390 protein-coding genes, 6 tRNA genes, 3 rRNA genes, 2 pseudogenes and 2 riboswitches (2 of these 403 cut by a window edge) are annotated in these 461,373 nt (G+C 67.8%); of the genes and pseudogenes, 277 read left to right on the top strand and 124 right to left on the bottom strand.

Features of this window, described 5'->3' with window-relative positions:
• The 17 genes from ACVWZ7_RS05810 to ACVWZ7_RS05730 form a co-directional block, all read left to right on the top strand.
• Positions 1–1,165: the 3' portion of an ABC transporter permease gene (locus ACVWZ7_RS05810; RefSeq protein WP_456507252.1), read on the top strand. The gene continues 236 nt to the left of window position 1, outside the view; the window shows 1,165 of its 1,401 coding nt (coding positions 237–1,401); its start codon lies off the left edge, out of view; it ends in the stop codon at positions 1,163–1,165.
• Complete coding sequence (locus tag ACVWZ7_RS05805; RefSeq protein WP_456507251.1) at positions 1,162–2,472, top strand: ABC transporter permease; 1,311 nt, start codon at positions 1,162–1,164, stop codon at positions 2,470–2,472. Before ACVWZ7_RS05810 ends, ACVWZ7_RS05805 begins: the two co-directional genes overlap by 4 nt.
• Positions 2,473–2,474: 2 nt before the next feature.
• On the top strand, positions 2,475–2,879 hold the full coding sequence (locus tag ACVWZ7_RS05800) for a cytidine deaminase (RefSeq protein ID WP_091250852.1): 405 nt from the start codon (positions 2,475–2,477) through the stop codon (positions 2,877–2,879).
• Positions 2,876–4,207, top strand: coding sequence for a thymidine phosphorylase (locus ACVWZ7_RS05795; protein WP_456507250.1), 1,332 nt, complete (start codon positions 2,876–2,878; stop codon positions 4,205–4,207). Before ACVWZ7_RS05800 ends, ACVWZ7_RS05795 begins: the two co-directional genes overlap by 4 nt.
• A 154-nt stretch (positions 4,208–4,361) precedes the next feature.
• Positions 4,362–4,997: a DedA family protein gene (locus ACVWZ7_RS05790; RefSeq protein ID WP_344364246.1), complete on the top strand. Its 636-nt coding sequence runs from the start codon at positions 4,362–4,364 to the stop codon at positions 4,995–4,997.
• 283 nt (positions 4,998–5,280) lie between these two features.
• Positions 5,281–6,042, top strand: coding sequence for a DedA family protein (locus ACVWZ7_RS05785; RefSeq protein WP_456507249.1), 762 nt, complete (start codon positions 5,281–5,283; stop codon positions 6,040–6,042).
• Between the two features lie 32 nt (positions 6,043–6,074).
• Positions 6,075–7,244, top strand: coding sequence for an adenosine deaminase (locus ACVWZ7_RS05780; RefSeq protein ID WP_116765986.1), 1,170 nt, complete (start codon positions 6,075–6,077; stop codon positions 7,242–7,244).
• Between the two features lie 76 nt (positions 7,245–7,320).
• A complete protein-coding gene (locus tag ACVWZ7_RS05775) occupies positions 7,321–7,914 on the top strand; it encodes a MazG nucleotide pyrophosphohydrolase domain-containing protein (RefSeq protein WP_456509069.1) in 594 nt (197 codons plus the stop codon).
• Between the two features lie 203 nt (positions 7,915–8,117).
• The gene (gene eno / locus ACVWZ7_RS05770; protein ID WP_091250844.1) at positions 8,118–9,398 is read left to right on the top strand and encodes a phosphopyruvate hydratase; all 1,281 of its coding nucleotides are present in this window, start codon (positions 8,118–8,120) and stop codon (positions 9,396–9,398) included.
• 86 nt (positions 9,399–9,484) lie between these two features.
• Positions 9,485–10,306, top strand: coding sequence for an FtsB family cell division protein (locus tag ACVWZ7_RS05765; protein WP_456507248.1), 822 nt, complete (start codon positions 9,485–9,487; stop codon positions 10,304–10,306).
• 209 nt (positions 10,307–10,515) lie between these two features.
• Positions 10,516–11,184: a DUF501 domain-containing protein gene (locus ACVWZ7_RS05760; protein ID WP_456509068.1), complete on the top strand. Its 669-nt coding sequence runs from the start codon at positions 10,516–10,518 to the stop codon at positions 11,182–11,184.
• Positions 11,181–12,164 carry a Ppx/GppA phosphatase family protein gene (locus tag ACVWZ7_RS05755; RefSeq protein ID WP_456507247.1) on the top strand — a complete coding sequence of 328 codons (984 nt, stop codon included), beginning with the start codon at positions 11,181–11,183 and terminating at the stop codon, positions 12,162–12,164. Before ACVWZ7_RS05760 ends, ACVWZ7_RS05755 begins: the two co-directional genes overlap by 4 nt.
• Positions 12,165–12,245: 81 nt before the next feature.
• A complete protein-coding gene (locus ACVWZ7_RS05750) occupies positions 12,246–13,673 on the top strand; it encodes a S8 family serine peptidase (protein ID WP_456507246.1) in 1,428 nt (475 codons plus the stop codon).
• Between the two features lie 38 nt (positions 13,674–13,711).
• Positions 13,712–15,187, top strand: a complete 1,476-nt coding sequence (locus ACVWZ7_RS05745) for an NAD(P)/FAD-dependent oxidoreductase (protein ID WP_456507245.1) — start codon at positions 13,712–13,714, stop codon at positions 15,185–15,187.
• 141 nt (positions 15,188–15,328) lie between these two features.
• Positions 15,329–16,273: an N-acetyltransferase gene (locus ACVWZ7_RS05740; protein ID WP_456507244.1), complete on the top strand. Its 945-nt coding sequence runs from the start codon at positions 15,329–15,331 to the stop codon at positions 16,271–16,273.
• A gap of 32 nt (positions 16,274–16,305) precedes the next feature.
• Positions 16,306–16,379 (top strand) — tRNA-Leu (locus ACVWZ7_RS05735).
• A 290-nt stretch (positions 16,380–16,669) separates the two neighbouring features.
• Positions 16,670–18,019 (top strand): ABC transporter substrate-binding protein, encoded by a 1,350-nt coding sequence (locus ACVWZ7_RS05730; RefSeq protein ID WP_344364226.1) that lies wholly within the window; start codon positions 16,670–16,672, stop codon positions 18,017–18,019.
• A gap of 656 nt (positions 18,020–18,675) precedes the next feature.
• On the opposite strand, the gene ACVWZ7_RS05725 is transcribed toward ACVWZ7_RS05730, so the two are convergent.
• From ACVWZ7_RS05725 to ACVWZ7_RS05710, 4 genes are read right to left on the bottom strand one after another with little or no spacing between them, the layout of a single operon-like run.
• Positions 18,676–19,449: an ABC transporter ATP-binding protein gene (locus tag ACVWZ7_RS05725; protein WP_116765994.1), complete on the bottom strand. Its 774-nt coding sequence runs from the start codon at positions 19,447–19,449 to the stop codon at positions 18,676–18,678.
• Positions 19,446–20,555: an ABC transporter ATP-binding protein gene (locus tag ACVWZ7_RS05720; RefSeq protein ID WP_456507243.1), complete on the bottom strand. Its 1,110-nt coding sequence runs from the start codon at positions 20,553–20,555 to the stop codon at positions 19,446–19,448. Before ACVWZ7_RS05720 ends, ACVWZ7_RS05725 begins: the two co-directional genes overlap by 4 nt.
• A complete protein-coding gene (locus tag ACVWZ7_RS05715; RefSeq protein ID WP_116765995.1) occupies positions 20,552–21,520 on the bottom strand; it encodes a branched-chain amino acid ABC transporter permease in 969 nt (322 codons plus the stop codon). The genes ACVWZ7_RS05720 and ACVWZ7_RS05715 overlap by 4 nt, the downstream gene beginning before the upstream one ends.
• Positions 21,521–21,529: 9 nt before the next feature.
• Complete coding sequence (locus tag ACVWZ7_RS05710; protein WP_202615791.1) at positions 21,530–22,813, bottom strand: branched-chain amino acid ABC transporter permease; 1,284 nt, start codon at positions 22,811–22,813, stop codon at positions 21,530–21,532.
• A 562-nt stretch (positions 22,814–23,375) separates the two neighbouring features.
• Here ACVWZ7_RS05710 and ACVWZ7_RS05705 point away from each other — a divergent pair.
• Both ACVWZ7_RS05705 and ACVWZ7_RS05700 read left to right on the top strand, forming a co-directional pair.
• Positions 23,376–24,290, top strand: coding sequence for a hypothetical protein (locus ACVWZ7_RS05705; protein WP_456507242.1), 915 nt, complete (start codon positions 23,376–23,378; stop codon positions 24,288–24,290).
• Positions 24,291–24,509: 219 nt separating this feature from the next.
• Positions 24,510–25,415, top strand: a complete 906-nt coding sequence (locus ACVWZ7_RS05700; protein ID WP_456507241.1) for a Bax inhibitor-1/YccA family protein — start codon at positions 24,510–24,512, stop codon at positions 25,413–25,415.
• A gap of 138 nt (positions 25,416–25,553) precedes the next feature.
• Here ACVWZ7_RS05700 and ACVWZ7_RS05695 read toward each other — a convergent pair.
• Positions 25,554–26,734, bottom strand: a pseudogene (locus tag ACVWZ7_RS05695) (acetyl-CoA C-acetyltransferase).
• 20 nt (positions 26,735–26,754) lie between these two features.
• Entirely contained in the window at positions 26,755–27,915 is a 1,161-nt protein-coding gene (gene galK, locus ACVWZ7_RS05690; protein WP_456507240.1) for a galactokinase, read from the bottom strand.
• A gap of 75 nt (positions 27,916–27,990) precedes the next feature.
• Between galK and ACVWZ7_RS05685 the strand changes: the two genes are divergently transcribed.
• From ACVWZ7_RS05685 to ACVWZ7_RS05670, 4 genes are all read left to right on the top strand, one after another.
• On the top strand, positions 27,991–28,968 hold the full coding sequence (locus ACVWZ7_RS05685; protein ID WP_456507239.1) for an aldose 1-epimerase family protein: 978 nt from the start codon (positions 27,991–27,993) through the stop codon (positions 28,966–28,968).
• Positions 28,969–29,052: 84 nt separating this feature from the next.
• Entirely contained in the window at positions 29,053–30,366 is a 1,314-nt protein-coding gene (locus ACVWZ7_RS05680; RefSeq protein ID WP_456507238.1) for an AI-2E family transporter, read from the top strand.
• 21 nt (positions 30,367–30,387) lie between these two features.
• On the top strand, positions 30,388–31,626 hold the full coding sequence (gene ilvA / locus ACVWZ7_RS05675; RefSeq protein WP_091250807.1) for a threonine ammonia-lyase: 1,239 nt from the start codon (positions 30,388–30,390) through the stop codon (positions 31,624–31,626).
• An 8-nt stretch (positions 31,627–31,634) separates the two neighbouring features.
• Complete coding sequence (locus ACVWZ7_RS05670) at positions 31,635–32,258, top strand: rhomboid family intramembrane serine protease (protein WP_116766001.1); 624 nt, start codon at positions 31,635–31,637, stop codon at positions 32,256–32,258.
• Positions 32,259–32,429: 171 nt separating this feature from the next.
• Here ACVWZ7_RS05670 and greA read toward each other — a convergent pair whose 3' ends face one another.
• From greA to ACVWZ7_RS05655, 3 genes are all read right to left on the bottom strand, one after another.
• Positions 32,430–32,924 carry a transcription elongation factor GreA gene (gene greA / locus ACVWZ7_RS05665; RefSeq protein WP_091250802.1) on the bottom strand — a complete coding sequence of 165 codons (495 nt, stop codon included), beginning with the start codon at positions 32,922–32,924 and terminating at the stop codon, positions 32,430–32,432.
• A gap of 210 nt (positions 32,925–33,134) precedes the next feature.
• Positions 33,135–34,244 (bottom strand): alkaline phosphatase family protein, encoded by a 1,110-nt coding sequence (locus ACVWZ7_RS05660; RefSeq protein ID WP_456507237.1) that lies wholly within the window; start codon positions 34,242–34,244, stop codon positions 33,135–33,137.
• Positions 34,245–34,506: 262 nt separating this feature from the next.
• Positions 34,507–34,959 carry a DUF4307 domain-containing protein gene (locus tag ACVWZ7_RS05655; protein WP_116766002.1) on the bottom strand — a complete coding sequence of 151 codons (453 nt, stop codon included), beginning with the start codon at positions 34,957–34,959 and terminating at the stop codon, positions 34,507–34,509.
• A 194-nt stretch (positions 34,960–35,153) separates the two neighbouring features.
• Here ACVWZ7_RS05655 and mca point away from each other — a divergent pair, with 194 nt between their 5' ends.
• The 4 genes from mca (at position 35,154) to ACVWZ7_RS05635 (ending at position 39,411) form a co-directional block, all read left to right on the top strand.
• Positions 35,154–36,059, top strand: coding sequence for a mycothiol conjugate amidase Mca (gene mca, locus ACVWZ7_RS05650; RefSeq protein ID WP_344364195.1), 906 nt, complete (start codon positions 35,154–35,156; stop codon positions 36,057–36,059).
• Between the two features lie 136 nt (positions 36,060–36,195).
• Positions 36,196–36,525 carry a hypothetical protein gene (locus ACVWZ7_RS05645; RefSeq protein WP_344364192.1) on the top strand — a complete coding sequence of 110 codons (330 nt, stop codon included), beginning with the start codon at positions 36,196–36,198 and terminating at the stop codon, positions 36,523–36,525.
• Positions 36,503–38,749, top strand: a complete 2,247-nt coding sequence (locus ACVWZ7_RS05640) for a thioredoxin domain-containing protein (protein WP_456507236.1) — start codon at positions 36,503–36,505, stop codon at positions 38,747–38,749. Before ACVWZ7_RS05645 ends, ACVWZ7_RS05640 begins: the two co-directional genes overlap by 23 nt.
• Positions 38,746–39,411, top strand: a complete 666-nt coding sequence (locus tag ACVWZ7_RS05635; protein ID WP_456507235.1) for an HAD family hydrolase — start codon at positions 38,746–38,748, stop codon at positions 39,409–39,411. The genes ACVWZ7_RS05640 and ACVWZ7_RS05635 overlap by 4 nt, the downstream gene beginning before the upstream one ends.
• A 463-nt stretch (positions 39,412–39,874) precedes the next feature.
• Here the strand turns inward: ACVWZ7_RS05635 and trhA are convergent, their stop codons facing one another.
• Positions 39,875–40,591 carry a PAQR family membrane homeostasis protein TrhA gene (gene trhA, locus ACVWZ7_RS05630; protein ID WP_456507234.1) on the bottom strand — a complete coding sequence of 239 codons (717 nt, stop codon included), beginning with the start codon at positions 40,589–40,591 and terminating at the stop codon, positions 39,875–39,877.
• A gap of 155 nt (positions 40,592–40,746) precedes the next feature.
• On the opposite strand from trhA, the gene ACVWZ7_RS05625 reads away from it, so the two are divergent.
• A complete protein-coding gene (locus ACVWZ7_RS05625) occupies positions 40,747–41,508 on the top strand; it encodes an isoprenyl transferase (protein ID WP_456509067.1) in 762 nt (253 codons plus the stop codon).
• A 233-nt stretch (positions 41,509–41,741) separates the two neighbouring features.
• A complete protein-coding gene (locus tag ACVWZ7_RS05620) occupies positions 41,742–43,181 on the top strand; it encodes a PhoH family protein (RefSeq protein ID WP_456507233.1) in 1,440 nt (479 codons plus the stop codon).
• Positions 43,182–43,784: 603 nt separating this feature from the next.
• On the opposite strand, the gene ACVWZ7_RS05615 is transcribed toward ACVWZ7_RS05620, so the two are convergent.
• Positions 43,785–44,435 carry a GNAT family N-acetyltransferase gene (locus ACVWZ7_RS05615; protein WP_456507232.1) on the bottom strand — a complete coding sequence of 217 codons (651 nt, stop codon included), beginning with the start codon at positions 44,433–44,435 and terminating at the stop codon, positions 43,785–43,787.
• A gap of 59 nt (positions 44,436–44,494) precedes the next feature.
• Positions 44,495–45,319 (bottom strand): hypothetical protein, encoded by an 825-nt coding sequence (locus ACVWZ7_RS05610; RefSeq protein ID WP_344364177.1) that lies wholly within the window; start codon positions 45,317–45,319, stop codon positions 44,495–44,497.
• A gap of 58 nt (positions 45,320–45,377) precedes the next feature.
• Between ACVWZ7_RS05610 and ACVWZ7_RS05605 the strand changes: the two genes are divergently transcribed.
• Together ACVWZ7_RS05605 and ACVWZ7_RS05600 are read left to right on the top strand one after the other, a co-directional pair.
• Positions 45,378–45,935 carry a prepilin peptidase gene (locus ACVWZ7_RS05605; protein WP_456507231.1) on the top strand — a complete coding sequence of 186 codons (558 nt, stop codon included), beginning with the start codon at positions 45,378–45,380 and terminating at the stop codon, positions 45,933–45,935.
• 9 nt (positions 45,936–45,944) lie between these two features.
• The gene (locus ACVWZ7_RS05600; protein ID WP_344364171.1) at positions 45,945–46,415 is read left to right on the top strand and encodes an NUDIX hydrolase; all 471 of its coding nucleotides are present in this window, start codon (positions 45,945–45,947) and stop codon (positions 46,413–46,415) included.
• A 129-nt stretch (positions 46,416–46,544) separates the two neighbouring features.
• On the opposite strand, the gene ACVWZ7_RS05595 is transcribed toward ACVWZ7_RS05600, so the two are convergent.
• The 5 genes from ACVWZ7_RS05595 to ACVWZ7_RS05575 all read right to left on the bottom strand — a co-directional run bounded on the left by ACVWZ7_RS05595 (position 46,545) and on the right by ACVWZ7_RS05575 (position 51,999).
• Positions 46,545–48,188 (bottom strand): MDR family MFS transporter, encoded by a 1,644-nt coding sequence (locus ACVWZ7_RS05595; protein WP_456507230.1) that lies wholly within the window; start codon positions 48,186–48,188, stop codon positions 46,545–46,547.
• Complete coding sequence (locus ACVWZ7_RS05590) at positions 48,185–48,961, bottom strand: TetR/AcrR family transcriptional regulator (RefSeq protein ID WP_456507229.1); 777 nt, start codon at positions 48,959–48,961, stop codon at positions 48,185–48,187. The genes ACVWZ7_RS05595 and ACVWZ7_RS05590 overlap by 4 nt, the downstream gene beginning before the upstream one ends.
• A 144-nt stretch (positions 48,962–49,105) precedes the next feature.
• Complete coding sequence (locus tag ACVWZ7_RS05585) at positions 49,106–50,542, bottom strand: class II fumarate hydratase (protein ID WP_091250771.1); 1,437 nt, start codon at positions 50,540–50,542, stop codon at positions 49,106–49,108.
• A gap of 97 nt (positions 50,543–50,639) precedes the next feature.
• Positions 50,640–51,254 carry a carbonic anhydrase gene (locus tag ACVWZ7_RS05580; protein WP_091250769.1) on the bottom strand — a complete coding sequence of 205 codons (615 nt, stop codon included), beginning with the start codon at positions 51,252–51,254 and terminating at the stop codon, positions 50,640–50,642.
• Positions 51,255–51,264: 10 nt separating this feature from the next.
• Positions 51,265–51,999, bottom strand: a complete 735-nt coding sequence (locus ACVWZ7_RS05575; protein WP_456507228.1) for a DUF4245 domain-containing protein — start codon at positions 51,997–51,999, stop codon at positions 51,265–51,267.
• A gap of 194 nt (positions 52,000–52,193) precedes the next feature.
• Here ACVWZ7_RS05575 and glpX point away from each other — a divergent pair, with 194 nt between their 5' ends.
• Together glpX and galE are read left to right on the top strand one after the other, a co-directional pair.
• Positions 52,194–53,216 carry a class II fructose-bisphosphatase gene (gene glpX, locus ACVWZ7_RS05570; protein ID WP_175460428.1) on the top strand — a complete coding sequence of 341 codons (1,023 nt, stop codon included), beginning with the start codon at positions 52,194–52,196 and terminating at the stop codon, positions 53,214–53,216.
• A gap of 154 nt (positions 53,217–53,370) precedes the next feature.
• Positions 53,371–54,345, top strand: coding sequence for a UDP-glucose 4-epimerase GalE (gene galE / locus ACVWZ7_RS05565; protein ID WP_456507227.1), 975 nt, complete (start codon positions 53,371–53,373; stop codon positions 54,343–54,345).
• 61 nt (positions 54,346–54,406) lie between these two features.
• Here the strand turns inward: galE and ACVWZ7_RS05560 are convergent, their stop codons facing one another.
• From ACVWZ7_RS05560 to ACVWZ7_RS05540, 5 genes are all read right to left on the bottom strand, one after another.
• Positions 54,407–55,378 carry a lipid II:glycine glycyltransferase FemX gene (locus ACVWZ7_RS05560; protein ID WP_456507226.1) on the bottom strand — a complete coding sequence of 324 codons (972 nt, stop codon included), beginning with the start codon at positions 55,376–55,378 and terminating at the stop codon, positions 54,407–54,409.
• 4 nt (positions 55,379–55,382) lie between these two features.
• Positions 55,383–56,672, bottom strand: coding sequence for a mannose-6-phosphate isomerase, class I (manA, locus tag ACVWZ7_RS05555; RefSeq protein WP_456507225.1), 1,290 nt, complete (start codon positions 56,670–56,672; stop codon positions 55,383–55,385).
• 120 nt (positions 56,673–56,792) lie between these two features.
• Positions 56,793–58,475, bottom strand: a complete 1,683-nt coding sequence (locus ACVWZ7_RS05550; protein ID WP_456507224.1) for an LCP family protein — start codon at positions 58,473–58,475, stop codon at positions 56,793–56,795.
• A gap of 10 nt (positions 58,476–58,485) precedes the next feature.
• Positions 58,486–59,097 carry a 5-(carboxyamino)imidazole ribonucleotide mutase gene (gene purE, locus ACVWZ7_RS05545; protein WP_116766019.1) on the bottom strand — a complete coding sequence of 204 codons (612 nt, stop codon included), beginning with the start codon at positions 59,095–59,097 and terminating at the stop codon, positions 58,486–58,488.
• Entirely contained in the window at positions 59,094–60,242 is a 1,149-nt protein-coding gene (locus tag ACVWZ7_RS05540; RefSeq protein WP_237563329.1) for a 5-(carboxyamino)imidazole ribonucleotide synthase, read from the bottom strand. Before ACVWZ7_RS05540 ends, purE begins: the two co-directional genes overlap by 4 nt.
• Positions 60,243–60,531: 289 nt before the next feature.
• On the opposite strand from ACVWZ7_RS05540, the gene ACVWZ7_RS05535 reads away from it, so the two are divergent.
• A complete protein-coding gene (locus tag ACVWZ7_RS05535; RefSeq protein ID WP_344364148.1) occupies positions 60,532–61,119 on the top strand; it encodes a GtrA family protein in 588 nt (195 codons plus the stop codon).
• 63 nt (positions 61,120–61,182) lie between these two features.
• On the opposite strand, the gene ACVWZ7_RS05530 is transcribed toward ACVWZ7_RS05535, so the two are convergent.
• On the bottom strand, positions 61,183–61,887 hold the full coding sequence (locus ACVWZ7_RS05530) for a TIGR03089 family protein (RefSeq protein WP_344364145.1): 705 nt from the start codon (positions 61,885–61,887) through the stop codon (positions 61,183–61,185).
• 360 nt (positions 61,888–62,247) lie between these two features.
• On the opposite strand from ACVWZ7_RS05530, the gene ACVWZ7_RS05525 reads away from it, so the two are divergent.
• From ACVWZ7_RS05525 to ACVWZ7_RS05515, 3 genes are read left to right on the top strand one after another with little or no spacing between them, the layout of a single operon-like run.
• Entirely contained in the window at positions 62,248–62,790 is a 543-nt protein-coding gene (locus ACVWZ7_RS05525; RefSeq protein WP_091250744.1) for a WhiB family transcriptional regulator, read from the top strand.
• Between the two features lie 29 nt (positions 62,791–62,819).
• Positions 62,820–66,260: a glycosyltransferase gene (locus ACVWZ7_RS05520; protein WP_456507223.1), complete on the top strand. Its 3,441-nt coding sequence runs from the start codon at positions 62,820–62,822 to the stop codon at positions 66,258–66,260.
• On the top strand, positions 66,253–68,007 hold the full coding sequence (locus tag ACVWZ7_RS05515) for a DUF5719 family protein (RefSeq protein ID WP_456507222.1): 1,755 nt from the start codon (positions 66,253–66,255) through the stop codon (positions 68,005–68,007). Before ACVWZ7_RS05520 ends, ACVWZ7_RS05515 begins: the two co-directional genes overlap by 8 nt.
• 89 nt (positions 68,008–68,096) lie before the next feature.
• Here the strand turns inward: ACVWZ7_RS05515 and ACVWZ7_RS05510 are convergent, their stop codons facing one another.
• Positions 68,097–68,648, bottom strand: coding sequence for a metallopeptidase family protein (locus tag ACVWZ7_RS05510; RefSeq protein WP_116766024.1), 552 nt, complete (start codon positions 68,646–68,648; stop codon positions 68,097–68,099).
• A 187-nt stretch (positions 68,649–68,835) separates the two neighbouring features.
• On the opposite strand from ACVWZ7_RS05510, the gene ACVWZ7_RS05505 reads away from it, so the two are divergent.
• The 5 genes from ACVWZ7_RS05505 (at position 68,836) to ACVWZ7_RS05485 (ending at position 73,931) form a co-directional block, all read left to right on the top strand.
• Positions 68,836–69,225, top strand: a complete 390-nt coding sequence (locus ACVWZ7_RS05505) for a DUF3499 domain-containing protein (RefSeq protein ID WP_344364137.1) — start codon at positions 68,836–68,838, stop codon at positions 69,223–69,225.
• 84 nt (positions 69,226–69,309) lie between these two features.
• Positions 69,310–69,567, top strand: coding sequence for a Trm112 family protein (locus ACVWZ7_RS05500; protein ID WP_456507221.1), 258 nt, complete (start codon positions 69,310–69,312; stop codon positions 69,565–69,567).
• A gap of 158 nt (positions 69,568–69,725) precedes the next feature.
• Positions 69,726–71,213: an adenosylhomocysteinase gene (ahcY, locus tag ACVWZ7_RS05495; RefSeq protein ID WP_344364132.1), complete on the top strand. Its 1,488-nt coding sequence runs from the start codon at positions 69,726–69,728 to the stop codon at positions 71,211–71,213.
• A gap of 158 nt (positions 71,214–71,371) precedes the next feature.
• Positions 71,372–72,598 (top strand): L,D-transpeptidase, encoded by a 1,227-nt coding sequence (locus ACVWZ7_RS05490; RefSeq protein WP_456507220.1) that lies wholly within the window; start codon positions 71,372–71,374, stop codon positions 72,596–72,598.
• A 112-nt stretch (positions 72,599–72,710) separates the two neighbouring features.
• A complete protein-coding gene (locus ACVWZ7_RS05485) occupies positions 72,711–73,931 on the top strand; it encodes a TIGR01906 family membrane protein (protein WP_456507219.1) in 1,221 nt (406 codons plus the stop codon).
• A gap of 77 nt (positions 73,932–74,008) precedes the next feature.
• Here ACVWZ7_RS05485 and ACVWZ7_RS05480 read toward each other — a convergent pair whose 3' ends face one another.
• Positions 74,009–75,838, bottom strand: a complete 1,830-nt coding sequence (locus ACVWZ7_RS05480) for an AMP-dependent synthetase/ligase (RefSeq protein ID WP_456507218.1) — start codon at positions 75,836–75,838, stop codon at positions 74,009–74,011.
• A 60-nt stretch (positions 75,839–75,898) separates the two neighbouring features.
• Positions 75,899–77,650, bottom strand: a complete 1,752-nt coding sequence (locus ACVWZ7_RS05475) for a dolichyl-phosphate-mannose--protein mannosyltransferase (protein WP_456507217.1) — start codon at positions 77,648–77,650, stop codon at positions 75,899–75,901.
• Positions 77,651–77,830: 180 nt separating this feature from the next.
• On the opposite strand from ACVWZ7_RS05475, the gene rsmI reads away from it, so the two are divergent.
• Positions 77,831–78,652: a 16S rRNA (cytidine(1402)-2'-O)-methyltransferase gene (gene rsmI / locus ACVWZ7_RS05470; RefSeq protein WP_116766124.1), complete on the top strand. Its 822-nt coding sequence runs from the start codon at positions 77,831–77,833 to the stop codon at positions 78,650–78,652.
• A gap of 285 nt (positions 78,653–78,937) precedes the next feature.
• On the top strand, positions 78,938–80,437 hold the full coding sequence (locus ACVWZ7_RS05465; RefSeq protein WP_456507216.1) for an NAD-dependent succinate-semialdehyde dehydrogenase: 1,500 nt from the start codon (positions 78,938–78,940) through the stop codon (positions 80,435–80,437).
• A gap of 83 nt (positions 80,438–80,520) precedes the next feature.
• Here the strand turns inward: ACVWZ7_RS05465 and ACVWZ7_RS05460 are convergent, their stop codons facing one another.
• Genes ACVWZ7_RS05460 through ACVWZ7_RS05450 form a run of 3 tightly spaced genes read right to left on the bottom strand, consistent with a single transcriptional unit; the run spans position 80,521 to position 85,762 of the window.
• Positions 80,521–83,067: a DUF3488 and transglutaminase-like domain-containing protein gene (locus ACVWZ7_RS05460; RefSeq protein ID WP_456507215.1), complete on the bottom strand. Its 2,547-nt coding sequence runs from the start codon at positions 83,065–83,067 to the stop codon at positions 80,521–80,523.
• On the bottom strand, positions 83,064–84,575 hold the full coding sequence (locus ACVWZ7_RS05455) for a DUF58 domain-containing protein (protein WP_456507214.1): 1,512 nt from the start codon (positions 84,573–84,575) through the stop codon (positions 83,064–83,066). The genes ACVWZ7_RS05460 and ACVWZ7_RS05455 overlap by 4 nt, the downstream gene beginning before the upstream one ends.
• 14 nt (positions 84,576–84,589) lie before the next feature.
• Positions 84,590–85,762 carry an AAA family ATPase gene (locus ACVWZ7_RS05450; RefSeq protein WP_456507213.1) on the bottom strand — a complete coding sequence of 391 codons (1,173 nt, stop codon included), beginning with the start codon at positions 85,760–85,762 and terminating at the stop codon, positions 84,590–84,592.
• 177 nt (positions 85,763–85,939) lie between these two features.
• Here ACVWZ7_RS05450 and ACVWZ7_RS05445 point away from each other — a divergent pair, with 177 nt between their 5' ends.
• The 5 genes from ACVWZ7_RS05445 to ACVWZ7_RS05425 all read left to right on the top strand — a co-directional run bounded on the left by ACVWZ7_RS05445 (position 85,940) and on the right by ACVWZ7_RS05425 (position 92,336).
• The gene (locus ACVWZ7_RS05445) at positions 85,940–86,827 is read left to right on the top strand and encodes a TatD family hydrolase (RefSeq protein ID WP_456507212.1); all 888 of its coding nucleotides are present in this window, start codon (positions 85,940–85,942) and stop codon (positions 86,825–86,827) included.
• Positions 86,828–87,131: 304 nt separating this feature from the next.
• Positions 87,132–88,277 (top strand): transglycosylase family protein, encoded by a 1,146-nt coding sequence (locus ACVWZ7_RS05440; protein WP_116766036.1) that lies wholly within the window; start codon positions 87,132–87,134, stop codon positions 88,275–88,277.
• 169 nt (positions 88,278–88,446) lie between these two features.
• Complete coding sequence (gene rsmA, locus ACVWZ7_RS05435; protein WP_456507211.1) at positions 88,447–89,346, top strand: 16S rRNA (adenine(1518)-N(6)/adenine(1519)-N(6))-dimethyltransferase RsmA; 900 nt, start codon at positions 88,447–88,449, stop codon at positions 89,344–89,346.
• Between the two features lie 113 nt (positions 89,347–89,459).
• Positions 89,460–90,422, top strand: a complete 963-nt coding sequence (locus ACVWZ7_RS05430; protein ID WP_456507210.1) for a 4-(cytidine 5'-diphospho)-2-C-methyl-D-erythritol kinase — start codon at positions 89,460–89,462, stop codon at positions 90,420–90,422.
• Positions 90,423–90,494: 72 nt separating this feature from the next.
• Complete coding sequence (locus ACVWZ7_RS05425; RefSeq protein ID WP_344364105.1) at positions 90,495–92,336, top strand: ABC-F family ATP-binding cassette domain-containing protein; 1,842 nt, start codon at positions 90,495–90,497, stop codon at positions 92,334–92,336.
• A gap of 1,020 nt (positions 92,337–93,356) precedes the next feature.
• Here ACVWZ7_RS05425 and ACVWZ7_RS05420 read toward each other — a convergent pair.
• A complete protein-coding gene (locus ACVWZ7_RS05420; RefSeq protein WP_116766040.1) occupies positions 93,357–93,956 on the bottom strand; it encodes a TetR/AcrR family transcriptional regulator in 600 nt (199 codons plus the stop codon).
• Between the two features lie 217 nt (positions 93,957–94,173).
• Here ACVWZ7_RS05420 and ACVWZ7_RS05415 point away from each other — a divergent pair.
• The 19 genes from ACVWZ7_RS05415 to ACVWZ7_RS05325 all read left to right on the top strand — a co-directional run bounded on the left by ACVWZ7_RS05415 (position 94,174) and on the right by ACVWZ7_RS05325 (position 128,191).
• A tRNA-Gln gene (locus tag ACVWZ7_RS05415) sits at positions 94,174–94,245 on the top strand.
• A 42-nt stretch (positions 94,246–94,287) separates the two neighbouring features.
• Positions 94,288–95,802, top strand: a complete 1,515-nt coding sequence (gene glmU, locus ACVWZ7_RS05410) for a bifunctional UDP-N-acetylglucosamine diphosphorylase/glucosamine-1-phosphate N-acetyltransferase GlmU (RefSeq protein ID WP_456507209.1) — start codon at positions 94,288–94,290, stop codon at positions 95,800–95,802.
• A gap of 5 nt (positions 95,803–95,807) precedes the next feature.
• Positions 95,808–96,788 carry a ribose-phosphate diphosphokinase gene (locus ACVWZ7_RS05405; RefSeq protein WP_018774662.1) on the top strand — a complete coding sequence of 327 codons (981 nt, stop codon included), beginning with the start codon at positions 95,808–95,810 and terminating at the stop codon, positions 96,786–96,788.
• A 254-nt stretch (positions 96,789–97,042) separates the two neighbouring features.
• Positions 97,043–97,639, top strand: a complete 597-nt coding sequence (locus ACVWZ7_RS05400) for a 50S ribosomal protein L25/general stress protein Ctc (protein ID WP_091250696.1) — start codon at positions 97,043–97,045, stop codon at positions 97,637–97,639.
• Between the two features lie 122 nt (positions 97,640–97,761).
• On the top strand, positions 97,762–98,349 hold the full coding sequence (gene pth / locus ACVWZ7_RS05395) for an aminoacyl-tRNA hydrolase (RefSeq protein ID WP_116766042.1): 588 nt from the start codon (positions 97,762–97,764) through the stop codon (positions 98,347–98,349).
• Positions 98,350–98,546: 197 nt separating this feature from the next.
• Positions 98,547–101,291: a LuxR C-terminal-related transcriptional regulator gene (locus ACVWZ7_RS05390; RefSeq protein WP_456507208.1), complete on the top strand. Its 2,745-nt coding sequence runs from the start codon at positions 98,547–98,549 to the stop codon at positions 101,289–101,291.
• On the top strand, positions 101,269–103,980 hold the full coding sequence (locus ACVWZ7_RS05385; protein ID WP_456507207.1) for a LuxR C-terminal-related transcriptional regulator: 2,712 nt from the start codon (positions 101,269–101,271) through the stop codon (positions 103,978–103,980). Before ACVWZ7_RS05390 ends, ACVWZ7_RS05385 begins: the two co-directional genes overlap by 23 nt.
• A 236-nt stretch (positions 103,981–104,216) precedes the next feature.
• Positions 104,217–106,958, top strand: coding sequence for a LuxR C-terminal-related transcriptional regulator (locus tag ACVWZ7_RS05380; RefSeq protein ID WP_456507206.1), 2,742 nt, complete (start codon positions 104,217–104,219; stop codon positions 106,956–106,958).
• 95 nt (positions 106,959–107,053) lie between these two features.
• Positions 107,054–109,798 (top strand): LuxR C-terminal-related transcriptional regulator, encoded by a 2,745-nt coding sequence (locus tag ACVWZ7_RS05375; protein WP_456507205.1) that lies wholly within the window; start codon positions 107,054–107,056, stop codon positions 109,796–109,798.
• A 601-nt stretch (positions 109,799–110,399) separates the two neighbouring features.
• Entirely contained in the window at positions 110,400–112,004 is a 1,605-nt protein-coding gene (locus ACVWZ7_RS05370) for a sugar transferase (RefSeq protein WP_456507204.1), read from the top strand.
• Positions 112,005–112,058: 54 nt separating this feature from the next.
• Positions 112,059–112,520 (top strand): adenylyltransferase/cytidyltransferase family protein, encoded by a 462-nt coding sequence (locus tag ACVWZ7_RS05365; RefSeq protein ID WP_456507203.1) that lies wholly within the window; start codon positions 112,059–112,061, stop codon positions 112,518–112,520.
• A complete protein-coding gene (locus ACVWZ7_RS05360) occupies positions 112,517–113,689 on the top strand; it encodes a DUF1972 domain-containing protein (RefSeq protein WP_456507202.1) in 1,173 nt (390 codons plus the stop codon). Before ACVWZ7_RS05365 ends, ACVWZ7_RS05360 begins: the two co-directional genes overlap by 4 nt.
• Entirely contained in the window at positions 113,686–114,486 is an 801-nt protein-coding gene (locus tag ACVWZ7_RS05355) for a CDP-alcohol phosphatidyltransferase family protein (protein WP_116766050.1), read from the top strand. The genes ACVWZ7_RS05360 and ACVWZ7_RS05355 overlap by 4 nt, the downstream gene beginning before the upstream one ends.
• The gene (locus ACVWZ7_RS05350) at positions 114,483–115,259 is read left to right on the top strand and encodes a hypothetical protein (RefSeq protein ID WP_456507201.1); all 777 of its coding nucleotides are present in this window, start codon (positions 114,483–114,485) and stop codon (positions 115,257–115,259) included. The genes ACVWZ7_RS05355 and ACVWZ7_RS05350 overlap by 4 nt, the downstream gene beginning before the upstream one ends.
• Positions 115,256–116,182 carry a hypothetical protein gene (locus tag ACVWZ7_RS05345; RefSeq protein ID WP_456507200.1) on the top strand — a complete coding sequence of 309 codons (927 nt, stop codon included), beginning with the start codon at positions 115,256–115,258 and terminating at the stop codon, positions 116,180–116,182. The genes ACVWZ7_RS05350 and ACVWZ7_RS05345 overlap by 4 nt, the downstream gene beginning before the upstream one ends.
• Positions 116,183–116,263: 81 nt before the next feature.
• Entirely contained in the window at positions 116,264–119,851 is a 3,588-nt protein-coding gene (locus tag ACVWZ7_RS05340) for a PKD domain-containing protein (RefSeq protein ID WP_456507199.1), read from the top strand.
• 22 nt (positions 119,852–119,873) lie between these two features.
• Complete coding sequence (locus tag ACVWZ7_RS05335; protein ID WP_456507198.1) at positions 119,874–123,683, top strand: PKD domain-containing protein; 3,810 nt, start codon at positions 119,874–119,876, stop codon at positions 123,681–123,683.
• A gap of 55 nt (positions 123,684–123,738) precedes the next feature.
• The gene (locus ACVWZ7_RS05330) at positions 123,739–126,360 is read left to right on the top strand and encodes a PKD domain-containing protein (RefSeq protein WP_456507197.1); all 2,622 of its coding nucleotides are present in this window, start codon (positions 123,739–123,741) and stop codon (positions 126,358–126,360) included.
• 184 nt (positions 126,361–126,544) lie between these two features.
• On the top strand, positions 126,545–128,191 hold the full coding sequence (locus ACVWZ7_RS05325; RefSeq protein WP_456507196.1) for a hypothetical protein: 1,647 nt from the start codon (positions 126,545–126,547) through the stop codon (positions 128,189–128,191).
• 65 nt (positions 128,192–128,256) lie between these two features.
• Here ACVWZ7_RS05325 and ACVWZ7_RS05320 read toward each other — a convergent pair whose 3' ends face one another.
• The 4 genes from ACVWZ7_RS05320 to ACVWZ7_RS05305 all read right to left on the bottom strand — a co-directional run bounded on the left by ACVWZ7_RS05320 (position 128,257) and on the right by ACVWZ7_RS05305 (position 133,414).
• Positions 128,257–129,309 (bottom strand): right-handed parallel beta-helix repeat-containing protein, encoded by a 1,053-nt coding sequence (locus ACVWZ7_RS05320; RefSeq protein WP_456507195.1) that lies wholly within the window; start codon positions 129,307–129,309, stop codon positions 128,257–128,259.
• A gap of 412 nt (positions 129,310–129,721) precedes the next feature.
• Positions 129,722–130,744 carry a glycosyltransferase family 2 protein gene (locus ACVWZ7_RS05315; protein ID WP_456507194.1) on the bottom strand — a complete coding sequence of 341 codons (1,023 nt, stop codon included), beginning with the start codon at positions 130,742–130,744 and terminating at the stop codon, positions 129,722–129,724.
• Position 130,745: 1 nt separating this feature from the next.
• Positions 130,746–132,257 carry a lipopolysaccharide biosynthesis protein gene (locus ACVWZ7_RS05310; RefSeq protein WP_456507193.1) on the bottom strand — a complete coding sequence of 504 codons (1,512 nt, stop codon included), beginning with the start codon at positions 132,255–132,257 and terminating at the stop codon, positions 130,746–130,748.
• Positions 132,254–133,414 carry a glycosyltransferase gene (locus tag ACVWZ7_RS05305; protein ID WP_456507192.1) on the bottom strand — a complete coding sequence of 387 codons (1,161 nt, stop codon included), beginning with the start codon at positions 133,412–133,414 and terminating at the stop codon, positions 132,254–132,256. Before ACVWZ7_RS05305 ends, ACVWZ7_RS05310 begins: the two co-directional genes overlap by 4 nt.
• Positions 133,415–133,793: 379 nt before the next feature.
• On the opposite strand from ACVWZ7_RS05305, the gene ACVWZ7_RS05300 reads away from it, so the two are divergent.
• From ACVWZ7_RS05300 to sufU, 5 genes are all read left to right on the top strand, one after another.
• Positions 133,794–135,257, top strand: coding sequence for a polysaccharide biosynthesis tyrosine autokinase (locus ACVWZ7_RS05300; RefSeq protein WP_456507191.1), 1,464 nt, complete (start codon positions 133,794–133,796; stop codon positions 135,255–135,257).
• Between the two features lie 56 nt (positions 135,258–135,313).
• Positions 135,314–136,621 (top strand): hypothetical protein, encoded by a 1,308-nt coding sequence (locus ACVWZ7_RS05295; protein WP_456507190.1) that lies wholly within the window; start codon positions 135,314–135,316, stop codon positions 136,619–136,621.
• Entirely contained in the window at positions 136,618–138,171 is a 1,554-nt protein-coding gene (locus ACVWZ7_RS05290) for a glycerophosphodiester phosphodiesterase family protein (RefSeq protein ID WP_456507189.1), read from the top strand. The genes ACVWZ7_RS05295 and ACVWZ7_RS05290 overlap by 4 nt, the downstream gene beginning before the upstream one ends.
• Before the next feature lie 91 nt (positions 138,172–138,262).
• Entirely contained in the window at positions 138,263–139,570 is a 1,308-nt protein-coding gene (locus tag ACVWZ7_RS05285; RefSeq protein WP_456507188.1) for a cysteine desulfurase, read from the top strand.
• 11 nt (positions 139,571–139,581) lie between these two features.
• Positions 139,582–140,037 (top strand): Fe-S cluster assembly sulfur transfer protein SufU, encoded by a 456-nt coding sequence (gene sufU, locus ACVWZ7_RS05280; protein WP_344364083.1) that lies wholly within the window; start codon positions 139,582–139,584, stop codon positions 140,035–140,037.
• A 2-nt stretch (positions 140,038–140,039) separates the two neighbouring features.
• Here the strand turns inward: sufU and ACVWZ7_RS05275 are convergent, their stop codons facing one another.
• The 4 genes from ACVWZ7_RS05275 to ACVWZ7_RS05260 form a co-directional block, all read right to left on the bottom strand.
• The gene (locus tag ACVWZ7_RS05275) at positions 140,040–140,465 is read right to left on the bottom strand and encodes a VanZ family protein (RefSeq protein ID WP_456507187.1); all 426 of its coding nucleotides are present in this window, start codon (positions 140,463–140,465) and stop codon (positions 140,040–140,042) included.
• 108 nt (positions 140,466–140,573) lie between these two features.
• Positions 140,574–140,795, bottom strand: coding sequence for an SCO4848 family membrane protein (locus ACVWZ7_RS05270; RefSeq protein ID WP_344364080.1), 222 nt, complete (start codon positions 140,793–140,795; stop codon positions 140,574–140,576).
• 4 nt (positions 140,796–140,799) lie between these two features.
• Entirely contained in the window at positions 140,800–141,297 is a 498-nt protein-coding gene (locus ACVWZ7_RS05265; RefSeq protein ID WP_116766067.1) for a DUF2505 domain-containing protein, read from the bottom strand.
• 48 nt (positions 141,298–141,345) lie between these two features.
• A complete protein-coding gene (locus ACVWZ7_RS05260; RefSeq protein WP_456507186.1) occupies positions 141,346–142,833 on the bottom strand; it encodes an SDR family oxidoreductase in 1,488 nt (495 codons plus the stop codon).
• Positions 142,834–143,117: 284 nt separating this feature from the next.
• On the opposite strand from ACVWZ7_RS05260, the gene mfd reads away from it, so the two are divergent.
• Together mfd and ACVWZ7_RS05250 are read left to right on the top strand one after the other, a co-directional pair.
• Positions 143,118–146,759, top strand: coding sequence for a transcription-repair coupling factor (gene mfd, locus ACVWZ7_RS05255; protein WP_456507185.1), 3,642 nt, complete (start codon positions 143,118–143,120; stop codon positions 146,757–146,759).
• A 6-nt stretch (positions 146,760–146,765) separates the two neighbouring features.
• A complete protein-coding gene (locus tag ACVWZ7_RS05250) occupies positions 146,766–147,596 on the top strand; it encodes a metal-dependent hydrolase (RefSeq protein ID WP_456507184.1) in 831 nt (276 codons plus the stop codon).
• A gap of 53 nt (positions 147,597–147,649) precedes the next feature.
• On the opposite strand, the gene ACVWZ7_RS05245 is transcribed toward ACVWZ7_RS05250, so the two are convergent.
• From ACVWZ7_RS05245 to nirB, 6 genes are all read right to left on the bottom strand, one after another.
• On the bottom strand, positions 147,650–147,874 hold the full coding sequence (locus ACVWZ7_RS05245) for a hypothetical protein (protein WP_091250653.1): 225 nt from the start codon (positions 147,872–147,874) through the stop codon (positions 147,650–147,652).
• Positions 147,875–147,927: 53 nt separating this feature from the next.
• Positions 147,928–148,626 (bottom strand): deoxyribose-phosphate aldolase, encoded by a 699-nt coding sequence (gene deoC / locus ACVWZ7_RS05240; RefSeq protein WP_116766071.1) that lies wholly within the window; start codon positions 148,624–148,626, stop codon positions 147,928–147,930.
• Between the two features lie 160 nt (positions 148,627–148,786).
• Positions 148,787–149,707 (bottom strand): FAD-dependent oxidoreductase, encoded by a 921-nt coding sequence (locus ACVWZ7_RS05235; RefSeq protein ID WP_456507183.1) that lies wholly within the window; start codon positions 149,705–149,707, stop codon positions 148,787–148,789.
• A 198-nt stretch (positions 149,708–149,905) separates the two neighbouring features.
• The gene (locus ACVWZ7_RS05230; RefSeq protein ID WP_116766073.1) at positions 149,906–151,039 is read right to left on the bottom strand and encodes a uroporphyrinogen-III synthase; all 1,134 of its coding nucleotides are present in this window, start codon (positions 151,037–151,039) and stop codon (positions 149,906–149,908) included.
• An 8-nt stretch (positions 151,040–151,047) separates the two neighbouring features.
• A complete protein-coding gene (gene cobA / locus ACVWZ7_RS05225; RefSeq protein ID WP_456507182.1) occupies positions 151,048–152,082 on the bottom strand; it encodes a uroporphyrinogen-III C-methyltransferase in 1,035 nt (344 codons plus the stop codon).
• 2 nt (positions 152,083–152,084) lie between these two features.
• Positions 152,085–154,751 (bottom strand): nitrite reductase large subunit NirB, encoded by a 2,667-nt coding sequence (gene nirB, locus ACVWZ7_RS05220; RefSeq protein WP_456507181.1) that lies wholly within the window; start codon positions 154,749–154,751, stop codon positions 152,085–152,087.
• A 256-nt stretch (positions 154,752–155,007) separates the two neighbouring features.
• Here nirB and nirD point away from each other — a divergent pair, with 256 nt between their 5' ends.
• On the top strand, positions 155,008–155,400 hold the full coding sequence (nirD, locus tag ACVWZ7_RS05215; RefSeq protein ID WP_456507180.1) for a nitrite reductase small subunit NirD: 393 nt from the start codon (positions 155,008–155,010) through the stop codon (positions 155,398–155,400).
• Positions 155,401–155,412: 12 nt separating this feature from the next.
• On the opposite strand, the gene ACVWZ7_RS05210 is transcribed toward nirD, so the two are convergent.
• On the bottom strand, positions 155,413–157,152 hold the full coding sequence (locus tag ACVWZ7_RS05210) for a phospho-sugar mutase (RefSeq protein WP_456507179.1): 1,740 nt from the start codon (positions 157,150–157,152) through the stop codon (positions 155,413–155,415).
• A gap of 174 nt (positions 157,153–157,326) precedes the next feature.
• Between ACVWZ7_RS05210 and ACVWZ7_RS05205 the strand changes: the two genes are divergently transcribed.
• Complete coding sequence (locus ACVWZ7_RS05205; RefSeq protein WP_116766078.1) at positions 157,327–157,806, top strand: RrF2 family transcriptional regulator; 480 nt, start codon at positions 157,327–157,329, stop codon at positions 157,804–157,806.
• Between the two features lie 69 nt (positions 157,807–157,875).
• On the opposite strand, the gene ACVWZ7_RS05200 is transcribed toward ACVWZ7_RS05205, so the two are convergent.
• Positions 157,876–158,694, bottom strand: coding sequence for a purine-nucleoside phosphorylase (locus ACVWZ7_RS05200; protein ID WP_456507178.1), 819 nt, complete (start codon positions 158,692–158,694; stop codon positions 157,876–157,878).
• 130 nt (positions 158,695–158,824) lie between these two features.
• Here ACVWZ7_RS05200 and ACVWZ7_RS05195 point away from each other — a divergent pair, with 130 nt between their 5' ends.
• On the top strand, positions 158,825–160,240 hold the full coding sequence (locus ACVWZ7_RS05195; RefSeq protein ID WP_456507177.1) for an NAD(P)H-quinone dehydrogenase: 1,416 nt from the start codon (positions 158,825–158,827) through the stop codon (positions 160,238–160,240).
• A 19-nt stretch (positions 160,241–160,259) separates the two neighbouring features.
• On the top strand, positions 160,260–160,985 hold the full coding sequence (locus ACVWZ7_RS05190; RefSeq protein ID WP_456507176.1) for a hypothetical protein: 726 nt from the start codon (positions 160,260–160,262) through the stop codon (positions 160,983–160,985).
• A gap of 11 nt (positions 160,986–160,996) precedes the next feature.
• Here the strand turns inward: ACVWZ7_RS05190 and ACVWZ7_RS05185 are convergent, their stop codons facing one another.
• A complete protein-coding gene (locus ACVWZ7_RS05185) occupies positions 160,997–162,454 on the bottom strand; it encodes a benzaldehyde dehydrogenase (RefSeq protein ID WP_456507175.1) in 1,458 nt (485 codons plus the stop codon).
• Between the two features lie 220 nt (positions 162,455–162,674).
• Between ACVWZ7_RS05185 and ACVWZ7_RS05180 the strand changes: the two genes are divergently transcribed.
• Positions 162,675–163,220 carry a flavodoxin domain-containing protein gene (locus ACVWZ7_RS05180; protein WP_116766081.1) on the top strand — a complete coding sequence of 182 codons (546 nt, stop codon included), beginning with the start codon at positions 162,675–162,677 and terminating at the stop codon, positions 163,218–163,220.
• A 21-nt stretch (positions 163,221–163,241) separates the two neighbouring features.
• Here the strand turns inward: ACVWZ7_RS05180 and ACVWZ7_RS05175 are convergent, their stop codons facing one another.
• From ACVWZ7_RS05175 to ACVWZ7_RS05165, 3 genes are all read right to left on the bottom strand, one after another.
• Positions 163,242–163,946 carry a hypothetical protein gene (locus ACVWZ7_RS05175; protein WP_456507174.1) on the bottom strand — a complete coding sequence of 235 codons (705 nt, stop codon included), beginning with the start codon at positions 163,944–163,946 and terminating at the stop codon, positions 163,242–163,244.
• Between the two features lie 67 nt (positions 163,947–164,013).
• Positions 164,014–164,652 carry a hypothetical protein gene (locus ACVWZ7_RS05170; RefSeq protein WP_456507173.1) on the bottom strand — a complete coding sequence of 213 codons (639 nt, stop codon included), beginning with the start codon at positions 164,650–164,652 and terminating at the stop codon, positions 164,014–164,016.
• Positions 164,653–164,815: 163 nt separating this feature from the next.
• Entirely contained in the window at positions 164,816–165,037 is a 222-nt protein-coding gene (locus tag ACVWZ7_RS05165; RefSeq protein ID WP_116766085.1) for a hypothetical protein, read from the bottom strand.
• 352 nt (positions 165,038–165,389) lie between these two features.
• Here ACVWZ7_RS05165 and ACVWZ7_RS05160 point away from each other — a divergent pair, with 352 nt between their 5' ends.
• Complete coding sequence (locus tag ACVWZ7_RS05160; protein WP_344364040.1) at positions 165,390–165,716, top strand: hypothetical protein; 327 nt, start codon at positions 165,390–165,392, stop codon at positions 165,714–165,716.
• Between the two features lie 145 nt (positions 165,717–165,861).
• Here the strand turns inward: ACVWZ7_RS05160 and ACVWZ7_RS05155 are convergent, their stop codons facing one another.
• The 3 genes from ACVWZ7_RS05155 to ACVWZ7_RS05145 are packed head-to-tail and all read right to left on the bottom strand — an operon-like array spanning position 165,862 to position 171,096.
• The gene (locus ACVWZ7_RS05155; protein ID WP_456507172.1) at positions 165,862–167,421 is read right to left on the bottom strand and encodes an FAD-dependent oxidoreductase; all 1,560 of its coding nucleotides are present in this window, start codon (positions 167,419–167,421) and stop codon (positions 165,862–165,864) included.
• Positions 167,418–169,703, bottom strand: coding sequence for a molybdopterin oxidoreductase family protein (locus ACVWZ7_RS05150; protein ID WP_456507171.1), 2,286 nt, complete (start codon positions 169,701–169,703; stop codon positions 167,418–167,420). Before ACVWZ7_RS05150 ends, ACVWZ7_RS05155 begins: the two co-directional genes overlap by 4 nt.
• A 1-nt stretch (position 169,704) precedes the next feature.
• Positions 169,705–171,096 (bottom strand): MFS transporter, encoded by a 1,392-nt coding sequence (locus tag ACVWZ7_RS05145; protein WP_456509066.1) that lies wholly within the window; start codon positions 171,094–171,096, stop codon positions 169,705–169,707.
• Positions 171,097–171,412: 316 nt separating this feature from the next.
• Between ACVWZ7_RS05145 and ACVWZ7_RS05140 the strand changes: the two genes are divergently transcribed.
• Positions 171,413–172,825 carry an MFS transporter gene (locus ACVWZ7_RS05140; RefSeq protein WP_116766089.1) on the top strand — a complete coding sequence of 471 codons (1,413 nt, stop codon included), beginning with the start codon at positions 171,413–171,415 and terminating at the stop codon, positions 172,823–172,825.
• A 115-nt stretch (positions 172,826–172,940) separates the two neighbouring features.
• Here ACVWZ7_RS05140 and ACVWZ7_RS05135 read toward each other — a convergent pair whose 3' ends face one another.
• The 3 genes from ACVWZ7_RS05135 to ACVWZ7_RS05125 form a co-directional block, all read right to left on the bottom strand.
• On the bottom strand, positions 172,941–173,672 hold the full coding sequence (locus tag ACVWZ7_RS05135; RefSeq protein WP_456507170.1) for a glutamine amidotransferase: 732 nt from the start codon (positions 173,670–173,672) through the stop codon (positions 172,941–172,943).
• Between the two features lie 79 nt (positions 173,673–173,751).
• Positions 173,752–175,605: an acetyl/propionyl/methylcrotonyl-CoA carboxylase subunit alpha gene (locus ACVWZ7_RS05130; protein ID WP_425547156.1), complete on the bottom strand. Its 1,854-nt coding sequence runs from the start codon at positions 175,603–175,605 to the stop codon at positions 173,752–173,754.
• 156 nt (positions 175,606–175,761) lie between these two features.
• Positions 175,762–176,457, bottom strand: coding sequence for a Maf family protein (locus ACVWZ7_RS05125; RefSeq protein ID WP_456507169.1), 696 nt, complete (start codon positions 176,455–176,457; stop codon positions 175,762–175,764).
• A 178-nt stretch (positions 176,458–176,635) separates the two neighbouring features.
• On the opposite strand from ACVWZ7_RS05125, the gene ACVWZ7_RS05120 reads away from it, so the two are divergent.
• From ACVWZ7_RS05120 to ACVWZ7_RS05110, 3 genes are read left to right on the top strand one after another with little or no spacing between them, the layout of a single operon-like run.
• Positions 176,636–176,803 (top strand): hypothetical protein, encoded by a 168-nt coding sequence (locus ACVWZ7_RS05120; RefSeq protein WP_456507168.1) that lies wholly within the window; start codon positions 176,636–176,638, stop codon positions 176,801–176,803.
• On the top strand, positions 176,800–177,543 hold the full coding sequence (locus tag ACVWZ7_RS05115) for a cytochrome b N-terminal domain-containing protein (RefSeq protein WP_456507167.1): 744 nt from the start codon (positions 176,800–176,802) through the stop codon (positions 177,541–177,543). The genes ACVWZ7_RS05120 and ACVWZ7_RS05115 overlap by 4 nt, the downstream gene beginning before the upstream one ends.
• 17 nt (positions 177,544–177,560) lie before the next feature.
• A complete protein-coding gene (locus ACVWZ7_RS05110) occupies positions 177,561–178,493 on the top strand; it encodes a hypothetical protein (RefSeq protein ID WP_344364020.1) in 933 nt (310 codons plus the stop codon).
• 57 nt (positions 178,494–178,550) lie between these two features.
• On the opposite strand, the gene ACVWZ7_RS05105 is transcribed toward ACVWZ7_RS05110, so the two are convergent.
• From ACVWZ7_RS05105 to ACVWZ7_RS05095, 3 genes are read right to left on the bottom strand one after another with little or no spacing between them, the layout of a single operon-like run.
• The gene (locus ACVWZ7_RS05105) at positions 178,551–181,118 is read right to left on the bottom strand and encodes an MMPL family transporter (RefSeq protein WP_456507166.1); all 2,568 of its coding nucleotides are present in this window, start codon (positions 181,116–181,118) and stop codon (positions 178,551–178,553) included.
• A 1-nt stretch (position 181,119) separates the two neighbouring features.
• The gene (locus ACVWZ7_RS05100; protein ID WP_344364014.1) at positions 181,120–181,821 is read right to left on the bottom strand and encodes a TetR/AcrR family transcriptional regulator; all 702 of its coding nucleotides are present in this window, start codon (positions 181,819–181,821) and stop codon (positions 181,120–181,122) included.
• 56 nt (positions 181,822–181,877) lie between these two features.
• Positions 181,878–182,276: a YbjQ family protein gene (locus ACVWZ7_RS05095; RefSeq protein ID WP_116766095.1), complete on the bottom strand. Its 399-nt coding sequence runs from the start codon at positions 182,274–182,276 to the stop codon at positions 181,878–181,880.
• Between the two features lie 240 nt (positions 182,277–182,516).
• On the opposite strand from ACVWZ7_RS05095, the gene ACVWZ7_RS05090 reads away from it, so the two are divergent.
• Positions 182,517–183,077, top strand: coding sequence for a hypothetical protein (locus ACVWZ7_RS05090; RefSeq protein WP_456507165.1), 561 nt, complete (start codon positions 182,517–182,519; stop codon positions 183,075–183,077).
• 100 nt (positions 183,078–183,177) lie between these two features.
• On the opposite strand, the gene ACVWZ7_RS05085 is transcribed toward ACVWZ7_RS05090, so the two are convergent.
• The 4 genes from ACVWZ7_RS05085 to ACVWZ7_RS05070 form a co-directional block, all read right to left on the bottom strand.
• Complete coding sequence (locus ACVWZ7_RS05085; protein ID WP_456507164.1) at positions 183,178–184,632, bottom strand: dicarboxylate/amino acid:cation symporter; 1,455 nt, start codon at positions 184,630–184,632, stop codon at positions 183,178–183,180.
• 268 nt (positions 184,633–184,900) lie between these two features.
• Positions 184,901–186,601 (bottom strand): DUF885 domain-containing protein, encoded by a 1,701-nt coding sequence (locus ACVWZ7_RS05080; RefSeq protein ID WP_425547155.1) that lies wholly within the window; start codon positions 186,599–186,601, stop codon positions 184,901–184,903.
• 88 nt (positions 186,602–186,689) lie between these two features.
• Entirely contained in the window at positions 186,690–186,941 is a 252-nt protein-coding gene (locus tag ACVWZ7_RS05075) for an acyl-CoA carboxylase subunit epsilon (protein WP_175460409.1), read from the bottom strand.
• A gap of 5 nt (positions 186,942–186,946) precedes the next feature.
• Entirely contained in the window at positions 186,947–188,530 is a 1,584-nt protein-coding gene (locus ACVWZ7_RS05070) for an acyl-CoA carboxylase subunit beta (RefSeq protein WP_344364005.1), read from the bottom strand.
• A gap of 204 nt (positions 188,531–188,734) precedes the next feature.
• On the opposite strand from ACVWZ7_RS05070, the gene ACVWZ7_RS05065 reads away from it, so the two are divergent.
• The 10 genes from ACVWZ7_RS05065 (at position 188,735) to ACVWZ7_RS05020 (ending at position 199,697) form a co-directional block, all read left to right on the top strand.
• A complete protein-coding gene (locus ACVWZ7_RS05065) occupies positions 188,735–189,625 on the top strand; it encodes an SDR family oxidoreductase (protein WP_456507163.1) in 891 nt (296 codons plus the stop codon).
• A 186-nt stretch (positions 189,626–189,811) separates the two neighbouring features.
• A complete protein-coding gene (locus ACVWZ7_RS05060) occupies positions 189,812–190,753 on the top strand; it encodes a biotin--[acetyl-CoA-carboxylase] ligase (RefSeq protein WP_456507162.1) in 942 nt (313 codons plus the stop codon).
• Entirely contained in the window at positions 190,746–191,345 is a 600-nt protein-coding gene (locus tag ACVWZ7_RS05055; protein WP_116766133.1) for a PH domain-containing protein, read from the top strand. The genes ACVWZ7_RS05060 and ACVWZ7_RS05055 overlap by 8 nt, the downstream gene beginning before the upstream one ends.
• Positions 191,335–192,645, top strand: coding sequence for an adenylate/guanylate cyclase domain-containing protein (locus tag ACVWZ7_RS05050; RefSeq protein ID WP_456507161.1), 1,311 nt, complete (start codon positions 191,335–191,337; stop codon positions 192,643–192,645). The genes ACVWZ7_RS05055 and ACVWZ7_RS05050 overlap by 11 nt, the downstream gene beginning before the upstream one ends.
• 163 nt (positions 192,646–192,808) lie before the next feature.
• Positions 192,809–193,597 (top strand): PP2C family protein-serine/threonine phosphatase, encoded by a 789-nt coding sequence (locus ACVWZ7_RS05045; RefSeq protein ID WP_456507160.1) that lies wholly within the window; start codon positions 192,809–192,811, stop codon positions 193,595–193,597.
• Between the two features lie 67 nt (positions 193,598–193,664).
• Positions 193,665–196,004: an NAD-dependent DNA ligase LigA gene (ligA, locus tag ACVWZ7_RS05040; RefSeq protein WP_456507159.1), complete on the top strand. Its 2,340-nt coding sequence runs from the start codon at positions 193,665–193,667 to the stop codon at positions 196,002–196,004.
• Positions 196,001–196,843 (top strand): inositol monophosphatase family protein, encoded by an 843-nt coding sequence (locus ACVWZ7_RS05035; RefSeq protein ID WP_116766104.1) that lies wholly within the window; start codon positions 196,001–196,003, stop codon positions 196,841–196,843. The genes ligA and ACVWZ7_RS05035 overlap by 4 nt, the downstream gene beginning before the upstream one ends.
• A 99-nt stretch (positions 196,844–196,942) precedes the next feature.
• On the top strand, positions 196,943–197,446 hold the full coding sequence (locus ACVWZ7_RS05030; protein ID WP_344363988.1) for a GNAT family N-acetyltransferase: 504 nt from the start codon (positions 196,943–196,945) through the stop codon (positions 197,444–197,446).
• 83 nt (positions 197,447–197,529) lie between these two features.
• Entirely contained in the window at positions 197,530–197,913 is a 384-nt protein-coding gene (locus ACVWZ7_RS05025) for a RidA family protein (RefSeq protein ID WP_091249516.1), read from the top strand.
• A 65-nt stretch (positions 197,914–197,978) separates the two neighbouring features.
• Positions 197,979–199,697: a SulP family inorganic anion transporter gene (locus ACVWZ7_RS05020; RefSeq protein ID WP_456507158.1), complete on the top strand. Its 1,719-nt coding sequence runs from the start codon at positions 197,979–197,981 to the stop codon at positions 199,695–199,697.
• Positions 199,698–199,773: 76 nt separating this feature from the next.
• Here ACVWZ7_RS05020 and ACVWZ7_RS05015 read toward each other — a convergent pair whose 3' ends face one another.
• Both ACVWZ7_RS05015 and ACVWZ7_RS05010 read right to left on the bottom strand, forming a co-directional pair.
• Positions 199,774–200,445, bottom strand: coding sequence for a response regulator (locus ACVWZ7_RS05015; RefSeq protein WP_344363983.1), 672 nt, complete (start codon positions 200,443–200,445; stop codon positions 199,774–199,776).
• Positions 200,438–202,147, bottom strand: coding sequence for an ATP-binding protein (locus ACVWZ7_RS05010; RefSeq protein ID WP_456507157.1), 1,710 nt, complete (start codon positions 202,145–202,147; stop codon positions 200,438–200,440). The genes ACVWZ7_RS05015 and ACVWZ7_RS05010 overlap by 8 nt, the downstream gene beginning before the upstream one ends.
• A 180-nt stretch (positions 202,148–202,327) precedes the next feature.
• Between ACVWZ7_RS05010 and ACVWZ7_RS05005 the strand changes: the two genes are divergently transcribed.
• The 4 genes from ACVWZ7_RS05005 to gatB all read left to right on the top strand — a co-directional run bounded on the left by ACVWZ7_RS05005 (position 202,328) and on the right by gatB (position 207,576).
• The gene (locus tag ACVWZ7_RS05005; RefSeq protein ID WP_456507156.1) at positions 202,328–203,809 is read left to right on the top strand and encodes a CitMHS family transporter; all 1,482 of its coding nucleotides are present in this window, start codon (positions 202,328–202,330) and stop codon (positions 203,807–203,809) included.
• A gap of 371 nt (positions 203,810–204,180) precedes the next feature.
• Positions 204,181–204,477 (top strand): Asp-tRNA(Asn)/Glu-tRNA(Gln) amidotransferase subunit GatC, encoded by a 297-nt coding sequence (gene gatC, locus ACVWZ7_RS05000; protein ID WP_091249523.1) that lies wholly within the window; start codon positions 204,181–204,183, stop codon positions 204,475–204,477.
• A 4-nt stretch (positions 204,478–204,481) separates the two neighbouring features.
• Positions 204,482–206,071: an Asp-tRNA(Asn)/Glu-tRNA(Gln) amidotransferase subunit GatA gene (gene gatA, locus ACVWZ7_RS04995; protein WP_456507155.1), complete on the top strand. Its 1,590-nt coding sequence runs from the start codon at positions 204,482–204,484 to the stop codon at positions 206,069–206,071.
• Entirely contained in the window at positions 206,071–207,576 is a 1,506-nt protein-coding gene (gene gatB, locus ACVWZ7_RS04990) for an Asp-tRNA(Asn)/Glu-tRNA(Gln) amidotransferase subunit GatB (protein WP_456507154.1), read from the top strand. Before gatA ends, gatB begins: the two co-directional genes overlap by 1 nt.
• Positions 207,577–207,588: 12 nt before the next feature.
• On the opposite strand, the gene ACVWZ7_RS04985 is transcribed toward gatB, so the two are convergent.
• Positions 207,589–208,497 (bottom strand): LysR family transcriptional regulator, encoded by a 909-nt coding sequence (locus ACVWZ7_RS04985; RefSeq protein WP_116768273.1) that lies wholly within the window; start codon positions 208,495–208,497, stop codon positions 207,589–207,591.
• Between the two features lie 173 nt (positions 208,498–208,670).
• Here ACVWZ7_RS04985 and tdh point away from each other — a divergent pair, with 173 nt between their 5' ends.
• The 5 genes from tdh to ACVWZ7_RS04960 all read left to right on the top strand — a co-directional run bounded on the left by tdh (position 208,671) and on the right by ACVWZ7_RS04960 (position 215,333).
• On the top strand, positions 208,671–209,717 hold the full coding sequence (gene tdh / locus ACVWZ7_RS04980) for an L-threonine 3-dehydrogenase (RefSeq protein WP_116768272.1): 1,047 nt from the start codon (positions 208,671–208,673) through the stop codon (positions 209,715–209,717).
• Positions 209,718–209,802: 85 nt separating this feature from the next.
• Positions 209,803–211,011, top strand: coding sequence for a glycine C-acetyltransferase (locus ACVWZ7_RS04975; RefSeq protein ID WP_456507153.1), 1,209 nt, complete (start codon positions 209,803–209,805; stop codon positions 211,009–211,011).
• Positions 211,012–211,482: 471 nt separating this feature from the next.
• Complete coding sequence (locus ACVWZ7_RS04970) at positions 211,483–212,628, top strand: NAD(P)/FAD-dependent oxidoreductase (RefSeq protein WP_456507152.1); 1,146 nt, start codon at positions 211,483–211,485, stop codon at positions 212,626–212,628.
• Between the two features lie 11 nt (positions 212,629–212,639).
• Positions 212,640–213,881 carry an amidohydrolase family protein gene (locus ACVWZ7_RS04965; protein ID WP_456507151.1) on the top strand — a complete coding sequence of 414 codons (1,242 nt, stop codon included), beginning with the start codon at positions 212,640–212,642 and terminating at the stop codon, positions 213,879–213,881.
• A gap of 54 nt (positions 213,882–213,935) precedes the next feature.
• Positions 213,936–215,333: a phenylacetate--CoA ligase family protein gene (locus ACVWZ7_RS04960; protein ID WP_456507150.1), complete on the top strand. Its 1,398-nt coding sequence runs from the start codon at positions 213,936–213,938 to the stop codon at positions 215,331–215,333.
• Positions 215,334–215,343: 10 nt separating this feature from the next.
• Here ACVWZ7_RS04960 and ACVWZ7_RS04955 read toward each other — a convergent pair whose 3' ends face one another.
• Positions 215,344–216,024 (bottom strand): histidine phosphatase family protein, encoded by a 681-nt coding sequence (locus ACVWZ7_RS04955; RefSeq protein WP_116768268.1) that lies wholly within the window; start codon positions 216,022–216,024, stop codon positions 215,344–215,346.
• A 120-nt stretch (positions 216,025–216,144) separates the two neighbouring features.
• Between ACVWZ7_RS04955 and ACVWZ7_RS04950 the strand changes: the two genes are divergently transcribed.
• Entirely contained in the window at positions 216,145–216,912 is a 768-nt protein-coding gene (locus ACVWZ7_RS04950; protein WP_344363956.1) for a CPBP family intramembrane glutamic endopeptidase, read from the top strand.
• Between the two features lie 115 nt (positions 216,913–217,027).
• Here ACVWZ7_RS04950 and ACVWZ7_RS04945 read toward each other — a convergent pair whose 3' ends face one another.
• Complete coding sequence (locus ACVWZ7_RS04945; RefSeq protein WP_091249549.1) at positions 217,028–217,666, bottom strand: VOC family protein; 639 nt, start codon at positions 217,664–217,666, stop codon at positions 217,028–217,030.
• Positions 217,667–217,820: 154 nt separating this feature from the next.
• Positions 217,821–217,936: riboswitch (SAM riboswitch) on the top strand.
• A 61-nt stretch (positions 217,937–217,997) separates the two neighbouring features.
• On the opposite strand from ACVWZ7_RS04945, the gene ACVWZ7_RS04940 reads away from it, so the two are divergent.
• From ACVWZ7_RS04940 to ACVWZ7_RS04925, 4 genes are all read left to right on the top strand, one after another.
• The gene (locus ACVWZ7_RS04940) at positions 217,998–219,314 is read left to right on the top strand and encodes a bifunctional o-acetylhomoserine/o-acetylserine sulfhydrylase (protein ID WP_456507149.1); all 1,317 of its coding nucleotides are present in this window, start codon (positions 217,998–218,000) and stop codon (positions 219,312–219,314) included.
• 115 nt (positions 219,315–219,429) lie between these two features.
• A riboswitch (SAM riboswitch) is annotated at positions 219,430–219,545 on the top strand.
• A gap of 11 nt (positions 219,546–219,556) precedes the next feature.
• On the top strand, positions 219,557–220,732 hold the full coding sequence (gene metX / locus ACVWZ7_RS04935) for a homoserine O-acetyltransferase MetX (protein ID WP_456507148.1): 1,176 nt from the start codon (positions 219,557–219,559) through the stop codon (positions 220,730–220,732).
• A 169-nt stretch (positions 220,733–220,901) separates the two neighbouring features.
• Positions 220,902–222,284, top strand: a complete 1,383-nt coding sequence (locus tag ACVWZ7_RS04930) for an MFS transporter (protein WP_456507147.1) — start codon at positions 220,902–220,904, stop codon at positions 222,282–222,284.
• 174 nt (positions 222,285–222,458) lie between these two features.
• On the top strand, positions 222,459–223,019 hold the full coding sequence (locus ACVWZ7_RS04925; RefSeq protein WP_456507146.1) for an isochorismatase family protein: 561 nt from the start codon (positions 222,459–222,461) through the stop codon (positions 223,017–223,019).
• 2 nt (positions 223,020–223,021) lie between these two features.
• Here ACVWZ7_RS04925 and ACVWZ7_RS04920 read toward each other — a convergent pair whose 3' ends face one another.
• Both ACVWZ7_RS04920 and ACVWZ7_RS04915 read right to left on the bottom strand, forming a co-directional pair.
• Positions 223,022–223,660 carry a hypothetical protein gene (locus ACVWZ7_RS04920; protein WP_456509065.1) on the bottom strand — a complete coding sequence of 213 codons (639 nt, stop codon included), beginning with the start codon at positions 223,658–223,660 and terminating at the stop codon, positions 223,022–223,024.
• 87 nt (positions 223,661–223,747) lie between these two features.
• Positions 223,748–224,611, bottom strand: coding sequence for an SGNH/GDSL hydrolase family protein (locus tag ACVWZ7_RS04915; RefSeq protein WP_116768281.1), 864 nt, complete (start codon positions 224,609–224,611; stop codon positions 223,748–223,750).
• A 94-nt stretch (positions 224,612–224,705) separates the two neighbouring features.
• Between ACVWZ7_RS04915 and ACVWZ7_RS04910 the strand changes: the two genes are divergently transcribed.
• Positions 224,706–225,362, top strand: coding sequence for an alpha/beta hydrolase (locus ACVWZ7_RS04910; RefSeq protein ID WP_344363944.1), 657 nt, complete (start codon positions 224,706–224,708; stop codon positions 225,360–225,362).
• Between the two features lie 31 nt (positions 225,363–225,393).
• On the opposite strand, the gene ACVWZ7_RS04905 is transcribed toward ACVWZ7_RS04910, so the two are convergent.
• The gene (locus ACVWZ7_RS04905; protein WP_091249566.1) at positions 225,394–225,630 is read right to left on the bottom strand and encodes an RNA-binding S4 domain-containing protein; all 237 of its coding nucleotides are present in this window, start codon (positions 225,628–225,630) and stop codon (positions 225,394–225,396) included.
• Positions 225,631–225,663: 33 nt separating this feature from the next.
• On the opposite strand from ACVWZ7_RS04905, the gene ACVWZ7_RS04900 reads away from it, so the two are divergent.
• From ACVWZ7_RS04900 to ACVWZ7_RS04890, 3 genes are all read left to right on the top strand, one after another.
• Complete coding sequence (locus ACVWZ7_RS04900) at positions 225,664–226,629, top strand: DMT family transporter (protein WP_456507145.1); 966 nt, start codon at positions 225,664–225,666, stop codon at positions 226,627–226,629.
• Between the two features lie 149 nt (positions 226,630–226,778).
• On the top strand, positions 226,779–228,164 hold the full coding sequence (locus tag ACVWZ7_RS04895) for a glycine--tRNA ligase (RefSeq protein WP_116768259.1): 1,386 nt from the start codon (positions 226,779–226,781) through the stop codon (positions 228,162–228,164).
• Between the two features lie 2 nt (positions 228,165–228,166).
• On the top strand, positions 228,167–229,177 hold the full coding sequence (locus ACVWZ7_RS04890) for a GNAT family N-acetyltransferase (RefSeq protein ID WP_456507144.1): 1,011 nt from the start codon (positions 228,167–228,169) through the stop codon (positions 229,175–229,177).
• Positions 229,178–229,264: 87 nt separating this feature from the next.
• Here ACVWZ7_RS04890 and ACVWZ7_RS04885 read toward each other — a convergent pair whose 3' ends face one another.
• From ACVWZ7_RS04885 to ACVWZ7_RS04875, 3 genes are all read right to left on the bottom strand, one after another.
• Positions 229,265–230,119, bottom strand: a complete 855-nt coding sequence (locus ACVWZ7_RS04885; RefSeq protein ID WP_456507143.1) for a lysophospholipid acyltransferase family protein — start codon at positions 230,117–230,119, stop codon at positions 229,265–229,267.
• A 75-nt stretch (positions 230,120–230,194) separates the two neighbouring features.
• Positions 230,195–231,007 carry a DUF1295 domain-containing protein gene (locus tag ACVWZ7_RS04880; protein WP_456507142.1) on the bottom strand — a complete coding sequence of 271 codons (813 nt, stop codon included), beginning with the start codon at positions 231,005–231,007 and terminating at the stop codon, positions 230,195–230,197.
• Positions 231,007–231,765 (bottom strand): alpha/beta hydrolase, encoded by a 759-nt coding sequence (locus ACVWZ7_RS04875; RefSeq protein ID WP_344363933.1) that lies wholly within the window; start codon positions 231,763–231,765, stop codon positions 231,007–231,009. The genes ACVWZ7_RS04880 and ACVWZ7_RS04875 overlap by 1 nt, the downstream gene beginning before the upstream one ends.
• Positions 231,766–232,014: 249 nt before the next feature.
• Between ACVWZ7_RS04875 and ACVWZ7_RS04870 the strand changes: the two genes are divergently transcribed.
• The 12 genes from ACVWZ7_RS04870 to ACVWZ7_RS04815 all read left to right on the top strand — a co-directional run bounded on the left by ACVWZ7_RS04870 (position 232,015) and on the right by ACVWZ7_RS04815 (position 243,481).
• Complete coding sequence (locus ACVWZ7_RS04870; RefSeq protein WP_456507141.1) at positions 232,015–233,388, top strand: FAD-binding oxidoreductase; 1,374 nt, start codon at positions 232,015–232,017, stop codon at positions 233,386–233,388.
• A gap of 118 nt (positions 233,389–233,506) precedes the next feature.
• Entirely contained in the window at positions 233,507–235,045 is a 1,539-nt protein-coding gene (locus ACVWZ7_RS04865) for a YibE/F family protein (RefSeq protein WP_456507140.1), read from the top strand.
• Positions 235,046–235,145: 100 nt separating this feature from the next.
• Positions 235,146–236,324 (top strand): tRNA dihydrouridine synthase DusB, encoded by a 1,179-nt coding sequence (gene dusB, locus ACVWZ7_RS04860; RefSeq protein ID WP_091249593.1) that lies wholly within the window; start codon positions 235,146–235,148, stop codon positions 236,322–236,324.
• Complete coding sequence (locus tag ACVWZ7_RS04855; protein ID WP_175460403.1) at positions 236,308–237,606, top strand: deoxyguanosinetriphosphate triphosphohydrolase; 1,299 nt, start codon at positions 236,308–236,310, stop codon at positions 237,604–237,606. Before dusB ends, ACVWZ7_RS04855 begins: the two co-directional genes overlap by 17 nt.
• 118 nt (positions 237,607–237,724) lie before the next feature.
• A complete protein-coding gene (locus tag ACVWZ7_RS04850) occupies positions 237,725–238,027 on the top strand; it encodes a hypothetical protein (RefSeq protein WP_344363923.1) in 303 nt (100 codons plus the stop codon).
• A 1-nt stretch (position 238,028) separates the two neighbouring features.
• The gene (locus ACVWZ7_RS04845; RefSeq protein WP_456507139.1) at positions 238,029–239,048 is read left to right on the top strand and encodes an FAD:protein FMN transferase; all 1,020 of its coding nucleotides are present in this window, start codon (positions 238,029–238,031) and stop codon (positions 239,046–239,048) included.
• A complete protein-coding gene (locus ACVWZ7_RS04840; RefSeq protein WP_456507138.1) occupies positions 239,041–239,598 on the top strand; it encodes a ferric reductase-like transmembrane domain-containing protein in 558 nt (185 codons plus the stop codon). The genes ACVWZ7_RS04845 and ACVWZ7_RS04840 overlap by 8 nt, the downstream gene beginning before the upstream one ends.
• Positions 239,595–240,851, top strand: coding sequence for an NADH-ubiquinone oxidoreductase-F iron-sulfur binding region domain-containing protein (locus ACVWZ7_RS04835; protein ID WP_456507137.1), 1,257 nt, complete (start codon positions 239,595–239,597; stop codon positions 240,849–240,851). The genes ACVWZ7_RS04840 and ACVWZ7_RS04835 overlap by 4 nt, the downstream gene beginning before the upstream one ends.
• Positions 240,848–241,099, top strand: coding sequence for a ferredoxin (locus ACVWZ7_RS04830; protein WP_456507136.1), 252 nt, complete (start codon positions 240,848–240,850; stop codon positions 241,097–241,099). Before ACVWZ7_RS04835 ends, ACVWZ7_RS04830 begins: the two co-directional genes overlap by 4 nt.
• A gap of 48 nt (positions 241,100–241,147) precedes the next feature.
• The gene (gene dnaG / locus ACVWZ7_RS04825) at positions 241,148–243,145 is read left to right on the top strand and encodes a DNA primase (RefSeq protein WP_456507135.1); all 1,998 of its coding nucleotides are present in this window, start codon (positions 241,148–241,150) and stop codon (positions 243,143–243,145) included.
• Positions 243,146–243,198: 53 nt separating this feature from the next.
• Positions 243,199–243,271: transfer RNA gene (locus tag ACVWZ7_RS04820), tRNA-Asn, on the top strand.
• Between the two features lie 137 nt (positions 243,272–243,408).
• Positions 243,409–243,481: transfer RNA gene (locus ACVWZ7_RS04815), tRNA-Asn, on the top strand.
• A gap of 424 nt (positions 243,482–243,905) precedes the next feature.
• On the opposite strand, the gene ACVWZ7_RS04810 is transcribed toward ACVWZ7_RS04815, so the two are convergent.
• Together ACVWZ7_RS04810 and ACVWZ7_RS04805 are read right to left on the bottom strand one after the other, a co-directional pair.
• Entirely contained in the window at positions 243,906–244,313 is a 408-nt protein-coding gene (locus ACVWZ7_RS04810) for a hypothetical protein (RefSeq protein ID WP_116768248.1), read from the bottom strand.
• Between the two features lie 510 nt (positions 244,314–244,823).
• Positions 244,824–246,047, bottom strand: coding sequence for a multidrug effflux MFS transporter (locus ACVWZ7_RS04805; RefSeq protein ID WP_344363908.1), 1,224 nt, complete (start codon positions 246,045–246,047; stop codon positions 244,824–244,826).
• Positions 246,048–246,230: 183 nt separating this feature from the next.
• Between ACVWZ7_RS04805 and ACVWZ7_RS04800 the strand changes: the two genes are divergently transcribed.
• The 6 genes from ACVWZ7_RS04800 (at position 246,231) to ACVWZ7_RS04775 (ending at position 251,715) form a co-directional block, all read left to right on the top strand.
• On the top strand, positions 246,231–247,121 hold the full coding sequence (locus ACVWZ7_RS04800; protein ID WP_456507134.1) for a phage holin family protein: 891 nt from the start codon (positions 246,231–246,233) through the stop codon (positions 247,119–247,121).
• Between the two features lie 55 nt (positions 247,122–247,176).
• A complete protein-coding gene (locus tag ACVWZ7_RS04795) occupies positions 247,177–247,800 on the top strand; it encodes a CDP-alcohol phosphatidyltransferase family protein (RefSeq protein WP_116768245.1) in 624 nt (207 codons plus the stop codon).
• Entirely contained in the window at positions 247,800–248,702 is a 903-nt protein-coding gene (locus ACVWZ7_RS04790) for a DMT family transporter (protein WP_344363900.1), read from the top strand. The genes ACVWZ7_RS04795 and ACVWZ7_RS04790 overlap by 1 nt, the downstream gene beginning before the upstream one ends.
• Positions 248,703–248,812: 110 nt before the next feature.
• Entirely contained in the window at positions 248,813–250,003 is a 1,191-nt protein-coding gene (locus ACVWZ7_RS04785) for a glycosyltransferase (RefSeq protein WP_425547161.1), read from the top strand.
• Between the two features lie 249 nt (positions 250,004–250,252).
• Positions 250,253–250,326 (top strand) — tRNA-Ile (locus tag ACVWZ7_RS04780).
• A 198-nt stretch (positions 250,327–250,524) separates the two neighbouring features.
• Positions 250,525–251,715, top strand: coding sequence for an acyl-CoA dehydrogenase family protein (locus ACVWZ7_RS04775; RefSeq protein ID WP_456507133.1), 1,191 nt, complete (start codon positions 250,525–250,527; stop codon positions 251,713–251,715).
• 137 nt (positions 251,716–251,852) lie between these two features.
• Here the strand turns inward: ACVWZ7_RS04775 and ACVWZ7_RS04770 are convergent, their stop codons facing one another.
• Positions 251,853–252,458, bottom strand: a complete 606-nt coding sequence (locus ACVWZ7_RS04770) for a M23 family metallopeptidase (RefSeq protein WP_456507132.1) — start codon at positions 252,456–252,458, stop codon at positions 251,853–251,855.
• Between the two features lie 692 nt (positions 252,459–253,150).
• Here ACVWZ7_RS04770 and rpsB point away from each other — a divergent pair.
• The 6 genes from rpsB to ACVWZ7_RS04740 all read left to right on the top strand — a co-directional run bounded on the left by rpsB (position 253,151) and on the right by ACVWZ7_RS04740 (position 258,206).
• The gene (gene rpsB / locus ACVWZ7_RS04765; protein WP_456507131.1) at positions 253,151–254,032 is read left to right on the top strand and encodes a 30S ribosomal protein S2; all 882 of its coding nucleotides are present in this window, start codon (positions 253,151–253,153) and stop codon (positions 254,030–254,032) included.
• A gap of 142 nt (positions 254,033–254,174) precedes the next feature.
• Complete coding sequence (tsf, locus tag ACVWZ7_RS04760) at positions 254,175–255,011, top strand: translation elongation factor Ts (protein WP_116768240.1); 837 nt, start codon at positions 254,175–254,177, stop codon at positions 255,009–255,011.
• A 187-nt stretch (positions 255,012–255,198) separates the two neighbouring features.
• The gene (gene pyrH, locus ACVWZ7_RS04755) at positions 255,199–255,936 is read left to right on the top strand and encodes a UMP kinase (protein WP_116768239.1); all 738 of its coding nucleotides are present in this window, start codon (positions 255,199–255,201) and stop codon (positions 255,934–255,936) included.
• Positions 255,937–256,068: 132 nt separating this feature from the next.
• The gene (gene frr / locus ACVWZ7_RS04750; protein ID WP_091249643.1) at positions 256,069–256,626 is read left to right on the top strand and encodes a ribosome recycling factor; all 558 of its coding nucleotides are present in this window, start codon (positions 256,069–256,071) and stop codon (positions 256,624–256,626) included.
• Positions 256,626–257,546 carry a phosphatidate cytidylyltransferase gene (locus ACVWZ7_RS04745; RefSeq protein WP_456507130.1) on the top strand — a complete coding sequence of 307 codons (921 nt, stop codon included), beginning with the start codon at positions 256,626–256,628 and terminating at the stop codon, positions 257,544–257,546. The genes frr and ACVWZ7_RS04745 overlap by 1 nt, the downstream gene beginning before the upstream one ends.
• A gap of 33 nt (positions 257,547–257,579) precedes the next feature.
• Complete coding sequence (locus ACVWZ7_RS04740; protein ID WP_456507129.1) at positions 257,580–258,206, top strand: DivIVA domain-containing protein; 627 nt, start codon at positions 257,580–257,582, stop codon at positions 258,204–258,206.
• 25 nt (positions 258,207–258,231) lie between these two features.
• Here ACVWZ7_RS04740 and ACVWZ7_RS04735 read toward each other — a convergent pair whose 3' ends face one another.
• The 4 genes from ACVWZ7_RS04735 to ACVWZ7_RS04720 form a co-directional block, all read right to left on the bottom strand.
• Complete coding sequence (locus ACVWZ7_RS04735) at positions 258,232–259,704, bottom strand: sodium/solute symporter (RefSeq protein WP_116768236.1); 1,473 nt, start codon at positions 259,702–259,704, stop codon at positions 258,232–258,234.
• A gap of 91 nt (positions 259,705–259,795) precedes the next feature.
• Positions 259,796–260,170, bottom strand: coding sequence for a hypothetical protein (locus ACVWZ7_RS04730; RefSeq protein WP_456507128.1), 375 nt, complete (start codon positions 260,168–260,170; stop codon positions 259,796–259,798).
• Positions 260,167–260,886, bottom strand: coding sequence for a LytR/AlgR family response regulator transcription factor (locus tag ACVWZ7_RS04725; RefSeq protein WP_344363887.1), 720 nt, complete (start codon positions 260,884–260,886; stop codon positions 260,167–260,169). The genes ACVWZ7_RS04730 and ACVWZ7_RS04725 overlap by 4 nt, the downstream gene beginning before the upstream one ends.
• 47 nt (positions 260,887–260,933) lie before the next feature.
• The gene (locus tag ACVWZ7_RS04720; protein ID WP_091250010.1) at positions 260,934–262,145 is read right to left on the bottom strand and encodes a sensor histidine kinase; all 1,212 of its coding nucleotides are present in this window, start codon (positions 262,143–262,145) and stop codon (positions 260,934–260,936) included.
• A gap of 251 nt (positions 262,146–262,396) precedes the next feature.
• Here ACVWZ7_RS04720 and ACVWZ7_RS04715 point away from each other — a divergent pair, with 251 nt between their 5' ends.
• Both ACVWZ7_RS04715 and ACVWZ7_RS04710 read left to right on the top strand, forming a co-directional pair.
• Positions 262,397–262,777, top strand: coding sequence for a DUF485 domain-containing protein (locus ACVWZ7_RS04715; RefSeq protein WP_116768233.1), 381 nt, complete (start codon positions 262,397–262,399; stop codon positions 262,775–262,777).
• Positions 262,774–264,390 (top strand): solute symporter family protein, encoded by a 1,617-nt coding sequence (locus ACVWZ7_RS04710; RefSeq protein ID WP_116768232.1) that lies wholly within the window; start codon positions 262,774–262,776, stop codon positions 264,388–264,390. The genes ACVWZ7_RS04715 and ACVWZ7_RS04710 overlap by 4 nt, the downstream gene beginning before the upstream one ends.
• 126 nt (positions 264,391–264,516) lie before the next feature.
• Here ACVWZ7_RS04710 and ACVWZ7_RS04705 read toward each other — a convergent pair whose 3' ends face one another.
• Both ACVWZ7_RS04705 and ACVWZ7_RS04700 read right to left on the bottom strand, forming a co-directional pair.
• Positions 264,517–264,930, bottom strand: a complete 414-nt coding sequence (locus ACVWZ7_RS04705) for a hypothetical protein (RefSeq protein WP_344363883.1) — start codon at positions 264,928–264,930, stop codon at positions 264,517–264,519.
• Between the two features lie 601 nt (positions 264,931–265,531).
• Positions 265,532–266,005 carry an Lrp/AsnC family transcriptional regulator gene (locus ACVWZ7_RS04700; RefSeq protein WP_091249664.1) on the bottom strand — a complete coding sequence of 158 codons (474 nt, stop codon included), beginning with the start codon at positions 266,003–266,005 and terminating at the stop codon, positions 265,532–265,534.
• Positions 266,006–266,200: 195 nt separating this feature from the next.
• Here ACVWZ7_RS04700 and pdhA point away from each other — a divergent pair, with 195 nt between their 5' ends.
• Genes pdhA through ACVWZ7_RS04685 form a run of 3 tightly spaced genes read left to right on the top strand, consistent with a single transcriptional unit; the run spans position 266,201 to position 269,804 of the window.
• The gene (gene pdhA / locus ACVWZ7_RS04695) at positions 266,201–267,379 is read left to right on the top strand and encodes a pyruvate dehydrogenase (acetyl-transferring) E1 component subunit alpha (protein WP_116768231.1); all 1,179 of its coding nucleotides are present in this window, start codon (positions 266,201–266,203) and stop codon (positions 267,377–267,379) included.
• On the top strand, positions 267,379–268,389 hold the full coding sequence (locus ACVWZ7_RS04690; RefSeq protein WP_456507127.1) for an alpha-ketoacid dehydrogenase subunit beta: 1,011 nt from the start codon (positions 267,379–267,381) through the stop codon (positions 268,387–268,389). The genes pdhA and ACVWZ7_RS04690 overlap by 1 nt, the downstream gene beginning before the upstream one ends.
• Positions 268,386–269,804 carry a dihydrolipoamide acetyltransferase family protein gene (locus tag ACVWZ7_RS04685; RefSeq protein WP_456507126.1) on the top strand — a complete coding sequence of 473 codons (1,419 nt, stop codon included), beginning with the start codon at positions 268,386–268,388 and terminating at the stop codon, positions 269,802–269,804. The genes ACVWZ7_RS04690 and ACVWZ7_RS04685 overlap by 4 nt, the downstream gene beginning before the upstream one ends.
• 176 nt (positions 269,805–269,980) lie before the next feature.
• Here the strand turns inward: ACVWZ7_RS04685 and ACVWZ7_RS04680 are convergent, their stop codons facing one another.
• On the bottom strand, positions 269,981–270,670 hold the full coding sequence (locus tag ACVWZ7_RS04680; protein ID WP_344363874.1) for an SACE_7040 family transcriptional regulator: 690 nt from the start codon (positions 270,668–270,670) through the stop codon (positions 269,981–269,983).
• 149 nt (positions 270,671–270,819) lie between these two features.
• On the opposite strand from ACVWZ7_RS04680, the gene ACVWZ7_RS04675 reads away from it, so the two are divergent.
• The 7 genes from ACVWZ7_RS04675 (at position 270,820) to ACVWZ7_RS04645 (ending at position 278,848) form a co-directional block, all read left to right on the top strand.
• Positions 270,820–272,427: a carboxyl transferase domain-containing protein gene (locus ACVWZ7_RS04675; RefSeq protein WP_456507125.1), complete on the top strand. Its 1,608-nt coding sequence runs from the start codon at positions 270,820–270,822 to the stop codon at positions 272,425–272,427.
• Between the two features lie 7 nt (positions 272,428–272,434).
• A complete protein-coding gene (locus tag ACVWZ7_RS04670; RefSeq protein ID WP_456507124.1) occupies positions 272,435–274,612 on the top strand; it encodes an acetyl/propionyl/methylcrotonyl-CoA carboxylase subunit alpha in 2,178 nt (725 codons plus the stop codon).
• Positions 274,613–274,675: 63 nt separating this feature from the next.
• Entirely contained in the window at positions 274,676–275,839 is a 1,164-nt protein-coding gene (locus ACVWZ7_RS04665; RefSeq protein ID WP_456507123.1) for an acyl-CoA dehydrogenase family protein, read from the top strand.
• A gap of 39 nt (positions 275,840–275,878) precedes the next feature.
• Positions 275,879–276,679 carry a CoA transferase subunit A gene (locus ACVWZ7_RS04660; RefSeq protein ID WP_456507122.1) on the top strand — a complete coding sequence of 267 codons (801 nt, stop codon included), beginning with the start codon at positions 275,879–275,881 and terminating at the stop codon, positions 276,677–276,679.
• Positions 276,680–276,681: 2 nt separating this feature from the next.
• Complete coding sequence (locus ACVWZ7_RS04655; protein ID WP_116768223.1) at positions 276,682–277,443, top strand: CoA transferase subunit B; 762 nt, start codon at positions 276,682–276,684, stop codon at positions 277,441–277,443.
• Positions 277,440–278,012, top strand: a complete 573-nt coding sequence (locus ACVWZ7_RS04650) for a MaoC family dehydratase (protein WP_456507121.1) — start codon at positions 277,440–277,442, stop codon at positions 278,010–278,012. The genes ACVWZ7_RS04655 and ACVWZ7_RS04650 overlap by 4 nt, the downstream gene beginning before the upstream one ends.
• Positions 278,009–278,848 carry an HpcH/HpaI aldolase/citrate lyase family protein gene (locus ACVWZ7_RS04645; protein ID WP_456507120.1) on the top strand — a complete coding sequence of 280 codons (840 nt, stop codon included), beginning with the start codon at positions 278,009–278,011 and terminating at the stop codon, positions 278,846–278,848. Before ACVWZ7_RS04650 ends, ACVWZ7_RS04645 begins: the two co-directional genes overlap by 4 nt.
• Positions 278,849–278,999: 151 nt before the next feature.
• Here the strand turns inward: ACVWZ7_RS04645 and ACVWZ7_RS04640 are convergent, their stop codons facing one another.
• Genes ACVWZ7_RS04640 through ACVWZ7_RS04630 form a run of 3 tightly spaced genes read right to left on the bottom strand, consistent with a single transcriptional unit; the run spans position 279,000 to position 281,798 of the window.
• Positions 279,000–280,058 carry an ABC transporter substrate-binding protein gene (locus ACVWZ7_RS04640; RefSeq protein ID WP_456507119.1) on the bottom strand — a complete coding sequence of 353 codons (1,059 nt, stop codon included), beginning with the start codon at positions 280,056–280,058 and terminating at the stop codon, positions 279,000–279,002.
• 3 nt (positions 280,059–280,061) lie between these two features.
• Positions 280,062–280,955, bottom strand: a complete 894-nt coding sequence (locus ACVWZ7_RS04635; RefSeq protein ID WP_344363854.1) for an ABC transporter permease — start codon at positions 280,953–280,955, stop codon at positions 280,062–280,064.
• A 24-nt stretch (positions 280,956–280,979) separates the two neighbouring features.
• Positions 280,980–281,798: an ABC transporter ATP-binding protein gene (locus tag ACVWZ7_RS04630; RefSeq protein ID WP_456507118.1), complete on the bottom strand. Its 819-nt coding sequence runs from the start codon at positions 281,796–281,798 to the stop codon at positions 280,980–280,982.
• A 242-nt stretch (positions 281,799–282,040) separates the two neighbouring features.
• Between ACVWZ7_RS04630 and ACVWZ7_RS04625 the strand changes: the two genes are divergently transcribed.
• Positions 282,041–283,822, top strand: a complete 1,782-nt coding sequence (locus tag ACVWZ7_RS04625; protein ID WP_456507117.1) for a sensor histidine kinase — start codon at positions 282,041–282,043, stop codon at positions 283,820–283,822.
• Positions 283,812–284,474 (top strand): response regulator, encoded by a 663-nt coding sequence (locus ACVWZ7_RS04620; protein WP_344363846.1) that lies wholly within the window; start codon positions 283,812–283,814, stop codon positions 284,472–284,474. Before ACVWZ7_RS04625 ends, ACVWZ7_RS04620 begins: the two co-directional genes overlap by 11 nt.
• An 81-nt stretch (positions 284,475–284,555) precedes the next feature.
• Here ACVWZ7_RS04620 and ACVWZ7_RS04615 read toward each other — a convergent pair whose 3' ends face one another.
• On the bottom strand, positions 284,556–286,034 hold the full coding sequence (locus tag ACVWZ7_RS04615) for a lipase maturation factor family protein (RefSeq protein ID WP_456507116.1): 1,479 nt from the start codon (positions 286,032–286,034) through the stop codon (positions 284,556–284,558).
• A gap of 175 nt (positions 286,035–286,209) precedes the next feature.
• Between ACVWZ7_RS04615 and dxr the strand changes: the two genes are divergently transcribed.
• From dxr to ACVWZ7_RS04565, 10 genes are all read left to right on the top strand, one after another.
• Positions 286,210–287,394 carry a 1-deoxy-D-xylulose-5-phosphate reductoisomerase gene (gene dxr, locus ACVWZ7_RS04610; protein WP_456507115.1) on the top strand — a complete coding sequence of 395 codons (1,185 nt, stop codon included), beginning with the start codon at positions 286,210–286,212 and terminating at the stop codon, positions 287,392–287,394.
• A 19-nt stretch (positions 287,395–287,413) separates the two neighbouring features.
• Positions 287,414–288,745: a M50 family metallopeptidase gene (locus tag ACVWZ7_RS04605; protein ID WP_091249703.1), complete on the top strand. Its 1,332-nt coding sequence runs from the start codon at positions 287,414–287,416 to the stop codon at positions 288,743–288,745.
• A 296-nt stretch (positions 288,746–289,041) separates the two neighbouring features.
• Positions 289,042–289,689, top strand: coding sequence for a MarR family transcriptional regulator (locus tag ACVWZ7_RS04600; RefSeq protein WP_456507114.1), 648 nt, complete (start codon positions 289,042–289,044; stop codon positions 289,687–289,689).
• Positions 289,686–290,192: a hypothetical protein gene (locus ACVWZ7_RS04595; protein ID WP_456507113.1), complete on the top strand. Its 507-nt coding sequence runs from the start codon at positions 289,686–289,688 to the stop codon at positions 290,190–290,192. The genes ACVWZ7_RS04600 and ACVWZ7_RS04595 overlap by 4 nt, the downstream gene beginning before the upstream one ends.
• A gap of 57 nt (positions 290,193–290,249) precedes the next feature.
• Positions 290,250–290,543, top strand: a complete 294-nt coding sequence (locus ACVWZ7_RS04590) for a YciI family protein (RefSeq protein ID WP_091249712.1) — start codon at positions 290,250–290,252, stop codon at positions 290,541–290,543.
• 49 nt (positions 290,544–290,592) lie between these two features.
• Positions 290,593–291,759, top strand: a complete 1,167-nt coding sequence (ispG, locus tag ACVWZ7_RS04585; protein WP_091249715.1) for a flavodoxin-dependent (E)-4-hydroxy-3-methylbut-2-enyl-diphosphate synthase — start codon at positions 290,593–290,595, stop codon at positions 291,757–291,759.
• The gene (locus tag ACVWZ7_RS04580; protein ID WP_456509064.1) at positions 291,722–292,609 is read left to right on the top strand and encodes a GNAT family N-acetyltransferase; all 888 of its coding nucleotides are present in this window, start codon (positions 291,722–291,724) and stop codon (positions 292,607–292,609) included. The genes ispG and ACVWZ7_RS04580 overlap by 38 nt, the downstream gene beginning before the upstream one ends.
• A 434-nt stretch (positions 292,610–293,043) precedes the next feature.
• Complete coding sequence (locus tag ACVWZ7_RS04575) at positions 293,044–294,855, top strand: proline--tRNA ligase (protein WP_456507112.1); 1,812 nt, start codon at positions 293,044–293,046, stop codon at positions 294,853–294,855.
• Between the two features lie 13 nt (positions 294,856–294,868).
• Positions 294,869–295,663, top strand: coding sequence for a sulfite exporter TauE/SafE family protein (locus tag ACVWZ7_RS04570; RefSeq protein WP_456507111.1), 795 nt, complete (start codon positions 294,869–294,871; stop codon positions 295,661–295,663).
• A gap of 99 nt (positions 295,664–295,762) precedes the next feature.
• Positions 295,763–297,172 (top strand): pyridoxal phosphate-dependent decarboxylase family protein, encoded by a 1,410-nt coding sequence (locus tag ACVWZ7_RS04565; protein WP_456507110.1) that lies wholly within the window; start codon positions 295,763–295,765, stop codon positions 297,170–297,172.
• Here ACVWZ7_RS04565 and ACVWZ7_RS04560 read toward each other — a convergent pair.
• The 3 genes from ACVWZ7_RS04560 to ACVWZ7_RS04550 all read right to left on the bottom strand — a co-directional run bounded on the left by ACVWZ7_RS04560 (position 297,169) and on the right by ACVWZ7_RS04550 (position 300,434).
• The gene (locus ACVWZ7_RS04560) at positions 297,169–298,308 is read right to left on the bottom strand and encodes an aminoglycoside phosphotransferase family protein (protein ID WP_456507109.1); all 1,140 of its coding nucleotides are present in this window, start codon (positions 298,306–298,308) and stop codon (positions 297,169–297,171) included. The two genes, ACVWZ7_RS04565 and ACVWZ7_RS04560, sit on opposite strands and share 4 nt — an antisense overlap.
• 51 nt (positions 298,309–298,359) lie before the next feature.
• A complete protein-coding gene (locus tag ACVWZ7_RS04555) occupies positions 298,360–299,088 on the bottom strand; it encodes a VIT1/CCC1 transporter family protein (protein WP_116768786.1) in 729 nt (242 codons plus the stop codon).
• 80 nt (positions 299,089–299,168) lie between these two features.
• Positions 299,169–300,434 (bottom strand): ferritin-like domain-containing protein, encoded by a 1,266-nt coding sequence (locus ACVWZ7_RS04550; protein ID WP_456507108.1) that lies wholly within the window; start codon positions 300,432–300,434, stop codon positions 299,169–299,171.
• 87 nt (positions 300,435–300,521) lie between these two features.
• On the opposite strand from ACVWZ7_RS04550, the gene rimP reads away from it, so the two are divergent.
• The 7 genes from rimP to ACVWZ7_RS04515 all read left to right on the top strand — a co-directional run bounded on the left by rimP (position 300,522) and on the right by ACVWZ7_RS04515 (position 307,571).
• Complete coding sequence (gene rimP, locus ACVWZ7_RS04545) at positions 300,522–301,139, top strand: ribosome maturation factor RimP (protein WP_116768785.1); 618 nt, start codon at positions 300,522–300,524, stop codon at positions 301,137–301,139.
• The gene (gene nusA / locus ACVWZ7_RS04540; RefSeq protein ID WP_091249742.1) at positions 301,139–302,119 is read left to right on the top strand and encodes a transcription termination factor NusA; all 981 of its coding nucleotides are present in this window, start codon (positions 301,139–301,141) and stop codon (positions 302,117–302,119) included. Before rimP ends, nusA begins: the two co-directional genes overlap by 1 nt.
• Positions 302,120–302,301: 182 nt before the next feature.
• Entirely contained in the window at positions 302,302–302,730 is a 429-nt protein-coding gene (locus ACVWZ7_RS04535; RefSeq protein ID WP_425547149.1) for a YlxR family protein, read from the top strand.
• 152 nt (positions 302,731–302,882) lie between these two features.
• Positions 302,883–305,786 (top strand): translation initiation factor IF-2, encoded by a 2,904-nt coding sequence (infB, locus tag ACVWZ7_RS04530; protein WP_456507107.1) that lies wholly within the window; start codon positions 302,883–302,885, stop codon positions 305,784–305,786.
• Between the two features lie 239 nt (positions 305,787–306,025).
• The gene (gene rbfA / locus ACVWZ7_RS04525; protein ID WP_091249753.1) at positions 306,026–306,535 is read left to right on the top strand and encodes a 30S ribosome-binding factor RbfA; all 510 of its coding nucleotides are present in this window, start codon (positions 306,026–306,028) and stop codon (positions 306,533–306,535) included.
• A 200-nt stretch (positions 306,536–306,735) separates the two neighbouring features.
• Entirely contained in the window at positions 306,736–307,158 is a 423-nt protein-coding gene (trxA, locus tag ACVWZ7_RS04520; protein ID WP_456509063.1) for a thioredoxin, read from the top strand.
• Positions 307,159–307,223: 65 nt separating this feature from the next.
• Complete coding sequence (locus ACVWZ7_RS04515) at positions 307,224–307,571, top strand: CU044_2847 family protein (RefSeq protein WP_116768803.1); 348 nt, start codon at positions 307,224–307,226, stop codon at positions 307,569–307,571.
• Positions 307,572–307,602: 31 nt separating this feature from the next.
• Here the strand turns inward: ACVWZ7_RS04515 and ACVWZ7_RS04510 are convergent, their stop codons facing one another.
• Both ACVWZ7_RS04510 and ACVWZ7_RS04505 read right to left on the bottom strand, forming a co-directional pair.
• Positions 307,603–307,812: a hypothetical protein gene (locus ACVWZ7_RS04510; protein WP_091249763.1), complete on the bottom strand. Its 210-nt coding sequence runs from the start codon at positions 307,810–307,812 to the stop codon at positions 307,603–307,605.
• 91 nt (positions 307,813–307,903) lie between these two features.
• Positions 307,904–309,130 carry a pyridoxal phosphate-dependent aminotransferase gene (locus tag ACVWZ7_RS04505; protein WP_456507106.1) on the bottom strand — a complete coding sequence of 409 codons (1,227 nt, stop codon included), beginning with the start codon at positions 309,128–309,130 and terminating at the stop codon, positions 307,904–307,906.
• A gap of 108 nt (positions 309,131–309,238) precedes the next feature.
• On the opposite strand from ACVWZ7_RS04505, the gene truB reads away from it, so the two are divergent.
• The 3 genes from truB to ACVWZ7_RS04490 all read left to right on the top strand — a co-directional run bounded on the left by truB (position 309,239) and on the right by ACVWZ7_RS04490 (position 311,074).
• A complete protein-coding gene (truB, locus tag ACVWZ7_RS04500; RefSeq protein ID WP_456507105.1) occupies positions 309,239–310,213 on the top strand; it encodes a tRNA pseudouridine(55) synthase TruB in 975 nt (324 codons plus the stop codon).
• Positions 310,213–310,566 carry a hypothetical protein gene (locus ACVWZ7_RS04495; protein ID WP_456507104.1) on the top strand — a complete coding sequence of 118 codons (354 nt, stop codon included), beginning with the start codon at positions 310,213–310,215 and terminating at the stop codon, positions 310,564–310,566. Before truB ends, ACVWZ7_RS04495 begins: the two co-directional genes overlap by 1 nt.
• A gap of 73 nt (positions 310,567–310,639) precedes the next feature.
• The gene (locus tag ACVWZ7_RS04490) at positions 310,640–311,074 is read left to right on the top strand and encodes a hypothetical protein (RefSeq protein ID WP_116768809.1); all 435 of its coding nucleotides are present in this window, start codon (positions 310,640–310,642) and stop codon (positions 311,072–311,074) included.
• 82 nt (positions 311,075–311,156) lie between these two features.
• On the opposite strand, the gene ACVWZ7_RS04485 is transcribed toward ACVWZ7_RS04490, so the two are convergent.
• Positions 311,157–311,711 carry an NUDIX domain-containing protein gene (locus ACVWZ7_RS04485; RefSeq protein WP_456507103.1) on the bottom strand — a complete coding sequence of 185 codons (555 nt, stop codon included), beginning with the start codon at positions 311,709–311,711 and terminating at the stop codon, positions 311,157–311,159.
• Positions 311,712–312,282: 571 nt separating this feature from the next.
• Between ACVWZ7_RS04485 and ACVWZ7_RS04480 the strand changes: the two genes are divergently transcribed.
• From ACVWZ7_RS04480 to ACVWZ7_RS04440, 9 genes are all read left to right on the top strand, one after another.
• The gene (locus ACVWZ7_RS04480) at positions 312,283–314,259 is read left to right on the top strand and encodes a DUF222 domain-containing protein (protein WP_456507102.1); all 1,977 of its coding nucleotides are present in this window, start codon (positions 312,283–312,285) and stop codon (positions 314,257–314,259) included.
• 331 nt (positions 314,260–314,590) lie between these two features.
• Positions 314,591–314,974 carry a hypothetical protein gene (locus ACVWZ7_RS04475; protein ID WP_456507101.1) on the top strand — a complete coding sequence of 128 codons (384 nt, stop codon included), beginning with the start codon at positions 314,591–314,593 and terminating at the stop codon, positions 314,972–314,974.
• A 202-nt stretch (positions 314,975–315,176) separates the two neighbouring features.
• Positions 315,177–316,160 carry a bifunctional riboflavin kinase/FAD synthetase gene (locus ACVWZ7_RS04470; protein WP_456507100.1) on the top strand — a complete coding sequence of 328 codons (984 nt, stop codon included), beginning with the start codon at positions 315,177–315,179 and terminating at the stop codon, positions 316,158–316,160.
• A gap of 99 nt (positions 316,161–316,259) precedes the next feature.
• Positions 316,260–317,114: a tryptophan 2,3-dioxygenase gene (gene kynA, locus ACVWZ7_RS04465; RefSeq protein WP_091249783.1), complete on the top strand. Its 855-nt coding sequence runs from the start codon at positions 316,260–316,262 to the stop codon at positions 317,112–317,114.
• Entirely contained in the window at positions 317,111–318,370 is a 1,260-nt protein-coding gene (gene kynU / locus ACVWZ7_RS04460; RefSeq protein ID WP_456507099.1) for a kynureninase, read from the top strand. Before kynA ends, kynU begins: the two co-directional genes overlap by 4 nt.
• 202 nt (positions 318,371–318,572) lie before the next feature.
• Positions 318,573–318,842 (top strand): 30S ribosomal protein S15, encoded by a 270-nt coding sequence (gene rpsO / locus ACVWZ7_RS04455; RefSeq protein ID WP_091249788.1) that lies wholly within the window; start codon positions 318,573–318,575, stop codon positions 318,840–318,842.
• 246 nt (positions 318,843–319,088) lie between these two features.
• Positions 319,089–321,341 (top strand): polyribonucleotide nucleotidyltransferase, encoded by a 2,253-nt coding sequence (locus ACVWZ7_RS04450; protein WP_116767853.1) that lies wholly within the window; start codon positions 319,089–319,091, stop codon positions 321,339–321,341.
• Positions 321,342–321,538: 197 nt separating this feature from the next.
• Positions 321,539–322,882 carry a M16 family metallopeptidase gene (locus ACVWZ7_RS04445; RefSeq protein WP_456507098.1) on the top strand — a complete coding sequence of 448 codons (1,344 nt, stop codon included), beginning with the start codon at positions 321,539–321,541 and terminating at the stop codon, positions 322,880–322,882.
• Positions 322,883–322,960: 78 nt separating this feature from the next.
• Complete coding sequence (locus ACVWZ7_RS04440) at positions 322,961–323,458, top strand: DUF1579 domain-containing protein (protein ID WP_456507097.1); 498 nt, start codon at positions 322,961–322,963, stop codon at positions 323,456–323,458.
• Between the two features lie 29 nt (positions 323,459–323,487).
• On the opposite strand, the gene ACVWZ7_RS04435 is transcribed toward ACVWZ7_RS04440, so the two are convergent.
• Together ACVWZ7_RS04435 and moaA are read right to left on the bottom strand one after the other, a co-directional pair.
• On the bottom strand, positions 323,488–323,754 hold the full coding sequence (locus ACVWZ7_RS04435) for a MoaD/ThiS family protein (RefSeq protein WP_456507096.1): 267 nt from the start codon (positions 323,752–323,754) through the stop codon (positions 323,488–323,490).
• A 7-nt stretch (positions 323,755–323,761) separates the two neighbouring features.
• A complete protein-coding gene (gene moaA, locus ACVWZ7_RS04430; protein ID WP_456507095.1) occupies positions 323,762–324,901 on the bottom strand; it encodes a GTP 3',8-cyclase MoaA in 1,140 nt (379 codons plus the stop codon).
• Positions 324,902–325,033: 132 nt separating this feature from the next.
• Between moaA and ACVWZ7_RS04425 the strand changes: the two genes are divergently transcribed.
• The 10 genes from ACVWZ7_RS04425 (at position 325,034) to ACVWZ7_RS04380 (ending at position 333,997) form a co-directional block, all read left to right on the top strand.
• On the top strand, positions 325,034–325,777 hold the full coding sequence (locus tag ACVWZ7_RS04425; RefSeq protein ID WP_456507094.1) for a response regulator transcription factor: 744 nt from the start codon (positions 325,034–325,036) through the stop codon (positions 325,775–325,777).
• The gene (locus ACVWZ7_RS04420; RefSeq protein ID WP_456507093.1) at positions 325,764–327,143 is read left to right on the top strand and encodes a sensor histidine kinase; all 1,380 of its coding nucleotides are present in this window, start codon (positions 325,764–325,766) and stop codon (positions 327,141–327,143) included. Before ACVWZ7_RS04425 ends, ACVWZ7_RS04420 begins: the two co-directional genes overlap by 14 nt.
• A 35-nt stretch (positions 327,144–327,178) precedes the next feature.
• Positions 327,179–329,077, top strand: coding sequence for a molybdopterin-dependent oxidoreductase (locus ACVWZ7_RS04415; protein WP_456507092.1), 1,899 nt, complete (start codon positions 327,179–327,181; stop codon positions 329,075–329,077).
• A 26-nt stretch (positions 329,078–329,103) separates the two neighbouring features.
• Positions 329,104–330,327, top strand: coding sequence for a molybdopterin molybdotransferase MoeA (locus ACVWZ7_RS04410; RefSeq protein WP_456507091.1), 1,224 nt, complete (start codon positions 329,104–329,106; stop codon positions 330,325–330,327).
• Complete coding sequence (moaC, locus tag ACVWZ7_RS04405; RefSeq protein ID WP_116767834.1) at positions 330,315–330,866, top strand: cyclic pyranopterin monophosphate synthase MoaC; 552 nt, start codon at positions 330,315–330,317, stop codon at positions 330,864–330,866. Before ACVWZ7_RS04410 ends, moaC begins: the two co-directional genes overlap by 13 nt.
• On the top strand, positions 330,863–331,375 hold the full coding sequence (locus ACVWZ7_RS04400) for a MogA/MoaB family molybdenum cofactor biosynthesis protein (protein ID WP_116767833.1): 513 nt from the start codon (positions 330,863–330,865) through the stop codon (positions 331,373–331,375). The genes moaC and ACVWZ7_RS04400 overlap by 4 nt, the downstream gene beginning before the upstream one ends.
• Positions 331,365–331,871 (top strand): molybdenum cofactor biosynthesis protein MoaE, encoded by a 507-nt coding sequence (locus ACVWZ7_RS04395; protein ID WP_456507090.1) that lies wholly within the window; start codon positions 331,365–331,367, stop codon positions 331,869–331,871. The genes ACVWZ7_RS04400 and ACVWZ7_RS04395 overlap by 11 nt, the downstream gene beginning before the upstream one ends.
• A 69-nt stretch (positions 331,872–331,940) precedes the next feature.
• Positions 331,941–332,699, top strand: a complete 759-nt coding sequence (dapB, locus tag ACVWZ7_RS04390; RefSeq protein WP_456507089.1) for a 4-hydroxy-tetrahydrodipicolinate reductase — start codon at positions 331,941–331,943, stop codon at positions 332,697–332,699.
• Between the two features lie 5 nt (positions 332,700–332,704).
• Positions 332,705–333,187, top strand: a complete 483-nt coding sequence (locus ACVWZ7_RS04385; protein ID WP_344362483.1) for a hypothetical protein — start codon at positions 332,705–332,707, stop codon at positions 333,185–333,187.
• Positions 333,188–333,241: 54 nt separating this feature from the next.
• Complete coding sequence (locus ACVWZ7_RS04380) at positions 333,242–333,997, top strand: VOC family protein (RefSeq protein ID WP_456507088.1); 756 nt, start codon at positions 333,242–333,244, stop codon at positions 333,995–333,997.
• An 82-nt stretch (positions 333,998–334,079) separates the two neighbouring features.
• On the opposite strand, the gene ACVWZ7_RS04375 is transcribed toward ACVWZ7_RS04380, so the two are convergent.
• Positions 334,080–335,333, bottom strand: a complete 1,254-nt coding sequence (locus ACVWZ7_RS04375) for a heparan-alpha-glucosaminide N-acetyltransferase domain-containing protein (RefSeq protein ID WP_456507087.1) — start codon at positions 335,331–335,333, stop codon at positions 334,080–334,082.
• A gap of 92 nt (positions 335,334–335,425) precedes the next feature.
• Between ACVWZ7_RS04375 and ACVWZ7_RS04370 the strand changes: the two genes are divergently transcribed.
• The 8 genes from ACVWZ7_RS04370 (at position 335,426) to ACVWZ7_RS04335 (ending at position 344,456) form a co-directional block, all read left to right on the top strand.
• Complete coding sequence (locus ACVWZ7_RS04370) at positions 335,426–335,854, top strand: hypothetical protein (protein ID WP_456507086.1); 429 nt, start codon at positions 335,426–335,428, stop codon at positions 335,852–335,854.
• Entirely contained in the window at positions 335,851–336,615 is a 765-nt protein-coding gene (locus ACVWZ7_RS04365) for a carbon-nitrogen hydrolase family protein (protein ID WP_456507085.1), read from the top strand. Before ACVWZ7_RS04370 ends, ACVWZ7_RS04365 begins: the two co-directional genes overlap by 4 nt.
• A 104-nt stretch (positions 336,616–336,719) precedes the next feature.
• A complete protein-coding gene (gene dapA / locus ACVWZ7_RS04360; protein ID WP_116767826.1) occupies positions 336,720–337,628 on the top strand; it encodes a 4-hydroxy-tetrahydrodipicolinate synthase in 909 nt (302 codons plus the stop codon).
• A 60-nt stretch (positions 337,629–337,688) separates the two neighbouring features.
• Complete coding sequence (locus ACVWZ7_RS04355; protein ID WP_116767825.1) at positions 337,689–339,380, top strand: ribonuclease J; 1,692 nt, start codon at positions 337,689–337,691, stop codon at positions 339,378–339,380.
• Positions 339,381–339,678: 298 nt separating this feature from the next.
• Entirely contained in the window at positions 339,679–342,660 is a 2,982-nt protein-coding gene (locus tag ACVWZ7_RS04350) for a DNA translocase FtsK (protein ID WP_456507084.1), read from the top strand.
• A 26-nt stretch (positions 342,661–342,686) separates the two neighbouring features.
• Positions 342,687–343,325, top strand: a complete 639-nt coding sequence (gene pgsA, locus ACVWZ7_RS04345) for a CDP-diacylglycerol--glycerol-3-phosphate 3-phosphatidyltransferase (protein ID WP_091249836.1) — start codon at positions 342,687–342,689, stop codon at positions 343,323–343,325.
• Complete coding sequence (locus tag ACVWZ7_RS04340) at positions 343,322–343,864, top strand: CinA family protein (protein ID WP_344362465.1); 543 nt, start codon at positions 343,322–343,324, stop codon at positions 343,862–343,864. Before pgsA ends, ACVWZ7_RS04340 begins: the two co-directional genes overlap by 4 nt.
• Before the next feature lie 139 nt (positions 343,865–344,003).
• Positions 344,004–344,456 carry a helix-turn-helix domain-containing protein gene (locus ACVWZ7_RS04335; RefSeq protein WP_066434909.1) on the top strand — a complete coding sequence of 151 codons (453 nt, stop codon included), beginning with the start codon at positions 344,004–344,006 and terminating at the stop codon, positions 344,454–344,456.
• A gap of 60 nt (positions 344,457–344,516) precedes the next feature.
• Here the strand turns inward: ACVWZ7_RS04335 and ACVWZ7_RS04330 are convergent, their stop codons facing one another.
• Positions 344,517–345,044 (bottom strand): MarR family winged helix-turn-helix transcriptional regulator, encoded by a 528-nt coding sequence (locus ACVWZ7_RS04330; protein ID WP_116767822.1) that lies wholly within the window; start codon positions 345,042–345,044, stop codon positions 344,517–344,519.
• Between the two features lie 41 nt (positions 345,045–345,085).
• Here ACVWZ7_RS04330 and ACVWZ7_RS04325 point away from each other — a divergent pair, with 41 nt between their 5' ends.
• The 6 genes from ACVWZ7_RS04325 (at position 345,086) to dapF (ending at position 350,984) form a co-directional block, all read left to right on the top strand.
• Entirely contained in the window at positions 345,086–345,322 is a 237-nt protein-coding gene (locus ACVWZ7_RS04325) for a DUF3046 domain-containing protein (protein ID WP_116767821.1), read from the top strand.
• A gap of 262 nt (positions 345,323–345,584) precedes the next feature.
• The gene (gene recA, locus ACVWZ7_RS04320; RefSeq protein WP_018774457.1) at positions 345,585–346,637 is read left to right on the top strand and encodes a recombinase RecA; all 1,053 of its coding nucleotides are present in this window, start codon (positions 345,585–345,587) and stop codon (positions 346,635–346,637) included.
• A 190-nt stretch (positions 346,638–346,827) separates the two neighbouring features.
• Positions 346,828–347,307 (top strand): regulatory protein RecX, encoded by a 480-nt coding sequence (locus ACVWZ7_RS04315; protein ID WP_344362457.1) that lies wholly within the window; start codon positions 346,828–346,830, stop codon positions 347,305–347,307.
• A 79-nt stretch (positions 347,308–347,386) separates the two neighbouring features.
• Entirely contained in the window at positions 347,387–348,988 is a 1,602-nt protein-coding gene (gene miaB / locus ACVWZ7_RS04310) for a tRNA (N6-isopentenyl adenosine(37)-C2)-methylthiotransferase MiaB (protein ID WP_344362455.1), read from the top strand.
• A gap of 61 nt (positions 348,989–349,049) precedes the next feature.
• Positions 349,050–349,979 (top strand): tRNA (adenosine(37)-N6)-dimethylallyltransferase MiaA, encoded by a 930-nt coding sequence (miaA, locus tag ACVWZ7_RS04305; protein WP_344362526.1) that lies wholly within the window; start codon positions 349,050–349,052, stop codon positions 349,977–349,979.
• A gap of 51 nt (positions 349,980–350,030) precedes the next feature.
• On the top strand, positions 350,031–350,984 hold the full coding sequence (gene dapF / locus ACVWZ7_RS04300; RefSeq protein WP_344362452.1) for a diaminopimelate epimerase: 954 nt from the start codon (positions 350,031–350,033) through the stop codon (positions 350,982–350,984).
• On the opposite strand, the gene ACVWZ7_RS04295 is transcribed toward dapF, so the two are convergent.
• Positions 350,965–351,579 (bottom strand): class I SAM-dependent methyltransferase, encoded by a 615-nt coding sequence (locus ACVWZ7_RS04295; RefSeq protein WP_456507083.1) that lies wholly within the window; start codon positions 351,577–351,579, stop codon positions 350,965–350,967. The genes dapF and ACVWZ7_RS04295 overlap by 20 nt on opposite strands.
• Positions 351,580–352,288: 709 nt before the next feature.
• On the opposite strand from ACVWZ7_RS04295, the gene hflX reads away from it, so the two are divergent.
• Positions 352,289–353,887, top strand: a complete 1,599-nt coding sequence (hflX, locus tag ACVWZ7_RS04290; protein ID WP_116767818.1) for a GTPase HflX — start codon at positions 352,289–352,291, stop codon at positions 353,885–353,887.
• Positions 353,880–356,027 (top strand): ATP-dependent DNA helicase, encoded by a 2,148-nt coding sequence (locus ACVWZ7_RS04285; RefSeq protein WP_456507082.1) that lies wholly within the window; start codon positions 353,880–353,882, stop codon positions 356,025–356,027. Before hflX ends, ACVWZ7_RS04285 begins: the two co-directional genes overlap by 8 nt.
• Before the next feature lie 80 nt (positions 356,028–356,107).
• Here ACVWZ7_RS04285 and lexA read toward each other — a convergent pair whose 3' ends face one another.
• On the bottom strand, positions 356,108–356,857 hold the full coding sequence (lexA, locus tag ACVWZ7_RS04280) for a transcriptional repressor LexA (protein ID WP_091250045.1): 750 nt from the start codon (positions 356,855–356,857) through the stop codon (positions 356,108–356,110).
• A gap of 353 nt (positions 356,858–357,210) precedes the next feature.
• Here lexA and ACVWZ7_RS04275 point away from each other — a divergent pair, with 353 nt between their 5' ends.
• From ACVWZ7_RS04275 to ACVWZ7_RS04240, 8 genes are all read left to right on the top strand, one after another.
• The gene (locus ACVWZ7_RS04275) at positions 357,211–357,600 is read left to right on the top strand and encodes a LysM peptidoglycan-binding domain-containing protein (RefSeq protein WP_344362445.1); all 390 of its coding nucleotides are present in this window, start codon (positions 357,211–357,213) and stop codon (positions 357,598–357,600) included.
• A gap of 68 nt (positions 357,601–357,668) precedes the next feature.
• Positions 357,669–358,787 (top strand): histidinol-phosphate transaminase, encoded by a 1,119-nt coding sequence (locus ACVWZ7_RS04270; RefSeq protein WP_456507081.1) that lies wholly within the window; start codon positions 357,669–357,671, stop codon positions 358,785–358,787.
• 70 nt (positions 358,788–358,857) lie between these two features.
• Positions 358,858–359,484: an imidazoleglycerol-phosphate dehydratase HisB gene (hisB, locus tag ACVWZ7_RS04265; protein WP_091249867.1), complete on the top strand. Its 627-nt coding sequence runs from the start codon at positions 358,858–358,860 to the stop codon at positions 359,482–359,484.
• Positions 359,481–360,212, top strand: coding sequence for an imidazole glycerol phosphate synthase subunit HisH (hisH, locus tag ACVWZ7_RS04260; protein WP_344362438.1), 732 nt, complete (start codon positions 359,481–359,483; stop codon positions 360,210–360,212). Before hisB ends, hisH begins: the two co-directional genes overlap by 4 nt.
• Positions 360,213–360,371 carry a hypothetical protein gene (locus tag ACVWZ7_RS04255; RefSeq protein WP_175460408.1) on the top strand — a complete coding sequence of 53 codons (159 nt, stop codon included), beginning with the start codon at positions 360,213–360,215 and terminating at the stop codon, positions 360,369–360,371.
• A gap of 48 nt (positions 360,372–360,419) precedes the next feature.
• Positions 360,420–361,166 carry a bifunctional 1-(5-phosphoribosyl)-5-((5-phosphoribosylamino)methylideneamino)imidazole-4-carboxamide isomerase/phosphoribosylanthranilate isomerase PriA gene (gene priA / locus ACVWZ7_RS04250; protein WP_344362433.1) on the top strand — a complete coding sequence of 249 codons (747 nt, stop codon included), beginning with the start codon at positions 360,420–360,422 and terminating at the stop codon, positions 361,164–361,166.
• A 13-nt stretch (positions 361,167–361,179) separates the two neighbouring features.
• Positions 361,180–362,106, top strand: coding sequence for an SseB family protein (locus tag ACVWZ7_RS04245; protein WP_344362432.1), 927 nt, complete (start codon positions 361,180–361,182; stop codon positions 362,104–362,106).
• 63 nt (positions 362,107–362,169) lie between these two features.
• A complete protein-coding gene (locus ACVWZ7_RS04240) occupies positions 362,170–363,483 on the top strand; it encodes an MFS transporter (protein WP_456507080.1) in 1,314 nt (437 codons plus the stop codon).
• A 181-nt stretch (positions 363,484–363,664) separates the two neighbouring features.
• On the opposite strand, the gene ACVWZ7_RS04235 is transcribed toward ACVWZ7_RS04240, so the two are convergent.
• Entirely contained in the window at positions 363,665–364,051 is a 387-nt protein-coding gene (locus ACVWZ7_RS04235; RefSeq protein WP_091249882.1) for a DUF1844 domain-containing protein, read from the bottom strand.
• A 440-nt stretch (positions 364,052–364,491) separates the two neighbouring features.
• Between ACVWZ7_RS04235 and infC the strand changes: the two genes are divergently transcribed.
• From infC to ACVWZ7_RS04215, 4 genes are all read left to right on the top strand, one after another.
• Positions 364,492–365,568, top strand: coding sequence for a translation initiation factor IF-3 (gene infC, locus ACVWZ7_RS04230; RefSeq protein WP_237563488.1), 1,077 nt, complete (start codon positions 364,492–364,494; stop codon positions 365,566–365,568).
• A 115-nt stretch (positions 365,569–365,683) separates the two neighbouring features.
• Complete coding sequence (gene rpmI / locus ACVWZ7_RS04225) at positions 365,684–365,878, top strand: 50S ribosomal protein L35 (RefSeq protein ID WP_009358635.1); 195 nt, start codon at positions 365,684–365,686, stop codon at positions 365,876–365,878.
• 120 nt (positions 365,879–365,998) lie between these two features.
• Positions 365,999–366,469: a 50S ribosomal protein L20 gene (gene rplT, locus ACVWZ7_RS04220; RefSeq protein ID WP_091249887.1), complete on the top strand. Its 471-nt coding sequence runs from the start codon at positions 365,999–366,001 to the stop codon at positions 366,467–366,469.
• A gap of 65 nt (positions 366,470–366,534) precedes the next feature.
• Positions 366,535–367,431: a TrmH family RNA methyltransferase gene (locus ACVWZ7_RS04215; RefSeq protein ID WP_344362423.1), complete on the top strand. Its 897-nt coding sequence runs from the start codon at positions 366,535–366,537 to the stop codon at positions 367,429–367,431.
• Positions 367,432–367,574: 143 nt separating this feature from the next.
• Here ACVWZ7_RS04215 and ACVWZ7_RS04210 read toward each other — a convergent pair whose 3' ends face one another.
• Positions 367,575–367,844, bottom strand: a complete 270-nt coding sequence (locus ACVWZ7_RS04210) for a GlsB/YeaQ/YmgE family stress response membrane protein (protein WP_091249893.1) — start codon at positions 367,842–367,844, stop codon at positions 367,575–367,577.
• Between the two features lie 230 nt (positions 367,845–368,074).
• Between ACVWZ7_RS04210 and ACVWZ7_RS04205 the strand changes: the two genes are divergently transcribed.
• Complete coding sequence (locus tag ACVWZ7_RS04205) at positions 368,075–368,995, top strand: cation diffusion facilitator family transporter (RefSeq protein WP_116767803.1); 921 nt, start codon at positions 368,075–368,077, stop codon at positions 368,993–368,995.
• 158 nt (positions 368,996–369,153) lie between these two features.
• Here the strand turns inward: ACVWZ7_RS04205 and ACVWZ7_RS04200 are convergent, their stop codons facing one another.
• Entirely contained in the window at positions 369,154–370,362 is a 1,209-nt protein-coding gene (locus ACVWZ7_RS04200; RefSeq protein WP_116767801.1) for an MFS transporter, read from the bottom strand.
• A 204-nt stretch (positions 370,363–370,566) separates the two neighbouring features.
• Between ACVWZ7_RS04200 and ACVWZ7_RS04195 the strand changes: the two genes are divergently transcribed.
• The 4 genes from ACVWZ7_RS04195 (at position 370,567) to ACVWZ7_RS04180 (ending at position 374,029) form a co-directional block, all read left to right on the top strand.
• Entirely contained in the window at positions 370,567–371,031 is a 465-nt protein-coding gene (locus tag ACVWZ7_RS04195) for a (deoxy)nucleoside triphosphate pyrophosphohydrolase (RefSeq protein ID WP_344362417.1), read from the top strand.
• A gap of 90 nt (positions 371,032–371,121) precedes the next feature.
• Positions 371,122–372,264, top strand: a complete 1,143-nt coding sequence (locus ACVWZ7_RS04190) for a Re/Si-specific NAD(P)(+) transhydrogenase subunit alpha (protein WP_456507079.1) — start codon at positions 371,122–371,124, stop codon at positions 372,262–372,264.
• Positions 372,264–372,659 carry an NAD(P) transhydrogenase subunit alpha gene (locus ACVWZ7_RS04185; protein WP_456507078.1) on the top strand — a complete coding sequence of 132 codons (396 nt, stop codon included), beginning with the start codon at positions 372,264–372,266 and terminating at the stop codon, positions 372,657–372,659. Before ACVWZ7_RS04190 ends, ACVWZ7_RS04185 begins: the two co-directional genes overlap by 1 nt.
• On the top strand, positions 372,656–374,029 hold the full coding sequence (locus ACVWZ7_RS04180; protein ID WP_456507077.1) for an NAD(P)(+) transhydrogenase (Re/Si-specific) subunit beta: 1,374 nt from the start codon (positions 372,656–372,658) through the stop codon (positions 374,027–374,029). The genes ACVWZ7_RS04185 and ACVWZ7_RS04180 overlap by 4 nt, the downstream gene beginning before the upstream one ends.
• 20 nt (positions 374,030–374,049) lie before the next feature.
• Here ACVWZ7_RS04180 and ACVWZ7_RS04175 read toward each other — a convergent pair whose 3' ends face one another.
• Positions 374,050–375,243 (bottom strand): Rv2578c family radical SAM protein, encoded by a 1,194-nt coding sequence (locus ACVWZ7_RS04175; RefSeq protein ID WP_456507076.1) that lies wholly within the window; start codon positions 375,241–375,243, stop codon positions 374,050–374,052.
• A gap of 132 nt (positions 375,244–375,375) precedes the next feature.
• Positions 375,376–375,678, bottom strand: a complete 303-nt coding sequence (locus ACVWZ7_RS04170) for a helix-turn-helix domain-containing protein (RefSeq protein ID WP_456507075.1) — start codon at positions 375,676–375,678, stop codon at positions 375,376–375,378.
• A gap of 63 nt (positions 375,679–375,741) precedes the next feature.
• On the opposite strand from ACVWZ7_RS04170, the gene map reads away from it, so the two are divergent.
• Entirely contained in the window at positions 375,742–376,524 is a 783-nt protein-coding gene (map, locus tag ACVWZ7_RS04165; protein ID WP_456507074.1) for a type I methionyl aminopeptidase, read from the top strand.
• 278 nt (positions 376,525–376,802) lie between these two features.
• Entirely contained in the window at positions 376,803–377,444 is a 642-nt protein-coding gene (pcp, locus tag ACVWZ7_RS04160; protein WP_456507073.1) for a pyroglutamyl-peptidase I, read from the top strand.
• 51 nt (positions 377,445–377,495) lie between these two features.
• On the opposite strand, the gene ACVWZ7_RS04155 is transcribed toward pcp, so the two are convergent.
• Together ACVWZ7_RS04155 and ACVWZ7_RS04150 are read right to left on the bottom strand one after the other, a co-directional pair.
• Positions 377,496–378,134, bottom strand: coding sequence for an SIMPL domain-containing protein (locus ACVWZ7_RS04155; RefSeq protein ID WP_456507072.1), 639 nt, complete (start codon positions 378,132–378,134; stop codon positions 377,496–377,498).
• Positions 378,131–378,604, bottom strand: coding sequence for a hypothetical protein (locus tag ACVWZ7_RS04150; protein ID WP_456507071.1), 474 nt, complete (start codon positions 378,602–378,604; stop codon positions 378,131–378,133). Before ACVWZ7_RS04150 ends, ACVWZ7_RS04155 begins: the two co-directional genes overlap by 4 nt.
• A 388-nt stretch (positions 378,605–378,992) precedes the next feature.
• Here ACVWZ7_RS04150 and pheS point away from each other — a divergent pair, with 388 nt between their 5' ends.
• The 3 genes from pheS to ACVWZ7_RS04135 are packed head-to-tail and all read left to right on the top strand — an operon-like array spanning position 378,993 to position 383,410.
• Positions 378,993–380,054 carry a phenylalanine--tRNA ligase subunit alpha gene (gene pheS, locus ACVWZ7_RS04145; RefSeq protein WP_091249929.1) on the top strand — a complete coding sequence of 354 codons (1,062 nt, stop codon included), beginning with the start codon at positions 378,993–378,995 and terminating at the stop codon, positions 380,052–380,054.
• A gap of 2 nt (positions 380,055–380,056) precedes the next feature.
• Positions 380,057–382,600, top strand: coding sequence for a phenylalanine--tRNA ligase subunit beta (pheT, locus tag ACVWZ7_RS04140; protein ID WP_456507070.1), 2,544 nt, complete (start codon positions 380,057–380,059; stop codon positions 382,598–382,600).
• A gap of 48 nt (positions 382,601–382,648) precedes the next feature.
• On the top strand, positions 382,649–383,410 hold the full coding sequence (locus ACVWZ7_RS04135; RefSeq protein WP_456507069.1) for a 4'-phosphopantetheinyl transferase family protein: 762 nt from the start codon (positions 382,649–382,651) through the stop codon (positions 383,408–383,410).
• Between the two features lie 63 nt (positions 383,411–383,473).
• Here ACVWZ7_RS04135 and ACVWZ7_RS04130 read toward each other — a convergent pair whose 3' ends face one another.
• The 4 genes from ACVWZ7_RS04130 to ACVWZ7_RS04115 all read right to left on the bottom strand — a co-directional run bounded on the left by ACVWZ7_RS04130 (position 383,474) and on the right by ACVWZ7_RS04115 (position 391,275).
• The gene (locus tag ACVWZ7_RS04130) at positions 383,474–384,922 is read right to left on the bottom strand and encodes a M1 family metallopeptidase (protein ID WP_456507068.1); all 1,449 of its coding nucleotides are present in this window, start codon (positions 384,920–384,922) and stop codon (positions 383,474–383,476) included.
• 48 nt (positions 384,923–384,970) lie between these two features.
• Entirely contained in the window at positions 384,971–388,894 is a 3,924-nt protein-coding gene (locus ACVWZ7_RS04125; protein WP_456509062.1) for a Pls/PosA family non-ribosomal peptide synthetase, read from the bottom strand.
• Positions 388,895–389,017: 123 nt separating this feature from the next.
• Positions 389,018–389,983 carry a quinone oxidoreductase family protein gene (locus ACVWZ7_RS04120; RefSeq protein ID WP_456507067.1) on the bottom strand — a complete coding sequence of 322 codons (966 nt, stop codon included), beginning with the start codon at positions 389,981–389,983 and terminating at the stop codon, positions 389,018–389,020.
• A 200-nt stretch (positions 389,984–390,183) separates the two neighbouring features.
• Positions 390,184–391,275, bottom strand: coding sequence for a fatty acid desaturase family protein (locus tag ACVWZ7_RS04115; RefSeq protein WP_344362384.1), 1,092 nt, complete (start codon positions 391,273–391,275; stop codon positions 390,184–390,186).
• Positions 391,276–391,567: 292 nt separating this feature from the next.
• Between ACVWZ7_RS04115 and argC the strand changes: the two genes are divergently transcribed.
• The 10 genes from argC to ACVWZ7_RS04065 all read left to right on the top strand — a co-directional run bounded on the left by argC (position 391,568) and on the right by ACVWZ7_RS04065 (position 401,775).
• A complete protein-coding gene (argC, locus tag ACVWZ7_RS04110) occupies positions 391,568–392,599 on the top strand; it encodes an N-acetyl-gamma-glutamyl-phosphate reductase (RefSeq protein WP_456507066.1) in 1,032 nt (343 codons plus the stop codon).
• Positions 392,596–393,762: a bifunctional glutamate N-acetyltransferase/amino-acid acetyltransferase ArgJ gene (argJ, locus tag ACVWZ7_RS04105; protein ID WP_456507065.1), complete on the top strand. Its 1,167-nt coding sequence runs from the start codon at positions 392,596–392,598 to the stop codon at positions 393,760–393,762. The genes argC and argJ overlap by 4 nt, the downstream gene beginning before the upstream one ends.
• A gap of 25 nt (positions 393,763–393,787) precedes the next feature.
• The gene (gene argB / locus ACVWZ7_RS04100; protein ID WP_344362376.1) at positions 393,788–394,717 is read left to right on the top strand and encodes an acetylglutamate kinase; all 930 of its coding nucleotides are present in this window, start codon (positions 393,788–393,790) and stop codon (positions 394,715–394,717) included.
• The gene (locus tag ACVWZ7_RS04095; RefSeq protein WP_456507064.1) at positions 394,714–396,012 is read left to right on the top strand and encodes an acetylornithine transaminase; all 1,299 of its coding nucleotides are present in this window, start codon (positions 394,714–394,716) and stop codon (positions 396,010–396,012) included. Before argB ends, ACVWZ7_RS04095 begins: the two co-directional genes overlap by 4 nt.
• Positions 396,009–397,031: an ornithine carbamoyltransferase gene (argF, locus tag ACVWZ7_RS04090; protein ID WP_456507063.1), complete on the top strand. Its 1,023-nt coding sequence runs from the start codon at positions 396,009–396,011 to the stop codon at positions 397,029–397,031. The genes ACVWZ7_RS04095 and argF overlap by 4 nt, the downstream gene beginning before the upstream one ends.
• Positions 397,031–397,564 (top strand): arginine repressor, encoded by a 534-nt coding sequence (locus ACVWZ7_RS04085; protein ID WP_091249947.1) that lies wholly within the window; start codon positions 397,031–397,033, stop codon positions 397,562–397,564. The genes argF and ACVWZ7_RS04085 overlap by 1 nt, the downstream gene beginning before the upstream one ends.
• Before the next feature lie 143 nt (positions 397,565–397,707).
• Complete coding sequence (locus ACVWZ7_RS04080) at positions 397,708–398,913, top strand: argininosuccinate synthase (RefSeq protein WP_091249950.1); 1,206 nt, start codon at positions 397,708–397,710, stop codon at positions 398,911–398,913.
• A 5-nt stretch (positions 398,914–398,918) separates the two neighbouring features.
• Positions 398,919–400,355, top strand: coding sequence for an argininosuccinate lyase (argH, locus tag ACVWZ7_RS04075; protein WP_344362366.1), 1,437 nt, complete (start codon positions 398,919–398,921; stop codon positions 400,353–400,355).
• 104 nt (positions 400,356–400,459) lie between these two features.
• Entirely contained in the window at positions 400,460–400,981 is a 522-nt protein-coding gene (locus tag ACVWZ7_RS04070; RefSeq protein WP_456507062.1) for a pyridoxine/pyridoxamine 5'-phosphate oxidase, read from the top strand.
• Between the two features lie 56 nt (positions 400,982–401,037).
• On the top strand, positions 401,038–401,775 hold the full coding sequence (locus ACVWZ7_RS04065; protein WP_456507061.1) for a maleylpyruvate isomerase family mycothiol-dependent enzyme: 738 nt from the start codon (positions 401,038–401,040) through the stop codon (positions 401,773–401,775).
• A gap of 45 nt (positions 401,776–401,820) precedes the next feature.
• Here ACVWZ7_RS04065 and ACVWZ7_RS04060 read toward each other — a convergent pair whose 3' ends face one another.
• Both ACVWZ7_RS04060 and ACVWZ7_RS04055 read right to left on the bottom strand, forming a co-directional pair.
• Positions 401,821–402,339 (bottom strand): methylated-DNA--[protein]-cysteine S-methyltransferase, encoded by a 519-nt coding sequence (locus ACVWZ7_RS04060; protein ID WP_116767758.1) that lies wholly within the window; start codon positions 402,337–402,339, stop codon positions 401,821–401,823.
• A gap of 29 nt (positions 402,340–402,368) precedes the next feature.
• Positions 402,369–403,859 carry an AlkA N-terminal domain-containing protein gene (locus ACVWZ7_RS04055; RefSeq protein WP_456507060.1) on the bottom strand — a complete coding sequence of 497 codons (1,491 nt, stop codon included), beginning with the start codon at positions 403,857–403,859 and terminating at the stop codon, positions 402,369–402,371.
• A 100-nt stretch (positions 403,860–403,959) separates the two neighbouring features.
• Here ACVWZ7_RS04055 and ACVWZ7_RS04050 point away from each other — a divergent pair, with 100 nt between their 5' ends.
• Both ACVWZ7_RS04050 and ACVWZ7_RS04045 read left to right on the top strand, forming a co-directional pair.
• The gene (locus ACVWZ7_RS04050; protein WP_456507059.1) at positions 403,960–404,694 is read left to right on the top strand and encodes a DNA-3-methyladenine glycosylase; all 735 of its coding nucleotides are present in this window, start codon (positions 403,960–403,962) and stop codon (positions 404,692–404,694) included.
• A gap of 51 nt (positions 404,695–404,745) precedes the next feature.
• Complete coding sequence (locus ACVWZ7_RS04045; RefSeq protein ID WP_456507058.1) at positions 404,746–405,408, top strand: hypothetical protein; 663 nt, start codon at positions 404,746–404,748, stop codon at positions 405,406–405,408.
• A gap of 6 nt (positions 405,409–405,414) precedes the next feature.
• Here the strand turns inward: ACVWZ7_RS04045 and ACVWZ7_RS04040 are convergent, their stop codons facing one another.
• A complete protein-coding gene (locus tag ACVWZ7_RS04040) occupies positions 405,415–406,032 on the bottom strand; it encodes a GNAT family N-acetyltransferase (RefSeq protein ID WP_456507057.1) in 618 nt (205 codons plus the stop codon).
• Between the two features lie 136 nt (positions 406,033–406,168).
• On the opposite strand from ACVWZ7_RS04040, the gene ACVWZ7_RS04035 reads away from it, so the two are divergent.
• The 6 genes from ACVWZ7_RS04035 (at position 406,169) to rrf (ending at position 416,588) form a co-directional block, all read left to right on the top strand.
• Positions 406,169–406,726: an adenine phosphoribosyltransferase gene (locus tag ACVWZ7_RS04035; RefSeq protein ID WP_456507056.1), complete on the top strand. Its 558-nt coding sequence runs from the start codon at positions 406,169–406,171 to the stop codon at positions 406,724–406,726.
• A 150-nt stretch (positions 406,727–406,876) separates the two neighbouring features.
• Positions 406,877–409,105: a HelD family protein gene (locus tag ACVWZ7_RS04030; protein ID WP_456507055.1), complete on the top strand. Its 2,229-nt coding sequence runs from the start codon at positions 406,877–406,879 to the stop codon at positions 409,103–409,105.
• 130 nt (positions 409,106–409,235) lie between these two features.
• Positions 409,236–410,549 carry a tyrosine--tRNA ligase gene (gene tyrS, locus ACVWZ7_RS04025; protein WP_456507054.1) on the top strand — a complete coding sequence of 438 codons (1,314 nt, stop codon included), beginning with the start codon at positions 409,236–409,238 and terminating at the stop codon, positions 410,547–410,549.
• Between the two features lie 510 nt (positions 410,550–411,059).
• Positions 411,060–412,586 (top strand): 16S ribosomal RNA (locus ACVWZ7_RS04020).
• A 518-nt stretch (positions 412,587–413,104) separates the two neighbouring features.
• Positions 413,105–416,231 (top strand): 23S ribosomal RNA (locus ACVWZ7_RS04015).
• Positions 416,232–416,471: 240 nt separating this feature from the next.
• Positions 416,472–416,588: ribosomal RNA gene (gene rrf / locus ACVWZ7_RS04010) — 5S ribosomal RNA — on the top strand.
• The 16S, 23S and 5S rRNA genes sit together here, the layout of an rRNA operon.
• Before the next feature lie 130 nt (positions 416,589–416,718).
• Here the strand turns inward: rrf and ACVWZ7_RS04005 are convergent.
• On the bottom strand, positions 416,719–417,300 hold the full coding sequence (locus ACVWZ7_RS04005) for a dihydrofolate reductase family protein (RefSeq protein ID WP_456507053.1): 582 nt from the start codon (positions 417,298–417,300) through the stop codon (positions 416,719–416,721).
• Positions 417,301–417,517: 217 nt separating this feature from the next.
• Here ACVWZ7_RS04005 and ACVWZ7_RS04000 point away from each other — a divergent pair, with 217 nt between their 5' ends.
• The gene (locus tag ACVWZ7_RS04000; protein ID WP_456507052.1) at positions 417,518–418,132 is read left to right on the top strand and encodes a TetR/AcrR family transcriptional regulator; all 615 of its coding nucleotides are present in this window, start codon (positions 417,518–417,520) and stop codon (positions 418,130–418,132) included.
• A gap of 23 nt (positions 418,133–418,155) precedes the next feature.
• Here the strand turns inward: ACVWZ7_RS04000 and ACVWZ7_RS03995 are convergent, their stop codons facing one another.
• The 3 genes from ACVWZ7_RS03995 to ACVWZ7_RS03985 are packed head-to-tail and all read right to left on the bottom strand — an operon-like array spanning position 418,156 to position 423,421.
• Positions 418,156–419,700, bottom strand: a complete 1,545-nt coding sequence (locus ACVWZ7_RS03995) for a family 43 glycosylhydrolase (RefSeq protein WP_456507051.1) — start codon at positions 419,698–419,700, stop codon at positions 418,156–418,158.
• Positions 419,701–419,728: 28 nt separating this feature from the next.
• On the bottom strand, positions 419,729–422,125 hold the full coding sequence (locus tag ACVWZ7_RS03990; protein WP_456507050.1) for a family 78 glycoside hydrolase catalytic domain: 2,397 nt from the start codon (positions 422,123–422,125) through the stop codon (positions 419,729–419,731).
• A 3-nt stretch (positions 422,126–422,128) separates the two neighbouring features.
• A complete protein-coding gene (locus ACVWZ7_RS03985; RefSeq protein WP_456507049.1) occupies positions 422,129–423,421 on the bottom strand; it encodes an MFS transporter in 1,293 nt (430 codons plus the stop codon).
• Positions 423,422–423,780: 359 nt separating this feature from the next.
• On the opposite strand from ACVWZ7_RS03985, the gene ACVWZ7_RS03980 reads away from it, so the two are divergent.
• The 12 genes from ACVWZ7_RS03980 (at position 423,781) to ACVWZ7_RS03925 (ending at position 436,833) form a co-directional block, all read left to right on the top strand.
• Complete coding sequence (locus ACVWZ7_RS03980; protein WP_456507048.1) at positions 423,781–425,793, top strand: hypothetical protein; 2,013 nt, start codon at positions 423,781–423,783, stop codon at positions 425,791–425,793.
• A gap of 4 nt (positions 425,794–425,797) precedes the next feature.
• Positions 425,798–426,787 (top strand): HAD-IIA family hydrolase, encoded by a 990-nt coding sequence (locus ACVWZ7_RS03975; protein WP_456507047.1) that lies wholly within the window; start codon positions 425,798–425,800, stop codon positions 426,785–426,787.
• A 9-nt stretch (positions 426,788–426,796) separates the two neighbouring features.
• Positions 426,797–427,171, top strand: a complete 375-nt coding sequence (locus tag ACVWZ7_RS03970) for a hypothetical protein (RefSeq protein WP_344362305.1) — start codon at positions 426,797–426,799, stop codon at positions 427,169–427,171.
• Entirely contained in the window at positions 427,168–427,980 is an 813-nt protein-coding gene (locus tag ACVWZ7_RS03965) for a TlyA family RNA methyltransferase (protein WP_344362303.1), read from the top strand. The genes ACVWZ7_RS03970 and ACVWZ7_RS03965 overlap by 4 nt, the downstream gene beginning before the upstream one ends.
• A gap of 22 nt (positions 427,981–428,002) precedes the next feature.
• Positions 428,003–429,040 (top strand): NAD kinase, encoded by a 1,038-nt coding sequence (locus ACVWZ7_RS03960; RefSeq protein WP_116767568.1) that lies wholly within the window; start codon positions 428,003–428,005, stop codon positions 429,038–429,040.
• 3 nt (positions 429,041–429,043) lie between these two features.
• Complete coding sequence (gene recN, locus ACVWZ7_RS03955; protein ID WP_456507046.1) at positions 429,044–430,780, top strand: DNA repair protein RecN; 1,737 nt, start codon at positions 429,044–429,046, stop codon at positions 430,778–430,780.
• Positions 430,781–430,867: 87 nt separating this feature from the next.
• A complete protein-coding gene (locus ACVWZ7_RS03950) occupies positions 430,868–432,661 on the top strand; it encodes a CTP synthase (RefSeq protein WP_456507045.1) in 1,794 nt (597 codons plus the stop codon).
• A gap of 27 nt (positions 432,662–432,688) precedes the next feature.
• Positions 432,689–433,354 (top strand): NUDIX domain-containing protein, encoded by a 666-nt coding sequence (locus ACVWZ7_RS03945; RefSeq protein WP_456507044.1) that lies wholly within the window; start codon positions 432,689–432,691, stop codon positions 433,352–433,354.
• Positions 433,351–434,370 (top strand): site-specific tyrosine recombinase XerD, encoded by a 1,020-nt coding sequence (gene xerD / locus ACVWZ7_RS03940; RefSeq protein ID WP_456507043.1) that lies wholly within the window; start codon positions 433,351–433,353, stop codon positions 434,368–434,370. Before ACVWZ7_RS03945 ends, xerD begins: the two co-directional genes overlap by 4 nt.
• A 67-nt stretch (positions 434,371–434,437) precedes the next feature.
• Positions 434,438–434,926: an 8-oxo-dGTP diphosphatase gene (locus tag ACVWZ7_RS03935; protein ID WP_344362294.1), complete on the top strand. Its 489-nt coding sequence runs from the start codon at positions 434,438–434,440 to the stop codon at positions 434,924–434,926.
• A gap of 67 nt (positions 434,927–434,993) precedes the next feature.
• Positions 434,994–435,506, top strand: coding sequence for an RNA polymerase sigma factor (locus ACVWZ7_RS03930; RefSeq protein ID WP_344362292.1), 513 nt, complete (start codon positions 434,994–434,996; stop codon positions 435,504–435,506).
• On the top strand, positions 435,499–436,833 hold the full coding sequence (locus tag ACVWZ7_RS03925) for a hypothetical protein (RefSeq protein ID WP_456507042.1): 1,335 nt from the start codon (positions 435,499–435,501) through the stop codon (positions 436,831–436,833). Before ACVWZ7_RS03930 ends, ACVWZ7_RS03925 begins: the two co-directional genes overlap by 8 nt.
• 76 nt (positions 436,834–436,909) lie before the next feature.
• On the opposite strand, the gene ACVWZ7_RS03920 is transcribed toward ACVWZ7_RS03925, so the two are convergent.
• From ACVWZ7_RS03920 to ACVWZ7_RS03905, 4 genes and pseudogenes are all read right to left on the bottom strand, one after another.
• Positions 436,910–438,049, bottom strand: a complete 1,140-nt coding sequence (locus ACVWZ7_RS03920; RefSeq protein ID WP_116767556.1) for a bifunctional 2-methylcitrate synthase/citrate synthase — start codon at positions 438,047–438,049, stop codon at positions 436,910–436,912.
• Positions 438,050–438,111: 62 nt separating this feature from the next.
• Complete coding sequence (gene prpB, locus ACVWZ7_RS03915; protein WP_091255778.1) at positions 438,112–439,014, bottom strand: methylisocitrate lyase; 903 nt, start codon at positions 439,012–439,014, stop codon at positions 438,112–438,114.
• Positions 439,015–440,535 carry an MmgE/PrpD family protein gene (locus ACVWZ7_RS03910; protein WP_456507041.1) on the bottom strand — a complete coding sequence of 507 codons (1,521 nt, stop codon included), beginning with the start codon at positions 440,533–440,535 and terminating at the stop codon, positions 439,015–439,017.
• Positions 440,531–441,188: pseudogene (locus ACVWZ7_RS03905) on the bottom strand (GntR family transcriptional regulator); the annotation flags it as partial. The gene ACVWZ7_RS03910 and the pseudogene ACVWZ7_RS03905, both read right to left, overlap by 5 nt.
• A 189-nt stretch (positions 441,189–441,377) precedes the next feature.
• Between ACVWZ7_RS03905 and ACVWZ7_RS03900 the strand changes: the two are divergent.
• Positions 441,378–443,276, top strand: coding sequence for an AMP-binding protein (locus tag ACVWZ7_RS03900; RefSeq protein ID WP_456507040.1), 1,899 nt, complete (start codon positions 441,378–441,380; stop codon positions 443,274–443,276).
• 167 nt (positions 443,277–443,443) lie between these two features.
• Here the strand turns inward: ACVWZ7_RS03900 and ACVWZ7_RS03895 are convergent, their stop codons facing one another.
• Both ACVWZ7_RS03895 and ACVWZ7_RS03890 read right to left on the bottom strand, forming a co-directional pair.
• A complete protein-coding gene (locus ACVWZ7_RS03895; RefSeq protein ID WP_344362278.1) occupies positions 443,444–444,178 on the bottom strand; it encodes a response regulator in 735 nt (244 codons plus the stop codon).
• Positions 444,175–445,872, bottom strand: coding sequence for a sensor histidine kinase (locus tag ACVWZ7_RS03890; RefSeq protein WP_456507039.1), 1,698 nt, complete (start codon positions 445,870–445,872; stop codon positions 444,175–444,177). The genes ACVWZ7_RS03895 and ACVWZ7_RS03890 overlap by 4 nt, the downstream gene beginning before the upstream one ends.
• Positions 445,873–446,008: 136 nt before the next feature.
• Here ACVWZ7_RS03890 and ACVWZ7_RS03885 point away from each other — a divergent pair, with 136 nt between their 5' ends.
• The 16 genes from ACVWZ7_RS03885 to ACVWZ7_RS03810 form a co-directional block, all read left to right on the top strand.
• Positions 446,009–447,367 (top strand): cation:dicarboxylate symporter family transporter, encoded by a 1,359-nt coding sequence (locus tag ACVWZ7_RS03885; RefSeq protein WP_116767548.1) that lies wholly within the window; start codon positions 446,009–446,011, stop codon positions 447,365–447,367.
• 323 nt (positions 447,368–447,690) lie between these two features.
• A complete protein-coding gene (locus ACVWZ7_RS03880) occupies positions 447,691–448,590 on the top strand; it encodes a ParA family protein (RefSeq protein ID WP_018772307.1) in 900 nt (299 codons plus the stop codon).
• Positions 448,591–448,598: 8 nt separating this feature from the next.
• Positions 448,599–449,513, top strand: a complete 915-nt coding sequence (locus tag ACVWZ7_RS03875) for a segregation and condensation protein A (protein ID WP_456507038.1) — start codon at positions 448,599–448,601, stop codon at positions 449,511–449,513.
• Positions 449,514–449,638: 125 nt separating this feature from the next.
• Positions 449,639–450,232, top strand: coding sequence for an SMC-Scp complex subunit ScpB (gene scpB, locus ACVWZ7_RS03870; protein ID WP_456509061.1), 594 nt, complete (start codon positions 449,639–449,641; stop codon positions 450,230–450,232).
• A gap of 117 nt (positions 450,233–450,349) precedes the next feature.
• Positions 450,350–451,615: a pseudouridine synthase gene (locus tag ACVWZ7_RS03865; protein ID WP_456507037.1), complete on the top strand. Its 1,266-nt coding sequence runs from the start codon at positions 450,350–450,352 to the stop codon at positions 451,613–451,615.
• Between the two features lie 2 nt (positions 451,616–451,617).
• The gene (locus ACVWZ7_RS03860) at positions 451,618–452,727 is read left to right on the top strand and encodes a prephenate dehydrogenase (protein WP_456507036.1); all 1,110 of its coding nucleotides are present in this window, start codon (positions 451,618–451,620) and stop codon (positions 452,725–452,727) included.
• Positions 452,727–453,500: a (d)CMP kinase gene (gene cmk, locus ACVWZ7_RS03855; RefSeq protein WP_456507035.1), complete on the top strand. Its 774-nt coding sequence runs from the start codon at positions 452,727–452,729 to the stop codon at positions 453,498–453,500. Before ACVWZ7_RS03860 ends, cmk begins: the two co-directional genes overlap by 1 nt.
• A 73-nt stretch (positions 453,501–453,573) precedes the next feature.
• Positions 453,574–454,254, top strand: a complete 681-nt coding sequence (locus tag ACVWZ7_RS03850; protein ID WP_456509060.1) for a lysophospholipid acyltransferase family protein — start codon at positions 453,574–453,576, stop codon at positions 454,252–454,254.
• A complete protein-coding gene (der, locus tag ACVWZ7_RS03845; protein ID WP_116767542.1) occupies positions 454,251–455,801 on the top strand; it encodes a ribosome biogenesis GTPase Der in 1,551 nt (516 codons plus the stop codon). Before ACVWZ7_RS03850 ends, der begins: the two co-directional genes overlap by 4 nt.
• A gap of 148 nt (positions 455,802–455,949) precedes the next feature.
• Positions 455,950–456,026: transfer RNA gene (locus ACVWZ7_RS03840), tRNA-Pro, on the top strand.
• 255 nt (positions 456,027–456,281) lie between these two features.
• Positions 456,282–458,141 carry a hypothetical protein gene (locus ACVWZ7_RS03835; protein WP_456507034.1) on the top strand — a complete coding sequence of 620 codons (1,860 nt, stop codon included), beginning with the start codon at positions 456,282–456,284 and terminating at the stop codon, positions 458,139–458,141.
• Between the two features lie 158 nt (positions 458,142–458,299).
• Positions 458,300–458,686: a glycine cleavage system protein GcvH gene (gcvH, locus tag ACVWZ7_RS03830; protein WP_344362250.1), complete on the top strand. Its 387-nt coding sequence runs from the start codon at positions 458,300–458,302 to the stop codon at positions 458,684–458,686.
• A 158-nt stretch (positions 458,687–458,844) separates the two neighbouring features.
• The gene (locus ACVWZ7_RS03825; protein WP_091255088.1) at positions 458,845–459,321 is read left to right on the top strand and encodes an FHA domain-containing protein; all 477 of its coding nucleotides are present in this window, start codon (positions 458,845–458,847) and stop codon (positions 459,319–459,321) included.
• Positions 459,322–459,338: 17 nt separating this feature from the next.
• On the top strand, positions 459,339–460,061 hold the full coding sequence (gene ftsR / locus ACVWZ7_RS03820) for a transcriptional regulator FtsR (RefSeq protein WP_026266235.1): 723 nt from the start codon (positions 459,339–459,341) through the stop codon (positions 460,059–460,061).
• Complete coding sequence (locus ACVWZ7_RS03815; protein WP_091255089.1) at positions 460,061–460,564, top strand: bifunctional nuclease family protein; 504 nt, start codon at positions 460,061–460,063, stop codon at positions 460,562–460,564. The genes ftsR and ACVWZ7_RS03815 overlap by 1 nt, the downstream gene beginning before the upstream one ends.
• A gap of 351 nt (positions 460,565–460,915) precedes the next feature.
• A protein-coding gene (locus ACVWZ7_RS03810) for a MerR family transcriptional regulator (RefSeq protein ID WP_018772320.1) crosses the window boundary here: on the top strand, positions 460,916–461,373 show its 5' portion. Its footprint extends 139 nt past the window's final position; 458 of the gene's 597 nt are visible here — the first part of the coding sequence; the start codon lies at positions 460,916–460,918; the stop codon falls past the right edge of the window.

Here is a 461,373-nt window from a genome sequence, read left to right as displayed (position 1 = left end):
CGGCATGGTGACCATCCTGGCGGTGCTGCTCGCACTGATCCTCGGCGGCCTGCTCATCGCCCTGACAGACAAGGTGGTCGGCACCACGGCCGGCTACCTCTTCGCACGTCCCAGTGACTTCCTCACCGCCGTCTGGTCCGCCGCCACGAGCTCCTACGTCGCCCTGTTCCAGGGCGCGGTGTTCAACCCGCACGGGACCGGGGTGGCCGGACAGTTCGCCCCGCTCATGGAGACCCTGACGATCGCCACCCCGCTGATCACCGCGGGCCTCGGCGTCGCTCTGGCCTTCCGCGCGGGTCTGTTCAACATCGGCGCCCAGGGCCAGATCATCATGGCCGGCATCCTCGCCTCGTGGGTGGGCTTCGCTCTGCACCTGCCCGTGGGGCTGCACCTGCTGCTCGTCCTCGTGGCCGGCGTCGTCGGGGGCGCCGTCTGGGGCGGCATTGTGGGCGTGCTCAAGGCCCGCACAGGTGCCCACGAGGTCATCGTGACCATCATGTTCAACTACATCGCCCTGTATCTCCTGCGCTACCTGCTCGACACGGACCTGTTCCAGCGTCCGGGAGAGTCCACCCCGATTTCCCCCATCCTGGACCCCAGCGCCGTATACCCGCTGCTCTTCGGCAGCCAGTACCGGCTGCACGTGGGCTTCCTGCTGGCCATCGCGGCCACGGTGTTCGTCTGGTGGCTGCTGAACCGCTCCACGATCGGTTTCGAGTTCCGTGCCGTCGGGGCCAACCCCAAGGCAGCCCTGACTGCCGGCATCAACGTCCCCCGGGCCACGATCCTGGTGATGACCATCGCCGGCGGCCTGGCCGGCCTGGCCGGCGTCGCACAGGTCGCCGGCACCGAAAAGGTCCTCACCGACGGTGTCGCGGCAACGTATGGCTTTGACGCGATCACCGTGGCCCTGCTCGGACGTTCCTCACCCTGGGGCACCTTTGCCGCAGGCCTCCTGTTCGGGGCCTTCCGTGCCGGCGCCGTGCAGATGCAGATCCAGACCGGAACCCCGATCGACATCGTGCTCGTGGTCCAATCGCTCATTGTGCTGTTCATCGCGGCGCCGCCCCTGGTCCGGGCGATCTTCGGACTCAACCCGCGCAAGAAGAAGACAGCAACCGCCGGCGCATCCAAGCAGGCAGCAACCACCGGAGGTGCCGCATGAGCACAACAGCAACCTCGCCCGTAAAACCGCAGCCGGACGAAAGCCACACACCGGCGCATTCCGCCAAGCCCGTGACCTGGAAACTGCCGGTCACGCCCGCCGTGCTCGCCGTCGTCGCCTTCATCTTCTTTGGCCTGCTGGGCCCGCAAGGGACCGCCAAGTTCGGGGTATCCTCCGGCGGGGACTTCTTCCAACTGCCCGCGATCGAAGTACCCGCGTTCCTGTCCGGGATGGTGCTCTCCGTGATCCTGCTGGGCCTCACCGGCTACGCCCTGGTCCTGAAGGCGAACCGGAACCAGCGGCCCCCGCGCTGGCTGCCGGTCGTCTTCACAGTGGTGTTCGTGGTCGCCTTCCTGATCTGGGTGGTGGGCGGCGCCCGGACCCCCAGCATCTCGCTGGCAGGCCTCATCGCCGGGTCTGTGACGCTCGCCGTGCCGATCGTCTTCGGTTCCCTGTCCGGCGTGCTGTGCGAACGCGCCGGCGTCGTGAACATCGCCATCGAAGGGCAGCTGCTGGGCGGCGCCTTCACGGCCGCGCTCGTGGCCAGCCTGACCCACAACCCCTACGCGGGCCTCCTGGCGGCGGCCGTGGCAGGCGCCCTCGTCTCAATGGTCCTGGCCCTATTCAGCATCAAGTACGTGGTCAACCAGATCATTGTCGGCGTCGTGCTCAACGTCCTGGTCTCCGGACTCACAGGCTTCCTGTTCAGCACCGTGATGCAGTCCGATCCGGAGAAGTACAATTCGCCCGGCCGGCTGCCCATCATCGATATCCCGGTCCTGTCCAGCATCCCCGTCATCGGGCCCATCCTGTTCAAGCAGTCCGTGGTGGGCTATCTGATGTACGTGGCCGTCATCGTGATCTGGATCGCGCTATTCAAGACCAAGTGGGGCCTGCGCGTCCGTGCCGTGGGCGAACACCCGCAGGCGGCCGACACCCTGGGCATCAAGGTCAACGCGACCCGCTTCTGGAACGTCACCCTTGGCGGCGCCGTGGCCGGAATCGGCGGATCGTTCTTCACCCTCGTGGCGATCGACAGCTTCACCAAGGAAATCTCCGGAGGCCGCGGCTTCATCGCCCTCGCCGCCATGATCCTGGGCCGCTGGAATCCGATCGGGGCGTTCTTCGCCGCGCTGCTGTTCGGCTTCGCCGACAACCTGCAGAGCATCGTGACGATCATCGGCACCCCCGTGCCGAGCCAGTTCATGGCCATGCTGCCGTACCTCGTGACCGTGTTTGCCGTGGCCGGACTCGTCGGCCGCTCCCGGCCGCCGGCCGCCGACGGCATCCCGTACGTCAAGGGCTGACCGTGGAGACTACCGAGGTTGACTGGGCCGCGCTCGAAGCCGCGGCAGTGTCCGCCATGCAGAACGCCTATGCGCCGTATTCGAAGTTCCCGGTGGGGGCCGCAGCCCTCACCGGGGACGGGCGGATCGTCAGCGGTTGCAACGTCGAAAACGCCAGCTACGGGCTGACACTGTGCGCCGAGTGCGCCCTGGTGGGCAACCTGCAGATGACCGGCGGGGGACTTCTCCGCGCCTTCTACTGCGTCGACGCCGGCGGCAACGTCCTTATGCCTTGCGGGCGCTGCCGCCAGCTGCTCTACGAATTCCGGGCTCCCGACATGGAGCTCATGACCACGCAGGGAATCAAGACCATGGACCAGGTCCTTCCCGATGCCTTTGGCCCCCAACACCTGGAGGAACCCCGGTGACCCAATCGACACAGACCACCAGCACCACTGAAGCGTTCGACGCCGTCGACATCATCCGCATCAAGCGGGACAAGGGCGTGCTCAGCCCGGCCCAGATCGACTGGACGATCGACGCGTACACGCGTGGCGCCATCGCCGACGAACAGATGGCCGCCCTGAACATGGCGATCCTGCTCAACGGCATGGACCGGGCCGAGATCTCCCGCTGGACCGCGGCCATGATCGCCTCCGGCGAGCGGATGGACTTCTCCAGCCTGCGGCGGCCCGACGGCGGCGTGAAGGTGACGAGCGACAAGCACTCCACCGGCGGCGTGGGAGACAAGATCACCCTGCCGCTGGCGCCCTTGGTGGCGGTTTTCGGCGTGGCCGTGCCGCAGCTCTCGGGCCGCGGCCTGGGCCACACCGGCGGCACCCTGGACAAGCTCGAAGCGATCCCGGGCTGGCGCGCGGACCTGAGCAATGAGGAAATGCTGGCCCAGCTCCAGGACGTCGGCGCGGTCATTTGCGCCGCCGGCGCGGGGCTGGCCCCGGCGGACAAGAAGCTCTACGCGCTCCGCGATGTCACCGGGACCGTGGAGGCCATCCCGCTGATTGCGTCCTCGATCATGAGCAAGAAGATCGCCGAAGGTACCGGATCGCTGGTGCTCGACGTCAAGGTGGGCAGCGGGGCCTTCATGAAGGACGAGGCCCGTGCCCGCGAACTCGCCGAGACCATGGTGGCCCTGGGCAAGGACGCCGGCGTCAACACCGTTGCCCTGCTGACCAACATGAACACGCCCCTGGGCCTCACCGCGGGCAACGCGATTGAGGTCGAGGAATCCGTGGAGGTCCTGGCCGGCGGGGGCCCGGAAGACGTCGTCGAACTCACCGTCCGGCTCGCGGAGGAGATGCTGGCGTGCGCCGGCGTCCGCGACGCGGATCCGCGCGCGGCCCTGCGGGACGGCCGGGCCATGGACGTCTGGAACCGGATGATCGAGGCGCAGGGCGGCGACCCGCGCGCCAAGCTTCCGGTGGCCCGGGAATCCGAGGTCATCTACGCCCCGGCCGACGGCGTCCTGGTGGAGCTTGACGCGATGGCCGTCGGCGTCGCGGCCTGGCGTCTCGGCGCCGGACGGGCCCGCAAGGAGGACACGGTCCAGGCCGGAGCCGGGGTGCGGATGCACGCCAAGCCGGGCGCCACGGTCCGGGCCGGAGAACCGCTCATGACCGTTCTGACGGACACCCCGGAGAAGTTCGAGCGGGCCAAGGAGGCGCTCCAACACGCCGCCGTGATCGCAACGGAGGGCTCCCGGCCCGCCCAGAAGCTCATTATCGACCGCATCGCTTAACCCCCGCCGCCCACCCTCCGTTGCCCTATCACTTATGGTCCCCAAACCCCGGGTTTAGCCGCCATAAGGGATAGGGCAAGTGGCGGCGGGGACCGCCGGCGGTACACTGACTCCACATCAGGATCTTTCAGGCCCCGCCGTGCGTTAGGAAGCTGTGCAGGCAATCAACGACTTCATCCTCGCCGCCGCAGGGCAGCCCTGGGTTCTCGTCCTTGTTTTTGCCTGCTGCGTGATCGACGGATTCTTCCCGCCGATCCCGAGCGAATCGGTGGTGGTGGGCCTGGCCGCCGTCGCCGCCACCGCGAATGTTCCCAACCCGGTCCTCCTGATCCTCACCGCCGCCGCCGGGGCCTGGGTTGGCGACAACCTCGCTTACCTGATCGGCCGCAGAACCGGGACACGGCGGTGGGCCTGGCAGCGTGGTGCGAGGACGCAGGCGGCCTTTGCCTGGGCCGGACGGGAACTGCGGAAACGGCCCGCGTCGCTGATCCTCGTGGCACGCTTCGTCCCGATCGGGCGTGTGGCCGTCAACCTGACCGCCGGGGCCACGCACTACCCGAGGCCCAGATTCATGATCTTGACCGTGCTGTCGGCAGTCCTGTGGGCCGGCTATTCGGTCGGAATCGGATTGTTCGTCGGCCCGTGGTTTGAGAAAAACCACGTACTGGGTGCGGCCATCGCGATCGTCTGCGCGATCGTCCTGGGTGTCGCCGTGGACTTCACCATCAGCAGGCTGCGCGGCCGCACTCCGGAGGAGTCCACGCCGTCCATTCCGCCGGTTGAATCCTAAGTGAACCGGACAGGCTGCCCCCGTTGTTCCTACCCCCACAACAACGTGAACTGCAGACGCGACCCGTCCCGGACGCCGGATCATCGCCCGCACCAGCGGCCCCGTCCGCGTCCTAGTCACCGGACGCCCGACCGTAGCGGACCGTGCCCCGCCCGTGGGACACTTAGGAGCGATTTGCATCACGTTTGTTTGCTGCAGTTCGTTGCAGGTTCCACCCACACGCCCATCGCATGTTCGTCACGGCTTAGTTGTCCGTTCCTCATCATCAAGGAGCACCGCCCGCATGGAGTTCATTAACCAGGCCGTGCTCCATGCTGCCGGCCAGTGGTGGATCTACCCGCTGCTGCTGGTTTTCTTTTTCGTGGACGGCTTCGCGATGGTGGTCCCCAGTGAGACCCTCATCGTTGCTCTCGCGGCGTATTCCCTGCACAGCGGCCAGCCCAACCTCTGGCTCCTCGCCCTCACGGCGTTGGTCGGAGCCATGGCCGGCGACAACATGGCCTACATGCTCGGGCGGAAGATCGGTCTTGAGCGGTTCCGCTGGATGCGCAAGCCGAAAGTCCAGAAGGTCTTCGCCTGGGCACACTACGAGCTCGAGAAACGCGGCGCCGTCCTGATCTTCACGGCCCGGTACATCCCCTGGGGCCGTGTAGCCGTCAACTACGTGTCGGGCACGACGTCGTTTCCGCACCGCAGATTTTTCTTCCTGGACGCCATCGCGTGCGTCACGTGGGTCGGCTACTCGATCGGCATCGGCGTGTTGGCCAGTTCCTTCCCGTGGCTGCACCACAACCCGCTGCTCAGCGCGGGGATTGCGGTGGTGTTCGCGATAGTGCTCGGCGTCCTCATTGACCACCTGCTGCGCTGGTGGCACAAGCGCCTTGGACGCAACGACACCCGGTCCGCTCCGGCCGGCGCCACGTCCGGCGGCACGTCCGTTCCGGGGACCGCGCCCCAGGACCCTGCTGCCCAGGAGTCCGCTCCCCAAGGGCACGGCACGATGCTGGCCGGCCCGGCCACTGAGGCCGGAGCTTCCAGAAAGTAGCATCCCGCGCCCTGCGACCCTATGGTTGGAACGTGACTGAGACTAATCCTGACGCTGCCCCTGACCTCGACTTCGACCTGACGGTCCTTCCCAAGGTTTCCCTTCACGACCACTTGGACGGCGGGCTCCGCCCGGCCACCATCATTGAGCTTGCCGAGGCCGTGGGCCACACGCTGCCCTCGACCGATCCCGTCGCACTGGGGGAGTGGTTCCGCGAGTCCGCCGATTCCGGCTCGCTGGTCCGTTACCTGGAAACGTTTGACCACACCATCGCCGTGATGCAGACCAAGGAAGGCCTGTTCCGCGTCGCGAAGGAATTCGTCGAAGACCTGGCCGACGACGGCGTCGTGTACGGCGAAGTTCGCTGGGCCCCCGAGCAGCACCTGCAGAAGGGCCTGAGCCTGGACGAAGTGGTGGAGGCCGTCCAGGCCGGGCTGGAAGCAGGCGTGGACGCCGTCGCCGAGACAGGCCGCGATATCCAGGTGGGCCAGCTCATCACCGCCATGCGCCACGCCGACCGCGGCCAGGAGATTGCCGAACTGGCGGTCCGGCACCGGAACAAGGGCGCGGTGGGCTTTGACATCGCCGGCGCCGAGGACGGCTTCCTGCCCTCCCGCTTCAAGGACGCCTTCACCTACCTGGCCGAGCACAACTTCCCGGCCACTGTCCACGCCGGCGAGGCGGCCGGCCTGGAGAGCATCCAGTCGGCCCTGGTGGACGGCCGGGCGCTTCGCCTGGGCCACGGTGTCCGGATCGCCGAGGATGTCACGATCGAATTCGAAGAGGACAGCGAGGCCTGGGAGGACGCCGACGGGTTCGGCGTCGAGGTCAGCGACACCATCGGCATGGTGACCCTGGGCGAGCTGGCCAGCTGGGTGCGCGACCGCGGCATCGCGCTGGAGATCTGCCCGTCGTCGAACCTGCAGACCGGTGCCATTGCCGGCTTCGGTGAGGGGATCGAAAGCCACCCGCTGGACATGCTCTACCAGCTGGGCTTCAACGTCACCATCAACACGGACAACCGGCTCATGAGCGGCGTGACCCTCACGGACGAGTTCGAGCTCCTGGTCGAGACCTTCGACTACGACCTCGACGACCTCCTGGAGCTGACGCTGAATGCCGCCGAGGCCGCCTTCCTCCCGCTCGAGGAGAAGGAAGCACTGGTGGAATACATCAACGAGGCCTACGCCGACCTTGGCTAGCCGGGATAACGCGGTGGGCGCGCCGCTCGGTGACTTGGTGCGAACGATCGCCGAGCTGCGCGCCCATTGCCCCTGGATGGGTGCCCTCACCCACGAGTCTCTCGTCGAATACCTCCTCGAAGAGGCGTACGAGGTGGCCGAAACCATCGAGACGGAGGGCGGCGACGCCGACCTGAAATCCGAACTCGGGGACGTGCTGCTCCAGGTGGTCCTGCATGCCCGGCTCGCGGAGGAACGCGGCGCCTTCGACCTCGACGACGTCGCGCGCTCTCTTAACGCCAAGATGATCCGGCGGAACCCGCACGTCTTCCGCCCCGACGGCTCACTGCAGGATTCCTTCCCTGCAACGGTCGAGGAGATCGTCCTGACGTGGGATGCCGTCAAGAAAGCAGAGAAACCGGAAGGCGGCCACGGCTTCGACGGCGTTCCCGGCGCGCTTCCTGCCCTCGCGCGGGCCCAAAAGCTCCTGGACCGGGCCGAGCGCGCCGGCCTGCCGACGGCCGCCGGCGTGACCGGCGTAGACATCCCCGGCACCGAAGAGGAGCTCGGAGAGCTGCTGTTCGGGATCGTGGCGGCCGCCAGGGCCGGCGGGCTCGACGCCGAGCGCGCCCTCCGCGGAGCCCTCCGCCGCTTCCAGGACAGTCACGGCCCTGTGTCGCCGGCATCATAGCGCCGGCACGGTAGCGTAGGCCTCATAGTGCCGGGCAAGTGGCGCCGGCATCATGACGTCCGGGGATTGGATAGGTTTCCGTAACTTATCCCGCTCTCGACTAGGCTAGTAGCGACGACGACGTCGGCTTATCAGCTTGATGTACAGCCAGATTCCCAGCAGTCAGATTCCCTGCAGATCGCTTCACCCAAAGGAGCATATCCATGGCGCTTATCGATGCCATCCACGCCCGCGAGATCCTCGATTCCCGTGGCAACCCGACCGTAGAAGTTGAAGTCCTGCTCTCCGATGGCCAGATCGGCCGCGCAGCAGTTCCCTCCGGCGCCTCCACCGGCGAGCACGAGGCTGTTGAGCTCCGCGATGGCGACAAGGGCCGCTACCTCGGCAAGGGCGTCCAGAAGGCCGTCGACGCCGTCATCGACCAGATCGCCCCGGCCCTGATCGGCTTCGACGCGACCGACCAGCGCAGCATCGACCAGGCCATGATCGACCTCGACGGCACTGCCAACAAGTCCAAGCTCGGTGCCAACGCCATCCTGGGCGTGTCCCTCGCCGTCGCCAACGCTGCCGCGGCGTCCGCCGACCTGCCGCTGTACAAGTACCTGGGCGGCCCGAACGCCCACGTCCTGCCGGTGCCGCTGATGAACATCCTCAACGGCGGCTCGCACGCCGACTCCGATGTCGACATCCAGGAATTCATGATCGCGCCGATCGGCGCCGAGACCTTCTCCGAGGGTCTGCGCTGGGGCGTCGAGGTCTACCACAACCTCAAGTCCGTGCTGCAGGCCAAGGGCCTGTCCACCGGCCTGGGCGACGAGGGCGGCTTCGCCCCGAACCTGCCCTCCAACCGCGCTGCCCTGGACCTGATCCAGGAAGCCATCAAGAACGCCGGCTACACCCCGGGCAAGGACATCGCCCTGGCCCTGGACGTTGCCTCCTCGGAATTCTTCACCGACGGCGCCTACCAGTTCGAAGGCAAGGCCCTCACGGCCACCGAGATGAGCAACTACTACGCCGAACTCGTCGCCGACTACCCGCTGGTCTCGATCGAGGACCCCCTGGACGAGAACGACTGGGAAGGCTGGAAGACCCTCACCGACGCCATCGGCGACAAGGTCCAGCTCGTGGGCGACGACCTCTTTGTCACCAACCCGGTCCGCCTGCAGCAGGGCATCGACTCCGCCACGGCAAACTCGCTGCTGGTGAAGGTCAACCAGATCGGCTCCCTGACCGAGACCCTGGATGCCGTGTCCCTGGCCCAGCGTGCCGGTTACACCACCATCACCTCGCACCGCTCCGGCGAGACCGAGGACACCACGATCGCCGACATCGCGGTTGCCACCAATGCCGGCCAGATCAAGACGGGCGCACCGGCCCGTTCCGAGCGCGTCGCAAAGTACAACCAGCTGCTGCGCATCGAAGAAGAACTCGACGACGCCGCACGCTACGCCGGACGCAGCGCCTTCCCGCGTTTCAAGGGCTAGTTAGCCGCGAAAACCGGTAACCGGTGGCTATGGTTGAAAGACCATGGCCACCGGTTCTGTTTTTGGTCCGCTTTTGAAGGAGTGACATGGCTACCCGACGTCCCAATGTTCCCCGGGCTACGCCCGCGGCCCCCAAGGCTGCTGCCGCCAAGCCTGCGGCCACGGGCTTGGGTGCAACAGTCGACGGCGGCGACGTCATCCGGGCGGACTTCGGCGGCTCCCGCAGCAGCGCGGGCACAACGACGCCGGCCAAGTCCTCCGGCGCCGGGCCGGCATCTTCCCAGACGGCAGCACGTGCTGCAGGCAAGCGCGGCTCCGACGGCCGAACCCCCGAAAGCCCAGTCCCCGAGTCCCCCGACGTCCCGGCCACCGGCCAGAAGCGGCCGACGGCAACGCCAGGATCCCGGCCCTCGCCCGGGAAGGCGCCACGGAAGTCGCCAGGGAAGTCGCCCGGGAAGGCCGGCGGCAAAGCCGCGCGCCGGGCCGCCGCGCGGGACACCGACGATTCACTGGATCCGGTACCCGCCAAGGCGTTCTCGGGCCGGTTGCTTGCGCTCGGCGTGGTCATGATTGCCATCACCATCCTGCTCGCGCCCACGGTCAAGATCTTCCTCGACAAGCGCGCCGAGATCGCGGCGCTTCAGGCGGATATCGCGGCCAAGCAGTCAAAGCAGGAGGACCTCAAACGCCAGGTCTCACGGTGGCAGGATCCCAACTACGTGAAACAGCAGGCCCGCGATCGCATTAACATGGTTATGCCCGGAGAGACGGGCTACTGGGTCTTCGGCAGCGATCTTCCTGCCGCGCAGTCCAGTGGCACGGCGGGTGCAGCATCAGCACAAGACCCGGCCAACCTGCCCTGGGTGGACGCCCTCTGGGAGTCCATCAGGCGATCGGCAACAGACTAGAAGCGGCGCCCGCCGCCGAGGTTGTCCCGAGGACACCCGGAACAGGGCAGGAAGGTGCCACTCCCGTGGACGATAACCGAGTGGACCAGAACCGAGCGGACGAGAACCAGCCGCAGGCACCGCAGACCCCGGCGCCACTTCCCGCCTCAAGTGCACCGGCGGCCTCCCGCCAACCCTCACCGCACGACCTCGAGGTCCTCAGCCGCCAGCTGGGCCGGCCGGTGCGCGACGTCGTCGAGATCCCCGCCCGCTGCGTCTGCGGAAACCCGCTCGTGGCCGCCACTTCGCCGCGGCTGAGCAACGGCACGCCGTTCCCCACCACGTTCTACCTCACGCACCCGGTGATCACGTCCGCGGTGTCGCGGCTGGAGGCTGCCGGGCTGATGAACGAGATGAACGTCCGGCTCGCCGCCGACGTCGATCTCGCGGCGCGCTACCGCGCCGCCCACGAGGCGTACCTGGCCTCACGCGCAGAAATCGGCGCCCGGTCCGGCATTGGCGCCGTGCCCGAGATCGACGGCGTCTCCGCCGGCGGAATGCCGACGCGCGTCAAATGCCTGCATGTACTCGTGGGCCATTCGCTGGCCGCCGGAGCGGGCGTGAACCCGCTCGGTGACGAGGCGATCGCCGCCATCGCCGAGTGGTGGACCGCGGACCGCTGCTACTGCGACGGCGCCTGGGACACCGGGGGAGAGGTCCCGTCCCGGGACCTCAGCCGCCACGGACCGCAGGGCCTGCCGGAGATCGTTGGCCGGCCCGCCCCCGTGCGCAAGTCCCGCGGCGCGGAAGCCGCCGGTGCTGCAGAAGGCGCGGAAGCCGCCGGTGCTGCAGACGGCGCGGAAGCCGCCGGCACCGCGAGCACGGAGGAGACCAAATGACCCGGGTCGCGGCCGTGGACTGCGGCACCAACTCGATCCGCCTGCTGATCGCGGATATAAACGCAGACATAGACACGGGTACCGGCACGGACGCCGCGACCGGGCAGCCCGCCCCGCGGCTGACCGACGTCGTGCGGGAAATGCGCGTGGTCCGGCTGGGGCAGGGCGTGGACTCGACGGGCGAACTCGCCCCGGAAGCGCTGGAGCGAACGTTTGCCGCGACCCGGGACTATGCCGCCCTCATCCGCGAGCACGGGGTGGAAAAGGTGCGCTTCGTGGCCACCTCCGCCACCCGCGACGCCAGCAACCGGCAGGTCTTCGTCGACGGCATCCGCGCCATCCTCGGCGTCGAGCCCGAGGTGATCACCGGCGATGAGGAAGCCGCACTGTCCTTCGCCGGCGCCAGCAGCGTCCTGCCCTCCCGCGGCGACGACTCCGTGCTCGTGGTGGACCTCGGCGGCGGGAGCACGGAGTTCGTGCTCGGCAACGCCGGAGGCGTCATCGCCGCCCGCTCGGTCGACGTCGGCTGCGTCCGGATGACCGAACGGCACCTGCGCAGCGATCCGCCCACCCCGGAGCAGATCGCAGCGGCGGAGGCCGACGTCGACGCCGCCATCAGCGAGGCGGCACGCACCGTGCCGCTGGAACGCGCCACCGCCGTCGTCGGCGTGGCCGGATCCGTCACCACCATCACGGCGCATGCGCTGCGCCTGCCGGAGTATTCGCCGGCCGCAATCCACGGCACCGAACTGGACCTGGACGCGGTGCGGAAAGCCTGCACCGAACTGCTCGACATGACCCGGGAAGAGCGGGCCGCGCTGCCGTTCATGCACCCCGGGCGGGTGGACGTGATTGGCGCCGGCGGCCTCGTGTGGCGGCGGGTCCTGGAGCGCCTGGCCGACGTCACGGCCGGCCGCATCACCACGGCAGTGGCCAGCGAACACGATATTCTTGACGGAATTGCCCTCAGCATCAGCTGATGTCGCACCAGCAGTAGTGCACTAGCCGTTGTGTACCGACAGAGTGCTTGTGCCACTGGCGCATCCGCCGATAGGACCTGTATGACCAGAGCAACAGCCCGGCACCGCCGGACCGCCTCCGCGTTGATGGCTTTGGCCCTTGCCGGCGGCATGTCCGCGGCGGCGCTGACCTCAGCCGCGCCCGCCCACGCCGACTCCTGGCGGGACAAGGAATACTGGCTCGCCGAATCGGGCATCACCAAAGCCTGGGAAGTGTCCAAGGGCGCCGGTGTCAAAGTCGCTGTGATTGACAGCGGCGTGGACGGCACGCATCCGGACCTAGCGGGCGTGCTTGCCGGCGGCGCCGACATCTCCGGCGCCGGCGGTGCCAACGGGCAGGAGAGCATCGGCGCCAAACCCGAACACGGAACCCTCGTGGCCACGATGCTCGCAGGGCGCGGACACCAGCCCGCCAGTGCGACCGCCAAGCCGAGTGCCGGTGCCTCCGCGGGCCCGGCCGCGGGCTCGGACGCCGGCCCGGACGGGGTGGTCGGCGTCGCCCCTGAGGCCCAGATCTTGTCCGTCTCGACCTGGCTCGGTTCCGCCAACCCGGGCGGCAAGAGCGACCAGGACCAGATTCCGGAGGCCGTGCGCTGGGCCGTCGACAACGGCGCCCGCGTCATCAACATTTCACTCGGCAGCACGTCGCCGGAGTGGCCGCAGAGCTGGGACGCGGCGTTTCTCTACGCCGAACAGAAGGACGTGGTGATCGTGGCCGCCGCGGGCAACCGCGTCGGCGGAAACGTCCAGGTCGGCGCCCCGGCCACGATTCCGGGTGTCCTCACGGTCGCGGGCCTGGACCGCAACGGAACGGCCAGCATCGACGCGTCCTCCCAGGGCATCAGCATCGGCGTCGCCGCTCCCGCTGAAGACCTGATCGGCGGCATGCCCGGCGGCGGCTATGCCGAGTGGGCGGGCACCTCCGGCGCCACCCCCATCGTGGCCGGCGTCGCGGCCCTGATCCGCTCCAAATGGCCGGAGATGTCCGCGAGCCAGGTGATCAACAGGATCGTCAGCACGGCCAAGGACGCCGGGGCTCCGGGAAAGGATCCGCTCTACGGGTTCGGCGTCCTCAACGCCGAGGCCGCCCTCAAGGCCGATGTGCCCGAAACCAAGGTCAATCCGCTGGGGTCCATTTCGGACTGGATCCGGGTTCAGCGGCGCGGCAACCTGGCCACGACGGCGCCTGCTGCGACGCCCGCGCCCTCCAGCGCCGCCCCCACGCTGCCTGAGGCGACCGTGCCGGTCGCGGAGAAGCCCTCGCAGCTGGACAGCGCCGTGCCGGCCGCCGTGGTCCTGGGCTTCGGATTCCTGTTTGTGGGCATCATTGCCGCCGCCGCCTTCCAGTTGCGGGCCGCGATGCGCAGCTCGCCCAAGGAAGGCGCTGACACGCCCGAACGGCCGGACCGGCCCGGCCCGGGAGCCGGGCCGGGAGCCGCCGATTCGGTGGATTCCAGCCACCCGTCATAGTTAGTGAAGGTTTTCACAAACTACTGTATTCTTGACGCATGGCATCCTCCCTTCAGCTCCAGGACCGTCCCCGGGTACTCGTCGTCGGCGGCGGGTACGTCGGCCTGTATGTAGCCCTCAAACTGCAGAAAAAGATCGCGAATGCAGGTGGCATCGTCACCCTCGTTGATCCGCTGCCCTACATGACCTACCAGCCCTTCCTGCCGGAAGTTGCCGGCGGAAACATCGAGGCCCGCCACGCGGTGGTCTCGCACCGCATGCACCTGAAGCAGACCGAACTCATCGAGGGCCGCGTCACCTCGATCGACCACGCCAACCGCACCGCCGTCGTCGCCCCCGCGGACGGCGGCGACACCTTCGAGGTTCCCTACTTCGACGTCGTGCTGGCTGCCGGCGCCATCACCCGCACGTTCCCGATCAAGGGCCTGGCGGACAAGGGCATCGGCCTGAAGACCATCGAGGAAGCCGTTGCCCTGCGCAACAAGGTCCTCGAACGCATCGAGACCGGCTCGCTCATGACCGACCCCGTCGAGCGTGCCCGCGCCCTGACCTTCGTCGTCGTCGGCGGCGGCTTTGCCGGCATCGAGTGCATCACCGAAATGGAAGACCTCGCCCGCGCCGCGGTCAAGAACAACCCCCGCGTCAAGCAGGAAGAAGTCCGCTTCGTCCTGGTCGAGGCCATGGGCCGCATCATGCCCGAGGTCACGGCGCAGCAGGCCGAATGGGTCGTCGGACACCTCCGCAGCCGCGGCATCGAGGTCCTGCTCAACACCTCGCTCGACAACGCCGAGGGCTCCCTGAAGCTCATCAACCTCCCGGACAAGACCCCGGCCCAGGAATTCGAAACTGACACCCTTGTCTGGACTGCCGGCGTGCAGGCCAACCCGATGGTCCGTTCCACCGACTTCCCGCTCGAACCGCGCGGCCGCGTCCGCGTCCTTGCCGACCTGCGCATCGCCGGCGACGAGGGCATCATCGACAACGCCTGGGCTGCCGGCGACATCGCTGCCGTTCCCGACCTCACGGGCAGCGGCCTGCCGGACGGCACCTGCGTGCCGAACGCCCAGCACGCCCTGCGCCAGGCCAAGCGCCTGGCCAAGAACCTGTGGGCCTCCCGCTGGAACAAGCCCCTCACGGACTACAAGCACAAGAACCTGGGCGCCGTCGCCGGCTTCGGCGAATGGAAGGGCGTGGCGAACATCAACCTGATTGGCCGCATCGGCCTCAAGGGCCCGCTGGCCTGGCTGGCACACCGTGGCTACCACGGCATGGCCATGCCCACCGTTGAGCGCAAGATCCGCGTGATCTCCGGCTGGTTCTGGGCCTTCTTCCTGGGCCGCGACACCACGCAGCTCATGGACCTGGACAACCCGCGCGGCGCCTTCGTGACCGCAGCGACTCCGGCTCCGAAGCCAGCCGCTGTCCCGGCCCCGGAAGCAGCCAAGCCTGCGGCCGACGCCAAGGCAGAGTCGAAGGTGGACGCCAAGGCATCGGTCCCGGCAGACGCCAAGTAGCGTACTTGCCGTAACTGCTGCCAGCTAGCTGGCAGTTGGCCTACGACGGCGGCTGTTCCCCCAGGGGAGCAGCCGCCGTCGTTTTTTGGTTCCGCCACCGTGGTGGCTGGGCGGTGCAGGCCCGCGCCTAGACTGAAGTCCATGACCGGTGAAAAGGATCTCCCCACGCTTCTGGCAGCCATGCATCCCGTCCGCCGCGGAGGCGAGTTCGTCTATGTCCTGTGGCCGCACGGCAGGCCGCTGGCCGGCGGAATCATGGCCGCCGTCCGGGAAGCCGAGGGGCTGACCGGTGTGATGCCCCGGGCCGACGCGGACAGCATGGGGCTGTCCTACGACTTTGTCGGGGCCTGGATAACCCTTGAGGTGCATTCCTCGCTGGAAGCGGTGGGTTTGACGGCCGCCGTCGGCGCCGCCCTGACCGAGGCGAAGATCAGCTGCAACGTGCTGGCGGGCTTCCACCATGACCATCTCCTGGTGCCGGTGGCCGACGCCGACCGGGCGCTGGAAGTGCTGCACGAGCTGGCGGCGGACAACCGCCGGGAAGGCCCCGCGCCGACGCTCGTGCTGCGCACGGAGCAGCCCGAAGACCGTCCCGCCATCCTGGCCCTGACGGCCGCGGCCTTCGCCGTTTCCCCGGTGACCGGACTGCCTGTGGACGGCGAGCCGGAGGAAGTTGGCCTGCTCCGGCGGCTCTTCGACTGCCCCGAGTACCTGCCGGAGTTCAGCATTGTCGCGGAACTCGACGGCGAGGTGGTGGGCCACGTCATCAGCACCCGCGGGTGGGTGGGGGAGCTCGAGCTCCTGGGACTCGGGCCGATCAGCGTCCTGCCGCGGCTGCAGCGCCACGGCATCGGCACCGCGCTCATGAAGGAGACTGTGGCGCGGGCCAACGCCGCGGGGGAGCGGGGGATCGCGCTACTGGGCAGCCCCGAGTACTACTCCCGCTTCGGCTTCGTGCCGTCCACGTCCCTCGGGGTGGAGCCGCCGGAGGCAGGCTGGGGCGCCCACTTCCAGCTTCTCCCGCTCGCCGTCTGGCCCGGCGGCGTGAGCGGCACCTTCCGTTACGCAGGCCCTTTTTCGGGCTGATCCGGCCCGCGACGGGATACCATGGACCGGGCGCCCCAGTAGCCCAATTGGCAGAGGCAGCGGACTTAAAATCCGCGTGTTGTGGGTTCGAGTCCCACCTGGGGCACATCTTTACGCTACGCAGTGTTGTTGTCCCTCGACGCCGCACGTTGGCCCCACGCCGCGCCGCTCCGCTGGCGGCCCGTTTCCCGGTTCTGTCCTGTCCCTTGATGCCTCCGCCGCGCGCCAAAAGACCGCAGGGAACCGTCCAGATTTCCTCTATGCAACGAGTGTTATAAGGATGTGACCGTAGTCACTTATTTTCGCGTCAAATTTGCACTAGCTTGAAGTGGAATCAGGAACACCTGATCTTTCGCGTCAAAGGCCGTTCGCACCTTTAGATCGAGGAGCTTGTACATGACTTCACTCCCCCAGGTTGCGCCCCGCATCGCTAAGCTGACAGCGCTTAGCATCGGCGTCGCCCTTCTGGCTACGGCTTGTGGTGGTTCGTCCACCCCGAGTTCGTCGGGCTCCAGCTCAGCCGCGGCCGCCGGCATCGCTTGCCCGGCCCCCAGCGCCTCCGGCGCCGGAACCACCGCCGCTAACGCGGGCGGGTCCGTCCCCGCCTCGGCCACCACCACCGAAACGCCCCTGAAGATCGGCTCGCTCCTGCCGACCACGGGTTCCCTCGCCTTCCTCGGCCCGCCCGAAATTGCCGGCGTGAACCTTGGCATCAAGGAGATCAACGACGCCGGCGGCGTCCTGGGCAAGCCGGTCGAGGTCATCCACCGTGACTCCGGTGACACCAAGACCGACATCGCCACCCAGTCCACCACGGCACTGCTCGGGCAGGGCGTCAGCGCAATCATCGGCGCAGCCTCCTCGGGCGTATCCAAGACCGTGATCAACCAGATCACCGGCGCCGGCGTGGTCCAGTTCTCGCCGGCCAACACGTCCCCGGACTTCACCACCTGGGATGACAAGGGCCTCTACTGGCGCACCGCCCCCTCGGACGTGCTCCAGGGCAAGGTCCTCGGCAACTACATGGCGTCCTGTGGAGCTCAGACCCTGGGCATGATCGTGCTCAACGACGCTTACGGCACGGGCCTGGCAAAGAACGTCCAGGCCGCTTTCGAGGCAGCCGGCGGCAAGGTTGTTGCCCAGGAACTCTTCAATGAAGGCGACTCCCAGTTCAGCAGCCAGGTGGACAAGGTTCTCGCCGCCAAGCCGGACGCCATTGCCCTGATCACCTTCGACCAGGCCAAGAGCATTGTCCCCCTCATGACGGGCAAGGGCGTCAAGCCCAACCAGATCTTCATGGTGGACGGCAACATGTCCGACTACAGCAAGGATTTCCAGCCGGGAACCCTCAAGGGCGCCCAGGGCACCATCCCGGGCACTTTCGCCAAGGATGACTTCAAGAAGAAGCTCCTGGCGATTGACCCGGCGCTGAAGGACTACAGCTACGCAGGCGAGTCCTACGACGCAGTGAACCTGATCGCGCTGGCGGCCGAGGAAGCCAAGAGCACCAAGGGCGTCGACATCGCCGCACACCTGAAGGACGTTTCCCAGGGCGGCGAGAAGTGCAACGACTTCCCGTCCTGCGTCACCCTGCTCCGTAACGGCAAGGACATCGACTACGACGGCCAGTCCGGTCCAGTCACGTTCTCCGACGCCGGCGACCCCACGGAAGCGTACATCGGCATCTACGAGTACAAGGATGACAACACCTACGTCCCCGTCAAGGAAGAATTCGGCAAGCTGTAAGCCGCTTCCCCTCGACACACCGAAGACCCCCGTCCTTCACCGGGCGGGGGTCTTTTGCGTCTCCGGAGACCCGGGGCAACAGCTCCGGGTCCGTGGAACCAGGCGGGGGCTACGGAGCCGGCTGGGCGCCACGGAATCGGCAATACGCTACGGAACCGGACGAGGGCTGCCCGGATCCGAGGGGCGCTGGTCCGGAACCCGTGCGGAGACGGGACGTGAGGGCGCCGGGAGTGGACCGGCGTCGTGAGGTGGGCTCCGTGGAGGGCGAAGCGCTGGGAGGGGTGCTGTGTGCCATCGGGAGGCCGCGGAACCGGCAATACGCTACGGAACCGGCAATACGCCACGGAATCGGACGAGGGCTGCCCGGATCCGAGGGGCGCTGGTCCGAATCCGGTGCGGAAACTGGCTCGGGTGAGGGGCCCGCCGGGTGGGCCCACGGCGGCAGGGATCTCTGTCCGGGCGTGCCTGGGGAGGGAGCCGCCGGGGAGCGCGATGCGCAGGCGCCTGGCAAGTGGCTGCGGAGGCGCCCGGTGGGGCTAAGTGCGCCCGGAGCCTCCAGCGGGTGCAACTTCCCGCTACCGCGCACGCCGGGCATGCAAAAGGGCCGCCACCGGCTGGTGACGGCCCCTCTGCTCGGGATACTGCCCGAAGCAGAACTACTCGACGGTGTCCGCGAGCGTTCCCAGGTAGAGCTGGATGACCTTGGGATCCTTCATGAGCTCCCGGCCCGTGCCCGTGTACGCGTCCTTGCCCTGGTCCAGCACGTAGCCGCGGTCACAGATCTGCAGGCAGCGGCGCGCGTTCTGCTCCACCATGATGACGGAGACGCCGGCCCGGTTGATCTCGTGGACCCGCAGGAACGTCTCATCCTGCTTGACAGGGGAGAGGCCGGCCGACGGCTCATCGAGCAGCAGCACGGCCGGATCCATCATGAGCGCCCGGCCCATGGCCACCATCTGGCGCTCGCCGCCGGAGAGCGAACCGGCCCGCTGCGCGCGCCGCTTGCCCAGCTCCGGGAACAGGCTGGTGACGAAGTCGAAGCGCTGGGAGAAGTCCTTGGGCCGCTGGAACATGCCCATCTGCAGGTTCTCCTCGATGGTCAGGGCCGCAAACACGTTGTTGGTCTGCGGCACGAACCCGACACCCCGGCTGACGAGCTTGTTGGCCTTGAGCCCGGTGATGTCCTGCCCGCGGACCACCACGGAGCCGGAGTGGACCTTGACCAGGCCGAACATGGCCTTCAGCAGCGTGGACTTGCCGGCGCCGTTGGGGCCGATGATGCCGATCAGTTCGCCCTTCCGGGCCTCGATGCTGCAGCCGTTGAGGATATTGACACCGGGAATGTAGCCGGCCACGAGGTCGGTGACCTTGACGACCGAGTCCCCTTCGAAGGCGGGATGGGCGGAGGGTGCCGCGCTGGTGGCGCTCATTCTGTGTCCTTCTCTGTGCGGTTCGGCTGCGCTGTGCTGCCCGACTCATCAGTGCGGTTCGGCTCCTCGGAGCTGCGGCGGCCGTGCGCTGTCCCGTTCGGCTCCTCCGCCTCCGTGGTGAGGACGTCGGCGGAGATGATGCCGGCGTTTTCAGTGCCGACGATCGAGTCCTCGTCGGCCACCAGCTCGGCGGCCAGTTCCTTGATGCCCTCAGCGTCGCCGAGGTCGACGTCGTGGTGGGCGCCGAGGTAGGCGTCGATCACTGCGGGGTTCTTCATGACCTCGGCGGGCGGGCCCTCGGCGACGATCTTGCCTTCGGCCATGACGACGACCCAGTCGGCAATGTGCCGGACCATGTGCATGTCGTGCTCGACGAACAGGACCGTCATGCCCTCGGACTTGAGGTTCTTGATGTGATCGAGCAGCGACTGCGTCAGGGCCGGGTTCACGCCGGCCATCGGCTCGTCCAGCATCACGAGCTTGGGCCGGACCATGAGCGAGCGTGCCATTTCGAGCAGCTTGCGCTGGCCGCCGGACAGGGACGCCGCGTAGTCGTCCTTTTTGGCGTCCAGCTTGAACTTCTCCAGCAGCACGTTCGCTTCCTGGGTGATCTTCTTCTCCTGGCCGCCCCAGATGCCCTTGAACAGGGCCTTGGAGAGCCTCTCGCCGGACTGGTTGGAGGCGCCCAGACGCATGTTCTCCATGACGGTGAGCTTGCCCATGACCTTGGTGAGCTGGAAGGTGCGCACCATGCCCATCCGGGCGACCTTGTAGGAGGAGACACCCGCAATGCTCTGGCCTTCGAACTGCCAGCTGCCCGAATTTGGGGTGTCGAATCCGGTCAGGAGGTTGAACAGGGTGGTCTTGCCGGCACCGTTCGGGCCGATTAGCGCCGTGATCTTGTGACGCGGGATCTCGAGGTGCTGGACGTCGACGGCGTTGATGCCGCCGAAGCTGCGGGTGACGTTTTCGGCCACCACGATCGGATCACGCTTCTTGCAGCCGGGGGCGATCTCTCCGGCGGCGATCGGACGGGTGTCCGTCATGTAGTCGGTCTCTTCCGACATGCGGGGTTCGCCGCGCGACTCTTCGCTTGGAATGCTCATGCGAATGCCAGCTCCTTCTTGTTGCCGAGGACGCCCTGGGGCCTAAAGATCATCAGCAGCATGAGCGCCACGCCGACCAGGATGTAACGCAGCTGCCCGGCCTGGACCGTGTTCAGCCAGGTGATGGTCCCGGACTCGATCAGGCCATAGAGGATGCCCTGGGTGAGCGAAAGCACCACCCAGAAGATCATGGCGCCGACCACCGGGCCAAGGACGGTGCCCAGACCGCCCAACAGCAGACAGGTGTAGAGGAAGAAGGTCAGTTCCGTGCCGTAGTTGGCAGGCTGGACCGCGCCGCGGGGGATCGTGAAGATCATGCCCGCCAGGGCACCGAGCACGCCACCGATGATGAGGGCCTGCATCTTGTAGGCGTAGACGTTCTTGCCGAGCGACCGGACGGCGTTCTCGTCCTCGCGGATGCCCTTGATGACCCGGCCCCACGGGCTGCGCATCAGCAGCCAGACCAGGAGGCAGAACACGGCCACAACGGCCCAGGCAACCACCCGGATGAAGAAGTCGCGGTTGTTCATGCCGATATAGGTCCCCGGAGGGAAGGGGTTCATGGCGTAGAAATCGCCCTCGAAGGCCGCCAGGCCGTTGGCCGAACCGGTGACGGCGGTCAACTGGTTGGTCGTGACGACATAGCGCACAATTTCCGCCGCCGCGATGGTCACGATGGCCAGGTAGTCAGCCCTGAGCCGCAGCGTCGGGATGCCCAGCAGGAGGGCAAAGATGGCCGAACAGACGACGGCGACGAGCAGTCCGACGAAGAACGGCACGTGGAACGTCAGGGTGGAGATGGCGAAGCCGTAGGCTCCCACCGCCATGAAGCCCGCCTGGCCGAAGTTGAGCAGGCCGGCATAGCCGAAGTGGACCGCAAGGCCAAGGGTGGCCAGGGCGTAGGCAGCCGTCGTCGGGCTGAACAGTTCGCCGGCGGCGCTGGAAAAAATGAATCCGAAATCCATGGCTGTCTCCTAACCCACGCGCTCGCGGCGGCCCAAAATGCCCTGAGGCCGGAACAAGAGGACAACAATCATGATGAACAACGCTCCCACGTATTTGAGGTCGGCCGCGAGGCCGAACACGGTGGTCAGCTCAACGAAGATGCCGACGATGATGGAACCGACCAGGGCGCCCCAGACCGTGCCGAGGCCGCCGAGCGTGACGCCGGCGAAGATGAGCAACAGGATCTGCGACCCCATGTCGAAGGTGACGCCGGGCCGGTAGTAGGCCCAGAGGATGCCGCCGAGGGCGGCGAGCATGCCACCGACCACCCAGACGATCCGGATGACGGAGTCGACGTCGATGCCGGAGGCCGCGGCCAGCGCCGGGTTGTCGGCCACCGCGCGGGTGGCCTTGCCGAGGCGGGTCTTGAGCAGGACGACGCCGAGGGCGGCGATCACGGCGGCACTGATGAGGAGGGACCAGAGGTTGTTGGGGGAGATGGAAACCGGACCGATCAGGATCTCAGCACTCTGTGCGAACGGCAGCTGCTGGGTGGCGCCGCCGAAGTAGAACTGGATCACATAACGCACGGCCAGAGCCAGGCCGATGCTGACGATCATCATCGGAACAAGCCCGGTTCCGCGGCGCCGCAACGGTTTCCACAGTCCCGCATCCTGGACGTAACCGAACAAGCCGCCGCCTATGATGGCCAGGATGATGGCCAGCCAGAACGGCAGGTGCATGGCGTTGAAGGCGAACACCAGGACGGCGCCCAACGTGACCATCTCACCGTGGGCGAAGTTCGTCAGACCCGTGGTGCCGAAGATCAGCGAGAGGCCGACGGCCGCCAGGGCAAGCAGCAGGCCGAAGCTCAGGCCGGCCACCAACCGGTTGAGCAGGTTCTGCCAGAAGTTCTGCTCCTCGACGACAATGCCCTTGCCAAAGGCGAAGATCACCGAAAGGTTCGAGGTCTGACTGAAGGTGACCTTGCGGGGGTTCTCCTGGCCCTCGGCGAGCTTGATACCCTTCGGGAGCGTCGAGTCATCGAGTTTGACCACGTAGGTTCCCTGGGTGGGGACTCCGATGGTCCAGGCGCCGTTGGCTCCGGATTTTGTGGTTCCCGTGAAGTCGCCGTTCGTGGCGGTGATGGTGACCCCGGCGATCGGCGCGCGGTCGTCGCCGCGCAAGAAGCCGCTGATGCTGTTGGTGAACTCGGTAGCCGACGGGGATGGTGTCGGCGAGGGGGTCGTAGCGCTGGATGCCGGGGCAACGATGAGCAGTAGCGCGGCTATGGCGGCACATACGGCCCCCACAGTCCTCAATAGTCTGCCGCGCCGTCGCTGCGACAGGCCGCTCGTTGTGCTTCTCAAATTGAAAACCTCCACATGGGGGTGCTGTGGGTTGCGCCTTTGCAACCGCTGCGAACGGTCAGGGATCCGGCTTGTGATGTCCGTCACCCTGTGTGGCCTATGCTACAGCCCGGGCGGCCTAATGAATGCCGCTGCGAGCAGGCAGAACGTCGCGATCGGGTAACAACCGTGAAGTCGCGCCGGAGCCTCACTTTAGGGTTGCTAAAGAAAACTTTTGTTGAGTCCGAGTATGCCTAAACAGTGGGACAACGGGGCTCCGATCCGCGCGGCCCGGCCCGGGACGCGTGCCGTCGCCGGGCGGGGGTCAGCCGGGCCAGTTCAGCCAACTCGCCGGAGCCGGGGCTCCAAGCTTTTTCCAAGTGCTCCCGGGTTATGGTGCGAAGAGCGCCAGAACCTGGAGCCCAGTGCGGGAGTCCAGTGCCGAGGTCCAGAACCGAAGTCCGGACGCCACGTCCGGGTCCCTCAGTCCGGAACCCGGGTCCGGTGCCGATAGCAGGGGCCGATCTTGGAGGGCCGACCGATGAACCGGGTGGTCAAGCTATGCCTCGCGGGCTCAGTTGTGCTGGCGATTCTGGGTATTCCCGCGCTCAGCCTCGGCCCCGTGACTGCCGGGGCACAAGCCTGCACGCCGTCTGTCGGGCCACCTTCCGTTCCTTATCCGGGGACGGCAGCGGCAGCTTCCAGTTTCGAAGCGGGCACGCTGGACGGGTTCGGCGTTTCCACTTCCGGGACAGGTCATGTCTCGGTGTCCGCCGGGCTGTCGCACTCCGGAAACTGCGCCGCCGTCCTGCACACCACCACGGCGCCCGGCTCCATGGCCAAGATGACGGTGGGCCTGACGCCCGGGACCACAGAAGCGTATGCGGACGGCTGGTTCAACATCGCTGGAGAGGGACAGGTGGGGAACAACGTTCCCTACTTCCGGTTCTTTTCCGGCCGCCTGCGCGTCATGGATGTCTTCCGTCAAAACGTCTCCCATGAGCTGATGCTCCGGATTTCTACACCCGAAGGCTTCACGTACACCACCCTGCGGCAGGATGTGCCCACGAATTCCTGGCACCGGCTGGTCATGCATGTTGTCCCGAACGGTCCCGGGACGAACGTCCAAATCTGGTGGGACGGGCGTTCCGTCTATGCGGGCACGGTCAGCATTCCGGCGACGACGGTGGATATGGTGCAACTCGGCTCCGAACACGACCAGCAAATGGCCGACATCTACGTCGACGACGTCATCGTCACCAGCGGCACGGGAACGCCGGCGCCGGTTCCCGGCCCGCTCCCGGAGTCAAAGGGGGATCCGTCGAAGCCCTTCAACGACTTCCGCGGGGACGGACAGGCGGTTGTGCTGGCCGCGGGGACTCTGGCCGCGGACACCGTTGTCCGGCGTGGCCGGCGCCCCGTGCGAATGGCCCGGGCCTGATCCGGCACCGCCGATCCCTCGCCTTCAGGTCACGGTTCGGTTGCGGCGGCCGCAAGGGGGAACTATCCCTCCCTGCCGCCCGTGGGAATTGGTAGCGTGACTATGTACAGTCCCATTCGTATTGTCCGCATTTAGTTATCCGCACCGTAATAATTCGCACCGTAATTATCCGCATCGCACCGGATCAACCCCGCACCCTAATCTTGGAGGACACCCGTAATGGCACCTGGCGGAAACCCGATCTTCAGCGGAAAGAATTTCCGCGAAGCCACCCAGGCACCGCCTGCCCCGCAGGCTCCGTACGGTCAAGGCTCTTACGGCCAAGGCCCCTACAGCCAGAACTCCTATGGCCAGAACGCCTATGGGCAGGCCCCGCAGGGGATGACCCAGGAACAGCTCCAGGACCTGTACAACCGGCCGGCGGCCGGCCCCGCTGACATCGGCCGGATGACGTACGACGACGTCATCATCAAGACTGCCGGGTGCCTCGCCGTTCTGGTGGTCGGCGCCGCAATGGCGCTCGCGGTCCCGCAGGGCACCGGGTCCATGCTGATGATCCTTGGCGCGCTGGGCGGCTTCGCCCTCGCCATGGTCAACACCTTCAAGAAGCAGCCGTCTCCGGCGCTCATCCTGGCCTACGCGCTGCTGGAAGGCTTCTTCCTCGGTGGCCTGACCCGTATCCTCGACAACCTGTACCCGGGAGTCGGCATCCAGGCCGTCGTCGGGACGCTTTCCGTCTTCGCGGTGACGCTGGTGCTGTTCAAGAGCGGCAAGGTCCGGGCGACGCCCAAGCTCATGCGGTTCTTCATGATCGCGCTGATCGGCTACGCGGTGTTCGCGCTCGTCAACCTCGTCATGATGTGGACCGGGGCCGTGAACACGCCGTTCGGCCTGAGCACCAGCGTGGAGATCTTTGGCATCCCGCTCGGCGTCTTCATCGGTGTGCTGGCGATCGGCCTGGCCGCGTTCTCGCTGATCATGGACTTCACCAGCATCGAGGCGGCCATCAGCGCCGGAGCCCCGCAGCGTTTCTCATGGACCGCCGCGTTCGGCCTCACGGTCACGCTCGTCTGGCTCTACGTCGAAATCATCCGCCTGCTGTCGATTCTCCGCGGCAACGACTAACCGCCGTCGTTTCCGGAACGCACTGGTTGTCCAACCTGCTTTCCGAGTAAGGGCCCCGCCGCTGGCGGGGCCCTTCGATTTTCCCGGCCGGCGGCCCCGGCCGGGTGCTCCCGGCAGCGCCGCCTTAGCGGGACAGCGTCAGCTGAGCCGTTCGAACACTACCGCCATGCCCTGGCCGCCGCCGACGCACAGCGTGGCGAGGCCGAGGGAGGCGTCCCGGGCGCGGAGCCCGTTGAGCAAGGTGATGGTCATTCGTGCGCCGGTCATGCCGAAGGGGTGTCCGAGGGCGATCGCGCCGCCGTGGACATTCAGCTTGTCCTGATCGATGGCCAGCTCCCGCGCACTGGCCACGACCTGGACGGCAAAAGCCTCGTTGAGCTCCACGAGATCGATGTCGCGGACGGTCAGCCCGGCGAGGCTGAGCGCCCGGCGGGTGGCCTCGACCGGGCCCATGCCCATCAGCTCCGGGGACAGGGCGCTGACACCCGTGGAGACGATCCGGGCTCCCCATCATTGAGCGGGCACGCATTGCCGGCCGTCACGGTGCCGCCGTTGCGGAAGACCGGCTGCAGGGCGCTGACGGCCTCGGCCGTCACGCCGGGCCGCGGTGAATCGTCGCGATCGACCACCGAGCCGTCGGCACGGGTGTAGGGCGCGATTTCGCGGGCGTAGAACCCGGCGGCGATGGCCGCCTCGGCCCGGTTCTGGCTGAGCACCGCCCAGGCGTCCTGCTCCGCGCGGCCGATGCCATAGCTCGTCGCAACGTTCTCCGCCGTCTGGCCCATGGCGATGTATACGTCCGGCATCCGGCCTCCCAGCCGCGGATCGGTCCACGGCGTGTTGGCGGCCGCGGTGGCCGCAGAGCGTTCCCTGGCCGCCTCGAAGCGCGGGTTGTGGGTGCTCGCGTCGGTCTCGCCGGCGCCGGCCCAGTCCCGGTAACGGGACACCGACTCCACGCCGGCGGCAACGAACGCCTGTCCCTCGCCGGCTTTGACGGCGTGAAATGCCATCCGGAGCGTCTGCAGGCTGGAAGCGCAGAAACGGTTGATGGTGGCCGCGGGAACGTGGTCCAGCCCGGCCAGGATGCTGACCACCCGGGCCATGTTGGAGCCGGCCTCGCCGCTCGGTTCGGCGCAGCCCAGATAGATGTCATCCAGGCCGCGGCCCGGCCCGGCAGCCGCGTCGAACGCCGGGATTCCGGCGAGGGCCGTCGTGACCATAGCGGCGGCGAGATCGTCCGGCCGCTCGTCTTTCAGCGAGCCCTTGAAGGCACGCCCGATGGGGCTTCTGGCAGTGGAAACGATGACGGCCTCTGGCATGCGCCCAGACTACGCCCCGCCTACGCCAGTCGCATGGCCCCGGCCGCGGGGCGGACGCCGAAGATCTCCGGTGCGGCATACCCCGCCTGCGCGAAGGCCCGTTCGACGGCGGAACGCACCCGATGCGCCGAGCCCGCGGGGGTCAGGGCGATCGCGGAGCCGCCGAAGCCGCCGCCGGTCATGCGCGCGCCGATCGCGCCGGCCGACCGCGCCGTATCCACGGCAAGGTCCAGTTCGGCGCAGGAGATCTCGAAGTCATCCCGCATCGAGGCGTGGGAGGCATCCAGCAAAGGGCCGATGGCGGCCGGGCCCAGGGAGTCCAACAGCTCGACTGTCTGCAGCACACGGTCGTTCTCCGTGACCACGTGGCGGACGCGTCGAAACGTCTCCGCGTCGAGGAGCCCGCTGGCCTCCTCGAGGTCCTCCAGTCCGACGTCGCGCAGGGCCGCTACGCCGAGCACTTCGGCGGCAAGTTCGCACGATTCCCTCCGGGCCGCGTACTCACCGTCGGCGTGGGAATGCGAGACCTTGGTGTCGATGACCAGCAGCACCAGCCCCGCGGCGTCGGCGTCGAACGGCACCAGGCGGACGCTCTGATCCCGGCAGTCGAGGAAGACGGCGTGGCCGGCCGTGGCCCGGAGCGAGGCCGACTGGTCCATGATGCCGGTGGGCGCGCCGACGAAGTCGTTTTCGGCCCGCTGGGTAGCCAGGACCATCTCCTGGGCGGAGAGCCCGGCGGCCGTGAGCTCGTTCAGCGCGGAGATCACGGCGCATTCGATCGCATGCGAGGACGACAGGCCGGCGCCGCGGGGGACGTCGGAATCCAGAAGCAGGTCCACGCCGGGGATCGGGAGACCCTGCTGCTGCAGGGCCCAGATGACGCCGAGCGGGTACTTGGTCCAGCCCCGGGCGCCGGCGCGGGTCAGGGCGCCGATGTCCGCCGTCGTCAGCCCCTGGTTCCCAAAGGTGGACAGCATGCGCACGCTGGAGTCCGGCCGGACCCTGACGGCCACCCGGGCTGCCCGGTCGATCGCGAACGGCAGGACGAAGCCCTCGTTGTAGTCCGTGTGCTCGCCAATGAGGTTGACGCGTCCGGGTGCCCGCCACACGCCGTCGGGCCGGGCGCCAAAGACCGACTCAAACCGCGCGGCAAGCCCGCCGCTGTCCAGGGAAGGGTTCATGGCCTGGCACCTGCGCTTCTGGAAGTCATGGATCCAAGGTATACGGGTTGCCGGGTGGTCTGTACGGTGGTCACCATGGATCTCACAGCGACACATTCTGCATCCGGCACTGCATCTTCCGCCAATGGCGCCGTGCGGCGGTACGCGTCCGGGCGGCAGTACGAGCTCCGGCGCGGCGACGCCCTGGCCGTCGTCACCGAACTCGCCGCCGGGCTGCGCCTCTACAGCCGCGGCGGCACGGCCCTGACCGAGACCTACGGCGACGCTGACATCCCGCCCGGCGCCACCGGGATCACCCTGGCGCCCTGGGCCAACCGGGTGGAGGACGGCGTCTGGCATCTAAACGGCAAGAAACTGCAGCTCGACATCACCGAGGTCTCCCGCAACAACGCCAGCCATGGGCTGCTGCGGAACTCTTCCTACGAACTCGTGGACGAGGACGAATTCTCCGTCACCCTGGAAGCGGCCGTGTTCCCGCAGCACGGCTACCCGTTCCTGCTGAGGCACCGGGTCCGCTACGAACTGGCCGAGGACCTCGGGCTGGTGGTGCGCCAGACCCTCATCAACGACTCCCAGGATCCCGCGCCGTTCGTGCTCGGCGCCCACCCCTACCTGCGGCTGGGGGACGTGCCCAGCGAGGAGCTCACGGTCAGCGTGAATGCCCGGACCCGGCTTGTCGCCGATGACCGCCTCATTCCGCGCAGCACCACGCCGGTTGGCGGCGAGTTCGATCTGCGCGACGGCCGGCCGGTGGGGGACCTGGACCTCGATTCGGCCTATACGGACCTGGAGTTCGACGGTGGCGTCGCCCGGCATACGCTGCGGGCACCTGACGGGCGGACGGTAAGCCTCTGGCAGGACGCGAACTGCGCGTACGTCCACGTCTTCGTGACGACGGAATTTCCGGGCCGGACGAAGGCGGTCGCGATTGAGCCGATGACCGGGCCGGCCAATGCGTTCAACAGCGGCGAGGGACTTCGCTGGCTGGCGCCGGGGGAGCAGTTCTCCATGAGCTGGGGCATCTCCTCCTCGCTGACGGCCGCTGCGGACTGACCCGGAGAGCCGGACGCCGTTTGCTGGTTTCCACTTGCCCGTTGCCGGTTTCCTATTGAACGGCTGCTAGGGAATTATGGGGCTATGACGCCAGCTGAGGACGCCGCACCCGCCACAACACCCGCCATTTCCGCGGCCGGGGCCGGATCCCGTGCCGGGGCCCGGGTGCGGACCGACCGACAGATTGACCAGGACATTCCCTACGGCGTGCGGATCGCCGCCGCCTGGGCGTGGCGCGCCGGGCTCATCCTGCTGGTGCTAGGGGGCCTGATCTGGCTGCTCAGCCATGTCAGCTTCCTCATCATCCCGGTGATGGTGGCCGCCCTGCTGGCGGGGCTCCTCAGCCCTGCCGTGCGCTGGATGGCCAAGCGGAGCGTGCCCAAAGGGCTCGCCGTCGCCATCACGGTCCTCGGTTTCATCGGCCTGATCATCGGCGCCCTGACACTGGTGGGGCGCCAGCTCGCCCAGGGGTTCGGGGAGCTGTGGTCCCAGGCACTCACGGGCGTCCAGCAGGTCCAGACCTGGCTGTCGGAAGGCCCTCTGCAGCTGACGGCCGCCCAGATCGACAAATACGTCCAGGAAGGCACGGCCGCGCTGCAGAACAACAGCAGCAGTATCCTCAGCGGTGCCCTGACGTTCGGGAGCACGGCCGGGCACTTCGCCGCAGGCCTGGTACTGGCGCTGTTCGTGCTGATCTTCTTCCTGCTGGAAGGTGAGAGGATCTGGGCCTTCCTGGTCAGTCTCATGCCCCGGAACGCGCGCCGCGCCACCGACGGTGCGGGCCGCCGCGGCTGGACGTCCATGGTCAGCTACGCGCGCATCCAGATGTTCGTCGCGTTCGTGGACGCTGTGGGAATCGGCGTCGGCGCCGCCATCATCGGCGTGCCGCTCGCGCTGCCGCTGGGCGTGCTGGTTTTCCTCGGTTCCTTCATCCCGGTGGTCGGCGCGCTGGTCACCGGCGCCATCGCCGTTCTGCTGGCACTTGTCGCCAACGGACCGGTCAACGCCCTGATCATGCTGGCGATCGTGCTCCTGGTCCAGCAACTGGAAAGCCACATACTGCAGCCGCTCGTCATGGGCAAGGCCGTATCCCTCCACCCCGTGGCCGTGATCCTGGCGGTCGCAGCCGGTTCCTACCTCGCCGGGATCCCCGGTGCGCTCTTTTCCGTTCCGCTCCTCGCCGTAGCAAACTCGTCGATTCGCTACATTGCCGGCAGAACGTGGGAACATGATGAAGTGCTGGCAACCGCGGGACCAGGGCGAAGCCCTGCCCCCGAGCCCGGCGCAGATACCACCTTCACAGACGTCCACCTGCCGGGCCGAACGCCCGGCCGCGAGGGCGCCGCACCCAACAGCGGTGCTCCGGGCAGCGATGCCGGACGGGGCACCGACGCCTGATCCGAAGAAGGAGAACAGTTCGTGAATACCCTTGAGAGCCTGCCCGTCACGCTGGACGATGTCCTGGAGGCGCAGAAGCTGCTCGACGGGATTATTACGCGGACACCCGTGGAGTCATCGCGGGCCCTCGGCACCATGGTGGGCGGCGAGGTCTTCCTCAAGTGCGAAAACCTGCAGCGCGCCGGGTCGTTCAAGGTCCGCGGCGCCTATGTGCGCATGGCCAAGCTCTCTGACGCCGAGAAGAAGCGCGGCGTCGTGGCGGCCTCCGCCGGAAATCATGCCCAGGGCGTTGCCGTCGCGGCCAAGAGCCTCGGCATCAAGGCCCGCATCTACATGCCGCTCGGCGTCGCACTGCCCAAGCTCGCCGCCACCCGCAGCCACGGCGCCGAAGTGGTGCTGCACGGCCACAACGTGGACGAGGCGTTGGCCGAGGCCAAGCGCTATGCCGATGAAAGCGGCGCGGTCTTTGTCCACCCCTTCGATGACGTCGACGTCGTCGCCGGTCAGGGCACGGTGGGGCTGGAAATCCTGGAGCAGGTCCCGAACGTGGACACCATCCTCATGGGCGTCGGCGGCGGCGGACTCCTCGCCGGCGTTGCCGTCGCCGTGAAGGCCCGTGCCAAGGAGCTCGGACGCGAAATCCGCATCATCGGTGTCCAGGCCGAGAACGCCGCCGCCTACCCGCCCTCGCTCGCCGCGGACGCCCTCGTGCCGCTCAAGAAGGTCTCAACCATGGCGGACGGTATCGCCGTGGGCCGGCCGGGTCAGCTGCCGTTCAGCATCATCCGCGAGCTCGTCGACGACGTCGTCACCGTCAGCGAAGACGCCCTGGCCAGGGCGCTGATCTTCCTGCTGGAACGCGCCAAGATGGTGGTTGAGCCCGCCGGGGCCGTCGGCGTCGCGGCGCTCATGGAAGGCAAGATCGAGAACCCCGGCACCGTGGCGGTGGTCCTCTCCGGCGGCAACATCGACCCCATGCTGATGCTCAAGGTGATCCAGCGCGGTCTGTCCGCTGCCGGCCGCTACATGACTGTGCGGATGATGCTTGATGACCGTCCGGGCTCGCTCGCGACAATTGCCCGCATCATCGCCGAGAACGACGCCAACGTCACCGGACTGGACCACACCCGGGTGGGCGGCTCCATCAGCATGGGCGACGTCTCCATCACGGTCAACCTGGAAACCAAGGGCCACGAGCACTGCAGCCAGGTCCTGGCGGCGCTCCGGGCCGAGGGCTTCCAGCCGATCGTGGTGCACTAGGGGCCGGGGTGCTGGACGCGTCTCCCGGCGGGCAGCCGGGAGCAGGGGACTCTCCCGGGGCGCGGGCCCGCACGGGCCTGCTGGTGGTGGGCTCCTTCGTGGTGCTGCTCTACCTGATCGAGATTGTCAACACCGCGTTATTCCATTCCCTGAACCGCATATTCGGCCTGCGGCCGCGCAGCATGGACGGGATCCTGGACATCCTGACGTTTCCGCTGCTGCACGCGAGCCTCGCCCATCTGATGTCCAACACGCTCCCGTTGATCATTTTCGGGTTTATCGTGTTCCTGTCCGGGCGGCGGGTCTTCATCACGGCCCTGGCCGCCAGCTGGCTGGCGTCCGGAATCGTGGTGTGGCTCATCGGCGGAACCAGCGTCACCGTCGGCGCGTCCGGACTGGTGTTCGGGCTGTTCGCGTTCCTGCTGGTCCGCGGCTTCTTCAACCGGAACTGGTGGCAGATCGTGCTGTCCGTGGTGCTGTTCATGGCCTACGGCGGGATCCTCTTCGGCGTGCTGCCCACCGTGGCAAGTTTCGTCTCGTGGCAGGCGCACCTGGGTGGGGCGATCGGCGGCGTCGCAGCGGCCGTGCTGCTGAGCACACGGCGCCCGCGGTCGCTGCCCGCCGGGCGCTAACCCGCGCACACTGACCTGCCACACCGACCTGCCACACTGATCCGCAATGCTTAACCGCCGTGCTGATCCACCAAGCAGGCAGAAAAAGGCGACGCCGGCCTCCCCGCGAGGGGGAGACCGGCGTCGCTATTTTTCGTAAAGGTGTTCCGTGCGGGAACGTGTGCTGCGGTGCTAGCCGGCGTACGGCTTGGCGGACATGATCTCCACCGTGATGTCCTTGCCGTTCGGGGCGGTGTAGCTGAGCTTGTCGCCCTCCTTGTGGCCGACGATCGCCGCGCCGAGGGGGGACTTCTCGCTGAAGACGTCCAGGTCCGAGTCGCCGGCAATCTCGCGGGAGCCGAGCAGGAAGGTTTCCTCGTCGCCGGCAATCTTGGCCACGACGATCATGCCGGGCTCCACGATGCCGTCATCGGCCGGGGCTTCGCCGACGTGGGCGTCCCGCAGAAGGGCCGTGAGCTGGCGGATGCGGGCCTCGATCTTGCCCTGCTCCTCCTTGGCGGCGTGGTAGCCGCCGTTCTCCTTGAGGTCGCCCTCCTGGCGCGCGGCTTCGATCTTCTGGACGATTTCTGCCCGGCCGGGGCCGGAAAGGTGGTCCAGCTCTGCCTTCAGGCGGTCAAAAGCTTCCTGGGTAAGCCAAGCCGCAGTTGCGCTGTTGGTGGTAGACACGGACTTCTCCTTTGGGTGGTCATACAAGCAAAGACCCCGCCACGGTGGCCACTTTTATGACGCAGTAACCAGCTCAGCGGGGGAAAGGTATTGATCCATTGTAGTCAATCCTGTGGATAAACCAAAGAGGACTGCGGCGTGGATCACATCGTGTTGCCATCTGGCACGGTTTGTCCCGCTGGTGCCGCCACCCGGGGCGGCTGGGGCTGGTCACGGCCGCGAGTTGAAGACGTCGGGTCCAAAACCGTCGACTCCGGGGGCACCGGCATACGCGAGGCGTGGTAGCGAGAAGATGTCTTCGATCGTGGCCAGAAGGCTGTAGTGGCTGTACGTCTTGTCCGAGATTGTGCCGCCCCGGACGAAGGGGGAGAGCACTAAGGCACCGACGCGGCCCCCGGCTGTTCCGCCGGGAACGCCCTCTGGGCCTTGTCTGGCACCGTCAGCTTCGTCAAAGGTAATGACAAGCACTCCGTCCTGTTTATAGGCCGGGGAGTCCAGAATCGCGGGTATCTGTTTCTGCAACCAGACGTTGGAGCTGACCAAGCCTCCCTCCCTGCCGTCCGCGCAGGGACTGTCATGCCCGTCATTGCATAAGTTGGGGCTGATGAAGGAAAGGTTGGGGGTGGTCGCCGCGGACTTAAGGTCCCCGGCAAATTCGGTGAAGTCGACCACGTTCTTCTGACAATCCGGCGAGGATGTGATCGCCGCGAAGTAGACAAAGGGGTTATGCCGGGTCGCGTATTGATCATCCGGTGAGGCGTCCTGGTTACCGTCCTCGGCGCCGGTCTCAGGATGCCGGCATGGACTTTTCATCCCCTCCATGTAGCCCTTCCAGGTCTTACCGGCCGCACTGAGTTGGCCCGCGACGGTCGGTACCGACGCGGGATAGATGCAGCCGGTACCTTTCACCTGCCCCGGCTCGGCGGTGCCCTCTGGTACGAAGGGGACATATGTGCCGCAATCGTTCCGGGTCATGGGGTTGGAGGCCTGCCCCGAAATCTGCGCGATGTAATTGGGAGCGGAGTGATGGGCGATTGCGTAGTAATTGGAAAGCAACACGCCCTTGGAACGAAGCGTCTCCGAGAGGTAGGGAGCGTCCGAGTCAGCGCCCCAGGCCTTGTCGAATCCTTCATTCTCGAGATTGATCACAAACACATGCCCCGGGCGGTCGGCGCGGGCGCCCGCGGCGGGCGCCTGAGGATCCGCGGCTCGCCATGGCTCGCAGCCGGAAACTGCCAGGACTATTGCCGCTGCCAGCACCAGCAGGGCGGCCGCGCCCCGGCCGATGGTTCCTTTCGACTTTCCGGGGTTCATGCGCATCCCGCTTTCTTGTTGAAGCGTGCAGCAGGGGGCCCGGCACCGCTTCGGTCACTGCCCTGCTCTCGAGACCGACGAGTCGCTGGCACCAGCATAGGTCTCCGGTCCAAGGATGTCCCTCCGCGGACACCTTTTGAGTTCATTGATTGGCGCGGCGTCGCGGTGAATGACCAGCTCCCCGCAGCCCGGCGGGTCCCGGGTGGCGCATATGCGGAGGCGTTGGCAACGGCCGGACGGGGCGCTGCGGCCAGCGGGGGGCCGCGGCCTACTTTCCCGCGTCCGGAATCCAGCAGTTGTCCACGACGGCGGAGACAGCCTGGGATTCGGTGCGCAGCTGGGTACTGTGGCCGGTGGTGTGTCCGCCGTCGGTGCCGGCATCGGTGGGGTTCGGGCCGATGTCCACGACTTTCCAGCCGACAATCGCGAACTTGGAGTCCATGGCCTTGACAGCGCACTTGGCATCCGCGGCGGGGTCCTTGGTCACCTGGAAGTCAACCTCCGTCAGGGTGGCGTCGGTGGTGCTGTAGCCGATGTCCTTGAAGCTGACGCTGGTAGTGGCCGCCGACGTCGTCACCCAGGCAAGGAAGGCGATGCCCACGGCGAGGACGGCGATCAGGATGTTGCGTTTGCCCTTGCGTGTCAGTGCGCGCTTTTGGCCGCCGTAACGATTGGCTAGGCTGGTAGGTGCCGGCGCGGCATGCTGATCCTCGGAAGTCACCAGTCCAGTTTAGTGTGGATCGGACCGGGATATATCCGCGGCGGCGGCTGACCCTGCAGGCTACGCCATGGACGGCCGGCCCGCCTGCGGGTGGCCGTGCCGTAGCAGCTCCGCAGCGTCCGGCACAACGGCATGTCCGCCACACCAGCAAGTCCGCCAGAACAGAGAACAGCAGAAAGAGGAGCCGTCCCCTGATGACAGCATCCCCCAGCCCGTCAGCACCGCTTCGTCTGCTGGCGGTCCATGCTCATCCCGACGACGAATCCAGCAAGGGTGCCGCCACCATGGCCATGTACGCCGCCTCGGGCGTGGATGTCCTGGTGGCCACCTGCACCGACGGCTCGCGCGGCGACATCCAGAACCCCGCGATGGAGGGCCAGCCGCACCCCAAGCGCGACATGGCCGGGGCCCGCCGCCTTGAGATGGACGCCGCCGCGAAGGTCCTCGGGGTCCGGCAGCGCTGGCTCGGATTCGTGGATTCCGGACTGCCGGAAGGCGATCCGCTGCCGCCCCTGCCGCCGGGCTGCTTCGCCCTGCAGCCGCTGGAGCGGGCGGCCGCGCCGCTGGTACGGCTGGTCCGGGACTTCAGGCCCCATGTGATCGTGAGCTACGACGAGAACGGAGGCTACCCGCACCCGGATCACATCATGGCGCACCGGGTGGCCGTCGAGGCTTTCGCGGCTGCCGGTGATCCCGCCCGCTACCAGGGCATCGGGGAGCCGTGGGCGCCCAGCAAGCTCTACTACGACCGCGCCTTCAGCCCGGACCGCTTCCGCGCGCTCCACTTTGCGCTGGAAGAGGCCGGCCTGCAGTCCCCGTATGCCGAGCGGCTGGCCACCTGGCTTGAGGCGGACGCCGAGGGGCACACCCCGCCGCCGCCGACGCACCCCACCACCACCCAGATCGAGTGCGGGGACTTCTTCGAAGCCCGCGACGACGCGCTCCGGTCCCACCGCACGCAGGTGGACCCGGAAGGATTCTTCTTTGCGGTATCCGCGGCCATGCAGCGCAAGGTCTGGCCGTGGGAGGACTACTCCCTGATCGAGTCGCGGATCCCGGTCGAACTGCCCGAAACGGACCTCTTCGCCGGGTTAAGATAGACGGGATAGACTTCTTCTATCCGGCGTAGAAAAGGCCCCGTAGAATTGAGGCCCCGTAGGATTAACGCCCCGTAGAAGAGGCGCCGTAGAAGAGGCGCCGAAGAAAAGACACCGGTTTCCACAGAAGGTTTTCACCGTGCATTCCTTGCTCATCGCTCTGGCAACAGCTCCGGCGCCCACCCCCACGCCGTCGCTGCGACCGGGCCTGTCCGAGGACCAGGTCACCCCGGGTTTTCTGGGCTTCCTGCTGACAGCCTTCATCGTGGTGCTGACCGCGCTGCTGATCGTGGACATGGTGCGGCGCATCCGCCGGGTCCGCTACCGGGCCCAGGTGGAGGCCGAGCGTACGGCCGCCGAGGAGGCAGGGACCTCCGGCGCCGACGGCACCGAGGACACCCGGTTCCCGTCCGAGGGCGGGGCTGCCCGGCCGGAAGTCAACGGCGATGCAGGACCAGGAAACCGCTAACAGCGGTTCCCCCCGCCCGCTGCCAGGAGGCTCGAACGCCCTGGCGGCGGAGCCCTCTGCGTACCTGCGCCAGCACGCCGGCAACCCGGTCCACTGGCAGCCGTTCGGCGATGCGGCCTTTGCCGCCGCGGCCACCCGGGACGTTCCGGTGTTCCTCTCCATCGGCTACGCGGCCTGCCACTGGTGCCACGTCATGGCCCACGAATCCTTCGAGGACCAGGACACGGCCGACTACCTGAACACCCACTTCGTCGCCGTCAAAGTGGACCGCGAGGAACGCCCCGACGTCGACGCCGTCTACATGGCCGCCACGCAGGCGATCAGCGGCGAGGGCGGCTGGCCGATGTCCGTCTTCCTCCTGCCCGACGGCCGGGCCTTCCACGCCGGCACCTACTTTCCGCCCCGGCCCATGCCGGGGCGTCCCTCCTTCCGGCAGGTCCTTGAGGCCGTGAGTGAGGCCTGGACGGAGCGCCGCGGCGCTGTCGAAGCTAATGCCGCCACCTTGGCCCGCGGCATGGCCGCGTCCCAGCCGGCCAGCGCCGTCCGGCTCGACGGGCCGCCGGAGCCCCTGGACGCTGCGATCCAGGGGGAAGCCGTTCGTGCCCTGTCCCGGTCCGAAGACCAGAGCCACGGCGGCTTCGGCGGAGCGCCGAAATTCCCGCCGTCGGCCGTGCTCGAATTCCTGATCCGGCACGCCGCCGTGCCCGGGGCCAGACTGCCGTCGGCAGCCGCTGAACTCGATACTGCCGGCCCGGACGCTGTAGGAGCTGACACCGCGGCGGCGGCCCGCGATATGGCGGGGCGCGCGCTCGCGGCGATGTCCCGGTCGGCGTTGTTCGACCAGCTCGACGGCGGCTTCGCCCGCTACTCCGTGACCCGGGACTGGTCCGTTCCGCACTTCGAGAAAATGCTCTACGACAACGCCCAGCTGCTGCGCGTCTACGTCCACTGGGTACGGCTGGGCGGCACGCTCGACTACCCGGCGGCCGAGGCGGCAGCAGTGGCCGGGCGCACCGCGGACTGGCTCCTCACCTGCCTCGGGCTGCCGCCGGACCAAGCCCCGGCGCCGGGCGGGGGAGCGGCGCAGGCGGTGGCCCTGGCGTCCTCGCTGGATGCTGATACCGTCGTCGACGGCGTGCACGCCGAGGGCGCCAGCTACCTGTGGACCCCGGCCCAGCTCCAGGAACTCTTGGGTCCCGCCGACGGCGCCGCCGTGGCGGCCCTCATGAACGTCCGCACACCCGGGAGTGTGACCGCCGACGGTTCACCGCTGCATCCGGGCCGGGAGATCGCCGGCGACGACGCTGTGCTGTGGCAGCGGGTGCGCCCGGTGCTGGCGCAGGCGCGCTCCGGCCGCCCGCAGCCAGGCCGGGACGACAAAGTGGTGGCCGGCTGGAACGGACTGGCCGTCGCGGCACTCGCCGACGCCGGGGCCGTCCTGGCCCGGCCGGAGCTCGTGGCCGCCGCGGAACGTATTGCGGCGTATCTCGAACGGGTGCACTGGCAGCCGCCCGGAGACGGCCCCGGCCGGCTCATCCGCGTCTCCCACGGCGGGACGGCACGCGGAATCGGGGGCCTGCTGGAGGATTATGCCTTTTGCGCCGAAGGACTCTTCGCGCTTTATGGGGTGACCGGGCACACCCGCTGGTACAACCTGGCGGCAGCCGTGCTGGATGCGGCCTGCGTACGGTTCGCGGCCGACGGCGGACTGAAAGACGCTGCCGGGGAGTCGGCGCAGGTCACCGCGGCCCAGGGCGGCCGGGACGGCCTGGACCTGTTCGACAACGCCGCCCCTAGCGGTGCCGCCGCGCTGGCCGGGGCGTTGCTGACCCACTCGGCGCTGTCCGGCTCCCCGGAGCACCGCACCCTGGCGGCCAACATTCTCTCCCTGCTGCCGCCGCTCGCGGTCCGGGCGCCCCGCGTGGCGGGCTGGCTGCTGGCAACCGCCCAGGCGGCGCTCGCCGGACCCGTCGAGGCTGCCGTCGCCGGGCCGGACACGCCCGGGCGTGCCGCGCTGCACCGGGTGCTGCTGATCTCGCCCAGCCCCGGGCTGGTGGTCGCGGTCCAGGACGACGGCGCCGCCCTGCCCGTGCCGCTACTGCGCGGCCGCGGTGCGGGTCCGGACGGCGCCCCGCAGGTGTTCCTGTGCCGCGGAATGGTCTGTGACCGTCCGACGGGTTCCGTCGCAGGGGTGCGCGAGCGGCTGGCTACAATGGCCCGATGACTTCTGAGCACGGCTTTGAGCTGGTGGTGTTCGACTGCGACGGCGTCCTGGTTGATTCCGAGGTAATCGCCGTCCGGGTGGACCAGAAGGTCCTGGCGGACCTCGGCTGGGACCTGGAGCTCGATGAAATCGTGGAACGGTTCGTCGGACGATCCGAGGCCCACTTCGTAGCCTCCGTGGAACAGCACCTCGGAATCCGGCTGGCCGACGGCTGGGATCAGGAGTACGGACGGTGGTACCAGGACGCCTTCGAGCGCGGGCTTGAGGCGGTCGACGGCATAGAGGAGGCGCTGGACCGGCTGCCGCTTCCGCACTGCGTCGCCTCCAGCGGCAGCCACGAAAAGATGCACCGCACCCTGGGCAAGACCGGGCTGCTCCACCGCTTCCAGGGCCGCCTCTTCAGCGCCACGGAGGTGGCCAACGGCAAACCGGCGCCGGACCTGTTCCTCCACGCCGCCCGCCGCCTCAGCACGGCGCCGGAGCGCTGCGCCGTCGTCGAGGACAGCGCCTACGGCGTCCAGGCCGCCCGGGCAGCCGGAATGCACGTCTTTGCCTACGCCGGAGGCGTGACCCCGGCCGCCCGGCTGGCCGGCCCCGGGACCACAGTCTTTTCAGACATGCGGCAGCTGCCCGGGCTCATCGCGGCGGGGCGGCCCGCCTGAGCTGGTGGCCAATTGGCTGAGCTTCGACGTCGGAATTTCCCCACCTTTGGGGGGCTCGCCCGGCGTGTCGGGCAGAAGGGCCGGTGAGTCCCGTCGTCGTTGTCCCAATGGTGGGGAGACTGGGCAGGGTGAACGGCCGGGAAAAACCGCAGCCCGGTTGTGCGCCGGCCCTCGACGTCGGAATTTCCCCACCTTTGGGGGCTCGCCCGGCGTGTCGGGCAGAGGGGCCGGTGAGTCCCGGCGTCGTTGTCACAATGGTGGGGAGAATTGCCGCTGACGGGCACGAGGGCAGCTGGTACGGGCCGGGGGAGTATCGGTGGTCGAGGGCCATCCGGACCCTCAGTGACCCGGTTGGCGCTGAGAAGTGCGGCGGACTGCATGGTCTGGTTGACGCGCCAAGGCCGCCTGAGCTTCAGCCCGGCCAGACTCGGCCCTCGGCCCGGCTCAGCCTCGGCCCGCGGGGTCAGCCCAGGACCGCGATCGCAATGGCAATGTAGTGCGCGGCGAAGGCGACCACCGTCAGGGCATGGAACAGCTCGTGGAAGCCGAAGTGCTCGTAACTGAAGTTCGGCTTCTTCAGGGCGTAGAAGACCGCTCCGGTGATGTACAGGACGCCCCCGACGCAGATCAGCACGGCCGAGGCCACATTGGCGGCGAAGAAATCCGGGAGATAGAACAGTGCCCCGCAGCCCAGGGCGATGTAGATCGGCACGTAGAGCCATCGCGGGGCGTGGGTCCACAGCAGGCGGAACAGCACACCAAGAATGGCCCCGGACCAGATGACCCACAGCAGCAGTTCGGCCTTCTGCCGCTCCAGCAGGGCCCAGGCCAGCGGCGTGTAGCTGCCGGCGATCACCAGCATGATGTTGGTGTGGTCCAGGCGCTTGAGGACAATCTTGACCCGCGGTGACCAGTTCCCGCGGTGGTACACGGCGCTGACCCCGAAAAGCAGCACCCCGGTAACGGCGTAGACGGCGCACGCAACCTTCAGATCTGGCGGAGCCAGGAGCACCAGCACCAGCCCGGCGACGAGCGCCAGCGGAGCGGTCACGGTGTGGATCCAGCCCCGCCATTTGGGCTTGATCATGAGCAGCTCGGCAAGCTTCACCGCGGCGTCGTCCACCGGGGTCCCCTTTTTTGCCGGAGGCTCCGGCCGGGGCTCCAGACTGTTGCTTTCCATGCCGCAATAATAAACTACGCACTGGTAAGTTACCTGCGGGTAACTATGGTTCGGAGGCTAGCCGGCGGCAGTCCTGCGCGCGGCCGGGCGCTCCGGCAGGTAGCCTAGGATGTGCACTGAACCAAGGATCTCAAGGAAGCCAGGTGAATCTCCGGATGGAAATGCCCGGGTTCCTCTACGGCTTTTACGAGCGCAAACTGCAGCGCTCCCTGGACCCGGAGCGGATCCCCCGGCACATCGGCGTCATGGTGGACGGCAACCGGCGCTGGGCCCGCCAGTTCAACGCCCCCACGAGCCAGGGGCACCAGGCCGGCGCGGACAAGATCCACGAATTCCTTGGCTGGTGCCAGGAACTCGGCGTCAGAGTGGTCACCTTGTACATGCTCTCCACGGACAACATGAACCGCTCCGGCGAGGAACTGGACCTCCTGATGGGCATCATCGCCAACACCCTGGACCGGCTGGACGAGGACGCCGACATTTCCGTCCACGCCATGGGCGCCCCGGAACTGCTGCCGGACTATCTGGCCGAGCGGCTGAACAAACTCACGGCCCGCACTCCGGCGCACGAAAAGCTGCACGTCAATGTCGCCGTCGGCTATGGCGGACGGCGGGAGATCGTCGACGCCGTCCGGGAGCTGCTGCACGACGCCGTCAGCCGGGGAGCGGACATCGGAAAACTGGCCGATGAACTCACCGTCGATGACATCTCGCGGTTCCTCTACACAAGGGGCCAGCCGGATCCGGACCTAGTGATCCGGACCTCCGGGGAGCAGCGGCTATCCGGGTTCCTCATGTGGCAAAGCGCCTACAGTGAGTTCTACTTCTGCGAGGCCTTGTGGCCGGCGTTCCGCAAAGTCGACTTCCTGCGCGCCCTGCGCGATTACGCCGGCAGGCAGCGCCGCTTCGGCGCCTGAACCGTTCACGCGGAGTTCACAAACCGGCAACAAGAATCGCCGTCAAATTGGCGGACAAACCCACCCCTTGAGACGTACGTTTATCCCATCGGCGGGCAATTCGCCGGCCGATCGGGGAGGCCAGTACATGGAGCGGAAGTTCGCACCGGGTGTATGGGAGGCCGCGTGCGGCCTTCAGGCCGAGCCGCCTCACCAATAACAAATCCGGGCATTGCCCCGGGGCTGGAGTCGATGTGGCTATTTCTGAGCAACTGCCCGATGTCATTTCCGACCAGGGACAGAAAGCTACCTCTCGCGCCAAGCGAGCCACCTCAAAGACCGGTGCAGCGGATTCCGCCGCGGCCGGTCTTGCTGTTTCCGGGGAAGGAACAGGAATCCGGGGCACGGCCCGCAGTTTCGTGATCGACACCTCCGTGCTGCTCTCCGATCCGCGGGCCCTCCTGCGCTTCGCCGAGCACGAGGTCATCCTGCCGATCGTCGTCATCACCGAACTCGAAGGAAAGCGCCACGACCCTGAACTGGGGTACTTCGCGCGCAAGGCGCTCCGGCTCCTGGATGACCTGCGGCTTGAGCACGGCGGCCTGGACCGTCCCATCCCGCTGGGCCGCGACGGCGGCACGCTCATGGTGGAGCTGAACCATATCTCCGCGGAGGTGTTGCCGGCCGGCTTCCGCGGGGCGGACAATGACAGCCGCATCCTCGCGGTGGCCAAAAACCTGGCCAACGAGGGCCGCGACGTGACGGTGGTGTCCAAGGACCTGCCGATGCGCGTCAAAGCCTCGGCCATGGGGCTGATGGCCGACGAATACCGCAATGAACTCGTCAAGGACTCCGGCTGGACCGGCGTCGCCGAGATCGACGCGGGCGAGGACGAGGTCGCCACCCTCTACGGGCACGAGCCGGTCTTCATCCCGGCCGCGGCCGAAATGCCGACCAACACGGGGCTTGTCCTGCTCTCCAGCCGCGGCTCGGCCCTCGGCCGGGTCGGGTCGGACAAGCAGGTCCGGCTCGTCAAGGGTGACCGCGACGTCTTCGGCCTCCACGGCCGCTCGGCGGAGCAGCGGCTCGCGATCGACCTCCTGATGGACCCGTCCGTCGGCATCGTGTCCCTCGGCGGCCGCGCCGGCACCGGCAAGTCCGCGCTGGCCCTGTGCGCCGGTCTCGAAGCCGTCCTCGAGCGCCGGGAACACCGCAAGGTGATCGTCTTCCGGCCCCTGTACGCCGTGGGCGGCCAGGAACTGGGCTACCTGCCCGGATCCGAGGCGGAAAAGATGAACCCGTGGGCGCAGGCCGTCTTTGACACGCTGGGCGCGCTGGTCAGCCAGGAAGTCGTCGAGGAAGTGATGGACCGGGGCATGCTCGAGGTCATGCCGCTGACGCACATCCGCGGCCGCTCGCTGCACGACGCGTTCGTGATCGTCGACGAGGCGCAGTCCCTGGAGAAGAATGTGCTCCTGACGGTCATGAGCCGGATCGGCCAGAACTCGAAGATCGTCCTGACCCACGACGTCGCCCAGCGCGACAACCTGCGGGTCGGACGGCACGACGGCGTGGCCGCGGTGGTCGAGACGCTGAAGGGCCACCCGCTGTTCGGCCACGTCACCCTCACCCGCTCGGAGCGCTCGCCGATCGCTGCCCTGGTGACGGATCTGCTCGAGGGGGCGGAGATCTAAGCCCGCCCCGGTCCAAGGCCGTGGTCCGGTTAGCCGGGCCACGGCCCTTCGCTGTGGTCGGGTAACCGCGGTCGGGTAACCGTGGTTGGGTTCGCCGGGCAGCGGCGTCCCGCCGTCGGCGGGTAATCGTGGTTGGGTTCGCCGTAGTTGGGTTTGCCGGGCCACGGCCCTTCGCTGTGGTCGGGTAACCGTGGTTGGGTTCGCCGTGCCGCGGCCTTTCGCCGTCGCTTAGACACGACGCATATGGACCCCTGCGGTCGCTGAGCGACCTCCGGGGATCCGATGCGTCGCGATGCGCTCCTTTACGAAAGACCGCGTCCCGGCAGGTTTGTCCCTCACCTTGCGGAGGAGCGCGTCCCGGCTGGTGAGCGTCCCACCTTCGCGGGGCTGCGGCGTCCCGCCAAGGAGCGCATCGCCGACCAAAGCGAAGCGAAGGTCGCCCAGCGACCGCAGCGCAGCGACGGGAGGTGTCTAAGCGACGGCGGGGCGCCGCTGCCCCGAAACCCAACCTCGGCAACCCAGTGAGGGGCGGCGGCGGTCTAAGCGACGGCGGGGCGCCGCTGCCCGGCGGACCCAACCACGGCAATTCAGCTACGTCGGGTGCTAAACGGGGATACCCAGGTACTTTGCTGTGGCGGGGTGGCCTTCTACCTGCAGATTCCATTGGGGGCGCTTGAAGGTGGCCGGGGTCAGGCGGACCTTTTGGACTTCCTGGGGCTGGCCGCCCCAGACGGCGCGGGTGACGCCGTTGGGTTCGTAGCCGAGGGAGCGGGAGACGCCGAGGGACTGCTGGTTCCAGACGGCGGCTTCGGATTCTGCGAGTTCGGCGCCGAGGTAGTCGAAGGCGTAGAGCGCGACGGCGGCACGCATTTCGGTGCCGAGGCCACGGCCCTGGGCGCTTTGGCGGAGCCAGGATCCCGTGCTGACAGTCTTCAGGGTGCTGAAGTCCTTGGCCGCGACGTCCTGGCAGCCGACGAAGTCGCCGTCGTGCCAGATGCCGAGCAGGAGGGTCCAGTCCCCGGGCGTCATGCTGCTGCGGCACCGCCAGTACCACTGCGCCATGTTGGTCCCGAGCTCGTGGGGCGGGGCGTCGGTCCACGGGGTGCTGAAGGGGCTCCGGCCCGGCTCGTGCACGCCGCTGAGGGCGGCCCCGATAGCGACCGGAATGTCCTCGTCCCGGACAGGGCGCAACGTCAGGCGCGGGGTGGTCAGGGTCAGTCCGAACGGGGGCCAGTAGTCGGCGGGCGAAGTCATCGCAGGAAGCCTAACGGTACCGGGCCGGGGATGCCAGTCACGCCGCGGCACCGGCACTGCTACTCTGCCGGAACGTCCCAGCTGATGTGGCGGCGGACGTCCGTGAGGTTCATGGATTCGGCGAGGAACAGGTCATCGAGCATGTATTCGTCCACGCCCAGGATCCTGAGCCAGTGCCCGTAGGCCGGCTCGGCGCCGGTTTCCGGTGCGTCCAGCCAGCGGCTTGCAACGCAGACGCCGGTGCCGGCGTCGACCCGTAACAGCGTGCGTCCCGGGCGGCAGATCGGGGTTGCAGGGTCGGCCGGACGGTACGAGGGGTTCGGACTGACCGTGGTTTCGAGGGCGGGCCGGCCCTCGTGGTCGACCTCCGCGATGGGACCAAGCGCCACAGCGTTGAGGTTCGGGAACTCCAGCGGGACGGGGGAATTCCCCGCGAGCTCCACCGGGTCCAGGACGGCGGCGAAGCGGCCGTTCCCGAAGGACGGTTCGCCGTAGGCTGCCTCCGGGCGGCGGCGCACCAGCCCGTCGTCGTCGTACACCGGGGTGACCAGATGCGGCGGCAGGAGCCAGGTCTTCCGCGTCGAACTGACGTAGAAGCCGCCGCGTGAATCATTGATGCCGGTGGTGCTGGCGATCACCAGTCCGTCGACGGTTTCCAGCCGCAGGGCGCCGGGCCTGCGCAGCCACGCCCGGACGAGGTCGTCGGGGACGGCGGCTGGCGCGGAGCCCGCGGCAGCCTTCACAGGCCGGTCCACGTACTCGAACCTCAGCGACTGCCACTTCCACGGCGAGGACCGGCACAGGTGCCGGAAGGCCGCAGCCTGGTCCGCCGGGCCCCGGGGCGCGAGCGGCCCGCGCCGGTTCCTGCTGTCCCATGCGGCCATATCCACAGTTTACGCGCGGGGACCGACGGGCCGGGCGAATATCCAGTAGCATCCGAGAGTGATCGAACGACTCGGCACCCTGGGCGCCGCCAACCCGCTGGCCTTTTGGCTGGCCCTGGCCGCGTGCGCCTACTTTTTCGTGATGGCCGTCCGGCTCACCGTGATCGATGTCCGGCACCACCTGCTGCCGGACCGCATCGTCTTTCCCTCCTATGCCATCGCCGGACTTCTCCTGCTGGGCGCGGCCGCCAGCCAGTTTCTTCCCGCCGGGCAAGATGTTGCCGGCACACCGGATGCCGGGCTGTTCGGCGTGCCGGGGCTGCGTGTCCTCGCCGGCGGGGCATCCCTGTGGCTGTTTTATTTTGTCCTGCACGCGGTGTATCCGCCGGGCATGGGATTCGGTGACGTGAAGCTTGCAGGCGTCCTGGGAATGTACCTGGGATTCCTTGGCTGGGGGCACGTCTTTGCGGGGACCTTTGCCGCGTTCATCCTCGGCGGCCTGTGGAGCCTCGGATTGCTCGTCGCACGCCGCGGGACGCTGCAATCGGCCATTCCCTTCGGGCCGTTCATGCTCGCCGGAACAGCGGCAGCCATGCTGCTGATCCCCGCCACGTAGGCGGCCGGCATGGCGACCCCGGAGTTCATCATGAGACTGCGCGAGAAGATCGGGCACGAGCCCCTCTGGCTGCCCGGAGTCAGGGGAGTGGTGTTCGACGACGACGGCAGGGTCCTGCTCGGCCGGAGGGCCGACAACGGACAGTGGGGACTGATCAGCGGGATCCTGGAACCGGGCGAGGAACCTGCGCCGGGCCTGCTGCGGGAGATCCTGGAGGAGACCGGTGTGGTTGCGGTTGTGGAGCGGCTGGTTTCTGTTGATGCCGTGGGCCCGACCCGGTATCCCAACGGCGACGTGTGCCATTTCCTGACCCTGGTGTTCCGGTGCCGCTTTGTCTCGGGCGAGGCCCGGGTTAACGACGACGAATCCCTCGACGTCGGCTGGTTCCTGCCGAAGGACTTCCCGGAGCTCATGGCCGGACACCTGGAAACGATCCGCCGGGCCAGTGACCCCGCCGCCGACGTCCACTACCGGCGCTGACCCGGGCCAGTCTTCCGGTACTGACGTGCACGGCATGCAGCAGGGGCGCCGCAACCCCCAAAGATTGCGGCGCCCCTGGCTGGCACCGGCCAGCGGATGCGGCCGGGTTCGGGAACGGAGTCCGGAAGATCAGCCGCGCTGGCGGGTGAGCTCGTCGTCGTTCCTGGCAGCCGCGGCTCGTTCCGCCTCGAGCCGCTCGGCTTCCTCGCCGCCGACGGCCTCTCCGCGGGCCACCATTCCGGCGGTGTCCGAGAGCGGAATCTGCTTGAGGGTAATAGCCAGGATCAGGGCGATGCCCAGGAACGGGAGCAGGTACCAGAAGACGGGCGCGAGCGAATCCGCGTAGGCGTTGACGATCGCGTCCTTGAGCTGCGCCGGGAGCTGGCTGAGGGTCTGCGGGTCCATCGTCCGGGTGGACTGCGACGCCTGCTCGGCGGACGCCCCGGCGCCGGTGAAGGCATTGGTCAGGGATTCGGCGAGCCGGGTGGTGAAGATGGAACCGAACACGGCGACGCCCAGGGATGCGCCGACCTCGCGGAAGTAGTTGTTGGTGCTGGTCGCGGTGCCGATCTGGTCCGCCGGCACGGAGTTCTGCACCACCAGGACAATCACCTGCATGATCGAGCCCAAGCCGGCGCCGAAGATAAACAGCTGCACACAGATGACCCAGATGGGGGTGGCGGCCGTGAGCGTGGTCAGCCACAGCATGGCGGCGATGGTCAGGGCCGCCCCGAGGATCGGGAACATCTTGTACTTGCCGGTCTTGGAGATCCGGATGCCGGAGAAGATGGCCGTGCCCATGAGTCCTACCATCATGGGCAGCATCAGCAGGCCGGATTCCGCGGCGGAGGTCCCGGAGGACATCTGCAGGAACGTGGGAACGAAGGCGATGGCCGCGAACATGCCCAGCCCGAGGGTGAAGCCAATGGCCGTCGAGTTCACGAAGATGCGGTTCTTGAACAGGCTCAGCGGAATGATGGGGTCCTCGGCCCGGCGCTCCACCATGACGAAGGCGGTGGCGGCGAGCACGAGTCCGGCGCCGAAGGCCCACGTCAGCGGCGAATCCCAGCCTTCATCCTTCTTGCCGCCGAAGTCGGTGAAGAAGATCAGGCACGTGGTGGCGGCGGAGAGCAGCAGCACGCCCAGGATGTCGATCTTCTTCTCGGCCTTCTTGTTTGGCAGTGTGAGGGTGAACCAGGCAATCGTGAACGCAGCGATGCCGATCGGGATGTTGATGTAGAAGGCCCACTCCCAGGTCAGGTGGTCCACGAAGAAGCCGCCCAGCAGGGGGCCGGCGACGGCGGAGAGGCCGAAGATGGCGCCCAGCGGGCCCATGTACTTGCCGCGTTCCTTGGCCGGAACGATGTCGGCGATGATGGCCTGGGACAGGATCATGAGGCCGCCGCCGCCCAGGCCCTGGATGGCGCGGAACACCACGAAGCCCCAGAAATCGGTGGCAAAGGCGCAGCCCGCGGAAGCGAGCGTGAAGAGCCCTATCGCCACGAGGAACAGGTTCCGCCGCCCCAGGATGTCGCCGAACTTCCCGTAGATCGGCATGACGATGGTGGTGGCCAGCAGGTAAGCCGTGGTGATCCAGGCCTGGTGCTCCACCCCGCCGAGCTTGCCGACGATCGTCGGCATGGCGGTGGAAACGATGGTCTGGTCGAGGCTGGAGAGCAGCATGCCCGCGATGAGGGCGGAGAAGATGATCCAGATGCGTTTCTGGGTCAGCAGCAGCGGCTCGGCTGCTGGCTTGGTGCTGAACGCGCTCATTGCGCTCCTTCGGAAGGGGTGGACTGGGGAGAATGCGACTGCGAAGAACTGGGCAGCGCAGAACTCGACTGAGAGGTGCTGGACTGCTGGATGTGGGGCCGGGACATGCTCAAGGGGGTCGGCCCGGCCCGGGAGGGATCGAACGGCAACGCAAAGAGCGTCCGGGCCGCCGCAATGTTTTCCAGCAGCATGTCCTTGTAGGTGCGCGTGTTGCCTTCGGAGAAATAGCCGGCGCTGGTCTTCCTGGCGATGTTGCCCAGGAGAACTACGGCCATGCGCACCACGGGGTGGTCCGTCGGGACGCCTTCCCGGGCCGCGAGAAGCCGGGCGAACTCGGCCTCGCGTTCCTCGGAGGCGCCGATGATCCGGAGCATCAGCTGGGGCTCCTTCTTGATCACGCCGATCAGCTGGCGGGTTTCTTCCTCGGAGCCGCTCATCCGTTCGGCGAGGTCGAGGGACAGCCGCACGAGGTCGGCCAGGAGCGAGTCCGATATTTCGCCGGCGGGCGAGCCGGCGCCGCCTGCCATGAAGCGTTCGACCACCTCTTCGGGAAAGTCGTCGTCGACGTGGCCGAGGATTGCATCTTCCTTGGCTGGGAAATAGTTGAAGAACGTCCGGCGGGAAATGCCCGCCTGCTCGCAGACTTCCTCCACGGTGTAGCCGTTGAGGCCCCGTTCGGCGGTCAGTGAACGCGCGACGGCGGTGATTGCCGCCCGTGTGGCGGCACGCTTGCGCTCGCGGAGGCCGCCCTCATTAATTGCACTGTTGCCCATAGAGTGTATTTTTGCACTTAACTGCAATTAGTGCAAAAGGTGTCGGGGTGCCGGGGCACGACGGCGGCCGGCGCCTTTCGCAGGAAAGACGCCGGCCGCCGGAGTTGGTTGCCGTGGTGACCGGTGCGGCGCACCGGGCGTTGTTTAGGCTTTGTGCGGCGGGCGCGTCATGGACATGACGTCCAGTGCGGTGTCCAGCTGCTCTTCGGTCAGTTCGCCGCGCTCCAGGAAGCCCATGGAGACGACCGTCTCGCGGATGGTCAGGCCCTCTGCCACGGCCTTCTTGGCGATCTTGGCGGCGTTCTCGTAGCCGATGAACTTGTTCAGCGGGGTGACGATCGACGGTGAGGCCTCGGCGAGGAAGCGGGCGCGCTCGACGTTGGCCGTGATGCCGTCAATCATCTTGTCGGCCATGACACGGCTGGTGTTGGCCAGCAGCCGCACGGATTCGAGGAGGTTGGCGGCCATGACCGGGATGCCGACGTTCAGTTCGAAGGCGCCGTTGGTGCCGGACCAGGCGATGGCGGTGTCGTTGCCGATCACCTGGGCGCAGACCATGATGGACGCTTCGCAGATGACGGGGTTGACCTTGCCCGGCATGATCGAGGAGCCCGGCTGCAGGTCCGGGATGGCGATTTCGCCGAGGCCGGTGTTGGGGCCGGAACCCATCCAGCGGAGGTCGTTGTTGATCTTCATGAAGGAGATCGCGATGTTGCGCAGCTGGCTCGACGCCTCGATGAGGCCGTCACGGTTGGCCTGGGCTTCGAAGTGGTCGCGGGCCTCGGTCAGGGGCAGGCCGGTGTCGGCTGCCAGGAGTTCGATCACGCGCTCCGGGAATCCGGCGGGGGTGTTGATGCCGGTGCCCACGGCGGTGCCGCCGAGCGGGACCTCGGCGACGCGGGGGAGAGAGGCGTTGATGCGCTCGATGCCGTAGCGGACCTGGGCGGCGTAGCCGCCGAATTCCTGGCCCAGGGTGACCGGGGTGGCGTCCATAAGGTGCGTGCGGCCGGACTTCACGACGTCCTTGAACTCCACGGCCTTGCGCTCCAGCGACTCTGCCAGGTAGCCGAGGGCCGGGATCAGGTCATTGATCAGCGCGGACGTCGCGGCCACGTGCACCGACGTCGGGAAGACGTCGTTGGAGGACTGTGAGGCGTTGACGTGGTCGTTCGGGTGGACAACTTTGTCGCTCCCGGCGGACTTGAGGGCGCGTGAGGCGAGCTCGGCGATGACCTCGTTGGTGTTCATGTTCGAGGACGTGCCGGACCCGGTCTGGAAGACGTCAATCGGGAAGTCGCCGTCGAACTTGCCGGCTGCAACGAGGTCGGCGGCGTCGGCAATTGCCTGGGCGAGCTCGCCGTCGAGCACCCCCAGTTCGGCGTTGGCCTGGGCAGCGGCCTTCTTCACCCGGGCCAGGGCCTCGATGTGGGCGCGCTCCAGCGTCTTGCCGGAGATCGGGAAGTTCTCCACTGCCCGCTGCGTCTGTGCGCGGTACAGGGCGTTCACGGGAACGCGGACTTCGCCCATCGTGTCGTGTTCAATGCGGAACTCTTCGGTGTTCAACTCATCTGTGGAAGTCATGGGGCTAGCTTATTGGGAGTGGGCGTCCCACCGAAAACCGTGAACGGCCGCCGCAATCGCATCCGCGGCGGAAGGGGCCGGGCCGGACGTGCCGGGCTTAGAGCTCGCCGATCCCGGACACGAGGTCAGCCTTGCCGTCGGCCAGGCTGTACGCGAGTCCAATGACGGCGGCGCGTCCGCCTTCCACTGCGTCCGAAATCACACGGGAGCTGTCCACGAGGCGCTGTGAGGTCTGCTTGACGTTCTCGATCACCATGTCATTGACGTCCTCCTGATTGTTACGCAGCGAGGTCAGCACGGAGGGGGTGATGCGCTCGACCAGGCTGCGCATGAAGCCGACCGGCATTTGGCCGGTCTCCACGGCAGTCTTGGTGGCCGTAACGGCGCCGCACCGGTCGTGGCCCAGGACCACAATCAGCGGCACGCCGAGGACGCTGACGCTGTATTCGAGGGAGCCGAGCACGGCGTCGTCAATCACCTGGCCGGCGGTCCGGACGACGAACGCGTCGCCCAGGCCGAGGTCGAAGATGATCTCGGCCGCGAGGCGCGAGTCGGAACAGCCAAAGATCACCGCGAACGGGTGCTGGTTCTCTACGAGGGACGAGCGCCGCGATGCATCCTGGTTGGGGTGCGAGGATGCGCCGGAGACGAAACGTTCGTTGCCTTCGCGGAGACGGCGCCAGGCAAGTGCAGGAGTGAGATAGGTGGCCACGCCCCCGACTTTACTGTGTTGCCGCGGCCGAAGGGGAATCTGTTGCGTCCGGGGTGCTCGCCGGAGCCCCGGCAGGCGGATTGCTTTCGAGCGACTTCACCACGGCCGCGGCCAGGGTGGAGAACTCCTCCAGGGTCGCGGATCCGGACAGGATGACGGTGGTGCCGCGTTCGGCCAGCACCATGGATTTCTCGCCCGTGCCGGTGTCGCGCAGCTCCCAGTCCCGGCCGCCCGCGTTCCGGGTGCCGGTCATCGGCGCGTTCTTGGTCTGCTGCAGGAGCCAGGTGGGGTTGGCCTGCCGGGTCTGCACCAGACCGATGAAGGACTCCTTGGGCGTCAGGTAGCCGACTTCCCAGGCCGGGACGCCGCTGCCCGCGCCGGACTCCCAGCGGGCGTAGTTGGGATGAAATGTGTCGCCGGTATCGGCTGCCACGGGTGTGAATCCCGCCACATCGGCGGCGTTCTGCGCGACGGCGCTGACGTTGATGTTCGGGTGGTACCCGTCGGTCTTGGGCGAGGGATTCATGAGGACGATCGGCAGGAACGCTGCGATGCTCACTACCAGGGCGATAATCATGCCCATCACGGAAGCGTTGGCGCGTTTGGCTGCCGCGGCGGCGATGACGGGCCGGACCGGTGGCTGTCCGGAAGCGTCCGGGGCGGCCGTGGGGGCGCCGCCAGCCGGAGAACCGGGGGCTGCGGGGGAGGTGTCCTGCAATTCACTCACCCCTCTATAGTCGCCCATGTACGGGCCGATCTCACATTCGCGCCCCGGCGGCCGCCTGTGGGTGAAGTGCGTCACGCACCGGTCATCCCATGACCTGGCTAGGTTGCCGCGACTATGATCAGTAGCAGACGAATCACCGCGACGGATCGATCCTGGCCGTACGGGTTCAACGACCGCCACTCGAAGAAGAGGTTCACGTGACACCAGCGCCTATGTCCCAGAAGTACTCCACGCTTTCCCCCTCGCTCGCCGTCGGGATCGACGAGCCTGACCGCAACCTCGCACTGGAACTTGTCCGCGTCACCGAGGCCGCGGCCATCGCCGGCGGTCACTGGGTGGGCTTCGGCGACAAGAACAAGGCCGACGGCGCCGCCGTCGACGCCATGCGCTCCTTCCTTCAGACGGTCCACTTCAACGGCGTTGTGGTCATTGGCGAAGGCGAGAAGGACGAAGCCCCGATGCTCTTCAACGGGGAACACGTCGGAGACGGCACCGGCCCCGAGTGCGACGTCGCCGTCGACCCCATCGACGGCACCCGCCTGACCGCGCTCGGCATCAACAACGCCCTGGCCGTTCTCGCCGTGGCCGAACGCGGGTCCATGTTCGATCCCTCCGCCGTGTTCTACATGGAAAAGCTCGTCACCGGTCCCGAAGCGGCCGACATGGTTGACCTGCGCCTGCCGGTCAAGCAGAACCTGCACCTCATCGCCAAGGCCAAGGGCGTCAAGGTCAACCAGCTCAACGTCATGATCCTGGACCGCGACCGGCACCGCCCCCTCGTGGAGGAAATCCGCGAAGCCGGCGCCCGCACGAAGTTCATCATGGACGGCGACGTCGCGGGCGCCATCGCCGCGGCACGTGCCGGCACCGGCGTCGACGCCCTCATGGGCATCGGCGGCACCCCGGAAGGCATCGTCGCGGCCTGCGCAATCAAGTCCCTCGGCGGCGTCATCCAGGGCCGGCTGTGGCCCACGAGCGACGACGAGAAGCAGAAGGCGATCGACGCCGGCCACGACCTCGAGCGCGTGCTGTCCACCAACGACCTCGTCTCCAGCGACAACTGCTACTTCGCGGCCACCGGTATCACCGACGGCGACCTCCTCAAGGGCGTCCGCTACTCCAAGGACAAGGTCCTCACCCAGTCCATCGTGATGCGCTCCAAGTCCGGCACCATCCGCTTCGTGGACGGCGAGCACCAGGCCAGCAAGTGGGAAGGCTACGCCCGCAAGAGCTAGCACCTGCGCAGCCGCACTGCGCTGCACCAGCATTGACGACGAATCCCGGGGCCGCATCCGCGCCCCGGGATTCGTCGTCTTAACCCCGGTGTCAATTGCCGTGTCAGTTACCGCAGGGCGGTGGCAGCGCCGGCGGATTCGGTAGGGTGGAGCCATGACGTGGCTCGTAACTGGCGGTGCAGGATATATCGGTTCTCATGTGGTTTCCGCTTTGCGCGGCGCCCGGATCCATCCGGTGGTGATTGACTCCCTCTCCAGCGGGCACCGTGAGTTCGTTCCGGCCGATGTGCCGTTCGTCCACGGCAGCATCCTCGACGCCGACCTCGTGGCCCACACCCTGCGGAACCACGCGGTGACCGGCGTGATCCACCTGGCCGGGTTCAAGTACGCCGGGGTGTCCGTCCAGGAGCCGCTGCTGACCTACGAACAAAACGTCACGGGCACCGCCCAGCTGCTCAAGGCCATGGAGCTCACCGGGGTCGACAAACTGGTCTTCTCCTCGTCCGCAGCCACGTACGGCACGCCCACCGGCGACATCGTCACCGAGGCCACCCCCACCAACCCGGAATCCCCCTACGGCGAGAGCAAACTCATCGGCGAATGGCTCATCCGGGACCAGGGCCGGGCCCGGGACCTGAAGCACACCTCGCTGCGGTACTTCAACGTGGTCGGCTCAGGGGCGCCCGAGCTCTACGACACAAGCCCCCACAACCTCTTCCCGATCGTGCTGCGGGCGCTCACGGCGGGCAAGACGCCGCGCATCAACGGCATCGACTACAACACCCCGGACGGCACCTGTGTGCGCGACTACGTGCACGTGGCCGATCTGGCGACCTCGCATGTGGCGGCCGCCCAGGCCCTTGCCGCCGGGACGCCGCTGGAGCGCGTCTACAACCTTGGATCGGGGGACGGGCTTTCCGTGCGCCAGATCATGACGGCGATGGCCAAGGTCACGGGAATCGATTTCGAGCCGGAGATCGGCCCGCGCCGGGCGGGGGATCCTGACAGGATCGTGGCCGACGGCACGCTGGCCGCCCGCGATCTGAACTGGAAGATGCGGCACTCCGTGGAGCAGATGGTGGCCAGCGCCTATGACGCCCAGCGGCACGCGATCACGACTGCCGGCTGACGACGCCGGCCGGCGGTGCCAACTGGGGGCGGTGCGTTCTCCCGCCGTCGGCTGCTGCCGACTAACTGTTCGTGAGGGGGCGGGACCGGGCGCGCAGCTTCTTCGCGAGCTGGGCACCCTTGCGGGCCAGCTGGTAGCTGCCGTAGCGGACCTTCCGGACCGGCAGGTCCCACGTTCCCGGATAGGCGATCTCGCGGCCGCCGAACGATTTCTTGAACGCCGTGAACCCGGCCCACTTGTGGTCGGGCTGGTCCGCGGGTGCCACGCCCCAGAGGTCCACGTGCTTCAGGCCCTTTGCCTGGGCATCCGCGATCAGGGTGACCAGCAGGGGAATACCCGCGCTGAGCTTGCGGTGCGTGTCATCAAGGGCCGCATGGGCGTAGGTCCGGGTGTCGGCCGAATCGTAGGCCAGGGCGGCGGCGATGGGGTGGCCGTCGAGCTCGGCGATGAACAGCGTCGCGGCGCCGGCCGGCATCAGTGAGCGGGCCACCTGGCCCAGGTACTCGTCGCTTTGCGGCTTGAAGCCGTTCCGGGCTGCCGTCATGTGCAGGAACTCCAGGAGGACGGAGATTTCCGCCGGGTCCTGGCTGGAGCGGAAGGTCACGCCCTTCTTGTGGATGTTGCGGAACAGGTTGCGGTTCACCGGCTTCATGTCCGCCAGGACGTCCTTGAAGTCCCGGTCGAGGTCCACAATCCAGCTCAGCTCCGGTTGCTGGTTGACCGGAGCCGGCTGCAGGCCGCGGCTGCGGAGGACAGCGTCGGCCTCGGCGGCCTCAAACCCCGCGGTGACGGGCTCGACCCGGACGAACACTGCCCCGCTGTTCCGGGCGAGGTCCGTCAGGGCCGCCAGCGCGGCGTCGAACGCCGCCAGCGATTCAGCGACCGGACCGTAGGGGGAGTACAGCAGCTTCCCGGCCGGGTTGGATTCCTCGACGGCGAGGAAGCGCCACCCGGGTCCGGACTGTTCGTGGACCGTGCGTCCCAGCGCACGCTGGAACTCTGCCCACTGCGGGCTCTGCAGGAAATAGTCCATGGTGTCAGGCTTCCAATCCGGTCGTGACGGCAAATGCGAGGGCGGTGCCGGTGGCCCCGGAGACGGCGTGGACGTTGACCGGGGCCTCGGCGGCGGCCAGGAAGGCGCTGGCGCCGCGGTCCAGCCGGAGCTCGCCCTTCGGGGAGTCGAGCCGGACGGAGCCGGCTGTGACGATGATGACAGCGGCACCGGACTGCGCCAGCGGCACGGGCTCCGCACCAGGCGCCAGTTCAATCCGCTGGAGCTGGAATTCCCGGAACGGCGGCCGGAAGAGTTCCTGGCCCAGCATGGTGGTCTCGGCGGGGAGCATGGGCACGGCGACTGCCTCGAACGCGACCGTCTTGAGCAGTTCCGGCACATCGATGAACTTCGGCGTGAGCCCGCCGCGGAGCACGTTGTCCGAGGACGCCATGACTTCGATCCCGAGGCCGCGGAGGTAGGCGTGGACGTTTCCGGCCGGCAAGTAGACGGCCTCGCCCGGCGCCAGCGAGATCCGGTTCAGCAGCAGCGAAATCAGGACCCCCGGGTCGCCCGGGTACTGGCCGTTGAGCGTGAGCACGGTCGAGAGCGCGGCCTCGTGCTCCGCCATGGGAGCGCCGGAGGTCAGGACGGCGGCAACCCTGGCCGTCGTGTCGGAGACGTCCTCGCCGCCGGTGATCAGCCGTTCGAAGGCGGACCTGAGGGCCGTCGGCTCGTCCGGCTGCGCCAGGTCCTCGAGCAGTTGCGGGATCAGCGGCGGCAGTTCCAGCCCCGCCAGCTCAAAGCAGGCCGCCACGTGCAGGTATACGGCCCGCGATTCCGCCGCCGGCCGGAAACCGCAGAGCGCTTCGAAGGGCGTGAGCGCGAAGATCATCTCCGGCTTGTGGTTGTCGTCCTTGTAATTGCGCTCCGCGGCGGCATGGTCGACCCCGGCAGCCTCTTCCCGGGCGAAGCCTTCCCGCGCCTGTTCGAGCGTGGGGTGAACCTGCAGGGACAACGGTGTCGCGGCCGCGAGAACTTTGAGCAGGAAGGGCAGGCGCGGGCCGAAGGCGGCCACGCTCCCGCTGCCCAGGCAGTGTTCCGGATCCTCGGCGATCAGCGCGTCCAGCGCCAGTCGTCCGCCGTTGTGCGATGCGGGGGCATGCCGGCCCTCTCCGCCGGGCGCCGGCGTCAGGGCGACGGACGGAGAGTCCGGGTGGGCGCCGATCCAGAGCTCCGCTTCGGGACCGCCGGAGGCTGGCCGGCCCAAGAGGTCGGCGATGGCCGTCGGGGAGCCCCAGGCGTAGGGCCGGAGGACGTTCTCAAGTTCGTACATGGCCTGGAACCTATCTGGTCAATGAAGGGTTGTCACTCTGATCTGGTCGCTCTGATCTGCGCGCCTCCGGCGCGGGCAGCAGGCGCGAGCAGCCGGCATGGGCCGCCGTGCGGCCGGGCCCTAGAGCGGCGTGCACTGGCCGTTGGTGGCGACGAGGTCGCGGATGGACTGTTCGTCGCCGTTGCGCTTGAACTGGTTGAGCATCTCTTCGGTGATCGGCTGGCCGTCCGGGGTCGTGGTGACCGGGGTGAAATCCGACGGCGAGGGCTGGGCGGCCGGCGCTGCTCCGGCTGGCGCTGCTGCGGTCGGTGCTGCTCCGGCGGGCGCTGCTGCGGCGGAGGGCGGCCCGGCGGCCGTCCCGTGCTTCGCGGCGCTGCCATCCGCTCCGGCGGCCCCGGCGGCTCCCGCCGACGTCCCGGCCAGCAGTTTGGCGACCCGCGCGTGGATGACGTCGAAGTCCGGGGTCGTGGAGAACGCCGCGTCGAAGTCGGGCGGACCGATGGTCAGGCGGCTGACATTCTGGCCCTTGGCCTTCATGGCCAGGTCCACGAAGCTGCCGAGCTGGCCGGAGGAGATGTTCGATTCGACCACTTTGGTGCCGGCCTTGGCGATGTCCTCGAACTTGGTCAGCAGGGTTGCCGGGTCGAGCTGTTTGAGCATCGCCTGCTGCACGCATTGCTGGCGCTGGATGCGGGCGTAGTCGTCCACGAACTCCCGGGACCGGCCGTACCAGAGCGCGTGGAAGCCGTCCAGCGTCTGGTCGCCGGCCGGAATCCAGCCGTCCGGCATGCCATGGATGCCGTTGGCCTCATCCACCACGGGGCCGCTGATGGGGACCCAGCCGCCGGCCTTGATCCGGATGCCGCCCATGGCGTCGATGAGTTTGGAAAAGCCGTCCATGTCCACCAGCACGTAGGCCTGGACCTTGATGCCGAGCGTGCCGGAGACCGCCTCCAGGGTTGCCTGCGCCCCGGGGTCCGCCACTCCGGGATAGAGGTCCTGGTGTTCGTTGGTGACCTCGGTGTTGATCGCGTTGATCAGGCATTCGTCGCCGCAGTTGTACCCGTCCGGGTACACCTTGCGCATGGGGGATTCCGCGCTGAACTGGGCGTTCTGGAGGTTGCGGGGAACGGAGATGATCGCCGTGCCGCCGGTCTTGGCGTCGACGCTGATGACCGAGAGGCTGTCCGGCCTGCGGCCCGTGCGGTCCGCCCCGGCGTCGCCGCCCATCATGAGGAAGTTGTACCGGCCGTCGGAGGGCTCCAGGGTGGGGCCGGAGCCGGAGAAGATACTTCCGATGGCGTCCCGGCTGACGTTGAGCAGATAGGCCGCGTATCCCAGGGAACCGCTGATGAGGATCATGGCCAGCACGAGCGTCAGCACCACCGCGGGGCGGATCCGGGGGGTGAGCAGGCCGGGCCGGATCAGCCGCAACGTGTTCAGGAACAGGGCGGCCCAGCCGAGGGCCAGCAACGCCAGGCCGAGCACCAGCAGAAGCGAGGGGACCGGGCCGGTGAGGATGTTGATCAGCGTGGATCGGGAGACGAACAAGAGCAGCACGGCAAGCAGGGCCAGTGCCCACAGCGTCACGGTCACGCGCAGCGCGGCCCGTCCCAGCCGGCGGTTGCCCGCGACGATCTGGGCGCTGCCGGGAACCAGCAGCGTCATGATGATCAGCACGAACGCCCGCTTGGTCAGCACCGGGGCCGGGGCGCCGGAAGGATTCCGGACCGGGTCGCTCGGTGCCTGCCGGGACTGCCCGGGGCTCTCGGTGCCGCGCGCGGGGGCGTAGCCGTTGCTCATGTGGAGATCCCTAATGGCTGCCTTTTTGGCTGCTACGCGGGGCGACGTTTCCTTCGGCGAACACTTCGCTGACCTTCTCCCGCAGGCTCGCGCCCTTCCGGGTGGCGACGTCGTTGAGTTCCTGGGCGAAGTCGATAAGGTCCGCCCGCAGCTGGAGCGCGAGCTCGTCCGTGCCCGAGGCCAGCATCCGCACGGCCAGGAGGCCGGCGTTGCGCGCCCCGCCGATCGAAACGGTGGCGACCGGGACGCCGGCGGGCATCTGCACGATGGACAGCAGCGAATCCATGCCGTCGAGGGTCTTCAAAGGCACGGGGACGCCGATCACAGGCAACGGCGTGACCGAGGCGAGCATGCCGGGCAGGTGCGCCGCACCGCCCGCACCGGCGATGATGAGGCGAAGGCCGCGCTCGTGGGCACTCTGGCCGTAGCGGATCATCTCCGTGGGCATCCGGTGCGCGGAGACGACGTCGGCCTCGAACGGGATCCCGAACTCCGACAGGGCTTCCGCGGCGGCTTCCATGACCGGCCAGTCCGAGTCCGAGCCCATGACGAGGCCCACGATCGGGGTGACCGAACCGGCGCCGGCGAGTGGGGCTGCTGCGTTATCGGGTGCGGTGCTCATGCGGTCTCCTCGGGGGTTGGCGCGCTTGTGCCGGCGTGGGCCCGGCCGTTCCGGATGATGTCGGCCACGGTGGTGGCCCGCTGCCGCACGGAGTCGACGTCGGCGGCGGAGGTCCCGACAAGGTTGACGTGGCCGATCTTCCGCCCGGGCCGGACGGCCTTGCCGTAGCAGTGCACCTTCGCGGCCGGTTCGCTCGCGAGGGCGGCCGGGTAGGCCGAAAAGAGGTCCTGGTTGGCCCCGCCGAGGAAGTTCTTCATGACGACGACGGGCCCCAGCAGGTCCGTCGCACCCAGCGGCAGGTTGAGGATGGCCCGCAGGTGCTGCTCGAACTGGCTCGTCACCGAGCCGTCCTGGGTCCAGTGTCCGGTGTTGTGCGGGCGCATGGCGAGCTCGTTGATCAGGAAGCCCGCACCCACGCCCGGCGTCTCGAAGAGCTCGACAGCCATGACACCTGTCACGCCGAGTTCGTTGGCGATCCGGATGGCGGCGTTCTCGGCGGCCGCGGCCACATCGAGGGAAATGTCCAAGGCGGGGGCAATCACTTCATCGCACACCCCGTCCACCTGGATGGTGTGCACCACCGGCCACGCGCGTGATTCACCGTCCGGGGTCCTGGCGACCATGGCCGAGAGCTCGCGGCTGAATTCCACCTTGGCCTCGGCCAGCAGTGGAGACATGGCCTCGAACCAGTCGGCGGAGCCGCCCGCGTCCTCGGCCGACGACACGATCCGCACGCCCTTGCCGTCGTAACCGCCGCGGGGCATTTTCAACACCACCGGCCAGCCGGTCTCCTCACCGAAGGCGACGAGGTCCGCGACATTGGCGACGGCGGCCCACCGGGGGTTGGGCAGTTCCAGCCGGTCGATCGCGGCCCGCATCACCAGCTTGTCCTGGGCATTGACCAGGGCATCCGGACCGGGATGGACGTTGACTCCGGCCGCGATCAGGGACCGCAGGTGGGCCGTGGGGACGTGTTCGTGGTCGAAGGTCAGAACATCCAGGCCGCGGGAGAACTCGAGCAGGTGGTCGAGGTCCTTGTAGTCACCGACCGGGGCGTTGGCCACGGCAGAGACGGCAGAGACGTCCTCGCCTTCGGCGAGAACACGGAGCTCGAAGCCCAGGGCGGTGGCGGCAGGGGCCATCATGCGGGCAAGCTGGCCGCCGCCAACAACACCGATTACAGGAAAAGTCACAAGTCCCAGCCTACCGAAAACCTCGCGGGAACCCGGCTTTTGGCCACTGGAAGCCCGGGAAGAGCCCCGGAAGAGTGCGGGAACAGCGCCGAATCGATGCTTCGGGGCCCGCCGGGACTCAGTCCGGCGTCGGGTGCGCAGGCCGCCGTCGCGACGGTCCGCGAGGGCGGTCTCCCGGGAAACGGCGCTAAAATGGGCGTTTGGCCCAAAGGCCGACAGTTCCAAAAGGCCACGGAGGGTCATGATTACTACACTTACAGAGCGCATGCGCGGACTGGCCTCGCTGTTCTGGCGCGAAGTGGCCAAGTTTGGCGCCGTCGGCGGCATCGCGTTCGTCATCGACAACGGACTGACGTATTACCTGATGCACGGTCCCATGACCGACAGCGAAGCCAAGGCCCGTTTCTTCGGTGCCAGCGTCGCGACGGTGTTTTCCTGGGTTGCCAACCGATTCTGGACCTTCCGGCACCGCCGGCAGGCCAATGTGCTGCGTGAATTCGTGATGTTCATCATCATTAACGGGATCGGCATCGGCATCTCCACCGGCCTGACTGCGCTCGCGAAGTACGGCATGGGAATTACCGACAAGAACATGTTGTTCCTGGCCGGCGTCGTCGGCATTCTGGTCGCGACCGTGGTCCGGTTCTTCGCGTACCGCTTCCTCGTGTTCAACCAGGAACTCGACGAAGAGCCGGAGTTCTCGCACGACCACGAGATCATTGAGCGGCATCCGCACATGCAGCATGGTCAGGAGCCCGGCGCCAGTGTTTCCGCGACGGCCGTAAAAGAGGCCGTCAAAGATCCCGAGCTGCCCGGCCCGGCCGCCTGACGCACCGGCCTGATGCCCTAGGCAGAACAGGCCGGCCTGGTGCTTACTTTCCGCTGAGCGCGCTCAGATTCCGCTGATGCGCTCCGCGGAACGCAGCTTGCCGGTCACCTCGACGTCGGGGTGCACCAGGACCACCGAGCCGTCAGCCTTCCAGCTCCCCAACGACTGAGCAAGGGCCATCTCGAGGCCATCCTCGGCCGGAACGAGCAGCCGCAGGCCGGCCTCGTGCTCGGCAGCGAAATCGTCCAGGAGCGCCCCGTGTGCGTGGGTTGTCCCGCCCGCGGTGCGAACCGCGGGGCGTTGGGCTTCCGGGTCAATGTGGGGCATGAAGAAGTCTCCGTGGGAGCGGACCTCGGCCGCGTAGTCGAGGACGCCGGTGGGCAGCTCGCCCGGCCACCGCATCGCCAGTGCCGGCAGCGACACCGCGAGGACGGCATCGAACCCGCCTGCCGCGGCGCCGGGGCCGGGATCCGCAGTGGCCAGCAACTCCGCCTCCGCGTCGTCGAAGACCACCTCCATGCCCAGCTGCCAGGCAGCCAGTGCCAGGATCACGGACTTCCAGTGGGCGGGCAGGTCCAGCCGCAGCCGCATGCCGGGTTCGGCATCGAGCTCGTCCTGCAGCAGGTTGGACGTCTTCGCCACCCAGTTGTCCAGCACGCGGCCGGACAGTTCCACCCGCTCGGAATCGGGGCCGTACCAGGTCAGCCGGGGCGCCGTGGACTGGCCGGACCGCAACGCTGTCATCAGTTCGATTGCCGGAATGCTCATGCCTTCATCTTGCCACGGCCCCTCCGTCCGCCCGCGGTGTGATGTCCGTCATGCCCGGGATCCTGCCGCCGGCTACCCCTCGGGCTGCGGCACGGAAAATTTCCCGAAAATTCAAGGAATACCCCCAAAAGTGCTCAGTACCCTGATTATTTCGCGGGTTTCTGCGGGCGGCGCGGGAAAAATACCGGGCGTGGCGTGCCTCCCTTTTGTGTTTCAAGTTGATTATTATCTCCGCCGTGGCTTGACTCCCGGATACTTACACACGTGTAATTAGTTATCTATAGCCACTGCGCATAAACCGGCACTCAACCGAGTGTCCAAGGGGGTCTTGCAGTGGCTGCAAATCAGGAGGGGGACGCCATGGGGCTAGCAGAGCGTATCCATGAAGATGCCGTAGTTGCCGGCCAGGCCACGGCGAAATACCGTTCACGAGGTGTGCCGAGTGACTGGTATGTAGATCCGGCCGATCCGGACGCAGCTGACCGCTACAACGAACACACCAAAGATTCCCTGCAGGACGCGGCTACCGCCTTCCTCGCAGCGCACGATGAACTCCTTGCCGGCCCGGACCAGGACCACGATCCCCTCGACCCGCCCATGGAGCTCCATTCGCCCGGCGCCGGCACCATCGCGCAGCCGGTCTGGATCGGGCTGCCGTCCCGGCAGGACTTTGACGATGAGGGCGAGCTCGGCTGGCAGACCGACGCCCTGTGTGCCCAGACAGATCCCGAAGCCTTCTTCCCGGAAAAGGGCGGCTCCACCCGCGACGCCAAGAAAGTCTGCGGCGCCTGCAACGTGCGTTCCCAGTGCCTCGAATACGCCTTGTCCAACGACGAGCGCTTCGGGATCTGGGGAGGCCTCTCCGAGCGCGAGCGGCGCCGGCTTAGGAAGCGAGCAGTCTAATTCTTCAAGAAGTACGAGTCACCGCCGTCGTGGTCTCCCACGACGGCGGTGATTTTCTCCCCAGGACCCTGGCGGCGCTGGCGGCCCAAACACGGCCCGCCGACGCCGTCATTGGTGTCGACACCGGTTCCCGCGACCACTCCGCAACCCTTCTCGAGCAGGCTCTGGGCAAAGCCAACGTCACCGTGTTCGACCACCCCAAATCCGGCATGGGCGGGGCCGTCATGGCCGGGCTCAAGGCCCTCGCGCCGTGGCCTTCGACCGGAGCGGCCGGCATGGCAGGGGCCGCCGGGACAGGCAGTACGGCCGGCGGAAACACCGACGGCGACGCCGGCCGTGCGCCGTGCGCCGACTGGATCTGGCTGCTGCATGACGACGCCGCACCGGCCCCCGAGGCCCTAGCCGAACTCCTCCACGCCGTCGAGCGCGCGCCGTCGGTCACGGTGGCAGGCTGCAAGCAACTGGACTGGCACGCCGAGCGGCGGCTGATCGACGTCGGACTCTCCACGAGCCGCTGGGCCGAGCGCCTGACGCTGATCGACGCCGACGAACTCGACCAGGGCCAGTACGACGGCCGCAGCGACACGTTTGCGGTGAATTCCGCCGGCATGCTGGTCCGCCGCGACATCTGGGAAGAACTCCGCGGCTTTGATCCGGCGCTTCCCGGCAGCGGCGACGACGTCGACTTCTGCTGGCGCAACCGCCTCGCCGGACATCGCGTCGTGGTGGTCCCCAGCGCGAGGATGTTCCATGTGGCGCACCGTCCCCATGCCCTGGGCAACGCGACTGCCGCCCGCAAGGCGCAGGTCTACTTGCGGCTCAAGCACGCTGCCGGCTGGAAAGTCCCGCTGCACGCCGCCGGCGCCCTCCTGGGCAGCCTCTTCAAACTCGTCCTGAGCATCGCCGTCAAGGACCCGGGGTACGGGTTCTCCCAACTTCTTGCCACCTTTGCCGGGCTGGGTCGCCCTGCCGCGGTCATCCGCGGGCGGCGCACCGCAGCGCGCACCCGCAGGATCCGGCGCTCGGTCATGAAAGGGCTGCAGACGCCGCGCCGTGAGGTCTGGGCGCACCGGCGCTCGCTCATCGAAGCGCTGGGCGCGGATGACCTCGGCGACAGTCTCACCGGCCCCGACCCGCTGGCCGACCAGCCCACCGGCGACGCCGACGACTTCGCCGCGATCGCCACCCCTGAGCGCGGCTGGGTGGGCAACGGCGCCCTGCTCGCCGTCCTCATTACGACCGCGGTCTCCCTGGCCGGGCTGCTCAGCCTGTTCCGGGCTCCGGCAGTTTCCGGCGGCGCGCTGATCCCCGTCTCCGTGCGTCTCTCTGAGATCTGGAACCACGCCTCCACCTGGTGGATCAGCCTCGGTGCAGGCCTGCCGGGCCACGGCGATCCCTTCGGCTACCTCCTGTGGGTGCTGGGTGTGCTCGGCGCCGGGGACGCCAACGGTGCCGTTGGCTGGCTGTTGATCCTTGCCATGCCGCTGTCCGCGCTTGGCGCCTGGTTCGCTGCCGGCGCCCTCACCCGGCGCCGCCGGCTGCGCCTGGCGGCCGCCCTGGTCTGGGCCGGGGCGCCGGCACTCCAAGTGGCCCTCAACCAAGGCCGGCTGGGTGCCTTGCTGGCGCACGTCATGATCCCGGTCCTCGTCCTGGCGCTGCTCCGGGCAACCGGCACGGCGGCAGGCCACGGCGTCCACGCCGTCCCGGCGCCAGGCCAGCGGCGGCTCACGCCCGCGCCGGCCGCCCGCCCCGGCGTCAACGGAACCCCCTCATGGACGGCCGCGGCCGCCGCAGGCCTCGCCCTGGCAGTGGTCACCGCCGCGGCGCCGTCCCTGCTGGTGCCATCGGTGGTCATCATTGCCCTGTGCGGCATACTCCTGGGCCGCCGCGGCCGCACGGTGTGGTGGGCGCTGCTGCCCAGCCTTGCACTGTTCCTGCCGTTCGCCTTCTCTGTCCTGGATCGGCCGCGGGCGCTCCTGGCCGATTCCGGCATGCCGCTCGGGTTTGACGCCGCTCCGCTCTGGCAGCAGGCCCTGGGCCAGCCGCTGAGTTTCGACGCAGGCGCCGGGCTCACCGGACTGAGCGCTTTCGGCGGGTCCGCCACGGGCTCTGCCGGTCTCGCCGGCGCTCCCTGGGCCCTGCTTTTAGCCGTGCTGCTTGGGCTGCCGGTGCTGCTCCTGGCTCTCGCCGCCTTGTTCATGCCGCGCAGGGTTGTCCTGGCGGGACGCACCTGGACTGCCCGCGGCCTGTGGGCGGCGGCGCTCCTGATGCTGGGCGGCGGCTGGCTCGCCGGGCATGTGGCCTCCGGTGCCAGTGCCGACGTCCTGGTCACGCCGTTCCCCGGCCCCGCCGTTTCGGCTGCGGCCTTCGCGCTGCTTGGGGCAGCCCTCATCGCGGCAGAAGGACTTCTGGACGCCGCGGACCGCGCGGCCGGCACCGGACTGGCCCGGACGATTCTGCTCCGCGGCACCGCGGTGGCCGCGATGACCCTGCTGCTGGCGTCGCCGCTTGCGGGGTTGGCCGTGTGGACAGCGCAGAACCTGCTGCAGTCCACGACATTGTCGCCTGCACCGGCAGCCACCCCGGCTGCCGCCGGCCTCGGCACTCCCAGGCTCATCCAGCCGGCCCCGGCCCGCACCCTTCCCGCCACGGCGGTGGACCGCGGCGAGGGGCCGGAGCAGGCCAAGACGCTGATCATTGCCAGCAACGAGGACGGAAGCTTCGATGCGTCCCTCATGCGCGGCGCCGGCACCACCCTGGACGGACTGTCCACCATCGCGGCGGCCCGCAACATCATGGGGGAGCCGGGCAAGGAAACAGTCCGCGACGACGACGCCGTGGCCGGGTCGCTCCGCAACGTCGTGGCCACCATCGTGGCCGGCGACGGCGTGGACCCGCGGGCGGACCTCGAAGGACTCGGCGTCGGCTTTGTGGTGCTCCGTGTCGCGGACTCTGCCTCTGAACTGACGGCCAGCCGCATGGACGCCGTTCCCGGCCTGGTCGCCGTCGGCCAGACCGGCGCGGGCTGGCTCTGGCGGGTCACCCCGCTGGGCGGACCCGGGGTCAAGGACTCCGACGTCGCGCACCGGGTCCGCGTGGTGGACGGCACCGGGGCGGTGGTCGCACTGCTCCCTTCGGAGGAAGTTTCGGCAACCGGCACCGTACCGGCCGGCCCGGAGGGCCGCCTGGTGGTCCTCGCAGACCGCGCCGACCCGGGCTGGAGCGCGTGGCTCGACGGCCGCCGCCTGACCTCGACGACCTCGGGATGGGCCCAGGCGTTCACGCTGCCCGCCCAGGGCGGTCAGCTGAGCATCCGCTACGAAGCGCCCTGGGCTGTCCTGGCCGGAGTCGTGCAGGCCGTTGTCATCGGCCTGACCATTCTCCTGGCCGTGCCCATGCCTGCCCGCCGGTCCAACACCGGCCTGTCCAGGGACGAAGCCTCCCTGCGTAAGGAACATCAGCATGTCTAAGGGCGACACCCCGACCGGCCCGGCCACCGACACCATTGCGGCCGAACCTTCCACGGCCGAAAGCCCGGCCGCCGGCACGTCTGCGGCTGGTCCGGCCACTACAAGTCAGGCCGCTGCTGGTCCAGCCACTTCTGGTCCGGCTGTCGCCGGGGCGAGGCTGCGGAAGAAAGGCGGGCCGCGCGGCGGGGTGATTGGCGGTATCCTCTCCGCCGTCGCCCTCGCGGCCGCGGGCGCAGGCCTGGTATCGGCGGCGTCGCTGACACCGCAAAGCCCCGCCAGCCGGCAACTCGCGGCCCCGGTTGCCTCCGTGCCGGCCGGCAGCAGCGTCGGGGTCTGCCCCGGCCCTGCCCGGCTGCTTGAGGGCACCCCCGTGGGCACCGACCCCCAGTTCAGCCCGGAATCCGCCACCGCGAAGACCACCGTCAGCGCCGCCGTACTTGGCTCGAGCGCGGGCGTCATTCCCGGCAGCCGGCTTGCCCGGCTCACGGGGACCCCCCTCGTGGAGATCGCCAAGGGCGCCGCGCCCGGAGCCTCCGCGCCCGCATCCCGCACTCCCGTGCTGCTCGCCGGCGTCGTGGCCCAGCGTGAGGTGGACAACGTCAGCGTCCTCAGCGCCGATGCGCAGGACAACCGCCAGGCGGCTGCCGGCGCGGTCCTGAGCTACGCTGCCGAAGACGGAGACCTGCAGGGCTCCGCGGCCGCCGCCTGCCAGCAACCGGGCAACGATCTCTGGCTCGTCGGTGCCAACACGGCCCTGGGCCGCTCGGCGGTCCTGAACCTCACCAATGCCTCCAGCACGCCGGCCACGGTGAGCCTGGACCTCTTCGGCACCGAGGGCCAGATCCAAGCCCCCGGAAGCCGCGGGCTGCTGGTAGCGCCCGGCAGCACCCGGTCCATAGTCCTGGCCGGCCTCGCGCCGGGACAGGAACGCCTCGGCGTGCGGGTCCGCAGCGCCGGCGGCCCGGTGGCTGCCGTCATCCAGCAAAGCGTGCTCCGCGGCCTCACGCCCGGCGGCGTCGACTTCATCACCCCGGGCGCCGGGCCGTCCGACCGCCAGGTGGTCTCCGGCCTGGACATTCAGGATCCGGCAGGCCTGGCCGCGCTCACGGCGAAGCCCGGTTTCGCCGACGCCGGGCCGGCCCTGGAGATCACGGTCCCCGGGGCGGCCGACGCCGTGGTCGAGATCAAGTTGTACGGGCGCGACGGCCAGAAGGCCCTGCCCGGCGGCGGAGTGGTCACGGCGAAGGCGGGCGCGGTCACGGAAGTCTCCCTGGCCGGGGTCCCGGCCGGGACGTACACCTTGGCGGCCACCTCGGATATCTCCTTCGCGGCCGCAACCCGGCTCACGCGGGGGCTGCAGCCGGAGGACGCCGCGGACATCGCGTTCTCCGCCGCGTCGGCCCGGCTGGGCAGCCAGCACATCGTGCCGGTTCCCCGCGAGGGCGACCGGCAGCTCGTGTTCGGCGCGCCCGACGGCAACGCGAGTGTCTCCTATACTCCCGTCACCGCGGACGGCAAGATCCGGACCGCCGCCACCGCCGAGATTGCCGGCGGAACGACAGTGTCCATCAAGATCCCCTCGGACGTCGGCGGTTCGCCGCTGGTGGGCTATGTGGTGTCCGCGGCCGGGGACCCGGCTTACGGGGCACTGCTCCTGGGCCGCGACGGCCGGCAGGACATTTCCACGGTAGCCGTGGCCCCGGAAGCGGCAGGACAGCGGCAAGTCCCCGTCACGCTCGGGTACTAGGACCGCTGGGTACTAGGACCGCTCGGGTACCAAGACCGAGCGGGTGCACGGTGCCGGGCGGATCGGCGGCGTCCGGTCCCGGGGCGCGGCTAGTACCGGCGGCGGTAGACCGGGTCGAGGGACTCGGGAGGCACGCCGAGCATCTCGGCCGTGTATTCCACGACGACGTCGTGCACCAGGTCCTGGAGTTCATCCCGGGTTCCGCACGCCTGCTCCACCACCCGGCGGTACAGCGTGATGACCGGTCCCTCCTCGGCTGTCGCGGCCGTGAAGGCGCCCATCGGAGCCGGGGTGCGGTCCGCCACGAGCTGTTCCAAGCCCGGAGGGATCTCGTCGACGGCAAAGCGGACGCCGTCGAGGGGTTTGCCCCAGATGTCGTGCAGCCGCTGGGCCGAGTCCAGGACGAAATCGTCGAAGCGGTCGGAGCGGGTCCGGTAGCCGGGCAACGTCGGGAGCATGAGCTCACCGCGAAGCCCCCGGCCGTGCCGGTTTCTGCGGCGCTGCCGGAAGCTCTTTCCCCGGACAGCGGGAGGCGACCCGGTCGCGGGTGCGCCAGCGGGGGCGGAACCGGCGCCTGTGTCTCCGGCGTCGGGGTCAGCCAACCGGACCGTGAAACCCGAATCGTGGTGCGATGACTGCATATCTTGACTCTAAACCCGCGGAATGATTTACGCGATATGGGCCCATCGGCGAGCCGCCACCGCCGCCCAACGCACTCCCGGGACAACCCTACGGCACTCCCGCGGCATTGCTGCGGCACACTTGCGGCACTCCGAAGGGTGGTTCAATGCGCGGCCCCCGGCCTCAGGGGGAGTAGTCTGTGATGTCGTGGGTGCTATTCGTCTTTGTTCGAGGTCTGCCTGCCGCAATTCCGCGGTGGCCACTTTGACGTACGTCTACGCCGACTCCACGGCAGTCCTGGGCCCGCTTGCCACCTACGCCGAGCCGCACTGCTACGACTTGTGCGAACAGCACGCGGACTCGCTGACGGTCCCGCGCGGCTGGGAAGTCATGCGCCTGGCGATGCCGGCGACGCCGGCCGGCCCCGGACCGGACGACCTCCTGGCCCTCGCCAACGCCGTCCGCGAGGCCGCCTCCCGTCCGGCCGCGGCGGAACCGGTAAAGGGGCAGCGCACCCTGCATCCGGCCCTGGAAGCCCCGGCCCCAGCCGAAGGCACCCGGCGCGGGCATCTGCGCGTCCTGCGAGAACCTTCCTAACGCCCCAACTGGCGGTAGGGTGGAAACTGCAAAAAGCCGTAAGCCACCGGCGCCTTCCGCGGCGCCCTTCAGGGAGCGTCCACTATGCCCAAGCTCAGTCCCGAACTCTTGTCTGTCCTGCGATGCCCCGTCACCGGGTCCGCCTTGGAGCAGGAAGGCGACGAGCTCGTCACGGTCGGCGGGTCCGGGGACAAGCTGCGGTACCGGATTGAGGACGGCATCCCGCTGCTGCTGCCTCCGGAACTCCTGCCCGCCGCCGCGGCGGCTCCCGCTGATCAGCACGACGCCGGCCAGCACGACGCCGGCCAGCACGGCGCGGCCCCGCGCCACGCCGCCGAATAGCCAATCCGCACGAAACGGCCCGCACCAGCAGAGAACTAAAGACCTGCCGGACACCCATCGGGGACGCCTCCGGCCGCGAATGACTGCTTAGAGCCAGAACTGCCCGTAATTACCCAGCTTCAGACACGCAACGTCACCGGCCACAACAAAGGATGCACATGACTTTCGATTACAAGATTGCGGACATTTCCCTGGCCGAGGCGGGCCGCCACCAGATCCGCCTCGCCGAGCACGAGATGCCCGGACTTATGTCCCTGCGCGAGGAATTCGGCGCCAGCCAGCCGCTCAAGGGCGCCAGGATCGCCGGATCGCTGCACATGACGGTCCAGACCGCGGTGCTGATCGAGACCCTCACCGCCCTCGGCGCGGAAGTCCGCTGGGCTTCCTGCAACATCTTCTCCACCCAGGACGAGGCCGCGGCCGCCGTCGTGGTCGGCCAGGGCACCGTGGAGGACCCGCAGGGCGTCCCCGTCTTCGCCTGGAAGGGCGAGACGCTGGAGGAATACTGGTGGACGGCCCAGCAGATCCTCACCTGGCCGGGCGCCGACGCCAACCCGGAGCTGGGCCCGAACATGATCCTGGACGACGGCGGCGACGCCACCATGCTCGTGCACAAGGGCGTCGAATTCGAGGCTGCCGGTGCCGTGCCCGCCGCCGCCGAGGACGAGTCCGAGGAAGGCCGGGTCTTCCTGGACGTGCTGCGCGCCTCCCTCGCAACCGACCCGCAGAAGTGGACCCGCATCGGCTCGCTCCTGCTCGGCGTCACCGAGGAGACGACCACCGGTGTGCACCGCCTGTACCAGCTCGCCGAGCAGGGCAAGCTGCTCTTCCCGGCGATCAACGTCAACGACTCCGTCACCAAGAGCAAGTTCGACAACAAGTACGGCATCCGCCACTCCCTGCCTGACGGGATCAACCGCGCCACCGACGTCCTGATGGGCGGCAAGGTCGCCGTCGTCTGCGGGTACGGCGACGTCGGCAAGGGCGCCGCTGAGGCCTTCCGCGGCCAGGGCTCACGCGTGATCGTGACCGAAATCGATCCGATCTGCGCGCTCCAGGCAGCCATGGACGGTTACCAGGTGGCGAAGCTCGAATCCGTCCTCAGCGAGGGCCACATCTTCATCACCACCACGGGCAACAAAGATGTCATCATGGCCGAGCATATGGCGGGCATGCGCGACAAGGCGATCGTGGGCAACATCGGCCACTTTGACAACGAGATCGACATGGCCGGTCTGGCCCGGATCCCGGGCATCAAGAAGGTCGAGATCAAGCCGCAGGTGCACGAGTGGGTCTTCCCCGCCGATTCCGAAACGGGAAAGAGCAGTCGCTCCATCATCGTCCTCTCCGAGGGCCGCCTGCTGAACCTCGGCAACGCCACCGGACACCCGTCGTTCGTGATGAGCAACTCCTTCGCCAACCAGACGATCGCCCAGATCGAACTGTTCACGAAGGCAGGCCAGCCCGAGGGCGAGCGCGAATACGAGAAGCAGGTCTACGTCCTGCCAAAGATCCTGGATGAGAAGGTCGCCCGCCTGCACCTGGGCGCCCTCGACGTGGAGCTGACCGAACTGTCCAAGGAACAGGCCGAGTACCTGGACGTCGAGGTCGCCGGGCCGTACAAGCCCGAGCACTACCGCTACTAGAAACCCCTCCGAAGGGTCCCGGACAAACGGTCCGGGGCCCTTTGTTGTGACCGTTTTGGGGGCCCTTTTGTAACCGGATCGTGGTGTAACCGGACAAGGGCTCCAAGGTAACTCCCTTATGCTGGCAGGATGACGTGTGGAAACGCCCGGGTCCTGTGATGGCCCTGAAAACCTGGAGTACCGGCCGAAAAATCGCCCTGGTGGGGGTGGTCTGCGCCCTGGCAGCCGGCGGCGGGGCCTTCGCCGCGGCCGCCCCGGGGCTGGCCCAGTCGGGGATTTACTCCGAGGCCGGATCGCCGGCACGGACGACGCCGGGCCTTGCAGATCCGGTGGTGGCTCCGGCGGAACTCGCCGTCACTCCCGACGACGGCGCCAAGCAGGTCAACCCCGCGGCGCCGGTGTCCCTGAAGGTGACGAACGGCCGGATTGATCGGGTGGCCCTCACGAGCGACGACGGCGAGACCATTGACGGGACCCAGAGCGCGGACGGTACCGCCTGGACCTCAGCCGGCAACCTGAAGTTCAACACCCGGTACAACTACACGTACTCCGTGCTGGACGGCGCCGGACGCACCACCCACAACACCCGCTCGTTCACGACCGTCTCCACGGCCAACGAGGCCGACGCAGCCATCTACCCGCTGGACGGGATGAAGGTGGGCGTGGCCCAGCCCCTGCAGATCACCTTCAGCGAGCCGGTCCTCAACCGGGACGCCGTCGAAGAAGCCATCAAGATCACCTCCACCTCCGGCCAGGTGGGTGCTTTCCACTGGTACAACAACAACACCGTCAGGTACCGGCCGGAGGCCTTCTGGACCGCCAACAGCACCATCACGATGGACATGAAGCTCTTCGGCGTCGAACTGGGCAACGGGCAGGTCGGCAACTTCAACAAGACGGTGACCGTCCACATCGGGGACAAGAAGGTGGCGGTCGCCGACGCCAAGGCCCACACGTTCTCGGTCAGCATCAACGACAAGCCGGCAGGGCAGTGGCCGGCGACCATGGGCGACACACGTTTCCCCTCGGCCCGCGGCTACCTCGTCCTGATGGAAAAGCACCGGGTGGAGCACATGGACGCCTCCACCATCGGACTCAAACCGGGGGACCCGGCCTACTACGGCCAGCTGGACGTCAACTACGCCACGCGCCTGACGCCCAGCGGAGAGTTCATCCACCAGGCCACGGACTCCGCATTGCCCTTCATCGGCAAGACGAACCTCTCCCACGGCTGCATCGGCCTGGGCCCGGACGGCGCGCAGTGGGTCTTCGACAACATGACCACGGGCGACGTCGTCCAGGTGGTCAACACCGAGGGCGACTTTGCCAACTTCGATGACGGCTTCGGGGACTGGAATATCCCGTGGGCCCAATACGCCAACTGACGGGGTGGCATCTCGCCGAGCCTCATCCCCTGACGGTAGGCTCGGAGCCAGATAAGTTGCGCAGCCGGGCGCAGGCCGGGCGGCGCGGAAGCCTACGGAAGCGAAGCTCCACGTGACTGACACAAGTCCTACCCCTCCCGACCGGCCGGATCCGAACCTGGATCCGACGGATGACACCGACGAGCCGGCTTTTGACTGGATGAAACCGGCCGCTGCAACCAAGCCCGCCGGAGGCTCCGCAACCACGCCCGCCACCACGGCTGCGGCTGCGGGCACGTCCGCCGCGAAGAAGGACGACGTCGGCGGGGGAGCGGCCGCCGGGGCGGCAGCGCCGTCCACAACAAGCCAGCCGGAGAGCCGCGCCGACCGCAAGGCGGCCGAGGCCGCCGTCGTCCGCCCGGGCACCGCGTCCGATGAGCTGCTGCAGACCTCGGCCCTGCAGATCCGTCCTCCGCAGGAGGAGGTTGAGCGCCGCAATGCCGAACGCGAACAGGCGGCCAAGGCCAAGCCTGTCCTCCCGCGGGTGATGCAGGTGATGCTCGCCGTGTTCTACCCGGTCATCCTGCTGGTGCTGGCCGTCCGCGCCGTCACCAGCCCCTTGTTCCTCTGGGTGGAATACAACCGCCCGGGCTTCCCCGGGGACGGCTACGGCTTCAGCACCGATGACCGCATGACCTACGGCTCCTACGCCGTGGACTACCTCAGCAACTGGTCGGGCCCGCGCTATCTCGGCGATCTGGTGGGCCAAAGCGGGGACCGTCTGTTCAAGGACGGCGAAGTCAGCCACATGGCCGACGTCAAGACCGTCATCCTGTCGACGTTCAGTGCAGGCACCCTGTTGATCCTGCTGAGCCTGGTCGCCGTGATTTACCTGAAGCGGCGCCACAACGGGGGAGTCCGCCGCGGCCTGTTCGCCGGCTCGATCATTTCGCTCGCGATCATCATCGGCCTCGGAACCCTCGCCGTGCTCGGCTGGGAGCAGTTCTTCACCGACTTTCACCGTATTTTCTTCGCCAACGGGACGTGGACCTTTACGCTCCAGGACACCCTGATCCGGTTGTTCCCGGGTCAGTTCTGGATGGACGCCGGGATGGTCATCGGCGGCCTGGTCCTGCTCGCTTCCCTGGTGACCCTGATCCTGACCTGGCCCACACGCCGGCGCCGCGGCCTTGGCCGGAAAGCAGCCGCCGGGTCCAAAGACACCGGCGTCGGGGCCTCAGGCAGCACGGCAGACAGCCCCGCAGGCAGCCCGGCGGACGCACCGGCCGGCAGCGACGGCGACAGTTCGGGCGACGGGGCATCGGAGACGGAGCGCACCCGCCACACCGTCTGAGCAGCAGAAACGGCCGGCACCTTTGTGCCGGCCGTTTCGCTGTCCCGGCTGGTTAGGGGCGGCGCGCGTGTGTGGGCTCAGCCGTAGATGCGGTTGATGTGCTCCTCGTAGTCCCGCACGACGGCGGCCCGCTTGAGTTTGAGCGAGGGTGTCAGGTGCCCTGATTCGACCGTGAAGTCGGCGTCCAGGATGACGAAGCTGCGGATGGATTCAGCCTTGGAGACCAGCAGGTTCGCCTCATCGATGGCGCCCTGGATCGAGGCCCGCACCATCCCGTCCGCAGCGGCCTCGGCCGGAGTCATGACGGGCACCTTCCGGGCGGTGCACCAGTTGTGGAGCCCTTCCGGGTCCAGGTTGATCAGGGCCGACACGAACGGCCTGCCGTCACCGATCACGACGGCCTGGCCTACCAGCTGGTGCTCGCGGATCTTCTCCTCGAGCGGGCCGGGGGCCACGTTCTTGCCGCCGGCCGTCACCAGCAGGTCCTTCTTGCGCCCGGTGATGGTCAGGAAGCCGTCCTCATCGAGGGAGCCGAGGTCCCCGGTGCGGAAAAAGCCGTCCACGAAGGCTTCCGCGTTGGCGGCCGCGTTGGCGTGGTAGCCCTTGAAGACCCCGATGCCCTTGACCAGGATCTCGCCGTCGTCGGCCACCCGGATGGTGGTTCCCGGCACCGGGATACCGACCGTTCCCACCTTGGTCCGTGCCGGCGTGTTGGCCGTGCACGGCGCCGTGGTTTCGGTCAGGCCGTAGCCTTCCAGGACGGGGATGCCGGCGCCGCGGAAGAAATGGGCGTCACTGGAGCTCAGCGGACTGGCCCCGGAGACCGTGTACCGCAGCTGGCCGCCGAAGGCCTCCCGGAGCCTGGGGTAGAACAGCCGCTCAAAGAGTCCGTGCCGGATCCTCAGGATCCGTCCGGGGCCCTTCCCGTCGCCCCGGGAGGCGGCGTCCAGCGCCCTGGAGTAGTCGACCGCGGCCGCCGCCGCGGCCGTGAACACGCGTCCCTTGCCGGCCGCGGCGGCCTTTTGCGCGGCGCCGGCATAGACCTTTTCGAAGATCCGGGGGACCACCAGCAGGAACGTGGGTTTGAAACTGGCCAGGTCCTCCAGGAGTTCCTTGGCGCTTGCGGTGTGGCCGACGGTGGCGCCGGCGCTCAGGCAGATCACCTGGACCGCACGGGCCAGGACGTGCGCGAGGGGTAGGAACATCAAGGTCCGGGAACGCGGTTGCATGAGGATCTCGGGAAGGAAGAGGACGATGTTCTTGGCGACGAGGGCGAAGTTGGCATGCGTGATCTCGCAGCCCTTGGGCCTGCCCGTGGTGCCCGAGGTGTAGACCAGCGACGCAACGTCGGCGAGGGACGCGGCGCTCCGGTGTCGCTCGAGTTCGGCGTCGGTCACCCCGGTGCCGGCTGCGGCGAGACTCGCCAGGTTCGGTGCGGCGCCGTCGTTCTCCATCCGGACGACGGCGACAAGCCGGTCGCCGAGGACTGTGGACGCGTCCAGAACGCCCTGGACCAGGGCCGCCTTGGCCTGGTCTTCAACGAACACGCGCCGTGCCCCCGAGTCGTGGAGGATCCACTCGACCTGGCTGGCGGAGGAGGTCTCGTAGACCGGAACCGTGACGCCGCCGGCAAACCAGATGGCAAAATCCACCACTGTCCACTCATACCGGGTCGCTGACATGACCGCCACAGTGTCGCCCGGGGTGAGTCCGCCGGCAATCAGGCCCTTGGCCAGGGCGGTGACCTGGTCGAGGAAGTGCTGGACCGGTACGTCGGTCCAGCCGCCGGGACCCTTGCGGGAGTAGAGGGCGTGCACGGGGTCGTTCGCGTGCTGCTCCAGGAGCAGGTCGGTCACGTTGCTCTCCGGGTCCAGCTCCACGAGCAGTCCGGTGCTTGCTTCTCTCACAGCCGAGTCTCCATTCCTGGTCCGCCCGGAGTTCGGCGGACTTTCCCCTGCAATCCTGCCTTAGATCCAGGAAGGCATCCACATCCGCAGGCGCCATTCCTGGTACGGGATCACCTCGCCGGTCCAGACCGGGTAGAAGAACGCGGACACCAGCACGGCGGCCACCACAAACAGCGCAACCAGGCAGAACCCGGATCGCCGCCGCCAGAGGGGGTCGCTGCGCTGGCCAAGGACCAGGCCCAGGCAATAGACCAGCGCCAGCACCAGGAACGGTTCGAAGGACACGGCGTAGAAGAAGAAGGTGGTGCGCTCCGGGTACATGAACCAGGGGAGGTAGCCGGCCGCCACCCCGGCCAGGACCGCGCCGGCGCGCCAGTCGCGGCGCCCCGCCCACCAGAACAGCAGGATGACCAGAGAGACGGCCGCGCCCCACCAGATCAGCGGGTTGCCTACCGAGAGGATGGCGGAGGTGCAGTTGCTGAGGTCGCAGCCGGGGGTGCCCTTGGCGGGGGATTCGTAGAAGAAGGACGTCGGCCGGCCCATGACCAGCCAGGTCCAGGCACTGGCCTCGTAGGGGTGGTCGGAGCTCAGGCCCTGATGGAACTTGTACGCCTCCAGGTGGTAGTGCGCCAGGGACCGTACGGCGTTCGGCAGCCAGCCCCACTCGGCCGAGGGGTTGGCCTCGGCCCAGTGCCGGAAGTACGCGTCCTTGGACAGGAACCAGCCCGTCCATGTGAAGCCATAGACCACCGCAGCCACCGGAACGATGGTCAGGAAGGCCGGGACGCCGTCTTTGAGGATGCCGCCGCTGATCCAGGCATGCACGCCGGCGATGCGCCGCGCGCTGAGGTCCCAGAACACGGTAAGCAGGCCGAAACCGGCAAGGAAGAACAGCCCGGACCATTTCGTCCCCACGGCCAGGCCCAGGCAGACGCCGGCCGCGACGCGCCACCAGCGGATGCCGAGCCAGGGCCCGGACGTGAGCTGCAGCGCCAAGGGGCGTCCCGTGGGAGAGGCTGCGGCCTGCCGGCCGAGCCGGGCCGCCAGACGCCGCCGGCCGTCGTCGCGGTCCATCAGCAGGGCACCGAACGCGGCAAGGAGCCAGAACATGAGGAAGATGTCCAGCAGCGAGGTCCGGGACATCACGAGGTGGTGGCCGTCCACGGCCAGCAGGACGCCGGCAACCGCGCCCAGCGTCAGGGAGCGGAAGAGTTTCTGCGCGATCAAAGCCAGCAGGAAGATGGAGAGGGTCCCCGTCAGGGCCGCACCGAACCGCCAGCCGAAGGGGTTGTCCGCACCGAACAGCCACATGCCCGCGGCAATCATCCACTTGCCGACCGGCGGGTGCACCACATACTCCGGGGAGTTCAGGAGCACGCCGGGGTTGCCTGCAATGAAGGAGTCGTTCGCCCGGTCGGGCCAGCTGCGCTCGTAGCCGCTGACCAGCAACGAATACGCGTCTTTGACGTAGTAGGTTTCGTCAAAGACCAGGTTGCGGGGTGTGTCCAGCCGGACGAACCGCAGGATGCCGCCCAGCGCCGCCGTGAGGGCGGGAATGAGCCAGTACCAGAGCCGCAGCGACGCCGGGTAGTCCCGCCAGCTTTGGATGCTGCCGATCAGGCGCTCCTTGAGGGCCTCCGTGGTGAAAGCCTCGGCGGGGCGGCTGATCCAGCGGTGCCCCTCAAGATTGCGGCCGGTGCGGACGCGGCCGCGGGCCTGGCTGCCGGCGCTGCCGCTGTTCGGCCCTGTTGACGGCGATGCGGCGGCGCCGGCCTCGGGCGGGAGCGTGGGGGTCTGGGTCACGTTGCCCATGCTACCTTTCGCGGCTGTGCTCGTCGGGCCGTGCCGCGGCGGCAGTAGGCTGGTCATGTGGACCACGAACCGAGTACTTCCCCCCATCTTGATCTTCGCTCCGAAGACAGCACCGACGGCGCCCTTTCCGTTGACGAAGCCGCGCCCGGCAGTGTTCCGGCCGCTGGCGGACCCGGCCGCATCGTCCTCGCGGCGACGCCGATCGGAAACACCGGCGATGCCTCGGCGCGGCTCGTGGAGCTGCTCACGACGGCGGACATCGTCGCCGCCGAGGATACGCGGCGGCTGCACCGGCTCGTGCAGACCCTGGGCATCACGGTGGGCGGCCGGATCATCAGCTATCACGAGCACAATGAGGCCGCCAAGACGGCTGACCTGCTGGACCAGGTCCGGTCCGGCAAGACCCTGGTCATGGTGACCGACGCCGGCATGCCGTCCGTCTCGGACCCGGGGTTCCGGCTGGTTGAAGGCGCTGTGGCGGCCGGGCTCACCGTCACCGCTGCCCCCGGGCCCTCCGCCGTGCTGACCGCCTTGGCCCTGTCCGGCCTGCCGACCGACCGCTTCTGCTTCGAAGGATTCCTGCCCCGCAAGGCAGGCGAACGCTCCTCGCGGCTGGCGGACCTCGACGCGGAGCGGCGCACCATGGTGTTTTTCGAGGCGCCGCACCGGCTGGAGCCGATGCTGAGGGCGCTGCGGGAACGCTTCGGCGCCGACCGCCGGGCCGCCGTCTGCCGTGAACTCACGAAAACGTATGAAGAAGTCATCCGCGGCACCCTGCGCGAACTGCTCGAATGGGCGGAGACCAACGAGGTGCGCGGCGAAATCGCCGTGGTGGTGGGCGGTGCTCCTGAACGCGAACCGGGCCGCCCCGAGGACCACGTGGCCGCCGTCAACGGCCTCATCGCCCAGGGCATCCGGCTCAAGGAAGCCGTCGCCGCGGTGGCCGAGGACGCGAAAGTCAGCAAGCGCGAACTCTACTCCGCGGTGCTCGCCGCGCGGTGATCGCGTGGGCGGGTTCCGGGGCGACCCGGGGCCTCGCCAGCCGCAGCGGGCACGGTTCGTCACGGGTTGTGCAGCTGCACAGCATTATCCGGATCGCGTAGTGCGCGCATGCATAGACTTGCCCGTGAGCGCGGCAGTACCGTGGCAGTAATCCAGGCGGCCGGCCCTACGGGAACGAGCGCCTCAACCGGCACGCAGTGCCAATAAATCAGTGCCAACAAACTAGAGCCAAAAAGCTAGTGCCAACAAACTAGTGCCAACCGAATTGCTGACGAGGGAGTCGTTGTGACTGTAACTGCCCAGCCTATTGTTTCCGCGGAGCGGGAGAAGGCCCTGCTGGCCTCGGTCCCGACGGGCCTGCTGATCAACGGCGAATGGCGTCCGGCCGCGTCCGGGAAGACCTTCCAGGTCGAGGACCCGGCCACCGGCCAGGTGCTGCTGAGCATCGCCGACGCCGGCCCCGAGGACGGCAAGGCGGCCCTGGACGCCGCCGCCGCCGCGCAGGAGTCCTGGGCCAAGGTCCCGTCCCGGGAGCGCGGGGAGATCCTGCGCCGCGCCTTCGAGATGGTCACCGAGCGGGCCGAGGACTTCGCGCTGCTGATGACCCTGGAGATGGGCAAGCCGCTGGCCGAGGCCCGCGGCGAGGTCACCTACGGCGCGGAATTCCTGCGCTGGTTCTCCGAGGAAGCCGTCCGCGCGTTCGGCCGCTACTCGGTCTCTCCGGACGGCAAGTCCCGGCTGCTGGTGACCAAGAAGCCGGTGGGCCCGTGCCTGCTGATCACGCCGTGGAACTTCCCGCTGGCCATGGCCACCCGCAAGATCGCCCCGGCCGTCGCCGCCGGCTGCACCATGGTACTCAAGTCCGCAAATCTGACCCCGCTGACTTCCCAGCTGTTCGCTGCCGTGATGCAGGAGGCCGGCCTGCCCGCCGGTGTCCTGAACGTCATCCCGACCTCCACGGCCGGCGCCACCACGGGTCCGCTGATCAAGGATTCCCGGCTCCGGAAGCTGTCCTTCACCGGCTCCACGGAGGTCGGCCGCCGGCTGCTCGCGGACGCCTCCGAGACGGTCCTGCGGACCTCGATGGAGCTGGGCGGGAACGCCCCGTTCGTTGTGTTCGAGGACGCCGACATCGATGCCGCCGTCGCCGGTGCCATGCTGGCGAAGCTGCGGAACATGGGCGAGGCCTGCACCGCGGCCAACCGGTTCATCGTGCACGAGTCCGTCGCGGACGAGTTCGCGGAGAAGTTCGCCGCGAAGATGGCGGACATGACCACGGCCCGCGGCACCGAGGCCGAGTCCAAGGTCGGCCCGCTGATCGATGCCAAGAGCCGGGACAAGGTCCACGAACTCGTGACCGACGCCGTGAACTCCGGTGCGGTCGCGGTGACCGGCGGCTCCGCCGTCGAGGGCCCGGGCTACTTCTACCAGCCGACCATCCTCAAGGGCGTCACCGAGGGCACCCGGATCCTGTCCGAGGAAATCTTCGGCCCCGTCGCCCCGATCATCACCTTTGACACCGAGGACGAGGCCGTCCGGCTCGCGAACAACACCGAATACGGCCTCGTGGCCTACGTTTTCACCCGGGACCTGAACCGGGGCATTCGGATGGGCGAACGCCTCGAAACCGGCATGCTCGGCCTGAACGCCGGCGTCGTCTCCAACGCCGCAGCCCCGTTCGGCGGCGTCAAGCAGTCCGGCCTGGGCCGCGAAGGCGGCCTCGAGGGCATCGAGGAATACCTCTACACCCAGTACATCGGCATCGCCGACCCCTACGCCGGCTAGGCACAGGGAACAGCCGGGCCGGATCCGCGGACGCGGGCCCGATGACGCGGGCCCGATGACGCGGGCCCGATGACGGCGGCAGGCTAGCCGCGACGCACCCGGCGGACGGTATTGCGGATCTTCCCCCAGGATCCCGCGATGCCCCGCCGGGTGCTTTCTGCTGTCCGGGACAGGACCCGGCGGGGCAGCGGGAGGGCCCGCCGCCACCCGGACAGGACCGACGGCGGCAGCCAGTCCGCACGCAGCCGCACCAGGAGCTTCGCGTTGGCCCGCAGCGCGGCCTGCACCAGTGCAATCCTGGCCGCGGCGCCCGCGGCGCCCGCGGGTCCGGCGTTGCCCGCGGATGCGGCGGCGTCCGCAGGTCCGGCGGCTCCGGCCGGGCGGCCGTACCGCTCCCGTTCAAAGTCCTCCGTCAGGGCGGCCGCTGCCCGCTGGCCGGGCGTCTCCGCTCCGCCGGGCTGTCCCAATGCCGCCGAGGCGCGCAGCCGCTCGGAGAAATGCCGCGGCGTCTCGCTGGCTCCCGGCGCCACGCCGTAGTCCGTGGCCAGGTCCCTCAGTTCGGCCCAGGCCGGAACGGCCGTTCCTGCCGGCGCGCCGCCCCTGCCGCGGGCCGCCGTCGTCAGCCTGCGGCGCCGCACCCCGCTGCGCACCAGCCGCGGGCAGGCCGCCAGCAGTGCGAGCAGCAGCACCGCTCCCAGGCCGTAGAGCGCCTGTGCCGGGTGGGCGTCCGCAGGGGTCCGCGCCCCGGCCGCCGGAAGGGGAACAGGGGCCAGGGTGGGGAGCGGCGCCGGCGTGGAACGGTCCCCGGGGGTCAGGGCATCGTTGCGTTCATTGGTGCTGGCGCCGCTGGGCGTGGCGGCCGCCGTGGCGTACGCCGGAACCACGCCGCGGGAGGGCGTCGGCTCAAACGGGACCCAGCCGATGCCCTGGAAGAAGAGCTCCGGCCACGCATGGGCGTCCCGGGAATCGACCTCGTACTCGGGCAGCGGGCCCTGGCCCGCGACGGACACGGAGGCGCCGGTGGAGCGGCCCGGGGCGTAGCCCACGGCGATTCTGCTGGGAATGCCCTCCAGCCTGGCCATCACGGCCATGGCCGAGGCGAAATGAATGCAGTAGCCGCTCTTCTGGGTCAGGAAGTCCGCCAGTACGGACAGGCCGTTGCCGTCGTAGCCGCCCTGCACGGGGGACTGCAGGGAATACGTGAACTGGAGTGAACGCAGGTACGTCTGGATGGCCATGGCGCGCGCATACGGCGTGGCGGCTCCGGCAGTCACGGTATCGGCCGTGGTGCGGACGATTTCCGGAACGTTCGAGGGCTGGCGGAGGAACAGCTCGGGGATCCCGCCGGCCGGCTGTGAGGCCTCTGCCAGTACCCCGGCGGTGAGCTGCGGGCTGACGGAGGTGACCACGTACTGCTGGTCGCGGGAGTTTGTGTCGACCCCCTTGATGCTGAGCGTGGCCGGATCCCAGCTCCAGCGCCCTGTGAGCCCGCTGACCGACTCCGGCGCGTAGGGTGCGGGGAGGTAGGGACTAGTGAACTGGCCGGTGTTGACGGCGGTGACTACGCGAAGCTCCGTTGCGGCGCTCTCAAGCCCGGAGTCAAGCCTGCCGGTACCCAGCTGGCGGGTGGACTCCCGGTCATCCGGTGCCCAGGTGTCGCCGTCGAAGTTATCCACTGTGACCGAGCGCAGGTACGGCGTCGTCGGCGCGTTCGTGGCAAAGGTGATCCGGCCCTCGCCCGAGGGGCTGCGCAGGCTGCTGCCGAGGCTGATCATCGGATTCAGGCCGGTTGCGCTGCCGAACGGGTTCAGCCGCGAGCCCTGTGGAAACGTGCCCTGGTCGAAACCCGGGATGACCGGCTGCAGCAGCAACGTCAGGGTCAGCGCAATGCCGGCCGTGACCGCGCCGCGCCGGATTTGTCCGGGGTCCCGGGCAGTATCGGCGCCGGTGCGGGCATCCGGTGTGAACCAGTGGCTGCAACCCAGGATCAGCAGATAGCCGACGGCGGCCCCGAGGAACCCGAGCACGCCCACGCTCTGCGGCTTGACCATGGCCGGCACCACGAGGATGGCCAGGATCCCGAGCCCGCTCGTGGCCGGGAGCGCCAGCGGGAACGCGAGGGCATCCACGAGGATCACCAGCAGCCCGAGCACGGCGCAGATCAGCATGACGATTCCGGCGTTGGGAGCCACCGGCGTGCTCTCGGCGAGCACGGTTTCGCCGGCCCGGCGGAGGAACCTTCCCAGGTAGTCCATGGTCTGGGCCGACGGGATGAACCCGGCAATGCTGTGCTGCCTGAAGAAGGTGAAGGTCAGCACCAGGATGAGCGCCGCCAGGCCGCCGGCAGCCACGAACCACGTCCGCGCGCGCAGTGACCGCAGCGTCGCCATGCTGAAGGCGACGGCAAGGACGGTGGTGAACACCGGGGAGTACCAGGCCCACCCGCGCAGGACGCCGTTGAAGCCGAGGGCGGCACCCGCGACGGCCACCGCGACGGCGGTCCCCATCACCCAGGGTTGGGCGCCGGGTCCGGCCCTGCGGGATGCGGTGCCGGGGGACAGGACCGTCGGTTCTTCTGTGCCGGAGGGGCCGGCGTCGGATCCGCTGCGGCGCTGCGGTGTGAGGGTCATGGCCTGCCCCCCGCGCCGCGGCGGACGTCGGCGGCACCGGCCACGGCCGGGTCCGTCTGGTCGAAGGCCGCCCATGCGTCAGGCAACGATGTCCGGGCCGATACCGCGACGGCCCGCCATCCGCCCAGCCGCAGTGCCTCCAGTGCCCCGGACACTTCGCCGGAGTCGTCTGACTGGTCCGTGACCAGCAGCGCGAAGGCGTTCGCGCCGAACGCTGCCGCCGGGGACAGCGCCCGGGCCTCGGCGTGCGTCAGGCTGCCCAGGACGGCCAGGATCGGACCCCGCAGCCGGTGGGCGGAGAGCTTGTCCAGCAGGGCGTCACCGAAGGCCTGTGGCACGGACCCTGAGGGTTCCCCGGTGCGGGCTGCCTCCTGCCCGGGGATGCCGCCGTGTTGCGGGCGGGGGCCGTGGGCGCGGTTGCGGTGCAGGTGGGTGTGGTGCGGGCCGGAGAGTTGGATGGCGGCCAGGCTTTCCGCGATGGACTGCAGTCCGGATGCTCCCGTGTACTCTTCGGCCTCGGGATCGGGAGCGGACGGCGACTGCCGGAAGGCGGGAGCGCCCGCGCTGTCCAGGAACCGCAGGGAGTAGTTGCGGTCGGCGAGGTGCGCGCCGATCGACATTGCCGCTGTGACGGCCCATTCGAAGGCGTCGCAGGTCAGCAGCTCATGGCTGGACCCGTCCCCGCCTCCGGGGTGCCCGGAGTGGGAGCGGCCGGCCGCAGAAAAGCCGCCGTGACCCAATACTCCGTGCGGGTAGGCCGAGAGGCGCTGGTCCAGGATGATGGTCGCCTCGGGGGTCGTGACGGATTCCTCCTGCCGCACCATGAGGGCCCCGTGGCGGGCGGTCGCGGCCCAATGCACCCGGCGCATCGGATCCCCGTGGCGGTATTCGCGGGTCATGACGTCGTCATCGCTCGGATTGGCCCGGACCCGGGTGGCCGTAACGCCGTCGTGTCCGCGGGCACCGGCGAGCCCCGTCGCGGGAAGCTCGACCGCGGCGGGCGTCACGGTGAGGAGGTCGCCGTCGTCGATTGCGTGGCGGTGGACGGACAGGCCGAAGGGGTCGCTGAACTCTGCCGTGACGGGCCCGATCCGGAACTGGCCCCGCTTGGTCGAGCGAAGGTGGTATTCATAGCGGCTGGTGCCCCCGGCCGCCGTGCGGGCGGGGAAGTGGAAGACGGGGGACTCGCCGAACCGGGCCGGCAGGTGTTCCTCCATGATCGCGTGGCCCGCTCCCGGCCCGCTCCGTGCCACGGCCAGACGCACCGTGGCGCGCGCGGACGTCTCGACCGGCGACGGACTGAACTCGCGGTAGACGCGAAACCTCGGCTTCAACACTCGGGTTCCGGCCAGCGACAGGAGCGGCAGGATCAGGAGCAGCACGGCCAAGGCCAGCAAATCCCGGCGCCCCATGATCTGCGCGGCCAGCAGGAAGATCGCACCCGCGCCGAGCAGTCCCCAGCCGCGGGTACTGAAGATATGTCCCGGGAACCGATCCCTCCACGCCACGGCGGAACCGTTGCCTAGCGCGGATTCGGCTGTTGGGGCGGCGGCGCGGCTGCCATGGCCGAGGCCTTGTTCCGGCCGGGGCGTCCGGTGCCGGTGGCTTCGGCCGTCACCTCCGGGGTGACAGGGATTTTGCCGATGATGGCACGGATGACGCTTTGCGGCGTCTCGCCCGTGCTGGCGGCCTTGCGGTCGAGGATGATCCGGTGGGCGAGCACGGCCTCGGCGACGCTGATGATGTCGTCCGGCAGGACGAAGTCCCGGCCATCGAGTGCGGCCGTGGCCTTTGCCGCGCGCAGGAGCTGCAGCATGGAGCGGGGGCTGGCGCCGAGCCGGAGCAGACCGCTTTCACGCGTGGCCCGTCCCAGGGCCACCGTGTACTCCTTGATGGGCCGGGACACGTAGACCTGCTGCACGGTGGCAATCATAGCGGCCACTTCCGCGGCGGTGACCACCGCCGTCACGCGGGCCAGCGGGGAGGACGCCTGATGGGTTTCCAGCATCTCCATCTCGGACTCCCGGTCCGGGTAGCCCATCGAGATCCGGGCCATGAAACGGTCCCGCTGCGCTTCGGGAAGCGGGTAGGTGCCCTCCATCTCGATGGGGTTCTGCGTCGCCACCACCATGAATGGCTCATCCAGCCGGTAGGACGTGCCGTCCACAGTGACCTGGTGCTCCTCCATACACTCCAGCAGGGCGGACTGGGTTTTGGCGGAGGCGCGGTTGATTTCGTCCCCGATCACGATGTTCGCGAACACGGCGCCGTGCCGGAATTCGAAGGACCGGGTCGCCTGGTTGTAGATGGATACGCCCGTGACGTCGGACGGAAGCAGGTCCGGGGTGAACTGGATACGGCTGACGGAACAGTCGATGCTGCGGGCCAGGGTCTTGGCCAGCAGGGTCTTGCCGACCCCCGGGACGTCTTCCAGGAGCAGGTGGCCCTGGGCCAGGAGCACCGTGAGCGCCAGCTTTGCCGCTTCGGCCTTGCCGTCGATCACCGTATTGATGGCAGAGAGGATCCGGGTGCTGGCGGAGTGGAAGTCGCCGGCATCCATGGCTGCCGGCACCTGCGGGGAGGAGCGGTGTCCGGCTGGCGCTGCGTCAACGGCGTCGGCATCCACGGCGGGGCGGCCCGGGAAGCTCCGTCCTTCGGGGAGAGCGTCGTCTAGGGAAGTGCGGTGGTAATCCATCGGCAGCCTTTCAGCCCTGGTGGGTCCCGGAACGGACCGGCAACGGCCGCCGGGCCCCGCATTGGGGTTCGCCTGTTTCCTTACGGTGAAATAACAGAGTACTTACAGACTACTAACACAACTGCCGGGCCTGACAGAGAGTTCCGGGTAATTCCGGGCGCCCGTTAGGGTGGAAGAATGCTCCATCCCCTCACCCCCGTCCCGTTCCGGTCGCCCGGAAATGACGGCACCGGACGCAGCGGCTATCCGCCGGCACCGGAACCGCTGCCCGTCCCGGTCATGGACAACCACACCCATCTGGACTTTCCCGACGCGGAGCTGTCCGTGAGCATCACGGACGCCCTCGACGCCGCGGCTGCCGTGGGCGTCCAGGGGGCGGTGCAGGTGGGGTGCGACCTCGAATCGTCACGGTTCACGGTCAATGCCGTCGAACTCGATGCGCGGCTCCTGGGCGCAGTCGCGCTCCACCCCAACGATGCCCCCGACTACGCCCGCCGCGGCGAACTGGACAGCGCACTGGCCGAAATCGAGGCCCTGGCCGCCCACCCGCGGGTCCGGGCGATTGGTGAGACAGGGCTGGACTTCTTCCGGACCGAGGGGGAGGGCCTGGCCCACCAGCGCTATTCGTTCCGCCGCCACATCGACATCGCCAAACGGCTCGGACTGACGCTGCAGATCCACGACCGCGACGCCCACGACGACGTCGTCCAGGTGCTGCGCGAAGAAGGAGCGCCGGAGCGTGTGGTGTTCCATTGTTTCTCCGGCGACGAGGAGCTCGCCAGGACGTGCAACGCGGAGGGCTGGTACATGTCCTTTGCCGGGACCGTGACCTTCAAAAACGCGTCCAACCTGCGGGCCGCCCTGGCCATCGCGGAGCCGACCCGGATCCTGGTCGAGACGGACGCGCCGTTCCTCACGCCGCACCCGCACCGCGGGCGCCCGAATGCGAGTTACATGGTTCCGTACACGGTTCGGGCGATGGCCGATGTGACTGGATCGGAGCTTTCCGGACTGTGCGCGCAGATCGCCGAAAATTCCCTGCGGGCATACGGATCCTGGGCCTAAAACGGTCACTTTCGGCCTCCGCCGAAGCATACCCGGTATGCACAAATTCTTGGCTGCTTTATAACGCTACGGTTACAGTGGTCAACTATTAGCCGGGGTCGGGGAAGGCCTACGGATAATTTCACTGAAGCAGGGCGTGCATCGTGGCAAACAAACCACATGTGCGCTCTCGTTTTGGGTGAGGCAGTGCACGCATCTTCCGTGACGCTCCGGACCCTGTCCGGAGCCGCCCCTGGCGCGCTCACGGGGGGTGGTCGCGTGCATTTATCCCCGTGCCCGGAAGGTCCAAGAGATTCGGGCAATCGTGGTCAAGTTCTTCACATCGGACGGCAAGATCAGCTTCGTCAAAGTTGGCTCACAGCTCGTAGTGCTGGTGGCACTGGTGCTGGGCCTCGTGGCCTTCGTCGGCAACAACAAGACGATCACACTCAACGTGGACGGCAAGGTTAGCTCCGTCCAGACCTTCGGCGGAACCGTCGCAGAGGTCGTCAAGGGTGCCAAGGTTGAACTGCAGCCAGCCGACCGGGTGTCGCCTTCGGCGGACTCCCACGTGCAGGACGGATCAGTCATCAACGTCAACCTCGCCAAGGCCGTTAAGGTCAGCCTCGACGGCGCCGAACGGACCATCAACACCACATCGCCCACCGTCGAGGGGCTCGTGACCGAACTCGGCGTGGCCAGCGCCTCTCAGGTGTCTGTGCCCAAGGACGCCCAGCTGGCCGTCTCCGGTTCCTTCGTTTCCATCTCGACGCCGAAGACCGTGAGCATCGTCGCGGACGGCAAGGCGGCCAAGACCACCACGACGGAGGCCACCGTGGCCAAGGTGCTCGAGGACGCCGGGCTGTCGCTCGGAGCCAGCGACCGCGTCTCCCAGCCCGGGAACGCGCCGGTGGTCAACGACATGGTCATCAAGGTCTCCCGCGTCGATGTCAGCAAGACGGCCAACACCACCGAGCCTGTCGCATTCGAAACGCTCACCACCGAAAGCGCTGACATGTTCAAGGGTGAGAAGACCGTCACCCAGGCCGGCGTCGCCGGTACCACCACCAAGAGCTTCAAGCTGGTCCTCGTAGACGGCCGCGAAGCCGCCCGGACCCTGGTCTCCGAGACCGTGAGTGCTCAGCCGGTCACCGAGAAGGTCACTGTGGGCACCAAGGAAAAGCCCCAGCCCGCAGCCAACACCGGTGCCGGCGCGCCCGCGATGATGAACCAGGGCATGTGGGACAAGATCGCGCAGTGCGAGTCCGGCGGCAACTGGTCCATCAACACAGGCAACGGCTACTACGGCGGCCTGCAGTTCGACGTCCGAACCTGGCTCGGCGCCGGCGGCGGCGCCTACGCCCCCAACGCCGCTGCGGCCACCAAGGCCCAGCAGATCGACATTGCCAACCGCGTCTACGCGCAGCGCGGCCTTGGCCCCTGGGGCTGCGGCTGGGCCGCCTCCAGCTAAGACGCCCAGCTGGCCTTCCCTGCCAGCACGCCCAGCCGGCTCGTGACTGCCGGCTGATGACCGCCCGCTCCCGCGGCGGCTGACCACGGCCGCGGTGAGACGCACAGGCCGGGTCCGGATCCCTCCGGGCCCGGCCTGTGGCGTGCCGGCGCCGGGATAGGATACCTAGGTGACTGAACCGAGCCCCTCCGCCCCCGAAAGCCTGCCGTCAGCGGCGCCCGCACCGCTGATGGGCGCCTCCGATATCCGCCGGCTGGCTGAGGAAATCGGCGTGCGGCCCACGAAGACCCTGGGCCAGAACTTCGTCATCGACGGCAACACCATCCGGCGCATCGTGGCCGCCGCGGACATCCGGGCCGATGAGACGGTCCTCGAAGTGGGGCCCGGTCTCGGGTCGCTGACCCTGGGCCTGCTGGACGCCGCCCGGACCGTGGTCGCCGTCGAAATCGATCCGGTCCTGGCCGGGCGGCTGCCGGCCACGGTGAACCAGTGGCGGCCGAACGCCGTCGGAAATTTCCACCTCGTCCTGGCTGATGCCATGAGGGTCACGGAACTGCCCGCGGAACCGACCGCGCTCGTGGCGAATCTTCCCTACAACGTGGCCGTTCCCGTGGTCCTGCACCTCCTGCAGCACTTCCCGAGCCTGCAGCACGGCCTCGTCATGGTCCAGGACGAGGTCGCCGACCGCCTCGCGGCGGGGCCCGGTTCCAAAACTTACGGCGTACCCTCGGTCAAGGCCGCCTGGTACAGCAGCATGCGCAAGGCCGGCGTGATCGGCATGAACGTCTTCTGGCCGGCCCCCAAGATCCATTCCGGGCTGGTTGCTTTCACGCGCCGCGAACCCCCTGTCACGACTGCCACGAGGGAACAGGTCTTCGCCGTGATCGACGCCGCCTTCGCGCAACGGCGGAAGACGCTGCGGGCGGCACTGGCCGGCTGGGCCGGCAGCGCCGCCGAGGCCGAACGCTGCCTGCGGGCCGCCGGCGTCGACCCCTCCGCCCGCGGTGAAGTGATCGATATTGTGGCGTTCGCGAGGATCGCCGAAGCCCACGCGCAGCCGGAGTCCTGAGTTCCCGCTGAGTTCCTTTGGAGTCCTTTGTGAATCCTTTGTGAGTCGCTTGTGAGTCTCAGGGGAGCCGTCCCGTGCTTGGAGCCGGGGCCGGGATGCCATAGCGTGGAGCCATGAACGCAGTGAGAGGGCGCTTTGCCGCGAGGACTGTCCGGGTCAAGGCTCCAGGCAAGGTCAATGTCTCACTGGACGTCGGACCCCTGCGGCCGGACGGCTACCACTCGGTGGCCAGCGTCTACCTGGCCGTTTCGCTCTACGAGGAAGTGGCCGCCACCAGCACCGATACCGGCGGGATCACCGTCAGCATAAGCGACGCCAGCACCCTGGACCTGGATGGCGTGGACATCCCGCTGGATCACCGCAACCTGGCTTACAAGGCGGCAGCGATCATGGCCGATGTCTCCGAGCACGCCACCGGGGTCCATCTGGAGATCACCAAACGCGTGCCCGTGGCCGGCGGCATGGGCGGGGGGTCCGCCGACGCCGCGGCCACGCTGCTGGCCTGCGACGCGTTGTGGAACAGCGGGCTGTCCCGCGATGAGCTGGCCCATCTGGCCGCCGAACTCGGCGCCGACGTCCCGTTCTCGCTCCTGGGCGGCACCGCCGTCGGGTTGGGACTGGGCGACGACCTCTCACCGGCCCTCGTCAAGGCCCAGACCGACTGGGTCCTGGTCGCGGCCGACTTCGGCCTGTCCACCCCGGAGGTCTACCGGACCCTGGACCGGCTGCGCTCGGCGGAGGGCGTCACGGTGGAGGAGCCGGTCGCCGTCGACCCCGGCGTCCTCACAGCCCTGCGCAGCGGCGACGCCGACGCCCTGAGCCGCGTCCTGGTCAACGATCTCCAGCGCGCCTCGATCGAACTGGCTCCGGGCCTGCGCGACACATTGGGGCGGGGCGAAGCATGCGGCGCGATCGCGGGAATCGTCTCGGGCTCCGGACCCACCGTCGCCTTTCTCTCGCACAGCCCCGCCGCCGCGGCCGGGCTCGCCGAGGACCTGCGCCACCATGGCCTGGATGCGATGGCGGTCCACGGCCCGGTGCACGGCGCCCGCATCATCTCCGATACGCTCCTTTAGGAGCTTTTGACGCACCGCATCTCTTGACTTCACCGCAACACTTCACCGATACACCTAAGAAAGCAGTTCCCAGTGGCACACCTGCTCGGCGGCGAGAACCTCACGGTCTCGTATGCAACCCGCACCGTCCTCGACGGCGTAACCCTAGGCCTGGAAGAGGGCGACCGGATCGGCATGGTGGGCCGCAACGGCGACGGCAAGTCGACGCTCATGCGCCTGCTGGCCATGCGCGCCACCCCGGATTCGGGCCGGGTGACCAAGCGCAGTGAAGTCAATATCGGCTACCTGGACCAGAGTGACGTCCTCGACGGCGACCTCACCGTCGGTGCGGCAATTGTCGGCGACAAGGCCGACTACGAATGGGCCCGCAATCCGCAGATCCGCGAGGTGATGGGCGGACTCGTGTCCGACGTCGACTGGCACGCCAACGTGCATGCTCTCTCCGGCGGGCAGAAGCGGCGGGTGGCCCTGGCCAAGCTGCTGATCGAGGACCACGACGTCATCATGCTCGACGAGCCCACCAACCATCTCGACGTCGAAGGGGTCGCCTGGTTGTCCCGGCACCTGAAGACCCGCTGGCGGCCCAACCAGGGCGCCTTCCTCGTGGTCACCCACGACCGCTGGTTCCTCGACGAAGTGTGCAACAAGACCTGGGAAATCCACGACGGCATCATGGATCCGTTCGAGGGCGGCTACGCCGCGTACGTCCTGGCCCGGGCCGAACGCGACCGCTCCGCCTCCGTGATGGAAGGCAAACGCCAGCAGCTGGTCAAGAAGGAACTCGCCTGGCTGCGCCGCGGCGCCCCGGCCCGCACCGCCAAGCCCAAGTTCCGGATCGAGGCCGCCAACGCCCTGATCGCCGACGTCCCCGAACCGCGTGACTCGATGGCGCTGAGCAAGATGGCCACCGCCCGGCTCGGCAAGGACGTCCTGGACCTGGAAAACGTGTCTCTCGACTTCCTCGGCGGCGAACCCGGGCAGAAGCTCTTCGACAACATCACCCTGCGCCTCGCTCCCGGCGAGCGGCTGGGCCTGGTGGGCGTCAACGGCGCCGGCAAAACCACACTGCTTAAACTGCTCAATGGCGAAATTCAGCCCACCTCGGGCAAGGTCAAGCGCGGCAAGACCGTGGTCACCGCCGTCCTGACCCAGGAGGTCAAGGAGCTCGACGACGTCGCCGACCTGCGCGTCATCGAAGTGATCGAGCGGGAGAAGCGCTCCTTCAACGTCGGCGGCAAGGAGTTCACCGCCGGCCAGCTCGTCGAGCAGCTCGGTTTCACGAACCAGAAGCAGTGGACCCCGGTCAAGGACCTCTCCGGTGGCGAACGCCGGCGTCTGCAGCTCCTCCGGCTCCTCGTGGGCGAACCCAATGTGCTCATGCTTGACGAACCCACCAACGACCTCGACACCGACACCCTGGCCGCCGTCGAAGACGTCCTGGACGGCTGGCCCGGCACCCTTGTGGTGGTCAGCCACGACCGCTACCTGCTCGAACGCGTCACGGACCACCAGATGGCGCTCCTGGGCGACGGCAAGATCCGCGCCCTGCCGCGCGGCGTGGACCAGTACCTCGAGCTGCGCGAGTCGGCGCTGGCCGGCTCCACCATCACCGGCGGCGGGAACCCCGTCACGGCCGCCGGCGGGGGCTCCGGTGCGGGCTCCGCGCCGGCTGCCGGTGGCGCCTCCGAAGCGGAGAAGCGCGATGCCCGCAAGGCCAAGAACCGGATCGACCGACAGTTGGGCAAGCTCAAGCAGCAGGAAGACAAGATCCACGCCCAGATGACGGCCGGGGCCGGGGACGCCAGCAAGTTCGATGAGCTTGCCGAGCTCAACAAGAAACTCCAGGAGCTCGCCGGCGAACGCGAAGCCCTCGAACACGAATGGCTCGAAGCCCTCGAGGTGCTGGGGGAGTAGTTCCTGACGGCCCGGGGGACATGCCCAGTGCGTTGGTGCTCAGCGGGTTCCGGCACGGCTGGACATGTCCCTCGGGTCACGACAAACCCTGAGGACATGCCCCTTGGCGCAGGCCAGGGATGAACATGCTCTCCGGTGCGCTCAGAGCCCTCGGGACATGTCCCGTGGTCCAGGCCAAGGCTGGGCATGTTCTCTCGTGTGCTCGGAACCCTCAGGACATGCCCCTTGGTGTCAGTCAGGGATGGACATGTTCCCCGGTGTGCTCCGAACTCTCAGGAGATGCCCCTTGGTGTCAGTCAGGGCTGGACATGTTTCACGGTGTGCTCGGAACCCTCAGGACATGCCCCTTGGTTTCGGCAAGGAATGGACATATTGGCCTCATGTCCACTCCCCGGAGCCAGAGGAGGGCATGTCCTAAGGAACACTCGACGGCATCGGCGCATTTCCCGTGAAGTGCTCAGTTGTTTCGCAGCCAGCTTGAATTGGCCATATCGCTAAATCCTGGGCACGCGGCTGGATAGGTCCCTTGTGAGGGCCAAGTCCTGTGCGAAGGCCACGGCCGGACATGTTCCCCGGTGCGCGCGTTCAACCGTCAGGACATGCCCCTTGCTGCAGGCCAGAAATGGATATCTTGGCCTCATGTCCACTCCTCCGGGCCGAGGGAGGGCATGTCCAGTGGAGTGGTCGATGTCCTGCTGCCAGCCGGGGTGGGCAAGACCTTGGGTCCTGCCCGGACTGAACATGTCCCGCGGAGCGCTGAGAACCCGCAGGATATGCTCCGTGGTGTAGGCCAAGGATGGGCATGCTGGTGTTATGTCCATTTCTCCGGGCCGGGACTGGACATGTCCCGTGGGGCGCTGAGAACCCGCAGGACATGCTCCGTGGTGCGGGCCAACGATGGACATGCTGGTGTTATGTCCATTTCTCGGGGCCAGGGCTGGGCATGTCCCGTGGCGGCCAGCGAGCAGGGGGCGATCCCGGACCTCAATCCAGCGCCGGACCTCACTCCACCCCGAGCCCTCACTCCTGGCTTCGGAGCTCAGGGTCCTTCTGCAGCCCGGTGAGCCCGTTCCAGGCCAGGTTTACCAGGTGCGCGGCGACTTCGCGTTTGTCCGGCGTGCGGCTGTCCTGCCACCACTGTCCGGTCATCGCGACCATTCCCACGAGCATCTGCGCATACATGGCCCCGTCCGCCGGGCTGAAACCGCGGCGGGCGAGTTCGTCCTCGAGGATGTGCTCCACGCGGGCCGTCACATGCGATAGCAGCGTGGAGAAGGCGCCCTCCGGCTGGGACGGCGGGGCGTCGCGCATGAGGATCCGGAAGCCGTCCGTCCGGTCCTCGATGTAGGTCAGCAGGGCCAGGGCCGCCCGCTCCACGAGGACGCGCGGCTTGGCGTCCTCGGACAGGGCATCGTTGACCGAGGTCAGCAGGATGTGGAACTCGCAGTCCACCACCTGTGTGTAGAGGCCTTCCTTGGAGCCGAAGTGCTCGTAGATCACCGGCTTGGAGACGCCCGCGGTGGCTGCGATTTCCTCGATCGTGGTGCCGTCCAGGCCGCGGAGTGCGAAAAGGCCCCGGCCGATGCCGATCAGCTGCGTGCGGCGCTGCGGGCCCGTCATACGGGGGCGGGGAACGTAGCCGGGCGCGCGGACAGGCCTGCCGCTGCCGCCGTCCGCCCCGCCGGCTGGGCCTGCACTCTTGCTCACAGCACCATCATGCCCTACCGCGGGCCCGTACCAGCCCGCAGGACCGCCCGTGCTTCGGACCCTGAGTCGCACGAGCATCAACCTTCGTGGCAGAATTGGTTCTCGTGCCACAGGTCAAGCCCGGGCACGGTCCGCTCTGGTGTAATGGCAGCACCCCGGCCTTTGGAGCCGTGGAGTATAGGTTCGAGTCCTATGGGCGGAACTGGCGAGACACACTGCGCAACCAAGCAAGGAGAGCCAACACGTGAGCCCCGAGAACACTGGCCCAGCCGCCGTGATCGTCCTAGCTGCAGGGGCCGGTACCCGGATGAAATCCCGTACGCCGAAGATTCTCCATGAGATCGGCGGCCGCTCGCTGGTGGGCCACGCCCTCAACGCCGCCCGCAGTGTCCACCCGCGCGACTTGGCCCTCGTGGTCCGTCATGAACGCGACCTCGTGGCCGCCCACGTCGCAGCCCTCGACCCGGACGCCCTGATCGTGGACCAGGACGACGTCCCCGGCACAGGCCGTGCGGTCGAAGCCGCGCTGGAAGCCCTCGATGCCCTTCACCCCCAGGGACCGCTCAGCGGAACCGTGGTTGTGACCTACGGCGATGTCCCGTTGCTCACCGGCGGCTTGCTCGCCGAACTCGTCGCCACCCACGAATCCGAGGGCAATGCCGTCACGGTCCTCACGGCCGTCCTCGATGACGCCACCGGTTACGGACGGATCCTCCGGGCAGCGGACGGAACCGTCACTGGCATCCGCGAGCACAAGGACGCCACCGAGGCCGAACGCGGAATCCGCGAAATCAACTCCGGCATCTACGCCTTTGACGCCGCCGTGCTGCGCGACGCGCTGGTCCACGTCACCACCGACAACGCCCAGGGCGAGAAGTACCTCACCGACGTCCTGGCCCTGGCCCGCGCCGCAGGCGGCCGCGTCGCCGCCGTCGTCACCAAAGACCGCTGGCAGGTCGAAGGCGCCAACGACCGCGTCCAGCTCTCCGCCCTCGGCGCCGAACACAACCGCCGCACCGTCGAGGCCTGGATGCGAGCCGGCGTGACGGTCGTCGATCCTGCCACCACCTGGATCGACTCCACCGTGACGCTCGACGAGGACGTCCGCCTCCTGCCCAACACCCAGCTGCACGGTGCCACCACGGTGGCGCGCGACGCCGTCGTCGGCCCCGACACGACCCTCACCGATGTCTTGGTGGGGGAGGGCGCCACGGTGATCCGCACCCACGGCTCCGGCTCCACGATCGGTGCACGCGCCAGCGTCGGCCCCTTCACCTACCTGCGCCCCGGCACCGTCCTGGGCGAAACCGGCAAGATCGGCGCGTTCTATGAGACCAAGAACGTCACGATCGGCCGCGGCTCGAAGCTGTCGCACCTCGGCTACGCCGGAGACGCGGAAATCGGCGAGGACACCAACATCGGCTGCGGCAACATCACCGCCAACTACGACGGCGAGAAGAAGCACCGCACGGTGATCGGCTCCGGCGTCCGGACCGGCTCCAACACGGTCTTCGTCGCTCCGGTCCGGGTGGGCGACGGCGCCTACAGCGGCGCTGGCGCGATCATCCGCCAGGACGTCCCGGCCGGCGCCCTTGCCCTCTCCGTCGCCAGGCAGCGGAATTCGGAAGGCTGGGTTGCGGCCAACCGCCCCGGGTCCGTTTCCGCCGCACTGGCCCGGTCCGCCGCCGCGGTCGAAACAGCCGCCGCGGGCGCCGCCCCAACTTCCTCCACTACTCCGGCACCGACAGAAGAGGGCTAGCAATCATGAGCGAAATTACGGCACACGGCGAAAAGAAGCTGGTGCTGGCCGCGGGGCGCGCGCACCCTGAGCTGGCGAAAGAGATCGCCAAGGAGCTGGGCACCGAGCTGCTGCCGCTGGACGCCTACGACTTCGCCAACGGCGAGATCTATGTGCGCGCCGGCGAAAGCGTCCGCGGCACCGACGCCTTCGTGATCCAGGCCCACCCCGCCCCGCTGAACAACTGGCTCATGGAACAGCTGATCATGATCGATTCGCTCAAGCGGGCCTCCGCCAAGCGCATCACGGTCGTGTCCCCGTTCTACCCCTACGCCCGGCAGGACAAGAAGGGCCGCGGCCGCGAGCCCATCTCGGCACGCCTCGTTGCCGATCTGTACAAGACCGCCGGCGCCGACCGCATCATGAGCGTGGACCTGCACACCTCGCAGATCCAGGGCTTCTTCGACGGCCCCGTGGACCACCTCATGGCCATTCCGCTCCTGGCCGACTACATCCGCACCCGCGTCGGCTCGGACAAGGTTACGGTCGTCTCCCCGGACACCGGCCGCGTCCGCGTTGCCGAGCAGTGGGCCGAGCGCCTCGGCGGCGCGCCGCTGGCCTTCGTGCACAAGAGCCGCGACCTCACCGTGCCCAACCAGGCAGTCTCCAAGACTGTCGTGGGCCAGATCGAAGGCCGCACCTGCGTCCTGATCGATGACATGATCGATACCGGCGGAACCATCTCCGGCGCCGTCCAGGTGCTCAAGAACGCCGGCGCCAAGGATGTCATCATCGCCGCGACCCACGCCGTGTTCTCCGACCCGGCAGCCCGCCGGCTGTCCGAGTCCGGCGCCCGCGAGGTGGTGGTCACCAACACGCTGCCGATCACCGCGGACAAGCGCTTCCCGCAGTTGACAGTGCTGTCGATCGCGCCGCTGATCGCGCGCGCCATCCGTGAAGTGTTCGACGACGGCTCCGTCACCAGCCTGTTCGACGGACAGGCCTAAGCCGGCCGGCGGCGGGCCCGGTTTCAGAAACCGGGCCAGCCGCTGGTAGCCTTGTACCGAAACCTTGGCGAGGGAGAGCGCCGGTCAACCGTATACACGGAGAGCCGGAGTGCTGGTCTCCGTTATCGACTGGGTCTGAATCTCCTTCTGAAGGTCAGCTGCACGGCAGCCCGGCGTTGAAGGTCGCAGACAGACCTCCGCCCTTGCTGAACACCGTTTAGTCCCACAGCTTGAAATCCCACGAGGAGATATCCATGTCTGAGCAGAAGCTCGCAGCAGAAGTACGCACCGAATTCGGCAAGGGCTTCGCCCGCCGCGCCCGCATGGCCAACCTGATTCCGGCCGTCATCTACGGCCACGGCGCCGAGCCGATCCACATCACCCTGCCGGCGAAGGCCACCACCCTGGCCGTCCGCAAGGCTAACGCCCTGCTGACCCTGGACATCGACGGCGAGCAGCACCTGGCCCTGGTCAAGGACATCCAGCGCAACCCGATCAAGCAGATCATCGAGCACCTCGACCTGCTGACCGTCCGCACCGGCGAGAAGGTCACCGTCGACGTCCCCGTCCACCTGACCGGCGAACTGGCTCCGGGCAACGTGTACAACCAGGAAATGACCACCGTCTCCCTCGAGGCCGAGGCAACCCACCTGCCGACCGCCATCGAGGTCAGCATTGAGGGCCGCAGCGCCGGCGAGCACATCCACGCTTCCGACCTCGTTCTGCCGAAGGGCTCCGTCCTGCTGGCCGACGTCGAGGCTCTCGTCGTTCACATCTCCGAGGCCACCGAGGTCTCCGAGGAAGAGGCTTCGGCCGACACCACCGAAGGATCCTCGGTCGCCGCCGAGTAATTCCGGCGATTTCACCGGCGGCCGGGTCCCTCAGGGGCCCGGCCGCCGTCGTCTCTGAACCCGTCGTATTCCGCGCCGGAGCCGGCACTCCCGCCTGACCTGGCCCACCGAAGGACTGATCCATGACCGACACCTGGCTGATTGTAGGCCTTGGCAACCCCGGACCCGAGTACAGCCACAACCGCCACAATGTCGGCCAGATGGTCCTGGACGAACTCGCCTCGCGCGCCGGCGGCGGCTTCAAGTCCCACAAGGCCCGTGCCCAGGTCCTCGAAGGGCGCCTTGGCATTGGCGGCCCCCGGATCGTGCTGGCAAAGCCGCTGTCATATATGAACGTCTCCGGCGGGCCGGTCTCGGCCCTGGCACAGTTCTACGGGATCGACCCCGCCCACGTCATTGCCGTCCACGATGAGATCGATATTCCCTTCGATACCGTGAAGCTGAAGCTCGGCGGCGGCGAAGGCGGCCATAACGGACTGCGGGACATCTCGAAGGCCCTGGCCACCAAGGACTACCTGCGCGTGCGGGTGGGCGTCGGGCGTCCGCCGGGCCGGATGGACACCGCGGACTTCGTCCTGCGTGACTTTTCCGCCCCGGAGAAGAAGGACCTGCCCTTCCTCATCGATACCGCGGCCGACGCCGTCGAAGTCCTGGTCAAGGACGGCCTGCCCGCCGCCCAGCAAAAATTCCACCCGGCCAAGGCCCCATAAATCAGGCTTAAACACGCACCAGCCCGGCCCCGTATCAGGGGCGGGCGGGACGCGAGTATCCGAATAGTGGGTTTTCTTCCCAAGCTTTCGGCATTCCAGCTATGATCTGTCTACTCTCATGTCGGGGGATAGGGATACGCTACTTCTAAGTGGGCAGTCTGGGGTTGCTGTCTACAAAGCGGTACGAAGGAAACTACATGTCGAGGGATTCGCTGGGCTGGGGGAATGTTTCCACTACATTGGCACCCGCCGAAGAAGAACATGCCGCCGGTCCGGTCGCGAGGCACGGATGGTCCGGTTTGGCGCGGAACGCCGATGCCGAGCGCGTCCGGACGGAACTGCTTGCGCAGGACCGGATGGGCGTTGTTATCACCGGCGACCGCGGCGTAGGCAAGACCCTCGTCGGCAGGACTGCCCTCGCGGGGTTCGGCCCCGAGGTGTACACCATCCAGCTCCGCAGCTCAGGACCGGGGTCGGCAACGCCGTACGGCTGCCTCGCCTTCACCCTGGCTCGGCTCCCGCAGAGCTCCCTTGGCTCGCCGACCGCCATTCTGCACGGAATTACGTCCCTGATCCGCGACGACGCCGCCGGCCGCCAGTGCGTGATCCTGCTGGACAACGCCGGCGCCCTCGATGAACTCAGTACCGGGGTCCTGCTGAACCTGCTGCAGACCCGCACCGCCCGGCTGATCGCCACGGCCCAGCGCACCACGGACCTTCCGCCTGACTTCTACTGGCTCATCACCTCGGGCCAGCTTGCCGAGGTCCGGCTCGCCAACCTGACCGAGCTCGAAACGCTGGAGGTCCTGCAGTCAGCCCTGGGCCACCGGGTCTCGACGGCACTGGCAAGCCAGCTGCACCAACTGGTCGGCGGCAGCCCCACGCTCCTGCAGGCCGTCGTGTCAGAACAGATCGAACGCGGAAACCTTGTCCTGTCCGGATCGGTCTGGACCCTGGTCGATGAGGTCGTGCTCGACGGCCGGACGGCGCTGGAAGACATTGTCCGGGCCAGATACGCCAGGGAAACACCCGAAGCGCGGGAGGTCATCGACGTCCTCTCCTGCGCCCGGACGCTGCCCCTGTCACGGCTCGCCCGGATGTACAGCCCCGGTATCATCGCCGACATGGAAGAGGCCGGCCAGATCGTCGTGGACCGCACGGACCGGCACCTCGTCACCCTGGGCGACCGCTACCTCGGCGATATCGTCCGGAACTGGCTCAGTGTGGAACGCCGGCTGGAGCTGCGGGACAAGGTCCCCGGACACCAGGAACAGGAACTCGACGAACTCACCGTCGAGGACCTGCTCGCCTATGCGGCCTGGACCCACGACTGCCACGCCCAGCTGGCACCCGCGCACGCGCTGGCGGCCGCCAGCGCCGCCGTCAAGCTCTTTGACCCGAAGTTTGCCCTCAAATGCGCCGGGAGCCTCTCTCCCTCGGACCCTGAATGGGCCGAGGGACAGCTCCAGAAATCGGCGGCCTACCTCCAGCTCGGCCTGCCCCTTCAGGCCATGTCGGCGCTGGACGATGTCTCGGAGCGGCAGGTCAACGACCTCGAGGCCGAGACCTTCGCCGAATTCATTGCGGCGAAAGCCGACTGCATGGCCTGGCTGGAAGACCGCTCCGGCAAGGTCCCCGAACTCCTCCGGCAGGCCCGGGTCCGGCTTCAGGACTTGAGCCTGGACGAGCCAGCCGCCGGCCCCGCCGCACTCTCGCGGGCCGCGCTGCGGCTGGATCTGTGCGAGTTCAACTACTTCTCTTTCATCGGGGATTTCGAGCCCATGATGGCCCGCCTCACCGCCGCGGCCACCACAGACGTCCCGGGCGCGGACCCCGTGCACCGGCTCCGCTCGGCCATCATCCTGATGGAAGCCTTGTCCATGACGGGTCGGGAACTCGACGCCAAAAAACTCATGCGGGAACTCGGCGGGCAGCTGGGCGAGTGGTCCAACGTGCCGCGCATCCGCGAAAACTTCGCCTGGCGCTCCTACAACGTCCTGCTCCTGTCCGGCCTGTGGCGCCAGGCCATCGACATGCTCAAGGACGCGAGCGGCCGGGCCGGGCACGGACTCCATTCCGGCAGCGCCGCCACCGACCTCGCCGTCGGTCTCGCGTACGTCTATGCCGGCCGCGGCTACATGGCGCTGGACCCGCTGCTGGCCGCAATCGCCCAGCTTGAGGTCCGGGCGAGCCTGCAGTCCCTGCGCCAGGCCTACGCCGCAACCGCCTTCGCCTACGCCCAGACCGGCAACTCGGTCCAGGCAACCATCTACCTGGACCGCGCCCGCTCGGCTGACGGACCGGCCCGCTTCGCCGTCAGCAGCTCCACGGAGTTCTGCATGGACATGGCCTCGCGGTGGCTCGGCGACCCGGAGGCCAAGGACCGGCTGGTGCGGTCCGCAGAGGCACATTTCCGGAAAGGCCGCTACACCCTCGCCGGCATCTGCATGCTCGGGGCCACCGTCAACGGAACCGTCAAGGATTATCTCTACATGGAGGAAATCGCCGGGCTGAGGCAGGGGCCGCTGGCCGAACTGTCCCGCACGGTCGCCGTCGGCAGCCGGAAGAAGGATGCCGCGATCATGCTCCAAGCCGCCGAGCAGGCCGCGGCCCTGGAGCTGGACGCCGTCCAGGCCAGGTGCGCGGCGCTCGCGTTCGATTTCGCCAAGGGCGCCGGACTGACCGCCAGCGCCAACACCGCCTACAGCATGCTCGAGAGCCTCTCGGAGTCGGTACCGGCGCTGCCGATCATGCCCCGCAACAAAGGCCCTCTGCTCACGGAACGGGAGCGGCAGATCGCCACCCTTGCCGGGAACGGGGTTTCGAACAAGGACATCGCCCTTGAAGTGGGCATTTCCGTCAGAACAGTGGAGGGCCACCTGTATCAGGTGTTCACGAAGCTCGGCGTTTCTTCGCGAAGTGATCTGCTTGGACTCATCTAGGGGCACGGCGGGAGCCCCCGGCACCGAGGCGTCCCGCGCCTTGACCGGGAGGTCGGAAGATTTGATGTCGGCCGTGGAGTCCCTTCAGGGCGGCAGCCATGTGGCGGTATTCGTCCTAGGCGAAAGCGGGATGGGCAAGTCCAGGCTCATCGAAGCCGTGGTCGCGGAGCTGGGCCCGGACGTGACGCCGGTGCGGATTCACGGCAGTGCGTCGCTGACGAAGGTTCCCTACGGTGTCCTTGGCCCCTTCATCGTCGAACTCCCGGTCCAGGAGGCGACATCGCAGCTGGCCGTGCTGAGGACGCTGTGGTCGCACCTGGAAGAAGAGAAGCGCGCCACCCAGAAGCCCCTGCTGCTCATCGTCGACGACGCCCACGACCTCGATGAGGCGACGGCGGGAATCCTGGCCGAGCTGGCCGCGGCAGGCTGGGCGAAACTGCTGGTGGGCGCCGCCGCCCGGCCCGGACTGCCGGAGCCGCTCCTGCAGCTGTGGTTTGAAGGCATCGCCGAGCGGCATGACCTGCGGCCCCTCACCCTGGCTCAGACCACAGAAATGCTGGAGGGCGAGCTCGGCTCGCAGGTGCTGCCCAACGTCGCGGAGATCCTCTGGGAGGCCTCCGGCGGCAACCCGATGCTCCTCAACGGGCTCCTCGACGACGCCAAAAAGGACGGGACGCTGCTGCGCCGCAACGGTGTCTGGTTGTTCACCCGGCATCTGAACAGCCACGGGGACCGGCTGACCGACGTCGTGCGCCGCCAGCTGCTGCTGCGCTCGCCGGAAGAGCGGCAGGCACTGAACCTGGTGGCCCTGGCCGAACCCGTGTCCCGTGAACTGATCGAGTCCGTGGCCGGGGAAGAGGCCGTGGGGTCGCTGATCGACAGCGAACTGATTCGTGTCACGGGCTCCGCCGGCGGTGAGCTGCGGCTGTGGCACACCGTGTACGGGGACACCCTGCGAAACCTGATCTCGCCGGCCAGGAGCCTCCAGCTGCGCCAGAGCCTGCTGCGCCGCATGGACAGCGAGCCGACGTCGGCCGAAGGACTGTTGCGCCACGTGAGCTGGTCGATCGAATGCGGCGCGGAGGTCGAGGACCGCCAGCTCCTGAGGGCCGCCGTCCTGGCCAGCCGGCTCTACGAGGACGATCTCGCCCGCAAGGCGGCCGCTCTCGTCAAGGACCCGGACCTGCAGATGGCGGCCCGCGCCGTGATAGCTCGGACCCGCTACAACGCCTCCGACTACGTTGCTGCCTGGGAAATCCTCGACGCCGATTTCGGCCAGGGCGGCAACCTCACCAGCCTGCTGACCGGATCCCTCCTGTGGGCCGCGGTGATGTGCGCACTGGGGTACACGCCTGCCGAGATCATGCAACGGGCACAGGCGCTGCAGCCTGCCGGTGAACACCTGGCCGAGGCCCAGCCGGAGAACGCCGAAGCCATTCGCGCCGCCATAACGGAGCGACTGAACACCATGGAAGCCATGGTCCTGGCACTGGCAGGCGAGTACCCGCAGACCCCTGCCACGGCGGACGCGGCCGCTACCCGGCCGGCGGCCAACAACCTTGAGGCGGCGTTCCGGCTCTCCCTCGACGCGGAGCGGCTCCTGGCCACCGGCAAAGGACTGAGCGCCTTTGCCGTGATGTCGCAGGCAGTCGAGGCCGCCGGAGCCGACCACGATGAGCTGTACTTCCTCACGGATTTCCTCGTGGTCCGGTCGGCCGCCGCCGCGATCCAGGCCGGGGACTGGCAGGCCGCGGAAAACCTCCTGGCCGCCTTTGTCGCCGGGTCAGGGCCAAGCTTGATTTCGTTCGGCGGGGGAGTCCACGCGGCCCACGGCATCATCCTCCTGTACCAGGGCAAGGCCGCGCAGGCGCTGAACACCCTCAGCGCCGCGCTCGAAGCGCTGCGGCTCACCGATCCCCAACAGCTGTTCGCCCTCACGGCGGCCATGGCTTTCGCGGCGGCCGCCGAAGTCGGTGCGCAGACGAAAGCGGAGCTTTTCCTTGCCGACTTCGAGGCCGCCCCGGCGGCGCTGCCGCGGTACATGCACTCCCTGGCCATGATGGCCGTGGTCTACGGAAAAGCCCGGCTCGGGAACTACCCCGGCGCCATCGCCGAACTGAAGCGCCTCGGACGCCCGCACCCGGAGATGAACACAGCCGGCCTCGAACTCGAGGCTCTGGCCCTTTGCCTGGCCTTAGGGGACACCGACTCGGCGCCCCAGCTACTGGAACTGCAGGCCGGGCTCGAGGGCCCCCGGCCGGCCGCGATCTGCGCCTATGCCGCAGCCATCAGCACGGACAACGCCGCAGACCACCTGGAGGCCGCGAAGACCTGTGAGGCTGCGGAACTGTGGACCTTCGCCGCCCTTGCCTACGACGCGGCGGCGCACGCCTACCGGGCCGCGGGCGATACCCTTAGGGAGCGCATGGCGAACTCGCAGCGGAAGCGGTGCCTGGACCGGGCCGACGACCTTCCCGGTGAGGATACGGCCAAGAACGACGACTCGCTGGGCATCCTGACCCGCCGGGAACGCGACATTGTGGCGCTCGCAGTACGCGGCCTGACCGACCGCCAGATCGCCGCCGAACTCCAGGTCTCCGTCCGGACGGTTGAAGGCCACCTCTACCGCAGCTACGCCAAGCTCAACGTCAAGGGCCGTGAACAGCTACCCGGAATTGGCGGTCGCTAAGCCCGGAGGCAGCCGTTTATCCGGGGCTCCGGGAGACTACGCTCAGGGACACGTGAGGCTGGGTTCCGACTACTTGGTTTGGACCCGGCAGCCGTGCGGCCGCAACTGAGTACAGCTACGTAGAGCCGGCCGAATACTCGCTGCGTAATCGAGTACTACTTACGCATACCGAAAATACGCGTAGTCAATACGGTGGAGGTATCACCGCTCAAACTTTGATTGCGAAGGTCTCTCATATGTTCCAGCAAGACGCCGGCTTGCCTGCGGGCAGCGGCCAGACAGAAGCAATGTTTCCGGCGCAACGAAACGGCCACGGCCGGAACAAAGACAGACCCTTCACCCGCCAACAGCTCGTTGCCGACGTCGTGCAAACCCTGACGTCGGGTTCCGGGTGCGGCATAGTCCTCGTGGGCGACCACGGGGCCGGCAAGTCCTTTATCGCCCAGCGCGCCATTGAGCAGCTCGGCGACGAGTACCTGGTGGTCCAGGTCAGGGGCAGCTCGATCTCCTCCAAACTTCCCTACGGTGCCCTGAGCGTCCTCCTGAACGACCTCGACGCCTCCCACCTCGAGCACCCCCTGATGGTGTTGCGCGGGCTGACCCAGCTGCTGCACAACAAGTCCGAGGGGCGGCAAATCGTCCTTTTCGTGGACAACGCCCATGACCTCGACGAGCTCTCGAGCATGATGGTGGCCCAGCTGAGCGCAGGTGCCCATGTCACGCTGCTGGCGGCGTGCGTGGACATGCCTCACGTCGGCGGCGACATCATGGGCCTGTGGAAGGATGACCTGCTCCGGCGGGTGGACCTTGGCCCGTTTGACTTCGCCGAGACGGCCGCAACACTGCACCATGAATACGGCGGTCGGTTCTCCCTGACGGCCGCCCGTGCGCTCTGGAGCGCGAGCGGGGGCAACGCCCTGTTCCTCCACTCCCTGGCCCGCGAACAGATCAAGCTGGGCACAGTGGTCCGCCAGGACGGCGTATGGTTCCTGGGCAACGGCCCGATCGCCTTGACGGGCGAGATCCGGGACGTCGTGAAGGCCCGCCTGAACCGGCTCGGCACCGGCCAGCGCGACGTCTTTGAACTGCTGGCCCTTGCCGGGGCGGTCCCGCTGCAGACCCTCATGCTCATCGCCAACCCCCAGGATATGGACGCGCTCCAGGAGCGGACCCTGATCCGGGTGACCCATGACCATCCGCCGATGGTCAGCGTCGCCAACCCGGTGACGGCCGGAATCGTCGCGAGCGTTGTCCCGCCCGGACGCAGCGCCGAACTCCGCCGCCGGCTCACCGCCGTGCTCCAGGAGTCCGACGCCCTGGACGCCGGTGGCTCCACCGGCGTCGCCTGGGCGCTGGACTGCGGGGAGCAGGTGAGCCCGGAGGTCGCCCTGGCGGCGGCCCGCGCAGCCAACAGCGCGTCCGACCCCGCAGCCGCCCTGCGGTTCGTCCAGGAGATCGACGGCGGCGAGCCCGCCGTCCCCCTGGCCATCGAATCCGTGACCGCCCACATCTCGGTAAACAACGATGAGTCCGCACACCGGGTCCTGGAGTCGCTGGACAAAGAAGCCCGCGGGGAGCTTCCGCTGGCCGAATGGACGGCCCTGCAGCTGCTGCGCGCAGAGCTGGAAAAACGCAGCACTGCTCCGGGAACCGATCCCCGGGCACGGCTTCGGGAACTCGCGGAGCGGCTCGCTGCCGAGCCTGCGGAGCTCGGCTCCGCCGTCAGCGCGGCGCGGGAGCAGCTGCGCCTGGCCGAGGCCGAGCTCGCCGCGTTCCAGGGACGCTACGCTGATGTCCTTGCCACGACCGACAGCATGGACACGGCGGACCTGGGCAGCGAACCGCGGCTTGTGACCGCCAGCGTGCGCTGCGAGGCCCTGGCTGTCAGCGGCAACGTCGTGCACGCGATGGTCCTGGGCAAGCAGATCCTGGCGGCCACCGCGAACGTGCGGCTCACGGACCGCGCGGTCCGCGAGATCCGCGGCAGGTTCCTGCTCCTGCTGCTGCTCTCGGCCAAGTTCAGGGAGGCATCCGCCTACCTCGAGGAGACGTATGCCGGCGGAGAGCCCCAGACCCGGCTCGGGGGGATGTTCGAGATCGGGCAGGGCGTCATTGACCTGCACTCCGGACATCTCGACGATGCCCTGTCCAGGCTTCAGGCGGGCAGGTGGCAGCTCCTGGCCCAGGACCCCGACGCTTTGGCGGGCCTGGCTACCGCGGTCTGTGCCTATGCCGCCGCCCTGCAGGGCGAGGAGGAAACGGCTGCCGTCCTGCTGGGCGACCTTGCCCAGCCCGGGACACCGGCGGCGTGGCTGGTTGGACGGCTCACCCGTTACTTCGAACTCTCGGCCCAAGCCGAGCTCGGGCAGAGGGCCATGTCCATCCGCGCCCTCACGGCCGAGGCAGACAGCGACACGGAATCCTCGGCCCTGGCCCCGGCGCTCCTGTTCCTGTCCGCGGCCGCCCGGCTGGGAGACCGCCAGATGGGCCAGAAGCTGGACAGCCTGAGCAGCCGGGTGACCGGACAATTCGCGGCCCTGTGCTCGCGGCTCGCCGAGGGCATGAGGGAGGCCGACAGCGAACAGTTGCTAGGGGCGTCCAAGGACGCTGACGCATCCGGCAACGCGGTCTTCGCCAGGGATGCGGCCCGGAAAGCCGTCAGCTGCGCCAACGATGCCGGCAACCGGATCGCGCTGCGGATCGCCCAGCGGGCGCAGCAGTCACTCGATGACAAGTTCGGCAGTCCCAAAAACGGTCTGCATTCGCTCACCACCTCGACCCTGACGGCGAGGGAATGCGAAGTCGCGGTCCGCGCCGCTGCCGGCACGTCCAACCGCAAGATCGCGGAACAGATGCACGTATCGGTCCGCACGGTCGAGGGACACCTCTACCAGGTGTATTCGAAGCTGCATGTCGCCAGCCGATCGGAACTCAAAGATGTCATCTCAACTCCGGCAGACAGCTCCCGGCTCGGCTGACGCCAGCACGGTCCGGGCAACTGCCCGGACGGCTGACGCCGGCACGCTCCGGGCAGCTGTCCCGGGCAAGCAGAGGACGGCAGGAAGAACCGGCGATGGAAAGCCTGACTGAGACCGCCCCGCTGATCGAGCGATCGGCGCTGGTCAAGGACCTGGTGCGTTGCCTGCGCGACGACACCAGGTCAGGTGCACTCGTGGTCGGCGGGGCCGGGACGGGCAAGACCGCCATCGTAAAGGCCGTCATCCGCGAACTCGGTCCCCGCAGTCACATCATCCGGCTAACAGCCACCCCGGCTCTGGCCGCCGTTCCCTTTGGCGCCCTGGCGCCGTACCTGTCCCGGCTTCCCGACCGTGAACTCGACTCCTATGCCGCCGTCGTGGAGGCGATGGCGGGCAGCCTGAAGTCGGAAGCGGAACGCCCTCTGTTCGTCGTCGACGACGCGCATTGCCTCGACCACGGGACTGTCCGGCAGCTGGCGCAGGCCGCTGCCACCGGCGCCGCAGGTATCCTGGTGGCATGCCGGCCCGGGCCGATGATCCCGGAAGAATTCCTGTCCTTGTGGGACGACGGAATCATTGCCAAATTCGATCTTTCCCCGCTCAGCCGGACCGGAACGCACCAGCTGTGCGAACAGGTCCTGCGGGCCGACGTCTCCCCGTGGGTCAGCGCGCTGTTTCATGATGCGGCAGACGGGAACCCCCTCATGCTGATGTCCCTGATTCAGCATGCCCGTAGCAGCGGCGCACTGGGTTTCCGGCACGGCGTATGGTTCCTCCTGGCCAACCCGGACATGGCCCAGGTGCCCGCCGCCGATGTCGTTGACCGGCAGCTGCGCTCCATGACGCCGGAGGAGAAGACCGCAGCCACGATCGTTGCCCTGGCCGGACCGCTCTCCCTGGCCCAGATCCTGCGGATCAGCGGTCCGAAAGCCGTCGATGCGCTGGACACGGCAGGAATCATCGCTGTCTCAGCCGGGCACGACCGGCTGGTACGGCCCGCGAGTCCGATTGTCGGCGAGATCATCCGGCACCGGGTCCCGGCCGGCCGCAGTTCGGCCCTGCGCTCAAGCGTGCTGTCGTTTCCCTCGGCGCGGGCCGCCGTGCCGGGAGCGGCCCTGAACCGGTTGCGGTGGTCCTTGGACTGCGGCGTGGAGATCCCTCCGGTCCAGCTGCTGCACGCCGCTGTCGCCGCGAACACGGCCTTGGATCCTGTGACTGCCGCCCGGGCGGCCGGGGCCATCCGGGACGTCCGGTTCCTCTCCGAAGCACGCATCCAGCTGGCGTATTCGAACTACATCCTCGGGCACCCGGAGGCCGCCGTTGCATCCCTGGAGTCCGCGCAGCCGCTACGCGCCGGACGGTCGTCCTATCTGGCCGCCCTGCTCGCGGCCCGGATCGGGTCCGCGACGCCGGCCCGGAGGCTGCCCGCCGACGCGGGGAACCCGCCCCCGGGCTCTGTTCTGGCCCTTGAACCGCTGTCCGCTGGGGAACCGCCGTCCGCTGTGGATTCGTCGGCGGTGGATTCGCTGGCGCTGCCAGCCGTGCCGTCGACGCAGCCTTCGACACTCGATCCGGAGGAACAGCTCCGGGACGGGGCCGCCGCCGCCGGACTGGCCGCAGAACTGATGAGCCGCACGTGGGACAGCCGCTTCCTGGGAGCCGGAACCGGGTTGCGCGAACTCATTGAATCGGCCGGCACCAACCCCGAAATCCGTGTCCCGGCAGTTTCCCGCCTCGCCGAACTCCTAACGGCTCAGGGCCGCCTGCGGACAGGGCTTCGCCTGGACGGCGAGGCATGGAACGGCGCCCGCAGCGCGAGCGTGGCGCTGCCCCTGGTGTATGAGGACCTTGTAGTACGCCACTGCCTCAACCTGATCCGGGCAGGGGACTGGGACGGACTGGGACAGGTCCTGGACGATTACGCGGCCCGCGAGCCCGGACGGCTGCTCTACAGCGGCGGCATGCTCCACCTCATGCGGGGTTATTCGAGGCTTCGCCAGGGCAGGATGCGCGAAAGCCTCGCCGAGGTGCGGCTCGGCGTGGAAGAACTCACCATAGCCGACCCCCTCAACCTCCTGCCCTTTGCCCATGCCGTCGCAGCCTACGCGGCTGCAGCCGTCGGACGCCACCGTGAGGCCGGCCAGCATTCGCTGGCCTACCGGCTTTCGGATTACCGGGAACCGACAACCCTTCGCCTAATGGCGGAAGCGTACTGCCTGGCGGCGGACCCCGGAGACGGGCCGGACGGGAACAGTGCCCGGGCCCTGGCCCGGCTGGCGGATGAGGCGCTGCGCGAGGGTCTGCGGGGCGTTGAAACCGATATCAGGCGGCTCGCGTTCCGCAGCGGCGACACCTCGGGAGCCGAAGCCCTCGCGCTCAGCAGCAGGGCAGTCGAAGGCCCGGAGGCGCGCCTGCTGGAGTCCTATGCGCGAGCGGTTTCGGCCTGCGACGCTGCCGACCTCATTGGCATCAGCGACGACGCGCTCAACGGCGGCCACGGGCTCCTGGCCCTTGAAGCCGCCCAGCAGGCGGAGCGGATCCTGGCCGACGATCCGGACCGGTGGAGGCTTACCGCAGTCCAGCGCAGGGTCCATCACCGCCTCGTCGAGGCCGGGATGTCGGCGCAGCTGGAGCTTGTCCATAACGATCATGGCGCCGCGCTGACCCCCCGGGAGGCCGAAGTTCTGGAACTGGTGTCCGGCGGTGCCACGAACGGCGAGATCGCCACCGCCCTGTGTGTGTCGCAGCGGACCGTGGAGGGTCACCTGTCCCGGATCTTCGCCAAGCTCGGCGTCGGCCGGCGCGCGGACCTCCTGGACCTCGGCACGCCTCACCCCTGACACTGCACTCCCTGGCTCCCGCCACCTCTGACCGGCCCGCTGACGCCTCTGACCGGCCCTCGTGAGGCCATGACGGTCTGCCGCGCCCTCGGGCACACCCCTCCGGCACTTGCGCCCACACCTGGGCCCCCGGCTGCGCGGGCGGCCGCGTACAGCACGGGTGGCCCGGAGTGCCGGCGGGAGTATCCCCAAGTAGTGCGGCCGCAAACTGGCCGACAGAAGTCGGGTAAACGCTACTCGTGTGTAGATCCGGTCCTGGCGATTGACTTAAGTCAGTCCCACGAACAACTCACAAAGGTCTCAAAATGAGGAACTTCAGGGCGGTAATCGACCGCGGGTATGACCTGCAGGAAAGTGTGGCCTCAAAATCCATCTTGCTTGCTGGAGCAGCCACTGCCACCATTAGAGGTGGTCGTGCCATTACCTCCCTACACCGAACTCCTTCATTGGAATCGTACGGTGCCTTTACCGGCAGCCGTGCGCCAAGGTCGGAGCCGGCGGCGTCAGAGCCTTCTGAGACCGAGGCTCTCCCCCCAGCCGCCGCCGGCTCCCTTAACCGGTCTGCACCCGGGTCCGCGCCGCTGAGAAACGCGGACCCGGCATGAGTGCCGTCGATGAGCGCCGCCGGGGATACCGGTCACGGGGGAGCCGCCTGACGCGCCGGACCCAGCCGGTCCTGGCCTCGAGCGCCGGACCGCTCGGCCAGCCCTGGGCCGCCGCCGACGCAGGCCTCAGCCCGAACGCTCCGGCCGCGCTGGCGGACGCGGAGCTGGTGGACTCGGGCAAGTCCTGGGCCAAACGCTACCGCCGCTGGCTCCGCATCACGGACGCCGCCATCGTCGCGATCGCCGTCGCCGCCGCCTACGCCTTCCACTTCGAGGAAGGCGGACCTGTTTTGTCACGCGGCGGAGCGGGAGGGTCGTACCTCGCCGTCAGCATTGCCTTCGTCGTGGCCTGGGTCCTGGCGCTCGAAGTGCACCGCACCCGTGAGGAGACCGTCCTCGGCATCGGCTCCGAGGAATACAAGCGGGTCCTCGACGCCACCCTCGGCGTCTTCGGCGGGATCGCCATCATCGTGATCGTCGCGGGCATCGATGTGGTCCGCAGCCACTTTGCCCTCGCGCTTCCGGCCGGTGCCCTGCTGCTGCTGATCAACCGGTGGCAGTGGCGCGGCTGGCTGAACCGCCAGAGACTCTTCGGCCACTACCTGTCCAAGGTGATCGTCGTCGGGGAACCGTCGGACGTCGAGTACGTGATCCGGCAGTTCGGCAAGGTCTCCGGTGCCGCCTACGAGGTCGTGGGGGCAGCCCTGCCCGCCGGCTACACCGAAAGCCACGTGCAAATTTCCGCCCAGAGGGTTCCTGTCCTGTGCGACGTCGACTCGGTCGCGGAAAAGGTCGCCGAAACAGGCGCGAACGCCGTGGTGGTGGCGGGACGGCTCCAGGGCGGTACCCGGTCCATCCGGCAGCTGGGGTGGGCCCTGGAAGGCACCCGCGCCGGCCTCGTGCTGGCCTCGAGCCTGACCGACGTCGCCGGTCCCCGGATTCATTGGCGTCCCGTTGAGGGACTGCCCCTCATGCACGTGGAACTGCCCCGGTTCACCGGCGGCAAGCACACGCTCAAACGGCTCGTGGACATCGTGGCATCCGCCGCGGCCCTCCTGATCCTCTCACCCCTGCTCGGCGCCCTGGCCTGGATCATTGTCCGCGACAGCAAAGGACCGGTGTTCTTCCGCCAGGAGCGGGTCGGCCGCAACGGCAAGCGGTTCAAGATGGTCAAGTTCCGTTCCATGGTCACTACCGCCGAACAGGACCTGGCGGCACTGCGGGACCTCAACGAGGGAGCGGGGCTGCTGTTCAAGCTCAAGAACGATCCCCGGATCACCACCTGCGGCCGCTGGCTCCGGAAGTACTCGCTGGACGAGCTGCCGCAGTTCTGGAACGTCCTGAGGGGGGACATGAGCCTGGTCGGGCCGCGGCCTCAGCTTCCGTGTGAAGTCGAGGGGTATGAGGGGGACGTGAGCCGGCGGCTGCTGATCAAGCCGGGCATCACGGGTCTGTGGCAAATCAACGGCCGGTCCAATCTGGGCTGGGACGAGAGCGTCCGATGGGACCTCTACTACGTGGAGAACTGGTCTTTGACCGGCGACATCATGATCCTGTGGCGAACGTTCAGGGTCATTCTTCATCCGGTGGGGGCCTATTAGACGAACTAAACGCCGGTACTGGGCCGGCGTCGAACGGGAAGGTAGCAGTACACAATGGGTCTCAAAATTGGATATGCCCCGGGGGCGTTCGATCTCTTCCACATCGGGCATCTCAACATCCTCAAGCACGCCAAAAGCCAATGCGATTACCTAATTGCGGGAGTCGTGTCCGATGAAATCCTCGAGCAGGTAAAGGGCAGGTTGCCCTTCGTCCCCCTCGCCGAGAGGATGGAGATCGTCGGCAGCATCGGCTACGTGGACAAGGTCTTCGCCGAAGTCGTCCCGGACAAGCTCCAGGTTTGGGAGGAACTTCGTTTCAACGTCTTCTTCAAGGGCGACGACTGGAAGGGCACCCCCCAGGGCGAACGGCTGCAAGCGGCCTTTAGCGCCGTCGGCGTCGAGGTGGTCTATTTCCCCTATACCGTCCACACCTCCAGCTCGGCCCTGCGCACGGCACTGGAACTGATCAATCAGTCCGCAGCGCCGTCGCAGCTGCGGCATGGAGCACGGCGGTGAGCGGGCTACACGTGGCCATGGTCGGGACGCGTGGCGTCCCCGCCCGCTACGGCGGCTTCGAAACCGCGATCGAGGAAGTCGGCCGGCGCCTGGTGGAACGCGGACACCGCATTACCGTGTACTGCCGGGACCGGGGCGAGGGAACGGACAAGCCCGCCGAGCACCTGGGCATGGAGCTTGTCCACCTGCCGGCGATGCACAGGCGGTCCCTGGAGACGTTGAGCCACACCGGTCTCTCCGTCGCGCATCTGCTCCGGCACCAGCCGGACGCGGCAATCCTCTTCAACGCCGCCAACGCACCCTACCTGCCGGCCTTCCGGATGGCGGGCATCCCGGTGGCCACGCACGTCGACGGGCTGGAGTGGAAGCGCGCCAAGTGGGGCAAGGGCGGCCAGAAGTACTACCGGACGGTCGAACGGCTCGCCGTCAGGATGTCTGACGCGCTGATCGCCGACGCCGTCGGGATCCAGGACTACTACCGGCAGAGATTCGACGCCGACACCGTCTATCTCGCGTACGGCGCACCGTTGCTGGCCAAAGGCAGCGCGGAGAAGCTCGCGGCACTGGACCTCACACCGCAGGGCTACCACCTGGTGGTGGCCCGGTTCGAGCCGGAGAACCACGTCCACCTGGTCGTCGACGGGTTCGTCCGCAGCGGATCGACGCTGCCGCTGATCGTGGTGGGTTCGGCCCCGTATTCGAACCGCTACACGAGTGCCGTCCACGACCTCGCGGACGCCAGGGTGCGCTTCATCGGCGGGATCTGGGACCAGGAACTGCTGGACCAGCTGTATGCCAACGCCCTGGTGTACTGGCACGGCCACTCGGTCGGCGGCACCAATCCCTCGCTCCTTCGCGCCATCGGCGCAGGAACGGCGACCAACGCGTTCGACGTCGGGTTCAACCGTGAGGTCCTGGAAGGCTCCGGCCGGTATTTTTCGGACCCCCAGGACGTCGCCGAGCTGGTTGCGGACGCCGAGGGCCCCCACTCCGATGTGGCCGCGCGGGGACAACAAGCGCGGCTGATCGCGCACCGCTTCAACTGGGACCTGGTCGCGGACGGCTACGAGGAGCTCTGCCGTGACCTCGCGCGCCTGCGGGTCCCTTCGTCCCGCGGCGCCTACCGGCTCCCGGCGTCAGCCCAGCAAAGCATAGGGGCCGGCCAGTGACTGCCATCGATCCGCACGTCGACCGTGCTGCCGCCGGGTACTGGGAGACGGTCAGGACCCTGGCTGCCGGCCAGAAGACGGCCGCGCGCAGCGCCCCGGCCTATTCGCGCTACATCAACCGGCGGCTGGGGCGGCTCCTGGCTGCGGCCGCGCTGCGGGCAGGGCTGAGCCCGAACGCGGTGACGGGCATCAGTGCGGTCTTCACCTTCACCGGGATCGCCCTCCTGATGGTCTTTCCGCCATCGGGCGCGCTGGGCATCGGAGTGGCGCTTTGCCTCGTGGCCGGCTACGCCTTTGATTCGGCTGACGGCCAGGTGGCCCGGATGCAGGGCGGCGGCTCGCCCGCCGGGGAGTGGCTGGACCACATGGTCGACGCCGTCAAGACCACCATGATGCCGCTGGCGCTCGCCGTCGGGCTCTACCGCTTTGGCGCCGTCGAACCCTGGTGGCTCCTGGTTCCCTTGGGCGCCGCGGTGGTGTCCTCGGTCCTGTTCTTCGGAATGATCCTGACCGAACAACTGCGGCGCCAGGCCGGACGGGCGTCCGTGGCGGACCCCGGCGGCCGCTCCTGGATCCGTTCGCTGCTCGTGATCCCGATGGACTACGGCGTCCTGTGCTTGTCCTTCCTCAGCTACGGCGTGCTGCCCGTCTTCGTCACCGTCTACACCCTGATCTTCGCTGCCACGGCGGCGTTCCTGGCGCTGGCGTCAGTGAAGTGGTTCCGTGAACTCGCCGCCGCCCAGCCGGTTTCCCGGCCTGCGCCCGAGCAGCCCGTTACGAAGGGAGCCCGGCCATGAACAAGCCGGCCAACACCCCCGCGGACGCGCCGAAGACCACCCGCCGCGCGCGCCTGGTGGCGACGTCCCTCGGGGTCTGTGCACTGCTGGCGATCGGCGGCGTCGCCTGGGCTTCAGGACTGAGCTATTCCGCCGGAAGCGGAGCGTCGCCGGGAGCCCGGCCCGGCACCACGGCCGGCACTCCCGCAGCTGGATCCCCGGACCCGGCTGCCGCTTCGGGCGCACCGGCCGCCGGCGCACCGGCTGCCGGTTCAGGTGCACCAGCCACGGCGCCGACCCCGTCCGGGCCGCCGGAGGTCAACCCCGCTCCCGTGAACCGGACCGGCAAATCGGACCAGGAGCTCGCCGCCATCGCGCAACCCACCGCCGCCCCGGTGGAACTGACGGCCAAGAAAGCGGTCAAAGCCGGCGTGTCGGCGACCATCACGGACATGACGGCCGTCCAGGGCGTGGCCACCGGCATCGGCGAAGTGGCCGGGCCCGCCGTGCGGTTCAAAGTCACGGTGGTCAACGGCACCGCGGCGCCGATCTCACTCGACCGGGCGCTGGTGGATCTCAGCTACGGCAAGGACGACTCACCGGCGAGCCAGCTCAGCGGACCGGACCCTGTGGCCTTCCCGGCGAGCCTTGCGCCGGGCGCCACCGGCACCGGGGTGTTCATCTTCGCTGTCCCGCTCGACGCACGGGACACCGTCAAGATCCACTTCAACCTGGAAGCCGAGACGCCCATCGCCACGTTTGCCGGCCGCGCCCCGTCCGGGAACGCTCCGTGATGCCGGCACCCGGCGGGCTGCCCGCGACGGCTCACCGCCGTATCGTCCGGCGGGCACGCAAGGCAGCCAAACGGGTGCGGGCCGCGTGCGCCCTGGCCTACCTGCGGGGGCGCAATCTTCTGGCACGGGGGCCCCTCACGGGGTCCGCCGGCGTTGTGGTGTCCCTGACCAGCCATGGCGACCGGATCCGCACGGTGGCGTTCGGGATCGAATCCATTGCCCGGGGCACGGTCCGGCCGCAACGCCTCATCCTGTGGCTGGATTCACCTGAGGATATCCAGGGCTGCCCGGCGTCGCTGCGCCGCCTCGAACGCCGGGGCCTGGAAATCCGGGCAGCGTCCAACGACGGGCCGTCCACCTTCGGCCCGCACACCAAGTACTACCCCTACGTCTCGTCCGTGCCGCGGCATACCGTGCCGCTCGTGACGGCCGACGACGACATCCTCTACCCGCCGACGTGGCTGGCGTTGCTGGTGGACGCCGGCGAGCGCCACCCGGATACGGTGAGCGCTCACTGGGTCAGCATCATGGGGACCGCGGGGGACACGGTGGCCGGCTACGCGACCTGGACGCGGGCCCGGGACACCGCCGTACGCGCGGCGAACTTCGCCGTCGGCGTGTCCGGGGTCATCTACCCGCCGGCGATGCTGGAAGAACTGCGGCTGCGAGGAGAGGGCTTCCTGCAGTCCTGCCCGCGCGCCGATGACATCTGGCTCAAGTGGGTGGCGCAGCGCGCCGGCATTCCGGTCCGCCAGATCGGGCCCGTGCCCCGGCACTTCCCGATCATTCCTGGCAGCCAGGGCCAGGCGCTCATGAGAACAAATGTAGGAGAGAACCACAACGATCACTGCATCCGCGGCCTCTTTTCGGCCGGGGATGTGGCGGCGCTGGGTGCCAGTGCGGCCAGTCATCAACTGAACTAAGGGGACAAGACAATGCTCAGGAACGCAACGCTGGGGAGCGCTCGGGGGAGAGGGGCAAGGCCGCCCGCCGGCCCGGCACCGATGCCGGCAACCGCCACAACCACGACTGCCCACATCACCGCCTTTTACACCACCGTGGGGACTGCTGCGAAAACGACGCTGGCACTGCTGCTGGCCGCCGCGCTGGCCCTGTCGCTGGGACTCATCGGAAGCCAGTCCGCCGCGGCAGACACCGCTCCCGCGGATCCGGCCAGCCCGGCCACCCCTGTCACGGTCTCCGCCGATGGCCTGCCCACCGCCCAGATCAACGGCGTCGCCTGGACTCAGGTGATCATCGGCAACACGGTGTTCGTTGGCGGTAATTTCACCGAGGCCCGGCCCGCCGGTGCCGCCGCCGGCACAGGAAGCGTCCCCCGGAACAACATCCTGGCCTACAACCTCACCACCGGAGAGTTGCTGACCACCTTCACCCCCAGCTTCAACGGGGAGGTCACGGCCCTTGCAGCGTCCCCCGACGGGTCGCGGTTGTATGTCGGCGGGGCGTTTACTGCCTACAACGGCTCCACTGTGTGGCGGGCCGTCGCCCTGAACCCCGCCAACGGTGCCCTGATCACCAGCTTCCTGCCGCGCATGTCAGCGTCGGTCCGCTCGATTGTGGCAACCTCCACCACCGTGTACCTCGGCGGCCTGTTCAACGCCGTCGGCTCCGTCACCCGGGACAAGCTCGCCGCGGTCAGCGCCTCCAACGCCGCGCTCCTGCCGTGGAACCCGGTGGCCTCCGGCGGCCGGGTCAACGCGATGACTCTTTCCCCGGACGGCGCCAGCATGGTGGTGGGCGGGGCGTTCACGTCCATCAACGGCTCCAGCAACCCCGGGTACGGCGTGGCCAAGGTGGACACGTCCCTCGGCGCGGTCCTTCCCTTCAAAATCAACAACATCGCCCGCAACGGCGGCACCACCGGCGCCATCACCACCCTCGCCTCCGACGGCGTCAACGTCTACGGCGCCGGCTACACCTTCGGCCGCAGCAGCACGCTGGAGGGCATGTTCTCCGTCACATGGACGGACGACTCCACCAACTGGCTCGAGGACTGCCACGGGGACACCTATTCGATCCAGCCGCTCGGCGACGCGATCTACCTGGCCGGCCACGCACACTTCTGCGGCAATATCGGTGCCTTCCCGCAGGCCGAACCCTGGCAGTTCAACCGCGGCATCGCCTTCAGCAAGAAGGCCACCGGGACGGTGACCGCCGAAAGCCACGGCTACACCGACTTCGCCGGGAACCCGTCGCCGTCACTGCTGACCTGGTTCCCGATCCTGGACGCCGGGACCTTCACGGGCCAGGACCAGGGTGCCTGGACGGTCTCCGGCAACAACGACTACATCGTGATGGCCGGGGAGTTCACCACCATCAACAACCAGCCGCAGCAGGGGCTCACCCGCTTCCCGCGGACCGGCCTCTCGCCGAACCTGCGCGGACCGCGCCTGAGCGGCGTGAACTCCAACCCGACGCTCTCCAGCCCCGCGGCCGGTACCGTGCGGGTCCGCTGGCAGGCGAACTGGGACCAGGACAATGAGAACCTCACCTACGAGGTGCGCCGCAACGGCGCCGTCATCTCCACCGTCAAGCAGGCCTCCACCTTCTGGAAGCGGCCCGGCATGACGTTCCTGGACACCGGCCTGACCGCCGGCCAGAGCTACGGCTACCGCATCTACGCCCGGGACGCCTTCGGCAATGAGTCCCGCAGCGAAACCGTCACCATCACGGTTCCAGGGTCCGTCACAGCACCGGGAAGCTACGCCCAGCAGGTCCTGGCCGACAAGCCGGGCAACTACTGGCGCCTCGGCGAAACCGGCGGGGCCACCGGCGTGGATCTCGCGGGCAAGGACGACCTCATCGTCCGGCCCGGCGTCAGCTTCGGCGCCGCGGGCGCGGTGACCGCGGATTCCGACACGGCCGCCACCTTCAACGCCACTACTGACGGAGTCGCCGCCAGCCCGACACTGTCCCTCCGCCCGCAGGTCTTCAGCACCGAGGCCTGGTTCCGGACCAACACCACCCAGGGCGGCGAGATCATCGGCTACGGCAATTCGCAGACAGGCGTTTCGGCAGACTTCGACCGGAACGTCTACATGGACAACAACGGCCGGATCTACTTCGGCGTCCGCCCCACCGGCTCCAGCGGAACCGGCGCCCGGATCACCGTCAACACCACAAAGTCGTTCAACGACAACCAGTGGCACCACGTCGTGGCGACCCTTGGCCCCAACGGGATGCAACTGTTCCTCGACGGCGTCGTATTGGCCGGGCGGACCGACACCACATCCGCGTGGCCGATCGACGGCTTCTGGCGCATCGGCGGCGACAACCTGACCAGCTGGCCCAACCGTCCGACGAGCCGGTACCTGAACGGCCAGATCGACGACGTCGCCATCTACCCGACCGTACTGCCGCTGTCCCGGGTGCAGGCCCACTTCGTGGCCTCCGGCCGCACCGTCAACGCCCCGCCCGCGCCTCCGGTGGCCGGGTTCACGTCAACGGTCAACGGACTCACGGCGTCGGTGGACGGCACCACGTCCTCGGACGCCAACGGTCCCATCGCCGCCTACGCCTGGGACTTCGGCGACGGCGGAAGCGGCACGGGGGTCACGGCGCAGCACACCTACGCGGCAGGCGGCACCTACACGGTCCGGCTGACGGTGACGGACAACACCGGCAACACCGCCAGCGTCGTGCATACCGTGACCGTGGTGGCCCCGCCGGCCAACGTGGCCCCGACGGCGGCGTTCACTTCCACGGCCAGCAACCTCGCCGTCACCTTCAACGGGTCCGGGTCCGCGGACCCGGACGGGACCGTCACCGGTTACGCCTGGGACTTCGGTGACGCCAGCACCGGAACCGGGGCAACGGCGTCGCACACCTACGCCAATGCCGGCAGCTACACCGTTAGCCTCACAGTAACCGACGACGACGGTGCCACTGGCACCGCCAGCCGGACGGTCAGCGTCACGGCCCCGGCATCCAACACGGTCGTCGCCGCGGACGCCTTCGGACGGACCGTCACCGGAGGCTTCGGCACGGCGGATACCGGAGGGGCCTGGACTGTCTCAGGAGGCAGCACCAGCTTCGCCGTGAACAACGGCTCCGGTGCTGTGACCCTCGGGGCCGCCGGAGCCAGCCGCAGCGGGTTCCTGAACTCGGTGTCCACGGCGGCGTTCGACGGAACCGTTACGGTCTCCGCCGACAAGATCGCCGACGGCGGCGGAATGTTCGCCTCCCTGCTGGGCCGGCGGGCGAACAACAACGACTACCGGGCCAAGGTCAAGGTCGGCAGCAACGGTGCCGTGTCGCTGTACCTCACCCGGGTCATCAACAACGCCGAGACGACCGTTGCCGGGCCCCTGGCGATCGCCGGCCTGACCATGGCCGCCAACGACCCCCTGATGATCCGGCTCAGCCTTACGGGCACGGCGCCGACGGCGCTCAGCGCGAAGGTCTGGCGGGCATCGGCGGCCGAACCGGCGGCCTGGCAGCTGAGCGCGAGCGACTCGACGCCGGAACTCCAAGTGGCCGGCGGGGCGGGCCTGGTGGGCTACCTGTCCGGTTCGTCCACCAATTTCCCGGTGGTGTTGCGTTTCGACACCCTCGCCGTGAAGATCCCTTAGGCCCGGGGACCCGGGGGAGGCCATGACGATGCTGAAGTCACCGCAAGGGGCCGCCGACGGCCGCCGGGCACCGCACCGGCTGCTGGACAAGCTTGTGGCGGCCCTGGCGGCTTCAGCGCTCGCATTCTCCCTGGGGTTTGCGGCAGTGACTCCGGCGGCGGCGGACAGCGCCCCGCCGGAGCCGGCCAGTCCCGCCACCCCGGCCACGGTGACGGCGGACGCCCTGCCGACCGTCCAGATCGACGGCGTCGTCTGGCAACAGGTGGTGGTCGGCAACACCGTCTACGCAGCCGGAAGCTTCGGCACGGCCCGGCCGGCGGGCTCCCCGGCAGGGAGCAACACCGTGGTCCGCCGCAACATCCTGGCCTACAACCTCACCACCGGTGAACTGCTTCCGTTTGCCCCGGCGCTGAACGCCCAGGCGTACAGCATCGCCGCGTCCCCGGACGGTTCGCGGATCTATGTGGGCGGTGACTTCACGTCCGTCAACGGGACGAGCGTCTGGCGGGTCGCCGCGCTCGATCCGGGCACGGGAGCGCTCATTCCCTCCTTCCTGCCCAAGGTCGCCGCCAGTGTCCGGGCGATCGTGCCGACCGCCGGCACCGTGTACCTTGGCGGGCTCTTCACCGCCGTAGGTTCCGTGGCGCGCAGCCGGTTGGCCGCCTTCCAGGCCGCCAACGGGGCGCTCACGGCCTGGGCTCCCTCGGCGGAAGCAGGCCGGGTCAATGCCCTGGCCCTGTCGCCGGACGGAACCCGCATGGTGGTCGGCGGCGCGTTCACCACCCTCAACGGCTCCGCCAACCCGGGCTACGGGCTCGCCGCGGTGGACACGGTCAACGGGGGTCTGCTGCCCTGGGCCGTCAACGACCGCGTGCGCGACGCCGGAGTCAACTCCGCCATCACCAGCCTGAGCGGGGACGCCGATAACGTCTACGCGACCGGCTACGTCTTCGGCACAGGCGGCAACCTCGAAGGAACGGTCGCGGCCGGCTGGAACGGCGGCCCGATCACCTGGCTGGAGGACTGTCACGGTGACACCTACGCCGTCTACCCGGCCGCCGACGTCGTCTACAAAGTGGGCCACGCCCACTACTGCGGGAACGTCGGCGGCTACCCGCAGACCGAGCCGTGGGGCTTCCAACGCGCCCTGGCCTTCAGCAAATCCGCCACCGGCACCATCAACCGGGACCCGCTCGGCTACCCCAACTGGGCAGGACTGCCCTCGCCCTCCCTGCTCAACTGGTTCCCCACCCTCGACACCGGCACCTACACCGGCCAGAACCAGGGGGCCTGGGCCGTCACGGGCAACGGCCAGTACGTGGTCCTGGGCGGCGAATTCACCACCGTCAACGGCACACGCCAGCAGGGCCTCGTCCGCTTCGCCGTCCGGGACTTGGCCCCCAACACCCGCGGCCCGGTCCTCAGCGGGGCCCGCAGCATCCCGACCCTCAGCTCGCCCGCTGCAGGGACGGTGCGCATCCGCTGGCAGGCCAACTATGACCAGGACAACGTCCGGCTCACCTACCGCGTCATCCGCGACGGAGTCACCGCCGTTCCCGCCTACACCGTCACGCAGGACAGCACCTTCTGGCAGCGGCCCGGCATGAGCTACCTCGACTCCGGGCTGGTGCCCGGCCAGACGTACAGGTACCGGATCTTCGTCACCGACCCGCTGGGCAACGAGTCCCGGTCCGACACCGTCTCGATCACTGCGGCGGCCTCCACACCGGCCAGCGGCTACGCCGACGCCGTCCAGGCCGACCACCCGGGGAACTTCTGGCGCTTCAACGACGCCACGGGACCCACCCTGGTGGATTCGGCCGGCGCCGAGGACCTCGCCGCCGGCACCGGTGCCGGGCTGCGGGCCGACGGCGCCGTGGCAGAAGCGACGGGCGCCGGGACTTTTGACGGCACCGTCAACGGCGTCGCCGCCGACACCGGGTTCCAGCGGGCGCCGGATGTCTTTACCGCCGAGGCCTGGGTCCGCACGGCCACCACCGCGGGCGGGAAGATCATCGGATTCGGCAACGTTGCCAGCGGCACGTCCCGGGTCACCGACCGCAACGTCTACATGGACGACGCCGGACGCATCTACTTCGGCCTGTGGAACGGAGCCGTCCGGACCGTCAACAGCGGCACCGGGTTCAACGACGGCCAATGGCACCAGGTCATCGCCACCCTCAGCGGCGGCGGCATGTTCCTCTACATCGACGGCGCCCGGGCGGCCTTCCGTACCGACGTCACCTCCGGCCGCGTCTTTGACGGATACTGGCGGATCGGCTCAGACCTCGCGGGCACCTGGCCCAGCCAACCCAGCAGCGGCAGCCTCAAAGGTGACATCGACGAAGTGGCACTCTATCCCGCGGCCCTCGGCCTCCAGCAGGTCCAGACCCACTACCGCGCCTCCGGGCGCACGCTCGCCACCCCGGCGACACCCCCCACGGCGGCCTTCGCCTCCTCCATCACCTACCTGACCCTCAGCGTCGACGCCTCCGGTTCCTCGGACCCGAACGGCCCCCTCGCGTCCTACAGCTGGGCGTACGGCGACGGAAGCACCGGCACGGGCGTCACCACCCAGCACGTGTACGCGGCGGCCGGTTCCTACACTGTCCGCCTGACCGTCACGGACGGCGACGGCAACTCCGCGAGCACCACCCGCACCGTCACGGCCACGGCCCCGCCGGGCAACCAGCCGCCCGTGGCCGCGTTCACGTCCACCACCAGCCAGCTCACGGCGACCGTGGACGCGTCCACCTCGACCGACCCCGACGGCACCGTCGCCTCCTATGCCTGGGACTTCGGCGACTCAACCACGGGAACCGGGAAAACCGCGTCCCACGCCTACGCCGGCGGCGGGACCTACACCATCACCCTGACCGTCACCGACAACATCGGAGCCGTCAGCACCAGCACCGCACAGGTCTCGGTCCAGCCGAACCAGCCGCCGTCCGCCCAGTTCACGGCGACAGTCAGCAACCTCACGGCAGCCTTCGACGCCGGGGCCTCCACTGACCCCGACGGATCCGTTGCCTCCTACGCCTGGGACTTCGGCGACGCATCCGCTGGAACCGGCGCCACGCCGTCGCACACCTACGCCGCGGCCGGCAACTACGCCGTCTCCCTGACGGTGCTGGACAACAACGGCGCCGCCGGTACTTTCACGAAGACGGTCACAGTGACTGCCCCGCCGCCGAACTCGGTCATCGCCGCCGATGCCTTCGGGCGGACCACGGCCCAAGGCTGGGGCACGGCGGACACCGGCGGGGCCTGGACCGTCAACGGCACCGCGGGAAACTTTGCCGTCGGCTCCGGTGTTGGGTCCATGACGCTGGCAACGGCCGGCGTCCAGCGCCTCGCCTACCTCGCCGGGGTCTCCGCCCCGGCGGCGGACCTCCAGGTCAAGGCCTCGACGGACAAGATCGCCAGCGGCGGCGGCATGTTCCTGGGCATCATCGGGCGGAAGGCAGGGGCGGACGAGTACCGGGCCAAACTCAAGATCTCTTCGACCGGGAGCACCACCCTCTACCTGACGAAGCTCGTGGGCGGTGCAGAAACCACCCTGCAGTCGGTCACGGTGCCCGGCCTGACCGTCGCCGCCGGCGACCAGCTCCGGCTGCGGATGACGGTGACCGGTACCGCGCCGGCCGCCCTTCAGGCAAAAGCCTGGCGGGACGGTGCCACCGAACCCGCAACGTGGCTCGTGACAGCCGGCGACGCCTCGGCCTCGCTCCAGACTGCCGGCTCGGTGGGGCTGATGTCGTTCCTGTGGAGCACCGCGGCCAACGCGCCGGTGCAGGCAACGTTTGATGAGTTCAATGTGCGGCTCAACTGAGGGGCACGCCGGCTAAGGAGACGCAACCCGTAAGGCCACAGGAAGGGGTCATGCCATGACCTGGCGAAGAGAATGGGACGCCGGAACCGTCACAGGGACCGGCGCCACCGGCACCGGCGGTCCGCGGCGGGCCCGTCCGGTCTCCCGTCGCGCCGCCGCCGTGGCCCTTTCCCTGGCTCTCGCCCTGGTCCTCCTCCTCGCCGCGGCGCTCGCGGGGGCACCCGGCGGCGTCACGGATTCCGCACCCCTGGACCCCGCCGACCCAAAGACCCCGGTGACCGTCACGGCGGACAGCCTGCCCACCGCCCAGCATGACGGCGTCGCGTGGCAATCGACCGTGATCGGGAACACGGTCTACGTGGTCGGCCAGTTCAGCAACGCCCGCCCCTACGGCGCCGCGCCCGGGACGCAACTGAGCGCCCGGCCCAACATCCTGGCCTTCGACATCACCACGGGGCGGCTCATCACCGGCTTCGCACCCGTCCTGAATGCCCAGGCGCTCGCCGTGGCGGCGTCGCCGGACGGATCGCGGTTGTACATCGGCGGGGATTTCACGTCGGTCAACGGCGTGCAGCGGTGGCGGGTCGCCGCCCTGGATCCCGTGTCGGGGAGCCTGATCGGGTCGTTTGCGCCGAGGATGAACGCCAGCGTCCGGGCCATCACCGCCTCGGCCGGGACCGTGTGGATGGGCGGCACCTTCACGGGCGTCGGGTCCGCTGCCCGCTCCCGGCTCGCTGCCGTCAGCGCCGCGAACGGTGCGCTGCTGGCGTGGGCGCCGGTTGCCGCAAGCGGCAAGGTCAACGCCCTGGCCCTTTCTCCCGAAGGCACGCGGGTGGTGGCTGGCGGGGCGTTCACCACGTTGAACAACTCCTCCCGCCCGGGCTACGGGCTCGGCATGGTTGACGCCGTCACCGGCGCCAACCTGCCGCTGCAGGCCAACGACGTCGTCCGCGATGCCGGAACGGACTCGGCGGTGCTGTCGCTGTCCACGGACGGCACCAGCTTCTATGGCACCGGCTACATCTACGGCACGGGCGGCAACCTGGAAGGCGCTTTCGCGGCCAACTGGTCGGACGGGCGGATCAAGTGGGTGGAGGACTGCCACGGCGATTCGTATGGCGCCTTTGCCACCGATACCGCGGTCTATGTCGCCGGCCATCCGCACTACTGCGGCAACCTGGGGGGATTTCCCGAAGTCACCCCGCGCGTCTGGCACCGGGCGGTCTCCTTCGGCAAGGCCGCAACCGGGACGCTCGTGAAGGATCCGCTCGGCTACCCGTCGTTCACCGGGCAGCCCGCACCGTCGCTGTTGAACTGGTTCCCGGACATGGATACCGGAACGGTCAGCGGCCAAAGCCAGGGCCCCTGGGCCGTGACCGGCAACAACACCTATGTGGTGATGGTGGGGGAGTTCCGCAACGTCAACCAGCAGCCGCAACAGGGCCTGGCCCGGTTTGCGCGCCGGGAGGCGGCGCCCAACCTGCAGGGCCCGCGCGTCACCGGGGCCGCGTTCGTGCCCACCCTCTCCAGCCCCGGCGCGGGGCAGGTCAGGGTGCAGTGGCAGGCCAACTGGGACCGCGACAACTCGAACCTCAGCTACGGCATCCTGCGCGACGGAAATCCCGTCCCGGTCCACACCGTCTCGGCGCAGTCCACCTTCTGGCAGCGCCCGGATCTGGCGTTCACCGACGCCGGCCTTGCTGCCGGCCAGCACAGCTACAGGATTTCCGTCCGTGACCCGCTGGGGAACACCGTCACGGGAGACAGCCGCAGCATCACCATCGCAGGCTCCACCGGCACCCCGCCGACCGCCGCGTTCACGGCCGGCACCGCCGGGCTGACGGTCAACGTCGACGCGGCGGCGTCGACGGACCCCGACGGCACCATCACGGGCTACTCGTGGGCGTTCGGCGACGGCGGCACCGGCACCGGCGTCACGGCGTCGCACGGCTACGCGGCCGCCGGAACCTACACGGTCACGCTGAGCGTGACCGACAACAGCGGCGCCACCGGCACCACAAGCCAGGCCATCACCGTCACGTCCGGCGGGGTCCTGGCCCAGGACGCCTTTGCCCGCACGCTGGCCACCGGCTGGGGAACGGCCGATGCCGGCGGAGCGTGGTCGCTGAACGGCTCGGCGTCGTATTTCTCGGTCAGCTCAGGGCAAGGGGCCATGAGCCTGGCCGCAGGCCGGGGTCCGTCCGCTTTCCTGCCGTCGGTTTCGACCACCGCGAGCAACTCGCTCGTGACGGTGTCGCTGGACAAGATCGGCAACGGAGGAGGCTCCTACCTCGGGGTGACCGGCCGTCGCGTGGGCACGTCCGAATACCGCGGCAAGGTCAAGGTGGCGGCCAACGGGGTGAGTACCCTCCAGCTGACCCGGCTCTCCGGCGGCGCGGAGACCGTGCTCGGGCAGTTCACGCCGGGAATCACGCTGACGGCCGGACAGCAGCTGCAGCTGCGGGTGGAGGTCGCCGGGACCGCGCCCACCACCCTCCGGGCGAAGACCTGGCGGACGGGATCCCCGGAGCCCGGAACCTGGAGCGTCACGGCCACCGACGCCACCGCCGGCATGCAGGACGCGGGATCCGTCGGGCTGCTGGCCTACCTATCCGGTTCCGCGACCAACGCGCCGGTGCTGGCACGGTTCGACAACCTCGATGTGCGCTCCGGCTGAGGAGACAGGGAGATATGGGACCAGGAAGGCCGGGAAGGGGACGCCGTCACCGGGATATCACTCCAGGAATGACGACGCCGAGCGAAGGAGGGCACTGATGTCCTGGAAAGTTGGGGGAGCGTCCGCGCTTCATCGCGGAGGACGGCCCGGGAGCAGTCACCGCTTCCGTCGTTGGCGTAGCCGGTTGCCGGCCGCTGCCCGGGCCTGGAAGGCGGGTGCCGGCGCCGTGCTGGTCACGGCCTTGGTCCTCGCGGCCGCCCCGGGCGCCGCCGCGGACTCGGCGCCGGCCGACCCCGGCCTTCGCTCGAGTCCTGTGACGGTCACGGCGGATTCGCTGCCGACAGTCCAGATTGACGGGGTGGTGTGGCAGCAGGCCGTCATCGGCGACACGGTGTACGCCGTGGGCAAATTCAGTACTGCCCGGCCCGCCGGTGCACCGGCCGGGACACAGACGACGCCGCGGAAGAACATCCTGGCGTTCAGCCTGAGTACGGGCAAGCTCATCACCACGTTCACGGCATCCCTGAACTCCCAGGGCCTTGCGGTGGCCGCGTCCCCGGACCGCAAGAGGCTCTATGTGGGTGGCGATTTCACCCAGGTCAACGGCCACGCTGTACGCAAGGTGGTGGCCCTGGACGCTGCGACCGGGGCCGTGATCCCCGGATGGGCCCCGCCGATGTCCGGGTCCGTCCGGGCGATCGTGGCCACCCCGGACACCGTCTACCTAGGCGGCGCCTTCACCACCGTCGGGTCCGCCTTAAGGTCGCGGCTGGCGGCGGTCCGTGCTTCCGACGGCGCCCTGCTGGCGTGGCAGCCCGCGGCCCACGGCGGACGGGTCAATGCCCTCGTGCTCGCCCCTGACCGCAGCAAGATCGTCGTCGGCGGTGCTTTCACCACGCTGAACGGCAGCAGCGACCCAGGCTTTGGCCTCGGCGCCGTGGACGCGGTCAGCGGAAGGAACCTGGCCACCCCGGCCAACAAGCTCGTGCGCAACGCCGGCACCTACGCAGCCGTCACCTCGCTCTCGAGCGACGGGACCAGTTGGTACGGGACGGCGTTCCTCCTGGTCTCCGGCGGCGGCACCGGAAATCTTGAGGGGTCCTTTGCCGCGAACTGGCAGGACCTCGCCATCACGTGGATTGATGACTGCCGCGGCGACTCACACAGCATCTTTGCCAGCAGCACCGCCGTCTACAAGGCGGGGCACTCGCACGACTGCGGGAAGATCGACGGCTTCCCGGAATCCGACCCACGCTCCTGGCACCGCGCGCTCGCCTGCAGCAAGGCGGCCACGGGGACCTTGACCCGGCCCAGTTCACGGCTTCCAAGCTTCCTCGGCCAGCCCATGCCAACACTGCTCGTGTGGTTCCCGGACCTGGACACCGGTACGGCCACCGGCCAGAACCAGGGCCCGTGGACCGTTGCCGGTAACGATCAGTACGTGGTGATGGGCGGCGAGTTTCTGAACGTCAACCTGCGCGGGCAGCAGGGGCTGGCACGATTCGCCGTGAGCAGCCTCGCCCCCAATAGGGAGGGGCCGCGGTCCTCCGCCGCGTCCACCCAACCCGTCCTGGCTTCGCCGTCGACCGGCACGATCTCCATCAACTGGCAAGCCAACTGGGACCGTGACAACTCCAGGCTGACCTACAAGCTGTACCGGGACGGGAAGATCATCAGTACCCGGACAGTCTCGTCCAGGTTCTGGCACCGGCCCGCGATGCAGTTCCTCGACTCCGTGGCGGCCGGAACCACCCACGACTACAAACTCGTGGCCAACGATGCCTTCGGCAACGCCATGACGTCGCCGACCGTGAGCCTGAAAGCCAAATGACAGGCACGGCACATGGCAGACAAGCAGGACCGGATCCGTCACGGATCCGGTCCTGCACCTGCACGTTAGTAGTTGTAGCGGATGCCGCCGGTCTTGCCTTCCACCAAGAGGGCCTGGGTGTCGGCCCAGTGGTTGCTCGTGGTCAGGCCACCCACGGTGCTGGCAGCGCGGCTGATGACCCGGATCGGATACTTCGAGCCGTTGCCGAAGTCGAACTGATTGCGGCCGAGCTTGTTGTTCGAGACCGTGACGGTGATCTTGGAGTACTTGCCGTTGTCAATGTTGATCGATGTCTGGCCGTCGTCCACCCAGTTTTTGTCGACCACCACATTGGCGAGTTGGGCAACGTTCTGCTGCAGCATGATCCCGGTTCCGGCATGGGTTCCGCGGGGATTCGGCGCGCTGCCCGTGCCCGGCTTGGAGTTGGCGACGATGTTGTTGCCGACGATCCGGATGTTCTGGCCGCCCTGGACCTGGATGCCGTCATTGTGCGTGCCGTCGCTGTGCGCGGGGTCGTAGGACCAGTACGTCAGTCCGTGGATGTAGTTGCCTTCGGCCGTCACGTTGGCGGTAACGGGGCCGCCGGGGCGGTTGAAGATGCCGAGCCCGTCGTTGGATCCCTGGATGTGGTTCCGCCGGGCCGTGTAGTCGTGGCCGACGATCCCGTCGCGGTAATAGGACGGGCTGTCCGGGATGATGGTGCTGTCCTGGACCACGAGGTTGGCGACGGAGGCGCTGGTGGCGTCGACGACTCCGGTGTTGGACTTCGGGATCGCCTTGCCGCCGTGCAGCCGGCTGTTCTTGATGACCACGTTCTTGGCCCGGACCTTGATGTCGCCGTAGATGTCCAGCCCGTCCAGGACGGTGCCGTCCGTCGTGATGACAAGGTCCGTGCCCGAGGTGTTGTAGGCCTTCAGGGCCGTTCCGGCCGGAACGCCGGTGGTGGACGCGCTCGGCTGGTACGAACCGAGGGTCAGCGCGGCGGGCGCGAGTGCGGGCGCAGCCTGGACAGCCGGAGCCGCGGTCAGGGCGAGGGCAGTGATTGTCACCGCCGCAGCACCTGCGGCGTACGTTGCGCGGATGTTTTTGCGCTGGATCTTTTTCGAGCCAATGGCCATCGTGTCATACCTCTATTGTCTTGCTCTCCGGGCACGGGGGATCGCACGGACATAGCGGAACTGGCGGGAGGCCCTCGGGCCCGTCTGCCGGCGGCGTGCAGGCCGCGCCGGTATGTTGCTTGGTGCATTGTCAGCGCGAGGGTGTTCTTGGGGCCCAGGGTGACTTGGACCTGGGCGAGGTGTGGGCGGACCCGCGGCACTCGCGACTGACTTCCCGGGAGGTGTCCCCGATCCCGGCTTCTGAGCCAACACGCTAGCCGAGGTCCTACAACGTTGCAAATTGATAACGTCCATTCGCGGGGTGTTCCAACTTGATCACGCCCGGGCGCGTCGCTTGCGACACGCCACAAAATTCCCCGCGAATCCGGAGTTCCTGGCAGCCGGACCGACGGTGAAGAAAGAGCGCGAAAAACTATTTTCTGCGGTATTCGCTGTAAACATAGCCGAAGGCGCCGGCGGCCATGCCCAGGCCCCGGGCGGCCGTCCGCATTCCCCGGGCCTGATGCCGGGATGATCCGCTGACGAGGCCGGCCGCCAATTGTGCCGTGCCGCCTGCCAGTCGGATCGAACCGGATCCCGCGGAAACGCCCCTGGCAGCCAGCCGGGCCGCGGCGCCGGCGGCAAGTTCCAGGCTGACCCGCGCGGCGGAGTTGCCGCTGCGCAGGGCGCGGCGCAGTACCCAGCTGCGGGTCAGCCGCGACGACGGAACCCGGTCCACCACCACGGCCTCGTCGCACCAGAGCATGGCCCCGCCGCGCTGGACGAGTTGGCGGGTGAACAATGTGTCCGAGCCTCCGCTAAGGCCGAAGCGTTCATCAAACGAGAGCCGCAGGGCCCGGACCTGCCGCAGGTCCACGAGGAGATTGTTGGTCGCGGCCACATCCAGCCGGGTCCCGGTGGCGAGCCTGCGGCGGTGGAAGAAGTTTCCGGCTTCGATCCAGGGCTCCGGCTCGTGTTCATATTCGCTGATCACAGGACCGACGACGGCGGCGGCGCCGGTGGAGCGCTGCAGCCCCACCAGCTGCTCCAGCCACTGTTCCGACGGCACCTCGTCGTCGTCAATGAAGACAAGCAACGCGCTCGACGCCGCTTCCCGGAGGGCGCGGTTCCGTGCCGCCGCGATCCCGGGCTTCGGCTCATGGACGTAGCGGACCAGCCCCGGCGGGAGGGCGCCCGCGAGCTGCTCCACGATGGGGCGGGCGCTCGCCGCAGGGTCGTTGTCGATCACCAGCACCGTGGCGGGCCGTTCCTCCGGCAGGCCGTTCCGTGGACGGCCCGCTCCGGCCTGGCGCATGCCGGCCTGGCCGGCCAGCCGCGGCAGCGCCAGGGCGATGTCGTCCGGCCGGCGGTATGTCAGCACCGCGATGACGAGGCCGTCCGCCGGGAGTCCGACGGCGGACCCGTCCTCCGCAGGGCGGGCGCCGGGATGGGTCATGTCAGCCATTCTGGCCTTTCGTCGTCGGGGCTTGCCGGGCGGCAGGCCGTCCTAGGAGCGTCCGGGCTTGTTCGACGTAACCGGAGAGCGTGTCCCGGTGGAAGACCCGCAGCGCGGCGAGCGCGAGGGCGGCAAAGACCGCGAACCCGCCAAACAGATGCCACACGCCCGACATGCCGGCCAGGGCCAAAACCCAGTACCCCGCCGCGCCCCAGGCCGCGGCATGCACCGCGGGGATGATGGCCGCCAACTGGGACTTCAGGCTCACCCCGGTCAGCCGGGACTGGATGCGCAGGAGCACGGGCGTGAGGAGGAAACCGGCGGCAGAGTACCCGACGGCGACGCCGAGGACGCCGAACTGGAGTCCGATCACGATTCCTCCCACCTGCACGACGGCGGCCAGGATCTCATACCGGACGATCAACCCGCCCTGGCCCAGGCCCTTCATGAGGGAGGGCGTGACGTAGAAAATGGTCTCGCGTGCGCCCCCGATGGCGAGCACACTGACCAGCCCCGCTGCGGGCAGCCATTCGGGACCCAAGACCAGGCCCACGAGCTCCGGGGCGGCGCAGGCCACGAAGGTCATCAGCGGAACCGCCGAGATCGCCAGCAGCCGCGTCGCGGACACGAGGCTTGCGGCCACCTTCTCCGGGGTGCCCGCCGCCCGGGAAAAGGCCGGAAACATGACCCTGTTGACGGTTTGCCCGATCAACTGCACGGGGATGACGAGGATGCGGTAGGCCATCCCGTACAGCGACAGGGCGGCGACGCCGAGCACGCGTCCCACCAGGATGTTGTCCAGGTTCCGGGAGAAGTAGGCCAGGCAGTCCGTGGCAAAGACGCTGACGCTGAACCGGAATAGCGGCGCGACGGTCCGGAAGGCGAAATTGGGGACGGGCCCCCGGCTGGCCGCCAGGAGCAACGCGCTGCAAACAAGGTCCGTGGTAACCACCTGGTACACCATGGACCACGGGCCGGCCCCGGCAAGCGCCGCGCCGATCCCGGCCGCGCTGCCCGCGGCGGCCGCGGCAATATCCGCCGCACCGACCTTGTGGAGGGCCAGCTCCCTGGACAGCATGGCCCGCGGCGTAATGGCCAGGGCTTTGACGGGGATCGCCAATGCCAGCAGCCGAAGGATCGGCTCGAGCTCAGCGACGCCGAAGAACTGGGCGATCCCTGGAGCGGCGAACCAGGTCACCATCCCGAGCAGGACCGCCACGAGCAGGTTCAGCATGGCGGTCGCCCCCGCCATGCGGCGGGTGACCTCGGCGCGCTGGACCAGCGCCGCGGAGAGGCCCTGGTCCAGCAGCAGCGCCACGAGGCTGATGTACACCGTGGCTGCCGCGATGACGCCATAGCTCTGCGGTCCCAGGAGCCGGGCCAGCACCACGGCGCAGAGCATCTGGAAACCCTGCCGGGCCAGCACTGCTCCGAAGCTCCACCGGACGCCCCGCGCCGTTTTGGGCTGCGTGCCCGGACCTGTGGAGGTGCCGGGGGCGGCGCGGCTGATCACAGCAGCCTGCCCGCAGCCTGCGCCAGGTGCCCGGCCATGAGGGTCCCGTAGCGTTCCGGGCTGTGCCTGCGGCCCGCTTCCACGGCGTCGGAGCTGGCGCTGGACCGGTAGTCCTGCCACTGGCCGGCGACGCGGGCGAGCGCGGCCGCGAGCTCCACGGGGTCGCCGGGCTCGACGAATTGCGCCGACCGGTAACCCGCGGCGGCCTCCCGCAGGCCCGAAGTATTGCTGACGACGACGGGCCGGGAGGCCAGGACGGCTTCGACGGCCGTATTGCCGAACGGCTCGTCGAGCCGGGAGGGCACCACCACGACGTCGGACTCCGCAAGGAACGGCCAGACATCATTTTGGAAGCCATGGAACCTGACGTGGTCGTCGGCGCCGTGGGCGCGGACCTGGCTCCGGAGGCCGGCCTCGTAGTCCTCGTATCCCGGGAATACCGCGCCGACCACCGCCAGCCGGGCCGGCACGCCGTCCCGGCGCAGCCGCAACAGCGCGTCGATGGCGACGTCCACTCCCTTGCGGTGGGACAGCCGTCCGACATACAGGATGCGGAGCCCCCCGTGCAGGTCCGGCCGGGGCGGTGCGGGATGGGCCGGCCCGGGGACCCCGTTGTAGAGCACTCTTGAGCGGCCGAGGAGCGCAGGGAGTGCCGCAGCCAACGTGTCGGAGCTGAACTGGCTGTTGGTCAGGATGCCGCGGGAGAACAGGAGAGGCAGCGCGAGGGCCGCGCGGAGGGCCCGCGGGGCGTTGGCCTCCGCCTCATGGACGTGGGTCACCACCGGTACACCCGTCAGCCGTCCCGCGGCCGTCCACAGGGGGACCGTAATGGTGTTCGCCAGGATGACGTCCGGGCGCGCTCCGCGGATCACGCCGATGCTGCGGAGGAGTCCGTGCACTGAGGTGCCGGCCAGCTTCACCAGGCCCGGGGCCGTGAGCAGGCTCTTGCGCAGCACCGGCGTCGGGGACAGGATGACGGCTGCGCCCCGGCGCTCGAGTTCGGGCACGAGGGGCCCCGGCGACGGCAGGGCCACCAGGACGCGCGCACCGCTCCGGTGCAGCCCGTCGATGGTTTCCAGCAGCACCCGGTCCGAACCGTAAAGGTCCGCGCTGGGGTGTGCCACCAATACCGAGAATTGCTCCCCGCCAGTCCTCATCGTGTGCCCCCTCGATTGGTACCGCGGCGGAAGGCACCACCGAACAGGACCGGCGCCGCTGCTGATGCAGGAACACCGATCCGGCCACGGGGACGTGTCCCCGGGACCTGTTGTTGAGACCCGCCACTGAGACCTGCCGCCAGGACCTGTTTCCGTTGCTGCCCGGAGTCACGTGGTGTCCGGACCTGCAGGACCGTCCTAGCTTAGGGAAAAGACTACGGCCGGTCCCGGAGTTTGGCTAGGAATCGGGCCCTGCCGCCAAAGACACAGAAGCAAAAAGCTTCCGCATGGCACGGACGCAGTCAATAATGGTGCGTCAAGGGACCATGAAGAACCGTGCCGCTACAGGCACGGCGTGGTGGCCGTATGGGGGGTTCGCTTGGAACTGTCTGAGTACGGACGCGCAATCGCGCGGGGCTGGCTGGTTGTGCTCGTATGCCTGCTCGCCGGCACCGGCATTGCCTGGGGTGTCACAGCGACGGCGAAGCCGGTGTATCAAAGCACCGTCAAGTTCTATGTCGTGTCGCCGCCGTCCGCGGGGCAGTCATCCCTGCAGTCACTCGAGCTGTCGCGGGGACGCATCGCCTCCTACGCGAGCCTGATCAAAAGCGACAAGTTTGTTGAGCGGCTGGTCAGCAGCAGTTCCACCGGCCTGTCGGCGACGGACATTGCGGAGAGCGTCACTGCCTCGGCGGACCAGGACACGCTGATGCTGACGGTCGTCGTGAGTCTTCCGGACCCCGCCAAGGCCAACCAGGTGGCCCGGGAGATCGTCTCCGGCCTGAACCCGGCGCTGGACAACGTCGAGGCCAGGACCCAGAGCGGCGGCGGCCAGACAGACCTGAACGTGGTGGCCGGGCCCACCGCTGAGACGGACCCCGTGTCCCCCCGGCTTGCGTTGAACCTTGGCCTCGGCGCCCTGCTTGGCCTCGGCGCAGGCATCGCGATCGCGGTCACGCGCCGGATGATGGACCATACGCTGCGGACTCCCGAAGAGGTCGAAGACGCGTCCGGGCTGCCGCTGCTGGCGCGCGTCCCGGCCAGCTCCGAGGCGGGCACCATGTCCGACATCCTGAACAGGCGGCAGTCTTCCCTGCTGGACGAGGCGGCACGCCGGCTCCGCACCAACATGGACCACCTGTCCGCGCTGCCGGCCTCCGGCGTCGTGCTCATTTCCTCGGCGCGGGCGGGGGAAGGCAAGACGACCGTGGCGCTCATGCTGGCCCGGGCCTGGGCAGATGCGGGCGAGAAGGTCCTTGTTGTTGAAACGGACCTGCGCCGGCCCCGGCTGGCAACAGAGCTCAAGCTCGGCAACGCACTTGGCCTCGCCGAGCTCCTTGCCGGCCGGGCGGCCCTGTCCGGCGTCATCCAGAAAACGGCCAGCGATCGCCTTCACATTGTGGCCGCGGGCTCGGTTCCCGAGAACCCGACCGAACTTCTGGCGGGCCAGACCATGACGGCCGCCCTGGGCGAGATGCGCGGCAGCTATAGCCGCATCATCCTGGACGCCCCGGCCATGCAGCCCCTCAGCGACGCTGCCTTGCTGGCGGTGCAGGCCGATACCACGGTGCTGGTGGTCAGATACCAGAGCGTGACGCGCGAACTGCTGAGCGCGTCCCTGCGGAACCTTGTGCTGGTCAAGGCGACGGTGGCGGGTGCCGTGCTGAATGCCCTTCCGCTCCGCCTGTCCGAAGGCCGCAATCAGCCCCCCGGGAAACCAGGCAAGCTGCGAAAGCAGAACAAGCCGGGCAAGCTGCGCAAGCCGAGCCAACGCGCCAAGGGCACGCCCCCGGCGGTGCCCGCAGAACCGGCACCGGTCAAGCACTCCGCCGCCCGGCGGTGAGCGTGTACGCCGTCGTGGTGCCGGGCCCGGTCGGTCTGCCCGGCAGGGTGGCCTGAATGCAGCTGGCGGCCTGGATCGGACTGTGCCTCGCGGCGGCGTTCTTCTTCCGCAGGAAGGTCAGGGTGCCGGCGGCGGCGGTGCTGGCCCTATGGCTGCTGGTGCCGGCCATCGGGTCCGCGACCGTCACCGGAGTGTCCTCCGGCCCGCTGTCCGTCCACGCCGCGACCTGGCTGGTGCTCTCGATCTTCCTCGTCCGGCTGTTTCACGACCCGGGCAGCATCCGCGTGGTCCTGGGCCGGCATTTCCCCCTGTTCCTGATTCTGGGCGTTGTCATGGCGGCGGCGTTCCTGGCCACGTCCACCTCAGACACAGGGGGTGGAATGGTGGTGCTGGTGGACCAGATCGCGGCGCCGGTGCTGTTCTTCCTGCTCCTGCTCTCCGACGCCGTCCGGGGCGGAAGGCTCGTGGTGATCCTCCGGTCCGTGCTCCTGGCGCTCGTTGCCCTCGCGTGTGCCGTCGCCGTCGCGCAGTGGCTGACGGGCCGGGTCCTGTTCTACGAGTCAGGGTTCAAGACCCAGTACTGGTTCGCGAGGGACTACGGGCGCTGGATGGGGACGCTGGACCAGCCGCTCGCACTCTCCCTCGCCATCGCGGTTGCGGCTCCGCTGGTGGCAGGCCTCACGCGTCAGTGGTTGCAGGCCGGGCTGCTGGGCCTCATGGCGGTCGCCATGCTGATTTCGCAGTCCCGCGTGGGACTTGTGGCGCTGGCCGTGGCGACCGTGATGGTGGTGCTTTTTGTGCGCCGGCCCGTCTGGGTCAAGACGGTCATGCTCACGGTGATGACGGGAGCCGGCATGGCCATCATGGCGTCCCCGCTGGTGGCCGGCGTGGCGGCGCGGGTTGCCAACGACACCGGGTCCGGCGAGGCGCGGGGCGTTGCCGTGGAGTACTTCCTGAGCCGCTGGAGCGACTTCGCGGTGGCCGGACAGGGGATCGGTTCCAGCTTCCGGCTGGCGGCCCAGGCCGGGCTGAAATCGAGCTTCGAGAACCCCACCCTGATGTACGGCATCGACTTCGGGCTCCTGTTCGCCCTGCTCTACTTCGGTTCCATGGCCGTTATGGTGCTCCGCGGCCTGCGGACCGGGTACCCGGGCCTGGCGCTGGCCGGCGTCATGGCAGTGGTCATTCCGCAAACGTACAGCTCCCTGGCCACGCGTTCCGCCGCCGGCATCGTGATCTGGACTGTGCTGGCCATGGTGGTCATCGCCACCGATGAGGCCCGGGCACGTACGGCGCCTGCGACTGCCCCCGTGAAGGCCCCGGCCCTCGCCGCGGCGAACCTGCCGGACGCCGGCTCGTCATGATCGGCCGGCGGCAGTTCCTGGGCCTCGCCGCCGCCGGGACCGTACTGGGTGCGGCCGGCTGCGCGGGCTGCCCCGGAAGCCCGGCGGCCGGGGTCGCTTCCCGACCGCGGCCGGTGATCGCGCCGGCGGCGTCCGCGGCCGGGGTCTTCGTCACGGAGGGCGCCGTCGCGGCGCCGGGGGACAACGGGCCCTTCACGCTCGCCACGCTGCTGGCATCGCCGTCGTTCTTCGTCGCCCACCGGGGCTCGGGGGACAACTGGCCGGAGCACACCATGCGGGCCTACCAGGGAGCCGCGGACGCCGGGCTGAAGGCGATCGAGGTCTCGGTGTCCGCCACCCTGGACGGTGTGCTCGTCTGCCACCACGACCTGAACACCCGGCGGCTGACCGGCACTGACCTGACCATCGCCCGGGCACCCTACGCCGCGCTGGAGCGGCTGCGCAACGACGCCCGGGCCTGGCTGGGACCGGCCACACCGCTGGAGCCCATCGCGCTCCTCACTGACGTCCTGGACACCTTCGCGGCCAGCCATGTGATCTTCTTGGAGGACAAGCCCGGGACCAACGCCGACAAAATCCTGACCCTCCTGGAGAGCTATCCCGCGGCCCGGGACCACGTGGTGTGGAAGCAGCCTTCCGCGTCGCCCGGTCACGCCCTCGCCGCGGCCCGGGGCTACACCACCTTCGGCTACATGACCGCGCGGGACCAGGGAAAAGTGCCGGAGCTCATCCCGCGCACAGACCTGCTGGGAGTCCACTACACCGTTCCGGAAGCGATGATCCGCCAGGTGGTCGCCTCCGGCAAACCGGTACTCGCCTGGGAATTGCATCGGCGCAGCGAGTACGCCCGACTCCGGGACCTGGGCGTCCGGGGGTTCATATGCGCCAACGTCCGCTATGTCCTGCACCAGGACGGCCCGCTCCAGCAGGACGGCTTCGCCGCCGGGCGCCGCGGAACCGGCGATCTGCCGTGGGCCGCCGACGCCGTCTGGGATGACCAGCCGGCTTTTGCCGACGGGGCCGTCCGCATGTCCGGCCCGGATAAGTCCGGCTACGTGCTGGGCTCGCTGGCCGGGGCCGTGGATTCCCCGGACTGGGAGTTCGAGTTCGAGCTCCGCTGGCCGTCCGGGCTCCCCGCGGCCGGACCCGGGGCGGGCGTGGCCTTTGGCCAGGACACCGACGCGCCGAACCGTCCAGGGTCGGCCCCGAAGGTCCCCGGCTACGCTTTGGACGTCGCCGCGGACGGCACCATGGCGCTCTATCGGCAGGACGCCGGGCCGGCGGCCCCCGTCCGGCTGGCGGAAACCGGCTCCCCGGCGCCGCGGTCCGGGGAGTGGATGAAGTTCGTGGTGTCGGTGGGTCCGTGGCGCGTTGGCGTCCGCCGGGACGGCGGCGGAACCTCCGGGTGGGAGGTCTCCTCCGGGGACACCCGCTACGGCGGGGCGTGGCTGACCCTGCTGAAGAATTACGACGCCGGACCTCCCGTTGAGTTCCGCGGCGTGCGGCTCCGCGCGGTGGCCGCGCAGGAGGGCTGCGGGAACGTGGGATAATTAGGTTTAATCTGTGTGACGTATTTCCTGCGGCCGGCTGCCCGGCCGGCCGGGGTGCGCCGCAGCGAACGCCGATCCAGGAGTCCCCGCCATGGTTGCCACCCCAGCCCACCTCCGCCGCTCTGCCGCCGCGCTCGGAAACGACGAGGTCCTGAGGATCCGCAACGACTTCCCGATCCTGCAGCAGCACGTCAACGGCAAACCGCTCGTCTACCTGGACTCCGGGGCCACCTCGCAGAACCCGCTAAGCGTGCTCGAGGCCGAGCAGGAGTTCTATGAGCAACGGAACTCTGCGGTGCACCGCGGGGCACACCATCTTGCCGTCGAGGCCACCGAGGTGTTCGAAAACGCCCGGGAGACCGTGGCCGACTTCATCGGAGCGGAGTGGGACGAACTCATCTGGACCTCCAACGCCACGGAGGGCCTGAATCTGCTCACCTACTCGTTCCTGAACGCCTCCCTGCCCGGCGCGACTCCCGAAGCCGCCCGGTTCGCGCTGGCCCCGGGCGACGAACTCGTCGTCACGGAAATGGAACACCACGCCAACCTGATTCCCTGGCAGGAGCTGGCGGCCCGGACCGGCGCCGTCCTGAAGTTCATCCCCATCGACGACGCCGGAGCCCTGGACCTGGAGGCCGCCGCCGGCATCATCGGCCCCCGCACCCGTGTCCTGGCATTCACCCACGCCTCCAACGTCCTGGGTACCATCAACCCCGTGCCGGCCCTCGTAGCCCTGGCCCGGTCCGCGGGGGCGCTCGTGGTGCTCGACGCGTGCCAGTCCGCGCCGCACCTGCCCCTGGACGTCAAGGCGCTCGACGTCGACTTCGCGGTGTTCTCCGGCCACAAGATGCTCGCGCCCACCGGAATAGGGGCCCTCTACGGCCGCTCGGAGTTGCTCAACGCCATGCCGCCGTTCCTGACCGGCGGCTCCATGATCACCACAGTCACGATGGAAAGGGCGGGCTTCCTGCCGAGCCCGCAGCGCTTCGAAGCCGGCACCCAGCGCATTTCGCAGGCCGTCGCCCTCGCCGCGGCGGTGAACTATCTCAGCGAAACCGGGATCGACCGCATCCATGCCTGGGAGGCAGAACTCGGGCAGCGGCTGGTGCAAGGCCTGGGCTCCATCCCCGGAATCCGGGTCCTGGGCCCCGCGGCGGGGGAGGAACGGATTGGCCTTGCCGCGTTCGACGTCGCGGGCGTCCACGCGCACGACGTCGGCCAGTTCCTGGACAGCCGGGGCATTGCCGTGCGAGTGGGACACCACTGCGCCCAGCCGCTGCACCGCCGGCTCGGACTGACGGCCACGACCCGGGCCAGCACCTACCTGTACAACACCACGGACGATGTGGACGCGTTCCTCAACGCGGTCGCCGATGTCCGTGCCTACTTCCAAGCCTAGGACGGACATCCATGAGTCTTGACCAGCTCTACCAGCAGATCATCCTGGAACACTCCAAGGCCCGTCACGGCAGCGGCCTGGCCGCGGCGGAGGCACCTGCGGGGGCCAGCAGCGGGCAGTCCCACCAGCTGAATCCGACCTGCGGCGACGAGATCACGGTCCGGGTGTCCGTGGCCGGCGGGAAAGTCAGTGAGCTGCGCTGGGACGGCGATGGCTGCTCGATCTCGATGGCCTCGGCCTCCGTGCTGACGGACCTTGCCGAGGGCATGACCGTCGAGGAGCTGCGCGCCGTGATTGACAGCTTCCGCGAAGTGCTGCGCTCGCGCGGCAAGGTGGCGGCCGACCCGGAGCTGCTGGGCGACGCCGCCGCATTCGAGGGCGTATCCCGCTACGCCGCCCGGGTCAAGTGCGCCATGCTCTCGTGGGTGGCCGCGGAAGACGCCCTCGGCCAGGCGCTGGCGGCCTGAGCTCAGGGTGTCATGGCGTGTTCGTGGCGTGCCATGAACACGAGGGCCAGGAGGGCGCCGACCATGGCGCCGAAGGTGTTCGCGGCGACGTCCGCGACCGAGGGGAATCGCGCCGGGAGGAAGGCGAGCTGGGAGAGCTCGATCAGCGCGGAGAGCACGAAGCCGGCCGCAGCCCCGCACCACCAGAGCCGCTGGCCCAGGATCCGGGCGACCAGGGCGCCCAGCGGAACGAACAGGATCACGTTTGAGGTGAATTCCACCACGCCGTAGTCGAACCACGGCGGGACGCCCCACCGGTGCAGTTTCCGCAGTGAGCGCATCAGAAAATCGGACGCGTCCCGGTCCACGGGCACGGGCCAGAGGGCGATCAGGCCAAGGACAAAAATGTAGGCGCCCAGTGCCCAGACGGCCGCACGGCGGGGTAGCAAACGGCGTCCCCTTTCAGCGGTCCACCTTTTTGCTGATTGTAGCGCCCGTTCGTCACCGGGGCAGGACGTTCGGCACGCCGGCGGAGGCAACCGCCGGCGTGCCGAATGCTAGCTGACCAGCCCGGCGATGCCGATTGCCGCCGTCGCGGCCCCCAGCACCATGGAGATGCTGACGAGGACCACATGGACGGTCAGGAAGCGCGTGGCCTTGCCGTTGGCGTCGCGGGCCCGCGGGTCCTTCATGACGCGCCGCAGGAACTGCGGCCAGACGACCAGGGACCAGATGCCGGAGACAATCAGGACGAAGGCGAGGAACGCGGGCAGCTGCATGGTGCTAGTGGCTCTCGAGCCAGGCCTGGGCCTGCTGGGACTGAAGGTTCAGGGCCTTGCCGACCATCGGTTCTGCGGCATCGGCGATCTTGCCGCCAAGGAACGGCACCGAGGAGGTCACGTTGCCCTCGAGCTCGATCCGGGTGCTGCCGCCGTCGGACACGAGACGCTGGACAGCGTTCACATCCAGCGGTGCGCCGGCGACCTTCAGCGAGATCTTGCTCTGCCGGGAACCGTCGGCGGCGGGCGCCTCCCAGGCTTCCAGCTGCGTCACCTTCAGGCTCTCGCCGACAAATTTCCGGGCGATGTCCGGCATCCGGGTGGTGGGGATGGTCCGTACGGTGGTCGTGCTGAACGCGCCTGCGGGATCTCCGTCGAGGGCGAAGGATTCCAGCGTGCCGCCAACGAGCTCGCTCGTGTGGCGCAGGAAGTCTTCATCGACGAAAACCGCGGTAACGCGGTCGACGCTGTGCGGAACGGTAGTGGATGCACTCAGGGCCATTGGGGGGTCCTCCGTGGTGTGGAAGTGGACGTTTCGGGCTCCAACATCCTACGTGGTGTGGCTGGCAGGCTCCGATTCGAGGTTTTCCAGATCACGGGCAGCGGCGGTGATGTTCCGCGACATCGCGGGAAAAATGACGCTGTGGAACGGCAGCACGGCGAGCCAGTAGAGGCGGCCGCTCAGGCCCTTGGGGAAGAAGATGGCGCGCTGGCGGTAACGGCTGCCGGTGCCCTCCGGCTCCACGGAGAGCTCAAGCCACGCCCGGCCCGGGGCCCGCATTTCGGCCCGGAGCCGCAGGAGCCGGCCGCGGTCGATCCGCTCGACCCGCCACCAGTCCACCACTTCGCCCTCCGCCAGCAGGTGCGGGTGCCGGCGGCCGCGCAGCAGCCCCGCCCCGCCGGTGAGCTTGTCCAGCCAGCCGCGCACCTGCCAGGCCAGCGGCAGCGAATACCAGCCGTTCCGGCCGCCGATGCCCTCAATGACAGTCCACACGTGCCTGGGGTCGACCTCGCTGTGGAAGCTGCGCTCGTCCAGGTACACCGTGTGGCCGGACCATTCCGGGTCGCTCGGCAGGGGATCGGCGTCGACGCCGGCGCTGGCCCACGTGGTTTCCACCTGGCCGTCGCGTTCCTTGCCCAGGGCGAGGGCGACGGCCTTGCGGTAGGGCGTCAGGCCGCCCTCCGGCACCGGGATGTAGGCATCGATGTCGTGCTCCCGGGCGACGGCGTCGTGCTGGAGCGATTCGACGAGCGGCAGGGACATGGCGAGCGGGATCGGGGTGGTCAGGGCCACCCACATGCCGGCCAGCTTGGGCGCGGGCACCGGCAGCGCCAGGACCACCCGGTGCGGCAGGCCGGCCTCGGCGGCGTACTCTTTCATCATGCCCGCGTAGCTGAGCACCTGGCGGCAGCCGATATCGAACGTCCGGTTGATGGGTCCTTCCAGCGACGCCGCGGCCACGAGGTAGTACAGCACGTCCCGGACGGCGATCGCCTCGATCTTGTTGCGCACCCAGCTCGGGGCGGGCATCAGCGGGAGCGTCTCGGACAGGTGCCGGATCATTTCGAACGACGCCGATCCGGACCCGATGACGACGCCGGCCTGGAAGACCACCGCGTCCACCGGGCTGTCCAGGAAGACTTTCCCCACCGCCTCACGGGAACGCATGTGGGTGGACAGCTCGGCGCCGGCCGGGTGCAGCCCGCCAAGGTACACAATCCGGTCCACCCCGGCCGCGGCCGCCGCCCGGGCCGCCGTCGCGGCCATCGCCTGTTCCTTGGCCTCAAAGCCGGCGCCGGCCGCCATGGAATGGACCAGATAGTACAAGACGTCGACGCCGTCGAGCGCCGCCCGCAGTGCCTCGCCGTCGTCGAGGCTGCTTTGGACCACTTCGACGTCGTCCAGCCACGGCACGCCGGCGATTTTGGCCGGTGTCCGGACCAGGACTTTGACCCGGTGTCCCGCTTCGAGCAGCCGGGGGACCAGGCGCCCGCCGATGTAGCCGGTGGCCCCGGTGACGAGCACGGACTTGTTCATGGTGACTCCTTCTCATCCGGCAGGTTGGCGGGTGGCCTACCAAGCCATTCGGAGCGGGGGCCGCGGCGGATGGCCGCCGCCCGTCCCTTTCGCCAGCCTAGCCCCATGTGACCTTCCGATGGGGCCTTCCGGGGACCGGGGAGCGTCCGGGGACGGGCACAGCCCGCGGAGCCCGGGTGCGGCCGCCCCCGGGCTCCGCGGTAGGCTTGGAAGACCCGGGATTCTTGCGAATTTCGGCTATTCGTGTTGCCTGCATTTCCGTGATCACCTCAGGAGCAACAGCTATGAGCCTCAACGGCCCGTCTCTCACCGGCCTGCGCCGCGTCCTCGCCGAGGACCGCACCTACGCCCGCGTCCGGGCCGAGGCCTCCCGCGGATTCGCCGGCCGCAGCGAGGACTACCAGATCAGCGCCCCGGCCGGCCTCCGGGCGACGCTGCTCGCGGAAGTGGCCGACGGCATCGCGGCGGGTCCTGACGCAGGTGCCGGCCCGGCCCCGGTCGTCCTGGCCGTCACGGCCACCGGCCGGGAGGCCGAGGACCTGACGGAGGCACTGCGTGCCTACCTGCCGGCCGACGCCGTCGCCGAGTTCCCCAGCTGGGAAACCCTCCCGCACGAACGGCTCTCGCCGCGCTCGGACACGGTAGGCCGCCGGTTGTCCGTGCTCCGCCGCCTGGCCCACCCCGAAGCGGCCGGCGCCGGCGCGTTGCGCGTCGTCGTCGCCCCGGTCCGGGCCGTGGTCCAGCCGATCGTGGCAGGCCTGGGCGAACTGGTCCCCGTCACCTTGACCACTGGCCAGGAGGCCCCGTTCGGCGACGTCGTGAAGAGCCTTGCAGCGGCCGCCTACGCCCGGGTGGACATGGTCACGCGCCGCGGCGAATTCGCGGTGCGCGGCGGCATGCTGGACGTCTTCCCGCCCACCGAAGACCACCCGATCCGGGTCGAGTTCTTCGGCGACGAAGTCGAACAGATGCGGTGGTTCGCCGTCGCCGACCAGCGCTCCCTCTCCGCGCCGGGCGTCCACCATCCCACCGAGCTCCACGCCCCGCCCTGCCGCGAAATCCTCATCACGCCCTCGGTCATGTCCCGCGCGGCGACGCTGAAGTCCCAGCTGCCGGCCGCGGCGGACATGCTGGAAAAGATCGCCGGCGGCATCGCCGTCGAGGGCATGGAGTCGCTGGCGCCGGTGCTGGTGGACGCCATGGTCCCCTTCCTGGACCAGCTCCCGTCCGGCTCCGTCGCCGTGGTGATCGAACCGGAAAAGGTCCGCACCCGGGCCCACGACCTCGCCGCCACGAACGAGGAATTCCTCGAGGCGGCCTGGTCCACGGCCTCCGACGGCGGGACCGCACCCCTGGACCTGAGCTCCGCGGCCTCCGAGGCCCTGCATTCGGCCAGCTTCCGGTCGCTGACAGACACGCGTACCGCGGCCCTGGCCCACGGTGTCTCGTGGTGGTCCATCACTTCCCTGGCCACGGACGAGGACCTGCTGCCCGACGTCGATGTCCTGAACCTGCATGCCCGCGAACCCCGCGGCTACCAGGGTGACGTGGCCGAAATGATGGACTTCATCGGCTCCCGAGTGCGGGACCAGTGGCGGATCGTGGTGGTCACCGAGGGCCCGGGCCCGGCCCAGCGGCTCGCCGAACTCTTCCATGACAACAACATCCCGTGCGCCCGGGTGGACAGGCTCGACGACGAGCCGCAGGCCGGCCTGATCGAGGTGACCACCGCCGCCGTCGGACGCGGCTTTGTCCTGGACCCGCTGAAGGTGGCGCTGCTGACGGAGGCGGACCTGCTGGGCCGGACGTCCGCCGGGTCCACGAAGGACATGCGGCGGATGCCCTCCAAGCGGCGGAACGCCGTGGACCCGCTGCAGCTCGTGGCCGGCGACTCGGTGGTGCACGAACAGCACGGCATCGGCCGGTTCGTGGAACTGATCCAGCGCAAGGTGGCCGGGGGAGGGGACGGGGTGCGCGAATACCTCGTGCTGGAATACGCCCCGTCCAAGCGCGGCGCCCCCGGCGACCGGCTCTTCGTGCCCACCGACCAGCTGGACCAGGTCACCCGCTACGTCGGCGGGGACACCCCCGCGCTGAGCAAGATGGGCGGCGCGGACTGGGCGAGCACCAAGTCCAAGGCCCGCAAAGCCGTCAAGGAAATCGCCGGCGAGCTCATCCGGCTGTACTCGGCCCGGATGGCCTCGCGCGGACACGCGTTCGCCCCGGACACCCCGTGGCAGCGCGAACTGGAGGAAGCCTTCCCGTACGTGGAAACCCCGGACCAGCTGACCACCATCAACGAGGTCAAGGCCGACATGGAACGCGAGATCCCCATGGACCGGCTGATCTCCGGCGACGTCGGCTACGGCAAGACCGAAATCGCCGTGCGGGCCGCGTTCAAGGCGGTCCAGGACGGCAAGCAGGTGGCGGTGCTGGTGCCCACCACGCTGCTGGCCCAGCAGCACTACGAGACCTTCACCGAGCGGTTCTCCGGGTTCCCGCTTCGGGTTAAGCCGCTCTCCCGCTTCCAGGGCTCGAAAGAAGCCAAGGAGACCGCCGAAGGGGTCAAATCCGGCGCGGTGGATGTCGTCATCGGCACGCACCGGCTGCTGTCCAAGGACTTCGCGTTCAAGGACCTGGGCCTCGTGATCGTGGACGAGGAGCAGCGCTTCGGCGTCGAACACAAAGAGGCGCTGAAGAAGATGCGCACCAACGTGGACGTCCTGGCCATGAGTGCCACCCCGATTCCGCGGACCCTGGAGATGTCCCTGACCGGCATCCGCGAAACGTCCACCCTCGCCACGCCGCCGGAAGAACGCCACCCCGTGCTGACCTACGTGGGGCCCTACACGGACAAGCAGACCTCCGCTGCTATCCGCCGGGAACTCATGCGCGAAGGGCAGGTGTTCTTCGTCCACAACCGGGTCTCAACGATCGACAGCACCGCAGCCAAGATCCGCGAGCTGGTCCCGGAAGCCCGGGTGGAGGTCGCACACGGCAAGATGACCGAGAGCAGGCTCGAACAGATCATCGTGGACTTCTGGGAGAAGCGCTTCGATGTCCTGGTCTGCACCACCATCATCGAAACCGGACTGGACATCTCCAACGCGAACACGCTGATTGTCGACGGCGCGGACAAGTACGGGCTCTCGCAACTGCACCAGCTGCGCGGGCGCGTGGGCCGCGGCCGCGAACGGGCGTACGCCTACTTCCTGTACCCCTCGGAGAAACCCCTGGGCGAGGTGGCGCTGGAGCGGCTCAAGGCCGTCGCAACCCACAACGAGCTCGGCGCCGGCATGCAGCTGGCCATGAAGGACCTCGAAATCCGCGGCGCCGGCAACCTGCTGGGCGGAGAACAGTCCGGCCACATCCAGGGCGTCGGATTCGATTTGTACATCCGGCTCGTGGGCGAGGCCGTGGCCGAATACCGCGGCGAGGCCGAAGAGAAGGCCGCCGAGATGAAGATCGAACTGCCCGTCAACGCGCACCTGCCGCACGATTACGTGCCCGGCGAACGGCTGCGCCTGGAGGCGTACCGCAAACTCGCCGGCGCCATCACGTACGAGGCGATCGACGAGGTCCTCGCCGAGCTCGTGGACCGCTACGGCGAACTGCCGCTGCCGGCGAAAAACCTGATCGACGTCGCCCGCTTCCGGGTGGGCGCCCGCGAGGCCGGACTGTCCGACGTCGCGCTGCAGGGCAACTTCATCAAGTTCTCCCCGGCCCAGCTCCCGGAGTCCAAGCTCATGCGGCTCACCCGGATGTACCCGGGCGCGCAGGCGAAGCCTGCCCTGGACGCCGTGCTCATCCCCAAGCCCAAGACCGCGAGGATCGGCGGCCGGGACCTGCAGGACGCCGAAATCCTCGAATGGGCCAACGGTGTCATCCGCAACATCTTCACCGACGTCCCGCTGGCGGTGAAGTAAAGAGTGATGGGAGGACACCACGCCGCGTCGGGAGCCGCGGCGTGGGTAGCTATTGCCTCGACCGGCCCCTACGCCCTGGGCTGGTACCCGCTGGACCCCACGGGGATCGTGATCGGCGCCATGGCGACGGCGGGGACCGCGCTGGTCTGCGACTGGGACCACCGTGCCAGCACCGTGGCGCACGCCCTGCCGCCGCTGTCCAACATGGTGGCGCGCGGCATCGAGAACGTCAGCGGCGGCCACCGGCAGGGCACGCATTCGGTGCTGGGCGCGGCGTTCTTCGTGCTGCTGGCCACGATCGCCGGGCAGTTGCAGGTGCAGACCCGGTGGGGGCTGCTGTCCGTCGGGGCCGGCCTGCTGTGCATGTTCATGATCAACATCGCCGCGAAGGCACTGAAGCTCTTTCCCAAGTACGGCTGGATCAGCAACTGGGTCTTCGCGCTGGTCATGGCGGGCCTGGTGACGTGGTTCGCGCCGCACCAGTGGACCTGGCTGCCGGTCTCGATGCTCACCGGCGTGCTGGTGCACATTGTGGGTGACATGATCACCACCGGGGGAGTGCCGTTGCTCTGGCCGCTGGTGATCAAGCCGCCGAAGGTGCTGCGGAAACTGCCGCTGCTCAAGAACGTCTGGAAGGCCAACGGGGCGTTCTCCATCCCGCTGCTGGGCCGGGCGGGCTCGCGAAGGGAATGGCTGGTCCTGATCCCCGTGAGCGGCTACGCGATGGTGGGGATGTTCGGTGCGGGACTGGCCGTGGCGAAGGCGCACTTCCCCGCGGCCCTGGCGCTGGGCACCGGACTGGTCAAAGGCCTGTTCGCGCTGGTGCAGGCAGCTTAAATGACTGAAGCTCCGGACATCCGGAGCTTCAGTCATTTAAGGATCGGGAAAGCCTAGTTTTCGCCGGCCGAATCCGAGCGGCCCAGCAGCGTCTGCGGGATCCAGAAGGCCAGGGCGAAGAGGACCAGGCAGACGGCCATTGGCCAGGGGTTGTCCAGAGTGAGGAAGGTCAGCGAGTAAATCGCCCCCAAGAACAGGACCATCATCGGCACGAACAAGGCGATGCTGGATCCGAGGCTGTTCTCGACCCGCCGGGACTCGGTGTTGTTGCTGGACATTCGTTCCTCCTCGGCCCCTGGGGGCTCAAAACTGTGGGCACTGCCGGCGCGGATCAGTACGCGGACGAACCCTGTTCACCCGTGACGATCGCGATGCCGGAGCTGGCGCCAATACGTGTTGCACCTGCAGCAATCATAGCCTGTGCATCGGCCAGGGATCGCACGCCCCCGGAGGCCTTGACGCCAAGGTCCGGGCCCACGGTGCGGCGCATCAGGGCGACGTCCGCGGCCGTGGCACCGCCGCCGTTGAAACCGGTGGAGGTCTTCACGAAGTCCGCCCCGGCCGCAACCGCAGCCTCGCAGGCGAGCACCTTCTGCTCATCGCTCAGCAGCGCCGTTTCGATGATGACCTTCAGGATGGCGCCGCCCTCGTGGACGGCCTCCGCGACGGCGGCGATGTCATCCACCAGCGCGCCCTTGTCATTGGCGCGTGCCGCGGCGATGTTGATGACCATGTCCACTTCTTCGGCACCGTCCAGGACGGCGCCGCGGGCCTCGAACGCCTTGACGTCGCTCGGGGTGGCGCCCAACGGGAAACCGACCACGGAGCAGGTCAGCACGCCGGAACCCTTGAGCGCGGTCTTGACTGTCTTGACCCACACCGGGTTCACGCAGACCGACTTGAAATGGTACTCGGCCGCCTCGGCGCAGACCTTGAGGATCTCGGCCTCACTGGCCTCCGGCTTGAGCAGGGTGTGGTCGATGTAGGAGGCAATGCCGGGCGTGCCCTCGGCGGCGGCTTCGTGGCTCATGGTGGTCCCTTTCCTGGCGGGCCTGGGACGCTGCGGTCCTTTACCCGGGCCTTGTGGGCCTGCGGGCCCTGTCGGCGCCGCACGGTTCGCGGCTTATCAGGTGACCATCTTGCCATAGGACCGGCCCGGCGGATGTGCCCGCCGGGCCGGCCCCTTACGATCAGGCAGCCGCGGCGAGCGGGCTTCCCATGGTGGCCTGCAGCAGCTGGGAGGCGCACACCGACGCGGCCGAGCCGGACGCCACGAGCAGTCCCAGCCGGACGCCGTCGTACACCGCGGCGTCCCCGATTGCCCAGATGCCGGGCACGGAGGTGCGGAAGTCCTGGCCGATGACAATTCCGCCGCCGGGTGCGGTGGTGAGTCCTGCCGTGGCGGCCAGTTCGTCCCGGGCGATGCGCTCCTCGGCGAGGATCACGAGGTCGCCGTTCATGCTGGAGCCGTCCTCGAACACGATGCCGGATGCCGGCAGGACCGACCCGGCGAGGGTGGGAACGACGGCGGCGGGCCGGACAGTGGTGCGGACGGGACGGACGCCGCGGGACCGGAGCACGGCCTCGGCCTGGCCGGCGGCGGAGCCGGTGCCGACCAGGATGCCCAGGGGGCGCCGGCCCAGGACCCGGGTGACGTCCTTGACGGCGTCGCCCAGCCGGGCGGCGTCGTCGATCGTGGAGTAGCTCAGGCACCGGGCGGCGCCTTCCACCGGGGCCTCGGCGGGGGCGGACCCGGTGGCGATGACGAGTTCGTCGTAGCTGAATTCCATGCCGTCGGCGGTGGTCACGAGGCGGTTCCCGGCATCGATGTAGCTGGCCGGCTGGCCGAAGCGGACGGACACCTGCGGCAGGACGGCGAGCTCCAGCAGTTCCTCGGGCGCGTCATCGCGGTTGCTGAGCACCGTGATGGCACCGGCAAACGGGGTCCGGGTGAGCTGGCGGACCAGGGCCAGGGCGGCCGGGCCGGCGCCGGCGATGACGATCCTGGGCCGGGCGGCCGTGGTGGCTGTCGTCGGAGAATCGGCGGTGGATGCAGCGGCTGCCTTCGAGGAAGACGTGCCGGAGGTGGGAGACAATGCCGGAGCGGACATGTGCTGGCCCTTTCGCTGGGGTGGCCATCGTGTGGCCGGTGTGCTTGATGAACCCCAGCCTAGGCGCCCGATTTTTCCGGGGTGTTTCCCGGGTGTTGCCTCTTCGGCCCTGTCCGTTCGCCAGTATTTACCGGCCGGTAATGCCGTGCGTCACATCCCGGCGGCGAGCCCTCCGCAGAGACCCCTCCGCCGCCGGCATTAGACCCGGATCCGGTAGCCGCGCTTCACCACGGTTTCGACCAGACGGGTGTCCGGCAGCGCCGACCGCAGCCTGCTGACGGTCATGTCCAGGGCGTGCACGGAGCCGCGCAGTTCCAACAGGTCCGAGAGCGCTTCGCGGGACAGCACGGCCCCGCCGGCGCCGATCAGCGCGCGCAGCAGCAGCAGGGGCGCGGGCGCCATGTCGACGGGTTCGCCGTTGATCCGCAGCGAGCGGCCGCGCAGCTCCACGCTGCCGGAGACGGTGTCCAGCCGGCGGACGTGGTTGAGGGCGAGGTGCTCGCACACCAGCCGGATCAGGGCGCCCATCCGGAACCGTTCCGGGATCAGCGGTTGCAGACCGGCGTCGATCAGCGGCTGCGCGGTGATGGGACCGACGACGGCGGTTGCCACAGTGGTCTTCAGGCTCTCCACGAGCTGCTTGTAGACGCCCATCTCATGCGCCGTGCTCCACATCGCATCCACGGCGGGGGCGCTCGTGAAGGTCAGGACATCCAGGTTGCCGCTGCACGCGGCCTCGATGAGCTTGGGCAGCCGGTCGGCGCCGTCGGGTTTGACCCAGCGGTACGGGGTGACCGTCAGGACGGTGGCGCCGGACATGCGCAGGCGCTCGAGCTGGCGGACGTCGGTGTAGCCGTGCAGCTGTACCGCGACAGTCTTGCCCCGCACGCCCTCGGCAAGGAGCATGTCCACCAGTGTGGAGGTGGTTTCGTCGCTGCTGATCCCGACGTCGGCGAGCCCGGCCGCACGGACGGCGCCGCGCGCCTTGGGCCCGCGGACGAACATGCGGGTGGAGGACAGGGTTTCCAGCAGCTGTTCGCCAATGCCGAAGGTGTCCGCCGCCTCGCACCAGCGGCGCATGCCGTAGGCGGTGGTGGCGATGCAGAGGTCGGGCCGGGCGGCGATGATCGCCCGGGTGTCCTCGACCAGGCTCTGGTCCTCCCGGACCGGGGCGATCTTCAGCGCCGGGGCGTGGAGCACCTCGGCACCGCGGCGCTCCAGGGCCTCGATGAGGTCCTGGGAGCGGCGGTGCGAGGTGACGCCGATCCGGAAGCCGTCCAGCGGAAGGTCCTTCTCGGACCCGTCCTCGGCGATGGCGTTCAGTGCGGTCATGAAAATCCCTACGCTTCCATCAGTGATGCGGCCAGGCGGTCGAGCTCTGCCGCGGCCTCGGCGCAGCCCCGGTTGGCCTCGGCCACCCGGACGACCTCACCGATCACCAGGACGGCGGGGTTGCTGCAGCCGGCGGCCGCGGAGGTGATGGTGCCCAGCTCGGCGATCGTCGTGCGCTGGCCGGGGCGGTACCCGCGCTCGACGACGGCCATCGGCATGTCGGACCGCATTCCGGCCCGGCGGAGCCCGGCGGCGAGGTGGTGCAGGGTGCCGATGCCCATCAGGACCACAATGGTGCCGCCGAGCCCGGCGAGGTGCTTGAGCTCGTTCTCGGTCAGCGGGGCGTGGCCCGACACCACGGTGAACATGTGGCTGACTTCGCGGTGGGTGACGGGGATGCCGGCGGCGGCCGGCACCGAGATGGCGCTCGTGACCCCGGAGACCACGCGGACCGGAACACCGGCAGCGACGCAGGACGCGACTTCCTCGCCGCCGCGGCCGAAGACATAGGGATCCCCGCCCTTGAGACGGACCACATTGTTGCCGGCCAGCGCGCTTTCCACCATGAGCTTTTCGATGTCGGCCTGGCTGACCTTGTGGTGGCCGGGTTTCTTGCCCACGTCCACGAGGTCTGCGGACGTCAGGGACGGCAGCTCCTGGTAGGGGGCGAGCCGGTCGTAGAACACGACGTCGGCATCGCGCAGCGCCGCCACGGCGGCGACGGTCAGCAGTTCGGGGGTCCCGGGGCCGCCGCCCACCAGCGTGACGTGTCCCGCCGGGCCGGCAGCCGGCTCGGCCGCGACCGGAATGCCCGCGGCACGGCAGCGGTTCAGGAGCGTCTCCCAGCCGGGCTGGCCGTCGTCGACCGTTGCCACCAGGAACGGGCGCTCGGGCAGCGGACCGTCGTTGCCGGCACCCTGCGGGGTGCTGAGGCGGTACACGACGGCGCCGGCGGCTTCATAGCGCCGCACGGCCTGTCGCGCGGCGTGCTCGGAGCCGGTGACGAGGACTTCGCGTCCGGTGAGATCAATGCTGAGCTGCATGACTATACCTCGTTCTCATCAAGCTGTCCTGGGGTGGTGGCACGGACCGGAATGGACGCGCCGATCAGCACTTTCCCTTTTTCCTCTGCCGTGGCGGGGCGCATCTGGCCGCGCTCGTCGGGGACGAAGGTGATGGAATCGTCCTTCTGGTCGGGGGCATTGACGAAGGAGCGGAAGCGGCGCAGGCGCTCGGGGTCCTTCAGGGTGTCGGCCCATTCGTCGACGTAGGTGTCAACGTGCTTGGCCATGGCGGCCTCGAGGTCTTCGGCGATGCCCAGGGTGTCGTGCACCACCACGTCCTCCACGTGCTTGATGCCGCCGTCGAGCTCTTCCTGCCAGCGCGCGGTGCGCTGCAGGCGGTCGGCGGTGCGGATGTAGTACATGAAGTAGCGGTCGATGTACTTGATCAGGGTTTCGTCGTCGAGGTCCTTGGCGAGCAGCTGGGCGTGCGCCGGGGTGGCGCCGCCGTTGCCGCCGACATACAGGTTCCAGCCGTCCGCGGTGGCGATGACGCCCACATCCTTGCCCCGGGCCTCGGCACATTCGCGGGCGCAGCCGGAGACACCCATCTTCAGCTTGTGCGGGCTGCGGAGGCCCCGGTAGCGCAGTTCAAGCTGGATGGCCATGGCCACCGAGTCCTGGACCCCGAAGCGGCACCAGGTGGAGCCGACGCAGGACTTCACGGTGCGCAGGCTCTTGCCGTAGGCCTGGCCGGATTCGAAGCCGGCGTCCACGAGTTCCTTCCAGATTTCCGGGAGCTGCTCCAGCCGGGCGCCGAACATGTCGATCCGCTGGCCGCCGGTGATCTTGGTGTAAAGGCCGTATTTGTCGGCGACGGCGGCGATCACGCCGAGCTTCTTCGGGGTGATCTCGCCGCCGGCGATGCGGGGGACCACCGAGTAGGTGCCATCCTTCTGCATGTTGGCCAGGGCGCGGTCGTTGGTGTCCTGCAGGGTTCCGCGGCCCGCGTCCAGGACGTAGGCGCTGTTCTGGCTGGCCAGGATGTTGGCGATGGTCGGCTTGCAGATGTCGCAGCCCGCGCCGGTGCCGTACTTGGCCATGATCTCCTCGAAAGAGGTCAGCTCCAGGACGCGGATGGCATCGAACAGTTCCTGGCGGGACAGCTCGATGTGCTCGCACAGTGCCTTCGAGACTTCGACGCCGGACTTCGTGAGTTCGCTTTCCAGCAGCTTCTTGAGCATCGGCACGCAGGAACCGCAGCTGGTGCCGGCGCGGGTGCAGCCCTTCAGCTCGCCCAGTTCCTGGACGGGCGCGTTGCCGTCGCAGGCACCGCAGCCGTTGACGGTGTCACGGATGGTTCCGGCCGTGACGTTGTTGCAGGAACAGAGAATGGCATCGTCCGGCAGCTCGGTCTCCGGGGCCTCGCCTCCGCCGGCCGCGGTGAGGTAGGCGCCGGGCTCGGCGGACAGCTCGCGTCCCAGCATGGGGCGCAGGGACGTATAAGGGGCGGCGTCGCCGACGAAGATGCCGCCGAGGAGGGTCTTGGCGTCGTCCGTCGTGACGATCTTCTGGTAGACGCCGCGGGCGGGGTCGGCATAGACGATTTCGAGGGAGTGTTCCGTGCGGGCGAAGGCGTCGCCGAAGCTCGCCACGTCGACGCCGGAGAGCTTGAGTTTGGTGGCCGTGTCGAAGCCGGGGAAGGTTGCGTCGCCGCCGTGCAGCCGGTCCGCGACGATTTCGGCCATCGTGTTGGCCGGGGCCACGAGGCCCAGGCACATGCCGCCGAAGTTGGCGACCTCGCCGATCGCCCAGATGCCGGGAACTTCCGTGGAGCAGTCGTCGGAGATGACGACGCCGCCGCGCTGGCCGAGCTGGAACTGCTGCGCTTCGCCCTCAGCGGCGCGGAACAGCTCGTCGCGGGGCCGCACGCCGATCGCGACGATCACGATGTCGGCGTCGATGATCCGGCCGTCGGCCATGAGGACCCCGGTGACCTGGCCGTCGTCGTCGGAGAGGACCTCGGAGGGGAACACGCCGCCGTGGACGGTGAAGCCCTTGGCCTCGATGAGCCGGCCGAGCGCTTGTCCGGCGCCCTCGTCCAGCTGGGTGTTCATGAGCCATGGGGAGCCGTTGATGACGATCGGGGTGGCGCCGAGCTGTTCGGTGCCGGCCGCTGATTCGAGGCCCAGAAGACCGCCGCCGATGGTGACCGCGTTGACCTTGCGGCCGAGCTTCTCGGTGAGGTCCGCGATCGCCGTGTTGATGGACCAGACGTCCTCGAGGGTGCGGTAGACGTGGGTGAGTTCGGCGCCCGGGATGGGAAGACGGGCCGCGTCCGAGCCCGTCGCGACGACGAGCTCGTCATAGGGGTAGACGGTTCCGGCCGCGGTCCTGACCGTCTTGCCGGCGGCGTCGATGCTGGTGACGCGCTCGCCGGTCTTGAGGTTGAGGGCCGCGTGGTCCCACATGGAGGCGCTGCCCAGGGTGAGGTCGACGTCGCTGTCCGTGAGTGCCTTGCTCAGTGCGACGCGGTCGTAGGGGAGGTGCGCTTCCTCGGTGAGGACTGTTACGTGCCAGCCATCGAGTCCGCGGGCGTGCATGGCGTCGGCGAAACGGTGCGCCGCGGGGCCGCCGCCGGCCACCACAATACGGCGCGGGGCGGCGCTGGCAGCGCCCTGGTTCGGGTGGCTTGAGGGGTGTCCGGTCACGGTGGGCCTTTCGCATGGGCCGCAGACGGTGCTCTGCAGCTTGTCGTTCCAGACTAGGCAACGGGAATTTCGCTTCAGTTTCCCTTATGTTTCGTGGTCTTAACTTCTGCATCACGAATGGATTTCCGGCCGGGTGAGCTCTCTTTTACGCGTTGGACACATCGGGCGCGCCCGGATGAAACACCGCGGGCCTAGCTTGAATATGTGGCCGCAGCAGCGGTTGAGCCCGTAAGGGATGTATCAGAGAGGGGCCGGGATGACCGCCGTACTTGAAACCGCAGTACACGACCTTGAGGGTCAGACCGCAGAGCAGGATCTTGTGTGCGTAGCCGGCTGGCACCGGGTATGCGCCGTGGCGGACCTGGAACCCGCGTGGGGCGAGGCCGCATTGATTTCCGGGCGCCAGGTCGCAATGTTCCGGACCGTGTCCGGTGAGGTTTTTGCCGTCGCCAACGAGGATCCGGCCACCGGCGCGAATGTCATGGCCCGCGGCATCACGGGCTCACGCGGGGACCGCCCGACGGTGGCTTCGCCGTTGCACAAAGAGGTCTACGACCTCGTTACGGGCGAGTGCCTCGGCAGCCCGGAACTGCGCATCGCAACCTTCGGTACCCGGATTGTGGGCGGGTACATTGAGGTTGAGCTCTAGACGCCCAGAGCTCTAGAGGCCCAGGGCCTCGCGGACGTCCGCGAGGACGCTGTCCAGCGCGGCGCGGGCCTCGTTCCGTGCCGCCGGCAGTTCGGCGGCCGAGCCGACGCTGCGGATGACTTCGAGGTAGCACTTGAGCTTCGGTTCGGTGCCGCTGGGCCGGATGATGACGCGGCTGAGGTCCTTTGTCAGGTACAGCAGGCCCTCGGTTGGCGGCAGTTGCTCGCTGCCCGCGGCCAGGTCCGTGACGGACTCGACGCCTGAGCCGCCGAACGATTCCGGCGGGCTGACGCGCAGCCGGTTCATCATGGCGTCCAGCAGGCCAAGGTCCGCCACCCGGATGCTCAGCTGGTCGCTCGCGTGGAGCCCGTGCACCAGATAGAGCTCGTCCAGGGTGTCGAAGATGGTCTTGCCCCCGGCCTTTGCCGCCGCCGCGAGTTCGGCGATCAGCACCGCGGCCGAAATTCCGTCCTTGTCGCGCACTAGCGACGGGGCAACGCAATAGCCCAGGGCTTCCTCGTAGCCGTAGACCAGGCCGGGGACGCGCGCAATCCACTTGAAGCCGGTCAGGGTTTCCTCATGGGCGTAGCCTGCCGCGGCCGCGATCCGCGCCAGCAGCCGGGAAGACACGATCGAGTTGGCGAATACGCCGGCCGGTGCCTTGCCGGCGGCGGCCTGCCGCGCCACGATGTGGGCCCCCAGCAATGCGCCGACCTCATCGCCGCGCAGCATGCGCCACGCGCCGGTGGCCGGGTCCTTCGCCGCCACAGCCGCCCGGTCGGCGTCGGGGTCGTTGGCGATCACGATATCCGCGTCCACGCGCGCCGCCGTCTCCAGGGCCAGGTCAAGGGCTCCGGGCTCTTCTGGGTTGGGGAAGTTCACCGTGGGGAAATCCGGGTCCGGCTGCGCCTGTTCCGTGACGAGCGTGACGTCGGTGAAGCCGGCGGTGTTCAGCACGGCCACCGCCGTTTCCCCGCCCACGCCATGCATGGGGGTCAGGACGATCTTCAGCCCGCGGGCCGGGAAATGCTCCGGGGCCGCAAGGGCCGCGACGGCGGCCTTGTAGTCGGCGGCTATGGAGGACTCCAGCACGGTCCAGCCGTCCGCGGCCAGGGCGATGGTATCCAGGGCGCCCACGGCGTCGATCTTCGCCGCAATCAGGGCATCGTAGGGCGCCACAATCTGAGCGCCGCGGCCGCTGTCCTCGACCGCGTGACGGCCCAGATACACCTTGTACCCGTTGTCTTGCGGCGGGTTGTGGCTGGCGGTGACCATGACGCCGCCGTCGCAGTCCAGCGCCCGCACCGCGTAGGCGAGCAGCGGGGTGGGCAGGGCGGCCGGCATGAGGAAGGTTTCGACTCCGGCAGCGGTGAGGATCGCGGCGGTTTCTTCGGCGAAAACATCGGAGTTGTAGCGGGCGTCGAAGCCGACGACGGCGCGCGGCCGGGTGCCGGGGGAGGCCTCCTCGACGGCGCTGGTGAGGAAAGCGGTGAAGCCCGCCGCGGCGCGGCGCACCACCACCCGGTTCATCCGGTTCGGGCCGGGGCCGAGGGCCGCCCGGAGTCCGGCGGTGCCAAACTGCAGAGTGCCGCTGAAGCTGTCGGCCAGTTCCTGGCCGGCCACCGCGACGCCCTCGTCGGCGAGGCGGACCAGCTCGGTCAGGGCTGCGGCAGTGGCGGGGTCCGGGTCCTGGTCGGCCCAGTCGCGGGCGTCGCTCAGGAGTCGGGCGAGTTCGGCATCAGAAGACGTCATAGGAACCAAACTATCGCCAATCGTGTGCGTTTCCTCCCCTGACAATCGGGAGTTGGGGTTTCAGTTGCATCACGCCCGGCGCGGAGAGCAGGCAGGACGGCCGGGTCCGGCCAGCCCGGGCGCGCTGGCAACGGCCCTTGACACCCAAATTTCCGGACACGTAGCGTCTGGAATATGAAGATGGGCCGTGGAGTGGAGTGGGCGGTGCACAGTTGCGTCAACATGGCATGGACACCGCCGGGCGAGCCCGTGAACAGTGCACGCCTCGCCGAGTTCTATAAGCTCCCCGCCGCCTACCTGAACAAACAGTTCCAGTCGCTGGTCCGGGCCGGGGTGCTGGACTCGGTCTCGGGACCCCGCGGCGGATTCCTGTTGGCGCGCCGGCCGGAAAACATCACTGTGCTGGACATCGTCCTGGCCCTGGAAGGCGCGGACCCAGCCTTCCGGTGTGAAGCGATCCTGGGGAACGTCCCGGAGCCGGCCCTGCAGGAGAACTTCGCGCGGACGTGCCTCATTTCCCAGACCATGCGCCAGGCCGAGCTCGCCTGGCGGCAGGCGCTGGCGCGCCAGAGTATCGCCGGGATAGCGGACTCGATGGAGCGCCGGTTCCCGGCGGACAAGGTGAAGGTCCTGGACTACCTGGCGGCGGAGTAGCCTCGGGGGACAGTCCGGGACAGTGGAGAGGCACGGTCCGTCACCGGAACCGTGCCGCGAACACACGGATCAGAGTTTGGCGATGATCTCCGCGAGGAGCTTGGAAATGCGCGGTCCGGCGGCCTGGCCGGCCTCGAGGACTTCCTCGTGGCTCAGGGGCACGGGGCTGATCCCGGCGGCGAGGTTGGTCACGAGCGAGATCCCGAAGACCTCCATGCCCGCGTGACGGCCGGCAATGGCCTCGAGCGCGGTGGACATGCCGACCAGGGACGCGCCGATCCGCTTGGCGTACTGCACCTCGGCAGGGGTTTCGTAGTGCGGTCCCGTGAACTGCGCGTACACGCCCTCGTCCAGCGAGGGGTCAACCTCGCGCGCCAGGCCGCGGATCCGGGACGAGTACAGGTCCGTCAGGTCCACGAACGTGGCGCCTTCCAGCGGTGAGGTGGCCGTGAGGTTGATGTGGTCGCTGATCAGCACGGGCGTGCCGGGAGCCCAGCCGTCGTTCAGGCCGCCGCAGCCATTGGTGAGCACCAGGGTCTTGCAGCCGGTGGCCGCGGCGGTGCGCACGCCGTGAACCACCGAGCGGACGCCCTTGCCCTCGTAGTAGTGTGTTCGAGCGCCCAGGACGAGGGCCCGCTTGCCCTCCTTGGTCAGCACCGAGCGGATGGTGCCCACGTGCCCCTCCACCGACGGTGCGGTGAAACCGGGAATTTCGCTGGCGGACAAGGTGGCGGTGGTCTCGCCGATCAGTTCGGCGGCGTCGGCCCAGCCCGATCCGAGGACCAGCGCGACGTCGTGGGAATCGACACCCGTCTCTTCGGCGATGTAGGCGGCGGCGTCTCGCGCGGCGTCGAAGGGGTCCGCGTTCAGGAATTCTGTATAGCTCACTGGTACAAGCTATCGCGTGCCGGGCCCGCTGCCCAGCACCCGCGCCGCCCGGGCGCCATAGCGGGCGGCCGCACCCGCGGCGCCCCGGATTCTTGGTGGCTCCGGTTCGGATGGTGGACAATGGTTGATTGTGACTACGCATCCTGACTTCAGCTCACCCCGTATTGCAATTCTCGGCGGAGGGCCTGGCGGCTACGAAGCCGCCATGGTCGCCGCCTCGCTGGGGGCGCAGGTCACCATCATCGAGCGTGCGGGACTCGGCGGATCCGCGGTGCTGACCGACGTCGTTCCTTCCAAGACCCTCATTGCGACAGCGGACCTGATGACCCGCGTCGGCGAAGCCGGCGAGCTCGGCGTTAAATTCGACCTCGACGGCGGCGACTGCAGCCCGACGATGCGCGCTGACCTCAAGCACATCAACGACCGCCTGCTGCGGCTGGCCCGGAAGCAGTCGGAGGACATCCAGTCCGGGCTGGAACACCAGAACGTCCGCATCCTGATCGGTTCCGGCCGGCTGCTGGACAACCACACCATCGAGGTCCTGACCGCCGACGGCACCGAAACGGTGGAAGCCGACACCATCCTGCTCGCTGTCGGAGCCCACCCGCGCGAGCTGCCCACCGCCCGTCCGGACGGTGAGCGCATCCTGAACTGGGCCCAGATCTACAACATGGACGAACTCCCCGAAGAACTCATCGTGGTCGGTTCAGGTGTGACGGGGGCGGAGTTTGCCTCGGCCTACAACGGGCTGGGCTCCAAGGTCACCCTGATTTCCAGCCGCGACCGGGTGCTGCCGGGCTCGGACACCGACGCCGCCGAGGTGCTTGAGGGCGTCTTCGAACGCCGCGGCCTCAAGGTGCTCTCCCGCGCCCGCGCCGAGACCGTCGAACGCACGGACGTCGGCGTCGTGGTCACCCTCGGCGACGGTTCGAAGGTGACCGGCAGCCATTGCCTCGTCTGCGTTGGCTCCATCCCGAACACGGCCGGCATCGGCCTGGAGGAAGCCGGCGTCGCGCTCACCGAGAGCGGCCACATCAAGGTCGACGGCGTCTCGCGCACCACGGCGCCGAACATCTATGCCGCCGGTGACTGCACCGGCGTCCTCGCGCTGGCGTCCGTGGCCGCCATGCAGGGACGCATCGCGATCGCGCACTTCCTGGGCGACAGCGTCATGCCGCTCAAGCTGCACCAGGTGGCATCCAACATTTTCACCTCGCCCGAGATCGCGAACGTGGGCGTCTCCGAGGCTGAGATCGACTCCGGCAAGTACCAGGCCGACGTCATCAAGCTGTCCCTGCGCAGCAACGCCCGCGCCAAGATGCGCAACCACCGCGACGGCTTCGTCAAGATCTTCGCCCGCAAGGGCTCCGGCACAGTGATCGGTGGGGTCGTCGTAGGCCCGAACGCCTCGGAGCTCATCTTCGCGATCTCCCTTGCGGTCACCCAAAAACTGCACGTCGACGACGTCGCCAGCACCTTCACCGTGTACCCGTCGCTGAGCGGCTCCATCTCCGAAGCGGCGCGCCGGCTCCACGTTCACATGTAGCAAAACGGAGGCCGTAGCCATGCAAAGTCCTCGCACCGCTGTTGAGTCCGCGGAACAGAACCCCGGGCTGCCGTCCGGCCCTCAAGAACGGTTTGCCGGCTACGGCGTGATGGGCGTTCCTTTCAGCTCCGGCTACATCCTGGCCCTGCGGCATTTTCCTGCCTCCTCCGTCGGCCCGGGCTACAACTCGGTCTGGATCCGCGATCCTGCCGGCGTCTGGACGATGCACAGCACCACCAATCCCGGGTCCTCATGCCCCCGCTACTTCGGCAGCGCCCTCGGATCGGCGTCGACGGGCGGGATCTCCATCCGGTGGCGTGACGACTACTCTTTCCGCGTGGAAGTCGGAGACGAGGTGGACATGGGCTGGGACGTGACGCTGGCTGCAACGCCCCTCACCCGGCTCATGTCGGCGGTGGCCGGGTCGGTCCCGGAGCAACTGTGGCGCAACCGGACGTTCCTGCGCGCCATGGGGGCTGTTGCCGGCCCGGTGCTCGGGGCCGGGCACATCGGGCTGACGGGCAAGGTGCCCAACGGCCAGACCTTTGGGGCGCGCCCGCGGCAGATGTGGTTTGTCCGCGAGAGCGAAGCGCACCTGCAGGGGCATAATCTGGGGCAGGCTTCAGCACTGCCCGTCCAGGACAGGCTCGGGGACTTCTGGATCCCGCAGCGAGGCATCTTCATGATCGGCTCGTCAGTGTTCGAGCCGTCCGACCCCGCCACGCACCTCGCCGCGGGGCACTGAACCTTTCTCCTCTAGAACGGGTACGGTGCGATATCCGGCCGAACGGTCAGCCACTGGATTTCCGTGAAGGATTCCATGTTGGCGTGATGCCCGCCGATCCGCGAGCCGTTGCCCGAGTTCTTGACCCCGCCGAAGGGCGAGTTGGCCTCGTCGGATACGGTCTGTTCGTTGATGTGGACCTTGCCGGAGTCGAGACGGTCGGCGATCGTCATGGCCATGCCGACGTCGCCGAGAATCCCGATGGAGAGCCCGTACTCGTTGTCGTTGGCCAGGGCCACTGCCTCGTCCACGGTGGAGAACTTCATCACCGGCGCCACGGGGCCGAAGATTTCGTCCTTCCACGCCGGACTGGCGAGATCGAGGTCCGCGAGCACGGTGGGCCGGTAGAAGCGGCCGTCGTGGCTGCCGCCGGCGGCCAGCCGCGCGCCGCCCTGCACCGCATCCTGGACGATCGTGTCCACGCGGTGCAGCTGCTTCTCATCGATCACCGGGCCCAGCGCCACCGTTCCGCTCTTGGGATCGCCCACCGGCAAATGACTGGCCTTCTCGGCAAGGGCGCTGACGTAGTCCTCGTAGATGTCCTCGTGCACAATGTGCCGGCCGGACGCCATGCAGATCTGTCCCTGGTGCATGAAGGAGCCAAACGCGGCGGCCGAGACCGCCTTGGGAAGGTCGACGCCGGGCAGCACGATCATCGCGTTGTTCCCGCCGAGTTCCAGATGGGCGCGCTTGAGCAGCCGGCCGGCAGCTTCGCCCACCTTGCGGCCTGCCGCCGTCGACCCCGTGAAGGCGATGACGCGGACCTCGGGCGCCTCGACGACGGCCGCGCCGATCTCGGCACCGCCCGGCAGCAGCGACAGCAGGCCCGGCGGAAGGCCGGCTTCCTCGAACACCCGGACCAGGGTGACGCCGCCGCAGACCGCCGTGCGCGGGTCAGGCTTGAGCAGCACGGCGTTGCCGAGGGCCAGGGCCGGGGCGACGGCGCGGATCGAGAGGATGAGCGGGAAGTTGAACGGCGCGATCACCGAGACGACACCGACGGGGCGTCGTCGGGCGAAGGACCAGCGGTTCTCGTTCGAGGTCAGCACGTCGCCGGCCGGGAGCGAGGGCAGCGCCGAGGCGTCGTAGCATTCGTTGGCCGCGATGTGGGTTTCCAGCCCGGCCTTGGGCGGGATGCCGCCCGATTCGCGGACGATCCAGTCCCCGATTTCCGCGGCGTGTTCCTCCCAGAGCTGTCCCGCGCGGCGCAGCACCGCGGCGCGGTCCTCCGGGTTGCGGGCGGCCCAGTCCTTCTGCGCCGTCGCGGCGACGGCAGCGGCTTCGTGGACATCCTCCACTGAGGCCACGCCATAGTGGCCCAGCGTCTCGCCGGTTGCGGGTTCGACGGCGTCGCCGACCCCGCCCCGTCCGGGCCGCCAGCCGTTGAGGTGGATCTTGCCCTCCCAGAGGGCGGAGTCGAGCAGGGACATGTCCTGTCCTTTCGTCGTGGGGTCATGCTTCTGGACCGGCCGGTCGAATCCGAACCGGACCGTGCCTTCGTCCATCTCATGTCGGCGGACCGCTGCCGTCAAGGGTTCGGGCGTCAAGAGTGCTGGAGTTGGGAGTCCCGTCGCCAAGAGTGCGTGTGCGCCTGGCCCCGGGGGACCTTCGGCCGTATCGCGACGCGGCCCGGCGCGGACACCATGGAACATGGCCAAGATCTATATCCCGTACGGGACCGTTGAAGGACAGACAGCACAGATCGCCGACTACATGGCCGAACTGATCCGGGCGCACGGGCACCAGGCAGAGACGGCGGACCTCAAACATTCCGGCGACACTCTTCCGGGCGGCTACGACGGCGTGATCGTGGCGGCCTCGGTTCACATGGGCAAGCACGAGGGGCACGTCAAGGACTTCGTCAAGAAGAACCGCGCCGAGCTCGAACGGTTGCCCTCCGCCCTGGTTTCGGTGAGCCTGGCCGCCCACGGGGACGAGGAGAACGCGGAGAGCTACGTGGCGAAGTTCGAGGAAGACACGGGCTGGCGGCCCTCGCACGTCGGATTGTTCGCCGGCGCGCTGCTCTACAGCCACTACGGGTTCATCAAGAAGCACATGATGAAGAAGATCGCCAGCGACAAAGGGTCCCCGGACACGGACACCACCCGTGACTACGTCTACACGGAATGGGACGGCGTCCAGCGCTTCACCGAGGACTACCTGGCATGGCTGGCCAAGCTGGGCAGTCAGAAGTAGGACCTTGTTAAGGCGTAGGGCTCAGGAGCGGGCGTAGGGCGGAACAGCGTCGCCGGGCGCGAAGGGCCTGAACCACCGATCGAACGCCAGACTACCGGTGTCGGCGTCGGCACGGTCCTGGCTGTCGGCGTCGTCGTCGGGGTAGAGCGCGTCGCTGTCCGCGTCCTCCAGGAGGACTTCCTCGACGTCGGCCCGCCAGCCCTCCGGAAGGTCCAGTTCGTAGATGTCCTCGGTGATTTCGGCCTGATCGAGGAGGCAGCGGACGGCGAGCTCCGCGGCGAGGCAGCCCGGCGCGGTCCAGCCCCGGACCAGGGATGCGGTGACATCCGCGGCGACGACGATGAATTTCTGGGTGAACTTCGCGTCGTAGCTGTCCGCGAACTGCGGCGGCAGCGAGGACAGGACCGAGGTCCCGGCGATATCGGCCGGCGTGACAACGTCCAGGGTGCCGAGCGTTCCGAGATCGCGGAACAGCTGGTCAATCAGGATGCTCGACGAATTCCACAGGAGTCCGGCCAGCAGGCGGGTCTGGCGCACGGATTTCTGACGGTCCTCCGGCGGGACGGCGGCCATTTCCTCCAGGTCTTCGGGATCGAACTGGAGCCGCTGTTCGGCCGTCATGTCGTCCGGGTGCGGATCGAGTCCGAGCAGTTCCAGGCTCAGCCCGGTGAGTTTTTCGGCGTCGGCCAGTAGTTCTTCGGTGATGTCGTCGTCGTCGGCGCTCATGCCCCCGATGCTACCTGCCGTTTGTTCCTGGCCCGATTCGCGTTACGCGGCAGGGGCTTGCCGGGTTCTAGGCGGCGGCTGCCCGGGGATGCTCTGACGTCGAGCTTCCGTGCGCCATCCGGACCGCGGCAAGGTAGCTGATTCCCGCGATCAGGGGGACCACGCTGGCCGCGGTGAGCGATGCCAGCGGCCCGGACCGCGCGATGAGCGTGATCAGGAGCGGCAGCACGCCCAGGGCCACGAGCAGCCAGCCGGCCAGCGCGGTGCGTTTCAGGCCGAGCACGGCGGCTGGGAATGCCAGCGCGACGACGCTGACGGCTATGACAGGTCCGTTGTCACTGAGGAAGCTGCGCAGGGCCGCCGGGTCGAAGGCGAGCCAGATGCAGGCCGCGATGAAGGCGGAGGACAGGGCGAGCAGCAGGGGAGAGGTCACCGCCGGCCAGAACCACGCCGCGACCGCGAGGATGAGCATCGGCGCCACCCAGGCGAGCGTTATCAGCGTTCCCACCGTTCCGCCAGGATCCTGCATGGCGTCGCCACCGATGAAGATTCCCGCGAGGACCGTGAATACGGCCATGACGGCCGCCCCGGTCCGTGTCAGCGCCGTGGCGCGCCGCTGTGGATCCTTTTCACGTGCAAACACAACACCCATCACGACGGCGACCACAACAATCGCGCCGAGCGCCAAAATGACCGGAACGTTCATGGGATGCCTCCTGCAGACGAACGGGGCTTACGTCCATTGGATTCCTGCCCCAGCGGCTGTGCCAAGGGGAGAAAGGCCCGTTTCACGCTTCACAGCACCCGGCGGCATCGATGTTCCTCTTCGGGGGATTGGTGACCGCCAGCCCCAAGTAGGCCGGCCGGCTCTAGAGACGGTTAAACTCCTGCTGCCACAGTGCCTTATCCCATCTCTCCTGCAGCTTTCGGTCCATGGTCCATTTACTCTCCCATGTGTCGAAGTTGGCTTTGAAGGTGGGCACGTAGTAGTTGGAGCCCTTGCGGCGGGTTCTCTTCTTGAGTCTCAGCAAGAGGCCGAGCAGGATCCACACTGCGGTGAGAATTACGACCAGGAAGAATATCGTCTCCACGGGCAACCAGTCCTCGAAGGGGTTTAGTGCCTCCAGTTTAATCCAACTGGCGCCGGATAACGAAGCGTGCCCCTTCCCGCCGGCAGTGCCACTGCCCGTACCGCTGTCGCACGGACAAGAGTTCTGTTTGCCGGTAGGGAATGATTGCCGGAAATGGCTCCTGAGGCGGAGAGTCGTCTCTTGGCCGGATGCTTAGCGCGTCCACCTTGTAGAGCGAGCGCATCGTTGCGCCGGTACTGCAGTGTGTCTGAATAATGCCGCAGCTTCCGTGCCGTGGCCGACAACTCCCATGCGGGTGATCAGGGAGTAAAACCCCTTTCTCCGGGCGTGTCGCCCGTGTAATAGTGTCGTTATGTTCATTTTCGTGCTAGTGGCGATCGTGCTACTGGTCTTGTTTTGGCAATACATCGTGGCGGGGCTCGGTCTTTGGGTGCTCGTGCTGCTTTTGCGCGCCGTGATCAACTGGACGGTGGCCGACCCGACGCCGGGTTACCGCCGGAAGGCCGTTCAGACCCGGCCCGTGGTCAAGCCTGTTCAGACCCGGCCTGTGCCCGCGCTGAAGCCTGCCCGCGAGCTGCCCGAGCCGGACTATCTGCCCAGGTGGACTGTCAGCCGCCGGCTGGACGCCGGCCGCGAGCATGCCCAGTGGCAGAAGATGTTCGACAACACGGCGCAGTAGAACGCTGCCGAGTCGGCCTCCGGGGCTTCAGAACCTCGGTCCCGTCCAGCGATGCCTCGCGGGCACCGGTGGTGGAAATCGCGCGGCTAAAGTTCGCCGCCATGCTAGCCTTTTGCGCGTTCAAAGCGTGACGTCGTCCCCGCGGTCAGGCAACCGCCCCCTGAAAGTGGGCCTCGATGATTCCTTTGATGTCGTCGTGGCAGCCGCCGCAGCCCGTGCCGGCACGGGTCGCCGCGGAAACCTCGGGCACCGTGGAGCAGCCGTCGGAGGCCGCGGCGGCAATGGCCGTTCCGCTGACGCCGGCGCACCGGCAGACCGTCCGGGCAGGGTCGGCGGCTCCGGGCGAGGCGAGCTGGTCCGGCCCGTCCAGGCGCAGCAGCAGCGAGCGGTCAGCGGGGAGTTCGGCGCCGCGCTCGAACAGCTGCACGAGCTCGGCCGAAGTGCGGGGCATACCCACGGCCACGAGACCCTCAAGCACGCCGGCGCGGGTGGTCATCTTCACGTAGCGGCCGTGCTCCGGATCGGCCCACTGGGCAATCTGCAGCCGGGCGCGGCCGTTCACTGCTCCCGCGGTGAGGGCTTCCTCGTCCCACGGTTCGGCGGACACATCCCCGGCCACGGCCATGTTCATGCCGCGGGCCTTGAGCACGATCACGCCCGGCAACTCCGCGGCAAGCGCCGGCAATGCTTCCGCCTCGGCAGGAGCGCCGGACGCCAGCAGGGTCAGATACTCGGCGAGCCATTCGGCCTGCCGCCAGCCCGGGCCCACCAGCCCGGACGGGCCGCGCGCGGTCCGGCACTCCACGCATTCGGGGTCCGGGCAACGGACCTCCGCGCAGTCGCCGATCGCAAAGATGTGGGGCTCGTGGTGGGCGCGGAGCTTGTGGTCCACCAGGATTCCGGCGGCCGTGGAGAGGCCGCAGCCTTGGGCCAGTTCGGTCCGCGGCCGGACGCCGCAGGAGAGGACCAGGAGGTCGCCGTCGATCGCGGAACCGTCATCCAAAAGCAGCGCGGAGAAACCGCCGTCGGGGGCGTTGTGCTCGACGCCGGTGGAGCGGGCGTTGCCGGCCATCCGCACGCCGCAGTTCCGCAGCGAAGCCGCGAGCACGGCGCCACCGCCGCGGTCGATGTTCCGGCCCAGGGGATGCGGGCCGTTGTGCACTACGGTGACCGTGGCGCCTTCCTCGGCCGCAGCCAGTGCGGTCTCCAGACCCAGGACGCCGCCGCCCAGGACCACCACGCGCTTGCCGCCGGCCACCGCCGAGTGGAGCACGGACGCGTCGCGGAGATCGCGCAGGGCCGTCACGCCCGGCGGCAGCACCGGGGCGGCCGGGTCCGGGTTGAGTCCGGTGAGGTTCGGGATGACCGGCCGGGAACCGGTGGCGAAGACCAGCCGGTCGTAGCCCGGGGTGGATCCGTCGGTGAGGACAACCTGCTGGCGGGCGCGGTCCACGCGCCGGACGCGGACGCCCAGCCGGACGTCGACGCCGTCGGCCACCAGCGCGGCCGGGTCCGCGAGGGCCAGGGCGGCCTGCGTGGTCCGTCCGACGCCGAGATCCGCCACGAGGACCCGGTTGTACGCGGCCTCGGACTCTTCGCCGATTACCGTCAGGTGCGCGATGCCGCTGCGCACGGCAGGCAGCAGCTCGTCGATCAGCCGCGCGGCGACAGGCCCGAAGCCCACCACCACAATCCGCTCAGTCATGAGGTCTCCTCTGCTTGAAGAACGCGGGCTTGAACACCGCTGTGATCACCGGCCGGGACGTCCCCGGACACTGCCGGGCGAATCCACACTTTGCTGGTCTTGAACTCAGGCATCCCGGAAATGGGGTCCGTGGCCGCCTCGGTGAGCCGGTTGGCGCTCTCGAGTTCCGGGAAGTGGAACGGCAGGAACACCGTCTCCGGGCGGATGTCCGTGCTGAGCTCGGCACGGCAGCTGACCTCGCCGCGCTCATTGGAAATCGAGACGTAGTCGCCGTCTGCGATGCCCTGGGCGGCGGCCGCGGCGGGGTGCAGCTGCAGTCGCGCCTCCGGCCGGGCCTCGACCAGCGCGGCCACCCGGCGGGTCTGCGCCCCTGACTGGTAGTGCTCCATGAGACGGCCGGTGATCAGCGTCATCGGCTTGCCCAAATGATCAGCGCTGCCGCGCTCCGCCGCGGCCGCGGACGCGGAGCCCCGAGAAACAGAACGACGCCGGGGCGTCACCGCCGTAAAGACGGCCCGCCCGTCCGCATGGGCAAAGGCGTCCAGGAAGAGTCGCGGCGTGCCGGTGCCACCCGACGGGTACGGCCAGTAGGCGGCCTCACCGCGGTCCAGCATGGCGTAGTCGATTCCGGAGTAGTCGGCCAGGCCGCCGGAGGACGCGAGCCGGAGTTCCTCGAACACCGTCTCCGGGTCCTCGCTGAAGGTGGAGGGTGCGTGCAGGAGCTCGGCCAACCGGGTCATGATCCACAGCTCGCTGCGGACACCGGGCGGGGGAGTGAGGGCCCGGCGGCGGCGGAGCACGCGGCCTTCGAGGTTGGTGAGGGTTCCCTCTTCCTCGGCCCACTGGGTCACGGGCAGGATCAGGTCCGCCTCGGCGGCGGTTTCGGAGAGGAAGAAGTCGCACACCACGAGGAAGTCCAGGCTGCGCAGGCCCTCGATCACGGCGTTGGCGTCCGGGGCGGACACCGCCACGTTGGCGCCGTGCACGAAGAGGCACCGGACGCCGTCGGGCTGTCCCAGGGACTTCAGGAGCTGGACGGCGGGGAGGCCGGGACCGGGGATCAGGGTTTCGGGCACACCCCAGACCTTTGCCATGTAGGCGCGGGCGGCGGGGTCGGTGATTTTCCGGTAGCCGGGGAGCTGGTCGGCCTTCTGGCCGTGTTCCCGGCCGCCCTGGCCGTTGCCCTGGCCGGTGAGCGTGCCGTAGCCGCTGCGCGCGGAGCCCGGCAGGCCCAGCAGTAGCGAGAGGTTGATGGCGGCCGTGGCGGTGTCAGTGCCGTCGACGTGCTGTTCGACGCCGCGGCCGGTGAGGATGTAACTGCCGCCCTTGCGGGCGCCGTCGGCCAGCCGGCGGGCGGTGTCGCGGATCAGTCCGGCCGGGACGCCGGTGATCGACTGGACCCGTTCCGGCCAGAAGCTTCCGACGCTGCGGACCACGGCGTCGTAGCCGGCGGTCCGTTCCGCGATGAACGCGGCGTCGGCCAGGCCCTCGTGGATCACCACGTGGGAGATGCCCAGGAGGAGGGCGAGGTCGGTGCCCGGCAGGGGCTGCAGGTGCAGGCCGCCGCCGTCGGAGGTAAACGCGGCGGTGGCGGAGCGCCGGGGGTCGACGACGATCAGCCCGCCGGCGTCGCGTGCGCCTTGCAGGTGCTGGACGAAGGGCGGCATGGTCTCGGCGACGTTGGAGCCGAGCATCAGGATAGTGCTGGCGGCGTCGAGGTCCGCGAGCGGGAACGGCAGCCCGCGGTCCAGGCCGAAGGCGCGCATGCCGGCCGCAGCCGCGGAGGACATGCAGAACCGTCCGTTGTAGTCGATCCGCGAGGTGCCCAAGGCCAGCCGGGCGAATTTGCCGAGCTGGTAGGCCTTCTCATTGGTGAGGCCGCCGCCGCCGAAGACTCCGACGGCGTCCGCTCCGTGTTCGGCGCGGGCCTTCTTCACGGCGGAGACGATCCGCATGAGCGCCTCGTCCCAGCTGATCGGGCGGTGGACGCCGTCGTCGTCCTTCAGCAACGGTTCCGTGACGCGGCCCGGGTGGTCCAGCAGTGACGCGGAGGTCCAGCCCTTGCGGCACAGGCCGCCGCGGTTGGTGGGGAAGTCCCGGCCGTTCACAGTGAGGAGAGGCCCGTTTGCGGGTGACACAGCGGCGGCGGGTCCCGGCGCCGGTGCGGCGTCAACGGGGTCTGACCCCGGCTGGGGAGCCGGGGTCAGAGCCGCTGGAGAGGTGAGCGTCATGGCGCACTGCAGGGCGCAGTAGGGGCAGTGCGTGTCGGCGCCGGCGGTCATGTTAGACGTGTCCCATCGCGTTTCGGTTGGCGTTGCGGATGTAGCAGAACCAGCAGACGGCCAGCATCAGGACGTATGCCCCGACGAATCCGTAGAAGGCCGAGGTGTAGGAGCCGCTGGCGGTGTTGGAGGCGTTGAGCACCTGCGGGATGATGAATCCGCCGTAGGCACCGATGGCCGAGATCAGGCCGAGGGCCGAGGACGCGAGCCGCTGGGTGGTGTGCGTGCTCGCCCCGGAGCGGGCGGCCCGGCTGGAGGTAGCGAAGATGATCGGGATCATGCGGTAGGTGGCGCCGTTCCCGAAACCGCTCGCGGTGAACAGGAGCAGGAACAGGAACAGGAAGAGCCAGAAGTTCTTCATGGGCAGCGTCCAGAGCATGGTCAGGGTGATGACGGCCATGGCGGCGAAGGCTGCGACGGTCATGCGGGCCCCGCCCATCCGGTCCGCCATGCGTCCGCCGTAGGGGCGGGCCAGGGAACCGACCAGCGGGCCGAGGAAGGCCAGGGACAGGGCCACGGTGCCGACGGAGATCGAGGAGAATGCCGGGAAGTAGTCCTTGATGAGCTTGGGGAAGACGCCGGCGAAGCCGATGAACGAGCCGAAGGTGCCGATGTACAGCAGCGCCATGATCCACAGGTGCGGTTCCTTGAGCGCCGCCAGCGAACCCGCGACGTCGCCCTTGGCGCTGGTGAGGTTGTTCATGTACTTCCAGGCGCCGAAGGCGGCCAGCAGGATCAGAGGAACCCACATGAACCCGGCGACGGGCAGGTTCACGGTGCCGGCTGCCAGCAGGGTGATAGCGATCGGCACGGCCAGCTGTGCGACGGCGGCGCCGAGGTTTCCTCCGGCGGCGTTCAGGCCCAGGGCCCACCCCTTTTCCCGGGCCGGGTAGAAGAAGGTGATGTTCGCCATCGAGCTGGCGAAGTTGCCGCCGCCGAATCCGGCCAGGGCCGCCACGAAGAGCATGACGCCGAACGGGGTGGCCGGGTTGGCGACGCACAGGCCCAGTCCGATCGTCGGGATCAGCAGCAACAGTGCGGAGACGATGGTCCAGTTGCGGCCGCCGAAGCGCGGCACCATGAAGGTGTAGGGGATCCGCAGCGTGGCGCCCACGAGGCTTGGCATGGAGATCAGCCAGAAGATCTCGTTGGTGGAGAACTTGAAGCCTGCGGCGGGAAGCTGGACCACCACGATCGACCACAGCTGCCAGACCACGAATCCCAGGAACTCGGCGAAGATGGACCAGTTCAGGTTGCGACGGGCGATCCAGCGGCCGGCCGATTCCCACTGTTCCTTGTTTTCCGCATCCCAGTTGGCGATCCAGCGGCCGGGCCGGTGCTCGAGGGTAAGGGTGTCGGCAGTGCGGGCGGCGCCGGCATCTGCGGTGCCGATTTCGGCGGTGCGTTCAGCAGTCACTTAGGAGACCTCCTTGGGGGGTGTTGTCCTTCAACGGTAGGTACGCCGCGTTTCAGGGACGGTCGCGGTTTATTAACGTGCTGTGACGTTTGCCTATCGGGGCTTATGTGACGGTGTGAGAATCGCTGTGACGACCACCACGTGAGACGAACCAAAATGTCCAAATAGTGGAACGTTTGTCCATTGGGTGGACGATGGGAACTATTATCAGACATATACGAATCCCTAGCCGGCGGCCCGGGGCATCGGGCCCTGGGGAACATCCGTCCGGTCATCATGAAAGCGTTACTACATGTCCTCCACTGCAACCTCCGCGGAGCATGGGTCTGCCAAGCAGGTGAACTCGCGCGGCCGCGTGATCGTCGCCAGCCTGATCGGCACCACCGTCGAGTTCTACGACTTCTACGTGTACGCCACCGCCGCCGTGCTGGTCTTCCCGAAGCTCTTCTTCCCGGGGCAGAACGAGACCACGCAGCTCCTGGCATCCTTCGCCGTGTTCGGCGTCGCGTTCATCGCCCGGCCGCTCGGCTCGATCGTCTTCGGCCACTTCGGTGACAAGTTCGGCCGCAAGGGCACGCTCGTGGCCTCGCTGCTGACGATGGGCATTGCCACCTTCCTGATCGGCTGCCTCCCGACGGCGACCGTTCCCGGCTGGACCTTCTGGGCCCCGGCCCTGCTCGTCGTGTTGCGCTTCGCCCAGGGCCTTGCCCTTGGCGGGGAGTGGAGCGGCGCGGCGCTGCTCGCCACCGAGAACGCCCCGGCAAACAAGCGTGCCATCTACGGCACGTTCCCGCAGTTGGGTGCGCCCATCGGCTTCATCATCGCCAATGTGCTCTTCCTGATCTTCAGCTACACCCTGACCCCGGCGGCATTCGAGGCGTGGGGCTGGCGCGTGCCGTTCCTGGCCAGCGCCGTGATGGTGATCATCGGCCTCTACGTCCGGCTCAAGCTGATCGAAACCCCCGCCTTCACCAAGGTCCTCGAATCCAAAGAGGTCGCCAAGCTGCCGCTGGCACGGGTCTTCAAGACCAGCTGGCGCCCGCTGATCCTCGGCACGTTCATCATGCTCGCAACCTATGTGCTCTTCTACCTGATGACCACATTCACGCTGACCTACGGGACCCGGGCGGCCAGCCTGGACGCGGCGAAGGCCGCCGCCGTAAAGGCCGGCAAGCCGATGACCGATGCCGCCGCCGCGGCATTCGTTCCGGGTCTGGGCTACACCCGGAACGACTTCCTCTGGATGCTCATCGCCGGTGTCGTGTTCTTCGGCATCTTCACGCTGGTCTCCGGCCCGCTGGCCGAGAAATTCGGCCGCCGCAAGATGCTGATCGCCGTGACCTTCGGCATCCTCGCCTTCGGCCTGCTGTTCGTTCCGCTGTTCAGCGCCGGCTTCGTGGGCGCCATGGCACTGCTGGTCATCGGCTTCTCGCTTATGGGCCTGACGTTCGGCCCCATGGGCGCGCTCCTGCCGGAGTTGTTCCCGACCAACGTCCGCTACACCGGCTCCGCGATCAGCTACAACGTCTCCAGCATCCTTGGCGCGGCCGTGGCTCCGTTCATCGCCGTCTGGCTCTGGGAACTGGCGGGCGGCAGCACCGTGCTGGTGGGCGTCTACCTCGCCTCCATGGCCGTGCTGACACTGATCGCCCTGTTCGTGAGCAAGGAAACCCGGGACCTCGACTACGAGAACAACGTAGCCTGACGTTCCAGGCCTGCCGCTGACGGAAATGCCCGGCGTGTTCGCTGAACACGCCGGGCATTTACGCGTCCGGCACTTCCTTATCTCGTCGGTCCGTACCTGGTGACTGCCGGCGGGACTAGCTCGCGTAGCGCTCGACGAAGTTCCGGAGGATTTTCATCGGTTCGGTGGCCGCGAACTGCCGGGCGTCCTCCATCAGCATCTCGGCCGATTCCGGCGGGAAGTATCCGGCATGGCGGTAGATGTCGATCCTGGTGATCAGCCCCTCGGCGTCGAGTTCAGGATGGAACTGGGTGGCGTAGAGGTTGGTCTTGATCCGGAACATGTGCACCGGGCAGGCGGCCGAACTGGCCAGGAGCACCGCGTGGGCAGGCAGGACGGTGCAGGCTTCCTTGTGGCCGGTGAAGGCCGTGAAGCTCTCCGGCAGCCCGTGCAGGAGGGGATCCGCGAGCCCCTCGTCCGTCAGCTTGATGGTGACGCCGCCCAGGCCTTCGCCGTAGGTGCGGTCGATCACGGCGCCCTGGTGCCGGCCCAGCGTGCCCACCCCGTAGCAGGCGCCCAGGAACGGGAAATCCTCAGCGACGATCCTGTCCAACAGCGCGGCGAGCTCACGCTCCACCCGGTGCTGGGTGTCGGTCTTGTGCTCGGAAGGGTCGCTGGAGGTGAACGGGCTTCCGCCCACAATCACTCCGGAGTAGCGCGACAGCTCCAGCTCAAGCAACGGTCCGGCTTCCATCCGGACGCGGTGCAGCTGCCCGGGTTCCAGTCCGCCGTAGCGCAGGTAGGCCCGGTATTCGTCCTCGGCGGCCTCGTCCTCGGCGCGGGAGGCGAGGAGCAGAAATGGCTTCACAGACCAAGTTTGCACGGGCGGGACGCGGGGGCGCCAGAGGCGCGCCTGCGTCCCGCCCGGGGGATGCTGAGGGCCGAAGCTACTCGGCCGCGCCGTCCTCGATCAGGGCGATGATGGCGCCGGCGGAGACCGTCTCGCCGGCAGCGGCGGAGAGGCCGATGACGATGCCGGCGCGGTGCGCGGTGAGCGGCTGCTCCATCTTCATCGCTTCGAGCACGACGACGAGATCGCCTTCAGCGACGGCGTCGCCCTCGGCGACTGCCACCTTCACGATGGTGCCCTGCATGGGCGAGGTCAGCGCGTTGCCGCTCGCGGCCACGGCTGCGCCGCCGCTGCGGAGGCGCTTCTTGGCCTTGGCCGGCTTGGCGCCGGCCGTGGTGCTGACCGAGCCGAGTGATGCGGGCAGGACCACTTCCAGGCGCTTGCCGCCGACCTCGACGACGACGCGCTGGCGGTCGCCGGCGTCGGCCGCTTCAGCCTCGGTGCCGGTGGGGGCCCAAGCGGGAATGTCGTTGACGAAGGCGGTCTCGATCCAGCGGGTGTGGACCTTGAAGGGGCCCTCGGCCGGTGCGAAGTCCGGGTTGGAAACCACCGCGAGGTCGAACGGGATGACGGTGGGGATGCCTTCCACCACCATCTCCTCGAGCGCGCGCCGGGACCGCTGCAGGGCCTGGGTGCGGGTGGCGCCGGTCACGATCAGCTTGGAGAGCATGGAGTCGAAGTTGCCGCTGATGACATCGCCCTGCTCCACGCCGGAATCGATGCGGACGCCGGGGCCGGTCGGGTTCTTGAGCGTCGTGATGGTCCCGGGGGCGGGCATGAAGTTCCGGCCCGGGTCCTCGCCGGTGATGCGGAATTCAATCGAGTGGCCGCGCACTTCCGGGTCCCCGTAGCCGAGCTCCTCGCCGCGGGCCAGCCGGAACTGTTCGCGCACGAGGTCGATCCCGGTGACCTCCTCGGAGACACAGTGCTCTACCTGCAGGCGCGTGTTGACCTCAAGGAAGGAGATGGTGCCGTCCTGGCCGACGAGGAACTCGCACGTGCCCGCGCCGAGGTAGCCGGCCTCTTTCAGGATGGCTTTGGACGATTCGTAGAGGCGCCGGTTCTGCTCCTCCGTCAGGAAGGGGGCCGGGGCCTCCTCGACGAGCTTCTGGTTGCGGCGCTGGAGCGAGCAGTCGCGGGTGGAGACGACCACAACGTTGCCGTAGGCGTCGGCGAGGCACTGGGTTTCGACGTGCCTCGGGGCGTCCAGGAAGCGCTCAATGAAGCACTCGCCGCGGCCGAAGGCGGCGGTGGCCTCGCGCACGGCGGATTCGAAGAGTTCGGGGATTTCCTCGCGGGTGCGGGCCACCTTGATGCCGCGTCCGCCGCCGCCGAAGGCCGCCTTGATGGCGACGGGCAGGCCGAACTTGTCCACGAAGTCGAGGATTTCCTCGGCGGAATTGACCGGATCGGCGGTGCCGGGGACCTGCGGGGCGCCGACCTTCTCGGCGATGTGGCGGGCCTGGACCTTGTCGCCCAGGGCGGAGATCGCCTCGGGGGAGGGCCCGATCCACGTGATGCCGGCGTCGATGACCTTGGCGGCGAAGTCGGCGTTTTCGGCCAGGAAGCCGTACCCCGGGTGGATGGCGTCCGCGCCGGACTGGCGGGCGACGTCGATGATCTTGTCCATTACGAGGTAGGACTCAGCGGCGGTGTTGCCACCCAGCGCGTAAGCCTCGTCGGCGAGCCGGGCGTGCAGCGCGTCGCGGTCAGGATCCGCGTACACGGCCACCGAGGCGATGCCCTCATCGCGCGCGGCGCGGATGATGCGCACCGCAATTTCTCCGCGGTTGGCGATCAGCACTTTGCTGAGCGGGCGGCTGCCCTCTGCTGCAAGTGACTGCGTTGATCCCGGCACGGTGGTTGCGGACTGCTCCGAATTTGCTGACAAGGCGTCTCCTTCTTTCCTTCAGGGAGCCTAGCGCGGTTTTGAGGGTTCCGCCGATATTACTTGCGGATTCCGCGCGTAAACGGCCCTTCCTTTGTAGGGTTGCCACAAAGGGCGGCGAATTGGCTCATTCCGCCGTCGCTGGCCGTCCCTCTGCTCTCACTCGGCACGGACGTCCGCCGGGTCAATGGCCCCGCCCGTCCAGAGCTCGGTGATTCCCACATTTGCCTGGCTGAGCAGCGCCCGGAGCGTGGAAATGGAAAGCCCGACGACGGTGTGGGGGTCGCCGTCGACCTTCCGGATGAATGCCCCGCCGTAGCCGTCGATCGTGAAGGAGCCGGCACACTGGAGCGGCTCGCCGGTGGCGATATAAGTCTCGATCTCATCGGCGCTCATGTCCATGAAGTGCACCTCGGCCGAGGACACCGAGCCCAGCGTGGCGCCGGAGCCCCGGGCGGTGATGTCCCCGCCGCCGTCGTCTGTGTTTCCGCCGTCGGTGTCGCGGCAGTCCACGAGCCAGTGCCCCGTGTGCAGGACGCCCATGCTGCCGCTCATACGGAGCATCCGCTCACGGGCGACGTCGGCCGTGTAGGGCTTGCCGTGGGCCTCGCCGTCGAACTCGAAGACCGAATCGCAGCCGATGACGAGGGCGCCGTCGGCCTCCGGCAGCGAGGCGACGGCCTCGGCCTTGGCCCGGGCGAGCAGGAGGGCGGTGTCATGCGGGTCCGTCACGCCGTAGCGGGCCTGGACGGCGTCCTCGTCCACGTCGGAGACAAGGACCTCGTGCCGGATCCCGGCGTGGCTGAGCAGCTTGGTGCGGGCGGGGGACTGGGAGGCAAGAATGAGGCGGGTCACGGATCCAGCCTAATCCACAGCGGCTCAGCAACGCGGAGTCACTTACGGCCCATCCGGAGGCCTCCAGGGGCGCCAGGTAGCGCCGTCTGTTAGCCCTCGGCCGGGGCGAAAGACTCTGGCTGCGGATACTTGCTCATGGTGTGGTTGCCTCGGGACACTACAGAGAATCGAGCAGCCCATGACCGGATGGCTAGTGGCAAGCGTTGGCAGCGTTGGGGACGGAACATATTTTGGCTGGGACGGCTTCACCATCCAGTCCGGAAACCTGATAGTGATCGTCGTGATGATCATCCTGTTTGTCCTGGCTCTGGTCCTGCCTTTTCCCGGCGGGAAGCGGCGGAAATGACCGCCCAGGCGACACCGGGGCCTGGCACTCCGGTCGAGGAACCTGACGCCCACACCTGGACGGGCAGAGCCCGCCGGTGGCTCCTTAAGAAGCTTCCTCCGGACAAGCTCTTGCCCGAGGACCAGCCGAGCTATGTGGCATCCTGGGCGTACGTCTTCGGCATGGGGGCGATCGCTTCACTGCTGTGGATCGTCATTTCGGGGATCGTGCTGGGACTGAACGGACCCCAGTGGTACCACGTTTCATCGCTGGGGCACTTCGTCAACAGCACCCATCTGTGGAGCGTGGAGCTCTTCTTCATCTTCATGGTGGTGCACCTGTGGCTGAAATTCTGGATGGCGGCCTGGCGCGGGGGCCGGGTCCTGACCTGGATCACCGGCGTGATCTCCTTTGTCGTTTCCATCGTGGCGGCCTTCACCGGATATCTGCTCCAGACGAACTTCGATTCCCAGTGGATTGCCTTCGAAGCCAAGGACGCGCTGAACGCGGTCGGAGTAGGCGCCTGGTTCAACGTCGCCAACGTCGGGCAGCTCTTCACCTGGCACATCACACTGCTGCCCCTGGCCGTGGGCGCCGTGGTGATCCTGCATGTCCTGCTGGTACGGGTCCACGGCGTTGTCCCTCCGCTTGAGGCCGCGGAGTCCGACGCCCAGCTGCTTCACAACCGCCCCGAGCCCGCGGAACCTCCGGAGCCCACCGCACCACCGGAGACCGCGGAATCCGGGGGCGCAGTGCGATGACCAGGAAAACCAACGGCATGTCTTGGCGGAAGACGGACGACGTTGCCAGCCGGCCCTGGACGGGCAGCGTCCGCGAATATGACCTCATCAAGGAACTGATCATCGGTGTTGTGGTGGTCGGGCTGCTCGTACTCGGCGTATCCGCCCTCTTCGGGTCCCCTGATGAGCCCAGCGTCAGCTTGAAAGCGTGGGCCACGGCCGCCCCGGCGGATTTCGTTGGCACCGCGGCAAAAGAACTGGCCGGTACCAGCGACTCTGCGGGGTACGGCCCGCCCTACAACTCGACTCCAGGTGCGTCGCAGACGATCGGCCCCGTGGACCTGCAAAGTCTCTCCGGCGTCCGCCTTCCCGTAGACACCGCCAATGACTTCGTGATCGTCCCGCTGGCGACGCTGCCGTCTCCGCCGGCAGACCTGGCACGTTGGATGGCGGCCACGGATCAGCAGCGCTCAGGCTGGGCAGCCGCCTATTCCGACGCCCTCGCCGCCGCGCCCGATAACGACCCCGCCAAGGTAGCCGACGGCGATTACGGCCCGGTCCCCGCGCTGACCGGCGCGTTGCTCGACATGGCGCGTCAAGGCAATTTGGACGGCGTGCTGCAGAACGGCGGAAACTTCTACAACACGGACTACACGCGCAGCCTCCTGTTCCTGGGGGACGGCAGCTACTTCCCGGGTCTCGCAGCAAGCCAACACCTCTCCGGGGATCAGTGGGGCGTGATGAACGAAACCGGCGATACGCCGGGGCAGTCCTGGTTGTGGCTCTTCTCGCTCCTTTACCAGGTGGAACCGTTCAAGTCCGCCCCGAATGCCGATGCGCTGGTTGTCGTCACAATGTTCGTGCTCACGGCATTGCTGACCCTGCTGCCGTTCATCCCCGGTCTGAGGTCGCTGCCGCGTTGGATCCCCCTTCACCGCTTGGTCTGGAAGGACTACTACCGCAATCGCTGAGTGACCCCGCGTTGCTCTAGCGGGCGGCGCATTACCGTCGTACCGCGCTGGCGAACGTCAGCGTGCTGCGACCTCTTCAGACTCGGCTTCGGGCTCGGCTTCGGGCTCGGCCTCAGTGGAGGCCGACGCGGCGTGTGCCGGCTGGTGGAGCTTGGCGCCCTCGACGTCGACGTCCGGCAGGATCCGGTCCAGCCAGCGGGGAAGCCACCAGGCCTTCTCGCCGAGCAGGTACATCACGGCGGGGACAATCGTCATGCGGACCACGAACGCGTCCACCAGCACGCCGAAAGCCATGGCGAAGCCCAACGGCCGGACCATGTTCAGGTGCGAGAAGATGAAGCCGGAGAACACGCTGACCATGATGATGGCGGCGGCGGTGACCACGGACGCGGCATGGCTAAAGCCGGTGCGGACCGCGTGCTTGGCCGATTCACCATGCATGAACGACTCGCGCATGCCCGAGGTAATGAAAACCTGATAGTCCATGGCCAGGCCGAACAGCACGCCGATCAGGATGATCGGTAGGAAGCTCAGCACGGCACCCGGATTCTCGACGCCGAATACGCCCCCCAGCCAGCCCCACTGGTAGACGGCGACGACGGCACCGAACGCGGCGGCGAGCGAGAGCAGGAAACCGCCGGTGGCCAGCAGCGGCACCCAGATAGAGCGGAACACGAGCAGCAGGAGGATCAGCGAGAGGCCCACCACGATTGCCAGGTACGGCGGCAGCGCGTCACCGAGCTTGGTGGACACGTCGACGTTGCCGGCGGTCTGCCCGGTGAGCCCGATGCTGACCCCGGTGGAGTCCTTGATCTGGGCCTTTTCGGCCCGGAGTTCGGAGACCACCTGGACCGTGCTCGCGCTGGCCGGACCCTCGTTCGGGATGACCTGGAATACGGCGGTGCGGCGGTCCTCGCTCAGGGCCAGGGGCACGGCGGCGGTGACGTTCTCGGTCTTGCGCAGGATGTCCGCGACGTCGAACTGCTTGGCCGTGGCGTCGGTTTCGCTGAGTCCTTCGGGGAGGTCGCCCACCACGATGATCGGGCCCGTCATGCCCTCGCCAAAGCTTCGCTTGGTCACGTCATAGGCCCTGAAGGCTGGCGAGGCGACCGGCTCGGAGCTGGCATCGGGCAGGGCAAGCCGCAGTTGGCTCGCCGGCAGCGCCACGATGCCCAACAGCAGGACGCCGGCCAGCAGGGTCAGGACCGGGTGCCGGGTGACGAGGCCACCCCAGCCGTGGGTGCTGCGGCGTTCGTCGCGGGCCCGGTCCTCGGTCTCGTGGCCCGGGGCGGCGTTGTGCTTCTCTGCCTTGGCCCAGGCTCGCTTGGAGATCAGTTTCCGGCCCACAAGGGAGAGGACGGCGGGCGTCAGGGTCAGGGCAACGACGACGGCGACGGCTACCGTCGCGGCGGCCGAGAGACCCATGACGGCCAGGAACGGAAGGCCGGGGACCACGAGGGCTGCGAGGGCGATGATGACAGTAAGGCCAGCGAAGAGCACAGCGTTGCCGGACGTGCCGGTGGCCAGCGCCACGGATTCCTCGGGGTCCATACCGCCGAGCAGCTGGCCGCGGTGGCGGTTGACGATGAACAGGGAGTAGTCGATCCCGACGGCAAGGCCGAGCATCAGCGCCAGCATCGGGGAGATGGAGCTCATATCCATGGCGCCGCTGAGGGCGAAGGTGCCGCCCACACCGACGGCGACGCCGACGATGGCCATCAGCAGCGGAAGTCCGGCAGCGATCAGGGTTCCGAGCATGATGATCAGGACCAGGGCTGCCACCGCGATGCCGAGAATTTCGGCGGTGCCGAAGATCTCGGAAATGTCCTCGCTGATCTCCTTGCTGGGCAGGGCGGTCACATTGGCGGCGGAAACCTCCTTGACGATGTTCTGGACTTCCTGCCGGACCTCAGGCTTGAGGCCGTTGATGGAAGTCTTGAACTGGATCTGCGCGATCGCGGCCTTGCCGTCCTCGGAGACGAAGCGCAGGCCCTTCGATGCCTCCAGCTGACGTGTGCCCAGGGCCAGCTTTGCCTGGCCGGCTTCCAGTTCCTTGGTGCCGGCGTCGAGCTTTGCCTGACCTTCGGCGAGGGCCGCCTTCTGCTGGCCGAGCTGCGCCTCGATGACGGCGGCCGGCATGCCGGCCGCCGTCATCTGCTGCTCGGCAGCGTCCAGCTTGGCCTTTCCTGCGGCCAACTCGGCCGCGGCCTGGTCCAGCCGGGCTTTGCCGGCAGCGGACTGCTCCTTGCCCGCGGCGAGGTCGGCGGCGGCCTTGTCCAGTTGCGCCTGGGTGGCAAACGGGTCAACTGTGCCCTGGACATCGGGTAGCGTCTTCAGCTTTGCCAGCGCAGCCGTGACCGCATCCTTTCCGGCCTGGCTGAACTGGGCATCGTTGGCTTCGAACACGACGCTCGCGGAGCCGCCGGAGGACGAGGGAAGCTCGCTCTTGAGCTTGTCCGCCATCTGCTGGGTTTCGGTGCCGGGAATCTGGAAGTTATTGGACAGGGTGCCGTGGAAGGCGGCTGCCGCACCACCGACGGCCACCATGATGGCGAGCCAGAGGGAGATGACGAGCCAGCGGTGACGGTAGGAGAACTTGCCGAGACGGTAAAGCAATAGGGCCATGTCAGTGCCGATCTGGGGAAGGGGTGGCGGGGGAGTGGGATGCGAAGCCGGAGCCCAGCAGGCCCATGGATTCGATCAGGAGCTGGCGCAGGACGGACAGGGAATCCGGGCTGAGGTCGCCGCCGCAACGGGCGAACCACACGTCCAGGGCTGCTTTGCCGCAGGAGATGACCGAACCGGCGAGGGCACGCAGATAGAGTTCGTCGATGTCGTGGCCGGCCGTCCGGGCAAAGCGTTCGCGGGCGGCCTCGATGATTTGTTCGGTGCAGTGGTCCCAGGCTTCCAGTTCGGAGCGGCTGAGCTGGGGATTGGTCTGGCCCAGGCTGTAGATCTCGGCTACCGGTGCAACCGTCATGGGATCGGCCAGTTCAACGAGGGCTGCCCGCGCCGAGTCCAGGATGGGTTCGTCGGCCGGACGCAGCCGGAACTGCTGGAGCGCCGTGTCCAGAAATCCGAATGTCACCGAGGCCAGCGCCGCCTCGGTGCTGCCGAAGTAGTTGAAGAAGGTGCGGCGGGATATCCCGGCGGCGTCGGCAATGTCCTCCACCGTGAAGTTTCCGGGGCCCCGCGACCGGAGCAGGTTTAGTGCGGCATCAGTGATGGCCTGCCGGGTGGCCGCCTTATTTAGTTCGCGGCGTGACGGGACGCCGGGTTCACCGGATGCGGCAGCCTGGCCGCCGGCAGAGGATGGTAGTGAAGACACGCCCTTACACTACGTGCATGTTTGCACTCTGAGCAAGTATTTTCAGGGCTTGAGGCTCAGGGTTTGAGTTCGCCGGCCGCGTCGCCGGAACCGGTCAGGTAGATCGACTGGCCCGTCGCTCCGGGCTCGTTGTGTGAGAGTGGAATGGCAAAGACGGCCGTGCCGTACGCGCAGATCTCCGTCCAGTTGGGCCCGATCGCTGACGTGTCGAAGCGCATGGCGACGATGGCGTTGGCGCCGCGCTGCTCGGCTTCGGAGACCATCCGGGCCATGACCTGCTGCCGGCTGTCGTAGAGGGCCCGGGTCATTTCCCGCACCTCGCCGCCGCCCAAGGAACGGAAGCCCGCCATGACCTGGGCGGTGACGTCCCGGGAGCGGACGGTCAGGCCCATGACTTCGCCGAAGACGGCGTCGATCCGGTGGCCCGGGATGTCATTCGATGTGACGATCAGCATGCCCAGAGCCTATCCATTTTTGGGGCCTGGGCGAGGGCAGCCATGCAGCGGGATTCACGTCTGCGCCAGGGCCGGGATCCGTTGCCGGATTCACAGCAGGATTCACAGGAACCTGAAAGCTGGGAGACAGCTATCTCTGCTCAGGCGGGTGCAGACTGGAAACGCTGGTGGTACCGACTTCCCAAGGAGAGCCGTCAGCAACAAAAAGCCGTCACCGCGCGGCAGATCCAGGAGACACACATGTCACGCACAACCAAAATCGCGCTCGGCCTTGGGGCCGCGGCGGTGGCACTCGGCGCCGGGCTCGGAGTCGCCGGGATGGCCTCTGCCACGACGACGCCGAGCCCCACCCCGTCCCCCAGCTCCAGCGCCCCGGGTGGCACCTTTTCCGACGGGCACGGCATGCACGGTGGGCGCCACGGCCATGGACCTGCGGGCGCCGGGCTCGGCACCCGTGTCAAGGACCTCGCCGCCAAACTCGGCGTTGACGAGGCCAAGGTCACCGACGCCCTGAAGGCCTTCCGCGACGCGAACAAGCCGACCACCCCGCCGGCCGAAGGACAGAAGCCGGACCGCGCCGCGATGGAGAAGGCATTGGCCGCATCCCTGGCGAAGTCCCTTGGCATCGATGAAGCCAAGGTCACGGCCGCCCTGGAGGAAATCCGGACCGCGGAGCAGGCCCAGCACGCCGCCGCGCTGAAGCCCCGGCTGGACCAAGCCGTCAAGGACGGCACCCTGACCCAGGCTGAAGCGGATGCCGTCACCAAGGCGGCGGAAAAGGGCGTGATCGGCGGGCGCTAAGGGCCAGCTCCCTCTGGCCCGTTCAACGGCAGAAACGGCGAAGTCCCCGGGAAATTCCGGGGACTTCGCCGTCGCACTTTTGCCTGTCCGACCGGACCGGCTAGGCCGTGGCGTCCGCCAGTTCGCGCTCCGCCGTCGGCCGCGCTGAGGCCGGATCAGCAGCCGGCGCGGCCACAAGGTCGGCGGAAGCGTCGGCGAGGTCGTCGCTGAACGGATCGCCGTTCCGCGGCGCGTTGTAGAGGGTCTCGTCCAGGATGCCCTGGCGCTTGGCCACGATTGCAGGGATCAGGGCCTGGCCGGCCACGTTGACGGCGGTGCGGCCCATGTCCAGGATCGGGTCGATCGCCAGCAGGAGCCCGACGCCGGCCAGCGGCAGTCCCAGCGTGGAAAGCGTCAGCGTCAGCATCACGACGGCGCCGGTGGTGCCGGCGGTCGCGGCCGAGCCGAGCACGGACACCAGCGCGATCAGCAGGTACTGGGTGAAATCAAGCTGGATGCCGAAGAACTGGGCCACGAAGATCGCAGCGACGGCGGGGTAGACCGCGGCGCAGCCGTCCATCTTGGTGGTCGCGCCCAGCGGCACCGCGAAGGAGGCATAGGCGCGCGGGACGCCCAGGCTCCGTTCGGCCACCCGCTGGGTCAGCGGCAGCGTGCCGATCGAGGAGCGGGAGACGAAGGCCAGCTGCACGGCGGGCCACACGCCGGAGAAGTACTGCTTGACGGACAGGCCGTGGCTGCGGATCAGGACGGGGTAGACCACGAACAGCACGAGCGCCAGGCCGATGTAGATTGCCACCGTGAACTTGCCGAGCGAGCCGATGGTGTCCCAGCCGTAGACGGCCACGGCGTTGCCGATCAGGCCGACGGTGCCGATCGGCGCGATCCGGATGATCCACCAGAGGACCTTCTGGATGACGGCGAGGGCGGAGGCATTGAGGTTCAGGAACGGATCGGCGGCCTTCCCCACCTTGAGTGCGGCGATTCCGACGGCGATCGCGATCACGAGGATCTGGAGCACGTTGAAACTGACCGCGATGGTGGCCACGCCGTCAGTGACGGTGGTGGTCGCGCCCAGGCCCAGGAAGTTCTTGGGGAAGAGCCCGGAGAGGAAGGCCCACCAGTCGCCTGACTTGCCGGCGTACTTGGCTTCCTGGTTGATGCCGGTGCCGGCCCCGGGCTGCAGCAGCACGCCGAGTCCGATCCCGATCAGCACGGCGATCAGCGAGGTGATGGCGAACCAGAGCAGCGTGTTCCAGGCGAGCCGGGCAGCGTTGGAGACCGCGCGCAGGTTGGAAATGGAGCTGACGACGGCGGTGAAGATGAGGGGAACGACGGCGGTCTGCAGCAGCGAGACGTAGCTCGAACCGATGGTCTGCAGGGTGGTGCCGAGGGCATTGGGGTTCGCCTTGGTGCTGCCCGTGTACTTGGCGAGAAGGCCAAGGCCGAGGCCCACGATCAGCGCGGCGATGATCTGGAAACCGAACGAGCCGGCCCATTTGGGTAGCTGGAACCCGGTCTTTCCAGCGGGTGCGGGGGTGCTTGTCTGAATGCTCACCGGAACACGCTAGGACCAGCGCCGATAGCACGGCGAAAGGATGTTGAGAAATATTACGCGGCAAGTTGTTAGGTCCGGTCGCGCAATCCCAGGAAATACGCCGGAAGACTACCCGATTGTGAAGTTATTCCAACCTCCGGTGTGGCCTTTATCTCCCCTGGGGGACGGTGGGGTGTTCGAGCGAGCACGCCTGGGCCCACGCCATCTCCCTGGCCGGGCTTGCGAGGCTAGGGAGATGGCGGGAGGATGGCTGCTCCCGGGAACCGCCCTACCCCAGCAGCGCGCGCTTGAGGGTGTCGAGGCCCACCGAGCCGATGTTCAGGGCCTTGGTGTGGAACGCCTTGAGGTCGAAGCCGGGGCGGGATTCAAGCTCGGCCCGGATCTGCTCCCACAGCCGCTGGCCCACCTTGTAGGAGGGTGCCTGTCCCGGCCAGCCGAGGTAGCGGGTGAACTCGAACTTCAGCTGCCCCTCGCTGATCGGCAGGTTGGCGCGGAGGAAGTCAAAGCCGTTCTCCGGGGTCCAGGTGCCCGACCCCCAACGCTCGGGCACCTCCAACTCCAGGTGCACTCCGATGTCGAACACCACGCGGGCGGCCCGCATGCGCTGCATGTCGAGCATGCCCATGTGGTCGCCCGGATCCTTCAGGTAGCCCAGTTCCTGCATGAGCTTCTCGGCATAGAGGGCCCAGCCTTCGCCGTGGCCCGAGGTCCAGCACACGCTCCGGCGCCACTTGTTCAGCAGCTCGCGGCGGTAGGTGGCGGTGGCGACCTGCAGATGGTGGCCGGGCACTCCCTCGTGGTAGACGGTGGTGGTTTCGGCCCAGGTAGTGAAGGTGTCCTCACCGGCAGGCACGGACCACCACATCCGGCCCGGACGGCTGAAGTCCTCCGAGGGGCCGGTGTAGTAGATGCCGCCTTCATCGGTGGGGGCGATCTTGCACTCCAGCGTCTTCATGACGTCCGGGATCTCGAAGTGGACGCCGGCGAGCTCCGCCACGGCCTTGTCGGAGAGTTCCTGCATCCAGGCCTGGAGGGCGTCGGTGCCCTTGAGCTGGCGGGCGGGATCGTTGTTCAGGATCTCCTTGGCTTCCTCGATCGTGGCGCCGGGCCGGATTTCCCCGGCCACCCGTTCCTGTTCGGCGATCAGGCGGTCCAGTTCCTGCACGCCCCACGCGTAGGTTTCCTCCAGATCCACGGTCGCGCCGAGGAAGGACCGTGAGGCCAGCGCATAGCGGCTGCGCCCGACGGCGTCCTTGGCCGGGGCGACGGGCAGGAGTTCGGACTCGAGGAATCCCGCTAGCCGGGCGTAGGCCACCCGGGCGGCCGCCGTGCCGGCGTCGAGCTTGGACTGCAGTTCCGGCGGGAGCGGGCCGTCCGCAGTCGTGGCGCCGGCCGTGAGGTTCGCGAAGAAACCGTCGTCGGCTGCGTGTTTGGTGGCCTGCTCGATCACGATCGATACCTGGCGGGCTGCGGCCACCTTGCCGTCCTGCATCGCCGAGCGCAACGATTCGATGTAGCCGTCGATCGCGGCGGGGACGTTGTGGGCCCGGCCGGCGATGTGGTCCCACTGATCGGCCGTGTCCGTCGGCATGAGGTCGAAGATCGCGCGGATGTCCTGCGACGGCGAGGCGATGTTGTTCAGGTCGGCCGCGTCCCAGCCCGATTCGTGGATTTCCAGCTGCAGGCCCAGCCGCTCCCGCATGGCGTCGAGGGTGACGGCGTCGACGTCGTCCACCGGCTCCAGACCGTCCAGCGCCGCGAGTGCCTCGCGCGCCGCGGCCGCGAATTCCTCGTGTCCGGCGGGGGAGAAGTCCGGGTATTCGGTCTCGTGCCCGGGCAGGCCGAGCTCGGTGGCGAAGCTCGGGTTAAGCCGGATGAGGGTGTCCGTGTAGGCGTCCGCGACGGCGTCAATAGCTGTCTGCTGGCGCGCGGGGGCCGAGTTGTCTGAGGCTATGGTTTCGGTAGTCACCCGACGAGACTAGCCCGGCCGTCGCGGTTATGAAAGACTCGCTGAACTTTTTTCGGTGGCGGCCCAGCCGGGCCGCTTGGCCGGACGGCTAGCCGAGGCTGCGGCGCCAGGCGTCCGGACCCGGCTTGGGTGCGAGCCGCAGCTGCTGCCGGCGGACCCAGTGCCGGACGCCGGGAGCTTCCGGTGCCGCCTGCGGGGCCTGCCCCATGGACAGCACGACGGCGGTCAGCGCCGCCAGCTCCTCCGGCGTCGGCTCGCCCTTGACGACGGAAAGCAGTGCCGGCGACGCATCGCTGCCCGGCTGCTCAGCCGGTTCCAGCGGTTCAGCGGGTTCGTGCACGGGGGTCACAGCGGGATGTTCCCGTGCTTCTTGGCGGGCAGGGCGGCCCGTTTGTCCCGGAGGGCGCGCAGCCCCTTGATGATCTGCACCCGGGTCTCGGACGGGGCAATGACCGAGTCCACGTAGCCCAGCTGGGCCGCCTGGTAGGGGTTGAGCAGCTCTTCCTCGTACTGGCGGATCACCTCGGCACGCTTGGCCTCGACGTCGCCGCCGGCCTCGGCCACCGCGGCGAGTTCACGGCGGTACAGGATGTTGACCGCGCCCTGGGCGCCCATGACGCCGATCTGGGCGGTGGGCCAGGCGAGGTTGAGGTCCGCGCCGAGCTTCTTGGAGCCCATCACGATGTAGGCCCCGCCGTAGGCCTTGCGGGTGATGACGGTCAGCTTGGGCACGGTGGCTTCGGCGTAGGCGTAGAGCAGCTTCGCGCCGCGACGGATGATGCCCTGGAACTCCTGGTCCTTGCCCGGCAGGAAGCCCGGGACGTCCACCAGGGTGATGATGGGGATGTTGAAGGCGTCGCAGTGCCGGACGAAGCGGGCGGCCTTTTCCGACGCGGCGATATCCAGGGTGCCGGCGAACTGCATGGGCTGGTTGGCAACGATGCCGACCGTGTGGCCCTCCACACGGCCGTAGCCGATGATCACGTTCGGGGCGTAGAGGGACTGCATCTCCAGGAAGTGGGCGTCGTCCACGATCTGCTCGATGACCTTGCGCATGTCGTAGGGCTGGTTGGCCGAGTCTGGGATCAGGGTATCGAGGGCGAGGTCGTCGTCGTCGATCTCCAGCTCCTGCTGGTGGTCGAGCACCGGGGCCTCGGCGAGGTTGTTGGAGGGCAGGAAGTCCAGCAGTTCACGGACGAACTCCACAGCGTCGGCCTCGTCGGAGGCCAGGTAGGTCGACGTGCCGGTGTTGGCGTTGTGCTGGCGCGCGCCGCCCAGGGTCTCCATGTCCACGTCTTCACCCGTGACCGTCTTGATGACGTCCGGGCCGGTGATGAACATGTGCGAGGTCTTGTCCACCATGACCACGTAGTCGGTCAGGGCGGGGGAGTAGGCCGCACCGCCGGCCGAGGGGCCCATGATGAGGGAGATCTGCGGGACCACTCCGGAGGCGTGGACGTTGTTGCGGAAGATGTCCGCGAACATCGCCAGGGAGGCGACGCCCTCCTGGATGCGGGCACCGCCGCCGTCGAGGATGCCGACCACCGGGCAGCCGTTGCGCAGTGCAAATTCCTGGACCTTGACGATCTTCTCGCCGTTGACCTGGCTCAGCGAGCCGCCGTAGACGGAGAAGTCCTGGCTGTAGACGGCCACCGGGCGGCCGTCCACGGTGCCGTAGCCGGAGACGAGGCCGTCACCCAGCGGCTTCTTCTTCTCCATGCCGAACGCGGTGGAGCGGTGCACGGCCAACGCGTCGAACTCGACGAACGAGCCGGCATCCAGCAGGAGGTCGATGCGCTCGCGGGCGGTTTTCTTGCCGCGTGCGTGCTGCTTGACTACTGCCTCCGGGCCGGAGGGCTGCTCGGCACGGGCCTGGCGGTCGCGGAAATCTGCAAGCTTTCCCGCAGTCGTGGTCAGATCGTGGCTCATCAAGTGTCTCCGGCTCTGTTGCTAGGTTGTTCGGTGCCCGGCCCGCTGGCTCCTTTGGCTGGAATCCACAAAAGCAGGGCTCTGCTGGCAAGTCTAGTGACGGTATTGGCCGGTGCCGCTGTAGGGAACCTACAATTTTCGCGCCGCAACGCTCCCGCGTCTCCTTGTTACCGGCCAGTAACATTGGTCGGCTAGAGTGGGCTCATGACTTCAAGCAATGATGCTTCGGGCGCCGCTGCAGGGCCGTACCAGGCCGCCGGTTCCCTTCAGGACCGCACCATCCTCATCTCCGGGGGCAGTCGCGGCATCGGGCTGGCCATCGCGCTCCGCGCGGCCCGGGACGGCGCCAACATCGTCCTGATGGCCAAGACCGGACAGCCCCACGCCAAGCTGGAGGGCACCGTCTACACCGCCGCCGAACAGATCGAGGCCGCCGGCGGTCGGGCGTTGCCGCTGGTGGGCGATGTCCGCAACGACGCCGACGTCGCCGGCGCGGTTGCCGCCGCCGTCGAACGCTTCGGCGGGATCGACATCGTGATCAACAACGCCTCGGCGATCGACCTGTCCAAGACCGACGCCCTGGACATGAAGCGCTACGACCTTATGCAGGACATCAACGTCCGCGGCACCTTCCTCATGAGCAAGCTGGCTCTGCCCGCGCTGCGCGAGTCAGAGGCCGGGCAGATCCTGACGCTCTCGCCGCCGCTGAACCTGGATCCCAAATGGGCCGGGATGCATTTGGCCTACACCATGGCCAAATACGGCATGAGCCTAACCACTCTGGGCCTGGCCGAGGAACTCAAGGTGGACGGCATCAGCGTCAACTCGCTCTGGCCCTGCACCTTGATCGACACCGCCGCGATCCGCAACATGCCCGGCGGCGACATGATCGTCAAAGGCGCCCGCGGCCCGGAGATCATGGCCGACGCGGCCCACGCCGTGCTGACTGCCAGCAACGCGATACCGGAATCCGGCAGCTGGAGCGGCAACTTCTACACCGACGAGCAGGTTCTCGCGGCGGCCGGCGTGACCGACTTCAGCCCCTACAGCCTCGGCGCGCCAGAGGGCAGGCTGGTCTCGGACATCTTCCTCTGAGCTTGCTGAGTGTTTTCGGCGGCATCCCCCGCGGAAATTTCCCTCGTTTGCGGACCCGACGCCGGGAATCTCCGGCGTGTCGGGCCGACACGCCGCGCGCGCCGGCCAAAGGTGGGGAGTACCAGCGGAGGTGCGTGAGTGAACGTGGCCGGAGCCGGGGCGCGCTTTCCTCGGTAGGATTCAAGGATGGAAGCCGTGCAGGAAACCCCGGACCGTCCGCCGCTGGACCTCAACGCCCTCAGCGATGAGGCTTTCCTGTCCGCCAACGGGATTCCGCGCCTGACCGTGGTGGAGACCACCGGCTCCACCAACGCCGATCTCCTCCGCGGCGTGACCGAGGATCCCGGCGCCTGGCCGGACCTGTCGGTGCTCACCGCCGAATACCAGACCGCTGCGCGCGGCCGGCTCGACCGGCACTGGGAGGCCCCGGCCCGTAGCTCCGTCTCCGTCTCGCTCGTGCTGCGTCCGGTCAACGCGACCGGCCGGCCGCTGCCGACCCACAGCTACTCGTGGCTCTCCCTGCTCGCCGCCCTTGCCCTGCGGGAAACCCTGACGGAAACCGCCGGCATTCCGGCGGAACTCAAGTGGCCCAACGACGTCCTGGTGCGCGGCAAGAAGATCGCCGGAATCCTGGCCCAGCTTGGCCCGCTCGGCGGCGTCGGCACGCCGCCGGTCATCCTCGGCACCGGTCTGAATGTCACCCTCACGGAGCCGGAACTCCCGGTGCCCACCGCCACGTCCGTGCTGCTGGAGAACCCGGACACGGTGGACCGGACAGAACTCCTGAAGAGCTACCTGTCCCGCTTCGCCACCTTGTACCGCAGCTTCTGCAACGCCGACGGCGACCCCGCCGCCGGGATGGCCGGCGGCCCTTCGTTGCACAAGAGGGTGGAACACCTGCTGACGACCCTCGGCAAGCAGGTCCGCGCCCAGCTGCCCGGCGACCACGAGATCATCGGCCACGCCACGCGCCTGGACGAATACGGTTCGCTCCTGGTGGTTGACGCGACGGGCCATGAACATGTGGTGACCGCCGGGGACGTCGTGCACTTGAGGCCGTGGAACCCGGCGGCAGCAGACGGAAAGGGTGGAGGCGGCCGCGGCGGAGCAGAAAGCGGTTATGCGTAAAGTGCTCCTGCCGGGTGAGCAAGTGATTGTTGTAACCCGGCCCCAGCCCAGGATGCTGATTGTCCCGGCGCTGTTGTTCATTGTGGTGCCGGCACTGGCCGCGTACGCCTGCGCCTGGGTCGTCAAGGGCGGCCCGGCGAAGCTTGTGCCCCTCATCCCCCAGGAATGGACGCCCTGGCTGATCGCCGTGTGCCTGGGGCTGGCGGCGTGGGTCCTGCTCGGTTATTGCCTCCCGCGGGTCATCACATGGCAGGCCACGCGCTACATCCTGACCAGCCAGCGCTTAGTTACCCGCTACGGCATGTTACGGCGGCGCGATCAGCAGATCCCGCTCGCCGCAGTCCGCCATGTGGCCATTGAGCAATCGTTGTTGCAGCGCCTATTGCGCTCCGGGAATATATCCTTGGAGACCGGGTACCCCTTGGGAACCAAGGTTCCCGACGTTCCAGAGGTCGCGACATTCCGAAACTTCATTCTTGACGCCATCGGCGATCTCCCCAGGGGCGACGCCTTCGGGGCCGAGGGCACGACGAACAACCCGGGCGAGGACTTGCCGTGGGAGATGAGAGAAGGTGGAAGAGATGAACGCTGAGAACGTCCACCAGGACACCGAACTCGCCGCCCCGGATTTGCCCCGGGAACCCGAAGACGTCATCTCGGAGCCGGCAGCCGTCACCCCGGCGTCAACGCCTGAGGCCACCCACGACGGCGGCTCCGGACCCGGTGCCGCCGGCATCGACGACGCTCCCGCCGTCGTAGAGCCCGCCGACGCCAGCGCGCACGTTGACCCGGCCGCCGAACCGGCCGCGGCCGATGCCGCTGAACCCGTCGCTCCGCCCACCGGAACCATGTCCGCCGAACGGCTCGCCGCCAAGGCCCTCGAAGCCCGTCTGCTGGGCGGCGAACGCAAGCTCAAACGCCGTGAAGTCGCCGCCGGTGCCGGGCTCTCGCTGCTGTCCGCCCGGAAACTCTGGCGCGCCCTCGGCTTTCCCAACCTCGGTGATGAAGACGTCGCGTTCACCGAACGCGACCAGTCCGCCCTGTCCACGATCGTGGACCTGGTGCGTGCCGGCAAGCTCACGGAGGAAGCCGCCATTTCCATCACGCGGGCCATCGGCCAGATGACGGACCGGATGGTGGTGTGGCAGATCGAGGCCCTCGTCGAGGACATGGTCCAGAAGCAGGGAGTGCCGGATGCCGTGGCCCGCAAGCGCCTTGTCAGCGAGCTGCCGAACCTCATTGACGCCCTTGAGGAGATGCTCGTCTACTCCTGGCGCCGCCAGCTCAACGCCGGCGTCCAGCGCCTGGCCGTCCGGGCCGAAGCCGGGCTGCAGTCCAGCGAAGAGGGCCGCGAAGGCGACGAGGACGACGCGCCGCTGCCCCTGGCGCGGGCGGTAGGCTTCGCGGACCTGGTGTCCTACACCAGCCTGTCCCGGCGGATGAATGAGAAGACGCTCGCCCAGCTGGTGCAGCGCTTCGAGAACAAATGCGCCGAGATCATCTCCGTCGGCGGCGGCCGGCTGGTCAAGACGGTGGGCGACGAAGTCCTCTACATCGCCGAAACACCAGCGGCCGGCGCCGAGATTTCGCTGGCCCTGTCCCGGGCCTTCACGGAGGACGAGATCCTGCCGCAGGCGCGCGTGGCGATGGTCTGGGGCCGAATCCTGTCCCGTCTGGGGGACATCTACGGACCCACCGTCAACCTCGCCGCCCGCCTGACCGCCCTCGCAGATCCCGGCACCGTGCTGGTGGATTCCATGACCGCGGCCGCCCTGGACGACGACGAACGCTTCGTCCTGGTGCCCCGCCCGGCCGAGGACGTCCGCGGCTTCGGCGAAATCCACCCGGTGCAGCTGCAGCCCGGCAGCGGCCGCGGCCTCGTCCTGGACTGAACGCAGGACTAAGCGCAGCGCTAATCACCCGCCACGCGCAGGACTAAGGGCACGGGCTTCTCAGTTGTGCGGCGCATATGCAATAGTCGGACCGGCAGCTGCCACCCGGCCGGGTGTGTGACCGCCGCCAACTTTCGCGAGCACCACTTCAGCTAGGACGGCCATGAACCCTACCTCAGACGCCCCGCTTCCCGCTTCGGACGGGGCGCGGGGACCGCGCCTGCGCTGGGGCTGCGGCACGGACCGGGGCCTGCGCCGTGAGATGAACGAGGACTCCTTCATTGCCGCCGAGCCCGTCTTCGCGGTGGCCGACGGCATGGGCGGCCACGAGGCAGGCGAAGTCGCCAGCAGCATTTGCGTGCGCACCCTGGCGGAGCTTCCGCAGGTGAAGACCGGCAGCCGGGACGCAACGGCAGGCCTCGTCCAGGACTATCTGCTCATAGCTGACGAGGGCATCCGCCAGGCCACGGACTCCCGCGCCGGAACCACGCTCTCCGGCGTCATAGTGGTGGAGCAGCCGGACGGCCCGTACTGGCTGGTCCTGAACATCGGCGATTCCCGCACCTACCGGTACAGCCACGGCGGCCTCACCCAAGTCAGTGTGGACCACTCTGAAGTGCAGGAACTGGTGGCCGCCGGCCAGATCACCGAAGCCGAGGCCGCCGTCCATCCGCGCCGGCATGTGGTGACGCGCGCGCTGGGCACGGGAGACGAATCCGAGGCCGACTACTGGCTGATACCGCTCGAGGACGGTGACCGGATGCTGGTGTGCTCGGACGGGCTCAACGGGGAACTGAGCGACGAGCGGATTGCCGGCATCCTTGGATCCGAGCCGGACCCCCAGGCGGCGGTCGACGAACTGATCCAGGCCGCCCTGCGGAGCGGCGGACGGGACAACGTCACCGCGATTGTGGTCGATGCCCGGACCGCCGTCGGGGATACGCCCGTCTGACCGGCGGGCTGCCGGCCGGACAGCCTGCTGATCGGACAATGGCAATGATCTAGGGCAGGATAGGTCTGTGAGCACAGGAAAGACCGCAGCAGAGACTGAAAAAGCAGCCGACGAAGCCCAGGGGCACGTCACGGATCCTGAACGCCCCGCGGGGGAGCAGGTCCCGTCCGGGGATGTCCGCGCGGAGTACGAAGACCTCGTGGAGGAGGTCCGCAAACATCGTTTTGCGTACTACCAGGAGGACGCGCCGATCATCTCCGACGCCGAGTTTGACGAGCTCTACCGGCGGCTGGAAACCCTCGAGGCCATGCATCCGGAGCTTGTGGCCAACGATTCGCCCACGCAGGAAGTGGGCGGCGAGGTGTCCGCCGCGTTTGCCGCCGTCGAACACCTGCAGCGCATGTACAGCCTGGAAGACGTCTTTTCCCTCGAGGAGCTTGAGGCCTGGATTGCCAAGGCCGAGGCGTCCGTCGCCAAGATCGGCAACGGCGGCAACCCGCCGGCGTGGCTCACCGAACTGAAGATCGACGGCCTGGCCGTCAACCTGCTTTACCGCGACGGCGTGCTGGTCCGGGCCGCCACCCGCGGCGACGGCACCACCGGCGAGGACATCACGCACAACGTCCTGACCATCAAGGAAATCCCGCAGCAGCTCAGCGGCACGGGCTTCCCGGCGGAAATGGAAGTCCGCGGCGAGGTCTTTATCCCGTCCAAGGCGTTCGCGGAGTTCAACGAGGCCCTGATCGAGGCCGGCAAGGCGCCGCTGGCCAACCCGCGCAACGCCGCCGCCGGTTCGCTGCGGCAGAAGGACCCGGCGGAAACCGCCAAACGGCCGCTGCGGATGTACGTCCACGGCATCGGCGCCCGAGAGGGACTCCAGACGGTCAGCCAGTCAGACACCTACCGCCAGTTGGCCGAATGGGGCCTGCCCACCAGCCCGTACTTCGAGGTCCTCGCCGGGCTGCAGGACGTGCTGGACTTCATCAAGCGCTACGGGGACAAACGGCATAGCCTGACGCACGAGATCGACGGCATTGTGGTCAAGGTGGACGACTTCGCCACGCAGCGCGCCCTGGGCTACACCTCCCGCGTGCCGCGCTGGGCCGTGGCATACAAATACCCGCCGGAGGAAGTGCACACCAAGCTGCTGGACATCGCCGTCAACGTCGGCCGCACCGGCCGGGTCACCCCCTACGGGATCATGGAACCGGTCAAGGTCGCCGGCTCTACCGTGGAAATGGCCACCCTGCACAACCAGGAAGTGGTCAAGGCCAAAGGCGTTAAGATCGGCGACATCGTGGTGCTGCGCAAGGCCGGAGACGTCATCCCGGAAATTGTGGGCCCGGTCTTGGCGCTCCGCGACCAGCAGGACCCGCCCGTCCGCGACTTCATAATGCCCACCGAATGCCCGGCCTGCGGCACGCCGCTGGCCCCCGGGAAGGAAGGGGACGTGGACATCCGCTGCCCCAACTCCCGATCCTGCCCGGCGCAGCTGCGTGAACGCGTCTTCCACCTCGCCGGCCGCGGCGCCTTCGACATCGAGGCCCTCGGCTGGGAAGCCGCGATCGCCCTGACCCAGCCCGCCGAGCCCGAAACGCCGCCGCTGACCACCGAGGCGACACTGTTCGAGCTCACCCCGGAGCAGCTCGCGGACGTCCGGGTCCGCCGGGAGAAGCGCTCCAAAGGCGTGGCCACCGGCGAATTCGAACTCGTGCCCTACTTCTATACCAAGGCCACCACCAAGACCCCGTCCAAGCCCACGGCCACCACGGACAAGCTCTTCCGCGAACTTGAGAAGGCCAAGTCCCAGCCGCTGTGGCGTGTCCTGGTGGCGCTGTCCATAAGGCACGTCGGCCCGCGCGCCTCCCGCGCCCTCGCCACCGCGTTCGGCAGCATGGACGCCATCCGGCAGGCCTCCGAGGAAGAGCTCGCCAGCGTGGACGGCGTGGGCCCGGTGATTGCCCAGGCGTTGACGGAATGGTTCGCCGAGGACTGGCACCGCGACATCGTGGACCGCTGGGCCGCCGCCGGTGTCCGGATGGCCGACGAGCGCGACGAGTCCACACCCCGGACCCTGGAGGGGCTGACCGTCGTGGTCACCGGAAGCCTCGAGGGTTTCAGCCGTGACGAGGCCAAGGAGGCCATCCTGATCCGTGGCGGCAAGGCGGCCGGCTCGGTCTCCAAGAACACCAGCTACGTGGTGGCCGGCGACAACGCAGGCACCAAACTGGACAAGGCAGAACAGCTCGGTGTCCCGGTCCTGGACGAGGACGGCTTCCGGGCCCTGCTGGCCAACGGCCCGGCCGGTGCGGCCGACAGCGACACGGATCCGGAGCTTGACCCGGACCTTGACTCGGAAGACGACGACGGCGACACCCCCGGCTTCGACTCGGCGGCGGCTCAATGAGCTCCCACCCCTCCGTCCCGCCCGATGCCGAGCCCGGCACGGCGGCGCTGCTGGAACTGGCCAAATCGGCCGCAGCCGCGGGTGCCGCGGTCCTGGCCACCCGGAAGGCCGCCGCCCTCGACGTCAGCAACAAGGGCGACTCGGGAGACTGGGTGACGGCCTTTGACCTCGCCGCCGAAGCCGCCGTCCGGGACGTCATCACCGCCGCCCGGCCGCACGACATCATCACGGGGGAGGAGGGCGGGACGGTCCTGCCGACGGAGCCCAGCGGCTACCGCTGGTCCATCGATCCCCTCGACGGCACCACTAATTTCATCCGCAACATCGTCTACTACGCCACCTCCGTGGCGGTGGCCGACCCCGACGGCGTCTGGCTGGCCGGCGTCGTCAGCGCCCCGGCGCTGGGCCGCACCTACTTCGCCTCCCGGGGCGAGGGGGCCTGGCTCGAGGAGCAGGGCCGGCTGACGGCCCTGCTCGGTCCCGTCCCCGGGCGCACCGGACAGATCCTGGCGACGGGCTTCAGCTACGATGCCGGGGTCCGGGCCGAACAGGCCGGCGGCCTGGGCGGCCTGATGGACGGCTTCGCGGACATGCGCCGCCTGGGCTCGGCGGCGCTGGACCTGTGCCTCGTGGCGGACGGCACCCACGACGCCTACGGCGAACGCGGGCTCAACGAGCACGACTTCGCCGCCGGTGCGCTGATCGCGGAGGAGGCCGGCTGCTGGGTGCGGCGGCCTCGGCTCACCAGCCCGCTGGCCGGCGGGCCGTCCGACGACGAGCGTCTGGCAGCCTGGACGTGCGCCGGTTCGCTGGAACTCTCCGGTAAGTTTCCGCTCTGACGGGTGCTCCTCACGCCGGGTCCCGGCAATAGTGATAGTTCAGTCACGGAAACAGCCCTTGCGCACGTAGCCGGTGTCGGCCGCCCGTACCATTGACAGGTGCCTTCGCAGATCCTCATTCGCCCCGCCGTTCCGGCCGACTTCGACGCCATAGCGCGCATCACCCGGGACGCCTACTTGGCGGCGGGCTACTTTGAGAGCGCCGACCACCCCTACATGCGGCAGATCCAGGACGTCACCACGCGGGCGGCGGACGCGACGATCTGGGTGGCCGAGCGCGACGGCCGCATCCTCGGATCCGTGACACTGGCGGTCGCGGGGGAACCCTATGCGGACATCGCCCGGAGCGACGAGCTTGAGTTCCGCATGCTCGTGGTGGACCCGGCTGTCCAGCGCAGCGGCGCCGGCAAGGCCATGGTCCAGGCCATCATCGAACACGCCAGGTCCCTGCCGGGAATCCACGCAGTGGCCCTCACTACGGGCATCAGCTGGGAAAGCGCCCACGGCCTCTACCGCAAGACCGGCTTCGTCCGGGCACCGGACCGTGACTGGCTGGTGCCGGGCACGGACATCAAACTGCTCGTCTACCGCCAGGCCCTCTGACACAAAAGCGCGCGTTTTATCGGCCTCCCGGCCATCCCCCCTAGAGTTGTGCCGATCCCTGCGGCAACTGCGAAAGGCACCCCATGCGCAAAACCTTCGGCACCGGCTCCACCTGGGAACAGACGCTCGGCTATTCCCGGGCCGTCCAGGTGGACAACACCCTCTACATCTCCGCCACCGCCGCGAGCGGCGAGGACGGCATCGTGGGCGAGGACTTCTACACCCAGACCAGCTACATCCTGCAGAAGCTCGGGGCAGTGCTGGCCGAGGCCGGCTTCGCCTTCGAAGACGTGGTGCAGTCCAAGCTGTACCTGACGGACATCAGCAAGTGGGAAGAGGCCGGCCGCGCCCACGGCGAGGTCTTCGGCGACATCCGCCCGACGCTCTCCCTGGTCCACGTGCTGCCGTTCCTGGACCCGAAGATGCTCGTCGAGATCGAACTCGTCGCCCAGAAGAGCGCCAGCTAGAAGCGCTCGTGCCCGGGCCGGGCGGGACTCTGGCGGAACGGCCGGACTTGGGGTAAGACTGGCGCATGACCAGGGCGCACGGACAGGGCCCCAGCCGGGTCCCCATTTTAGGCCAGCTCCGTTCCTATGACCGGGCATGGCTGCGTGGCGATCTGATCGCCGGCGTCACCGTCGCCGCCCTGATTGTCCCGAAGAACCTGGGGTACGCCGGCATCGCGGGGATTCCGCTGCAGAATGGCCTGTATGCGGCTGCCGCGGGCGCGCTCATGTACGGGATCTTCGGCAGCTGCCGGCAAATTTCGATGGGTCCCAGCTCGGGTCTGGCGGCGGTGGCCGCGAGCGCGGTGCTCGCGGCAGGCATTACCAACGGCGTCGATATCGCCTCGTTCGTCGCCGGTATCACCCTTGCCTCAGGGGTCTTGTTCCTGCTCCTTGCCGTTTTCAAGATGGGCTGGATCGCGCAGTTCCTCTCCCGTGCCGTGGTCACAGGCTTCCTCTTCGGTGCGGCGATCGACGTCGTGATCGGGGAGCTCCCCAAGCTCACCGGGACCGAGGTCACCGGCTCCAATCCGATCCAGGAACTGTGGTCCTGGCTGGGGACGCTCGGCGAGGCGCACCGGGCGACGGTGATCGTCGGCGTGATCGCGCTGGCCGTCGTCTTTGGGCTCAAGGCAATCGCTCCCAAGGTCCCCGGCGCCCTCGTGCTCGTGGTGGGCGGACTGCTCGCGGCGGCATTGTTTGATCTCGGCGCCAAGGGCGTGGCGCTGGTGGGTGACGTCCCCCGGGGGCTGCCGGCGCTGAAGATCCCGGACGGCCAGCTCATGTGGGACCACGCGGGCACGGTCGCGGTCGCCGCCGTGGCGTTGGTCCTGATCGGCTTCTCCCAGACCGCGGGCGATGCGCGCGCGTTCGCCGCCAAGCACCGCTACCAGATCGACATCAACCAGGAATCGACGGCGCAGTCCCTCTCCAACCTGGCCGCGGGCGTGTTCCAGGGGATGCCGGTCTCGACAAGCCTCTCAGCGAGCTCGCTGAACGACCACTCCGGGGCGAAGACCGGGCTCGCCTCCCTCACCTCGGGTGTCACGGTCCTGCTTACACTGCTGTTCCTGGCGCCGCTCTTTTCCAACCTGCCCAAGCCCGTGCTGGCGGCTCTGATCATCGAGGCCGTCGTCATGGGCATGATGAACGTGCCGGAGATGCGGCGGCTGGCCCGGGTACAAAAGGTGGACTTCTGGATCGCGGTCGCTGCGATCCTCGGAACCCTGGTGTTCGGCGTACTCGCGGGAGTCATCATCGGCATCGGACTCTCGCTGATCTGGCTGGTCGCCGTGGCCACCCACCCGGCGATGCCGTCTCTTGGCCGCGAACCGGGCACGCAGGTCTTCCGCGAAGCCGACGGGCACCCCGGCGACGAGATCCTCCCCGGCGTGGCCGTGATCCGGTTCGACGGCGGCCTGTTCTTCGCCACCGCCGACGCCCTGGAGGATCGCCTGCGCGACGTCATCCATGCAAAACCGGAACTGACCGGGATCGTGATCGACTGCGGGGGGATCAACTTCGTAGATTCCCAAGGCGCGGCAAAGATGGCGGACGTCGTGACCCTGGCCCGGGACGCCGGCGTCAACCTGCGCCTCACCCGCCTGAAGCCGGCGGTACGGGCCATCCTCGAACGCGACGGCGTGATCGAACTCATCGGGGCGGACAAGATCCACGGCAACATCCACAGGGCGGTCGAGGCGGAACAAGCGGCCGCAGAACGGGGCCGGGCGGACACCGGCTAGAACCGACGCGGGCACTTACGGTCCATCGCGGCAGTCCTGATGGGCCGTAGGTGACCCCGCGTTGCTTTGCGGAGGCCTAGAGGCCGGTTCCGGCGGGGAGTCCGTAGCGGTGCTCGGGCCGCCCGGTGGTGCCGTAGCGCAGCTGGATGTCGACGGCGCCGTCGTCCGCGAGCGAGGACAGGTACCGCTGGGCGGTCGCCCGTGACACCCCAACCCGGGCAGCGACGTCGGCGGCCGAATACTGCTCTCCGGGAACCAGGGATTCGAGCACCGCGGCCTCGGTGGCGGACCGGGGCCGCGCGGAGGGGGCGACGTCGCCCGCGATCAAGGCCCGCTTGGCGCGGTCCACCGTCTCCTGGTTGACGGATCCCGGCTGGGCCAGGATCCGGCGGTAGCGGGCATACGAGCGCAGCTGCTGGGACAGGGCTTCGGCCGTGAAGGGCTTGAGCAGGTAGCCCAGGGCGCCGCGGCGGAATGCGAGCCGGAGCGAGGCCGTGTCCGAGGCGGCGCTGAGGATCACGGTGTCCACGTCCAGCTGGTGCAGCAGGTCCAGCCCGGAAGCATCCGGCAGGTAGACATCCAGCAGCACAAGGTCCGGGCGCAGGCTGTGGATGGCCTGCAGCGCCTGCGACGCCGAACCGGCCGGGGGCAGCGCGAGGAAACCGGCCACGGAATCCACATAGGCGGCGTGCAGCTTGGCGACGTGGAAATCATCGTCGACTATCAGCACCCTGAAATCCTCAGACATCGGTGTCCTTTCCGGTTGGTTCTGTTGTCTGGGGCAGGCTGGCGACGAACACGGCGCCCGGGCCGCCGGGGGAGCCGGGGTCCAGCACCCGGACGTCGCCGCCGCGCCGGCGCGCGAGCTGCCGGGACAACGCCAGCCCCAGCCCCTGCCCTGCGCCCGCCCGCGCCGGCCGTTCCGACGTCGTATAGCCTTCCGTGAACACGGCCTCGGCCCCTGCGGCTGCAACCCCGGGTCCCAGGCCGTCGCCGGAATCCGCGACGACAATGTGCAGGGTGCCGGCGCCGCCGTTGACGCCCGGTTCGTCCAGCACTTCCACTTCCACCCAGCGCTCGGACGCGGAACCGGCGACGGCGGCATTCATGGCGTTGTCGATCAGGTTCCCCAGGACGGTGGTGACATCCAGCGGCTCAGTGACGCGGCCGCGGACCACGGATTCCGGGCCGAGGCGAAGGCTCACGCCGCGCTCGTCCGCCTCAACGCCCTTGGCGCCTAGGAAGGCCTGCAGATACGGGTCCTGGAGCAGCTCGGCCTGGTCCACCGGGAATGTCAGCGGCCCGGTGGCTGCCAGCCTGGCCAGATAATCCTGGGCCTGCTGGGGCTTGCCGATGCTCATGAAGCCGGCGATAGTGTGCAGCTGGTTGGCGAACTCGTGGCGCTGCGCCCGCAGGGCCGCGGACATCGTGCCGACTGCGTCGAGCTGCCGGGTCAGCTGCTGCAGTTCGGTCCGGTCCCGCAGCATCACCACCCAGCCCAGGTCCTCGCGACCATGAAGGGCCTTGCGCGCGCTGGCCACCAGTACCCGGTCGCCGGCCACGAGTTCCACGGCGTCGCCCTCGGCCGCGTCGGCCCGGGTCAGGGCCTTAAGCTGGGCCGGCACCGGCGCGGTGCCCCAGGCGGTGCCGGCGAGGTCGGGAACACCGAGCAGCCGCTGGGCGGCGGCGTTGAAAACACTGACCCGGCCGTCGGCCGCAATGCCGATCACGCCGTCGTCGACCCCCTGCAGTACCGCCACCTGGTCGTGTACGAGGGTGCTGATTTCCTCAGGCTCCAGCCCGAGCGTGAGCCGCTGAAGCCGGCGCCGGAGCAGGAAGGACGCCAGTACCCCGGCGAGCAGTGCCCCGGCGGCCGTGGCGGCGATGGGAGCGATGTCCCTGGCCAGGCTCTGGCTGATCGTTTCCGTCGAGTAGCCCACGCTCACCTCACCCACCACTGCCGTGGACCCCGGGGCGAACACCGGGACTTTGGCGCCGGCGGAGGGCCCCAGCGTGCCCGTGTTCCGGGTGGTGACCTCCTTGCCGGACAGGGCCTCGGAGGGGTCGGTGCTCACTTTCTCGCCCAGCCGCTCCGCATCCGGGTGCGCCAGGCGTATGCCGGTCTCGTCCGTAATGACCACGAACAGCGCCCCGGTGCGGGTGCGGGCACCCTCCGCGGCAGCCATGAGCGGCCCGGCCAGCAGCTCGGCCGCCGGGGGAGCAGCGGGAAGGGCGCTGATGGACTGGACCTCTGCCCGCACGGACGGGTCCGAAGCGACGGTCCGGGCCAGGGTCAGCGCCTGGTTCTCCGCCTCGCGCCCCAGCCGGTCATACGTCAGCCAGGCATGGACGGCGCTGCTCAGGAGCACCACCAGCGCCACGACACCGAGCTGCAGGAGCAGCGTCTGGGTGGAAAAGCGCAGGGCGGGCAGGGCTGTGCGGCGCTTCATCGGGCTCCTGCCTGGGGTTCGTACGGACTGGTTGAGGACGTGAGCAAAATGCGCAAAATGCATCCAACAAGCAGTATGCCAATCAATTGAGCCAAAGACCCAGCCGTGACGGACGCCACTCTAACGTCTGTAGTGCGCATCACACCGGAGTGGTGTCATTCAATGAAGAAGGAGCCGGCCGTGCTGGTATTACTAGGATTCGCCATGATCGCGGTATTCATGGTGCTGATCATGACGAAGAAGTTGACGCCTGTTTTGGCGCTCATCATCGTTCCCACGATTTTCGGACTTTTCGCCGGGGCGGGCCTCGGTATCGGCCCCATGGTGCTGGACTCCATGAAGTCCATGACGTCCACGGCCGCGCTGCTGATGTTCGCCATCATCTACTTCGGGCTGATGATCGATGTCGGCCTCTTTGACCCGCTGGTCCGGTTCATCCTGCGCAAGCTGGGCAACGACCCCGCCAAGGTGGTCCTCGGCACGGCTATCCTGGCCGCCGCGGTGTCCCTCGACGGAGACGGCTCCACCACCTTCATCCTCACCACCGCGGCGATGCTGCCGGTCTACCTGCGGCTCAAGATGAGCCCCGTGGTCCTGACCTGCGTGGCCGGCCTGGCCAACGGGACCATGAACATCCTGCCCTGGGGCGGTCCCACGGCCCGCGCCGCCTCCGCCCTGAAGATCAGCGTGTCCGAGGTCTTCGTCCCGATGATCCCCTCCCTCATCGCCGGCCTCGTGGTCGTGTTCGCCTTCGCCTGGCTGCTGGGCCTGCAGGAGCGCAACCGCCTCCGCGCCGTCGCCCCGGAAATCTGGGGCACCGGGGACGCCCGGATGCCCGACGCCGGCCCCTCGCGCGGCGGCACCGGCACCGGCCGCTTCGGCTTCGGCCGCAAGGTGACCGGCCCCGCCGGCGGAACTACCGCCGTCGGAAGCCCTGCAACCGGAGGTTCCTCCGTCGCCGTCCTGGAACGCGCCGAGGACCTCGTGGACGAGCGCGACTCGGCCATGGCGGACACCGCCCTGGACCCCAACCGTCCCACCCTGCGCCCCAAGCTCCAGTGGTTCAACCTGGGCCTGACGGTCGCCATCATGGTCCTGCTGGTCGCGGACCTCGTGCCGCTGCCGTTCGTGTTCATGGTCGGCTCGGCCATCGCCCTGCTGGTCAATTTCCCCAAGGTCAAGGACCAGAGCGCCCAGCTGATCGCCCACGCACCGTCGATCGTCGCCGTCGTCAGCATGGTCATGGCCGCCGCGGTCCTGACCGGCGTCCTCAATGGCACCGGCATGGTCAAGGCCATGTCCACCTGGCTGGTGCAGATCATTCCCGCGGACATGGGACCGCTCATGGCCGTCATCACCGGCGTCCTGAGCATCCCGATGACGTTCTTCATGAGCAATGACGCCTTCTACTTCGGCGTCTTGCCGGTCCTCAGCGAAACGGCAGCACACTACGGCATCAGCGCCGCCGAAATGGCCCGTGCTTCCATCACCGGCCAGCCCTTCCACCTGCAGAGCCCCCTGGTCCCGGCCATCCTGCTCCTGGTCTCCCTGGCCAAGGTGGACCTCGGCGACCACCACAAGAAAGTCCTCTGGCGCACGGCAGTCATCTCCCTGGTCATGCTCGGCGTAGGAGTAGCCACCGGAGCCATCGGCATCGGCTGACACTCTCCGCGGCATCACGCGGACATTCTCCGCGTGCTCGCTCGTTCCTCGCTTAGACGCACGCTTCCGAATGCCCGCGCGCTGCCGCTGGCAGCGGCCCACGGCAGGCGGGGAACCCAACGACGATATCGAGGCTGCCTGGTTCGGAGATTCTCCGGACCAGGCAGCCGGCGTTGGTGAGTGGCGCACTCCGGTGGTGGGACGGACATCCTGCCGGCTGCGTCTAAGCGAGGGACGAGCGAGCAGCCGAAGGATCGTCCGGCCCGGCGCCGGGAAGGCGAGGCGGTTAAGGAGACCGCGCCGGGCGGTAAGCGGAGTTCAACCCACGTAGACTGGGACGGAAAATAATCCTTTACTTGCAGGGGAGATCCATGGCTGCGATCAACCGCGACGACGTCGCGCATCTCGCGCAACTCGCGCACATCGAGATGAGTGCCGAAGAGCTCGACAGGATGGCCGGCGAACTCGCCGTCATCGTCGAATCAGTGAAGTCCGTCAGTGAAGCTGCCGGTGATGACGTCCCGGCCACGTCGCACCCGATTCCGCTGACCAACGTGTTCCGCGAGGACGTCGTGGGGCACACGTTCACCGCCGAGCAATCCCTCTCCGGTGCCCCCGACGCGTACGAAGGCCGCTTCAAGGTCCCGGCAATCCTGGATGAGGACTAAGACCATGACTGAGAACAACGAACTGATCCGCCTCTCCGCCGCCGCGCTCGCCGACAAGCTGGCCGCGCGCGAAGTCACCTCCGTCGAGGTCACCCAGGCCTACCTGGACCGGATCGCCGCCGTCGACGGCAGGGTCCACGCCTTCCTGCACGTCAACACGGAGGAAGCCCTTGCCGTGGCCGCCGAAGTGGACGCGATCCGCGCCGCGGGAGGCGCCGCAGCCGAGGAACTGCACGCCCTCGCCGGCGTGCCGATCGCCGTCAAGGACCTCATCGTCACCATTGGCCAGCCCACCACGGCCGGCTCGAAGATCCTCGAAGGCTGGTACAGCCCCTACGACGCCACCGTCGTGGAGCGCCTGCGCGCCGCCAAGATGCCGATCCTGGGCAAGACCAACCTGGACGAATTCGCCATGGGCTCCTCCACCGAGCACTCCGCGTACGGACCCACCCACAACCCGTGGGACCTGGACCGCATCCCCGGCGGTTCCGGCGGCGGTTCCGCTGCCGCCGTCGCGGCCTTCGAAGCCCCGCTGGCCCTCGGCACGGACACCGGCGGATCCATCCGCCAGCCCGGCGCCGTCACCGGCACCGTCGGCGTCAAGCCCACCTACGGCGGCGTCTCCCGCTACGGCGCCATCGCCATGGCCTCCTCGCTGGACCAGATCGGCCCGGTCTCCCGCACCGTGCTGGACTCGGCCCTGCTGCACCAGGTGATCGGCGGCCACGATCCCCGCGACTCCACCTCCCTGCCGGACCCGCTCGAGGACCTCGTGGCCGCGGCCCGGACCGGCAACGTCCAGGGCATGAAGATCGGCATCATCAAGGAACTCCACGGCGAGGGCTACCAGGCCGGCGTCGAGAACCGCTTCAACGAGTCCCTGGAGCTGCTCAGGGGAGCCGGTGCCGAGATCGTCGAGGTCTCCTGCCCCAACTTCAAGTACGCCCTGGGCGCCTACTACCTGATCATGCCCTCCGAGGCCTCCTCCAACCTGGCCAAGTTCGACGGCGTCCGGTACGGCCTGCGCGTCCTTCCCGAAGAGGGACCGCTAACCATCGAACGCGTCATGGGCGCCACCCGCGCCGCCGGCTTCGGCGACGAGGTCAAGCGCCGCATCATCCTGGGCACCTACGCGCTGAGCGCCGGATACTACGACGCCTACTACGGCTCGGCCCAGAAGGTTCGCACCCTGATCCAGCGCGACTTCGAGGCCGCGTTCGCCAAGGTGGACGTGCTGATTTCCCCGACGGCCCCCACCACGGCCTTCAAACTGGGCGAGAAGCTCAACGACCCGCTCGCGATGTACCTCAACGACGTCGCCACCATCCCCGCCAACATGGCCGGCGTCCCCGGGCTCTCCCTGCCCGGCGGTCTGGCCGACGAGGACGGACTGCCGGTCGGCATCCAGCTGCTGGCCCCGGCCCGCCAGGACGCCCGGCTGTACCGTGTCGGCGCCGTGTTGGAGTCCCTGCTCGAGGCGCAGTGGGGCGGCCCGCTCCTGGACCGCGCCCCCTCACTGACGGCCCCTTCACCGACTGATTCAGCACCGGCGGTTGCTGCTGGCGCCCCCGCGAGCCACGGAGGTTCACACTAATGACTGACGCAACCCTGAGCTTCGAAGAGGCCATGGAGAAGTACGATCCCGTCCTGGGGTTCGAGGTCCACGTCGAACTCAACACCAAGACCAAGATGTTCTCCTCCGCGCCCAACGTTTTCGGCGACGAGCCCAACACCAACGTCAACGAAGTGGACCTCGGCATGCCCGGCGTCCTGCCCGTGGTCAACAAGACCGCGATCGAATCCTCGATCAAGATCGGCCTCGCGCTGAACTGCAAGATCGCCGAGACCTGCCGCTTCGCCCGGAAGAACTACTTCTACCCGGACACTCCGAAGAACTTCCAGACCTCCCAGTACGACGAGCCCATCGCGTACGACGGCTACCTGGACATCGAGCTCGCCGACGGCACCGTGTTCCGCGTCGAAATCGAGCGTGCCCACATGGAAGAGGACGCCGGCAAGCTGACCCACATGGGCGGCGCCACCGGCCGCATCCAGGGCGCGGACTACTCCCTGGTGGACTACAACCGCTCCGGTGTGCCCCTCGTGGAGATCGTCACCAAGCCGATCGAGGGCGCGGGCAGCCGCGCGCCCGAACTCGCCAAGGCATACGTTGCCGCCGTCCGCGAGATCGTCAAGAACCTGGGTGTCTCGGACGCCAAGATGGAACGCGGCAACGTCCGCTGCGACGCCAACGTTTCGCTGCGCCCGCACGGCCGCGAACGCTTCGGCATCCGCTCCGAGACCAAGAACGTCAACTCCCTGCGCGCCGTCGAACACGCCGTCCGCTACGAGATCCAGCGCCACGCCGCCGTCTTGGATTCCGGCGAGCCGGTCATCCAGGAAACCCGGCACTGGCACGAGGACACCCGGACCACGACCTCGGGCCGGGCCAAGTCCGACGCCGACGACTACCGCTACTTCCCGGAACCGGACCTCGTCCCGATCACCGCGTCCCGCGAGTGGGTCGAGGAGTTGCGCGCCACCCTGCCCGAGCCGCCGGCCGCCCGCCGCAAGCGCCTGCAGGCCGACTGGGGCTACTCCGACCTGGAGTTCCGCGACGTCGTGAACGCCGGCGTCATGGACGAGATCGAGGAAACCATCGCCGCCGGCGCCACCCCCACGGTGGCCCGCAAGTGGTGGATGGGTGAGATCGTGGGGCGCGCCAAGATCGCCGATGTCGATCCGGGCCAGCTCGGCGTCAACCCGGCCACCATCGTGGAACTGAACAAGATGGTGGAAGAGGGCAAGATCAACAACAAGATGGCCTCCGAGGTCCTGGACGGCGTGCTTGCCGGCGAAGGCACCCCGGCGGAGATCGTTGAAAAGCGCGGCCTCGCCGTGGTCTCCGACGACGGCCCCCTGCTCGAAGCCATTGACGCGGCCCTCGCCGCGCAGCCCGACGTCGCGGACAAGATCCGCGGCGGTAAGGTCCAGGCGATCGGTGCGATCGTCGGCGGCGTCATGAAGGCCACCCGCGGGCAGGCCGACGCCGGCCGCGTCCGCGAACTGATCCTTCAGCGCCTCGGCGTCGAAGGCTAAGGGGCCAAAACCCTAACGCTCCACCAATTCGGTCATGATGGTCTGCAGTGCTTCGCAGACCATCATGACCGAAGTGCGTTTAAGGTTCTCCGGCCTGGCCAGGACATCGATCCTGCGCCGGGTGCTGATGCCTTCCAGCGGCCGCAGCACGATGCCCGGATTCAGCACGGGCCGCGCCGTGTACCGGGGCAAGAGGCCGATCACCCCGCCGGCCGCGACGAGAGCCGCCACGGTCGAATAGTCGTTGATCCGGTGCACAATGTTCAGCTCCCGGCTGGAGACGGCCGCGACGGCGGACAGCACGTCGGCGGGGGAGTAGCCGGCGCGGCTGGTCACCCACGGTTCGCCCACGACGTCGTCCGCCGTCACCGCGCGCTGGCCGGCCAGCCGGTGCCCGGCCGGCAGCGCGACGTCCAGCGGCTCATGCGCGAGCGGGATCACCGCGACGCGCTCCTCGGGCCACCGCGGGCTGTGATCCATCCGGTGCGCCAGCACAAGGTCATAGCGGGCCGTCAGGGCCGGGAAATCCTGCTGGGCCACGTCCTCGTCCGAGAGCAGGATCCGCGGCTGTCCAGGTGCGTCCAGGAGCCGGGCCAGCGGCGCGAAGAGCGCCTGCCCCGCGCTGTGGAAACCGCTGAGCGTCACCGGCGCGACGGGCGAGCCGTGATAGGCGCCGATCGCCATCTTCGCATCCGCCATCGCGCTCACGACGGCGGCCCCGGCGTCCGCGAGCACCTGTCCGGCCTCCGTCAGCACCAGGTTCCGGCCTTCCTTGCGGGTCAGCGGAACCTCCACGGTCTTCTGCAGCGCGGCCAGCTGCTGGGACACGGCCGAGGGCGTCACGAGGAGGGTTTCGGCGACGGCCTTGACGCTGCCCAGGGCGCCGAGCTCACGCAACATCTCCAGCTGGTGGATTTCCATGCCAGCCATTCTATGCAACAGCTATTTCTAAATCGTCGATTGAGAAGAATTCGGTTGTGCTAATGCTTTTTCGGTGGGTCTAATGGGGTGAGTTGTCCCACATGCCCGCGCCGCACGGCGGAATAGACCGCGCGGGGCAATACACGCGGAGCAAAACACAGTTAGGAAAGTCCATGAAGGCTCTCTACAAGGCCGGTGCCCACGCAGGATTCGAACTCGTCGACCGCCCGGAGCCCGAGGCCGGCCCGGGTGACGTCAAGATCCGGGTCATGACCACCGGCATCTGCGGCACGGACCTGCACATCCAGTCGTGGGACGCCTGGGCGCAGGGCATCATCAACGCCCCGTTGATCGCCGGCCACGAGTTCTACGGCGAAGTCGTGGAGATCGGCGAGGACGTCCTGGACGTCAAAGTGGGGGACCGGGTCTCCGGCGAGGGCCACATCGTGTGCGGCATCTGCCGCAACTGCCGCGCCGGCCGCAAGCAGATGTGCATCAACACCGTCAGCGTCGGCGTCCAGCGCGACGGCGCCTTCGCCGAGTACGTGGTGATCCCCGAGACCAACGTCTGGGTCCACCAGGATCCCTCCGTCACCCCGGAACTGGGCGCCATCTTCGACCCCTTCGGCAACGCCGTCCACACCGCCCTGAGCTTCCCGCTGGTCGGCGAGGACGTCCTGATCACCGGCGCCGGGCCCATCGGGCTCATGGCCATCGCCGTCGCCCGGCACGCCGGCGCCCGCAAGATCGCCATCACCGACATTTCCGCTCCCCGGCTGGAACTGGCCCGGAAGCTCGGCGTCGACCTCGCGATCGACGTCTCAAAAATGCGGGTCAAGGACGCCCAGCGCGAACTCGGGATGCGCGAAGGCTTTGACATCGGCATGGAAATGTCGGGACACCCCACCGCGCTGCCTGAGATGATCGACAACATGAACCACGGCGGCCGGATCGCAATGCTGGGACTGCCCAGCCAGTCCATCGACATCGACTGGGGCAAGGTGGTCACTCACATGCTGACCATGAAGGGCATCTACGGCCGCGAAATGTTCGAGACCTGGTATGCGATGAGCGCCATGCTCTCCTCCAACCCGGTCCTGCACGCCAACATTTCGGCCGTCGTCACCGACTCTCTGCCTGCCACCGACTGGGAAAAAGGCTTCGAGGTTGCCCGCGCCGGCGTCGGGGGCAAAGTGGTCCTCGACTGGACCGTCTTCTAGGCCGCCCTCTCCAGGCCCCCCTTTCCGAACCCGCATTTCGCCCCCGCATTTCGCCCCCGCATCCAACCAGCTGAGGAGCCAACCTATGTATTCGACCATCAAGGACCAGCTGCAGCACGAACTCGACGAGATCCGCAGCGCCGGACTGTTCAAGACCGAGCGTCACATCGACTCGCCGCAGGCCAACCACATCAAGGCCGGGCAGATCGGGGAGTCCAGCGCGGACGTCCTGAACTTCTGCGCCAACAACTATCTCGGCCTCGCGGACCACCCGGAGATCATCGCCGCCGCCAAGGCCGCGATGGACGAGCGCGGCTTCGGCATGGCCAGCGTCCGCTTCATCTGCGGCACCCAGGACCTGCACCTGGCCCTGGAAAAGCGCGTCTCGACGTTCCTCGGAACCGAGGACACCATCCTGTTCTCCAGCTGCTTCGACGCCAACGGCGGCGTCTTCGAATCCCTCTTCGGCCCGGAGGACGCCGTCATCTCCGACGCCCTGAACCACGCGTCCATCATCGATGGCATCCGGCTCTGCAAGGCCCAGCGCTTCCGCTACGCCAACCAGGACATGGCGGACCTCGAATCGAAGCTGATCGAGGCCACCACGCAGGAGAACCCGGCCCGCCGCAAGATCATCGTCACGGACGGCGTCTTCTCGATGGACGGCTTCCTGGCCCCGCTCGAAGCGATCTGCGACCTCGCCGAAAAGTACGACGCCATGGTCATGGTGGACGACTCCCACGCGGTGGGCTTCATGGGCGCCTCCGGCGCGGGCACCCCCGAACACGCCGGCGTCTCGGACCGCGTGGACATCTACACGGGAACCTTCGGCAAAGCCCTCGGCGGCGCCTCCGGCGGCTACGTCTCCGGGCGCCGCGAGGTCATCGCCATGCTCCGTCAGAAGGCCCGCCCTTACCTGTTCTCCAACTCGCTGGCCCCGGCCATCGTCGCGGCCACGCTCAAGGCCCTGGACCTCGTGGAGAACTCCGGTGAACTGCGGACCAAGCTCTTCGCCAACGCGGAACTGTTCCGCAACCGCATGAGCGAGGAAGGCTTCGAACTGCTCCCCGGCGAGCACGCGATTGTCCCGGTCATGTTCGGCGACGCCGTCATGGCGGCCAAGGTGGCCGACGCTATGCTCCACAACGGCGTCTTCGTCACGGCATTCAGCTACCCGGTGGTGCCCAAGGGCGCGGCCCGCATCCGCGTCCAGCTCTCCGCCGCCCACAGCGCCGAAGACGTCGAGGCCTGCGTTCAGGCGTTCGTCCGGAGCCGGGCCGCCGTCGCGGCCTAGGCGGATCCCTGAGGCCGGGCCCCTTCAGTTCATCTAGGGGCCCGGCCCGGTCCAGGGGTCCAGCCCGGTCCAGGGGTCCGGCCTTGCTCCAGGGGTCCGGCCCTGCTCGTTCATCCCGGCTTCTTCCACTGGCTTTTTCCGCGGGACATGCCCAGCTCCGGCCGCGAGGACTGGACATGATGCCACTATGTCCAACGGCCGCGACCAAGGAAGGGCATGTCCCGGGCCTGGCCGCCGCAACGAGGGACATGTTCAGTCGCGTGGATCAGGGGAGGGCATGTCCCGGGTCTGCCCGCCGCAACGAGGGACATGTCCAGCGGTGCGGACTAGGAAGGGACATGTCCAGGGGCCAGAACCGACATGACCGGCTCACGCCTCCCCGAATGCTGTTCCGCGGGACACCGGCGACGCCCGCCCGCCCTGGTGCAGGTCCCGGCGCGACTTGACGCGACAATCTGCAAGGATGGGACCATGTCAGCAACTTACGATGTCGTGATTGTCGGCGGAGGCATCGCCGGCCTGTCCCTTGCCTCCGCCTTGGCCGGGCGCTGCTGCGTGGCCCTGGTCGAGGCCGAGCAGACCCTGGCGTACCACACCTCGGCCCGTTCGGCCCGGCAGCTGATCCCCAGCTACGGCCCGCCCGTCGTCCAGGAACTCACCGTCCGGACGCTGGAGCTCATCGCCGCCGGCGACACCGAACGCCCGGCACCGGTGCTCACGCCGCGCGGCTTCATGCTGATCGGCGACGACGCCACCGTCCGGGCCAAAGCCAGCGGCCACATGCACCGGATCACCCATGCCGAGGCGCTGGAACTGTGCCCTGTCCTGGTCCCGGAATCCTTCAGCGCCGCCGGCCTGGACACCGGATCCTTCGCCTGCAACGCCCCGATACTGCTCGAGGACCACCGGCAGCGGGCCGAAGCCGGCGGCGTGGACATCATCACCGGGGCCAGGGTCCATTCGGCGCAGCGCCTGGGCACCGGCTGGGAACTCGGCGCCGGACAGGAAGGCTTCGAGGCCGCCGTCGTGGTCAATGCGGCCGGCGCCTGGGCGGACGAGCTCGCGGTCCTCAGCGGCGTCGAGAAGCTCGGCCTCCAGCCGTACCGCCGCACCGCCGCGATCGTCGACGTCGGACATCCCCTCCCGGCAACCTGCCCCATGGTGGCGGCGGCCGATGACAGCTTCTATTTCCGGCCCGACGACGGCCAGGTCCTGATCTCGCCCGCGGAGCACGTCCCGAGCGGAGCGGAAGACGCCCGGCCCTACCCCGGCGACATCGAAGGTCTCGTCGCCCGGCTCAACACGATCACGACCCTCGGGATCCGCGGCGTCAGCAAAGCCTGGACAGGTCTGCGGACCGAAGCCGCGGACGGTGTCCCGGTGGTGGGATTCGACGCCGAGGCCACCGGATTCTTCTGGCTCGCCGGCCAGGGCGGCTACGGCTTCCAGACGTCTTCGGCCATCGCCGAACTCGCCGCCGGGCTGATCCTGGCCGGGCAGGGTGCCCCCGCTTCCGGCACGGCCGCAGGCACGGTAGCAGGCACGGCCGCGGAGGCCAGTCCGGCATCCCGGACAGCGGAGGCGCTGGCCGCGACCCGCTGGTCCATCCGGCGCTGAAGAATGGATGCATGAGCACCCTGATCACCAACATCGCCGAACTCATGACCCAGGACGCGGAACACCGCGTCCTCCGCGACGCGGCGGTGGTGATCGAGGGGGAGCGGATATCCTGGCTGGGTCCCGCGGCCGGCGCGCCGGCGGCGGATGAAGCCGTGGACGCCGGCGGCCGGGCGCTCCTGCCGGGCTGGGTCGATTCCCACACCCACCTGATTTTCGCGGGGGACCGCACGGCCGAGTTCGAGGCCCGGATGGCCGGGGAGAGCTACAGTGCCGGCGGGATCGCCGTGACCACCGGCGCCACCCGGAGCACGAGCGACTTCGAGCTCACCCGGCTGGCCATGGGCCGCATCGCGGAAGCCGTCTCGCAGGGCACCACCTACCTCGAGACCAAAACGGGCTACGGCCTGGACGTCGAGAACGAAGCCCGCAGCGCCCGGATCGCCTCCACGGTCGCGGACGAGGTCACCTACCTCGGGGCGCACCTCGTGCCCGCCGGCATGGACGCCGAGGACTACACGGAGCTGGTCTGCGGGCCGATGCTCGCCGCGGTTCTGCCCTACGTGCGCTGGGCCGATGTGTTTTGCGAGCAGGGCGCCTTCAACGAGGACCAGTCCCGCCGGGTGCTGCAGGCCTGCAAGGACGCCGGGCTGGGACTGCGGGTCCACGGCAACCAGCTCGGCGAGGGCCCGGGTGTCCGGCTGGCCGTGGAATTCGGCGCCGCGAGCGTGGACCACGTGAACTACCTTTCGGCCGCGGACATCGACGCCCTCGCCGGCAGCTGGTCCGGCTGGGAGGACGCCGGCGGCACCGGTTCTCAGGTCGCCGACGCTCGGCGGACGGGACAGCGCGGCACCGTCGCGACCTGCCTGCCGGCCTGCGATCTCTCCACCCGGCAGCCGCTGGCCCCCGGAAGGGAACTGCTCGACGCCGGCGTGCAGCTCGCGTTGGCCTCCAACTGCAACCCGGGCACGTCCTACACAAGCTCGATGGCGTTCTGTGTCACCACTGCCGTGCTGCAGATGCGGCTCAGCGTCCACGAGGCGGTGCGCGCGGCAACCTACGGCGGCGCGCTGGCCCTGGGGCGGGAGTCCGGGAAAGACGTCGACGGCGAACGGGCCGTGGGCTCGATCGCCGTCGGGCACCGGGCGGACCTGCACCTGCTCAACGCGCCCTCGGCCACACACCTGGCCTACCGGCCCGGCATTCCGCTCACCCGCGCCGTGTGGCGGGCGGGCGTACGCGCCCGGTGACTCTGGTTTCAACCTAATGCTTTCGACCCTGTCGGCTTACCCCAGGAGGTAACTGTGGCAAGGCTGTTGGAGGAACTGGGCTTCGCTCTCGATCAGCTGTGGGCCCAGGGCCAGGGGCCGGCTGGCCTGGCCCGGCGCCGGGACGCCCGGCTGGCGGCGCTCGTCGCTCACGCCCGGATCAGTTCGCCTTTCTACCGGCGCCTCTACCGGGACGTGAAGGGCGCCCTGGCCGCCGACGGCGTCGTCCTGACGGAGCTGCCACCGGTCACCAAACAGGAGCTCATGGCCAACTTCGATGACTGGGTCACCGATCCCGCCGTCACCCGGGCCGGAGTCGAAGCCTTCATCGCCGACCCGTCCTTGGTCGGAACGCCATACCTGGAACGGTATTTCGTCTGCACAACGTCGGGCACCACCGGGCACCCCGGTATCTTCGTGCACGATCCCCGTTCCCTCGCGGTCTCCCAGGCCTTCACTCTGCGCATCGACCTAGCCTGGCTGTCGCCCGCGGAGTTGCTGGCTATGGGCCGCCGCGGGTTGCGCTGGGCGGCAGTTGTGGGCACTGGCGGACACTACGCGGGGGCAGGCTGGGTGCAATGGCAGGGCCGGCGCAGTTGGTGGCGCCGGCGCGCGTTCCGGGCTTTTCCGGTGCAACAGCCGCTGGCGCGGCTCGTGGCAGCCCTCAATGAGTTCGACCCCTCAGCTATCACCGGCTATCCGAGTGCCCTCGCGCTGCTCGCCGAGGAGCAGGCAGCCGGCCGGCTCCACCTGAAACCCGTGGTGGTGGAGTTGGCAGGCGAGTCCAGCGGGCCGGACGTGCGGGCCCGCATCGTGGAGGCGTTCGGGGGCGCCCTCCACGACGCCTACGCGGCCTCCGAGTTCACACCGCTGGCGTTTGACTGCGCCCGCGGCTGGCTGCACGTCAACAGCGACTGGGCCATCCTGGAGCCGGTCGACGCGGACTACCGGCCTACTCCCCCGGGGGAGCCGTCCCACACCGTGCTGCTGACCAACCTCGCAAACCGGGTCCAGCCGCTGATCCGCTACGACCTCGGCGACTCAGTGCTGGCAAAGACCGGTCCGTGCGAATGCGGCAACCCGCTGCCCGCCATCCGGGTCGCCGGCCGCCGCGACGACGTCCTGCGGCTCGTTGCCGCCGACGGGACCGCCCTCCTTGTTCTTCCGCTCGCCATCGGATCCGTCGTCGACGAAACGCCCGGATTGCACCGCAGCCAGCTGGTTCAGACGGGACCGACAACCATCCGCCTCCGGCTGGAACCCGAACCCGGTGCCGATGCCGGAGTGGTGTGGCGCGCGGCCTCCGCGAGGCTGTCGGAGTACCTCGCCGGGCTGGAACTGGGGAACGTCGACGTCGTCCGCGCGGCCGAGCCGCTAGAGCAGAGCGGCACGAGCGGGAAGTTCCGGCAGGTGATCGCTCGGGTTCCTGACTGAATGGCGGCAGCTAGAAGAACATCGGCGGGGCGTCCAGGACGGTCTCGTCCACGCGCCGCTTTTCCCACTGCGTGAACGGCTTGTCGAGCTCGTACTTGCCCCGCGCGGTGCGCAGCAGGGTGCGGACCTCGGCGTTCTCCGGGTTGTTCAGGGATTCGAAGTACTCCACCGACCAGTGGAACCAGCGCATGCAGAAGAGGCGCATGGTCAGCCCGTGCGTCACGAACAGCGCGTTCGGGGCGTAGCTTGGCTTTGACCAGTGCCGGTAGAGGGTCTCCATGAAGGAGGAAATCCGGTCATACACATCGGAGCCCGACTCGCCCTCGCGGAAGCGGTAGAAGAAGTGGCCGTAGGCGTTGCGGAGCTCCTTTTGGTCCTCGATGTCGCCGGCGATCTGAAAGTTCGCCCAGTCCTGCTCCCGCAGCCGCGGTTCCTCGATCACCCGTTCCACGAGCGGGCCGAGGTTGAGCGCCTCGAGGGTCTGGTAGGCACGCAGGTACGGGGAAACGTAGACGCACACCGGGCGGCCGTCCAGTTGGCGCCGGACCTCCTCACCGGCCGCCGTCGCCTGCTCCAGTCCCAGGGGCGTCAGCGGAATCCGGTAGTCCGGGACACGGTTGTAGATCGAGGTGTCGGCATTGGCGGCGGACTGGCCGTGCCGGATCATGATGATTTTCCGGGGCGCACTCATAAACCCCAAGCATAGGGCTCCCGGAAGCAGGTGCCGCAGGCAAAACCCCGCACGGCCGCACCGCCTGGGCAACAGGTGGGGCACCAGCAAACTATCGGCAACGGCAGGCAAGATAGGAACATGTTGGTTCCCTCCCGCCGTCGGCTGCGGTTCGAAGTGTTGATTGTCCTGGGACTGTCGCTGGGGCAGTCCGCGGTGTACTCCGTGGTGCAGCTGCTGGACAAAATGACCACGGCGCCGCTGGCCCAGGGCACGTCCACGCTGAACCGTTCGCAGAGCGCGCGCGAATACTTCGACCTCACCTACCAGCTGCTGGACATCCTCTTTGCCCTGGTCCCGGTGGCCCTGGTGATCTACTTCCTCACGGAGCGCTGGCCAGCCGGAGAACACGGCACCTCGGCGTTCCGGAGGATCGGCTTCAACTTCGCCCGTCCCGGCAAGGATCTCCTGCAGGGGCTGGGACTCGCCGCCGCCATCGGCATCCCGTCCCTGGCGCTCTACGCCGCCGGCCGGGCGCTGGGGATCACGACGGCGATCATCCCCAGCGCCCTCGACGCCTACTGGTGGACGGTGCCGGTGCTGGTCCTGTCCGCGATCCGGCACGGGATCGTGGAGGAAGTGATTGTGGTGGGCTATCTCCTGGACCGGCTCGGGAAGCTGGGCTGGAGCACGCCGGCGGCCATCGCGGCCAGCGCCCTGCTTCGCGGCAGCTACCACCTCTACCAGGGGTTCGGGCCGTTTATCGGCAACGCGGTGATGGGTGTGGTCTTCGCCGTGGTTTACACCCGCACCAAGCGGGTGATGCCCCTCGTGATCGCCCACGCCATCCTGGATACCGTGGCGTTCGTGGGATTCAGCCTGTTCGGCAAGGCCGTGGGCCTGGGCTGAGGCGCCCACAAAGCAACGCGGGAGAGCCGGCACTTAAAATATATCGGCCGCCATCTCGCGGGTGACAACGTTGGCACCCGCGGGATGGCGGCCGAAGTGTGGGGCAGGTGGAGCGTTAGATCGTGACCGCCCCGGAGGCGGTCTCGAAGGTGACGGAGAGGATTCCGGGCGTGCCGTGCGGCGCGAGCCAGTTTACGGCCACGTCTTCCAGCGGCTTTTCCACGGGCTCGCCAAGCCATTCCGTGACGCGCTCTGCCGAACCGGCAATGGTCAGCGCGGACATCTTGACGTCGCTTGCGTAGGCGTTGGAGGGGTGAAGCTCCGGGTCACCCTCCCACTTGAGCATGTAGGGCACCTGCGGGTCGGCGATGAGGCCCAGGATGCCGATCTGCTTCCAGACCAGTTCGCGGCCGTCGGGGAACTTCCGGTTGCCGTTCACGGCGGCGCGGCCCAGCCGCTCCTCGAACGGGCCGAGGTCGTCAACTTCGACGCACCAGCCCATCCAGCCGCCGCCGGCCTCGGAGCGTGCCCGGACTGCCTGGCCGAAGGGGGCCTTGTCCGATGCCGGGTGGTTCAGGACCTCCACGACCTCGACATACTTGTGTCCCGCGAGCGGGATAATCATGTTGCGTGTCCCGAAGCGGGGGTGCACTCCACCCTTCACGGCTTCGACGCCGAGGGCAGACGCAATACGTTCAGTGGTGGCTGCCAAGCCATCGTGTTCACAGGCGTAAGAAACGTGATCCATGCGCATGCCCTCATCTTGGCACTTTGTGATGGACCTCTCAGCTTAGGCTTGCCTTACCGTGATGGGATGTCTCGGGGTGTCTGGAGGCCGGCGTGCCCGTCGTCTTCATGTTCGTCATAAAGGTATCCAGCGGCCTGCCGCCGTTCCTACACTGAACCAAGGTCATGAGTGCCAGCGCAAAGCCCCGGTTTGCTGGCCGGCAACCCTCGTATCGCGGTGGGGTGCCCCGGGTGAAGACCTGGCCGTCCGGCGCCCGCCGGAGGGCAAGCGCGGCGCCTGTGCCGGCCTGGGCCGATGGCCCCGGGCGGTGCTGTGCCCAGTCCCGACAGGAGCAATAATGTCCACTGCCTGGTCCTTCGAAACCCGCCAGATCCACGCCGGCCAGGAGCCGGACTCCGCCACCGGCGCCCGGTCCCTCCCGATCTACCAGACGACGTCGTTCGTGTTCCCGAGCGCCGAAAGCGCCGCGAACCGCTTCGCCCTCGCTGAACTTGCCCCCATTTACACCCGGATCGGCAACCCCACGCAGGACGCGGTGGAACAGCGCGTGGCCAGCCTGGAAGGCGGCCTCGCCGCCCTGCTGCTCAGTTCCGGCCAGGCCGCCGAGACGTTCGCGATCCTCAACATCGCCGAGGCCGGGGACCACGTGGTCGCCAGCCCCAGTCTCTACGGCGGCACCTACAACCTGCTCGCGCACACGCTGAAGAAGTTCGGTATCTCCGTGACCTTCGTTGCGGACCCCGACAACCTGGACCAGTGGCGCGAGGCCGTCCGGCCCAACACGAAGCTGTTCTTCGGCGAAGTGGTCTCCAACCCCCGCCAGGACGTTCTGGACATCGAGGGCGTTTCCAAGGTGGCCCACGAGGCCGGCGTGCCCCTGATCGTCGACAACACCCTGTCCACCCCCTACCTCATCCGGCCGATCGAGTGGGGAGCGGACATCGTGGTCCATTCCGCCACCAAGTACCTCGGCGGCCACGGTGCCGCGATCGCCGGCGTGATCGTGGATTCGGGCAAGTTCGACTTCGGCAAGGACCCCGAGCGGTTCCCCGGCTTCAACACCCCGGACCCCACCTACAACGGACTGGTCTACGCCCGCGACCTCGGCGCCGGCGGCGCGCTCGGGGCCAACCTCTCCTACATCCTCAAGGCCCGGGTCCAGCTCCTGCGCGACCTCGGCTCCGCCGTGTCCCCGTTCAACGCATTCCTCATTGCCCAGGGCATCGAGACCCTTAGCCTGCGCGTTGAACGCCACGTGGCCAACGCCACCAAGGTGGCCGAATGGTTGGAGGCGCGGGACGACGTCGAATCCGTCGCCTACGCCGGGCTGCCATCCAGCCCCTGGTACGAGCGCGGGCGCAAGTACGGGCCCAAGGGGACCGGCGCCGTCGTCGCGTTCAACATCGCCGGGGGAGCGGAGGCCGGCAAACGCTTCGTTGATGCCCTCGAGCTGCACTCGCACGTCGCGAACATCGGCGACGTCCGCTCCCTCGTGATCCACCCGGCGTCGACCACCCACAGTCAGCTCTCGCCCGAGCAGCAGGCCGTGGCCGGCGTGAACCCCGGCCTGGTGCGGCTCTCGGTCGGACTGGAACACATTGACGACATCCTTGCGGACCTCGACGCCGGATTCCGCGCGGCCAAGAGCGCCTAGCTCCACCGGACAACCGGCGGCCGGCCTCCCACGGACGGGGAGTGCCGGCCGCCGGCTGTCACACGGAAGTCACAATCTTCGTCATTTCCGCACGCTGTTTCGTACACTCATAAAAGGTCATGAGTGCCAGCGACAGCCCCGGCTTGCTGGCCGGCAACCCTCCATTTGCGGCGGGGTGCCCCGGGTGAAGACCTGGCCTGCCGGTCAGCTGACGGCAGGCAAGCGCGAAGTTAGGTCCTCATATGACGATTGCCGTCACCCGCAGTGGTGAACCCGAAACCAAACCAACCCGGAACTCCGTTTCCGCAAGACCCGCCGCCCAAGCTGACCGGGTGCCGGACGGGACCGTCCGGTACCTCAGGATCGGTGACCTGCAGCTCGAATCCGGGGTCCAGCTGCCGGATGTGGTCCTCGGCTTTGAGACGTGGGGGACCCTGAATGCCGATGCCTCCAACGCCGTCCTCATTGAACATGCCCTGACCGGCGACACCCATGTGACCCGCGGTGCCAGCGAGGAGCCCGGCTGGTGGGAACAATTGGCCGGACCCGGGGCCCCCGTGGATACGGACAAGTACTTCGTCGTATCGATCAACATCCTGGGCGGCTGCTACGGCTCCACGGGACCCTCCACGCCGGCCCCCGACGGCCGCCCCTGGGGATCGAGGTTCCCGCTCGTGACTCTGCGGGACACGACCTCCGCCGAGGCGCGGCTGGCCGATGCCCTGGGCATCGACAGCTGGTACGCCGTGCTGGGCGGTTCGCTCGGCGGCGCGCGCGCCCTTGAGTGGGCCGTGACCTACCCCGCGCGGGTCCGGCGCTGCGCCGTGATTTCCGTCGGCGCCAGCAGCACCGCAGAACAGATTGCGTTCGCTCAGGCCCAGACCCTGGCCATCCGCCAGGACCCGAACTTCAACGGCGGGGACTACTACGGCGGCCCGGAACCCGAAGCGGGGCTCGCCCTCGCCCGCCGGATCGCGCACATCACCTACCGCTCCGCGGCCGAGCTCGACGACCGGTTCGGCCGCAACGCCCAGGAGTCCGAGGCGCCCCTGGAAGCCGGATCGCTGGCCGGGCGCGGACGCTATCAGGTCGAAAGCTACCTGGACCACCAGGGCAACAAACTGGTCCGGCGTTTTGATGCCAACAGCTACATCGCCATCACCGAGGCGCTCATGAGCCACGACGTCTGCCGCGGACGCGGAAGCCTCCGGGACTCCCTGGCCCCGGCCACGGCCGAGTTCCTGGTGGCGGCCGTGGACTCGGACCGCCTGTACTTCCCCGCCCAGTCCCGTGCACTGGCCGAGGCCCTGCCGGGGGGCCCCGAGCTGCACATCATCGAGGCGCCGATCGGCCACGACGGCTTCCTCACCGAAATCGGGCAGCTCAGCGGCCAGTTGCGGAGCAATTTCTTCGCCTAGCCGCCGCTCACGGCTGTGCATTTTTGCAGATGCTCTCTGCACTAATGGTCGTTGTGGCTCACGGCCCCGGGAACCATACTCGTTGGGAATAGCGCTGTGTGTGCTAATTCACACAACATCTCAGCCCAATGGTCCACGGGGTGTCGAAGGCGACACCGAAGGAGTTGTCATGAGCACGGAAAACGCTGCCGCGACGCGCGCAGGCGAGCCCGACGTCAAGACGTCCGGCCTGAAGAAGGTGGTGGCGGCCTCCATGGCCGGCACCGTGGTGGAATGGTACGAATTCTTCCTCTACGCATCCGCGGCCACGCTGGTCTTTGGCAAGGCCTTCTTCCCGAATTCGCAGACCGAACTGGACGGAATCCTCGCGGCGTTCCTCACGTACGCCGTCGGCTTCGTTGCCCGCCCGATCGGCGGGATCGTCTTCGGCCACTTCGGCGACAAGTTCGGCCGCAAGCAGCTGCTCCAGCTCAGCATCATCCTGGTGGGCGTGTCCACGTTCCTGATGGGCTGCCTGCCCACCTTCGCGCAGATCGGCTACTGGGCCCCGGCGCTGCTGGTCTTCCTTCGCTTCGCCCAGGGCTTCGCCGTCGGCGGGGAATGGGGCGGCGCCGTCCTGCTCGTCGCGGAGCACAGCCCCAGCAAGTCCCGCGGCTTCTGGGCCAGCTGGCCGCAGTCCGCTGTTCCGCTGGGCAACCTCTTCGCCACCGCGGTGCTGTTCATCCTGTCCTCCGTGCTGTCCTCGGCGGACTTCCTTGGCTGGGGCTGGCGGGTCGCCTTCTGGCTCTCCGCCGTGATCGTCCTCATCGGTTACTACATCCGCACCAAGGTCAGCGACGCCCCGATCTTCCTGGAAGCACGCAAGGAAGTTGAGGCAGGGCACAAGGGCTACGGCGTTGCCGAGGTCTTCCGCCGCTACCCCCGCGGCGTGTTCACCGCGATGGGCCTCCGCTTCGCGGAAAACATCCTGTACTACCTCGTGGTCACCTTCTCAATCACCTACCTCAAGACGGTGGTCCACGCCGACACCGCCCGGATCCTGCTGCTCCTGCTCGTGGCCCACTTCATCCACTTCTCCGTGGTGCCCATGGTCGGCCGGCTCTCGGACAGGGTGGGCCGCAAGCCCGTCTACATGGCCGGCGCCGTTCTGGGTGCGACCTGGGGCTTCTTCGCCTTCCCGATGATGGACACCGGAAACGATCTGATCATCCTCGCCGCGGTCATCATCGGCCTGCTCTTCCACGCCCTGATGTACGCCGGGCAGCCGGCCATCATGGCCGAGATGTTCCCGACCCGGATGCGGTACTCCGGGGTGTCCCTCGGTTACCAGGTAACCTCGATCGTGGCCGGTTCGCTCGCGCCGATCATCGCCGTCGCGCTGCTGGGCCAGTACAAGTCCTCCGTCCCGGTGGCCATCTACCTCCTGATCGCCTGCGCGATTACCGCCGTCGCCGTGTTCTTCCTCAAGGAGACCCGCGGCGTCTCGCTCCACGACGTCGACGCCGCCGACGCCCAGGGCACCGCAGACCTCCTCGCCGCCGGCAAGCGGTAAGCCGCCGGCCCGGGGAAACATGGCCCGGGGAAACCTGTTGAGTGGCCGACGGCCCGGATTCGCGCACCGCGCGGACCCGGGCCCTCGGCGTTAACGCTGCTCATGATCTCAGCGTTGCTTGGGCCGCGGGGATTAGAGTGGGCGGGCAGGCAAGCCCAGGATCCGGGAGGCATTGTGACCACGCTCGTCAACCGACCCAACACGGCACTGGTCGTGGTGGACATGCAGCTCGGCGTCGTCGCGGGGGCCTACCGCCGCGACGACGTCGTCGCGACCATCGCCGCCCTCGTGCAGAGGGCACGCGACGCCGGGGTGGACGTCATTTGGGTGCAGCATGGCGGCGAGGAGCTCCCGCGGGGCAGCGACGCCTGGCAGTTCGTGCCGGAGCTCGTGCAGCGTGATGCGGAGCCGCTTGTGCCCAAGGAGTACAGCGACGCCTTCGAGGCTACGGACCTGGAGTCGGTGCTGGCAGACCGCGGGATCGGCCGCTTCTTCCTGGCCGGCGCGCAGACGGACGAGTGCATTCGCTCGACCCTCCACGGCGGAATCACCCGAGGCTACGACGTCACGCTGGTCGCAGACGCCCACACGACCGAGGACCTGAGCGAATATGGCGCGCCGCCGCCGGAACTCGTGGTGGCCCACACCAATCTGTACTGGCAGAACCACAAGGCCCCGGGGCGGACGGCCGGAACCGTCAACGCGGCCGATATCGACTTCGCCAGCCTTTTGTGATCCTAGCCCTTCATGATTTCAGCGCGCTGGGACATGTAGTCCTCCATGGACAGCTTGCCGTCGCTGTACTGCTGGTCCAGCTCGGCGAGCTTGCGGGCCCGGTAACCCTGCGGGGCCGACGGCGTCTCGGGCGCCTGCGGCTGCCCTGCACCCGGGTCGGGTTCGTGCCGCTGCGGCTGGGGCGGGTTGTTCAGGTACTCCGGGCTGTCCTCGTAGGGAACGGGTGATCCGTAGCCGGCCGGGCCCGGATACTGCTGTCCGGGGTACGGCTCGGTCGGGAACGGCTGGTCCGGGAACCGCGGGCCCGGGTACGGCTGGCCCGGGGTCTCCCCGCCCGGGTACGGCTGGCCCGGGTTCTGCGGGTTCGGGTACTGCTGGCCGGGATACGGCTGATTGGCTTCTCCGGTCTGCTTCGGCGCGCCCAGTTGGCCGAAGCCGCCAAAGTAGTCCTGCTGCGTGTACCCGTCCCGCGGCTGGTTGCTCTGGTTTGGCGGGTTGCCTTGGTTTGCCGGGTTGCTTTGGTTTCCGGGGAACCGGCCGAACTGGCCCGGCACGTTCTGGTTCCGGCCGCGGGCGGACCTCCGGTAGAGGCGCACTCCCATGGGAATCAGGAACGACAACACAATGATCCAGAAGAACATACTGCTCACGGTACGGGGCCTTTCAGCTGCTGGGCCTCTTCATTTGCGGGGCCTGAGGAGTGTGCCTCCAGCTTAGGCCCCGCAGGCTCAGGACCGTACCGCGTCCTCGGTGCCCGGCGGGCCTTCGCCCGAGCCCAGCGGTACGCCGGGCCCGAACACCGGCCCCGGCAGGGGCCGCTTGGCCGTCACGCCGTCGCCCGAGGAACGGTGCCGCAGCCGCCGCACCACCCACGGAACAAAATATTCCCGGGCCCACACAAGGTCCCCGCTGCGGGCCTCCCGCCAACTGCGCTGCGGCATCGGCTTGGGGGCGAGCGGCTCCAGGGTGTGTTCGACGTTCAGCGAATCCAGGACCATCGCCGCAATCGTATGGTGGCCCAGCGGCGAAAAGTGCAGCCGGTCAACATCCCACATCTGCGGATCATTAAGCTGGCGCAGAGACCACATGTCCGCGATCACGGCGTCGTGGCGCGCGGCGATCGTGCGCAGGTTTTCGTTGTAGATGGCCACCTTGCTGCGGATCCGTCCGAGCACCGTGGATCCTGTGTCCGGACCGTTGAACAGGACCACGGTGGCGCCGCCCAGGCTCAGGATCTGCACCACCGAGTCCAGCCTTTCGGCCAGGACGTCCGGATCCCCGCCCGGGCGGATGAGGTCGTTGCCGCCCGCGGAGAGCGTGATGAGGTCCGGCTTGAGGGACAGGCAGTGCGCCAACTGCTGGTCGACGATCTGCTGCAGGAGCCTGCCGCGGACGGCCAGGTTGGCGTACGCGAAGTCGTTGTGGCCGCGGCTGAGCTCCTCGGCCACCCTGTCGGCCCAGCCCCGGTGGCCGCCCGGGCTCGCCGGCTCCGGATCGCCGATGCCTTCCGTGAACGAGTCGCCCATGGCCACGTAACGGGTCCACGGGTGGGTCACGACGGTGTCCGCTGACGTCTCCGGTGAATTTTCCATGGCTTCGGTTTCGCTCACGTTCTTATCCTGCACTCTTCCTGTCAAGCTACGCCACCGTAGGTTGTTACCGCCGGGTAACTGTAAGAATGGTTCCATGACTCACGCTGATGCCTTCCCCGCCCCTGTCGTCGAATGGTCCAAGCCGGAGCAGGAACGTGCGGGCAAGCCGCTGATTGTCCTGCTCCACGGCTACGGCGCCAACGAACAGGACCTGCTCAGCCTGGCGGACATGCTCCCGCAGGAATTCGCGGTAGCCTCCGTGCGCGCCCCGATCGCCATGGGACCGGGGTTCACCTGGTTCCCGCTGACGGCGTCCATCGACTATTCGCTCGACGCCGTCAAGGCCGCCGCGGCGTACGTGCAGGACTGGATCGACTCCATCAAGGCCGACCACCCCTCGGTGACGCTGCTCGGATTCTCGATGGGCATGGCCATGGCCACCACGCTGCTGCGGCAGCGGCCGGCGGACTTCGCCGCCGTCGTCGGGCTCTCAGGTTTTGCCGTCGACGCCGGCGGTGACCCCAGCTTCCGCGATGCCGAACTGGACGGCACCGTGCCGATGTTCTGGGGACGCGACCAGCAGGACCCGGTGATCACCCCGGACAAGATCGAGTTCACCATGGGCTGGGTGCGCAAGCACGTGAAGCTCACCAAGGTCCTGTACACCGGCATGTGGCACGGCATCAACCAGCAGGAAATCGGTCACGTCTCCGAGTTCCTCACGCACGCGGTCCTCAACTCCAGGAAGTAGCCGCCCGGACGGCTGGCCAGGGGTAAGCCGGCTAGGATCCTGCGGGCGCGCTGATCCGCACGGTCTGGCCGTTCACCGTGACGGTGTCGCCGTCGTGAAGCTGCCGCCCGCGGCGCTCATCAATTTCGCCGTTGACCTTGACCAGCCCGTTCTTGATCAGGTCCGCAGCCTCCACACCGTCCTCCACCAGATTCGCGAGCTTCAGCAGCTGGCCCAGCCGGATCATGGTGTCGCGGATGGTGATGTCTTCAATTTCCGGATTGCTCATATAGGCAATGATGCCTGACCTAAGGTGGCACCAATGACGCACACACCCCGGCTCCCGCTCATCGCGGGGCTGCCTATGGCCGTCGCGGCGGGGTTGTTCATACCGTTGCAGGGCCGGATCAACGGCGCGCTCGGGGTGCAGCTCCGCGACGGCATTGGTGCCGCCGTCGTCAGCTTCAGCACCGGGTTAGTGGTGATGGGCGTCATTTCCGTGGCACTGCCCAAGGGCCGGGCAGGGCTGGCCCGGATCCTGCCGGCCGTGCGCGAACGGCAGTTTCCGCGTTACTACGTCCTGGCCGGCTGCATCGGGGCGCTTTTCGTCTTCGCCCAGTCCTTCACCGTGGCACTGCTCGGCGTTGCCCTCTTCACTGTGGCCGCCGTGACGGGGCAGACCCTCAGCGGTCTGTTGGTGGACCGGATGGGAATCGGGCCCGCGGGGAAGAGGCCCATCACCGGTATCCGGGTGCTCGGCAGCGTGCTCACCGTCGCCGCCGTTGCGTGGGCGGTGTCGCCGAGATTCAGCGCCGGAGAGTCCGTGCTGCAGCTGCTTCTTCCCGTGCTGCTGCCGCTTCTGGCCGGGTTCCTGATGAGTTTCCAGCAGGCCATGAACGGCACCGCCACCGTCCACTACGGGTCCCCGATCGCCGCGACCCTCGTGAACTTCATCGCCGGGGCCGTCCTGCTATGGGCGGCGTGGCTGGTCAAGCTTGCCGTGTCCGGTGCCGGCAATCCTCTGCCGGGGCAGTGGTGGTACTACCTTGGCGGGCCGCTCGGGTGCGTCTTCATCGGCGTCGGCGCCCTCCTGGTCCGCAGCCTGGGCGTGCTGGTCACGGGCCTCGGGATGATCGCCGGGCAGCTGCTGGGATCCCTCGGACTGGACCTGGTTTTCCCGGTCCCCGGGACCGTCGTCGCGCTGCCCACCGTCCTGGGCACCCTGCTGACGCTCGGTGCCATCATCCTGGCCACCCTGCCCTGGCCGCGGGGCGCACTGAAGCGGTAGCGTGCCGGTAGGCTTGGAGATTGCATCGCCGTGTTCGTATCGCACACTTCGCATCGCACTGTTCGTATCACCCCGTCCGGCAACCAGCCGGCGACCCGGGCCTGACACCGCGGACCGCACCCAGCGGCCCTGTAGAAATTGGAGTTACCATGGCAGCAAAATCCGTCCTCGACCAGATCATTTCCCTCGCCAAGCGACGGGGTTTCGTTTTCCAGGCCGGTGAAATCTATGGTGGCTCGCGTTCTGCCTGGGATTACGGGCCCCTCGGCGCCGAGCTCAAGGAAAACATCAAGCGCCAGTGGTGGCAGTCCGTGGTCCGCGGCCGCGAAGACGTCGTAGGCCTCGACTCCTCCGTCATCCTGCCCCGCCAGGTCTGGGAAGCCTCCGGCCACGTCGAGGTCTTCTCCGACCCGCTGGTGGAGTGCCTGTCCTGCCACAAGCGCTACCGCGCGGACCACCTTGAGGAAGAGTACGAGGAGAAGAAGGGACGTCCTGCCGAGAACGGCCTCAAGGACATCGCCTGCGCCAACTGCGGCACCCGCGGCCAGTGGACGGAGCCCCACGAATTCTCCGGCCTGCTCAAGACCTACCTCGGCCCTGTCGCCAGCGAGGAAGGCCTGCACTACCTGCGGCCCGAAACCGCCCAGGGCATCTTCGTGAACTTCAGCAACGTCCTGACCACCTCGCGGAAGAAGCCGCCGTTCGGCATCGGCCAGATCGGCAAGTCGTTCCGCAACGAGATCACGCCGGGCAACTTCATCTTCCGCACCCGCGAGTTCGAGCAGATGGAAATGGAATTCTTCGTCGAGCCCGGCACCGACGAGCAGTGGCACCAGTACTGGATGAAGGAACGCATGTCCTGGTACACGGGCCTGGGCATCCGCGAAGAGAACCTGCGCTTCTTCGAGCACCCGCTGGAGAAACTCAGCCACTACTCCAAGGGCACCACGGACATCGAATACCGCTTCGGTTTCCAGGGCTCGGAGTGGGGCGAGCTCGAAGGCATTGCCAACCGCACCGACTTTGACCTCTCCACCCATGCCAAGGCTTCCGGCGCGGACCTGAGCTACTTCAACCAGGCCACCAACGAACGCTACACCCCGTACGTGATCGAGCCCGCGGCCGGCCTCACCCGCTCGTTCATGGCCTTCATGATCGATGCTTACACCGAGGACGAGGCCCCCAATGCCAAGGGCGGGGTGGACATCCGCACGGTGCTCAAGCTGGATCCGCGCCTGGCTCCGGTGAAGGCAGCCGTGCTGCCGCTGAGCCGCAACGAGGACCTGTCCCCGAAGGCCAAGGACCTCGCAGCCCAGCTGCGCAAGAGCTGGAACATCGAGTTCGACGACGCCGGCGCCATCGGCCGCCGCTACCGCCGCCAGGACGAGATCGGCACCCCGTTCTGCATCACCGTGGACTTCGAGACCCTCGAGGACCAGGCCGTCACCATTCGCGAACGCGACACCATGAGCCAGGAACGCGTCTCCCTGGACAAGGTGGAGGGCTACCTGGCCGCGCGGCTGATCGGCGCCTGATCATGGCCATCGAATACCGGGAATGGCGGGAGGGCGACGACCTTGCGCTGCTGGAAATCTGGGGCGGCCCGGAGACCGTGCAGGCCGGGCAGTTCCGCGGCACCCTGGCGCCCTCGGGCAATGCGCCGTGGCGCCGCTGCATTGTGGCCGAGGACGTCGTCGACGGCGTCGCCATTCCCGTGGCGGCGGCCGTGGTCCACGAGGCCTCGCTGCACCCGGAACGGCTCTGGGCGTATATCGAGGTCGCCCGGGACCACCGCCGCGCCGGCATTGGGTCCACCCTGCTGACCATGCTTCGGCACGAGGCCGCCAAGTCGCCGTCGGGAGTGTCCAAGCTCCGCTGCAAGGTGGAGCCGGGCACGCCCGGGGCGGCGTTTGCCGAGGCCGCGGGCATGGCCTCGATCCAGCGCTCCCGCCTGATCGTCGTGGACCCTGCGCCGCTGAAACTGCCGGTGTTCGGCGACGGTTCCGAGTCGGCGGCCAGCGACCAGGTCGAAGACCTGGCCACGGGCTCGGTGGAGCTCAGCGACGTCGTTGGCCGGTACTACACGGCCGTGCACACTTGGGACAGCCCGGGGGAGTTGAGCGTTGCCATGGTGCAGCGGTTGTTCCTGGATGACCTCAGCGGCGCCCACGGCGCGATTGTGCTGCGGGCACCCAAAGCCAGTGCCTTCGGGCACGGCATAGCGGCGAGCCGCAAGGGCCGGCTGGAGGGGTTCGCCATCAGCTACGCGCAGGGCACTCCAGGCGCCGGAGCCGACGCCGATGGTGCCGGTTCTGCCGGACCCGCTGCGCCTACCGAGGTGTTCCTCGGGCACGAGCCCAAGCTCGGCGAGGACGAGGCCCGCGCCGCCGTGCGGGATCTCCTGGCCCTGATCGCCTACCAGCACCCGGTAATGCTGGAACTGGACGATGCGATGACCGCCCTGCGCGCCGTCGTCGAACCGCTGCTCGAGACCGGCAAAGCCCACGTCCAGGGCTCCGAAACCCTCGTGGTTGCGGACCCGGCCTAGCCCTTAACCCGACTGACTCGCAGTTGCGGCCGTTTTGAAGCGTGATAACGGCCCCAGCTGCGAGTCAGTTTGCGTTGAGGGCCCGATCTATCGGCGCCTGGCACCCGGGCGCCGCGGGCCGTCGGCCGCGTCGAGGCGGCGCCGTTCCTCCTCGGTCGGGGCGCCGCCGCCGAGCGCGGCGGGCATCCACCAGGCCCCGGGGTCCGGTTTCAGCGGGAAATCCGCCATACCGACGTCGATCCCGTGCTGGAGGGTCCTGGCCAGCTGCGCGGTGGCCGGCTGCGCGTCCTGTGCCGGGTCCGGGAGCGAGTCCGGCAGGATCGGCTCGCCCACGTGGATACGCACCGGGGCGCGCCAGGCCCGCCGCGGCGAGAATCCATGTTGGCGGGTCATCAGCCGGTGCGCGCCCCAGATGGAGACCGGGATGATCGGCACACCGGCTTCGGAGGCCATCCGTACGGCGCCGGTCTTGCACTCGCGCACGGTGAAGCTGCGGCTTACCCCGGCCTCCGGAAGGATGGCAATGTACTCGCCCGCCAATAGCCGGGCGACCGCGGCGTCGTAGGCGTGGACTCCGGATCCGTAACCGACCACCACGTGGCCGGCCGCGCTGACCGCGGGCCCGGCAAACCAGTGGTCGGCGGCTCCCTGCGTCACGAGGAAGCGCATCTGGGCACGGTTGTGCCACCACAGGATCATCTCGGCGAAGGCAAAGTCGAGGTAGCCGAAGTGCGTGATCGCGACGACCGCGCCCTGGCCGGGCACCACCCGGCGGGACGGGCCGCGTCGGGAAGCCTGGGGGGAATCATTGAGCCGTCCGGGCTGGGGCAGGTGCTCCCGCCCCGTGACGAGGACGCGGATCCGGAACAGCCAGCGCAGGGCGAGACCGGTGCGGACGATGAACCGGTAAAAGCGGTCGCTGGGCCCTGGTCTCCACTTCATCGGCCGCCGGCCCATGCCGGCGCCCGCCACGCCAGTCCCGCAGCGCAAGTGCCGGCCATATCAGCGCCCGCCATATCAGTGCCCGCCGGCGCGCCGCCGGGGCGGCAAGGGCAGGAACCCGGACGTGGATTCGATGTATTCCTTATAGCCGGGCCGTGCAGACATCGCTTTTTCCGTCAGCGGCTTCCCGGTGCGGCCCGCCAGTGCCCAGATCATCAGGGCGGGGGAGAGGATGGTCAGGACACCGGGCCACGAATCGGCGGTCACGAGGAAGAGGCCCGCCCAGACCGCGGCGTCGCCGAAGTAGTTCGGGTGGCGGGTGTAGCGCCACAGACCGGTGTTGAGGACCGTGCCGCGCTTGGCGGGATCGGCCTTGAACTGCGTCAACTGCCAGTCCCCGACCGTCTCGAACACAAAACCAAGAACCCAGAGCAGGACGCCGAGGAACGCCAGCCAGCCCAAGCTGCCGGTGGCGAACATGCCGACCTGGATAGTGAGCGAGACGAAGAACATCACCAGGCCCTGAGGCAGGTAGACCCGCCGGAGCGCGTAGACGTTGCGTGATCCGGGTGCGGCGGAGAGCATGTCCACGTAGCGCGGGTCCTCGTGGCCGCCGCGTGCACGCACACCGATGTGGACCGCGAGGCGAATGCCCCACACCGCAACCAGCGCCAGAAGCAGCAGCCGGCGGCCGGCGTCGCCGTGGCCGGCGGAGAGTACCCAGGAGATGGCCGCGACCACCACGAACCCGAGGCCCCAGACGGTGTCGATGACGGAATGGCGGTTCTGCCGCACGGCAACGGCGAAGGTCAATGCCAGCAGGACCGCCAGTCCCGCGATGACCCACGGCAGGCTGGCGAGGAAGGCATCCAGCGGGAACGGCTGCATCACAGCACCACCGGCATGCGAGTTCCGGCGGCCGGCAGAATGCTGCGCAGTGCGTCCGTGGCGCCGGAGACGTCAGCCCCCGTGCTTTCCCCGAAGGCGTCCAGGATGAAGTCATCGGCGAGTGAGTTCCACAGCGCTACCCGGCGGAACATGAAATGCCCGGCACCCGTGAGGGAGACGTACTCAACAGAGGCGGCCACGCCGTCGGCCCGGCGTGCGTAGTCCAGCGAATTCGACGGACTGGTCCAGCGGTCCTCCGTGCCGTGCACGATCAGGACCCGGCGGTCGGCGACGGGTTGGACCGGCGTTTTGTGATTGAGCCACGGGGCGAGCGCGACGACGACCTCCACCTGCGGATCGTCAGCCACGCAGAGTGCCGTGAGGCCTCCCATGGAGTGGCCCAGCAGGTACACCGGTACGCCGGGATGTTCCTGACCGATCCGGGAAAGCGCCCAGCGGGCGTCCTGAACGGGGGACATGTCCTCCCCGTTCCAGCCCCTGTACCGGTTGCGCAGGGTCCAGACGGCGAGCCCGTGCGGTCCGCCTTGCCGGTTCAGCGCCCGGGCGAAGGGCAGCATCCGGGCCGGGCTCAGGTGCCGGCCGCGGACGGGATCGTAGCTGTCCGCGCGTCCGCCGTGCAGGACCAGGGCGACTCCGCGGGTCTCCCCGGCCGCATCGGCGATGGACAGCACGGCCTTGGCGGCAGGTCCGGGGCGGCCCGCCTCCGGTTCGCGGTCATCTAGTTTGCGCTTGGCCACGCGTGTCCTTCCCGTTCTTCGTCCGTCAATTACCAACCATAGGTTGCAGTCTCCGCCCGTCAAGGGAATCACTGCCTAGTGTGGATTCGGAGCCGGAGCCCCCGGCGATGGGTACGGGTGATGCCGGACCCTTGACGGGGGAATGCGGGAGGAGTATGCCTGTGCACGTAAACCTCCGGGCGCCACGCCGGCTGGGAGCGCAGAGAACCGTCCGGGTCGAATCTCACGACGAAATCGACGGTACTGAAAATGAACGGAATAAAGTTCGATACCCTGCGCGAGCAAGTCCGCGGGCCGGTCGTCACGCCCGGCGACGCGGACTACGACGCGGCCCGGGCAGTGCACAACGGCATGATCGACAAGCACCCGGCCGCTGTGGTCCGTGTGTCCCAGGTGGCGGACGTTATGGCGGCCGTCAACTTCGCCCGCGACAACTCCCTGGATCTGGCCGTCCGCGGCGGCGGCCACAGTGGTCCGGGCTTTGGCACCTGGGATGACGCTGTTGTCATCGACTTCTCCAACACCACCGGCGTCCGGATAGATCCGTCGAACAAGACGGCGAGGACCGAGGCCGGCGCAACCTGGGCCGATTTCAATCACGCCACGCACGCCTTCGGACTGGCGACCACCGGTGGCATCATCGGCTCAACCGGTGTCTCCGGACTCACGCTCGGCGGGGGCATTGGCTATCTCTCCCGGAAGCACGGGCTCAGTTGCGATAACCTCCTCTCGGCCGACGTCGTCACCGCGGACGGGAAATTCCTCACTGCGAGCGAAAGCGAGAATGACGACCTTTTCTGGGCGCTGCGGGGCGGGGGCGGCAACTTCGGCGTCGTGACCTCGTTGGAATACCGCCTGCATCCTGTGGACATGGTCCACGCGGGGATCATCATCTACCCGGCCGAGCACGCCGAAACCGTGGCGAAGTTCTACCGCGAGCACCTGGCGGCAGCCCCTGAAGAGTTCGGCGCGTTCCTCGCCTTCCATCAGGGACCGCCGGTTCCGTTCCTTCCGGAACAGTGGCACGGGAAGCCGGTCTGCATTGTGGTCGGCATGTGGACGGGCGACCTCGCCGAAGGGCCGTCCCGCTGGCAACCATTCCTCGACGTCGCCCCGGTGGCCGGATCCATGGTGGGGCCGATGCCGTATCCGGCCTTGAACTCGGCGTTCGACCCGATGTATCCCAAGGGGCTGTTGGCCTACTGGAAGGCGGCCTTCCTGACCGAACTCAACGACGGCGCCATCGACGCACACCTTGAGTTTGGCCGACGTGTGCCCAGCCTGCAGACAGCCGTGCACATCTATCCAATCGACGGCGCTGTGCACCGTGTGGGAGTGACGGATACGGCCTTCCCCAACCGGAACGCCAAGTTCTCCCCGGTTATAGCCTGCCACTGGGAGGACCCGGCGGACAGCGAGGCGAACATCGCCTGGGTACGGGATTACGCGGCTGCGCTGCAGCCGTACTCCGAGACCGCGGGCTACATCAATTTCATGGACGGCGATGATATGTCCAAGGTCGCGGAGAACTACGGACCCAATTACAGCCGCCTGCGGGAGATCAAGGCCAAGTACGATCCGCAGAACCTCTTCCACATAAACCAGAACATCACCCCGGCCTGACCAGCCCGCCTCCGTGGCGCCGGAGCTCCGGGCTCAGGGCGGCGGGAGCATGCGGCGTCATCTGTCCGGAGCGGCGCCGACAGCGCCGTAGAGTTTTCGGCATGAGGTTGAACTGCTGATGGGCGCCGGACATTCGCACTCCCACGCCGGGCACCCCAGCGCCGGTCACGCGGAGCCGACGCCCCGCATGCTGGCGGCACGGAAGAAGGCCAACTGGATCCTGGCCGCCATCCTGATCCCGCTGACTTTGCTGACCCTGGCGGCCATGGCCTTCCTGTGGCCGTCGGGGAGCAAAGAGGGCATCACTCTGGCCAGCCCCTATGCGGCGGCCCCGGGCGTGACGTTCGATACCGGCAAGATCCAGCGGGTGGTCGTCGGCAGCTGTTCGGATGCGCAGACAAGCGGCGATCCCGCGGCTCAGCAGAGCGCATCCGGGGCCGACGCCGCCGTCCAGCCGCCGCAGGCGGGCTCACAATGCACGTTTGCCTACACCGAGCCGGACAAGGGCGGCAACCCGGTGAAAGTGGTCATCAACCCTGACATCGCGAAATCCCACGGCGTGAAACCCGGAGACAACATCCGCTACCTCAACCTCTCCAAGGCCCAGGGCGCCTCAGAAGCCCAAGGCGCGCCCGCCTACGTTTTCGTCGACTTCGTCCGGACTCTACCGATCATCTTCCTGGCCGTGCTCTACGCCGTCGTGGTGATTGCGGTGGCGCGCTGGCGCGGCCTGCGGGCCCTGATCGGACTCGTCGGGGCCTACGTCGTGCTCGTCTCCTTCATGCTGCCCGGACTGGTCGAAGGAAAGCCGCCGCTGCTCCTGGCACTGGTGGGGTCCACGGTGATCATGATCGGGGTGCTGTACTTCGCCCACGGTTTCTCCGCCCGGACCTCGACGGCGCTGCTGGGGACCATGTTCGGCCTCGCCATTACGTCGCTGCTGGCCGCCTGGGCCACCGACGCCGCGAACCTCGCCGGCGTGGGCAGCCACGACGCCGCCACGCTCACCAACATTTCCGACAACATCTCGATCTCCGGCATCATCCTGTGCGGGCTGATCATTTCCGGCCTGGGCGTGCTGAACGACGTCACGATCACGCAGTCGTCGGCGGTCTGGGAACTGTGGGAACTCGCCCCCGACACCAGCGCCCCGCAGCTCTTTGCCTCCGCGATGCGGATCGGCCGGGACCACATCGCCTCCACGGTCTACACGATCGCGTTTGCCTATGCCGGCGCGGCCCTGCCCGTCCTGATCCTGGTCATGCTCTACGAGCGCCCGCTCGGGGACGCCCTGACCAGTGCAGAACTCTCCGAGGAAGTCATCCGCACCCTCGTCGGTTCGGTAGGACTGGTCCTGGCCGTGCCGGTCACCACCCTCATTGCCGTGCTCGTCGTCAAGGCCACCGGGATCAAAGGCAGTACCGCAGACCCCGCGGCCGCGCTCGCCGGTGCACCCGACGTCGGAGTGCCCGCGCTCGCCGGCGTTGGGGACGGCGGTTGGGCCGGGCTCTCCCTTGGGGCCGACGTCGGCCGGTACCCGGGCGGGTCCGCCGGGCGCCGGTCGGCGGACAGCGCGCCCGGCGCACAGGGAGGGACCGAACCGGACGACGCCGGGCCTGCCACGCGCCGGGGGCGGCGTGCCGCCCTGCGCGATTGATACGGCGTTTGGCGGCGCCCGGATTTTCCACACAGCCCGGCCTTTCCACATAACCGACGCCGGATCCGACCGATTTGCCCGTCTTTGAGACAATGGTCGGGTGACTGTTGTAGCAACGCCTCCCGCCCCCAAGCTGGAACTCCCGCCCCTGAAGCTGGGCCCGATCACCGTGGACACCCCCGTGATCCTGGCTCCTATGGCGGGTATCACCAACTCCGCCTTCCGCAGGCTGTGCCGTGAATACGGCGGCGGCCTGTACGTCGCGGAGATGGTCACCTCGCGCGCCCTAGTGGAACGCACGCCGGAGTCGCTGCGCATCATTTCGCACGACGACGACGAGAAAGTCCGCTCCGTCCAGCTCTACGGCGTGGACCCCGTGACCGTCGGCCAGGCCGTCCGGATGCTGGTCGAGGAAGACCGGGCGGACCACATCGACCTCAACTTCGGCTGCCCCGTCCCCAAAGTCACCCGGCGCGGCGGCGGCTCGGCCCTGCCCTGGAAGATCGACCTCTTCACCTCGATCGTCCAGACCGCTGTCAAGGAAGCCTCCCAGGGCAACATCCCGCTGACCATCAAGATGCGCAAGGGCATCGACGAGGACCACCTGACATACCTCGACGCCGGCCGGATCGCCCGCGATTCCGGCGTTGCCGCCGTCGCTCTTCACGGCCGCACGGCCGCGCAGTTCTATTCCGGCCAGGCCGACTGGTCTGCCATCGCCCGGCTCCGCGAGGCGCTGCCGGACATCCCGGTCCTCGGCAACGGCGACATCTGGTCCGCCGAAGACGCGGTCCGGATGGTCCGCGAAACGGGAGTGGACGGCGTTGTCGTCGGCCGGGGATGCCAGGGCCGGCCGTGGCTGTTCGGCGATCTCATGGCCGCGTTCGAAGGCAGCGACCAGCGGCACCGGCCGGATCTGGGCCAGGTGGCCGAAAGCGTCTACCGGCACGCCGAGCTCATGGTCGAGACGTTCGGGGACGAGGGCAAGGCCCTGCGCGAAATCCGCAAGCACATCGCGTGGTACTTCAAGGGCTACGTGGTCGGGAGCGAGCTGCGGACCAAACTCGCGCTCGTCACCAGCCTCGAGGTGCTCCGCGCAACCCTGGATCAGCTGGACCTCGACTCTCCGTACCCCGGGGTCGATGCCGAGGGCCCGCGCGGCCGCGCCGGCTCGCCCAAGAAGCCCGCCCTGCCCAAGGACTGGCTGCTGAACCGGACCCTGGATGACGAGCAGAGCCGCGACATCTCCTTCGCCGAGCTGGATGTCTCCGGTGGCTGAGACCCGGACCACCGCCCCCGTCCTGGACGGCTACACCTCCCGCGACTCCGCCCGGTGGGTCGAAGAGCCGCCCAAGACCACCTACCGGTCGGACTTCGAGCGTGACCGTGCGAGAGTCCTGCACTCCTCGGCCCTGCGCCGGCTCGGCGCGAAGACCCAGGTGGTCGCCCCGGATACTGACGACTTCGTCAGGACCCGGCTCACGCACAGCCTCGAAGTGGCCCAGGTGGGCCGCGAACTCGGCCGCGCCCTCGGCTGCGATCCCGACGTCGTGGACACCGCCTGCCTGAGCCATGACCTCGGCCACCCGCCCTTCGGCCACAACGGGGAAGCGGCGCTCAACGAGGTGGCCCACGCGATCGGCGGTTTTGAAGGCAACGCCCAGACGCTGCGGCTGCTGACCCGGCTTGAGCCGAAGGTCCTGGCCCCCGATGGCCGTCCGGCAGGCCTGAACCTGACCCGGGCGAGTCTCGATGCCGCCGCCAAGTACCCGTGGTCCGCCGTCAACGCGCCCGTCATCCACGGGGAGCGGACCAGCAAGTTCGGCGCCTATGAGGACGACCTCCCCATCTTCGACTGGATTCGCGAAGGCGCCCCGGAACGCCGGTCCTGCCTCGAAGCGCAGGTCATGGACCTGGCGGACGACATCTCCTACTCGGTGCACGACGTCGAGGACGCGATCGTCGCAGGGCACTTCCAGCTGCGCTGGATGGACAACCCGGACCATCGTGCCCGCGTCGTCGGGTACGCGAAGCAGTGGTACCTGCCGCACAACGACCCCGCCGCGATCGACGCCGCGCTGGCGCGGCTGGAGGCCACGAGCGTCTGGGTGCGCGAGGCCGACGGCAGCCGCAAGGCCATGGCGGCGCTCAAAGACATGACCAGCCAGTTGATTGGCCGGTTCTGCCAGAGTGCGCTGGAAGCCACCCGGGCCGTTTACGGCCCGGAGAACCTCACCCGCTACCACGCGGAACTGATCGTCCCGGACGAGACCGTCATGGAAATCGCGGTGATGAAGGGCCTGGCCACCACATTTGTGATGACCACCGAGCACCGCCAGCCCATCTACGAGCGCCAGCGGGAGGTCCTGCACGCCCTCGTCACCGCCCTCAGCGCCACGGAGGACCGCCACCTGGAGCCGATGTTCGCCGCCGACTGGCTCGACGCGGGGGACGACGCCGGGAGGCTGCGCGTCGTGATCGACCAGGTCGCGTCGCTGACGGACGGCTCGGCGCTGGCCATGTACGAGCGTCTCGTGGGCAGCCTGCCGTCGCTGTGGTGACCCAGCCAGCCGCCTGGAGGCAGGACCACCACCCAATAGACAGGAATGTCTAAGGGTTTACAAAGGAACTCCGGGGATCATGGGAACACAGGCCTAACCGCAGAGGAAGGGGACACCCGTGGATACCCGGGACAAGGGCAGGCGACTGGCCAGCGGCATCACCGCGGCAGTCGGCATCGGCAGCCTCGCGGCTGCGGGCGTCGCCGCCGCCGTCGTGTATTCCGCCACGCCCTCCAGCGCTTCAAAGACTTCTCCTGCGACCGCCAGCTCGAACTCGTCCGGACGGTCAGCGCGCCACGGCTCCGGCACGGCGGACGGCGGCAGCACCACGCAGAATAACGGCACGAGCCGCTCGCACGGATCAACCCCCGTCCGGCCGGGCAACGGCAGCGTCACCCACGGTCAATCCTCGGGGTCCTAAGGTGGAGGCGCAGGCAGCTTGGACCGTCTGGGGCCTTGACGCTTCCCTCGCTGTTACCGACGCCGGAATGCTCGCCGCCGCCCAGGAGATCGTCCAGAGCGTCCTTGCCGACGTCGAGCTCGCATGCAGCCGCTTCCGGGACGACTCGGAACTCACCAGGCTCCAACCGCAGCTGGCTGCCGGGGCGATCGTTAGCCCGACACTCCTCGACCTCGTTGAGCGGGCCCTGGCCGCCGCCCGGTGGACGGACGGCGCCGTCGATCCGACCCTCGGCACGGATCTGGCCGCCCTCGGGTATGACCGGGACATCGTCAGCGTGCAGGTGCTGCCGGACGACCCCCGTCCGCAAGGTTCGCACCTGGTCCCGCCGGCCGGTTCGGTCAGGGCACGGCGCGTTCCCGGATGGTCACGGGTCAGGATTGACGGGCGGACGCTGACCGTTCCCGCCGACATCCGGCTGGATCTGGGCGCCACCGCCAAGGCAGCCGCGGCGGACCGCGCTGCAGCCGAGGTGCATTCGCAACTGGGATGCGGGGTGCTCGTCTCTTTGGGCGGCGACCTGGCGACCGCCGGCCCGGGGCCGGGAAGCCCCGGCGCTGCGGCCCCAGGCGGGGGCCCCGGAGCCGGCCCCGGAGCGACAGAGCCGTGGCAGGTTCTGGTCCAGGACCTTCCCACGGACCCGAGCCAGCACATCGCCCTGGACCCCGGATCCGCCGTGGCCACGTCCAGCACGCAAAAACGCCGGTGGAAGCACGCGGGAGCGGACGTCCACCACGTTCTTGATCCCCGTTTCGGGCTGCCCGCAGAGGCCGTGTGGAAGACGGTGACGGTGGCGGCTCCGACGTGCCTGGAAGCCAATGCCTTCAGCACGGCCGGCATTGTTCGCGGCTTCGCCGCCGTCGAATGGTTCCGTTCCGCGGGTGTCACGGCCCGGCTGGTGGATCAACGCGGACGCGTTGTCACCACCGGCGGCTGGCCGGCGGAGAGCAACAGCGTGGAAGTGCGTGCGTCCCGTGGATGAGGCAATGTGGGCGTTCGGCCGGGTGAGCGGCTTCATGTCCCTTGCCCTGTTCACGGTGTCGGTCCTGTTGGGCATCCTCACCCGCTCCGGCCGGCCCTTGCTGGTGCTTCCGAGGTTTTCCGTCAGCATCCTGCACCGGAATATCGCCTTGTTGGCCACGGTGTTCCTGGGGCTGCACGTTGGGTCCCTATTGTTGGACTCCTTCGCGAAGCTGCGGCCTGTCGACGTCGTCGTGCCGTTCCTTGGCTCGTTCCGGCCGTTCTGGCAGGGCCTGGGGACCGTGGCACTGGACCTCGTCGCGGCCGTCATCGTGACAGCCCTACTGCGGCAACGGATCGGGCACCGGGCGTTTAAGGCCGTGCACTGGCTCGCCTACGCGGTCTGGCCGGTGGCGATGGCCCATGCACTCGGCAACGGCACGGACGCCGCCGGCCAGTGGTTTCTCCTGCTGGCGGCCGCGTCCGGCGCAGCGATCGCCGGTGCCCTGCTGTGGCGGCTCTCTTCAACGTTCCTCGAAACCGCCAGAGCCCGTGGAGGTAACCTCCAATGAGCTCGATGCCCGGCGTGCTCCCTCAACCGCCGCTGCCCAATGCGCAGCCGCTGGCGCGTCTTTTGGCCGCCGGCGCGGAGGCCGGGTACGCCCGGCACGTGGACACTTTCGGGCCTCTTGATCCCGACGCCGTCGCACCCGGGCTGCTGAACCTGCTGGACGCGTCGGGGCTGACCGGACGCGGCGGCGCCGCCTTCGCGACCTGGCGCAAGGCGCTGGCAACATCACAATCCGGGCGGAAGCGCCTTGTTCCCGCGCGGCCCGTCGTGATCGCCAACGGCGCCGAAGGGGAGCCGCTGAGCTTCAAGGACCGTACGCTCCTGGCGCACGCCCCCCACCTGGTGATTGACGGTCTGCTGGCCGTGACGCGGGCGGTCTCGGGCACGCAGATGTACCTCTATGCGCCTGCTGCCAGCCTTCCCGGGGTGCAGGAGGCCCTCTCCGGACACCCCGGGGGCCGCCGGACCCAGCTCGTGGAGTCACCGGAAACGTTCATCTCCGGCGAGGCGAGCGCCGTCGTCAACAGCATCGCCACCGGCTCCGCGATCCCGCTCGACAAAGGCCGCCGGCTCAGCGACACCGGGCTCAAGGGGCGCCCCACCCTGGTCCTCAACGTCGAAACCCTGGCCCATGTGGCCCTCATCGCACGGTTCGGCGCGGACTGGTTCCGCGAAGTCGGGACGCCCACGGACCCTGGCACGCGGCTGCTGTCCGTGTCCGGCCCAGGGCCCGGCCCGGACGTCGTCCTGGAGGTGCCCGGCGGCGCAAGGCTCACCGACGTCGTTCAATCCGCCGGCATGGACCCGGCCTCCCTGTCGGCCGTTCTCGTCGGCGGCTACCACGGCCGCTGGGTGCGGCCGGCGGCCTACGTCCTCTCGCCCGGCGGTCCCGCCGGCCACGTGGTCCGGCCCGGAGCAGGCGTCATCCACGCCTTGGGGGCGCAGCAGTGCGGGCTTGGAGCCACCGCGGGGATCGTGGCGTACCTGGCCGGGCAGTCCGCCCGGCAATGCGGCCCCTGCATGTTCGGGCTGCCCGCCATGGCGGGAATCTTCAACCGGATCGCAGCAGGAGAACAGGACCCGCGGCTGCCGGAGGAACTGGGCCGGCTCGGCACGCTTGTCTCAGGACGCGGGGCCTGCCATCACCCGGACGGAACAGCGCAGCTGATCAGCAGTGCGCTGGAGGTCTTCGCCGACGACGTGCGGTCCCATCTCACCGGGCGCTGCTCCGGATCCGGAAGCTGGACGCCATGACCGCCACCCTTCACATCGACTGGACCAGGTGCGACGGCCGCGGCCTGTGCACGGAGCTGCTCGCCGGGGTGCTCATACGGGACGACTGGGGGTACCCGGTGGCCCGTGGAAGGCAGGGTCCTGAGCGCACCGACGTCCCCATCAGGCCCAGCGACGCGGACGCCGCGCGCGACGCCGTCTCGCTCTGCCCGAAACTCGCCCTCAGCCTCCGGGACCCTGCTTCCGGAGGCCCGCAGCGCCGGCGCTAGTCCCCGGCCGGGCCGGTCCGTGTCGGCCCGGCGTACTAGGATGGCACTGTGGCCGGCCTGATCAAACGTGAAGATATCGACGAAGTACGCCAGCGCACCGACATCAAAGAAGTTATCGATGGCTACGTGACGCTCAAGGGAGCCGGGCTGGGTTCCTACAAAGGCCTGTGCCCCTTCCACGACGAGCGCTCACCCTCCTTCACCGTGCGACCCCAGGTGGGCCGGTACCACTGCTTCGGCTGCGGCGAGGACGGCGACGTCATCTCCTTCGTGCAGAAACTGGACCACATCTCCTTCCACGAGGCCGTGGAAAAGCTGGCCCATCGGATCGGCTTCGAGCTCCACTACGAGGACGGCGGCTCCGGACCCAACCGGGAGGACATCGGCCGGCGCCAGCGGCTGCTGGATGCCCACAAGGTGGCCGACGAGTTCTTCCGGTCCCAGCTGCTGACCCCGGGCGCCGCAGAGGGCCGAAATTTCCTCTACGGCCGGGGCTTCGACCGTGCGGCAGCGGAACAGTTCGGGGTAGGGTATGCCCCGCAGGGCTGGGACGCGCTGCTCAAGCACCTGCGCGGCCGCGGCTACACCGACGCCGAACTCAAGCTGACCGGCATGTTTTCCGAAGGCAACCGGGGCATCTACGACCGCTTCCGCGGACGGCTGATCTGGCCCATCCGGGACATTGCCGGTGACACCATCGGCTTCGGCGCCCGCAAGCTCTACGAGGACGACCAAGGCCCGAAGTACCTGAACACCCCCGAAACCGCACTCTACAAGAAGTCCCAGGTCCTCTACGGCATCGACCTCGCCAAGCGCAACATCGCCAAGGACCGCCAGCTCGTGGTGGTGGAGGGCTACACCGACGTCATGGCCTGCCATCTGGCCGGCATTCCGACGGCGGTGGCCACGTGCGGCACCGCGTTCGGCACGGACCACATCAAGATCGCCCGCCGGCTGCTGTCCGACGACGGCAGCGGGGGAGAGGTCATCTTCACCTTCGACGGCGACGCCGCCGGGCAGAAGGCGGCGCTACGCGCTTTCGAAGAGGACCAGCGTTTTGTCGCGCAGACGTTCGTTGCTGTGGAGCCCAGCGGCGCGGACCCGTGCGAGCTCCGTCAGTCCAAGGGCGACTCCGCGGTCCGGGACCTGATCGGAAGTCGCCGTCCGCTGTTCGAGTTCGCCATCCGCGCCACCCTCAAACGGCACAATCTGGACACCGTCGAGGGCCGGATCGCGGCCCTGCGTGAATCAGCGCCCGTGGTGGCGCAGATCCGCGACGCCGGTATCCGGCCGGCCTATGCCCGCGAACTGGCTGGCTGGCTGGGGATGCCCGTCGAGGAGGTCAGCAGGGCCGTCGGTGTGGCGACCAAACGCGCCGCACAAGGTGCCCCAGCCACTCCGGGCGGCGGCCCGGGCCGCAGCCAGGGCGGCGCCCAGGCCGGCGGACCCAGCACCGGGCATGGCCCGGGACAGGCGGGAGCCCCGGGCTATGCCGGGTCCGGCCGCGGCTACGCGGGGCCGGGACCCGGCGTGGCGCCCTTGCCGGCGTCGGCCGTTCTTCCGTCCTTCAACCGGCCCGATCCGCGGGACCCGGTCGCGGCGATGGAGCGTCAGGCCCTCGAGGTCGCGCTCCAGGAACCCGGCATGCTGGAGGGCGAGACGTGGCAGCGTTTCTCCGAGGCACGGTTCTCCACGCCCGCCTATCTCGCCATCCACGAGGCCATCCGCGCCACCGGACTCGGGTCCGCGGGGGACCCGGTGCGCTGGGTGGAGCAGTTGCTGCGGGAGGTTCCCGAGCCGCTGCGGCCGCTCGTGTCCGAACTTGCGGTGGTGCCGTTGCCGGCAAACACGCCTGAGGGCGTCCTGCGCTACTGCAGGGACATCCTGGCCCGCCTGTTTGAGCTCCAGATCACCCGCGTGAAGGCGGAGAAGATGGGGCAGTTGCAGCGCCTGGATGCCTCGGCGGATCCCGAGGAATTCCAGCGGCTGAATCGCGAACTCATGCAGTTGGAGATGCAGCGGAGATCGTTGCGCTCGGACGCCTGAGGCGCCGATTTCGTTTCCCGGGCTGGTGTTTGCTAGGCTTATACCCGCTTCATTCCTCCTTAGCTCAATTGGCAGAGCATTCGACTGTTAATCGAAGGGTTGCTGGTTCAAGTCCAGCAGGAGGAGCGCGCAGTCCCCGTTCCGGGTTTCCGGGACGGGGACTTTTTTTATACCCGGAGGGGGTATTTCGCGGGCTGCTTCCACGGGTTCTCCGGCCGATTTCCCTACCGGCAAAACCTTTGCTAATGTCATACCTGCTTCATTCCTCCTTAGCTCAATTGGCAGAGCATTCGACTGTTAATCGAAGGGTTGCTGGTTCAAGTCCAGCAGGAGGAGCGGACAGGTCCCGCGGCCGGTGAAAACCAGCCGCGGGACCTTTTTTATTGCATTCTTTTCGGGTCCTGTCTCTGATCCCTTCGGGGACCCGGGTGGCCCGGGGCCTACGGTGGCCCGCGGCCTACGGTGGCCCGAGTCTTGGGTGGCCGCACTGTTCAGGGGCCGAGCGTTCAGGTGTTCCGAGTATTCAGTGACGCCACGGGCGTTCAGCGACGCCGGGCGTGAAGTCTCCACGGCCTCAGTGACCATGACCTCGGACGCTCGGACGCTCGGACGCTTGGACGCTTGGACGCTTGGACGCTTGGACGCTTGGACGCTTGGACGCTTGGACGCTTGGACGCTTGGACGCTTGGACGCTTGGACGCTTGGACGCTTGGACGCTTGGACGCTGGGACGCTTGGACGCTTGGACGCTTGCCCGGACCTCAGACGAAGTACATTTCCACCTGGAGGAAGCGCTGGGCCTCGGCGACCGCGGCCTCGAACGCTTCTTGCTCCGTGGGGGACTTCCTCGGCTCACGCGGATGCCATTCATGCGGCGCAGAGTGCACCTGGGTGAATCCGCCCCCCGGCGGGGCATAGAAAATGCCGAACCGTTGCACGGGCCACTCCGGGGAGGTCTCGGGCGCCACCAGTAGGGCGGAGTCGGAGGCCGGGTTGTACCACTGGGCAATCGGGCGGCGCCGGTCTTCGGTGAACAGGCCTGCCGCGTACATGGCTGCCGACTGCGGGCTGGTCTGACTACACAGGCGATCCCACCACAGGGGCAGGATTCCGGTGTCGCACCGCTGCCACGTGGCGGGGAGGGGCTGAGGTTCCTGCCAATCGGGCATGAAACAACTTTATCTCCCGCCACGGGCGCCGAACAGAGTGCCACTGTGCCCAGTCTTGGGCGGGAAGTATGAGCATGTCCCGTGCCTGCAGCTGCACCCTGGGCGCGCCGTGGGACATGCCCAGCGCTGGCCCTAACGGGTGGACATAGTGCCCGTATGCCCACCCTCCGGCGCGAAGAATGAGCATGTCCTGCCGGGCGGGCACGAATAATGGGCATGTCCCGCGGGTGAGGCTTGAAGGATGGGCATGTCCCGCCGGGTGGGGCATGAAGAATGAGCATGCCCCCGGCGGGCACGAATAATGGGCATGTCCCATCGGGGGGCGTCTGTAGCGCGGGGTGGCCGGGGGGCATGCTCAGTGCTGGCCCTGGCGCGTGGACATAGTGCCCCTATGCCCACTCCCGGGCGCGAAGAATGGGCATGTCCCGCGCGGGTGGGCTTGATGCAGGGGCATGTCCCGCGAGGGTAGGGCTCGAAGGATGGGCATGTTCCCTTGGAGCAGGCGCGGGCCTACTGGATCGGCGGCACCGTGCTGGGGCGGACGATCAGCCACAGGGCTGCGGCGGCCATCAGGATGCAGGCGGCCTGGACGGCGCCCATGGGGGTTGCGGAGCTGACGCCGAGCCAGCCGACCACCGGGGAGATCAGGCCCGCCATCATGAACGTCGCCGCGCCAAGCAAGGAGGCGGCTGTTCCGGCCTGGGCCCCATGTTTGGCCAGTGCCAGCACCTGCACGGTGGGGAAGGTGAAACCGGCACCGAGTATGTAGAACCACAGGGGCACCAGGACGCCCCACAGGCCGAAGCCCAGCTGGTCGAAGATGACAATCAGCACGGCCATAAGGAACATCCAGGCCGTGGAGCAGGCCAGGATCCACTGCGGCGGCACGCGCCTGACGATCCTTGCGCTGGTCTGGACGCCGGCCACGATGCCGAGGGAGTTGATGCCGAAGAGCAGCCCGTATTGCTGGGGCGTGAAGCCGTAGACATTCTGGAACAGGAACGGCGACGCGGACAGATAGGTGAAGAGGCCCGCGAAGTTCATGCCGCCCACCAGCAGCAGGCCCACGAAGATCCGGTCGGAGAACAGCACTTTGTAGCGCTGGCGCGCGGTCAGCCCGGTCTTTCCGCGCAGCTCCGGCGGCAGAGTTTCGCGGATCACGAACAAGGCCGCGATGATGACGCACGTTCCATAGGCCGCCAGGAACAAGAAGATGCCCGGCCACGGCATCAGCAACAGCAGCTGTGAGCCGATGACCGGGGCGAGGATCGGGGCCAGGCCGTTGACGAGGGCCATGCGCGAAAACATCCGCACCATCGCGTAGCCGCTGAACAGGTCGCGGACCATGGCCATGGCAACAACACCGCCGCCTGCGGCCCCGACGCCCATGAGCACACGGAAGAGGCCCAGCGTGGCGATATCCGTGGACTGGGCGGCGCCCAGGGAAGCTGTGATGTGCACCGCCGTCGCCAGAATCAGTGGCATCCGCCGGCCAAACTTATCGCTCAGCGGCCCCACCACGAGCTGTCCCAGCGCGAACCCTAGGGTGGTGCCGGTCAGCGTCAGCTGCACGGCCGCCGCGGAAACACCAAGGTTCTCCTCCAATGCCGGAAACGCGGGCAGGTAGAGGTCCACCGTGAACGGCCCAAGGGCAGTCAAAGCGCCCAGCGTCAGGATGTAGAGAAATTTGCGACGGCGACTCAGGGAATCACCGGGATTGGGGGGTGTGCTCACAGAGGTCCATCCTAGGGCCCGCCGAGACGGCCGGCGGGTGGTTGCGCGGGCGCGCCACGCCTTGCCCGAAAGGCCCCCCAAGAGCCGAAATGATAGTTTTGACCCCGGGGTCTGTGCGAAGCTGTCCAGACCCGGCAAGCCCGCGGGAGCGGAACGACGGATGGCACCAGTTAGGCAGGACCGATGAGCGGACGTCACAGCGGCGGGACAGGCGGCGGGCTGCGCATTTCCGCGTTGCCGAAAACCCTGAAGATGATCTTCAAACTCGCGCCCCGGCAGCTCAATGACGAGATTGCTCTGGCCAAAGCCGAAATCAAGCGCAAGGGGATCCAGCTCGGCGTTGCCGGCGCCTTCTTGGCCGTCGCCCTGATCTTTGTCGCTCTGCTGGTGATCGGACTGGTCGTTGCCGCCATCATGGGTCTGGCCACCATCATGCCGGCCTGGCTTGCCGCACTGCTGGTCTGCGCCTTCTTCCTGATCATCGCCGCGATCGGGGCGCTCATCGGCGTTAACAAGTTCAAGGCCGCCATGCCGCTGGTCCCCGAGGACACACTCCGGGGACTCAAGCACGATCTCGGCATCGCCAAGGAAGGGTCGGCCTTCGACGCGGCCGTCCTTGACCCGAACTCGGAACAGTACAAGGCCGCAAAGGCCGCCAAGGAAGCCGCCGCCGCCAAGGCGAAGGCCGAGAAGGAAGCCAAGGCTGCCGCCAAGCCGGACTTGGGTCCAGCCCCCACCGAGGCGGAACTCCGACGCCGGCTGGATCAGCGCCGCACGCATCTCACCGGCGTGCGGGACGAACTCGGCCGGGAACTCGACGTCAAGACCCAGGCCCAGGGGCTGGTGGCCGCCACCCAGGCGCGGCTGCAGGAAAGCAAAGAGCAGCTCGAGGACAAAATCGCGGGCTTCCGCGCGGCCCGTGCCTCAGCCCGTTCCTCGGCGGGAGCGCCGACCACAGCCGCCGACGGGCAGAGCCTGGCCGGCCAGATCAAACAGCGCTGGAAGCCCCTTGCGGTGCTGGCAGCGTCGGGGGCCGCACTAGCGGTCCTCCTGCGCAAGCTGCTCAAGGGCTAGGCAGATCCCTGAACCCACACGCCAAACCGTTGCCGTCCACGGAAAGGGGGAATCGATGAAATTCATCGGCGCTGGTGCCCGCCCCGGGCAGCCCCTCGTCCACCGCGACGCGGTCTTCACGGTTCCCAACATCCTGACCGTGGTGCGCTTCCTGGGTGTTCCCCTCTTCATTTGGCTCGTCCTCGCGGAGCAGGAGTACGGCTACGCTGCCCTCGTGCTCGCTGTCATGGCCAGCACCGACTGGGTGGACGGCTACATTGCCCGCCGCTTCAATCAGATGTCCAACCTTGGCCGGGTCATGGACCCCATTGCCGACAGGCTGTCGCTGATCGCCGTCGCCGTGACCCTCGTGATCGCCGGCGTCGTCCAGTGGTGGTATCTCGCCGCGTTGCTGGTCCCGGATGCGATCCTGCTGGCCCTGTCACTGTTCTACTTCCATGGCCACCCGGACCTGCCCGTGAGCCGCATCGGAAAGATCCGCACGGGTCTGCTGCTGGTGGGCACGCCGCTGCTGGTGCTGTCCAAACTCCCGGTGCCGGCCGCCGAGGTTTACGCCACGGTCGCCTGGATCTTCCTGGGCCTCGGCCTGGTGGGACACTGGATCGCAGCCTACAACTATGTCTGGGCCATCATCGGCAAGGGCAGGGAACTGCGGACGCACGACGGCGGCTCCGACTGATGGTCTGGCTTGCGGTTTTGCTTGCGGTACTTGGCGCCTTCTGCCTGGCCTTCGGCGCCCAGCGCCAGGGGAGCGCGGTCAAGGCCGACACCGGCGGCCTGGCGCTGAGCACTCATGGGTTGCTGCGGCTTGTGCGCAATCCGCGCTGGGTCTTTGGGTTCCTGCTGCTCTGCGTCGGGATGGCGATGAACGCCGTCGCCCTCGTCATGGCGCCCTTGACGGTGGTGCAGCCGATTGGCGCGATCGCCCTGGTCATCACCACCGTGGTCAATACCAAGGACCAGGGCCTGAGTATGAACCGGGCCACCATCGTCGCCATCTCGGCCTGCGTGACCGGCTCAGCAATGTTCGTGGTGCTGGCCGTCAACGTGACCCAGGAAAACCACAATGTCAGTAGCGAGGACGAGTTGACCATCGTCCTGCTCCTGGCCCTGGCGGTGGGGCTCTTCGGCACGCTCGCCCTCCTGTTCAAGCACCGCATGAGCGCCTTCGTCTACATCCTGGGCGCAGGGGTTCTCTTCGGCTTCGTGGCGGTCCTGACCCGCATCATCGGCAGGCATCTGCTGGACCCGAACGGATTGTTCCTGCTGAATGTGCCGTGGTACAGCCTTGTGGCGATCGTTGCTGCCGGCGTTCTGGGATCGTGGTTTGTGCAGAACGCCTATTCCGGCGGACCGCCGGACCTCGTGATCGCCGGGTTGACCGTGATCGACCCCATTGTGGGCATCGCGATCGGCATCGTCATTTTGGGAGAACTGCGTCCCGACGTACAACCCGTTATGGCCATTGCCATGGGGACGGCGGCATCCCTTGCTATCGTGGGAGTAATAGCCCTTTCCAGGCACCACCCGGAAGTCACCAAGCGCAAGAAGGAAGCGCGGAAGGCTGCGGGCAGGTCCTAGGGCGTCCGTCCAGACTTAGGCTACAGGCCCGGTGCGCCTGCACCGACCGCCAGCCGGCCACCTTTGATCCAGCTGCCCGCCAGCGACCACCAGGAGCTCTTCACGTGACCATGTCCGACAACCAGCCCCCGCTGACCATCCTGATTGCCGCTGACACGTACCCGCCCCACGTCAACGGGGCCGCCCAGTTCGGCTACCGTCTCGCTAAGGGGATGACAGCCCGCGGACACAATGTGCACGTACTGGCATGCCGCCCGGGCAAAGGCCCGAGCTTCACCGAGTTCAGCGAAGAGGCCACCGTGCACCGCTTGCGCTCCCACTCCGTGCCGACGCACGAGTACTTCCGGATCACCTTCCCCTGGGAGATCAAGAAGGAAATCGCTCTCTTGTTCGACCGCATCCAACCGGACGTGGTGCACATCCAGAGCCACTACATGATCGGCGAGCACGTCCTGTACGAGGCCGTGAAGCGCGGCATCCGCGTGGTGGCGACGAATCATTTCATGCCGGAAAACCTGAACCCGTTCCTGCCGTTCCCGCAGTGGTTCAAAGACATCATCGGCCGGATCTCCTGGCGGGACATGGGAAAGGTCATGAGCCAGGCGGACGTTGTGACCACGCCCACACCGCTCGCTGCCAGGGCCATGCACCAGCACGCCTTCCTCCGCAAGGTCCTGCCTCTCTCCAACGGCATCGACGCCGCCGCCTACGAGCTGCGTCCCGACGAAACGATTGAACGCCACGCCAGCCCCACCGCGCTTTTCGTCGGCCGGCTGGCCGAGGAAAAGCACGTGGACGTGCTGATCGACGCCGTCGCCAAGACGCCCAAAGACCTGGACATCCATCTGGAGATCGTCGGCGGCGGCGAGGTGCGCCCGGCCCTCGAAGCCCAGGTCGCCCGGCTCGGGCTGACAGACCGGGTCAAGTTCCTCGGCCTGGCCAGCGACGCCGAACTCCGCGAGGCGTACATCGCGGCGGATGTGTTCTGCATGCCCGGTACGGCGGAACTTCAGTCCCTCGTGACTCTGGAGGCGATGTCGGCGTCGACCCCCGTCCTGCTGGCCGACGCCATGGCGCTGCCGCACTTGGTGCGCGAAGGTGAGAACGGCTACCTCTTTACCCCCAACGACAGCGATGATCTCGCCGCCAAGCTGGCGCGCGTGCTCTCGCTGCCCGAGGACCAGCTTGAGGCGATGGGGAAGATCAGCCGCGAAATGGTAGAGAGCCACGGCATCGAGCGGACGCTGCAAACGTTCGAAGACATCTACCGGGGCGCCAGCTACGACGACCTGGTCGTCTAGGCAGGCTGCATCTGCTCTGCCGGTGCCCCGTCTCGCTGTGTCCTCCGGCCTAGCAGTGTCTTCCGGCCTCGTCCTGCTCCAGCTGAGTCAAGTCCCGGCGCAGGCCGGCCATGGCCGGCGGAGACGTCGGGCATCAGCAGGCCGCCAGCCGCAGTGGTGGCCTGCACGTGGGTTGCGTCTACTATTGCTAGAGTGTTTTTGCCCGGAAGCAGTCCGGCCCCCACGGGTCCGGCCTGGCTCCGGGCGCAAGGGGCTATAGCTCAGCTGGTTAGAGCGCGGGACTCATAATCCTAAGGTCCTCGGTTCAAGTCCGAGTAGCCCTACATTTGCGCGGATACCTCCTCTCCGGGTCCGCACCCACGGGAGCCGTGGCTGACGTCCGACGTCGGCCACGGCTCCCTTTGCGTGGCGCCGCTGCTTGCAGCGGTCCCCAAACTGCGGTAAGTTACTGGTGAGTAACATAGCGCAGGCGCGAAGCCCGTGTCCTTTTGGTCGCTGCTGATCACGAGTGAAGGAACATCATGTCTAAAGCTGGAATCGACATCCACAACCTGCCCTACGCCGACGGTGACTTCTTCGCCTTCGAGCAGCTTCTCAGTGCGAAGGAGCGGGACAGGCTGGCCGAAGTTCGCGAGTTCCTCGCCCGCGAGGTCAAGCCGATCGCCGTCGATTGCTGGAACCGCGCCGAGTTCCCCATGGGCCTGATCCCGAAGCTCGCCGAAATCGACCTCGTCAGCCCGGTCAAGCGGCAGGGCTACTCGAACCTCTTCGCAGGAATCCTGCATGCCGAGGCCACCCGCGCGGACACGTCGATCGCGACGTTCATGGGCGTCCATGACGGGTTGTTCACCGGCTCCATCGAAGCCCTTGCCTCGCAGGAACAGCAAGATGCATGGCTTCCGGACATCTACTCCCTCAAGAAGATCGGCGCCTTCGGCCTGACCGAACCGCTCGGCGGCTCCGACGTCGCCGGCGGCACCCGCACCACAGCCCGGCGAGAGGGTGACCGCTGGATCCTCAACGGCGCCAAGCGCTGGATTGGCAACGCCACTTTCTCCGATTGGGTGGTCATCTACGCCCGGGACGTCGACGACAACCAGGTCAAAGGATTCCTCGTTGACACCAAGACCGAGGGGTATCGCGCCACGAAGATTGAGAACAAGATCTCGCTGCGCACGGTTCAGAACGCCGACATCACCCTCGACAACGTGGTGGTGCCGGACTTCTTCAAACTCGCCAACGCCAACAGCTTCCGCGACACCAACAAAGTCCTCAAGGTCACCCGCCTCGCCGTGGCCTGGCAGGCGGTGGGGCAGCAGCTTGCGGCCTTCGACGTCGCCCGGCGCTACGCCGTTGAGCGCACCCAGTTCGGCCGCCCGATTGCCTCGTTCCAGCTGATTCAGAACCAGCTCGTGCAGATCCTTGGCAATGCCGTCAGCTCCATGGGCATGATGGTCCGGCTTTCCCAGCTGGAGGACGCCGGCGAGGCCAAAGACGAGCAGTCCGCACTGGCCAAGGCGTTCACCACCGCGCGCATGCGTGAAAGTGTGGCCCTGGGCCGGAGCATCCTCGGCGGCAACGGAATCGTGACGGACTTCGAGATGGCGAAAGTGTTTGCCGACGCCGAGGCGATTTACTCCTATGAAGGTACGCACGAAATCAATACCCTCGTGACCGGCCGCGCGATTACCGGAATTTCCGCGATCGTCTAAGGCACCCCGGCTCCGCGTCGGCACCGGGCAACCTGCGCCGGGCACCCTGCGCCGGGCAACCGGTACCGGGCACCCTGCGCCGGGCAACCGGTACCGGGCACCCTGCAGCGTACAACCGGCGCCCGCCCGCCTGCCCCTCACCCGGGGCCGGTCACCAGGGGCGGGAGCAGGACTGAGGGCCTCAGATCCATTACGAAGGCCAGCGGGTTCACGTAGTCTTCGCCTCGGCGGACGCCCCAATGGAGGCAGGGCGGCGCAGGACCGCAGTGGCCGATCTGCACGCGGCCCAGGATGTCGCCCTTGGCCACCGCGGCCCCCGCCGTCAGGGCGCTGGCCACCGGTTCGAAACTGCTGCGCAGCCCGTTGCCGTGATCGATGGTGATGACCGGCCGGTCCACCACGACTCCGACAAAGCTCACCGTCCCGGCCTCCGGTGAGAACATCGGGGCGCCGTCGTATGCCGCCTCAATGTCGACCCCGCGGTGACCGCTGAGCCACGGCTTTGCCGGGGGATCGAAGCCGCGTAGAACAGCCGGCCGCGGACTGAGCGGCCAGTCCCAGGTGGGTGCCGGGACAGCCGGTGCCCCCGGGGAGCCCCGGACACTGGACATCGAAACCTCGGGACCGGCGGGGCCCGACCCGGCGGCGACGAAAGCCTCGGGCGCGAAACGCTGGGGGACCGGAACTGTGAGCACCGTGGGCAGTGCCAGGAGCAACGCCGTCAGGCCGATGGGGATCTTCATGCCTCCAGCCTGCCGCGGCAGCTCGCCGGGCGGAATCGTCCTCGGCTGCTATGTGGAAAAGCGCGGGCGTCGCCCGGGCGGCAGTTTGGCGGGCGCCGGGCGGGCCTTAGGCCGCCGGTGCCCGTCGGCCCCGGCCCGGCCCGGCGACTGCGCGTTCCCCGGTCCACGTCCCGACCCCGGCGACTGCGCGTTCCCCGGTCCACGTCCCGACCCGGCGCCCACCTGTCCTCGTTCCGAGTCCCGGGCGGGCCCCCTCCAACCCTCGGATCCCGGCCCCGCTGCCCGGCGAAAGCGGTCCTTCGGGGCGGGGCTGCTGTAGTACACTTGGTGGAGCAGTTTGCTGTGCCCTCACGCTTGTGATGATCACCGCGATAGTCACTGCGACAGTCACCGTGTTAGGCATTGTGATGGTCGTCGCGGCCGTCGTGATTGTTCAAGCCGGCACGCCTCATTCAGGGGTGCGGGGGAGCAGCAGCTGACTACGCGTATCCAGCCCTCCTCAAAAGAAGCCTCAAACTTCCGCCGCGGAGGACTGCGCCTCCTGCGGTCCGTTCCCTCCGGCACGGATGGGAAGCGCAGTGGATGCCAGGAGCAACGCCCATCCCGGGTGATTGCTAAATAACCGTCAACTATGGGCAGGGTAAGAGAGCCATGGGCTCTCTCATGAATGACCTGCCGGAAGGAGCGTCGGCATGCCCGTCGTAACTATGCGTCAGCTGCTTGACAGCGGCGTCCACTTTGGACACCAGACCCGCCGTTGGAACCCGAAGATGAAGCGCTTCATCTTCACGGAGCGCAACGGTATCTACATCATTGACCTGCAGCAGTCGCTGTCCTACATCGACCGTGCCTACGAGTTCGTGAAGGCCACCGTTGCACACGGCGGCACCGTTCTCTTCGTCGGCACCAAGAAGCAGGCGCAGGAATCCATCGCCGAGCAGGCCACCCGCGTTGGCCAGCCGTACGTCAACCAGCGTTGGCTCGGCGGTATGCTCACCAACTTCCAGACCGTCTCCAAGCGCATCCAGCGCATGAAGGAACTGGAAGAGATCGACTTCGACGACGTCGCCGGTTCCGCATACACCAAGAAGGAACTGCTGCTCCTTCGCCGCGAACTCACCAAGCTGGAAACCAACCTCGGTGGTATCCGCAACCTGACCAAGGCGCCCTCCGCGCTGTGGATCGTTGACACCAAGAAGGAACACCTTGCTGTCGACGAAGCCAAGAAGCTGAACATCCCGGTTGTGGCCATCCTGGACACCAACTGCGATCCCGACGAAGTCGACTTCCCGATCCCGGGCAACGACGACGCCATCCGCTCCGTCAACCTGCTGACCCGCGTTGTCGCCGACGCCGTTGCTGAGGGCCTCATCGCCCGTAACCAGCGCGCCACCGGCACCACGGAAGCTCCGGAAGAGCCGCTGGCCGAGTGGGAGCGCGAACTCCTCGAGGGCAACAAGGCTGAAGCTGCTGCAGCGCCCGCCGCTGAAGAAGCACCGGCTGCTGAAGAAGCTCCGGCTGCAGAGGCTGCTCCGGCCGCCGAAGATGCACCGGCTGCTGACGAAGCCAAGTAGGCAGACAAGTAAATCTGGATCTCCCCTCACGCTGCATGCAGCTGCCTGCGGCGCAGGGGTACCGACAGGATGGCCGCTCACTCGGTGAGCAGCCGTCCTGTCGGTCCGTACACCACATAAATTTCTAGACAGAGGGGTTCACATGGCGAACTACACTGCCGCTGATATCAAGGCTCTGCGCGAGCGCACCGGCGCCGGCATGATGGATGTCAAGAAGGCTCTTGACGAAGCCAACGGTGACGCCGAAAAGGCCATCGAAATCATCCGCATCAAGGGCCTCAAGGGCGCCACCAAGCGCGAAGGCCGCTCCACCGCTGAAGGCCTGGTTGCTGCCAAGGTCGCCAACGGCGTCGGCGTGATGATCGAAGTCAACTGCGAGACCGACTTCGTCGCCAAGGCTGACAAGTTCATCCAGCTGGCCGACAAGGTCCTGGCCGTGGCTGTCGAGTCCGGCGCCGCTGACCTCGAGACCCTGCTGGCCACCGAGGTTGACGGCAAGCCGCTGTCCGAGGTCGTCATCGAAGAGGGTGCGGTTCTGGGCGAAAAGGTTGTTGTCCGCCGTCTCTCCCGCATCGAGGGCGCTACGGTCGACGCTTACCTGCACAAGACCTCCAAGGACCTCCCGGCCCAGGTCGGCGTCCTGTTCGCTGTTGACGGCGAAGGCGAAGCAGCTGCCACCGCAGCCCACGACGTTGCCGTCCACATCGCCGCCATGGCTCCGAACTACCTCACCCGTGAGGACGTTCCGGCCGAGCTCGTCGAGTCCGAGCGCCGCATCGCCGAGGAAACCGCAAAGGCCGAGGGCAAGCCCGAGGCTGCGATGACCAAGATCGTCGAAGGCCGCGTTACCGGCTTCTACAAGGGCGAGGTCCTCGTTGACCAGGCATTCGCCAAGGATGCCAAGAAGTCCGTCGCCCAGGTCCTCGAAGAGGCCGGCGTCAAGGGAACTGCCTTCACGCGCTTCCGCGTCGGCTCCTAGTCAGACAACAGTCAGGCGCTGGTCAGACATACGTCGGACAATAGCCAGACATGCTAAGGGGGTGGTCACCACGGTGGCCACCCCTTTTGCATGCATGCACGAGGTACCCGTTTCGGCCACCGCCGGAATGCCGCCTTGGGCCCCCAGCACGATAACCTAACTCAGAGTTCACCAACGGGAAGGCACCATGGAAACCGTCACCACTTCAGCCCAGCCAAAGAAGAACAGGCGCCGCGTCCTCTTGAAGCTCTCCGGCGAGGTCTTCGGCGGCGGGAAACTGGGCGTTGACCCGGACACCGTCCGTGGCGTGGCCAAGCAGATCGCGGCCGCTGTTCCCGACGTCGAGGTCGCCATCGTCGTCGGCGGAGGCAACTTCTTCCGCGGCGCCGAACTGTCCCAGAGCGGCATGGACCGTTCCCGCGCCGACTACATGGGCATGCTCGGAACCGTCATGAACTGCCTCGCCCTCCAGGACTTCCTGGAACAGGCCGGGGTGGAAACGCGCGTGCAGAGCGCCATCACCATGGGCCAGGTCGCCGAGGCCTACATTCCCCGCCGCGCCATCCGTCACATGGAAAAGGGCCGGGTTGTCATTTTCGGTGCCGGCGCCGGCCTGCCCTACTTCTCTACGGACACCGTGGCCGCCCAGCGCGCCATGGAGGTCCACGCCGACGTCGTCCTGATGGCCAAGAGCGGCGTCGACGGCGTCTACACCGCCGACCCCAAGAAGGACCCGACGGCGGAGAAGCTCCACCGACTCAGCTACGACGACGCTCTGCGCCGCGATATCCGGGTCATGGACCAGACCGCGATGACCATGTGCAAGGACAACAAGCTCACGATGGTGGTCTTCGGCATGGAAGGCGAGGGCAACGTCACCCGCGCCATCCGCGGCGAAGACCTGGGCACCGTCGTCACCCCCTAGCAACGGCTAGGATGTTTTCAGGACCTTTCCGCTGCTAGGCGGAAAACACAGGCGCCAGGCGGAATGCACAGGCGCACAAGAAAACGTGCCGCGCCCCGGCCGCCGGGACGCACCAATTTCTGAGGAGAGACCGTGATCGAAGAAACCTTGCTCGAAGCCGGGGACAAGATGGACAAGGCAGTTGAGGTAGCCAAGGAAGACTTCGCCTCGATCCGGACCGGCCGCGCAACGCCTGGCCTGTACAACAAGGTCATCGTCGAGTACTACGGCACCCCGACGCCGCTGCAGCAGCTGGCCTCCTTCGCGGTGCCGGATGCCCGCACCATCCTCGTCACCCCGTACGACAAGACGGCCCTGCGTGACATCGAGCGCGCCCTGAGCGACTCCGAGGTGGGCGCCAACCCCTCCAACGACGGCAATGTCATCCGGATCACCATTCCGGAGCTGACCAGCGAACGGCGCAAGGAATACGTCAAGATCGTCAAGTCCAAGGGCGAGGACGCGAAGGTGTCCATCCGCAACATCCGCCGCAAGGCCAAGGAAACGCTGGACCGGCTCGTCAAGGACGGCGAAGCCGGCGAAGACGAGGGCGCCCGCGGCGAGAAGGAACTGGACGCCATGACCAAGGCGCACGTGGACGGGATTGACGAGCTGCTCAAGCGCAAGGAAGCTGAGCTGCTCGAGGTCTGATGAATCAGGCACAGGAGGCCTCCGGGCCGCGCGCCCGGAGGCGGGGGAAACCACGCGAAAACCCGACGCCCAAGGCGGGCCGGAACCTGCCCGCCGCTACCGTGGTGGGCGTTGGCATGCTCGTGTGTGTCCTCGGCGGACTGCTTTTCCTCCCGCTGGGCTTTGTCCTGATCACCACGACCTTCGCGATCTTCGGCGTCTGGGAAGTCTTCCGCGCCCTGGAGGCCGCCGGCACCCGCGTGCCGATCGTCCCGGTGATGGTCGGCACGGTGGCCATGCCCATCGCCGCCTACTTTGGCGGCCTCGAGAGCCTGCTTTTTGCCATGCTGGCCAGCAGTGTGGCGGTGCTGTTGTGGCGGACCCTTGAAGGCGCGGCCGGATCGGCGCGCAGCATCTTCGCCGGGGTCTTCACCCTGTCCTGGGTGCCGTTCATGATCAGCTTCGCCGCTCTGCTGCTGCACACTCCCGAGGGCGAGACACCGGTCGGGCTCTGGCCCGGCGGCGTGATCCCGCCCGGCGCCTGGCAGATTGCGACGCTGCTGCTCCTCGTGGTTGCCAACGACACCTTCGGCTACCTCGTGGGCGCCTCCCTCGGCAAGCATCCGATGGCTCCCAAGATCAGCCCCAAGAAGACCTGGGAAGGCTTCGCGGGTTCGATCGCGGGAGCGGTGATCATCGGCGTGCTCGCCACGGTGTTCGTCCTGGGCAAGCCGTGGTGGGTCGGCGTCGTGCTTGCCGTGGGCATGGTGGCCGCCGCCACCGCCGGCGACCTCGCCGAATCCATGGTCAAGCGCGAGCTCGGCATCAAGGACATGAGCAGCATTCTTCCCGGCCACGGAGGCGTCATGGACCGCCTGGACTCGATCGTTTTCGCCTCCCCGGCAGCGTTCATTCTCTTCTCCGCCGTCGCTGGGGCATAGGCGCATCCCGGACCAGCCCTTCCGGCCCCTAGAATGGTGCCGAGCAAACCAGCCGAACGGCATCGAAGGAACAAAGTAACAGTGGACATTCAACGGCAGATTCCTGCGTCTTTTGACCGCGTGCAGCGGAACCAGTACGGCTACAACGCCAAGCAGGTCGACGATTTCCTGCAGCGCGCACGGGTGTCGTTCGAAGCTCCGACGTCGGCCGCACGCGCCATCAAGAGCGCCGACGTCCGCGCTGTCTCCTTCGACCCCGTGAAGGGCGGCTACGCCGCCTCCGGTGTGGATGCCGCGCTGGACCGGCTCGAAGACGCCCTCGCCCGGCTGGAGCGCGATGAGCTGGTGGCCGAACGCGGCGAGGAAGCCTGGCTGCGCGAAATCGGCCGGCTCGCGGGGGTCCTGCGCGGGCGCCTGCACCGCCCGGACGGCCAGCGGTTCCGGCGTCCGTCCAAGCCCAAAGCCCGCAGCTACAACACCACCGACGTTGATGACCTCTGCCACGAGCTGATCGGCTACCTCGAGGAGGACCAGCCGCTGAGCGTGGACAACGTCCGGCGTGCGGTGTTCCGCCCCGCCATAGGCCGGGACGGCTATGAGGAAAGCCAGGTGGACGCGTTCCTGGAACGCGCCGTCGAGCTCATGGCCGCCATCGACTAACCCGCCCCAATGGCCCGACGTCGGATCAGCGTTCCGTCGCGAGCGGCCGTTCCGGGGTGTGCAGCCGGGTCATGACGCGTGTCATGGTCCGCGGCACCCGGCCCTGCGTTGCCCGCGATACCAGCACCATGACGGCGAACGCGACAGGGACGGTCCAGGCGGCGGGCTGCGCCAGCCACGACGGCGTCGCCGCCGCGCCCAGCACCGAACCTGCCACCATCGCGCTGCCGCAGAACACCCCGCCCGTCACCATGCCCGCGATCGCCCCGGCATCCGTCAGCCCCCGCCACCAGATGCCCAGCAGCAGGACCGGGCAGATTGTGGAGGCGGTAAAGGCAAACACCAGACCCACGCTGCCGGCCAGCGCCATCGATTCGGTCATCGACGCGATCCCGAGCGGGACCAGCGCAGAGATGAGTGCGGCCAGCCGGAAGCCCCGCACACTGCCGCCAAACACGTCCTGGCTGATCACGCCCGCCAGCGAGACCACCAGGCCCGACGTCGTCGACAGGAACGCGGCAAACGCCCCGGCCACCACCAGCGCCGACAACAGGTCGCCAGCCATCCCGCCAACCACCCGGCCAGGCAACAGGAGCACCAGGGCATCGGCCTGGCCGCTTTCGGCGAGGTCGGGAGCCACGACGCGGCCGATCATGCCGTAGGCCGTGGGGAGCAGGTAGAACACCGAGAGCAGGCCCAGGACAATCAGGGTGGTCCGGCGCGCCGACTGCCCGTCCGGATTCGTGTAGAACCGGACCAGTACGTGCGGCAGCCCGAGGGTTCCAAAGAGCAGGGCCACGAGCAGCGAAATGATCTGATACGGGCCCGCGGGAGCCAGTGCCGACGGATTCACGGCGGGGGGCGCCGCGGGGGCGGTTGTGCCGGTGGCGCCCCCCAGCACCAACAGGATGAACACGATGGGCACCGCCAGCGCGGTCAGCTTGAGCCAGTACTGGAAGGCCTGGACAAACGTGACGGAACGCATCCCGCCCGCCACCACGGTGATGCAGACGACGGCGACCACCGCCACGGGTCCCACCCACGCCGGCAGGCCCGTGGTGATCCGGATGGCCAGGGCCGCGCCGTGCAGCTGCGGGACGATGTAGAGCCAGCCGACCACCACCACCACCAGGCTTGTGACCCGGCGGACGGCACTCGAATCAAGACGCGCCTCCGTGAAGTCCGGAATCGTGTAGGCGCCCGAGCGGCGCAGGGGAGCGGCGACGAACAGGAGCAACATCAGGTACCCGGCCGTGTAGCCCACCGGATACCAGAGGGCATCGGTGCCGGAAAGCAGGATGAGCCCGGCGACACCCAGGAAGCTCGCGGCCGAGAGGTACTCCCCGCCGATCGCCGAGGCGTTCCACCACGGCTTGACCGTCCGGGACGCGACGTAGAAGTCCCCGGTGGTGCGCGAGACCTTCAACCCGTAGAAACCGACAACGGCGGTGGCGAGCGTGACAGCGGCGAAGGCGGCCACTCCGACGACGGGGTTCACGTTCCGCCGGCCCGTCCCGGCAGGTGCCCAGCCGCCCGGCCGGTCGCCGGCCCCGTCGCCGGCCCCCTCATGCGTCCGGACATGCGTGCCGTCACTTGTCGCCGGCGAGGTCCCGGTAGCGGGCCTCGTTCCTGGCAGCGGTCCGCACGTACAACCAGGCGCTCAGACCAATCACAGGATAGATCCCGGCGCCCAGCAGGACCCAGTCAAAGGGAAGGCCGGCAATAGTGGAGTCTGCCAGGCCCGGGACCAGACCCAGCATGAGCGGAAAGGCCAGCAGGATCAGCAGGAAGCCCACGGCGACGACGAGCGCCAGCCGGAGCTGGGACCGGATGAGTGAACGGACAAACAGCTGCCCGGCGTCGGACTCTTCCGCCGCTTCGCGCAACGCGGCGGCGGAGCGCCCGCCGGTCAGGACGGCGGTCGGCGTGAGGCTGCGGGGCGCCGTGACGCGGACCCGGGTCATGCCTGCGGCCGGATGCGGGTTGCCTCGAGCTTTTCCCGGACGGACGGCAGATGCCGGCGGCTGATGGGAAGCTCGGCGCCGGCCACGGTGACGCTGGGCCGCGCGGCGGCGAGCTTCATGTGGCCGACATGGCTCAGTGCGATCAGGTAGGAGCGGTGGATGCGCAGGAATCCGGCGTCGGCCCACTGCTGCTCGAGGTCGGCCAGCGGAACCCGGATGAGGTAGCTCGCGTCCGCCGTGTGCAGCCGGGCGTAGTCGCCCTGCGCCTGGACGTACGTGACGTCCTCCCGCCGGATCATCTTGGTGGTTCCGCCCAGGTCCACCGTGATCATCTCCGGCGCCGGGGCGCCGTCTTTGAGCAGTTCGCTGATGCGGCCGATCGACTTCGCCAGCCGCTCGGCGCGTACGGGCTTAAGAAGATAGTCCACGGCCGCGAGCTCGAACGCCTCCAGCGCGCAGTCCTCGTCTGCGGTCACGAAGACGACTGCGGGCGGACGGGCACTGCGGGAAATGGCCCGGGCAATATCCAGCCCGGACAGCGCCGGCATGTGGATGTCGAGGAAGACGGCGTCGACGTCTTCGGCCGCCAGGGCACGCAAAGCTTCGGCGCCCGAGGAGGCCCGGTGGATGGCGCCGATCCGGTCATCCTTGCCGAGCAGGAAGGCCAGTTCCTCAACGGCGGGGAGCTCGTCGTCGGCGACGAGGACGTTAATCATGGCAATAGCCTACTGCCGCAGGCATTTCCGAGAGCCTGGGGCCGGCATCAGGCGTCGTGGCGGGGCTGGGACTTGGGGACGCGCATCGTGATCAGCGTCCCTTCGCCGGGCGCCGTCTCGATTACCAGGCCGTTGTCGTCCCCGTACACCTGCCGCAAGCGGGCGTCGACGTTGCGCAGGCCCACGTGCTCGCCGTCGCTGTGTCCGGCAAGAACAGACCGCAGTTGTTCCGGGTCCATGCCCACGCCGTCGTCCTCGATCGTCACTTCGGCGAACGCGCCGGAGTCGTTCGCCGTGATGGAAATATGGCCCGGGCCCTCTTTGGCTTCAAGGCCGTGCCGGACCGCGTTTTCGACGAGCGGCTGCAGGCTTAGGAAGGGGATCACGGTGCTGAGGACCTCCGGAGCGATCCGCAGGCTTACCTGGACGCGGTCCCCGAAGCGCGCCCGCTCCAGGAGCAGATACCGGTCGATGCAGCGCAGCTCCTCGGCCAGGGTGGTGAAGTCGCCGTGGCGTCGGAAGGAGTAGCGGGTGAAATCGGCGAATTCCACTACGAGCTCCCGCGCACGTTCGGGGTCCGTGTTGATGAAGGACGCGATCGCGTTGAGCGAGTTGTAGATGAAGTGCGGGCTGATCTGGGCGCGCAGGGCCCGGACCTCGGCCTCCATCAGGAGGGTCCGGGAAGCGTCGAGTTCTGCCAGTTCCACCTGGGTGGCCACCCAGTCGGCCACTTCGCCGGTGGCACGGACGAGTCCGGCGCCGGCGGCCGGCGCGAAGGCGGCCACGACACCCACCACCCGGGCGCCGGTCTTGATCGGTGCGATCACGACGGCGCGCTCCACCTCCGGAGCCAGCGTCCCGCCGCCGGCGGCCAGCAACTGGAGTTCACCCGCCGGAATGACAGCGAGGTGGCCGCCGTCGAGCACCTTTGACGCGAGCCCCATCAGGGCCGGCCTGAGTTCCTCGCCGGCACCGTCCCACGCGAGCACACCGGTTGTGTCGGTGATGGCGAGGGCGTCGCAGCCCAGGAGACCGCGCAGCTGCCGGCTGGCTTTGGCCGCGCCGGCGGGGTTCAGCCCGGTCCGCAGGTACTGGCCGGCACGGGATGCGGCATGCAGCGTCTTGTAGGTGGCGCGCTCTGCATCGGTGCCGAGGTCGCGGAAGGAACGCAGCACCTTGAGTCCGACGGCGACGACCACCGCGATCGCCATGGCGATCACCGCTACGGCGGCGGCGGTGAACAGGGGAGAGTCCGGCATGGTGCTCAGCCTACCGTCGGTCCCGGGCCCGCCGGCGCTGGCCTGCATGGAGGCCAGGGGAGACGACGTCCTGGACCGTTTGGCTGCCGCTTGGCGCAGCATGGCGACCGTTTGGCTACGCGGACCCCGTCGGCACTGGAAGGTAATGCACGTCACGGTACACAGTGATTGCAGTCACATTGGCCGGAAGGTTGTTCCGAGTAGACCACGGCAGCCGGTGTGGACTCACCAGTCTCAATGAGGAGGAACCGATGGGTCACGACGCCCAAGAAACGGACGCAGCGGCGGCCGTGGACTTCAAGGAAGTCCAGTCGACGACGCAGTTCAAGGAACTGCGCAAACGTCACCGCAGCTTTGTCTTCCCGATGTCCATTGCATTCCTGCTCTGGTACTTCGCCTACGTCCTGCTGGCCGACTATGCGGTGGGATTCATGTCGACCAAGGTCTGGGGCAACATCAACATCGGCCTGATCCTGGGCCTGCTGCAGTTCGTCTCCACCTTCGCCATCACCGGCTGGTACGTCAGCTACTCCAACCGCAAACTGGACCCCATCGCCTCCGAGATCCGCCACGAAATCGAAGGGCATGAATTCGACAAGCACGGCAACCCGGTAGGGGGAACAGCAAAATGACACTCATGGTCCCCGCGGTCAATGTCACCGACCTCAAAGACACCACCCTGCTAAACATGGGCATCTTTGCCGTGTTCGTCGCCATCACCATGGTCATAGTGATCAGGGCCAGCCGCAACAACAAGACGGCTGCCGACTACTACGCGGCCGGCCGTTCCTTCACCGGCCCGCAGAACGGTACGGCGATCGCCGGCGATTACCTCTCCGCGGCGTCCTTCCTGGGCATCACCGGTGCCATTGCCATCAACGGCTACGACGGCTTCATGTACTCGATCGGCTTCCTGGTCGCTTGGCTCGTCGCCTTGCTGCTCGTCGCCGAACTGCTCCGCAATACCGGCAAGTTCACCATGGCCGATGTGCTCTCCTTCCGGCTCAAGCAGCGCCCCGTGCGCATCGCGGCGGCCATCTCAACGCTGGCGGTCTGCTTCTTTTATCTGCTGGCCCAGATGGCCGGTGCCGGCAGCCTGATCTCCCTGCTCCTGGGTATCAGCGACTGGGGCGGACAGGCCCTGGTGATCGTCGTCGTCGGCGCCCTGATGATCATGTACGTCCTGATCGGCGGGATGAAGGGGACCACGTGGGTCCAGATCATCAAGGCCATGCTCCTGATCGCCGGCGCCGCCGTCATGACCTTCTGGGTCCTCGCGATCTATGGCTTCAACCTCTCCGACCTGCTGGGCGGCGCGGTGGAAACCTCGGGCAACCCGAACATGCTCAACCCGGGACTGCAATACGGCAAGACCGAGACCTCCAAGCTTGACTTCATGTCCCTCGGCCTGGCCCTCGTGCTCGGCACGGCAGCCCTGCCGCACGTGCTCATGCGCTTCTACACGGTTCCGACCGCAAAGGAAGCCCGCAAGTCCGTGGTGTGGTCCATCTGGCTGATCGGCATCTTCTACCTCTTCACCCTGGTGCTCGGTTACGGCGCTGCGGCTCTGGTGGGTGCCGACACCATCAAGGCGGCTCCCGGCGGCGTCAACTCGGCCGCGCCGCTGCTCGCCTTCCACCTCGGCGGCCCGCTACTCCTGGGCTTCATCTCGGCTGTGGCCTTCGCGACCATCCTGGCCGTCGTCGCGGGCCTCACCATCACCGCGGCGGCATCCTTCGCCCATGACATCTACGCCAGCGTCATCGCCAAGGGGAAGGCCGACGCCGACACTGAGGTCAAGGTTGCCCGCCGCACCGTGGTGGTGATCGGCCTGCTGGCGATCGCCGGCGGCATCTTCGCCAATGGACAGAATGTCGCGTTCCTCGTGGCGCTCGCCTTCGCCGTTGCTGCCTCCGCCAATCTTCCGACCATCCTCTACTCGCTGTTCTGGCGCCGGTTCACCACCCAGGGAGCCTTGTGGAGCATGTACGGCGGACTGTCCGCGGCGATCATCCTGATCGTGCTCTCCCCGGTGGTATCGGGGTCCAAGACCTCGATGATCCCCGGCGCCAACTTCGCCATCTTCCCGCTGAGTAACCCGGGCATCGTTTCCATCCCGCTCGCGTTCTTCCTTGGCTGGCTCGGCACCGTCCTGGACAAGCGGAAGGAAGACCCTACGAAGCAGGCCGAAATGGAGGTCCGTTCCCTGACCGGCGTGGGGGCCGAAAAGGCCACCAACCACTAGGACCCGCGCCCGACGCGCCCGGCCGGTTCCACAACTCCGGATCCACAACGGAGGAGCTCACGTGCAGCAGCACGGGAGCTCCTTTGTTGTGGGGCGGCGGGCTGCAGCAGGGAGCGATGACCCGGGTCAGCGCTGCGGCCGCAGCCGGATATTGACCATCTTCAGTTCGTCGCTGCCCTCGAAACGGTAGACCAGCTCTACGCTCTTGGTGTCGCAGTCGATGGAGCCGGCGACATCGGCCGCGTTGGTGCCGTTGCTGGAACTGACTTTGAGGCTTGTGTAGTTTGCCTTGCAGCTGTCGTCCAACCCCAGGCTGTGCACCCCGGCGGCGAACTCTTCCCGCGAAAGCTTCTGCATGAGGGCGGGGTCCAGGTACTTGTCGTAGGCAGTGTCGACGTCGCCGGCGATGATGAGCTTGTTGAAGTCGTCCGCGAGGCCCCGCGCCTGGTTCGTGGTTCCGCCCACCACATTGAGCAGGATGACGACGCCGGCAACCGCCAGGAGCAGGACTCCGCCCACGATCCCCAAGACGATCCACAATGCCTTGTGGCTCTTTTTCGGGGGAGGCTGGGCCGGGCCCCCGTAGTATGGCGGACCGTAGGGCGGGGCGTAGCCGGGCGGCGCGGTGCTGTTCGCGGGAAGGCCGTACGGAGGGCCGTACGGCGGGGCGCCGTACGGCTGCTCGTCCGGCGGAACCCCATTGGCGGAAGGACCGTAGGGCGGAGTTCCGGCAGGCGGAGCCGCATAGTACTGAGCGGGCGGCTGCCCTGGTGGGGCGGGTGTTTGTTGCTGCGGTGCGGGTGGTGCCGGGTGGCCGACCGCGGGATCATGCCCGGGCTGTGGCGGTACCGGGCGGTGCGATTCCTCGGGACTGCTCACTGTTCAAGCCTTTCCGGCAGTCCAGACATCCACCGCCTGTTGTGCAGGGCCGCGTGCGCGGCCCCAAGGGCTCAAGGGGGACCCAATGGACACAGCCTAGCGCCGCGGCCGCCGACGGCACAGAGCAGGGGCGCAGAACGTCAGCGCGGACCATTAGCCCAGATCAGGTGCCCGGATCAGGTGCCCGGATCAGGTGCCCGGATCAGGCGCACGGAACGGCATCGCGGAGGGCAGGCTCGCCGGGGCCCGGAGATCCAGAAGATCAGGTGTCGGCGGATCCGCGTTCCAGCAGTGGCTGGATCCGGAACGGGATCAGTTCGCCCATTGCCAGGGCCGTATCGGTCCGGTCCACGCCGTCGCAGGCCAGGATCTTGCCGTTGATCCGGAACAGGTCCTCGGCGTCGAGGGCCACCACGCGCAGGAGCAGATCGGCCGAGCCCGTCAGGCCGTAGCCCTCCAGGATTTCCGGAATGCCGGCGAGCTCCACTGCGAGGCTGCCCAGTTTCTGCTGCTGGACATGGACGGAGATGAAAGCCATGAGCGGGTACCCCAGGGACACCGGATTGATGCGCCGCTCGAAGGAGAGGAACACATGCTTCTTCTCCAGCTGGGCCATCCTGGCCTGCACCGTATTGCGCGATAGTCCGAGCTTTTGGGCCAGGGCCACCACGGTCCGCCGCGGGTCCCGGGCCATGGCCGAAAGCAGGCGGGTGTCCGTGCCATCCAAGGGTTGCATAATGCGCAAGATTAGCACGGTCCGCTGGTGCCAAACAGTGCATAATGCTCAGTATTTTTACGGGTGGTTGTACCCGATGAGCATTGTGAGTAGGGTCACAATTATCCGGGGCAACGGCGCCCGGGCGGCCGGCGCGCCGCGGGATCACGAGTCCTGCGAGCTCCGGTCAGACGACGTCAGAAGGTGCGGACAACTGTGTTTACCGACGACGCGGGCAAGGGCGGTATTTCCGCCGGGGGCCCCGGAAACAGTGAAGATACAACGAGGCGGACGGGCGGCGATCTCGTCCAGCTCATCACTCCCGAGGGTGAGCGCATCAGCCATCCCGAGTTTGATTCCTGGCTCCAGGATGTCAGCGACGAGCAACTTGGCTCGCTCTATGAGGACATGGTGGTCATCCGCCGGATCGATGCCGAAGCCACCGCGCTCCAGCGGCAGGGCGAGCTCGCCCTGTGGCCGCCGCTCCTCGGCCAGGAAGCATCCCAGATCGGCTCGGCCCGCGCACTGCGCGAGGACGACTTTGTCTTCCCCAGCTACCGCGACAACGGGGTGGCCTACTGCCGCGGAGTGAAAGTCGAAGACCTCGTCCGTGCTTGGCGGGGCAACGCCTCCGCCGGCTGGGACCCGTTCACGGTCAACGTGGCCACGCAGCAGATCATCATCGGCGCGCAGAGCCTGCACGCCACCGGCTATGCCATGGGCATCCAGAACGACGGCGCCGACTGCGTCGCGGTGGCCTACTTCGGCGACGGCGCCACGAGCGAGGGCGACGTCAATGAGGCGATGGTCTTCGCCGCGAGCTTCCAGGCGCCGGTCGTCTTCTTCTGCCAGAACAACCACTGGGCCATCTCGGAACCGGTCCGGGTACAGTCCCACATCCAGCTTGCGGACAGGGCTTCCGGCTTCGGCATCCCCAGCATGCGGGTGGACGGAAACGATGTCCTCGCCGTCATGGCCGCCACCCGCATTGCCCTGGACCGTGCGCGGCACGGCGGCGGCCCCACCTTCATTGAGGCCGTCACCTACCGGATGGGCCCGCACACGACGGCGGATGATCCCACCCGCTACCGGGACGCCAACGAGCTCGAGGACTGGGCCGCGAAGGACCCGATCAGCCGGCTGAAATCCCTGCTGGACCGCAAGGGACTGCTGACCGCGGACCTCGAGGCCGCCGTCGCCGCCAAGGCCGACGCCGTGGCCGCGGAACTCCGTTACGGCACCATCAACATGCCCGAGCCGGCGCCGCTGGATATCTTCAAGCACGTCTACAGCACGCCCAACTCCTGGCTGGACCGCCAGCAGGAACACTACTCCCGCTACCTGGCTTCCTTCGGCGATCCCGCAGAAGCCGCTTCTGAAGAAGGTGCACGCTGATGCCGCAGATGACCTTTGCCCGAGCCATCAATTCGGGCCTGCGCAAGTCCCTCGAAAACGACCCCAAAGTGATCCTGATGGGGGAGGACATCGGCGCACTCGGCGGTGTCTTCCGCGTCACCGACGGCCTGCAGAAAGACTTCGGCAAGCACCGCGTCGTGGACACGCCGCTCGCGGAGTCCGGCATTATGGGCACCGCCGTCGGCCTGGCCTACCGCGGCTACCGGCCGGTGGTGGAGATCCAGTTCGACGGGTTCATTTACCCGGCGTTCGACCAGATCGTCAGCCAGGTCGCCAAGATGCACTATCGCACCCAGGGTGCGGTCAAGATGCCCATCACCATCCGCGTCCCGTTCGGCGGCGGCATCGGCTCTCCGGAGCACCACTCCGAATCGCCCGAGGCCTACTTCACTCACACCTCGGGGCTGCGCGTCGTCAGCGTCTCCAACCCCCAGGACGCCTACACGATGATCCAGCAGGCCATCGCCTCGGATGACCCGGTGCTGTACTTCGAGCCCAAGCGGCGCTACCACGATAAGGGCGAGGTGGACGAGTCGATCGACCTGAACACTGCGCTGTCCATGGAAAAGGCCCGCGTGGTCACGGAGGGCAAGGATGTGACCCTCGTGGCGTACGGTCCGCTGGTCAAGACCGCCCGCGACGCCGCACTGGCGGCCGCCGACGAAGGCATCTCGGTCGAGGTCATCGACCTCCGCTCGCTTGCCCCGCTGGACTTCGCGACCCTGGAGGCCTCGGTCCGCAAGACCGGCCGGCTTGTCATCACGCACGAGGCCGCCCAGTCCGGCGGGCTTGGCGCCGAAGTTGCCGCGAGCATCACCGAGCGCTGCTTCTACCATCTTGAGGCCGCCCCCGTCCGGGTCACCGGCTTCGACGTCCCCTACCCGTACTCGAAGCTGGAAATGCACCATCTGCCGGGCCTGGACAGGATTCTCGACGGCGTCGACCGTGCCCTGGGCCGCCCCAACTCCCTCAGCGGGCTGGAAGGATGAGCGCCACCATGATTAAGGAATTCAGGCTCCCGGACCTCGGCGAAGGACTGACGGAATCCGAAATCGTCGCCTGGAAGGTCGCGGTGGGGGACACGGTCACGCTCAACCAGATCATCGCTGAGGTGGAGACGGCCAAGGCCGTCGTCGAACTGCCCTCCCCGTTCGCCGGGGTGGTCGCGGCCCTGCACGAACAGCCCGGCAGCGTCGTCGAGGTCGGCAAACCGATCGTCTCCTTCGAGATAGAGGGCGACGACGGCGGCTCCGGTTCCGCGCCTGACACAGGGGCGGGCAAGCGCGAGCCGAACCTCGTGGGCTACGGCGCCGTGCTCGAAGCTTCCGGCCGGCCCGCCCGCCGCGCCCGCACCTTCGCCGCCCCGGCAGCTGTCCCGGTAGTCGAGGTTGCCTCCGCCGAGACGGTGACGCCCGTCCGGGCAGCCGAGCCAGTCGCGCCTGTCCGGGTTGCTGAGCCGGTTGAATCCAAGCCCGTCGAAACCAGGCCGGCCGAGCGTCCGCGGTCCACGCCGCCGGTCCGCAAGCTGGCCAAGGATCTCGGCGTCGACCTCGAAGCCGTCACCGGCACGGGGGAGCGCGGGCTCATCACCCGCGAGGATGTCCGGAACTTCGTCGGCGGCGGGGACCTGCCCGCAGCCGCCCAGGAACTGGCCGGCGCGGCGCAGCCAGTTGGGGCGCAGGCCGCCAGCCAGGCCCCGGGCGAGCGGGAGACCCGCACGCCGATCAAGGGCGTGCGGAAGTTCACGGCCGCCGCCATGGTGGCCAGTGCCTTCACCGCCCCGCATGTCACGGAGTTCCTGACCGTTGACGTCACCCCCACGATGGAGCTGCTGGCACGCCTGAAGGCCAGCCGCGCTTTCTCCGGGTACAAGCTCACCCCGCTGACCCTGGTATCCAAGGCCGTGCTGATCGCGCTGCGGAACCACCCGACGCTCAACGCCCGGTGGGACGAGGCCAACCAGGAAATCGTCCAGTTCAACTACGTGAACCTGGGCATCGCGGCCGCGACCCCGCGGGGGCTGACGGTTCCGAACATCAAGGACGCGGACCGGATGTCCCTCCTGGACCTCTCCACGGCACTGACCGAGCTGACCGAGACAGCCCGGGCCGGCAAGACCAGCCCCGAAGCCCTCTCCGGCGGGACGATCTCCATCACGAATATCGGCGTCTTCGGCATCGACGCCGGCACGCCCATCCTGAACCCGGGAGAGGCCGCCATCCTGGCCCTGGGCGCGGTCCGGAAGATGCCGTGGGAGTACCAGGACGAGGTCGCCCTGCGCCAGGTCATGACCCTCAGCCTCTCCTTCGACCACCGCCTGGTCGACGGCGAACAGGGCTCGCGCTTCCTCCAGGACCTCGGCACCATGCTGGCCGATCCGGGCATGGTCCTCGCGATGGTCTAAGCACCCCGATCACAGCTGCCGGCTGCCCTTCCCGCCAAGGAGGGGCGCCGGCAGCTCTATTGGGTGCTGGGTTACCGCCGTCCGGGGGCACTTTGAGGACAATTTTCGACGGCGGGGCCCTGATTCACGGCGTGTCTGCGCCAAAGTGCCCCCGGAGTGCCGGGGCAGGCGAGCGGTCAGCCGAAAGGTTCGGGCGGCGCGGCCGGTGCCAGGAGCGCGGCCAGCGCCATGCTTTCCAGCAGCGGCCTGGCGCGGCGGACGCCTATGCGGCGTCCGTGGCTGCGCACCGAGTGCGGGGTGGAGTTGATCAGGCCGAAGGTGGCATGCGCCCGCATCCGCAGCTCGGCGGCCTCCGTGCCCGCGTGCAGCCCGGCCAGAACGTCCACCCAGAGTTCGACGTAGTTGCGCTGGAGCGTGCGGACCTCGTCCTGGTCCTCGCCGGCAAGGTTGCTAAAGTCCTGGTCCTGGACCCGGATGACGTCGGGATTACGCAGGGCAAAGTCCACATGGAACGCCACGAGGCCGCCCAGGGCCGCCAGGGCGCCGTCGGAGTCGGTAACCACGCGGCGGCCGCCGTCGAGCAGGTCCTGGCTGACGCTGAGCAGCAGCGCGCCGAGGACCGCCTGCTTGCCGGCGAAATGACGGTAGACCGCAGGACCGCTGACCCCGGCCGCGGCGCCCAGGTCCTCCAGGGAGACGCGGTTGAACCCTTCAATGGCGAACAGCGTGGCGGCGGCGGACAAGAGGGCCTGGCGTCGGTTCGCCTTGGCCTGGCTCCGCTGCGTTGAAGGGGCAGGCGTTGAAGGGGCTGCGGCGGAGGGGGCGTGAGCCGGCGGCGTTTGGGTAGTCTGGCTGGGCTCGGTCACCGGCGCATCCCCTCGTTGCAGATGGTTCCTGTGTTGGACATCACAGTTAGTAGAGACTAACCTAAATTTCAGTTATGCGGCACTAACCGAAATATTCGGACGGCTTCTGAAGCCGGTCCGGCACGCAGGTCAGGGAACGGAAGCAGTCAATGGAGACAATCGCCAGCCAGGTGGATGCCACGAGCGCCGCCTTCGCCGCGAACCGCGAGGCCCAGCTGGGGCTGGCCCGCGAGCTTAAGGAACGCCTCGCCACGGCCGCGCTGGGCGGTCCGGTGAAGTCCCGGGAGCGCCACGTGGCCCGCGGCAAGCTGCTGCCGCGGGAGCGCATTGACCGGCTGCTCGACGACGGCAGCCCGTTCCTGGAAATCGCCCCGCTCGCGGCCAACGGCATGTACGACGGCGACTCCCCGGGCGCAGGCGTGATTGCCGGGATCGGCCTGGTCCACGGCCGGCAGGTCCTGGTCATTTCGAACGACGCCACGGTCAAGGGCGGCACCTATTACCCGATGACGGTGAAAAAGCACCTCCGGGCGCAGGAAATCGCGCTCGAGAACCGCCTGCCGTGCATCTACCTCGTGGATTCCGGGGGTGCGTTCCTGCCCAAACAGGACGAGGTCTTCCCGGACAAGGAGCACTTCGGCCGGATCTTCTTCAACCAGGCGAAGATGTCCGCGGCCCGCATCCCGCAGATCGCCTCCGTCATGGGCTCCTGCACCGCCGGCGGCGCGTATGTGCCGGCGATGAGCGACGAGACCGTGATTGTCCGGAACCAGGGCACCATCTTCCTGGGCGGCCCGCCCCTGGTGAAGGCCGCGATCGGCGAGATCGTCACGGCCGAGGAGCTTGGCGGCGGCGACGTGCACTCGAAAATCTCCGGGGTCACGGACCACCTGGCCGAGAACGATGAGCATGCCCTCCAGATCGTCCGCGACATCGTCTCCACCCTGCCGCGGCCGGCCGGCCCGGTCTGGGACGTCGACACCGCCGTCGAACCCCTGGCGGACCCGGAGGAGCTCTACGGCGCCGTCCCCACCGACGTCAACGCCCAGTACGACGTCCGCGAGGTCATCGCCCGGCTGGTGGACGGCAGCCGCTTCCACGAGTTCAAGAAGAACTACGGCACCACCCTGGTCACCGGCTTCGCGAAGCTGAACGGCCACCCGGTGGGCATCGTGGCCAACAACGGCGTGCTGTTCAGCGAGTCCTCGCTCAAGGGCGCTCACTTCATCGAACTCTGCGACCAGCGCGGCATCCCGCTGATCTTCCTGCAGAACCTCTCCGGCTTCATGGTCGGCAAGGACTACGAGCAGGGCGGCATCGCCAAGAACGGCGCCAAGATGGTCACCGCCGTCGCGACCGCCCGGGTCCCGAAGCTGACCGTGGTGATCGGCGGGTCCTTCGGCGCCGGGAACTATTCGATGTGCGGCCGGGCCTACTCGCCGCGCTTCCTGTGGATGTGGCCGGCGTCGCGGATCTCCGTGATGGGCGGCAACCAGGCCTCCAGCGTGCTCGCCACGGTCAAGCGGGACCAGTACGAGGCCCGCGGCGAGGACTGGTCCGCCGCGGACGAGGAAGCGTTCAAGGCCCCGATCAAACAGCAGTACGAGGACCAGGGCAGCCCCTACTACTCCACCGCCCGCCTCTGGGACGACGGCGTGATCGATCCCGCGGACACCCGCACCGTCCTGGGACTGGCGCTCGACGTCGTCTCCCGCACCCCGCTGCCGGAGACCTCCTTCGGCCTGTTCCGGATGTGAGCCAGCAATGACCAGTACTTCAACATCGCCCAAGCCCCGGGCCCTCAAACCCCTGTTCGGCACCGTGCTCGTCGCCAACCGCGGCGAGATCGCCTGCCGCGTCATCCGGACCCTGCGCGCCCTGGGCATCCGTTCGGTCGCGGTCTATTCCGACGCCGACGCCGGTGCCCGCCACGTGCGGGAGGCCGACGCCGCCGTCCGGATCGGGCCTGCCGCCGCCACCGAGAGCTACCTGAAGATCGAGGCCATCATCCAGGCCTGCCGGGACACTGGGGCCGAGGCCGTGCACCCGGGCTACGGCTTCCTCAGCGAGAACGTCGACTTCGCCCGCGCCCTGGCGGACGCCGGGATCACGTTCATCGGGCCCGGCGTCGAGTCCCTGAACGTCATGGGCGACAAGATCCGCTCCAAGAACCACGTCACCGGCTACGGCGTCCCGGTGGTCCCGGGCATCGCCGAACCGGGCATGAGCGACGCGCAGCTGATCCAGGCCGCGGCCGGCGTCGGCTTCCCGCTGCTGATCAAGCCCTCCGCCGGCGGTGGCGGGAAGGGCATGCACATCGTGGAACGGCCCGAGGACCTCGAAGCGACCCTGGCCACCGCCCGGCGCGTCGCGGCCAGTGCCTTCGGCGATGACACCCTCTTCCTGGAACGGCTCGTGACCACCCCGCGGCACATCGAGGTCCAGGTCCTCGCCGACAACCACGGCAACGTCATCCACCTCGGGGAGCGCGAGTGCTCCCTGCAGCGCCGCCACCAGAAGGTCATCGAGGAAGCCCCGTCCCCGCTGCTGGAATCCCTGCCCGACGGCGCGGCCATCCGTGCCCGTCTCGGCGAAGCCGCTTGCAATGCCGCGCGCAGCGTCAACTACTCCGGCGCCGGCACTGTCGAATTCCTGGTCTCGGACAACGCCCCTGACGAGTTCTTCTTCATGGAAATGAACACGCGGCTGCAGGTCGAACACCCCGTCACCGAGATGGTCACCGGCATCGACCTCGTCGAATGGCAGGTCCGCATCGCCGCCGGCGAGGAACTCACCGTCCGCCAGGACGACGTCGTCCTCACCGGCCACTCGGTCGAAGCACGCGTCTATGCGGAAATCCCGGAAAGGAACTTCGTGCCCTCCGGCGGGCGGGTCGTGCTTCTGGACGAACTGCCCGCTGACTCAGCAGGTTCAGCAGGCCGCGTCCGGGTGGATTCGGCGCTGATCGAAGGCCTGGAAATCTCCTCCAGCTACGACCCCATGATCTCCAAAGTCATCGCGTGGGGAGAGAGCCGGGCCGCTGCCCTCGACACGCTCGGCGAGGCGCTGGCCGGGTACACCGCGCTGGGGATCGACACCAACGTCGAATACCTGCGCCTGCTGATCAACGACGCTGACGTCCGCGCCGGCCGGCTCGACACGGGCCTGATCGAACGCAGGATGCCGGAGTTCAGCTTCCGCCATGCGGGTGACTTCGAGGTGGCCGCCGCTGCCATTTACGTCGCTTCCCTGCAGGAACATGATGCCCAAACCGAGGGGAAAGGCCCGTGGGACCTCCGCGACGGGTGGAGGCTTGGCGCTCGCGCCCCACGGCGGATCAGCCTGGGAACACCCGACGGCGGTGTCGCCACGGTAGAGGTGTTCGGCGTGGTGGGGCAGGGCACGGCGAGGGTGAGTATCGACGGAGGGGCGCAGCGCACGGCATCACTCCGTTTTCCCGCCCGGGACCACGCCGAGTTGGTTCTCGGCGGCGAAGCCCTGGTCTACTCGCTTGCGCCGGTGTCTACCGGACCCGTTCGGGACAATGCGCCGCCCGCGGAGATCTTCCTCGGCAACGAGGGCTGGTCCTGCCGCCTCGAAGTACTTACCCGCGAAGCGCGGCTGGCCCGCGTGCTGGCAGCGATCGAGCGCGAGGAAGGCGCCGCGGACCCCGCAGTGCGCTCACCGATGCCCGGGACCGTGGTGTCCGTGTCCGTCAGTAACGGCGACACCGTGGAGGCAGGCCAGGTTCTGCTCGCGGTGGAGGCCATGAAGATGGAACACCAGCTCGTGGCACCCCTGGACGGCACCGTCCACATCAGCGTCGGGTCCGGCGACCTCGTGAAGGCAGACCAGGTGCTCGCCACCATCCACCCGCCCGAAGCCTCCCGAGCCGAGGACACCATCGAGGAAGCCGTCATCGCGATGGGCGCGGCGGAATAGCTGCCACACCTTCAACACCAGGCCACAGTTTTTAGACAGCAACACAGACAAAGGAGTCACCCCATGCCAGATTTTGAGCTCAGCGAGGACTACCAGGTCCTCAGCGACACCGTCCGCGAATTCGCCGACGAAGTGGTAGCCCCGGTCTCCGCCAAGCACGACGAAGAACACAGCTTCCCCTACGAAATCGTCTCCCAGATGGCGGATATGGGCCTGTTCGGCCTGCCGTTCCCGGAGGAGTTCGGCGGCATGGGCGGGGACTACTTCGCCCTGGCGCTGGCCCTGGAACAGCTCGGACGGGTGGACCAGTCCGTCGCGATCACCCTGGAGGCGGGGGTGTCCCTCGGAGCCATGCCGATCCACCGCTTCGGCAACGCCGCCCAAAAGGAGGAGTGGCTGCCGCTGCTGGCCTCCGGAAAGGCCCTCGCCGGCTTCGGCCTGACCGAGCCCGAGGCCGGGTCCGACGCCGGCGGCACCAAGACCACCGCGAAGTTGGGCGGAGGGGAGTGGGTCATCAACGGCAACAAGGAGTTCATCACCAACTCCGGCACGGACATCACCAGGCTCGTCACCGTCGCCGCGGTGACCGGCCAGGATGAGCGCCCGGACGGCAGCATCAAGAAGGAAATCTCCACCATCCTGGTGCCCACCAACACACCGGGTTTCAAGGCGGAGAAGGCCTACAACAAGGTCGGCTGGAACGCCTCGGACACCCACCCGCTGACGCTCGACAACGTCCACGTCCCTGAGGAAAACCTGCTCGGCACCCGGGGCCGCGGCTACGCGAACTTCCTGTCCATCCTCGACGAGGGCCGGATCGCGATCGCGGCACTGGCCGTCGGCGCGGCCCAGGGCTGCGTGGACCAGTCCGTGAAATACGCCAAGGAACGCAGCGCATTCGGGCAGAACATCGGCAAGTACCAGGCCATCGCGTTCAAGATCGCCCGGATGGAAGCACGGGCCCACACCGCCCGCCTTGCCTACTACGACGCGGCCGCCAGAATGCTCGCCGGCAAGCCGTTCAAGACGCAGGCGGCCATCGCTAAGATGGTCGCAGGCGAGGCAGCCATGGACAACGCGCGGGACGCCACCCAGGTGTTCGGCGGCTATGGCTTCATCAACGAATTCACCGTGGCACGCCACTACCGCGACTCCAAGATCCTCGAAGTCGGCGAGGGCACCACGGAGGTCCAGCTGATGCTGATCGCCCGCGAACTGGGTCTCTGACCCGCCCGCTGGCCGCAACCGTCGAGGGAAGGATCACTGATGATCAACAAAGTTGTTGCCAGCGCTGCCGAGGCCGTCGCGGACATCCACGACGGCGCCTCGCTCGCCGTCGGCGGTTTCGGGCTGTGCGGCATTCCGGTCGCCCTGATCGAGGCCCTGCACCGGGGCGGCGCCACGAACCTGGAGACCGTCAGCAACAACTGCGGGGTGGACGACTGGGGCCTTGGGATCCTGCTCAAAGACGGCCGGATCCGGCGCACGATCAGTTCCTACGTGGGGGAGAACAAGGAGTTCGCCCGGCAATACCTCGCCGGCGAACTGGAGGTGGTCCTCACCCCGCAGGGAACCCTGGCCGAAAAACTGCGCGCCGGCGGCGCCGGCATTCCCGCCTTCTACACACCGGCCGGCGTCGGAACGCAGGTGTCCGACGGCGGGCTGCCGCAGAAGTACGACGCCGGGGGCAACGTCGCGATCGCCTCAGCTCCGAAGGAAGTCCGCAGCTTCCACGGCACGGACTACGTGCTGGAGGAATCACTGACCCCCGACTTCGGACTCGTGCACGCCTGGAAGGGTGATCGGCACGGCAACCTCGTCTTCCACGCGACCGCCATGAACTTCAACCCGCTGTGCGCGATGGCCGGGAGGATAACGATCGCCGAGGTCGAGGAACTCGTGGAACCAGGGGAGCTGGACCCGGAGCACGTCCACGTCCCGGGAATCTTCGTCCAGCGCGTGGTGCTGGCCCCGCACGGCGAAAAGCGCATTGAAAAGCGGACGGTGGCAGTGGCCTCCGGCGCCTCCGGCGCAACAAGACAGTTACCAGAGCAGGCAGGAGCATAGTCGTGGAAACGAACAACGCCCAGGGCGCCCCGCCCCGTCCCGAAGCCGTCCGCCACGAATACCGGCCCGCGGCCGTCGAACATCCCGCCGGTGTTGAGAGCAAGGGCTGGACCCGCAATGAACTGGCCGCCCGGGTGGCGCAGGAACTGCACAACGGGCAGTACGTCAACCTCGGCATCGGGATGCCGACCCTGATCCCGAACTACATCCCGGCCGGGGTCGAGGTGGTGCTGCACTCCGAGAACGGCATCCTCGGTGTCGGGCCGTACCCGGCGGACGAGCAGGTCGATCCGGACCTGATCAACGCCGGCAAGGAAACCGTCACGGTCAACAAGGGCGCCGCGTTCTTCGATTCCGCCGCTTCCTTCGGCATGATCCGGGGCGGCCACGTCGACGTCGCCGTGCTCGGTGCCATGGAAGTCGCCGCGAACGGCGACCTCGCCAACTGGATGATCCCCGGGAAAATGGTCAAAGGCATGGGCGGCGCCATGGACCTCGTCTTCGGTGCCAAAAAGGTGATCGTGATGATGGATCACGTGGACCGCAACGGCAAGCCGAAAATTGTGGAGGCCTGCACGCTGCCGCTGACCGGCAAAGGCTGCGTGGACCGGATCATCACCGACCTCGCCGTGATCGACGTCGTGACCGACGGCGGGCAGTCCCGGCTGGTGCTTCGCGAACTGGCACCGAACGTGTCCGTTGAGGACGTCGTGGCGGCCACCGGAGCCGAACTCTTCGAGGAAGACCAGGAACTGACCGTATGAGTGACACCGGCACGACATCGCCAGGCACTGGCACAAGCACAGGCACCGGCAACCCCCGGGTGATTGAACAGCGCGGCCTCTATTTCGACGAGCTGGAAGAGGGCGTGGTCTACGCACACCGGCCCGGCCGGACCGTCACCGAGACGGATAACGTCCTCTTCACCACCATGACGATGAACACCCAGGCCCTGCACCTCGACGCGGCCTGGAGCGCCGGGCAGCCGTTCGGCCAGCGGCTCATGAATTCGATGTTCACCCTGGCCACCGTCGTGGGCCAGTCCGTGCCCCAGCTGACCCAGGGCACCATCATCGCCCAGCTCGGCCTGACGGACGTGTCCTTTCCCCGCCCGCTCTACCACGGGGACACCCTCTACACGGAGACGGTGGTCACCGCGAAAAGGCTGTCCGCGTCCCGCCCCGGCCAGGGCATCGTGACCATGCAGCACACCGGGCGCAACCAGCACGGCGACGTGGTGGCCCTCGCCGCCCGCAGCTGCCTGATGTGGACACGCGAGGCCCACGCCGCTGCCGAGCTGGAAGCGGCGCGAAAGGGGACAATAGAGACATGAGTTTCCTGATGGGTCCCGCCCTGCTGTTCTGCCCCGCCGACCGCCCCGAGCGGTACCAAAAAGCCGCCGAGCGCGCCGACACCGTGATCGTGGACCTCGAGGACGCCGTCGCCCCCGCCGACAAACAGCGGGCCCGCGGCGCCATCCTCGCCCAGCTCGGCGCCGCCGGCGACGTTCCGGAACTGGATCCGAGCCGCACCATCATCCGGGTCAACCCGGCCGGCACGGACGAGTTCGAAAAAGACATGCACTGCCTCAAGCACACGCCCTACCGGCACATCATGCTGGCCAAGGCCGAGAACGCCGCACAGCTTAAGGAACTGGAGGGCTACAGCGTCATCGCCCTCTGCGAGACGGCCGTCGGCGTCCTCAACGCCGCCGCCATCGCCGCCGAACCCAACGTGGTGGCGCTCATGTGGGGTGCGGAAGACCTGCTGGCGTCGCTCGGCGGGACCTCCAGCAGGATGGAGAACGGTGATTACCGGGCCGTCGCGCTGCACGCCCGCTCCACCGTGCTCCTGGCCGCCGGCGCTTTCGGCAAGGACGCGATCGACGCCGTCTACGTCAACATCCCGGACCTCGCCGGGCTCGCGCTCGAGGCCCGCGACGCCGTGGCCTCGGGATTCTCCTCCAAGGCCTGCATCCACCCTGACCAGGTGGCCGTCGTCCGTGAAGCCTACGCCCCAACCGAGGCCGAGGTCGCGGCTGCCGCCGAGCTGCTCGACGCTGCCGCCGCCGCAGGCACGGGAGTCTTCCAGTTCAAGGGCAAAATGATCGACGGCCCCATCCTCAAGCACGCCGAGTCCACCCTCCGCCGGGCCGGGCGCACGGTCTAGGAACTCCCGCAACGACGTGGCGGGTGCGTTCCGGGATTCGTCCCGGGACGCCCCCGCCACCTCATGTGTGCCTGGGTATCCTTCCCCAGTTTCCCCGGTCCGGCTGCCTCTGGTTCGCGGCCGCTACTTCCGAGGTGCTACTTAGGAGCCGCTACTTCTCTGCCGGGACCTTGTCGGCAAACGCCGTGGTGTAGGTCTTGCTCAGGTCGATGGATGAGCCTTTGCCCTTGACGTTGGTGGAGTATTTGTCCAAGATGCTGAGCACGTTCTTGGCGCCGTCGGCGTCCATCTTTCCGTCCTTGTTGAACATCGTTTTGGTGTCGTTGATGGATTTCTCATAGAGCGCCTGTCCGGCGTTGGCGTATTCCTTGGGCATCTTGGCGGCGATCTCCGCGGCGCTGTGGCTATTGATGAACCGGAGGGCGCCCACGAAGGCGTTGACCACCTTCTGGACCGTTTGCGGGTTCTTCTGCACGAAGTCGCAGCTCATGTACACCGACGCGGCGGGATAGAGGCCGCCGAGCGCCTTGCGGGTTCCCTCCTCCGTGCGCATGTCGATCATCACTTTGCCCTTGCCGGTTTCAACGAGCTGGGCGATGGTGGGATCGGTGGTCATGCCCGCATCGATGCCATTGTTGTCCATGGCCGCGATGAAGGTCTGGCCGGCACCGACTTTGGCCGGGGTATAGCTCTTCACACCGGCCTGGCCGGCGAGGGCCTGGGTCAGGAAGTCGGTGGAGGACCCCAGCGACGTGATGCCCAGGTTTCGGCCCTCAAAGTCAGCCGCCGTCGTGATGGTGCCGGCCTTGCTGGTGGAGACAACCTCGGCCTCGCCGGGGATGTTCGCCAGCTGCACCACGGAGGTGATGCACTGTCCCTTGGCCTGCAAATCGATGGTGTGGTCATAGAACCCCTCAACGCCTTGTGCATTGCCGGTCAGCAGCGAGTTCTCCGCAGTGGCGCCGGATTGCTCGCCGAGGAGGTTGACTTTGACCCCTTCCTTTTCGAACAGGCCCAGTCCCTCGGCAAGCTTGGCAGGCATGTAGATGACCTTTTCCAGGCCGCCCACAATGATGTTGACTTCCGGTGTGCTGGCGCTGTCCACCGAGGCCGCCCGCGAATCCTGGCAGCCGCTGACTCCCGCGGCGACCGCGATGGTGAGAAGGACGGCTGATGCCTGGACACTACGTCGCTGTAGTTTCGTTTTCATGGTTTAGATTCCCTTGATCTGAGTCTGGGCCTGAGACGGCCGCCATTTGAGGAGCTTGTTTTCTGCAGTGGTAATGACGGATTCCGCCAGCAGCGCCACCACGGTGACGATGATCATGCCGGCGTAAATACCCGCCGAGTCGAACGTGCCCTGGGCGTTGGCGATCAGCATGCCCATGCCGTGCTTCGCCCCGGCGTACTCGCCCACGATCGCGCCGATGAGCGCGAACCCGAATGCCGTGTGGAGTGAGGAAAGAATCCAGGTGGTGGCACTGGGAAGCACGATCGACGTCAGGATCTTGCGTTTGCCTGCTCCGAGGATCCGCGCGTTGTTGACCACGTTGCCGTCCACTTCCCGGGCGCCGGTAAAGGCGTTGAAGAACACCGCGAAGAACACCAGGACCACCACCGTGGCAATTTTGGAGCTGATGCCGAAACCGAACCAGATGATGAACAGCGCGGCGAGGACGATGCGCGGGACGGCGTTGGCGGCCTTGATGAACGGTGAAAAGACTTCCGCCATGTAGTGGCTTCGGCCCAAGAGGACGCCGAGCACGATTCCGGCGACCGTGCCAATGGCGAAGCCGGCCGTGGCCTCCAGCACGGTATAGCCGATGTTCTCCCACACCGAGCCGAACTGGGTGCCGGAGGCAAACCATTGGATCAGCCGGTCCCAGATCAGTGACGGCTTGGAGTAGAAGAACGGGTCGATCAGATAGGTGGCAGTCAGTTCCCAGCTGCCAAGCCACACTGCGACGATCACTGCGCGCAAGGCCCACACCTTGTAACCGGCATTTCGTCTGGACCTGCGGGCACCGGCGAGCAAGCCGGCTTCGTTCTCGGCGCTGAGCTCCTGCCCCCGTGCGGCGGGCGGGGCGCTGATGGTGGGTGACGTCATCGTCGTTGTCCTAACTGGTTGCGTTTACTTTGCATCGGGTTGCCCGGCGGTGGCCCTGGCCTGTTCCACTTCGTCGCGCAGGCTGTCCCAGACCTGGCGGTAGATGGCCAGGAACTCGGGCGTGAGCCGGACCTCCTCCACATCGCGGGGACGGGGAAGGTCCACCCTGAATTCCGCTTTGATGGTGGCGGGGCTAGCCGTCATGACCACCACCCGGTCAGCAAGGGCAATGGCCTCTTCGAGGTCGTGGGTGACGAAAACAACGGCGGCGTCGCTGCCGCCCCAAAGCCGCAGGAGTTCCTGTTGCATGAGCTGGCGGGTCTGGACGTCCAGGGCGCTGAACGGTTCGTCCATCAGCATGATCTCGGGTTCGTTGACCAGCGTCTGGGCCAGCGCGACCCGCTTCCGCATGCCGCCGGAGAGCTGGTGCGGGTAGTACTTTTCAAACCTTCCCAGTCCAACCCGCTCCACCCATTCCCGGGCCTGGATGCGGGCGTCGGCCTTCGACGCTCCCCGATAGCGGGGGCCCGAGGCCACGTTGTCCAACACTGTCTGCCACGGAAGGGTTGCGTCGGCCTGGAACATATACCCGACCCGGGCCGGGATGCCGGTCACCAATTCACCCCGAACATACGTTTCGCCTTCCGAGGCGGGCTGCAGGCCGGAGACCAAGGACAAGGTGGTGGATTTGCCACAGCCGGTGGGGCCGACGACGGCGACGAACTCCCCGGGGGCAACAGCCAGGTTCACATCGCGGATGGCCGTATGGATGCCCCCGCCGTTCTTCGGGAATCTCTTCGTCGCCGCCCTCAACTCAATCAGCGGCGCCTTATTGGCTGGCATGGTGTCTCCTTCGTCACTTTGCGTTGCTGCGGCGCAGGCCCGGAATTCGGTTGCCTGTGCGCCACGTCACACGACGCTACGGCGTGAAATCGACGTCGTCGCCCTTTAGCTCCATTGCCGCTAAACAACCCTTTATGCACCTTGTGCGCTTTGTGCTCACGCGCCAGTGGTGCCCGGGGGGCAATGGCCCTAACGTTGTCCCGGGTCACCGGGGTCCGGTGCGGAACGTGAATGAGGAGCCGGTGGAAGCAGTGGACAGTGTTGTCCCGGAGGTGGGGGACCGCCGGGCGGTGCACCGGTCAGGGTTGGCGTTTTCGACCAGGATGCTGGTCCTTCAGCTCGCCGTTGTGGCTTTGGTGATTATCCTGACCGCGGGCGTCTATGGCTGGCTGACCTATCAGCGGCTCAGCGATGAGATCGGATCGAAATCCCTGGCGGTGGCGCAGAGCCTCGCGGTGGAGGAACCCATCCGCAAGGAACTTGGCGCTGTCGCCACGGCTGACCTCATCCCGGGGAACTCCACGCTGCGCACAGGGCCCGTCCAGCAACTGGCCGAAGTCCTCCGGGACCGGACTGACGCCTTGTTCGTCGTGGTCACGGACAGGTCCGGCCTGCGCTGGTCACATCCCAACCCGGCCGAGCTCGGCCGGCCGGTCAGCACCAGCCCGGATGCCGCCCTCTCGGGACAGGAGATCACCGTCCAGGAGACCGGAACCCTCGGGCCTTCCGTTCGCTCGAAAGTCCCGGTCTGGTCCGCCGACGGCCGGTCCATTGTCGGCGAGGTCAGCGTCGGTTTTTCCACCCGAGACGTGCTCGCGGGCTTGCAGGCCGCCATCCTCCCCATCCTCGGAGTTGCCGCTGTGGCCCTGACACTCGGCACTGCCGGAACGGCCCTCCTGAGCCGGCGGCTGCGGACCGACACACTGGGCCTGGAACCTGCTGAGATCGGCGAGCTTGTGCAGGACCAGGCAGTGGTGCTCTACGGTGTCGACGAAGGTGTGCTGGGCATCGCTGAAGACGGTCGTGTCACCATCTGCAACGGGAAGGCCCGCCGCCTTCTGGGCCTGGCGGGAACATCCGGCCGCACGTTGGCGGAACTCGGACTCCCGTCCAGGGTGCTGGCTCTGCTTGAGCCCGCCAACGCCGACGGAAACAAGAGCGTTCAGATGATGGTGAACGGCTCCGTGCTGATCATGACGGCTCGCAAGGTGGTGCGGGGCCGGCGGAAACTCGGCTGGGTCCTGATGGTCCGGGACCGGACGGACGTCGAGGCACTCAGCCGCCAACTGGATGCCGTGGGGGCGCTCTCTACCGCGTTGAGGGCCCAGCGCCACGAATTCGCCAACCGGTTACATGCCGTTTCGGGGTTGCTGAACGTCGGCCGCGCGGACGAGGCGGCCAGCTACCTGCAGGCAACGCTGAAATCGGGCCCCTTGAAGTACCCGGTGGACTTTGCGGGCAAGCTTGAGGACACCTACCTCCAGGCGTTCATTGGCGCGAAGGCGCTGCGGGCGGCGGAGCTGGGCGTGCCCCTCCGCCTGGGCGACGCCACCTTGATCACGGGGACGGTATCCGATCCGCAGAACGTCACGACGGTCCTGGGGAACCTGGTGGATAACGCGGTGGCGGCCGCCGTGCGGGGGGCGTGCCTGGACCGTTGGGTGGAAGTCGAGCTTCTCAGCGAGGACACCACGCTTCATCTCACGGTGGCTGATTCCGGGGACGGGCTGCAGGGGGTGGACCCTGAGGCGCCGTTCAAGGAGGGCTACTCGACCGCCGGACGGATGCCAGGCCAGGACCCGGAGCGGAACCCCGACCAGGGCCCGGCCGACTGGCTGGAAGCAGGAAACGCCGGGCAGGGCGAAGGGCTCGGGCTGACCTTGTCCCGCCAGATCGCGCGCAGCCGTGGCGGCGATGTCTGGGTGATTTCCCTCGGCGAGCCCGGCGGGCCGGGTGCCGTGTTTTGTGCCCGATTGCCTCGGGTCCTGGCAGTTAACGACGAAAGGACACGAATTGAAGGATGATCTGAGGGTCCAGATTGTCGACGACGACTTCCACGTGGCCCGGCTCCATGCCACCTACGTCAATGCCGCGCCCGGCTATATGGCACTGGAACCGGTGGGGACAGGGGGAGCCGCCCTGGAGGCCATCCACGCATTCCGCCCGGATCTTGTCCTGGTGGACATCTACCTCCCGGACGGCAACGGGCTGGATATCCTGCGGGGGCTGGATATTGACGCCTTCGTTCTCAGCGCCGCGTCGGATCCTTCCTCCGTCCGCAAGGCCATGCGGAGGGGAGCCCTCGGATATCTCATCAAGCCCTTTTCGGAGAAGCAGCTCGCCGAAAAGCTCCGCGGCTATGCCCGTTACCGTCGCCTGCTCGGTTCGGAATCCGCACTGGACCAGGAGGTCCTGGAACGTGCCGTGCGCCAGCTGCACGCCTCGGATGCGCAAACTGCCAAAGCCCGCACCGTGACGGAGACCGCCGTCCTCGGTGCCCTGGGACAAACCCCGGGAGCACTGACCGCGGTGGACGTTTCCGCAAGCGTCGGCATCTCCCGGGCAACTGCGCAACGTTACCTCTCCGCCCTGGTGGAGGACGGCTCCGTCGACGTCAACCTGCGCTATGGCACCACGGGACGACCTGAACACCGCTACAGTCTCCGGGCAACGTAGCCCTGTTGGGCGGGCCGTGGCGGGGTGGCGGATCCCTGGCGGCGGGAGGCGGGCGTCGAATCGCCACGACTGGCCGGACTCTCAGTCGTCCGGCGGCAGGGACAGCGGCGGAATCGATTCGTGCAGCGGGATCCGGATCCAGCGCTGGCCCGTCTCCCGGAACTCCGCCCGGGTGGAGAAACGGTACAGGTAGCTGCGGACCCGCACCCAGCGAGGCCGTTCGCCGTCGAACGGATCCATCCGCAGCAGGCGCAGGGTGGGGCGGTCGGCCTCCAGCAGCTTGGCCAGGAACGCGTAGAACCACCGCTCGTGCACGGTGCGCAGCGGCAGGAACCACATCAGCCAGTCGAGGCGAAGGTGATAGGGCGCCCACTGGCGCGGGACCCGCCGGACATCCCCGGGCTTGCCGCGGAAGCCGTACTCCCGCCACTCCGCAGTGTCGTCAGGCTCCGCGGCGAGGGTTCCTTCCACCGCGATTTCAATCCGCTGCTTCGTGACCGTTCCGAAGGCGCCGTAGGCGTTCACGAGCTGCCAGCGGTTGAAGGCGGCGTTCATCAGCTGGTAATGGGAGAGCAGGTTCTCGATCGGGCGGTAGCTGAGCACGAGCAGCAGGACGGTGCCAAAGAGCACCACCACCAGCCACGCGACCGGCGCCTGGCTGCCGACGCCGGCGGGAGCGCCGGCTCCCCAGGCCTCCGAGTGCCAGTCGAGCGGGATCGCCGGGACCACGGCATGCGCCACCGGATCACTGACCGCGGCGAAGGCGAGCAGGATCGCCATCCAGTTGAGCCAGGCGAAGTTCCCGCTCGCCACCAGCCAGAGCTGGGTGAAGACAATGATGCCCGCGGCCACGCTGGCCAGCGGCTGTGGGGCAAAGAGGAAGAACGGCACCACCAGCTGGGCGAAATGGTTGCCCAGGACTTCCATCCGGTGCCACGCCTTGGGCAGCAGGTGCGCCTGCCGGCTGAGCGGGCCGGGCATCGGCTGGGTCTCGTGGTGGTAGTACAGGGCCGTCAGATCCCGCCACTCCCGCCCGCCCCGGATCTTGATCATGCCGGCACCGAACTCAAGACGGAACACCAGCCAGGCCAGCAGGATCAGGATGGTCCTGGGCGGGGGAGTCTGGTCGGAGCCGAGGAACGCCACGGTAAACCCGGCCTCGAGCAGCAGCATCTCCCAGCCGAAGCCATAGAACGTTTGCCCCACGTTGACTATCGACATGTACAACAGCCACAGCGCCAGGAACGCCAGCAGGGGAACCCAGGGCGGCCCAAGCTGCGGCAACCCGAAGACAAGGGTGGCGGCAATCGCCATCCCGCCCCAGCACACCGCGCGCAGCAACCGGTCCGAGTAACGCCAGCTAAACAGGGTAGGCCTGCGCATCCGGTTGGAACCGGCCAGGAAATCCGGGACCGGCAACAGCCCGCGCTCGCCGAGGAGGGCCGGGAACTGGTTGAGTGAGGAAAGGAACGCCACGAAGTACAGGGTGGCGACGCCGCGCTGCAATACCTGCCGGGCGAACTCGTACTCCGGCGCGTCCAGCCAGGCCGTCCACTCCACGATCCCCACGTTACGCCTGCGGTTCCCGGCGTCAACGTCCTGTCGCAGGCAGAACCATGCGGGCGCCGACTGCGCACTTCGCGGCAGTGTTGCGCGCCGGGACTGCCGTGACATGCCAACGCGATACTGGCCGCGGCGCAACTTGAGCACGAGCGCGGTACGGGATACTTGAATCATGCAGCCGCGCAAGATCGTCATCCTCGGGTCCACCGGTTCCATCGGCACACAGGCGATTGACGTCGTCGACGGCGCCCCGCACCTTTTCGAGGTCGTCGCCCTCAGCGCCGGCGGCGGCAACCTCGAACTCCTGGCCCGGCAGGCCGTCCACACCCGCGCCCAGGCCATCGGCGTTGCCTCCGCGGACGCCTCCGCGCTCCGGGACATGATCCACGACGCCGCCCGCGCGGCAGGGCTCCTCGGGTACAGCCCCGAACTCATCACCGGACCCGACGCCTCCACCCGGATCGCGGAAATCACCGCTGACGTCATCCTGAACGGCATCACCGGCTCCATCGGGCTCGCCCCCACCCTGGCCGCCCTCAGATCCGGTGCCACGCTGGCCCTGGCCAACAAGGAGTCCCTGATTGTCGGCGGCTCGCTGGTCAAGGCCGCTGCCCGCGAGGGCCAGATCGTCCCGGTGGATTCGGAGCATTCGGCGATTGCCCAGTGCCTGCGCTCCGGCTCCGCAGCGGAAGTGGACCGGCTCATCCTCACGGCCTCGGGCGGGCCGTTCCGCGGCAGGACCCGGGACGAGCTCCACGATGTCTCGCCGCAGGACGCCCTGGCCCACCCCACGTGGGACATGGGCCTCATGGTCACCACCAACTCGGCAAGCCTCGTCAACAAGGGCCTGGAAGTGATCGAGGCGCACCTGCTCTTCGACATCCCGCTGGAGCGAATCGACGTCGTGGTCCACCCGCAGTCGGTGGTGCACTCCATGGTCCAGTTCGTCGATGGCTCCACGATCGCCCAGGCCTCGCCGCCGGACATGCGCCTGCCCATTGCCCTCGGTCTCGGCTGGCCGGACCGCGTCCCCGGCTCTGCCCGGGCCTGCGACTGGACCCAGGCCACCAGCTGGACCTTCGAGCCGCTGGACGCCGTGGCGTTCCCCGCAGTCGGCCTCGCCAAAGACGCCGCACGGCAGGGCAGCACCTTTCCGGCCGTGTTCAATGCCTCCAACGAGGAAGCCGTGATGGCCTTCCATGCCGGGCAGATCCGGTACACCGACATCGTCGATACCATCGAAGCCGTCCTCAGCGAACACACAGGATCCTCCGGGCTGACGGTGGAGTCGGTACTGGATGCTGAAAGATGGGCACGCGCCCGCACCCACGAACGTTTAGCCGTCAGAAGCGTCTAGGAAGCAGCAGATCACGCACATGAGCCCCGTCCTCCTCTTCATCCTCGGTGTCGTCTTCGTGGCGATCGGCATCGCCGTGTCCATCGCCCTGCACGAAGTCGGGCACCTGCTGCCGGCCAAGCTGTTCAAGGTCCGCGTGACCAAGTACATGATCGGTTTCGGACCCACCGTCTGGTCCAGGAAGCGCGGCGAAACCGAGTACGGCCTCAAGGCCATCCCGCTGGGCGGCTACGTGTCCATGATCGGGATGTACCCGCCTAACAAGGAAGACGGCACGGTCCGCACGTCGAGCACCGGCATGTTCCAGTCCCTGGCCTCCGATGCCCGCTCCCTGGCCCATGAGGAAATCGGCCCGGGCGACGAGAAGAGGGTCTTCTACCGTCTGCCGGTCTGGAAAAAGATCATCATCATGCTCGGCGGCCCTGCAATGAACCTGCTGATCGGCGTCGTGCTGACCGGGGTGCTGCTGATGGGATTCGGCGTTGCCAGCCAGACCACCACCATCGCCGACGTCTCCAAATGCCAGGTCAAGGCGGGCGAGACCGTGGACCCGAATTCCGCCGCCTGCAAGCTCACCCCCGCGGCGGCGGCCGGGCTCAAGCCGAACGACACCATTACCTCCTTCGACGGCAAGGCCGTCACCAGTTGGGATGAACTCACCGGCTGGATCCGCGCCTCGGCGGGCAAACAGGTCAGCATCACCGTGCAGCGCGGCGGCGCCACGGTCACTGCCACAGTCACGCCTGTGCTCTCCTCCCGCCCGGTGATCGGCGCCGACGGCCGGCAGGCCAAGGACGCCGGCGGGAAGCTCCAGTACCAGGATGTCGGTTTCCTCGGCATCGGCGCCCAGACGGCACTCGTCCAGCAGCCGGCGTCTGCCGTGCTGCCCATGGCGGGGGAGAACATCAAGCAGGTTGCCGGGGTGATCGTGAACCTGCCGGACCGCGTGGCCGGCGTGGCCAAGGCGGCCTTCAGCGAGGAACCCCGGGACCCCAACGGGCCCATCAGCGTGGTGGGCGTGGGCCGCGTGGCCGGCGAGGTCGCCGCCATGGAGGACGTTCCGCTGCAGTCCCGCTTCGCCGCCCTGGTAGGTCTGCTGGCCGGACTCAACTTCGCCCTGGCCGTCTTCAACCTCATTCCCCTGCTGCCGCTGGACGGCGGCCATGTGGCCGGCGCGCTGTACGAGGGAGGCCGCCGCCAGGTCGCCAAGCTGTTCGGCCGTCCGGACCCCGGCGCCTTCGATATCGCCAAGATGCTCCCGGTGACCTACGTCGTGGCCGTCCTGCTGATGGGCATGGGCGCCCTGCTGATTTACGCGGACATCGTCAAACCGGTCAACCTCTTCGGGTGACGCGGCGGCCCCCGCGGCTGCGGAAATGTCCCGCGAGGTTCACTGGCTTTGTCCGCGTGCTGAGCCCTGCGGTCCGGGGGCACTTTGCCGCGGTCCGGCGGCGAAATGGACGAGGTCGCCCGGCGCTTCGTGTCGAAGTGCCCCCGGATGGTGCGCGGTCAGTCCAGGCCTGGCCGCCCGGCCTCGCCTTCTCAGCCCGCTTCCGCTGATTTTCCTTCATTAGCTTATTTCGGCTGATTATTAGTAATCAGTTGAAAATGATTGATTATTGAGAATCACCTCTCTAGGCTGGGGCCATGTACGTCATGACAATCGACCAGCGCGGCAGTACGGGCGACGTCGACCGGGTCCCCGACCTCCTGAAGGAATTGGGCGCGCTCTCCACCGCGGGGCGCTTTGAGCGCTCGGTGGGCGACGAGGTCCAGGGCGTCGTGGAACAGCCCGACGAGGTAGTGGAGATTGCCCTGCACGCCCTGCGCAGCGGTCGCTGGTACGTCGGGATCGGGGTGGGGGAGGTGGACCAGCCGCTGCCCGCCAGTCCGCGGGAAGGCTCCGGCCCTGCCTTCGTGGCAGCCCGGGCCGCAGTTGACCGGGCCAAGGCCGCGGCAGCCCACGTGCCGCTCGCCGTGGTCGCCGGCAGCGGCCGGCGGCCTGGTGCCTGCGCCAATGCGGAGGCGGTGCTGCGGCTGATCGGACGCCTGGTCCAGGACCGGACCGTGGCGCAGTGGAAGGTGGTGGATGTGCTGCGTTCGGTGCGGGACGGACAGTCCGGCAGTTCCGGCACGCACGGCACACAAAAAATCGCTGCGCAGAAACTCGGAATCACGGAGCAATCGGTGAGCCGCGCCGTCTTGCGCTCCGGCTGGCAGGAAGAATGGGCGGCGAGGCCGGCGGCCGCAACGCTGCTGTCCTTTGCCGACGACAGCACGGAAGGAGACCGGTGAACGCCCTCTGGATCACCCTGGCCCTGCTCACGGCCGGCTTCATCGGCTGGCCGGTCACCGCCTTGGTCTTCCGGCTCGCGCGGACCATTGACGACCGGGCCGACTCCGCGGGCGTCGCCGGCACTGGTGCCGGCGACGCTGGGGTCGTGGATCCGGCCGCAGACTCAACCGCCGACGGCGAGAGCTCCCAGCGCCCAGTGGACGCCGCTACTGCAGCAGACGCTGCCGCGCAGGCCGCCGCGGACGCTGACACGATCAGCAACGCGCGCATCCTGCGGGGCGGCGCCATTATCGGAGTACTGGAACGGTTCGCAGTGTGCCTGGCCATTCTCGCCGGCCAGCCCGTCGCCATTGCCTATGTCGTGGCCATCAAGGGCCTTGGCCGTTTCGCGGAGTTGAAAGCCACCCCGGTGGCCGCCGAGAGGTTCATCATCGGAACGCTGACGTCCCTGCTCTGGGCATCCGGCGTCGCCGCCCTGACCAAGGTCCTCTTCCTCGGCTGACCGGGTGCAGGACGGCCCCGGATGGGAACCGGGCAAACTGGGCGATAGTGTATCCATATGACTGTTTTTGCTGTGGAGTATGTGTACGACGCCGAATCTTCCGAGGTCCGCGATGCCAGCCGCCCGGCGCACCGCGCATGGACCGCGGAACTTGCCCGCGAGGGCGACCTGCTCGCGAGCGGCCCCTACGGCGATGGTGCGGGTGCGCTGCTCATCTTCAAGGCGGCCGACGAAGCGGCCCTGAATGACCTCCTGCGGCAGGACCCGTTCGCCGCCGCCGGTGCCATCTCGGGCACCCGCACCACTGTGTGGGCGCCGCTGACCGGTCTGCTGGCCGAGCACGCCGCCTAGCCCGTTCCGCCCCCGCCTTCGATACCTCGATACCAAAAAGGGAGTCCACGTGACCTCGGTCAGCCTGGGAATGCCGTCAGCACCGCCCCCCGTCCTTGCCCCCCGCCGGAAGACGCGCCAGATCAAGGTCGGATCTGTGGGTGTCGGTTCCGACTCGCCCATCAGCGTCCAGTCCATGACCACGACGCCGACCACGGACATCAACGCCACCCTGCAGCAGATCGCTGAGCTCACCGCGTCCGGCTGCGACATCGTGCGCGTCGCCTGCCCGTCTGCCGACGACGCCGAGGCGCTGCCGATCATCGCCAAGAAGTCCCAGATCCCGGTGATCGCGGACATCCACTTCCAGCCGAAGTACGTCTTCGCCGCAATCGAGGCCGGCTGTGCCGCCGTGCGCGTGAACCCGGGTAACATCCGCAAGTTCGATGACCAGGTCAAGGAAATCGCCCGCGCCGCGAAGGACCACGGCACCTCCATCCGGATCGGCGTCAACGCCGGATCCCTGGAACCCGGCATCCTGAAGAAGTACGGCAAGGCCACCCCGGAAGCCCTCGTCGAATCCGCCGTCTGGGAAGCCTCGCTCTTTGAAGAGCACGGATTCCACGACTTCAAGATCTCCGTCAAGCACAACGACCCCGTCATCATGGTGGCCGCCTACGAGATGCTGGCTGAAAAGGGCGACTGGCCGCTGCACCTCGGCGTCACCGAGGCCGGACCGGCATTCCAAGGCACCATCAAGTCGGCCACCGCGTTTGGCGCCTTGCTCTCCCGCGGGATCGGCGACACCATCCGCGTCTCCCTCTCGGCCCCGCCGGTCGAGGAAATCAAGGTGGGCAACCAGATCCTGCAGTCGCTCAACCTGCGTCCCCGCAAACTGGAAATCGTCTCCTGCCCGTCCTGCGGCCGCGCCCAGGTGGACGTCTACACGCTCGCCGAACAGGTCACCGCAGGCCTGGAAGGCATGGAGATCCCGCTGCGCGTGGCCGTCATGGGTTGCGTCGTGAACGGTCCCGGCGAGGCCCGCGAGGCCGACCTCGGTGTCGCCTCGGGCAACGGCAAGGGCCAGATCTTCGTGAAGGGCGAGGTCATCAAGACTGTCCCCGAGGACCAGATTGTTGAGACACTGATCGAAGAAGCCATGCGTATCGCTGAAGAGATGGGGGACGCCGATGGCGAAGATGCTGTCAAGGGTAGCCCCGTGGTTAGCGTCTCGTAGGGACGGCGCCACTCCCGGCGTCGTAGTCCGCGTCCTCGGTGGCGCGGACACCGGACAATTGCTGGCGCTGGCTCATCGGGACGCCGTCGCCAATGTCTTTATCCTGTCGCACCTGGAGTCCGCGGGTACGGCATCCCCCACGGCAGGGGGCGCCAGTATCTTTGGCGTGTTCGACGGCGGCACGCTTCTCGGCGCCTGCTGGGCCGGCGCCAACCTGGTGCCGGTGCAGCTGGACCCGGACCTCGCCGGTGTCATGGCCATGGCCGCGCACCGTTCCGGGCGCCGCTACGCTTCGATTTTTGGCCCCGCCGAGACCGTCCTGGCCCTCTATACGGCCCTGGAGCAGCTCGGCCAGTCAGCCCACGAAATCCGCGACGACCAGCCCCTGCTGACCATCCAAGGCCCGCCCGCCGTCCGGCCCGAGCCCGCGCTGGGCTTTGGCCAGTTGGCCGACTTCGACAAGATCCTGCCCGCCTGCGCCGCGATGTTCGAGGAAGAAGTGGGATACTCGCCCTACCTTGGCGGCAGGGAGTATTACAGCCGTCGCGTCAAGAGCCTCATCCGTCAGGGCCATTCGCTCGTGCACCTCAGCGCCGACGGCGAGGTGATCTTCAAGGCTGAACTGGGCGCCGTCACACCGGAAGTCACCCAGGTTCAGGGTGTCTGGATGAATCCCGAGTTCCGCGGCCTGGGCCTGAGCGCGGGCTATATGGCTGCCGTCGTCGTCCTCGCGCAGACCCTGGCGCCGGTCACCAGCTTGTACGTCAACGAGTTCAACACCAAGGCGCGCGCCACCTACGACCGTGTGGGCTTCCGCCAGGTGGGCACGTTCGCTACAGTGCTCTTCTAGCGTTCGGTGCGCCGCGGAGTTTCCACACTTTCAACGGCAGTCGCCGGGCCCGGAAAGAATTTATCCGGTTGCAGACTCTTGATTCCCGGCCCTCTGTCACATAGGTTCTACCTAGCCGTGTCGCATAGGCGCGCACACTCCCCGGCGCAAACTCCGGGGAGGGCAACGCCTGGAGGCGACACCAAGTAGCTCACAGCCTGAGATCTGGGGGTGCTGGGGCCACGGAGCCACGCCATGACGGGATGACCAGCTGGAAACGGCCAGGGGCTTCCATCAGTCATGGCGTGGCTCTTCCACGTTCTTGCATGTCATGAGCGCTGCCGCCGCAGGGCGCTGCGGTAAGCGGGGGCCATCCGGACGGTAGATTAGTATCTAGATGCTTTTCCGGTTTTCCCGGCTATGCCCGCACTTCCCCAGAAACGGATACCCCACCTGTGGTCCTTCGACTCTCCCAGCTGTTCCTGCGCACCCTGCGCGAAGATCCCGCCGACGCCGAGGTGGCCAGCCACCGGCTCCTGGTCCGGGCCGGATACATCCGGCGGGCCGCGCCGGGCATCTACACCTGGCTGCCGCTGGGGCTGAGCGTGCTGCGCAAGGTGGAGCAGATCATCCGCGAGGAAATGTCCGCCATCGGCGCCCAGGAAGTCCACTTCCCGGCACTGCTGCCCAAGGAGCCCTACGAGGCCACCAACCGCTGGACCGAATACGGCGAGGGCATCTTCCGGCTCAAGGACCGCAAGGGCAACGACTACCTGCTGGCCCCCACCCACGAGGAAATGTTCACCCTTCTGGTCAAGGACCTGTACTCCTCGTACAAGGACCTGCCGCTGAGCATCTACCAGATCCAGAACAAGTACCGCGATGAGGCGCGTCCGCGGGCGGGCCTGCTGCGCGGCCGCGAATTCATCATGAAGGACTCCTACTCCTTCGACGTCGACGACGCCGGCCTGGACGCCAGCTATGCGGCGCACCGCGGCGCTTACCTGAAGATCTTCGAGCGTCTCGGCCTTGAGGTCATTCCCGTCGCTGCCACCGCCGGCGCCATGGGCGGGTCCAAGAGCGAGGAATTCCTGCACCCCACCGAGATCGGCGAGGACACCTTCGTGCGTTCCGCCGGCGGCTACGCAGCCAACGTCGAGGCCGTCACCACCGTGGTCCCCGCGGAGATCGACTTCAGCAACGCCCCGGCCGCGGAAGTCCGGGACACCCCGGATACGCCCACCATCGACACCCTCGTGGATGCCGCCAACGTGCTGGCTCCGCGCAGCGAGGCCGACGGCGGCGCCTGGACAGCCGCGGATACGCTCAAGAACGTCGTGCTCGCCGTGACGCTGCCGACCGGCGAACGCCAGATCGTGGTCATCGGCGTGCCCGGTGACCGCGGCGTCGACCTCAAACGCGTCGAAGCCAACATCGGTGCGTTCCTGCCCATCGCCGGTGAGATCACCCTTGAGGCCGCCGGCGAGGAAGACCTCAAGAAGCAGCCGCTCATCGTCAAGGGCTACCTTGGCCCCGGCCTGTCCCTCGAGGCCCCGCTGCTCGGCACCGAGGGTGCCGCAAAACTGCTCTACCTCGTGGATCCCCGTGTCGTCAGCGGTACGGCCTGGGTAACCGGCGCCAATGAGGCCGGCAAGCACGTCTTCGGCCTGGTCGCAGGCCGCGACTTCGGCTGGGACGGCGTCATCGAGTGCACCGAGGTGCGTGCCGGCGACGAGGCGCCCGACGGCTCCGGACCGCTCGAAACCGCCCGTGGCATCGAAATGGGCCACATCTTCCAGCTGGGCCGGAAGTACGCCGAGGCACTGGACCTGAAGGTCCTGGACCAGAACGGCAAGCAGGTCGTGGTGACCATGGGCTCCTACGGTGTCGGCGTGACGCGTGCCGTCGCGGCCCTCGCCGAATCCAACCACGATGACAAGGGCCTGGTCTGGCCGCGCTCCGTCGCCCCGGCCGATGTCCATGTGGTGGCCGTGGGCCGCGGCGAGGAAATCTTCGCGGCCGCGGAAAAGCTGGCCCTGGAGCTTGAAGCCGCCGGCCTCGACGTCATCTACGACGACCGTCCCAAGGTATCCCCGGGCGTGAAGTTCGGCGACGCCGAACTCGTCGGCGTGCCGACCATCCTCGCCGTCGGGCGGGGACTCGTGGACGGCGTCGTGGAGATCAAGGACCGCCGCAGCGGCAATGCCGAAAACGTGGCCGTTGACAAGGCTGTTGACTACGTGGTCAACGCCGTCCGCAACAGCTGACGCCGCGTAGGTAGTGGTCTCAGGACTCGAGTCGATCCAGCTCGGTACCGTCATCCTGATCGTCGTGGCGGGTCTGGCGGCGGGCTGGGTCGACGCCGTCGTGGGGGGCGGCGGTCTCATCCAGCTTCCGGCCATGCTGCTGGTACCGGGCATCAGCCCGGTGCAGGCGCTGGCCACGAACAAGATGGGCTCCATCTTCGGCACCACCACGAGCGCTGTCACGTACTACCGCCGCGTCCGACCCGATTTGCGTACCGCCCTGCCCATGGCGGTGATCGCGATGGCGGGCAGCTACGGCGGTGCGGTGCTGGCCGCCAACCTGCCGGCAAGCGTATTCAAGCCGATCATCGTGGCGGCGCTGATCGCCGTCGCGCTGTTCACCGCCTTCCGGCCCAACGTCGGTGAGCTGACCAGGCTGCGCCATTCGGGGCACCGGCACTACGTGGTGGCCTGCCTGATCGGCGGCGTGATCGGCTTCTACGACGGGCTGATCGGTCCGGGCACCGGCTCCTTCCTGATCATCGCGCTGGTCTCCGCCATGGGCTACGCCTTCCTGGAAGCCAGCGCCAAGGCCAAGATCGTGAACATGGCCACGAACGCCGGCGCCCTGCTGTTCTTCATACCGCACGGTGCCGTGCTGTGGGGACTCGGGTTGCTCCTGGGCATGGCAAACATGGCCGGCGGCTACATCGGAGCCCGGACAGCCGTCAAACAGGGGAACAGATTCATCCGGATCGTGTTCCTTGCCGTGGTCGGAGCACTGATCGTCAAGCTCGGTTCGGATGTCTGGCAGGACAACTTCGCCTAGCACCCACGCCCGCGCGCACGCCTGCGCGCGGGCCGGCACGCGGGAGCCCCCTCCCGCGGGGGACTCCCAGTCCGGTGGCCCCGGGCGTAGCATGCAGCTATGTCAGCAGGCGAGGAACGCTATCGGGATGCCCTCGAGGCCGCGGCCGGGCACGCACGCCAGTGGCTCGAGAGCCAGGGAACACGCCGAATCGGGCCGCAGGCCACCGCGGCCGAGCTCGCGGCCGATTTCGGCGGCCCGCTGCCCGAACAGGGCATGCCGGCCGCAGAAGTGGTGGACTATCTCGCGGCCAAGGCCGAACCGGGGCTCATGGCGATGCCGTCCGGGCGGTTCTTCGGCTGGGTCATCGGCGGCACTTTGCCGGCCGCGCTGGCGGCGGACTGGCTGGTCAGTGCCTGGGACCAGAACGCGGGGCTGCGTTTCGCCACCCCCGCCACGGCCGCCATCGAAGAGGCCGCCGGCAAATGGATCCTTGAGCTTCTGGGCCTTCCCGAAGAGTCCGACGTCGGCTTTGCCACCGGCGCCACCATGGCCAACTTCACCGGGCTCGCCGCCGCCCGGTGGCGGCTCATGGCCGACGCCGGCTGGGACCTCGACGGCGACGGGCTCGCCGGTGCGCCCCGGATCCGCTGCTTCGTGGGGCAGGAACGGCACGACACCATCGACCTCGGCCTGCGCTACCTGGGCTTGGGACGTCCCACAGTGGTGCCGTCGGACCGCCAGGGACGCATCATCCCGGCGGAGCTGGATTGCGCCCTGGACCTTGCGCTCAGCGCGGGGGAGGGCGGTCCGGTCCCGGCCCTCGTGTGCCTGCAGGCCGGCAACCTGCATTCGGGCGCCTTCGACCCCTTCGCCGAGGCTATTGCCGTCGCAAAAGCGCATGGCGCCTGGGTGCACGTGGACGGCGCCTTCGGGCTCTGGGCTGCGGCCGTGCCGGAACTATCCGCACTGACTGCCGGGCTCCGGCTGGCCGACTCGTGGGGGACGGATGCGCACAAGACCCTCAACGTGCCCTATGACTGCGGGATCGCGATCGTGCGCGACGCCCGGGCGCTGCGTTCGGCGATGGGACTGCACACGAGCTACCTGATCCAGGCCGCGGACGGTGCCGGGGACCCGTTCGAGAGCGTGCCGGAGCTGTCCCGCCGTGCGCGCGGCGTGCCGGTGTGGGCGGCGCTGAAATCGCTGGGCCGCGACGGCGTCGCCGGCCAGGTCCGCACGCTCGTGCTGCGGGCCGCGCAATTAGCGGAACAGCTTGCTGCGCTGGAGGGCGTCGAGGTGCTCAACGACGTCGACTACACCCAGGTTTCCCTGGCCTTCGGGGACGACGCCGTGACACGCGCAGTGACGGAGCGGATCATCAGCGACGGCCGGGTCTGGATGTCCGGTTCGCGCTGGCAGGACCGCGATATCCTTAGGATTTCGGTGAGCAACTGGAGCACGGACGACGCCGACGTCAGAGTTGCCGTCGACGCCGTCCGCGACGCACTGGCGGCCGTCCGGGGCTAACCGGCCGCCGTTCCGGCTGCTTCCCCGGGCACTTCTCCAGGCCCTTCCCCATGCGCTTCTCCGGGGGCTGGGAGTTCCTGTGGAGCGGGGAGCCCGGGAAGGGTCCGGCCCGCCAGCGTGCTCGCCACCCACAGCGAACGCGCCAGATCGCCTTCATGATGTCGCTTAGAGGCATACCAGAGGGCGTTATCGACCTCGCGCGCCAGGCTCCACTGCCGGGCGGCTTCGGCGTCGAGACCGGCTGCCTGGCTGAAATCCCGGCAGCGCGCGAGCAGCGCCCGTCCCGGATCCTTCTGCGGTAACTCCCGGAGCCTGTTCCATAACACCGGGGCCACGGAATACTCCGCCTCGCCGATCATGGGCTGCGGATCGATCGCGGCGTAACGCTCCGCTAGCCCTGCCGGTCCCTCCTGCCCGATGCCGGCCTCCGGGATGCCGGGCCGGGCCAGAATGTTCAGGTAGTGCAGGTCCGCATGGACCAGCACGTCCGTGCCGGACCGCCTGCCCACGGCGCCGCGCGTCTGGCAGACCTCAAGCGCTGCTTCGAGCAGCCAGCGGGGGAACGGCTGCGCCAAGTGCTCCCACGTCTCGGGGAATTCATCGCTCCACTGTTCGGCCCGCGCCGCCACGTGGTCGATTTCCTGCCACTCGGGCCGATCATCGGGGACGACGCTCAGTTCGCGGACCACCGCGCCCCACACCGGCACCGCGGTTTCGAGCGGGCCGTCCTGGAGGGAGCGGCCGGCGTCCAGCCGCTCCAGGAGCAGGGCGCAGGATCCGGCGTCGGCGGCCAGCAACCGGACGGCGCCGCGGCCTCCCCACAACGCGAGGGCGTGGCGTTCCCTCGTGGCTTCCTCATGAGGGAAAGCCACCTTGAGGACGGCATCATTGCCGGCATGGCCGGCGTTGCCATTGCCGGTGGACTCATCCCTGTGCCGGCGCCGCACGGGGATGGCGACGCCGCCGTGACCGCTCCAGGGCAGGGCGCCCGGCGCCAGGTCCGGCACAAGTTCCCACTGGTCCAGACGTTGTCCGATCAGCCCGGGAAGGGATGCCAGCCAGTCGCGTCCGGCAGCCGTGCGGTTGTAGCGGCGGGAAAGATCGGGCGGAATGGGGACGTCTGGGATCGGGCTCACGGGACCTATCGTAGATGCCCGGCGTGGGGCTCCGGACGTGGGGCCCGGGGATTAGACGACGCCGCTCGCGCCGAGCCAGTTGCCGATCACGAATGTGGCCACGAGTGCCAAGGCACCGCCAATCACCACGCGGACGGCTGCCTTGAGTTTCGAGCCGCCGCCGATCCACGCGCCCACAGCACCGGTGGCCGCCAGCGCCACAAGCACGGCCACGAAGGTCAGCGGGATCCTGATGCTTTCCGGCGGCAGCAGGATGGCCAGCATGGGAAGGATCGCGCCGGCCAGAAATGCGATGGCAGAGGCGAAGGCCGCATGCCACGGGCTGACGATGTCTGTCTCATCGATGTGGAGTTCGGCTGAGAGGTGGGCGCCAAGGGCATCGTGGGCCGTGAGCTCCCTGGCTACCGTGCGTGCCGTCTCGGAGCTGAGGCCCTTGCCCTGGTAGATCGCGGCGAGCTCTTCGAGTTCCTCCTCCGGTTGTTCCTCCAGCTCCCGGCGTTCCTTCTCGATCAAGGCATGCTGGCTGTCTTTCTGGCTGCTGACGGAAACGTATTCACCGAGGGCCATCGAGATCGCACCGCCCACGACTCCCGCGGCGCCCGCGATCAGGATCGGCCCGGTTTCAGTCGTGGCGCCGGCGACGCCGACGACGATAGCGGCGACGGAGACGATGCCGTCGTTGGCTCCCAGGACACCCGCACGGAGCCAGTTCAGGCGGTGCGCTATGTCGTTGTGGTGGGGCTCGTTCTCATGAAGGGTCGGGGTGCCTGTCGTGTCCATGACTACAGCAAATCACCCGTGGGGCGGGCTGGCCAGTATCCCAAGGCTAAGCAAAATAAGCCGAGGCTTGCCTGCGGCGCTCAGTTTGCCGGCAATGACGGTAGCGACGCCGGGTCCAAGCCAGGCAGCGCGCCGGGATCCGCACCCCAGAGCACTGCGCGTTTCGCGGAGCCGAGCAGGGCTGCGAGGGCCCACTGCCGGGTCTCTCCGTCGCTTAGCGCAATAAGGTCCCCGTAGACCGGCAACGCGGCCGCTTCGACGTTGCCGAGGCCTGCGGCGGGAGAGCCCAGGAAGGACTGGTTCAGCGTGTAGCCCGCCTCGCGCGGCGGAACGGTGGAGCAGTGCAGCCGGGCCCGGGTTTCGGCGCCGCTGAGGAGCGCGTCGTGGCGCGCCAGTCCTTCGGCCGCAGATTTCGCAGCGTCCCCGTCCAGCCGGGGGAGGGCCACCTGATAGGCGTAGATGGCCTGAGCTTCGGTCCGTGCGACCGCCGCCAGGGCGGCTCCCACGGCCGCATCTGACCCGGGAGAACCGGCTACGCCGCGTGTGCCGCCCGCCCCGCCGTCGGGCGCGGCAGGGGTATCCGCAGCATCAGGAGACGCCTCCGGGGACTGGGCGCCCGCGGACTCGGACGGGCAGGTGCCAGACAGCTGCGGGGCAGCGTCGTCGGGCGGCGCCGGCGCCGCTGTACCGGTGCCGGCCGCGAGCTTGGATGCCTGCAGCAACTGTGCGGTCCCCACGGCGGCCAGCAGCCGCGCCATGCCGCCGTCGGCGCCGGCAGCGTCCGCGAGGCGCCGGCGGCCGCTGTCCGCAAGGGCGGTCACGAGCTCGGCGGCGGTCGCCGGCTGAGCCGCCGTGGGCGGTCCTGAAGTGGGCGTTCCGGCGGTCGGCGACTCGGTGGCGGAAGGCACCGGTGCGGCGGGGGAAGGCGTCGGACCGGGGGGCGTTGACGGGGCGGACACTGTGGGCGAGGCGCCAGACGCGCCCGCGGGGCTTTCCCCCGGCAAGAGGAGGGCCTCGGCCTGGGTTGTCAGCAACGTCACAGTCCGCTCGACGGCGGCATTTCCGGCACCCGCTGGGCGGTCTGCCGAACCGTCCGGGGACCCGGTCCCAAGCCGGCCGCCAGCCGCCAACAGCTGCAGGGTTTCGGTCAACGCGGCGGCGCGCGCCCGTTCGGAAAAGGGCGTCTCCATGGGTTCCGGCGGCCGGGCCGGCGTCAGAACCACCCCCAGGCTCACCACCACCAGGGCGAGGCAAGCCAGGAGCGCATAGCGGGGGAGCATCCGGGGAAAGTGGTCCTGCCATCGCTTTTCCCGGGTGTCGTCGTTCACAACAGACCATGTTGTCATGCCGGCCCGGAACTCCGTGCACCACACCGCCCGGAAAATCGCTAGGCTAGTACTCACAACATCATCTAGCGGGAGGCGGCCGGCATCATGACCAACGCAGAAGCCACGACTTCAACAGACCGGACCGGAACGGGGAAGGCTGAAGCCGCACCCGTTCACAATGTGGAGGCCGAGCGCCTGCATGCACTCCTGGAACCCGCAGTGCTGGCGAACAGATTGTATCTGGAGGACGTCTCCATCCACGTCGCCGGTGCCAACCGGGTGGTCCAGGTGGTGGTGGACCTGCCGCAGGAGGAGACCGGCGGCGTCGGACTCGACGTCATCGCCGAGATCTCCAAGACCCTTTCGGACACCCTGGACAACGACCCCAGCATGGACGCGCGTCCTTACGAGCTGGAAGTTTCGTCGCCCGGCGTCGGACGTCCCCTGACCGAAGAACGCCACTGGCACCGCGCCCGCGGACGAATGGTCAACGTCAATGTGATCCAGGGTGACAACGTCACCGGCAGGATCCAGTCCGTGGATGATGAAGGCGTCACCCTCGTCCCCGAGATTGCCGTCAAGAAGGGTATGAAACCCAAGCAGGGCGAGCCCGTCAAGCTTCCTTTCGACAGGATCCGCAGCGGAAAAGTCGAGATAGAGTTCAGCCACCTCGAAGAGGCCGGTCTGGAAAAAGTAAACAATGGACCTTCTGAGGAGGCCTAATGGATATTGACATGAGCGCGCTGAGACTCCTGGAGCGTGAGCGTGAAATCCCCCTGGATCTCCTGATTCCGACGATCGAGCAGGCCCTCCTGGTGGCCTACCACAAGACGCCGGGCGCCTTCGAGAAGGCCCGGGCCGAGCTGGACCGCAAGAGCGGCCACGTGACCATCTGGGCCACGGAGATCGACGACGACGGCGCCCCGATCGGCGAATTCGAGGACACCCCGGCGGGCTTCGGACGCATCGCGGCCAGCACGGCACGCCAGATCATCCTGCAGCGCCTCCGGGATGCTGAGGACGACAACGTGCTGGGCCAGTTCAAGGGCCGTGAAGGGGAGCTCGTAGCCGGCACCATCCAGCAGGGCAACAACCCGCACATGATTCAGGTGAACCTGGGCACGGTAGAGGCGCTGCTGCCCCCGCCCGAGCAGGTTCCCGGCGAGAAGTACATCCACGGCAACCGGCTGCGTGCCTTCGTGATCGACGTCCACCGCGGCACCAAGGGCCCGTCCATCACGCTGTCCCGCTCGCACCCCGGGCTTGTCCGGAAGCTCTTCGAACTCGAAGTTCCCGAGATCGCGGACCGTTCCGTCGAGATCGTGGCGCTCGCCCGCGAAGCCGGCCACCGCACCAAGATCGCGGTCAAGGCAAACATCCCCGGCGTGAATGCCAAGGGTGCCTGCATCGGCGAAATGGGGTCTCGTGTCCGGGCCGTCATGACCGAGCTCAACGACGAAAAGATCGACATCGTGGACTACAGCGACGACCCGGCGACCTTTATCGCCAGCGCCCTGTCGCCGTCGCGCGTGAATTCGGTCACCATCACCGATGAGGCGACCCGTTCCGCGCGGGTGGTTGTTCCCGACTACCAGCTTTCCCTGGCCATCGGCAAAGAGGGCCAGAACGCCCGTCTTGCCGCCAAGCTCACGGGCTGGCGGATCGACATCGTCTCCGACGCCGCCGTCAACAGCAGTAAATAGCGTCCAGGCGCACGCGCGCGCCCGGGCACGACGACAGACAGCGGGCCGCCGTCGCGGCCCGCTGTCTGTGTGTTGCCTCACGGGCCTACTCTGGTTTCGTCACTACCGGCACGCCCGGGTTCCGGACCCGGGCGCCGGAGGGGCTAGAATAGACATGACCGCGCCTCACGGCCGGTATCCGTGTGTCTTTGGCGCGTCCGGGTTTTTCCGGATTCCCTGAGGACGCAGATTTTCACCAAACAGATGTACTGGCAGGAAGATACTCGAACGTGGCACATGTGCAACACCTCGGGAATCAGCCGCAGCGCACCTGCATCGGATGCCGACAAAAGGGATCGCGGTCGGAGTTACTCCGGCTCGTCGCCGGCGCCGGCGGTTCGTCCGCCGTCGTGGTGGATGAACGACGCCGGATGGCTGGCCGGGGAGCATGGCTGCACCCCAGCGAGAAGTGCCTGGCACTGGCGGTGAAACGTCGAGCATTCGGCCGCGCCCTCAACGGCGCAGCCGGTACTGCCGACGTCGAACGCCGGATCACTGCCGGCACGCAAGCCGTGGGCACTACGGTGACCGCAGCAACAACCGTCCAACCTGAAAGCGGGTCAGAAAACTGATGGAAACCCGATGAGTTCCCAGCGATGAGTGCGCAACGATGACAACTTTGTTGCGCTCTGCAATGGGCCTTTCAGCTGCATTCGCGGCGGAGGCCCGCAGTAAGAAGTAGACGGTTCGTGCCTGGCTCGGTGCGGACCGAGACAGGAGAAATGTGGCCAAGGTCCGCGTACATGAGCTTGCTAAAGAGCTCGGTATTACTTCCAAAGATGCAGTAACCAAACTGCAGGAACTGGGCGAATTCGTTCGCTCCGCCTCGTCAACTATCGAGGCTCCCGTTGTGCGGAAACTGCGCAACGCTTACCCCGACGCCCCCGCAGCCTCGAAGTCCGAAGCTCCGGCGTCCGCCCCCCAGGCAACTGCCGCCCCGGCAGCGACCCGCCCGGCGCCTGCGCCCGGCCCCGCTGCGCCCAAGGCTGCAGAACCCAAGGCTGAAGCTCCGGCTCCGGCCGCTGCGGCACCTGCCACCGCGCCCGCCGCTCCGGTTGCCCCCGCCGCCCAGGCGCCGGCAGCCCCCGTTGCCCAGGCCCCGGCTGCTCCCTCGACGGGCGTCAAGCCCGGTGCGCGTCCGGCCCCCAAGGCTGAAACTCCGGCTGCTCCGGCACGCCAGGGTGGTTCCGCACCGCGTCCGGGCGGTCCCCGTCCCGGCAACAACCCCTTCGCCACGTCCCAGGGCATGCCCCGAGGCCGCGGCGGCGATAGCGAACGTCCCTCGCGTCCGGGCAACAACCCGTTCGCCCCGTCCCAGGGCATGCCGCGTCCAGGCGGAAGCCGCACCGAGGGCGAACGCCCCGGCGGCCCGCGCCCCGCAGCAGGTGCTGGCGGCCCCCGTCCGGGTGGTCCCCGTCCGGCAGCCGGCGCAGGCGGCCCCCGCCCCGGCGCCCCGCGTCCGGCTGGCGCTCCCGGCGCTGGTCGTCCGGCAGGAGCCGGCGGAAACCGTCCGACTCCGGGCATGATGCCTAACCGCACCGAACGTCCCGCACCCGCAGGTGCAGGCCGTCCCGGTGGCGGCGGCCGTGGTCCGGGCCGTCCGGGTGGCGCTCCGGGTACCGGTGCTCCCGGTGCCGGTGGCGGCGCTCCGGCCGGTGGTGGCTTTGGTAAGGGCGGTCGCGGTCGCGGCGGCACCCAGGGCGCCTTCGGTAAGGGCGGCGCAGGCCGTGGCAAGCAGCGCAAGTCGAAGCGTGCCAAGCGTCAGGAACTGGAGCAGATGAGTGCTCCGTCGCTGGGCGGCGTAAGCGTGCCCCGCGGCGACGGCAACACCGTAGTCCGGCTCCGCCGTGGCTCGTCCATCACGGACTTTGCCGACAAGATCGAGGCAAACCCCGCAGCACTGGTGACCGTTCTGTTCCACCTCGGCGAAATGGCCACGGCCACGCAGTCGCTGGATGAAGAGACGTTTGCCCTGCTGGGTGAGGAACTTGGCTACAAGCTGCAGGTTGTTTCGCCGGAGGACGAGGAGCGCGAGCTGCTCTCCACCTTCGACATCGACTTCGAAGCCGAGCTCGAAGCCGAAGGCGACGAAGACCTCGAGGCACGTCCTCCGGTCGTCACCGTCATGGGTCACGTTGACCACGGTAAGACCCGACTGCTCGATGCCATCCGCAAGTCCGACGTCATGGCGGGCGAGCACGGCGGCATCACGCAGCACATCGGTGCTTACCAGGTCACGCACAACCACGAAGGCCTCGATCGCAAGATCACCTTCATCGATACTCCGGGCCACGAGGCGTTCACCGCCATGCGTGCCCGTGGTGCGAAGGTCACCGACATCGCCATCCTGGTGGTCGCAGCGGACGACGGCGTTATGCCCCAGACCGTTGAAGCCCTCAACCACGCCCAGGCGGCCAACGTGCCGATCGTCGTGGCCGTGAACAAGATCGACAAGGAAGGCGCCAACCCGGACAAGGTCCGCGGCCAGCTGACTGAGTACGGCCTGGTTCCGGAAGAATACGGTGGCGACACCATGTTCGTTGAGGTCTCTGCCCGCCAGAACCTCAACATCGACGAGCTCCTCGGCGCCGTCCTGCTCACCGCAGACGCTGCCCTGGACATGCGCGCCAACCCGAACAAGGACGCCCGCGGTATCGCGATCGAAGCCAACCTGGACAAGGGCCGCGGTTCCGTGGCCACCGTCCTGGTTCAGTCCGGTACCCTGCACGTCGGCGACACCATCGTGGCAGGCACGGCCCACGGCCGCGTCCGTGCGATGTTCGACGACGACGGCAGCGCCCTGACCGAGGCCGGCCCGTCCCGCCCCGTGCAGGTGCTGGGTCTGTCCAACGTCCCACGTGCCGGTGACACCTTCTTCGTGACCGCTGACGAGCGCACCGCCCGCCAGATCGCCGAGAAGCGTGAAGCCGCTGACCGCAACGCCGCCCTGGCCAAGCGCCGCAAGCGCATCAGCCTGGAAGACTTCGACCAGGCCGTCGCCGAAGGCAAGATCGACACCCTCAACCTCATCCTCAAGGGTGACGTGTCCGGTGCCGTGGAAGCCCTCGAAGACGCGCTGCTCAAGATCGACGTCGGCGAGGGTGTCCAGCTCCGCGTCATCCACCGCGGTGTTGGTGCGATCACGCAGAACGACGTCAACCTGGCAACGGTCGACAGCGCCGTCATCATCGGCTTCAACGTCAAGCCCGCCGAGCGTGTTGCCGAACTGGCAGACCGCGAAGGCGTGGACATGCGCTTCTACTCCGTCATCTACGCAGCAATCGATGACATTGAGGCAGCCCTCAAGGGCATGCTCAAGCCGGAGTACGAAGAGGTCCAGCTTGGCACCGCCGAGGTTCGCGAAGTGTTCCGTTCTTCCAAGTTCGGCAACATTGCAGGCTCGATCGTCCGCTCCGGTGTTATCCGGCGCAACGCCAAGGCCCGTATCACCCGCGACGGCAAGATCATCGGCGACAACCTCACCGTTGAGACGCTCAAGCGCTTCAAGGACGACGCCACCGAGGTCCGCACGGACTTCGAGTGTGGTATCGGTCTTGGCTCGTACAACGACATCAACGAAGGTGACATCATCGAGACCTTCGAGATGCGCGAAAAGCCGCGCGTCTAGGTTGGTTTAGCAGTTATGGCGGGGAGCCTCCGAGTTTTGGGGGCGCCCCGCCCCTACGCTGGGCGGCACTGGATCTGCGATCCTGTGCCGCCCAGCTCCGGTAGGCCCGATGCCACTCCCGGGCGCCCCCAAAACTCTCCGGCATCGTCATAGACTCACCATAGGCGCGTGGCAGCAAAGGCAATTCAAAAGGCCAAACCGCAGCCCCGCCGTCGTACATCCAAATTTTAGGAGTGGAAATGGCTGATCCCGCACGGGCTGCCAAGTTGGCGCAGCGGATTAAGGTTGTCGTTGCTGAGGCCCTGGGCCGGCGGGTGAAGGATCCTCGCCTTGAGGGCGTCACCGTGACCGATTCGCGGGTGACCAACGACCTGCAGCACGCCACCGTCTACTACACGGTGTTCGGTGACGAAGTGGCCCAGGCTGATGCTGCCAAGGGGCTCGAGAAGGCCAAGGGCGTGCTGCGTCAGGAAGTCGGCCGGAACATCACCGTGCGGCTGACCCCGACCCTCGAATTCGTGGCGGACCAGATTCCGGTCAACGCCTCGAACCTGGAGGAACTGCTCCGGGCGGCGAAGAAGCGCGACGCCGAGGTGGCGGCGCTGGCCGAAGGCGCCAAGCACGCCGGGGACGCTGATCCTTACAAGTCCGACACCCCGGAGGACGTAGAGCTGGATGAGGACGACTTCGATGAAGAGGACCTGGATCTGATCGACAAAGACCAGATCGACGAGGACCGCAACAAGTAGTACCGCCCTCAACAGCTGTGGCCGGACCCCGCCAAGGGTCCGGCCACAGCTGTTTCCGGTGGCGTTCCGGTTTCCTGGTTCCGGCTGCGGGGGCCGGCCGCGGGACCTTTGACTCTACGCCCGTTCAGGGGCGGGGAGTCCCATGGAATCATGACTGCGGGTATGCGGGAAGGCGACGGCGCGTCGTGGAATCCAGCCTGATGAAGTGCCCGCACTGCGGGAAAACCAACCGGATTCCTGCTGTGGCTGCCGGGCATCCGCGTTGCGGCAACTGCCGCCGGGACCTTCCGTGGATTGTCGCGGCGGGCGACGCCGACTTCCCCCTGGTCGCGGAGAAGTCCTCCGTGCCGGCTCTCGTCGACTTCTGGGCGGCCTGGTGCGGGCCGTGCCGCATGGTCAGCCCGGTGCTGGACAAGCTGGCGATGGAACGGGCCGGGGAGTTCAAGCTCGTGAAGGTCGACGTCGACACCTCTCCGGGGCTGTCCAAGCGGTTCGATATCCAAGCGATTCCAACGTTGCTTGTCATCAAGAACGGCGCGGTGGCAGCCCGCCAGGCCGGAGCGCCGCCGGCCGCGGCCCTCCGCAGCTGGCTCGACGCCGCGCTGTCCGCAGCCCCGAGGTGATCGTCCGGCCCGCATTACCCGGCCGCGTTGTACAGCCCGCACAGCGCGTTGATATGGAGGAAGAAATGACCGAGATCCTGCGTTACGAAGTCGGGTCGGGGACAGTGCTGGTGGAGGTCGAGGACAACAGCTTCGGCGTTGAGCGGCCTTCCCGCAACGAGCAGGGGATCCTCGACGCCGGTCGGCGCCTCGAGGACGCACTCTCGGCAGTCCGGCCGGCGGCCAACGCTGCCGCCGAGGTGATGAAGGAACTTGGTCCGGAACACCTGGAACTCCAGTTCGGCGTGAAGCTGGCGGGCGAGGCCGGAGCCATCATCGCCAAGAATTCCGCCGAAGCGCACTTCGTTATCCGGATGTCCTTCACCAAGGCTCCGGTGGCGGCTTTAGCGCCGGAGGAAGAGATCATGCTCTGATTCCCCGTCGGTGGGCCGCGGGCGGCGCCGGCTAGCGTCGCCGGGAACGCCCCCGGGCTCCCAGGCCGCCGCCCAGCACGGGAGATCCCATGCCCAGGAGGTAACCGAAGTCGTACCAGTTCCCCGCGCGGGCGGAGTTGTAGAAGGGGAACTCATTCCAAAACCCGAAGACATGGGCGATCAGGACGATCCATGCCGTCAGCCCGTTCCAGAAACCCCACAGCAGGTCTTGCCACCACACGATGTACTCCCTTGGCCGGAATCCACAGCGCCCGGACGAACCAGGACAACCCGAAACAAAGTCGGCCGCGCGGGCTCGGGGCGCCGTGTGCTCAGGCTATGGCGCCGGCAGTTCCGGCGATAGGGTCTGTGGACCCGGCAGCTCCGCCGGATGGGCCGGTTGCGGCCCCGCGTGCGGGGAGGCGTCCGAGGCCCTCCACGAGGTCGGCCTGGCTGCCGCAGAGGGCAATGCGGATCCAGCCCTCGCCGATCGAACCAAACGCCGTGCCGGGGGCGAAGGCCACACCGTGGTCCGCCAGGAAGCGGCGCGTCCACGCCCGGACGTCCCCGCCGCTGACGTGGGACACATCCGCCCACAGATAGAATGCGCCCTGGGCCGTGAGGTACGGGATTCCATGGGAGTGCAGCACCGCCGAGGCCGCATCGCGGTTGGCCCGGTAGTGGGCGCGCGCGTGGCTGACATAGTCCTGGGGACCGGTCAGCGCCGCCAGCGCGGCGTACTGCGACGGCGACGCCACGCAGGACACGATCGCCTCCATGACATTGTTCATCTTCTGCTCGAGCCCCGGCGGGCAGATCAGCGCGCCGATGCGGAGCCCCGTCAGCCCATAGGTTTTGGACAGCGTGAGCGAGGTGAACACCCGCGCTTCTCCCGGGACCTCACTGTCGAACCTGGCCGGACTGACGTGCGCAACATCGTACGTGAACGCCTCGTAGCATTCGTCCGAGATGATCCACAGATCGTGCCGCCTTGCCAGCTCCACGAGGCGGCGCGTCAGGTCCTCGCCCAGGACAGCGCCGAGGGGGTTGGACGGGGAATTTAGGATCAGCACTCTAGTCCGCGGCGTGATGAGGGCCTCGATGTCCTCGATCCGCGGCTGGAAGTCGTGCTCCGGGTAGAGCGGATACCGGACGGGGACGGCGTGCAGGAGGCAGCTGGTCATCACGAAGGTCGGATAGCCAGGGTTGGGAATGAGGATCTCGTCGCCGGGGGAGAGCAGCAGGCTCATGGCAAAGTGCAGGCCCTGCTGGGCGCCGTCGACCACGTACACGCGGTCCGCGCCGACCGGCGTCGCGTTGTGTTCGCGGAACCGCGCGGCGAAGGCCTCGCGCAGGGCCGGGATCCCGGCGTTGGGCGTGTAGTTGGTCTCGTCCCGCTCGAGGCATGCCATTCCGGCTTCGAGGACGTGGCGGGGGACGGCGAAACCTGGCTCGCCGATACTCAACACGATCGCACCGGGCGTTCCCCAGGCGGCTTCGGTGATCTCCCGAATCTGGTTGATCGGGACCTCGCGGACATGTGCGGCAAGCTCGGGCATGTCTGCCATCCTAACGGGCGGCCTTCGCGATGGGTGCTTAGGCCGGGCGCCGGTCCGCGGCCGGTCCGTGGGCGGTGGGGCACCGCTGGCCCGCATATACTGGGAGGCGTGCTTTCTGGACTGGTGATAGTGGACAAGCCGCAAGGCTGGACCAGCCACGATGTGGTTGGACGGATGCGGCGTATCGCCGGTACCCGGAAGGTCGGCCACGCCGGGACACTGGATCCGATGGCCACCGGCGTTCTTGTGGTCGGCATCAACAAGGCCACCCGGCTGCTGACCTACATCGTGGGCACGTCCAAGACTTACACCGCCACCATCAGGCTGGGCGAATCCACCGTGACGGACGACGCCGAAGGTGAAGTCACTGCCACCCGCACCACCACCGGGATCACCGAAGACGCCATCCGCGCCGGCGTCGCCGCACTGACCGGAGAGATCCAACAGGTTCCCAGCAGCGTCAGCGCCATCAAGGTCAACGGCGAACGCGCCTACGCGCGAGTCCGTTCTGGTGAAGAGGTCAAGCTGGCAGCCCGGCCCGTGACGATCCACCGCTTTGAGGTCCACGAGATCCGCCGCGTGGGCGCGGGGGACGCGGGCGAGGCTGCCGGTGAGGCGGTGGATGTGGACGTCACGGTGGAGTGCTCCTCCGGAACCTACATCCGCGCCCTGGCCCGCGATCTCGGAGAAGCTCTCAGCGTTGGGGGTCACCTGACAGCACTCCGCCGGACCCAAGTGGGTCCCTACACGCTTGACCAGGCGCACACGCTCGAAGAACTGGCGGAGAAGCTGGACGTCCTGGAGATGTCGGACGCGGCCCGCGCGCTCATGCCGAACCGTGAACTCAGCGAGGCCGAAACCACCGAGATTTCCTTCGGACGCAGGATCGCCGCCGGAACCGCTGCCGGCACACCGGACGCGGCGACCGCCGACAAACCGGCAGCGGCGTTCGCGCCCGACGGAACACTCGTGGCCCTCCTGGCCGACGCCGGAAGCTACGCGAAGCCGGTGCTGGTGTTCGCCCCGGACAATGAAAAGCACGGCAACGCCAAACAGGGCAACGGCAAGCAGGCCGGCCAGTAGTGGACGCGTATTTTTACATCATCCTGGTGGTAGGCCTGCTGTCGACCATCATCTGCGTGACCGCAGGCCTCCTGAAAAAGGCGCCCAACGACACCACGATCCTGTCGGTGGCCGCCGTCGAGCTTTCCCTCCTGGTCTATCTGGTCGGGTCGATTGTCCGGGTGGCCAGCGGGGAGCGGATCGCGGGGGAGCCGTGGGAGTTCTGGGGCTATATGGCGACGGCGCTGCTCCTCCCGATCGGTGCCGCGTACTGGGCCATTCTGGAGCGGACCCGCTGGAGCAACTTCGTGCTGGCCGCCGTCGGCGTAACCGCCGTGGTGATGGCGGCCCGCATGAACCAGATCTGGTACTGACATGGAAGAGGCAGAAAACGTGAGTGCAAAATCCTCGCAGGACGGAACCGGCACCCCGGAGGTGTCCTCCCGGATGACCGGGCAGGCGGACGCTGCACCGGCGTCGACCGATACCCGCAACACCGGGCCCGGCCGCCTGCTGATTGCCGTCTACGCCGTCTTCGCCATATCTGCAACGGCCCGGGCCGGCTACCAGATTCTGACGAAGTTCTCCGAGGCGCCTCTGGCGTACCTGTTGTCCGCATTCGCCGCGGTGGTCTACGTTGTGGCGACGGTGTCCCTCGCGAGGCCGGGCCGCACCGCCTTCAAAGTCTCCGTGGTCGCGGTTCTGGTGGAACTCGTCGGTGTCTTGGTAGTGGGGGCACTGAGCGTGTTCGACTCGGTGAACTTCCCGCACGAGACAGTCTGGTCCTTGTTCGGCCGTGGCTACGGGTTCATCCCGCTCCTGCTGCCGATCCTGGGGCTCATCTGGCTTTACCGGCGGCGGCCCGCTGCTCGAAAGGCTTAGAGCGCGCGGCGTCCCGGGCGGCTTGGGCCGGCCGCCGATTCCCGGCGTGGCACCTCACGCGTTGATGAGCGTGGACCGTACGTTACGCCCGGAGGGTGATGCGCGGATCTTCCGCGAGCCGGCTTCGCAGCCCGGGCCAGGCCGCCGCAAAGCCCGGGTGCAGTTCCTTGCCGGCGACGGCGTCGATCCCCACCCATTGCAGTTCGAGGCTTTCCGGGTCACTGATCTTGGCTTCGAAGGGGTGCAGCGCTTCGGCAACGACCGTGGTGTACGTCCAATAACCGACGTCGAACACCGACGTGAAGAGGACGCGGACGTTCTCCGGGGGCACGGCCGCTTCTTCCTGAGCTTCCCGAAGGGCCCCGTGGATGGCCTCTTCCCCTTGGTGCAATGCGCCACCGGGGAGTCCCCAGGTGCCGCCCTGATCGCTCCAAAGGGCGCGGTGCTGGAGCAGGACGCCCTTGGCGGGGTCGTGGACCAGGAGCCCGGCGGAACCGAACCGTCCCCAGAACCGGCCGCGGTCGCCCTCCACCCAGGCGTCACCCGGATCGCGGGGACCCAGGGGGCGGCGAGGCTCGCCCGATACGGGCCCTACGAACGGTGAATCCCCGGGTTGGGGTACGACTGTGCTGTCCATCCCTACAGCTTGCCACGTGCCGGTTCGTAGGAGTGTGGGAAGCGTAGGCAGTGTTACGGGCAGTTGGAGAGGGTGGCTGGGTTTCGCTGCAGGTTCGGGCGTCTGGATGCTGCTGGGTGAGTGCTGAGGGTGGGTGCTGGGCCCAGGGCTCAGGTGGGAATTCACTGACACGGGCGTGGGGATCGTGGATCTCAGCCCGCGGTTCAGCCCTTGTCCGGAGGATCTCGCCCCGAAGGCGTTGGCCCGAAAATCCTCCAGCAATCCTTGCGGTACCCGCTGGCCAAGTCCTTGTTGAACCCCTCGACCAAGCCCCGTAGACAAATCCCTTGGAGGGCGTCACAAGACGCGGCAGCAAGTCAGTCAATACTGTCGGACCCCTCTGGGATCGTTGAGACATGGAAGGCGTTGGAGCGTTCATCCCGGAGTTGGCCCCGTGGGCCGGCCCGGCGATGTCCTCGCGGCTTCCCCGTCTGGCCGGCGTTGGTAGCCGGGGCGGCAGCCGGATGCGGCGCCACGTCGGTGCGGAACCGGTTCGGTCTTTTTTGTCGGACCCCTCTGGGATCGTTGAGACATGAAAGCCGTTGGAGCGTTCATCCCGGAGCTGGCCCCGTGGGCCGGCCCGGTCACGTCCTCGCGGCGTTCCCGCCCGGCCGCCGCGGCCGGGGAGTCTGAAGCATCACACGTCGGTGGCGCAGACCATGCCGGGAACGGTACTTTGGGCCGCGCCGCGACTGCTGCCGCCAACGGCGCTGCGGGCCATGGTGGCGGCGGCGCGGTGGAATCGGCGCTGGCGTTGCTGCGATCCTTGGGCCCGGCGGCCGCCGAGGCGGCCCGGTTCTCCCTGGTCGAAGCCGCGGACTTCGCCGGCCGCGTGGAGGAACTCTCCCGGACGGTCGAATACTTCCAACTCATCGCCGCCGCCGCGGTGGACCGGACCCGCAAACAAACAGCCTGGACCCGGCCGGCGCCGGCGGGCCGGGCCGCCGAAACGGCGGCGCCGGCGGGCTGGCTCACCGGCTGGACACAAAACACCCCCGCCGGAACCGGCGGCGGGACCGACATAGGATTCGACGGCGGATCTGAGGCCGGCGCCGGGGCCGGATCTGAGGTGGGGACGCACGGCTGGACGGCATTTGACCGTAGCGGCGGGCCGGCCGGCGTGCGCGCCGCGGCCGACGACGGCTACAAGAATGCCACCGAGTTCCTGCGGGCACGGCTGCGGATCAGCGCCCCCGAAGCCCGGCGCCGGCTCACCCAGGCCGCGGACCTGCTGCCCCGCCAGGGACTCACCGGAGCACCGGTGCCGGCCGTGCACGAGGAACTCGGCGCCGCCGTCGCCGCCGGGCAGATCGCGTCCCGGACCGCGACCATCATCACCACCGCACTGGACCGGGTCCGGCACCTGTGCCCGCCCGGGACCACCGCCGCGATGGAACACGCCCTGACCCTGACCGCGATCGAGAACGACCCCGATTTCCTGACCCGGATCGCCCGGCGCTGGACCGACGCCCTGGACCAGGACGGCGCCGAACCTACCGAGGAAGCCCTCCGCCGGCTCCAGGGCGCCTTCATCCGCAAACCCCGGCACGGCCTGCACCACCTGGAAATCTTCGCCACCACCGACCAGTTCGAACACCTCATCACCGCCATGAACACCGCCACCAACCCCCGCACCAGCGCAGCAGCCGATCCCGGCCCGGACGCAACAGCCGACCCCGGCACCGGCGACGGCGCGGCCACCGACGCGGCGACGGACGTCTCCTCTGCCGGACGAGCCGGCGGGGTTTGCGTGGAAACGGACGACGCGGTCACTGACGTGGCCGCGGCCGGCGGGATCCGTGACGGTAGCGGACACGCCGCCGGAGCGGCCGCCCGGTCTGACGCGGCCGTAAGCACCACGGCCGGTGCGGCCGACGTCCTGGACCGCCGCTCGCGGCCGCAACGACTGCTCGACGGCCTGGTCGGCGCCTGCGACGCCGCCCTCGCCGCCGGGGCCCTGCCCGCCGCCGGCGGACTCCGGCCCCAGGTCATGGCCACCATCGACTACCGGGACCTCCTCGGCCGCCTCGACCGCACCGGCACCCCCAACGACCCCGCCGCCACGCCCGGCCCGGGCACGGGAACGCTGATGTTCACCGGACCCGTCACCGCCTCCACCATCCGCAAGATCGCCTGCGACGCCGACATCATCCCCGTCCTGCTCGGCGGAGAAGGCCGGATCCTGGACATCGGACGCACCGCACGGATCTTCCCGCCCCACATCCGCAAAGCCCTCACCGCCCGGGACCAGGGCTGCGCCTTCCCGCAATGCACCATCCCCGCACCCTGGTGCGAAGCCCACCACATCACCTACTGGTCCCGCGGCGGGTCCACAAGCACGGACAACGGCACCCTCCTGTGCTCCCACCACCACCATCTGATCCACAAGGAACAATGGACCATCCAGATGCGCAGCGGCATCCCCTGGTTCATCCCGCCACCCCACGTCGACCCCCGCCAAACACCCCGCCGCAACAAATACTTCCGCCCCGATATGCCCCGGCAGTGATTGCGTCACGCGAGCGAGTCACCCTGTGCCGGGACGATTCAAAGCGGAGCGGGCGGGACTAGAACGCCGGGCGGGACCTGGGGGCCAGCCGGGACCTGGCACCCGGGCGGGACCTGGGACGCCGGCCGGGACCTGGGGGCCAGCTGGGACCTGGCGCCCGGGCGGGAGACCGGACAGGAGTCCGGAGGCCAAACGTCGGCCCGAGGGAGTTCCCGGCGCGTTATCGTATTCAGGCGGCCCAGGGCATTGGAAACGTGGCTGGCAGAAGAAACCGCGGCCCGGGCCGAAAGCCTCTGAGCCACATCGGCCGATAAGTGTCTAGGGTGGAGGCATGGACCAACGCCGTCTGCTGCTGCGGGCAGTGAAGTCGTTCCACACCATCGCCTGGTTCACGATCGAGGCATGCATGGCCTACGTCCTCTATACGGGTATCAGGGGCCGCACCGACCGGAAAGCGGGCGCTGCCGCCGTCGTGGTCGCGGTAGAGACGCTGATCTTCGCCGCGAACGGCTTCCACTGTCCGCTGACCGCCGTCGCGCGGGACCTCGGCGACGGCAAAGGCTCGGTCACGGATATCTACCTGCCGCATTGGTTCGCGCGAAACCTGCCCGGGATCCACGTCCCGCTCATCCTCGCCGCCGCACTGCTGCACTGGCGGAACTGGCGCATCCACGCGGTCCGGGACAGCCAGCGCAGGCTCCTGCTGGGGCGTTAGGCCCCACGCGCGCTGACGCCGTCGCCACGCCGCCTTTGAATCGGCTTCCCGCCGAACGGCGCACCGGCCGTGCCCGCGAGGCTGCCCCGGAAGCCCCGTGCGCCGTCCGGAGGCTGCCCGGATTGCGGGTAATCTTAGAGAGTTCCGGAGCCGGCACGGTCCCTCCGGAAGAGTTCATGGCAGGCAGCAAAAGGCGAGGTTGATGGTCCACATCTGGAACGATCTGTCCGAAGTCCCGTCGGACTTTGGTCCTTCGGTTGTCACGTTCGGCAATTTCGACGGCGTTCACCGCGGACACCAGCAGGTGCTGTCGCAGCTCATCCGCATCGCCCGCTTGAACCACGCCCGCGCCGTCGCGATCACCTTCGATCCGCACCCCGCGCAGGTGCACCGTCCGGAATCGGCTCCCGAGCTGATCATGGGGCTGGAGGACAAGCTCGTGGCACTGGGTGAGCTCGGCCTCGATGCCGTGCTGGTGATGAAGTACTCGCTGGAGCTCGCCAGCCATACACCTGAAGAATTTGTCTCCACGGTCCTTGTGGACGCCCTGAAAGCGAGCCACGTGGTGATCGGCCACGATGCCCGGTTCGGCCGCGGCAATTCCGGCGACCTCTCCACCATGCAGGAACTGGGCAGGAAGTTCGGTTTCGAGGTGCTGGTCATCAGTGAGTTCGGCTCTGAAGGCTTCCCCATCCACGACGACGCCGGCACGGACCGCCGCTGTTCGTCCACGTGGGTGCGCGAGGCCCTCCGCGCCGGCGACGTTGCCACCGCCGCTGCCGTACTGGGGAGACCGCACCGGATGCGCGGCGAGGTGGTGCACGGCGCCGCACGCGGCCGCGATCTTGGCTTCCCCACGGCAAACCTGGCGTCGACGGCGAGCGGGTACATTCCCGCGGACGGAATCTACGCCGGCTGGCTCGTGGACCAGGCCGGGACCCGCTGGCCTGCGGCCATCTCCGTGGGCTCCAACCCCACGTTCGACGGCGTGAGCCGTCAGGTAGAAGCCCACGTCATCGACCGCCCGGAGGAGTCCGTAGAGGACTTCGATCTGTACGACCAGACAGTTGTGGTGGAATTCGTCTCCAGGCTGCGCGGCATGGTGGCGTACCGTGGGCCTGAGGCATTGGTGGAGCAGATGCGTCTGGACGTCGTCCAGGCCCATGACATCCTGTTCGCCCGCTGACAACGGGGCCGGACCGGCGTCCAACCCCGCGCCGACGGCGTTCTGACTCACTGGAGCCGCGCGCTGAATCACAGCCAGGCGGCAAGGAAGGCAAGAGACGTGACCATCGAGAAGAACACGAGGGAGCTGGACAGGGACATCGTCCGCGACTTCAGCACGCGGATGAGCTACGCATCCTATTTGCAGTTGCCCACCCTGCTCAGCGCCCAGCAGCCTGTCAGCACCCCGGAACACCACGACGAGATGTTGTTCATCATCCAGCACCAGACCACGGAGCTGTGGCTGAAGCTGGTGCTGCACGAGCTTCGCAGCGCCGCCGCCTGGCTGCGTTCTGACGACCTCGGCTCCGCCCTCAAAGCGATCGCCCGCGTCAAGCACATCCAGAAGACCCTTACCGAGCAGTGGTCCGTGCTGGCCACCCTCACGCCCACCGAGTACTCGCAGTTCCGCGGCTTCCTCGGCAACTCGTCCGGGTTCCAGTCCAGCCAGTACCGGGCGGTCGAGTTCCTGCTCGGCAACAAGAACGCCAAGATGCTTCCGGTCTTCGAATCGGACCCCGAGGCCCACGAAATGCTGCGCGAACTGCTCGACGCCCCCAGCATCTACGACGACTTCCTGGCGTATCTCAAGCGCCAGGGCTTCGACGTCCCGGCCTCCGTGCTGGAACGCGACGTCACCAAGGCCCACGAGTTCTGCCCGGAATTGGTTCCGGTGTTCAAGTACATCTACGAGAACGCCGCCGACAACTGGGGTGCCTATGAGGCCTGCGAGGAACTCGTGGACCTCGAGGACAACTTCCAGCTCTGGCGCTTCCGCCACCTGCGCACCGTCCAGCGCACCATCGGCATGAAGGCCGGCACCGGCGGGTCCAGCGGGGCCGCGTTCTTGCAGAAGGCCCTGGAACTGACCTTCTTCCCGGAGCTCTTCGCAGTGCGGACGGAGATCGGCCAGTGAACGCGATCAATGCGGACACCGCAGGCACCGACGCCCTGTGGCAGCGCGCCCGCGACCTCGACGCCGCGGATCCGCTCGCAAACTACCGCGAACACTTCGTCGGCACGGACACCGACCTGTCCTACCTTGACGGGAACTCGCTCGGACGGCCGCTCAAACGGACCATCACCGACATCAGCACCTTCATCCAGGACAGCTGGGGCGGCCGCCTGATCCGGGGCTGGGATGAGGAGTGGCTCGAACTGCCCCAGGCCATCGGCGACCAGCTCGGCCGCGCGGTGCTCGGTGCGGCGCCCGGACAGACCATCATTGCCGACTCCACCACCGTGGTGCTGTACAAGCTGATCCGCGCCGCCCTGGCCGCCGTCACAGATCCGGCCCGGACCGAAATCGTCCTGGACACGGACAATTTCCCCACCGACCGCTATCTGGTGGAGGGAATCGCCCGCGAACAGGGCCTGACCCTGCGCTGGATCGACGCCGATCCCGCCGCCGGCGTCACCGTCGAGCAGGTGCGGGCCGCGACGGGGCCGGCCACCGGCGTCGTGGTCCTGAGCCAGATCGCCTACCGTTCCGGTTTCCTCGCCGACCTGCCGGCCGTCACCGCCGCAATCCACGACGCCGGCGCCCTGGTGGTGTGGGACCTTTGCCACTCCGCCGGATCGGTGGAGATCGCATTGGACGACGCCGACGTCGACTTTGCGGCAGGCTGCACCTACAAGTACCTGAACGGGGGACCGGGCTCGCCCGCGTTCGCCTACGTCAACGACCGGCACCTGGCCGGGCTGCAGCAGCCGATCTGGGGCTGGATGGGACGCAAGGACGCGTTCGAAATGGGTCCCGGCTACGAGGCCGCTCCCGGCATCCGAGGCTTCCTCAGCGGCACCCCGGCCATTTTCGGGATGCTCGCCATGCGCGGCACGCTGGACCTGATCGAGGAAGTGGGCATGGCCGCGCTCCGCGCGAAGTCGCGGGTGCTGACGGCCTTCGCCCTTGAACTCTACGACGCCTGGCTGGCACCGGCCGGCGTGCAGCTGTCCACCCCGCGGGACCCCGAACTGCGCGGCAGCCACGTGACGATCGACCACCCTGCTTTCCGTGAAATGACGGCCGCCTTGTGGGATCAGGACGTGATTCCCGATTTCCGTGCCCCGCAGGGCATCAGGATCGGGCTGTCTCCGCTCAGCACCTCCTTTGAGGAGCTGTACCGCGGCGTCGCTGCCATCCGGGAGCTGCTTTCGGGCCCGGAGAACTGAGCCCCTTCGCCGGCTGGCACGGCAGGCGGTTTCGACAAGATCGCGGACGTGCCACTAAACTAAACGTTGGATCCGGCTGCAGTCCGTGGCGGCTGGTTCCTGTTGTGTACGGGATACCTGGCTTCGGCAGGGTGTTCCGGGACGGCACCCCCGGCAGTGAAGTACTGTTTTCGGGCCTCACGGCACATCTCTAGGAGTTAACGTGGCACTTGAAGCCGCTGTAAAGCAGTCCATCATCAAGGAATTCGCAACGTCCGAGGGCGACACCGGTTCGCCGGAGGTCCAGGTTGCGGTCCTGACTCAGCGGATCAAGGATCTCACTGAGCACATGAAGGTGCACAAGCACGACTACCACACCCAGCGCGGTCTGCTGGCCATGGTTGGTCGTCGCAAGCGCATGCTCACCTACCTCAAGAACACTGACATCACCCGCTACCGTCAGCTCATCGAGCGCCTCGGCCTGCGTCGCTAGTCAGCTTTAAGGGGCGGCCCCTTCCGGACCGGAAAGGGCCGCCTTCTTCAGGACAAAACTAAACAGGAGGATCAACCGCATCACGCATTCGCGGTCCTCGGTAGTGATTCCCGGGAACGGCTTCAAGGATTGAAGCCCGGCCCGTGGGTCTCGATCGATGACCGGGTGCAGTGCAGGCCAGTAGACAGATGCTGGGCTGGGTTGATGCGGCTGGGCTCCGTGAACCATGAAACGGAGGTGACTCTCTTGGAGGGTCCCGAAATCCAGTTCTCAGAAGCAGTCATTGACAATGGCCGCTTCGGCAAGCGTGTAATCCGCTTCGAAACCGGCCGTCTTGCCAAGCAGGCCGCCGGCGCAGCGATGGTCTACATCGATGAAGAGACCGCACTGCTGTCCGCCACCACCGCCGGCAAGCACCCGCGTGAAGGCTTCGACTTCTTCCCGCTGACGGTCGACGTCGAAGAGCGCATGTACGCTGCCGGCCGTATCCCGGGCTCGTTCTTCCGCCGCGAAGGCCGCCCTTCCACGGAAGCTATCCTGGCCTGCCGCCTCATGGACCGCCCGCTGCGCCCGGCATTCGTCAAGGGCCTGCGCAACGAGGTCCAGATCGTCGTCACCGTGCTGTCCATCAACCCGGACGAGCTCTACGACGTCGTGGCCATCAACGCTTCCTCGATGTCCACCCAGCTTTCCGGCCTGCCCTTCTCCGGCCCGATCGGCGGCGTCCGCGTTGCCCTCGTCGCCGACGAGCACGGCTCGCAGTGGGTTGCGTTCCCGAAGCACTCCCAGCTCGAGAACGCCGTCTTCAACATGGTCGTTGCCGGCCGCATTGCTGGCGATGACGTCGCCATCATGATGGTTGAAGCCGAAGCCACCGACAACTCCTGGAACCTCATCAAGGAACAGGGCGCCACCGCCCCGACCGAAGAAGTTGTCTCCGAAGGCCTTGAGGCCGCCAAGCCGTTCATCAAGGCCCTCTGCGAAGCACAGTCTGACCTGGCAGCCCGCGCCGCCAAGCCGACCGTCGAGTTCCCGGTCTTCCTGGACTACCAGGACGACGTCTACGCTGCCGTCGAGTCCGCTGCCGCCGAGAAGCTGGCAGCCGTCTTCCAGATCGCCGACAAGCAGGAACGCGACACCGCCTCCGACGAGCTCAAGGACGAGGTCACTTCTTCCCTGGCCGGCCAGTTCGAAGGCCGTGAGAAGGAGCTGTCCGCAGCCTTCCGCTCCGTCACCAAGCAGGTTGTGCGCCAGCGCATCCTCAAGGACCAGATCCGCATCGACGGCCGCGGCCTGACGGACATCCGCCAGCTCACCGCCGAGGTTGAGGTCCTGCCCCGCGTTCACGGCTCGGCCATCTTCGAGCGCGGCGAGACCCAGATCATGGGTGTCACCACACTGAACATGCTCAAGATGGAACAGCAGATCGACTCGCTGTCTCCCGTGACGCGCAAGCGCTACATGCACAACTACAACTTCCCGCCGTACTCCACTGGCGAGACCGGCCGCGTCGGTTCCCCGAAGCGCCGCGAAATCGGTCACGGAGCCCTCGCAGAGCGCGCCATCATGCCGGTGCTGCCCTCCCGCGAGGAATTCCCCTACGCCATCCGCCAGGTGTCTGAGGCCCTCAGCTCCAACGGTTCGACGTCGATGGGTTCCGTCTGCGCGTCCACGCTGTCCCTGCTCAACGCAGGTGTGCCGCTGAAGGCCGCTGTTGCCGGTATCGCCATGGGCCTGGTCTCTGACCAGGTTGACGGCCAGACCCGCTACGCCGCCCTGACCGATATCCTCGGCGCCGAAGATGCTTTCGGCGACATGGACTTCAAGGTTGCCGGTACCTCCGAGTTCGTCACGGCCATCCAGCTGGACACGAAGCTCGACGGCATTCCGGCCTCCGTCCTGGCAGCCGCCCTGAAGCAGGCCCGCGAAGCCCGCCTGCACATCCTGGACGTCCTGAACTCCGCGATCGACACCCCGGACGAGCTCTCGGAGTTCGCGCCGCGCGTCATCGCGGTCAAGATCCCGGTAGACAAGATCGGCGAGGTCATCGGCCCGAAGGGCAAGATGATCAACCAGATCCAGGAAGACACCGGAGCCGACATCTCGATCGAGGACGACGGAACTGTCTACATCGGCGCCACGAACGGCCCGTCTGCCGACGCAGCACGGTCCGCGATCAACGCCATCGCCAACCCGCAGATCCCGGAAATCGGTGAGCGCTACCTGGGCACGGTCGTCAAGACCACCACCTTCGGCGCCTTTGTTTCCCTGACCCCGGGCAAGGACGGTCTGCTGCACATCTCCGAGCTGCGCAAGATCGCCGGTGGCAAGCGCGTGGACAACGTCGAGGACGTCGTCTCCGTCGGCCAGAAGATCCAGGTGGAAATCACCAAGATCGACGACCGCGGCAAGCTCTCCCTGTCGCCCGTTGTGGCCGACGAGGCAGGCTCCGAGGACGCAGACAGCGCTGAGGTCTCCGCGGACGCCGCAGCAGAGTAGTCTCTCCTGACCAAACGGCGGGGCCGGTGGATCATCCACCGGCCCCGCCGTTGGTTAAAGCCCTCGTGGATGCCCTCGTAGGTGTCCCTGCAGATGTTCCTGCTTATGTCCAGGGAGCAGCCGCCGGGGGAGTGGCCCGCTGGTACGATGGCAGGCAGATTTGACGCATTATTTTGATGGTTTATGGAAAGGCCTTGATGACAGTCGTCCCCCTGCCGCTTGAGCAGAATCAGCACGCAGACACCCTGATCCACGGAGCCGACGGCGGTTCCGAGGTTCGCCGCTCGGTCCTTCCCGGCGGCGTCCGCGTGCTGACCGAAGCCATGCCCGGCCAGCGGTCGGCAACCATCGGTTTTTGGGTCGGTGTGGGCTCACGCGACGAGGCCCCCGGGCAGCACGGCTCCACCCACTTCCTGGAACACCTGCTGTTCAAAGGCACCAAGCGCCGGACCGCCCTGGAAATCGCCTCGGCCTTCGACGAGGTCGGCGGGGAATCAAACGCCGCCACCGCGAAGGAAAGCACCTGCTACTTCGCCCGCGTCCTGGACACTGACCTCCCCATGGCGATCGACGTCATCGCCGACATGATCACCGGGGCCGTCCTGGACCCGCAGGAGATGGAGCAGGAACGCGACGTCATCCTCGAGGAAATCGCGATGGACAGCGACGACCCCACGGACGTCGCGCATGAGCACTTTGTCGCCGCCGTCCTCGGATCCCACCCCCTCGGCCGCCCGATCGGCGGCACCCCGGCAGCCATCCGCGCCGTGGCCCGCGACTCGGTGTGGGACCACTACCGCCGTTACTACCGTCCCGACGAGCTCGTGGTCACCGCCGCCGGCGGGCTGGACCACGACGTCGTCTGCGGGCTTGTGGTGGATGCCCTGCACTCCGCCGGCTGGAACCTTGAGCCCGCTGCCGCTCCCGTGCAGCGCCGCTCCACCGAGCGCGCGGACATCACCGGCACCGCCGGCCTGCACGTCGTCAAGCGTCCCGTGGAACAGGCCAATATCATCATGGGGTGCCCGTCGCTGGTCGCCACAGACGACCGCCGCTTCGTCATGAGCGTTCTCAACGCCGTCCTTGGCGGCGGCATGTCGTCCCGGCTCTTCCAGGAGGTCCGCGAGAAGCGCGGACTCGTCTACTCCACCTACTCCTTCGCCTCCTCGTACGCCGACGCCGGCTATTTCGGCATGTACGCCGGCTGCACGCCGTCGAAGGTCCGGCAGGTTATCGGGCTGCTCGGCGCAGAACTGGACAAGCTGGCCTCGGACGGAATCTCCGACGAGGAACTCCGCAAGGCAGTGGGACAGCTGTGCGGCGGCATCGTGCTGGCACTGGAGGACACCGGTTCCCGGATGTCCCGGCTGGGCCGCGCGGAGCTGGTGTCCGGCGAGTACCAGGACATCGACGAGACCCTGCGCCAGATCAAAGCCGTCACCGCAGCGGAAGTCCAGGAGCTCGCCCGTCAGCTCGCGGCCGCGCCGCGGACCGTCACGGTGGTGGGTCCGTTTGAGGAAACCGAGACGTTCGGGCTCTAGCTTTGTAAATCGCCGGTCTTTACACCGGCGCAGGCACGGCGTGATGATGGTGGCGGGGTCACTCGGGAGGAACTCCGCATGGGAGGAACTGTAGACCGGCCGCTGCCAGGCAGTGCATGCGCCGTGCTTGAGCCATTCCTGGGCCGTTGGACGGGGACCACACACTGGGAGGCCACCGCATGGGGTCCGGCGCGCAGCGCGGAATCCGAGATCATCTTCTCTCCGGCGGCCGCCGGGCTGGCTGTGACACAGAGCTACCGCCACACGGATGAAGACGGATCCCGCTCCGAAGGTCATGGCGTCTTCACAATGGACCCGGATCGCCCCGACACCTTCTGGTACCACGTCAACAGCATGGGGCTGCCGCCCGAGGCGCCCGCGCGCGCGAGCTGGGAAGCCGGCACCCTGACCGTGGAACGACGCAGCGACCGCGGCACCGCGCGGCACACCTTCCGGGTGGACGACGGCGTCCTGACGCACGCTGCCGGGCTCCGCCTGGGCAAGGCGAGCGAGTTCACCACCTTTATGACCACCGTCTGCCGTCGCGTCCCCGAAGGCGCCTCCGTCCCGGCCTGAGGTTAGCCGATGCGTCGAGCCGTTGAGGCTTAGCCGCCGGCGAACGGCGGCAGCACGTCCACGACGTCGGCCTGCTGGAGCGTCTTTGCATGGTCACGCACGGCCACCTCGTTGAGCAGGAAGCTGGAACGGGACAGGATGCGTGCCAGCGGCGGTGTACCGGCCGGCGGCGCGGGGCGTTCGACGGCGAGGATCGCCTCAAGCAGCGAGGCGAGGGTGTCGCCGTCGGCGATGTCGAAGCGTTCTTCATCCACGCCGGCGGCAGCGCGCGCGGCAGCGAAGTAGCGTACGTTCACGAAAAAGTCAGCCTCCGATGGCGCTCATGCTGCGGTCCGGCTGGACAAAGTCGGGGGCGTCGAGCCCCACATGGTCCATGCCGTGGGCCTTGGGCTTGATCCACATGGCATCCTGCCAGCGTTCGGCCAGTTGTTCGTCGCTTGCACCCTCGCGCAGCAGCCCCAGCAGGTCCACTTCCTCGCGCGAGAACAGGCAGCTCATGATCTTGCCTTCGGCAGTGATGCGCGTGCGGCGGCAGTCTGAGCAGAATGGCTCCGTAACGGAGGCGATGATGCCCACGGTGCCGAGCACGGGGCCGGTGGCCTCGCCGGTGCCGGGAACGCGTGCACGAACTTCGAACCGTTCCGCCGGGGCGCCGTCGCGGTCCCGCGGGTCGGAACTGAGCACGTAGTCGGTGGAGAGCAGCCCGCGGATCTCCGCAGCGGTGATCATGTTCCGGCGGGTCCAGCCGTGGTCCGCATCCAGCGGCATCTGCTCGATGAAGCGCAACTCATAGCCGCGGTCCAGCGCCCAGGCCAGCAAGGCCGGCGACTCGGCGTCGTTGATGCCGCGCATGAGCACGGCGTTGAGCTTGACCGGACCCAGGCCCGCAGCCCAGGCGGCGTCCACGCCGGCGAGGACCTTGTCTAGGAAGGGGCGGCGGGTCAGCTTGGCGAAGGTTTCCTCGTGCAGGGAATCGAGGGAGACATTGATCCGGGAGAGTCCGGCAGCCTTGAGTCCGGCAGCCTTCTTGTCCAGGCCGACGGCGTTGGTGGTCATCGAGATCGGCAGCTCAGGGTGGGCCCGGCGGAGCGCGGAGATAATGTCCAGCAGATCCGCGCGCACCAGCGGCTCGCCTCCGGTCAGCCGGAGTTCGCGCACGCCCAGCATGTCGACGCCGATCCGCACAATCCGGACGATCTCCTCGGCGGACATCACCGCCTGTTTGGACAGCCACTCCAGGCCCTCGGCCGGCATGCAGTACGTGCAGCGCAGGTTGCACTTGTCCGTCAGCGATAAGCGCATGTCCGTGGCACGGCGGCCGTAACGATCGAGGAGCCCGGCAGGCAGGCCGTGCGGGCGCCCGGACAGCGCGGCTGCGGCAGGCGTGCCTGTTCCGGGACTGCCTGCCTCGCGGGGCTGGGGCATACCCAGTTGAACTGTCATAGAGTCAGGCTACGCCACCCCGCGGCAGACGTCACAGCCGCGTGACGGCAGGGATATTACGTCTTCGGGAACGATGTCCGGCTGGGCTTCGGATGCCTGCCCGCGGCGCGGCCGCGAACCTATGCTGGAAGCGTGAACACGACCCAGCAGGCCTCTGATGCAACGGAGTACCGGCGCATCCTCCTCGTCGAAGACGAGCCGACCATCGCCGGGGTGGTCCGCGACTATCTCGTCCAGGCGGGATTCCAGGTGGTCCTCGCCGCCGACGGGTTCACGGCCCTGCGCCTGGCCGCCGAACGCCGGCCGGACCTTGTCCTGCTGGACCGGATGCTGCCGGGCCTGGACGGCGTGGAAGTCTGTCGCCGGCTGCGGGCAGCGCATAGTGTCCCGGTCATCATGCTCACGGCCCTGGGCACCGAGGACGACCGGATCCTGGGCCTGGAAGCCGGCGCGGACGACTACGTCACCAAACCGTTCTCGCCCCGCGAACTGGTCCTGCGCGTCCGCTCGGTCCTGCGCCGGAGCATTCCCGAATTCAGTCCCGAGCCCTCCATCGAAGTGGGCGGCTTCGACCTCAGCCCGGCCGCGCGCACGGTCACCCGCCACGGCCGGCCCCTGGCGCTGACAGCGCGGGAATTCGACCTGCTGGCCTTCATGCTGCGCCGTCCCCGCCAGGTCTTCAGCCGCGAAGAGCTCATGAAGGCCGTGTGGGGCTGGGATTACGGTGACCTCTCGACGGTGACGGTCCACGTGCGCAGGCTGCGCGAGAAGATCGAGGACGACCCCACCCGCCCCGCCATCCTGAAAACGGTCTGGGGCGTCGGCTACCGGCTGGACCCCAGCGACGAGGAAGCAACCGCCGGTGCAGACCTCTGAGCTCCTGACCATCATCGGCTGGGCCGTGGCATGGGGCGCCGTGATCGGGGCCGCATCCCTGCTCGTGCTGAAACCGCTGCGCAAGGCCTCCTTCGCGGTGCAGATCTGTGTGGTGGTCCTCGCCGCCGTGGCGGTCCTGGTCGCCGGAATGGTCAGCGCCTTCAACGCCATGTTCATCTCGGCCCGGGACCTCGAGGTCATGTGGTACGTCCTGGCCGTGGCCTCTGCGGTGGCCGTTGCAATCGCCCTGGTGCTCGGATCGCGGGTGTCGCGGAACGCCAGGGACCTGGTCGAAGCCGCCCGGAGCATCGGCCGCGGTGAGAGCCCGGGGATCCAGTCCCCGGTGATGAGCCACGAACTGGCCGCCCTCGCCGCAGAGCTCGACTCCAGCAGTCGGAAGCTGGAGGCGTCCCGGCAGCGGGAGGCCGCCGTCGAGAACGCCCGCCGCGAACTCGTCAGCTGGATCTCCCACGACCTCCGGACGCCGCTGGCGAGCATGCGGGCCATGACCGAGGCGCTGGAAGACGGCATGGCATCGGATGTCCCCGGCTATTACCGCAAGATCATCGCTCAGACGGACCTCATGGCGGGCATGGTCAACGACCTCCTGGAACTGTCGAAGATCCATGCCGGGACTATGCGGCTCAAAGCCGAGCCGCTGGACCTGTACGACGTCGCCAGCGACGCCATCGCCGACCTCGCCGCGCTGGCGCAGCAGCATGGGGTCACGCTCGACGGCGGCGGCCGGCGCGAGTGCCTGGCTCTCGCCGACGGCCCCTCGATGGGACGCGCCATCCGGAACGTCGTGCTGAACGCCATCGTCCACAGCCCGCCGGGCTCCCGCGTCACCGTCCAAGTGGGGCGGGAAGGGGACCGGGCCGTGGTCGCCGTCACCGACGGCTGCGGCGGGATCCCCGAAGAGGACCTGCCGCATGTCTTCGAGACCGGCTGGCAAAAGGATCCCGCCCGGCGCCCGGCGGGCCGTCTGCCCGCGCCGGACGACGCGGGGGTGCCAGGGTCGGACGAGCCGGCAGGCACCTTGCGCTACAGCGGGGCCGGGCTTGGCCTGAGCATCGTCGCCGGAATCGTCCAGGCCCATGAGGGGACCGTCACCGTGGAGAACGTCGACGGCGGATGCCGCTTCTCGCTGCTGCTTCCCGGCCAGGAGGTCTCGGGCAGGGAGGTCCCTGCCAGGGAGGCCTCCGGCCACGAGACGGCCGGCCACGCGACGGCGGTGCCGGCATCCCCGGCGGACGTTCCGTCCGCTGGCGGCCTCGCTCCCGGCGCGTCCTCGGCGGGCGGGGAACAGGACAGTCGTCCGCCGGACCCGGCGGACGAGACGCTCCACACCGGACGCGCGCAGTGAACCGCGGCGTGGGCCTGGACGAACAGGGGGCCGAAATGGACAAGGACATGCACAAGCGGTTGGACCAGGACACGGCCCAAGCAACGGATGAGGACACGGGCAAGGCCATGGATAAGGAAATCACCGGTCAGGACCAGCAACGCGCTGGAACGCAGGTGCAGAAGTCCACGCAAAGCCGGCCCGGGCAAGACCGTTCGAAGGACCGGCGGACGCGGGACCTGTGGGCCGCCGCGGCCGGACTGGTGGCCGTCGGGACCGCAGTGGTGCTCGGCGAACTCACGGCCAGCCTGGTGAGCCCCACAGTTTCTCCCGTGACGGCCGTTGGCGGGGCAGTGATCGATGCCGTCCCGCCGGGCGTCAAAGAATGGGTCATCTCCGTCTTTGGTACCGCGGACAAACTGGCACTCCTCGGTGGCATGGCACTGGTCATCGCCGCGCTCGCCGCCTTGTCCGGGGTCCTGGAAGTGCGGCGCCGATTCGCCGGGGTGGCCATCATCGCGGTCTTCGGCGCCGTGGGCCTCGTGGCCGTCCTGAGCCGGGCCGACCTGACCGCGAACGCCATCCCCGTCCCGGTGCTGGTGGCACTCGTGGGGATCGCCCTGCTGCGCTGGCTCATCCGCAAACTCGAGACGTGGCTGCCCGACCCGAACGGAGCCCCGGACGGAGCCACGGACCGGGAGCCGGCCGCGGCGGCGGTCCCGCCGGAGCCCGACCCGTCCGAAACCCGGGCCGCGGCGCAGCCTGTCCCGGTGGTGGCCCCGGCCGCGGAGACGTCCCCGCCGGAAACCCCTGCCGCCGCGCGGGCCGCCGAGCCTCCGGCCGGCGAGCCTCCGGCCGGCGAGCCTCCGGTCGGCGAGGCCGGACCTGCCCGGCGCCGCTTCCTGCTGGCCCTCGGCGGAACCGCCGCGGTTGCCGCCGTCGCGGGTGTGCTCGCGTCCACCCTCAGGGGAGCCGCCGCCGTCGTCAGTGACGTGCGCAGCAAGCTGGCCATCCCGAAGGCCGCCTCACCGGCGCCGCCCATCCCCGCGGGCGCAGAGATCCGGCTGGACGGCCTCGGACCGCTCGTGACCCCCAACAAGGACTTCTACCGGATCGACACCGCCCTGCGCGTGCCTCTGGTGGACCCGGCGCAATGGACGCTGAAGGTCACCGGCCTGGTGGAACGCGAGATCGAACTCGACTTCGCCACCCTCCTGGCCAAACCCCTGACAGAACGCCATGTGACCATCGCCTGCGTCTCAAACGAGGTGGGCGGAGACCTGATCGGCAACGCCAAGTGGCTCGGCTGGCCGGTCCGCGAACTGCTCGCCATGGCCGGACCCAAGCCCGGAGCGGACATGGTGCTCTCCCGCAGCACGGACGGCTGGACGGCCGGGACTCCGCTGGAGGCCCTCACAGACAGCCGCGACGCGCTGCTGGTCGTGGGAATGAACGGCGAGCCGCTCCCGCTGGAGCACGGTTTCCCGGTCCGGATGATCGTGCCCGGGCTGTACGGCTACGTCTCGGCCACCAAGTGGGTCACCGAACTGAAAGTGACCCGCTACGCGGACGATGTCGCCTACTGGACGCCCCGCGGCTGGAGCGAGCGCGGGCCCATCAAGACCTCGTCGCGCATCGACGTGCCGCAGGACGGGCGCAGCGTGACGGCAGGGACCGTGGTGTTCGGCGGGGTCGCGTGGGACCAGCACACGGGCATCGGCAAGGTGGAGCTGCGGGTCAACCGGGGCGACTGGAAACAGGCCGAGCTCGCCCCGGGCATTTCGAAGGACACGTGGTATCAGTGGAAGCTGGCACTTCCGCTGACTCCGGGCCGGTACGAGGTCCAGGTCCGGGCCACGGACCTCGAGGGCGTCCCGCAAGTGGAGGAGTCCGCCCCCGTCGCGCCGAGCGGGGCCACCGGCTTTCACACGGTTAGAGTTGACGTGAAATCCTAGTGAGCTGAGCAAAGGTCAGGACACGCATGCATCGCACCGAGACAAGGCACGTCAGCGTGGAAGCGCACCGGGACAAGGTCCGTGCCCTGCTCGCGCCGCTCCGCACCGATGACCGGGTGGAACGGCTCCCGCTGCTTGAAGCCTTGGGCCGGGGACTCGCTGTCGACATCGTGGCACCGCTGGATCTTCCCCCCTTTGCCAACTCCCAGATGGACGGTTTCGCGATCCGCAGCGGCGACGTGCCCGACGGCGGCACGGAACTGCGCGTCGTCGCGCCTGTTCCGGCCGGCGCCGCACCGGCGGAACTGCCCGTCGGCACCGCCGCGCCGATCATGACCGGAGCCATGATGCCGGCCGGAGCCGACGCCGTCGTGCCCATTGAACAGGCGGTGCCCGATTCGTTCCCCGCGCCCGGCGAGCCCGCCACGGTTCGCCTGCCGGCCACGGCTGCGGGAACGTTTGTGCGCGACATCGGCAGTGACATCCGCTCCGGCGAGCCCGCCCTCGGCTCCGGGACATTCCTTGGCCCCGGCCAGCTGGGACTCCTGGCGGCCATGGGCTTCACGGACGTGCCCGTCCGTCCTTCGCTGCGTGTCCTGCTGGTCACCACCGGCGACGAAGTCGTGGAACCGGGCAGCCCGCTGGGACCTGGCAAGATCTTCGACTCCAACGGCACGCTGCTCGAAGCCTCCATGCGCCAGGCCGGCCTCGAGGTCACCAGGACGGGCATATCCACGGACCGGCCGGAGGAGCTCGCCCTGCTGCTGCGCCGGCACGCCCCGGACGTGGACCTGATCGTCACCACCGGTGGTGTCAGCAAGGGCGCCTACGAAGTGGTCCGCCAGGCCATGGCCGGACACGACGTCGAGTTCACTGCAGTGGCCATGCAGCCGGGCGGACCGCAGGGGATCGGCAGCTTCGACGGCGTCCCTGTGCTGGGGTTCCCCGGTAACCCGGTGAGCTGCCTCGTGTCATTTGAAATGTTCCTGCGCCCCGTCCTCACCGAACTCTTCGGCGCTCCCGCGCCGCGGCCCGCCGTCCGGGCCCGGCTGGCCGAGGCGCTGACCTCCCCGCCGGGCAAGCACCAGGTCCGGCGCGGCACCCTGGCTCCGGACGGCACGGTCCGGCTGGAGGGCGGTGCCGGCTCACACCTGGTGCACGCACTGGCCCGTTCCAACGCCCTGGTCCACGTTCCCGAGGGCACAGCGGCTCTCGCTGCGGGCGATGAAGTGGAAGTATGGATTCTGTGAATGAAGCAGAGAACGCTGAGGCAACTCCCGCGCCAGCGGAAAACAGCACAGCGGAAAATAGCGCAGGGGACAACACCCGCCTGACCCACCTCCGCCACGATGGCACGGCCCAGATGGTTGATGTGTCCAACAAGGCAGAGTCCACCCGGGAAGCCACGGCCACCGCGACCGTCCGTAGCACGGCGGAGGTCCTCGCGCTCCTCGGCGGCGGCGAGCTCCCGAAGGGGGACGCCCTGGCCGTTGCCCGCATCGCCGGGATCATGGCGGCGAAAAAGACACCGGATCTCATCCCGCTCTGCCACCCGCTGCCGATCGCCAAGGTCACCATCGACTTCGAGCTCGACACCGCCTCCGTCACGGTGTTTGCCACCGTCAAGACCCGCGGCGTCACCGGGGTCGAGATGGAGGCCCTGACCGCGGCGTCGGTTGCGGCACTGAGCGTCTACGACATGATCAAGGCCGTGGACAAGCACGCGGTCCTGACCGATATCAAAGTGCTCGCCAAAAGTGGCGGCAAGAGCGGGGACTGGACCCTATGAACATGCCCGAACCGCACCGCCACGGCGAAGCCACCGGCCGGAAGGCCGGCGTCGTGATCGCCTCCACCCGCGCGGCCGCCGGCGTCTACGAGGACCTCACGGGGCCCGTCATCGTCGACTGGCTCACCGAACACGGCTTTGAGCCGTTCCCGGCCCTGGTGGTTCCGGACGGGGCTCCGGTGGGAGCCGCGCTGCGTGCCCTGCTCAGCCAGCAGCCTGCCGTCATCATTACCAGCGGCGGCACAGGCCTCAGCCCCACCGACGCGACCCCTGAGGAGACCCTGCCCCTGCTGGACCGGGAAATCCCGGGCATCATGGAAGGCATCCGCAGCGCCGGGACAGCCAAGACGCCCATGGCCATGCTCAGCCGTGGCCACGCGGGCGCGGCCGGCCAGACCTTCATCGTGAACCTGCCCGGATCACCGAAGGGCGTCATGGATGGCCTGAGCGTGCTCGATCCCATCCTTGGACATCTTTGCGACCAGCTGGAAGGCAGTCATGGGCACTGAAACAGGATTTGAAGTCGTGCACGCCGTCCTGAGCGCCGAACCTATCTCGGTGGAGCAGGCCATTGCGGCCGTCGAATCGGACACCGCCGGCGCGGTGGTCAGCTTCAGCGGCGTCGTCCGGAACCACGACGGCGGCAAGCAGGTTTCCCGGCTCAGCTACAGCGCCCACCCGACGGCGCACCAGGTGATGGCCGACGTCGTCGCCCGGCTCGTGGCGGAACACTCGGTCCCGGCCGGCGGCCCGGCGTCCAACGGATCTTCGGATGACGGCGGCGCTGAACAGCGTCAGCAGCCGGTGCGGATCTGGGCCGCGCACAGGATTGGCATGCTCGAGATCGGCGACCCCGCCCTGGTCTGCGCCGTTTCCGCAGCGCATCGCGGCCAGGCCTTCGAGGTGTGCGCCGAACTCGTGGACCGGATCAAGGCCCAGGTGCCCATCTGGAAAGAGCAGTTTTTCGCCGACGGCACCGTCGAATGGGTCGGGGCCGGCGAGTAGCCGCACGGCCCGTGTAACTCAAGGCCGCCGGTTCCAGAGGGCAACGGCCCCGGCGGTAGGGTTGATGGCATGATCGAACAACTCTCCGTCGCCGTGCTGGGCGCCAACGGGCGCATGGGCGCCGAGGCCGTGAAGGCAATCGACGCCGCCGCGGACCTGACGCTCGTCGCGGCCCTTGGCCGCAACGATTCCCTCGAATCGCTCGTCAGCTCGGGCGCGCAGATCGTGGTGGACCTGACCGTTCCCGAAAGCACCGAAGCGAACGTCCGCTTCGCCGTCGAACACGGCATGCACGCCGTCGTCGGCACTACGGGCTGGGATGCCGGCCGGCTTGCCCGTCTGGAGGAGCTCCTCGCCGACCGGCCCGGAGTCGGCGTCCTCATCGCCCCGAACTTCGCCCTCGGCTCGGTCCTGGCTTCCGCCTTCGCCGCCAAGGCGTCCAAGTACTTCGAGTCCGTCGAAATCATTGAACTGCACCACCCTGACAAGGTAGATGCCCCCTCCGGAACGGCTGTGCGCACGGCGCAGCTGATCTCGGCCGAGCGCACCGCCGCCGGCGTGCCTTCCAGCCCGGACGCCACCACCACGGAACTCGAGGGCGCCCGCGGCAGCGACGTGGAGGGCGTCCGGGTCCACAGTGTCCGGCTCAGCGGCCTCGTCGCGCATCAAGAGGTCCTGCTGGGCGGCCCGGGGGAGCAGCTGACCATCCGCCACGACTCTTTCGACCGCGCCTCCTTCATGCCCGGCGTGCTGCTGGGGATCCGCAATGTCGCCGCGCACCCCGGCCTCACCGTGGGGCTCGACGGCTACCTGGACCTGGGGCTCTGAGCCCGATGGCCGCAGCCTTGAGCGCCCTGAAAGCGAACCGCACCAAGATCTGGGTGGGAGCCGTCACCCTGCTGCTCGTCTTCTACCTGGTGGTGTCATTCGAGCGCTCCCTGCTCCTGATGTCGGACCAAAGCCTCGTGGCGAAGGCGATCGGTGTGGCCTACCTCGTGTTGCCGGTCATCGGAGCGTGGGCCCTGGTCCGGGAATTGCTGTTCGGTGCCCGCACCGAGCGTTTGGCGAAGATCCTCGAAGCCGAAGGCGGACTGCCGGAGGACACACTGCCGCGCACGCCTGCAGGCCGGATCATCCGCGAAGCCGCCGACCTCGAATTTGAGAAATACCGCGCCGAGGCCGAAGCTGCGCCCGACGACTGGCGGTCCTGGTTCCGGCTCAGCTGTGCCTACGATGCCGCCGGCGACCGCAAGCGCGCCCGCGCTTCGATGCGCGACGCCGTACGGATGTTCCGTGCCGGGGCGCAAAAGCCCTAGCCGGCGCTGAGCGTTCCTCCTATATCGGGGAGGAACTGGATAGGATCGGGCGCTATGGCGCTGCGACTTGTTCAGGTGAATTTCAAGGCTCGGGACGACTCCGCGCTCGGTCGGTTTTGGGCCGAGGCGCTCGGCTGGGGTGTTTCCAGCGAGGGCCCCGGTGTGACCAATGTTGAACCCGTGGGCTTCGTCTGGCCGGACCCCGTCGCCGTCTGCGTCGATGTCGTCACCGTCCCGGACCCCAAGACGGTAAAGTACCGCGCGCACCTCGAACTCACCTCCACCTCCGTGGCCCATCAGGCGGAGCTGGTCGCGGACCTGTTGGAGCTCGGCGCGACGCCCGCCGACGTGGGCCAGGGCGATGTGCCGTGGACGCTTCTGGCCGACCCGGAGGGCAACCTGTTCCGCGTGCTGGAGCCTCGATCGATCTACCGGGATACCGGGCCGATCGCCGCCGTGGTGGTCAGCTGTGCGGATCCGCGGGCCATGGCCCGGTTCTGGAGCGAGGCGATGGACTGGACCCTGCACGAGGTGACCGACGATCATGCGAGACTGCGTTCCGCCACGGGTGTCGGGCCGTATCTGGAGTTCCTTCGCACGCCCGACGTGAAGACCGTGTGTGGCCGCGTCCATCTAGACCTGATGCCTTACCCCGGTGATGATCAAGCGGCAGAAGTGGCCCGGTTGCGGGCTCTGGGCGCCACTGACGCCGACGTCGGCCAGGGCGATGTGCCGTGGGTGTGCCTCGCCGACTCAGAGGGCACGAGTTCTGCGTCCTCACCCCGGGCTGACGCAGGGCCTCAGCCCTAAACGCGCGTTCAGGCGATGCAGACGCGGAGAACCCGCTTGGCGATCATCCGGCGCGGCCCACCGCCCTCATGGGTGAGACTCCTTAGCGGAAACGGGCAGGCTGACGCCCGCGGGCGGGCTGGTAGCGGCCCACCTGGTTGGCGGCATGGGACACCCACTCCAGCGGCCCGCGCCAGATCAGGGCCGCGAAGACCCCGCCGACCACCAACATGCCGACGGCCTGCGCCCAGTACACGCCCTCCACGGTCCAGCCGGGCGCCAGCGGCCGATCGTGCAGGGCCGCCATGATGCACAAATGCGCCGTGTAGAGGGTCAAAGTCATGGCCCCGATTCCGCGGAGCGGTAGCAGCAGGTCCAGCTCCACCCATTCGCCCAGCCGGCCCATCAGCAGGCACACGCCAATCACGGCGGCGGCGACTCCCGAGGTGTGAAGCAGGTCCAGCGTGGTGCCCGCATGCGGTGCGCTAGTGGCCAGCCACCACACTGAGCCTGACTGGTCGACACCCGCGAGGTTGACCTGCAGCAGACTCCCCAGCGGGTAGGCGGGATCGCCGATCTGCGACTCCAATGCCTGCCGGCCGCCCCAGTCCTCCATCAGGACTGCCCCGAGCCACTTGGCAAAGACCGCCACCGTTGTCCCGGCAGCCAGCAGCAGGAACGGCGTGGCTGCCTTCGACAGCGCCATCCGGCCGATCGCCAGTCCCACCAGGAGATAGGCGATCCACTGCAGGACGGGATAGTAGCCCGTGAGGAAGAGGTCGCCGAGGAGTCTTGCGGGTGTGGCCAGGTCCTCCCAGCCGGGGTTATGTCCCAGCCGCAAGGGCGGAACTGCTGACAGCAGCCAGGGCCGCAGCAGGTAGGCCAGCACAGGCGAAGCCAGGATCCATGCGGTCGCGAGGACAAGCAGGCGGTTGACCCCGAGACCGACGAACGGCAGCACGCACAGGAACAGGAGCGCGTAGTGGACCAGAATGACGGCGATGCTGACGTCCAGGCCGCCCAGCGAGAGTCCGACGGCGCCTACCACCAGCGCCCTAAGGGCGATGCCGCGGCGGGCGGCCCAGAGCGCGGAACCCTCTACGGGCTGCTGTTTCCCGGTGGACAGCGCCAAGCCGACGCCGGCCAGCACGGCGAACAGTGCCGAAGCCCGCCCGGAAAACGCGAGCCCGATCCATGTGGGCGTGAGCTGCGCGTTCGACTCGAAGGTCGCCAGCACGTGCGTGGCCATCATGGCCAGTAAGGCGAGCCCGCGGGCGGCGTCAATGCCGGCCAGGCGGACGCCGGCGGAGGTGGCCTTGGCGGTCCGGGAAGCAGTGGTCATTCCGCGCGGGGTCATCGTTCGATCGTCTCATGTTAGGCCTGCCCGCAGCGTCACGCAGGCCCCGACAAAGCCTTGTGTTCGAATATATGTTCGAATAAGATGAGCGCATGAACAACGCCTCAGAGCCCGCCTTCCTGACTCCAGATTCACCAGGCCGGAAACCTTCGGGCCGGGATTCCGGCAACACTCCGCCCGGCGGCCGTCGGGACGGCTGTGAGGCAGGGGCCGGCGTTCTCAAAGCCATGAGCCCGGGCGTCGTGGACTTCCTCTTCCGGCGGCTGGTCGCCGGAGAGCCGTCAGAGGATGTCCAGTGGGGCCAGGAGGGCACGGCGTTGGCTGTGCAGCCGCCGGGGGCGGAGCTGGCGCGGCGGCTGGCGGAGACGGATCTCGACGCCCTCACTCCGACCGAGTTGTTCCACTACGTGCGGGCGGCCCAGCGGCTCGCGGCCTGGGCAGAGTCTTTGCGCGAATCCGCTGTCGGGCGTTATTGCTCGGCGCCCGCGGGAGGGAGGGAGATGCCTAGGATGGCAGAGTGACCACTGGCTCCATAACTGCTCTGACGCTGTCCGCGATCCAATACGAGGCCCTTGACGGCGGCGTTGCCGCCAATGTGCCCGAACACATCCGCCTGATCGAAGACGCCGAGTCTCACGGAGCCCGGCTGGTCATCTTTCCCGAACTCTCGCTGACGGGGTACCGGCTGGACCTGCTGGCGGGGCCCGAAGAGTGGCTGAGCGCGGCAGACCGACGGCTGGACGGCATCCGGGAAATCTGCCGCCGGACTGGAATTACGGCCGTGGCCGGGGCCGCTTTCACGCAGGACGACGGCACGCCGCGGCTTGCCTCCCTGGCCATTCACCCATCAGGCGCCATCGAGCCCAGCTTCAAGACCTGGCTGCACGGTCCGGAGCAGGGGATCTTTGTCGCCGGCAGTCACCCCGCGGTCCTGGAGATCGACGGCTGGAAGATCGCATTGGCGGTCTGCTTCGACGCCGCCCGCCCCGGTCACGCGGAGTGGGCGGCTGGGGCAGGGGCGGACGTCTATGCCGTCTCGGCCGTCTACACGGCGGGGGAGGACCACCGGCTGGGGCTGCATCTTGGCGCCCGCGCCATGGACAACCGGATGTTCTCCGTCCTGGCGAATCTGGCGGGCCCCACGCCACTGGGTCCCTCGTGCGGGCTGAGCGGATTCTGGGGTCCTGACGGACTCCCTTTCCGGCAGGCGGCCGGTACCGGGACGGAAGTGCTGACGGCGAGCCTTCAGCACAGTGTCCTGGCCCGGTTTCGGCGGCCCTGAGCCCTGCCGGAAGACCGAAACGTGACGTGCGGCCGGGCAAGTTTGACGTTCCTCACACCGCCGCCATTGTCCTAACATGCCGCAGACAAGGTAACGTTTTTCATATGGCTGACTCTGATATTCGCTCTTACACGTTCGGTACCCTCGTGACTGCCATGGTTACGCCTTTCACGACGGACGGTGAGGTCGACTACAAGCAGTCGGCGGAACTGGCGAGCAAGCTCGTCGACGACGGCAATGATGCCCTCGTCATCTCCGGCACCACCGGGGAGACCTCCACGCTGGAGGACGACGAAAAAGAGAAGCTCTTCCGCGTCATTGTCGAGGCCGTCGGCGACCGTGCCAAGGTCATCGCCGGAACCGGGACCAACCACACCTCGCACTCGATCGAGATGGCCAAGCGCGCCGCCAAGGCGGGAGCCCACGGCCAGCTGATCGTCACCCCGTATTACAACAAGCCCAGCCAGGCCGGCATCCAAGCCCACATCGAAGCCGTAGCCGACGCCGCCGACCTCCCCGTCATGGTGTACGACATTCCGGGCCGCGCCGGGGTGCCCATCCTGCCCGAGACCATGATCCGTCTCGCCGACCACCCCCGGATCGTTGCCCTCAAGGATGCGAAGGCTGATTTCGCCGCGCTCACCCAGGTCCTGGCCAACACCGACATCGATGTCTACTCCGGCGACGACGGCCTCACGCTGCCGTGGATGGCCGCAGGTGCCGTCGGCCTGGTCAGCGTCTCCGCGCACGTCGCTACGCGGCAGTTCCGCGCGCTGATCGATGCCGCACTTGCAGGCGATTTTGCTACCGCCCGCACCCTACATTTCGAACTGGACCCCGTGGTCCGCGCAGTGATGACCCACATTCAGGGTGCTGTCGCTGCCAAGCAGGTTCTTAAGTGGCAGGGAGTCCTGCCCAACTCGGTTGTCCGTTTGCCCCTCGTGGAGCCGGACGAGGCCGAGATCGTAATCATCCGCGAGGATTTGGCGGAAGCGGGGATGGTCTTTTCCTGAGCAGGAGCCAATCCTGATCGTGAAAGTCCAGCCCGGTTTCCGCCTGGAAAGTAGTGCACTATGACCCAAACCGCCCTTCCCGGCCTTGTCACGCCGCCCCGCCTCCCGAACAACACCCTGCGGATCGTGCCGCTCGGCGGGCTCGGGGAAATTGGCCGCAACATGACCGTCTTCGAGATCGGGGGCAAGCTCCTCATCGTTGACTGCGGCGTGCTCTTCCCCGAGGAGACCCAGCCCGGCGTCGACCTCATCCTGCCGGATTTCTCCTACATCGAGAACCGTCTCCAGGACATCGTCGCCGTCGTCCTGACCCACGGTCACGAGGACCACATCGGCGCTGTTCCCTACCTCCTGCGCCTGCGCGCCGACATCCCCATCGTGGGCTCGCAGCTCACCCTTGCCCTCATCGAGGCCAAGCTGCAGGAACACCGGATCAAGCCCAACACCAAGATTGTCGTCGAAGGCCAGGTCGAGAAGTTCGGTCCCTTCGAATGCGAGTTCATCGCCGTCAACCACTCCATCCCGGACGCCTTGGCCGTGTTCCTCCGCACCGCGGGCGGCACCGTCCTGCACACCGGTGACTTCAAGATGGACCAGCTGCCGCTCGACGGCCGCATCACCGACCTCCGGCACTTCGCCAAGCTGGGCGAAGAAGGCGTGGACCTGTTCATGTCGGACTCGACCAATGCCGACGTCCCCGGTTTCACCACCGCGGAGAAGGAAATCGGGCCCACCCTGGACCGGCTGTTCGGCCAGGCCTCCAAGCGGATCATTGTCGCGTCCTTCTCCTCCCACGTGCACCGCGTCCAGCAGGTCCTCGACGCCGCCGCCAACCACAACCGCAAGGTTGCCTTCGTGGGGCGCTCTATGGTCCGGAACATGGCCATCGCCGCGAAACTGGGCTACCTGGAAGTCCCGGCCGGGATCCTGGTCGATATCAAGAACATCGACAACCTGCCGGACAACCGGGTTGTACTGATGTCCACCGGCTCCCAGGGCGAGCCCATGGCGGCCCTGTCCCGCATGGCCAACGGCGACCACCGCGTCGTCGTCGGCGAGGGCGACACCGTCATCCTCGCCTCGAGCCTCATCCCGGGTAACGAGAACGCGGTCTTCCGCATCATCAACGGCCTGCTGAAGCTCGGCGCAGATGTCATCCACAAGGGCAACGCCAAGGTGCACGTCTCCGGCCACGCTGCCGCCGGCGAGCTGCTTTACTGCTACAACATCCTTGAGCCGCTCAACGCCATGCCGGTGCACGGCGAAACCCGTCACCTCATCGCCAACGGCAAGATTGCCCTGGAATCCGGTGTGCCGGAGGAAAGCATCCTGCTCGCAGACAACGGCACCGTGATCGATCTCCGCGACCACCAGGCCGACATCGTCGGCCAGGTCGAGGTCGGGTTCGTCTATGTTGACGGCTCCAGCGTGGGTGAAATCACCGACGCCGACCTCAAGGACCGTCAGGTCCTCGGCGACGAAGGTTTCATCTCCATCATCACCGTCATCCACCGGGCCACCGGCAAGGTGGTGTCCGGGCCGGAGATCCACGCCCGCGGCGTGGCCGAGGACGACTCCGTCTTTGACGAGATCATCCCCAAGATCAACGAGGCCCTCGAAGAAGCAGTGCAGAACCGAACCGACCACACGACGCACCAGCTCCAGCAGGTCGTCCGCCGGGTCGTGGGGACCTGGGTGAACCGCAAGCTGCGCCGCAAGCCCATGATCATTCCGGTGGTCCTTGAGGCGTAAGCCTCAGTTGGTTCGCCGGGCGTAAGCCTCAGTTGGTTCGCCGGGCGTAAGCCTCAGTTGGTTCGCCGGGCGTAAGCCTCAGTTGGTTCGCCGGGCGTAAGCCTCAGTTGGTTCGCCGGGCGTAAACCCCTTCGCGCAGACCGGGCAGATGCCCGGGGAACGGCCTTCCCGGCCCGCTCGCAGCCTCAGGGCTACAGCGGGCGGGGGAGGCCGTTCGGCGTTGGAACCGGGAACAACATGATCCCGGGCGGCCCGGAAATTCGGGGTTTTAGAGCTGGCATCCGGTACCGTGGCGGGTATGGCGACTCGTACTTCTCCCGCGCCTAGAGGAAACTCAAGCGGCAAATCAGGCAGTTCTCCCGGCCGGGGGTCCAGTCCCGCCGCATCCAAATCCGCCCGGCCGCGGGGCGCCGCAGGTGGGACCGCAGGTAGAACCACCGGCACCGCCCGGACCCGTCAGCTGGCCGCCGTTGAGCCGCCCCAGCCCTGGATTGTCCGGGTGCTCGCCGGTGCATGGCTTGGCATTGGCCACGTGGTCGGCGCCGGCATCCGGCGCGTCGGCCACGACGTCAGCGACCTCGCCCCCGAGGACCGCCGCGACGGTGCCGCACTGTTCAACCTGGCCCTGGGCGTCTTCGTCGCCACCTTCGCGTGGTGGGGGTTCCAAGGCTGGCTCCCGGACCTCGTGTTCGCGGTCATCAACGGCACGTTCGGCTGGATGTCCCTGCTGCTCCCGCTCATGCTGTTCGTGTGCGCCTTCCGCCTGTTCCGCCAGCCCGACGACGGCCGCGGCAATAACCGGATCGGCATCGGCTTCCTCATCATGACCTTCGCCGGCTCCGGCCTGGCCCACATCATCGGCGGCCAGCCGACGGTGGCCGACGGCTTCGACGGTCTGCGCAAGGCCGGCGGCATGCTCGGTTACCTCGCCGCCGCCCCGCTGGCCGCAGTCCACCCCGCCGTCCCCGTGGCGGTGTACAGCCTGCTGGCCTTCACCTCACTGCTGATCGTCACGGCGACACCCTTCGGCGCCATCCCCGGCCGCCTCCGGGACGCCTACGAGCACCTGATGGGCATCGACCTGCAGGACGACGACGGCGGGGACCGTCACGACCGCAGCTACCTCTACGAGAACGACGCCGAGGCGGCGCCCAGGAAGAAGCGCAGGCGCCTCTTCGGCAGGGACCATGACGACGACGCCGGCCTGGAAGGCTACGTCGGCGACGAAGCGTTCGAGCGGGCGCTCATTGCCGACGAGGAAGCAGCTGACGACGCGCCGCCCGCCAAACGGGGCAGGGGCGCCAAGGCGCTGGCTGGTGCCGGCCCCGACGTCGAACCCGGTGCCGAGTCCGGCGTCGCACCCGGTGTCCGCCGTCCCACCCAGGCCGAGATCGCCGTTGAGAAGATCAAGGCGGCCCAGGGCCTCGGCGCGGCCGCCGGATCGCCGGGAGACTACGCCACCGAGGCCATCCCGCTGGTGACTCCCGGAATGGTGGCCGCGGGCTCGCTCAACCCCGCCGCCGCGGCAGCCCCGAAGGTCCCCGCCAACCCGGTGGCGCCGGCACCGCTGCCCACCCCGATTCCGCAGCGCACCGAACAGCTCTCGCTGGCCGGCGACGTCACCTACACCCTGCCGGCGTCGGACATGCTGACGCCCGGCTCCATCCCCAAGGAACGCACCGAGGCCAACGACGCGATCGTCGCCTCGCTCACCGAGACCCTGAACCAGTTCAACGTCGATGCCCAGGTGACCGGCTTCAGCCGCGGCCCCACCGTGACCCGCTACGAAATCGAACTGTCACCGGGCACCAAGGTGGAGCGGGTTACCGCCTTGTCCAAGAACATCTCCTACGCCGTCGCGAGCTCGGACGTGCGCATCCTGAGCCCCATCCCGGGCAAGTCCGCCATCGGCATCGAGATCCCCAACACGGACCGCGAGACCGTGTCCCTGGGCGACGTGCTCCGCAGCCAGAACGCCCGCCGCACCGACCACCCCATGGTCATGGGCGTCGGCAAGGACGTCGAGGGCGGGTACGTCGTGGCAAACCTCGCCAAGATGCCACACCTGCTGGTGGCCGGCGCCACCGGCGCCGGCAAGTCCTCGTTCGTGAACTCCATGATCACCTCGATCCTGATGCGCGCCACCCCGGACGAGGTCCGCATGGTCATGGTGGACCCCAAGCGCGTGGAACTCACGGCCTATGAGGGCGTCCCGCACCTCATCACCCCGATCATCACCAACCCGAAGAAGGCCGCCGAGGCGCTGCAGTGGGTGGTCCGGGAAATGGACGCCCGCTACGACGACCTCGCCAACTACGGCTTCAAGCACATCGACGACTTCAACAAGGCCGTCCGGGCCGGCAAGGTCCACCCGCCCGTGGACTCCAAGCGCGTCATCAAGCCCTACCCGTACCTGCTGGTGATCGTGGACGAACTCGCCGACCTCATGATGGTCGCCCCGCGCGACGTCGAAGACTCGATCGTCCGCATCACCCAGCTGGCGCGTGCTGCCGGCATCCACCTCGTTCTCGCCACCCAGCGTCCGTCCGTCGACGTCGTGACCGGCCTGATCAAGGCGAACGTGCCCTCCCGCATGGCCTTCGCCACGTCCTCCGTCACCGACTCCCGGGTGGTCCTGGACCAGCCGGGCGCCGAGAAACTCATCGGCCAGGGCGACGCCCTCTTCCTGCCCATGGGCGCCTCCAAGGCCATGCGCGTCCAGGGCGCGTGGGTCACGGAGTCGGAGATTCACAAGGTGGTCGAACACGTCAAGGGCCAGCTCAAGGCCGTCTACCGGGACGACGTCGCGCCCGAGGCGCAGAAGAAGCAGATCGACGACGACATCGGGGACGACCTCGAAGTCCTCCTCCAGGCGACCGAACTCGTGGTCACCACTCAGTTCGGCTCCACCTCGATGCTGCAGCGCAAGCTCCGTGTCGGCTTCGCGAAGGCCGGACGCCTCATGGACCTGCTCGAGTCCAGGGGAGTGGTGGGACCCTCGGAAGGGTCCAAGGCCCGCGACGTGCTGGTCAAGCCGGATGACCTCGCCGCGGTACTGGCCGCGATGAAGGGGCTCGACGCGCCCGCCGTCGCGGATTCCCAGACGGCGGCGCTGAGCGAGAACGCAAATGCGAACATCGCCCAGGGCGGCTACGCGGAGGACCTCGTGGCGGCTGACCTGGCCAACCGCACCCAGGCGATCGACTACCACGACGGCGCCGACGGCGGCTCCGATGACGAGGACGGCTCGGAGGACGCTTGGTCCCTCACCGGACGGTAGTCCGGGAAGACGGGTAGCCTAGGAAGGTGAATAGCGCCGAAGCCAACGCCGGATCCGCCTCGCGGATCTGGAACCTGCCGAATATCCTGACGATGCTGCGGATAGTGCTGGTGCCGTTCTTCGTCTGGTTCCTCGTCCTCGACGCCCCCGGGCTCCAGGCCCAGAACGGCGTCTGGCGCTGGGCGGCTTCCGTCGTGTTCGCGGTCGCTATCTACACGGACAAGCTCGACGGCGACATCGCCAGGTCCCGCGGACTCGTCACCGACTTCGGGAAGATCGCGGACCCGATCGCCGACAAACTCCTGATCGGCTCGGCCCTGGTCATGCTTTCGCTGCTCCAGGAACTGCCGTGGTGGGTGACGATCCTGATCCTGCTCCGGGAATGGGGCATCACCGCCCTGCGGTTCTTCGTTATCCGCTACGGCGTCATTCCGGCCTCGCGGGGCGGGAAGCTCAAGACGGTTGTGCAGACGGTGGCGATCTTCCTCTACGTCCTACCGCTGGCATCCATCGCCCCGTGGCTCGGAGTTGTGGCGTTCGTCGTCATGATGGCTGCGCTGGCCATCACGTTGTGGACCGGCGGCGAGTACGTTATCGAGGCCCTCAAACTGCGGGCCGCCGGCATCAAGGCAGAGAAAGCACGGGTAGGGGAGAACAAGCCATGACTGATTTGAACGCCAAGCCGGACCCCAATCTTCATCCCAAGCTGCACCCCAACCTTCACCGGCTGGCGGAGCAGGCCGTCACCGGCGCCATCGGCCGTGGGGTGACCGCTGCCACCGCCGAATCCCTGACGGCCGGAATGGTCGCGGCGATCCTGGCCGACACGCCGGGCGCCTCCGCGATGCTGCAGGGCGGCGTCGTGTCCTACGCCAGCTCGGTCAAGACCGACGTCCTGGGCGTCCCCGCCGGTCTGCTCGACGCCGTCGGTTCCGTGGACGGGCAGGTCGCCGCGGCGATGGCCGACGGTGCCCGGCGCGTCTGTCGCGCCGATATTGGCGTGTCAACCACCGGTGTGGCCGGGCCCGAACCGCACGACGGCAAGGCGGTGGGCACGGTCTTTGTCGGCATCGCGACGGCGGAGGGCTCGACGTCGTACCCGTATTCCTTTGACGGCAGCCGCGCCGAGATCCGCGCCCTCGCGTGCGGCGCGGCCCTGGAACGCCTGCTTGAGGCCCTATCTTCCGAAGGCTACCCGGCGTAAAGTTGCCGGGAACAAAAGTTGATTCCGAATAGTTGTTACATTGTGTCGCTTCCAAATAAGGGAGGCGCCTAGGATGAAAACATCAGCAGAGTCCGCCCCCACCGGCGGACTCGACAGTACGAGGAGCAAGGCGATACAGATGGTAAAGCAGCCCGTATCCGTAAACGGCGTTGTCCGCTGGAAGGATGTGGGCCTCGCCGATCAGGCAAAGAGCGAACAGAAGGAGCGCAAGATGGTAGTACTTCGTCACGAAATCGGTGATGTCCTGCGCGATGTCCGCCAGCGCCAAGGCCGTACCCTCCGCGAAGTTTCGCACAGTGCCCGTGTGTCCTTGGGCTACCTGAGTGAAGTGGAGCGCGGCCAGAAGGAAGCCTCCTCGGAGTTGCTGTCCTCGATCTGCTCGGCCCTCGATGTTCCGCTCTCGAGCATGCTCCGCGAAGTCAGCGACCGCGTCGCGGTCGCCGAGGGTGTCGCGGTTCCGGACACCGTCCCGCAGGAGTTCGCGCAGCGCTACGGCCGCGACCTCGACCGAGAACTCAATTCCGACCTCAACGACGAGCTGGCGAAGGGCCTCCTTTCCGGAGCACGCTAGACGCCAACTCACAGACGTTAGAAAAGGACCCCCGGCTCGGCCGGGGGTCCTTTTCGAGTCTCAGGCGTGTTCGTCCCGGGGGAAGCCGTCGCGTTCGTAGGTGGCATTGAGCTTTGCCATGTAGGTGGCGAGAGCCTGCAGGTCTTCGGCCGGCCACTGCGCCAGGCGCTTCCGGAAGACCTCACGCCGGGCGTCCTGGACCTGGTGCATCCTTTCCTCGCCCTCGGGCGTCAGGCGGATGGCCTGCGCCCGGCCATCGAGGGGGTCCGCTTCCTTCGACACGAGGCCGAGGCCCTCGAGGAACGCGATTTGCCGGCTCACCGAGGGTTTGCCGACGCCGATGCTGGAGGCGAGGTCGGTCAGCCGGATAGGTCCTTGCTTGCGGATCACGGTGAGCAGTCCGTACGCAGCGGGTTCCACGTCCGGGTGGACCTCGCGGGAGAGCTGATTGGAAATGGACCGGCCGCGACGCCAGAGCAGGCTCAGCTGGTTTTCGACGGCGTTCAGGGCCGCATCGGCGTCAACGACGGCGTCAACGCCGGTGTCTCCAGGGGAGGAATCTGCGGCGGCCTCGGGTGGGTTGCTCATGGCAACCATTCTAGAGTCCCGCGCCGTGAGAGACTTTACTGGTGCGAATCAGTGACTTTTGGCGGCTTATGGACGACGAGTTCGGTGCCGGGTACTCCCGTGTCCTGAGCAGCTCGCTGGTTCTGGCCGGCGTCGGCGGACGCACCGCGGACCAGGCCCTCAGCGCCGGCATCCCTCCCCGCCAGGTGTGGCTTGCCCTGTGCGACGTCCAGGACGTCCCGCCGGAACGCCGTCTCGGCAGGGACATCAAACCCCGCGACAACGCCGGGCCCAGCTGACGCCTGAAACTCCGCCCGGCATGCCGCCGGATGCGCCGCCGGGCCTCCTGCCGTCAGGGGCCGGCGTCTGACACGCCGCATTATTGTTCGAATATCTGTTCGGATAGGGATATGCTTTTTTTGAGCGTTTTCCACATACGGCGTTTTCCACATAAGGGGTCCCCAGCGACAACTTTGTCGGAGGGTGCCAGTAGCGTCAGTGATGACAGACGAAGGGCCTACACGGCCACTCCACAGCGAGAAAGTATTAGAGGTGTGAATCATGGCCGCAGCCCCGGATCGCCAGAAGGCGCTCGACGCAGCGCTTGCCCAGATTGACAAGCAGTTCGGCAAAGGCTCGGTTATGCGCCTCGGCGACGAAGTCCGTGCGCCCATCGAGGTTATCCCCACCGGTTCCATTGCCCTGGACGTCGCTTTGGGAATTGGCGGCCTGCCCCGCGGTCGTGTCGTGGAAATCTACGGTCCGGAATCCTCCGGTAAGACGACCGTGGCGCTGCACGCCGTTGCCAACGCCCAGCGCCAGGGCGGCATCGCCGCCTTCATCGACGCCGAACACGCCCTCGACCCGGAATACGCCGCCAAGCTGGGCGTCGACACTGACGCCCTCCTGGTCTCCCAGCCGGACACCGGCGAGCAGGCCCTGGAAATCATGGACATGCTCATTGGTTCGGGATCCCTTGACGTCATTGTCATTGACTCGGTTGCCGCTCTGGTTCCCCGTGCCGAAATCGAAGGCGACATGGGCGACAGCCACGTCGGCCTGCAGGCCCGCCTGATGAGCCAGGCCCTCCGCAAGATCACCGGCCGACTGAGCCAGACCAAGACCACGGCCATCTTCATCAACCAGTTGCGCGAAAAGATCGGCGTCTTCTTTGGCTCCCCGGAAACCACCACCGGTGGTAAGGCCCTGAAGTTCTATGCCTCAATCCGCATCGACGTCCGCCGGATCCAGACCCTCAAGGAGGGCGCGGACTCCGTCGGCAACCGCACCAAGGCCAAGATCGTCAAGAACAAGATGGCACCGCCCTTCAAGATCGCCGAGTTCGACATCATCTACGGCCAGGGTATTTCCCGCGAGGGCGGCATCATCGATATGGGTGTCGAGCACGGCCTGATCAAGAAGTCCGGTTCCTGGTTCACCTACGATGGCGACCAGCTGGGCCAGGGCATGGAGAACTCCCGCCGGTTCCTGCGCGACAACCCGGAACTGGCGGCCGAACTCGAGCGCCTGATCAAGGAAAAGCTCGGCGTCGGCGTGAAGGCCCCCGCCGAGACCGAGGAATCACCGAAGCTGAAGGCCGTTGACGGCTTCTAGCCCCGGCGCCGGCAGCGGGTCAGGGTTCCGGCAACGGAACCCTGACCCGGGCGCTGGCGACCCCGGCATGGGGTCGACCCGGCGCGGTTCACGAGGAACGCAGGGCTCGCGCAGTTCCCGGGGGTCGAACGGGTCCCGGGGAACCACGGCGCCGTCACCGGAACTGGACCCGGACGCGGATCCTGCGGCGGTGGCGCGTGCCATCGTGCTGCGCCAGCTGACGAATTCGCCCAAGAGCCGTCTGCAGCTGTCCCGCAAGCTGGCCGAGCGCAACGTCCCCGAGGACGTGGCCGAGGCTGTACTGAACCGCTTCGAGGAAGTGCGGCTGGTTGACGACGCCGAGTTCGCCGACATGTGGGTCCGCAGCAGGTCCCAGACGCGCAAGCTCGCCAAAGGGGCCCTGCGCCGCGAACTGGCGGACAAGGGGATCGACCCGGATACCGCTGCCAGCGCGCTCGATCAGCTCAGCGACGCCGACGAAGAGGCGGCCGCCCGTGAGCTCGTGGAGCGCAAACTGCGGGGATTCACCGGCGACGAGGACCGTGCGGAGCGGGACAAGATCACCCGCCGCCTGGCGTCGATGCTTGCCCGCAAGGGTTACCAGCCCGCACTGGCCTTCCGGATCGTCGCCGAGGCGCTCGATGCCGCGGCCGCCGGAGCCGGCGACTAAGGGCTCGCAGCCGCCGTCCCTTCCCGCGTCCGCGCAGGCCCGGCCACAACCGGTTACCCCTAACCGTTACCCTTAACAGGTGAGTTTTACCATTCCCTCCCCAGCGGCCGGCACCACTTCTCCCACAGCATCTTCGGCAGTCAGCGCAGATGCAACTGCCACGGAGCTCAACTCCGGTTCGGCTCAGCCCCGCACGTACCAGGTTCGCACCTTCGGGTGCCAAATGAACGTGCACGATTCCGAGCGTATGGCCGGCATGCTTGAAGCCGCGGGCTACGTACCGTCCACCGGCGAGCTTGCCGACGTCGTGGTCTTCAACACCTGCGCGGTCCGGGAGAACGCCGACAACAAGCTGTACGGGAACCTGGGCATCCTGGCCCCGGTCAAGGCAGCCAATCCCGGCATGCAGATCGCCGTCGGCGGGTGCCTCGCGCAGAAGGACCGGGAGACCATCCTCAAGAAGGCGCCGTGGGTCGACGCGGTCTTCGGCACCCACAACGTCGGTGCCCTTCCTGCCCTGCTGGACCGGGCCCGCCACAACAACGAGGCCCAGCTGGAAATCCTCGAATCGTTGGACGTCTTCCCCTCGACCCTTCCGACCAAGCGGGACTCCGTCTATTCGGGCTGGGTGTCCATCTCGGTTGGCTGCAACAACACCTGCACCTTCTGCATCGTGCCTGCCTTGCGGGGCAAGGAAAAGGACCGCCGCCCGGGGGAGATCCTGGCCGAGATCCAGGCCCTTGTGGACGACGGTGCCATTGAAGTGACCCTGCTGGGGCAGAACGTGAATTCCTATGGCGTCGAGTTCGGCGACCGGCAGGCGTTTTCGAAGCTCCTGCGTGCCTGCGGGGAAATCCCGGGCCTGGAGCGTGTCCGCTTCACGAGTCCGCACCCCGCGGCCTTCACCGACGACGTCATCGATGCCATGGCCGAGACGCCCAACGTCATGCCGCAGCTGCATATGCCCCTGCAGTCCGGCTCGGATAAGGTCCTCAAGGACATGAAGCGGTCCTACCGCTCTGCGAAGTTCCTCGGCATCCTGGACAAGGTCCGTGAGAAGATCCCGCACGCGGCCATCTCCACGGACATCATCGTCGGCTTCCCCGGCGAGACCGAGGAAGACTTCCAGGCCACGCTCGACGTCGTCGAGAAGTCCCGCTTCGCCACCGCCTTCACCTTCCAATACTCCAAGCGGCCCGGCACCCCCGCCGCGGACCTGCCGGACCAGCTCCCGAAGGCCGTGGTCCAGGAGCGCTTCGAGCGCCTCACGGCCCTGCAGGACCGGATTGCTGCCGAGGAAAACGCCCGCCAGCTCGGCCGCCGCGTCGAGGTCATGGTGACCGCCCAGTCCGGCCGCAAGGCGGAGGAAACCCACCGCCTCTCCGGCCGGTCCCAGGACCAGCGGCTGGTGCACTTCTCGGTGCCCGAGGGCGCCGACGTGCCCCGGCCCGGCGACCTCGTGACCGTCACCATCACTGAAGCGGCCGCGTTCCACCTCGTCGCCGACCCCGCCTCGGCGGCGGATTACAGCCTGCGCCGGTCGCGTGCCGGTGACGCCTGGGACCGGTCCCAGGCCGATTCCTGCGGTGCCGGCCCGACGAGTCCGGCGGGCAAAACCGGCGCGTCGGGCAAGGCCGGCGTGTCGTTGGGCATGCCCAGCCTCCCGGTCCGCGGCCGTTAGCGCCGTGCCGGGACCTCAACGCAGCGCCGTCGCGCAGGTGCACGGCCAGCCGGCCACGGCGCTGCAGACGGCGGCAGCGCCGCCGGTGATCGCCGTCGTCGGGCCCACCGGTTCCGGCAAGTCCGACCTCGCCGTTTCGCTGGCGCTGGAACTCAACGGCGAGGTCATCAACGCCGATTCCATGCAGTTCTACCGCGGCATGGACATCGGCACGGCCAAGATCACCGACGCCGAACGCAGGGGAGTCCCGCACCACCTCCTGGACATCCTGGACGTGACCGAGGAAGCGAGCGTCTCGGACTTCCAGCAGCAGGCCCGCGCCCTGATCGGAGACATCCACGCCCGCGGGAAGCGGGCCATCCTGGCCGGCGGCTCCGGACTGTACGTCCGTGCCGCGCTCGATGTCCTGGAGTTTCCCGGCACGGATCCGGATATCCGACGGCGCCTGGAGGTCGAACTGGAAACGGCGGGCCCCGCGCCGCTGCGGCAACGGCTGGAAGCCGTGGACCCCGTGTCGGCCGGCAGGCTCGGCGATGCCCGGCGCATCGTCCGCGCCCTGGAAGTCTTCGAACTCACCGGACGCCCGTTCAGCTCCTTCATGCCCGCCCGCGAGTACTTCCAGCCTGCCGTCCAGATCGGGCTCGAAGTCGACAGGGAACTGCTCCGGGAGCGCCTGGCCCTGCGGGTCCACGCCATGGTGGACCGGGGGCTGCTGGAGGAAGTCCGGCGGCTCGACGCCGCGGGGCTCCGCAACGGCAGGACCGCGCCACGGGCCCTCGGCTATGCCCAGTTCCTCCGGGTTCTCGACGGCACTTCCAGCCTCGAGCAGGCCACGGACGAAACGATCATCGCCACCCGGCAGTTCGCGCGCCGGCAACTGACCTGGTTCCGTGCCGATCCCCGGGTCATCTGGCTGGACTGGCAGGATCCCGCCCTGGTGGCCAGGGCCGCGGCCCTGTGCCGGACGGCGCCCGTTCCGCCGCCGCCGTAGCCTTCCCGTCACGGTGCCGGAGCTCTCCATACGGAACGGTAACCTTGGAGCATGGACGCATCCCAAGCCGTAACCGCCGCCCCTGCCGCCGGCGATACCGCATCCCTCAGCGGTCTGAAGTTTTCCAAAGGCCACGGAACAGGCAACGACTTTGTCCTGATCGCCGACCCCAACGGCGCACTGTCGCTCAGCCCCGAGCAGGTCGCGGCGCTCTGCGACCGGCACCGCGGCATCGGCGGCGACGGCCTGATCCGTGCGGTGCCCTCGCGGCTCCTGCCCGAGGGGCAGGAATTGCTGACCGCCCACCCCGACGCCGAGTGGTTCATGGACTACCGCAATGGCGACGGCTCACTGTCTGAGATGTGCGGCAACGGCGTCCGCGTCTTTGTGCACTTCCTCATCGCCGAAGGCCTCGTGAACCTGCCGGCCGGCGAATCCCTCGTCATCGGCACCCGGGGCGGCGTGAAGACGATCGTCCGCACCGCTGCCGGCTACGCCGTCGACATGGGGCCCTGGGCGTTCATTTTCCCGGGCGAGGCGACCGCGCGGGCCATGGATTCGCTCGTCAGCGCCGAGGGGCTGGAGGTGGCCAGGCCCGCACTGTCGGTCAGCATGGGCAACCCGCACACAGTGGTGGCCCTGGCCGAAATGGCCGAACTTGAGGCCACGCAGCTGTTCACCGCGCCCAAGGTGGATCCGACGCCGCCGCACGGCACCAATGTTGAATTCGTGGTGCCCTCCGAACCACTCGTCCACGACGGCACGGGCACCATCACCATGCGGGTCCACGAGCGGGGGGTGGGGGAAACCCAGTCATGCGGCACCGGTGCCTGCGCCGCCGCCGTCGCCATCCGCCACTGGGCCGGGCAGGGCGCGCCGGACGCGTGGAACGTTCACGTTCCCGGCGGAGCGGTCGGTGTGAAATTCTTCGTCGGCCCGGAGGGACACGAACACGTCGAGCTCAGCGGCCCGGCCGTGATCGTGGCTACCGGGACGCTTTCCTGACCCGAAGGATCCGGAACGACTTCGACGTGCTCTCACGGGTCACGGTGAAGCTGGAATCGAGCTCCGCCGCGAGCCAACGTTGCAGCGAATCCGAGCCGAGATTCTTCTGGACCACGAGCCACGCCGATCCGCCCGGCGCCAGCCGCGGAATCCACAGGCGCAGGAGCGCGTGAAGTTCGTCCTTGCCGATCCGGATAGGCGGGTTGGACCAGATGGTGTCAAAACGCAGTTCGGGGTCCACCGCCTCCGGCGTGCTGGCGGTGACGTTGGTGAGTCCCAGCAGTGCGGCGTTTTCGTTGGTCAGGGTCACGCAGCGCTCGTTCACGTCCACCGCGTAGACGCGGGAGTGCGGTGCCCGCAGGGCCATGGTCAGGGCAATCGGGCCCCAGCCGCAGCCGATATCAAGCAGGTTCCCCTGCGGAGCCGGAGCCGGGACATCGGCCAGCAGCACGGCCGTTCCCTTGTCGATCCCGTCCGGGCTGAAGATCCCCGAGGACGTCTGCAGCCGGCGCGTCTCACCGGCAAGCTCCACGGTGAGCGGCTTGCGGGTGAAGGGCCCGGCGGGCTGGGCGCTGAAATAGTGTGCAGACTCCATAATGGGCCAGATTAGTTGGCGGTCCACCCGAATGGGAAACCGGACGGGACGCGGAACGGCGTCCGGGCCCGGGTACGCAACGGAACGGCCGCGGTGCCAGGAAGGAGCGGCCGCCAAGCCTTGGAACGGGGCGTGAACGGTCCCGGCGGGCCGCCCCGAACGGCGCACCCCGGGGAGCTGACCGCGTGAACCGGGCGAGCTTCGGCGTCTGCTAGGCTTAAAAGCATGATCTTGATCTCCAAGTAGCCGGCACGGGTCTCATCCCGTCCCCGCAGCGACGCAGGTAAACGCCTTCCGCTCAGTGCTCCATCGCCATGTCGAGTTATCTCGCCGGCAGGTGCACGAAACACTTGGAATCCAGCCGCTATTCTCGACAACGCCTTGACGGCGGCCCTTCTTTCCTTGACACCGTGCCTGGCCCGCTTCCGGGCCGGCCCGGCGGACGGCAATTACCTCACTGCGTTCCCCGCAGCCGGGCGCCTCGGGCGCCTCTCCCACCGAGCCGCTCTCTTCACCTAGCTGTTCTCTTTACCTAGCCCTTCTCTTTACCCAGCCAGCGCTCCGCCCGGAGCCAGCCCTGCCCCCGGCACCGTTGCCGCGGGCATTCCAGGAGGCCTGCATGACCCCTCGCCGTCAGCCCAGCGCGAATACCGCTCCACAGAGCACCAATCGGCACTATTCTGAAATAGCCGAACCCCTAAAGGAGACCATGACCAGCCAGCCCAACACCGGACCCGATTCAGCCGCCCAGGACATGAGCCCTGAGGAGATCCAGGCTGTTATCGACCGGATCCTCTCCAAGGACGCCCCTGCCCCGAACGCGGGCCGCGGCACCGGAGCCCACGACGCAGCCGGCACGAGTGCCGGCGGCCAGAAGGCGGTGTTCGGCACGGCACAGGCCATCTCGCGCCTGGACGACGTGTACACCAACTTCGACGGCGACCAGCAGGACCTCGAGGAACGCCACGCCCTGCGCCGCAAGGCGGGCCTGTCCACCGAACTCGAGGACGTCACCGAGGTCGAATACCGTCAGCTGCGCCTCGAACGCGTCGTCCTGGCCGGTCTCTGGAGCGAAGGTACCCTCGCCGACGCCGAGAACTCCCTGCGTGAACTTGCGGCCCTCGCTGAGACGGCCGGCTCCGAGGTCCTGGACGGGCTCGTCCAGCGCCGGGCCAAGCCCGACCCCGGAACCTTCCTCGGCTCCGGCAAGGCGCAGGAACTCAAAGCCATCGTGATGTCCACGGGCGCCGACACCGTAGTGGTCGACGCCGAGCTCGCCCCGTCCCAGCGGCGCGGCCTGGAGGACATCGTCAAGGTCAAAGTCATCGACCGCACCGCGCTCATCCTGGACATCTTCGCGCAGCACGCCAAGAGCCGGGAAGGCAAGGCACAGGTGGAACTGGCCCAGCTCGAATATCTGCTCCCGCGCCTGCGCGGCTGGGGCGAGTCGATGTCCCGCCAGGCCGGTGGCCAGGTGGGCGGCGCCGGCGCCGGCATGGGTTCCCGTGGTCCCGGTGAAACCAAGATCGAACTGGACCGCCGCCGGATCCGCACCCGCATGGCCAAGCTGCGGCGCGAAATCGCCGCCATGAAGCCCGCCCGGGAAACCAAGCGCGCCAACCGCCGTCGTAATGCCGTGCCGTCAGTAGCGATCGCCGGCTACACCAACGCCGGGAAGTCCTCGCTCCTGAACCGCCTGACCGACGCCGGGGTGCTGGTGGAGAACGCCCTGTTCGCCACGCTGGACCCCACCGTGCGCAAGGCAGAAACCGCCGACGGCCTCGGCTACACGCTGGCGGACACCGTGGGATTCGTCCGCTCGCTGCCCACCCAGCTCGTGGAAGCATTCCGCTCCACCCTGGAAGAGGTGGCCGACTCGGACCTCATCCTGCACGTCGTCGACGTCTCGCACCCGGACCCCGAGGGCCAGATCGCCGCAGTCCGGGCAGTCTTCAGCGAAGTCGACGCCCGCAAGGTTCCGGAAATCATCGTCCTGAACAAGGCCGACGCCGCCGACCCGTTTGTGGTCGAACGGCTCAAGCAGCGCGAACCGCGCCACGTGGTGGTCTCGGCACGCACAGGTGAAGGCATCCCGGAACTGCTCAAGGCCATCAGTGACGGCATTCCGCGCCCCGGCGTGAAGCTTGAACTGTTGATCCCGTACAACCGCGGAGATCTGCTCAACAAGCTCCACGAGACCGACGCTGAGATCCTCAGCCTCGAGCACGAGGAAACCGGCACCCGGGCCGTGGTGATGGTGCGCGAAGGACTCGCCGCTGAACTGGATCCCTTCATCAGCAATGACTGAGGCTGCGGTGACCAAGGCCAAGGCCGGATCCCCGGACGCCGGGGCCGCTGACGCGGAACCGGCCGATGGCGGGACGGGCGAGGACGCCGCGGGCGGCAACACGGCCGGCGGGACCGGCGAGGAGTTCGTGATTGAGCTGCTCGACCGTGCCGTGTCCGGCATGGGTGGCCAGAGCCGCGACGGCCAGCACGAAATGGCCCGGCAGGTGGCGCGCGCGATCGACAGCGGCGACCACCTGCTGGTCCAGGCCGGCACGGGCACCGGCAAGTCTCTGGCGTACCTGATTCCGCTGATCGCCCACTCGCTGACCAGCAACAAGCCCACCCTGGTCTCCACCGCGACCCTGGCACTGCAGACCCAGATTGTCGGCCGCGACCTGCCCCGGCTGCTCAAGACGATCACCCCGGCCCTGGAGCGGCCCGTCAAGGTTGCCCTGGTGAAGGGCCGGTCGAACTATGTGTGCCGGCACAAGATCGAGGGCGGCTTCCCGTCCGAGGAACCGTCTGAGGGACAACTGTTCTCCCTCGGCGAGGACACGTCCGTGCCGCACTTTGCCGCCGCGCTGGGCGGGCCGTCCTCCCAGCTCGGCAAGGAAGTCGTGCGCCTGCGCGAATGGGCGGAGGAGACGGTCACGGGAGACCGGGACGAACTCATGCCCGGTGTCACGGACCGGGCCTGGCGGCAGGTCTCCGTCACGTCCATGGAGTGTCTCGGCGCGCAAAAGTGCCCGCTCGCGGCCGAATGCTTCAGTGAACTGGCCCGGCAGAACGCCGCCGACGCCGACGTCGTGGTCACCAACCATGCCATGCTCGCCGTCAGCGCGTTCGAAGGCCTGGCGGTCCTGCCCGAGTACGACGTCGTGGTGGTGGACGAGGCCCACGAACTGCAGGACCGCGTCACAGGCGCAGTCTCCGGCCAGCTCTCCGTCGCGATGGTCCACGCCGCTGCCTCCGGGGCCCGGAAGCACACCGGCATCACCGTGGACGCCCTGAACAATGCCGCCTCCCACCTGGAACTCGCCATCGACGGCGTCCCCAGCGGGTTGATGCCCAACGGCCTGAACACCGAGCAGCTGGACTGCATCGACCAGTTGCGCGACGCCTGCCGCGCCGCGCTCTCCGATTCCAAGGGGGACAGCTCCACGACGGCCGACGGCGGTCGCCAGCTCGCCCGGTCCCGCCTCATGGTCATCCTGGAACTCTGCGAACGCCTCCTGGCCGCGCGGGAAAACCGCGAAGTCGTGTGGTTCTCCCGCAATAGCAGCTTCGACCCGGCGCAGGGCTACTCCCAGCCGGACGAGACCGCGCCGGCCTTGATCAATGTGGCTCCGTTGAGCGTCGCGGGGCGGTTGCGTGAAGGACTGTTCGCGGACCACACCGTCATCCTGACATCCGCCACGCTCGCCATCGGGGCGGCGTTCGAGCCGGCCGCCGGAGGCCTCGGCCTGGTCGGCAGCGGCGCCCCGAGCTGGACCGGCGTCGACGTCGGGTCCCCGTTCGACTATCCGAAGCAGGGCATCCTCTATGTCGCCCAGCACCTGCCCAAGCCCGGCCGCGGCACGTCCCCGGAGGCCCTGGACGAACTCGAGAAACTGATCCGTGCCTCCGGCGGGGGCGCCCTGTGCTTGTTTTCCTCCCGGCGGGCGGCGGAGGAGGCCGCCGAGGCGATGCGGCCACGGCTGGGCCTCAGCATCCTGTGTCAGGGGGAGTCGAGCATGACGGCGCTCGTGCGGCAGTTTGCCGACGAGCCGGACACATGTTTGTTCGGCACGATGTCCCTGTGGCAGGGTGTCGACGTTCCCGGGGTGTCCTGCCGCCTGGTGGTCATTGACAGGATTCCGTTCCCGCGGCCGGACGACCCGCTCATGACAGCACGTTCCCGTGCGGTGGCGCAGGCCGGCGGCAACGGCTTCATGTCCGTCTCGGCCACGCACGCCGCAATCCGCCTGGCGCAGGGCGCCGGCCGGCTGATCCGCTCGACCTCGGACAAGGGTGTGGTGGCGGTGCTGGATTCGAGGCTGTCCACGGAGCGCTACGGCGGGTTCCTCCGCGCCGCGCTTCCGCCGTTCTGGCCCACCACGGATCCTTCGATCGCCGTGGCCGCCTTGAAGCGCCTGGCGAAGGACTCCGGAAAGGACTAAAAGCAGGGGCCGGAGCCGCGGCTCCGGCCCCTGGAAGCCGTCCCGGGGATGGCTACCCCGGGAGGCCTGCCACGGGGTGGCTAGAGGGAGCGGAGCACCGAGACGACCTTGCCCATGATCACGGCGTGGTCGCCGAGGATGGGCTCGTACTGGGTGTTTTGCGGCAGCAGCCAGGTGTGACCGTCGCGCTGGCGGAACGTCTTGACCGTTGCTTCATCATCGAGCAGCGCGGCTACGATGTCGCCGTTCACGGCGTCACCCTGGCGGCGGACAACCACCCAGTCGCCGTCGCAGATGGCGGCATCGATCATCGAGTCGCCGGCCACCTTGAGCATAAAGAGTTCGCCGTGGCCCACCAGCTGGCGCGGCAGGGGCATGACGTCCTCCACCACCTGGTCGGCGAGGATCGGTCCGCCGGCCGCGATGCGTCCGACGAACGGCACCATTGCCGTGTCGGTGGCGCTGGCGAGTTCCGTCACGGAGAGGCCACCTACGGCCCGGAGGCCGCTGGACTTCTCGACGCCCGAAATGGCCCTCGTACCCTCGTCCAGGGTCAGCGGCATGAGCACTTCCATGGCCCTTGGACGCTTTGGGTCGCGACGCAGGTACCCGAGCTTTTCCAGTTGGGACAGCTGATGGGTCACGCTCGACAGGCTGGCGAGTCCGACGGTGTCGCCGATTTCGCGCATGGACGGCGGGTAGCCGTTGTCACTGACGGAGCGCTGGATCGTTTCCAGGATTTTCTTCTGCCGGACGGTCAGGCTCTTGGGGGCCCGTGCAGGCTGGGCGCTCCGTGAACTGGCCCGGCCGCCGGTGGCTTGTGCTGCCATGTTCGCCAACGCCTTTCCGTTCCACCCGGCCGCCGTGGCTGCTGTCACCGGGAACTTCCGGCCTGAAATGTCAGACCCTCCTGATCAACTACCGATGAACGAGTTCACAAGCTGTTGTTCTTTCCCTCAAAAGTAGGCCAGCGGCAGAGCTTTTTCAAACATTTGTTCTAGCGAGTCTCGACATCGTTCGTTACTAAGTGCTAAAACAGAACTAGCAAAGTTCGAATATGTGTTCTATTCAAGGATTTGTGAGTCGAGTGCATTTTTCGGTTCTATGTTCGAAGGTTCGGCCGGTTGGCGGCGAGTATGTGGAGAACGCCGGCGGCACCGTATGGTCCAGGAGGGCTCAGTTCATGTCAGCAGCAAGCGCGTTTCACAGCACTTTTGATCACAGCATCACGGACCGCGGGGTCACCCGGCGGCCGAAGCAGGCGCCGCTGCGGCTCACCCGGCGCGGACGGTTCGTCTTCTTCGGGATCCCGCTGATCCTGCTGGCAGCGCTCATCTTGTCGTTCAGCGGATTCCTCAACGCTCCGGCCAAGGCGGCGGATTCCGCGGACCAGCTCAATGTGACGCCCACTGTTTCCGTGACGGTCCAGCCGGGGGAGTCCCTCTGGGCCATTGCGGGGACCGTCGCGCCGGAACGCGATCCCCGGGACGTCGTGGCCGATATCGTGCAACTGAACAACCTTGACGCTGCGCGTGTAATGCCGGGCCAGCAGCTGTTCGTTCCGTCCAAGTAGGTACCGCCGGCGCCCGTCCCGGGCGTCACAGTTTCAGCGCCCGTCCCGCTTCCACTTAAACTGGTCACGTGACTGACCAGCTTGAGCGCCTCAACCGACTGCCCCTCCGAACCAATCTGCGCGGCCTGCGACCGTATGGCGCACCCCAGCTGGACGTCCCCATTCTGCTCAACGTCAACGAGAACACGCATGGTGTCCCGGCCGACGTCCGCGCCGCTATCACTGAGGCTGTCAGCGCCGCCGCAGCCGGGCTTAACCGGTATCCGGACCGGGAGTTCACCGAATTGCGGGAAGCCCTGGCCGAGTACCTTGGCCACGGTCTGGGCGCGGAGAACATCTGGGCCGCGAACGGCTCCAACGAAGTTCTTCAGCAAATCCTCCAGGCCTTTGGCGGCCCCGGCCGGACGGCCCTCGGTTTCCCTCCCACATACTCGATGTACCCGCTGCTGGCCGCCGGCACGGACACGGAGTACATCGTCGGCGCCCGCACGGCGGACTACGGGCTCAGCGCGGAATCGGCTGCCCGCCAGGTCCGGGAACTGGAGCCTAACATTGTCTTCCTGTGCTCCCCGAACAACCCCACCGGTACCGGACTGGGTCTTGATGTCGTCGAGGCCGTCTATGACGCCGGCCAGGCCAGCCAGACCATCGTGATCGTCGACGAGGCGTACCACGAGTTTGCCCACGACGGCACACCCAGCGCTCTGACCCTGCTGCCCGGCCGGGAGCGGCTCATCGTCTCGCGCACCATGAGCAAGGCCTTCGCCCTCGCCGGGGCGCGGCTCGGGTACATGGCCGCCGCTCCCGAGGTCACCGACGCCCTGCGGCTGGTCCGTCTGCCGTACCACCTGTCAGCTATCACCCAGGCCACGGCCCTGGCCGCACTGCACCACCGCGTGGCCCTCATGGCCGACGTCGAGGACATCAAGCGCCAGCGCGACCGGATCGTGTCCGAGCTGACCCGCCTGGGCCTCAAGCCGGCGGCTTCCGATTCGAACTACGTGTTCTTCGGCGGACTGGAGAGCCCGCACGACGTCTGGCAGGGCCTGCTGGACGCCGGCGTCCTCATCCGCGACGTCGGCATCCCGGGGCACCTTCGCGTGACCGCGGGCACTGAGACGGAAACCACAGCCTTCCTCGAAGCCCTTGAACGCATCCTGACCAGCCACGCAACGCCGCAGGCCTAGACTTGACGGGGAGCCAGTGCGCCCCGCCAGACTGCCCAGCACCCTGCCTTCTTCCAAAGGACACATCTACATGAGCAACACCGGAGCCACCGCCGCCGAGGGCCGGACCGCACGCATGGAACGGACCACCAGTGAGTCCTCGGTCCTGGTCGAGATCAACCTGGACGGCACCGGGGTCTCGGATATCAGCACGTCGGTCCCGTTCTACGACCACATGCTGACGGCCCTGAGCAAACACTCGCTGATTGACATGACCGTCAAGGCCACCGGCGACACCCACATCGATGTCCACCACACCGTCGAGGACGTGGCCATCACCTTTGGCGAGGTTCTGCGGACCGCATTGGGCAACAAGGCCGGAATCCGCCGCTTCGGCGAGGCGACCGTGCCCCTGGATGAGGCCCTCGCGCAGGCCGTCGTCGACGTCTCGGGCCGGCCCTACCTTGTGCACGCCGGCGAGCCGGCAGGCCAGGAATACCACCTGATCGGCGGCCACTTCACCGGCTCGCTGACCCGCCACGTGTTCGAGGCGATCACGCTCCACGCCGGGATCTGCCTTCACATGAACGTCACGGCCGGACGCGACCCCCACCACATCGTCGAGGCCCAGTTCAAGGCCTTCGCCCGGGCCCTGCGCGCAGCCGTCGAACCGGACCCCCGGGTCGAGGGCATTCCGTCCACCAAGGGCGCACTGTGACCGGCCCGGTCCTGCGCGACGGGGCCATCATCGACCCGGCCGCCGGAACCAAACCGGTGTCTCCGGAGGGAAAGCCGACCGTCACTGTGCTGGACTACGGTTCCGGCAACGTCCGCTCTGCAGTCCGTGCTCTGGAGCGCGCCGGCGCCGAGGTCATCCTCAGTTCCAAACCCGAGGACGTCCTCAACGCCGACGGCCTCGTGGTCCCCGGCGTCGGCGCCTTCGAAACCGTCATGCGCGAGCTCAAGTCCGTGGATGCCATCCGCATGATCGGCCGCCGCGTCGCCGGCGGCCGCCCCGTGCTTGCCATCTGCGTGGGGCTCCAGGTGCTGTTCGAGGCAGGCGTCGAGCACGGCACGGAAGCCGAAGGCATGGGCGAGTGGCCCGGCAAGGTCGAGTTGCTGCCCGCCGACGTCGTGCCCCACATGGGCTGGAACACCGTCTCCGTCCCGGAGGGATCCAAGTTGTTCGTCGGCGTCGAGGGTGAGCGCTTCTACTTCGTGCACTCCTACGGGGTCCAGCACTGGGACTTCGACGTCATCCAGCCCCGGATGGCGGCGCCCCTGGTGACCTGGTCCGAACACGGTGCCCCGTTCATTGCGGCCGTGGAGAACGGCCCGCTGTGCGCCACGCAGTTCCACCCGGAGAAGTCCGGCGACGCCGGCGCCCGGCTCCTGCGCAACTGGGTCGACAGCCTGCGCCCCGCGGCACCGGAACAGACCGCCTAGATGTGGTCCCTGGTCCTCATGGGCGTCGCCGGCCTGCTGGTCGGCGGCGCAATCTCCTTCCGCCAGCAGAAAAGTCCGCGGTGGGTGGAGGTCGTGTTCTACATCCTGGCCGGCATGTCGCTGCTGGCCGCCTATCTCCTGACCCTGCCGGCGTCCTGACGACCGCGCCGCGTTCCTGACCCACCATCCCGAGCTGAGGACACCACGATGACCACCGAAACCCCGCTGCCCGTACTCGAGCTTCTGCCTGCCGTCGACGTCGTCAACGGCCAGGCCGTCCGGCTCGTGCAGGGCGAAGCCGGCAGCGAGACGAGCTACGGCACCCCGCTGGAGGCCGCCCTCAACTGGCAGCAACAGGGGGCCGAGTGGGTGCATCTGGTGGACCTGGACGCCGCATTCGGGCGCGGCTCCAACGCTGAACTGCTGCGCGAGGTCGTGGGGCGGCTGGACATCAAGGTGGAACTCTCCGGCGGCCTGCGCGACGACGAATCCCTCGAAAAGGCGCTCGACCTCGGCGTGGCCCGCGTGAACCTGGGTACCGCGGCACTGGAGAACCCGGAATGGACCTCCCGGGTGATCGAGCGCTTTGGCGATAAGATCGCCGTCGGCCTCGATGTCCGCGGTACCACGCTCGCCGGCCGCGGCTGGACCAAGGAAGGCGGGGACCTCTGGGAGGTTCTCGGCCGCCTCGAAGACGCAGGCTGCGCCCGGTACGTCGTCACCGACGTGACCAAGGACGGCACCCTCCAGGGCCCCAACGTCGAACTCCTGCGCCAGATGGTCGAGAAGACGGGCAAGCCGGTGGTCGCCTCCGGCGGCATTTCCAGCCTTGAGGACCTGCAGGTCCTGCGGTCCCTGGTGCCGCTCGGCGTCGAGGGCGCCATCATCGGCAAGGCCCTCTACAACGGCAACTTCACACTGCCCCAGGCCCTCGACGTCGCCGGCCGCCGCTAAGCGGTCACCGGTCATGACGCACACCCGCGAGCCCGGCGACACCCACGACCCCCACAACGCAGGGCAGCCGGACGCCGGCGCGGCTCCGGTCCGGCATCTGCCCGGACATATCGCGGCTGCCCTCGCCGGCGCCGGCGGCGCCACGGACTCCGCTGGCCAACCCTGGGCGGGCCGCAGCCTGTCCGGGGAAGCCGCGAAGATCCACAACTTCGAGGACGACGACGGCGCTGCCGACGCCGGCTACCTAGCGGCCGTGGCCAACCTCGCCGCCGGCACCGGCGACGAGGCAGCCGTGGTGGCCGCGCTCGCCACCGCCCGGGTCTTCGTGCCCATCCTGGCCCAGCTCGCCGAGGAGGGGGAAGGCGCCGGCGGCCTCCATGCCGACAAGCAGGCCGATATGGCCCTCGTCACGCTCAAAGCGCCGGACGGGCGGACAGCCATGCCGGTCTTCACCTCGGCGGCGTCACTGGAGGCCTGGCATCCGGAGGCCAGGCCGGTGGCGGTCTACGCGGCCCGGGCGGCCCTGTCCGCCGTTGCGGAAGGTGCCGAGCTGCTCGTGCTGGATCCCGGCGCGGACCTGACGTTCGTGGTCCGCAGACCGGCGGTCTGGGCACTGGCCCAGCAGCAAACCTGGACGCCGTCGTACGCCGATCCGGAACTCGCGCGCGCCCTCGGGGACAGCGCGGTTGGCTTTCCGGCGGTCCGCCGTGTTGAAATTCATCCGGGGGGTGGAATTGCCTCGGCTACAGCCGATGGCAGGCGGCTCCCCGGCGGGGGATCCGGCCCGGAACTCCGCGTGGTCCTGTACCTTGAGGACGGACTCGACGCCGCCGGCGTGCAGTCCATCGTCGCCGGCCTCAACAACGACTGGGCCCGGAATGAATTCTTTGCCGAGCGGGTTGACTCAATCGAGGTCAAGCTGCAGCGCGCAGCACCATAGCTGACGGCCCAACGGGGGGACCTCCCGGTGCTGCCGTGGGCAGTACCAGAAGGATGTAGTGTCGTGAATTTCGCGCTTTACCGGGAGCTGCTCGCCGTCCGGCCCATCAGGCGGCTCCTGCTGGTCGGGATGATTGCCCGCATACCGCACTCGGCGGCCGGCGTCCTGCTGACCCTGCACATCGTCCTGACCCTCGGCCAGGGCTACGCGGCCGCCGGCGCGGCGGCCGCCGTCATGACGATCGGAATCGCCGTCGGGGCGCCCTGGCGCGGACGCCGGGTCGACACCGTGGGACTGCGCAAGGCGCTCATCCCGTCCGTCATCTCCGAGACCGTGATCTGGTCCATCGTGCCGCACGTCTCCTACGAGGTCCTGCTGCCGTTGGTCTTCGTCGGCGGCCTGCTCACGCTGCCCATCTTCAGCGTGGTGCGGCAGTCCCTGGGCGTACTGGCCGCCGGGGACCAGCGCCGCACCGCCTTCGCCCTCGATGCCATCGCCACCGAGCTGGTCTTCATGATCGGCCCCGCAGTCGGCGCCGTCGTCGCCACCAGCGGGCAGTCGGTCCTGGGCCTGACAATAGTCGGCGTGGCCACGTCCGTCTCCGGACTTTTCCTCATGTGGTTCAATCCGCCCACCCGGAGCGCGGCCCCCGACGCCGGGCTCGAGGCGGAGGAGCTCGAGTGCGCGGAGGCCGCCGTCGTCGCCGCCGCGCCGGCCCACCTCCAGGAGGCCGCGGCCGAACTGGCGCCCCTGGCGGCCGCGGCCGAGGAACGGCGGCAGCGGCGCTCTGGCCTGCGCCACCGGGTCATCCACAATTTCAGTTGGTTCACCGCCGCCGTGGGAGCCGTCTTCGCCGTCGCGGCCGGTGCCGGCATGGTCCTCAGCGGCACCGACGTCGGCATCGTCGCAGCCCTTCAGACCGGCGGGCACGAGGGCGAAATCGGGATCGTCTTCGTCTTCTGGTGCGCGGCCTCGGTAGTGGGCGGCATAGTCTACGGCGCCATGCACCGGCCCGTCTCGCCGATCCTCCTGCTGTTGGGAATGTCAGCGCTGACGATCCCGATGGCGTTCGCGACCGATACCTGGACCCTCAGCCTGCTCTCGCTGTTGCCGGGGCTGCTGTGCGCGCCGGTGCTGTCCGCGGCCTCGGAAAAGGTGGCCGAACTCGTTGACGAGAGCCGTCGCGGCGAGGCGATGGGCTGGTACGGGTCCTCGCTCACCGGCGGCGTGGCTCTGGGCGCGCCGCTCGCCGGGCTGTTCATCGACGTCATCGGCCCGTCGGCCGGCTTCGTCGCCGTGGGGCTGGCTGGCGTGGGCCTCTGCCTCGTAGGACTCGTCCTGCAGCGGATGCGCCGCCGCCGCCTGGCCCACGCCTGACGCCGCGGTGTCCCTGTCAGGGTGACCGCGCCGGGCCCGGGGGCCGCACTGAGTCCCGATGGATCGAAGCAGAGTTAACGACGCCGGCGGGCGGACCCTCCGGGTCCGCCCGCCGGCGTGTCATAGCTGACGAAAGTGCTGAGGTGGCCGTGGCTAGTTGGCCGTGACTAGTTGACTGTGACTAGTTGACGGGGCCGGTGTACTTCTCGCCCGGGCCCTTGCCCGGAGCGTCGGGGATGATCGATTCCTCGCGGAAGGCCAACTGCAGCGAACGCAGTCCGTCGCGCAACGGCCCGGCGTGCTGTGAGCCGATTTCCGGTGCCGCGGACGTCACCAGGCCGGCGAGGGCGGTGATGAGTTTGCGGGCCTCGTCCAGGTCCTTGAGTTCCTGGGCATTTTCCTCGGCGGCGAGGCCCAGCTTCACTGCGGCGGCACTCATCAGGTGCACGGCGGCCGTGGTGATGACCTCGATCGCGGGGACTTCCGAGATGTCGCGAATCTGCTGCGAGACGTCGGCCTGTGCGGCTGCGGGCTCGAAGACATGGGAATTACTGTCTGAAGTGCTCATGCTGGTAAGCTTGTCACAGACCGACTGAATGTCGTTATTCTGCAGTGCTTCTTACCTGTGGTGCCTGTTTTTGACTGGTGCTTCCCGGTGTAGGCGGTGCCCGGCGACGCATACGTGCGTTGAGCGGGTATCTTTCTGTAGAATTGGCTTTTAGTTTGCAAGCGGAGTTCTCTCCCACCCGCGTCAGCCGCGAAACTTCCTTCGGGAAGCCCCTCCCTCACGGGAGTCAAGGTTGCCGGGTACCTGGTCGGGCACAACCTCGGACTCCGGTCCGGCGAAAGTGCATGCCGCCTCATTGAGGGCGGCAGTTCCGATCTTGAGGCCTTCGATTGCTCCGGCAATTGGGGGCCTTCTCTTTTTGCCGGTGGAATACCCCTCACGAACACAGGAGCTTTAACATTAGCGAGCCAAGAATCAATGAGCGTATCCGCGTCCCCGAGGTGCGGCTGGTCGGCCCTGCAGGCGAACAGGTAGGAATTGTCCGTATTGAGGATGCCCTGCGTTTGGCTGCCGAGTCCGATCTTGATCTCGTTGAAGTTGCACCGCAGGCCAAGCCTCCGGTGTGCAAGCTGATGGACTTCGGCAAGTACAAGTACGAGGCCGCTGTCAAGGCGCGCGAGGCCCGGAAGAACCAGACCAACACGGTCCTGAAGGAAATCCGCTTCCGCCTGAAGATTGACACCCACGACTACGAGACGAAGCGCGGCCACGCGCTCCGCTTCCTCGGCGCTGGTGACAAGGTCAAGGCCATGATCCAGTTCCGCGGCCGTGAGCAGCAGCGTCCCGAGATGGGCATCCGCCTGCTCCAGCGTTTCGCGGACGACGTCGCCGAAGTTGGCGTTGTGGAGTCCAGCCCCCGGATCGATGGCCGCAACATGGTCATGGTGGTGGGCCCGCTGAAGAATAAGGCTGAAGCCAAGGCAGAGGCCCGCCGCGCAACGCAGCGTGCGGAAGCCAAGGCTGAGAACGAAGCCAAGGCATCGGGCCGCGTCGACGTCTCCGGCGGCAACGCCCCGCTCACGCAGACGCTGTCTGACCTCCTGCCCGAAGGCTACGTCGTAGCGACGGAGGCTCCTGCAACGGAGGCTCCCGCGGTCGAAGAAGCCAAGGTCGAAGAGACCACGGCTGAAACGGCGGCAGCCACGCACGCCCCGGTCGAGGAAGCCAAGGCCGAGGAGGCTCCGGCCCAGGAAGCCCCGAAGGAAGCTGCTCCCAAGGCAGCCGAGAAGCCGGCAGCAGCCAAGGCTCCCGAGGCTCCGAAGGCGGCCGAGAAGCCCGCAGCAGCCAAGGCTCCCGAGGCTCCGAAGGCCGCTCCGGCCCCGGCTCCCGTGGCTAAGGCCCCCGTGGCTAAGGCTCCGGAGGAGAAGGCTGCGGAATCCGCTCCGGCCGCTCCGGCAGCAGCACCGAAGCCGGTCGCTGCTCCGAAGCCGGTTCCGAGGCCTGCAGCTCCGAAGCCCGCCGCACGGCCGGCCGCCCCCCGGGCTGCCGCCAAGCCCGGCAGCAAGAAGACCAACTAGTTCACGGCTGCCGGACAGCAATGTCCGGCAGCAAGCAACCAGCATGCCGCCCGCAGGGGCGGCTGCACGAAAGAGCTGCAGACTTTTCTGCGGATACGTAAGGAGATCGGTTCCCATGCCGAAGATGAAGACCCACAGCGGTGCTAAGAAGCGCTTCAAGCTGACCGGTAGCGGCAAGCTGCGCCGTCAGCAGGCCAACCGCCGTCACTACCTCGAGCACAAGTCCTCACGGCTGACCCGTCGCCTTGCCGGCGACAAGATCGTCTTCAAGGGCGACGCCAAGGTCATCCGGAAGATGCTCGGCATCTAAGTTCCAAGTTCTCTGATTGCCGGCCACCTGGCGGCAATCAACTACCAAAAAGGCTTCTCAGGCCAGCCGGACTTTTCCGGCAGTAGACGCTTGGGATCAGAATTCTGAAGGAGTACGCACGTGGCACGTGTGAAGAGGGCTGTAAATGCCCACAAGAAACGCCGGGTTATCCTCGAACGCGCAAAGGGCTACCGCGGACAGCGCTCACGCCTGTACCGCAAGGCCAAAGAGCAGCTGCTGCACTCGTTTGTGTACAGCTACGGCGACCGCAAGAAGAAGAAGGGCGACTTCCGCCGTCTTTGGATCCAGCGCATCAACGCTGCATCCCGCGCCAACGGCCTGACCTACAACCGCCTGATCCAGGGCCTGAAGGCCGCTGAGGTTGAGGTTGACCGCCGCATGCTGGCCGAGCTCGCCGTTTCCGACGCCAACGCCTTCGCCGCGCTGGTCAAGGTCGCCAAGGACGCGCTGCCCGCCGACACGTCAGCTCCGGCTGTCCAGGCTGAGGCCGCTCCGGCTCCGAAGGCCGCCAAGAAGGCTCCCGCGAAGAAGCCTGCTGCCAAGAAGGCCGCCGACGAGGCTGCAAAGTAGTTCCCGCAGCAGTTGAAAAACTGCAGCGTTCAAGAACCGGCTGCGAGAGCAACTAAGGTTCTTATATGAACGAATCCGGGCGCCCGCAAGATCTTCCACTTTCCAACCCCCGAGCTGATCGGGTGAGGAAGGTGGCACAACTTGCCGGGCGCCCGGCCCGTTTAAAGCGACGCGAGTTCCTGGCGGAGGGGCCGCAGGCGGTCCGGGAAGCCCTCGTCCTACACCAAAAGAGGCTCGCCGCGGGGCAACCCGGCATCGTCTATGAGGTCTACGCGAGCGAGTCGTGCCTGGACCGGCATCCGGATCTGGAGACACTCGCGGAGGGCACCACCGCCTACCTCGCCACCGACGAAGTGCTCGCCGCGATGGCGGACACGGTCACCCCGCAGGGCGTTCTCGCGGTCTGCGGTTTCCTGGACGTTGGCCTCGATGAGGTGCTGGACGCCGGGCCGCGGCTGATCGCCGTCCTTTGCCAGGTCCGCGACCCCGGCAACGCCGGAACCGTCCTGCGCGCCGCCGACGCTGCCGGCGCGGACGCGGTGGTCCTGACCGGATCCAGCGTGGACATCTACAACCCCAAAGCGGTCCGTTCGACGGCGGGATCCCTCTTCCACCTGCCGATCGTCCTTGGCGCCGATGCGGCTGACATCGTGGCCCGCTGCAAGGAACGGGGGATCGGCGTCCTCGCCGCCGATGGCTACGGCCAGCTGAACCTGGACCGTCTCCAGGACGAGAATGCGGCCCGCCGGCTGGGCGCGTCCGCCGCGGGATCGGTCTACGCGCTGGAACAGCCCACCGCCTGGCTTTTTGGCAACGAAGCCCAGGGCCTGTCCGAGGACGAGATTGCGCTGGCCGACCACCGGGTGGCCGTGCCGGTCTATGGGCAGGCGGAGAGCCTCAACCTCGGCACCGCGGCCACCGTCTGCCTCTACGCCAGCGCCCGGTCCCAGCAGGTGCCCTAGAGACCCGGCTGCCCGAAAAGGCATCCCGGCGGATGCAGGCGCAGAAAAAAGGCGGGGCCCGCCAAAGGTGGGCTCCGCCGTCGTACTGTTCTGTCGAAGTGTGCCTAGGGCCTCACTCGAAGCGTGAGGTCAGCCGTACAGAATTATGATGTGGTCTTGTTGCGTCCTGTAATGGCGCCGTAGGCGAGGGCAACCACCAAGCCGCCGACGATGGCCAGGAGCCAGGAACCGAGATTCCAAAATTCCATCTTGCCGCCGCCAAACAGAAGGTCGCCGATCCAGCCACCGACAATGGCTCCGACGACGCCGAGCACGAGGCTGGTAACCCAGCCGCCGCCGACCCTGCCGGGCATGACTGCCTTGACGATTGCACCTACTATGAGTCCGAGAATGATCCAGCCAAGAAAGCCCATGTCTCCTCCTACATATTCGTCGGTATCCAAATTGTGAATCCCGAATATGGCTTCAAGCTAACATAGGCCGGATTACTTGTCAGCAGGGAAGTGCCCAATCGTTACGTGGCGGTATCGGCCCTGCCGCGGTTCGGAGGCCGCCCGGAAACAGGTAGCGTATTCCTTGCGGGCGCCGGGTTCTTCCGGTGTCCGCTTACACCCCGGAAGAACCCCGTTAAGGAGAAGCTCACGTGGCTGCAAATGGCGGTACCAAGGCGATAATTGCGGCGCTGGCTGCCAACCTGACCATCGCCGTTTTGAAGTTCGTCGCCTATTTTTTGACGCTGTCGTCATCCATGCTGGCCGAAGCCATTCACTCGCTCGCAGACTCCGGCAACCAGTTGCTGCTGCTGGTCGGCGGCAAGCGCGCGGAGCGGGAAGCCAGCCAGGAACACCCCTTTGGCTACGGCCGTGAGCGCTACATCTACGCCTTCATCGTCTCGATTGTGCTGTTCAGCGTCGGCGGTCTCTTTGCGCTCTACGAGGCGTGGGGAAAGATCCAGCACCCGCATGGCATCGAAGGTGACTTCTGGTGGGTGCCGCTGGCTGTGCTGGTGGGCGCGATCATTGCCGAATCCTTCTCGTTCCGGACGGCGATCGCCGAATCCAACCCCCTCCGCGGGAAGCAGAGCTGGGTCAAGTTCATCCGCAACGCCAAGCAGCCGGAACTCCCCGTGATCCTGCTCGAAGATTTCGGCGCCCTCGTGGGCCTCGTCTTCGCGCTCTTCGGCGTAAGCCTGACACTCATCACCGGGAACGGCATCTGGGACGCCCTGGGCACCGCCATGATCGGCCTCCTGCTCGTGGGGATCGCCGTCGTGCTGGCCATGGAAACAAAGTCCCTGCTCCTGGGCGAGTCGGCCACCCGGGACGACGTTGCCAAGATCCGCAGCGCGATCGAAGCTGGCGGCACCGGCATCATTCACCTCAAGACGATGCACCTAGGCCCCGAGGAACTGCTGGTGGCGGCGAAGATCAGCATCGGCCGCACGGACTCCGGCCAGGACATTGCGAAGGCGATTGACGCCGCAGAGGCCCGGATCCGCGAGGCCGTCCCGATCGCCCGGGTCATCTACCTGGAGCCGGATGTGCAGCGGGTCAGTGCGTCCTAACCGGTGGCCGCCGTCGACGGCAGCGCAGTAAAAGGCAGGGCAGTAAAAGGCAGCGCCGTAGAAGACAGCGCAGCTAGAAGTCAGCAAACAAGAACGGCAGCCCGGTCCAGTACATCACTGGATCGGGCTGCCGTTCTTCGTGGGCGGCGGGTCAGCGGCTACGAGGCCAGCGGCCGCCGGCGTTCCACGGCGCCGCTGATGGCGGCGACCCCGAGGCCCAGGATGGCCAGGACGGCACCCACGAGCGCGGGGGCGACGTAACCCCAGCCCCAGGCGATCACGAGTCCGCCGAGAAAGGCGCCCAAGGCGTTGGCGACGTTGAGCGCCGCATGGTTGAGGGATGAGGCCAGCGACGGGGCATCAGGCGATGCATCCAGGAGCCTGGTCTGCAAGGCGGGAACCAGCATGGACCCGGCGGCACCGACCACGAACACCATGATCAGCGCCGACCATGCCCAATGGGCCGCAACGGCATAGACCACGAGGGCCACGGCTGTCGCCGGCAGCACCCAGTAGATCGTCCCCATGACGGACTTATCGGCGATCCGGCCGCCAACGATGTTGCCTGCCACCATGCCCACTCCGTACAGCGCCACGACGAGCGGCAGCCACGGCGCCGGGACGCCGGCCACGGATGTCATGGTGTGCGAAATGTAGGTGTAGGTCGCGAAGAAGCCGCCGAAGCCGACGATGCCGACCAGGATGGCGAGCCACACCTGGAGCCGCTTGAGTGCCCCGAGCTCGCGGCGGAAGCTGGCATCGGCGTGCGGCTTCTGGAACGGAACGAACTTCCACAACATGGCGAGCGTGATGATGCCGATCAGGCCGACCAGCAGGAACAGCAGCCTCCACCCGTAGCTCTGGCCCAGCCAGGTAGCGAAGGGAACGCCGATGACGTTGGATACAGTCAGCCCGGCCATAACCATCGAAATGGCCCAGCCCCGCTTGGTCGGCGCCACGAGGGACGCGGCAATCACGGCCGCGACGCCGAAGAAGGCGCCGTGCGGCAGCCCCGCCGCGAACCGCGACACCAGCATGGAGCCGTAGTCAGGGGCGAGGAAGGAACTGAGGTTGGCGATGCTGAAGAAGAGCATGAGCCCCAGGGCCAGATGCTTGCGCGGCAGTTTGGCTCCGACGGCGGCCAGCACGGGCGCACCGACGACGACGCCGAGGGCGTAGGCGGAGATGAGGTGGCCGGCCTCGGGCGTGCTGATGTTCAGGCCCTGCTCAATCTCCTTGAGCAGGCCCATCATGGTGAATTCTGTGGTGCCGATCCCGAACCCGCCCATGGCGAGGGCAATGATGGCGAGGGCAAGGTGACGGGTGCCGGTCTTGGACGACGCCGGAGCTTGTGTGGTGGTTGTCATTCGTCTTTTCGGGTGATTTCCGGGAGATGCCGGGAAGAGTCGGCCAGATAAATATGCTTTATAGAACTGAGAGCGCGCGCCGAATATTCCGCAGGCTGCCCGGCAACGCCTTCACCATTGTCCCTTACCCATTCCCAGCTGTGACGCCCCCCGCGACGCCGGCCGCCGACGTCGATCCCTGGCGCCCGCCTTAGACTGGGGAGCGTGACTGGACTCATCAACGTCGTCGGCGGCGCAGTAGTGGACTCCCTGGCGGAACCGGGCAAACTCCTTGTAGCGCGGCGCACGGCGCCACCGCAGTTTGCCGGTATGTGGGAGTTCCCGGGCGGAAAAGTGGAGCCGGGCGAAGCAGCCGAAGACGCCCTGCACCGCGAGCTCCGGGAGGAACTCGGTGTGCAGGTACGGCTCGGAGCCGAGCTGCCCGCGGCGACCGCGGCGGGCTGGCCGCTCAACGAGAAGGCTGCGATGCGGGTCTGGTTCGCCGAACTCGAGGACGGGGAGCCCCTGCCGCTGGAGGACCACGACGAACTGCGCTGGCTTGACCTCCGCAATTCCGAGGACGTCCTGGGCCTGCCGTGGATCCCGGCCGACTTCCCGATCGTCGAAGCGCTCCTGGCCGCCGTCCATGCCGCCAGGCTGCGCGGCGGGGGAGCCGAACTGATCCGCTGACCCGGACACGCCGACCGGCATACGCCCGGCCGCCTCTCGCCAAACGGTCAGGCATGTGCCTACTCTGAACGCAATCGAGAGGAGCAGCCCGTGCAGGTCGGTGTCGGACGAGAACAGCGCGCCGGAGAACGCCGAGTTGCGGCCACGCCGGAAACGGTGCAGCAGCTGACGGCCCTCGGGCTCACACTCGTGGTGGAGAGCGGCGCAGGAACCGAGGCAGGGTTCGCGGACGCAGCGTTCAAAGAGGCTGGCGCCACGGTGATCTCGGAGCTCCCGCTCGCGGCCCTGGACGTCCTGCTGCATGTTCGTCCGCTCGCGCCGGAGACTGCGGCCCGGCTGCGGCCCGGTGCCATCACTGTCGGCCTGGCGTCGCCAGCCTCCGAGTTGCCGACCGTCCGGGCGCTGGCCGCCGCCGGGATCACCTCCTTCGCCCTGGAGCTGCTTCCGAGGATCTCCCGGGCCCAGTCGATGGACGCACTCACTTCGCAGTCCCTTGTCACCGGGTACCGCGCCGTGCTGGAAGCCGCCGTGCGGTATCCGCGGTTCTTCCCGCTCTACATGACGGCCGCCGGAACCATCCCCCCGGCGAGGGTACTGGTCCTGGGAGCCGGCGTCGCCGGCCTGCAGGCCATCGGCACCGCGAAGCGGCTGGGCGCCCGCGTTTCGGCCAACGACATCCGCGCCGCCTCCGCCGACGAGGTCGCCTCGATGGGCGGCACGTTCATCAATCTGGACCTCGACGCGGCGGCGGAAGGAACCGGCGGCTACGCCCGCGCCCTCGGCGAGGACCGGGCGCAACGCCAGCGCAGCCTGCTGGCCCCGCACGTCGCGGCCACGGACATCCTGATCACGACGGCGGCCATCCCGGGCCGGGCCGCTCCCTTGCTGGTAACCACCGACATGGTGGCCGGCATGCGGGCAGGGTCCGTCGTCGTCGACCTCGCCGCGGAGTCCGGCGGCAATGTGGAAGGCGTGATCGCCGGCCAGGACATCCAGGTGCCGGTTGAGGGAGGATCTGTCACACTCGTGGGCCTGCAGGACGCCGCGTCCGCCATGCCGTCGGACGCGTCCCGGCTCTTCGCCCGGAACGTCAGCAACTTCCTCGCCCTCATGACCGACGGCGGCACCGTTGCCCCGGACTTCGGCGACGACGTGGTCGCCGGAACATGCCTGACCCACGGCGGCGCCGTACGGCATTCCGCCACCGCCGCAGCCCTGGGAGAGGACATCTGATGGGCCCCGTTGCGCTGCTGACAGTCGTGGTGCTTGCCGTATTCGTCGGCTTCGAAGTCGTGTCCAAGGTGACCAGCAAGCTGCATACACCGCTCATGTCCGGCGCCAATGCCATCCACGGGATCATCCTCGTCGGCGCCATCATCGTGGCCGGACAAGCCGGCGACCCCTGGGTGCTCGGCATCGCGCTCCTGGCAGTGGTCCTGGCGACCGTGAACCTGGTAGGTGGCTTTGTGGTCACGGACCGGATGCTGGAGATGTTCAGCGTGCACAAGCCCCTGCACAAATCGGCGCAGAAGCCCTCAGGAACCGGCACCGCCAAAGCCGGCGGAACGGCGGCCGAAGGACACACCGGTGACGGCACCTCCGGCGGCGGCGCAGGGGAGGCGAGATGAGCCTCCTGACCCCGGAATGGACAGCCCTGCTGTATCTGGTGGCCGCCGTCTGCTTCATCCTGGCGCTAAAGGGCCTGAGCTCGCCAAAAACCGCCCGCCGCGGCAACGCCATCGGTGCGGCCGGGGCGCTCGTCGCGGTCATCACGGTGTTCTTCTCTGCCCGGCTGGAGAATATTCCGCTCATCCTGGCCGCCATCGCCGTCGGCTCCGCGATAGCCGTCCCCGTGGCCCGGCGGGTGCACATGACGCAGATGCCCCAACTGGTGGCACTGTTCAACGGCGTCGGCGGCGGCGCCGCAGCGCTGGTCGCCGCACTCGAACTGAGCCACAGCGAGGATCCGTGGGTGCGCCTGGCGGTCGTCTTCACCATGCTCGTGGGCGCCGTGTCCTTCGCGGGCTCCGCGGTGACCGTGGGCAAGCTGCAGGAACTCATCAGCACCCGTCCGCTGCTGTTTCCCGGGATGCCCTGGGTGATGGGGGCCGTCATGCTCGGGGCGGTCGTCTCCGGGGCACTGGTCGTCCTGAGCGGGTCCGTCGGCTGGTCGCTGGCGCTGCTGGGCCTGGGGCTCGCGGCAGGTCTGCTGCTCGTGTTGCCGGTGGGCGGGGCGGATGTGCCGATCGTGATCTCGCTGCTGAATGCCTTCACGGGCCTGGCGGTGGCCGCGTCCGGCGTCGTCCTGGGCAACGTCCTGCTGCTCGTCGCCGGAACTCTGGTCGGCGCGAGCGGCACCATCCTGACCAAGGTCATGGCCTCTGCCATGGGGCGCGGAGTCACCGGAATCATGTTCGGCGCCTTCAAGGGCGGCTCGACGGCGGGTTCCACCGCCGTGAGTGACCGGCCCGTACGCTCATCCTCCCCGGAAGACGTAGCCGTCCAGCTCGGCTATGCCCAGCGCGTGGTGATCGTTCCCGGGTACGGGCTCGCCGTGGCACAAGGCCAGCACACCGTGGCGGAGCTCGCCACAGCTTTGGCCGACCGCGGCATTGATGTGGTGTTCGCCATACATCCCGTGGCGGGACGCATGCCGGGCCACATGAACGTGCTCCTGGCCGAGGCCGATGTGCCGTATGAGTCCCTGCGGGAGCTGGCGGAAATAAATCCCGAGTTCGCCAACACGGACATCGTGCTGGTGGTCGGCGCCAACGACGTCGTCAACCCGGCGGCCAAGTCTTCACCTGGTTCGCCGATCTACGGGATGCCGATCCTGGACGTGGTGCAGGCCCAGCAGGTGGTCTTCCTGAAGCGGTCGATGCGTCCGGGCTTCGCGGGCATCGAAAACGATCTCCTGCACGACCCCAAAACCACGCTCCTGTTCGGGGATGCCAAGGATTCGCTGTCCAAGGTGCTCGGTGCGGTCAAGGAGCTCTGACGTCAGGGAGCTGGCGCGTTTCAGAACAACGTCGGCTGCGCTGCCTGGTGGCCGGCATGCACCGTGCCGGGGTGCCGGGTAGTGGCGTACCGGGATGTGTCCGGGATGCTTCCAGCCGGGTACTGGGCTTCCTCTTCCCGGGCATCATCGCTGAGGTCCGCGTTGCCGCTGAGGTCCCTGTGGCTGAAGCCCTGCGAACCGGAAAAGCCGTGCAGGTCCTTGAAATAGCGGATGCGACCGGCCAGCCACGCCCGGTATTCCTTTGAGGCATAGGACCCGCTGCCGTACAACCGGCGGTACTTGCCCGCCAGGTGCGGATGTTCGCGGGCAATCCACTGCATGAACCACTCACGCGTCCCCGGCTTCAGGTACAGCGCGCCGGCCGTGACCCCCGTGGCGCCGGCCGCTGCCAGGGCCGCGAAGAGGGAGTTGAGGGCGTCGTCACCGTCGGAAAGCCACGGCAGGATCGGCATGGCCATGACGCCGCAGGGCAGGCCTGCTTCCCTGAGCCGGGAAATGAGCTTCAGCCGTGCCCGCGGACCCGGTGTACCGGGCTCCACGGCCTCGGACAGGTGCTCGTTGGTCATGGCCAGCGAGATGCCCACCCCGACCGGCACCTGGGCCGCGGCATGCTTCAGCAGCGGGATGTCCCGGGCCAGGAGCGTGCCTTTAGTGAGGATGGACAGGGGCGTGCCGGAGTCGGCGAGGGCGCCAATGATGCCGGGCATGAGCTGGTAGCGGCCCTCGGCGCGCTGATAGGGGTCCGTGTTGGTGCCGAGGGCCACGTGCTCGTGCCGCCAGGAGGGCTTGGCCAGTTCCCCGCGCAGGACCTCGGCAGCATTGATCTTGACCACCACCTGGCTGTCAAAGTCCAGGCCGGCGTCGAAGTCCAGGTACGTGTGGCTCTTGCGGGCAAAGCAGTAGACGCAGGCATGGCTGCAGCCGCGGTACGGGTTGATGGTCCAGTCGAACGGCATCCGAGAACCGGCGACCACCTTGTTGAGCACCGATTTGGCGGTGACCTCATGGAAAGTGATCCCGGCAAACTCCGGGGTGGAGACGGACCGAACCAGTCCGGCCAGGGGCAACAGGGCATCGGGGGACAGTGGAGTGCCGGACCTGATATTGGCAGAATCCGTCGTGGTGGACGGGTCTTCCGTCGAGACGTCGCTTCCGGAGCTGCCGCGCTTCAGTGCTTGTGCATCCCATCTCATGCCACCATTCGAATATATGTTCGACTCAATGTCAAGAATGCCGTCGGGCCATGCGGATGAGATTCGCTGTCTTGGCGGCTGACCCCCAGACGCTTCTCGTGGACGCCTGCAACGCAGCTGCGGGATTGAGACTTACGAGGCCAGCCGCTCGCGTGCGTCGTGATCGGAGCTGATCGGCTCAGCACCACGTTTGGGCTGGTTAACCTCGGCCCACACCGCATCGAGGGAAAGTCCCAGGACCTCGGCGATCGCAGCGATAGTCGGGAAGGCGGGGGTCGCGACACGGCCCGTCTCGATCTTCCGGAGGGTCTCCGGTGAGACACGTGCATCGAGCGCGACGTCGAGCATCGATCGCCCTCCCCTGGCGCGACGCAACAGGGCGCCGAGGCGCTGTCCGCGCTCGACCTCTTCGAATGTAAGCGGCAACCTGACCATGGCTCCGATTATACCGGGATAATATGGCCGGTATAGTTATTGGATGCGTGAGAAAGGCGCCGCATGATCGAGATCCTGAACCCCGCCGAACTGGCCCGAGCAAAAGAAACAGGCGCCCTTGTCGCCGACATCCTGCAGACGCTGAAGAGCCGAAGCACAGTCGGCGCGAACCTCCTGGACCTCGACCGGTGGGCCCGGAGCATGATCGTCGACGCTGGAGCGCAGTCCTGTTACGTCGACTACGAGCCATCCTTCGGGCGCGGGCCGTTCGGACACTACATCTGCACGGCCGTCAACGACGCCGTGCTCCACGGACTCCCGTACGACTACGCGCTCGCCGACGGCGACCTGCTGACACTCGACCTCGCCGTCTCCAAACGAGGAGTCGCTGCGGACTCTGCCATCAGCTTCATCGTGGGCGACTCAAGGCCCCCGGAGAGCGTCGCAATGATCAGCGCGACCGAGCGCGCATTGAACGCAGGGATAGCCGCTGCCCGACCCGGGGCTCGCATCGGCGACATCTCCCATGCCATCGGCTCGGTCCTCAGCGAGGCGGGATACCCGATCAACACCGAGTTTGGCGGTCATGGCATCGGATCGACGATGCACCAGGACCCGCACGTTCCTAACACCGGACGGCCGGGCCGCGGATACAAACTGCGCCCCGGTTTGCTGCTCGCACTCGAGCCGTGGGTCATGGCCGACACCGCTGAACTCACCACCGACGCCGACGGGTGGACGCTCCGAAGTGCGACAGGCTGCCGGACAGCACACAGTGAGCATACGATCGCCATCACCAGCGACGGAGCCGAAATACTCACCTTGCCGACGCAGGCGCACCCGTGAGATCGGAGCCATACCTGCCCCGTGTGCTGCATCTGATGCAGGATCCGCTGTACGGAGACTGTCCAACAGGCCGAGCCTGGATTACGCGACGAAGGACTGCTTAGGCTGCCGGCTGGATCATGTCGTGTTCCCCCGGATCCCGGGGTGCCTCACTGGAAGGTACGACGCCGGCCATGCCGCCTTTCGCCGCGACAAGCGCCGCCGAGCGCAGTGTGGGGGCGATCTGCCGGAGCGAATCGTTGGGCCGCATCGTGGTGGCGCGTTGTTAGGCTGGGGCGATGATTCTCCTGACCGGATTCGAGCCCTTCGGTGGCGAAACAACCAACCCGTCCTGGGCCGCGGCCCGTTCGGCGGCGCGGTTGCTCCGGTCGGAAGGACTCGACGTCCGGGCCGTGGAACTTCCCTGCGTCTTCGGGACATCGGCGACGGTGCTGGAGGAGGCTCTGGAGCGCTTCCGGCCGGAACTCGTGCTGTGCACCGGCCAGGCCGGCGGCAGGGCACGTATCTCCCTGGAGCGCGTGGCCATCAACTGTGACGACGCCCGGATCCCGGACAACGCCGGCAACCGGCCCGTGGACGAACCCGTGGTCAGCGGCGGACCGGCAGCCTATTTCACGTCCCTGCCGGTCAAGGCGGCGCTCGCGGCCCTGGCCGCAGAACAGATCCCGGCGGAAGTGTCGCAAAGCGCGGGGACCTATGTGTGCAACCACACCTTCTATGCGCTCATGCACGCACTGAGGCTGCGGCCGGGCACCAGGGGAGGCTTCGTCCACGTCCCCTACGAGGACAGCCAACTTCCGGCCGGGAGCAGCACGCCGTCGCTGCCGGCGCACCAGATGGCGGCGGCGCTCGCCGTCGTCGTCCGCACCGCGCTCGCGACGACGACGGATCTCAAGATCGCTGCCGGCGCAACGCACTAGCGGGCCGAGCGCCAGGCAGGCCGCCAGCGGCTCAAGCGTCGACAGGATGACTCAGTCGAGCAGTTCCCAGACGACGCCGACCGTGGCGGTGACGCTCGACTCACCGGCCTCAACGGTGAGAGCTTCCGCCGACACCGCGCGCTGCATCTTCGCGACCGGGACCGGCGGCTGGAACCCGGTGTGCTGGGTGAGGGAAAGAACCCTGCCCAGGCCTGTCCCGGAGAGGTCGGCGTAGTGCGCGGCTGTGGTGCGGGCATCCTGCCAGGCAGCCTCCCGCGCCCGGACCTCGACGCCGGCGGAATCCGCGAAGCCGAGCGTCAGGCCGTTCAGCCGGACGTCGTCTCCGCCGGCGGCAACGGCCGCGGCGATGACCTCCGAGGATGCGGACAGCGTTCGGATCCTGATGGTGAGCGTGCTTGAGGCCAGATAGCCGGTGACGGTCTGTCCGCGGCCCTCCTGCCAGTTCACTTCGGCGCGGACGTTCAGCCCGGAGGTGGACATGTCGGGGCCGTCCACCCCGTGCTGCCGGAGCGCCGACGTGATGGCGGCCGAGCGTGTTCCGGCGTCGCCGTAGGCCTCGGCCACGGTAGCCCGGCGGCATTCGACGCCAACTGACAACGTCAGGAGGTCAGGCACCGCCTCCGCGCTGCCGGTTCCGGTGACCGAAATGCTTCTGGGGTTGTGTGTCATGTCAGGCCTCGTATCGCTCGGGGGCAGTCACGCCCGTGTGCGGTTTGTTCGCGGATCGGTCGCCGGGGCGCTCGCGCGGGATAGCCGCCTGCTTCCAGCCCGGCGTGGCGCTCGAAGAAGTTCGCGCTGCCCGGGTTGCCCGTCCGCCAGAGCGACCAGCCCGCGGCGATGAAGTACAGGGGAAGGAAGGGAAGCCCCAGGCACCAGGCGTACTGGGTGCTGTGGCGCTCCTCGTGTCCGAGCAGTGCCGGATTGGCGCGGGCGGCTTCCGGGCCGGCACGGAAGAGGATCACGTTGCCCACCGTGAAGGCCCCGGCAAAGGGCAGCCGCCAGCGGTAGTGGCTCGCGATCAGCAGCCCACGCGGACCCCTGCCGACGTTCGTCCCGGCACAGACCGCCAGCACCAGCCCCAGGAGGGTGGTGCCATTGAGCATGTTGGCGATCTGCCGCAGCCGTTGACCGGACGTCATGAGGCCATGGTAGCCGGGGACATGTCCACGGGTCAGGGGAGCGGGGGGACATGTCCGGTGGTCAGGCAAGCCCGACCCCGGGGGCGCGCCGGGGACCTTAGGAGAGCCGCCGTGATGTGTCACGTCACGCGGCCGTTGCCGTGCGGCCGACGGCCGTCTACTAGACTGGAGGAAGTGCCCGCCGGAGGGATTTCGGCTGGCCTGCACTATGAATTCAGCACAATGAATCCAGCACAATGAATCCAGCACAATGAACTGTGACAGCGAACAGTGATCAGGAACAGTGATCACGGGCTGTGACAATGAACTGTGACAATAAGCCTTGCCGACAACTCGCGCCCTGCGTGCGTGCCGCCGGCATGATCCGACTCGTAGCTAAGAACAGTAGATGACTGAAACTTTGCCGGGCGCCGCCGTCCCGAATCCTCTGGATGAAGCCGCCATTACCGCTGCCGTAGACCAAGCCGTTGCCGCCATCGCCGCTGCCGCGACCCTCGATGAACTCAAGGCCGTGCGCCTCGCGCACACGGGTGAGAAGTCGGCGCTGAGCCTCGCCAACCGCGAGATCGGCGCGTTGCCCAAGGACCAGAAGGCCGCCGCCGGCAAACTCATGGGAGCCTCCCGCGGACGCGTCAACAAGGCGCTCGCGGACCGTACGGCCGAGCTCGAAGCCGAGAATGACGCGCGGATCCTCGTCGAAGAGACCGTCGACGTCACGGCGGCGCCCCGCCGGCGCCGGGCCGGTGCACGCCACCCGCTTTCCACGCTGCAGGACCGCGTCGCGGACATCTTCGTTGGCATGGGCTGGGAGATCGCCGAGGGGCCCGAGGTCGAGTCCGAATGGTTCAACTTCGATGCCCTGAACTTCAAGCCGGACCACCCCGCCCGCGACATGCAGGACACGTTCTTCGTCGAGCCGCCCGAGGCGCACCTGCTCATGCGCACCCACACCTCACCGGTGCAGGTCCGCTCCATGCTGGAACGCGAACTGCCCATCTACGTGCTGTGCCCGGGCAAAGTGTTCCGCACGGATGAACTCGACGCGACGCACACCCCGGTCTTCCACCAGTTCGAGGGCCTGGCCATCGACAAGAAGCTGAGCATGGCCGACCTCCGCGGCACCCTGGAGCACTTCGCACGGCAGATGTTCGGCGGGGAAGCACAGATCCGGCTGCGCCCGAACTACTTCCCGTTCACCGAGCCCTCCGCCGAGCTGGACATCTGGCACCCGGGCGCCAAGGGCGGCCCCAGCTGGATCGAGTGGGGCGGCTGCGGCATGGTCAACCCGAACGTCCTGCGCGCCGCCGGCATCGATCCGGACGTTTATTCAGGTTTTGCCTTCGGTATGGGCATCGAGCGCACCCTCATGTTCCGCAATGAGGTTGGCGACATGCGCGACATGATTGAAGGCGACGTACGTTTCAGCGAGCACTTCGGGATGGAGATCTAACAGTGCGTATCCCACTTTCCTGGTTGCGCGAATTCGCGCAGGTACCGGCCGAAGCAACGGCCGAAGACGTCATGGCCGAGCTCGTCAAGGTCGGACTCGAAGAAGAAGCGGTCCACCGTCCCACGGACACCATCCAGGGTCCGATCGTGGTGGGCCAGGTGCTCAGCATCGTCAAGGAACCCCAGACCAACGGCAAGACCATCAACTGGTGCCAGGTCCGGGTTGTCCCCGAAGGCCAGCAGCAGACCCTGACCGGTGAGGGCATCGACCCCTCCGGTGTGCAGGGCATCATCTGCGGCGCCCACAACTTCGTCGAAGGCGACAAGGTGGTTGTTACCCTCCCCGGTGCCGTACTGCCCGGCGACTTCCATATCTCCGCACGCAAGACCTACGGCCACCTCTCCGCCGGCATGATCGCGTCCGTGCGTGAACTCGGCATCGGCGAGGATCACGACGGCATCCTGGTCCTGTCCCGGATCGGCCTCGACCCCGAACTGGGCACCGACGCCATGGAACTCCTGGGCCTCTATGACCAGGCCGCCGAAATCAACGTCACCCCGGACCGCAGCTACTGCTTCTCCATCCGCGGAGTGGCCCGTGAATACGCGCATGCCACCGGCACCGAGTTCACCGACCCGGCATCCAAGGTCCACGCCCCGCAGGTGCTGTCCGGCGGTTACGGCGTCAAGCTCAACGACGACGCCCCGATCTACGGCAAGCCGGGCTGCGACCGCTTCGTGGCCCGCACCGTGCGCGGCGTGGACGCCACCCGGCCCACCCCGCCGTGGATGACGTCCCGCCTCCGGCTCGCCGGCATCCGGTCCATCTCCCTGCCGGTGGATATCTCCAATTACGTCATGCTTGAGCTCGGGCAGCCGAACCACTGCTATGACCTGGACAAGCTGTCCGGCGACATCGTGGTCCGGCGGGCCACGGCAGGGGAGAAGATCACCACCCTGGATGACAAGGAGCGCACGCTCGACGCCGAGGACCTGCTCATCACGGACGCCTCCGGGCCCATCGGGATCGCCGGCGTCATGGGCGGCGCCCACACCGAGGTATCGGACTCCACCACCAACGTCCTGGTCGAGGCCGCGCACTTCGACGAAGTCTCGATCGCGCGCTCGCGCCGCCGCCACAAGCTCCCATCCGAGGCGTCCAAGCGCTTCGAACGCGGCGTGGACTGGAAAGTTGCCGACGTCGCCGCCCAGCGCGTGGTGGACCTGCTGGTCGAACTCGCCGGCGGCACCGCCGACGAGGCGGGGACCGACGTTGGCACTGCACCGGACGCCGTCACCATCGAACTGCCGGCAGGCTACGCTGCCGCCCGGATCGGGATCGACTTCACCGAGGACCACATCGTGACCTCGCTCGAGGACCTCGGCGCCGTCGTCGAAACGAGCGCCGCCGGCCACACGGTGACCGCCCCGAGCTGGCGCAACGACCTCGAAACCAAAGACGACCTCACCGAGGAAATCGCCCGGCTGGTCGGCTACGACAAGATCCCGGCAACCCTGCCGGTGGCGCCGCCGGGCCGTGGCCTGACGCGTGTCCAGCAGCAGCGCCGTCGCCTGATCCAGGCCCTCGCCGACGCCGGACTCACCGAAGTGCTGGCCTACCCGTTCGTGTCCAAGGCCGCCAACGACACCTTCGGTGTTCCTGCCGAGGGTGCGGCGCGCACGGCCCTCAAACTGGCGAACCCGATCAGCGAGGAGCACGGCTTCCTGCGGACCTCCATCCTGCCGGGCCTGATCGAGGTGGCCAAGCGCAACCACTCCCGTGGTTTCCGCGACCTCGCCCTCTTCGAGGCCGGGCTCGTGTTCCTGCCCGGCGAGCAGCTGGGCACCGCCTCGATTCCGCCGCTCGGCGTCAAACCCGGCGACGAGGTGCTGGATGCCCTGTACGACGGCGTCCCGGACCAGCCGCTGCACCTCGCCGCGGTTCTCACGGGGCACGACTCGCCCGCAGCCCCGGGCCACGCCCCGCGGGCGTGGGACTGGGCCGACGCCCTGGATATCGCCCGTGTCGCCGGCGACGTGCTCGGCGTCGACCTCGTGGTCACTCAGGGCCGGCACCAGGCCTTCCACCCGGGCCGGGCCGCGCAGATTGCCCTGCGCACCGGCGAGGTAGTGGGCTATGCCGGGGAGCTGCACCCGAAGCTGCTGGCAGCCTACGACATGCCGGCCCGCTCCGTGGCGCTGGAACTGAACGCCGACGCCCTGTTCGAGGCCGCCGCCGATGTGATCGTGGCCCGGCACATCTCGACGTACCCGGTGGCGACCCAGGATGTGGCCCTCGTGGTCCCGCAGGACGTCCCGGCCGGAGAGGTGCTTACGGCCCTGCGTGAAGGCGCCGGCGAACTGCTCGAGGACGTCGCACTGTTCGACGTCTACGCGGGCAAGGGCATCGAGGACGGCAAGAAGTCGCTCGCGTTCAGCCTGCGCTTCCGCGCCGACGACCGCACCCTGACGGCGGACGAGGCATCGGCGGCCCGTGAGGGTGCCGTCGCCGCTGCCCACGAACGCTTCGGGGCTGTGCAGCGCTAACTGCGGCACTGAGCTGACGACGGCGCTGGCGAGCTGAAAGGGCGGGTCATGGCATCACACCTTGTTGTGCGTGCCTGCCCGCCCTTTCGCGTCCCCGTGAGCTCCGGCGATCCCTTAGACCCCGCATCAGCCGCGGCAACGGCGGCAGCTGCCTCGCTCCTGGAGAGCGACGCGCGTTCCCTTCTGGACGGACCGGAGCTGGACCGGGCACGGGCCATGACCGCCCGGACACGGGAGGACTTCCTCGCCGGACGGCTGGCGCAGCGGAGGTTTGCCGCCGGGCTGCTGGGTGTGCCGGCATCGGCCCTCACAGCCTGGTACAGCTGTCCGCGCTGCGGCGCCGGCACGCAGATCTCCCACGGCCGTCCCGGCTACCTGATCGAGGGAGCAGCGGCGCCGTTGCTGCTCAGCCTTTCCCGTGCGGCCGGCTGGACGCTGCTGGCCGGAATCGTTGACCCGGAACCGGAACTGCGCCTGGGGATAGACGTTGAGGATCCTGCCAGGACCGACTTCGAGGGTTTCGACGCCGTAGTGCTGACCCCGGCGGAACGCAGATACCTCGCGGGCCTGACCGGCACCGAGCTGTTGCGCGCGCGGGCACGGCTGTGGGCGCGCAAGGAGGCCTGGCTCAAGATGACCGGCACGGGACTGCAGACAGCTCCGGACACCGTCGACGTGTTCGATGACGCCCCGGATGACGTGCTGGAGGGGGACGTCAACGGCCGTGCCGGGCTCCGGGACCTGCCGCCGGCAGAGGCCGGGCTGCCCGCATACCTCGTGGCCGCCGTCGCCGTGGCGGTCTATCCCTAGGCGCTTCCGGTCTGTACGCGGCCGGTCTGTACGCGGCCGGTCTTTCTGCGGCGCCGGCCGCCGTCAGGGCGTTGGCGGCGCTGACTGCGGCAGCGGCGGGAGGGCATCTTCGTAGAGCCACGGGTGCAGCAGTGCCTCGGCATCGAGGCCTGTCGCGTGGGCCGCCGTGAGGATGAAGTCGGCCGTCGTCACGGTGCCGTGGCGGAAACGGTCCGTCCAGTCATGCAGGAGGGCGAAGAACGCGAGGTCGCCAGAGCGCACCCTCAGTGCGTGCAGGGCCAAGGCTCCGCGCTTGTAGACGCGGTCGTCAAACATCAGCTCCGGGCCGGGGTCGCCGACCATCAGGTCCTGTGGTAGGGCGGAAAGCTTTCGCCAGGCAGCCCGGGCGCGGCCGGCCACCGACATCACGCCGGCCTCTTCGGACCAGAGCCATTCGGCATAGCAGGCAAAGCCCTCGTGCAGCCAGATGTCCTTCCACGTGGCCGTCGTGAGCGAGTTCCCGAACCACTGGTGGGCGAGCTCGTGGGCGACCATCCGCTGCGACTCCCAGTCCTGCCGCAAATGGTTGGGACCCAGGATGGACAGCGTCTGTGCCTCCAGCGGGATCTCCAGCACGTCCCCGGTCACCACCACGGTGTACTCCGGGAACGGATACGGCCCAAAGCAGTTGGTGAAGGTCCGCATCATGTCGGGCTGCCGGGCCAGGGCGGCCCGGGCGTCCGCCGCCTGCGACGCCGGAACGGCCACGTACTGGGGGACGTGTCCCGACGGCCGCTCGGCGTTGAGCGTCAGGAGCTCATAACGCCCGATCTGGACCGTTGCGAGGTAGGTGGCCATGGGTTCGGCCTGCTCGTACACCCAGGTCTCGCGGCTGGCCCTGCTGGTGCGGGACAGCAGCACGCCGTTGCACACCGCCCGGTAGTTCGCCTCGGTGGTCACCGTGATGCGATAGCTCGCCTTGTCCCGCGGGTGGTCATTGCACGGGAACCAGGAAGCGGCGCCGTTGGGCTGGCCAGCCACCAGCACGCCATCGGAGAGCTCTTCCCAGCCCACTTCGCCCCAGAGGCCGCGGCGGGGTGCAGGGTATCCCTCGTAGCGGATATCCAGGCTGAACGCCTCATCGGCGAGCAGCGGCACTTCCGGGTATACGACGAGCTGCTCGGCGCGCTGGGTGAACCGGCGCACCTTGCGGCCGTCGAGCTGGATCTTGGTGGCCCGCAGCCCGGTCAAGTCCAGGACGATCGCCGACGTCGGAAGTTGTGTCATGGCGTGCAGGACAGCACGCCCGTTCAGGCGGTTGCTGCTGACCCTGTAGTCCAGCTCGAGTTCATACCGGGTGACCCGGTAGGCGTGGGTCCCGTGACCAGGCATGTAGGGGTCCGGGGAGCCCACAACCCGGGCGGGTGCCCTGGCTGTATCCCTGCTGATTTGCCTGGCAATATCCCCGCCGATTTCTCCGGCAGTATCCCCGCCGGTGGCAGAGGCGCCGCTGCTTGGTGCACTGGTACTCAATGGACGGACCTTCGGATTGTGATGCTGTCGGACATACGCGGGCCGGGCCTACCGGGACTTGGCGGGCGGTGCGGGGCCGTCCCAGGGGCTGACCGGGTTGCCCATCCAGTACGTGCCGGCAGGGACGGTTTCGCCCCGCATGACGAGGGACGCCGGCCCCACCGTGCCGCCGGTGCCGATCCTGGCCTGCGGCAGGATGACGCCATGCGGTCCCATGGTGGCTCCGTCATCGAGCGTAACAGTGTCGATGCTCATGACGCGGTCATGGAACAGATGGGTCTGGACGACGCACCCGCGGTTGACGGTCGAGTTCCTGCCGAGGGTCACGAGGTCTGCCTCGGGCAGCCAGTAGCTTTCGCACCAGGTTCCCCTGCCGATTTTCGCGCCGAGTGCCCGCAGCCACCAGACCAGCGCCGGTGTGCCCGTGGCCGCGCGCGCGAACCACGGGGCGCTGACCATCTCAATGAAGGTGTCCACCACTTCGTTCCGCCAAATGAAGGAGCTCCAGAGCGGGTGTTCACCGGGGCGGATACGGCCGACCAGCAGCCATTTGGCCGCCACCGCACTGGCTGCGGCCGTGGCACCGGCCAGCAGGATCACCACCCCGCCCAGGACGGCGGCGATGCCATAGTTGAAGATGGTTGCGATCGCGTCAAATGCCAGCATCACGGCGACGGCGATCGCGACCGTGAGCATGACCGGGGCGAACCGGCACAGCTCCCACAGGGTGCGTGCGACCTTCAGCCGCCGGGGCGGCTGGTAGGTCCGGGTGTCGTCGGAGGCGATGGCGGTGCGCCGCAGCCGCACGGGCGGGCTGCCGAGCCACGACGTCCCGGACTTCGCCTTGGCCGGGGTCGCGGAGAGGACCGCCACGAGGGAGTTCTTGGGCACGTTGCGGCCGGCCGCCGTCATGCCCGAGTTGCCCAGGAAGGACCGCTTGCCGATCTTTGCCGGCGCAATCCGCATCCAGCCGCCGTCGAGTTCGTAGGACGCCACCATGGTGTCGTCGGCCAGGAACGCGCCTTCTCCCACAGTGGTCATGCGGGGGATCAGGAGCACCGTGGAGGCTTCCACGTTGCGGCCGATCTTCGCGCCGAGAAGCCGGAGCCAGACAGGGGTGAAGAGGCTGGCGTAGATCGGGAACAGCAGATCCCGGGCCAGGTCCAGCACCCGCTCGGTTGCCCACACCTGCCATCCGATCCGGCTGCGGACACGGTAGTAGCCCTCGGCGAGGCCGATGCTGAGGAGCCGTGTGGTGGCAAGTATCAGCAACAGGTTGGTCAGGAACCACACGAGTGCCGCAAGGGGGATGGAAAGCACAAGTCCGGGCAGGGCTGCGGACAACGAGGAGTGCCCCTTGATGAACGAGAACATCACAAAGGCCGCAGCGGCGGCGGAGGCGTAGGGGATAAGAGCCAGCACCGCTGATGCCGCGGCGAACCCGGCAAACCACAGCCGGCCGATCAGCCGGTGCTCGGCCGGGGATTCCGGCCACGAGTGCCGGGCCTTGCCGCGTCGCTCGGCCGGTGACCCTGCCACCAGCTGGCCGGCTTTGACCTTCCCCATGACTGCGGAGCCCGGCTCCACCTGCGCTCCTGCTCCCACGATGGCTCCCGGCATGAGTGTGCTGCGCGCCCCGACGCTTGCGCCGGGGCCAATTCTGATGGCGCCGATGTGGACGAGGTCGCCGTCGATCCACCAGCCGGACAGATCAACTTCAGGCTCGATGTTGGACCCGGCTCCGAGGGTCAGCAGCCCGGTGACGGGCGGGAGGGAGTGCAGTTGGACGTTCTCGCCGATCTTGGCGCCCAGGGCTTTTGCGTAGTAAGGGACCCACGGCGCGCTGGCCAGGCTGATAGCGCCGGCGAGGTCCTGGATCTGCTCGGCGAGCCAGAGCCGGATGTGCACCTTCCCGGACCGCGGGTACGTTCCGGGCCCGACGTTGCGGAGCAGGATCCGGGCCGCGGCAATGGAGATCATCATCCGCCCGGCGGGGCTGACGAAGACGAGCCAGGAGGCAAGGACCCACCACCACGAAATTGTTGGCGCCGCGCTGAATCCGGCGAAGGCCGCCAGAAGGTTGTTGGCGGCCATCAGGTAGGTCAGCCAACGCATGCCGACGAGGATGTGCAGCGGGACGCCCATGAACGTCTGGAAGGCCTGGGACCTCCGTGCCGTGGGCCGGACGGTCCGCTCCTGTGCGGGAACAGCCCCGCCCTCGGGTAGCGACTGGCGGGCCGTGTCCACCAGCGCGCCTACCCTGGGGGTCGCGTAGATATCGGCCACCGTGATGGTCGGGTAGCGCACGCGCAGGGCGGACACGAGTTGCGCGGCTGCCAGCGAGCCGCCGCCGTACGCGAAGAAATCAGCGTCCAGGCTCGTGACCGGGCTCCCCAGCACGGCGCTCCACTGCTGCACGATCCATTGCGCGTCCTCGGGCAGGTTGAGCGGGGCGCCTTCGGCCTCGACGGCTCCGGTACCGCTGAGCGGCCAGGGCAGGGCATGGCGGTCCACTTTGCCGCTGGTCTTGGTGGGCAGCGAATCGACGAGGGTCAGGAGCGGGATGAGCGGTGCCGGCAGGTTCTCGCCCAGCAGTTCGCGCGCGACAGCGAGGTCAATGTCCTGGCCAGCCACGGCGGCAAGGTAGCCGACCAGGATCTGGTTGCCCGCCGCCGTGGTCTGCACCGCGGCGGCGGCACCGGCGACATCCGGCAGCGACTGCAGGGCGGCGTCGATTTCGCCCAGTTCGATCCGGCGGCCGCCGAGCTTGACCTGTTCATCGGCGCGGCCCTGGAAGATGAGTCCCTCGGCCTCGTACTTGACGAGGTCGCCCGAGCGGTAGGCGCGCTCCCAGCCCAGCGTCGGCATGGGGGCGTACTTTTCCGCATCCTTGACCGGGTCAAGGTACCGGGCCAGCCCGACGCCGCCGATGATCAGTTCGCCCACCGCGCCTTCGGCGACCGGGAGTGAATCGGCGTCGACGACGGCGAGGTCCCAGCCGTCCAGCGGCAGGCCGATCCGGATGGGGCCGGGCGTGCCGAGCGGCGCGGCACAGGCGACCACGGTGGCCTCGGTGGGACCGTAGGTGTTCCATACTTCCCGGCCTTCGACGGCGAGCCGCTCGGCAAGGTCCGGCGGACACGCTTCCCCGCCGAAGATCAGCAGGCGGACGCTTTCCAGCGACTCGACGGGCCAGAGTGCGGCGAGCGTGGGGACGGTGGATACCACTGTGATTCCGTGGCTGATGAGCCAGGGGCCAAGGTCCATCCCGGTGCGGACCAGCGCCCGGGGTGCCGGGACGAGGCAGGCGCCGTTGCGCCACGCGAGCCACATTTCCTCGCAGGAGGCGTCAAAGGCAACGGACAATCCTGCCAGCACCCGGTCCTGCGGGCCCACCGGATCATCCTGCAGGAAGAGGCGGGCCTCGGCGTCCACGAACGCGGCGGCCGAGCGGTGCTGGACGGCAACGCCCTTGGGAGTGCCGGTTGAACCGGAAGTGAAGATAACCCACGCGTCGTCGTCGGGGCCCGGCTGCCTGGCCGCGGGGAACGGCCGGGGGTGTTTGCTGTCCGTGACGATCTTCGCGCCGGCGCGAAGAATGCCGGAAACCCTGGCTTCCCCGAAGACGAGTTTGGCCCGCTCGTCGGGGTCGTCGGCGTCGACCGGGACGTACGCCGCCCCGACGAGCAGCACCGCCAGGATCGAGATGTAGAGCTCATTGGTGCCGGACGGGATCCGGACGCCGATCTTGTCGCCGGCACCCAGTCCGGCCATGTGCAGTTTCCGCGCGGTTGCCCGGACTTCGTGCATTAGCTGGGCGTAACTGAGCGAGCGGTGGCCGTCGTCGAGGGCGGATGCATCAGGGAATCGGTCGGCAGTAGTGCGGAGGATGTCTATGAGCGTCCGCTCCGGCGGGGCGGAGAGCGCGCCGGGCAGTTGGGGCGCGTGGACGGGGGTGTCGTCCGCCGCCACACGCTGTGCCGAACCGGCGTCGGGGGCTTTACTCGGGGTCAGTTGTTGCTCGGTCACTGGCGCATTGTCCCTGCAAGAGATGAACGGATGGTGTTGCCGCGTGGTCTAGGCGCCCGCGCGGCTTTAGGGGACCAGGATGACTTTGCCCGTGGTGCGGCGCTGTTCGAGGTCATCATGGGCCTGTGCTGCTTCGGCGAGGGAGTAGCGCGCGCCGATCCTGACCTTGAGGCTGCCCGCGGCAGCGGCGGCAAAGACTTCGTCCGAGCGCCAGCGGCGTTCGCGGGCGTCGCGAAGGTAGTGGCCCATGGTGGGCCGCGTGAGGTACAGCGAGCCGCCGGCATTGAGCCGCTGCGGGTCGAACGGCGGGACCGGGCCGGAGGCTCCGCCGAAGAGGACCAGCATGCCCCGGATGCGCAGCGACGCCAGGGACCCGTCGAAGGTGTCTTTTCCGACGCCGTCGTACACCACGTCCGCGCCGTTGCCGCTGGTCAGGTCGCGGACGTGCTCCGCGAATCCGTCGTAGCGCAGCACGTGGTCTGCCCCGGCGTTCCGGGCCAGCTGTTCTTTCGCGTCCGTGGAGACGGTGGTGATGACGTGGGCGCCCTTGGCCTTGAGCAGTTGGATCATGAGGAGCCCGACACCACCGGCGCCGGCGTGGACCAGCACCGTGTGGTCAGGCTCGACCTTGAAGGTGGAATTGATCAGGTAATGGGCTGTGACGCCCTGCAGCGGCAGGGCCGCGGCGGTGAAATCGTCCAGACCGTCCGGAACCGGGAGGGCCTTGTCCCCGTCGACGAGGGCATAGCCGGCGTAGCAGTTGATGCCTTCCGCCGTCGCCACCCGGTCGCCGGGAGCGAACCCGGTGACGCCGTCGCCGACTTCCTCCACGGTCCCCGAGGCTTCGGAGCCGGGTGTGAAGGGGTAGGCGACCTTGTAGACGCCGCTGCGCTTGTAGGTGTCGATGAAGTTCACGCCCGCGGCGGCGACCTTGATCAGAAGCTGGCCCGGTCCGGGAACGGGACGGGCTGTTTCGTCGAGTTCCAGGACCTCGGGGCCCCCTGCCCGGCGGGCGACGATAGCGTGCATCATATGGCTCCTTTTCCGGGCGGGAATTTTATGTCCCGGTCCCATGGACCATCCTAGGGACACCGGCGACAACCATGAAGGGGCCGTCCGTAACTAGCCGTCACGTGGTGCGGCCATGAACAGACCAGCGCATTATGGTCCCACACCTGCCCGGTCCGCCGGCGGAGCCTGCACCCGGGCGGCGGCAGAGGCGTTGCGCCCGGCTAGTAGCGGCGGGTGACGGTCGCCATCGGGCACTCGAAGTGGCGTCCGGCGGAGAGGCCGACGTCGTTGAGGTAACGGACGATGATGCCGTAGGACTGCAGGAGCGTGGTTTCCGTGTAAGGAACTTGGTGCTTCGCGCAGAACTCGCGGACGATCACGGCGGCCTTGTCCAACTGCGGGCGGGCCATGTCCGGGAACAGGTGGTGCTCGGCCTGGCGGTTGAGGCCGCCGAGCAGGATGTCCATGAAGCGGCCGCCCGAGATGTTCCGGGAGGTCAGGACCTGGCGGCTGAAGAAGTCCACGCGGCTGTCGGCAGGCAGGACCGGCATGCCCTTGTGGTTCGGGGCGAAGGAGGCGCCCATGTAAAAGCCGAAGACGGCGAGCTGGACCGCGATGAACGCGAGTGCCATGCCCCACGGCAGGAAAGTGAAGGCGAGAACCGGCAGCAGGCTGAGGCGGACCACGAGGATCGGGATTTCAACCCAACGGTGCGTGACCTTGGCGCGCTGGAAGATGAACTTGATCGAATCGATCTGCAGGCCCAGGCCCACAAGGAACAGGAGCGGGAAGAAGAACCAGCCCTGTTTGCGGGTGAGGAACGAGAACCGTCCCTGCCGGGTGGCCGCGGCTTCCGGGAAGAAGGCGATCGCCCCCGTAGCGATGTCCGGGTCCTTGGAAATGACGTTCGGGTGGTTGTGGTGCGCGCCGTGCTTCTGCTCCCACCAGGAGTAGCTGATCCCGGCGACCGAGGTGGCAAGGAGCCGTGCGGCCCAGTCGTTGGCGCGGCGGGAGGCGAAGATCTGCCGATGCCCGGCCTCGTGGGCCAGGAAGCTCAGCTGGGTGCAGAGGATGCCCAGGGCCGCGGCGATGAGGAGCTGGAACCAGCTGTCACCGATCAAGGCGAAGCCGAACCAGGTGGCGGCCATCAGGAGGGCCAGGACGGAAAACACCGTGATGTAGAAACCGACGCGGCGTTCGAGCAGGCCCGCCGCCTTGACGGTTTTCAGGAGTTCCGAGTAGCTGAGGACGACGGCATTGGGCTGCCGGACGCGCGATTTCGGTCGCTCCGTCGTTGCGGTGGTGAGGGTCATGGAGCGCTTGCCTCGTAACTGTTACGGGCAACGCGCCAACTGACATTCGCAGCTGCACGGTCTGTATTACCCTTTACCCAGCATACGCCCCGGTGTCTACACGGAGCGCCGATCCACACCGTCATCCTCTGCCGGCGGAACTCTCCTGACGCCGGCACGCCTCGTCCGGAGCCGTGCTCGGAGGACAGGCTAGGGGGCCGTAGCCGGACGCATTCCGGGGGTCATCCGGACACGGAAGCATCGATGCATAAATATCGGCACCTATGCATACTCTTGCTGTATAGTCATGCTTATGACTATTTCTGTTGCCGTTTCCGGGGCGAGCGGTTATGCCGGCGGCGAGGTCCTGCGGATCCTTGCCGGTCATCCCGACGTCACCATCGGCGCCATCACGGCCCACAGCAACGCCGGTTCCAGACTAGGGGAATTGCAGCCGCATCTCCATGGCCTGGCAGACCGGATCCTTGAAGACACCACGGTGGACAACCTGGCCGGGCAGGACGTCGTGTTCCTGGCACTTCCGCACGGGGCGTCCGCGGAGATCGCGGCCCGGCTTCCGGCCGGAACCGTGGTGATCGACGCCGGCGCGGACCACCGCCTCGAGGACCCGCACGCCTGGGAGAAGTTCTACGGCTCCGCGCACGCCGGCACCTGGCCCTACGGACTCCCCGAGCTGCCCGGCCAGCGCGACGCCCTGCGCGGCGCCACCCGAATCGCCGTCCCGGGCTGCTACCCGACGTCGGCCCTGCTGGCCCTCACGCCCGGCTTCAGCAACCACCTCCTGGAAGGCGACGACGTCGTGATCGTCTCCGCTTCCGGCACGTCCGGGGCCGGCAAGGCCGCCAAGGTGAATCTGATCGGCGCCGAGGTCATGGGCTCCATGAGCCCCTACGGCGTGGGCGGCGGACACCGGCACACCCCGGAGATCGAGCAGGGACTGTCCAAAGCCCTGAACGCCCCGGTCACCGTGTCCTTCACGCCCACGCTCGCTCCGATGAGCCGCGGCATCCTCACGACGGCGACTGCGAAGGTGCGCTCGGGCGTCACCGCCGAGGAGTTGCGCCGCGCCTGGAGCGAGGCCTACGACGACGAACCGTTCGTGCACCTGCTCCCCGAAGGCCAGTGGCCCTCCACCAAATCGGTCCTGGGATCCAACCACACGGCCATGCAGCTTGCGTTCGATGCGCACACCGGCCGCGTGATCGTGTGCTGCGCCATCGACAACCTGACCAAGGGAACCGCCGGCGGGGCCGTGCAGTCCATGAATATTGCCCTCGGCCTGGCGGAAGACGCCGGCCTCAACCTCCAGGGAGTCGCACCGTGAGCATCACCGCACCGCAGGGATTCCGCGCCGCCGGCGTCACCGCCGGCCTCAAGACCTCCGGCAAACCGGACCTGGCCCTCGTGGTCAACGACGGCCCGTCCAGGGCCGCCGCGGCAGTCTTCACGTCCAACCGCGTCGCCGCGGCACCCGTGCACTGGTCCCGCGAAGTGGTCAAGGACGGGCGCGTCGACGCCGTCATCCTCAACTCCGGGGGAGCCAACGCCTGCACCGGACCCCAGGGCTTCCAGAACACGCACACCACGGCCGAGAAGACCGCCGAGGCGCTGGGTGTCTCGGCCACCGACGTCGTGGTCTGCTCCACCGGACTGATCGGCGAGCAGCTGCCCATGGACAAGATCCTGGCCGGGATCGGTTCCGCCACTGCCGGCCTGGCCGCCGACGGCGGGGCAGCAGCGGCCACCGCAATCATGACCACCGACTCCGTGTCCAAGCAGGCCGTCTTCACCGGCACGGACGCCGAGGGCAACGAGTTCACCATCGGCGGCATGGCCAAGGGCGCCGGCATGCTGGCCCCGGGCCTCGCTACCATGCTGGTGGTCCTCACCACGGACGCCGACGTCCAGCCGGAAATGCTCGACGTCGTCCTCCGCGACGCCACCCGGGTCACCTTCGACCGGGCGGACTCCGACGGCTGCATGTCCACCAACGACACCGTGGTGCTCCTGGCCTCCGGTGCCTCCGGTGCCGTGCCGTCCGCCGTCGCGTTCGGCGCAGGACTGACCGAGGTCTGCGCCGAGCTGGCACGCAAACTGATCGGCGACGCCGAGGGCGCCAGCCACGATATTGCGATCCGGACGTTCAACGCTGCGAGCGAGCGGGACGCCGAGACCGTCAGCCGCGCCGTCGCCCGCTCGAACCTGTTCAAGACCGCGATTTTCGGCAAGGACCCCAACTGGGGCCGCGTGCTGTCCGCCGTCGGCACCACCGATGCGGCGTTCGAGCCGGACCAGCTCAATGTGACCATGAACGGCGTCCAGATCTGCCGCAACGGCAGCATCGGCGACGACCGGAACCTCGTGGACCTGGAGCCGCGCGAGGTCCTCGTCGAGATCGACCTGCAGGCCGGCGAGGCCGAGGCCACGATCCTCACCAACGACCTCACCCACGACTACGTCCACGAGAACAGCGCCTACTCAAGCTAGGCCCTTCCGGGAAGCGACGAACAGCATGAACACCCAGACACGCGAGACCACCTCCATGTCCGAGGCCCGCGACAAAGCAGCCACGCTGATCGAGGCGCTGCCCTGGATCCAGCGCTTTGCCGGCACCACCATGGTGATCAAGTACGGCGGCAACGCCATGGTCAACGACGAGCTCCGCCGCGCCTTCGCGGAAGACGTCGTCTTCCTGCACCACGTCGGCATCCACCCCGTGGTGGTGCACGGCGGCGGCCCGCAGATCAACACCATGCTCAGCCGGCTCGGGATCGAATCCGAGTTCAAGGGCGGCCTGCGCGTCACCACCCCCGAGGCCATGGACGTGGTCCGGATGGTCCTCACCGGCCAGGTGGGACGCGAACTCGTGGGCCTGATCAACTCCCACGGCCCGTACGCCGTCGGCATGTCGGGTGAGGACGGTGGCCTGCTCCGCGCCGTCCGTACCGGCACCGTGGTGGACGGCGAAGAGGTGGACCTGGGCCTGGTGGGCGAGGTCGTCGGGGTCAACCCGGAAGGCATCCTGGACATCGTGGCCGCCGGGCGGATTCCCGTGATCTCCACCGTCGCCCCGGAAATCCACGACGACGGGTCCACCACCGGGCAGGTACTCAACGTCAACGCGGACACGGCGGCGGCCGCGGTCGCGTCGGCGCTGGGTGCATCCAAGCTGGTCATCCTGACCGATGTCGAAGGCCTCTACGCCAACTGGCCGGACCGGTCCTCGCTCATCTCGTCGCTGACGGCTTCGGAGCTCCGCGAGCTGCTGCCGCGCCTTGAGTCCGGCATGATCCCGAAGATGGCGGCCTGCTTGAAAGCAATTGACGACGGCGTCGAGCGCGCCCACATCGTGGACGGCCGGCTGCCGCACTCGATGCTGCTGGAAACCTTTACGACCGCGGGTATCGGCACCCAGGTGGTCCCGGACGAGGAAAGCAAATGAACCAGATCGAAACGGCATCTTCCACGGATCTCGAACACTCTCCGGTAGGGGAGCTGGTCCACTCGCACGCCACTGGCGCGCAGTGGCTCTCCCGCTACTCCTCCTCCCTGCTGGGCGTCTTCGGCACCCCGCAACGGGTTCTGGTCCGCGGCGCCGGCTGCCTCGTGTGGGACGCCGACGGCAAGGAGTACCTCGACCTGCTCGGCGGAATCGCGGTGAACGCCCTGGGCCACGCCCACCCGTTCGTCACCTCGGTGATCTCCAGCCAGCTCGCCACCCTGGGCCACGTCTCCAACTTCTTCACGAGCCCCACCCAGATCGCCCTGGCCGAAAAGCTGCTGGAACTGTCCAAGGCGCCGGCCGGCTCCAAGGTGTTCTTCGCCAACTCCGGCACCGAGGCCGTCGAAGCGGCGTTCAAGCTGGCGCGCCGGAACACCGGCGCCAGCCACGCCGCAGCCGCGGAGAGCGCAGCGAAGCCGCGCACCAAGATCATCGCGCTCGAGGGCGCCTTTCACGGCCGCACAATGGGCGCCCTCGCGCTGACCGCCAAGGAGGCATACCGGGCGCCGTTCGCGCCGCTGCCCGGCGGCGTCGTGCACGTTCCGTTCGGTGACATCGAGGCCCTTCGCGCCGCGGTGGACAACACCACCGCCGCGGTCTTCCTGGAACCGATACAGGGCGAGGCCGGCGTCCGGCCGCTGCCCGCCGGCTACCTCAAGGCTGCCCGCGAGGCCACAACCGCCGCGGGCGCGCTGCTGATCCTCGACGAGGTCCAGACCGGCATCGGCCGCACCGGCAAGTGGCTGGCCAGCGAGGACGCCGGGATCGTGCCCGACGCCGTGACCCTCGCCAAGGGGCTGGGCGGCGGCTTCCCGATCGGCGCCCTCGTGACCTTCGGCCCGGAAAACTCCGCGCTGCTGACCGCCGGCCAGCACGGGACCACGTTCGGCGGCAACCCGGTGGCCACCGCGGCCGCCCTCGCCACCCTGCACGTCCTCGAAAGCCAGGACGTCCTGGCCCACGTCCGGGCCGTGGGGGAGCACCTGCGCGCGGGCCTGGCCGGGATCGACGGCGTGACCGAGGTCCGCGGCGAGGGGCTGCTGATCGGCTTCGACCTCGACGCCGACGTCGCGCCCGGCGTCGTTGCCGCCGGGCTCGACGCCGGGTTCATCGTCAACAGCCCGGGCCCGCGCACCATCCGGCTGGCACCGCCCCTGATCCTGACCACCGATCAGGCCGACCGCTTCCTCGCGGCGCTGCCCGCCCTCCTCCAGACCGCAAAGGACGCCCAGTGACCGCAACTGAAATTTCGACAAGACCCGTCCGCCACTTCCTCAAGGACACGGACCTCAGCCCGGCCGAACAAGCCGTGGTCCTCGAGCTCGCCGCCCGGATGAAGGCCGCGCCGTACAGCGTCCAGCCCTTCGCCGCGGCGGCCAGCGGCCGCAAGACCGTGGCTGTCATCTTCGACAAGACCTCCACCCGGACCCGGGTCTCCTTCGCCACCGGCATCGCGGACATGGGCGGCAACCCGCTCATCATCAACCCGGGCGAGGCACAGATCGGCCACAAGGAATCGGTGGAGGACACCGCCAAGGTGCTCGAACGCATGGTCTCCACCATCGTGTGGCGCACCGGCGCGCACGCCGGCCTCGTCGCCATGGCCGAAAACTCGCGCGTTCCGGTCATCAACGCCCTATGTGATGACTACCACCCGTGCCAGCTGCTCGCCGACCTCCTGACCATCAAGGAACACAAGGGCGAACTCAACGGCCTGACCATGGCGTACCTGGGCGACTCCGCCAACAACATGGCCAACTCCTACCTGCTGGCCGGCGTCACGGCGGGCATGAACGTCCGCATCGCGGGCCCGGACGGGTACCTGCCGTCCCCGGAGATCATCGCCGCCGCCGAGGACCGCGCCGCGGAGACCGGCGGCTCGGTGCTCGTGACGATCGACCCCGCCGAGGCCCTCCTCGGCGCCGACGTCGTCGCCACCGACACGTGGGTGTCCATGGGCCAGGAAGCGGAAAAGGAAGCGCGGATGAAGCTGTTCCGCAACTATTCCGTGGACGCCGAGGCCATGAAGCTCGCGGCGCCGGACGCCGTCGTGCTCCACTGCCTGCCGGCCTACCGGGGCTACGAGATTGCCGCGGACGTCATTGACGGCCCGCAGTCGGTGGTCTGGGACGAGGCCGAAAACCGCCTCCACGCCCAGAAGGCACTCATGGCATGGCTCATGCACCGCTCAGGCCTGGCGGTTGTTGACGGGCTCGCGCCGGTCGATGGGCTGGCGCCGGTGGGCCCGGCCTGATGTCCGTCCAGCCAGCCTCTCCGGGGGCCAGCCCGGCCACCAAAACGGCCCGGCAGGCTCGGATCACGGCGATCCTCACGGGCGAATCGGTCCGGTCGCAGGCCGAGCTCGCGGCGCTGCTCGCGGACGACGGCGTCCAGGTCACCCAGGCCACGCTCTCCCGCGACCTCGTGGAACTCGGCGCGGTCCGGGTCCGCGGCAAGGACGGCGTGCTGGTCTACGCCGTCCCGGGGGAGGGCGGCGAACGGGCCGCCAAAAGCGGTGTCACCCAGGAAATCCTCGACGCCCGGCTGAGCCGGCTGTGCGGGGAACTGCTCGTGACCGCCGAGGCCTCGGCCAACCTCGTGGTGCTCAGGACCCCGCCGGGGGCCGCGAACTTCCTGGCCCTCGCGATCGACCACTCCGTGATGCCCTCGATCCTGGGCACCATCGCGGGGGACGACACCGTCCTCCTCGTCACCCGGGACCCCCTGGGCGGCGCCGACGTCGCAGCCCGCTTCCTGCAGTTCGCCGAGGAAGCCGGCAGCCAATAGCGCCGCGGCAAACGCAGGATTGGGCCTGCGGCGGGCCTGTGACAGGCTTTCAACAGACACGATTTCCGCAGCAGTTATCCCGACAGTTCTTCCACATTCTTCCCAGACAACTGCAACAACCAAACAACTAAGGAGCATTTCAAGTGACTGAGCGTATTGTTCTGGCCTACTCCGGCGGCCTGGATACTTCCGTAGCCATCGGCTGGATCGGTGAAGCCACCGGCGCCGAGGTCATCGCCGTGGCCGTCGACGTCGGACAGGGCGGCGAATCCCTGGAAACCATCCGCCAGCGCGCGTTGGGCTGCGGCGCCGTCGAGGCCTACGTGGCCGACGCCAGCGACGAGTTCGCCAACGAGTACTGCGTCCCCACGCTGAAGGCCAACGCCCTCTACCAGGGCCACTACCCGCTGGTCTCCGCCATCTCCCGCCCGGTGATCGTCAAGCACCTGGTCAAGGCCGCCCGTGAATTCGGTGCCACCACCGTGGCCCACGGCTGCACCGGCAAGGGCAACGACCAGGTCCGCTTCGAGGTCGGCATCCAGACCCTCGGCCCGGACCTGAAGTGCATCGCCCCGGTCCGCGACCTCGCCCTGACCCGCGACAAGGCCATCGCCTTCGCCGAGGAGAAGGGACTGCCGATCGAGACCACCAAGAAGAACCCGTACTCGATCGACCAGAACGTCTGGGGCCGCGCCGTCGAAACCGGCTACCTCGAGGACATCTGGAACGCCCCCACCAAGGACATCTACGACTACACCGCCACCCCGGAATTCCCGCCGGCACCGGATGAAGTCACCATCTCCTTCGAGGCCGGCGTGCCGGTCGCGATCGACGGCGTCAAGGTCACCCCGCTGCAGGCCATCAAGGAACTCAACCGCCGGGCCGGTGCCCAGGGCGTCGGCCGGATCGACGTCGTCGAGGACCGCCTGGTGGGCATCAAGTCCCGCGAAATCTACGAGGCCCCCGGTGCCATGGCGCTGATCACCGCACACAAGCACCTCGAGGACATCACGATCGAGCGCGAGCAGGCCCGCTTCAAGGCCACCGTCGGCCAGCGCTGGGCCGAGTTGGTCTACGACGGCCAGTGGTTCTCCCCGCTCAAGCGCTCGCTCGACGCCTTCATCGAAGACACCCAGCGCTACGTCTCCGGCGACATCCGCATGGTCCTGCACGGTGGCCAGGCGATCGTCAACGGACGCCGCTCCGAGACCTCGCTCTACGACTTCGACCTCGCCACCTACGACACCGGCGACACCTTCGACCAGTCGATGGCGCGTGGCTTCATCGAGCTGTGGGGCATGTCCGCCAAGGTTGCCTCCGGCCGCGACATCCGCGTCGCCGGAAAGTAGCCCCTGTGGCTGAGCAGGAAACCACCAAGTCCGAAGCTACCAACACGGGAGCGCTGTGGGGCGGCCGGTTCGCCGGCGGCCCCGCGGACGCCCTCGCAGCGCTGAGCAAGTCCACGCACTTTGACTGGCGGCTGGCCCGCTACGACATCGCCGGGTCCAAGGCGCACGCCCGCGTGCTGCACAAGGCCGGGCTGCTGGACGACGCCGAGCTCGAGGGCATGCTGGCCGCCCTGACGCGGCTGGATGAGGACGTCGCCTCGGGGGCCTATACGCCGGCCGAGTCCGATGAGGACGTGCATGGTTCCCTGGAGCGCGGCCTGATCGAGCGCGCCGGGACCCAGCTCGGCGGCAAGCTCCGCGCCGGCCGGTCCCGCAACGACCAGGTGGCCACCCTGGGCCGGATGTTCCTGCGGGACCACGCCCGGATCATCGCGCGCGGCGTGCTCGCCACGATCGATGCTCTCGTGGACCAGGCCAAGGCCCACCGTGGTGTGGCCATGCCCGGCCGCACCCACCTCCAGCATGCCCAGCCGGTGCTGCTCAGCCACCACCTGCTGGCCCACGCCTGGGCGCTGCTGCGCGATGTGCAGCGGCTGGCCGACTGGGACAAGCGCGCCGGGGTTTCGCCCTATGGCTCGGGCGCCCTCGCCGGCTCCTCGCTGGGCCTGGACCCTGAAGCCGTTGCCGCGGAACTGGGCTTCTTCTCCGCCACGCACAACTCGATCGACGGCACCGCCTCCCGCGATGTCTTCGCTGAGTTCGCCTGGATCACGGCCATGATCGGGGTGGACTTGTCCCGGGTCTCGGAGGAAGTGATCCTGTGGGCCACGAAGGAGTTCTCCTTCGTCACCCTGCATGATTCCTACTCCACCGGCTCCTCGATCATGCCGCAGAAGAAGAACCCGGACGTCGCCGAGCTCGCGCGCGGTAAGGCCGGCCGGCTGATCGGCAACCTGACGGGCCTGCTGGCGACGCTCAAGGGCCTGCCGCTCGCGTACAACCGCGACCTGCAGGAAGACAAGGAGCCGGTCTTCGACGCCGCCGACACCCTGGAAGTGCTGCTTCCTGCCGTCTCCGGCATGATCGCGACCCTGAAGTTCAACACCGAACGGATGGAAGCGCTGGCCCCCCAGGGCTTCGCGCTGGCCACAGACATTGCCGAATGGCTGGTTCGGCAGGGTGTTCCGTTCCGCGAGGCGCACGAGCTCTCCGGTGCCGCGGTGAAGCAGGCCGAAAGCCGCGGCGTCGAGCTCTGGGACCTGACGGACGAGGAATACGCCGCCATCTCGGAGCACCTGACGCCGGAGGTCCGTACGGTCCTGTCCACGGAGGGTTCGCTCAACAGCCGCAACTCCCAGGGCGGCACAGCACCGGCCGCCGTCGAGCGCCAGCTGCTGGCCCTTGAAGACGAGCTGGCCGGCGTGCGGGAGTACGCAGGGTAGCAACTCTCGCCACCCGGGCGTCTACCACCGAGTTGGCATTTCGCGGCAATGTTTTTCGAAAACACTGCCGTGAAGTGCCAACTCGCGGCGTTTAAGGTGGGTGCATGAGCGAATCCTTCCGCCAGTACCTGCGTGCCCTGCCCGATTTCCCCGATGTCCTCCCGGAGTTTGATCCGGCCGCCGCCCCGGCAGATCCCGCCGAACTCTTCCGGCAGTGGCTCGCCGAAGCCCTCGAGGCCGGGGTGCCGCAACCCAACGCCTGCAGCCTGGCCACGGCCGACGCCGACGGCCGGCCGTCCTCGCGCATGCTGATCCTGAAGGACATCGACGCCGACGGCTGGCACTTCGCCACGTCCCGGGAGTCCCGGAAGGGACACGAACTCACGGCCAACCCGCACGCGGCGCTGAACTTCTTCTGGCAGCCGCAGGGGCGCCAGGTGCGGGTGGCAGGGGACGTCGTGGCGCTGTCCGCCGCGGCCTCGGCCGCGGACTGGCACGCACGGCCCGGGGCGGACGGCACTGAGAACCCCAACTGGCAGCTCTACGCGCTGCGTCCGCGGGAGATCGAATTCTGGCAGGCACGGCACGACCGCCGGCACATCCGGCACCGCTACCCGACCCGCTGACCTGACCCGGCTCAGTTAATCGCTGCTAATCCGGTGGCTCCGTTAGGATTGGCGCCATGACCGCAATCACACCAGAAAAGCTTCGGGAAGAACTGCACGGGGCCGCCGACACCGTGACGGGTATTGCCGCTTCGCTCTCGGAACAGGACATCAAGGCGCCGTCCGAGCTGCCGGGCTGGACCCGCGGGCACGTGCTGGCGCACATCTGCGGCATCGCCAACGCGATGGCCCGCCAGCTCGAACATGCCGCCCGCGGCGAAAAAATCGAGCTCTATGACGGCGGTTTCGAGGGGCGCACCCGTGCCATCGAGATGGCGGCCGGCCACAGCCTCGCGGAGCACCGTGCCGACCTCGCCTCGTCGCTGGAACGGGCCTTGCGCGCCTTCGATTCCCTCGACGCGGCCGGCTGGCGTGCGCCCATTGCCTACCGCGGGGGAGTCGTCCTTGACGGCGGCCTGGCGCTGTGGCGAGAACTCGTCATCCATGCCACGGACCTCGGCACCGGGCGCGGACCGGAAACCTGGAGCCGGCCCTTCTGCGAGCACCTCTTCGACTTCCTCTCCGCCAGGGTCCCGGACGGCCAGCGTTTCGTGCTGCAGCCGCTCGGGCTGCCCGACCGGGCCATTGGCAGCGGGGGGAATTCCACCGTCATCAGCGGCATGCTGACCGATATCGCCGCCTGGCTGGCCGGCCGCACCCCGAGCCTCGGGAGCCTGCGCGCCACGGCAGCGGCCGACGGCGTGGACCTTCCGGAGCTGCTGCCTTGGCCCGCGGGCGTGCCCGTCAACAACTGAGCGGGGCCTGCCTTTCGCCCGGCGGCGCTCCCGGGGCCTGCAGCCCTAGGGCCGCGACGCCGTCAGGGCCAGTTCGCGTTCCCGGTCCAGTAGGCTGCCCTTGACGGCCAGCCCCCAGCGGAAGCCACCCAGGGTCCCGTCGGTCCGGATGACCCGGTGGCAGGGAACAAACAGGGCCGCCGCATTGAAGGCGCAGGCACTGGCCGCTGCGCGGACGGCCTTGGCGTTGCCGGAAAGCTCCGCATACTCCGTGTAGGTCACAGGGCGTCCCGGTGCGACGGTGCGGAGCACGTCCCAGGCGTGGCTGCGGAAGGGACCGGATTTCTGCAGCACCGGCACGCCCATGGCCGGTTCCGGATCGCCGGAGTAGAACGCCTCCACCGCCTCGGAGATGGCGCCGAGGCCGGTAACGGTCTCGAATTCGGCCGGCAGCAGGTCCGCGTGGATCTGACCGGTCAGCTCCCCGGGAACGGCGGTCCAGCCGGATGACAGCACGGCGCCGTCGCGGGCAATGATGGTGAAAGGACCGTCCGGGGTGGACATGGTCAACAACTGGGCTTTCATGGTTTCGCTTTCTTCGGAGTCTGCGGCGGTCACTGCGACCGGGTACGAGATGCTGTGCGCGCCGCGGCCTGGGCAGCAGCTGCCGCGCGCCAAAGGTGCATCGTGGCGTAGGAGCGCCACGGACTCACCTCACGGAAATCGGGGGAAGGAGTGGTGCCGTCGGTGGCCGGAGTGAGGGACCGGATGCCATTGCGGACCGCGGCGTCGTTGGCCAGGAACACGTCCGGGGCCCCGATGACCCGCATCGCGACGTATCCCACCGTCCACGGCCCGACGCCGGCAAGCGGCAAGAGCTTGTCCTCAAGTCCGCGCACGTCATCGCCGTAGCCGAAGTCCAGGTCCCCGGAGGCCATTGCCGCGGCCGCTGCCCGGACCGAGTCGATGCGGCGTTGCGGCCCGCGGAGCAGTTCGAAGCCTGTTTCCGCGATCTGGGCAGCCGTGGGGAAGAGCCGGTCGAGACCATCGGCGGGAACCAGGCTCTCGCTTCCGGCCGCGGAGAGCTGGACCAGGGCGGTCCGCGCGGCAGCCACGGTGATCTGCTGGCCGATCATGGCCCGGATCAGGAGTTCCTGCGGGTCTACGGCACCGGGCATCCGCATGCCCGGCGTGCGTGCCACGGCGGCGGCAAGGCGGGGATCGGCCGCGAGGGCGGCATCGATGGCGACGGGATCGGCGTCGAGGTCCAGCAGACGCCGGACCCGGCTCAGCAGAGAGGCCAGGTCCCGGAGGTCGACGGCGCCGATGGTCAGCACCAGCGGACGGCCGGGCGCGCCGGCGTCGTACTCCACCCGGAACCGGGCATCGCCGTGGGCCAGCCGCAGGGTCCGGGCATAGGAGCCGGAGCTGCCTTCCTCGATCCCGGGGATGGCACGGACGGCGAGGAAGTCGAACACGCCGGGATTGAACGGTTCCCGGTACGGAAGGTTGAGCGTGAGCGCCGTGGTGGCAGCGGGGGCACGGTGATGCCGGGCCGTGGCACGGAGGGCGGAGGGCGACATGGCAAAGACTTCGCCGATGGTCTCGTTGAACTGGCGCACGCTGCTGAATCCGGCGGCGAAGGCGATGTCCGAGACCTTCATTCCGGTGGAGACCAGTAGGGTGCGCGCGGTCTGGGCGCGGCTGGCCCGCGCGAGGGACAGCGGGCCGGCGCCGAGTTCATGGCTCAGTATCCGGTTGAGCTGGCGCGAGGAATAGCCCAGCCGGGCCGCCAGCCCCTCGACGCCGTCGCGGTTGATCACGCCGTCGTTGATGAGCCGCATGGCGCGGCCGGCGATGTCCGAGCGCACGTTCCAGGCCGGCGTGCCGGGCACGGCCTCGGGCAGGCAGCGCTTGCAGGCCCGGTAGCCGGCCTCGTGCGCGGCGGCCGAGGTTTCATAGAACGTGACGTTGTCCGCTTTGGGGGTCCGGGCCGGGCATGAGGGCCGGCAGTAGATCCCGGTGGTTCGGACAGCGGTATAGAACTGCCCGTCGAATCGGGTGTCCCGGGCGTCGATTGCCCGGTAGCGCTGCCAGAAGTCCATGACCCCATCCTGCCAGCTCCGCCGACCACCTGCTAGCGGAATTCGGACACGGCCGTGGCGTGCGGTTCAGTGTCCGGCGGGCGTTTGTTAAAGTCGGAGCATGACGTCCAGCCCGCTTCCCGCCAGGTCCGGTGCCGTGTCCGGGGCGGGAACAGTGCCGGGTGCGGTACCCGGCGCATCGCCCGTTGCGGCCGGGTTGCTCCGGGACCTGCTCTCGGCGGACGCCCGGCACGTGGCGCCGCTGATTCTGGGAGCCGTCTTGACGCATGACGGGCGCGACGGTTCCGTCTCGGTACGGATCACCGAAGTGGAGGCCTACCTTGGCCCGCATGATTCACTGCACCCTGACCCGGGCTCCCACACCTTCCGCGGCGAAACGGCGCGCAACGCGCCGATGTTCGGGCCGGCCGGCCACCTCTACGTGTATTTCACGTACGGGATGCACCATTGCGCCAACATCGTCTGCGGACCCGCCGGCACGGCGTCGGCCTTGCTGCTGCGGGCCGGCGAAGTTGTCGCCGGACACGAGTTGGCCCGGAGCAGGCGCCCGACGTCGAAATCCGACAACGACCTCGCAAGGGGGCCCGCCCGGCTTGCCACCGCGCTGGGGCTGACGACGGCGGACAGCGGGCGGGACGCCCTCGTTGCACCCTTCCGGCTGGAGCTGCCCGCGACGCCGCCGGGCGCGGCCGCCGCGGACATCAGCTCGGGTCCGCGCGTCGGCGTCTCCGGCGCCGGCGGCAGCCATGACTACCCGTGGCGGTTCTGGCTCAGCGGCGACCCCACCGTGTCCCGCTACAAGGCCGCCAAAGCGCCAAACGCCAGGAACGCGTAGCCGGAGGGACCCCTGATGCCGGGCACCCGCGGTGGGGCATGATGAAGCATTATGGGCGAGGGAAAACGCGGAAAGCCAAGCAGCGAGCTCGAACGCCTGCAGATCTTTGCGCAGCTGGCCACCGAGTACTTCCGCATGGTTGAGCTGTTCTCCGCAGATGGCGGCCCGGTCCCGAGGGAGCCGGCGGAGCCAGCGGAACCCGTCGGTTCCGTCGACGCTGCAGCGGCGGAGCGCACGCACTGGATCGAGCTCTTCCGTGCGGTCTTGCTGCGCAAATTCATCGTTCCGGATGAACACGTGTCGCTCAAACTCGTGGTCCGGGCCCTGCGTTTGTGCAATTACGCGGCGGACGCCCGGATAAGCGAGGGCGCAGACCAGGCGGCCACCTTGTTCACCGACGGGATGATCCGGGGCCGCCAGAAGCTGATGTCCGGACTCGCTCCGGATGATCAGGATGATGCCCATGACCTCTTCGAGGACGTGCTCTACGGGCGGCTCCTGCATGGCGACGCAGACAGGTTCCGCCGGTCCGGCTGGGCGGAGGACTACGCCAGGCTGAGCACTGTGGCGGCCGGACGGTTCCATGCCGAGCACGCGCTCAGAAAGGCGCTCGACGTCGTCTCCTATGGGCTCGCCCAGGACCTCCTGCGCTCACCGGACCCGGGCGGCGACGCCGGGGGCGCCTCCTGTGCAGATGCAGGGCCTGGGGCGTAGGGAGTTCTACGGGCCCGCGAAGGCGCGGAGTGCGCCGTCGGCTCCGACAGCGAACGGGGCAAGCCGGCGCCGGAGGTCCTCGCGCACCTGCGGCCACTCCTGCGAGAGGATCGAGAACACGGCGGTGTCCGAGCGGCCCCCGCCGGGCGCTGCGCGGTGGCCGCGCAGGATCCCCTCGAAGCGGGCGCCGAGCCGCTCGATCGCCGTCGCGCTCCGGGTGTTGCGGGCATCGCAGCGGAACGCCACCCTGTGGACTTCCAGTACCTCAAAGGCGTGGGCGAGGAGCATGTGCTTGCTCGCGGGATTGATGTGGCTGCCCCAGAACTGACGCCCGAAGAACGTTCCCCCGATTTCCAGGCGCTGTTGGGCGGGGACGTAGTCACACAGGGACGTCGTGCCAAGGAGGGCGCCGGTCCGCCCGTCCGTCACAGCGAACGGGATGGTTGCAGGATCGTCCAGCCGGGACTGGAACAGCGCCGCCAGCTCGCCGCTGGTCCCGGGCATCGGCGCCGCCATGCCCGCCCACATGCCGGAATCCACAAAATCAAAGAGACCTTCCGCATGCTCCGGGGCCAGCGGAACCACGTGGACGCCATGGCCGGAGAGGACGATTTCGTGTCGCATTGGAGCATTCAATCACCGAGGGAGTGGACGCAACGGTGGAATCCGGCACCCCTGAGGTGAACATTCGGTGACCGCCAGGTTGCCCGGCACGGGGCAGGCCCGGCGGCGCGTGGCTACCAGCCAGTAAGGTGGATGGGTGAATCCAAGCGAGCCGAACCAGATCAAGCCAGCAAAGCCCGCGGGCGAGCTGATCAACAGCCTCTGCGCCACCATCCCGGACTACCCCCAACCCGGAATCAGCTTCAAGGATCTGACCCCGGTGTTCGCCGACGGGGCGGCACTGAAGGCGGTGGTCGACGCCCTCGTTGAGCCGTTCAAGGGCCAGTTCGACGCCGTCGCCGGGGTGGAAGCCCGCGGCTTCCTTCTTGCCGCCGCTGCCGCGTATGCCACCGGCACCGGCGTCATCACCGTCCGGAAGGCGGGCAAGCTGCCGCGCGAGGTCGTCTCCGAGGACTACGCCTTGGAATACGGCACCGCCACCCTCGAGCTGCATACGACCGATCTGGCGCCCGGGAGCCGCGTGCTGATCCTCGACGACGTCCTCGCCACCGGCGGTACGCTCGGCGCCGCGGCACGGCTGTTTGAGCGCTGCGGCATCCACGTGGCCGGCGTCGGCGTGGTCATGGAACTGGACGATCTTGGCGGCCGTGCGGCCCTGACCGGCCACAACGTCCGATCCTTATTACGGCTCTAACGGGAGGTCCGGGGCTGGACCATTCGGGACGTGTCGGTAGAATTCCCTGACGAAGACTGCCTTGGCATCGTTCGACAGACCGGCGAAAGCTGAGTCTGCCGAAATGGCTGTAGAATGGTGGGTCTGTCTTTTTCGATAGGGGAACGTTCGATGCACGACGCTGATTTGGCCCATGAACGCGACTATGTGGCCGGACTTTACGCCCGGCTCGATGAGTTGCGGGCAGAGAAGCGCACCCAGCTGGCCCAGGTGCGCCGTGCCGGTGCCGTGGGCACCATGCAAAACGTCTCCGAACGCGATGCCTTCGCGGCCCTGTATGAGGACCGCCTCGCCCAGCTCGACGCCGTCGATGACCGCCTCGTCTTCGGCCGCCTGGACCTGGACTCCGGGGAGGCCCAGTACATCGGCCGCATCGGGCTGACCACCGAGGACCTGCAGCGGCTCATGGTGGACTGGCGGGCGCCCGAGGCCGGCCATTTCTACCAGGCCACGGCTTTTGACCGGCAGGGCGTTCGTCGCCGCCGTCACTTGATCCTGCAGGGCCGCGAGGTCAAGGCGATCGAGGATGACGTGCTCGACGCCGACATGCTCGCCGACAACGACTCCCTCCAGGGCGAAGGCGCCCTGCTGGCTGCCCTGAATTCCAAGCGGACCGGCCGGATGTCGGACATCGTCGGCACCATCCAGTCCGAGCAGGACCGGATCATCCGTTCCTCCATCTCCGGCGCGCTCGTGGTCCAGGGCGGACCGGGCACTGGCAAGACCGCCGTCGCACTGCACCGCGCGGCCTACCTGCTCTACACGCACCGGGACCGGCTCAAGAGCGCCGGCGTCCTGCTGGTGGGGCCGACGTCGTCCTTCATGAAGTACATCGAACGTGTGCTGCCCTCGCTGGGTGAGACCGGTGTCGTGATGGCGAGCCTTGGCCGGCTTATGCCGGGCATCACCGCAGTGGCCGAGACGGACTCTGCCGTGGCCGCCATCAAGGGCCGGCTGGACATGGCCGACGTGGTGGCCAACGCCGTCGCCAACCGGCAGCGCCTCCCGGCCGGAAACCGCGTCCTGGAGGTCGACGGGCGCAAGCTGATCCTGACGCCGCGGCAGGTCCGCCGCGCCAAGGAGAGGGCACGGGCCACGGGCAAGCCGCACAACGAGGCCCGAGTCTCCTTCGTCAAGATTCTGCTCCGCGAACTGACCGAACAGATGACGGAGCTGGTGGAAGCCGGCAACATCGGCAACAACGCCGACCGCTCCTACCTGGCGGAGGATGTCCGGTCCGCCCGGGATGTCCGGATCGCGCTGAACCTGTGCTGGATGCCCATGACCCCGGAGAAGCTCGTGGGCGAGTTGCTGAGCAAGCCGGCCATTCTCGAGGCATGCACCCCGAACCTCACCCCGGAGGAACGCGCCCTGCTGCTCCGCCCGGCCGGTTCGCCGTGGACGGAGTCCGACGTCCCGTTGCTCGACGAGGCCGCCGAATTGCTCGGCGAGCTTGATGCCGCTGCCGGCCGGGGACTGGCTCAGCAGGAACAGGACCGCGCCCGCGATCTCGCCAACGCCAAGCAGACTCTGGTCAACATGGAAACCGCCGGGGTGGATGTCCTCGTCACTGCCGAAGACCTCGTGGACCAGAACCAGGAGCGCGAGACGCGGCTGACCGCTGCCGAGCGTGCCACCACGGACCGCAGCTGGGCGTTCGGGCACATTGTGGTGGACGAGGCACAGGAGTTGTCGCCCATGCAGTGGCGGCTGCTCGTCCGCCGTTGCCCGCTGAAGTCGTTCACGATCGTCGGCGACATCGCCCAGACGAGTTCAGTCGCCGGCGCCAACTCCTGGCACAGCGCGCTGGCCCCCATGTTCGGCGACCGCTGGCAGCTCGAGGAACTCACCGTCAACTACCGCACGCCGTCGCAGATCGCCGAGGCGGCCGCCCGGATGGCCAATGCGGCCGGCCTGGTGGTTTCCGCGCCGAAGGCAGTCAGGGAAGGACGCTGGGCGCCGGTGATCGACCGCGTGGACCAGAGCCAGATTGTCACGAAGCTCGTCGAGGTACTGCCGGAGGAACTGGACGCGATCGAAGGTGGCCTGCTGGCGGTCATTGCCGACGGCGAGCTTCTCCCGGAAGCCAGCGCTGCACTCCGGGCCGTGTACGGGCACCGCGTGGGGACCGGTGCGGGAAGCTACGCGCAGGACATCGTGGTTATCAGCCCCCGCGAGGCAAAGGGACTGGAGTTCGACGGCGTCGTGGTCCTTGAACCGACGGACATGCTCAACCATGAGCACGGCCGGGTGGGCGACCTCTATGTGGCCATGACCAGGCCCACGCAACGCCTGAGGCTCATCGCCGCCTCCGGCGTCCCCGCTGGCATCGAGGAGTAGGCCCGTTCCGGCCGCCGCGCTGTACGGCTGCCGGAAGGCGGCTCCCCGTTGCCGAACGGCGGCGGGGAGACAGCGGCCGGCAGGGCGTCACCTGCGATGCGGATGTGCTGATCCTGCTACCTTAGATTCCGTGTCCCAGCTAAATAATCTCGATGCCCAGCAGAACGACCCCAGCTTCGCCAATATCTGGCAGGAGCTGAAATGGCGCGGCCTTGTCCACGTCTCCACGGATGAGGCGGAGCTCGAGAAGCTCCTCGCCGGCGAGCCTGTGACGTATTACTGCGGCTTCGATCCGACCGCGCCGAGCCTGCACCTGGGCAACCTCGTCCAGCTGCTGCTCATGCGCCGGATCCAGCTGGCCGGCCACAAGCCGCTCGGCCTGGTCGGCGGCTCCACGGGGCTGATCGGGGATCCGCGTCCGACGGCGGAACGCACCCTTAACACCAAGGACACCGTCTCGGAGTGGGTGGGCTACCTGCAGGCGCAGGTCCGCCGCTTCCTGAGCTTCGAGGGCGACAACGCCGCCCGGATGGTCAATAACCTGGATTGGACGGCGCCGCTGAGCGCCATCGACTTCCTGCGCGACATCGGCAAGCACTTCCGGGTCGGGACCATGCTCCGCAAGGATGCCGTCGCGTCCCGCCTTGGCTCGGATGAAGGCATCAGCTACACCGAATTCAGCTACCAGATCCTGCAGGGCATGGACTACCTCCAGTTGTTCCGCGACTACGGCTGCGCCTTGCAGACCGGCGGCTCGGACCAGTGGGGCAACCTCACCAGTGGCACCGAACTCATCCGGAAGGTTGAGGGCAAGCACGTCCATGCCCTGGGAACGCCGCTCATCACCAACTCTGACGGCACCAAGTTCGGCAAGAGCGAGGGCAACGCGATCTGGCTGGATCCGGCGATGTGCAGCCCGTACGCCTTCTACCAGTTCTGGCTCAACACGGCAGATGCCGACGTCGCGGCCCGCCTCAAGGTCTTCACGTTCCTGACCCGTGCGGAGATCGAGGCACTGGAGCTGGCAGTCGCCGAACGGCCGTTCGCTCGCGAGGGCCAGCGGAAACTGGCATACGAGGTGACCTCTCTTGTCCACGGTGTTGACGCCACGGAAAAGGTCATTGCGGCGTCGGCGGCGGTGTTCGGCAACGGCGATCTGACTGTGCTGGATGAAGCGACCCTGAAGGCTGCCACCTCCGAGCTGCCGTCCGCCACCGTGGACGCCGGCGGTCTGGGCATCGTCGAACTGCTCGTGGCCTCCGGCCTGTCCGAGAGCAAGTCCGCCGCCCGCCGCACCGTGGGGGAGGGCGGGGCCTACGTGAACAACGCGAAGGTCTCCGACCCCGACGCCGTTATTGCGGCCAGCCAGTTGCTGCACGGGCGCTACCTGCTCCTGCGGCGGGGCAAGAAGAACCTGGCAACGGTGGAGGTCGCGGCGCCCTGATCCGCTGCTGGTCCGTACTGAGAACGCACGCTGCACGCTCCTTCCTGGCTGATTTGCACGGCCGGGGAGGAGCGTGTATTGTTTTCTGAGTCGCCGCCGCTGAGCGGAGACAAACCCCCACAAATGAGAAGCAATTCTTCATGCGCTAGGCGCGGATAATGAAAATTGCTTCAATTCTGCTGGGCGGATTCGCTCCACAGAGTGAAATTCGGATGAAAATCGCGAATTTGCAAAGTGGAAATGAATGAAATAAGCTGTAAACATCGCAGCGAAGAAAAGCGAAATAAAAGAATTCATTGAAATGAATTGTTTCGACGAGTATTCGAATGTGTCTGTTGTTTGAGAACTCAATAGTGTGCCAAGTTTGTTGATACCAATTTATTGTATTGAATTGGTTGAATGTGCCGGGCCCGCCACCCGTGGTGTGGTCTGGTGTTTTTGGCTGGTTTCAAATTTTGTGCAGCGTGTGCATCCCGTTTTCCCGGGGGCGCATGTTGTGTCTGTTTTTCTTCAACGGAGAGTTTGATCCTGGCTCAGGATGAACGCTGGCGGCGTGCTTAACACATGCAAGTCGAACGATGATCCGGTGCTTGCACCGGGGATTAGTGGCGAACGGGTGAGTAACACGTGAGTAACCTGCCCTTAACTCTGGGATAAGCCTGGGAAACTGGGTCTAATACCGGATATGACTCCTCATCGCATGGTGGGGGGTGGAAAGCTTTATTGTGGTTTTGGATGGACTCGCGGCCTATCAGCTTGTTGGTGAGGTAATGGCTCACCAAGGCGACGACGGGTAGCCGGCCTGAGAGGGTGACCGGCCACACTGGGACTGAGACACGGCCCAGACTCCTACGGGAGGCAGCAGTGGGGAATATTGCACAATGGGCGCAAGCCTGATGCAGCGACGCCGCGTGAGGGATGACGGCCTTCGGGTTGTAAACCTCTTTCAGTAGGGAAGAAGCGAAAGTGACGGTACCTGCAGAAGAAGCGCCGGCTAACTACGTGCCAGCAGCCGCGGTAATACGTAGGGCGCAAGCGTTATCCGGAATTATTGGGCGTAAAGAGCTCGTAGGCGGTTTGTCGCGTCTGCCGTGAAAGTCCGGGGCTCAACTCCGGATCTGCGGTGGGTACGGGCAGACTAGAGTGATGTAGGGGAGACTGGAATTCCTGGTGTAGCGGTGAAATGCGCAGATATCAGGAGGAACACCGATGGCGAAGGCAGGTCTCTGGGCATTAACTGACGCTGAGGAGCGAAAGCATGGGGAGCGAACAGGATTAGATACCCTGGTAGTCCATGCCGTAAACGTTGGGCACTAGGTGTGGGGGACATTCCACGTTTTCCGCGCCGTAGCTAACGCATTAAGTGCCCCGCCTGGGGAGTACGGCCGCAAGGCTAAAACTCAAAGGAATTGACGGGGGCCCGCACAAGCGGCGGAGCATGCGGATTAATTCGATGCAACGCGAAGAACCTTACCAAGGCTTGACATGGGCCGGACCGGGCTGGAAACAGTCCTTCCCCTTTGGGGCCGGTTCACAGGTGGTGCATGGTTGTCGTCAGCTCGTGTCGTGAGATGTTGGGTTAAGTCCCGCAACGAGCGCAACCCTCGTTCCATGTTGCCAGCGCGTAATGGCGGGGACTCATGGGAGACTGCCGGGGTCAACTCGGAGGAAGGTGGGGACGACGTCAAATCATCATGCCCCTTATGTCTTGGGCTTCACGCATGCTACAATGGCCGGTACAAAGGGTTGCGATACTGTGAGGTGGAGCTAATCCCAAAAAGCCGGTCTCAGTTCGGATTGGGGTCTGCAACTCGACCCCATGAAGTCGGAGTCGCTAGTAATCGCAGATCAGCAACGCTGCGGTGAATACGTTCCCGGGCCTTGTACACACCGCCCGTCAAGTCACGAAAGTTGGTAACACCCGAAGCCGGTGGCCTAACCCCTTGTGGGAGGGAGCTGTCGAAGGTGGGACTGGCGATTGGGACTAAGTCGTAACAAGGTAGCCGTACCGGAAGGTGCGGCTGGATCACCTCCTTTCTAAGGAGCACCTACAACCACCGTGCCTCATGCATTTGAGTGTGGCGGGGTTGTCAGGAGTACGCCCGTTGCGCAGACGCAAGTTCTGCGGCGGGTGCTCACGGGTGGAATATCAACAAATAGCGGCCGCCGGTTCTTCACCGGCACCCAGTACGGACACTCACCCCTTGGGGTGGTGGTCCTGGAACGGTGCGGGAGGGGTGATCAGCGGTTTAGTGTTTGGCACACTGTTGGGTCCTGAGACAACAGGACCGGGTGGTTGCGGCTTTGGCCGTGATTGTTCCGGGACTTGTGTTTCTGGTTTCCTGGCTGCATCGATCATGCATGTTCGGCCCGTGTGGGTTGTGTGTGTGGGGTGTGTGGTACGGGGTTGTTGTTTGAGAACTACATAGTGGACGCGAGCATCTTTTATAAGAAGCAATTTCCAAGAATATGAACCTGGATCTGTCGCTGTTGTCCTTCGGGGCGGTGGTGGTGGTTTTCATGGTTCTCTCGAAAATTTCTGATTGATCTTTTGTGGTCAAGTTTTTAAGAGCACACGGTGGATGCCTTGGCATTAGGAGCCGAAGAAGGACGTAGGAATCTGCGATAAGCCTGGGGGAGTCGATAACCGGACTGTGATCCCAGGGTGTCCGAATGGGGAAACCCCGCCAGGGGCGCGAGCTGCCTGGTGACCCGCATCTGAACACATAGGGTGCGTGGAGGGAACGCGGGGAAGTGAAACATCTCAGTACCCGCAGGAAGAGAAAACAATAGTGATTCCGTTAGTAGTGGCGAGCGAACGCGGATCAGGCTAAACCGTTCCATGTGTGATAGCCGGCGGGCGTTGCATGGTCGGGGTTGTGGGACTTTCCATACCAGTTCTGCCGGGCTGGTGAGGTGTGATGTGCAGGCATAGGTGAACGGTCTTGAAAGGCCGGCCGTAGAGGGTGTGAGCCCCGTAACCGAAATGTTGTGTACCGCCTGGTGAAGTATCCCAAGTAGCACGGGGCCCGAGAAATCCCGTGCGAATCTGTCAGGACCACCTGATAAGCCTAAATACTCCCTAATGACCGATAGCGGACCAGTACCGTGAGGGAAAGGTGAAAAGTACCCCGGGAGGGGAGTGAAACAGTACCTGAAACCGTGTGCTTACAATCCGTCGGAGCCAGTCTGATTCTGGTGACGGCGTGCCTTTTGAAGAATGAGCCTGCGAGTTAGTGTTACGTCGCGAGGTTAACCCGTGTGGGGAAGCCGTAGCGAAAGCGAGTCTGAACAGGGCGTTGCAGTGGCGTGATCTAGACCCGAAGCGAAGTGATCTACCCATGGCCAGGTTGAAGCGACGGTAAGACGTCGTGGAGGACCGAACCCACTTCAGTTGAAAATGGAGGGGATGAGCTGTGGGTAGGGGTGAAAGGCCAATCAAACTTCGTGATAGCTGGTTCTCCCCGAAATGCATTTAGGTGCAGCGTTGCGTGTTTCTTACCGGAGGTAGAGCTACTGGATGGCTAATGGGCCCTACAAGGTTACTGACGTCAGCCAAACTCCGAATGCCGGTAAGTGAGAGCGCAGCAGTGAGACTGTGGGGGATAAGCTTCATAGTCGAGAGGGAAACAGCCCAGACCACCAACTAAGGCCCCTAAGCGTGTGCTAAGTGGGAAAGGATGTGGAGTTGCGAAGACAACCAGGAGGTTGGCTTAGAAGCAGCCATCCTTAAAAGAGTGCGTAATAGCTCACTGGTCAAGTGATTCCGCGCCGACAATGTAGCGGGGCTCAAGTACACCGCCGAAGTTGTGGCATTCAGATATTAGCTAAGCCCTTGTGGTTCAGGCGTCTGGATGGGTAGGGGAGCGTCGTGTGGGCGGTGAAGTCGCGGTGTAAACCAGCGGTGGAGCCTACACGAGTGAGAATGCAGGCATGAGTAGCGAAAGACGGGTGAGAAACCCGTCCGCCGAATGATCAAGGGTTCCAGGGTCAAGCTAATCTGCCCTGGGTAAGTCGGGACCTAAGGCGAGGCCGACAGGCGTAGTCGATGGACAACGGGTTGATATTCCCGTACCGGCGAAAAACCGCCCATGTTGAACAGGGGATACTAACCGCCCGAGACCTGCCCGATCACCCTTTGGGTGTGAGGGTTTTGGTGGAGCGCGGGACCTGATCCTGGGAGGCAAGCGTATTAACAGGTGTGACGCAGGAAGGTAGCCGAGCCGGGCGATGGTTGTCCCGGTCTAAGGATGTAGGGCGAACGGTAGGCAAATCCGCCGTTCATGATGCCTGAGATCTGACGGGACCCCCGTAGGGGGGGATTCGGTGATCCTATGCTGCCGAGAAAAGCATCGACGCGAGGTTTTAGCCGCCCGTACCCCAAACCGACACAGGTGATCAGGTAGAGAATACTAAGGCGATCGAGAGAATTATGGTTAAGGAACTCGGCAAAATGCCCCCGTAACTTCGGGAGAAGGGGGGCCCCAACCTTGAACACCACACGCTGGTGGGAGGGGATCGGGGCCGCAGAGACCAGGGGGAAGCGACTGTTTACTAAAAACACAGGTCCGTGCGAAGTCGCAAGACGATGTATACGGACTGACTCCTGCCCGGTGCTGGAAGGTTAAGAGGACCGGTTAGCCGCAAGGCGAAGCTGAGAATTTAAGCCCCAGTAAACGGCGGTGGTAACTATAACCATCCTAAGGTAGCGAAATTCCTTGTCGGGTAAGTTCCGACCTGCACGAATGGAGTAACGACTTCCCCGCTGTCTCAACCATAAACTCGGCGAAATTGCAGTACGAGTAAAGATGCTCGTTACGCGCAGCAGGACGGAAAGACCCCGAGACCTTTACTATAGTTTGGTATTGGTGTTCGGAGTGGCTTGTGTAGGATAGGTGGGAGACGTTGAAGCCCGGACGCCAGTTCGGGTGGAGTCATCGTTGAAATACCACTCTGGTCACTTTGGACATCTAACTTCGGCCCGTAATCCGGGTCAGGGACAGTGCCTGATGGGTAGTTTAACTGGGGCGGTTGCCTCCTAAAAAGTAACGGAGGCGCCCAAAGGTTCCCTCAGCCTGGTTGGCAATCAGGTGTCGAGTGTAAGTGCACAAGGGAGCTTGACTGTGAGAGAGACATCTCGAGCAGGGACGAAAGTCGGGACTAGTGATCCGGCGGTACATTGTGGAATGGCCGTCGCTCAACGGATAAAAGGTACCTCGGGGATAACAGGCTGATCTTGCCCAAGAGTCCATATCGACGGCATGGTTTGGCACCTCGATGTCGGCTCGTCGCATCCTGGGGCTGGAGTAGGTCCCAAGGGTTGGGCTGTTCGCCCATTAAAGCGGTACGCGAGCTGGGTTTAGAACGTCGTGAGACAGTTCGGTCCCTATCCGCTGCGCGCGCAGGAAATTTGAGAAGGGCTGTCCTTAGTACGAGAGGACCGGGACGGACGAACCTCTGGTGTGTCAGTTGTACTGCCAAGTGCACCGCTGATTAGCTACGTTCGGATGGGATAACCGCTGAAAGCATCTAAGCGGGAAGCTCGCTTCGAGATGAGATTTCCATACACCTTGTGTGTGAGAGGCCCCCAGCCAGACCACTGGGTTGATAGGCCGGATGTGGAAGCGAGGACTAACGACTCGTGAAGCTGACCGGTACTAATAGGCCGATAACTTACACCACACACTCTTCCCGCGAACCCGTTTCAAAAGGGGTTCGCACCACGGGGAGGGTACAAAGAAACAAGACTGCTTGCGTCCACTATGTGGTTCCCAACCAACAAACCCGCACCCGCGGCACGTTGCAACAGGAACCAACAACAACATACACAACACCACAACTGCACCAGCAACACCGGTGCAGCAGGTTGTAACCACAAAGTTTTCCCCGCCTCCGGCAACGGACAGGCGGTGGAGCAAGGGTTACGGCGGTCATAGCGTGGGGGAAACGCCCGGTCCCATTCCGAACCCGGAAGCTAAGACCCACAGCGCCGATGGTACTGCACCCGGGAGGGTGTGGGAGAGTAGGTCACCGCCGGAACACCATTACAGGTCGAGGACCCCCAACCACAGGTTGGGGGTCCTCCCGCATTTAACCGCACCCCGCGAGCGGAGGCCCGATCTTGTGTCACCGTTCGCAGTGGACTTCTTCGCGTACCCGCTCAGATCGGTCAACGGCGCACCCGATAGCGCAGGTGAAGCACCCGGTTGCCCTGAATCACCACATCAGGATCCTCCAACAGGTGCTGCGCGTGGACCGACCCGAAGTAGCGCTTGCCGGACCCGAACACGACGGGTACGACGTCCATGCGCACCTCGTCGACCAGGCCCGCGGCAAGCACCTGGCCACCGACGTCGCCGGCGGCGACCTCGACCATGCGGTCACCCGCAAGCTTCTGCGCCTTGGCCACGGCTGCCTCGACGCCGTCGACGAAGTGAAACGGCGCTTCGGAGTCCCAGCCCTCAGGCTCCGGCCGGTGCGTCACGACGACCACGTGGTCGACCCCGCCCGGAGGTTTCCCGTCCCAGCCGTCCGTCATGTCGAAGACGTGGCGGCCGACGACGGTCGCCCCGATCTGGTCCCAGTACGGCCGGGTGTAGTCGTAGGACGTCTGCGACACCTTCAACTCGCCGCTCTCGTCCAACGGCACGTCACCGCTGGACAACCAGTCGAACAGGGGTCCGGGCTGGTCGTCCTCGTCCGCGATGAAGCCGTCCACCGACACCGAGCTGTACATGACCACCGTGCCCATGGGTCTCTCCTCTGTTTTGGGTGCCCCAAGATTAGCGGCTCTTCGCGGTTCGTGGCGGGTTGACCTGCTGAAGGGTGTTCACGCTGCGCCCGATGTCGAGGTTCACGATCGTCGACATCCACGGCCACGAACCTTGAAGACCCCAGAAAGTACTGCCCAGGCCCGGGGCCCGACCGTTGATTCCTTGTTTTTGCCACCTTGCGTTACGGTGAAACGCATGGGACTGAAGGCGAGCGGCGGCAGTTATCCGACCGGGGTCCGGCGTCGCGAAAAGATCATCGACGTGGCGACGAAGATGTTCGGTGCGGACGGCTACTACGCGACCCCCATGTCGGCCATTGCGGAAGCTGTCGGCATTAGTGAGAGCGGTCTGGCCCACCACTTCCCGAGCAAGAACGTGCTGCTTCAGGCAGTGGCCGAGCGGCGCCTCATGGAGACGGCGTCCTGGTGGGAATCCCTGCCCGGCTCGGATTCCGGGCTGGACGCCCTCGACGAAATGGTGGAAGCCACCCGTCGCTTCACCGAGCAGCCGGGCCTGATTGAACTCTTTGTGCTGTCCATTTCAGAGGCGGCAGACACGCGAAGCCCCGCCCACGCCCGGCTTGCGGCGCAGTACGAGGGCGTAGTGGCATCACTGGTTGCCCGGTGGCAGAAAGCCGTCGACAAGGGCGAGATTCGCCATGACGTGGATCTGGAGCTCGTGGCCAGGGAGTGCATAGCAGTCAGTGATGGACTTCAGGTTCAATGGGTCCTGTCCAACGGCAAAGTCGACATCGTCGCCGGCGTCGCCGAATTCTCCGAAAGCCTCAAGGAACGCCTCCGGGCTGGGTGAATTTGTTGAGCCTGTGAAGTTGCCTAGTACGGCATTTCGAACGCCGGGGGCACTGTCTTGAGGGGCTCCTTGATGAGGACCCGGCTGAACCGGGCAGCACCACCGTTTGATCCCTCATCGACGGCGATGAGCGCAAAGTTAACGTTCACGAACCACTGTGCCGCCTCGGCTGAGAGGAGCCGGGAGTTACCGGACCCTAGTTCCCAGCTCTCGTGCCCCACCGTCGCGGTGAACGTGTACCTGCCGCCGGTTGCCGTGACAGTGAGCCGGAGATCGCCCTGAGCAGGAACAACTGTCTCCGTCTCCGTGAGCATGTCATCGACCACGCGGCGGAAGGACACGGCCCTGCCCGATCCGACCGGCCGCACCAGTGCCGAGAAGAAGTGCACCGAGTTCGTATACACGGCGACTCCCGCGGCAACAGCATCATCACTATCCACCGTTGCGGAGAACGTCTGGTCGAATTCACTTTGCGCCCTGAAAAGGGCCCCGACGGGCGGGCGTTCGGTGAGGTCGGGGCCCGCCGGGACTTCGATGAAGTCGTCGGTCTGTTTCCCATTCACGCCAGGTTCGCCGGCCTGCAGTGTGCGCCAGCCCCGCAGCCACAGCGAGTCGGCGACGTCGATCCGGGTTCCCCTGTCCGTGGGGGTCGGAACGTCGTTGAACGCTTCTTCCGTGTGTCCGTCGTGGCCGATGACGGGCCAACCGTCCTCCGTCCAGGTGACGGGTGTGAGGAAGGTTTCACGTCCCAGCGTGTGATGACTGGAGAAGCGGTCATGGCGCGTTCCCAGGGACACGGCCCACCAGTTGCCGGATGCGTCCTCGACGAAATCGGCGTGCCCAACGGATTGGATCGGGTGTGCCACCCGGTCGCGGTGGGTCAGAATCGGGTTGTGGGGTGCGGGTTCGAACGGGCCCCATGGTGACCTGCTGCGGCCGATGGTCTGCATGTGTCCCTTCCAGCTGCTGCCCTCGGCTCCGGTGAGGTAGTACCAGCCGTCGCGGGTGAACAGGTGGGGTCCCTCGATGTCGTTGCTGGAGAATCCCCGGTTGTTCGCGGTCAGTGGGCGGAACTCGCCCAGCGTGCCCGTTGCGATGTCGATGGGCGCGTGGACGATGGGACCAAGGTTGCCGTCCGGGCGGAACTGAAGGGTACGGCGGGTGTAGTACCAGCGGCCGTCGATGTCACGGAACAAGGAGGGATCGAAGGCTTCCCGGTCGAGCCAGACCGCATCCGACCACGGACCTTCCGGGCTGGTTGCCGTGACGAAGAAGTTGCCCTGGCACTCCGCCTGGTTGGTGCAGACCAGATAGAACACTCCTTCTTCGTGGCGAAGGGTGGGTGCGAACAGGTTTATGGACCCGGGTTGTCCGTCGCGACGGTACTGTCCCGGTCTCGTCACGGCGAATCCTATGGTGCGCCACGTGACCAGATCGGTGGAATGCGAGATCGGAATTCCCGGGAGGAACCCGAAGCTCGAATTGGCCAGGTAGAAGTCATCACCAACACGAACGACGCTGGGGTCCGGAGCGTGGCCGCGGAGGACGGGGTTTGTGAAGCTGTTCATGCTCTTCCTTTGCTAGGCGCGGACTGTGTCAGGCACGGACACTCTGCTGAAGTGGAACGCTGAAGGTTCGCTGGCCGCCTTCTGCCGCCAGGACTGTCCCGTTCGGCAATTCGACGCGGGCACGGGTTCCTGGCGGGAGCGAGACGTCGAGGACGAAGTCGCCGTCGACGATGCGCCAGGCTGAGGACAGCAAGCCCTGAGGAGTGTGCAGTGATGCCTGTGCCCAGTCGAGTCCGCCGCCGGGGACAGGTGCGATCGTGACGTGACGGTAAGCCGCGTCGTCCGCCGTGGGGTGTTCGGAGAGCCGAATGCCTGCCACGTGCGTGTAGAGGAAGGAAAGGACGGCGGCTTTGCTGTAATGGTTGAGCGAACCCCGGACCTCGCCCTGGGCGACGCCGTCCCACCACTCCCAGACCGTGGTGGCGCCGTTCTCGAGCATGCCGAGCCAGGAAGGGGTGCCCCTGGAAAGCAGGACGGCGTAGGCTTCCTCGGCTTTGCCGTGATCGGCAAGGGCGGGCAGCAGTTGCCCGGTGCTGAGGAACCCGGTACCCAGGCGCCCGCTGGTCTGCTCAATCAGCTCGGCAAGTCGGCCCGCGGCGGCCTCGCGATCCCCGGCAGGGAACAATCCGAAGGCTAGACCGCGGGCATAGTGGGCCTGCGCCTCGATCGAGAGGCGCCCGTGACCGGTGAGGAACTCGCATTGCCATGCCTCGCGGGCTCCGGCTGCGACAGTGCTGTATTTTGCCTCAAGTTCCTTTTCGCCCAGCACCTTGGCTGAAGCGGCGAGGAGTGCGGCTGACCGGTGCAGGAACGCGGTCGCCACAATGCTGTGGTCGGTGGCGGGATTCGGAGCGGGAGGTACGCCGGGTTCGAGCCATTCTCCGAAGTGGAATCCGGAGTTCCAGAGGAACGTCTCCCAGGCGGCGGGGACGGGCCGGCGATCTGCCCGGGCGGGGTGCCTGTTGGCCGCCGCGGAACGCGCGGCGTAGTCGACCCAGGCCTGCATTGAGGGCAGTTGGCGGCGCAGGATGCCCTCGTCGCCGTAGGCCCGCCACAGTTCCCAGGGGACGACGACGGCGGCGTCGCCCCATCCGGCCGACCCTGCCGAGAGGTCCTCGAAGAAGACACCCGAGGGTTTGCCGCCCGCGGGGTTGGGCGTGATGGTGGGAACCCGGCCATCGGCCCATTGATCGGCGGCGAGATCGGCGAGCCACTTGTCCGAGAACGCCTGGACGTCGTACAGAAAGGCTGCGGTGCCGACAAATACCTGCCAGTCGCCGGTGAACCCGGAGCGCTCCCGCTGAGGGCAGTCGGTAGGAATCTCGCAGGCGTTTCCCCGGAAGCTCCAGACCCCTGCCGTGTGAAGCGCGTTGAGGGCGGCGTCACTGCAGGAGAACGAGCCGGTGGGCAACAAATCCGTGTGCACGACGACGGCCCGGATGTCCTCGGGATCGAGGGCCCCCGGCAGGCCGTCGATCTGGACGTACCGGAATCCATGCGTCGTGTGCCGGGGCTCGAAGGTTTCACCAGGGCGGCCGGAGGAGATGACTTCGTCAATCTGTCCCGCCGGCAGGAGGTCGCCGGTAGCGAAGATGAAGGACCGCAAGTTCTCAGTGGAAACCAGGCCTGATCCGGCGAGCACTTCCCCGTGGGTCAGCACGAGGTGGGTGTCGCGCGGGCCCAATGAGGTCAGGCGCACCCATCCGTTGAGGTTCTGCCCGAAATCGACGACGGCGGTGCCCGGCCGGGGCGACGACACGCCCACGGGCGGGAAGGTGTCGATCCGGCGCACAGGCTCCGCGCTTGTAGGGATCAGCCGTGACCCGTCGTCGTAGAGGGCGCCGGTTCCAATGCTGACCGCTGACCACGGTCCGTCGACGCCGCCGTCGCCGTCGAGCCGGCGGAAGTCGACGGACTGGCCGTCCATCAGGTCAGCCCGAATGATGTGGCTCGGAGCCGAACTCCAGGTGCCGTCCGACACGACATGGAACGCTTCGCCGGAACCGGAGGACCCTTTGAGCCCGAGCAGCAGGGCGGTTTCGATGCCGAATCCATCGGCACGGCGTTCGAAGCCGTGCCGTCCGCGGAACCATCCGTCACTTAGAAGCACTTCGACGCGGTTGGTGCCGCCGTGAAGGTAGCCGGCAACGTCCCATTCGAACACCTGCAGCCGCTTGCGGTAGGCGGTGAACCCGGGAACGAGTTCTTCGTCCCCGACCCTCCGGCCATTGAGGAAGACCTCGATGATGCCATGGGCCGTCGCAGCGAGATTTGCAGCTGCCACGTCGGCGGGCAACTCGACGTCGAGGCGCACGACATACGCCGGCCGGGAACCGGGGCCCGGGTCGACAGGTTCGCAGGGGCGGATCCATGTCGCGCCGTCCAGGAGCTCTGTGAACGCGGGTTCAGGAGAAGAGTGCGGCATGGTTCAGCGGACCTTTACAAAGAGGATGGTGACGGCAGACAGCAGTGCGATCCCGCCGAGGATGCAGAAGAACGGGACGTAGGCGGCGGCTGACGTGAGCACGAGCACGCCAAGAAGCGGCACCACAATGGCGGGCGCCGTCGTCGAGACCTGGTACACCGCCATGGCCTTGGCTGTTTGGGCAGAATCCGGGACGACCGAGGCCGCGATTGCCACGTCGACCGTCAGATAAAAAGCCAGGCCGATCGAGAACACGATGTACGCGACCAGAAATCCGTCCGCGCTCTGCAGCAGGGCGGCGATGAGGATGCCCGCGGCAGCGATCACCGCTGCCCCGACGACGAAGATCTTGCGGCGGTTCATCTTGTCCGACAGAAATCCGGCGGCAACCGTGAATACGAAGCCGATGGGTGTGGTGATCAAGGTGACGAATGTGTAGCGGGCCGTTGCGTCCTGAAGCGACAACCCGGTCACGTCAGTCAGGAAATAGGTGGAGTAGGTCTGGAGACCGACCATGGCGATTCCAAAAAGGAGCCGGCTAATCCAGTTCCAGGCGAAGCTCGGGTGATGCCACGGGTTGATGAAAAAGCTCCCCGCGAACTCGCGGACGGAATAGCGGGGAAGCGCCGCCGCGTCAGCAGGAATGACATCAGCTTTGGCAATCACCATCGACAGGCCCAGCACGAAGAGCACGGCAACGGCGGCCGGGGCGACCATCATGGTGACCGGATTTGCAACGTTTGCGCTGGCGAAGGCGATGCCGCCGAGGACAACGAGGCCCGTCACGACGCCGATCCCGGCGGACGTCCGGGCGCGCAGGCGTTCGGGTATGAAGTCGGGCACCAAAGCCAGGAAGGCGGCGATGACCGCGCTGAAGCCAAGCTGTGAAATCGCCCAGCCTGTGGCCACTATGGCGACATCGGATGCAGTCCCGACGACGATGGCGCCGGCAAGCACGGTCAGCGACCCGCCGACGAGCCACGGGCGGCGTCGGCCGAAGCGCCCTCGGGTGCGGTCAGACAGGCTGCCGAACAGCGGCAACATGACGACGGAAATCAGCGCGCCGATCAATATGACAGTGGAGAGGCCCAACGCCTTGCCTGTCGGATCGACCCCGAAGATCCGAATGGAGAGGCTCACGATCGACGGCGTGAGGAACGCGAAGTAGATGGCGGCAGCCGTCAGGATCAGGGTCACGGCGAAAAGCCCGGGCCGCTTCAGGGGGAGCGCGGGGTGCCCGGCTACGGGAGTCAAGGCAGTAACTGCCGGCGCGTCCGCGCCAATGCTGGTGGTCACAGGAACTCCTTTGTCTGTGTGGTTTCAGCCGGTTGCCAGACGGCGCCGACGGTCGCTGGGCTCTTTCGGCAAGAACATTAGCGAAAGTATGACATAAAAAACCAAGGATTCACTGTTTTTTCTCGTGAGGTGATGAACCCGGCAACCCGGGACGGAACTGCACGGCAGGCTGCTGTGAGTCCTGCCACCGCGGGGCCCTATTGGTGCGATGCCGTTAGTCCGTGACGGGTTGCTCGCCTAGAATTGGGGGAGATGTACGGACTTCGAAGCGCTTGATTTCGGGTTGCGTAGGAAACGAAACACGGAACAGAGCGGCTGCGATTGCGCCAGTGGTCAGCTCGCAACAGGAGGATTCCAGCATGGCTGAGCACAACGACGGAAACCGCGGCGGCAAAGCCCGCGACAACACTGGCGGGGCCCCGTACCGCGGCACGAGCAACTCCGGCGGCGATCCTCGCGGCTTCCGCGCCAGGGATGACCGTAAGCCGTATGGCGATCGTGCTCCGCGTGAAGGTGGCGAGCAGCGCAGCTATGGCGGCGGCGACCGCAAGCCGCATGCCGGCGGCGGTGACCGCAAGCCGTATGCCGGCGGCGGTGACCGCAAGCCGTATGCCGGCGGCGGTGACCGCAAGCCGTATGCCGGCGGCGGTGACCGTAAGCCGTATGGCGATCGCGCCCCGCGTGAAGGCGGAGCGGGCCGTAGCTATGGCGGCGGTGACCGTAAGCCGTATGGTGATCGTGCTCCGCGTGAGGGTGGCGAGCAGCGCAGCTATGGCGGCGGCGACCGCAAGCCGTATGCCGGCGGCGGTGACCGTAAGCCGTATGGTGATCGTGCTCCGCGTGAGGGTGGCGAGCAGCGCAGCTATGGCGGCGGTGACCGCAAGCCTTATGCCGGTAGCGGTGACCGTAAGCCGTATGGTGATCGTGCTCCGCGTGAAGGCGGAGCGGGCCGTAGCTTCAGCGGCGGCGACCGCAAGCCTTATGCCGGTGGCGACCGTAAGCCATATGGTGATCGTGCCCCGCGTGAGGGTGGCGACCAGCGCAGCTACGGCGGCGGTGACCGCAAGCCGTACGCTGGCGGCGACCGTAAGCCATATGGTGATCGTGCCCCGCGTGAAGGCGGAGCGGGCCGCAGCTTCGGTGGCGGCGATCGTGACCGCAAGCCGTATTCTGGTGGCGACAACCGCAAGCCCTTCGGCAACCGTGAAGACCGTCCGGCACGCAGCTTCGACCGCGGCGACTCGGGTCCGCGCCAGTTCGGCCGTGACCGCCCCGAGGATCGTCCCGTGCGCGTGCCGAACGCCGCCGATCTCCGCAGCGCCAACCGTCCCGACCGTGAGCGATCACCGCAGATCGACGAGGACGTCACGGGCAAGGAACTTGACCGCGCCACGCAGCACCAGATCAAGACCCTCGAAGGTACCAGCGCCGAATGGGTGGCCCGCCACCTGGTCATGGCGGGACGGCTCCTGGACGAGGAGCCGGAACTTGCCTTCCAGCACGCCCTCGCAGCCAGCCGCCGTGGCGGCCGCCTTGCGTCCGTCCGCGAAGCTGTCGGCCTGACCGCCTACGCCGCCGGACACTATGGTGAAGCCCTGCGGGAATTCCGGACCTACCGGCGAATCAGCGGCTCCAACATGCACCTGCCGGTCATGGCCGACTGCGAGCGGGGCCTTGGACGCCCGGACCGTGCCCTGGATATGGCCCGGTCCGAAGAAGCCAAGGACCTCGACGCCCCGGGCAAGGTGGAACTGGCTATCGTCGCCGCCGGTGCCCGCACCGACCTCGGGCAGCTCGATGCCGCGGTATCCGAGCTGGAGATCGCGCAGCTGGACATCAACCGTGCCTTTTCCTACAGCCCTCGTCTGTTCCGTGCATACGCCGAAGCCCTGACGGCCGCCGGCCGCGCGGCCGAGGCCGCCAAGTGGCAGCGGCAGGCCGTCGTGGCCGAAAACGCGCTGGGCCTCGGGGCGGAAGAGGAACCTGACATCATCGACCTCGGCTGGGACGAGGAAGAAGAAGCGCGTGAGGAAGAGCGCCAGCGCCGGCTCCGCGCCCAGGAAGCCCAGGAGGTAGCAGCCGCGCACGCCGGGGCCGACGAGCGTGCACCACGGGTCGCCGGCGCCGCTGTAGCCGCGGAAGTCACCGGCGCCGCTGCGGCGGAGACCGCCCTGAACCCGATCGACGAAGTCTCCGACGACGCCGAAGCCGGCCACTTCGAGTCCGACGACGCCGAGTCGGACCAGGATTCCCTCGAAGCCGACGTCCTCGATGAATCCGACGAAGAAACCGACGAAGAGTCGGACGCCATCGCGGATCAGGAAGTCGTCGAAGACTCCGAGACGGCCCAGCGCGAGCGGGTGGAGGACTAGTCGCATGACCGGACCCGCACTGATCTCCACCTTCGATGCGCTCCTTTCCGACCTGGACGGTGTGGTCTATGCAGGACCCCACCCCATTCCCGGGGCGGTGGAGTCGCTGCGCCGGCTGGCCGGTGTCGGCGTCGGACTTGGCTACGTCACCAACAACGCGTCCCGCTCTCCCGCGCAGGTGGCGCAGCACCTGCGCGAGCTCGGCGCCCCCGCCGAGGACCACCAGGTGGTGAGCTCCTCACAAGCGGCGGCAGCGCTGCTGGCCTCGATGCTGCCGGCCGGGGCGCACGTGCTCATCACGGGCAGCGCCGCGCTGGCGCAGGAGATTGAGCTGGTGGGCCTGGTTCCCGTCCGCAGCGCGGCGGAAAATCCCGTCGCCGTCGTCCAGGGCTTTAGCCCGGACCTCGGGTGGAAGGATCTTGCCGAGGCGTCGTACGTCGTCGCTGGCGGTGCACTGTGGGTGGCGACCAACACTGACATGTCCATTCCCCAGGCGCGCGGAATGGCCCCGGGCAACGGGACCCTCGTGGCGGCCGTGGCCGCCGCGACCGGCAAGGCCCCGATCGTGGCCGGCAAGCCCGAGGCGCCGTTGTTCCATACCGCCGCCAAGCGGCTGGCCGCGGACCGGCCGCTCGTCGTCGGCGACCGCCTGGACACCGACATCCTGGGCGGCAACAACGCCGGATTCGCCACCGTGGCTGTCTTGACCGGCGTGGACACCAAGGAATCGATCCTCGCCGCACGGTCCAGGGAGCGCCCCGATTTCCTCATCAATGACCTGACCGGCCTGTACGCTCCGTACCCTGCTGTGGAGCACGACGCCGGGCGGTTCCGCAGCGGCATCGCCTCGGCGATCGTCCGTGGCCAGTCCGTCCACATCACCGGCGACCCCGCTGACCTCGATTCATGGCGTGCCGCCTGTTCGGCCTGGTGGGCCGCGAACCCCGAGACGACCAGCGCGCTGGCTCCGGTCCTCGAGTGGCTCGATCACTAGACTGGACCCATGACCGAGCAGAACCAGCAGCCACACCCGGCGCCAAACGTGGAGCCTGCCCAGGCACCGCATGATGCGCCGGACCGCGACTCCGGGCCCGGAACGGCGAGTGACGCCGCTGGGGAAGCGCCGGCACTCGCGGCTGACATCGACTGGCCCGCGCTGCCGCCCCACCAAACACAAGGGCGGCAGGCGCAGATCCAGGACCCGGCTGTCAGCGCCGTGCTGGACCGGCTCGCCGCCGTACGGCTGACGCCGGTCTCCGAGCACGGCGAGGCCTATGCCGGCATGCACGATGCCCTGCTGGAGGCCCTGAACGAAGACGTGGCTTCCGGCGCCGGCATAGCGCGCCGCATCCATGGCGCGGGGGACGGGGGATCGTGAGCCGGCTTGACCAGGCCCTCGTCAGCCGCGGGCTGGCGAGGTCCCGCACGCACGCCGCCCGCCTGATTTCCGAGGGCAAGGTGAGCTCCGGCGGCGAGGTCCTCGCCAAGGCGTCCCTCCAAATTCCGGAAGACGCCGCGCTGGACGTTGCTGCCTCCGCTGAGGACGGCTATGTCAGCCGCGCCGGGCACAAACTGGCCGGCGCCCTGGACGCCTTTCCCGCCGTCGACGTCGCGGGCAAACGGTGCCTCGACGCCGGCGCCTCCACCGGCGGTTTCACGGATGTGCTGCTCCGGCGCGGAGCCGGCCACGTGGTCGCCGTCGACGTCGGGCACGGCCAACTGGTCCCGGAAATCCGGAACGACGCCCGGGTCTCCGTCCATGAAGGCCTCAACGTGCGCTACATGACGCCCGCGGAGATCGGCGGACCGGCCGCCTTGACCGTGGCGGACCTGTCCTTCATCTCGCTGACCCTCGTAGTGGCGCCCCTGGCAGCCTGCACCGAACCCGGCGGCGACCTCGTCCTCATGGTCAAGCCGCAATTCGAGATCGGCAAGGATCGCCTGGGCCGGACCGGCGTGGTCACCTCGGAGCGGGAACGCCGGCTCGCCGTCGGCAAGGTGGCCGCCGCAGCGGTGGACGCGGGCCTGGACCTCAAAGGCCTCGCCCAAAGCCCGCTGCCGGGCCAGGACGGCAATGTCGAGTACTTCCTGTGGATAAAACGCGCGATGTCGGAAGTCCCGCCTAAGATCGAGGAGCGGGACGCAGCCGTTGCTGCGTTGCTCGGAACAATCTGGCCGAACCACTAGCACCACCAGAAGGCGGAACCCGATGAGCAGGCGTGTCCTCATCCTTGCCCACACAGGGCGCGAGGAGTCCCTCAAGGCTGCCTGGGAGGCGTGCGCCCAGCTGCATGGCTCCGGCCTGATCCCCGTGATGCAGAAGACCGAACTCGGGGACATGGTCCGCTTCTTCGGCCGGCTCGACCACCCCGTCGAGGTCCTCCACGACCACGTGAAGCTGCCCGACGTCGAACTCGTCATGGTGCTGGGCGGGGATGGCACCATCCTCCGGGCCGCCGAGCTCGTCCGCGAAGTCGACGTCCCGCTGCTCGGCGTGAACCTCGGCCACGTGGGTTTCCTGGCCGAAAGCGAGCGAGCCGACCTCGCCCAGACCGTCGAATGGATCGCGAGCCGTGAATACACGGTGGAGGAGCGGATGACGATCGACGTGCAGGTCTGGGTCCGCGGCCAGAAGATCTGGCACACCTGGGCCCTCAACGAGGCGGCGATCGAAAAGGGCAACCGGGAACGGATGCTCGAGGTGGTCACGGAAGTCGACGAACGCCCCCTGACCTCTTTCGGCTGCGACGGCGTCGTCCTGGCCACTCCCACCGGCTCCACGGCGTACGCGTTTTCCGCCGGCGGCCCCGTGGTATGGCCCGAAGTCGAAGCCCTGCTGATCGTGCCCATCAGCGCCCATGCCCTCTTCGCCAAGCCGCTTGTGGTCTCGCCCCGGTCCAGGCTCGCCGTCGAGATCCTGAACCGGACCGACGCCCAGGGCGTGCTGTGGTGCGACGGCCGCCGCTCCGTGGACCTGCCGCCCGGCGCGCGCGTCGAAGTGACCCGCTCCGCCACCCCGGTGCGGCTGGCCAGGACGCACCAGACCCCCTTCTCCGGCAGGCTGGTACGCAAATTCGAGCTGCCGATCCAGGGCTGGCGCGGTCCCATGCCTCAGGCGGAGGCCATCCACACCGGACCCGTCCCGATTATCCGCACACCCCGTCCCATGCCGCCGCTGCCCTCGCCGCGCCACGCAGGGCACGGCGACGCACCCGATCCATCGCCAGACCCCTCAACCGAGAAGTGAACCATGCTTGAAGAACTGAGAATCCGCGACCTCGGCGTCATCACCGACGCCATCTTGCCGTTGGGCCCGGGCCTCAGCGTGGTGACCGGTGAGACCGGCGCCGGCAAAACCATGGTGGTCACCGCCGTCGGCCTGCTCCTCGGCGCCAGGTCAGACGCCGGCGCCGTCCGCAGCGGCGCGAAGAGCGCCTCCGCGGAGGCCGTGCTGAAGCTCGACGTCGGACACGCCGCCATCGCGCGGGCCCGCGAGGCGGGCGCGGAGATCGAGGAGTTCGACGGTGGCGCGGAGCTGTTGCTGGCCCGCAGCGTCGGCGCCGACGGCCGCAGCCGCGCATACGTGGGCGGACGCGCCGCGCCGGTCGGCGTGCTCGCCGAAATCGGCGACACGCTTGTGGTGGTGCACGGACAATCGGACCAGATCCGGCTCAAGAGCCCGGTGGCGCAACGCGGCGCTTTGGACAAGTTCGCCGGCGACAGCCTCGCCAAGACACTGGCTACCTATCAGGAGCTCTACGCCCACTGGCACGCCAGCCAAGGTGAGCTGGATGCCTTGCGCAGTGCCGCCCGGGAGCGCCTCCGCGAGGCCGAGTCGCTGCAGGCTGCTCTCGCCGAGATCGACGGCGTCGACCCGCAGCCGGGGGAGGACGAGGCCCTGAAGGCCGAGGCCGTGAAGCTGGCCAACGTCGAGGAACTGCGGATTGCGGCCAGCACCGCCCACCAGGCGCTCATCGCCGAGGACTTCGGCGAAGACGCCGACGCCACCACCTTGGTGGATGCCGCCAAGCGCACCCTGGAACACGTGGCCGAACACGACGAGGAGCTGGGCTCGGCCGCGGCGCGCCTGGCCGAGGTCGGTTTCCTGCTCAACGACATCGCCACCGAGCTCGCCAGCTACCAGGCCGCCCTGGACACCGAGGGTCCGGAGCGGCTCGCCGAGATCGAGGACCGCCGGGCGGTGCTGGCCAAGCTGGTCCGGAAGTACGCTCCGAGCATCGACGAGGTTCTGGTCTGGGCCGAGCAAGCCCGCGCCCGGTACGACGAACTGCAGGACGACTCCACCCGGATCGAGGCGCTGGATGCCGAGGTCACCCGCGCCGAAGCCGGGCTCCGGAAGCAGGCCGCCGCGATCAGCAAGGCGCGCACCAAGGCTGCGAAGGACCTCTCTGCCCGGGTCAGCGCGGAGCTGACGGCGTTGGCCATGGCCGACGCCACCCTGGTCATCAATGTGGAACCAACAGAGCAGCTGGGACCGTTCGGCGCAGACGAGATCTCCTTCCTGCTCCAGCCGCACTCCGGGGCCCCGGCCCGGCCGCTGGGCAAGGGGGCCTCGGGTGGTGAACTCTCCCGCGTCATGCTCGCCATCGAGGTGGTGCTGGCCGCCGTCGACCCCGTCCCGACGTTCGTCTTCGACGAGGTCGACGCCGGCGTGGGCGGCCGCGCCGCCGTCGAGATCGGGCGCCGGCTGGCGATGCTGGCCCGGCACGTCCAGGTCCTCGTGGTGACCCACCTGCCGCAGGTGGCCGCCTTCGCGAACCAGCACATCCGGGTCACGAAGACCTCCGTCCGGGGCGCCGACGGCGCCACCGCCACCGGCTTCACCTCCAGCGACGTTCAACTGCTGGACGAGGCCGAGCGCGTCCGCGAGCTGGCCCGCATGCTCGCCGGCCAGGAGGACTCGGAATCGGCCCAGGCCCACGCCCAGGAACTGCTGGACGACGCCAAGCTCCTCCCGCAGATCTGAGGGGCCCGCCAGTACCGCAGCAACGACCGCCGCTAGGACAACAATCACATCGGGATCCCGCCAAAGAACCCGTGGAAGGCCGAATTGATGATAAGCTCAAACCCCGTGGTGCAGCGATCAAACTCTCGTGTAAATTCCCGGTTTCCGGGCTCGTCCAAGACGACCAAACACATCTTCGTCACCGGTGGTGTAGCGTCCTCGCTCGGTAAGGGACTGACGGCTTCGAGCCTCGGCCACCTGCTGCGGGCTCGCGGTCTGTCTGTAACAATGCAAAAGCTCGATCCCTATCTGAACGTGGATCCGGGCACGATGAACCCCTTCCAGCACGGCGAAGTCTTCGTCACTGACGACGGCGCCGAAACGGACCTGGACATCGGCCACTACGAGCGCTTCCTCGATGAAAACCTCGAAGGCTCGGCCAACGTCACAACCGGCCAGGTCTACTCGACCGTCATCGCCAAGGAACGCCGCGGCGAATACCTCGGCGACACCGTCCAGGTCATCCCGCACATCACCGATGAGATCAAGCGGCGCATGCGGCTGCCCGCCGAGGGCAAGAACGCCCCCGACGTCATCATCACCGAAATCGGCGGAACCGTGGGCGACATCGAGTCCCAGCCGTTCCTCGAATCCGCCCGCCAGGTCCGCCAGGACATCGGGCGCAACAATGTGTTCTTCCTCCACGTATCGCTCGTGCCGTACATCGGGCCGTCCCAGGAGCTCAAGACCAAGCCGACGCAGCACTCCGTTGCCGCGCTGCGCTCCATCGGCATCCAGCCCGAGGCAATCGTGATCCGTTCGGACCGCGACGTCCCGCAGCCGATGCGCGAGAAGATCGGCCGCATGTGCGACGTCGACATCGACGCCGTGATCGGCTGCCCGGACGCGCCCAGCATCTACGACATCCCCAAGACCCTGCACTCCCAGGGCCTGGACTCCTACATCGTCCGTGCCCTGGACCTGCCGTTCAAGGACGTGGACTGGACCAGCTGGGACAAGCTGCTCGACGCCGTCCACAACCCGAAGCACGAGGTTGAGATCGCCCTCGTCGGCAAGTACATCGACCTGCCGGACGCCTACCTGTCCGTCACGGAGGCCCTGCGCGCCGGCGGCTTCGCCAACGACACCAAGGTCAAGATCCGCTGGGTCCCCTCGGACGAATGCGAAACCCGCGAGGGCGCCGTGCAGTCCCTCGGTGGTGTCGACGCCATCTGCGTGCCGGGCGGCTTCGGCATCCGCGGCCTCGAAGGCAAGCTGGGCGCCCTGAAGTACGCCCGCGAAACCAAGCTCCCGGTCCTGGGCCTCTGCCTGGGCCTGCAGTGCATGGTGATCGAGTACGCCCGCAACGTGGTCGGACTCGAAGGCGCATCCTCCTCCGAGTTCGAGCCTGACTCCAAGTACCCGGTCATCGCCACGATGGAAGAGCAGCTGGACATCGTTGATGGCAAGGGCGACCTCGGCGGCACCATGCGCCTGGGCCTCTATGAAGCCAAGCTCGATGAAGGCTCCGTTGTTGCCGAAACCTACGGCGCCACCAAGGTCAGCGAACGGCACCGGCACCGCTACGAGGTCAACAACAAGTACCGGGATCAGATTGCCGCCAAGGGGCTTTCATTCTCAGGTACGTCGCCCGACGGCAAGCTGGTCGAGTTCGTGGAACTTCCCCGCGACGTCCACCCGTACTACGTGGCCACGCAGGCGCACCCCGAGCTCAGCTCGCGGCCCACGCGCCCGCACCCGCTCTTCGCGGGCCTGGTCAAGGCGGCCCTGGATCACCAGCACGCCGCCGACGCTGCACCGGCGGCAAGTGCCGGCGGCAGCGCCACCGCAGAAGCCCCGGCCACTGCCGCCAAGCCCTCGTCGGCAGCAGTGTCCAAGTAATTTCCAACTGAATCAAAGGACGGCGCGATGCCCGGTATGTCTGAGACCCCCAATGCTGCACGGCAGGTTTCGGATGAACCGAGCCCGCGCCGTCTTTTGTCTTCCCACAAGGTGTACGAAGGCAGGATCTGGGACGTCGTCAGTGACAGCTTCCAGCTCAACGACGACGGCGACACCCTCGTCCGGGACTACATCGACCATCCCGGTGCGGTAGCCGTTCTCCCGATGAACGACGCCGGTGACGTCCTGCTGCTCCGGCAGTACCGGCACCCCGTCGGCATGGATCTCTGGGAGATCCCCGCGGGGCTGCTCGACGTCGAAGGCGAGGACTTTGTCGTCGGCGCTGCCCGCGAGCTCGCCGAGGAAGCGGACCTGGTGGCGGACCGCTGGAACGTGCTGGCAGATTTCTTCAACTCCCCGGGGTCCTCCAGCGAGGCCATCCGCATCTACCTGGCCCGCGGCCTGAGGGAGGTGCCGGGCCACGAGCGGCACGTCCGTACCGAGGAGGAAGCCGAAATCGAACTGCACTGGACGCCGCTGGACGAGGCCGTGCAGGCAGTGCTGGACGGCCGCCTCCACAACCCGTCCGCCGTCGTTGGCGTCCTTGCCGCGGCCGCCGCCCGCGCCGACAACTTCACAAGCCTCCGCCCGGCCGACGCGCCCTGGCCGGCCCATCCCAGCCAGCGCCGATGACCGACGCGCTGATCGCCGGCCCGCAGACGCTGGAACCGCGCTCCCCGGCGCCGACGGTTCGGCCGCAGACGGAGATTGACCGCGCCGTCACTGACTACCTGCAGCACATGGGGGTCGAACGCGGACTGGCGGCGAACACTCTCGCCGCGTACCGGCGGGACCTTGCCCGCTACGCGAGCTACCTCGCCCGTTCCGGCCGCCAGCGCCCGGCGGACGTCACCCGGCATGATGTCACCGGCTTCGTCCAGGCCTTATCCGACGGGTCCGACGGAGGGTCCTCCCTCGGCGTCCGGTCCGCGGCACGCACCGTCGTGGCAGTGCGCGGTCTGCACAAATTCTGGGCGCTGGAAGGAGTTACGCCCACCGACCCGGCCAGCGATGTCCACCCGCCGATGCCCGGCAAGCGCCTGCCCAAGGCGATCAGCGTCGGGGAGGTCACGAGGATCCTCGAGGCCGTCGGCACGGATACGGCCACCGGACTGCGTGACCGTGCCCTGCTCGAGTTCCTCTATTCCACCGGAGCCCGCATCAGCGAGGCCGTCGGCCTTGACGTCGACGACATCTCCTTGCACGCCTCGCGCGGGGCCGGCGACAGCGAGGGTCCCGCGATCGTCAGGCTCTTCGGCAAGGGGTCCAAGGAACGCCTCGTCCCACTGGGATCGTTCGGGGCACGAGCCCTCGACGCCTACCTCGTCCGCGGCCGGCCCCTGCTGGCCGCCAAGGGCAAGGGCACCCCGGCGCTGTTCCTGAACGCCCGCGGCGGCAGGATCAGCCGGCAAAGCGCCTGGACCATCCTTAAGTCGGCCGCGGACAAGGCCAACATCACCAAGGACGTGTCACCGCACACCCTACGGCACTCCTTCGCCACCCACCTGCTGGAGGGCGGTGCCGACGTCCGCGTGGTCCAGGAGCTGCTGGGGCACGCCTCGGTGACCACCACGCAGGTCTACACCCAGGTGACGGCCGATACGCTGCGGGAGATCTACGCCGCCGCGCACCCGCGCGCCCTGGGCTAGGACGGCCACCCGGGCCAACCGCGGCGGGGCGACCTCAGCCACCGTGGCCGGGCGCTAATGTTGATCCATGAATTCGACAGCTGTCACTCTGTGCTTCCTGCTACGCGACGAAGCCGCCGGGACGCACGTCCTGCTCGGTACCAAGAAGACCGGGTTCGGCGTCGGAAAAATAGTGGGTCTCGGCGGCCATGTGGAACCGGGGGAGTCCGACGCCGAGGCCGCCTGCCGCGAAGTTTTCGAGGAGGCCGGAATCGTGGTCAGGGAGCACGATCTCCGCGTCGCCGGACTGATCGAGTTCGTCTTTCCCGCCCGGCCGGAATGGAACATGTCCACGAGCCTCTTCACCGCGCGCCGCTGGACCGGCGACCCGGTCGAAAGCCAGGAAATCATTCCGGAATGGTTCCCGGTCACGTCGCTGCCGTTGGCGCGCATGTGGCAGGATGCCGAACACTGGCTGCCGCTGGCATTGGGGGAGGGCGCTGTGGACGCCGTCATCATCCTGAACGATGACAACGAGACCGTGGCCTCGGCGGAATATTCTTTGCGGGGCGTGTAACCCCGGCCCGGAAGCCGGAAACAATACAGTTATCCAGCAGTTCGGACATTTGATTTTTGGGGGATGCGTGCTTTCGGAGCGCGAGTTGGCGTTTATCGCCATTCATAAAGACAACTATCCGCAGGTCTACAGGTTTGTCCGACGGCGGGTGGAATCGGTCGAACTGGCGGAGGAACTCGCCGCGGATGTCTTCCGGGTGGTGTGGCAGAAGAAGTGGGACGACGCGTCCCGGACGGATACGGCGTGGCTCCTGACCGTCGCCCGCAACCTGATCGGGAACGCCTACCGGAGCCGGGACCGGCAGGAGGCGCTCCAGGACAAGCTGCGTTCCGCGGCCGTGGTGCGGTTCGGCGGCGATTCGGACAACGTGGCGGTCCAGGACGCCCTGGCCGCTCTTCGGGAGAAGGACCGGGACATCCTCCAGCTCGCGTACTGGGATGAATTGAGTATCGCGGAAATTGCCGGTGTGCTGCACTGCAGCGAGTCCGCCGCCAAGGTCCGGCTGCACCGGGCGCGGGCCGCCTTTCGCAAGCACATTCCGGCAGGCGCTGAAACGATGACACAGAAAATGGGTGCCTGAGATGGATCCGATCAAGAATATGATTTCCGGGACGGACCCCGTGCGCAACGATCCGTCCGTGCCCGACGGCGAGGCCGCCCTGCGCAGGATACTCACCGAGCCCGCGGAGTTTAGCGACAGCCTGCCGCACAATGTCTTTTCCCTCGCGGACCGGAAGCGCAGGCGGACCCGGCTGGCCGGCGTACTGACACTGGCGGCGGTGGCCGTCACGGCCGGCGTCCTCGTGGCCGCCAACCTGGGTTCCCTCACCACCGCCCCCGTTCCGGCGGCCACCGTCACTACGACGGCGACCACTTCTACGACGGCCTCAGCGACAGTTTCGGCTAGCGTGACGCCGTCGGCGACCCCGACGCCGACGGCAGCGGCGAGCGTGCCGGCAGCCACCGGACCTGTCGCCTGCACGAAGGACAGCGTGGCCGGCGTTCAGAGCTGGTTCGCTGACCAGTTGCCCACCGCAAAGGTTGCGGGCTGCGCGGGAGACTGGATGGCCTTGAGCGTCCAGGCCTCAGGCGGCCAGACCGACGCCGGCAGTTGGTTCTGGATGGCCAAGCTGACTGACCGCAAGTACGTCATCGACGCTGACCAGCCGTGGGCGAACATGCCCGGCTGGGATCAGGCGGCGGCGAACAATGAGCGGCTGACGGCGGAACGGTACATGGACGGGCAGTTCGCGTCCAAGGGAATTCCCGTGGAGCTCCGGAAGGCTCTCGTAGGCGCCCCGGCGCCGGGCAGCTTGGCGGCGCGGGGGATCAAGACGTACGAGTACTGGTCCACGGGCTATAAATTGGCCTTCAACTACCCGGCTGCCTGGCAACTCGCCGGGACCGCGGAGAGCAACGCCCTCTCAAACGGTGAAGGAACTTCCCTCACGGATTCCGCCGGCAAGGAAGTGGCACGGCTGGCCTTCGGCGATACCAATGACTGGACCACCAGCGGGTGCCTTAACAACGCACCCTACAAGGTCCTCGACAGCCAGCCGATGGCAGGACTCCCGGTCGACTCGGCAGCGCCGGCACAGGGAACCCCGAGGTTCGCTTACGTCGCCATGACCTCAGCAGCAAATGACGGAGGTCCCGTCCAAGCGGCGATAGGGATCACGAACCGCATCGCCGGACAGGACGGGATCGGCTGCGTCCTTGATTTTGCGGTACAAGGCCCGGACTCTTTGAAGTTTTACAGCTTCGCGGATCGTCGTCCCCTTGGCGGAGCCACCTGGGGTCTCTACAAGTTCCAGACCATGGACGATGCCCTGGCCTTCACCCGCACCCAGGCCTACAAGGACCTCAAGACGGTCATCACCTCGCTGACCGTCACTAAGGTCAGCTAGGACCGGTCCGCGGGCACAACGAAGCGGGCCGGCCACCTGAAAGGTGACCGGCCCGCCGTCGAGCGTTGTTCGAAAGTTACGGCAGGTGCCGTTCTTCGACGCCGTTGTACTCGCTCAGCGGGCGGATCAGGGAGTTCGATTCCAGCTGCTCCATGATGTGCGCCGTCCAGCCCGTGATGCGGCTGGCGACGAACAGGGGAGTGAAGGTGGGGGTGTCGAAGCCCATGAGGTGGTAGGTCGGGCCGGCCGGGTAGTCCAGGTTCGGCTTGATCGCCTTGGCCTCGTCCATCGCCGTTTCCAGACCGTTGTAGAGGCCCAGCAGCTCCGGGCGGCCGTAGTGCGCGATCATCTTGTCCAGGGCCGCCTTCATGGTGGGCACCCGGGAGTCGCCGTGCTTGTAGACGCGGTGGCCGAAGCCCATGACCTTGCGCTTGTGGGCCAGGGCGTCTTCCATCCATGCTTTGGCCCGTGCGTGGGCCTCGTCCAGCGACTCTTCCTGCCGGATACCGATCTCGTCGAAGGTGTGCATGACGGCCTCGTTGGCGCCGCCGTGCAGCGGGCCCTTGAGCGCTCCGATCGCCCCGGTCACGGCCGAGTGCAGGTCCGAGAGCGTCGAGGTGATGACCCTGGCGGTGAAGGTCGAGGCGTTGAACGAGTGCTCTGCGTAGAGGATCATCGAGACGTTGAAGGCGTCCACGACTTCCTGGACCGGTTCCTCGCCGAAGGCCATCCAGAGGAAGTTCGCCGAGTAGCCCAGGTCATCGCGGGGCGCCACGACGTCCTGGCCGTGCCGGCGGCGCTGGTCGTAGGCCACGATCGCCGGCATCGCCGCGAAGAGGTCAATCGCCTTGGCCATGTTGGCCTCGCGCGAGGAGTCCTCGGCCAGCGGGTGCCGTGCGCCCATGACGGAGGCTGCCGTGCGGCAGACGTCCATGGGGTGCGACGTGGTGGGCAGCGCGTCCACCACCTGTTTCACCACGGGATCGATGGGACGGCCGGCGCGTTCCCTTGCGGTGAATTCGGCCAGTTGCTCCGCGGTGGGCAGTTCACCGTTCCAGAGCAGGTAGGCGACTTCCTCGAAGCTGCACTTGGCTGCGAGTTCCTGGACGGGATAGCCGCGGTAGAGCAGCGAGTTGGTGTCCGGGTTGACCTTTGAGACCGCGGTGTAGTCAACTACGACGCCGGCGAGGCCCTTCTTAATGTCCTGTTCAGCCATGCTGAAACTCCTTTGTTCCTAACGCCTGTATACCGGCACGTGCCGGCGGTTCCATGCGGGGCTTACTGACCTGGGATATGGAAATTAAAGACTCCGGTATCGAATCGGTTGTAAGCCTCATAATCAACGAGATCGTACAAACGCGCACGGGTCAGCATGCTCCCAACCTGTGCCTCTTGGGTTCCGTCGGCCTTAATCGATTCCAGAGTACGCTCCGCAGCCCCCATGGCACTACGGAGAAGGGTGACCGGATAGATCACCATGTTGACGCCGACCCCAGCGAGCTCGTCCACCGTGAACAGGGCGCTCTGGCCGAATTCGGTCATGTTGGCCAGGATCGGGACGTCGACGGCGTCGCGGATCGCCTGGAATTCGCTCAGGTCCTTCATGGCCTCCGGGAAGATCGCGTCGGCCCCGGCCTCTACGAGGGCCTTGGCCCGGTCCTGGGCGGCCTGGAGACCGTCGGTGGCCCGGATGTCAGTCCGGGCCATGATCAGGAAGTTCGGGTCGCGGCGGGCGTCGGCCGCGGCGCGGATCCGCTTGGTCGCGGTCTCGAGGTCCACCACGTTCTTGCCGTCGAGGTGGCCGCAGCGCTTCGGGTTGAACTGGTCCTCGATATGGCAGCCGGCCAAGCCGGCATTCTCGAGTTCCTGGACGGACCGCGCCACGTTCATCGGCTCGCCGAAGCCCGTGTCGGCGTCCACGATGGACGGCAGGTCGGTCATCCGGGCGATCTGCCCGGCCCGGGTGGCGACCTCGGTGAGCGTGGTCAGCCCGATGTCCGGCAGCCCGAGGTCGTTGGCCAGGACGGCGCCGGAAATGTAGACGCCGGCGAAGCCCTTTTCCTCGATCAGCCGGGCCGAGAGCGGGTTGAACGCGCCCGGGAACTGCTGGATGGTGCCGGAGGCCAGGAGCTCCCGGAACCGGATCCGCTTCTGCTCCGGCGTCGTCTTCGAGTACAGCATTTAGAAGAGTCCCTTCGGGGCGGCGGCGAGGTCGATCACGCCGTCGGCCGCCTGGATGTTCAGCTGGTCAAGCTCACCGGCGGCGAGCTCCGGAAGCCGCGCGGCGGCGGCGAGGAAGCGCTCGATCTCCTCGTCGGCCACGAGGCCGGCGGCGAGGGTGCGGAACTTGTTGACGTACTGCTCCCGCGCGAACGGCCGGGCACCCAGCGGGTGGGCGTCGGCTACGGCGATCGACTCCGTGATGACGGTGCCGTCCTTGAGCGTGATGACCACGGTGCCGCCAAACGCCTTCTCGGCGATGTCCAGGGAGTGGTAGCGGCGGGTCCATTCCGGGTCCTCGACGGTGGTGACCTTGTGCCACAGCTCCACGGTGTCCGGGCGGGCGGCGCGTTCCGGGGCGTAGGAATCGACGTGGTGCCACGCGCCGTCCTGCAGGGCGACGGTGAAGATGTACGGGATGGAGTGGTCCAGGGTTTCGCGGCTGGCCGTGGGGCTGTACTTCTGCGGGTCGTTGGCGCCGGAGCCGATCACGTAGTGCGTGTGGTGGCTGGTCTTGATCAGCACGGAGTCGACGTTGGCCGGGTCCGTGACCTCGGGGTGCTCGCCGTGCAGCTTGCGCGCCAGGTCGATCCACGCCTGCGCCTGGTACTCGGCCGAGTGCTCCTTGGTGTAGGTGTCCAGGATGGCGCGCTTGGCCTCGCCGGCCTCGGGCAGAGGCACCATGTAGGAGGCGTCCGGGCCGTCTAGCATCCACGCGATCACGCCGTCTTCGCCCTCGTAGATCGGCACTGGGGAGGTCTGGCCGCGCATGGCACGGTCCGCGGATTCGACGGCCATCTTGCCGGCGAACGCGGGGGCGTGCGCCTTCCAGGTGGAGATTTCGCCCTTGCGGGACTGCCGGGTGGCGGTGGTGGTGTGCAGGGCCTGGCCGACGGACTGGAAGATGGTCTCGACGTCGAGACCCAGCAGGGTGCCGATGCCGGCCGCCGCGGACGGGCCGAGGTGTGCCACATGGTCGATCTTGTGCTTGTGCAGGCAGATGGCCTTGACCAGGTTGACCTGGATTTCGTAGCCGGTGGCGATGCCGCGGATCAAGTCATGTCCACTGGAACCGACGTGCTGGGCGACGGCGAGGATCGGCGGAATGTTATCGCCCGGGTGCGAGTAATCCGCGGCCAGGAAGGTGTCGTGGTAGTCGAGCTCACGGACCGCGACGCCGTTGGCCCAGGCAGCCCACTCCGGGGCTACGCGCTCTTCGATGCCGAAGACCTTCGAGCCCTTGCCGCCGGTGGTCGGGCCGTGGGTGAGGGCCTGGGCCCGGGCCGCGACGATCGGGGCACGGTTCAGCGAGGCGATCGCCACCGAGGCGTTGTCGATGATCCGGTTGATCACCATGTCCGTGACCTCATCGGTGACCTCCACGGGATCCGCGGCCACCGTGGCGATCTTGTAGGCAAGCTGGTCCTCGCGGGGCAGGTTTTCCTCGCTCTTGTAAACGCGGACGTGGTGTTCCTTGACCATGGTGCTCCTTATTGGTGAGGTGTATGCGTGGCTTTGACGTGGGAAAGACTGCGGTGCAGGTGAAGCGTCGTGGCGGCCTCGGCCAGCCGCGGGTTGCCGGCGGCGATTGCCTCGGCGATGGCGGCGTGCTCGGCAGCGGCGGCGGTGAGCCGGGCGGCGTCGTCGGCGGCCAGGCGCCGGACGCGCACGAGGTGGACGCGGAGGCTGCGCATGGCCTGGGCGAGGTACGCGTTGGAGATGGCTGCGTCGATGGCCGCGTCCAGCCGCCCGACGAGCTCGTAGTACTCATGCAGGGCCGGGTCCTCGCCGCCGATCAGTTCCGGGGCTTCGAGCAGCTCCCGCCGGAGCTGGTCGAAGGTCGCCCGGTCGCCGCGCTCGGCGGCCAGGGCGGCGGCCTTCCCTTCGAGGGTTTCGCGCAATTCGAACAGTTCGTCGATGTCGTCCAGGGAAATATCGGTCACGACGACGCCGCGGCCGCCCGCCGTCGTCGTCAGCCCTTCGGCCGTGAGCCGGCTCAGGGCCTCGCGCAGCGGCGTGCGCGAGATGCCCAGACGCTCCGACTGTTCCACCTCCGCGAGGACTGTGCCGGGCAGGAGGCGCCATTCGATGATGTCGTCGCGCAATGCCGCGTAAGCCCTATCGCTGGCTCGCATCCTGCCTCCTTCGCTGCTGGGCCCTTTGGGGGTGGCCACAAACCAGTGTATACACGCAAGGGCACTTTGCCCAGTAGTCGGCGGATAAAGCGCAGAAATCGGTCGTTCTTGTATACATAACCCTTGTGGTGGCCGTCCGCCACGGTTTACCATGGGCTGCATCACACCGTCGTGGACAGGATGTATCTCATGGTCACCAAGAGCTACCGGGACGCCTACAAACGTAGCCTCGAACAGCCCGCAGAGTTCTGGCTGGACGCTGCCCGGGGGATCTCCTGGTCCACCCGGCCCCAACAGGCCCTCGATGCCAGCAGGGCGCCGCTCTACGACTGGTTTCCGGATGGCGTCCTGAACACGTCCTACAACGCGCTCGACCGGCACGTGGCGGAGGGCAGGGGCGCACAGGACGCCCTGATCTACGACTCCGCCATGCTAGGCACGCAGAAACGCTTCAGCTATGCCGAACTGACGGAGCTTGTGGCCCGGTTCGCCGGTGTCCTACGCCGCAGCGGAGTCGGCAAGGGCGACCGTGTGGGGATCTACATGCCGATGATCCCCGAGGCCGCCATCGCGATGCTGGCCACGGCCCGGCTCGGCGCCGTGCACTCCGTGGTGTTCGGCGGCTTTGCCCCGAAAGAGCTCGCCGCCCGCATCCGGGACGCCGCCCCCGCGGCCGTGGTGACGGCGTCGGGCGGTATCGAACCCTCGCGCCGGATTGAATACCTGCCCGCCGTCGCGGAGGCCCTCGGCATCGCCGGCGCCCCGGACACCCCGGTGCTGGTCAAGACCAGGGATGGCTTCGCCGCGTCGGTGGCCGACTACCCCGGGTGGCTCGACTGGGACACCGAGATGGCTTCCGCCGAGCCCGCCGCGCCTGTCGATGTGACGGCGTCTGATCCCCTCTACATCCTCTACACCTCGGGCACCACGGGCGCGCCGAAGGGCGTGGTGCGGGACAACGGCGGCCATGCCGTGGCCCTGAGCTGGACCATGGCGAACATCTACGACGTCGCACCGGGCGACGTCATGTGGACGGCTTCGGACGTCGGCTGGGTGGTGGGGCACTCCTACATCGTGTACGGGCCGCTCCTGGCCGGCGCCACCACGGTGCTGTACGAGGGAAAACCGGTGGGAACCCCCGACGCCGGCGCATTCTGGCGGGTGATCCAGGACCACAAGGTCAACGTGCTGTTCACCGCGCCCACCGCTCTGCGAGCCATCCGGAAAGCCGACCCCGAGGCGCAGCTGCTCAAGAACTACGACATCTCCAGCCTGCGCACGCTCTTCGCCGCCGGCGAGAGGCTGGACACCGACACCTTCCACTGGGCCTCCCGGGTCCTCGGCGTCCCCGTGGTGGACCATTGGTGGCAGACCGAGACGGGCTGGGCCATCTGTGCCAACCCGCGCGGCCTGGATGGGCTGCCGATCAAGGCAGGATCGCCCAGCGTCCCGATGCCCGGCTTCAGGCTCAACGTCGTCGACGGCGGGGGCGAGGACGTCGAGGCCGGCACTGAAGGAAACATCGTCCTGGAGTTGCCGCTCCCGCCGGGCACCCTGACTACGCTCTGGCGCAACGACGAACGCTACATTTCCTCCTACCTCCAGGCATTCGAGGGCTACTACGCCACGGGCGACTCCGGCTACCGGGACGAAGACGGCTATCTCTTTGTCATGGGCCGCACCGATGACATCATCAACGTCGCCGGACACCGGCTCTCCACCGGCGCCATGGAACAGGTGATCGGCCAGCACCCCGCCGTCGCGGAATGCGCCGTGATCGGCCTCGCCGACCCGCTCAAGGGCCAGCGGCCCAGCGGCTACGTGGTGCTCAAATCCGGGGTGGACATCCCGGAAGAGATTCTGGTCAAGGACCTCATCGCCCTGGTCCGGCGGGACATCGGCGCCGTGGCCGACTTCAAGCACGTCACCGTGGTGGAGGCCCTGCCCAAGACCCGCTCGGGCAAGATCCTGCGCAAGACCATGCGCCAGATCGCCGACGGCGACGAGTACGTGGTGCCGTCCACGATCGAGGACGCCGGCGTGATTGACCGGCTGCTGGGAACTCTGCGCCCGGCCGCTTCGGAGTAGCAGGGCCCGCGGTCCCAGCCCCGCGTCACGCAGGGCAGGTTTTTGGGCTCCTCCGCAGGCCCTTCGTGAGGCACGACGGCGGGAATCCGCCGTCGTGCCGAAATAGCCATCCTGAAACTCTGCGCTGCGTGACGCCCGGTGGGGGAGTGGCCGCGGGGCAGTGCTGGTTATGGCCGCGCCGCTGACGACGGCGGCCGGTTCCAGCGGTATTCGTTCTCCGGGCGGCCGGGAGTGCCGTACCGTGCGGCGCGGGAAACCGTGCCGGCGTCGGCAAGGTACTCGAGGTAGCGCCGCGCGGTGACTCTGGACATGCCGAGCGCCGCCATGACCTCGCTGGCTGACACCGCCCCGGACTGCCGCTCGATGAAGTCCTTGACGGATTCCAGCGTGGAGACGGACAAGCCCTTGGGCAGCGACACTTCGGAAGGGGCCCGCAGGCTCGCAAATGCCTGGTCCACATCACTTTGGGAGGCGCCGGCCCCGGGCTTTCCCGTCCGGGGGCCGGCGAGCTGTTCCCGGAACAGCCGGTAGCTGGCGAGTTTGTCCGCGAACGTGGCGTAGGTGAAGGGCTTGATCAGGTACTGGACCACGCCCGTGGCCACCGCGCTGCGGACGATGTTCAATTCCCGCACGGCGGTGATGGCGATGATGTCCGCGAAGAGTCCGGCCGCCCGCATGCGGCGTGCGATGTCCAGCCCGTGCAGGTCCGGGAGGTTCATGTCCAGCAGCACCAGTTCCACCGGGTTGCCCGCCGCCGCGAAGTCCGTGAGCAGGCGCAGGGCGGACTGCCCGTCGGGCGCGGTGCCGGCCAAGGTGAAACCGTCAATCCGCTCGATGTAGGCGGCGTGCGCCGCGGCGGCGATGGGCTCGTCTTCGACGACGAGCACCCGGATGTCGCTCATGGCTGTTCCTCTGTTGTGACCGGCAGTGTTGTAACCGGCAGCGTGACGCGGAATAGAGCTCCGGCGGGGCTGGTGATTGTCATGGTACCGCCCAGTCGATGCACGGCCTGGCGGACCAGGGCCAGGCCCAGGCCCCGCCCGAAGGGTCCCGGCGTCTTTGTGCTGAAGCCGTGCCGGAAGACGTCGTCCACGGCCGCGGGGTCAATTCCCGGTCCGCTGTCCTCCACCGTGATCTCGAGGGCGGCCCCGGTGGTCACGACGGACAGCTCCACGAGCCTGGGAGGCGGTGCCTCGGCCGCGGCGTCGATCGCGTTGTCCAGCAGGTTCCCCAGGATGGCCACGAGGTCCTGCACGGCGAGCCCCGTCACGGCCGTGGATCCGCTGGTGTTGAGGGTCAGTTCGACGCCGCGTTCGTGCGCTTCGGCTGCCTTGCCCATGATCAGGGCGCCGAGTACCGGTTCCTCGATGGAACCCACCAGGTCATCGGTCAGGCGCTGGCTCAGTTCCAGGTCCTTCGTGGCGAAGTCGAGGGCCTCGGGGGCCCGCCCCAGTTCCATCAGGGAGACGATCGTGTGGAGCCGGTTGGCGTGCTCGTGGGTCTGGGCGCGCAGCGCGTCCGAGAGCGTACGCATCGTTTCCAGTTCGCTGCCGAGGGATTCAATTTCGGTCCGGTCCCGGATGGTTGCCACCGTCCCGTAGACGTGGGCGCCGTGGACGGGGGCGCCGGCAGCCGCTCTCCGCTGGCGGCCCGCGGCCGATGCAGGGCCAACCGCCGGCCCCTGGTTTACCACCAGGACCCGGGACCCGGTCAGGTGGATCTCATCGAGGGCGGTCCGTCCCGATTCGAAGAGTTCCTTGAGGCTGGCTGCAAGCGGCATATCCGAGAGGGACGGCGCCGCCTGGCGCCCGCGTCCTGCGGTGCCGGCAGCGGGATGGCCGTCGGAAGACTGCTTAGGCAGCCCCAGCAGCTCGGCGGCCTGGTCATTGTACATCACCACTTTGCCCTTGGGATCGATCAGGATCACGCCCTCACGCACCGAATGCAGCACCGATTCGTAGTAGGCGAAGAGCTGGCCCAATTCCTCGGGACCCCAGCCGCGGGTCACCCGGCGCAGGTAACGCCCCAGGAGCCACGACGCCACAGAACCGACCACCAGCAGCGCCAGGGCAATGGCCAGCAGCGCCGGCAGCCTGCTGGAGACCGCCACATCCACCGTCCGGACGGTCACACCCGCGGCCACGAGCGCCCGGACCTTGCCGTCGGCATCCTTGACCGGGGCGATGGTGCGCACCGACGGGCCGAGGGTGCCGGCCACGACCTCCGTGAACACCCGTCCGCTGAGGGCCTCATCGATCGACCCGATATAGGGCTTGCCCAGTTCCTCGTCCCGGGGATGCGTCCACCGGGTCCGGTCCGGCGCCATGATCGTGATGAAATCCGCGTCGGCATCGTTCGTGACCTTCAAGGCATACGGCTGGAGCAGGGCGGACGGGTCGGCGGCGCTCGCCGCCTGCACGACGAAGGGAGCGTCCGCCACCGCGGTGGCAATGCCTTCCATCCGGCGTCCGGCCTCGTCGTAGGCATGATCGCGGGCGTCGACGAAGGTGGCCGTTCCCACGATCGCCGTCAGCGCCACGATGAACAGCAGTTGGGCCACAAACAGCCTCCGCGCGATGCTCCAGCGGTGGATCATCAACACCTTCCATGACCAATATGAACGCAAGGGTGATGTGCGTCACCCCGTCATCAATGATGGGTTACACACACGAACGGCCGCGAGGACCACAGCCGGGACCGCGCGAAAGTCCAGCCTATCCAAGGAGAACACCATGGCCTCTCAACGAGGAGAGTCAGTAGCACCGGCGGCAACGCCGGCCAAGAAGCGCAAGGGGCTCGATAAGTCCCACTACCTGTACATTGCAGTCATCGTCGCCGTGATCGCAGGTGCCCTCGTCGGGCTGCTGTTCCCCGAGGCCGCCAAATCCCTCAAGCCGCTGGGTGACGGTTTCATCAAACTCATCAAGATGATGATCGGCCCGGTGATCTTCTGCACCATCGTCCTGGGCATCGGCTCGATCGCCAAGGCCGCCACCGTCGGCAAGGTCGGCGGCTTGGCCCTCATCTACTTCATGGTGATGTCCACCTTCGCCCTGGCCATCGGCCTGGTCGTCGGTAACCTGATCCATCCGGGCGCGGGCCTCAACCTCGCCCCCTACGATCCGAACAAGAAGGCGGCCGTCGACAGCACCGTCGACTTCCTGCTGGGCATCATCCCGGGCGACATCCCCGTCCTGCCGACCCTCCTCGCCGCGATCCTGGTGGGCTTCGCCCTGCAGAAGATGGGCCCGCAGGGAGCCCCGATCCTCAAAGCCGTCGGCTACGGACAGGCCCTGGTGTTCCGCATCCTCATCATGATCATGTGGCTGGCCCCGGTCGGCGCCTTCGGTGCGATCGCCTCCGTCGTCGGTGCCACCGGCGTGCAGGCCATCTTCAGCATGTTCACGCTCATGGCCGCCTTCTACATCACCTGCGCACTGTTCATCGTGGTGATCCTCGGTGGCCTGCTCAAGGTGGTCGCAGGCGTCAACATCTTCCGGCTCATGAAATACCTGGCCCGTGAGTACCTGCTGATCTTCTCCACCTCATCCTCCGAAGCTGCGCTGCCCCGCCTGATCGCGAAGATGGAACACCTCGGTGTGTCCAAGCCGGTCGTGGGCGTGACGGTTCCCACCGGCTACTCCTTCAACCTGGACGGCACGGCCATCTACCTGACCATGGCATCGCTCTTCGTCGCCAACGCCATGGGCACGCCCCTGGACCTGGGCGCCCAGATTTCGCTGCTGATCTTCATGATCATCGCCTCGAAGGGTGCCGCCGGTGTCACCGGTGCCGGTCTCGCCACCCTGGCCGCCGGACTGCAGGCACATGCCCCGCAGCTGCTGGGCGGCGTGGGCATGATCGTGGGCATCGACCGCTTCATGTCCGAGGCCCGGGCACTGACCAACTTCACCGGCAACGCCGTGGCCACCGTGCTGATCGGCACCTGGGTCAAGGAGATCGACGGCGGCCGGGTGGACCGCGTGCTTGCCGGTGCCGAGCCGTTCGACGAAGAGACCATGATCGCCGGCCACGGCCCGGCCCCGGAGCCGCAGGCCGAGCCGGTCCCGACCGCCCCGGCCTACGCGTAGCCGGGTACGCCTGACCCGCCAATCACGGAATACTGCCCGGACGCCCACCAGCGTCCGGGCAGTTTCTTTGCCGCTGCGGACCGGGGGTCCCGCCGCGGCGGCCCGGCGTCCCGCTCGACGCTGCCATTCCATTTCCGGCAGTAACCTTCGACTTCTACCGGAAGGTCAAGGCTCAGATGACGGCGGTTGTCAAGGTCCGCCGAATACCGTGTCGGGCGCTGTAACCTTGGGAGGAAACACGCTCGGCTCCGGAGCCTAGTCCGGGAGCTTGGCGAGCAATACCGAGCACGACAATCACCGTCATCGAAAGTGTGGATAGATACGTGAGCAGCGAACAGGGTTCAGCAACTCTGGAAGGCACCGAACTCGATCTGGAAGACGCCGTCATGGGCCCCACCGGGCGCCCCCAACGCGACTTTCCGGAGCCCGCGCCGCTGTCCTCCCACGGCCCTGCGCGGGTTATCGCCATGGTGAACCAGAAGGGCGGAGTGGGTAAAACCACGTCCACCATCAACCTCGCCGCCGCCCTGGCCGAATACGGCCGCCGTGTGCTCCTGGTGGACTTCGATCCGCAGGGTGCCCTGTCTGCAGGCCTGGGCACCAACCCGCACGAGCTCGACCTCACCGTCTACAACGTGCTGATGGACCGCAAGGTGGACATCCGCGACGCCATCCAGAAGACCGGCGTGGAGAACGTGGATCTGCTGCCGGCCAACATCGACCTCTCCGCCGCCGAAGTGCAGCTGGTCAACGAGGTCGCCCGCGAGCAGGTCCTGGACCGTGCGCTGAAGAAGGTGGAGGACGACTACGACGTCGTCCTGATCGACTGCCAGCCTTCGCTCGGGCTCCTGACCGTCAACGCGCTCACCGCCGCCCACGGCGTCATTATTCCGCTGATCTGCGAATTTTTTGCCCTGCGCGCCGTCGCGCTGCTCGTGGAAACCATCGACAAAGTCCAGGACCGGCTCAACCCGCGCCTGCAGGTGGATGGCGTCCTCGCCACGATGTACGACGCCCGGACCCTGCACGGACGCGAGGTGATCGCCCGCCTCGTCGAGGCCTTCGGTGACAAGGTCTTCGAAACCGTCATCAAGCGCTCCATCAAGTTTGCCGACGCCACGGTGGCGGCCGAACCCATCACCACCTACGCGGGCAACCACGTCGGTGCAGACGCCTACCGCCGCCTGGCCAAAGAGTTGATTTCGCGCGGCGGCGCGCCCTAGCCAGGAACATGGCAGGCGCTTTCTCTCCGCCGGCGGAGCTCGACATGCCCGTGGAACCCGCGGTTCCGGCAGTTGCTGCGGTTCCGGAAGTTGCTGAGGTCCCGGACGGCCCCGCCGGGAAGAAGCCCGGATTCGAAGTGCGCCTCGCTAACTTTACCGGCCCCTTCGACCTCCTGCTCGGCCTGATCTCCAAGCATCAGCTGGACATCACCGAGGTGGCGCTGTCCACCGTCACTGACGAATTCATCAAGTACATCAGGGGCCTGCAGCGGCTGGGGGAGGAGTGGGCCCTCGATGAGGCCAGCGAATTCCTGGTGATTGCGGCCACCCTCCTGGACCTCAAGGCGGCCCGGCTGCTGCCCGCGGGCGAGGTCGAGGACGAGGAGGACATCGCCCTGCTGGAGGCCCGCGACCTCCTGTTCGCGCGGCTGCTGCAGTACAAGGCCTTCAAGCAGGTGGCCGGCATGATCGGCTCGACCCTCGAGCTCGAAGCCCGGCGCTTCCCCCGGCAGGTCGCCCTGGAGGGGCACTTCGCGGCCCTGTTGCCGGAACTGCTTTGGCGGCACACCCCGGAGCAGTTCGCCGGTTTGGCCGAAGCCGCCCTCAAGCCCAAGGAAGCGGCCCCCACTGAAGTGGGCCTGGCGCACCTGCACGGCACGCCCGTGAGCGTCAAGGAACAGGCCGAGCTGCTGGGAAACAGGCTGCGGCTGGGCACGCCGCTGACGTTCCGGGCGCTGATCGCCGACGCCGAATCCACCCTGGTGGTGGTGGCGCGCTTCCTGGCGCTGCTGGAGCTGTTCCGCGACCGCGCAGTGGGCTTTGACCAGCTGCTGCCGCTCGGGGACCTGACCGTGCACTGGACGGCCGATTCCCACGGGTGGAGCAGCGAAAATCTGAGTGAAGAATATGAGGACCAGCCGTGAACGAACGACTCCCTGAGGCGCCGCGGGGCGAAGCCGAAGACGCCGGACCGGACGCGGGGCCGGACACGGGACCCGACGTCGCCAGCCTGCCCGGCGGCGCCCGCGCGGCCCTCGAAGCTGTCCTGATGGTGATCGACGAGCCGGCCACCCCCGCGGCCCTGGCGGCCGGACTGAACCTGACGGTCGACGTCGTCGACTCCCTGCTGGCTGAACTGCAGCGGGAGTATAACGGCTATACTGTTAATGCCCCGGATGCGGACGTCGCCAGCCAGACCAGTAGCAACACTGGCAATACTGACGGCAACAATGCCGCCCCCCGGGGTTTTGAATTGCGGAATATCGCCGGAGGCTGGCGGATCTATTCCCGCGCGGAGTTCGCCGAGATCGTGGGCGGGTTCGTGCTGGAGGGCCAAACAGCCAGGCTGACGCAGGCGGCGCTCGAAACGCTCGCCGTCATCGCTTACCGCCAGCCCGTTTCAAGGGCGCGGGTGTCTGCAATTCGAGGAGTCAATGTTGACTCTGTCGTGCGGACGCTGACGCAGCGTGGGCTGATCGAGGATTCGGGAGCCGATCCCGAGTCCGGAGCCATCCTGTACCGGACGACATCGTATTTCCTTGAGCGGATGGGAATCGGCTCGACGGCTGAATTGCCGCAGCTTTCCCCCCACCTTCCAGGCTTGGAAGGCATCGAGGAGTTTTACGACGCAGGAAGAATGTAAGCAGTATCAGTGCAGGCAAACGCCTGCACACGAGTATCCACCGGGCAGAACAATTTGCCCGGCCGGCGGGTGTTGTCGGGAGACAGCGGCCGCAGGCCACCAACGTAAGGACGGGTCATGACACAGGCGGGACGCCAGGGTTCACCACGTAACAGTTCGGGACGCAACAGCGCCGGACAAAGCAGTGCCGGACGCAACAGCGCCGGACAAGGCAAGACCGGCCAGGGCGGCACCGGCCGCGGCCCGGTCCAGGGCGGCGCCCCGCGCGCAGCCGGCGGCAAGGGAGGCCGTGACTTCTCCAAGGGCGGCGGCGACCGCCCCTTCAAGCACCCCAAGCCTCGCGAAGAGGCCTTCATCGATCCGGACCTGCAGGCTCCCGGCGCCCCGGCGTCCCGGCCGGCCTCCGGTGACTGGAAGTCGAAAGGTCCGACCGGCACGGGCGCGGCCCGCAAGCCCGGAGCCAGGAAGCCCGGTTTCGGCAAGGAGCCCGGCACTCCCGGTGCGCTCAAGCCCAAGCCGCGCACCGGCGCCGCCAGGGCTGCGGGCCCCCGCGCCTTCGGCAGCGAACGTTTCGGCCAGAACCTCGGACCGGTGCGTAAGCCCGCCCGCAACCGCGGACCGCGCCGCGAGGTGCCGCAGTCTGAGCTGCACGACGCCGACGGCATCCGCCTGCAGAAGGTCATGGCCTCCGCCGGCGTCGCCTCGCGGCGTGTCTGCGAGGAAATGATCGCCGAAGGCCGCGTCGAGGTCGACGGCCACGTCGTCACCGAGCTCGGCATGCGCGTTGACCCGAAGACCGCCGTGATCCACGTCGACGGCCTGCGAATCCAGCTGGACGAGAACATGGTCTACATGGTCTTCAACAAGCCCAAGGGCGTTGTCTCCACCATGGAGGACCCGGACGGCCGCCCGTGCGTCAGCGACTTCGTGCGCAACCACCATGGCGAACGCCTCTTCCACGTGGGCCGTCTCGACGTCGCCACCGAAGGGCTGCTGCTCCTGACGAACGACGGCGAACTCGCCAACCGCCTGACGCACCCCTCCTACGAAGTGCCCAAGACCTACCTCGTGCAGGTCCGCGGTCCGTTCCCGCAGGGCATTGGCGCCGAACTCAAAGCGGGCGTCGAGCTCGAAGACGGCATCGCCTCGGTGGATTCCTTCAAGCTCGTGGACTCGACTCCGGGCCACGTGCTGATTGAGGTCGTGCTGCACTCGGGCAAGAACCGCATCGTCCGGCGCATGTTCGACGCTGTCGGCTTCCCCGTGCTGCGCCTGGTCCGCGTCAAGGTTGGTCCCATCGGGCTGGGCGACCAGCGCCAGGGCAGCATTCGCAACCTCGGCAAGCAGGAAGTCGGCCACCTACTGGCATCTGTGGGGCTGTAGGCATGTCCGCCTTTCGCATGCACGGCCGCGGACACCTCAACGGTCCGGTGGTCGTTCTGGGCGCCGGGCTCCTGGGCACCAGCATCGGGCTGGGGCTGCGGGGGCGCGGCGTTGCCGTGTTCCTCTCGGACCCCTCGCCCACCAACCAGGCCGTCGCCGTCGACATCGGCGCCGGCCTGCCGTTGGCGCGCCTTGACGGGGAACAGCCGGAGCTCGTCGTGGTGGCTGCGCCGCCGGACGTCACGGCCGACGTCGTGGCCAAAGCGCTGCAGGACTACCCGGACGCCGTCGTGGTGGACATCGCGAGCGTGAAGGCAGGCATCCTGGCCGACCTCCGCGGTCGCGGAGCCGACCTGGGCCGCTATGTGGGTACCCACCCGATGGCCGGCCGCGAGAAATCCGGCCCCGTCGCAGCCCGCGGCGAGCTGTTCACATCCATGCCGTGGGTTGTGTGCCCGGCGGAAGAAACGCTGCCGGAGTCCCTGCAGGTGGCGCGTGCGCTGGCCGTCGACCTTGGCGCCGTCGTGTCCGAATTCGCCGCCGACGAACACGACGAAGCCGTGGCGCTGGTGTCCCACCTGCCGCAAGTGGTGTCCTCGCTCGTGGCCAGCCGACTGCAGGGCACCCCCCTGCACGCGCTGTCTCTGGCCGGAAACGGCCTGCGGGACGTCACCCGGATCGCCGCGAGCGATCCCACGCTCTGGGTCCAGATCCTGGGTGCGAACGCGGACAAGGTGGTTGCGATCCTGCACGGGGTCCGCGAGGACCTCAACCGGCTGATCGCCACGCTGGAGGCACCGACCGCCCCCGGTGCCCGGCTGGACCTTGCCCAGCTGATCAGCGAAGGCAACGCCGGCCAGGCCCGGATTCCGGGCAAGCACGGCGGACCCCCGCAGGCCTACTCGTGGCTGACGGTCCTGGTGGACGACACGCCGGGCCAGATCGCGAAGCTTCTGACGGAGATCGGCGAGATCGGCGTCAACGTCGAGGACCTGCGTCTCGACCACTCCTCGGGACAAAACGTGGGCATGGTGGAAATTTCCGTCCTGCCGAACAAGCACGACCTCCTGATAGAAGCCCTTAACGACCGTGGATGGCGGGTACTCCAGTAATGACCCAGGAACTCATCGACACAGTGACCGTGGTCCGCCCCGGAAAAAGCCTTGTGGTCGCCATCGACGGACCCTCCGGCTCCGGCAAGTCCAGCGTCAGCAAAGAGGTGGCCCGACGGCTCAAGCTGGCCTACCTCGACACCGGTGCGATGTACCGCGCCCTGACATGGTTCTGCCTGCAGAACGGCATGGACCTGGAGGACCGCGCCGCGGTGGAGGCCGCGTCCAAGGCCCTGCCGCTGGAGGTCAGCACGAGCCCCCAGGAAGAATATGTCCGCGTCGGCGGTGACGACGTCACGCTCGCCATCCGCGAGCCCGCCATTTCCGCCGCTGTCAGCGCCGTCGCCACCACCCTGGGCGCGCGCACGGAACTCATCCGCCGGCAGCGCGAACTGATCGAAAAGCACCACCGCCGCATGGTGGTGGAGGGCCGGGACATCACCACCGTCGTCGCGCCCGGAGCCGAGGTGCGGATGCTGCTCACCGCCAGCGAAGAAGCGCGGCTGCGCCGCCGCGGCATCCAGCTGGGCGGGAGCCAGAATGCCGAGCAGCTGGCGGCCCAGGTCACCCGCCGCGACGCCAAGGATTCCACCGTGGTGAACTTCACCACGGCCGCCGACGGCGTCGTCACCCTGGATTCCTCGGACCTGGACTTTGACGAGACGGTTCAGGCCGCCCTCGACATCGTGGACACCGTCATCAACCACCCGGCCGTCAAGCCAAGCGGCGTCCAGCCAAACAGCGTCCAGCACAGGGCCGCCCACGGTGACTGACGGGCGCACCGGAACGCCGGCGACACTGCAGGCCTCCCTGCCCGGCCGCTGGACGACGGCGTGGAGTCGGCCCGTGGGCTGGCTCCTGGACCACATCGTCTACCGCACCTCGGTGACGGGCCGGTCCAACGTCCCGGCCACCGGACCTGTGATTTTCGCCGGCAACCACATCAGCTTCCTCGACGGGCCCGTCATGTTCGGCGCGTCGCCCCGGGCCATGCACATCCTCGTCAAGCAGGAGATGTTCACCGGGTTCCTCGGCCGGGTGCTCACGGCGTCGGGCCAGCTGCCCGTCGACCGCCGCGGCGGCCGTGCGGCGCTGACCGCGGCCCGGAGCCTGCTCGACGCCGGACGGTGCGTCGGGATTCTGCCCGAAGGCACGCGGGGGAGCGGTGCGGCGGCCGCGATCAACAACGGCGTCGCCTGGCTGGCGCTCAACTCCGGCGCCACCGTTGTGCCCGTGTCCATCCTGGGCACAAGGATTGGCGGCGAACACCTGGACAGCGTTCCCGCACCCCGCCGCCGGCTGCACGTCAGCTTCGGCGGGGCCATCAACGTCAGCCGCAGGCCCGGTGAGACCGGGCGTGTTTCAATGGACAGGGCGGGAACCGAAATCCGGGCCGCGCTGGCCCGCCATGTCCAGGACTCGATCCAAAGAACCGGGCAGCCCTTGCCCCACGCGGAATCCCCGCACCAACGTCATGAAGCAGTAGCCGGGACGCCGGCAGATCACCACCTAAGGAAAGTGCAATGAGCGATACGACTCAAACCTCCGGCAATTTCGGCGCCGGCGAAGACGAATACACGCCCACCGGCACCGACCAGGTGGCTGAGCACCTCGCCGCCCTGGACGACGATGAGGCGGAGCTCCGCGCCGCCTCCCTGCGGGCTGGCCTGGACGACTACGAGCTGGATGAGGACGATGCCGCCCTGCTGAGCGGCCACTTCGACGACGAGGACTTTGACGGTCCGGTCAAGCTCGATCCTGTCCTGGCCATCATCGGCCGGCCCAACGTCGGCAAGTCCACCCTGGTCAACAGGATCCTGGGCCGCCGCGAGGCGGTCGTCGAGGACACCCCCGGCGTCACCCGCGACCGCGTCATGTACTCGGCGCACTGGAACGGCCGCAACTTCACCGTGGTGGACACCGGCGGATGGGAACACGACGCCCGCGGCATCCACGCCCGCGTGGCAGAGCAGGCCGAGATGGCTGTGGAACTCGCGGACGCCGTCCTGTTCGTCGTCGACTCCGCCGTGGGCGCAACCGCCACCGACGAAGGCGTCATGAAGATGCTGCGCAAGTCGAAGAAGCCGGTCATCATGGTGGCCAACAAGGTCGACGACTTCGCGCAGGAAGCCGACTCCGCAACCCTCTGGGGCCTGGGCTTCGGCGAACCGTACCCCGTCTCGGCCCTGCACGGCCGCGGCGTGGCCGACCTCCTGGACCACGTCATGGACACCCTCCCGGAGTTCTCCACGATCGAAGGCCTTGAGCGCTCCGGCGGACCCCGCCGCGTCGCCCTCATCGGCCGCCCGAACGTCGGCAAGTCTTCCCTGCTGAACAAGCTCGCCGGTTCCGAGCGTGTGGTGGTGGATAACACCGCCGGCACCACCCGCGACCCGGTCGATGAGTTCATCGAACTCGGCGGACGCACGTGGCGGTTCGTGGACACCGCCGGCATCCGGCGGCGCCAGCACATGGCCCAGGGTGCCGACTTCTACGCCTCCCTGCGGACGCAGAGCGCGCTTGAAAAGGCCGAGGTCGCCGTTGTGCTCCTGGCCGTGGATGAGGTGCTCAGCGAGCAGGATGTGCGCATCCTGCAGCTCGCCATCGAATCCGGCCGCGCCCTGGTGCTCGCCTTCAACAAGTGGGACCTCCTCGACGATGAGCGCCGCCGGTACCTCGAACGCGAAATCGACCAGGACCTCGCGCACGTGGCCTGGGCCCCGCGCGTCAACATCTCCGCCAAGACCGGCTGGCACAAGGACCGGCTGGTCCCGGCCCTGGACACCGCACTGGAAAGTTGGGACAAGCGCATCCCCACCGGTCGCCTCAACGCGTTCCTCGGCGAACTCGTGGCAGCACACCCGCACCCGGTCCGCGGCGGCAAGCAGCCCCGCATCCTGTTCGGCACGCAGGCTTCCAGCCGGCCGCCGAAGTTCGTGCTCTTCACCACCGGATTCCTGGATCCCGGATACCGCCGCTTCATCACCCGACGGCTCCGCGAAACCTTCGGTTTCGAGGGCACGCCGATCGAAGTCAACATGCGTGTTCGCGAAAAGCGTGGCAAGAAGCGTTAATTCCGACACACCTTGCCGTGACAGCGCGAAATTGTCACAGGCACCCTCCGGGATCGTGTAAGCTTTTGGAGGTGGTTCGGCCGGACTGCTTGGAAGAAATCCTGGAGATAAACCAGGACGCCTTCCGGGCGGAGAACGGTGGAACCAGCGGGCTGTAGCGCAGCTTGGTAGCGCACTTGACTGGGGGTCAAGGGGTCGCAGGTTCAAATCCTGTCAGCCCGACCAACAGAAAGAACCCCGCCATTCCTGACAAAGGAATGGCGGGGTTTTCTGTTTCCCGGAGTAGTTCCGTGTCCAGCCCGTGTCCAGTCCGTATTCAGGCAAGTTTTCCCAAAGGTGAGGCTCGGTAACCTGCATTCAGCATCGCAGGAACAGCGCCATTGGGGCGGCGGTCAGGCCGCATCCCGGGCCGCCGGCAACTGCAGACGAAGGATCGGGTCTTTCACCCGACATGAATACCTCGGCTGGGCGGGTAGACGAATGAACACACTGTTGCGGGCCGGCGTGATGGCCGCTCTGAATGTCTTGGTTCTGGGACTGGTCGTTGGCGCGAGTCCAGCTTCCGCGGTTACCTGTCAGCCCGGGACGCCGGCGCCCACCAACCAGTACCCGGGAAAGACCGTGGTGGCCGCCAACTTCGAGTCCGGCAGCATTACCGCCGAAGGGTTCGGCACACCCGTCACAGGCGGGACCGGCACGGCGGACGTCTCCTCCGCCCAGCACCACTCCGGACTCTGTTCGGCGTACCTGCACGTGACCACCGATCCGACTTCCCTGGCCAATTTCTCGGCCCCGCTGCCGTCCGGCAGCGACGAGGTCTACACGGACGGCTGGTTCAACATCACACGGGCCGGTCTGGTGGGCAACGATGTCCCCTATTTCAGGTTCTTCAATGGCAGCACCAGAATGCTGGATGTGTTCCGCAGCAACGACAACGGCGACCTGGTGCTGCGGGTAACGTCGCCCACCCAGGCCGGAGTGTTCTCCTACCAGACGCTGTCGCCCAACGTGCAGCTTGGCACGTGGCACCACCTGGTCATGCACGTGGTGGCCAACGGGGGGTCCTCCACTGTGGAGGCGTGGTTTGATGACCTGCCGCTCTATTCAAGCAAGACTGTCGCCACGGGCTTTAGTGCGGTCACCCGGATACAGCTGGGCGCCGAGCACCTGGAGCAGTCCGGCGACAGCTACATCGATGATGTGGTGATCAAGGCAGGCACAGCGGGTGCGACCATCCCGCAGCTTCCGGGGACGTACACCCCGGTCTCCCCGACCCGGGTCCTTGATACCCGGAACAGTTCGGCTGTGGGTGCGAATTCCGCGGTGTCGTTCCAGGTCGCGGGGGTCAACGGGATCCCGGCGAAGGTCTCGGCGGTGGTGTTCAACCTGACGGTGACCCAGCCCCGGTCCGTCGGCTTCATCACGGCCTACGCCTCGGGCGCCGCCCGTCCGAACGCGTCCAACCTGAACTTCTCTGCCGGCCAGACGGTACCGAATCTGGTGACCGTCCCGGTCGGGGCCGACGGCAAGGTCGCCCTGTTCAACAGTTCCTCCGGGTCCTCCCAGCTGATCGCTGACGTGACGGGCTATTACGTCACCGGAACGCCGGCGACGGGCGGTTCCTTCAAGAGCCTCTCGCCGGCCCGGCTCCTGGACACCCGGAACTCCTCGGCGGTCGGCGCGAATTCCGCGGTGTCGTTCCAGGTCGCGGGAGCCAACGGAATCCCCGCCTCGGTCGCGGCCGTGGTGTTCAACCTGACGGTGACCCAGGCGAAGTCCCTGGGCTTCGTGACCGCGTACGCGTCCGGTGCGGCCCGGCCCAATGCGTCCAACCTGAACTTTTCCGCCGGTCAGACGGTCCCGAACCTGGTCACGGTCCCGGTCGGGTCCGACGGCAAGGTGACGCTGTTCAACAGTTCCTCGGGCACGTCCCAGCTGATCGCCGACGTCGCCGGCTACTACCTGCCCGGCACACCGACCGCGACCGGCGCCTTCAAGGCCGTCGGACCGACCCGGATCCTGGACACCCGGAACACCGAACCCGTCGCAGCCAATACAGCGGTATCCGTCCAGGTCGCAGGCGCCAACGGCGTCACCACCGGTGCCCTGGCAGCAGTGTTCAACCTCACCGTCACCTCGCCCACGTCCTTCGGCTTCATCACCGCCTACCCGAACGGCTCCGGGCTGCCCAACGCGTCCAACCTGAACTTCTCCGCCGGACAGACGGTACCGAACCTGGTCTCGGTGGCGCTCGGCCCGGACGGCAAAGTGTCACTGTTCAACCGGTCCTCCGGATCCGCCCAGCTCATCGCCGACCTCGCGGGGTACTTCCTCCCCTAGAAGCGCGTACAAACAGTTGCCCCGCCGTTCCCGGACATGACTGGTAACGGCGGGGTTTTCTGTTGCCCGGACACTTCCGGATCGGCCTATACTTTCAGCGGCGGATAGAACAAACTGCTGCCGCCGCCACAGGTGATTGACCCGACGAAAGGCCCGTCATGAGCATCATTCCCGAAGAACTGTCCTACACCGCAGAACACGAATGGGTTTCGGCCCCCAACGCCGACGGGGTTGTGCGCGTGGGCATCACCGATTTTGCCCAGGACGCCCTCGGGGATGTCGTGTACGCCCAGATGCCCGAAGTCGGGACAACCATCAAGGCCAACGACGTCGTCGGCGAGGTCGAATCCACCAAGAGCGTCAGTGACATCTACGCCCCGGTGACGGGTGAGGTCGTGGCCCGGAACGAGTCCCTGGACACCGATTCCGCCCTCATCAACTCCGATCCCTACGGAGAGGGCTGGCTGATCGAAATCAAGCTCGCGGAGGCCGACGCGATTGAGTCGCTGCTCAGTGCATCCGAGTATGAACAGCAGGTAGGCTAAAGACATAGGTCGTTCGGGCCGGGTCGCGGGGGAGTGTTGTTGGGATGACAAGACACAGCCCCGCCCCGCCGAAAGGCTGATTACCGGGACTGCGAGGCTTTCCCGGACGGCATGCGTTGTTTGCAGGGGGGACACCTGCAACGAATGAGGAGGACTCAATGTTTGGGCACGAACGGAACGACACCGGTGACGGTTACGGCACGGGTGGAGTGAAAGCTTCGGAGACCACGTCGATCAACCTCACTCCAGTGCGCGACGAACCCACCTTCACCCCGAAGCTCTCCGCAGAGGAGCGGGCCGCGGTCGAAGCCCTGCCCTTCGGATCGGCACTGCTCGTGGCCCACAGCGGCCCCAACGCCGGAGCGCGCTTCCTGCTGGACTCCGACGTCACGACGGCGGGCCGCCACCCGGACGCCGACATCTTCCTCGACGACGTCACCGTGTCCCGCAGGCACGTTGAGTTCCGCCGCACCGCGCGCAGCTTTGAGGTAGTGGACACCGGTAGCCTCAACGGCACCTACGTGAACCACGACCGCGTCGACGCCGTGGAACTGAAGTCCGGCAACGAGGTCCAGATCGGAAAGTTCCGCCTCACCTTCTATCTGAGCCCTGCCCGCGCAGCAGGCAACGTCTGATTCCGGGGTAGCTGCCTGTGGCCACGGCACATGCGGATCGGCGCGGACCCCAGGTTCTGAACATCGGGGAAGTCCTGGCTCAGCTGAGCGACGACTTCCCCAGCATGACGGCGTCAAAAATCCGGTTCCTTGAGGAAAAGGGGCTCATCAACCCGCAACGGACGCCTGCCGGCTACCGGCAGTACTCCGAGAACGACGTCGAACGGCTGCGTTTCGTCCTGTCGCTTCAGCGCGACCAGTACCTGCCGCTGAAGGTCATCAAGGACTACCTGGACGCGATCGACCGCGGCGAACGGCCGGAGAACCTGCCGGCCGGCGTCACGCTCTCCCCGCGGATCGTCTCCGAAGAACTCGCCAGCGAGCTCCAGAGCCGTGCCCGCAGGCTCAGCGAGGAACAGCTCCGGGCCGAATCCGGGGCGAGCGTCCCGCTCCTGGAATCGCTCCTGAGCTATGGGCTGATTGGGCACGTCAACGGCAAGTTCGACGAGCACGCCCTGCAAGTGGCGCGGGCCTGCGTCCAGCTGGAAAGCCACGGCCTGGAGCCCCGGCACCTGCGCCCCTTCCAGGCGGCCGCCGACCGTGAATTCGGGCTGGTGGAACGCGCAGTGGCCACCCTGACCTCGCGCAAGGACGCAGCCTCCCACGCCCGGGCCGCCGAGGCAGCCCGGGAAATCAGCGACCTCTGCCTGTCACTGCACCAGGCGCTGGTCCACGACCGCATCTCAAGGATGGACATCTGATGATTGAGGTGGAGATTGTGGGCGTGCGGATTGAGCTGCCGTCCAACCAGCCGCTTGTCCTGCTCAAGGAAATCCATGGTGAGCGCCACGTGCCGATCTGGATCGGGACCCCGGAGGCCAGTGCCATCGCCCTGGCCCAGCAGGGGGTTGTCCCGCCCCGGCCGATGACCCACGACCTCCTGGTGGACGTCGTCGAAGCCTTGGGACACACCATCGTCAGCGTCAACATCGTGGCGGTGGAGGACAACATCTTCTACGGACAGCTGCAGTTCGAGAACGGAACCACCGTGAGCTCCCGCGCCTCGGATGCGTTGGCCCTGGCCCTGCGCGCCAAGTGCCGGATCTGGTGCGCCGACGCCGTCATGGACGAGGCCGGCGTCCGGATCACCGAACACGACGAGGGCGAGGACACGCATCCCGGTCCCGCCGTGGATGAGGAAGGGGAACTGCGGCGCTTCCGCGAATTCCTCGACGACGTCGAACCCGAAGACTTCGGCGGCTGAACGCCCGCCGCAGCAGGGGCCAGTGAGGCGGCTGAGACTGCTGAAACGCCTGTGACGGATGGGGTTTTTGAGACGTCTGGGGCCGATGGAAAGACGCTAAAGGTTAAAGCCGAGAATGAAACTTTCGACACGCCCGCGGAATACCCCTAACGTCTTTGACCTTGGGCCCTGGCAGGCCTAACGTCGGAGGTACAAGTTCCCATTGCATACGGTAGCCGCGCAAGTCACACTGGAAAGTGCAGCCCCGGCTGAATTACACGGATGGAATCATCATCCTGTGTCATGCAGCTATTCACATACATTGCTGCCGATGCAACTTACTCAGGGGAACTCACGACAAGGAGGGTCCACGTGAGTCCGAAAGGCGAAGCAGGCGAGCTCAAACAGGCCGCGACGGCTGGCGTTGCTGTGCCCGCCAGCGGTGCCCAAGGCCTGCTGTTCACCGAGGATCTTCCCGTTCTGGACGAAGACGCGGGCTACCGCGGCCCCACCGCCTGCAAGGCGGCCGGCATCACCTACCGCCAGCTCGACTACTGGGCACGCACGGGACTTGTTGAGCCCGCCGTCCGCGGCGCGGCCGGCTCCGGTTCGCAGCGACTCTACGGCTTCCGCGACATTCTGGTCCTCAAGGTCGTCAAGCGGCTTCTGGACACCGGCGTCTCACTGCAACAGATCCGCACCGCCGTCGAGCATCTCCGTGAACGCGGTGTCGAGGACCTTGCGCAAATCACGCTCATGAGCGACGGCGCAAGTGTCTACGAGTGCACCTCGGCCGACGAAGTGATTGATCTTGTCCAGGGCGGCCAGGG

It is taken from the genome of Arthrobacter sp. TE12232 (assembly GCF_054062615.1).
Note: the sequence above shows the minus strand (reverse complement) of the source record. Positions and strands in the feature narration are given on the sequence as shown.

Bases quoted from the DNA above. Each gene is read 5' to 3' on its own strand.
- ACVWZ7_RS05805 (WP_456507251.1), top strand. From the start codon at position 1,162: ATGAGCACAACAGCAACCTCGCCCGTAAAACCGCAGCCGGACGAAAGC.
- ACVWZ7_RS05785 (WP_456507249.1), top strand. From the start codon at position 5,281: ATGGAGTTCATTAACCAGGCCGTGCTCCATGCTGCCGGCCAGTGGTGG.
- ACVWZ7_RS05775 (WP_456509069.1), top strand. From the start codon at position 7,321: ATGGGTGCCCTCACCCACGAGTCTCTCGTCGAATACCTCCTCGAAGAG.
- eno (WP_091250844.1), top strand. From the start codon at position 8,118: ATGGCGCTTATCGATGCCATCCACGCCCGCGAGATCCTCGATTCCCGT.
- ACVWZ7_RS05765 (WP_456507248.1), top strand. From the start codon at position 9,485: ATGGCTACCCGACGTCCCAATGTTCCCCGGGCTACGCCCGCGGCCCCC.
- ACVWZ7_RS05755 (WP_456507247.1), top strand. From the start codon at position 11,181: ATGACCCGGGTCGCGGCCGTGGACTGCGGCACCAACTCGATCCGCCTG.
- ACVWZ7_RS05750 (WP_456507246.1), top strand. From the start codon at position 12,246: ATGACCAGAGCAACAGCCCGGCACCGCCGGACCGCCTCCGCGTTGATG.
- ACVWZ7_RS05745 (WP_456507245.1), top strand. From the start codon at position 13,712: ATGGCATCCTCCCTTCAGCTCCAGGACCGTCCCCGGGTACTCGTCGTC.
- ACVWZ7_RS05740 (WP_456507244.1), top strand. From the start codon at position 15,329: ATGACCGGTGAAAAGGATCTCCCCACGCTTCTGGCAGCCATGCATCCC.
- ACVWZ7_RS05730 (WP_344364226.1), top strand. From the start codon at position 16,670: ATGACTTCACTCCCCCAGGTTGCGCCCCGCATCGCTAAGCTGACAGCG.
- ACVWZ7_RS05725 (WP_116765994.1), bottom strand. From the start codon at position 19,449: ATGAGCGCCACCAGCGCGGCACCCTCCGCCCATCCCGCCTTCGAAGGG.
- ACVWZ7_RS05720 (WP_456507243.1), bottom strand. From the start codon at position 20,555: ATGAGCATTCCAAGCGAAGAGTCGCGCGGCGAACCCCGCATGTCGGAA.
- ACVWZ7_RS05715 (WP_116765995.1), bottom strand. From the start codon at position 21,520: ATGGATTTCGGATTCATTTTTTCCAGCGCCGCCGGCGAACTGTTCAGC.
- ACVWZ7_RS05700 (WP_456507241.1), top strand. From the start codon at position 24,510: ATGGCACCTGGCGGAAACCCGATCTTCAGCGGAAAGAATTTCCGCGAA.
- galK (WP_456507240.1), bottom strand. From the start codon at position 27,915: ATGAACCCTTCCCTGGACAGCGGCGGGCTTGCCGCGCGGTTTGAGTCG.
- ACVWZ7_RS05685 (WP_456507239.1), top strand. From the start codon at position 27,991: ATGGATCTCACAGCGACACATTCTGCATCCGGCACTGCATCTTCCGCC.
- ACVWZ7_RS05680 (WP_456507238.1), top strand. From the start codon at position 29,053: ATGACGCCAGCTGAGGACGCCGCACCCGCCACAACACCCGCCATTTCC.
- ACVWZ7_RS05660 (WP_456507237.1), bottom strand. From the start codon at position 34,244: ATGCGCATGAACCCCGGAAAGTCGAAAGGAACCATCGGCCGGGGCGCG.
- mca (WP_344364195.1), top strand. From the start codon at position 35,154: ATGACAGCATCCCCCAGCCCGTCAGCACCGCTTCGTCTGCTGGCGGTC.
- ACVWZ7_RS05640 (WP_456507236.1), top strand. From the start codon at position 36,503: ATGCAGGACCAGGAAACCGCTAACAGCGGTTCCCCCCGCCCGCTGCCA.
- ACVWZ7_RS05635 (WP_456507235.1), top strand. From the start codon at position 38,746: ATGACTTCTGAGCACGGCTTTGAGCTGGTGGTGTTCGACTGCGACGGC.
- trhA (WP_456507234.1), bottom strand. From the start codon at position 40,591: ATGGAAAGCAACAGTCTGGAGCCCCGGCCGGAGCCTCCGGCAAAAAAG.
- ACVWZ7_RS05625 (WP_456509067.1), top strand. From the start codon at position 40,747: ATGGAAATGCCCGGGTTCCTCTACGGCTTTTACGAGCGCAAACTGCAG.
- ACVWZ7_RS05615 (WP_456507232.1), bottom strand. From the start codon at position 44,435: ATGACTTCGCCCGCCGACTACTGGCCCCCGTTCGGACTGACCCTGACC.
- ACVWZ7_RS05610 (WP_344364177.1), bottom strand. From the start codon at position 45,319: ATGGCCGCATGGGACAGCAGGAACCGGCGCGGGCCGCTCGCGCCCCGG.
- ACVWZ7_RS05600 (WP_344364171.1), top strand. From the start codon at position 45,945: ATGGCGACCCCGGAGTTCATCATGAGACTGCGCGAGAAGATCGGGCAC.
- ACVWZ7_RS05595 (WP_456507230.1), bottom strand. From the start codon at position 48,188: ATGAGCGCGTTCAGCACCAAGCCAGCAGCCGAGCCGCTGCTGCTGACC.
- ACVWZ7_RS05590 (WP_456507229.1), bottom strand. From the start codon at position 48,961: ATGGGCAACAGTGCAATTAATGAGGGCGGCCTCCGCGAGCGCAAGCGT.
- ACVWZ7_RS05585 (WP_091250771.1), bottom strand. From the start codon at position 50,542: ATGACTTCCACAGATGAGTTGAACACCGAAGAGTTCCGCATTGAACAC.
- ACVWZ7_RS05575 (WP_456507228.1), bottom strand. From the start codon at position 51,999: ATGGGCGACTATAGAGGGGTGAGTGAATTGCAGGACACCTCCCCCGCA.
- glpX (WP_175460428.1), top strand. From the start codon at position 52,194: ATGTCCCAGAAGTACTCCACGCTTTCCCCCTCGCTCGCCGTCGGGATC.
- galE (WP_456507227.1), top strand. From the start codon at position 53,371: ATGACGTGGCTCGTAACTGGCGGTGCAGGATATATCGGTTCTCATGTG.
- ACVWZ7_RS05560 (WP_456507226.1), bottom strand. From the start codon at position 55,378: ATGGACTATTTCCTGCAGAGCCCGCAGTGGGCAGAGTTCCAGCGTGCG.
- manA (WP_456507225.1), bottom strand. From the start codon at position 56,672: ATGTACGAACTTGAGAACGTCCTCCGGCCCTACGCCTGGGGCTCCCCG.
- ACVWZ7_RS05550 (WP_456507224.1), bottom strand. From the start codon at position 58,475: ATGAGCAACGGCTACGCCCCCGCGCGCGGCACCGAGAGCCCCGGGCAG.
- purE (WP_116766019.1), bottom strand. From the start codon at position 59,097: ATGAGCACCGCACCCGATAACGCAGCAGCCCCACTCGCCGGCGCCGGT.
- ACVWZ7_RS05540 (WP_237563329.1), bottom strand. From the start codon at position 60,242: ATGATGGCCCCTGCCGCCACCGCCCTGGGCTTCGAGCTCCGTGTTCTC.
- ACVWZ7_RS05535 (WP_344364148.1), top strand. From the start codon at position 60,532: ATGATTACTACACTTACAGAGCGCATGCGCGGACTGGCCTCGCTGTTC.
- ACVWZ7_RS05530 (WP_344364145.1), bottom strand. From the start codon at position 61,887: ATGAGCATTCCGGCAATCGAACTGATGACAGCGTTGCGGTCCGGCCAG.
- ACVWZ7_RS05525 (WP_091250744.1), top strand. From the start codon at position 62,248: ATGGGGCTAGCAGAGCGTATCCATGAAGATGCCGTAGTTGCCGGCCAG.
- ACVWZ7_RS05515 (WP_456507222.1), top strand. From the start codon at position 66,253: ATGTCTAAGGGCGACACCCCGACCGGCCCGGCCACCGACACCATTGCG.
- ACVWZ7_RS05510 (WP_116766024.1), bottom strand. From the start codon at position 68,648: ATGCAGTCATCGCACCACGATTCGGGTTTCACGGTCCGGTTGGCTGAC.
- ACVWZ7_RS05500 (WP_456507221.1), top strand. From the start codon at position 69,310: ATGCCCAAGCTCAGTCCCGAACTCTTGTCTGTCCTGCGATGCCCCGTC.
- ahcY (WP_344364132.1), top strand. From the start codon at position 69,726: ATGACTTTCGATTACAAGATTGCGGACATTTCCCTGGCCGAGGCGGGC.
- ACVWZ7_RS05490 (WP_456507220.1), top strand. From the start codon at position 71,372: ATGGCCCTGAAAACCTGGAGTACCGGCCGAAAAATCGCCCTGGTGGGG.
- ACVWZ7_RS05475 (WP_456507217.1), bottom strand. From the start codon at position 77,650: ATGGGCAACGTGACCCAGACCCCCACGCTCCCGCCCGAGGCCGGCGCC.
- ACVWZ7_RS05460 (WP_456507215.1), bottom strand. From the start codon at position 83,067: ATGACCCTCACACCGCAGCGCCGCAGCGGATCCGACGCCGGCCCCTCC.
- ACVWZ7_RS05450 (WP_456507213.1), bottom strand. From the start codon at position 85,762: ATGGATTACCACCGCACTTCCCTAGACGACGCTCTCCCCGAAGGACGG.
- ACVWZ7_RS05445 (WP_456507212.1), top strand. From the start codon at position 85,940: ATGCTCCATCCCCTCACCCCCGTCCCGTTCCGGTCGCCCGGAAATGAC.
- ACVWZ7_RS05430 (WP_456507210.1), top strand. From the start codon at position 89,460: ATGAACGCAGTGAGAGGGCGCTTTGCCGCGAGGACTGTCCGGGTCAAG.
- ACVWZ7_RS05420 (WP_116766040.1), bottom strand. From the start codon at position 93,956: ATGACGGGCCCGCAGCGCCGCACGCAGCTGATCGGCATCGGCCGGGGC.
- ACVWZ7_RS05405 (WP_018774662.1), top strand. From the start codon at position 95,808: ATGAGCGAAATTACGGCACACGGCGAAAAGAAGCTGGTGCTGGCCGCG.
- ACVWZ7_RS05400 (WP_091250696.1), top strand. From the start codon at position 97,043: ATGTCTGAGCAGAAGCTCGCAGCAGAAGTACGCACCGAATTCGGCAAG.
- pth (WP_116766042.1), top strand. From the start codon at position 97,762: ATGACCGACACCTGGCTGATTGTAGGCCTTGGCAACCCCGGACCCGAG.
- ACVWZ7_RS05390 (WP_456507208.1), top strand. From the start codon at position 98,547: ATGTCGAGGGATTCGCTGGGCTGGGGGAATGTTTCCACTACATTGGCA.
- ACVWZ7_RS05380 (WP_456507206.1), top strand. From the start codon at position 104,217: ATGTTCCAGCAAGACGCCGGCTTGCCTGCGGGCAGCGGCCAGACAGAA.
- ACVWZ7_RS05375 (WP_456507205.1), top strand. From the start codon at position 107,054: ATGGAAAGCCTGACTGAGACCGCCCCGCTGATCGAGCGATCGGCGCTG.
- ACVWZ7_RS05370 (WP_456507204.1), top strand. From the start codon at position 110,400: ATGAGTGCCGTCGATGAGCGCCGCCGGGGATACCGGTCACGGGGGAGC.
- ACVWZ7_RS05365 (WP_456507203.1), top strand. From the start codon at position 112,059: ATGGGTCTCAAAATTGGATATGCCCCGGGGGCGTTCGATCTCTTCCAC.
- ACVWZ7_RS05350 (WP_456507201.1), top strand. From the start codon at position 114,483: ATGAACAAGCCGGCCAACACCCCCGCGGACGCGCCGAAGACCACCCGC.
- ACVWZ7_RS05340 (WP_456507199.1), top strand. From the start codon at position 116,264: ATGCCGGCAACCGCCACAACCACGACTGCCCACATCACCGCCTTTTAC.
- ACVWZ7_RS05335 (WP_456507198.1), top strand. From the start codon at position 119,874: ATGACGATGCTGAAGTCACCGCAAGGGGCCGCCGACGGCCGCCGGGCA.
- ACVWZ7_RS05330 (WP_456507197.1), top strand. From the start codon at position 123,739: ATGACCTGGCGAAGAGAATGGGACGCCGGAACCGTCACAGGGACCGGC.
- ACVWZ7_RS05320 (WP_456507195.1), bottom strand. From the start codon at position 129,309: ATGGCCATTGGCTCGAAAAAGATCCAGCGCAAAAACATCCGCGCAACG.
- ACVWZ7_RS05315 (WP_456507194.1), bottom strand. From the start codon at position 130,744: ATGACCCATCCCGGCGCCCGCCCTGCGGAGGACGGGTCCGCCGTCGGA.
- ACVWZ7_RS05305 (WP_456507192.1), bottom strand. From the start codon at position 133,414: ATGAGGACTGGCGGGGAGCAATTCTCGGTATTGGTGGCACACCCCAGC.
- ACVWZ7_RS05295 (WP_456507190.1), top strand. From the start codon at position 135,314: ATGCAGCTGGCGGCCTGGATCGGACTGTGCCTCGCGGCGGCGTTCTTC.
- ACVWZ7_RS05290 (WP_456507189.1), top strand. From the start codon at position 136,618: ATGATCGGCCGGCGGCAGTTCCTGGGCCTCGCCGCCGCCGGGACCGTA.
- ACVWZ7_RS05285 (WP_456507188.1), top strand. From the start codon at position 138,263: ATGGTTGCCACCCCAGCCCACCTCCGCCGCTCTGCCGCCGCGCTCGGA.
- sufU (WP_344364083.1), top strand. From the start codon at position 139,582: ATGAGTCTTGACCAGCTCTACCAGCAGATCATCCTGGAACACTCCAAG.
- ACVWZ7_RS05270 (WP_344364080.1), bottom strand. From the start codon at position 140,795: ATGCAGCTGCCCGCGTTCCTCGCCTTCGTCCTGATTGTCTCCGGCATC.
- ACVWZ7_RS05265 (WP_116766067.1), bottom strand. From the start codon at position 141,297: ATGGCCCTGAGTGCATCCACTACCGTTCCGCACAGCGTCGACCGCGTT.
- ACVWZ7_RS05260 (WP_456507186.1), bottom strand. From the start codon at position 142,833: ATGAACAAGTCCGTGCTCGTCACCGGGGCCACCGGCTACATCGGCGGG.
- mfd (WP_456507185.1), top strand. From the start codon at position 143,118: ATGAGCCTCAACGGCCCGTCTCTCACCGGCCTGCGCCGCGTCCTCGCC.
- ACVWZ7_RS05250 (WP_456507184.1), top strand. From the start codon at position 146,766: ATGGGAGGACACCACGCCGCGTCGGGAGCCGCGGCGTGGGTAGCTATT.
- ACVWZ7_RS05245 (WP_091250653.1), bottom strand. From the start codon at position 147,874: ATGTCCAGCAACAACACCGAGTCCCGGCGGGTCGAGAACAGCCTCGGA.
- deoC (WP_116766071.1), bottom strand. From the start codon at position 148,626: ATGAGCCACGAAGCCGCCGCCGAGGGCACGCCCGGCATTGCCTCCTAC.
- ACVWZ7_RS05235 (WP_456507183.1), bottom strand. From the start codon at position 149,707: ATGTCCGCTCCGGCATTGTCTCCCACCTCCGGCACGTCTTCCTCGAAG.
- ACVWZ7_RS05230 (WP_116766073.1), bottom strand. From the start codon at position 151,039: ATGACCGCACTGAACGCCATCGCCGAGGACGGGTCCGAGAAGGACCTT.
- cobA (WP_456507182.1), bottom strand. From the start codon at position 152,082: ATGCAGCTCAGCATTGATCTCACCGGACGCGAAGTCCTCGTCACCGGC.
- nirD (WP_456507180.1), top strand. From the start codon at position 155,008: ATGACCGCCGTACTTGAAACCGCAGTACACGACCTTGAGGGTCAGACC.
- ACVWZ7_RS05210 (WP_456507179.1), bottom strand. From the start codon at position 157,152: ATGACGTCTTCTGATGCCGAACTCGCCCGACTCCTGAGCGACGCCCGC.
- ACVWZ7_RS05205 (WP_116766078.1), top strand. From the start codon at position 157,327: ATGAAGATGGGCCGTGGAGTGGAGTGGGCGGTGCACAGTTGCGTCAAC.
- ACVWZ7_RS05190 (WP_456507176.1), top strand. From the start codon at position 160,260: ATGCAAAGTCCTCGCACCGCTGTTGAGTCCGCGGAACAGAACCCCGGG.
- ACVWZ7_RS05185 (WP_456507175.1), bottom strand. From the start codon at position 162,454: ATGTCCCTGCTCGACTCCGCCCTCTGGGAGGGCAAGATCCACCTCAAC.
- ACVWZ7_RS05180 (WP_116766081.1), top strand. From the start codon at position 162,675: ATGGCCAAGATCTATATCCCGTACGGGACCGTTGAAGGACAGACAGCA.
- ACVWZ7_RS05175 (WP_456507174.1), bottom strand. From the start codon at position 163,946: ATGAGCGCCGACGACGACGACATCACCGAAGAACTACTGGCCGACGCC.
- ACVWZ7_RS05170 (WP_456507173.1), bottom strand. From the start codon at position 164,652: ATGAACGTTCCGGTCATTTTGGCGCTCGGCGCGATTGTTGTGGTCGCC.
- ACVWZ7_RS05160 (WP_344364040.1), top strand. From the start codon at position 165,390: ATGTTCATTTTCGTGCTAGTGGCGATCGTGCTACTGGTCTTGTTTTGG.
- ACVWZ7_RS05155 (WP_456507172.1), bottom strand. From the start codon at position 167,421: ATGACTGAGCGGATTGTGGTGGTGGGCTTCGGGCCTGTCGCCGCGCGG.
- ACVWZ7_RS05150 (WP_456507171.1), bottom strand. From the start codon at position 169,703: ATGACCGCCGGCGCCGACACGCACTGCCCCTACTGCGCCCTGCAGTGC.
- ACVWZ7_RS05140 (WP_116766089.1), top strand. From the start codon at position 171,413: ATGTCCTCCACTGCAACCTCCGCGGAGCATGGGTCTGCCAAGCAGGTG.
- ACVWZ7_RS05120 (WP_456507168.1), top strand. From the start codon at position 176,636: ATGACCGGATGGCTAGTGGCAAGCGTTGGCAGCGTTGGGGACGGAACA.
- ACVWZ7_RS05115 (WP_456507167.1), top strand. From the start codon at position 176,800: ATGACCGCCCAGGCGACACCGGGGCCTGGCACTCCGGTCGAGGAACCT.
- ACVWZ7_RS05110 (WP_344364020.1), top strand. From the start codon at position 177,561: ATGTCTTGGCGGAAGACGGACGACGTTGCCAGCCGGCCCTGGACGGGC.
- ACVWZ7_RS05105 (WP_456507166.1), bottom strand. From the start codon at position 181,118: ATGGCCCTATTGCTTTACCGTCTCGGCAAGTTCTCCTACCGTCACCGC.
- ACVWZ7_RS05095 (WP_116766095.1), bottom strand. From the start codon at position 182,276: ATGCTGATCGTCACATCGAATGACATCCCGGGCCACCGGATCGACGCC.
- ACVWZ7_RS05090 (WP_456507165.1), top strand. From the start codon at position 182,517: ATGTCACGCACAACCAAAATCGCGCTCGGCCTTGGGGCCGCGGCGGTG.
- ACVWZ7_RS05070 (WP_344364005.1), bottom strand. From the start codon at position 188,530: ATGAGCCACGATCTGACCACGACTGCGGGAAAGCTTGCAGATTTCCGC.
- ACVWZ7_RS05065 (WP_456507163.1), top strand. From the start codon at position 188,735: ATGACTTCAAGCAATGATGCTTCGGGCGCCGCTGCAGGGCCGTACCAG.
- ACVWZ7_RS05060 (WP_456507162.1), top strand. From the start codon at position 189,812: ATGGAAGCCGTGCAGGAAACCCCGGACCGTCCGCCGCTGGACCTCAAC.
- ACVWZ7_RS05055 (WP_116766133.1), top strand. From the start codon at position 190,746: ATGCGTAAAGTGCTCCTGCCGGGTGAGCAAGTGATTGTTGTAACCCGG.
- ACVWZ7_RS05050 (WP_456507161.1), top strand. From the start codon at position 191,335: ATGAACGCTGAGAACGTCCACCAGGACACCGAACTCGCCGCCCCGGAT.
- ACVWZ7_RS05045 (WP_456507160.1), top strand. From the start codon at position 192,809: ATGAACCCTACCTCAGACGCCCCGCTTCCCGCTTCGGACGGGGCGCGG.
- ACVWZ7_RS05035 (WP_116766104.1), top strand. From the start codon at position 196,001: ATGAGCTCCCACCCCTCCGTCCCGCCCGATGCCGAGCCCGGCACGGCG.
- ACVWZ7_RS05025 (WP_091249516.1), top strand. From the start codon at position 197,530: ATGCGCAAAACCTTCGGCACCGGCTCCACCTGGGAACAGACGCTCGGC.
- ACVWZ7_RS05020 (WP_456507158.1), top strand. From the start codon at position 197,979: ATGACCAGGGCGCACGGACAGGGCCCCAGCCGGGTCCCCATTTTAGGC.
- ACVWZ7_RS05015 (WP_344363983.1), bottom strand. From the start codon at position 200,445: ATGTCTGAGGATTTCAGGGTGCTGATAGTCGACGATGATTTCCACGTC.
- ACVWZ7_RS05010 (WP_456507157.1), bottom strand. From the start codon at position 202,147: ATGAAGCGCCGCACAGCCCTGCCCGCCCTGCGCTTTTCCACCCAGACG.
- gatC (WP_091249523.1), top strand. From the start codon at position 204,181: ATGGCTGCGATCAACCGCGACGACGTCGCGCATCTCGCGCAACTCGCG.
- gatA (WP_456507155.1), top strand. From the start codon at position 204,482: ATGACTGAGAACAACGAACTGATCCGCCTCTCCGCCGCCGCGCTCGCC.
- gatB (WP_456507154.1), top strand. From the start codon at position 206,071: ATGACTGACGCAACCCTGAGCTTCGAAGAGGCCATGGAGAAGTACGAT.
- ACVWZ7_RS04985 (WP_116768273.1), bottom strand. From the start codon at position 208,497: ATGGAAATCCACCAGCTGGAGATGTTGCGTGAGCTCGGCGCCCTGGGC.
- tdh (WP_116768272.1), top strand. From the start codon at position 208,671: ATGAAGGCTCTCTACAAGGCCGGTGCCCACGCAGGATTCGAACTCGTC.
- ACVWZ7_RS04975 (WP_456507153.1), top strand. From the start codon at position 209,803: ATGTATTCGACCATCAAGGACCAGCTGCAGCACGAACTCGACGAGATC.
- ACVWZ7_RS04970 (WP_456507152.1), top strand. From the start codon at position 211,483: ATGTCAGCAACTTACGATGTCGTGATTGTCGGCGGAGGCATCGCCGGC.
- ACVWZ7_RS04965 (WP_456507151.1), top strand. From the start codon at position 212,640: ATGAGCACCCTGATCACCAACATCGCCGAACTCATGACCCAGGACGCG.
- ACVWZ7_RS04955 (WP_116768268.1), bottom strand. From the start codon at position 216,024: ATGAGTGCGCCCCGGAAAATCATCATGATCCGGCACGGCCAGTCCGCC.
- ACVWZ7_RS04950 (WP_344363956.1), top strand. From the start codon at position 216,145: ATGTTGGTTCCCTCCCGCCGTCGGCTGCGGTTCGAAGTGTTGATTGTC.
- ACVWZ7_RS04945 (WP_091249549.1), bottom strand. From the start codon at position 217,666: ATGCGCATGGATCACGTTTCTTACGCCTGTGAACACGATGGCTTGGCA.
- ACVWZ7_RS04940 (WP_456507149.1), top strand. From the start codon at position 217,998: ATGTCCACTGCCTGGTCCTTCGAAACCCGCCAGATCCACGCCGGCCAG.
- metX (WP_456507148.1), top strand. From the start codon at position 219,557: ATGACGATTGCCGTCACCCGCAGTGGTGAACCCGAAACCAAACCAACC.
- ACVWZ7_RS04930 (WP_456507147.1), top strand. From the start codon at position 220,902: ATGAGCACGGAAAACGCTGCCGCGACGCGCGCAGGCGAGCCCGACGTC.
- ACVWZ7_RS04920 (WP_456509065.1), bottom strand. From the start codon at position 223,660: ATGTTCTTCTGGATCATTGTGTTGTCGTTCCTGATTCCCATGGGAGTG.
- ACVWZ7_RS04915 (WP_116768281.1), bottom strand. From the start codon at position 224,611: ATGGAAAATTCACCGGAGACGTCAGCGGACACCGTCGTGACCCACCCG.
- ACVWZ7_RS04910 (WP_344363944.1), top strand. From the start codon at position 224,706: ATGACTCACGCTGATGCCTTCCCCGCCCCTGTCGTCGAATGGTCCAAG.
- ACVWZ7_RS04905 (WP_091249566.1), bottom strand. From the start codon at position 225,630: ATGAGCAATCCGGAAATTGAAGACATCACCATCCGCGACACCATGATC.
- ACVWZ7_RS04900 (WP_456507145.1), top strand. From the start codon at position 225,664: ATGACGCACACACCCCGGCTCCCGCTCATCGCGGGGCTGCCTATGGCC.
- ACVWZ7_RS04895 (WP_116768259.1), top strand. From the start codon at position 226,779: ATGGCAGCAAAATCCGTCCTCGACCAGATCATTTCCCTCGCCAAGCGA.
- ACVWZ7_RS04890 (WP_456507144.1), top strand. From the start codon at position 228,167: ATGGCCATCGAATACCGGGAATGGCGGGAGGGCGACGACCTTGCGCTG.
- ACVWZ7_RS04885 (WP_456507143.1), bottom strand. From the start codon at position 230,119: ATGAAGTGGAGACCAGGGCCCAGCGACCGCTTTTACCGGTTCATCGTC.
- ACVWZ7_RS04880 (WP_456507142.1), bottom strand. From the start codon at position 231,007: ATGCAGCCGTTCCCGCTGGATGCCTTCCTCGCCAGCCTGCCGTGGGTC.
- ACVWZ7_RS04870 (WP_456507141.1), top strand. From the start codon at position 232,015: ATGAACGGAATAAAGTTCGATACCCTGCGCGAGCAAGTCCGCGGGCCG.
- ACVWZ7_RS04865 (WP_456507140.1), top strand. From the start codon at position 233,507: ATGGGCGCCGGACATTCGCACTCCCACGCCGGGCACCCCAGCGCCGGT.
- ACVWZ7_RS04855 (WP_175460403.1), top strand. From the start codon at position 236,308: ATGTCTCCGGTGGCTGAGACCCGGACCACCGCCCCCGTCCTGGACGGC.
- ACVWZ7_RS04835 (WP_456507137.1), top strand. From the start codon at position 239,595: ATGAGCTCGATGCCCGGCGTGCTCCCTCAACCGCCGCTGCCCAATGCG.
- ACVWZ7_RS04830 (WP_456507136.1), top strand. From the start codon at position 240,848: ATGACCGCCACCCTTCACATCGACTGGACCAGGTGCGACGGCCGCGGC.
- ACVWZ7_RS04810 (WP_116768248.1), bottom strand. From the start codon at position 244,313: ATGCCCGATTGGCAGGAACCTCAGCCCCTCCCCGCCACGTGGCAGCGG.
- ACVWZ7_RS04800 (WP_456507134.1), top strand. From the start codon at position 246,231: ATGAGCGGACGTCACAGCGGCGGGACAGGCGGCGGGCTGCGCATTTCC.
- ACVWZ7_RS04795 (WP_116768245.1), top strand. From the start codon at position 247,177: ATGAAATTCATCGGCGCTGGTGCCCGCCCCGGGCAGCCCCTCGTCCAC.
- ACVWZ7_RS04790 (WP_344363900.1), top strand. From the start codon at position 247,800: ATGGTCTGGCTTGCGGTTTTGCTTGCGGTACTTGGCGCCTTCTGCCTG.
- ACVWZ7_RS04785 (WP_425547161.1), top strand. From the start codon at position 248,813: ATGTCCGACAACCAGCCCCCGCTGACCATCCTGATTGCCGCTGACACG.
- ACVWZ7_RS04775 (WP_456507133.1), top strand. From the start codon at position 250,525: ATGTCTAAAGCTGGAATCGACATCCACAACCTGCCCTACGCCGACGGT.
- ACVWZ7_RS04770 (WP_456507132.1), bottom strand. From the start codon at position 252,458: ATGAAGATCCCCATCGGCCTGACGGCGTTGCTCCTGGCACTGCCCACG.
- rpsB (WP_456507131.1), top strand. From the start codon at position 253,151: ATGCCCGTCGTAACTATGCGTCAGCTGCTTGACAGCGGCGTCCACTTT.
- tsf (WP_116768240.1), top strand. From the start codon at position 254,175: ATGGCGAACTACACTGCCGCTGATATCAAGGCTCTGCGCGAGCGCACC.
- pyrH (WP_116768239.1), top strand. From the start codon at position 255,199: ATGGAAACCGTCACCACTTCAGCCCAGCCAAAGAAGAACAGGCGCCGC.
- ACVWZ7_RS04745 (WP_456507130.1), top strand. From the start codon at position 256,626: ATGAATCAGGCACAGGAGGCCTCCGGGCCGCGCGCCCGGAGGCGGGGG.
- ACVWZ7_RS04740 (WP_456507129.1), top strand. From the start codon at position 257,580: ATGGTGCCGAGCAAACCAGCCGAACGGCATCGAAGGAACAAAGTAACA.
- ACVWZ7_RS04730 (WP_456507128.1), bottom strand. From the start codon at position 260,170: ATGACCCGGGTCCGCGTCACGGCGCCCCGCAGCCTCACGCCGACCGCC.
- ACVWZ7_RS04725 (WP_344363887.1), bottom strand. From the start codon at position 260,886: ATGATTAACGTCCTCGTCGCCGACGACGAGCTCCCCGCCGTTGAGGAA.
- ACVWZ7_RS04720 (WP_091250010.1), bottom strand. From the start codon at position 262,145: ATGCCGGACTCTCCCCTGTTCACCGCCGCCGCCGTAGCGGTGATCGCC.
- ACVWZ7_RS04715 (WP_116768233.1), top strand. From the start codon at position 262,397: ATGGGTCACGACGCCCAAGAAACGGACGCAGCGGCGGCCGTGGACTTC.
- ACVWZ7_RS04710 (WP_116768232.1), top strand. From the start codon at position 262,774: ATGACACTCATGGTCCCCGCGGTCAATGTCACCGACCTCAAAGACACC.
- ACVWZ7_RS04700 (WP_091249664.1), bottom strand. From the start codon at position 266,005: ATGCAACCCTTGGATGGCACGGACACCCGCCTGCTTTCGGCCATGGCC.
- ACVWZ7_RS04690 (WP_456507127.1), top strand. From the start codon at position 267,379: ATGCCGCAGATGACCTTTGCCCGAGCCATCAATTCGGGCCTGCGCAAG.
- ACVWZ7_RS04685 (WP_456507126.1), top strand. From the start codon at position 268,386: ATGAGCGCCACCATGATTAAGGAATTCAGGCTCCCGGACCTCGGCGAA.
- ACVWZ7_RS04675 (WP_456507125.1), top strand. From the start codon at position 270,820: ATGGAGACAATCGCCAGCCAGGTGGATGCCACGAGCGCCGCCTTCGCC.
- ACVWZ7_RS04670 (WP_456507124.1), top strand. From the start codon at position 272,435: ATGACCAGTACTTCAACATCGCCCAAGCCCCGGGCCCTCAAACCCCTG.
- ACVWZ7_RS04665 (WP_456507123.1), top strand. From the start codon at position 274,676: ATGCCAGATTTTGAGCTCAGCGAGGACTACCAGGTCCTCAGCGACACC.
- ACVWZ7_RS04660 (WP_456507122.1), top strand. From the start codon at position 275,879: ATGATCAACAAAGTTGTTGCCAGCGCTGCCGAGGCCGTCGCGGACATC.
- ACVWZ7_RS04650 (WP_456507121.1), top strand. From the start codon at position 277,440: ATGAGTGACACCGGCACGACATCGCCAGGCACTGGCACAAGCACAGGC.
- ACVWZ7_RS04645 (WP_456507120.1), top strand. From the start codon at position 278,009: ATGAGTTTCCTGATGGGTCCCGCCCTGCTGTTCTGCCCCGCCGACCGC.
- ACVWZ7_RS04640 (WP_456507119.1), bottom strand. From the start codon at position 280,058: ATGAAAACGAAACTACAGCGACGTAGTGTCCAGGCATCAGCCGTCCTT.
- ACVWZ7_RS04635 (WP_344363854.1), bottom strand. From the start codon at position 280,955: ATGACGTCACCCACCATCAGCGCCCCGCCCGCCGCACGGGGGCAGGAG.
- ACVWZ7_RS04630 (WP_456507118.1), bottom strand. From the start codon at position 281,798: ATGCCAGCCAATAAGGCGCCGCTGATTGAGTTGAGGGCGGCGACGAAG.
- dxr (WP_456507115.1), top strand. From the start codon at position 286,210: ATGCAGCCGCGCAAGATCGTCATCCTCGGGTCCACCGGTTCCATCGGC.
- ACVWZ7_RS04605 (WP_091249703.1), top strand. From the start codon at position 287,414: ATGAGCCCCGTCCTCCTCTTCATCCTCGGTGTCGTCTTCGTGGCGATC.
- ACVWZ7_RS04600 (WP_456507114.1), top strand. From the start codon at position 289,042: ATGTACGTCATGACAATCGACCAGCGCGGCAGTACGGGCGACGTCGAC.
- ACVWZ7_RS04590 (WP_091249712.1), top strand. From the start codon at position 290,250: ATGACTGTTTTTGCTGTGGAGTATGTGTACGACGCCGAATCTTCCGAG.
- ACVWZ7_RS04580 (WP_456509064.1), top strand. From the start codon at position 291,722: ATGCTGTCAAGGGTAGCCCCGTGGTTAGCGTCTCGTAGGGACGGCGCC.
- ACVWZ7_RS04565 (WP_456507110.1), top strand. From the start codon at position 295,763: ATGTCAGCAGGCGAGGAACGCTATCGGGATGCCCTCGAGGCCGCGGCC.
- ACVWZ7_RS04555 (WP_116768786.1), bottom strand. From the start codon at position 299,088: ATGGACACGACAGGCACCCCGACCCTTCATGAGAACGAGCCCCACCAC.
- ACVWZ7_RS04550 (WP_456507108.1), bottom strand. From the start codon at position 300,434: ATGACAACATGGTCTGTTGTGAACGACGACACCCGGGAAAAGCGATGG.
- rimP (WP_116768785.1), top strand. From the start codon at position 300,522: ATGACCAACGCAGAAGCCACGACTTCAACAGACCGGACCGGAACGGGG.
- nusA (WP_091249742.1), top strand. From the start codon at position 301,139: ATGGATATTGACATGAGCGCGCTGAGACTCCTGGAGCGTGAGCGTGAA.
- rbfA (WP_091249753.1), top strand. From the start codon at position 306,026: ATGGCTGATCCCGCACGGGCTGCCAAGTTGGCGCAGCGGATTAAGGTT.
- trxA (WP_456509063.1), top strand. From the start codon at position 306,736: ATGAAGTGCCCGCACTGCGGGAAAACCAACCGGATTCCTGCTGTGGCT.
- ACVWZ7_RS04515 (WP_116768803.1), top strand. From the start codon at position 307,224: ATGACCGAGATCCTGCGTTACGAAGTCGGGTCGGGGACAGTGCTGGTG.
- ACVWZ7_RS04505 (WP_456507106.1), bottom strand. From the start codon at position 309,130: ATGCCCGAGCTTGCCGCACATGTCCGCGAGGTCCCGATCAACCAGATT.
- ACVWZ7_RS04490 (WP_116768809.1), top strand. From the start codon at position 310,640: ATGACCGGGCAGGCGGACGCTGCACCGGCGTCGACCGATACCCGCAAC.
- ACVWZ7_RS04485 (WP_456507103.1), bottom strand. From the start codon at position 311,711: ATGGACAGCACAGTCGTACCCCAACCCGGGGATTCACCGTTCGTAGGG.
- ACVWZ7_RS04480 (WP_456507102.1), top strand. From the start codon at position 312,283: ATGAAAGCCGTTGGAGCGTTCATCCCGGAGCTGGCCCCGTGGGCCGGC.
- ACVWZ7_RS04475 (WP_456507101.1), top strand. From the start codon at position 314,591: ATGGACCAACGCCGTCTGCTGCTGCGGGCAGTGAAGTCGTTCCACACC.
- ACVWZ7_RS04470 (WP_456507100.1), top strand. From the start codon at position 315,177: ATGGTCCACATCTGGAACGATCTGTCCGAAGTCCCGTCGGACTTTGGT.
- ACVWZ7_RS04445 (WP_456507098.1), top strand. From the start codon at position 321,539: ATGACAGTCGTCCCCCTGCCGCTTGAGCAGAATCAGCACGCAGACACC.
- ACVWZ7_RS04440 (WP_456507097.1), top strand. From the start codon at position 322,961: ATGGGAGGAACTGTAGACCGGCCGCTGCCAGGCAGTGCATGCGCCGTG.
- moaA (WP_456507095.1), bottom strand. From the start codon at position 324,901: ATGACAGTTCAACTGGGTATGCCCCAGCCCCGCGAGGCAGGCAGTCCC.
- ACVWZ7_RS04415 (WP_456507092.1), top strand. From the start codon at position 327,179: ATGGACAAGGACATGCACAAGCGGTTGGACCAGGACACGGCCCAAGCA.
- ACVWZ7_RS04410 (WP_456507091.1), top strand. From the start codon at position 329,104: ATGCATCGCACCGAGACAAGGCACGTCAGCGTGGAAGCGCACCGGGAC.
- moaC (WP_116767834.1), top strand. From the start codon at position 330,315: ATGGATTCTGTGAATGAAGCAGAGAACGCTGAGGCAACTCCCGCGCCA.
- ACVWZ7_RS04400 (WP_116767833.1), top strand. From the start codon at position 330,863: ATGAACATGCCCGAACCGCACCGCCACGGCGAAGCCACCGGCCGGAAG.
- ACVWZ7_RS04395 (WP_456507090.1), top strand. From the start codon at position 331,365: ATGGGCACTGAAACAGGATTTGAAGTCGTGCACGCCGTCCTGAGCGCC.
- dapB (WP_456507089.1), top strand. From the start codon at position 331,941: ATGATCGAACAACTCTCCGTCGCCGTGCTGGGCGCCAACGGGCGCATG.
- ACVWZ7_RS04385 (WP_344362483.1), top strand. From the start codon at position 332,705: ATGGCCGCAGCCTTGAGCGCCCTGAAAGCGAACCGCACCAAGATCTGG.
- ACVWZ7_RS04380 (WP_456507088.1), top strand. From the start codon at position 333,242: ATGGCGCTGCGACTTGTTCAGGTGAATTTCAAGGCTCGGGACGACTCC.
- ACVWZ7_RS04375 (WP_456507087.1), bottom strand. From the start codon at position 335,333: ATGACCCCGCGCGGAATGACCACTGCTTCCCGGACCGCCAAGGCCACC.
- ACVWZ7_RS04370 (WP_456507086.1), top strand. From the start codon at position 335,426: ATGAACAACGCCTCAGAGCCCGCCTTCCTGACTCCAGATTCACCAGGC.
- dapA (WP_116767826.1), top strand. From the start codon at position 336,720: ATGGCTGACTCTGATATTCGCTCTTACACGTTCGGTACCCTCGTGACT.
- ACVWZ7_RS04355 (WP_116767825.1), top strand. From the start codon at position 337,689: ATGACCCAAACCGCCCTTCCCGGCCTTGTCACGCCGCCCCGCCTCCCG.
- ACVWZ7_RS04350 (WP_456507084.1), top strand. From the start codon at position 339,679: ATGGCGACTCGTACTTCTCCCGCGCCTAGAGGAAACTCAAGCGGCAAA.
- ACVWZ7_RS04340 (WP_344362465.1), top strand. From the start codon at position 343,322: ATGACTGATTTGAACGCCAAGCCGGACCCCAATCTTCATCCCAAGCTG.
- ACVWZ7_RS04335 (WP_066434909.1), top strand. From the start codon at position 344,004: ATGGTAAAGCAGCCCGTATCCGTAAACGGCGTTGTCCGCTGGAAGGAT.
- ACVWZ7_RS04330 (WP_116767822.1), bottom strand. From the start codon at position 345,044: ATGAGCAACCCACCCGAGGCCGCCGCAGATTCCTCCCCTGGAGACACC.
- recA (WP_018774457.1), top strand. From the start codon at position 345,585: ATGGCCGCAGCCCCGGATCGCCAGAAGGCGCTCGACGCAGCGCTTGCC.
- dapF (WP_344362452.1), top strand. From the start codon at position 350,031: ATGGACGCATCCCAAGCCGTAACCGCCGCCCCTGCCGCCGGCGATACC.
- ACVWZ7_RS04295 (WP_456507083.1), bottom strand. From the start codon at position 351,579: ATGGAGTCTGCACACTATTTCAGCGCCCAGCCCGCCGGGCCCTTCACC.
- hflX (WP_116767818.1), top strand. From the start codon at position 352,289: ATGACCAGCCAGCCCAACACCGGACCCGATTCAGCCGCCCAGGACATG.
- ACVWZ7_RS04285 (WP_456507082.1), top strand. From the start codon at position 353,880: ATGACTGAGGCTGCGGTGACCAAGGCCAAGGCCGGATCCCCGGACGCC.
- lexA (WP_091250045.1), bottom strand. From the start codon at position 356,857: ATGGCAGCACAAGCCACCGGCGGCCGGGCCAGTTCACGGAGCGCCCAG.
- ACVWZ7_RS04275 (WP_344362445.1), top strand. From the start codon at position 357,211: ATGTCAGCAGCAAGCGCGTTTCACAGCACTTTTGATCACAGCATCACG.
- hisB (WP_091249867.1), top strand. From the start codon at position 358,858: ATGAGCAACACCGGAGCCACCGCCGCCGAGGGCCGGACCGCACGCATG.
- ACVWZ7_RS04255 (WP_175460408.1), top strand. From the start codon at position 360,213: ATGTGGTCCCTGGTCCTCATGGGCGTCGCCGGCCTGCTGGTCGGCGGC.
- priA (WP_344362433.1), top strand. From the start codon at position 360,420: ATGACCACCGAAACCCCGCTGCCCGTACTCGAGCTTCTGCCTGCCGTC.
- ACVWZ7_RS04245 (WP_344362432.1), top strand. From the start codon at position 361,180: ATGACGCACACCCGCGAGCCCGGCGACACCCACGACCCCCACAACGCA.
- ACVWZ7_RS04235 (WP_091249882.1), bottom strand. From the start codon at position 364,051: ATGAGCACTTCAGACAGTAATTCCCATGTCTTCGAGCCCGCAGCCGCA.
- rpmI (WP_009358635.1), top strand. From the start codon at position 365,684: ATGCCGAAGATGAAGACCCACAGCGGTGCTAAGAAGCGCTTCAAGCTG.
- ACVWZ7_RS04215 (WP_344362423.1), top strand. From the start codon at position 366,535: ATGAACGAATCCGGGCGCCCGCAAGATCTTCCACTTTCCAACCCCCGA.
- ACVWZ7_RS04210 (WP_091249893.1), bottom strand. From the start codon at position 367,844: ATGGGCTTTCTTGGCTGGATCATTCTCGGACTCATAGTAGGTGCAATC.
- ACVWZ7_RS04200 (WP_116767801.1), bottom strand. From the start codon at position 370,362: ATGACAACCACCACACAAGCTCCGGCGTCGTCCAAGACCGGCACCCGT.
- ACVWZ7_RS04185 (WP_456507078.1), top strand. From the start codon at position 372,264: ATGGGCCCCGTTGCGCTGCTGACAGTCGTGGTGCTTGCCGTATTCGTC.
- ACVWZ7_RS04180 (WP_456507077.1), top strand. From the start codon at position 372,656: ATGAGCCTCCTGACCCCGGAATGGACAGCCCTGCTGTATCTGGTGGCC.
- ACVWZ7_RS04175 (WP_456507076.1), bottom strand. From the start codon at position 375,243: ATGAGATGGGATGCACAAGCACTGAAGCGCGGCAGCTCCGGAAGCGAC.
- ACVWZ7_RS04170 (WP_456507075.1), bottom strand. From the start codon at position 375,678: ATGGTCAGGTTGCCGCTTACATTCGAAGAGGTCGAGCGCGGACAGCGC.
- map (WP_456507074.1), top strand. From the start codon at position 375,742: ATGATCGAGATCCTGAACCCCGCCGAACTGGCCCGAGCAAAAGAAACA.
- pcp (WP_456507073.1), top strand. From the start codon at position 376,803: ATGATTCTCCTGACCGGATTCGAGCCCTTCGGTGGCGAAACAACCAAC.
- ACVWZ7_RS04155 (WP_456507072.1), bottom strand. From the start codon at position 378,134: ATGACACACAACCCCAGAAGCATTTCGGTCACCGGAACCGGCAGCGCG.
- ACVWZ7_RS04150 (WP_456507071.1), bottom strand. From the start codon at position 378,604: ATGACGTCCGGTCAACGGCTGCGGCAGATCGCCAACATGCTCAATGGC.
- pheS (WP_091249929.1), top strand. From the start codon at position 378,993: ATGACTGAAACTTTGCCGGGCGCCGCCGTCCCGAATCCTCTGGATGAA.
- ACVWZ7_RS04135 (WP_456507069.1), top strand. From the start codon at position 382,649: ATGGCATCACACCTTGTTGTGCGTGCCTGCCCGCCCTTTCGCGTCCCC.
- ACVWZ7_RS04120 (WP_456507067.1), bottom strand. From the start codon at position 389,983: ATGATGCACGCTATCGTCGCCCGCCGGGCAGGGGGCCCCGAGGTCCTG.
- ACVWZ7_RS04115 (WP_344362384.1), bottom strand. From the start codon at position 391,275: ATGACCCTCACCACCGCAACGACGGAGCGACCGAAATCGCGCGTCCGG.
- argC (WP_456507066.1), top strand. From the start codon at position 391,568: ATGACTATTTCTGTTGCCGTTTCCGGGGCGAGCGGTTATGCCGGCGGC.
- argB (WP_344362376.1), top strand. From the start codon at position 393,788: ATGAACACCCAGACACGCGAGACCACCTCCATGTCCGAGGCCCGCGAC.
- ACVWZ7_RS04095 (WP_456507064.1), top strand. From the start codon at position 394,714: ATGAACCAGATCGAAACGGCATCTTCCACGGATCTCGAACACTCTCCG.
- ACVWZ7_RS04085 (WP_091249947.1), top strand. From the start codon at position 397,031: ATGTCCGTCCAGCCAGCCTCTCCGGGGGCCAGCCCGGCCACCAAAACG.
- ACVWZ7_RS04070 (WP_456507062.1), top strand. From the start codon at position 400,460: ATGAGCGAATCCTTCCGCCAGTACCTGCGTGCCCTGCCCGATTTCCCC.
- ACVWZ7_RS04065 (WP_456507061.1), top strand. From the start codon at position 401,038: ATGACCGCAATCACACCAGAAAAGCTTCGGGAAGAACTGCACGGGGCC.
- ACVWZ7_RS04060 (WP_116767758.1), bottom strand. From the start codon at position 402,339: ATGAAAGCCCAGTTGTTGACCATGTCCACCCCGGACGGTCCTTTCACC.
- ACVWZ7_RS04055 (WP_456507060.1), bottom strand. From the start codon at position 403,859: ATGGACTTCTGGCAGCGCTACCGGGCAATCGACGCCCGGGACACCCGA.
- ACVWZ7_RS04050 (WP_456507059.1), top strand. From the start codon at position 403,960: ATGACGTCCAGCCCGCTTCCCGCCAGGTCCGGTGCCGTGTCCGGGGCG.
- ACVWZ7_RS04045 (WP_456507058.1), top strand. From the start codon at position 404,746: ATGGGCGAGGGAAAACGCGGAAAGCCAAGCAGCGAGCTCGAACGCCTG.
- ACVWZ7_RS04040 (WP_456507057.1), bottom strand. From the start codon at position 406,032: ATGCGACACGAAATCGTCCTCTCCGGCCATGGCGTCCACGTGGTTCCG.
- ACVWZ7_RS04030 (WP_456507055.1), top strand. From the start codon at position 406,877: ATGCACGACGCTGATTTGGCCCATGAACGCGACTATGTGGCCGGACTT.
- ACVWZ7_RS04005 (WP_456507053.1), bottom strand. From the start codon at position 417,300: ATGGGCACGGTGGTCATGTACAGCTCGGTGTCGGTGGACGGCTTCATC.
- ACVWZ7_RS04000 (WP_456507052.1), top strand. From the start codon at position 417,518: ATGGGACTGAAGGCGAGCGGCGGCAGTTATCCGACCGGGGTCCGGCGT.
- ACVWZ7_RS03995 (WP_456507051.1), bottom strand. From the start codon at position 419,700: ATGAACAGCTTCACAAACCCCGTCCTCCGCGGCCACGCTCCGGACCCC.
- ACVWZ7_RS03990 (WP_456507050.1), bottom strand. From the start codon at position 422,125: ATGCCGCACTCTTCTCCTGAACCCGCGTTCACAGAGCTCCTGGACGGC.
- ACVWZ7_RS03980 (WP_456507048.1), top strand. From the start codon at position 423,781: ATGGCTGAGCACAACGACGGAAACCGCGGCGGCAAAGCCCGCGACAAC.
- ACVWZ7_RS03975 (WP_456507047.1), top strand. From the start codon at position 425,798: ATGACCGGACCCGCACTGATCTCCACCTTCGATGCGCTCCTTTCCGAC.
- ACVWZ7_RS03970 (WP_344362305.1), top strand. From the start codon at position 426,797: ATGACCGAGCAGAACCAGCAGCCACACCCGGCGCCAAACGTGGAGCCT.
- ACVWZ7_RS03960 (WP_116767568.1), top strand. From the start codon at position 428,003: ATGAGCAGGCGTGTCCTCATCCTTGCCCACACAGGGCGCGAGGAGTCC.
- recN (WP_456507046.1), top strand. From the start codon at position 429,044: ATGCTTGAAGAACTGAGAATCCGCGACCTCGGCGTCATCACCGACGCC.
- ACVWZ7_RS03950 (WP_456507045.1), top strand. From the start codon at position 430,868: ATGATAAGCTCAAACCCCGTGGTGCAGCGATCAAACTCTCGTGTAAAT.
- ACVWZ7_RS03945 (WP_456507044.1), top strand. From the start codon at position 432,689: ATGCCCGGTATGTCTGAGACCCCCAATGCTGCACGGCAGGTTTCGGAT.
- xerD (WP_456507043.1), top strand. From the start codon at position 433,351: ATGACCGACGCGCTGATCGCCGGCCCGCAGACGCTGGAACCGCGCTCC.
- ACVWZ7_RS03935 (WP_344362294.1), top strand. From the start codon at position 434,438: ATGAATTCGACAGCTGTCACTCTGTGCTTCCTGCTACGCGACGAAGCC.
- ACVWZ7_RS03920 (WP_116767556.1), bottom strand. From the start codon at position 438,049: ATGGCTGAACAGGACATTAAGAAGGGCCTCGCCGGCGTCGTAGTTGAC.
- prpB (WP_091255778.1), bottom strand. From the start codon at position 439,014: ATGCTGTACTCGAAGACGACGCCGGAGCAGAAGCGGATCCGGTTCCGG.
- ACVWZ7_RS03910 (WP_456507041.1), bottom strand. From the start codon at position 440,535: ATGGTCAAGGAACACCACGTCCGCGTTTACAAGAGCGAGGAAAACCTG.
- ACVWZ7_RS03900 (WP_456507040.1), top strand. From the start codon at position 441,378: ATGGTCACCAAGAGCTACCGGGACGCCTACAAACGTAGCCTCGAACAG.
- ACVWZ7_RS03895 (WP_344362278.1), bottom strand. From the start codon at position 444,178: ATGAGCGACATCCGGGTGCTCGTCGTCGAAGACGAGCCCATCGCCGCC.
- ACVWZ7_RS03890 (WP_456507039.1), bottom strand. From the start codon at position 445,872: ATGATCCACCGCTGGAGCATCGCGCGGAGGCTGTTTGTGGCCCAACTG.
- ACVWZ7_RS03885 (WP_116767548.1), top strand. From the start codon at position 446,009: ATGGCCTCTCAACGAGGAGAGTCAGTAGCACCGGCGGCAACGCCGGCC.
- ACVWZ7_RS03875 (WP_456507038.1), top strand. From the start codon at position 448,599: ATGGCAGGCGCTTTCTCTCCGCCGGCGGAGCTCGACATGCCCGTGGAA.
- scpB (WP_456509061.1), top strand. From the start codon at position 449,639: ATGGTGATCGACGAGCCGGCCACCCCCGCGGCCCTGGCGGCCGGACTG.
- ACVWZ7_RS03865 (WP_456507037.1), top strand. From the start codon at position 450,350: ATGACACAGGCGGGACGCCAGGGTTCACCACGTAACAGTTCGGGACGC.
- ACVWZ7_RS03860 (WP_456507036.1), top strand. From the start codon at position 451,618: ATGTCCGCCTTTCGCATGCACGGCCGCGGACACCTCAACGGTCCGGTG.
- cmk (WP_456507035.1), top strand. From the start codon at position 452,727: ATGACCCAGGAACTCATCGACACAGTGACCGTGGTCCGCCCCGGAAAA.
- der (WP_116767542.1), top strand. From the start codon at position 454,251: ATGAGCGATACGACTCAAACCTCCGGCAATTTCGGCGCCGGCGAAGAC.
- ACVWZ7_RS03835 (WP_456507034.1), top strand. From the start codon at position 456,282: ATGAACACACTGTTGCGGGCCGGCGTGATGGCCGCTCTGAATGTCTTG.
- gcvH (WP_344362250.1), top strand. From the start codon at position 458,300: ATGAGCATCATTCCCGAAGAACTGTCCTACACCGCAGAACACGAATGG.
- ACVWZ7_RS03825 (WP_091255088.1), top strand. From the start codon at position 458,845: ATGTTTGGGCACGAACGGAACGACACCGGTGACGGTTACGGCACGGGT.
- ACVWZ7_RS03815 (WP_091255089.1), top strand. From the start codon at position 460,061: ATGATTGAGGTGGAGATTGTGGGCGTGCGGATTGAGCTGCCGTCCAAC.